The sequence below is a fragment of the Vibrio penaeicida genome (genome assembly GCF_019977755.1).
GTDB classification, from domain to species: Bacteria; Pseudomonadota; Gammaproteobacteria; order Enterobacterales; family Vibrionaceae; genus Vibrio; species Vibrio penaeicida.
This window is the reverse complement of record NZ_AP025144.1, coordinates 2,013,134-2,474,506: the sequence shown is the minus strand read 5'-3', so window position 1 is coordinate 2,474,506 and position 461,373 is coordinate 2,013,134. Positions and strand designations below refer to the sequence as shown.

Sequence of the window (461,373 nt, the reverse complement as noted above, 5' to 3'; positions counted from 1 at the left end):
GAGCCCACCGAGATCGCCTAACTCATCTTTGTTATGTCGGTAAAGATAACGACGATCCTGTTGGCTTAATGGAAAATGCATTCATGGCTATGTACAAAGTAAGAGGTCATGAGCGCAAGGTCATCCAAGGCATAAGAGAAGGCAAAATCGACAAGAAAGCCCCACTCAATGTTCGACTGGAGCAAGCACTCGAGCATAAGATTTTGAACAAAGTCGAAGTGGACGAAATCTTAAGTGCAGACAAACTTCGCTACATGGCAATCCAAGTGGATCACTTTAGCTATGATTTGGTCGAAACGCGTACTCACAAAACGAATGAGGTTTCGCTAAATAGCGTCGCGTAAGCGTAGATTTATCCTGTATTAGAAAAGCGCTGCAGAAATGCAGCGTTTTTTTGATCAAACAGCTCCAACCACTTTCTCATTTTGTAAGAAATTAGGTGCGAAACGGTGTGTAAACTTTTATCCTAGCAACGTTTTTTAAAGGGAAATGAATATGATCATCAAACCAAGAATTCGTGGCTTCATTTGTACCACTACACATCCAGTTGGCTGTGAAGCAAACGTAAAAGAACAAATCGAATATACGAAAGTACAAGGTCCTATCAAAAATGCCCCTAAGCGCGTGCTCGTTGTTGGTTCTTCAAGCGGTTACGGCCTATCTTCACGCATTGCCGCTGCTTTCGGTGGTGGTGCATCAACCATTGGTGTGTTTTTCGAAAAAGCAGGCACAGAGAAAAAACCAGGAACAGCCGGTTGGTATAATTCTGCTGCATTTGACAAGCTAGCGAAAGAAGAGGGCTTGTACTCAAAAAGCTTAAATGGCGACGCATTCTCAAATGAAGCAAAACAAAAGACAATTGATCTGATCAAGGAAGACTTAGGTCAGATCGATATGGTGGTTTACTCACTGGCTTCTCCAGTACGTAAGCTTCCTGATACAGGTGAAGTGATCCGCTCATCTCTAAAGCCTATCGGTGATACTTACACGTCTACAGCGGTCGATACAAACAAAGACCTAATCATTGAAGCGAGTGTTGAACCTGCTACTGAGCAGGAAATTAAAGATACCGTGACGGTCATGGGTGGTGAAGACTGGGAATTATGGATCCAAGCACTATCAGAAGCGGGCGTTTTGGCAGAAGGTTGTAAGACAGTAGCATACAGCTACATTGGTACTGAGCTAACGTGGCCTATCTACTGGGATGGCGCGCTAGGTAAAGCGAAAATGGACCTTGACCGTGCAGCGACAGCGTTAAATGATAAACTTAGTACCACAGGTGGCAGCGCAAACGTTGCTGTGCTTAAGTCGGTTGTTACTCAGGCTAGCTCCGCTATTCCTGTTATGCCTCTTTACATTGCTATGGTGTTTAAGAAGATGCGCGAAGAAGGCGTTCACGAAGGCTGTATGGAACAAATCTTCCGTATGTTCAGCGAGCGTTTATACAAAGAAGATGGTTCTGTAGCAGAAGTCGATGACAAAAACCGCTTGCGTTTGGATGACTGGGAACTGCGTGATGACATTCAAAAGTACTGCCGTGAACTTTGGCCACAAATCACATCAGATAACCTAAAAGAGCTAACTGACTACGCTGAGTACAAAGAAGAGTTCTTGAAGTTATTCGGATTTGGTTGTGAAGGTGTTGACTACGAAGCCGATGTGAATCCACTGGTAGAGTTCGACGTTCAAGATATCTAACCAGTTGTAATGTATTAATGAAAAGGCGCTGAGTGAGCGCCTTTTTTATGCTTGAGTAAAAGTCACAGACCCTAGGTAATGATGATCAAGAACGTACCAGCCAGAGTCATCAAGATGTTGGCGATCGCATAAGTGCCTGCATAGCCCAAAGCCGGAATCGTAGATTTAGCTTGTTCATTGACGACGTCCATTGCGGGGCCACACGTTCTTGCGCCAACAATAGCACCAATTAATAGTGCTCTGTTCATCTTCAGCACATAGGCGCCCACTAGATAAGCAATCATGACGGGGATTACGCTTATAAGTAAACTCACGCCTAATATCTGAGGACCCACTCTAGACATATAAGAAACAATACTGTCACCAGCACTTAAACCAATGCCTACCATAAAGAACATTAAGCCCAAGTCTTTGACCATGTTCAAGGCACCTTGAGGAACGTAGCCAAAAGTAGGGTGGTTAGCACGCAGGAATCCCAGAGTAATCCCAGAGAGCAGAAGCCCGACAGCATTTCCTAGCCCGAAAGTCACCTGCCCAAATGTCATGGTGATTAAACCAAATAAAATACCTAGAATAAAAAAGCTACAGAATGCTAATAAGTCGGCCATTTGGCTGTGGATAGAGATGAAACCGATTCGCTCAGCTAAACCCATAACACGACTTTTTTCTCCGCTTACTTGAAGGATGTCTCCCTTAGCAAGTACGATATTCAAATCCATTGGCATTTCAATTTGCGCGCGCACTACTCGGTTTAAGAAACATCCATATTCGGAAAGATTCAAATCCGAAAGCTTTTTACCGGCAATGCTGTCGCTTTTTACAACGATTTCTTCTTCAACAATACGCAAATCCAATAGATTTCGGTCAAACACTTCTTTCCCGTTTCTAAAGCTTGGATCCAGTCGAGCGTGGCTGTCTGGGTAGCCAACTAAAGCGATTTCGTCTCCTTGCTGCAAGATAGCGTCGCCATCTGGATGAGCTAGGATCCCATTTCGTCGAATACGTTCAATGTAACACCCCGTTTGGCGATAAATACCCAGCTCCCTCAGGTTTTTTCCATCTGTCCAATCCACCAATTCTGTACCTACGCGATAGGCTCGAATAATAGGCAAATATACTTTTCGCTGGGCGGAGGTATCTAGCCCTCTTTCTTGAGCAATTTGTGTGGCTGAATCGTGAAGGTTTTGCCTCTGAAATTTGGGGAGTAATTTAGCCATTAAAATCATACTGGTTAATCCAACCAGATAGGCAATAGCGTATCCAACAGAGAGGTTTTCACGGACTTTATCCATTGTGATATCAGACGGTACAGTGGCTAAGCCCGTTTTCAATGCATCTTGAGCACCCACCAAAATAGGTGTAGACGTTAAAGAGCCCGCCATCATTCCGGCAGAGAATCCAAAATCAAGCTCGAGATAACTACTCACAAAGTACGTTATAGCAAGTGCGGAGCTGAGAACGGTAAGGCTCAAAATAAAATAATGCTTGCCGTCGCGAAAGAAAATACCAAAGAAGTTTGGTCCTGCTTCTATACCTACACAAAATATAAACAGCATGAAACCAATGGTTAATGCATCGGCATTAAAGGAAAAGCCAAGATTACCCATGAGTATGGCGCTAATCAATACCCCAATGGCACTGCCTAATTGCATACGACCAAATTGAATTTTGCCAATGCCTAACCCAATGGCAAGCACGACGAAGATAAGCAAAATAGGGTTTTGCTCTAATAACGTGACGATATCGATGTTCACTGCTCTTTAACTCGGAATCGCTGTGACAGAATGGAAAAGGAATGTGAAGTGTAACTGAAAGTATCAAAGGGAATAAGGGATTTGTTGGCTTTTTCTTTATTTTTTTATTAGTTATTCAAACTTACAAAAACAGCTCGTCGAAACGAACTGCAATTTAATAAAATCAGAGGCTTGGGATTAATCGTATAGACCCAAGTTTTCTTTTGCGTATGCTTCAAATTCGGTAAACCCACCAACATGGTCTTGGTCAACGAAAATTTGAGGCACAGTTTCAACTGGCTTACCTACCGTTTTTTCTAGGTCTGCTTTGCTGATGCCTTCTGCATGGATATCAACGTAACGGTAGTTAAAGTCGTCACGTTCTTCTTTCAATTTATCAGCAAGATCTTTTGCACGCACACAGAAAGGGCAACCAGGACGACCAAAAATTACTACAAACATATTCTTCTCCTTTGTTCTAATGGTGCCACTATGCCTGAATAGGCTAGGGAAATAAAGCTTGGAAAACCATTTACTTTAATAGGTAATACCTATCAATTTTTTATGGAGTACAGTTGTGATTTTCGGCAAAGACCAATTTATGCCATCGAGCTAATATGGATTGATTGGACGGGGTGTCAAAATAGGGTCTAAGGCTAATATTCATGGGGGGAGTTGAAGCAAATCAATGTTCAAGTCAGTGCGCTAGGGCACTCTGATCAAACTATGCATTTTTCAAGGTGGTTGCATGTTTCAATTTATGACTTCGACAAAAATCGTATTTGGTGAAGGTGCACTCGCATCGTCTCTATCAGCCATTTCTCAATACGGCTACAGTGCTCTGCTTGTTACTGGTGAAGACCGAAATCGTGCTTTACTTATCATTGAATATTTTAATTCGCAATCGATCCGTTTTCATCATGTCGCCATATCAAGTGAGCCTTTTATTGCGATGATTGAAGAGATAGCTGTGCAAGGTAGAAAATTTCGCCCAGAAATGGTGGTGGCGATTGGTGGCGGCAGCGTGATTGATACTGGGAAAGCGCTAGCAGCCATTATTCCAAACCAAGGTAATCTTTACGATTACGTTGAAGTGGTAGGCCGAGATGTACCCTTGAAATCAAAGCCGATTCCTTTTATTGCCATTCCTACAACTGCTAGCACAGGTGCAGAAGTGACCAAAAATGCGGTGCTACGCTCTGGGCAAGATAGAGTAAAAGTGAGTTTACGAAGCCCCGATATGCTGCCGGATCTTGCCATTGTAGATCCTGAACTCACGTATGGGACCGAGCCACAAACCTCAGGAAGAGGCGCTATGGATGCTTTTACCCATTTGATGGAAGCATACGTGTGTGGTGATCCGAATCCGCTCACGGATATGATTTGTGAAGAGGGGCTACTCAGACTTTCAGGTGCGATTTTACCTGCATGCTTAGATGACCATCCTGAAGCGCGATCCGACATTTCTTTTGCAGCAATGTTGGGTGGTATGGCTACCACCAATGCCAAGTTGGGTGCTGCTCATGGGTTGGCATTTGCTTTAGGTGGAAAACTAAAAGCGCCTCATAGCGTAATTGCTGCGCAACTAGCACCATACGTTATGTTGGAGAACATTCATGCCGCGGAACAGCTTGGGCGAGAAGACATTTTATCCCGTTACAAGAAAATTGCTCAGATCGTAACTTCACAAAACGATGCGCATGTAGAAGATAGCGTGATTTGGGTTCGAGCGATGCTCGACAAACTCAAACTGCCTAAGCTTTCTACTTTTGGCGTTTGTAACACCTCATTTGAGCAAGTGGCGGAAGATGCGCTGCGTACCGTTGCAATCAAAGGGAATCCAATACCCCTTAATTACGATCGGTTGATCTATATATTATCAAAAGTATGCCCATGTACGGGCGCGATTCCTCACCCTATTACTCGTACCTTTGAGCAATATAGGGTTTCAAAAACAGATCAGGTTTCACAAACAGATCGGGCTTCACAAACAGACAGCATGGCAGCTGTTGGTCAACGAACCTTAGATAATGACTTTGAAAGGAAAGAATAAAAAACGGAGCCGTAAGGCTCCGCATTGAATAGATCGATATATAGTTGTCACCAAAAATAGATAACTGCCATTGTGTTTGGCTCAGCAGCTCTGTATAGACTCAGTATTGCGCTATTTTGTCGTAACGTGAATCTTTCAGTGCATCTTTAACACGTTTTAAGTTTTCTCTAAACCCAGATCCGCGGCGCAATGTAAAACCAGTGGCAAGAACATCGATAACAGTCATTTGGACAACACGGCTTGCCATCGGCATATAAACATCCGTATCTTCTGGCACGTCCAATGAAATAGACAGTGATGAAGCGCGATCAAGTGGCGAATCTTTTGCTGTAACCGCTATAACGGTTGCGCCATTTTCTCGGGCGAGGTTGGCAATTTCAACCAAACTCTTTGTTCGACCAGTATGAGAAATCAGAACGATAACGTCGTTGTCTGTGCAGTTGATACAGCTCATACGTTGCATCACAATGTCTTCAAAGCAACTGATTGGGATGTTAAAGCGGATGAATTTGTTTTGTGCATCTTTGGCAACGGCAGAAGATGCCCCCAAACCAAAGAACGAGATACGTTTTGCTTGAGTAAGAAGGTCTACGGCTCGGTTAACTTGCATTGAGTCGATGCTATTTTTGGCAACATCTAAGCACGCCATAGTCGATTCAAAAATCTTATGCGTGTAAGCATCAGGACCGTCGTCTTCTTCGACATTTCTGTTTACATAGGGCGTACCATTCGCCAAACTTTGAGCTAAATGAAGTTTAAAATCTGGGAAACCTTTGGTATCCAGACGACGACAGAATCGGTTAACGGTTGGTTCACTAACGTCTGCCATTTTCGCAAGCGTGGCAATACTAGAGTGTATGGCGGTTTGAGGAGATGCCATGATCACTTCGGCAACTTTACGTTCAGACTTGCTGAAGTTCTCCAAGTTTTTCTGTATTTTTTCTAATGTATTCATCGCGTTCACAAAGGTATAGAGAACATCTTCATTGACCCGATCTTTCCATTTATTCTGCAAAATGGGACCCACAAGGAGCGAGTCAGAATGATCGATGATGGTCAATGGCTTATACAGACGAGTATAAACTAAGGTGGTCTGTTGGTTGACTAAAAGACCCGCAATTTGGGAATTAAATGTCTATAATATGACAAGCCTCAAACTTAATTTCAGTTCCGAAATCCAATTGTTGGAGAAATCGCTCAAATAGCACTATTTGCGCCTATTTTACTGTGATCAATTTTCAATGGCGGAAAGAAAATTTCACTTTTGTAAATTTCAAAAAACATGTGTGTAGAGTTGCGTACTTTTCAGTGCTGAGCTATTTTCCCAATATTTTTTTAGAAAGCTCAATAACTCGAGTCATAAGTTTCGGCAACTCAGCCGCAATTTCTCGTTGTTCTTGAAGAACGGATTGGAGTATGTCTTCAGTCGTCAGAGGGTTGGCGAGTACAACGCGAAATACGATGGTATGCCTAAAGGCCCATTTTTCAGGGTTCAATCGGGTTCGAGAAACGAATGTTTTACCTGTTTCCCGTTGCTTTTTCTGAATCTGTTTCGTTAACGCATTTAATGCTTCATGCAATTCGTCTAATTGTTTATCGCTCGCAATTTCAAGGGCTTGTTTTGTCACTTCCGGAATATATCGGTACGTGAGTAAGCAAAGTTCAGGTTCAGTCACCAGCTCAAAGTCGGGTTGTTTGGAAACGAGAGAAGCAAAATATCTTGCTTTATCGATACTCTGATCGATAAGTAATTCATAACCAGGTCGGCTGATAATATGCATGCTTGAATAAACCAGCATAGCCATTCCTGAACGCGAGCCTTCTAATGTATGGCTGCCTAAATCCTTCGAACCCTTACGCAAAATATACTGGGCATGATGTTCAATAGCAGTCATGGCACTCGGATCTTTGAAGAGCACCATTCCAGCCCCCATAGGGATGTATAGCTGTTTGTGAGCGTCAATTGTTACGGAATCTGCAAGTTCGATGCCTTTGAGTAAATGACGGTGGTTATTAGACATTAATGTTGCGCCACCCCAAGCTGCATCGACATGGAAGTGGCAACCGTGCGCTTGGCTGATTCGAGCGATGTCTTCTAATGGATCAATGTTGCCTGTTTCCGTAGTCCCTGCCACACCAACAATAGCAAATGGCTTTATGTTGCGTTGTTTTAGGTCGGAAATTTTTAGTTCGAGATCATTCGAACAAAGTTTGTTTTGGTTGTCGGTTTTAACCGAAACCAAACAATCTCTTCCTAAGCCAAGCACATCTGCAGCTTTATTTAGGGAGTAATGACCACGTTCGGATACTAAAATAGCTAAACCGTCATAGCCATAATGCTTCATGGCTTTGAAAAGACCTTCTTTTTCTACACCTGTAAACTCGCCGTCTGCTTTAAGAGCGTTATTTCTCGCAACCCATAGTGCCGTGATATTTGCGATGGTTCCACCAGAGCAAAAAGCACCAAGCGAATGGTTCGCGCTGTGCATCCATTTCTGATAGAAATCGGGCGTTTCTTGGTAAATTAACCCGTGAAGCATTCCGAGCACTTGGCGTTCAAGCGGGGTAAAGGCTTTCGATGTTTCTATCTTTACCAAGTTCTGATTCAACGCAATCATGATTTTTGAAAGTGGCATTAGAAAGTAAGGGAGTGCCGAGGTCATGTGACCAATAAAGCTTGGTGCCGAGGTATGAACAGATTGAGAAACTAAGTTGTCCAGTAAGCTTTGTGTGTGTTCAGATACAAACTGAGGCTGTTCGGGCAAATAGGGATTAGAGAATTGCTTTTCAATGTCGGCCAAAGGCTTTTCTTCAGCAACGATATGTTCTCGCAAAAACTGGTTTAAGTTTTGCGATAACTTATTCTCGATATGACCAAGTGTTGAGTCTGGTGCTTCCGGCACAGTAAATATTTTCAGCAAACTTTCAAAGCTTACATCTGCTGTCTTATTCTCAGATACCATAACCTTATTTACTTATATTTCTACGTTTGCAAGCGGGTCAATCTAAACGAAAACGGGCACAAAGTCCCGTCTTAATTATTACCATTTTGTATGTTTGCCGAAACTTTAACCTGACGTGCCAGTGAGTTATTGGCAGCGTTCCTGTTCTAGTTTACTGATGCTTTGGTTGTACTTATTCAACGCACTGTCGATCTTTTTGGGATGACTTAGGAGTTCAGCAAAGGCCGTTCTTAATTCGTAGTTTTGGGTATGCGGTTGAGATTGACGATCATTGAAGGTGACTTTAGCAAGTTGACCAAGCTTATCGCTTCGGGATGCAAGAACTTTGATTTCCTTTTGCTCAAGCTTTAACCATGCCTCCACTGACCGTTCTGTGGCAACTTTGCTAGGGTCGTTGCTCAAATAGTAATGCACAGCTTCCCTATTGAGCTCGAAGTGATTTTTTCTTCCGTTCAAAAACCATTGACCAACATCGGTGAGTGCTGGGTTATCTTGAATAGTAAAAGAGACGAGGTCTTCATACCAAGTCAAAGACGCATCAACATAATTGTCGTACTTCTTTTCTAAGCACAATGCTTGATCCGCATATACAAATGTTGATGAGCTAGCTAAAAGTAGGGCGAAGGCAAAACGTTTCATTGCGAGTTCCTTTAGAGTCAGACTTCAGGCTATTTGGGTTTGTTGAATTATTTATGCCCGAATAACCTTATTTTAATCGTTGATTTGGTGAAGGTAAACGTTTCACCTCTAACTCTTTGAGGTTACTTGGGTATAGCTTATGTTCCGCTTAAAGATACAAAAAACAACATTAAGACCGGAACCAATAAACTCAAAATAAATCCACTAACAATCGCAATGGGTACACACCGTATTCCGCCAGTCGATTGTATTACCGGAAGAGTAAAATCCATTGCGGTTGCTCCTGCGTAGCCAATTGAGGTGCATGGAAATCTTTGAACTAGCATTGGTATTAAGGCTAGCGCTACTAGCTCGCGAGCAAGTTCCAATATGAATGATGCACCACCATAGACGGGACCGTAGGCATCGCCCATTAAAATACCGGCTAATGAATACCAGCCAAATCCTGAAGCCATCGCCATGCCTTGGAAAGGGTCGATTTCTAGCAATAGTGATGCGATGTAGCCACCAAATAGAGATGTTGAGATTATAGCTGATGCGATCAGCATGCCGTGCTTATTAATCAAGATTTATTTTAGGGTTAATCCACTATTTCTAAGTTGAATTCCAATGAAGAGTAAAAGAAATAGAAGAACGGCTTCGCTCGTTTGATCAACCCATTGAAGAGAGAAAAGGGATAATAAGCCAATCGCCAAGCCTAAAGATACGACGAGTACTAATTTGACTGACTCCATCATCATTTTGTGGAAAGGCAACTTAGTAGCTGTGCTTTCGGTTTGCACAGGGAAATACTTATCTAGAATGGGCAGGACTAGCAGGTTAGCAAGCCCAATAACAAAGTAAAAGGTCATTGCTATTTTAAGAATGAGCTGGAGGTTACTAGAAAGATTATCCAGTGCCGCGAGACTCAAGCCCATCAAAAATAGAATAAAATAGATTAAGTAATGCGTGATTCGGTTGACGTAATCCAAATAAGATTTATTGGTGAAAGGAAGGAGGTAACCAATCACCAAAGGCGTGAATATCAGAATCATCCCTGAATACATAAAATCCTCAAAATATCAGAGAGATCAGAACCCAGTTGAATTCATTATCTTTTTAATTTCATTTTCGAAGTCAGAATCCGAAAGATTACTCAATTCATAGAGCACTTCCGCGCCATCAACATCGAATTCAACTTCGTGTTCGTCAATCTCATCATCTTCATCACGGAACATTAGGAGATGGTTCGCTATTCGGGCAACATCCAAGTAGGTGACTGGATGCGCCTGTTCTTCTACCGATTTATTCGTCGCGACTTCAATAAAGTCTCGATCAAATCCCCAACTTTTTAGTACAAGTTGACTGGTAACAGCACAGCGAGACTGGAAAATTTGAAGTGCTATGTCGTAATCAAGGTAATTTCCTCGATCGAGGTATAGGTGGTATTCGTTAACAAGACAGAAAACACCAATGTCGGCCAGTAGACCGCTGAGAAGCGCTTTCTCTATTTCCATGTATTCGTACTTTTCACCGTCTTCTGTAGCTTGGAATGAACGAACAACAAGAACCATCGTTGCCGCTAACCTGCGAGATACAGATGCGCTATTTGTTAATACATGATTGCATTCTTTATTCAGGTTAACCGAATTCTTTAACTGTTCGATTGCCTGCGCTGTCACTATATCTCGAACGCGAAGGATGCCTAATCGAGACACCGCAGTTTGCAAATCGGTACAGGTAATATTTCTGCGATTAAAAACCACTGAATTAGCGACTCGGATAACCACGGCGGTAAGGCTGGGATCTTCCATTAGACACTCTGCAATATCTGGAATACCCGTGGTATCCATTGTACAAAGTTGTTGGATCTTCAAGACAGCGTCTGGAATTGGCGGAAGACTGATCTTGCCAGTATTTATGGATTGCTCCACTAATTGAGCAAATTCGGACTCAAGCCCTTGGAGCAGTAACTGGTTGTTATGAGGTAACCAGTAAAATGATAAATGATTCATTTGGATACTTAGAACAGTCTAATATGGGCTCCATTTTAGCGCGCTATCTATAGGTCGCGCAACAAAACGCACAAGAAAAAAAGTCCAGCATTTCAGTACATAAAGGCTCAATAAACCGAGCGTTTACGACATTTTAACTGTGATTAATTACCTCTGTCACATAAAGATGTGACACATATTCACTTTTTTGCTTATTGATACAAAGTTACTGTGAGCAATATCTTAACTTATTTCATTCAGTTAAGTATGCGGTTTCATAAAGGTAAATTTCATCATAAACTTCGAGTCACATTTCTAATTTTGAAGTGTTTTTTGTAACCGTATATTTGGTTGCATCTCTAAAGTCGATATTTATTTAATATTCGGCGCTTGTGTATTGATCGGGGGGTTAACACATAAGTTTGGAGGTTACAGAGCATGAAGGAATCAATGTTCTATGATTTTGTTGATCAATTTGGTAGTTATCAAAAACGATCAATGTTCGGTGGAATTGGCTTATTCAACGAAGGAGCGATGTACGCACTAATTACTAATGAAACAATTTTTATTCGAGGCGGTGGAAACCTAGATAAGAAATTGGTAGAGCTTGGATGTGAAAAATATAAGCATGTTAAAAAGCAAACAACAGCTATTGTTAACTATTACGACATTACTGATTTGTTTGACGCCATGCACGAGGAGCTAGAAAGCATCGTTCGGGCATCTATAAATTTCTCTAAACAGCAAAGAGCTTTTCAAAAGTCTAAAGACAGTAGAAGATTGCGTGATCTCCCAAATATGCAATTAACCTTAGAAAGAATGGTGAAAAAATCCGGTGTAGAAGATGTCAGTACTTTTATGCGGTTAGGTCCTGTTGATGTATTTAGACGTGTTAAGCAAACATATGGCGGCGAAGTGGATATTCGTTTGTTATGGAAATTTGCTGGTGCAGTAAAAGGTTGTCACTGGAAACTGATTCAAGAGCAGCAAAAGGATGAATTGCTTGCATTGTGTCAGGAAGCGTAAAAATTGAATTAGCAAAAAGGCTCGCACTAGCGAGCCTTTTTTAATATTTGTGTAACTGCCAGGTGTCTAATTGATAGTTGTGTAGGTATTGAAAGTGCGAGGATTAAAAAGAGTACATCAAGAAAAGTAATAATTGGGAGATCTGTTAATAGTGATGTCGGGTCACTAGTTAATATCAATCCATTAACTCTATGTGATTGTTCATCGCTTTATATAAGAGAATATTATTTGAACAAATCTACGTATACTTATTTCTGTTTATTATGTCAATAGGGTCTTAATAAGTGAGCCGGATTTTGAGCTTTGATGTCTGACTCTAATAAACCAAGCTTTGATGGGGTGAAGTTTCAGTTTTGAGATCTATATTGGGTTTTAATTCTTCATATTTACAAATAGACATATTTACAAATGAAATGACACGAATGAAGCATGGTGCGTGTATTGAAGTTGTTAACTGTTTTTCTTTGTTAATTTGGTGTTAAAGGTTGATTATAACTAATTGTTCGATTGTTAAATCTGATTTCTTACTATTTTTCAGACTATATGTCTTTAATTTCCCTTTAGCTTAGGGAAACGTTTGCTGTAATTAGGAATTTGATACCGCGTATCATATAAGGAACACATAAATATAATGGAATAAGGTAGTTTCAGATCTAGTCTGACAAGAACCGTCTACGATAGTTCAGTCTCATTAAATTTGAAGCGGTACTGGGACAATGATGTTCAATCCAGCTCCGCCTAACTTCACGGCACTATGAATACTACAGTGCGTGAATGACATTTTTATGGCGGAGAAGCAAAAGACTCGGAGAAGGTCGGTACGTGTTATCTTATTTCTTACGCCGCTTAGGGCTTGTTATTCCAACATTTTTAGGAATAACCATTTTAATTTTCGCCATTACACGATTTGTTCCTGGTGGACCAGTTGAGCGGATGCTCGCAAACATGCAGCCACAAGGAGACAGCGCGTCAACATCGGTAGCGGGTGACAGCTCTGCCTTATCAGAAGACCAAATGGCAGAATTAAACGCATTCTATGGATTAGACAAACCTGTACTTGAAGCTTACGTTGACTGGCTAAGTAAACTTGTTGTTCTAGATTTTGGAGAATCAACTCGTTACTACGAACCTGTCACTGACATGATCGCTGAGAGATTACCAGTTTCTCTGTTTTACGGCGGTATGACTTTCTTCATTAGTTATTTCATATCCATCCCATTGGGTTATTACAAAGCCCTCAAGCACGGCAGTGTGTTTGATTCATCTTCTTCGATTCTTATTTTTCTAGGGTATGCATTACCAGGATACGTCGTGGGCGTACTGCTTATTACGTGGTTTAGCTATAACTTAGAGTGGTTCCCTATGGGAGGCTTTGTAGGGGATGATTTTGACGATTATGAAACGGTCTACGAACGCGTCAAAGACATTATGTGGCATGCAATTTTACCTCTAATTTGTTATCTAATTGGTGACTTCGCAACCCTCACTATGACCATGAAAAATAACCTCATGGAAAACCTTTCCTCAGACTACATTCGTACAGCTATAGCCAAAGGCTTACCGTTTAAAAAAGCAGTAAGAAAGCACGCGTTACGCAATAGTTTGATTCCAATTGCTAGTCACTTTGGTAACTCCTTATTGTTCTTTATGTCTGGGTCTTTCTTAATAGAAGTAATTTTCAATATTGACGGCATTGGTTTACTTGGATATGAATCCATCATGGAGCGAGATTACCCAGTTGTTATGGGGATAGTCGCCATTAATGCCTTAATGCTTTTGGTCGGCAATATTGTGTCTGATATTTGTGTTGCGTTGGTCGATCCACGTGTGAAGTTTGGAGCGTGATGATGTTGAATTTAACGCCTTTAACAAGAAAGAAAATCAAGCGTTTTAAAGAGATTAAACGTGGCTACTGGTCTTTCCTAATCTTATCTGTACTGCTTGTTGCGTCTCTATTTGCAGAAGTTTTTGTAAACAGCAAAGCACTGGTTGTTAAGTATCAGGGCCAATGGTTTTTCCCAGTAGTGAGTGATGTTCACCTTGCAGAAACCTTTGGGCAGACACATTCAGGTGAAGCCAATTACCGTGAGTTAGCTAAGTCTTTTGCAACGTCCGATACTGATGATTTTATTTTAATGCCAATTGTTCCTTGGAACCCGTATGAACAAGACTTTAGTGGCGATTTTCCTCCAACGTCTCCTAACGCAGAAACTCAGCACTACTTGGGAACAGATGTTATTGGACGCGATATTCTAGCTCGACTTGTTTATGGCTTTAGAATTGCGATGGGTTTTGCATTACTCACCATGGCCATCTCGTACGCGATTGGTACCGCTGTTGGCTGTGCGATGGGCTTCTTTGGCGGAAAGTTTGACCTTTTTGTTCAGCGTCTTATCGAAGTTTGGTCAATGGTTCCATTCCTTTATGTCATTATGATTTTGGTCTCGATCACTCAGCCCACTTTCACGCTGTTTGTCGCCATAAATGTTCTCTTTAGTTGGATGGGTTTGACTTGGTATATGCGAACCATGACATACAAAGAGTCGGCACGCGAATACGTAATGGCTGCAAGAGCTTTAGGTGCCAGTACTTCAAGAATTCTGTTCAAGCACATATTGCCCAATACAATGGTTATGATCGTGACACTTGCTCCGTTTACCATTGCAGCCAACATTACCGCTCTTACTGCATTGGATTATTTAGGATTGGGTCTACGTCCACCAACGCCAAGCTGGGGCGAGTTGTTACAACAAGGCAAATCTAATTTGGACTCACCATGGATTGTGTCTTCGGTAGTTGCCGCAATCGTATTTGTACTTATTATGGTTACGTTCATTGGCGAAGCGATTCGTGCAGCCTTTGATCCAAAGAAATTTACTCGTTACGTATAACTAGAATAATTAAATAGGGAATGTTTATGAAAAAGATAGTCATAGCTGCGTTGCTTTCTGCAACAGGATTTGCAGCTCAAGCAGCTTCGTTACCGGAAGGGTTGAACTGGGAAACAAATTGGGATGAACCTTTGATTGGTTCAGAAGAAGCCAAGCGCGGTGGAACGTATCGCACTTTTATTAATAGTTTTCCGCAAACCTTAAGGGTAGTAGGACCTGATTCAAATTCAGGCTTAAGAGCATTTTTTGTTGATGATGTCCCAGCTTTGGTTGGCAAGCACCCAGATACTCTGGCCTATATTCCTGAACTTGCCAATGAGTGGGCCTTTGCGGGTGACGATAAGACAATCTACTTTAAATTAAATCCAAAAGCTGAGTGGTCTGACGGTGAAAAAGTAACGGCAGACGATTTTTTATTCTCGCTTAAGTTCTATCGCTCAAAGGACATCGTTGCTCCTTGGTATAATACATATTACACAGAGCAAATTTCCGAAATCATTAAGATTGATGAACAAACTCTCGCTATCGTTTCAGGTGTAAAGAAAAACAAAGAAGATCTTCTTTATGCTTTAGGTGGTTTTGCACCACGCCCCGAACATTTCTATAAGCCATCAAAAGACGAAAATGGTGATGGGGTAGATGACAACTTTGTACGTAAATATAACTTTAAACCTGAACCAACTACGAATGCATACTACTTGGATAAAGTAAAAAAGGGTAAGAGCGTCACTTTCAAGCATGTCGGAGATGATTGGTGGGGCTATAGTAATCGTTACTACCAAAATCGATTTAATGTCGACAAAATACGCATGAAAGTCATCAGAGATAATGATATCGCTCGCAAGCATTTCGAAAAAGGTTCACTGGATGCCTTCTTTACGGTTCTTCCTGAAGTCTGGCATGAAAAGACTGACACTGAACCATACCAGAAAGGATATATTCATCGATTTTGGGGGTTCAATGAAGTTCCCCAAGGAATGTCGGGCTTATGGCTAAATACATCCAAGCCGAACCTTTCAGATCAGAATATTCGTAAAGGTATAATGCATGCCTCTGATTACGATGGGATGATCAAAAAACTTATTCGCGGGGACTATTCTAGAATGCCTACCGCGGCGGGCTTTGGTCATGGTAAATACAGTCTTCCAAATCCAGTACCGCCAAAATTTGATCCTGTGTTAGCCGGTGAGTATTTTGCAAAAGCCGGATATGATCGCTTTGGTCCTGATGGTATTAGGATTAATGAAAAAGGTGAGCGATTAAGTTTTGCCATTACTTATGGCTGGAACACTCACACTCCCCGTATTGCTTATCTTAAAGAGCAAGCCAAGAAAGCTGGAATTGACTTCTCACTCAATCTTGTAGATGGTTCTTCCGCATTTAAATATATTCGTGAGAAGAAGCATCAAATCGCTTGGTTGACTATGGGAACCAATGATGTACCTCAATATTGGGGCTACTTTCATTCCGCCAACGCAAACAAAGCTCAAACGAATAACCATACGAACTACAGTACGCCAGAGCTAGACTCACTGATTGAGCAATATAGAAATGAATTTGATGTTGTTGCTAAGCAAGATCTTTCCCAAAATATTCAACAGGCTATTGCTGATGCCGATGTTGTGGTCCCAGGTTATATGGTCCCTTACACACGTGAAGCGTATTGGCGTTACATGAAATACCCTGAGCAACCTATGACCAAACGTACTGAAAGTTTGTTTACCATATCTAGTAGAATTGGTCTTCACACGTTCTGGATCGATGAAGAAGAAAAGAAAGCAACGAAGAAAGCGGTAAAAAGCGGAAAAACATTCGAACCAGTAACGGTTATGGATACGCGTTACAAGCTTTAGTCAGTCAGGAGTAGTGGTATGTCTGCGGAAACAATATTAAGTGTCAGAGACCTAGAAACAGAATTTACAACCGACGATGGCGTTGTGAAAATTCTTCATGGGGTCAACTTTGATGTAAAAGCTGGTAGAACCTTAGGTATCGTTGGCGAATCAGGGTGTGGAAAGAGCGTCACGTCCATGTCCATCATGGGGCTTCTTCCAAAGCCTTATGGTCGGGTTACTAAAGGTGAGATATTGTACCGCGGAACCGATCTTGTCACTCTTCCACCTGAAGAAATGTACAAAATGCGCGGTGATAATATTTCGATCATTTTTCAAGATCCAATGACCGCGCTAAACCCTGTACATACGATAGGTAGGCAGTTGAATGAAGTTCTGGAGTTGCATCGTCCAGAACTCTCTAGAACGGAAAGGAATGCTTACTCGCTTGAAATGCTTGAAAAAGTACGTATTCCAATGCCTGAAAAAAGGTTAAACGAATACCCGCATAATCTATCTGGTGGAATGAGGCAACGTGTCATGATTGCAATGGCATTGGCGTGTAAGCCTGATATTTTGATCTGCGATGAGCCAACAACTGCACTTGATGTGACGGTTCAAGCTTCAATTCTCGAGCTCATGCGTGAGCTTCAAGAAGAGACGGGAATGGCGATGATATTCATTACTCATGATCTTGGTGTCGTTGCGGAAATATGCGATGACGTAGCAGTAATGTATGGCGGTAAAGTTGTCGAATATGCTGATGTATTCGATTTATTCGACAACCCTCAACATCCTTACACAGAAAGGTTGATGGGTCTTATGCCAAGCTTAGATGATGAGCCAAAGCAACCCATTGAAATTAAACCAATAGATGTTAACGCATTTCCCGAGTTTAGAGGCTAATGGCTGTTATGGATGAAGTACTAAGAATTGTTGACCTTAAACAGCATTTTGTGTCTGGTAAAGGAATTTTAAAGAAGGGCTACACCGTAAAAGCAGTAGACGGTGTTTCGTTTTCTGTTGCTCGTGGTGAAACACTGGGGTTGGTTGGCGAATCGGGATGTGGGAAAAGCACGCTTGGGCGCACAATATTAAAGCTATTTGAACCAACAGAAGGCAGAATATTTTTCGAAGGCGAAGATATAACCAAACTAAGCCCAAGACAAATGCGCCCCCTACGTAAAGACATGCAGATCGTCTTCCAAGACCCAATGGAATCTCTTAACCAGCGCCATACGATCGGAATGATTTTAGAAGAGCCCTACGTAATTCATGGTGTGGGAACCAATGAGGAACGTAAGAAATGGGTATTGGAATTACTAGAAAAAGTAGGATTGCCTGCTAACTCAGTTGAACGTTATCCGCATGAATTCTCAGGTGGGCAACGTCAACGTATAGGCATCGCCAGAGCGATAGCGCTAAAGCCTAAGCTTCTTATATGTGATGAATCTGTATCTGCATTAGATGTTTCAGTACAAGCACAGATTCTCAACTTATTACTTCGATTACAAAAAGAGATGAATCTTGCGATGATTTTTATCTCACACGATTTGTCCGTCGTTCGCCATGTATCGGATAGAGTTGCGGTAATGTACTTTGGTAAGATTGTTGAGCTAGGGAATGTAAAAGAGATATATGACCATCCCCAAGCGGATTACACCAAAACGCTTTTATCAGCGATACCGATTACGCACCCTAAATACCGGGAGCATAAAAATACAAAACCACCTTCGAAAGATGAAAATGAAAGATTATTAATAGATGGTTAGAAATATTTACATTTAAAAGATGAAGTAAGTCGAATATTAATAATTAGATACACTCTATAAGATGAACTTTATATAAAATTAAGAGATAGTTAATACTAGGTTATCGCCTATCAATTTAAATATAGTTTGCTCATACGGATAATAAACAAACTATATATCATATCAAAAATAACAAAGTCTTGGCTGGGCTTGATTGAGTATTTAATACTCACTTTATATCGTAAAAGGAATTACAGGAAAGACAGCATATGAATAAGCATCAAATCTAATTATAGAATTATTTAGTTATATTTAATGAATAATAGCTATGGAAAATCTCATAGTTATTATGACTATTTATTTTATATATCTGAATAAAACCTCAGTAATTAATATTGTTATATTATAACACGTTCTGATTTAGTGAGCGCAATATTTTTATGTCTTTTAATTACTGTTGATATTTTGAAGAGTAGCGACTGAATTAATTTCAGTAAACCTTTTATCCCTTTCATTTTTTAGGGAAGGTCGCGTGCACTTCAAATTTAGGAAAACTAAACAGGAAAAACGGAAACGTTTATGCAGCACACAAATAAATTTGCGTTGCCAAAGCTTGTTTTAATGACTGGTGTTTTAGCCTCGTGTAATGCGTTGGCAGATGAGCAAAAGGAAGTTAAACAAGAAGAAGTAGCGAACAGTGCCGTTCAGGAAGAAGTAGTTGAAACCAAATACGGCGGTAGCTTATCGCTCGGTTATCAAACCAATATTTATCATCCAGATGATTATCGTTCTTCACGAGCTTTGAACTGGAGCGCTAGTTTTCGAGCAACAAGAGAAAAGTATACCGCTTACTTATCTACAGGTGCGTATCGCAACTTAGAAGATAAGACTGGCGATTTCTTTACAGACTCCGTAGTAGGTCTTTCTCACTCTAGTTTGGCTAAATTTGGCGAAACAGGGAATCTCTCCATCAGTGGGCAGTTAACTATCCCGACTTCAGAGCATTCCAGAAAGCAAGAGTTAAACACAGCTCTTCGAATAGCCGTACCGGTTAGTTTTAAAGTTGCTGATATTGGTATCTCAGTATCTCCAAGAGTGAGAAAAAATTTCCATCAGTATAAGACGATTGCTAGTCAGTCATTGAGCGAGTGGATTTACTCCGTTTCGACTTCAGCAAATATCTCTAGTGGTGATTTTTCTTTTGGGCTCTCCATCTTAGGTGGCAACTCAATCAGCTATCAGGGTACCCGTCGAAATAGTTTTACGTACGGAGGAAGTGCTTACGGTAGCTATAAGGTAGCGGATTACCTTTCCCTTTCGTTAAGTGCATCTTCAAGCGGTGTTTATGCCGATGCAGAGCGAGGCACTTTAGGCAATATCGACTTATTTGACAGCGATAAAGCCACTTATGTTGCGACAGCAACATTCTCTTTCTAAGGACAACCTTTTAACAAAGTTAATCTAACTCGTTGAAAGAAATGTAATAAGTACAAATGGAGTTACCATGTATTTTAGAAAATTAGCAATAGTTGCCGCTATAGGCCTAGCAATTACCGGTTGTGGTGCAGATGATCAAGCGTATGAATACAAGTTTAAGGATCCAAGCTTAGTATCTGTTACTTCAATAACAAATTTGCAACCAGTCCTCTCAAATAAAAATGATAGTGGTGAAAGTGCTATCCGAGAAATTCCTATTCCTGGTATTTGGTTATATCGCCCTTCTACATCTTCCGCCCCTAGAGATTCAGGAATGTATGCTTTTTATTCAGGGTCTGGTGAAGGATACCCTGTTCGATTGAAGTTGGTCGAAAGTGGATTAGTCGCGGTAAAAATTGATCCGGATAAAGTCCGATATGATTCAAGTAACCCTGGTCAACTTGAAGATAGCCGTTGGCCAAACGAAAAAGAAGAGACACGTGTCTTTTTAATTCCTGGTGAATATGAGTCATATCGCTGCAAAGAAGATAGCTATGGTGACTGTACCAACAAAGAAGAAAAAGTTCCGGATTTAGAGTTAAAGTGGTACGAGAGAAGTCATTTCTTGCCTGAATATGAATCGTTTTCGGCTTATGTTGATGATGTAAATGATTACTACGGTGAAGGTAGTAAAGAAACATCCGTAGCTAAACACGAGTTTAACCCTTCTAACGGTGTTATCAATATCGAACTAGAGAAGCACTTTAAAGAAGGAATAGGAAAAGGACGTTTCTTCTACTCTTTGGTTAGACTAGATACCGTTTCAGATAAGAGTTATACACCAATCTATCAAGCACCAGCAGATCAGCAAAAATTTGGCTTTTTCACGCGCGACTTTAAGAAGCCCGACTCTAATGGTTCTACCTCTGGTGAATTTTCTCAGGGAGAATATCTAAAACGCTTTTCTCCTAATTTGAAAACCATAGATTTCTATTTGAATGATGAGTTCTTTGAGCCTGGTAACGAAATTTGGCGCCAAGCTACAATAGAAACCGTAAGCATTATGGCTCGTCAAATGCAAGAGATAGGGGTTCCACCCGTTCGCATAATCAATCCAAATAATGCGGCAGGTAAAGTGTCTGGTGATTTGAGACATAATGCTATCAACATGTTTGCCGAACCAGGTACAAGTTTATTAGGATACGGACCTTCAACATCAAACCCATTTACGGGGGAGATCATCAGTGCCTATACCAACATGTACCCTGGTACTATCTTACGTGGTGTTCCTAGACAGTGGGACCAGTTCGCAACCATATACAACAATGGACGATTGGCTGACCAAGCAAATGTCGAAAAGCAAGTAACAGACTCAATTGCTTCTGCTCAACAAGGCGCTGTGGCAACAGTATCTGAAGAAGTTCAGTCTGAAAGTACCAGCAGTGGTTACTCTTACGAGGTAAGTGCCGAGGAAGTTAACGAATACTTTGAGCAGAAACAAATTTTATCGCTGACTGAACAAATTCAAAGTCATGAGGCATATTCTCAGTTAAGTGGTGAAGCATTTGATGTGGTATCAGAGACGTTAGACAAAGAAAAAGTCGAGGAGTTTTGGTCAAGAAACACCATGTTCTCTGCTGACAACGTCTGGGTATCAGCGACAGGTAAGAATAGCCTACCTGGCTTCGAATTTGTTGCGGAAGGTTATATTGATACAAACACACAAAAGATGAAAGACTGGTCAGAACTGAATTCTGTTCAACGTGACAAGGTCAACCGAATCTTTGGTGTACACAACTACAAAACAACGTTAGTTCACGAAATTGGTCATAATCTAGGTCTTCGCCATAACTTTGAAGGCTCTACAGACAGTGCAAATTTCCACACTGATCAAATGGTCACAGACTATAACCTGCGTGGAAAACCTGCGATGTCCTCTATAATGGACTATGCCCCATCTGAGCTAGATATTGAGCCAGTCTTAGGTCCATATGATTTGGCAGCACTCAGAATTGGTTATAAACGTGAGGTGGAAGTCAGTGACGGGAAGTTTAAAAGCCTAAGCGATTATGACAGAAAGTACGCTAATCAATATGTTCAAGCCGATACACCTGAAAATACTGAACGCTCAGAATATTCACCGCTAATCCAGCTTGAGTTAGATCTAAAAGAGCAAGCTGCGGAGTCAGGTACAGTAGCGTTAGATATTAAAGAATTTGCATTTTGTACGGATGGTAATGTAGGACGTAACTGGGCATGTGATAGGCATGATGAAGGTACAAACGCAGAAGAAAGTACTCGTTATCATTATCAATACACGCAAAATTTACATCAGCTATTTAACTTCCGAGAAGATGCTTATTCGTTTACTGAAGCCAACACAATTGGTCGCTACTTCTTCTTTAGAAATCGTTTAATGGATGTTGCTAGTCAGGGTATGTTGTCATGGGGGCTACTTGAAACTTATTCTGAGCGTTGGGGCTATGACACACCTGATGCACTTGGTAAAAGAGCTTGTGAAATCAGCGCAAATGACTTTTTCTGTCACGCTTATAATGCTGCGCAAACGTCAGCAGAATATATGGTGTCGATATTAGCAACTCCAGAGAAAACGTGTCAGGTCAAAGCAACTAAATCCGGTAATCGTATTAGTTATGAAAATATTCCTTTGCATGAGATGTATTCTAAAGTGCGTTGGAAAGTGGATGCTACTCATGAATATCCAATGAATTGTTTTGATGAGAATCTGACAGATGGATTAGCTATTTACAACCGAGAAAACAGATCTACTGACGCGGATTACGAAGTTCTGGCAGAGCTAAAAGGTGGTGAGTTTATGAACCACCAGACAGCAAGCAGTACCGTTAATCATGAGATCAGTGATTGGAGAAATCTGGATGAAATTGACGCATTTGGTGTTTGGTTCTTCCGTCCAATAGCCGCTGAACTTATTGCTAGCAGAGATATGGTTCGTGGTGGCAACACTGCTATGATCGATATTCCTTATGTTAGAGAGAAAGTTGATGAGTTAGTGAAACACTGGACTTCTGGAACGGCTTATTCTGGATACCAGTTTGTTAATGCTGCAGGTGCCCCTGTAGTTTCACTGGCAGAGTACAAACCTGATTATAGCGAGCAGAAGGTGAGTCGTATGCCTTACCCTGTAAACGTAGTTATGTCTTGGTTTGCTAATACAAACATTAACTCAGATACCAATTTGGTTTCTGCGACTTTGAAAACTCTAGCGAGTGAAGCCAGCTCTGAAGATCCAGAGAAGCGATTTGCTGCACGTAGCTTCATTGATTCAATTTCAGTTCATGACACAACTGGACAAGCCGACAGATTGAACCACGTTCAACTTGAGTTAGATGGTGTACGTTACTCTGCTGGGATTCCAAATACGATTGCCCGCAGTATGATCCAAAACGCGCAACAGTCTAATGTATTTAAGGTTGAACAAGTTCTCTTGTCCTACGTGCTTTCGAATAGGCTGGATGAAGCAAGAACATATAAGACTAACTTTGACACAGCTTTTGCTAACGCATTAGAGCAAGGTGCACCTCAGTTTGGTCAGTTTATGTCCTCCGCTCCGCATTCTACGATTATTCAGCAGATTGGAGCATATGAAGTTATGACTAGAGCAGAGAATATACGTAAAGGTTTAGACGATGGCTCTATTACAGACTTTGCTGCTGCTCTTTGGACAATGACTCAGCAATTAGTGACTGATGGTATTCTGATATCATCAACTAAAGAAAACTGTATGTATGAATTTGCAAATGGTGTTTGTGCTGTTATTGGAGAACGCCGATACACGAAAGAGTATGTAGACATTGTCAACTATCAAAATGGCTGGATCTCAGACTTTTTTGCTGAAGTTAAGGAAAGTGCTAGATTGTTTGAAGCAAACTTCTTGCAAGCCAATAAGGCTCATGAACTGTTCGTATTTGAACCAACAATTATTGGACGATTCTTGGGTAACGACTTTGAATCATTGAAACACGATCAAGTGAAGATGATCAGTAAGTTACCTGTTGTAGAATAACAAAAATAGCAACTTTGAAGCTCAAAGCCCCAACTAAAGGTTGGGGCTTTTTATGCATCTAGGTGAACTAGTAATCATTAAAAAAAGGGTATAAAAAAGCCAGAGACTAAAATCTCTGGCTTTTTAAATTTAACTAGGAAATAAGATTAAAACTTAAATCTTGCTGTCATCATAAATTGGTCGCCGTAGAAGTCATTTAGTAAGCCTTCTAGACCAATTGAGAACAATTCGGTTGAATGGAAGCGACCGTATACAGAGCCTGTCCACTCATCTTTTTGCTTAATGGATACGTAACCCACTTTACCGCCCACCTCAAATTGTGGACCAAGCCACTGGCGTACACCAAGGTTGATTTGCATCCCGGTATCGATATCTTGGCTATCGTTGTCAACCGCGCGGAATAGCATTTCACCTGTAAGGTCAGCCCAATTATTTACTGGAGCATGAAATCCAAAACCTGCAGCCAGGTTGAAGTCACCTTTAAATCTAGAATCAATGGTGGCAACCATATGTGCATTTGGGTGAACTGATTTGCTAAAACCACCACCAAACGTCATTGGGCTTGCACCAATTCGAGCTTCAGCATAGTCGTAGTTAAAGTTGCTCATAGACGTAACTTCGTCCTTGTCGGCAGCAAATGAAGAAGCCGATACTGCCATCAAACCAATGGCTAACAGTGTCTTACGCATAATTTAGACAAACCTTATGTAGTTGGTACAGGCAGTGCATGATAGAGCAAAGCCTTTAAGTTCTTTGAATTACTAGGGAATATGATAATGCATCCAATCTAGGATTCATCAAAAATTTAAAAGAATTTCCATTTTTGTGGAGGTTTTCTAACCATATTGACGGAAATTCCCTCTTCGTCACGCAATTCAATGTGTTTGGTTACGTCTTGCTCGCGAATTTTTGCAGTTAAAATGGAAGTGTTTCTAGATATATACTCAAACCACCTCAAGGTGCAGGATTCAGAGCTCTATCTTCTGTGTCAGTTCAAGGAAAAGAACGAAGTGGAATGACGAGTCCTTTCCAAGTTCTTTGACGATGAAATGGGACAGAAGATGAGATCCCAAGGGCGAGTTTGCTTGGTTTTCATGCTGCGTAACCAATTCTTGATTTAGAGCCACTAGATCTGCAAATTGGTACCTTGCCTGAAAACCAAGCAATTCTCGCTGAACCTAGTATCTTGAGGTGGTTTGAGTATACATACGCTTTCCACTTCTTGCGTAAATTGATGTAGACTGCGTTTTTTAACTTCATATTAAAGACAGCATGCATTCTCTTAAAAAAATGGGCGCTATTGGCGGTGCTATTCTTCTGGTGGCATGTTGGCCACTTGCAGTCGGTCAGATAGCGCAAAAAGTTATCGAAGATGGTGTACAAAATTTAAATAGCAGTTCTGTTAAGGCAGAGATAGCCGAATACGACAGAGGTTACTTTTCTGCGACTGCAATCACTCGCTACACAATCACCGACCCGCAGTTAGTCAAAAGCCTAGAGGCCGACGGTTTGCCTGCTTCAATCGAAGTTGTACATGACATTAGCCATGGCTTGGTTGGGATCGATGCGCATTCTTATGTGAAAGACTCACTGCTCATTCAATTCGAGCTGGCGACCCAAACTAAATTGAACGGAGACACTAACTTTGAGTTGGTGGGACGAAAATTCAATTTTACTGATGCTAAAGGTGCCGAACTCATTGTTGGTCAGTATTCAGCACAAGGTGTAGCCTCTGTTGCCGGTGCGCTAGAAGCGACAGTTACCGTGCCAAAAGCGTCGGTTAACTTTTCTAACGGCGACAATTTGGTTTTGAACAGCTTTATTGGTGAAGGAGCAGGGCAACGTGAAGGGGGCTTGTGGGTTGGTCAGCAAAACATCAGCGTCAAAGGTTTTCAGCTTTCATCAGCTTCTGGGGAAAACGATTTTCAACTTGAAGATCTGCAATATGTGCTGAAAACCAATAAAAACGAATCAGGTGAAAAATTTGACAGCGTGCAAACACTCTCCATTAAAAGTGCATCAACAGGTGAGAATCACGCCAAAGATTTAGAGCTAGATTTTGCTTTTAACGGTATTAACAGCCAAGCACTAGAGCAACTTATTTCGATTTATGGGACTGGCGAGAATCTGACAGAAGAGCGAATGAACGAAAGTATGCCATTGCTGGATCAATTGGTCGAAACCGGCTTTGGCGTTCAGCTTAACAAGTTTGCGCTCAATTTAGATGGAGGGGACTTCCAATCAGCATGGCAGTTAACCGTTCCCTCTGGGCAAAAAAATGTTTCTCAAAATGCATCTGTATTATTGAATGTCGTTGAGGGAAATCTGGACGCTTTCATTTCTAATGAGCTACTTCAATCTTATCCATTTGTGCGAGAAAACATAGATGAGCTTTTGATTATGGAGTTTGCTAGCGAAGACGCCAAAGGCGTTGGTTTGAATGCGAAGCTGATTAACGGTCAGGTAACCTTCTCTAGTGGGAAGCAAATACCACTTCTTGCACTATTCATGCCTTTGATGGCTGGTGGTAAGTAGAGTTCTTTACCGAAAATAGCGAATTGAATATAAAAAGAAGTCATAAGACTTCTTTTTTTGTGTTTTCTCCGTTTTTTTCTTTTTCCCGATCTCAAAAAGTGGTATTACTGATGTAAATCTCGATTTGTATTTTAACGCAGGAGCATTCTTCATCATGGAACCGATTTATAATTTCAGTGCAGGCCCAGCAGGTTTACCTAAAGCGGTAATGGAAAAAGCGCAAGCTGAATTCATCAACTGGAATGGTATTGGCACGTCGGTAATGGAAATCAGCCATCGCAGTAAAGAATTCATTGCTGTTGCTGAAAAAGCAGAACAAGATCTAAGGGATCTTCTGTCCATCCCTAACAACTATAAAGTGTTGTTTTGCCATGGTGGTGCTCGCGCTCAGTTCGCGGCAGTACCAATGAATCTGCTCGGCGATAAAACAACAGCAGACTATGTTGATGCAGGTTACTGGGCGCAAAGTGCAGTAACGGAAGCAAAGAAATATTGTCAACCTCGTGTTATCGACGCGAAAACGGAAGTTGATGGCAAAGTTGCGGTTATTCCACCTTCCGAATGGGAAATTGATGAAAACGCTGCTTATGTACACTTTTGCCCGAATGAAACTATTGATGGCGTAGAGATTACAGAACTGCCTATTACAGATAAACCCATTGTTGCGGATCTTTCATCCACTATCCTATCTCGTAAAATCGATGTCTCTCAATATGGTGTCATTTACGCAGGTGCTCAGAAAAATATCGGTCCAGCGGGTATTTGTATCGTAATCGTTCGTGAAGATTTACTTGAATTGGCATCAGACGCACTTCCAAGTGTTCTTAATTACAAGGTACTGGCTGAAAAAGATTCCATGTTCAACACTCCACCTACCTATGCATGGTATTTGTCTGGGCTAGTGTTTGCATGGTTGAAAGAGCAAGGTGGTGTAGAAGCAATCGAGCAGGTAAACAAAGAGAAGGCAGATCTACTGTACAATTACATTGATGCTTCTGATTTTTATCGTAATCAGGTTCACCCAAACAACCGCTCGCGCATGAACGTACCTTTCCAGTTAGCGAAACCTGAATTAGACGGTAAGTTTTTGGAGTTAGCTCAAGAAGCTGGTTTACAGGCGTTAAAAGGTCATCGAGCAGTGGGCGGTATGCGTGCTTCTATTTACAACGCAATGCCACTTGAAGGTGTGCAAGCTTTAGTTGAATTTATGAAGCAGTTCGAGATCGAATATGCCTAACAGCTAGCAAAGTTTAATTTTAAGAACCCAGCCATGTGCTGGGTTTTTTTGTCTCCGTTTTTCGTGCGCTACTTGATTGTCTTATGTGCTCAAAGCAAAGGGTGCTTATAAGGTATAGACTTTACACAAGTCACAATTTTTGAGCATTTGTTCGCCAAACTGACTAAATGAGTGTTATCACAATAAAATTTCTCGCAATTTGGAGCTGAAGTTTGCAACTCAAGGAAAAGAGTATTCGCACAGTTGTTGTCGTGGATGACGACCAAGACATTCGAGATGTACTTGGAGATGCCTTATCTCAGCAAGGACATAATGTCATATTGGCTGAGAATGGCGATCAGCTTATGTCTGCGTTCAAACAAGACAATCCTGATGTCATATTGTTGGATTTGCGGTTGAAACAAGAGGATGGTTTGCAGCTAGCAAAGGCAATTCGGGAACAAAGCACAGTCCCAATCATGATGCTTACCGGCAAAGGCGATGAAACCGACCGTATCATCGGCTTAGAAATCGCTGCTGATGATTATATGATGAAGCCGTTTAACCTTCGGGAACTGATTGCTCGTGTCAATGCATTGCTTCGACGGTCAGACTTAACGCAAACGAAGGCAATTCAAGTAGAGCACGAACAATATCGCTTCGGACCTTGGAGCCTAAATATGTCGACCAGACAGCTTCTTCACGAATCGGGTAAGGAAGTCAGTTTAACGTACGGAGAATTTGCACTGCTTCAAGCGTTAATCACCTCACCAAATTGTGTATTGTCACGGGATCAACTGATGGACAAAACCCATGGTCTAGCCTCGGATTCGAGTGACAGAACGGTTGATGTCCTCATTCTCCGATTACGAAGGAAAATTGAAAACAACCCACGGTTGCCCGAGTTCATTCAAACGGAACGAGGTGTAGGTTATGTGTTTAGCAGCAACGTAACTCGGGTAGGTTAACCTATGATTCGGTTGCAAAGTATCCGCACTAAGCTCCTATTTTCGGTTGTTGGTACGTTGCTGCTTACCCTTTCTCTTGCCAGTGTTTTTGTCTATACCACTCAGCAGAACCAAGCTCTTATTGACGATATTGCCTCAGAAACCCTTGAAGATATCAATACCGCGCTCAGCCTTTCAGAAAGCGTTGCTCAAGTCGCGGCAATGGCACCTTATGCCGCGGATTTTGCACGACCATTTCATGTTCAAAATGAAAGCCAAAGGCTGCAAGAAAAAATTAAAGATCTTAAGTCCGTTGCGGATCACCTAAACAATCCAGAAGCCAAAGATACCTTGTTGAAAAAAGTAGAAACGCTGGATACATCCATTCAAGCCTTGCTAGCTAACGTAACGAAAGAACTCTTCACTCGTGAAGACCTTCTTTCACTTCAATTCGACTTGCATCCTCTAATGGCTCACAGCCAAGGAGAGGTTTTCATTAACGCCTTTACTGGAAATCCAATGGCTGTGCCCCATGTTCTCATTGAACAAATGGAAACGTATGCGAACCAACAGGCGCTTTCTGGAATCTCAAATATTTTATCGGAGCTCAAAGCCCAGCAGAAAAATGTGTCTGAAGTTCGCCGTAATAATGCGTATGTTCTTTCTTCTATTCGGGCGCAATCGGATCAAATGACCGCATCGGTACATGAGTTTGTGATTGCTTTGCAGCAACATTTGAGGTTTCAGCAAAAGCAATCCGAACGGGCAATAGATCGGGCAACTGTGTTTATATCTATCATCATATTACTGTTGCTGCTGAGCGGTATTTATCTCCACCGTTTCAACTCCGTGTTGACGAGTGACCTCAAAACAGTGACCGAAGAAATGTCGAGCTTGGCGCAAGGTAAGACCAATATCGCCGTGGCGAATATTCAGCGTAATGACGAAATAGGGGAGCTTGCTAGAACCTTCGAAGCATTCCAAACAGAAGCCATAGAAAAAGTCCGAGTAACAGAAGATTTGCGAGTTCAAAAGAATTTGCTCGAAGCCATCTTCAACAATATCCAAGATGGGCTCAGTGTGTTTGACGATCAAGATAACTTGGTTGCGTGGAATAGACGTTACCTCACGTTATTTAAGCTCAGACCTAATGAAGTGACGGTTGGCATGCCTTTAAATGACTTACAAACACTCATGGCAAGAACACCTTTTCGCACGCGCAACTTAATGCAAGAAACGCTAGAGCTACAAGAGTTAAATGAAGAAAGGAAAGACCGTTCAGCAGTATTTGAGCGCTATTTCGATGATGGCAGAATTATTGAATTTCGGAGCCAGCCTATGCCTGAGGGTGGTTTTGTAACACTTTACAGTGATCTCTCAGAAAGAAAGGCGATAGAGCAACAACTACAACAAGCCCAAAAAATGGAAATGCTGGGGCAGCTTACAGGTGGAGTCGCGCACGACTTTAATAACTTACTGGCCTCACTCATGGGGAATTTACAACTGCTTGAAATGTTGCCAAACCTCAGTGAAAGCCAAGAAAAATATCTTTCCAGAGCGCTCTTAGTGACAGAAAAAGGCAGCCAGTTGGTGGAGCGGCTATTGGCATTTAGCCGCAAGCAGCAACTGTATCCGGAGTGGGTGCCCGTAGATGACCTGATTGCGAGTGTTCTTGACATCTCTGCCTACTGTGTGACGCCGAATATCACTGTTAATACCGATTTGGCACTGGGGGAGCAGTGCATCTATGTTGACCCTTCTCAATTGGAGAATGCACTCTTAAACTTAATTTTGAATAGTTCTTCGGCTATGCCCAATGGTGGAGAACTCACGCTGTCGACATATAAATCGTCCCAAAGTGAACACATTATTCTTGAAGTTATTGATACCGGTGATGGGATGAGTAAAGAAACTATGCAGCGCGCGTTAGAGCCATTTTTTACGACTAAGCAAACTGGTGAAGGGAGCGGTTTGGGGCTCAGTATGGTTTATGGGTTTGTTACACAAAGTGGAGGGGAGATCGACATTCAATCGTCTCTTTCACAAGGCACAAGCGTTAAGCTCATTCTTCCAATTGGTCAGCAGCCTAAACTAGAGAATGGACAACAAAAAATCAATGACCCCGCTATTACTGTTAAGCGCAATGCATCGGTTCTATTAGTCGAAGATGACATCGAAGTTTCCGGTGTTATTCGAGAGCAGCTTGCACTAATGGAGTTTGAAGTGAGTGTGGTTCATTCAGTGCAGCATGCGCTGGAACATTTGGCGGTAAATACATGCGACTTGGTTATCTCCGATGTGAATTTGGGCTCAACTGAAGACGGTGTGCAGCTACGTCAGATTCTTGCTTCTGATAGTCCTAGTTTGCCCGTTATACTCACTTCAGGGCTACCGATTGAATCTCTAATCGAACACCATCATTTCAATCCTGAATGGCGCTTTATCGCCAAACCTTTTCAGTACGAACAATTAAAAGCGATGATCAACATATCGTAAGTGTGTATATAAATAATGCCATTAAATCAAAAAGCTAGATGTATTATTTCAATTGTTAACGAGTTTTCTTCGCTTTGAAATCATTCATTAGTTTTTCCCTGTCACTTTTGTAAAACCAAGGAAGGAACTGACCTTGGATTTATAATTTGTAAGGGAGTAAACCATGAAAAAGCTAGTCACTATCGCCGCATTAACGGCAGCCATGTTCAGCGCACCTCATGCATTTTCTGCAGACAAAACCATTGTGGGTTTAATCACCAAAACCAACACCAATCCTTTTTTCGTCAAGATGAAAGAGGGAGCGGAAGCCAAAGCGAATGAATTGGGAATGGAATTACGTTCTTTCGCTGGGCGATACGATGGAGATAACGATTCACAAATTCAAGCGGTAGAAAATCTTATTTCATCGGGCGCGAAGGGCATTTTAATTGTCGCAAGTGACCCTGTCGCATTAACACCTTCTATCGAGAGGGCTCGTAAAGCCGGCATAGTTGTGATTGCACTGGATACGCCATTTTCTCCAGCCAATGTCGCCGATGCAACGTTTGCTACCGACAACTTCCTTGCAGGTGAACTGATTGGTAAATGGGCAAAAGCCAAACTGGGTGCAAAAGCGAAAGACGCCAAAATTGCGTTATTAGATTTAAGCACTGCTGGTATTACTGTCGATGTCGCTCGTAACCAAGGATTTTTGAAAGGTTTTGGTGTTGACGTCAAAGACGCAAACAAAATGCGTGATGAAGATGACTCTCGTATTGTCGGCAATGACGTGACCCAAGGTTCTGAAGAGGGCGGTCGTCGCGCAATGGAAAATCTTCTACAAAAAGATCCGAGCATTAACGTGGTGTACACCATAAACGAGCCAGCAGCAGCGGGCGCATATGAGGCACTAAAAGCGGTTGGAAAAGAGAAAGACGTGCTCCTAGTATCGGTTGATGGTGGTTGTCCGGGCGTAGAAAACATTAAAGACAAAGTGATCGGTGCAACGTCGATGCAGTTCCCATTGAAAATGGCCTCTCTGGGCGTAGAGGCTATTGCGGAATACGCGAAGTCGGGTGTTAAACCCGGAGCGACCCCTGGTAAGGGCTTCTTTGATACCGGTGTGGAGCTGATTACAGATGAACCCGTTGATGGCGTTGCATCTTCAACATCAGCACAAGGGTTAGGCAAGTGTTGGGGGTAGTGTTCAGAGTTCACTAATGAAAGCGTAATCCTCGTTCACCTGAATTCTTTTGAGGTGAATGAGGAACAAACCTGAGCGCCGCGTCGAGTGCGATCAGGTCAGATGTACAAAGTTAAGGAAAACGCTATGACACACCCTTCGTCATCAGAGCCCAATTTTGAAAAAACAGCGGAGCAAAACACGGACAAAAGCTTTGCTGAATTTAAAGAGCCAACATCGATTGGCTTAAACGTGCAGCGGTTTTTACATAATCAGCCGACCGCAGCCCCATTTTTAGTCCTTATTTTAGCGGTTGCCATTTTTAGTTTTCTGATTGGTGACCGATTTTTACACCCGTTCAACATGTCACTGATCCTACAGCAAGTTACGATTATCGGTGTACTTGGTATTGCCCAAACGCTCATCATTTTAACCGCCGGGATCGATTTGTCGGTGGGCGCGATTATGGTCTTGTGTTCCGTCGTAATGGGGCGCATGGTAATGGATTTTGGTTTACCCCCTGTTTTGGCGTTTGGTATAGGCATGCTGGTGGGTACATTGGCGGGTATGATTAATGGTTTATTGGTCTCGCGCTTTAAGCTTCCCCCATTCATTGCAACACTTGGTACGTGGAACATCTTTTTCGCACTGAATCTTTGGTATTCCAACAGCCAAACTATTCGTTCTCAAGCTATTGCCAAGAATGCGCCATTGCTGCAATGGATGGGCGAAACCGTCGAATTGTTTGGTGCGCGGATAACCTATGGGTCCATGCTTATGATCGTGCTCTTTGCCGTGATTTGGTATGCGTTGAATTGGACGGCGTGGGGGCGACATGTCTACGCCACGGGCGATGATCCAGATGCTGCGAGGCTAGCCGGTATTCGTACTCAGAAGATATTGATGTCGGTTTATGTGGTTGCTGGGTTCGTTTGTGCCATTGGTGCGTGGGTATTAATTGGTCGCATTGGGTCGATAAGCCCTCAAGCGGGTTACACCGCCAACCTCGATTCCATTACCGCGGTGGTGATTGGTGGGACCAGCTTGTTTGGTGGGCGAGGTTCTATATTCGGTACTCTGATTGGTGCACTCATTGTAGGTGTGTTTCGAAACGGTTTAGCTCTGCTTGGTGTAGATGTGCTTTGGCAAGAGTTTACCGTTGGGGCGTTGATTATTGTCGCGGTTGGTGTGGACCATTGGATCAGAAAGGTATCAGTATGAGTGATGTCGTATTGCAAGCAAGAGGGTTAGTGAAGCGTTACGGTCGAGTCACGGCCTTAGATGGAGCGGATTTTGATCTCTATAAGGGCGAAATTCTGGCAGTGATTGGTGATAACGGTGCGGGGAAATCCAGCTTGATTAAAGCGTTATCGGGAGCGCTCGTTCCTGATGCAGGTGAAGTGAAGTTAGATGGGCAGGCGGTTTCATTTAAAAGTCCGATGAACGCAAGAGAAATGGGCATAGAAACAGTGTACCAAAACTTGGCGGTCGCACCCGCTCTGAATATTTCCGATAACCTATTTTTAGGGCGAGAAATTCGCCGCCCCGGAATACTGGGTTCAGTTTTTCGTATGCTGGATAAGAAAACCATGAATGAAAGGGCAAAACAGCAGTTAGCGGATCTTGGTTTGATGACCATTCAGAATATAACCCAAACGGTAGAAACGCTGTCTGGTGGTCAGCGACAAGGCGTCGCGGTAGCAAGGTCAGCTTTGTTTGGTAGTAAAGTAGTCATCATGGATGAGCCTACAGCCGCTTTGGGTGTGAAAGAATCCAGAAAAGTACTCAACTTGATTCGTCATGTAAGGGACAGAGGGCTTCCAGTGGTGTTGATCAGCCACAATATGCCCCACGTTTTTGAAGTCGCGGATCGCATTCATGTTCACAGACTGGGTAAACGTGCAGATATAATTACACCGAAAACACACTCTATGTCGGACGCGGTTGCTATTATGACAGGAGCGGTAGAACCGGGCACAGCTGCCTGAATAATACACAACAATTTCCCCCTTTGATGGCATTATTTGAACGTCTGTCGCAAAGGTTCCTTACCCAAAGGGGGGAGTTGGAAAATAAAGGTGTCATGTATGCGTGAATTTTTGCTTTTATTGATGGTGAGTGTTGCTTTGGCTCCCAGAGCTTACGCAAGTTCTGACTATTCTATTGGTGTGTCAGTTGCTGATCTTACCAACCCTTATTTTGTCAAAATGATCAAAAGCATTAAGTCGGAAGTGGCGGAATTACCGAACAAAAGTATCGATGTTATCGTTCGTTCTAGCGCTTACGATTTAGATCGGCAAATCCAACAGATTGAGTCTTTTATTGATAAAAAAGTGGACTTAATCATGCTTGTCGCTTCCGATGAATTGGCGATTGCACCAGCGGTGATCCGCGCACAACGTGCCGGAATTCGTGTAATAGCAGTGGATGTAAGGGCGTCTGGTGCGGATGTCACTATTACAACGGATAATATTCAAGCAGGCGAAATATCGTGTTTGAACCTAGTGAATAAACTCAATGAAAAAGGCAAAGTTCTTATCATCAATGGTCCTCCTGTTTCTGCCAGTTTAGATCGTGTGGCGGGTTGTAAATCCGTTCTTAATGACTACCCCGACATTGAGTTACTGGATGCAAACCTCAACGGAACGGGCAGCTATGATGGTGGCTTAGAAGCCATGGCCTATGCACTTCATGCTTATGAAAAGATAGATGGAGTGTTTGCGATTAACGATCCAACGGCTTTAGGTGCAGAGCAAGCATTACTTCAATCTGGCGCCCATGTTTGGATTACTTCCGTTGATGGCGCGCCTTTAGTCATTGAGGCATTAAAGGAGAATCGCCAAAACTGGCTGGGGACGGCAGCGCAGTTCCCTGCGCAAATGAGCAGCAAAGCTGTGCAAATAGGACTGGAACTGATTGGCGGTGGAAAGGTAGAGAAAGAGCTAGTCTTGATTCAGCCTGAATTTATTAATGCATCAAATTACAGGGCGTTTTCCGGTTGGTAAGTGACGTCTTCAAACTTCGTTAAAGTGCCTATCCTCAAGTGCTCTGAAACGCCTTAAGCAAAAGCCAGAGTCTTGGACTCTGGCTTCAATTTATCTCACATTTTTACATGCACCAATTAAGGTATGGTGCGGAGGCGAGTTATAGCGTTTGGCAAAGCTGATAATAACGCTCTTTCTTCTCTATAAGTTCTGCGTGGCTGCCTGTTTCAATAAACTCCCCTTGCTCCATGAGACAAATTTTATCCATCGTGTCCAAACCGACTAAGCGGTGGGTAATGAATATCATGGTCTTGTCGCTAAAGTGTTTCTCAAATAAGGCAACCATTTGCTGTTCAGTTTGCTTATCTAGACCTTCGGTTGGTTCATCCATTAGGACAATAGGGGAACGGCGTAAAATGGCACGAGCGATGCCGATTCGTCTTTTTTCGCCGCCAGAAAGCTGCCTACCGCCTTCGCCAAGCCAAGTATCCAACCCTTTGTCTTCATTCAGTTTAGACAACCCAACTTGTACTAGCGCATCAATAAGCTGCTTATCTTCAGCATCCGGTAGGGCGATAGTAAGGTTATCTCGTAAAGTACCATTTAAGATATCGACACGTTGGCTAATCACCGAAGTGGATTGCCTTAGGGCACTTTCATTCCATTGAGTAAGATCTTTCCCACCAATGGATACAGAACCAAGTTGTGGATCCCAAATTCGCGTTGCCAATTGCAGCAAGGTCGATTTCCCCGAGCCTGTTTGACCCACAATCGCTATTTTTTGCCCTTGCTCAACCGACAAATTAATGTTCTTAACAACGGGAACGGAAGGGTCATAGCCAAAAGTAACGTCAGACAATTCCATCGAGAAATGAGCTGGAAGAGCGTTACTTTGCTCCACAAATGTGACTTCTGGATCGGCATGGATAATTTCGTTAAGGCGTCTAGCCGATGTCACGGTTTGCCCTAAATATTGGAACGCGCCAGCGATGGGCATCAGCACTTCGAAGCTCGCCATTGTCGCGAATGCAATCATTGCAATATAAGGATCAGGTGCTCGTCCTCCGACGCCATCTGCCGCTAGCCAGATCATGAGCACTAATGTCAAACCACTGGCAAGCATAAGAAGGCTACTAGCAAGCCCTGTAATTCGCGCATGTTTTGCTTGGTTTACCATTAAATCGGATTGCTTATCCGCAATGTTACGGCGGTAGCGTTCTTCAACCCCAAACAGCACCAGTTCGGCATGACCCTGAATCCAATCGAGCGTTGCAACCCGAAGGTCCGACTTATTGAGCGTCAGTTGCTGACCGTTGAGCTTACCTAACTTATAAAAAATGATGGGCCAGATAAAGACGAGAGAGAGTAAAATGCCACCCAAGGTTAACCCTAATACAGGATCAAACCAGCAAAGAAAAACCGTCAGTGAAATAATACCAAGCGTGCTGACTACTAGTGGGCTAATAAGCCTCAGGTACACGTGGTCCATTGCATCAATGTCTGCAACCAATCTGTTGAGTAGATCAGCATCGCGAATGTTGGCAACTTTACCTGGGATCAGCGGAGTTAATTTTTCGAAAAAGAAAATACGTAAATCGGTAAGAAGCTTGAATGTCGCATTGTGGCTCACAACGCGTTCACCCCAGCGACCAGCCGTTCGGCTCATTGCGAAACCACGAACAAACGCTCCGGGCAGCATGTAATTGAAGGTTTCACGAGCAATAGACAAACCAACCACAGCAGAAGCTGCGATAAACCAGCCAGACAACGTTAGCAACCCAATAGAAGCGAATAACGTTGCGAACGCGAGTAGCATCCCTAGCGATAAACCAAACCAATGCTTCTTGTAGAGTTTCAGATAGGGCAATAAATCACGCATCTAGATTCCCCTTATCGTTGTGTGAATCCATACTCGACTTCAGCATGTCTGCAAACAAGCCATTTTGTTGATTGAGAGAGTCAAAATGCCCCTGTTCCACGATTTGTCCATCTGCCATAACCAAAATATTGTCGACGTCTTTCAATGGTGAGAGTTGGTGGGTAATCATCAGCGTCGTTTTGGATTTAATCTGGCTCGCTAAGCCTTCCAGTACCAATTTTTCACTTCTTGCATCCAGACTGGCAGTGGGTTCATCAAGAATCCAAAATTCGCCATTTTGTAGCATTGCTCTTGCGAGTGCGAGTCGTTGTGCCTGACCGACAGAAAGACCACCCGAGCGATCACTGACCATGTAATCTAAACCATGTTGAGATACAAATTCATTGGCATAGCTGTCTTTCAAAACTTGACTTAGAGTTTCTTTAGACGTTTCACGACCAAACGTAACATTTTCTAAAATAGAACCATTCAGGAGTAGGGGGTTTTGACCCACCCAGCTTATGTTTTTACGCCAACTGATCAAATCGACCTCTTTCAAATCAATGCCGTTGATTTCTATGCGTCCTTCATACGGCAAGAAGCCAAGTATGGCGTTAATAAGGCTGGTTTTCCCTGCACCACTTGGGCCAACAATTGCAGTCGTTTGGCTGGTATCTAAGTCAAACGAGACAGGACCAAGTAATTGACTGCCTTCTGGGCTGAATACTTTTAAATCTTTCACTTTTAAAGATATCGGTGCGGATTTGGCTATTTCCGATGTACCTGAGGTAACGCTGTCGACATCTGTTTCGAGAAACTCGACTAAGCTTTCCGCTGCACCGATGGCCTGGGCTTTGGCGTGATAGAAGGTACCGAGGTCACGTAAAGGTTGATAAAACTCAGGAGCCAGAATCAAGATAAACAAACCTGAAAACAGCGTGATGGCAGCGCCATAGTAGCCAAAGTTCAATTCACCGATAAAGGCAAAGCCGAAGTAAACCGCGGTAATGGCGATAGAGATAGACGTGAAGAATTCTAGAACGGCTGAAGAAAGAAACGCGACGCGTAAGACATCCATAGTGCGTGAGCGCAAGACTTCAGAAGCGCCTCGCATCACCTCGGTTTCCGATTGCGCTCGGTCAAACAAACGAATTGTGGTCATTGCTTGCAATCGGTCGTAGAAGTGCCCTGATAGGCGTTGCAGTGCTTTAAAGTTTTTACGGTTAGCATCGGCGGCTTTCATGCCGACCAACGCCATAAATAAGGGGACTAATGGAGCCGTCACTAAGAAGATAAGCCCCGCGGCCCAGTTTGTTGGAAAAACCACCACTAAAATAACAAACGGAACCAGTACAGACAGTGATACCTGAGGTAAATAACGCGCAAAAAAGTCTTGGAGATTTTCTACCTGTTCAAGCAGCAAGGTTGCCCAGCTACCGGCAGGTTTGCCTTTTATGTAGGCAGGACCGAGCTCGCGAAGCCGATCGAGGATAAGTTGTCTTACGTATGTACGGATCTGTTCTCCACAACGATACCCAGCTAATTCTCGACCCCAACTGCAAATGGCTCTTCCGATAACGGCACCAATCAAACCTGCAAAATGAGGAAGCAAGTCGTATTTGTCAGTATTTTCAATAATGAGCTGATGAAGAATGGTGGCCAGCAGGGCTGCTTGGGCAAGAAGGAAGAGGCTAGATACGACGCCCAGACCGACGGTAATCATTAACCAGCGTTTGGCGAGTTTGCTTTGTTGCTTGAGCCATTTATTTAAGGCGCGCTGCTTATGTTTGTCCATGTAAGAGACTTTAAATTCAGAATTTATTTTTGAAAGGGGGATTATATACCTAAGTGTGCCAAAGATGCAGCGGTAAGCTTCGTAAGAGTCGAAAATAAAAACGAAAAATCCGGCAATGAAGCCGGATTTTTAATCAATCTAAGTGGTTCGCAGCTCGGTTAGATAACGAGTCACTCAGAGAATCGGTCGATTGTAGAATTAGTCAGTTAGACCGTCTAAGAATTTTTCGGCATCTAACGCAGCCATACAACCTGTTCCAGCTGAAGTGATTGCCTGGCGATAGTTGTGATCCATAACATCACCCGCAGCAAAAATACCTGGAATGCTGGTTTGCGTTGCGTTTCCTTCAAGACCAGATTTAACCACAATGTAGCCGTCTTTCATGTCTAGTTGGCCTTCAAACATCGCCGTATTTGGTTGGTGACCAATCGCGACGAAAACGCCCATTACATCTAAATCTTCAGTCGCGTCTGACTGCGTATCTTTGATACGGACACCTGTTACACCCATATCGTCACCAAGCACTTCGTCTAGTGTGCGATCGGTGTGAAGAACGATGTTTCCGCTTTCTACTTTTTCCATCAGGCGCTTAACGAGAATTTTCTCTGCACGGAACGTGTCACGGCGGTGAACAAGGTGAACTTCAGAAGCAATGTTCGATAGGTAAAGTGCTTCCTCTACAGCAGTGTTACCACCACCAATAACCGCAACTTTTTGATTACGATAGAAGAAACCATCACAAGTTGCACAAGCTGATACACCACGTCCTTTGAAAGCTTCTTCTGAGTCTAAGCCCAAGTATTTTGCAGAAGCGCCAGTAGAAATAATAAGTGAATCACACGTGTACTCAGCCGAATCACCTTTCAAGCGGAAAGGGCGCTCGCTGAAATCAACTTCATTGACATGGTCGAACAAAATTTCAGTTTCAAAACGTTCAGCATGCTCTTTCATTCGTTCCATCAAATCTGGACCAGTAAGACCTTCTGCATCGCCAGGCCAATTTTCTACTTCTGTAGTGGTGGTTAACTGTCCGCCTTGTTGCATGCCAGTGACAAGAACTGGATTAAGATTTGCTCGCGCGGCATATACGGCAGCGGTATAACCCGCAGGACCAGAACCAAGAATTAAAAGACTACAGTGCTTTACGTCGCTCATTAGGACTCCGAAATTTGAATAATTATTTTGGGTAGATTGTAAAAAATAGTGGGGACGAAAGAAAGCAATTGCAACGCAGTTAAAGCAATTAAATGGTTATAGTTTAGAACGTATACCCAAGTGACCTCAAGATGCTGGATTCAGAGCCTCATATTCTGTTTCAATTCAAGCCTTTCTACTTCAAAATCAGGAACGCAGTGGAATGACGAGTCCTTTCCAAGTTCTTTGACGAGGAAGTGAGGCAGAATATGGGCTCCCACGGGCGAGTTTAACTGGCTTTCATACAGCGTTACCGATTCTTGATTTAGAATGGCTAGATCTTCATATCGGTGCCTTGCCTGAAAGCCAGTTAACTCTCGCTGAACTATGCATTTTGAGGTTACTTGGGTATATCTCTTATTTTTGACTGGTCGGGTATGTTGTTTTTATCGAGCTAAAAAAAACCACCAAAACTTGGTGGTTTCTTGTTCAATTAACGAAGCTTCTAAGACATAAAAGCGTCATTTTCTTTATAGCGAGTTGCTCTATATCGAATTGCTCTACAGCGAACTGCTTTTCAGAAAATGGCTTAGTAGCGAATGTTACTCATTTCAAAAGCTAAGCCTTTGTCTGTTACATCAAACGTCATGTTCGCTTCGATATCATCTTGAATGAACGGCTCTAGTTCCGCAGGAACTGGTTCACCACTGCGCTTCATCATCTCAACAAACGGACCAAATAGTTTGCTGTAGCTGATGTAAGTGTTGTACAAGCCATTGGATTCTAGAGCTTGACCGAACAGGTTCGTCGCTGCTTTCGTTGCCGATTCGCCAGTATAGAACGACAGATGGTTGCCTTTCGACGCGACATAGACTGTACCAATCTCTGCAAATTGCTCAGCCAGTTGTGGTGGAACTTCAACCGGTGTTCCATCTGCTGGAATCTGGATTTGAGATAGCGAAGGTTCCATCATTTGAGCCGCTTGGAACAGTGCAACTGGGTTATCTGCTGAAATCGAAACAGACGCATCCAGCATGTTCAGCTCTTCACCGTATTCGCTTTCACCAAAGCCGTAATCAAACAGGTTGAAGCTTACACCTTTTAGGCCATTGACAAAGCCTGTTGCCATACCAACCATCGCAGGGTTTGCCTGACGAAGACCAGCTTGCATTTCGGCTAGAGGAGCACAGCTGTATTGAGTCGCTAGGCCGTCTTGCCATATCGCATTCAGAGCCGGTGCCAATTTGTTTACATCAATACCCAACCCAAATGATAGCGCACTGTTTTGAGTGTCATTCAATGCTGGTATAAAGCCACGGATAGACTTAAGTGCATCTAGGATCACTGAGTTTTTGCTCTCAACTAAGATATCCATGTCCATCGTCATATTTTCATTGACGGTTGCACCGAATACCGTTCTTGGCCAGTTTGCAGCAATACCAGCGATTTCTGTCTTACATTGCTCCGTTTGAACAGCGGTCAATGGGTTCTCCGAAGACGGATTCTCTGCTTTTATTAGCTCACTAATTTTAGCGATGTGCTTAGCAAGCAAATTGCCATCAGTTGTGGTGAAGCCAGTTGCGAACTGTTGATGATCTAGGTAACCAACAGAGTCTTTACCAAGCTCAGGATGCGCTGCTAGCATCTTGTTTATGGTGTCTGCTTGCGCCACTGACTGTACTGGTGCTTCAACACCCAAAGCAACCTTGAGAGGGCTTGTTGCCCCAAAGTCTGCAGAGTCTAGGGTAATGGTTGCAATGCCTTGATGAACAGCGACAACAAACTCAAGTTTTGTTTCATTGTTTTCTTCAGCCAAGCTGTACGAGCGATAAGCCACATCGCCGACTTTTTTAGCAACATGCTTGAAATTACTGTCTGTTTCTACTTTATCGAATGTTGCCCAAAAGGCTTGTTCGTCAGCAACATCAAATTTAAACACAGGCGCTAAACCAACAAGGTATACGTAGCTTGTTAGCGTGTCAGGTGCACCAAAAGCTGCTTTGTATGCTTCGCCACTTTGGATAGCTTTAAAGTAAGTATCGCCAAGCGTGATAAAGAAAGTCTCACGATTCGTCATCTGCTGTGGATCAGTTTCTGTGAGTTCCAGAATGTCATCCATTGAAGGGACACTGCCCATAGAACCTAAAAATTTGTCCAGTTCCAGTGGTGTCAATTGTGCTGAAACAAATGCAGAATCTGACGGGATTTGATCTAAGACAGATACGGACTGAGATGCCTGCTGCTGGGTGTAAAGATATCCACCAGCTCCCACTGCAGCAATACCTGCAGCGATGACTAACTTATTCACTAGCCTACTCCTTTTATAAATATAGCGTCCGAGAATAGAACTTATTGATCTAAATAACAATCTGTTGTGCGAATAAAGTAGAGAGAAGTCAAATAGATAAGAACTGAATCTCAGCGATGACTTAATATCTATTTAAATCATAGTGTTACAATTATGCCTAGTGGAGAGTTTTGTTATTGATAAACTACCTAGTGAATTGCTGGTTCATCTATCTTGAAATGGCAGTATACGCAGTTCTATATTCTTTATTTAAATACAAATCGATATATGTGATGTGAAAAATTTGATCTGGCAGAATAAGTGGTCGATTCTTGATGTAAATAGTTTGTGAATGATGTGTAGCTAAAAAGCTTCTAGGAGCGTCACTATGTTTTCGCATGAAAGTACATTGCAAATCACTCAACTTAGCCATAATGCTATCGCTCAGTTATCTCCTTCATTTGATTCCTTACCTCATACAAAACACGCTGATGGAAAATATCGGCTGCGACGGTACTCTGTTGTTGAATTTCAGCCAAATAGCTTAAGAGAAGTCAATCGACATAACTTTGTGCAGTCAGAAAATATCAACCACTTTCAGGGAGATGTGATTCGTCAGTTTGAAGGCATTGAGACTGATATCTTAAGTGGGGATGCCATGCACGAAATGTGTCAGTTGTTTGTTGAAGCCAATGCCTTGCCTGTTGGGCAAGAAATCGAAATTCACCAAATACGCATCGCGACGGTCTTTGACGAAACGCCAGTCGCCCCAGAAGGCGTTCATCAAGACGGGTTTGATCATATTGCGATTGTCGGTATAGACAGGCACAACATAGTCGGTGGTGAGATCATGCTTTATCAAGATAACCATGAAGCCCCATTTTTTAGAAAAGTTCTAGAGAATGGAGAAATTGCGATTCTTGATGATCACAAGTTGTGGCATAACGCTCAGCCAATCCGGTCAATTATTCGTGATAACGAAGGTCATATGGACGTCTTTGTTCTAACGGCGACGGATGGCAAGTTGGCTATGTAATCGAGAAAGCTGGAGTGCGCAACACTCCAGCTTTCTTGTTCAACTAGGCTTCAAACGTTACTTCGTATGATGTGAATTTACGAACGTTTATCACGCCCGTATCCATAATAAGGTATTGACCTTTAATGCCTCTGAGAACCCCCGTCACTTCTGGATTCTTGTCGAAATTATGAGATACGATCTTGGTTGGGTGCTCAAGTACTGGGTAAGTAATCTCGGTGGGTGCATCAACAAGAGGTATTACGGAGTCTTCACCATATTTCTCTTTAACTTGCTTGATGACTTCATTCGCATGAGGCATCAGTTCTTTGGCAAGTTCTTCTAATGGCAGTGGTTCAGCATCGCCTTTCAGAAGCGTCCGCCAGTTCGTTTTGTCAGCGACGTGTTTGGCGAGTTCCACTTCGATTAAACCTGATATATGACGGTTCTTTACTTTGTAGATAGGCAGCCCTTGCGTGGCACCTTGATCAATCCATCGAGTCGGAATTTGCGTATGACGCGTAATTCCCACCTTCAAACTTGAGGTGTTTGATAGATAGACGTAATGGTCAATCATGCAATTCTCTTCGCCCCACTGAGGTTCTCGGCAAGTTCCTTCCTCGTAATGGCAAGTCTCAGGTTTCATGATGCACATATCGCAGCTTGCAAGCTTTCGCATGCAAACAAAACAGTGGCCTTGAGAGTAGCTTTTTTTGGTTTTCTTACCGCAAGAACTACAAAAAATGTTTCCAGTGTGAGTGAGTTTAATGGGTTTTCCAATAAACGCATTTAGCCCAACCCTATCGTCGCCGACAGGTAGGGAATATTCGACACCGTCTGCAAGCTGAGAACTCAGCTTTTTCAGAGTGCCTTTTGTATTGATTGACATGACATTACTCTTATTTGTTCACACCGTTACTAGGTCTCTGACCCTAGGTGTGTTTGTTTTGTTTCTAGATTTTAGCAAAGTTATCAATTATCCCCGAATGGGATTTACACGTATTAAAGACGTCAAGTGATTTGAGCTAAATATAGAATGGTAATCTTTGTCATTGATTTTTATTGATGTACATCTTTATTTACTAAATTATGACTTCATTTTTGTCATAAATTTCGTGCTTATAAGCACAATTATGGTATCTTGCACATATACATTATTGTGTGACTCCAGTTCCAATTTGTATGGGGTATTACACATTTAAATGAGGTGTAGCATGAATGGAAAACATCATTTGAGCTTTATACATAAGGTTTTTCTGGTGTTGTTGTTTGGTACATTGTCGGTAATAACACTTTATTACCAATTTGGAGATACGCAGCGACTAGTAATTTCGCCAGAACATTTTACCTTTTTGTCTACCGATGACAGGCAAGTGGGTGGTTCGACGGAATCTAGGTTACAGATGGAAGGGCATCAAGCGCGTCTTCAATGTCAGTTAAAACGGAGTGAATATGCATGGCCATATTGCTCGGTTTCTATACAGCTTTCTAATGATATAACGAAGGGAATCGATTTATCTAACTATCATACAGTTAGGCTGAATATCGACTACCATACTAACGACCCAGAAGCCCGATTAAGAGTGTATTTACGGAACTATAACTCTGCCTATTCAACGGCAGATAACGAGTATTCCGTTAAATATAATGGTTTAGAGTTCGCACCAGGCATCGATCGAGGTGCACTTGTTATTCCGATGGAAAACTTCCAAGTAATGACTTGGTGGTTAGCGGATTTTGATACTGATATCGAGCACGCAGCTCCAGAATTCAGCAACGTGGTTTTATTTGAGATAGCGACAGGTTCACACACAGAGCTTGGCGAGCATGACATCAAAATAAATAGCATAGAATTCGAAGGGCATTTTGTTGATGGAGAAAAGCTGATGCTTACCTTGGTACTGATATGGACGGTACTTGGTGTGGCACTCTTTTGGTTCGATCACAGTAGAAACTTAACAGCCATCAGCCAAGCGAATGCGCGACATCTTCATCTGAAGATGGTTAATGACCGGTTACGTCAACAAAATACGCGCTTTGCAGAAATGGCTCAGGTTGATGCGCTTACCGGGGCAAGGAATCGCCATTCAGTCCGAAATTGGTTGGATAACGCTGCCAAGCAGACGGAAGCTGGCTTAGACAAATTATCGATGATTTACTTGGATATAGACCATTTTAAGAGAATCAACGATACCTTTGGTCATCAGATTGGAGACGACATATTGAAGGAGTTCGTTCTTGTGGTCAGTGCTGTTATCCGACCTAGTGATCACTTAGTGAGATGGGGAGGAGAGGAATTCATTGTATTCTGTCGAGATAGCGGATTGGAACAGGCTCAAGAAATTTCTGAGCGCATCCTAAGTAATGTTAGAGAGCATGTTTGGCTTCACGGCGAACCGTTAACGTGCAGTGCGGGTGTGGCAGAGATGGAAAATGAAAGAATGACCGAAACCATGGCCAGAGCCGATGAAGCGCTATACCAAGCCAAACACCTAGGACGTGATCGAGTTGAAGTTCACTTTCGACGCTGTGAGATAGCGTCAGAGCAGGTCGGTTAGTGCAAACCCAATGATCTCAGACTCATATTGGTAAATATTGTACCTTAGAATGTAGAGGGCTCAGGCGAGCCCTCTTTTTCTAGATTCTCTTCTGGTGTTTGTGCGTTGCCTACTTGCTCCGAAGAGTCATTATTGAGAACTGAGATAGGTAAATGCGGACCTTCGATACTTTCTATTGGAACTTTAGGTCCCATGAATTTAGGTTGTTTATCAATTATATAGAGATCGATTAGCGCGTTTGCTCTCGCAAGCACTTCTCTTACACGAACAAACCAGCCACCCGATCCAGTGGGGCCCGGTACGGCCAAACAAACCGCTTTTATTCCATGATAATTGGCAATATACAAAGCTCGCTCGCAATGGAATGCTTGCGTCACAATTATAAAATCATCAGCATCAAAAATGGCTTTTGCTCTTACTACTGAGTCTAGAGTTCTAAAACCAGCGTAGTCGAGGTAGATGGCATCTTCAGGAATACCCGCTTTTAAAAGATCCCGCTTCATGGTCCATGGCTCATTGTAAGAGCGGTGAGCGTTGTCGCCACTCAACAAATAAGACGACACCTTTTTGTCCAAAAATAATTGAATAGCTGTGTTGATGCGGTGGGTGTAAAAGTCGTTGAGAGTCCTACCGATATATTTGCTAGTGCCTAACACCAGTGCTACATCGTGATCTGGTAGCGTTTCAGGTTCAAAATACACTTGCGATTCGGTTTGCCAACTTATCCAGCGATCAATAAAAATGAGCGTGCCGAGTAAGGTAATTCCAGATAGAAGTATTACCAACGCTGCTCTGCGAAGCCATAAGATAAGTGAAGATGGTAGAGAGAGTTTCAGCATGCTAGTTCCAATATCAAACCTGCCGATTTCGCTGTGCCCAGATACCCACAAGAGTAAACCATAATAGTAAGGCTATCACTAGCCAATCACGATCAAGCTTCGTTAGCCATTGTGAAAGAAGAGGAGACATTTTCACAATGAAAAAACCAAACCCAAATGCATTGATAGTAATGAAAGCAAAAGTTCGTACGATAAAGTGATGACCAGAAAGTACGCGGCGCATAACTCGGTTAATATCCGAGCCAAACACCACCAATCCGCAGGCGATAACGGCTGTGGAAATTTCAGATAGGTAGGGAACCAGTTTCGTTCCTAGAGTGGTAAGTATCTCTAACATAACCACTAATCTTACGGTTTCATGCTAAAAAGAAAAGCCCATAAAGGGCTTTTCTGAATGAAACGTGCATTTGTGCCGACAATTTGTGTAAATTGACTAGAAGCTCATCAGCTTATGTTAGAACGCTGTGCGTTTGTACTTACGGTACACCGGTTGCCAGAAATGTTGATTAATGGCTTTCTCTAAGGCTTCGTCAGTAATTTCCAGTGCAACACCTTGCTCAATGGCTTTTTTCCCAACGGCGAACGCAATTTTTTTGGAAACCATATGGATTTCTTCCAGTGGAGGAAGCAACGCACCTGTTCCTTGTTGGGCTAGAGGTGAACATTCTGCTAGCGCTCGGCTTGACTCCATAAGCATTTCATCGGTCACGCGTGACGCAGAAACCGCAAGAACGCCTAAGCCAATGCCAGGGAAAATGTAGCTGTTGTTGCACTGAGCAATTTCAAACGTTTTGCCATCATGAATTACAGGATCAAACGGGCTTCCGGTTGCAACGAGTGCTGCGCCGCCTGTCCAGCGAATAATATCGTTTGGTGTCGCTTCAACGCGGCTCGTTGGGTTCGAAAGTGGGAACACAATTGGGCGTTCACAACCTGAATGCATGGCTTGAATAACTTCTTTGCTGAACAAGCCCGGCGCACCAGAAACACCAATTAATACGGTTGGCTTGGCATTTTTAACCACTTCCAATAGAGAGAACCCAGCGTCATCAGACTCCCAATCTTTAGTATTGGCATCTTTCTGAACCAAACGCTTTTGGAAGTCGAGCAAGTTTTGCATGCCTTCTTGGAGTAAGCCCCAACGATCGACCATGTAAACTTGTGATCTCGCTTGCTCATCGGACAGCCCTTCAGAGACCATTTGAGCAATGATGGCTTCAGCAATCCCGCAGCCAGCGGAGCCTGCGCCTAAGAACGTAATGCGTTGCTCAGAAAGTTTGCTTCCAGCCGCATGGCAAGCCGCAATCAAAGAACCTACTGTAACGGCAGCCGTGCCTTGAATATCGTCGTTAAAGCAGCAAACACGATCTTTATAGCGCTCTAGAAGAGGCATCGCATTCTTTTGTGCAAAATCTTCAAATTGAATCAATGCATCTGGCCAGCGGCGCTGGACGGCTTGCATAAATTCTTCAACAAATGCGTTGTATTCAGCACCAGTGATACGAGGATGACGCCAGCCCATGTACATTGGATCGGCAAGGCGTTGAGGGTTGTTAGTACCAACATCCAATACGATTGGTAACGTATAGGCTGGGCTGATACCGCCACATGCCGTATAAAGCGCTAGCTTACCGATAGGGATACCCATGCCACCGATCCCCTGATCACCCAGACCAAGGATTCGCTCGCCATCTGTTACAACAATCACTTTTACATTGTGGTTAGTGGCATTGTTAATCAAATCATCAATTCGATCACGGTTCGGGTAGGAGATAAAAATACCTCGACCGCGGCGGTAAATGTTCGAAAAGTTCTCACAAGCCGCACCAACTGTCGGCGTATAAATGATTGGCATCATCTCGCTGATGTGATTTTGAACTAAGCGATAGAAAAGGGTTTCATTCGTGTCTTGGATATTGCGCAGATAGATGTGCTTATCCATATCACTTTCAAAGTTTTTATACTGTTGATATGCGCGATCAACTTGTTCTTGTATTGTTTCGGTCGATTCCGGCAGCAAACCTTCAAGGTTAAAAGAAATGCGTTCTTCTGCGGAAAAAGCACTGCCTTTGTTTAAAAGAGGCGTACTCAGAAGAGCTGGACCCGCGTATTGGATATATAAAGGGCGTTTATCGTTATTCATTAGTGACTCGGTAAGAGATGTATCGGGCGTAGATTGAAATGATAGCGGTTTGGTTACATTCTTGTAAACCGAACTTCTCTAATTCGCTAATTAATTAGCAATAGTTTGAAGTTTATGTTCCACAAACTACTATTTAGAGCTCACAAAAGCGCAACGTGCTTTCTCGATGCATATCGCTTAGGTTTGGGTATATACTCTGCGCCACATTTTCAAATTTCTCTAGATGACCTTTTCTCATGCTTCCAATCGACGCGATAAAATCTGAATTTGATTCTTTGATAGATCAGCACCATTTAGTTGTTGAGGCTGAAACCGGATCAGGTAAATCGACTCGCTTGCCGTTATGGGCTGCAAAATTTGGTCGAGTATTGGTTGTTGAACCAAGGCGAATAGCGTGTACCTCACTGGCTGAATATTTGGCGAAGGAAGACGGAACAAAGCTTGGCGACAAGATCGGCTATGCGATCAAACTGCAAAGCTTCTATTCCGAAAACACTCAAGTCGTGTTTGTCACACCTGGTGTGGCGCTGCGCTGGTACTCTGAAAAAAAACTGAGTGATTTTGATACGGTGATGGTGGATGAATTTCACGAAAGGCGTTGGGATACGGATCTTCTTGTTTCTATATTATGCCGTGAAGAGCAGCACCGCCTGATTGTTACCTCCGCAACACTAGAGTCCCAAAGGTTGGTTGATTACATTGGCGGAAAACGAATATACGCTGAGGGGCGGGTGTATTCTGTGAGTGTCGGTTATCGCGCAAAGGATACAAGGCACTTACCCGATATCAGGGGGCTGGAGCAAAAAGTACGAACCGAGGTCGAGCATTGTTTACAGGAAACCAAAGGTGACATTCTTGTTTTTCTGCCGGGTAGAAAAGAAATCACACAATGCCAACAAGCCCTGTCTAGCATAGATGGCGTGCTTGTTACCCCTCTTCATGCTTCTGTATCGGATACTCAACGCGAACTGGCTTTGAAGCAACAGGATCAGCAGAAAGTAGTACTGGCAACCAACGTAGCGGAAACCTCACTGACCATTCCCAATATTTCGGTGGTGATAGATAGCGGGTTGGAAAGACGTACTTTGCAAAGAAATGGTCGAACGGTTCTGAGCTTAAAGCACATTTCAAAGGCAAGTGCGAAGCAGCGAGCGGGGCGGGCGGGGCGCGTTCAAGATGGTATTTGCGTCCGGTTGTTCGGGGAGCACGCGCCACTGGATGCCGTAACACCACCAGAATTGCACCGCGAAGAGCTCACCGAGGCGATGTTAGCCAGTGCCAGTTGTGGGTATCCTTTAGACACATTAACCTTTCTTGATCCGCTACCTGAAAAATCGGTAGCACAAGCCATTGAGCGACTCACGCAAATGGGCGCTATTGATGATCAAGGTGTAATTACCACTCATGGCGAAATTCTCTATCCACTTCCTATTGATGCATTGTACGCAGACTTACTGACTCGTTTACCCACCAAACCATTGCGCGAAGCGATGGTGGATCTAAGTGCTGTCTTATGTACACCAGCGCGCCTCTTCAAGCTGCCAGAAAGTGAAGACAAGTTAGAAAAACTCAACCAATGGGAACCCAAAGGTTGCGATGCACTCACCCTGATCAAACTTGTTCGCGGAGAGTCATGTGATGCCATTTTTGTTGATGCGCAAGTACTGAGCGAAGCACAAGCACTAGCGAGACAAATGCGGGATGCGCTATCACTACCCGATTTAGAGGTTGCGTCTCGGTTCGATTCAAACCTATTTGTAAATGAAATCGCGCGGCTTCATCCCGAGCTTGTTTTTGTTCGCAGAGAGAAACGTAGGCAAGCTATGGGCAATGGGTACAGTGAGTTGACGGCCGGAAGGGATTCGCGATTTCCCGATACAGCAGAAGCGGCAGTCGTACTGGATCAACACAGCTTACCGGGAAGAGGGGTCAAACAAACGCTAAACCTCGCGACCATAATGTTGCCCATAGCGATGAAGCAAATAGAAGCGCTGGATATCGGAGAGTGGGCAAATGGCGACATGATAAAAATTGAAGAAGAGTGGGTTACACGCTCTCAATATCTCTACGCAGGTCGGGTGATTACCGAACGTTTGAGTGAACCACAAGGCGTGGAATCGGTTGCCAACGCCCTTATTCAAGGCAAAGCGTGGAAAGGGTTTGCAGAAAAACTCAAAGCGGATATCGCGGCTTGGAACTTGTACAAAGCCTTGGAAAAAAACAATTCCGAAGAGAGAGTTGAAAGTGCCGCGTGCTGGCTAGAGCAACAGTTGCGAGACCTCGGCGTTGAAACACTCGCGGATCTTGAATTACTTGATCCGGAAGATATTCAATTTGAAGGCATTCCATATTGGGAAAGAGAGGATTTTGATGAAAAATTTCCAACTCTGCTCAATATCGGTGATTTGCAACTGACTGTAGAGTATTTCCCAAGTAAAAAGCTCGTCCATGTTTTATATCTTCGCGGTTTAAGAAAAGGTGACCCGAAACGCTGGGAGCTGCCGCGTTGGAGCGGATGGCGTGTGCAATATCGTAAAGCCAGCCGAATAGTTGATATTAAAAACTAAGAGCTAATTGATCCAGGGTCTTGGCGTAATCTTTGCTTGTCTATTTGAAAATACTAATAAAAAGACAAAGGTTGCCGCCTGTGCAAAAACCATTATTCGCCATTGTTGGAATTTTAATATCAATCGCTTTTTCTTGTCCGTTGATGGCTAAAAGCCTAAGTAGCATTTCTTCCTATGAGGATACGTATGTTATTGGAAGTTATACCAATGACATTAATAAAGCAGACTACATAGCGGGTGGGTTTGAAGGTGCCGGAGAGCTACAATCACTTGAGGCGAAGTTTAAGTTTTCCTTTTCATTTCCTTTGCTGCAATTTACATCAAATTCATCCTTGGCAGCCGCTTATTCTCAAACGTCATTATGGCAAGTAGCAAACAATAAAATCTCCTCTCCTTTTCGTGAAACAAACTACAAGCCGCAAATTTTTGTGATGTATCGTCCTGATCTATTCATCATCAACAATATTGAGCTGGGTTATAAACACCAATCTAATGGGCAAACCGCGTCACTATCTCGCAGTTGGGATAGAGCTTACCTCGCTCTTGAACTGCTTGATGGACCCTTTGAATACGGCATTCATGCTTGGTCTGTGTTCGGGCGGACTGGAGAAAATCCAGATATCGCAGAGTACTACGCGCCATGGAATGCGTGGATGAAGATTCACTCGACCTTTGGTGTCTTCGATTTAAGCGGATTTTATAACTTTGATACAGATCGAAGTGGTGTTGAAGCTGGGTATACGTTCTATATGAATGACTTTGTCGGCTTATATACCCAGGTTTACCATGGCTACGGAGAAACGTTGATTGAATACAACCACAGCCACACTCGAGTTGGGATTGGTCTTAAACTGGTCAATTGGCAATAAGTTTTCTTCATTTGGTTGGCTAAGTTGATTAACCAGCCAAGTAACTGACAGGATTCCAAATCTTTTTCTTTGATTCATTTCAACTATGTTCATATTGTGTAAATAACCCTACTTTTTTATAGCCTTTTCTTGTGAAATAAGGTCATAACAGACGATTGTTTTATATCATATTGCTATATAGCAAATTGTGGTTAATAGTGAGTTTATATGCAATTCCGTAACGGTTTAGGTGGTATTGCTAATATGGCGTTAGGGTTCGCTTGACCCAGCCAAAACCTTTTTGTAATACATACCAAAAGGTGACAAACAACGATGCAAAGGCGTTGTGTTTTAAGAAATAGTCTTCGGATATTTCGCTATTCTCAATGTCGGGGGGCATTATGGATAAAACGAAAACGGCGGACATTGTTTTTGATTACACCACTTTTTTAGGTGTAGTTTGCCGCAGGAAATGGACATTTTTGGAGGCGATTCAGTCTTTCGCACCGATCTTTGGCGTGGTTTGGAAAGACAGCTTGAATCAGATGCAAACTCCGCAAGATAGAATCTGGGATCAGGCTTTATCAGCTTTGTCTGCTCAAAATAGTGATGAAACAAACCTTGTTAGGCTAGTGAAGCTGGCAAGAGCTGAAGGGGTCGAGAAAATTACTCTCATTATGCCTTATGAACTAGAACAAGATCAGAAAGCCAATATAGGTAAGAAGAGTCACTCGGTGATCACGGATCTGAATGAAGATGAGTTTCTAATCGTATTGGAGCAAGAGTAAATTTCAGGCACCTGAGTGTTTATTTGAGCGCATTAGAAAGAGAAAACCCCTGAATCGATTTCAGGGGTTTTTATTTGGCTAAACAGACTCTAGAGTGTGTTGGACCAGCACATTACAAAATGCCTTGGTCTTTTGCCATCTTATGAGCGATTTTAGGCGCTTGCCACAAACAAGGCACTAAGATGAATGATGCCGGAACCGCAGTGATCACGATGAAAGACTGCAATGCAGATATTCCCCCTTGACCAAGAGATATCAAGACAATTGCCATTGAACCCATTACTACGCCCCAAAATGCACGCATCATTGCATTTGGTTCTGTGTCGCCCGTAATAACAACGCTGATTGTGTAAGTCATTGAATCACCCGTTGTGATAATGAACGTTGTTGTTAAAACTAAGAACAAAATAGCGATCAATGTTGAGTAAGGTAACTGCTCAGTGATGGCAAGTAATGCGCCCGGTAAGTTGAATCCTTCAAAGCCAGCTTTAATCACACCAGGGTTAGCTAACTCAAACGCCAATCCGCTGCCACCAACAATGCTGAACCAGAAACAAGTGATTAGGGGGGCAGCGACACTTACCGCAAGGATCAGCTGTCGAATGGTACGACCTCTGGAAATACGAGCAATAAAGATCGCCATCATTGGTCCATAACCAATAAACCATCCCCAGAAGAAAACGGTCCACCAACTCAACCAGCCAGTGTCGCCTCGGAATAAAGCCATAGGCACAAAATTATCGATCATGGTTGCCATACCTTGCATGTACCCATCGATGATAAAGCTTGTTGGACCCGCAATAAGAATAAAGAAGACTAACGCAACGGAAAGAATAATGTTGTAACGGCTAACTAATTGAATACCTCGGCTGAGCCCACTCAATGCTGAAAGGGTATACATAGCCATGGCAAATAGAATAACCATAGTTTGCGTAGCAAAGCTGTCTGGAATGCCAAACAACGCGTTCAGCGCGTAGCTTACTTGTAAGCCAAGGAACCCAATTGGCCCAATTGTACCAGCGGCTACTGCGATAATACATACCGCATCAATAGCGTTGCCTAGCTTACCGTGAATCGCTTTGTTGCCAAAAATAGGGTAGAGCAGCGTACGTGGTTTAAGTGGCAATCCTTTCTCGTAGTGAAGGTACATCAACACAACTGACGATAAGCAGCCCAATATTGCCCAAGCAAGAAATCCCCAATGCATGAAAGACTGGGAAAGGGCGTTTATCGCCATATCTCTTGCCGAAGATTCATCAAAAATAGGTGGCGAAGAAACGAAGTGTGCGATGGGTTCAGCAGCAGCCCAGAATACTCCACCGCCAGCCAGTAGCGTACAAAGTACAATAGAAAGCCACTTGAATGTGTCGATTTCAGGCAGAGCGAGACCACCTAAGCGCACATAACCCGTTTGACCGAGCGCCAGCACTATTCCAATTACAAAATTTACCAGCAATAAGATTTGCCAGAATGCGCCAAACCACTGGGTGGCATAGGTGAATCCAGAGTTGATTATAGATGACAGTAGTGAAGTGTTAACGAGAGCAAGCAATACAAACATTAAAAGGAAACTTCCGCTCAGCCAAAATACAGGGTTGTTGAATCCAAGTTTTTGGAGGGTTGTACTGGCATGTTGAGCAGATTGAATCGCTGAGCTGTCAGCCTCTACAATACTGGGCTGTTCAGGACTCAGGATAGTTTTAGACATATAATTTTCGCTTTTGAAACCGATAAACCAAGCATTTTTACCGCTAGGAAGACAGGTTCCATCGCCAGTAAATGCTCTAGATCTTCGCACATATGTTATGCGGCGAGTCCAGATAAGTGGTTGATATCAGATTGTGAGTTTCCCTCACAGCGAAAAATAACTGTGAGGTTGATCATAAAAGCGTGCAATCCTATCACGTTAAGATTACAAAATGCAGCAGAAATCTTACTCATTTTATTTACAGAATGGATGATTCATTTAGGGGCTTTTGTGATTAAACCTAAACGGATGAGCGTACTGCTGCGTGTTAAGTCATCGCCCACCAGCAATTTCTGTAAATGAGCCAGTAACATAAGAAGCCTCATCAGACAGTAACCATGCAATTGCATTGGCCACTTCTTCTGGCGTACCACCTCTTTGTAAAGGCAAAGAAGAAGCGAGACGATCAACGCGACCGGGTTCACCACCATCGGCATGAATCTCTGTGTGAATGAGCCCAGGACGAACGGCGTTAACGCGGATATTCTGAGCCGCAACCTCTAAAGAAAGCCCTTTGGTTAACGAATCGACCGCGCCCTTAGAGGCGGCATAATCCACATACTCAAACGGGGCTCCCAGCCTTGATGCCGCGGAAGAGACATTAACAATAGCACCACCTCCAATCATGCGTTTCACCGCTTCTCTACAACATAAGAAGCAGCTGGTGGCGTTGGCTGCCATTACTTTGTTAAAGCGTTCAAGATCCATATCCACTAGGCGGGACTGGGTGAATAGGATTCCGGCGTTGTTGACTAAGTGAGTGAGCGTTCCGAACTCTTTTTCTGCAGTATCAAACAAGCGAATAACGTCGGCTTCAACGGAGACATCAGCAGCAACAGCAATCGCCTTGCCTCCCTCCTTTTCAATCAGCTTAACTGTTTCGATAGCTTCATCTTGGCGCGTTCGATAATTAACACATACCCGATAGCCTTTTGAAGCCAATAGGAGAGAGGTAGCTCTTCCGATACCACGGCTTCCACCTGTAACGATCACAACCTTGTTCATAAGTATTCCTTAGGGGGTAAGCTATCAAGAGGGTTTTTGCAGCAAATCTTTCGTCATGAATTCGCTGTTTGGATCTGGCTGGTAATCAGCAAAAGGTGCGCAGTAGACAAATCCATTCTTCTCATACAGGGTTCGGGCGGGTTTAAAAAAATCCATAGAGCCTGTTTCCAAACTGATCTTTTCGTATTTTCGGTCTTCTGCCACAGAAAGCAAATGTTGTAATAAGTTTGAAGCTACACCTTGATTTCGAGCTGTTTTAGCGGTACGCATAGACTTCAATTCCGCATGGGATGAATCAAGTTGTTTTAAGGCTGCACAGCCAAGAAGTTCGCCGTTGTCCCATGCCGACCAAAACGTAATCTCGGGTTTTTTTAATGCGACTAGATCTAAGGCGTGGACACTTTCTGGAGGAGACGTTGCGTACATATCATCTAAGTGCTCATTGAGAAGAGCGACGATTTCCTTGCCGTCTAATTTATCGATTTTGATTTCCATATCTTCTTGTTTCTTCTTTCTAAATGATAATGAACACTATCAAATATGCCTTTAGATGAGCAAGAAAAATGAGCCCACCAAAGGGAATGGAGAGCTCATTAGGAATGAGACGACTTGCTGCTGTGATTATTCGATATCACGATTGAGGAATGAAGCTCATGATTCTGACATCGTTTAACTGAGTGTTGCTCGATACTGCTAAACTCGCATGGCGAATAGGCGACCGGATCAAATAACTCCACCATTGCTGAGTCTGCTTGGTATAGGTAATGAGTGAGTCGTTGTTGATACTATCTGTATTTAAACCGTCTGTACTTAAACCATCTGTACCTATTAAGCCATCTGTATTTAGGTCGTCAGAGTTAAGGCACAAGTGACGACAGCCATGAATTAGCCCTTCGCCAGTTGCTTTTAACAGTGACTCTTTTAGTGCCCACAAATGGTAAAACTGCGTGGCATTCTCAACAACTTCGTTTTCGTGTAAAACACTCCTAGCTCTTCGTTTCCATTTAGATGCATGGTTGTGAACAGCAATATCGAGACCTATTTCAGTTTTAGACGTAACGGCAACCACTATTACACCTTGGCTGTGCGACGTATTAAATTGTAGAGATTCCTTATCCAAGTAAGGCTTTCCGAATGTTTTCTTCAAGACAACATGTTGGCTCGGCTCTCTATTGATATACATGCTTAGTACATGGCGCTGAAATAACTTACTGGCAGCGAATTGCCACCGGGCTATTTCTGGCTTCAATTGAAATTGCGTGCGCTCAGACTTTGACAGGTCATTAAGTTTTGATAGTGTCCAATTTTTGCAAGGAATCCACAACCAAACGTCGACAGAGTTTGGCTGTGGCGTTGCCATATGGTGAGTGTTTGACCCCATGGCTATGCAGTTTTGGTCGTTTGAGTAAATCCACCATCTAAGACGATATTCTGACCGTTACTCAGTCGCTGATATCTTGCAAGGCTAACGGCCAATTCAGCGACTTCATTGGGTTGAGCAAACCGCTTTAGTGGAATGCGATCAAATGCGCCTGGTTGTTTATACCAAGGTGCCTTTTTTATCATCTCTGTGGCGACCGGCCCTGGGGAAATCGCATAAGTTGTTAAGGATTGGAGATCGGTGGGTGGAGTACTGGCAAGTTGCTTTGTCCATTCAATCAACATTGCCTTAGCAACGGCGTAAGCACCTTGACCCGCTCTTGGTCGTACACCGGAGATGCTAGCCATATTGATAACGCAAGGCGCATCCGATTTTTTAAGTAATGGGATGCATCGCGTAAACATGTCTTGAGCAGAATAGAAATTGGTTTGAAGTACCGATTGCCAGTCTTCCATTGATGTTTGGGGGATGAGGTTATCTCGAAGTATTCCAGCGTTATTCACCAGAACATCGAGTTTATCTATTGATCCAAGAGCCTTCAGTGTTTGCACTTCGTTATTGATATCAAAAATAATGGGAAGAACAACAGCGCCATCGGCTTGCAGTGAAGCAATTCGCGATTCTATTTCTGGTGTCAGCGTTCTGACATTTAGGTATACCGCGTAATCACATTGAGAAAACTGCTGCGCGATGGCCATTCCGATCCCTTGCCCTGCGCCTGTAATTAATACCGTTTTCATTTTATGTCCTTAATCCTACAATAATTGATCGTTTTCAACATTCCATTGCACAGACTGCGCGGTTAGGTATTCGCAGCCTTTAAGTTCAAGTAATTGAAAATAGGTGTTTGTGTCCATTGCCTTGTCGCTACTGATGAAGTTGATTCGAACTTTCTTTCCTGTAAGCTCCATCGCTGCAATTTGGCAGAGCGTTTGAGCACCTTTTTGAATGATGGTGTTTTCGCTCTGTTCCCAATGAACCCATACTTGGCAACCGCGTTTTCGCATTAAAGGGCGATAGAGCTTGTGGAAAATTTGGAACAACTCATTCAACGCATATGCGTCGCTTTTTCCTTGGTGGCTCAATACTATCGGCTGTTTTGTTTCGGTTAGCGTTTTACCTATTTCATCGGGTAGATCTTGTTCGGCTGAGATAGGAAACCTTTGTAATTGCTGCTCAGCATTAGTGACGTACAAACAAAATGGATTAATCATATTGGGACTCCAGAAACGCGCGAATGGTTTGGTTTACGATCGAGTGCGCCTCGATATTCGCGGCATGTGTGTCTAGCGGTAGGCAAGCCCACTCGAACGTAGAATTCGAATCGATGAGCGCTTTTTGTAGCTTGGGTGGGCAAATAAAATCGCCCTCAGTTCCTACCAATAATGCGGGTATTGTTAGTGGCAGTGGCTCGACATTCGAGCGATCACCGATCGCGTTTAAAAAAGCAATGACCGAGTGCCTGTTGTGGTTGTATTCGACATATCGCTGGACAACTAGCGTTTGAAAGTCCTCTAATTGTTCCAAGTAATCGTCGCTAAAAAACCAAGAGTATGTCCCTTGGAATATGGTGGCGAGCGGCACATCGGTTTCCAGCATGTGCTTAACGCTTGCCATCATTTTTTTACCTTTCATCGATATGTCGATTGCCGAGTTCACCATGACCAATTGGCTAATAAGGTGTGGATTTCGTTTCGCCAATTCCAGTGACAATATTCCGCCAAATGAATATCCGACTAACGTGATGTTCGGCAGTTGTAACTCTTTAAGTAACCCTGCGATTGCATCGCACAATTGATCGTATGAGAATTCTGCAAATACGCGCGACTCACCGCATCCCGGGTAATCTATAAACACTTGCTTGTGCTCTTTCTTAAAAAAAGGAAAACGACTCTGTTTGATCCAAGATGGTTCCCCGTGAAAAATACCATTTAGGAAAACCAGCGTACTTTGTGCATTCTGGTTACCTTTGACTGCATAGCTAAGCTCAAATTCGGGGGTGGTGTACTTCACAAGATTACCTCTTCATGTCGATATTGCTTGAAATCTTCTAGGAGGTTACGAGCTTCAAAATGTTTATGAGGAGCGCGGCGCAGTGTCACACTTGAGAGCCAAGCAACGTGCTCGCCATTCTCTTTTGTTACGCAAAATCGCGATTGCTGGTCTTTGTCATCGATGTGATTAATAAAGCCACGCATCGTGTAGTCTGTGTCGGCAGAGAAAGGCGCTGGGAAATACGCATCTTCCATTCGCACTGGGAGTTTGGCGTGGAATTGAGGTTTGGTTGTGCTTTCAATTTGGATGCAATTAAGAACGGAGAGCTGTAAAACAGAATCGAAAGCTAAAGGCGACAGCCAGAATCGCAGACCGGGCTGGATGGATTGCCAGTTTTCCAACTGCGCCAAATTGAACTTTCCTGCAATACCTTCCAGCTTATCGTCTAGATAGATATCCCCCGTTATCGTTTGAAACAATGGTCCATGAGTTGGGTGGAATGTTTGGTAGTAAAGCGATTGAGGCAATTTCAGTGGATTTAGAGCTTTTGGTTTATCGCTTTGATGGCCGATCACATGCTGGCTTCGAACGTCAATGGTAGCCGTTGCGACGACACAATCTTTACGAATTACTTTCCCGTTTTTGTTGGTTAAGTCCATCGTTAAACTGAGTTCGAATTTTCCTACGCTGTTCCTGAAGCAATCCACGGTAAGTGATTGAGTCTTTCCGAAAGGAATCGCAATACCGCGAAGTTGTTCCACCTTTTCGATATGCAGCGGAAAAGGGTTGTCAACTTCGGCGCAGTGCGCAGCTGTTTGTACAAGCAGCTCTGTTGTATACGCGAATGGAAATAGGCATAGGTGATTAAACACATGGTGTTTTAAAGCCACCATTTTATTGGGGTCGATGGTGACGTTGAGTTGTACTCCATCTTCCGTTTTTTGGATGGAATCTGCCCAATGAATGAAAAAAGGCGTTGAAGTCGTCATTAGTTGCGTTTCTCCTGCAATTGGTAGTTCTTGAATTCCACAATCAGGCTCATGTCTGAGCTATTCCACACCGTAACGTTAACGTGACCGTCATCCTTTCCTCGGGAGACTTGTGTAATGAGGAGTGATTCTTTTACAGGACCATAAAATCTCATCGATTCAATATCGGCTGGCCAGGCAGGTCGATTGGTCAGGTAAGAATAAAAGACGAGGTACTGCACGCCGGAAATGGCACCATGAGCAGGCGTTGCAAAGGTGATATCGGCACTGCTGCCAAGGTAGTAATGCAGGCTGTCTTTAAGGTCGGAGTAACCGTCTAAGCAATATCCAGATGGGGACCATTCGTAGCAAAAATTCGTTGTGGCAAACAGCGAACCCATAATGGCGGCGGACTTCTTACGGAAGTTATGTAATACCGATATCTCGATGGGCTCTACATCAGTCGGTTTATTGTGAGTAGGAACGTTATCTCGCGTGAATTCTAGTGTCGCAGTGAGGGCGAGTACGTCTGCTCGAATAACACTTCCGCCTTTAGAGAGTTTGTCGCACCCAATCGATAAATTGTAAACGTCTTCTTGCTTGCTCCATTCGATGTACAGTTTGTTATCGATGTTCTCTTGAACTTGGATAAAGCGCCTAGATTTGATGTTACACAGTGAGAAGCTTTGAATGTCGAGTTTCCCGTTTTCAAATTCTTCAATAAACGGGCTTTGTTGTAACAGCGCAACCGCGTATTCCAGCAAGAAAACCGTTGGGATAACTACCTCTCCGTTGATTTTGTGTGAATACAAATAGCGATGTTCGGTCAAACTGATGTTCAGAATGCTGCGCAGTGTTTGATTCTCAAAATCTTGAGATTCAAGGTTATTTTGTATCAGGCTAGAGGTCATTGTGATTCTCCAAATTTAGAAAATATGACCGTGGCATTTTGGCCACCAAAGCCGAAGTTATTCGACATCGCGTGGCGAACTTCCAGCTCTCTTTTACCTTCCGCGACATAATCCAGATCAAGTTCTGGGTCGGGCGTTTGGTAGTTACGAGTGCCATGTATCACGCCATCGCGCATGGCGTTTATACACGCGATGGCCTCTAATGCGCCAGCTGCCATTATTCCGTGTCCAATCATGGATTTAGTTGAAGAGACAGGAACATTATAAGCATGCTCACCAAACACCTTTTTAATCGCATTGGTTTCTGTTTTGTCGTTCATTTTGGTAGAAGTGCCGTGAGCGTTGATATAGTCAATTTGCTCAGGTTTTAGCCCAGCAGTATCCAATGCGCCTGCTAGAGTCCAGCACGCCGCCCTTCCTTCCGGGTCTGGGTCTGTAGCACGATACCCATCAGTGTAAGAACCGTAGCCAGTCACTTCCGCTAAAATGTTCGCGCCTCGTTTTTGTGCTGACTCTAGCTCTTCTAGGATGAGCACCCCACAACCACCCCCCATAACAAAACCGCTTCGTTCGGCGTCGAAAGGCCGGCAAGCGGTATCTGTGTCTGGATTGGTCGTGAGCGCGCCAATACGAGTGAAGCCGATCATGGCATTTAGGTCGAAATCGTACGCTCCGCCAACAATGGCAGATGTCATTCGACCACGACGAATTTTCTCAAAGGCTTCGCCAATGGCATTGTTACCGGAAGCGCAGGCGGTCCCGACGCTCAAGCTTGGACCTGTAAGGTCGTAATAGCGTGAGGTAAAATGATTAATGCTGTCGGTATCATCGACTTGCGTTCGAGCCGTAAGAGCAGGGCATTGTCTGAGCTCTCTTAGCCAGGCTTCAAGATCGACCTCACCGTTGCTGGTGGCTTTTGCAAAAGTGGGTAAATAAATATCGACATCCATTGTCGCGCTATAGGGGCGGTCAGCGATCATACAAGCGGTGTCTTGATAGTTCGGGTCTGAGAAATCAATACCCGATTGAATGACGGCTTCTTCAATAGCAAGGAAGAATTTTTTAATGGATGGATCCGCCGTGGAGATGGATGCTAATTTCTTGTTCGCAGCAATGTGCTTTTCCATTGAAGGCATCGTGGCTGCAATAGAGACGATATCACCGCTAACTGGCAGGTGGTTAATAGATCTGACGCCATTCTTACCAGCTAATAATGATTGCCATAATTTTTCCGACCCTGCGCCAAATGCGCTGACGGCTCCCATGCCGGTTACGACCACGCGTTTCATGATTCTGACTCCTTGTTTATCAATAAGCTGACTTCATTGCCGAGATAGTCAATGTGATGGCAAATGATCTGTTTGAGCGATGTATCTTTGCGTAAATGAGAAACGTAATTTAGACGATTATTCAACGGCTTACGTTCGGTGTTCAAAACAGGAGCAAGGTATTGGTGTTTTAACTGCAAACAGGCATAAAGTAACGAGCAACCTCCGGCAGCACCGTAGGCAAATCCGGTGTAGTCGTTCGAGCAAACAATCGGGACTTCACCACCAAATACATTAAATGCGGCTTGAGCTTCACATTCGTCTAGCTCTGGAATGCCAGAGAGAGTCAGTTGGATGGCATCGATGTTTGATGAATGGGTATTGGCTTTGTGTAACAGCTTTCTGAAGTTCGCTTCAATGGCAGCAATGGTGCTTTGTTTTGGTTGCTTAAAAAGCTTGGGTAAATAATTATTTTGATAAGCGGTGACTTCGCCATAATGTTCGAGACCACGCTGACTCGCAATGTCACCGTTTTCAATGACAAAACTTACCCCAGCTTCCGCAGATATAATGCCTTCATCGTTCAACGTTTTAGCGACAGGGTGTTTTTGTTCAAGCCTAAAAGTATGGTCGAGCGAGGCTTCTGATTCTGAAGCGCCAGCAAGGATACGGCTAGCACGTTCATCTTGAATGGCTTCCATCGCTTCACCTACCGCCATGACGGCTCCAGCCGGACCATTCACAATGCTGTAACTCATTCCACGTAGCCCATATTGAATAGACACTTGCCCGCCAGTCGTATTAGGTAGGCGAGGTAAAATCCATAGGGGAGGGAATTGTCGATAATGCTCCAAACCTAACGATTCATAGTTGATGGAAAGATCATCGTTCAAGCTCGCAAGATAAGGCGGTGTGCTGTTTTGAAATCCTTGGCAGAAAAAAGAGCCGTAGATGACACCACTGGTTTCTTCAAATTGCGCAAGTTGGTTGGCATCCAGCTGTGCATCGCTAAAAGCTAATGCCGCACTTGATATACCAAGCTTAACTTGCGGAGTCATCATGCGAATGGACTTTTTATCTTTGATGAAATCGCGTGGATTGAAATTGGGCACAGCACCAAGCGGATAGGGATAAGTGTCATCATATCGAATCCCAGTTTCGGCTTGCTGATGGCCTGCTAAATGTTCTTCTAGGGTTATTCCGAGCGAAGTAAACCCGCCCAGTCCGGTAATAACCGCAACAGGTGTTGGCATGAGTATTCCTTATTTTACGAGACTAACTAGCTCTGAGACGGAACAGAATCCTAGGCTAAATTTGAAAGGGATTAGCGTGTTCTGTGTCTGTCTCAGGTATCGAATTGCGTTCAAATATTAAAGTGGTGTTGGATCCTCCTATCCCACTTGAATTGTTCATGCAGTAACGAATAGGTTGGGAAATCGGGGACTTCCCAACCAAATTGATATCACATGAGGGATCGAGGTGATCGAGATTTGGATTAGCGTGCAATGTCTGGGAGATAAGGCTTTGGACACACATGATGGATTCAATTGCGCCGCTCGCTGCTAATGTATGCCCCAACATTGCTTTACTGCTGTTGACTAATGGACAGCGATTTTGAAAAACATCGTTAATCGCTTTCGATTCTTCTTTGTCGTTGGATAGCGTTGAAGTGCCGTGTGCGTTGATGTAGTCGATTTGATGTGGCTGTAGGTTCGCATCAGCAAGTGCACCACGCATCGCTTTCGCTTTTCCTTTCGGGCAGGGATCAGTCATCCTGAAAGCGTCCATTGACGAGGAGAAACCGACGACGCTAGCCAGTATTTTTGCACCCCTTTGAATCGCGTGTTCTCGCTTCTCAAGCACCAATGCCCCTGCGCCTTCTCCAAGCACAAAACCACCTCTTAGTTTGTCGAACGGCCGCATGGCGCGAATCGCATCGTCGCTTTTAGAGTGCATGTTGAGTTGACTAAACCCAGAAAGAAACGAGGGAGAAAGCCGGCTATCAGCACCGCCTGCAACCATAACCGTTGCCTCGCCAGAGCGAATCATATTGTAAGCTTGCCCAATAGCAAGGCTGGCGCTAGTGCATGCATTGACGATGGTGTTTCCATAGCCAGTGATCCCAGTCGCAACCGAAGATTGAGCAAGTACAATGTTTGGGTAGGTATCGAGAAACCACTTTGGATTTCGTGAAGCGGGAGGAGTGGGCTGATGCTCATCGCACAGCGAGACACCTGTTCCCACGATTATTCCTGAAGAGTGCCTCGGTAGTGACTGATGAGAATCGAACCCCGCACCTTCAAGTGCGCTAAGTACAGAATGACAGAACATTGAACTTATTCTGCCCATGTTTCTCAAGTTTTTTTTATTGATATTCCAACTTCCATAGAAGTTGGAAAAATCAAACGAGTCTTTGCAAGAAGCCAGCAGATGAACACCATGACCAGACAGCCAGTCTTGATGGCTGATTAGTTTAATTCCGGATTGGTTATCTAAAACTCGATTCCATACGCCCGGAACTGTGTTTCCTAATGATGTATATAAACCCATTCCAGTAATGACGACATCTGAAGGTTTCATATTATGCTGCCTGTTTTTGAGAAACGAAGTTTACTAAACTATCGACTTTGAAAAATACATCCGCCGACTGGCTATTTATAAACTCATTTATAACCGCATCGGAATAATGAGGGTAGTCACTTCTTAGCCGAGAAATTACCTCTTCGGAAACCTTTCCCTCTGAGTTTAAAAAACTCTCTTCTTGTAAAAATGCTGGGAATATATCTCCAGCCGATATTTTAAGTTGGTATTTTTGTTCGATTGAATAAATGATATCGACAAAATCTATTGACTCTGCAGCTAGGTCATCAACAAGGTTTGCCTGTTCCGTTACTTCTTCAGGTTCAACACCTAATACTTCTACTAGAATTTCACTTACTTCATTAAATAACATTGTATTTCCTTTTTACTATGTGTCTGGACATCTTTTAAAACTCTAACACGATTAAAAAACTCTTGTAAAACAATTATTTAGGTGTATAAATTTAAGTCGAGACTAGCCCTTCCTTTTACTAATGATAAAAAGAATTAGCACTGCGTCGCATTTTTATAAAAAATTTAAATAATTTTTATATCATTAAGGTTATTTCCTTTTGATCTTTCATTATTGATTTTTTTGTTATTTTTAAATATTAAAATTGATTAAATAGTTAATTAAAAATAGCGATTAATTTTTAATATAAGACAAGTTATGAAAAAATAGATTTAGACCAAAATAAGAAAAAAATAATTCACTTATTAATTTATAAATTGCAGGCAAGCGGTTGATAGTGAAATGTAATAAATTATATTGATACTGATTACTAATCCATTTTTGGCATCAATATGGGGCACTTAAATTTTCTATTCGCCTAGTTACAGATATACAGGCTTTATCTATTCTGAAGTACAATAAATACGTACTTCAAAAATAAATTGAATCATGAAGCTCGAGTATTGCTCAGATATACTGCGTTAGTAATCTAGATTTCAAGGCTGAAAATATACTTAAAATCGTATAATGATATGAACTCAATATGTTTCCCATGCATAAAGGACGAGAGTGTCTAGGCTCTGTTGACCCTACAGCCAATGTTTTCCTTGGCTTCGATGTGTAATTAGGCATAGTGCGTTATTACGGTCTAGAAGCCCATTCTTGCTACAACTACATCATTTACAAAGCAATCCTATGTGGTAACGACCAAGTATCCCCGATTAGACAGAAAAGTTCTGCATAGAGCGGTGCCAGCTGAAGGTCATGAATTTAGCTGCAAATATGCAATAAGTCGATACAGTAAAGAGAGGTTAGTTCCGTTTACAGTGCATTTGGGTTCAAATGAAGGATCATTATCACACTTTATAAGACTGTATGAAGAGCAAGAAAGGCAAATCAAAAAAGCCAGTTCAATGATGAACTGGCTCTAAATAAATGAACGGGTGGGTTCTGTCGTATTAATCGACGATAAGGTTGTACTGGCTACGAAGAACGTTAATGATTTCTTGCTTAGGATTGTCGCTCAGGACGATTTCTTTACCAGTGATTTTTTCAGCGATGCCGATGTAAGTTTTGGAGATATCCATAAGAGCAGACTCTGGTAGGTCGTTGTTCTCAGCAAGAGCAAAACGCTCATCCATACGTTCTTTGTTCAGTAGGATGTCGGGTTCGGGGAAATAGTTTAGTAAGAACTGTCGGAAGCCTTCTTTTGAATTTTCGACAATCCGACCTTTACTGTATTCCGCTTCATCCCAAATGCGTGACGAATCAGGTGTTCCCACTTCGTCCATGTAAATCAGTTTCTCTGTACCAGATGCATCGGTGACGTAACCAAACTCAAATTTGGTATCAACAAAAATTTGATCAACACCCGCTAGTGCTTTGCTGATTACTTCAAATCCCTCTTTCAGGAGGTTCTCGTAATGGGGAATGTCTTCTGCTTTTGTAAAATTGAAGGCTTCGTAGTTATCTTCGATGTTCTTTCGAGTGATATTGACATCGTCGGCTTCAGGGACACCTGGGATACCCTTCAAGATTCCTTTTGTAGATGGTGTCATGAGCAGTTCTGGAAGGGCTTTGTCTTTTTCTAGGTTCTCAGGTAGCTCTATGCCACAGAATTCGCGTTCACCATTTGCATAGGCGCGCCACATTGAGCCAGTAATGTACTTACGACAAATGGCCTCAATCATAACGGGTTTTGCTTTTTGTACGATCCAAACAAATGGGTGAGGAATATCGAGAATATGACTGTCGGCCAAGCCGTTATCTTTGAATAACTTGAACCAATGATTGGAGATGGCGTTTAATGCGGCACCTTTTCCAGGTACGCCTTTTAATCCGCCTTCACCGTGCCAAATGCAGTCAAAAGCTGAAATTCTGTCGCTAATAACCATAATTGCCAAAGGTGCGTCTGGTGAAACGTCATACCCTTTTTCTTTGATCAGTCTTTGGCTGTCTTCTTCTGTTAGCCAGTAAACCGAACGAACTTTACCGCTATGAACGGGTTTGTTAGTACGAATTGGGAGATCATCATTAACGGCAAGTACTTGATCAGCTAAGCTCATTGCGACATTCCTATCTAATTTCAAACGTCAAAGAGGGCACAAAGAGTCAGTTTGGTTTGCTCTAAAAGATTTTGAAAGCCCGAATAAATGACAGCCGCTACTGTGCCGTCGTTGCTATACGAGAAGAGCCCAAACTAACCTCAGAGTGGTAATGCCAACTCCGAAAAGTGCAGATGTTGCGCATGATACCAGAACTTTTTTACTGTTCCAGACAAAAAGCAAACGTTTGCTAGTGAAAAGACCTGTATGCCTATTTTGGCAGCGCAGAATCGTTCTGCTGGGCTTCGGAGCAGATTTGTTCCACCTGTTTTAAAAAGAAGAAAAGCCCCAGAATGGGGCTAGCAGTGGAATATGAACAGTATGGATAGTTTCACTAGAAGTGGGAATGAAGGATAGATAGACCCACCTCCTGTTAGATAGTTAGTGTACTAATGAACCTTCTACAGGAAAAAGCTCCGACGCATCGTGCGTGAAAAGTAAGGTGCAATTTAATTGAGCTGCTCGTTGTAGCAAGTGTTTCTGATCGATGGCAGAGATACTCTTGCTCGCAATCACAGCACTGGCATTACCTGATTGAAGTGCCTTTAATACCACTTCCTTCTCGGTCATCTTTCTTGATGGCATCATTTGAAGCAAATGTTTAGCGTTAATCTGATAGCGCTTTAATGTCGATGCTCGTGGTTTTGGGCATTCGTTCGTTAACAGTACCCACTTTGAACCTTGCGAGAGCTTTGCAAGTTCAGCACATCGATCAACGTTAGATCCGGATTCGGTAGAACTTTTGTCAAAAGTCGACGCATTAAAACGGTTATTTGAAGTGTGTTGATTTCGTTTGGCACGCTGTAAGTCATACATGGTTACTGTTTCCTTATACATACTGTATGGATAAACAGTAATGTTGTTTTGGTTATTTAGCAAGCATGTTTTAATTTTTTTTTGATTTTATTTTTCGAAATAAATTTAACTGGTTGATATTTAAACAATATTTAGAAAGAACTGATACTGTTTAAATAAACAGATTAGGGGGTGGTTGTGATGGTGTCTCTGTACTCTATACAGTGTTGTACAGTAGTGACGATTTTTTGATTTGAAGCATTGGCAAGCAAAAATGAAAAAAGCGCCATATAAAGGTAACACCGATCAGTTAAGCATTTGATCGGTTGAACGATCCTACAGATGGTTAACAATACCCTCAGAACTTTACGAACTGAGGGTATTTTTATGTTGGCGCACTGGCTCATTGATGTTGATGATTATGCCGCTCCAGAATCTCTAGCTTTGTTTCAAAAAGAGCTGCCTCTTGAATGGATAGAGCAGGCGCTCGACGTGACCAATAAAGCCAGTTTGAGGCGAAGAAAGCTGCCTGCTGAGCTCGTTGTTTGGTTACTTGTCGGTATCGGTTTATATAGAGACAGACCGATTACGGATGTCCTAGACAAATTAGACCTGAAGCTTTCTAACTCTTTGGGAGAGTCCATTGCTCCTAGTGCGATCCCTCAAGCTAGAAAACGCTTAACCGCCAAACCATTGGAAGCTTTGTTTTCGTTGACTGCTCAGCATTGGACAAAATCGGAAGATAGTGAGGATAAGTGGTTTGGCTTGAGGCTATTTTCGGTTGATGGTACCCAATTTAGAACTCATGGTACCCATGCGCTTGCTAAGCATTATCAGTATGTGAAGCACAGTAAAACTCAACATACGGAATATCCCGTAGTTCGACTATGCGCGTTTTGCTCCCTTCGCAGTCGCTTACTCCATGATGTTGCTTTTGGTTCAAGTTCAATGGGTGAAGTGAGTTACGCCAAGAAGCTCATTTCTTCAACGAAACCAAACTCTCTCACAATTTTTGACCGATGTTATTTAAGTGCCGAGTTGATGCTCAATTGGCAACGCCAACACGGTTCCAGTCACTGGATGACCCCAATAAAATCAAATACGCAATATAAAATCATGGAACAGTTAGATGATGAAGGGCGTGATCTGATTGTCGAGATGGATGTGTCAGCGCATGCACGAAAGCAAGATCCGAGTCTCCCCGAGAAGTGGTATGCGAGGCTGGCTTTGTACCCGGAATCAGAGCAACCTAACCATATTAAAGGTGTACTGACCTCTCTTACCGATAGGCAATATGACTTTCAGTCCTTACTGGATGTCTATTTTGAACGGTGGGAAGTAGAGAACAGTTATGGGGAAATAAAACATGACATGTTGGAAGATGAATTACTTCTTCGAAGTCAATCGGTAGAAGGTATAGAGCAAGAAGTTTGGGGGATATTGATTGCTTATAACTTGGTTCGCTTAGAGATAAGCCGTATCGCGAAAGAAGCAAAGGTGTCACCTTTACGGATAAGTTTTATGATGGCACTTCGAGATATCCAAGATGAACTCATGTGGTGCGCGATAGCTTCACCAGGTTCGGTTCCCAAAAAGCTGAGAGCGATGAGGGAGCGGGTAAAACGTTACATATTACCTAAACGAAAAAAACGGTCCAAACCAAGAACCGTTCGTATTAGTAAAACTCGTTACCCAGTACGCTCAAAACACCTTAAGTGATAGGTGTTACCATATAAAGGCGCTTTCTATACTGGTGTGTTAATGGAATTACTCTTCGCGTTGGTCTCTCAATTGTTGTTCAGCCAAATTAAACTGACGAACATCAAGCTTTGCCAAATCGTTGCATTTTTCGCAAGAATGATGATATTTACCATCGACATAATTATGGCGAGTTAGATAGCTTGGTCTTTTACACCAATCGCAAATTCCTTCAATTTCGAACACATTTCCCCCTATTCAAAACATCTCGGTCTTTACTCTCTAAGTGTGTTGACTCCGCCGCAAGGTACTCATTCACTCTATGGCATTTCAAAAGAGCTCATCAGAATTCCAAAAGAAATTCCTAAGGCGACATTACAAGAAGGAGCTCAATCTTGGTCAAACACATTCATTAATGGAGCTGTGTGTTCAGTGAGTAAAGACTCTGGGTACATATAAGCAGAAAATTATGACATATCGACAATTGAAATGTTAAGCAAAAGTTACATTTAATTAACATTTTGTTGCAAAATGAGCTTTAGCGCTGTGTTCAACCGTCGCATCTCTTCATCACTGCCATTCGCGTCGGGATGATATACGCGGCAGAGCTTTTTGTAACGGTTCTTGATCACATCTTTTTTAGGCAAACGTTTGGGGTTAAATCCGAACACCGCACATGCGATATGAAACTTCTGATCTTTGGTGGCAGACTTGAGTTCTTCCAGCATTCCGTTTTGTTTTAGAATTTGTTTATGTGCTTTCTCTAGCTCTCTTCTGAGTTTCTTGGATTGCTGTGATTGGTCCGAAACCTTGCTTTCTAATGCCGCATTTTTGTTATTTCTTCGGCTCTTGCCGACAAGTATCATAGCAACGAGCGTTAGCACGAACAGAGCGAAGCCTGCTGAGCCGTATATGATCTCTTTTTCGTATTTGGTTAGATACCAATCCAAGTCTTTTTTAATGGGGGTCGGTGGTGCGTTTTGTGCTTTCTGTGATTCGGAGGAGACTCGCTCTTCGTGCGTCTTGTCTAATTGATCAAATTGACCAAGTTGCGCTGCTTTTCTGTGATTGAATTGATTTTCCAGAACGCGGTTGTACGCGTTCTCCGCTTGATGGCTGTTGTTTTCTAGCGCCACTCGGTACCACACTTCTGCGGTCTCTAAATCACCAATGTTCTTTGAATCACGATATAAGCGCTCATAAATGGCACCCAGCTTTAACTGAGCTCGCGCAAGCCCTTGAACGGCAGATTTGGTGTACCAATAGACTGCTTTATCTCGGTTTTCTTCAATAGCGAGCCCTGAGTCATACGCATTAGCGAGTTTGAGTTGAGCCAAAGGGTATCCGTTTTCGGCTGAATTCCTAAGCCATACAATGGCAGATTGAGGATCTTTGGGAACCCCATTGCCTTGAAAGAACGCTTGAGCCAAAGAGTACTGAGCAACCGGGTCTTGTTTGTTTGCTTTTGATTCCAATTCCTCAATAGAGGCAGCATTAGCTTTCGATAGCACAATGGAAAAGAAGACAGCGGTAATAAATAAAAAAGGTTTCATATAGCCAATTCGATAGAGATAAAAACAGCCCCAGAGGGGCTGATTTTATACCCAAGTCACCTCAAGATGCTAGGACATAACAATAAACGTAATACACCATTAAGTTTAGTTGAGCTTCTATCAATATGCTGGATTACATGGGCAGTATTTGAATCTCGACACGTCTATTGCAAGCGCGTCCTTGAATAGTCGCATTGTCGCAAATAGGATGACGCTCGCCATATCCTTTTGCGTCGATTCTTCCAGATTTGATTGATTGCCCAATAAGATAGGATTCGACTTGCATGGCACGCTGTTCGGATAATACTTGATTAGTCGTATCATTACCGGAGCTATCAGTATGGCCATTAACGACAAGTTTAGTTTCAGGGTAGCGTGCGATAACAGCGGCAACCCCGTTTAATGTTTGGTGAATTGAACTGTCTAGTGCAAAAGATCCAGATTGGAAACCGATCCCGTTTTTCATGATAAGTAATAGTTGGTTTTCGTCGAGTCGTTGGACTTGTACGCCTGAATTGACCAATGTGTTGTGGAGCTCAGCTTCTTGCTTATCGAAATAATAGCCGACCCCACCGCCAACAGCAGCACCGCCCAGCGCCCCATATAACGCTCGCCTTTGTCTGTCTTTACTGTCGTCACCCGTGATGGCACCAGCAGCAGCGCCAGCCAATGCACCGAGGATGACACCTTTCGTTGCGGAATTAGTTTCAGGTTGACCTGTTGTCGCATTGTGACGCTGTGTTGCTTGGCAACCAGTTAAAGCGAAAGTGCCGAGCAGAAGATAGGATAGAAATTTCATAGATGCCTCACTTATGTATATCGTGCATCATACGTTATATTTCCAGTAATACAATATGATGTTCTGTTTGTGTTTATATACAAAAAACGCCCGACAGGGCGTTTATGGAATTCTGTGTGTTGAATTGGATATTTGTCGAATAAGTTACTTGAGGAGTTTGGGCGCCTGTCCACCTTCGACGGGGCGGTTAACGGATACGCGGCGACCTTTTTTCAAACCAACTTCGTAATCCGCAGTAATGTTCTTCATCGCTTCTTTTAATTGTTGTTTGAAGGTTTCACGATCAATGTTTTGGAATTCTTTGTCGATGTAATTATTGATTTTGTTGTTAGAGTCATCATCTGGCGCAATTTCGGGCAGCTTCTCTAAAGCACCTTCGATCCAACCAGAAAGAAAAGAAGAAACACGTCGCTGAACTTCTGCGCTGCTTGTACCAGAGCCAGCAAAGCCATTTCTAAATTGACCGGTTTGCTCATTCATTTCACGATAAATGATATCGAAGGCGAACGCAGCAAAAATAGCTCTGTCGGCTTCACCTATAAACTCTAACTTCTTGAGACCTTTGTGGTTAAGCAAAACAGCTTCAACACCAAACTTAGTGTTAATCCCCCTAATAATCCTAAGCAGAGTAGAAGAAACACTAGCGGGTAGCAGGTGGCTAGACTGTGTTTTTCCCATCTTGATAAATTCGATATCGTCTTTATCAAGCCCGTATTTGAGCATTAAGCTATGCGCCATTTTAATAGCGTTAGCAGCTTCGTTTACGTTAGCAGAGTTACCTAGCTCCAAACATTTGGCAATTTTCTTTAGGGCTTTTTTTTTGTCCATGTCCACAGCAAGTCAATTTGAAAAGTCGACCATTTTACCGTGTTAGAAAGGAGAGGGGAAGAGGTATGCACCATAGATGATGAAAACGCCACAGTAGGTTTACCGTGGCGTTTGAAAGTTTAAATGCTCAAGCAACTTAACGCATTGAAATTAGCCTGTTGTACTAACTTGAGTACGTGTGCTGTTTAGATGCCCAGCTCATCAAGCAAATCGCTCGCAATATCGTCTGAAGGTGGAATGTCTTCCACTTTTGTCGTTGACTTTGCTTGCTCTTGCTCGAGAATATCATCAACGCTAGCTTCATCTTCTGCTTCAAACTCTTCAAGCTGGATAAATTCCGTCTTGTCCATTGCGAGTTCTAAATAGAAGATGTTGTTTTTCTCTGTAGAGAAAGACACACGTCGCGCTTGCGGTCTATCTAAGTTCGTATCAACCGAAAGCATAACCTGCTTGTTAATGGCCAGCATTTTAGGTTGGTTCTGCGTAATGTTGGTTTGCAGTTCTTTACGGATTTTATTCGTAAAGTCACCAACAAGTTGGTTCATCAGTTCACCTAGAACGTCACCGACTTCATCAGAAGTGTGCAAGATGGCGAGCTCTTCTTCTGGCATACCCATGTTACGCATGTAGTTTTGATAGAGCTCTAGCGCAGACTGAGCCGTAAAGTTGATGACTACCAACCCCGAAAACCCACCATCAAACAGTACAAAACATCCAAAATCAGGTTTTAAACTTGTTTTATTGATCTTTTGTACCATAGCTGAGTATGAGATTTTAGAATTCGTAGCAGATTGAAGCACACCAGAAACCGATTGACACAGCTTTAAAAGGATATCTTCTGTTGTAACTATTTTATTTTTTTTCATATGGAATTCGCTTAACAACGATAGGAGAAAATGTTTGCTTGTATTGAAGTGTGGACGAAAAATTCAAAAAAGTAAGCAAACGTTTTAATTTCATGCGTACTTTCTGTTTTTATCAAGCTCTGAAATGTTGTAAAGTGACGAAAATCAAAAAATAAATCGCAATGTCTAAACCACTTTTATCCCGGCTGAACGGATCAGCCACGAGGGAGCAGGAAGCATAATGTTACCAAGACTACAACACCAATCGGATGTTGATCCTTTAGTTAAACAATACCTCGAAGAACTTCAAAGTGCTGGTTTTACAGGCGATATTGAGTCTATGTACTCTAGTCGTTTGGCTGTTGCTACCGATAACAGCGTATACCAGCAGTTGCCTCAAGCCGTTGTTCACCCCAAAACGACAGAAGATGTACAGCTGATTGGACGAATCGGACATCAGCCGGAATATCAAAAAGTGACGTTTTCACCGAGAGGTGCCGGAACAGGGACAAATGGGCAATCTTTAACAAAAGGTATTGTTGTCGACCTTTCTCGTCATATGAACAAAGTGTTGGAAATTAACGAGAAAGAGGGTTGGGTTCGAGTACAAACTGGGATCGTAAAAGATAAGCTGAACGATGTCGTTCGTCCGTACGGCTTTTTCTTTTCCCCTGAACTTTCTACCAGTAACCGTGCGACGCTAGGCGGTATGATCAACACCGATGCCTCTGGGCAAGGTTCGCTCGTGTACGGCAAAACCTCGGATCACGTATTGTCACTTCAGGCTGTTTTTACTGATGGCTCACTCATTGAAAGTGATCTCAGTGATGTAGAACCTGAAGAAGGGACTTTTGCTCATCAAGCGTTATCCGTTACTGAGCAAGTCTGCCGCCAAAAACGTGCAGAAATTGTAGACAAGTTCCCTCCACTCAACCGCTTCTTAACGGGTTATGACTTAAAAAACGCGTTAAATGAGGAAGATGATTCATTTGATTTCACTCGCGTATTGTGTGGAGCGGAAGGGTCTCTTGCCTTTATTACTGAAGCCAAACTTAATCTCACTTTGATTCCGAAAGCCAGAACGCTTGTAAACGTGAAATACAACACGTTTGATTCTGCGCTTAGAAACGCCCCTTTTATGGTTGAAGCAAACGCTCTGTCTGTTGAAACCATCGATTCTCGTGTATTGAATTTAGCGAAGCAGGATATTGTTTGGCATACCGTGAGCGAGTTGCTTACGGACGTTCCTGGCAAAGAAATGCTAGGTATCAACATCGTTGAATTTGCTGGTCAAGATGGTGAGCTGGTCGAGTATCAAGTCTCAAGCCTGACGAGCAAGCTTGACCAAATGTTGGAGCGTGAAGAAGGCGGTATTATTGGGTATCAGGTATGTAACGATCTCGCGAGCATTGGTCGTATTTATGGCATGCGTAAAAAAGCGGTTGGTTTACTCGGTGCGGCAAAAGGGAAAGCAAAACCCGTCGCATTTGCAGAAGATACCTGTGTGCCACCCGAAAACTTAGCGGACTTCATTCAGGAGTTTCGTGAGTTGTTAGACGCTAAAAATTTAAACTACGGAATGTTTGGTCATGTTGATGCTGGCGTACTCCACGTTCGCCCTGCCTTAGATTTATGCGACCCAGAACAAGAAGCGTTGATGCATCAGATTTCTGATGACGTGGTTAAGCTCGTCGCCAAATATGGCGGATTGATGTGGGGTGAGCATGGTAAAGGGTATCGCTCTGAGTACGGTCCTGAGTTTTTTGGAGAGTCACTATTTTTAGAACTTCGCCGAGTAAAAGCCGCGTTTGATCCACTCAATAAAATGAACCCGGGCAAGATATGTACTCCGCTAGGCAGTGACGCCGAATTGGTTCGAGTGACCGACGCCAAACGTGGAATGTATGACAGGCAAATCCCCGTAGAAGTGCGCGATAGCTTTAAGCAGGCAATGGAGTGTAATGGTAACGGATTGTGCTTCAATTACGATACTAGCTCCCCAATGTGCCCATCGATGAAGGTAACAGCGGACCGTCGCCATTCACCTAAAGGTCGGGCAGGAATGGTACGCGAATGGCTTAGGCAGCTGACTGAGCACGGGATTGATATTCTGGATTTAGAACAGCAAACTTTGAAAGGCAGTGCCACGATTAAGACGCTTCTGAACCGAGTAAGAAATACGATTAACAAACGTCATGAGTATGACTTTTCTCATGAAGTATACGAAGCGATGAATGGGTGTTTAGCCTGTAAGGCTTGTGCAAGTCAATGTCCGATAAAAGTGGATGTACCGAGCTTTCGCTCTCGCTTTCTCAATATCTACTACTCTCGATACCAGCGTCCAGCTAAAGATTACTTGGTCGCCAACATTGAAACCATGTTGCCACTGATGGCAAAAATCCCCAAAACCGTGAATTTAGCGTTGAATCAAAAGTGGGTTCAGTCCTTAACGGTGAAAACCGTAGGGTACGTTGATGCTCCATTAATGAGTGTGCCAACGCTCGTTCAGCGCTTAAAGCCTTACGACAGCACGAAGTTTGATTTGAAGTTGCTGAATGGGTTATCAGAGAGTGAGAAGAAAGACTACGTACTCATTGTACAGGACCCTTTCACCAGCTTTTATGATGCTGAAGTGGTTGAAGACTTTGTTCTACTGGTTAGAAAGCTAGGGAAAAAACCTGTGTTATTGCCATTCAAACCCAACGGCAAGGCCCAGCATATAAAAGGTTTTCTTTCTCAGTTTGCCTCGTCGGCTAAGAACACGGCAGATTTTCTTTCACTTGTCGCAGATACGGGCATTCCAATGGTGGGTGTAGATCCTGCGTTAGTGCTTTGTTACCGCGATGAGTACCAAGAAGTATTGGGTGCAAAGAGAGGGGACTTTGATGTACTTACCGTTCACGAATGGCTATTGCCTCGACTGAACGAGCTGAATCTCTCTAAAGGCAATGAAGATAAGCCTTGGTATTTGTTTGCGCACTGCACAGAGAAAACAAAAATGCCGAACGCAGAAAAAGAGTGGGGTGCCATCTTCTCCCATTTTGGCGCTCGATTAAATACGGTTCCTGTTGGGTGTTGTGGTATGGCCGGTACTTTTGGGCACGAAGTCGATAAACTTACTATGTCTAAAGATATCTATGGTCTGAGCTGGGAACCTAAGTTGGATTCTCTTGATAAGAGCCGCTGCCTTGTAACGGGCTACTCTTGTCGAAGCCAAGTGAAGCGATTTGCCAACGAGAAATTGCAACACCCGCTACAGGCTCTACTTACCTTGGTCTAAAGCCCAAACTTATCCGTTCAATAATAGAAAAAGCGAAGCTCAGGCTTCGCTTTTTCATTTTTTCTGGCTTTACTTGTGGTGAGTGAGTCGTCTTTAGGCAGCTTCCGCTTTTGCACGCTCAAACCAAGCTACAACCTGCTGCTTATACTGCTCTCCATAAAGCCTTACAAATTGCCTTGTGTGCTCGTCTTTCTCGGATTGCAAAGCTTGAATTCGCTTTTCAATATAGCTCGGTGTTAGTGAAATGCCGCATTCTACGGTAATACAATGACGCCATTCGGCAAAGTTGCTTGGTATAACAGACGTAGTCATAAATTTAGTCTCAATTGTGTTTTGTTATAACATATCATTTTTGATAAGGTAATGAACATCACTCCTTGTCACTTTGCTAAGAAAGTGTGCAAAACGATGCATTGCCGTTTTGCTATCAATCTCAACAATCTAAAAAATTTATCACTTCAATATTTGTGGTTTTACTGCATAGAGTTCACTATTTGTTTTCATTTGACTCATCCGAATAAAGGTCGTTGCGGTGCAAGATAATCTGTTCACGTTTCCGGTACTCAGCTATTTAGATTGCGAAGATTTGCTGCGTTTTGAACGTGCTAATCGGCAATGGTTTGAAACGTTTATCGATGAAAGACCGGAAGGCTTTTATTGCATGAAAGGCGTAAACCTACACATTCGAGAATGCTTGAAGGATTATCAAAGCATGACGATGCTGCCGACTTTGATAAAGAATGGTCGGGGTGAGATCCTCGGACGTGCAAATCTGCATGGTATTGATTTGAAGAAAGGTGAAGCGTGGGTGGGGTATCGAATTGCTGAACGCTCAAGTGGGCAAGGTCTAGCGACACTGGTGACTCAGCAATTGATTCATTATGCAAAAACCTACCGAGGTTTGAAAACGCTTAGGGCGTACGCCGCAACACAAAATGTCGCTTCCCAAAGAGTGCTTCTTAATAATCAGTTCCAACATACAGGCACAGTTAACGATTTCACCTGCATCAACGGATGTATGATCGACTGCTATGAATACCGACTAAACCTCAACGTACTGTAGTTTGTCTTATCCGGCACATTTTTCTTTGTGGTGCACTATTCTGTTTCGACCGTTGTGTTTCGCGCTGTACAGTGAGAGATCCGCGTTTTTCATCCATTGGCTGATGTTGATGTCTGCATTAGAAGAAGTTATCCCCGCACTGATCGATGCAGACAGATTATTGTGTACACGTAACTCGGACACTTTTTGCCTCAACTTTTCCAATCGAATATAACTGTCTTTCAAGCCTGACTTTCTATACAAAATCAAAAACTCATCGCCCCCTAAGCGAAAAATGAAATCATTGGGGCGTGCCGATTCTTTGAAAACTCTTACCACCGACTGAATCATCTGGTCGCCAACATCATGACCAAACCTATCATTCACTTGTTTGAAGTTGTCGATATCGATAAGCGCAATCGTGGAAGAAAGCCCCGTCTTCTGATGAAGCTCAAGTGCCGTTCCTAAAAACGCATCAAGTTGAGCGCGATTGTATGCTCCCGTCATTGAGTCAGTAATCGAAAGCTCTTTGAATCTGTCTTGCAGATTAAGAAACGAAGTGGTGACAAAAAGAGAAGAGAAAGCAGTGATGGAGAGTGCCCCAACAAGGCGAAGTAGGGCGTAGTGGTCAATGTAGTAATAGCCTGTAATTGCGACACCGATGATCATAATAATATTAAAGATCAGCGATATTCTGGTGGGCATAACAAAGACAACGCATATAGCAATAGGAAACGCCCAATAGGACCCATTGATACCTAGTATTGGGATGGCAAAAATCCCACATGCAACTAATAAGGTTACAGGAAGTAGATAACTGATCATGGGACGCTGCCTGGTGTAAAACCAATACACTTCAAGTAACAGTGAAAGCTCAAAGGTGATCAGTAGTGCAGCATAGACATACTCCCCCAGAACAACATTCTTTATTGAAAATGGCAGAAAGGTGAGCAATGAAACAATGGTAATAAAACGAAGCACCTTGTGATGCTCGTTTAGCTCCAGTAGCCCGTAATTTGACGCCATCCATTCTGGCGTTCTTTTTCTCAGCATACGTAAACCTCATGTCGAGGCAGCACTTCTAACATTGAATCTGTATGTTTGAAGTACCGGAAAGCAATATTATTTTACAAAAGTATAACAAACTCTATCGTAAATGGAGTCAAAGGATTGCACAGAAACTGAGTGGATTGTGAATTAAGGCGACAAACTTGTAATCGAAGGCAAAAATAAGAATCCCGAGCAAAAAACTCGGGATTAAAGATATGGAGCGGGAAATAGAGCTTAAGCGGCTTCGACTTGAGCGGCAATAAAGGCGTCTTTGCGTGCATTAAAACGTTCGACTAAATCATCGACGGCTTCTTTCTCGTAAGGTTTAAGACCAGACGCAACCATGCGTTTCACGCCTTTTCCTACTACTTCACCATTTTCTGTAAAGCGGAAGTTAAGTGTTACCTGTCCGCGCTTGCCTTCAATATCAAACGTTGCACCTGTAAACTCGACGGAAGGTTCAGACAAATCGATACGATTGAACTCGACTTCCATGCTTTCATACATGACGAGTGGACGTTTGCAATTAATCATCATTTGTTTGTCCTCCATGAGAGGCACCATGATGTGAGGAAAGTTCATGCCAGAAAACTGCACGTAAGATTTCGTCAGGCATTCAATGAACTTAGCGTCTGTCGATACATCACCTTCGTGGTGCATGTGCAAATATTCTTTGCCATTTGCATCGACGAGCGCGCTTTCTGTTTCTCCTTTTTCTTCAACAGACAACGCAATGCCTTCCGAAACCATTCCCGAAAAATCGAATCGCATTTTCTGGCTTACGCCTTCCTGGTTCAGCAGAACGGCAAACAACAAATCGCCAGGAACACAGAAGCGCTTGTTATCTTCGTCATGGATTGGGTTGTAGTCGCCCGCCACTTTCTTAGCAAAATGACTTGCTTGCTGGCGAGTGAACTGAAATTGGTTGTCTTGGATTGAGAAGTAAGGTGTTAGAAACATAATTCACGGTTAATTACAAAAACTGGGGCGATTATATCCGACATTTATTGATAAATGGTCTATCCAGTGAAAATTAACCTCCCCGAAGGGAGGTAATCTTATGGTTATGTGCGCAAAAAGACAGTTTGTTCAAAAACCGTTCAAACAGTTTGCTATACCGACGCTAACGTCTTTTCTGGCATCAGGTGGTTGTGAACAGCCAGTTTTAACAATGCGTTGGCTTGTTCAATATCTGGAGCAAAATAACGGTCCTTATCGTAGAAAGACACCTTCTCTCTCAGAATATTCTTTGCCTCTTCTACACGTGGAGAAGACTTCAATGGTGCACGGAAGTCCAAACCTTGCGCTGCCGATAGGTATTCAACAGCGAGGATCCCACGAGTATTTTCTGCCATATCACGTAATCTTCTGCCTGCAAACGTCGCCATAGATACGTGATCTTCTTGGTTAGCTGATGTTGGAAGGCTATCAATTGAAGCTGGGTGGGCTAGGGTTTTGTTTTCACTCGCCAATGCAGCCGACGTTACCTGAGCAATCATAAAGCCAGAGTTTACACCGCCATTATCGACAAGGAAGGGCGGTAGCTTGCTTAGTGCACTGTCGATCAACAACGCCATTCGACGCTCAGATAGGCTGCCTATTTCTGCAATCGCCAGTGCGAGATTATCGGCTGCCATCGCCACAGGTTCTGCGTGGAAGTTGCCTCCCGAAATGATGTCGCCGTCATCTGCAAAGACTAATGGGTTATCAGAAACCGCGTTAGCTTCAACTTGCAGTGTTTCGGCGGAATTGCGAATTTGCTGCATGCATGCTCCCATAACTTGCGGCTGACAGCGCAGCGAATATGGGTCTTGAACTTTTTCACAGTCGGTATGGGATTCGCCGATCTCACTGCTGTTATCCAGTAGATATCGGTACGCTGCCGCGGCATCCATTTGGCTGCGGTGGCCACGAACTCGATGAACACGAGGGTCGAATGGGCGTCGGCTACCTAACGCAGCTTCTACCGACATCGCACCACACACGGTTGCTGAGGCAAATAAATCTTCAGCAGCAAACAGGCCTTCCAACGCAAAAGCGGTTGAAGCTTGTGTACCGTTCAGTAGCGCTAACCCTTCTTTTGGTGCAAGGGTGATAGGTTCTAAACCTGCAATCTTCAGTGCTTCGATACCGGAGATGATCTTGCCATTGTGGCGCGCTTCACCTTCACCGAGCAATACGGTGCTCATGTGCGCCAGTGGTGCCAAGTCGCCAGACGCACCAACCGACCCTTTTTGAGGGACGCACGGGTAAACTTGCGAATTAACAAGCGTGATCAGCGCATTAATGACTTGCAGTCGGATGCCAGAATAGCCACGAGCCAAACTGTTGATTTTCAAAACCATCATTAGGCGAACGGTTTCATCGTGCATCAGTGTGCCGATACCCGCAGCATGAGAAAGTACAATACTCTTTTGCAGCACTTCGAGATCTTCTGGGGCAATACGCGTATTCGCTAAAAGACCAAAACCTGTGTTAATGCCATAAACGACTCGGTTTTCCGCGATCACTTCATTGACCACTTGAGTGCTTGCTTCGATACCCGGAATAGCCGATGGGTCGAGCGATAAGTTGACTGGCGCGCGGCTTACTTGGCGTAGCTGGCTTAAGCTGATGTTTCCTGGGTTTAGTTCTAAATTGATCATTGGTTTCTCACTCATTTCAGGCGGCTTAGTTCTTCGTTTAGCATTGGCAGATCTAATTTCTGCTCTTTCGCACAGTTTTTCGCGATGTCGTACCCTGCATCAGCATGGCGCATTACCCCTGTTGCTGGATCGTTATGTAATACGCGGGCGATACGCTCAGACGCATCATCCGAGCCGTCACAACAGATCACCATACCGGAGTGCTGAGAGAAACCCATTCCCACGCCACCACCGTGGTGAAGCGATACCCAAGTTGCACCACCTGCCGTGTTCAACAAAGCGTTAAGTAGCGGCCAATCCGACACAGCGTCAGAGCCGTCCATCATACCTTCCGTTTCACGGTTAGGGCTGGCAACGGAGCCTGAATCTAAGTGGTCACGCCCGATGACAACAGGCGCTTTTAGCTCACCGTTTTTCACCATTTCATTGAATGCTTGACCAAGACGTTCACGATCTTTCAGACCAACCCAACAGATACGCGCAGGCAAACCTTGAAATTGGATACGTTCACGAGCCATGTCGAGCCAGTTGTGCAAATGTGGGTCATCTGGGATCAGTTCTTTGACTTTTTGATCGGTTTTGTAGATGTCTTCTGGGTCACCAGAAAGGGCTGCCCAACGGAACGGTCCAATACCTTCGCAGAACAAAGGTCGAATGTAAGCAGGAACGAATCCTGGGAAATCAAAGGCATTGTTCACGCCTTCTTCCAGTGCCATTTGACGAATGTTGTTGCCGTAGTCGAGTGTCGCCGCACCTTGGCTTTGCAAATCCAACATCGCTTGAACTTGAATAGCCATAGATTGTTTAGCCGCTTTCACTACACCAGCTTCATCTTCAAGGCGACGCGCTTTGGCTTCTTCCATTGTCCAACCTTGAGGAAGGTAGCCATTGAGCGGGTCGTGTGCCGATGTTTGGTCGGTGACGACATCTGGCGTAATACCTCGCTTAACCAATTCTGGGAAAACATCTGCCGCGTTACCCAATAAACCAACAGAGATAGGCGTGTCTGAGTCTTGAATCATTTGAAGTGCTTCATCAATACTTGTGGCTTTTTTATCAACGTAGCCAGTACGTAGTCGGTAATCGATGCGTGTTTCATCGCATTCTACGGCAAGCATTGAAAAACCGGCCATTGTTGCGGCTAGAGGTTGCGCGCCACCCATACCGCCTAATCCACCAGTGAGTACCCAGCGTCCTTTTGCTTGTCCATCAAAGTGTTTTTTAGCGACCGCAACAAACGTTTCGTAGGTGCCTTGAACAATGCCTTGAGAGCCAATGTAAATCCACGAACCCGCCGTCATTTGCCCGTACATCATCAACCCCTCTTTATCGAGTTCGTTGAAATGTTCCCAGTTTGCCCAATGAGGAACGAGGTTGGAGTTGGCGATTAAAACGCGTGGTGCATTTTTGTGAGTCGGGAATACCCCAACAGGCTTACCGGATTGAACCAGCAACGTTTGATCGTCTTCAAGCCTTTCCAGAACCTCGACAATTTTGTCGTAGCATTCCCAGTTACGAGCCGCACGACCAATGCCACCGTATACAACCAGCGCATGAGGATGCTCAGCAACATCAGGGTCAAGATTGTTCATTAACATACGAAGCGGCGCTTCTGTTAGCCACGATTTCGCACGAAGTTTCGTTCCATGAGGGGCACGAATGGTTCTTGTTGTATCGAGTCTTGGATCCGTCATCGGATACTCCTTTATGAATTCAGGTTATTGGGCAGACTGCCGTGAGCCATAGCTATTTGATGAAAAAAGCTATTTATGGGGCGTTAGCTAAGTTGCTAAGGCTGGTTACGCGACATCGATATCGCAATATCCCAACACAGCCGAGCGGCAAGCCTTGCGGTTTGACCGTCGATATCAAATCTCGGGTTGTATTCCGCAATGTCTGCAATTTTTAGTTTTTTATAGTTATTCAAAATTAATGAAAAATAGGGCGAGATGGTGTCCATACTCACCCCTTTAGCTGCTGGTGCACTGACTCCTGGAGCCGTGGCAGCAGGGAAAACATCCAAATCGATGGTCAGATAAATTACATCGTTTTGGTCGATAAATCGTTGTAACTGAGTCAACTGCTTGGCTAGCGTACCCGCATGCATTTGCGTGTCTTCGACATACCAAACCCCCAAATCGTCCGCGCGCTTAAACAGGGCTTTAGTGTTACTTGCTGCACTCACTCCTAGGCAGGCATAGTTAAATGCCCAGCCTTGTTTTTGGCAGTATTGGTGGATTTGATTAAATGGCGTTCCTGAGCTGGGTTGAATGCTTTCTTTCGCGGTCGTTAATTCAGAGCCGCTAAGTTCAGAGCTATTGAAATCCAAACCGTTAGAATTGAATACTCTCAGGTCAAAGTGAGCATCGAAATTGATTATGCCGACTCGAGGAGGGGAGACGTCTCCGTTGGGATCAGATTGTTCTTTTTGCTTCTGTTCTTTGACTAGAAACTTAGCCAATCCTAAGAAGGAAGCCCAAGCTATTTCATGCCCACCACCCAAGGTAACTGCTGGGGTGTGCTTAAGCGTAGAGGAAAGTACATCTGCCAATGCATGTTGGCTCTGTTCTAGTTGATCGCCTTCGCAAACAACCGTTCCACCATCAAATAACTGGGTGGTTTCGTGCCAAGCCATATTGGCCAGCGCTTCCCGAATTTTGTTTGGTGCCGCTTGTGCTCCGGTTCGACCTTTATTTCTTGCTACACCAGCGTCACACGCGAAGCCTATGATGGTGACGTCGCCTAAGTTTGCATTATTTGGTGTGCCATGACGGATGACATGATGAACCCGATGACCGAGCTCGCCGTCTTCTATGTCGTTTCGACCTTGCCAATCAAACCTTTGTTTAGACATGAATCCATTCTCCGTTGACGATACGAGCATGTAAGTGCTGAATACCAACTTGATAACTCAGGTCGGCTGGGTGTTCGATGTTCCATACAGCGAAATCTGCATCATAACCGACTTGTATTTTGCCTTTTCGATCTTGTAAACCTAACGCTTGAGCAGCGTTAACAGTGACTCCTCTTAACGTTTCCTCCGGCGTTAAATTGAATAAGGTACAGGCCATATTCATCATGAGTGTCAAGCTGGCAAATGGGGAGGTGCCGGGGTTTATATCGGTTGAAACTGCCATAGGAACGTGGTGTTGTCGCAGTAAATCAATAGGTGGTTTCTGAGTTTCACGCAGGAAATAAAACGCGCCGGGCAGCAAAGTAGCGATACATCCGGCGTTTGCTACCGCTTTTACTCCGGCTTCATCTAGATACTCTATGTGGTCTACCGAAAGTGCGCCATGCTGCGCCGCCAACGCGCTGCCACCTAAGTTACATAGCTGCTCGGTGTGCCCTTTGACTTTAAGCCCGTGCTTTTTGGCACTTTTAAAAACGCGCTCAGTTTGCGCTAGGCTAAAACCAATGGATTCACAAAAAACATCCACCGCTGATACCAACCCTTCAGTTGCCGCTGCCGGAATAATCTGGTTACAAACCAAGTCGATGTACGCATCGGGATTGTCACGGTATTCAGGAGGGACAGCATGGGCGGCGAGTAATGTTGTCTCTACATGCACGTCGTACTGTTCACCCAGTAACTTAGCGGCACGCAGCATTTTAAGTTCGTCGTCCAGTGTCAGACCATAGCCAGACTTAATTTCGATCGCGGTAACACCAGAATTCAATAATGCTTCCATTCTTGGGCGAGAAAGCTCAACTAACTCTTCAATACTTGCTGCTCGGGTGGCTTTCACAGTCGAAAGAATGCCTCCCCCTTGTTTGGCGATTTCTTCGTAAGGCACACCCGTTAAACGCATTTCGAATTCGTTAGCTCGATTGCCGGCATATACCAAGTGGGTATGGCAGTCGATAAGGCCAGGTGTCACTAATTTATTTTGACAATCGATCGTGTCGGATTCGGGCACCTGCGCTGAGATTGAATCGCCAATAGCGTCGATTTTTCCATCTCTGATCAGTACTGACGTTGAGGGTGAAACGGTGTAACCCTGTGTGCCAGCCACCATAGTGACCAATCTCGCGTTAATGAGTTTCCGAAGCATGATTTCATCTTTTGAATTTAAATGTATATACAAATAAATAGATGAATTAAGAAAACGGAGCAAGAGAGATGTTAGAAAAGTGTGATCATGGGAGTGAATTTGATGTGCTCAAACCGAAATATCTGAGCACATTAAGGAGGTTGTTTGGGGGCGGATTATAGTGCCGCTAAATATCGATTTTAGAGCTTAGTTTATAGCGGGTTCCCGGATGATAAAGCTGGGCAGAGCTGACTAGCTTATCACCGCTCCACGTTCTTCTATTCAGCAATAAACATGGCTCGTAGTTTTTCAGTTCTAGCGCGTCCCTTATGGTTACTTCGGGGTTAATCGCTTCTACCGTGTGTTCAATTGCACTCAGTGGGCAGTTATCGGATAGATATTGGTTTGGCGTGATGGTTGAAAAATCCTGCTTGAGGTAGTTAGGGGCATAAGCGGCGTTTACCCAACGCACTTCAAGCTGAATGGGTGTTTTGTCTTCAAAGTGAATAATTTCACTGTAAAAAACGTCGCTACCTAACATAACGCCTAGCTTTATGGCTGTTGTGTCGTCTGCTTTAAGGGCTTTCTGAGTTAGTACTTGGCTGTGATATTGCTTCCCACGAGAAGACACTTCTTCGGCAATATTGCGAATATCGAGCAGGGGGGATTCGGCTTTCTCTTCTAGAGCACATACAAACGTACCTAAGCGAGGTGTGCGTTTCAGCTTACCTTCAGACACCAAATCTCGAATGGCTTTGTTTACTGTCATTCGGCTCACTTCAAATTGCTCTGTGAGTTCGAGTTCAGTCGCGATTCTGTGACCTACAGGCCAATCACCTGAATCAATTTTTTCCTGAATGTATCGTTTGATTTGTATATATAGCGGAGCGCCTGTCATGACTACTTTTGTCCTTTTTTGGCTATACAAATGATGCGCAATTTCCATTCAGATAGCAAGTCAGCAACCTCACACTTTTTAACTATAGCGAGTCTACCGTACGCCAAATGTATCGAAATTGAGACTCAAATAAGTGTTCAAAATTCGATCGAAATCACGCTTTAAATCAACTTAAACGTTTAAGGTTAATTAAATGTTAAGAAAAAAGCTTCTGACCTCGCCTTCTAATTTTTCCCTTTTAGGTAATGAGCTGGCTTTCTAGACATCAACTACGCTGAAAACACGTTAAGAGGGAACTTTAAATGAAACGCTACCAAGTCCAGTTACTCGCTACCGCAGTCGCGGCATCATTGTCTACAAGTGTATGGTCGCAAGATCTACTTTTTCCAGAAGGAGAAGGGTATTTCTCTTGGGATAACCTCAAAGCTTTTGAAGGGCTTAATCTAAAAGGGAAAACGGTAACGATGGCGGGACCTTTTTTGGCTCCGGAAGACACCAAAATACGTAATGTACTCGCCTATTTTGAAAAAGCGACGGGCGTGGAAGTCCAATATTCAGGCTCGGATGGCTTTGAACAACAAATCGTGATTGATACTCAAGCAGGTAGCCCGCCGAATATTGCCGCGTTCCCTCAACCGGGGTTGGCAGCGGATTTGGCGTCTAAAAACTTGTTGGTGCCATTAGGCGATAAGTATTCAGACTATGTTAAAGAAAATTACGCAGCAGGTAATTCCTGGGTTGATCTGGGGACTTATAAAAATAAGGAAGGAAAAGAAGAGTTTTATGGGATCTTCTATAAAACCGACATCAAGTCGTTGGTTTGGTACTCCCCAGATAACTTTGAAGATGCAGGATATGAAACACCCAATTCAATGGAAGAGTTGTTAGCGTTAACGGAACAAATGGCAAAAGACGGCAATACTCCTTGGTGTATTGGGCTTGGATCTGGTGGAGCGACAGGCTGGCCGGCGACCGATTGGGTGGAAGATCTACTGTTAAGAACCCAAAAACCTGAAGTGTACGACGGCTGGGTAAACAACAGCATTAAATTTAGCGACCCACGCATTATTGACGCCATCGAGAAGTTTGGAACATTTGCACTGAACGACAAATACGTGGCTGGTGGAAGCGCTTCCGTCGGTACAACGGATTTCCGCGACAGCCCTAAAGGCTTGTTCACCGTGCCAGCTAAATGTTTCATGCATCACCAAGCAAGCTTCATCCCAGCGTTTTTCCCTAAAGGAACAGTTGTAGGGGAAGATGCCGATTTCTTTTATTTCCCTTCTTATGAATCCAAAGACTTGGGTAACCCTGTTTTAGGTGCCGGTGTGGCTTACGCGGTCACAAAAGATTCTGCAGCGACTCGCGCTGTGATGGATTACTTGCTGACTCCATTGGCGAATGAACTTTGGATGGCACAGGGTGGGTTCCTGTCGGCACACAAAGGCGTCAATGTCGCGACGTATGAAAACGACGCACAGAGAAAACAAGGTGAAATCCTTCTTAATGCGACCACTTTCCGATTCGATGGTTCTGACTTAATGCCGGGTGCTGTAGGTGCAGGTTCCTTCTGGACGGGCATGGTGGACTACGTAGGTGGAGAGTCCGCTGAGAAAGTCACTAAGTCTATTCAGAAAAGCTGGGACGACATTAAGTAAAGCGACTATTCCAATAAAGTCAGTAGGTCAACAGACCTAGGTTAGCGACAAAGTGTCGCTAACTGTCAATAAGGGCGTGGTAATGAGCTTCGCCCTAACCATTCAATTTCTATGTTATGGAGAACGATTTTGATCGATCAACTCCTAGATTCTCTGTTTGCCATGCTTGTTGCAGTAATAGCATCGATTGCTTTTTACTACACCGCGTATTTTGGCTTAGAGAAAGCTTTATCCAGTAAGCACTTACAAGGCGAGGCAAAGAGAAAAAAGGATCAGCTTAGGCTTAAGCTGCAACCCTTTATTTTTGTTGGTCCTGCTTTGCTATTGTTGCTTATATTTCTTGTTTATCCCGTTGTGGAAACCTTGCGTTTATCTATGTATGACCGCACGGCCACGGACTTTGTCGGGTTGAGTAATTACAGCTGGGCATTCGGGGATGAAGAATTCTCTCAAGCCATTCTAAACAACCTACTTTGGTTGATATTAGTGCCTACGCTAAGCACGTTTTTTGGCTTGGTGATTGCCTACCTTTCCGACCGAATCTGGTGGGGGCAGGTAGCCAAGACATTAATTTTCTTACCTATGGCTATTTCATTTGTTGGTGCCAGCGTCATTTGGCGATTTGTATACGACTACCGAGGCGCCGACAGCGACCAAATTGGGCTATTGAATGCCATCGTGGTGGCGTTAGGGGGAGAACCTCAAGCGTGGATCGCCTTACCATTTTGGAACAACATTTTGCTCATGGTCATTCTTATCTGGATTCAAACCGGATTCGCCATGGTGCTGTTAGGTGCGGCAATGAGAGGCGTGTCTGAGGAAGTACTCGAAGCAGCAAAACTGGATGGTGCGAACGATTTTCAAATTTTTGTCAAAATTCTGGTGCCTCAAATTATACCGACCATCTTAGTCGTGTGGACCACCATTACCATTCTTGTTCTCAAGGTCTTCGACATCGTTCTTACCATGACCAACGGTCAGTGGGATACCGAAGTGATGGCCAACCTCATGTTCGATTGGATGTTCAGAGGTGGAGGGGATTTCGGCAAAGGAAGTGCGATAGCCGTTGTTCTTATGGTAGCGGTCATTCCCGTTATGTTGTGGAACATTAAGAAGGCAAGGGAAGAGTGATGGAAAGAAACAAAAAAAAGCTGTCTGCAGGTACGCTTTTTAAACATGGCCTGATCTTGTTCTTCGTGCTGGCGTGGACTTTACCAACGTTGGGATTGTTGGTGAGCTCAGTGCGCGACAAAGACCAGCTTGCGATCAGCGGTTGGTGGACAGCCATGGTCACCACAGAACGAAATGAAGTGGTTAGAACCGGGAAGAAAGGCAGTGCCATCCGAGACGGTGACCAATATGTCATTGCAGGTAATTTGTTTGAAGAAAATTCAGGAAGAACCGTAGACAGCTGGGGTGAACGGGTGAAAGAAATCGACAAACATCAACCCGGTGAGGCTGTTGAGTTGAAAAACGGCAGCGTATTAACCGTAATGGAAAATGGTGAATATCGCTGGGAATCCGATGCGCCATTTACACATAAAAGAGGCAAACGGATTTTCCATGTGGCAAACATTCCACCTCGATTTACCTTTGAAAACTACATAGAGGTACTGGCTTCGGAAGGGGTAGGACAAGCTTTTGTTAACTCACTGACGGTGACCATACCGGCTACGTTTATTCCCATTATGATCGCGGCATTTGCTGCCTACGGATTAGCGTGGATGGATTTTAGAGGCAAAAGCATCATGTTAGCCATCATTGTTGGCTTATTGGTTGTGCCATTACAAATGTCGTTGATTCCGGTGCTTAGGTTGTACAACGAAGTCGGGAGCTTTTTCGACGTGGCGACCAAATCGTATCCCGGTGTTTGGCTTGCCCATACAGGGTTTGGGCTACCGCTGGCGATTTATCTGTTGCGGAATTATATGGCGGGTTTGCCAAAAGAAATCATGGAATCGTCGCGCATGGACGGAGCCAATCACTTTCAAACCTTTATCAAAGTGGTACTGCCGCTTTCATTACCCGCACTGGCATCGTTCGCTATTTTCCAATTCTTATGGGTATGGAATGACTTGCTAGTGGCCATGGTGTACCTCGGAAATAGTGGTGACAAGATTGTGCTCACGGCGCAACTTCGTGAACTGCTGGGATCACGTGGGGATAACTGGGAAATTTTAACGAGTGGTGCGTTCATAACGATCATCGTACCGCTTGTCGTATTTTTATCGTTACAACGATATTTTGTTCGCGGATTGCTGTCCGGTTCGGTTAAGGGAGGATAATCATGGAAAATTCAAACATAGAATGGTGGCGCGGAGGGGTGATCTATCAGATCTATCCACGCAGTTACATGGACAGCAACGGTGATGGTATTGGCGACTTAAATGGGATAACCAGCAAGTTGCCCTACATTGCAAGCTTAGGGGTAGATGCGATTTGGCTATCGCCCATTTTTGCATCGCCCATGGATGATTTTGGTTATGACATTGCCAACTACGTCGAAATCGATCCGATGTTCGGCACGTTGGCCGATTTCAAAACATTGTTGGATGAAGCGCATAAGCTGGGGCTTAAGGTAATTGTGGATCAAGTGTATAGCCACAGCAGCGACCAGCATGCATGGTTTAAAGAAAGCCGACAAGACAATACCAATCCCAAAGCCGATTGGTATGTATGGGCTGACGCTAAAGAAGACGGCACACCACCGAACAACTGGCTCAGTATTTTTGGGGGTTCGGCATGGCAGTGGGATAGCCGTCGTCAGCAGTACTACCAGCACAACTTTTTAACCTCGCAACCTGATCTGAACTTCCATAACTCAGAGGTTCAGCAAGCCACCTTAGATACAGCGAAGTTCTGGATGGACTTGGGGGTGGACGGGTTCCGGTTAGATGTGGTGAATATGTTTTTCCACGACCAACAGCTCAGAGACAATCCACCCGTGAGAAAACCGGAACAGCAGTTTGTGGGGACAGATAAGAAAAACCCATTCAGTTATCAATATCACTGTCACCAACTGACACAGCCTGAAAATCTGGAATTTTTGAAGAAACTGCGAGCGGTTTTGGATGAGTACCCTGATCGCTTTACCGTCGGTGAAATTGGCGCACCTGAAGGGTTAAAAGTGATGGCGTCTTACACGTCTAATGGCGACAAATTGCACTCCGCTTACACGTTCGAGTTATTGGGTGAAGATCATACTTCGGCGTATATAAAAGATACGCTTGAACGCGTTGAAGAAAATTTAGGGTCGGGGTGGCCTTGCTTCGCATTGAGTAATCACGATGTCGTTCGCAGCGTTTCTCGTTGGGGCACGGATAAGCAAGGCAACGTGCTGGACCGAGAAGCGTTAGCCAAAGCCAGCTTAGTCTTTTTACTCAGCTTAAGAGGAAGCGCTTGCATCTATCAGGGTGAGGAGCTGGGTTTACCAGAAGCGACGGTAGGGTTTGATGATCTTCAAGACCCGTTTGGCATTGAATTTTGGCCTGATTTCAAGGGGCGAGATGGCTGCCGAACCCCGATGGTTTGGAATAGCGATGGCGGGTTTAGCCAAAATGCTGAAACGTGGCTGCCGATAGAAACAGCACATTTGGCATTAAATCCAGAACTGCAGCAACAGAAAGAAAATTCAGTACTGCGCTTCGTGCAACGTTTCATTGCGTGGCGAAAAACACAGCCAACACTAAAAACGGGTCAGTTTAAATGGCATCAACTGCACGCGGATCTAATGAGTTTTGAACGATTTGAAAATGACACCCGCTTATTCGTCGTTTTGAACCTGACTGGCAACGACGTTGTCATCGAAAGCTTAAGCGAAAAAGGGATTGATATCGCTTCTGTTGAAGACATCGGTTTACCGCATACGCTTTTGAATGATCAGTTAAGCGTGCCTTCGGCTGGTGGCTTAATTGCAAAGCTGGGTAAGTTAGCGGCTTCTGGGAATGAGGGAAAATAAATGGCATCGGTAACATTTAAAAATGTCAAAAAAGACTACAGCGGCACTCAGGTTGTTAAAGGATTTGACCTAGAGATCAGAGATGGTGAATTTGTTGTACTGCTTGGGTCTTCAGGTTGTGGTAAATCGACCACATTAAGAATGGTGGCAGGGCTAGAAGACATCAGCAGCGGAGAGATTTATCTTGATGATGTCTGCATTAACGATGTAGACCCGAAAGATCGCGATCTCGCTATGGTATTTCAAAGCTACGCCCTCTATCCCCATATGTCGGTGTACGACAATATCGCGTTTTCATTACAGCTGAAGAAAATGCCGAAAGACGCCATCGACAAACGTGTTGAATGGGCAGCGGATTTACTGGAGCTGACGCCATTACTCGAACGAAAACCCAAAGCGCTATCTGGTGGTCAACGCCAGCGTGTAGCGATGGGGAGAGCCATGGTTCGAACACCCAAGTTGTTTTTGTTTGATGAGCCATTGTCGAACTTAGACGCCAAGTTAAGGGGGCAAATGCGCGCAGAAATTAAAGGGTTGCACAGGGAACTTGAAACCACAACGATTTACGTTACCCACGATCAAGTAGAAGCAATGACGTTGGCAGATAGAATCGTCATCATGGAAAAAGGGATTATTGCTCAGATCGGCTCCCCCAAGGAAGTCTTTAATCGCCCCGTGAACAAGTTTGTCGCAGGCTTTATCGGGAACCCAAGTATGAACATGATCGATACCATTGTTCAGCAAGAAAACGAGACGGCAGTGTTTCCTTTGAACGGAGAAAAGGTTCCTGTTCCAGATGATTTTGAACGTCCTGCCAAAGGCAGTAAAGTGACCTTGGGGCTTCGTCCAACCGACATTCACTTGAAACCGGAGTTTGTAGGGCACACCAACTATGCCACAGTACAATGCAAGCTAGTGGATTACGAACTGTTGGGAGCGAGCATGTTGATCCGTGCTGAAATTGGCGACCAACCATTGTCTTTAGAAGTTCCTGCGGATGATGATTTTTCTTCAGAAAATAGCCATTTCACTGGGTATCTCGATCTGAACGCAATCCATTTGTTTGACTCAGAAAAAGGACAAACATTACGGAAGTAAACTGATAATCTATATGGTTCACATGCAAAAGTGACACTTAAAGGGGAAGCGACCCATTGGGTAACGGGACGCTTTCTGCTTTGGATCTTTCAAGTCAATATAAGGAAGTTAAAGGTTATTATGAACGCGAAAAAGCTGACATTAAAAGACGTATCACTCGCTCTTGGTGTATCGACCGCGACCATTTCTAATGCCTTTAACCGCCCCAACCAACTTTCAGAAAAGCTTCGGGTGCACATTTTATCTGAATGCGAAAAAATGGGATTTTATGGTCCCAATGCAGCGGCGCGTAGTTTAAAAATAGGGAAGTCCGGCATTATTGGTGTATCGCTCGCAGAGCGCCTTCAATACAACTTTAGCGATCCCATCGCAACGCAGTTCTTAACGGGCGTTTCCGAAGTGTTTGACGAAGAAAACATCAACATTCTCTTACTTCCTAGCCGAGTTGGGTTCGCTGAGAGTCGTTCTTTCGATGCGTATGCCGACGGCTTTATTGTCTATGGTCCACCAAAAGACGACGAAATGTTGGCAAGGCTGATTCGTCAGCACAAGCCTATGGTTTCAGTCGATGTGGATATTGATGGTGTTTGTCACATCAACACCGATGACGAGGGAGCGGCTTCTCTCATCTCGAATCACACGCTTGGGCAACCCTTTAAGCAAGTCTGCATTTTAGGGTTAAGGCTGACGGCTTCGCCTAAAGTTAAACCCATTCATACAGCAGATTTGCTGGACTTTAATATGTCGGTATCAAACCGACGCCTTCAAGGAATGCAGAATGTGATCAAAGCCAAGACAGGACATTTTCTGCAAGACAAACACATTTGGAACGTACCAGACAATGCCTTCGATGACGCTTATCAAGCCGCAAAGCAGGCGCTTAAAACAAGCAAGCCAGACGTTATTTTGTGCATGAGCGATGTGATTGCTTTAGGCACGATACAGGCGTGTCAGGATGCTGGGTTGTCAGTACCTAACGATGTGAGAGTGTCTGGGTTTGATGATATTCCGCAGGCTGAAACCGCGGGACTCACGACGATCCATCAGGCTCAAAGAGAGAAAGGACGGCTGGCAGCGTACATGATTTTAGGTAAGGAACCGTTAAAAAGCTGCGTAATAGACAGCGAGCTAAAAGTTCGAACCAGCGCTTGAATCAAATATCCCCGCACCGCTTATCGACGGATTGGGGATAAAAGAAGATTGAGTGTAAGAAAAACTACTCGCTCAGAATAAGCAGTTTCACACAAGAATTCTCTGAACTAAACCAAGGGAACTTTCCGGTAATGCAAAAGTTATGCATAAGGACATCTTCCGTGCTGGTGTATGTGTGAGTGGTCTGATCGCTTACCCATTCAATCTTATTAATAGAATTAGCGTTTTTAATGTGATGGAATTTAAGGAATGCGTCATTCTCATCGTATACCGAAGCACTGCCGTCAATAATCAGTTTTTCACTCTTGTTCAATCGTAATCTATGTACACCAGCATCGAAGACGTGGTCATTGACTTTAATTACAGCCTTCGGCGGTGTTGGCTCGTCTCCTCGTATCAGCGCGTACTGCTTATATTTTTTGTGCGACCCTTTCATTCCAACAATGACGAGTGAATCGCGACCGAAACTGGCGGATTGATTCTTCAAATAATGTCGGTTGTCGGTGACTAGCTCGACTTTCACGTTTTGGCTGTTTGAGAATGCACCTAAATTCAAATTGGGTGATTTGGTTGCAACTCGGATGGTTTGTTTTTCACCAAATGACACATCCGACACACGCCAATGGTAAATCCAATTTTGTGCTTCACCTTCTGTCTGAACGGATAATTGGTGACGTTCATTGATTGCGAGAGTTTGGTGCGTTTTCCAATCCTTTATTTCGGGCAGTGCAACGTTCTCGTTATCGATGATCTCAATGTTCCATTCTTTGTTACCATCGATATCACCACCATGCAGCTTCTTAGATAGGGTTATCTTCCCTGGAGATGTGGTTTTCATATGAAGAACGTTGTCTGTTGAATCCACACCCGCATAACGGAAGATACCGAGAAGGGTATCTCTGGTGTTGTTATGAATGGAGCCTTGCCAGTCAGAATTGGCTGAGAGAGAATTTGATCCAACGGTAAAACAATGACCTGCAGGGACTTTTGTGAATGTTTCACTGTCGCGGGCAGATTCTGGAATGGTGATCGTGCTGGTTTGCGCTGTGCATTCTGGTGTCGAGTTGGTGCCGTTAATAACTACATCAATAACACCGGACCAACGTTCGCTGTCGCTGCTAGCCTGTACATTCAAACGAACTTCTTCTCGTTCACTTGATGAAAGATACGCGTACTCATCCAATGTTTCGTAGGTTAACGTTGTGCGTTCAGTATTTACAGTGGCCAATCCACGATCAGAACTATTTAAAGTGACGACATCAAAAACGGCGTTCGTACCTGAAACCAAATCAGATGCACTCACATTCAATTGCGTGCCATTAGACATGAGTTTTGGATGAGATTTTGGTGTAGCGACGATCAAGTCAACATTGGCGCAAAAAGGATACGCTTTCACAATCGTGTTGGTTTCAGAAACGCACATTTCTATTTGATAAGTCCCTTCCTCTCTTAGCTGAAGTAATACCGTTCTTTTAGCGTCACTCGTGACTACTGAATTGTCTGGGTTGGTAATCGTCCACTGAGCGAACTGCGCTAAAGCCGTGGTTTGATTTGACAATTCGTAGCCATTAGGAGCGGGAATAAGAGGCAGCTCTTGGTGTATTTTCGTTGTTTGCTGATCCGAACGTGCTGAAACAAAATCGCCATTTGGCAGAGAGATGGTGGCAAACACTTTCCACTTGGCTGAGATACCCGACCCATTAGCAGGCTCTGTTGGTTGAGTGGGAGCGGGGGTTGGTGTCACTGGATTGGTGGTTGTTTCTGAATCCGATCCTCCGCCACAGGCAGTGAGACCTAATAAAACCGTAGTAACTAGCAACTTTTTCATTGTTCTTCCGAGTTAGGTTAACGGCTCAGCAATGACGTTTTTGGGGAAAGTTGAGCCTTATATGAAACTTGGAAGCAGCGTAATTTTGAGAATGTTAATTTCGCATTAAATTGGCATAAATAGTCACTAATGCAATCCTTTACACAGAATCAATATTTATAAAGTGTGAACTGTGTAAGAAAAGACCCTAAGCTTGTTGGTGATAATGTCATGCAGTATCGGATTAGTTTCGAGATCTGAAGATCAGGTTAAGTTAAGTGTCAGACAGTCATGGAGGAAAAGACAATGAAAACCTTTGAATCAACAGGGAGTTGTGTGTGTGGCGCGGTAAAATTTAGCGCTCGTACTATTAGCCCTAGCGTTGGTACTTGTCACTGCAGTATTTGTCGACGTTGGAGTGGCGGACCACTAATGTCGGTAGATTGCGGCTCAGATATTCACTTTACTGGTGAAGAGAATATTCAAGTATACGATTCCTCTGATTGGGCTGAGCGTGGATTTTGCAAGCAATGTGGCAGTCACTTGTTTTATCGTCTTAAACATAACCAACAACATATTGTTGGGGCAGGGCTAATCGACGATCAATCTCAGTTTGTATTTGACCATCAGGTGTTTACTGATGAAAAGCCACACTACTACCACTTTGGAAATAAAACCCACGATATGACAGGACCAGAGGTGTTTGCCAAGTATGGTGGTTAGCTTCACTCGAATTGCGTGAGCTTAGGATGATTTAGGACACGTTGAACCTTTTCAGCGTGTTCTTCGCACCATGTTGTACGATAGATTCATACGCATTCTTTATCCTTGCAACAGCGGTATCATTTTGGATTAATTGAGCGCCGAACACGTCCTCCACTTGAATAAATTGTTCGACCAGATTGTTAGGTTGGGTGCTTTTGTAAATAGTATCGAACTGTGCTGATTTTGGATCCTTAACTTCAAATCTTTCTCCATTGTCGTCGACTCCACCTACGTATCGTATCCAAGCTGCGATCGCCAAATAGTAATCGTCACAGTCTTGATCCGCTTGAAGGCGAAGCTCCATAGGTCTAAGGATTCTTTGCGGCAATTTCTGGCTGCCATCCATCGCGATTTGCCAGGTTTTATGTTTCAGTTGAGTATTGCGAAAACGCTCGATAAGCGACTCTTTATACACGTCCAATTCATGTTGGGGCATTTGCAACGTTTGCGCTTGCGATGTCATGAGCCGTCGAACCGCTATCTCGAAGTCTTTGTCTTGAATCGTCTCCGCTACCGTTTTGTAACCTGCTAAGTAACCCAAATAGGCAATGAAAGAATGCGCCCCATTGAGCATTCTCAATTTCATGTCTTCGTAGGGCGTGACATCCTCAACAAATTGAGCCCCCGCTATTTCCCAGGTTGGTCTGCCATAACGGAAGTTATCTTCAATTACCCATTGGCTAAAAGGTTCGGTGATGATGCCGCAAGAGTCGTGTTCTCCCACGATACGATCGATTTCTTGTTGGGTTTCGTTGGTGACGGCTGGCGTAATTCGATCAACCATCGAGGATGGAAAAGTGACTTCTCGGTCTATCCAAAGTGCGAACTCAGGGGAAATCAACTCAGCAAATTGCGTCACCGCGTTTTGAACGGCTTCTCCATTATTTGGGATATTGTCGCAAGAAAGCACCGTTACCCCTCCTAAATTTCGTTCAAATCGCCTTGTCAAAGATTCCACAATGTAACCAATTGCTGAACGTGGCGCGCTGGGTTTGGCTAAGTCATGCAGAATGAGAGGGTCGCTTGTGTCTAATTGCCTAGAATGAGGTTCTATGCAATACCCTTTTTCGGTGATGGTGAGTGAGATGATGTGGGTATCGATTGATGCCATCGTATCCAAGATCACGTCTTTGCCGTGAATCATAGGATGCAGAGCGTTACTAATGGATTGAATTTTGGTGATATTCGCACCGCCGTCCCCCTTAGCAATGACAGAGTATTGATAATTTTGCTCCGTTAAAGCCGATATCATTGGCTGTCCGCTAAATAGGCTCACCACACACGTCCCCCAGGGATCTTTAGCATCCATTGCCTCGTGAGAATAAACCGCTTGGTGTGCACGATAGAACGCCCCAAACCCTAAATGGACAATCTTTGTCGGTATGCTTTTGACGATTTCAGAGCTCATATTTTCACCAGTGGTATTTACAAAATAATTAATAACAGGTTATGTTATTAATTATTTTCAATCAAGCGATCATTCAAATGGAGTGAGTTATGGAACAGACTTGGCGCTGGTACGGACCGGAAGATCCCGTGTCCTTGCAAGACATTAGGCAAGCAGGTGCGACAGGGATCGTCACTGCATTGCACCATATCCCTAATGGAGAGGTATGGAGTGTTGAAGAGATCAAGATAAGAAAAAACCAAATAGAAAGCGCAGGGCTAACGTGGTCGGTTGTAGAAAGTGTGCCCGTGCATGAAGACATAAAACTCCGAACAGGTGAATGGAAAACATGGGTTGAGAATTATAAGAAAACCTTAGAAAACCTTGCGATATGTGGCGTTGATACCGTGTGCTACAACTTTATGCCAGTTCTGGATTGGACACGGACAGACTTGGAATATGAGTTGCCTGATGGCTCAAAGGCGTTGCGGTTTGACCACACACTGTTTTCTGTATTTGAGCTGCACATTCTGAAACGAGAAGGAGCGGAGCAGCAGTACAGTGAAGCTGAACAAGCAGCTGCTCGTGACGTATTTTCTCAAATGCACCAAGACGATATTGATAAGCTAACGGCAAACATTATAGCTGGGCTTCCGGGGGCTGAAGAAGGGTACAGCTTGGATGAATTTCGCGCTCATCTTACTCGTTACGATTTAGTTGATAAGGAAAGACTTCGTTCTAATCTAAGACTGTTTTTAAACGACTTAATGCCAATTTGTGAACGGCAAAATATTAAAATGGCGATTCACCCTGACGATCCACCCAGACCCATTTTGGGGCTCCCTAGAATTGTTTCAACCATTGAAGATATGGCGTGGTTGGTGGAATCGGTTCCTAGTGAAAACAATGGTTTTACGTTCTGTACTGGTTCCTACGGGGTTCGAGAAGACAATGACTTGGTGAGTATGATTAACGCTTTTCACAACCGAATATTTTTCACTCACTTACGTTCGACTCAAAGAGAAGAAAACCCGCATAGCTTTCACGAAGCAGCGCATTTAGAGGGGGACGTGGATATGTATTCGGTAGTATTGGCACTTTTGAAAGAAGAGTCGAGAAGGCAAGATAGTGGCGATAACCGCTCCATTCCGATGCGCCCAGATCACGGGCACCAGATGATAGACGATTTGAACAAATCGACTAACCCTGGCTACTCGTGCATTGGTCGCTTAAAAGGGCTCGCTGAATTCCGTGGGCTAGAGCTCGGCATCAAGCGGATGTTAGAGACAAGCAACGTCTAACGACTTTTTAATCGCGTGAGTATTTCAGTTTGAAATAGCGGCGAAAGCGCGCCAAATAGTTCATCTGCTTTGGCGCGCTGACCGACATGCAGCGAAACTTCCCTTGATACAAATTTGGGTAGCTTTTCGGCAAAACGTTGCTCTAAACGTTTGAATATTTCTGGGCTTTGCGCAAAAGGACCAGTAATCACGATCTGTTGAGGAAACAGAACCAAAAACGCATTCATTAGTGTGGCGCTCATGAGCTCTATTGCTTGGTTTATCACGGGTAAATCAGTGATCTCTTTATCATTGAACATCTCCTCGAACCCTGCTTCGTTGGCTGGAACATTTTGAACGTGTGCTTTCAGCTCCCCTTCAATTGCGCGAAGAGACGCAACCGATTCCACCGTGACCAGTTTTTCCCCCATGAAAATGGACGTTTGCCCCAGTTCGCCAAAACCACCTATGGGGGTATGAAGTACTTGTCCACGCAACGCATAAGATGTTCCGATCCCGTAACCCCAGTGAATATTCAGCACCGAATCTTTCTTGTTTTCTGGGTGGCGAAGTAAACGAGCGCGTAATTCGTTGTTGAGGTTTTTGGCTATTTTAACGGGCAGCTTAGTGTTGTTGGAAAGAGGCTCGAACGAAAGGTTGGTTACTTCAGGCCAACGATTGGCGTAGACCCAACTCACTTTATCTTCATCCACTAAGCCGGGTAACGAGCAGGTGATGCCTACGATATTGGACTCTGGAGACGACTGAATTAAAGTATTTGCCAGTGTTTCAAACTGATTCAGTATTTGTTGGTTTGAAAGCTCGTGGTCGTTGAGCGTTTTTGAAGACGAGCTAACGACTTCGCCCTTCAAGTTAATGAGATGTGCATAAATGGTCAAAGAATCGATGGTGATAACAATACCCGACAACGCGTTGGGCTGAACGCGCAAGAACACTTCAGGTCGTCCTGGCTTGGATGGATTAATGGTTCGATCTTCGATAACCAAGCCAAGCTCAATGAGTTCTCCAACCAGTTCAGTCACCGTCGCGGGGCGCAATTTGTATTCTTGGCTTAAGCTTTTTCTAGTGGATGCTGGCTGGCTAAAAATGGCACGTAATAGCTGGTTTTTCCGTTTGTCAGAAAGTTGGCTCAATTGTGAATCGAGCTGTTCCAATGATGTCGCGAGACGTTCACCAAAAGAGAGGTTAGTCGACGTTTTTGAGGTTGATGCAGACGGCATAAATGGTGATTTCCTTCAAATTTTTGCCATTCAATTAAGAGGTTGGCAACGACGCTAATCTGGCTAGGAGCATGTCTTTTATTCAATAAAAAACAAATAGTTGAAAGTAACGTCTATCCGCTTTGTCTAAAAGCTCAATTATATAATTACACATTGTGTAAAAAATAGTTATTTACAGCAAGTGTAATTAATGACAGATTTGTGTTTAAGAATGAACATGTGGTTCGCACATAACCAGATTTGTGGAGTAAGAAACAATGGAAATATCTAGATGGTTAGACGAAGCATCTATGGGGGCAGCCGCTGCCCAACACGGAGCGCAGCTCGTTCAACAAGCTATTGAAAAGAAAGGGCATGCTAACGTGATTTTGGCTACGGGCACCAGCCAGTTTTCAATGCTTTCTAATTTGATCGTTGACGCAGGAATTGATTGGTCAAAGGTATCCATTTTCCATCTCGACGAATATGTGGGCTTGAGTGATGAACACCCGGCTAGCTTTAGGCGTTATCTGAGAGAGCGAGTTGCCGACAATCTGCTAGGCCTTCATTCCATCACCTATGTCAATGGAGACGCGTCTCCCCTTCATGAAGAATTGACAAAGCTCAACGAAAAAATGGCTGCAGTAAGTATTGACGTTGCGTTTGTTGGGATTGGTGAAAACGGTCATTTAGCGTTTAATGATCCACCCGCTGACTTTGAGGTGACCACGCCGTACATCCAAGTTGAATTAGATGAAGCATGTCGAGAACAGCAGTTAGGCGAAGGATGGTTTGCTTCATTAGAAGAAGTTCCTACCTACGCGATATCTATGTCTATTCAGCAGATTCTAAAAAGTGAACACATTGTTTGTACCGTGCCATCGAAGAGGAAAGCGCAAGCTGTTCGAAACTGCTTAGAAGGTGAACTATCCGTTCTTCATCCGGCGTCTGCGTTGCAAAAGCACTCGTCGACATCCGTATTTTTGGACAATGATGCGGCAAGCTTACTGAACCTAAGAGGTCGAGATGAGTAGCGCTAGTTTGAAAAGCCTGCTGGTGTATTCAGGTGATGATCGGCCTTTGATGCGATACGACATCAATGAATTAGGCATCATCTCTCGGATCACAAACGAAGTGCCGGCATTTTGTCTTGATGTGAATAATCAGGATTCCGTTGTTACTCCGGGGCTGGTGGATATTCAAATCAACGGGTTCAATGGGCTTGATTTTAATTCTTATGGTGTAACAGCCGAGAAGTTGGATAGCGCTTTGTCGGCAATGCTGAAATGTGGTGTGACCCGCTGCTTACCAACATTAATTTCGGCCGAAGAAAACAAACTCTATCGCCTTCTTCAGGAGTTAGACGACGCCGTAAAGCAAAGTACTTTGGGCAAAGAAATGGTCATGGGCTATCACATTGAAGGGCCATTTTTGTCTCCAAAAGAGGGTTTTGTTGGAGCCCATCCGAAAAAAGCGATGATTCCGGGGTCTGTTGCCATTGTTAAAAAAATGCAGTCGTTGTCTTCGAAGCCAATCAAGCTCATGACGGTTGCGCCTGAAATTGACGGCGTGATTGATTTGATTTCATTTCTCAAATCGGAAGGGATTACCGTAGCGTTAGGGCATACCAATGCAAGCTCAGAAAAAATAAGTGAAGCAGTAAACGCAGGCGCGATTCTTTCAACGCATTTAGGAAACGGTTTGGCGCATCAACTGCATAAGGTGGATAACCCACTGATGGCGCAATTGGCTCACGATGGTCTCTATGCCAGTTTCATTGCCGATGGGCTTCATGTGAAACCCGAAATGCTTAAGACGTGGTTACGCGCAAAAACGTTACCACGTGCTGTTTTAACAACGGATGCGACAGCAGCAGGGGGATTATCGCAGCATCCGGGGCGTTACTGGTTGGGAGAAGCTGAGATTGAGCTTTGTTCCGATGGAGTGGTTCGCATTCCTGGTTCACCTTACTTTGCGGGTTCATCAGCACGAATGGACAAAATGCTACGTGACACAATGAAGTGGTGTGGTCTTACGATGTCTGAACTGCTCCAAATCACACGGCACAACCCGCTCCAATTGCTATCACATCCAAACACATTGCCTAGAGTAGGGGATAGAGCAGAGTTTCTTGAATGGTCTTTAACCCCTGATGGTCCATTTTTAATGGCTGCGTATTTAGGTAAACACTCGATCAGTCACACGATAAAAGAGAGCCACAAGTAGGCAATCAAGCAACACCGTGAAATGAATAAAGGAACAGGCGGCATGGCGAAAGCGTATCCGCTAAATAACCCAATATTTGGCTTAGGAATAGCCGAGTAAACAAGGAGTATAGGACATGAAATGGACACTAACGAAAGGTTTAATTAGTTGCTCAATTGCAGCAATACTGGTGCCGAGTTTATCGATGGCAACAACGTTACGCTTGGCAGAAAACCAGCCAGAATCCAACCCCGTTACCGTGGCGATGCATAAATTTGCCGAGCTTGCATCGACATACTCGAATGGTGAAATAAAAGTAAAAGTGTTCTCGGGTGCTCAGTTAGGGCAAGAGGCGGAAACCATTGAGCAAACTCAAGCTGGGATTATCGACTTAACTCGCGTGAACAGCGTTACTCTGGCGAATGTGTCGCCAAGTATCGGCGTGTTTACGCTTCCTTATATCTTTAAAAATGTGAAACACAAATACCGTGTTTTAGATAGCGAAGTAGGAGATGAAGTTCGTGCCGATATGGCGAAATACGGCTTAATCGGTTTCGAATACATGGAAGCGGGAACCCGCAGCTTTTATACCACGAAAGACAACCCTGTAAACTCTATCGAAGACATGAAAGGGTTAAAGATCCGAGTTCAGAAATCACCTATTTCAATCAGCATGGTCAATTTAGTTGGAGGTGTTGCGACCCCTATGAACTACGGTGAAGTGTTTTCTAGCTTACAAACAGGTGTGATCGATGGTGCTGAGAACGACTACGTTAGTTATCTCACGTCTGGTCACTACGAAGTTGCGCCAAACTACGTAGAAGATGGTCACTTGAGCCCACCCGCTATACTGATCATGAACAAAGCGAAATATGACTCACTTCCTCAAAATCAGCGTGAAGCTATCTCTAGAGCAGCGAAAGAAGCGGCGATTTTTGAGCGAGACCTAATGATTCGCGCCAATATTGATGCAAAAAAGAAAGTGGTTGCAGCGGGTGTGAAAGTCACGGTTATCGACAATACACCTTTCCAAGAAGCGGTTCAGCCAGTGTATGAAGAATTTCCGAAACTGTTACCTCTTGTTAGCAAAATTAAGGCAGTGAATTAGTGCGGAGTGCTTGCCTTAAACCGTAGGGTTACGTTGAAACATAGAGGTGTGATTGAACGTAGGGATAGGGCAAGCACAAAGCTCACGGAGCCAAAATGATGAGTCTGCTAATAACGAAACTGAATCAAATTGTTGCATGGGTAGCTAACCGACTGCTTGAATTGATTGTCGTGATAACTGTCATGCAGGTAGTTTTACGATATGTGTTTAATAAACCAACCAGTTGGTCTGAAGAAGTCGCTATGTTGTTTTTGGTGTGGTACGGAATGTTGTCTATTGCTGTGGGGGTGAAAACACATTCTCATGTTGCCATCACTTATTTGCGAGACAAAGCGCCAATGCCAATTGGTAAGTCACTCGATTACTTTGCCTATCTCTGTATTGCTGGCTTTTCTTTCATTCTACTTATGAACGCTCAAACGCTGGTTAACATTGCCGGAGCACAGATACTTCCTGCTTCTGGTTTGCCAAAGCAGCTACTTTATTATTCAGCCGTTGTCGGGGCTATTCTGACTCTTATTAATGCGATCACCAACATTGTGACGGGAGACGTAAGGGAAAAAGAAGAGGGATCTTTATGAGTGCGGATCAAGTAGGGATTGCAGTACTACTAGGTAGTTTCTTAACCTTGATGTTACTAAGAGTGCCTATTGCTTTTGCGCTAGGTATATCTTCAGTACTCACTGCTTGGCAGTTAGACCTTCCACTGTTGCTTGTGGCGCAGCGAATGGTCAATGGCATGTTCAGCTTTACGTTTCTTGCCGTACCGTTTTTTATTCTTGTCGGCAGCATAATGACGGAAGGTGGGATTTCTGACCGATTGGTGCGTTTTTCAGAAGTGCTAGTAGGTCGATTTAGAGGCGGGATGGCGCAGGGTAATGTGGTCGCCAGTACCTTCTTTGGCGGTATTTCGGGTTCTTCAGTGGCAGACGTGGCGTCGATTGGATCGTTTTTGATTCCAGCCATGAAGCGCAGTGGCTACCCAGCGGAATACTCGGTCGCGGTTACGGTTACATCTTCTGTACAGGGGGTATTGATTCCTCCAAGCCAGAATATGATTTACTACGCGTTGGCAGCTGGCGGGCTGCCGATTAGCCAGTTGTTTGTCGCGGGCTATGTGCCAGGCATATTGCTGAGTGTTTCTTTGATGATTCTGTGCGGATTTTTGGCGATTCGACATGGTCATCCGCAAGGAAAAAAGTATTCGCTTAAAGAAGGGTTGGCGATTACAAGTGAAGCTTCAATTGGGTTGTTTACCATCGTTATTATTATCGGTGGGATTGTGTTAGGCATCTTTACGGCGACAGAGTCTGCGGCGGTTGCGGTGGCGTATGCGTTGTTAGTCACAATATTGATTTACAAAAGCGTCAATCGTACCCAAATGAAGAAAATCATGAGCGACACCATGAAAACGCTGTCAATGGTGATCGCAATTATCATGACCTCTTCTGCATTTGGTTATTTATTGTCGTTCCTCAGCGTACCAAGTTTGTTGGCTGATTTCATTTTGGGATTGTCAGACAACCCTTATGTGGTGCTGTTAGCCATTAACATATTGCTACTGGTTTTGGGGATGCTGATGGATATGGGGGTTTTGATTCTTATCCTGACGCCAATTCTTTTACCCATAGCCAAAACCATAGGTGTCGACCCGATTCATTTTGGCATCATCATGCTGCTCAATTTAGGTATTGGCGTGTGTACTCCACCGGTTGGCACTTCGCTGATGGTCGGGTGTGGAATAGGTAAGGTTAAAATAGAAACTACGGCTCGGCATATGCTGCCTTTCTATTTGGCAATGGTTGTCGTGCTTATGCTGGTGACTTATATGCCTGCGATTACTTTGTGGTTGCCTTCTTTGCTCTAACTCAACAGACCATAACTAAACAGACAATAGCCCAACAGACCGAAGCTATACCTTACTAACGCATACGAAATTAAAATAGCGTCTCTTTTGCCCCTTTCTTTGGATCGACAAAGTGAGGGGTTTTTTCGTGTCACTTCTTTTTTACCCATTTAATTAGCCTCATTCGTTGATTCAATTACCCCATCAGTTCTTTAAGTCATTTCAATAATCCACTGTTGCAAAGAAGATCTTGAACAAGCGCTTCGTGATCAACTTCACGCTAGCTGCTAAATTGATCAAATAATAGCCATAAATCGATTTACATATCGTATTTAAAATGTAATTTTATATTTAAAATATCGAACAGGAAAAGGAGATCAGAAATGATCATAGACAGTCACTTGCATCTATGGGATTTGGATGAGTTCGATTTGCCATGGGTCACAGGATTTGAAGCGCTCAATAAAACGTTCAGTTTGGACATGTACCAATCTGATTTTAAATCCGTCGATCGCGCTATCTACGTGGAAGTGGATGTCGTTGAGAGTCAAAAAGGTAAGGAAATTGACGCTATAGGGCTGCTGTGTCGAAACCCTCAATTTCCGCTTGTCGCTATGGTTGCATCTCTTGATGTCACACGAAGCGACGTTGTTCCTTATCTACAACGCATCCACAGCGATGCAAAACATGTCGTTGGATTCAGACAAGTGCTTCACACAGAGGAGCGACCAAAAGGATACTGCTTGCAATCGCCTTTTATTCATGGTGTTCAAGCGATAGGTAATGCAGGGTTTTCTTTCGATATTTGTATTCGCCCTCAAGAGCTAGAGGATGCCGCAGCACTCATCAAGCATTGCCCAGATACGCATTTCGTTATCGACCATGGCGGTATTCCTGCCATTGCCTCCTATTTGGAAGATGAAAAAGCCTATGGGAAATGGAAACGAGATATTGCCTCAATAGCGGCGATGCCAAATTCCGTTTGTAAGGTATCTGGTCTTGTTACCCAAGCTGGGGATCTTTCAAAAACAGACGGCTTGCTAAGCGATGTGCTTGCTTACCTAAAAAAGGCATTTGGTGCAGAAAGGCTGTTGTTTGGCTCAGACTGGCCGGTGGTGGCTTTAGTGGAGTCAGCGCAGGATTGGCATCAACGCTTAAACGCAATGGTTTCAAATTGGACAGAAGAAGAGCGCCAGTACCTTTTCCATAAGACGGCGCAACGTTCTTATTTGTCGCGGCTACGTTAGGAGAATGTTCATGCAGAAGTTTGGTCAAGTTATCCGATTAAAGCCCGAACATTACGACGAATACGTTAAAGCACACGCTGAAGTTTGGCCGGAAGTACTGGCTCAAATCAAAGCATCACACATCCAAAATTACTCCATTTTTCATCACGACGGTTTGCTGTTTGCCTACTTTGAATACGTTGGCCATGACTTCGAAGGAGATATGGCTGCGATGGCCGCAGATCCCATTACTCAAAAATGGTGGGCGTGGATGAAACCCATGCAGCAGCCATTACCTGAAGCAGGTGAAGCGTGGTGGCAAAACATGGAACAAGTCTTTGAACTCAATTAAGGAGATACCCATGCTACAGGGAAAAGTAGCCCTTATTACCGGATCAGCGTCTGGGATTGGGTTAGCGATTGCCAAAGGTTTTCATCAGGCGGGCGCACATATCGTTTTAGTAGATATTAATCCAGAGCACCTTGAGAGTGCAGCGGAAGGTTTTGGTTCTGATCGGATCACGGCGTTAACGTGTGACGTGTCTTCGGAGCCCGACGTGAAGCGCCTAGTGGCAGAATTAGAACAGCAAATTGGTCGATTGGATATTCTTGTTAACAATGCTGGCATTGCGCACATTGGTAACGTTGAAAATACCGAACTGGATGAGCTTCAACGCGTATTTTCAGTGAATGTGAACGGCTTATTTTTATTCACCAAGTACTTGATGCCAATGCTTCAATCGGCAAAAGGATCCATTCTCAATCTTTCTTCTATCGCTGCGAAATTAGGGATAGCTGATCGGTTTGCGTACTCCGCCTCTAAAGGTGCGGTATCCGCCATGACGCTCAGTATTGCAAGAGATTACGTTGATAAAGGGGTGCGTTGTAATTGCATTTGCCCGGCTCGAGTTCATACGCCATTCGTCGATGGGTATTTAGATAAACACTACCCCGACAATAAAAACGAAATGTTCAAAGTACTCAGCGAATATCAACCCATTGGACGAATGGGGACACCAGAAGAAATTGCTGATATTGCGGTATTTCTTTGCAGCGATAAAGCCAAATTTATTACAGGCGTAAGCTACGACATAGACGGTGGTGTGGTTCAACTCCGCTAAACATTTTTTAAGGACAATAAAATGAAACTGATTCGAGTGGGCGAACTGGGGCAAGAGAAACCCGGCGTCGAACTAACCAATGGAAAACGCATCAATGTCAGCGCTTTTGGTGAAGATTATACGGAAGATTTTTTTGAAAATGATGGTGTAGAACGGTTAGCGAAATGGCTAGACGAGCACCAAGGAAATTGCCCAGAGTTTGATGAAAAAGAACGTTACGGTGCCCCGATTTGCCGCCCATCCAAAATTATATGCGTTGGTTTGAATTACAAGAAACACGCCGAGGAATCGGGCATGCCACTTCCGAGCCAACCCGTGTTGTTTATGAAAGCGACGAGCTCACTGTGTGGGCCAAACGATCCTGTCATTATTCCAAAAAACAGCGTGAAAACTGACTGGGAAGTGGAACTCGCTATTGTTATTGGCAAACGCGCCAGTTACGTCTCGGAAGACGAGGCATTGGATTATGTAGCTGGGTATGCGCTACACAACGATTACTCGGAACGTGAATTCCAGCTTGAACAAGAAGGGCAATGGGTAAAAGGCAAAAGCTGCGACACCTTTGCGCCGCTTGGGCCTTATTTGGTTACCACTGACGAGTGCACGGATCCGCAAAGCCTCCGGTTATGGTTATCTTTGAACGGTGAAATGCTGCAAGACAGCAACACCAGTGACATGGTGTTTTCAATCGCTAACCAGGTCAGTTACATCAGCCAATACATGACTTTATTGCCAGGTGATGTCATATCGACAGGTACGCCATTTGGTGTTGGGCTAGGGTTCAACCCACCTAGATATTTGAAAGAGAACGATGTCGTAGAACTTGGTATCGATGGGCTGGGTGTTTCTAGTCAAGTCGCCGTCGCGTACGAAAATGCCTGAATGGAATCAGGGTTAAGGAATCAAAGCCATGACACGGATAGTGAAAGCAGAGCTTTTTTGGGTCGATCTGACTCCAGAAGTAAAACGAACTGACGCCATTCAGGCGTTTGTTTGTCAAGAAACACCCATTGTTAAAATTACTGATAGTGACGGTGTAACGGGTGTGGGGTACACCTACACCATTGGTACAGGAGGTTCTTCTGTCGTCGCGCTTCTAAACGATCACCTCTTGCCTCAGCTAATTGGGAAAGATCCTGACTGTATTGAAGAGATTTGGCGCTCTTTGTATTTTCATTCACACGCCACATCGGTAGGTGCAATTACGTCACTAGCACTTGCGGCGATTGATACTGCGTTGTGGGACAGAAAATCGATCAAAGCCCAGCTTCCATTGTGGAAAATGGCGGGAGGAGCGAAAAATGAAATTCCGCTTTATACCACCGAAGGCGGTTGGTTACACCTTACGGCAGAACAACTAGCGGAAGATGCGATTGCGGTTAAACAGCAAGGGTTCGGTGGCTCCAAAGTAAAAGTCGGTTCACCGAGTTTAGCGGAAGATATTCGCAGGTTGGAATACGTAAGAGAGCAGGTGGGCGACGACTATCACATCATGGTTGATGCCAACCAAAGCTTCAGCCGTGATGAAGCAATAAAGCGAGGCAGAGCATTCGCAGAGCTTGGAATCAGTTGGCTAGAAGAGCCGATGCCAGCGGAAGACATCTCGGGTCATCAGCAATTGTGTGCGACTGCAGGGTTGCCTATTGCGGTCGGTGAGTCCATGTACGGCACGCGCGGATTTCGAGAATATTTAGAGCGGGGCGCTTGTCATATTGTTCAAGTCGATGTGGCAAGAATAGGGGGGATTACCCCTTGGCTAAAAGTCGCGCATTTGGCTGAAACGTATAATGTATCCGTTTGCCCACATTTCTTGATGGAGTTGCATGTATCGTTATGTTGTGCAGTGCCTAATAGCCGCTGGTTAGAATATATCCCACAGTTAGGTTCTGTTACATCGAACACACTTTCAATAAATAATGGCAAAGCTATTGCTCCTTCGGAGTCTGGCTTAGGTATAAACTGGGATTGGGACAAAATACGGCAAACAACCAAAGTGGAAAATGCGATCACATAGTATGAATGATGTGATGTCTCGCAGATGAAACTTGGTAAAGTATTCAGTAGTATTGGTTCCAATAAGCGACAGTCTTATACCCAAGCATCCTAAGGTTACTTGGGTATAGCGCCACAAAGGCAGCTTGGAAGCAAGTTATTCACCAGTAAGGAAAACCATTGGATACGAAAGAAGAAAAAAAGTATCAAGCGCCAGCTCTGGAAAAGGGCTTAGACATCATAGAAGTACTTTCAAGCCATGCTTCTGGGCTTTCTCAGGTTGAAATAGCCAGAGAATTAGGCAGAAGTGTCGGAGAGATTTTTAGAATGCTGGTGGTGCTGTGCGATAGAGGTTATCTGTCGCTAGATCCTCACACCGACAGGTATGCGCTTACCACGAAGTTGTTCGAAGTCTCGCATCGTTATCCAAAGATAAAACGCCTCACATCCCTTGCGGTTCCGGTTATGAATACATTGGCTGAAAAGCTTCAGCAATCGGTTCATTTGGCCATCGTTTCTGAAGGGAAATTGTTGGTTATTGGGCAAGTTGACTCTCCGGGATACCACTTGATGAGTGTCCGGTTAGGTGCCAAATTGGATGTGTGGAAAGCGTCTTCTGGTCGCGTTATTTTAGCGCACTCGCCAGACAGTGAATTAGAGCAGTTTATCCTTGCCCACCCTCCCGGTAGTGAAGAAGACATTAGCGAAATAAAAGCGGAGCTAGCGAAAGTTCGTAAAAAAGGATACGAAGAGCGCAAAAGCTATGTCATTAAAGGTGTCGTCAACATTTCAGTACCTTTAACGGATTATTCTGGGCAGGCAATCGCCTGTTTGACCATTCCTTTAATAGAAAGCGTGGAAGGCGATAACCGTGCCATCAGGAAAGAATGCCGCGAAGCCATGCTGGAAGCCGCTGAATATTTAAATGAACAGATGGGCGGTAATCTGCATCAGTAGCCAATCAACGTCATCAAGCTTCGGTTCCCATAGGTTTGGGTTCTGAAGCAAACTAAAAGTTTTTTTGTATGCATTTGTTTATTTCATCGACACTAAGTGATGAAACTACAATTTTACCGAACGAGTGTTCTCACCAATAACTTCTCACATTGATATCAACCATCGACTGTTCTAGCTTGTTCACATAATTTTATATTAATGTGAGGAGTTGGAGATGGGAAAACCTGCTGCCACCGTTACATCAATGCATGTCTGCCCTAAGGTTACAGCCAAAGTCCCTCACGTCGGTGGTCCAGTGGTTAGTGGCTCAGGCAATGTATTTATTGGGGGCTTACCTGCTGGTAGAAAAGGAGATAAGTTGGTCTGCATAGGTCCACCAGACACTATCAACGAAGGTTCTGGCTCTGTCTCCATTAATGGTAAACCTGCCGCAAGAATGGGTGATGGTACCGCTCACGGTGGTAAAATCGTTGCCGGAAATCCGACAGTATTGATTGGTTGACGTCGTCAATGGGTAAAATAACATCGAGCGTAACTTAGAGTCATGCTCATCAAATGTGAAAGAGAGGTGACCGACCTCTCTTTTTTTATGCGTAAAGTTTCTCAAGGCTATCTTTTTTTAAGGTGATAAATCTATTATCGCGCTACCCATTTACAGCGGCGTAACCATCGCCCCAAAGAAAAAGGAGGAATTAATTATGTTTGTGTGTCGCCCATTTAGCGCACGTCACTTTGCTATAGTGAACCACTCAAGACATTGCGATATCGTGCTGCGATAATCCAGGCTTGAGCGAATACAAAACCATTCTATTCAGAGTGCTCTTCTCTTGAGCTCTTGGATTGTTGTCAGCGTAGTTTGACAAGGGCATCGTGCCCGCAATTCTTGAGAAACTTATGAGTACTTTATTATCAGCACAAACTCTTACTATTGAACAACCTTCAAGCACTTTGTTTGAAGCGATTTCTTTCACCCTGCAAAAAGGCAACAAAATTGGCTTAATTGGTCACAACGGTTGTGGAAAAAGCTCGCTACTTGCCGTGTTGAGTGGCAAATCAGATTCTCACACTGGAAGTGTTACCAAAGCACACCGCTGCGTGGTTGCCAGCGTAGAGCAGTACCTTCCTGCCGCAGTTGAGCACGCCAGTTTGATTGAAGCATTGGCAGAGCAATTACCAGAGCTCGATGAACGATGGCGCGTTGAAGCGTTATTGGCGGAATTTGGTTTTAGCGAAAGCCAATGGCAACAGCTTGCTTCCTCCCTCAGTGGCGGGCAGCACATGAAACTCTTGCTGGCAAGAGCGCTTATTACCCAGCCCGATCTATTGCTTTTAGATGAACCCAGCAACCACCTAGATTTACCCACCTTGCTATGGTTAGAGCGTTTTCTTAACACATGGCGTGGCAGCTTTGTTTTGGTGTCTCACGATCAGACTCTTTTAGACAGCGTAACCAATACAACTTGGATTATGAGAGACAAAGGGCTCTATAGTTTTGATTTACCTTGTAGCGAAGCGAGGCAAGCGCTCTCAGAGAAAGACATGGCTGACGAAGCGCGCCATAAGTCGGAGCAAAAGGAGATTGACCGGATCGAAAAAAGCGCCAAACGTTTAGCCGTTTGGGGCAAAGTTTACGACAACGAAGACTTAGCTCGTAAAGCCAAACACATGGAAAAGCGCAAAGATCGATTGGTCGAGCAGCAAACCGAACTTACGCAAGGTTCACCGTGGACGTTAACCTTGTCGGGTGAACGTATGCAAGCGAATCGCCTGTTAGAACTCGAAAACACCCAAGTGAAAGCACAACCTCATCTTCCTTTGCTATTTGAGGCTATTCACCAGCAAATCAAAAGTGGTGACAAAGTCGCGATTTTGGGGCGAAATGGCAGTGGTAAATCTTCTCTTATGCGCATGCTTTGGGCTGCGTACTCCGATGGTTACAGTGTTGGAGGAATAGTACTTCATCCAAAAGCAAACATCGGGTACTACGATCAGAGCTTAGAGCAGCTAAACGGAGAGGAAAGCCTACTCGACGCGCTGTATTCCTACGGGAATTTAACGGAAGAAGTACGAAAGCGTTCATTAAACAGTGCCGGCTTTCCATTTAACCGCCATGAACAGAAGGTAAAGGAACTCAGTGGTGGTGAGCGTTCCCGATTATTATTTATTGGGCTAACGCTCGCAAACTATCATTTGCTCATGCTGGACGAGCCAACCAACCACTTGGATTTAGAAGGGAAAGAAGAGCTTTTCGAAACCTTAAGAAACTTCCAAGGTGGCGCGTTGGTGGTCAGCCACGATCGTCGACTTATCGAATCCAGTTGCAACCGATTCTGGCTAGTGTCCGACGGCAAACTGGAAGAGTACCTCGACGTTGATGAAGCGTACCAGCGTTTGGCTTTTGAAAGTGACGATCTCCAAATGGGCAGTTCTTCTGAGCTCAATAAGGAAAGCAACACTAAGGACGTAAGCAATTCTGTCGATTCGGAAAGTGATGAAGAGATCATGCTCGAAAGGTTATTGGAGCTAGAAGTCTGGCTTGAAGACGATCTGGCTCGAAAGCCCAAGCATCAAAAACCAAAGCTTCAGTCACAATGGCGAGAAGAAATTGCGTTAATTAATAGTAAGTTAAACCTATAAAAAAGAAGCTCCCCAAATGGGGAGCTTCTTTTGATCCTGAGTTCTGTTTTTAGGTAATTTCTATGACTGTCATTATCAGAAAGGCGTTCGAAGATGAATGCCAGGCTTTACATAATTTGGTCACCAAAGACGAGGAATGGACGAAATACAACGGTCCTTACTTTGGCTACACCCGTCCAACGAAAGACGTGTTTCGAACAACTACATTCCAGCGGCTTCTCAAAGGGGAGGACATTCAGGTAATTGAATGGAATGGCAAACCAGTGGGTACAGTTAGCTGCTATTGGGAAGACGAAAACACCCGTTGGTTAGAATCTGGTGTGGTGATCTATGACTCCAAAGTATGGGGGCAGGGCATAGCACATCAGGCGCTGAGTCAGTGGGTTTCACACATATTTGCCACACGAGAACTAGAAAGAGTGGGGCTTACAACTTGGTCAGGTAACCCTGCAATGATGAAGTGCGCCGAAAAACTGGGCTTCAAACTTGAAGGCAGGCTGCGAAAAGTGCGTTTCTATAAGGGTACATACTATGACTCCGTAAGATACGGAATACTAAAGGAAGAATGGATGCAATTGGGGAGTGTGAATGAGATATCTAGCCGTCGTACTGATTAGGTTTTATCAGCGCTTTATCTCTCCATATAAAGGATTTCGATGCGCACACGCCTGCTTACACCAAGGGGATTCCTGTTCTGAAGCCGTTAAAAAGATCATTCAGGAACACGGTGTGTTTTCATCAAGGACAAGAATTTCACAGCGTTTTTCAGCATGCAGAGTCGCAAACGATACTTTGAAGCGAGATAGGAAAAAGAAAAAAGACAAAAAAGAAGGTGATCAATTTTGTGACAATGCAAGTTGCTGTGTAGACATATTGTCATTGAAAAAAGACTGTTCTGACTGTTCTTGCGATTGTTGGTAAATGCATTTAGGAGAATGCTGCTATGAGCGAGCAGCAAGCTTCCTACAAATGTCATGTTCATGCATTTTTGAACGCCGAGTACATAGAACAGCGAGTTCTTATTCGAAGAATTGATTTTCTTCTAAATACTCGTGTGCGCCAATGGCTCTGAGTACCAAATCACTGAATATATTTCCTATCTCTTCGTCTGATTGACGTCCCCCAGGTTTAAGCCACAAGAAACTATAGAAAAACATACCGAGCAGACCTTTAACAGCAGTCTTATCGATCTTTCTGAATTGCCCTTGAGCCGTTCCCGCTGCGAAAGCATCTTCCCAAATTTGCTGGTATTCGGCATGTAAGTTAGCGACCGATTGATAGCGTTCACCGGTTAAAGAATGAATTTCTCTGAAGCAAACCGTCATCTCAGCCAAATGCATGCTGATTACGTGCATTAAGTGACGGCTTAGGCTTTTAACGCGCTCTGCTGGATCAATCTGGTTTGCAGTGATTTCTCTTCCCGCTTCGACCAGTTCAACAATATAGCGCGACGAAATGTCATACAGCAGGTTTTCCTTGGTATCAATATGGTGATAGAGCGCACCACGTCCAAGTCCAGTGGCCTCTCCAAGTTCAGCCACTCCTACACCATTAAACCCTTTCTCTGCAAAAAGTGTTGCAGCAATTTGCCGAATTTTTGCTGACTGTTTTGTATCTTTCAGAATCTTACTCCTCGCCCAAAAAAAGTGGACTGTTCAGTACGGTTTTGTATGTGACGGGATGAGTATTCCCAATTTTACTTTTGATGCCATATGTTTGGAAAGTTAAATAATATCTGTTAGGAAAGCAAGCAAAAAATAATCAAATGAAAAATAAATGTTGACTTTTTGTTAAATTGGATCTTTAAATGTGTACAGACCGAACGGTACAGAAATATGAAATTACGCACCATCACAAGGACTGTGGTAAGTGCAGTAGGCATTGACAGGGAAGCATATGAATAGTCGATTGCAGAACAAAGTAACCAACGTTTCTAAACAAGTTTCCATTGATGCGAATGGTTTGAATAATATCGCGATCAAAGCGAATCAATCTCCGGATCAATTCGTATTCGTGCACAAATCGCAAGGAGAGTGGCTAGGATTTAATTGGTCTTGGCTACATACAACACTCGAAAGCACAGCGTCATGTTTGATCCAAAAGGGTCTGTCGTCGGATGCAGTATTGTTGATTAGCGGTAACTATGAGCCAAAACTCCTAGTGTTAGGCTTGGCGGTTTGCTCGATGGGAGGACGAGTCATCCCCATTCCGTCGGCAGCCAGTGAAAAAGAACTGTCGGAACTGATTGAAGCCCATTCCCCGACACATTGCTACATTGAAAAAAGACAAACGTTAAATCGGTGTTTGTCTCTTCCAATATCAAAACCTATAACTTGTTTTTCAACTGGTAGCGAGCCTCGCATTGTGGGTCTGTGGAACACAATTCCCATTGACGAAGTCGTGGTTTGCCAACAGCAACCGCCGACAACCGAATACCTAGACACAGTGTTCATGGGAGAGGGAAAGGTTGGCTGGTGTGATGAATCTACCGATTGGGAATCGGGCATTCAGGTTCTTTTCGATACCACCACAAAAGATCACCTCGCTATCGCATTTCCTGAGTCGTCAGAGTCTTCTGCTCGAGATCGGGTTGAGATTCAACCTACTCATCTAATTTGCTCAAAAGATCGCTTTGGTCGTTACATGAAAGACTTTCAAAGCCGGCTTCCAACAAAAGAGGGTTTGGCGCTTTCACTATCAACAAAAGCGCTCAAGGGATACAAAAGCTGGTGGTCACAACTCCTGTTGAAGCGCCTGAAACGAGTTAACGGCTTCAGTCGGTTGAATAGTACTGATTTGTCTGCGGTAAATCCCCTTAATGCCCGTCTTTCTTCTGTTCAGTTAGAAGGAGAAAACGCACATGGATAGTATCTTAGATGTACGTGATATCTCGTTGTCCTTCAAAGGGGTGAAAGCGATATCCGATTTTTCCTTCTCTGTTACTCGTGGCGAGATCTGTTCATTGATCGGTCCTAACGGCGCGGGAAAAAGCTCAATGCTAAATATTCTGAATGGCGTCTATCGACCCGATTCAGGGGAAATTGTTTTTAACCAAGAACATTTTAAAAAGATACAACCCCTAGAAGCAGCAAAAAGGGGTATCGGAAGAATGTTTCAGAACAATGCATTGTTTAAGAAAATGAGTGTATTAGATAACGTTCTCACTGGGTTATCAAGACACTCAACAGTTGGCATTTTATCTCATGCGTTGAACCTACCTTCTGCCAAACGGGAAGAGGCGTTATTCCGAGAGCGAGCTGAGCAAGTATTGAAGTTTCTGGATCTTCAAGCGCACAGAGATACCGTGGTTGAAAACCTCGCATACGGTGTCCAGAAACGCGTTGGGTTAGGCAGAGCACTCGCCTCCTCCCCAGACATGTTACTGCTGGATGAGCCAATGGCAGGGATGAATAAAGATGAAAAGCTGGAAATGGCAGAGTTCATCTTATCAATCAACCAAGAGTTGAACGTGACGGTTGTTCTGATTGAGCACGACATCAACATGGTGATGAACTTGTCTGATCATGTTGTTGTGCTTGATTACGGGCGTAAGGTTGGGGATGGCACCCCAGACGATGTTCAAAATAACCCCGAAGTTATCGCTGCCTACCTTGGAGAAGATAATGATTAACTTCAATTCATCTCTCAGTTCGCTTTTCTTTGCGCGCTTCTCATGGAGTTGTTGGCTATGAATATCTTTATCGAAACACTGATAGGCGGTTTATTAGCAGGAACCATGTACACCTTAGTGGCGATAGGGTTTGTTCTGATTTTCAAAGCCAGCGGTGTGTTCAACTACGCCCAAGGCTCGATTCTACTGTTTGCTGCGTTAACGTTAGTCACCCTGATTGACTCCGGTTTTCCATTTTTTATCGCGATCATTCTTACTCTGGTTGTTCTTGGCATAGGTGCCGTTGTGATTGAAAGAACGGTGCTGAGACCTTTGGCAAATCGAAGCCCTATGACCCTCTTTATGGCAACACTGGGTTTGTCTTATGTTGTGGAAGGGCTGGCACAAGGGCTTATGGGAGCTGAGGTTCGAGCTCTAGATATCGGTATAGAAGATCTTCCGATTTTTATTGGAGACATACTGATTAGTGAATTCGATCTTTATGCTGCCCTCATTGCCGTTACTTTAGTTGCGGTACTGGCCAGCCTGTTCAACAAAACAAGATTGGGCATTTCTCTTCGGGCAGTTGCCGACGACATCAGAGCCGCGCAAACCATCGGTATTAACTTGAACCGAATCTGGCAAATTGTTTGGTTTGTTTCTGGCGTAGTGGCATTGGTAGCGGGAATGGTTTGGGGCGCGCGACAGGGCGTCGCATTCTCCTTGTCTTTGGTTGTACTTAAAGCACTCCCTGTGCTGATCATCGGCGGGTTTACCTCCATAGGTGGAGCTATTGTAGGCGGCTTAATTGTAGGTGCCGGTGAAGCATTGGCCGAAACCTATCTAGGGCCACTCATTGGTGGCGGCATTTCCTCTTGGTTTGCGTTCTTGCTTGCACTGCTGTTTTTGTATGTTCGTCCTGCCGGGCTATTCGGTGAAATTCAGGTTGAGAGGGTGTGAAAATGTTGAGCATGGATACGCACGCACAAGTTGCCAGTAAATTTTTGCCTTCGAGTACGTTCAAAAGACCTCAAAATAGGCTGTCACTTGTCCTATTCATGGGGCTTGCCATTCTGTTTCCAATGGTGATGTCGGAATATTGGGTCTCCGCAGTATTACTGCCAGTATTGATTCTGGCTCTGGCTGGAATAGGGCTGAACTTACTAACAGGTTACACGGGGCAAGTATCGCTAGGTGCAGGTGGCTTCATGGCCGTCGGTGCTTACGCGACCTATGCCTTTGCGGTACACGGGAATATTCAGTTTTTGCCTTTGACCATTTTACTGGGTGGGGTGGTTGCTGCGATCGTCGGTTTTTTGTTTGGTTTACCGAGTTCAAGGTTGAAAGGCTTCTACGTGATGGTTACAAGCCTCACGCTTCAGTTTTTTATAGAGTGGCTATTTACTCAGGTTGCGTGGTTCTACAACTTTGGTGCTGTCCCGACCATCTCTTTACCACCAATGGAATTGTTTGGACTTGATATTAACGACTCTTCAACGGTTCGCTATTACTTCTCCATTCTCGTTATCTTCGGTCTCACTTGGGTGGCGTGCAACTTGGTAAAAAGCCCCGTTGGAAGAAATTGGATGTCGATACGGGATATGGACACCGCCGCCGGAGTGATTGGCATCAACGCCAGAAAATACAAAACGTTAGCGTTTGCAGTTAGTGGTTTTTATCTTGGTATCGCTGGCGCTTTGTGGGCATTTGTTTTTCTTGGAACGGCCAGTACGTTGAGTTTCCAGATTGAGCGATCATTCCAGATTTTGTTCATCATCATTATCGGTGGTATGGGCTCAATTCGAGGTTGCTACATTGGCGCTGCATTTATCTTCTTAATGCCTATCTCCATTGATTATTTCGTGAAAACCTTTCTTGGCGGCAGTATCGACCCAGGCATTTTGTCCAACCTCAACAAAGTTATATTTGGTGTACTCATCATCTGGTTTTTGATTAAGGAGCCAGAAGGAATTACTCGAATGGTCAGTAACTTGGCAGCACGCATAAGGAACTGGCCACTCCGAATCTAAGCAGAACGGAAAGATTAAGTATTTCTTTTCATAAAGACTGAGTAGCCGCGGATTCGGCTACCATCAACAAGGAAGCACATGATGAAAAACTACATTTCACGGAGTCTTTGCGTCACCGTTATTGCGTTGTCTTCGTTGCTTGCACCCGTTGTGTCTTCGGTTGCGAATGCAGCAGACCAATTTATACCACTCCCGACTTATCGAGTCGGTCCCTATGCCTCAAGTGGCGCCCCTTGGTTTGCAGGGGAGATCGACTACTTCACATACATCAATGAAGTGGAAGGTGGCATAAATGGAGTGAAGCTGAACGTCGAAGAGTTTGAGACAGAATACAGCCCCGATCGCGCAGTTGAAGTATACGAGCGGATAAAAGATGGCAAGGGCGGGTCGCCAACACCGTTCTTTATGACCCATTCTACGCCTGCGACCTATGCACTTGGTGAGCGCGCCAGAAAAGACAAAATCCCATTGATTGACCCTGCAGGTGGGCGACCAGAATCGTTGAACGGCTTAGTTTTCCCGTACGAGTTTCCGTTGCTGTTTACCTACTACTCACAAGGTTATGTGGCGATGTCGTACATTGCTCAGCAAGAGGGTGGGTTTGAGGCTCTAAAAGGCAAAAAGATCGTTACCGTTTATCACGACTCAGGGTACGGACGTTCGTCTCAACCCATCATGGTGAAACTGGCTGAAAAATACGGGTTTGAAAACATTCAGATCCCAGTCGCACACCCCGGCAGTGAACAGTCTGCAATATGGCGTCAGGTTCGCGGTATTCGCCCGGACTGGGTAGTACTTCGAACTTGGGGTGTAATGACGCCAGTCGGTATTAAAACGGCTAAGCGATTCGGTATTGATATCAATAAGATGATTGGTGACGTTTGGGCTGGCTCTGAAACCGACATGATTCCGGCCGGCGCTGCCGCGATTGGCTACAAAGCTCTGGCACCTTATCCGGGCGGTACGGATTTTGACATCCATAAGCGTCTTCGTAAAGAAATCATCAACACTGGTAAAACGGATCTCAAAGACCTCCGCGGGTTCGGCACCGTGTATTACAACATCGGTATGGTGAATGCAGCGCTGGCAGTAGAAGGGATGCGAACCGCTATGACCAAATTCGGAAATCGCCCAATCAATGGTGAGGAGATGCGCTGGGGGCTCGAAAATATGGAAATAGACAACCAGCGTCTTAAAGAGCTTGGCATGGTTGGTCTGCTTCAAGAGTTGAAAGTTACGCCTAGTGATCACGAAGGTGGTGGCGCCGCGCGTATTCAGGAATGGGATGGCACGAGCTTTAAGCTTATCACCGACTGGATTAAGGGAGACCAATCTCTTATTGCTCCTCTTATTGCAGAGAAATCTGCAGCGTTTGCGAAGGAGCAAGGAATCACACCTAGGGACCCAAACAACCCATGAGGTTTAGGAGTGTGGGTGAGCCATTTGGCTTGCCCAAAGCTCCGATGGGCTAGGTTGAACCTGTTAGACAAGCTGAACCGAGGATTTAGGGAGGATGCATGAATCGTCAACAGAATGGAAATGAAGCGAGCAAAGAGCTGCTTGTGGTAGACCAGATTGAAGTCATTTATGACGAATCTGTACTCGCTGTTTCGGATGTCTCCCTTACCGTGAATCGCGGCGAAATTGTGACTGTTTTAGGTGTAAACGGAGCAGGGAAAAGCACGACATTAAAAGCGATATCTGGGTTAGTACACGCAGACCGAGCAAAAGTCAGCAAAGGACGTATCCATTTTAAAGGTGAAAGCAATATCGGTGTTGCTGCTCATCGGTTGGCGCATCGCAATATTGTTCACGTACTTGAAGGAAGACATGTCTTCTCGCGTCTAACGGTCGAAGAAAACCTGAAAAGCGGCACCTTTCTACACAAGCTATCGAACCAGCAAGTGAAAACGGATCTGGAGCGTGTGTATCGCTGGTTTCCAAGGCTCAAAGAGAAACGTGCTACTCAGGCCGGTATGTGTTCTGGAGGCGAACAGCAAATGTTAGCCATAGGCAGAGCACTGCTTACTCGCCCAGATTTGGTGCTGCTTGATGAGCCCTCTATGGGGTTAGCACCGATTTTGGTTCAGGAAATCTTCTCGATCATTGCCTCACTCAATAAGGAGGAGGGAATGTCTTTTCTTGTAGCGGAACAGAATATACGCCAGTCCCTTAAATACGCGAACCGCGCCTACGTGATAGACAGCGGAAAAGTAGTGCTTTCAGGAAGCGCTCAGGATCTCGCGCAAAGGGACGATCTACATCAAATCTATTTAGGACAACAGAGCGAAGGTAGTGCACCTGAAGAAGCACATTAAGAAAAGAAAAATACAAATAAAAATAACAAGTTAGAAATATACGCAATGGATTAAAGATAACACATCAATAACGCATAGAACGGCACAGCGCGGTTCCGAAATACTGCCTCTGCTGAACACTGTAAGGATGGTAAGACATGAGCAAACGAGTCAAAGAATCTGAAATCGCTGATGTAGTCATTATCGGCTCCGGACCGTCTGGTTCTGTGGCAGCAAGATACCTAGTCAAAGCAGGGATGTCTGTTGTTACTTTGGAACAGGGAGACTGGGTTGACCCTGGTGACTACCCTGGCGATAAACCGGAATTTGAGCTGGCGGGTGGTAAGCAGTGGCATCCCGCTCCCAATGTTCGTGATCGCGAACGCGATTACCCAATCAATACAACAGAAAGTGATATCGAACCTTTGATGGCATCGGCAGTGGGCGGAAGCGGAACCATTTGGGCCGGACACTGGGTGCCTTTTCTTCCATCTGATTTCAAAGTACGAACATTAGATGGTGTTGCTGATGATTGGCCATTCAGCTACGAAGACTTGCTGCCGCACTTGCTTGCTGTTGAACATGATGTTGGCTTGTCTGGAACAGGAGGCAACCCTGCGTATCCTCCTCAGTCTGGCTATCCGACACCCAACATACCTATTGGCAAAGTCGGAAATCGATTAGCGCAAGGCTTGGACAAGCTTGGCTGGCATTGGTGGCCGGGTTCCAATGCGATTCCGTCGGTGCCTTACAATGGGCTTAATCCTTGTGCAAGACGCGGGACCTGCATGTTCGGCTGTAACGAAAAAGCGAAATGGTCGCCGGATCTTGCACTTTTCCCAGAAGCGATAAGAGGTGGGCTGAAACTCATCTCTGGCGCACGTGTGCGTGAAATCGAGTACGACGATTACAAACAGCGCGTCACTGGTGCCATTTACATCGACAAGAATGGCCGTGAGCGTCGTCAGCGAGGAAAAGTCGTGATCCTATGCGCCAACACCATTGGTACGCCGCGCATTCTGCTCAATTCAAAATCCAAAACATTCCCTAACGGTTTAGCCAACAATTCAGGTCTGGTGGGCAAACGCCTAATGATGCACCCATTCGGACTGGTCATGGGGCATTTCCCTGATGACTTGCAAAGCTGGCAAGGACCATCCGGTATGTTGATCGATTCGTTCGAATTCTATGAAACCGATGAGAGCCGCGGCTTTGTCCGTGGTGCTAAATGGGGTGGCATGTCCGGTGGCGGTCCATTGAGTGCTAAAGGCTTTGTTGGATCTGAAGTCTTTAAAGATGGCGGAAAAGTGGAAGACGCTTGGGGTAACAATTGGCACGACATGATCGAACGTCGATTTGGACGAACAGGATTGTACGCCATTATCGGTGAAGATCTCCCAGAAGAGTCCAATCAGGTCACCCTTGATAGTGATTTGACAGACTCCGACGGTATTCCAGCGCCAAAACTTGTGTACAAAACATCGGATAACTCAAGGAAACTGCTGGATTTTCACAACGCACGAGCCGAAGAGGCTCTTGTGGCGGCAGGCGCCATTGAAACGCAGGTGTGTCCGCAAATGCGCGAATCTGGCTGGCATCTATTGGGTACCGCAAAAATGGGGAACGAGCGAGAAAATGCCGTCGTGAATCAGTGGGGGCAGGCTCATGATGTGCCAAACCTATTCATCTTTGATGGCAGTACTTTCCCAACATCTGGGGGAGTTAACCCAACAGCAACCATTATGGCGGTAGCCCACCGTCAGACCATGCATATTATCCGTGAAGCAAGAAATGTGGAGGTTTCATAATGTCTGGAGCAAATCAACTGACTGAAGAAATCCGGCAGACCATCGCCAAAATCGCAGATTTTCTGATCCCTGAATACGGTGAAAAACCTGCGGCGTCCGATGTAGGCGTTCACAAGGAGATACTCGATAAGGTGTTCTCTGTTCGACCCGACCTCGTTCCGGATTTTATGCGTGGCGTTCATTTTGTGGATGGAAAAGACATTTCTGAAGCGATGAATGCGCTGTGCGTTGAAGACCGACGCGCCTTTGATGCCATAACCAATGTCGTTTCTGGTGGTTATCTGTTATCGGAGCAAGTCAGAGAAGTCATCGGCTATCCCGGACAGGAGCCAGCACCTTATGACCCCTATGAAACGCCAGAGTACATGACCAACGGCATGCTGGCCCGAGTGGCAAGACGCGGTTCCATTTATCGACCAACACCTTCAGTCGAGACTCAGAAGGAGGAATGATGAAAATTGCAGTCATTTTAAGGCTCAACCCAGTCCTTTCGGAAGAAATCGAACTGACTGAGGATGAGCGTGACATTGATAGAGAGTGGATCGGATTGGATTTAAACCCATTCGATGATCAGGCACTTGAACAGGCTGTCCTGCTCAAGGAGTCCTATGGCGCTCATGTAACCGCCATTGCACTGGAAGATGAAGGCAGTAACCGAATGCTCAAAACAGCATTGGCAAGAGATGCAGATGCCGTCTACCACATTCCCGTGGATATTGAAGAAGAAGAGAGTCGTTCATCACAGCGAGTGGCTTCTGCCTACGCGGAAGCCATTCAGGAAATAAAGCCAGATGTTGTCATGGTAGGGGTGCTTTCCACGGACGATGTGTACGGCGAACTCGCTCCACATTTGGCGGCGCACTTGGGGTGGTCTCAGGTCAGTGCGGTTTCTGATGTTCGTATCGACGAAAACAACGTCATTGTCCGACAGGAATATTCAGGTGGTCGTGCGGCACTTCTTAGCCTGACTACCCCTGCGGTTATTGGGGTTCAGGCAGCTACTCAACCTCCGAGGTTTGTTTCAGGAAGCCGCCTGAGAGAATTACTCAAAGTCGAAGTACCTGATTTGGATCTGGATTTGTATCTTCCTGATGATGTCTCTGAAGATGCACAGCTCGCACTGCCAGATCTAGAAGATGGCGCAGAGATGCTGGAAGGAGAGCCTGATGAGATCTCAGATCAGCTCTATCAACTGTTGAAGGAAAAAGGATTTGTCTGATGCAGAGTTTAATTCTAATCGAACATGATTCGGGGAAGGTTTCGGACTCCTCATTGGAGCTGATTCAAATGGCGTCCAATCTAAACCTTGAAGTCACTGCGTTGGTGTGCGTGCAGGATAGGGAAGCCGCCAGTCGCATTGCATCACAGCTTCCTGCTGTATCGCAGCTGTTGGCTGTAGAGCATGAACTGTTTGGCAACTATTTGTCCGGTGAGGTGATGGTGTGCCTGAATCAGGCAGTAGAGCATGTTCAACCTGACCTCGTCCTCTTGAGTTACAGCACCGCTGGTGTTGATTTGGCAGGTGGCGTTGCGCATGCGCAGTCCATTCCTTTGGTCGCTTACGCCCTTGAAATGGCGATTGATGGCGACGCGCTGTCGGTAACTTCTCAGGTTTATGGCGGCAAAGTGCTTGCTCGAAACCATGTCTCGCTGCCTGCTGTTGTGACCGTTATGCCCGGAGCGGTTAAATATGAGATGGAAGCAGGTCCAACACCAGAAATTGTCTCTTTCGATGTTGCCGGATTAGGAAACTCAGGTATTGAGTTTGTAGGAATGCTTGAACCGGACAGTGATGGCGTTGATCTGACGAAAGCGGATCGAATTGTCTGTGTAGGTCGCGCTTTGGGTGGAAAGGAAAAACTCCCCGTTGTGGAAGCGCTGGCGGAAGCTTTGGAAGCCGAGGTCGGTGGATCGCGCCCCGTTATCGATGCGGGCTGGCTGCCCAAAGCGCATCAGGTTGGGAAATCGGGAACAAAAGTAAAACCGAAACTTTACTTGATGGCCGGTGTGTCTGGTGCTCCGGAGCATCTTGAAGGTATGCAGGAATCGGACTTGATCATCGCATTAAATTCGGATGAACAAGCGCCCATTTTTAATAAAGCCCATTATGGAGCGGTGTGCGACATGTTTAATGTTCTGCCAGCGCTAACCGAGCGAATCAAAGCTGGGGAGTAATGGTCATGTCATCAATGCAATCACTTCTCCTTTGGGTTATCACGCTTCTGGCGTTTGCCATTACGTTTTGGCGTTTTTGGCAAAGACTCAAACCGCTAAAAAAGGCCAGATCGATAGAACGATTTGACCACATGAGTGAGCGGTTGAAAGGCGTGTTTGGGGACGTAGGAATGCACAAACGCCTTCTAAAAATCCGCTATTCAGGCGTGTTGCATTTGATGATATTCAGCAGCTTTATCGTACTTTTTACCGCGATAGTTCAGGCGTTTGGCTCGGGATTGTTTCCTGGTTTCAGCCTGGTTGCTTATGGTGGCGAGACGTGGATTGCTCTGCTTCAGGAATTGTTTACTGTCATCATAGTCATCGGTGTCGGTCTGGCAGCATGGCAGCGATTGATTCTAAAACCCGCGCGGTTTGAAGGTTCAAACCAAAAAGATGCGGTGATCATTTACTGTCTGGTGCTCGGGATTGTATTCACCATGATTCTGGAGTTTTCTGCTTCCATTGTGGCTTCACAACTCCCCAGTCACGACTTTCGACCCATATCAAGCATGCTGGCTAACGGTATGCGGACACTGGGAATGACGCCTGAAGCAGGCAACGTCGCCACTGGGATTTTCTATTGGCTACATATTCTGGTGATCTTGGGCTTTCTGATTTACATACCCGGTTCAAAGCATCGCCACATGTTTACCGCAGGGCCCAACATTTTCTTCCGACCCCTTGAACCCAAAGGGCAACTGCGTTCACCGGATTCCAGCCAAGACGCGGCAAGTGGTGTGTCGGTCGTTGAGACGTTTGATGATTTTTCATGGAAAGATTTGCTCGATACTTTGTCGTGTACCGAGTGTGGTCGGTGTCAGGCGGTATGTCCCGCCCATGCGGCGGGTTCTTCATTAAGCCCCAAAACGCTGATTATGGATCTACGCGAAGGGATGCTTAAAGCTAACTCCCAACCAGAAGCGAATGTACCAATTGTTGGCGGAGTTATTGCGACAGAAACCCTGTGGTCTTGCACCACATGTCGGGCGTGCATGCAGGCGTGCCCAGTAAGAATTGAACATGTGCCGAAAATCGTGTCGTTGCGTCGCACCATGGTAGAAGCCGGGGACGTAGAGCCCATGCTGCAAACGTCTCTCACCAGTTTTCAATCTCACGGGAATTCGTTTGGAAAGCCAGCGAAGCAGCGAGCCCGCTGGACTAAGGGGTTGAAGCCGAAACTCAAGGACGCCCGTAAGGAACCTGTCGACATTCTCTGGTTTGTTGGCGACTTTGCCAGCTTCGATGCAAGAGCACAGAAATTGTCTTTACTGGTTGCACAGCTGCTGCAACAGGCGGGTGTTGATGTCGGCATTCTGTACGACGGAGAACGAAACAGCGGAAACGACGTTCGACGAGCAGGCGACGAAGGCTTATTTGAATTGTTGGCACAGCACAACATCGCCCAATTAGAAGCGTGCGAGTTCAATCGAATTATGACAACCGACCCACACAGCCTGAATGCATTAAAGTCGGAGTATCCTGCTTTGGGCGCGAATTACGATGTGCTCCATTATTCCGAGCTGTTGCTGGAGCTGATTCAGCAAGGGAAATTGACCGTCGATAAAAGTGCCTCACATCAGGTGACATATCACGACCCTTGTTATCTCGGTCGGTATAACGATGGGTTTGATGTACCGAGAACATTGATTCAGGCACTGGGGCATGAACTCCACGAAATGCCGAGAAATCGAGAAAACAGCTTTTGCTGCGGTGCCGGCGGTGGGCGAATTTTTATGGACGATACCCATTTCAAAGAGCGACCCAGTGAAAATCGAATTCGCGAAGCCCTGTCCCTTGGGAAGGTGAACAGGTTTGTGGTGTCCTGCCCGAAAGACGTGGTGATGTACAGCGCAGCGGTTCAGGCATTGGGTGTGGAAGAGCAAATCGTTGTTCAGGATTTGGCAGAGCTGGTATGGGATGCCGTGGGAATGGATAAGACTCGGAAAAACTAAGGAAAGCTAGGGACAGTTAATGATGAACAATGAAATACTTTGGAAACCATCTGCAGAACGAATTCGTCAGTCGAGGCTGAGTCAGTTTGCAAAGGACGTTGGCTTCGACCCGAATGATTACGATACGCTGCACCGCTGGTCGGTGAGCGACCTCGGTGGCTTTTGGTCGTCGGTTTGGGATTTCTGTGATGTTGTAGGCGATAAAGGAGAAACCTTCTATGTCCCCAGCCCCACAGCAAGAATGACGGGGGCTCGCTTCTTTCCAGATGCTCAGCTGAGCTTGGCGGAGAACATGCTTAAAGGACCTGACGACGAAGTGGTGGTGTTTACCGCTAATGAATTTGGTCAGCAGGCGCAGTTTACGCGTAAAGATCTCAGGATGAGAGTAGCGAAAGTCGCCGATGGTTTGCGTCAGTCTGGAGTTCAGCAGGGCGATAGGGTGGCAGGGGTTCAACCAAATAACGTCGATGCCTTGGTTGCTTTATTGAGCTCTGTGAGCATAGGAGCAGTATGGACTTCCTGTTCGCCAGATTTTGGTCAGTCTGCAATTATTGACCGAATTGGTCAGGTAGAACCCAAAGTATTATTCGTAGAACCGCGTTATCAGTATGGCGGCAAATCATTTGATATTTCTGAGCGCATTAATCAGGTCGTAGACGGCATTCCGAGCATTCAAACCATTGTGCAAAGTGGTGAAGGTGAATTAGTCAGTGATCGTGCTATTCGCCAAGGCGATTATGGTAGCCAAGAGCCGTTGGCGTATACCCGTACTCCTTTTGACCACCCCATCTATGTGCTCTATACCTCTGGAACAACTGGTGCACCCAAAGCCATTGTTCATCGGGTAGGTGGGGTATTGCTACAGCATTTGAAAGAGCATGTTTTGCATGGCGATGTTCAACGCAATGATCGGGTGATGTGGTACAGCAACACCGCCTGGATGATGTATCACTGGAACCTATCGGCGCTTGCTGCCGGAGCCGCTATTGTTCTGTATGACGGTGCACCCATTTTGAAAACTCCAGACGGTTTGGATTCCACACCACTCTGGAATTTAGCCTCTGATCTTGGTTTGACACACTTAGGCGTTAGCCCTAAGTATCTCGCGACTTTAGCGGCAGAAGCGTTTCTTCCAAATCAACACTACGCACTTTCAAGCCTGAAATCTCTTATGGTTTGCGGTGCGCCGACACTGCCGCACCAGTTCGACTGGGTGTATCAAGCCATAAAAGAAGACATGATGTTTGCCTCCATTTCTGGTGGAACGGAGATATTAGGTTGCTTCTTAATTGGGTCACCGGTTCATCCCGTTTACCGCGGGCAACTCATGGTCAAAGCACTGGGGCATTCCATAGCGGTTTTAGATGATCGGGATATTCCGGTTATTGGAGAGCGTGGCGAATTGGTCTGCACCGAACCTTTTCCCTCGATGCCGCTTACGTTTTGGGGAGAGGATGGTGATAAGCGATACCACGATACGTACTTTGGCGATCGAAACGAGGTGTGGACTCACGGTGATGTGGTTGAATTCACCTATTCGGGTGGCGGATACGTCCATGGTCGGTCAGACAACACACTCAAACCCGGTGGCGTCCGAATTGGCATTTCTGAAATTTACGCTGTCTGCGAACAATATAAAGAAGTGGACGATTACCTTGCATTCGGTCATCAACATGATGGTGACGAAGACGTCGTACTCTGCTTAAAGCCAGCGCCCGGGGAAGACGTATCAAAAATGCTGGTGGCTGAAATTCGCAATCAGATCAGACAGAGTGCTTCTCCACGACATGTGCCCGCCAGAGTGCACATCGTTTCTGATGTTCCTTATACCGTGAATGGAAAACGTGTAGAAGGCGCAGCAAGAACGGTCGTGGCGGGTGGCGTGGTTAAAAATATCGGGTCGATAGCCAATCAGGCATGCCTTGAAGAGTACAAACAACTGACTCGGGAGAATGCCTGGTGAATAACGCAATTGGGATAACAGGCGTTGCTTCTCTGAAACCTCAGCGGCAAACCGAGGGTGTCACAACGCTGGAAATGTTGATGCGGGTTTCAAGTTATGCCGCAAAAGACGCAGGCTTGTCTCCTTCTGATATCGATGGGTTACTGGTTTGCCCGCAAGTGGGTGAAACCCCCCAGCATGTGCCAGCGACTATTGCAGAGTACATGGGGCTTCAACCGACGATGGCGAACGTTGTCGATCTTGGTGGTGCATCCGGAGCGGGAATGATTTGGCGTGCTGTGGCTGCGATTCAAACTGGAATGTGCGAAACCGTATTGTGTGTGATTGGTAATCATCGCAATCCAGAACCCAGCCGTTCACCCAACCGGAACCCGATTCGGGAATTTGATGTGCCTTTCGGTGCTTCCGGTGCCAATATCTCATACGCGCTGCTTATGCAGGCACACATGCACAAACATGGGTGCCGTGCTAAAGACTACGCTCAAATAGCAGCAGGCTCGCGGCAAAACGCACAACTTAATCCCAATGCCATTTTTCACGGAAAGCCGGCAAGTGTTGATGATGTACTGGCGTCGCCAATTATCGCGTCACCTCTCCACTTATTTGAAATAGTGATGCCCGTGGCAGGGGCTGAGGCGGTTATTGTGACTTCCAGCCGTCATTTTAAAAAGGCGAATCATTCTCCGGTTTATCTTCTGGGAGCGGGGGAAAAAGTCACCCATCGCGCTGTCAGTCAGGCACCAAATCTCACGTCAGGTCCTCTTAAACCCGCCATTCAACGTGCATTAAAACAGTCGGGATTGTCCGTTAAAAATATCGATTTTCTCTCGCTTTATGACTGTTACACCATCATGGTCGCCACAACCATAGAGGACGCAGGATTATGCGCACCCGGCGAGTTTGGGCAGTGGTTGTCGAATAACGGCGGAATGGGTGTTGAAGCCAAACAGCCGATTAACACACACGGTGGTCAGTTGGGTTACGGGCAGCCGGATCTGGCTGGTGGCATGACGCATGTGGTGGAAGCGGTTCACCAAATTCGGGGGACGGCAGAGGTGCGCCAAATGCCGTCTTGTCGTACTGCTTTGGTAACAGGAAATGGCGCCACCATGAGCGAGGCCGTGGCTTTGGTTTTAGGAGCGGAGCAATGAATAGGGATCATTTAAAGCATTTGCAAACTTTAGAACGCTTGAAAATGTTAGAGCACTTGCAAGTTCCGGGGCCAACGATAACCGCGCTGACACAACCTTTCTGGCGGGCTGTATCTGAATACGAACTGGAAATACAGCAGTGCCAATCCTGTCATAAGCACATTTTTTATCCGCGTTCGCAATGCCCGTTCTGCTGGGGAGAAGACTTGCAGTGGCAGAGGGTGACAGGAGGCGGAACATTAAAAAGTTACTCTCAGGTAAACAAACCGGGGCATCCCGGATGGATAGACATAACACCCTACTATGTTGGTTTGATTGAACTGGACGAAGGACCAACTTTGTTAAGTCATCTATTTCGGACAAAAAAGGACATGCAAATCGGAGACAGATTCAAGTTTGCACCTACAAACTTGGGGGGTCGGATTTTGCCCTGCTTCGAGCAGGTTAACTAACAAAGGAAACGAGTTATGAGTACGAATGAAGATGGTTGGAAAGGGGTTGTGAAAGGCAAACCGGAAGTGGGGCAAACAGCTTCGAGAAAGCGAACGACTAAACTTGAAGATATTGATGCATTCACTGAAATGACAGGGGACAGAAACCCAGTCCACTTTGATGAAGAACTTGCCAAAAAAACGCCTTTCGGAAAATTGATCGTGCAGGGGGGGGTAACAACAGGCATGTTAAATGCCGCTGTTGCGCAGGATTTGCCCGGTCCGGGAACCGTATTTTTGCATACGGACCTTAAATTTCTGAAAGCGGTTGGCGTGAACGAAACAATAACTGCGACTGTAGTGGTTGAGTCTGTGAGAGACGACAAACCCATTTGCCAACTGAAAGCTACCATTTCGGACAGTGAAGGGGATGTGTGTGTCGAGGGCAGTGCAACCACGTTTACGGTGGCGCTAGAAGGATTGTAAATGAGCGTGATCCCCGAACATTGGAAAGCATTGAGTTTAGCGGCGGCAGCCGTGATTTTGTCGTTAACCACGTGGTTTTCGGCAACTGCCATTCTCCCAGAGCTGATTGTTGTATTTGAACTCACCACAGGGCAATCATCCTGGTTAACCAATGCTGTCCAGGTCGGGTTTGTCGCCGGCGCTCTGACATCGAGCCTGATGTCCATTTCGGATGTTTTGAAACTGACCAGGTTGATGGCAGCCGCGAGCTTGGTCGCCGCGTTATCCAACGCACTGCTTTTAACCGAACCAACGGGTGGTCTCGCCATGTTGCTTCGTTTTATCACGGGTGTGTCTCTTGCTTTCATCTACCCGCCTGCGATGAAGTTTATTGCTACGTGGTTTGTTAAAGGGCGTGGATTGGCAATGGGCGCAATGGTGGGGGCATTAACTTTAGGGTCCGCTCTGCCATTTTTGTTTCGAGGAGACACCGCCAATATCGACTGGCGGCTGGTGATCATCGGCAGCTCGGTGTGCAGCTTTATTGCAGCCATCATTTTCGGATTTTTGCTCAGTGAAGGACCTCACTCTTTTGCTAAGACAAAGTTTAACCCGAGGCAACTTGGTCAGGTTGTTAAGAATCGGCCTGTCATGCTTGCCAACTTTGGTTATTTCGGGCACATGTGGGAACTCTACGCTATGTGGGGCTGGCTTCTGGCTTACATCACTGCGGCGCAATCGAATGGTTTAGAAGTGAGCAATGCTGCATTTCTGACTTTTTCTGTGGTGGCACTGGGCGCTCCGGGGTGTGTTTTCTGTGGTTGGCTTGCCGACAAAATCGGTCGTTGTTACGCCACGTCGATAATGATGATTTGCTCTGGGAGCGCAGCACTTTTAGTGGGGTTTTATTTCGATGGTCCTGTTTGGGTATTTACCCTTGTTGCCATGGTCTGGGGCTTCACGGTTGTGGCCGACAGTGCTCAGTTTTCAGCAGCGGTAACGGAGCTGTCTGATTCGTCGCTGGTGGGGTCATCGCTGGCTTTGCAAATGGGCATTGGTTTTGCGATTACGATTTTTGCTATCTGGATAACGCCGCAAGTTGCACAGTGGCTAGGCAGTTGGCAGTGGACATTTCTAATCTTAGTACCCGGTCCCTTTGTGGGAACGTGGGCAATGTTGAAATTACGTCAGCATCCGGATTCAGTCAGGCTGGCCGCTGGTAAAGGATAATTGGGGTTCACAAGCCCTTTAAGGAAGGAATCATGATGGAAAATATAGGAAAATTTTATATCAATGGTCAGTGGGTCACACCCGATTCCAGCGACACTCATACGCTGATTAATCCGGCGACGGAAGCCGTAACCAGTCAGATCCCTATGGCCAATGAAACGGACGTTAACCGAGCCGTAGCGGCTGCAAAAGCAGCGTTTGATGACTTTTCAATGACCTCCAAAGAAGAGCGTTTAGCGTTGCTGAAGCGTTTATTGTCTCTTTATAACGACGCATACGAAGAAATAGCGCATTTAATGGTGCTCGAAATGGGCACCACCAAAGCGTTTTCAGAAGCGGCCCAGGCGTGGGTAGGCACAGCGCATCTGGAAGCCACTATCGCAGCATTAGAGAAAGAATCCTTCGAGGAAGTTCGTGGAAACACATTAATTTCAAAAGAACCTATTGGTGTATGCGTTCTGATCACGCCTTGGAACTGGCCAATGAATCAACTGGTCGTGAAAGCCGCCCCAGCTCTGGCTGCTGGGTGCACCATGGTGGCGAAGCCGTCTGAGTTTTCTCCGTTATCCTCCATCAAATTTGCCGAGCTGGTTCATCAGGCGGGATACCCCGCAGGTGTGTACAACCATATTACCGGCGCTGGTGACAGTGCTGGCGGAGCTCTGTCTCGTCATCCTGATGTCGACATGGTTTCGGTCACGGGTTCAACCCGAGCAGGGATTGCGGTAGCAAAATCCGCCGCCTCAACTGTCAAAAGGGTAGCGCAGGAGTTAGGCGGGAAATCAGCCAACTTGATCATGCGAGATGCAGATTTGGAAAAGGCAGTGAAAGATGGGGTAACGGCTTGTTATGTCAATTGCGGTCAGGCTTGTCGCTCACCAGCAAGAATGCTGATTCCGGAAGAAAAAATGGAAGACGCTAAACGCTTCGCCAAAGAAGCTGCCGATGCTCACAGCGTGGGCGACCCGATGGGTGATGTTACGCTTGGTCCGGTCGTTAATAAGATCCAGTTCGAGCGAATTCAATCCTTAATCAAAGCTGGCATCGAAGAAGGAGCCACCTTAGTGACTGGTGGCTTAGGTCGGCCAGATGGCCTTTCAAAAGGCTACTTCGTTAAACCTACCGTATTCGCCGATGTTGATAATTCGATGACCATTGCTCAGGAAGAGATTTTTGGACCCGTCATTGCGTTGATTGGTTATAAAACAGAAAGCGAAGCCATTGAGATTGCTAACGACACCGTTTACGGTCTTTCTGCATACATACAGTGCTTAGATATGGAAAAAGCCAGACAGATTGCCCGAAAACTCAGAGTCGGATCCATTTGGATTAATGGTGCAGACTGGGATGCGAATGCGCCGTTTGGCGGCTACAAGCAATCCGGAAATGGTCGCGAGCACGGAGAGTGGGGGCTGGAGGACTATCTTGAAGTCAAATCGACGGCGGGTTACGTCTAAGGTCTGATTATGAAGGACAACGACATATACATTGCCGCAGCAAAGCGATCACCCATTGGAAAGTTAAATGGCGCGTTCGCAAGCTTATCCGCAGCGGAAATTGGTTCGCAGGTCATAAAAGGAATGCTGGCAGAGCATGACTTTGACCACAATTTGATCGATGAAGTCATTATTGGGCAGGTTCTGACAGGAGGCGCGGGTCAGAACCCCGCTCGGCAGTCGGCGGTTTGGGCGGGTTTGCCAAGCCGTATCCCCGCGATGACGGTTAACATGGTTTGTGGTGCAGGGCAGAAGTCGATTCATCTGGCGGCGCAGGCTATCAAAGCGGGAGACGCGGATCTGGTGCTTGCAGGTGGGCAAGATTCTATGACACAAGCCCCGCACGTGTTGCATGCCCGCGCACCCAAAAAGCTAGGCGATCAAGTAATGAAAGACAGCATGATCACAGATGGGCTTTGGGATAAGTTCTACAACATACACATGGGGGAAACAGTCGAACCCATTGCCAGTCGTTATGACATATCCAGAGAAATGCAGGATGAGTTTGCTCTGAACTCGCAACTAAAAACCAAAAGAGCGATGGAATCTTGCCTTTTTGAACAAGAGATTGTTTCCATTAAGGTGAAGACAAACAAAAGTGACGCCATTGTTTCCCATGATGAACAGCCACGCCCTCAGTCATCCCTCAAGAAGTTGTCAGAAATGCCCCCTGCATTTGTCGGACAAGGAACTATTACCGCTGGAAATGCTTCAGGTATCAACGATGGCGCAGCTTCCGTTTTAGTCGGGCGAGGAAGTGCATTGGCATCCGCTGGTCTCAAACCTATGGTTCGAATCGTCTCTTACGCATCCGCGGCATTGGATCCGATAGATATGGGGTTAGGTCCAGTACTGGCATCAAAACATGCGCTATCAAAGGCAGGGTGGACCGTAGACCAGTTAGATGTGGTTGAACTGAATGAAGCCTTTGCTGCTCAATCCATTGCGGTAATGCGAGATTTGTCTCTGAATCCAGAAAAAGTGAACCCCAATGGAGGTGCCATTGCGCTTGGTCACCCCTTAGCAGCATCGGGCTGTAGAATTGTTGTGTCTCTGATTCATCAAATGATAAGAGCAAACGCAAAACGAGGCTTGGCGTCCATGTGCATTGGCGGCGGACAAGGCGTAGCGATTTGTCTTGAGTTAGCAGATTAATAGATTCCAATGAAATTAGCTGGTTGCGTGATAACTTGTAAAAGCATGTTCTGTGGCCTGCGACTTCCCACTATTGCACTTCATCCATTTATAGCTAGGGCAGCAAGGGAGCTTATGCTACACTCGCCGCCCTTTCCTGTTTCAATGAGATGATCACCATGAGCCTAAAGCAAGAACTTCAAAAGCTTCACAATCGTTTAGATAACTGTCAGCGTAAACTAGACGCAGCGAAAGGGCGTGGCGATCAGGAAATGATTTCAAAGTTCGTTGATGAAATAGAAAAAATGAACAAGAAAGCAAACTCAATGAAGCACAAGCAACAGTACGACATGAACAAAGAGCGTAAAAGCTTGCTTGATATGCCATTCTCACGTGAAATCACTAAAGCTGAACAAGCGGATATGGGCAAACTGAAGAAATCAGTAAAAGGCTTGGTTGTTGTGCACCCGACAACAAAACTGGGTAAAGAACTTCAGTTGAAAGTAATGACAGGTTACGCCCCGAAAAAGTTCTAATTTTTTCAGCCCAAATCTAAAAAGGTGGGTGTTCAGAATGCCCTGAACACCCACTCTAATTTTGCTAAATCATTAGCATCTGTCCTTTCCAAATCGAAAATGTCATGCATAGGCATTTTGCAGCGATTATTATCAAACAAATGATGCTTTACGCTTTGTTTTGATAAAAGTATCCATTACTTAATTATTATAGTGTTAATGTCTTCACCATCGCCCCAACGGCTGCACGTATTGAGGCCTTCAATTTTCACGGTTGCACCAGCCAACTTGGCTGCCAATAATTGACTAAATTGCGACTTTCCAGCGGCTGAGTTTTCATCTCTAATTAGCCAGTAACCTCTTGTTGCGCAGCTCGGAGAGCCCGTTTTGGCTGTACCGCCGCTCAATGTTACAAGATGCAAATTATCGGATGCTCTTGCATAAAGCGACTCTACTTTTCCTGTTTGGTATCCAGCTTGAACACCAAAAGTCGCCATACAAAATACTGGGATCATCTTGACTAAAAATTTCATGTTTTCTCCATAGCAAACTAACGCCCAATAAAGTAGCCAAGAGCGGAGAACTACCGCTACTGCATACTACTTTAAATGTGAACTAAATTTATGGGGTATTATACAATGCTACCAAGCTCATATTTGTGGGCTATTTGACCAGTGCGAGCCACTTCACTTTCAATGATTAGGTTACCTATTTTCCTCTAGTTTTCTGATATTTAAAACATTAAGTATAGGGCTATACATTAAAAGCCATGCTTGTTATTTCGACAATTTGTGAGGGCTAGACACCAGCTTGAATAAACACAGCATAATACAGAGGAAGTGATACTACGTGAGCTATGACCGTCCCAATGATAAGTACTTTCTTGCTTGCTACATTCGCTACATGCCGCATTTTTGGTGAGTAAAAAAGGCTGATAATACAGTACGTAGTATAGATAATTAGCCAAGCGATCCAAAACTCATGAACAAAGAAAAACTGTTGGTTGATTTGACCATATACTGCAATGAGTCCAATAGAGAAAAATAAACTACCTGAAAACTCTTCAATTTTTACCTTTAAAGCGCTCGTTTCTTTACCAGTCCAATAGTGATATATCTTTAAAGGAATGATCCCTAATAAATAAATGACATAGATCGAAAAAGCTATTCCCCAAAACATCGGATCCCTCGTTTCATTTTAACGTCCATTTTTCAACACGGACTTGGGCTTTCAAAAAAGGGGGCGAGTATACAGAGTAAATCGGATTGCATATCTTAGATTCCTTATCTGTGCGAGTCATATCATCTTTAGTTAAAAATTGTTCAGCATGATTTGAAAGGTATTCTTAATACGGATTTGTGTGCCTCGCTATTTAGAACTATCAAAACATCCAATCAAGAAAATTTAACGCCTCATTAATGGGCTAGGAATTGCTGGTTGAGGCAAATATTAGGTTAAATGCATTTCACCATAAGTAAGCAAGGGGTTCCTTTTCCCCAAAAATCCACAAGTTCTTCAAGTGGGTAAAAGCCCATACCTATATAGAAATGTCTCGTTTTGTCGTAGTTATTGTCGCAAGCAGACGTTCCTAACGTTTTAACTTGGAGAAGCTTAATCGCTCTCGCTTTTAGATCCGATTCTACAGCCGCTAGTAATCTTCGCCCTATACCTTGGCGATGGTTTGCCTTATCTACGGCTAGTATATGTAATTCTGCGGAGTAGTCATTGTGGTAATCGACGGAAAAGAACCCAACCAACTTATCTTTCTGCCATGCGGTATAGGTACCCAATGTTTCAATCGTACCCACGTATTCTCGTAGCGCTTCTTCACGTCCAAACCACTCTGGTACAGTGCGAAGCACTACCTCACATTGTCTTCCTAACCCTTTTTCAGGACCTTTTATTTCTATGTGATTCAATTTGGTTCCTTGAGATAGTTCGTTGCATATCGGGCATCGTATTTCTCACCAGACCAAAATTCGGTTTTAATCTGTTGCAATGTTTTCCCTCTATAATAAAGAACAAGCGCTAACGCCAAACCAAATGGCGTGTAGCGCATCGTGTTATCTACCTGTATCCGTCTAACCGCTACTGAATTGAACCAATGTATACGGGAGCTGGTGTATTACCATAGGTTGGAAGCGTTGCGCATGTGCCTTGTCCGCCATAATAAAATATCGCTTTCTTGGCGTTATTTTGGATATTTTGCAGCATGCCAACCCACAATGAACAGGTGACAGTATCTATGCCTTTCCATGTGCCTTTTGTATTGCATATATAGGTATAGTCATTTCTGCCAGAATGCAGAATATTTACACTTCCATTCCCGTATACGAGTACTCGATTAACGGTCACCTCACAATTGAAAGCGGCAAATGCATTTGTAGAAACCACCAAAGATAACAATAAGAGTAGCTTTTTCATTTTTTCTCCAATATTTATTATGAATAACAGAGTCTTAAAGACCAAAATTGACTCTGTAAAATCGAGGCGATTATACATTGCAACGTAATTCATATTTCTTGGAGATGTATTTTGTGTGAGTTATCTCTCCTTCATCAAAAAAAGGCTGCCAATGTCATGTTACTTGGCAGCCTTTTTTAATGAGTGGTGGGTTAATTAAGTTAGTATTGGATATCCGTCCCTTTTGCTTTGTTGCTTTCAAAGCAGGCTTCAACAACCGCCATGGTTTGGAAAGCGTCTGCAACAGCAGTGTGTAGGGTGTCATCTTCACCGGATGCGAAGCGTTGAATGTTGCTCATGGTGCCGATAAACGCTTCTGGGAACCACCCGCCTTCAAGTGGGACGGACTGCCATTCTTTACCCCGCTCACAAAATAGAAACTCATCAGGCTCGCCGTTGGGGTAATCCAGCAGGACGCCCATTTTTATCATCACGCAGCCTTCGGTGCCTTCAAAGCGGAAACTGGCGTCTTGCGCTTTACGACCGTAATCGTGATTGTGATTGATTGACATTAGGCAGCGCAGAGGATATTCGTAATCCAATATTGCGCTGGTGCGAGTTTGTTTGAAGTCTTGCGAGCGAGGATCCGCCATGCTCCGGCAATAGACGGATTTTGGGTTGCCCGCGATAGAGCGAATGAGATCGATGTAATGTATTGAATGAACCAGTAATTCGATTCGCTCCATTTTGAGTAGAAACGGAAACATTTCCCACGGAGTATGAATGTTTAAGTGGACTTCAATATCCGTTAGCTCACCCAGCTTACCGCTTTGAACGACGTCTCTTAGTGCCAGCATCATGGCAGAAAATCGAAGCTGAAAGTTCACGGCTGCGATGAGGTTTTTGCGCTCACAAATGTCACGGATTACTTTTGCTTGCTCAAGATCCAATCCTAGAGGCTTTTGAATCAAAACGGGTACGCCATCGGGGAGCATTTCGAGCACCTGTGGGGCTGCAATAGGGGGAAGAGGGAGGTCGTAAACCACATTGGTAAACTGGGTGGCATCTTCTAAGCTTTTATATACAGTCTCGATTCCCCAATCGCTGGCGACTTTTTCCGCTCTAGAAGTATCAATATCAAAGATCCCCTGAACATGAAAACCGGCTTTTTTGTAGGCGGGTAAATGTGCATCATGAACTATTCCGCCAGCTCCAATGATTACGATTGGTTTGGGGTTATTGGGTTTTGGCCAAGTTTGCTGCAATTCCATTGTCATCGTTCACTCCTTGAATTCTAATTTGGCGTAGTGTTGTGCTTTGATACTACTACGCCAGTTATGCGATAAAGATAGTCGTGTAAAAGGGCTTTTAGCTTATTTTTTCTTCTCTACAAGCAAAATATGCTCGCAATACAGCACGGTTTTCCGGTCTTGATTCAACACCTCTACAGTTTCGGTGACTTGTCCAAAACCCTCACGTTTAGGGTCATCTACCTTTTTGCTTATGGTTATTCGGCTTTTGATGGTATCCCCAATATAGACCGGATTAGGGAAGCGCAGCCTTTCATATCCATACGTGAAGGCTAAAGGGTTAATCTCTGTGGCGGTTAAACCGATGCCAATCGCAAATGTCATCGTGCCGTGGGCAATTCTTTTTCCCCAAGGCTGCTGTTTGCAAAACTCTTCATCCATATGGTGTGGGAAAAAATCCCCAGTGTGACCTGCATGTACCACAAAATCCGTTTCTGTAATGGTACGTCCCACAGTAAGGCGCATTTCATCCATTTCGTAGTCTTCAAAATATCGTGCTCGTTCCATGATCATTACCTACGTTTATCTTTTGTTAAATTTCATATTCACAATCTAGATTTATATTTGAAATTTATTGTTGATCATTTTTTAGTCAAGTGCTAGTGTTGATTTTGAAATTAGATTTCGAATATGAAATTAAAGTTGAGGTTATCATGGAAAGAAAACCGACAGTGGGCGTTTCATCACGTCCGGTAAAAGGCATGCCCACTGACCACGCTGATATTCCGGTTTGGAATGCAGAAGATTGGTATTACGAGGATTTCGAAGTCGGTCATACCATTCGATCGTTAAGGCGCACCATTTCTGAAGGTGAAGCCATGCTATTTAATAGTCTGGTGATGGATCTGCACCCCTATGTAGCCGATGACACCTTTGCTAAAGAAGAAGGACATTTTGGAAAGCGGTTGGTGGCAGGTGCTCAGGTTTTCTCGTACGGGTTAGGGTTGGTTGCGACTAATTGCCTCAACTCTTTTTCTTACGGCTACGACAAGCTTCGTTTCATCAAACCTACCTTTATTGGCGACACCATATACACCGTACGAAAAAACCTATCGAAAGAACCCAAGTACGACGAGATGGGGTTAGTCCGCGTGAGCTACAGCGTTTATAAGGGCGAAGGCGAGCTTGTGCTTTATTGCGAGCACTTATTGACAGTTCTCTACAAAGATAATGATGGCAAGAAGGAGTCTGCGGGTGAGTAAGGTAACACTACATGGTATGACTTGGGATCACTGCCGCGGGTATGATCCAATGGTCGCGACAGCAAATAAGTTTGCAGAGCTTAACCCAGACGTAGAGATCATTTGGCATAAACGATCTTTGCAGGCGTTTGCCGATCGTCCTCTTGAAGAAATGACCACTGAGTTCGACTTAATGGTGATCGATCACCCTCACGCTGGCGCGGCGTCCGAAACTGGTTTGCTGCTTCCTCTGGATGGAAATGGTTATGACGATCAACTGGAAACACTCGCCGAGCAATCGGTCGGGCAATCGCATCCATCGTATTTTCATGGGCACCAATGGGCGCTAGCGATTGACGCGGCTACCCCTGTGGCGGCATACCGCCCCGATAAATTAGACAGTGTTCCACGTGAATGGGATGAAGTGGTTGCACTAGCGGAAGCCGGCAAGGTTGTGTGGCCATTAAAGCCTATCGACGCACTCATGTCTTTTTACAATGTGCTCGCCAACCAAGGAACCCCATTTGGTATCGATGTAAACGGTGTCGCTACTGAGCAGGGCATCGCGGCATTGAACCAGCTCTTGCGTGTAAGCCAGCATCTGGATGAGTGTTGCTTTTCTATGAACCCCATTGGTGCTTATGAATGGCTCGCCAGCCGAGATGATGCCGCGTACGTCCCTTATTTGTATGGCTACAGCAACTACGGGCGAGAAGGGTTTCGCCAGCATGTCGTCCGTTCTTGCGACGCGCCAGTATTTGGTGACAACGCAGTCGGTGGCACAACATTGGGGGGAACAGGTGTTGCTATCTCTGCGTCTACCCAACACAAAGACATTGCATTGAAATACGCCTTCTGGATTGCTTCCGCTGAAGTGCAAAAAGATCTCTTCTTTAACTCCGGTGGGCAGCCCGGGAATTTGGTTGCGTGGCAGGATGAACATTGCAACCAGCAATCCAATCACTTTTTTAAAGACACATTAACCACGCTAGAAAACGCCTATTTGCGCCCGAGACATAATGGGTACATGCAATTTCAGGATGTGGCAGGCGATTGGGTTAACGCTTGCCTACAAGGGCAGCTTTCACCGGAAAAAACGGTCGAGAACATTCAGCAAGAGTACGCAAGGAGCAAAAGATGACATTGCCACTAGAAGGGAAGTTGGTGGTCGATTTTAGCCAGTTCCTTGCAGGTCCCTTGGCTGGACTGAAGCTGGCTGACTTAGGGGCTCGTGTAATCAAAATAGAGCGCCCAGGCTCCGGAGATTTGTGCCGCCACTTATATCTAACCGACACCGATGTGGGTGGAGTGAATTCACTGTTTCAAGCCATTAACCGCAACAAAGAAAGCTTTTGCGCTGATTTAAAAAAGCCTGAAGACATTGCCGCTGTAAAGAATTTGTTAAAGAAAGCGGACATTGTTTTGCAGAATTTTCGACCGGGTGTGATCGAAAGATTGGGACTGGATTATGAAACAATTCGTCAATTTAATCCTACAGTTATATATGGGTCCGTTTCTGGTTATGGCACGACGGGACCGTGGGTGAATCGCCCCGGGCAGGATCTGTTAGCGCAGTCTTTATCTGGTTTGACATGGCTAAGTGGAAACAGCGATATGCCACCGACGCCAATGGGGTTAGCCGTCGCGGATATGTTGGCGGGGAATGCATTGGTTCAAGGTGTGTTGGCAGCGTTGGTAAAAAGCCAGTCCACAGGAAAAGGCGGCAAAGTAGAAACCAGCTTAATGGAAGTGTTGATTGATTTTCAGTTTGAGGTGCTTACCACGTACTTGAATAGCGGTAAGAAAAAACAAGAACGTAGCCAAATGAACAATGCTCATGCGTATTTATCAGCACCTTATGGCATCTATAAAACCAAAGATAACTATATCGCGATCGCCATGGGGCCCGTTGACCAGCTTGGGAAATTAATGGGCGACGAAAACATCGCTCAATACACCGACAGCAAAATGTGGTTTAGCCATCGAGATGAAATTAAAGAGCAAATACAAACCAAGTTGTTGGAAGAAAAGACCGAACACTGGATGTCGATATTCTCGCAACACGATGTATGGGCATCGGAAGTGTTGAACTGGGATGATTTGATTGAAACGGAAGCATTTCAGCACCTCGATATGCTTCAAAAACTCGAACACCAAGATGTAGAAGAATTACTGACAACTCGTCTACCCATAAGGTTTGACGGGAAAGTTTTGAACAGCAAGGTAGCTGCACCAACACTAGGTCAGCATACCGGATCGATCACCAAGGAGTTTTTACTTAAGTGACCCACGTAAGTTTAATCTTTACGACTAATCTTTAGCCGGCTCTCAATACAGGGAGGACGGCGTCATGGAGGACATGATGAAGCGTTTATTAGGATCGAACACACTGACGAAGGCCATTGGATTGGCTTGTTTAACTGCCTCTGTTTCTGTTGCAAATGCCGCAGACGACAAGGTACTGCGCGTTAAGCTCATAGGCGGTGCGCAGTATGAACCTCTCTACACTTTGATTCCAAAGTGGGAAAAGAAAACGGGCATGAAAGTCGAAGTGCTTTCACGCAAAAACCATTTTGAGTTAGATCGCGAAATCAAACAAGATATCGCCGCCAACAACATCAATTATTGTGTGGCATCTAACCATACCAGTTTCGCCCCTCAGTATGGCTCTATCTATACGGATCTCAGTAAGCTGATCAGCAAGAGTGTACTCGATGAGTTTGTTGCACTGACGCTTGAGCACGGAACCATTGATGGGCGCTTGGTGCAGTTGCCAAGGCACAGTGATATTTCAAACCTTTACTACAAAAAATCTTTGTTTGAAGACGAAGACAACAAGTCTAAGTTTAAAGCCAAATATGGTTATGACTTAACGCCACCTGAAACGTGGAGCCAAGTGAAAGATCAGGCGATTTTCTTCGCGGATCCACCGAACTTCTACGGCACCCAGTATGTCGGTAAAGACGAAGCAATCACAGGTCGTTTCTACGAGATGCTGGTGGCAGAAGGTGGCGCGTTATTTGATAAAGATTGGAACCCAACCTTTAACTCCGAAGCAGGTCAGCGAGCGCTGCAATGGTTTGTGGATTTGTATGAAGCCAAAGCGGTTCCAGCAGGGGTGCCAAACTACTTGTGGGATGATACTGGGCTTGGATTTGCTTCAGGCACCGTTGCATTAGATTTGGATTGGGCTGGTTGGGCTGCGTTTTTCAATGACCCGAAAAACTCCAAAGTGGCAGGCGACATTGGGCTAGTCAAAGCGCCTAAAGGTTCTGGTGGTAAACGCACGGGTTGGTCGGGGTCTCACACTTTTTCTATTACAGAAGCGTGTGAAAACAAACAAGCAGCGGCATCGTTCATTACGTTCTTAACGAGCTACGAAGGTCAGATTCTCGAAGCCCGTCGAGGCTTGCTACCTACTCGTGAACGAGTATGGCAAGACATCATTGAAGCGAATCGTGCCATGAACAATGACTTTATGGTTCAGGTATTCAAAACCTACCAACAGTCCATGGCTGAAGATGCGTTTACGCCACCGCTGATCCCAGAATGGATCGAAGTCTCTAACCAAATTTGGCCTCAACTTCAGGCTGCCGTCGTTGGTGATAAAACCGTGAAGGAAGCATTGGATGATGCTGCCGAAGGCGCTCGCGAAGTGATGGAAGACGCAGGCTATTTATAAGGCTGTAGGGATATAAGCATATAAGGGTGGGGGAACCCACCCAGCTTGAATAGGGTCAGCAGACCCTAATCTCAACTAATACAAGGATAGGTATGTTTCGAGCAATTCGGCGTTTTGTACACCGAGAAGAGTCGGTTCCCTATATGCTGCTATTACCAGCAATAGTCACCATACTCGTTGTGGTCCTGTTACCACTGATATTCTCTCTGTACACAAGTTTTACGCCATACAAAATCACTCGTCCTGAAACACTTTGGAAGTTTATCGGGCTGAGAAATTACAGCCGAATATTTTCCGACGCAGATTTCTGGTGGGTATTCGCAAGAACGGTGTTTTTCTTAACCATCGTTTTGAATGTGGAGCTGGTGCTTGGGTTAGTTATTGCCCTGTTGGTGAATCAAATCACGAAAGGAAAGCGTTTGTTGCGCACTGTCATGATGTTCCCGATGATGTTTTCTCCAATATTGGTCGGCTTCCAGTTCAAATTTGTTTTTAACGACAACATAGGCATTTTAAACAACTTACTTCAAACACTAGGGTGGACAGATCAAGCGATTCCGTGGCTGGTGGATGGCACCTTGGCCATGATGTCCATCATGATTGCTGAAATCTGGATGAGTACCAGTGTCTTTGCCATCTTATTACTGGCAGGGCTATATGCGATGCCACAAGACCCAATTGAAGCCGCGAAAGTGGATGGATGTTCACCCATTCAGGTGTTTAGACACATTACTTTACCGTTTTTAATGCCCTTTATTTTTATTGCGATGACGATTCGCTCACTGGATGTGGCGCGAGCGTTCGATATTGTCGACGTGATGACAGGAGGCGGTCCCGCAGGGCGAACCGAGCTATTGTGGACGTTGATTGCGCGAGTCGGTTACGACAACGCCAAAATGGGGCAAGCCAATGCTATGGCGTATGTATCGATTCTGCTTTCTATCGCTTTTACCTTCTATTTCTTTCGTAAATTAATGGCGGCTCGTCGCTTCATGGGAGGTGCACAATGATCTTGGCATCAACACGTGTCACGCTTCAGAAACTGGCGGTTCGAGTTGGGGTATTCATACTGATTTCCTTGATGTGTATCCCTGGTGTCTGGGTGATGTTTTCGGCTTTTCGACCGAATGGAGAGATCTTAGCCAAGCCTCCGGTTTGGATTCCGCAAGAATTCGGGCTATCCAACTTCATGTCGATACTTGGCGCTGGGGTAGACCAAATCGCGATTCCGGTTGGCAGTTATTTTATGAACTCGCTGATTATCGCAGTAACCAGCACGGTTATAGCCATTTTGATTGGTATTGCTGGTGGGTACGCTTTTGCTCGGTATCGTTTTAAAGGGAAAGACGCTCTGTTTTTGGGCTTAATGCTCTCGCGAACCATCCCTGGTATCGCCCTAAGCCTACCAGTGTTCATTCTGTGGAGTAAGCTCGGCTGGATAGACACACAATTTGGGGTGATTTTGGTGTATGTCGCATTGAATGTGCCTTTCACGATCTGGCTGATTGATGGATTTTTCAGGCAGATACCTAAGGACTTATCCGAAGCCGCGCAAGTCGATGGTTGTACACGTTGGCAAGCGTTTTGGAAAATTGAATTTCCTTTAGCAAAATCGGGTTTGGCATCGGCGGGTATTTTCGCCTTCCTTACCTCTTGGAACGAATATGCGTTGGCGAGTCAGCTTACCCGTTCCACAGACAGTAAGACGTTGCCCGTAGGGTTAATGGATTTTACCGCTCAATTTACGATTGACTGGGCAGGCATGTGTGCCATGGCGGTAATCATCATTATTCCGGCACTTATTCTTACGTTTTTAGTTCAAAAGCACCTGATTTCAGGGCTGACATTTGGTGGTGTAAAAGGATAAACATCTATGGCTGACGTAAAGCTGAACAAGGTAGTAAAAAGATACGGCAAAACTGAAGTAGTTCATGGTGTCGATTTGGATATCAAACACAATGAATTCGTGGTTTTGGTTGGTCCGTCTGGCTGCGGAAAGTCGACCACCCTAAGAATCATCGCAGGGTTAGAAGGCATCACCAGTGGCGAGGTAGTGATTGGCGATAGAGTGGTAAATGATTTGCCGCCCAGAGACAGAAACATCTCCATGGTGTTCCAGAGCTACGCACTATATCCACATATGACGGTGGAAGAGAACTTAGGTTTTGGATTGAAAATTTCCAATATAGAAGAATCTGAAATCGAAAAACGAGTACAAAACGCGGCCCAAATTCTAGGGCTAGACAGTTTGATGGATAGGATGCCTGCCGAGCTTTCTGGTGGGCAGCGTCAACGGGTAGCGATGGGGCGAGCCATTGTGCGCACTCCGGACGTATTTTTGTTCGACGAACCCCTGTCCAACCTAGATGCAAAGCTACGCGTGCAGATGCGTACCGAGATTAAAAAACTCCACCAAACGGTTAAAACGACGGTGGTGTACGTGACTCACGATCAGGTTGAAGCCATGACACTGGCCGACCGCGTGGTGGTGATGCGAGATGGCTACATAGAGCAGGTCGGCTCCCCCATGGAGATCTTCCATGCGCCAACGAACATGTTTGTGGCGTCTTTTATAGGAAGCCCCCCTATGAACATGATCGATGCTATTGCTTACGAGCAAAACGGGAAATGGATACTGCACTTGGAAGGCGCTCACGAAATAGAGTTACCGGAGCGCTTCCTAGGAAAAGTCCAGCACGAGCAAAAAATTGTGGTTGGTATCCGACCGGATGATCTCTACCCAGTAGGGCATGGTATGGAAAGCGGCGCACAAAGTACGCCATTTCATGAAAGCGTGATCATTTCTGAACCGCAAGGCACAGAGACTATTTTGTTCGTGCAAATAGGGCAGAAAGAAGTTCAATCGAAAATGTTAAGCCCGAGGGATGTGAGAAACGGAGAGCGTTTGGAATTTGCTATCGGGTTAGATCGAATTCACCTCTTTGACAAAGGAACCGAGCAGTCCCTTTTAGCTGAGAGCCCCCAGGGAGAGTAATCATGACAAGCCATACCAATGAACAAGATGAAATTACAGAGTTGCTCCAACACTGCTATACCGGCGTGGTTAATGATGTGATGCGAGGAGAGGGCATGACGAACTACGTTTTGCCTCGCGAATTGCGCCCTCTTATTACGGATCAAGTCTTAGCCGGACCCGTGTTCACCATTCTGGGTGAAGTTGATCAATCTATGGATGGTCATCAGAGTTTGCTGGAATGGACGGGGTTACTTTCCAAAGCAAAACCCGGGCATATTTGGGTGTGTCAGCCAAACGATAACAAAGTTGCCCACATGGGGGAGCTTTCGGCAGAAACACTGCAACATAAAGGTGTGCTTGGTTGCTTGGTGGATGGCGGGGCAAGAGATACTGGGTTTATTCGAAAAATTGGTTTCCAGTTGTGGCACCGATTCTATACACCGGAAGATGTTGTCGGGTACTGGAAACCTGTTGGGTTTGATGTGCCAATCCAAATCGGAGAGGTTTCGATATCTCCTGGCGACTACCTACTCGCTGACGACGATGGTGCCATTATCATTCCTAAATCCATTGCTAAATCAGTGGCCGAAGCCGCTTATGCATCCACTAAAGTTGAGAACAAAGTGCGCAGCGCAATTCTTGATGGAATGGATGCACAGGAAGCCTATTTGCAATACGGTAAATTCTAATGGCATCGGTGATTTTGCTTAAAGAGGACGACAATGTGTTAATTGCTTGTCGGGAGTTACGCCAGCAAGAAGTGGTAACGAGGGAAGGATCCGAGCTGGCTATTGAGGTTAAACAGCCGACGCCTGTAGGGTTTAAGGTTGCACGAATGGCACTCAAAAAAGGCACATTGATCATCAAGTACGGTGTGCCAATTGGGCGGTGTAGTGCCGATGTAGATGCGGGGGAGTTGATTCACACTCATAACCTTCATAGTCAATATATCCCATCGCATCAAAGAGGAGGGCATGTTCATGAGTGATGCCATATATAACCGTGAAGTCCATTTGCAAGGCTATTTAAGAAGTGATGGGCGAAAAGGGATTCGCAATCAAATAATGGTGGCGTATTTGGTGGAGTGTAGCCATTTTGTGGTGAGCAAAATTGTTCGCCACTTTGAAGGAATCGCGCCGGGTATCGTGCATGAAGTCGGCTTTCCGGGGTGTTACCCCAATTCTCATGCAGAGCGTGTATTGTCTGGGCTGGCAACTCATCCAAATGTTGGTGCGGTCTTATTTGTTTCTCTTGGGTGCGAAAGCATGAACCGAGAGAAGCTGGATAAACTGGTCAAAGCCAGTGGCAGACCCTCACGTACCATCAGCATTCAAGAAGTGGGTGGCACGCAAAACGCCATTGATTTAGGGATAGAGTGGGTCACGGGCGTGATGGACATATTGGCGTCTGAAACCAAAGTGGACATGGACATCAGCGAGCTTTCCGTTGCAACTATCTGTGGTGGCTCTGACGGCACGTCAGGGATAACAGCGAATCCGGCTGTAGGTCTAAGCTTCGACACGTTAGTGGATATGGGGGCAACCTGTATTTTTGAAGAAACAGGTGAACTGATAGGTTGTGAAACGCATATGAGTGAGCGTGGCTCGACTCCTGAGATTTCAAAAGCGCTGGTAGAGTCGGTCGATAAGGCGGCTCGCTATTACAGCACTCTTGGTTTTGCGAGCTTTGCGCCGGGCAATGCAGATGGCGGTCTATCCACTATTGAAGAAAAGTCTTTAGGGGCGTATTCCAAGAGTGGTACACGCCCGATTGAAGGCATAATCAAGCCCGCGGAATTACCTACTCAAAAAGGGCTTTGGTTGCTGGATGTTGTTCCCGATGGCGAAGTACGGTTCGGCTTTCCTAACATCGCTGATAATGCAGAAATCACAGAATTGATCGCCTGTGGGGCTCATATGGTGTTGTTTACGACTGGGCGAGGCTCAGTAGTGGGAAGCGCGATTTCTCCTGTCATTAAAATATGTGCAAACCCAGAAACATACAGCCGCATGTCCAATGATATGGATGTGAATGCCGGAAAAGTGCTGGAAGGTGTCGAGCTGGATTCTGTAGCCAATGAAATTACCGACCTCGTTGTTTCTGTTGCTCAAGGTCAGCAAACCAAGTCTGAGGCGTTGGGGCATGCTGAGTGCTTAATTACTTATAAATAGCGTTATTTCGGGATAACAGCCCCCTAACCTATCACGGTAACAATCATGATAATCAAACAGGTCGAAATACGCTGCTGTCAAACAGACACAGCTATGAACGCGCACGCGTTAAAAAAAGCGGGTAAATCAGAGGCGTTGAACTTTCTTGTGGTGACACTCACAACTGAATGTGGATTGAGTGCATCCATGTTTGGTTTTGCAGGAAAGTCAGCATTAGGGGCGGGTCATCTAGCAGCGTCTAGCATGCCAACACTTCTAATTGGCAAAAATGCACTCGACCGAGAAAAGCTATGGCAGGAATACCGGACACTTAATCGATGGTGGCATCATTTGCCTATGTACAGTTATGGTCCCTTTGATTGTTGTTTATGGCTATTAGGCGCTCAGCATGCAGGGCAGCCTTTATGGCGCTATATAGGAGGTTCAAGGCAGCGCGTACCTGTTTATACCTCATCGCTGGTGCTTCCAACATTGGAAGATTATAAGAAAGAAGCGCTAGCAGTAAAAAATGCTGGGTATCATGCATACAAAATTCACCCACCGGGTAATAACATGCGTGAAGATTTGGATATTCACCAAGCGGTTCGGGAAGCGGTTGGTGAAGATTTCACACTTATGTCCGATCCGGTTGCGTCATATTCACTTTTAGAGGCGGTGGAGTTTGCTAAAGGGTTGGAAGCGTTGAACTATGCGTGGTTGGAAGAGCCTTTGCCCGATGAGTCATTTACCGCACTTAAAAAGCTGAAGTCGAAGGTGTCTATTCCAATCGTGGGTGCAGAGGTGTTGCCGCATCATCCTTATTCCGTTGCGGAAGCACTGTCGGCTGGTGTTTATGATGCAGTTAGAGCAGATGTATCTTGGTCCGGCGGTATTACCGGAGTCCTTAAAACGGCAAACTTAGCGGAATCTTTCCATTTGAATTGCGAACTGCACACCACAATTTTCCATCCATTGGAGTTAGTGAATATGCATGTGGCGGCAGCAATCAGCAACACGACGTATGTTGAACTCTTGTATCCGACGGACACTTTTTCATTTGGTTTGAAACAGGCGCTACCTATAGAAAAGGGTTACGCCAACCTCCCAGAAACGGCAGGGTTGGGGGCGGAATTGGATTGGGATTTTATTGACAACGCGACCATTCAAATTTTATGACGCCCCTTTTTATTAGAGGCATCATAATGCAATAAATGCTTGGCATTATTGAGGGCTCTAGCTTTGTACCAAGGCGATTAATGATTCCATTGAACGTTTTAGATCGTCTAATGCTTCACCCGAAGGAACGGCTTTTTTCGTGCATTCATTTAATGCCACGACTTGATCCATAAACAACCCTGGTTGAGAGTATCTTTGGTTTAAAGCTTTCGTTAAGGAAGACTTAAACGCATCCACTTGTTTCTGCATTTCAGCGGCTTTTGCTTTGTCACCCCCATTAAACTCGATCAACCCAGGTGTGACAATGTCACTTTGAATGTAATCGTCGTATTTACCCAGCCCCAGTTTGGCAGTATCTACAAGATCGGATTTGTATTTTGCTGGTGGGTTGCTGAGCTTTTGTTCAATAAAATCAATGAGAGCTTGGCATTGCTGCATATCGTTAACACTAGGCTTAGCGGCAATCTGAAAAGATAGGGTACAAGCCAGCGTCACAAGTAGATATTTTAATTTCATTCTTCATTCCTTTAGCGTTGCTTCCTTTAGGTCAACTTAAATTAAGCTTATGCCAAGAACACAAATTGAACAGTATGAAAAATGAGTTAAATATCAAGTAAGTTGATCTACAATCCTTCCCACTCTTCCAAAGTGATACCAGAGAAAAATTCACCAGAGAGTATTTCGATCATTGTGAACTCTCCGGCGTAGTCATTTCGCGATGCTGTATCAATAAAGTAGCTGTTTGCAATGCGGACAACTTTGTCACTTCTTGTGTGCCCATGAATGGTGAAGTCTACATTCGTAACGGGATCCGATGGTTCACCTTTTATACGCGTTCTTCCCCAAATCCACCTAGGGTTTTCTAGCATATTGCCTTGCCAGTTCTGCATTTCTGTCCAATCGAGGCTGTGAGGTTGAGCGTGGCTTATGCCGACTTTTCTTCCATCGGGGAGGTCACAAGTGATGGCGCTGGGCATATCTTCGACAATTGCCTGTAAGCTTCTTAAGGTATCAACCGATTCTTCTAGTGCCCAATCACCGCCGTTTTTACACCAGAGCTCCAACAGCCTTCTCTGATCTTTATTCTTATTTTCTAACTCCCAAACCGACATCGCATTGGACATCATCAGTTCGTGGTTTCCAATAATAGAGAGGAACCAGTCGTTTTCTGAGTAAAAACGTAAAGTTTCAGCCGATTGTGGACCTCGATCAATCAGGTCGCCAACCGAGATAAGTAAATCGGTATCAGGATTAAAATCAATATCTTGTAATGTGTGTTTTAAATGCCCTAGTTTTCCGTGAATATCGCCAATGACGAATACACGATTGAAATTAGATACGTTTATATGTTGATGCCTGAATTCCATTTCTTTGAAACCACTTTATTCTTCGAAAACACTTATTTGTTAAAAACTTATTCGTTAAAACAACTAGAAACTGAGCCAGAACCGTCTTGTGAACGTTATACGAAAGTTTTCTAGTTGACTATATACCCAACTAGCTACGTTACAGAAGCACTATCTTGCAGACGGTGCGTTTATCCAGCCCCATTTCTTAGTATGAGATACATATATGGCTAATCGGTGCGTTTCTTCACAAATAGAAAATAGAACATCAGTGTTTTGATGGAAATTCGAATAAGAGAGACTACTATTCGAGCTCGATACGACAGGTCCAAAGAAGCCCCAACAGAATGACGAGATACGAGCAGTTAGCACAAGAGATAAAAACGCAGATAGAAAGTGGTGTTTGGCGAGCAGGAGACAAGTTGCCATCAGTACGGGCGACATGCAAAACATCTGGTTTTAGTATCTCTACTGTTATGCAATCGTATCAGCTGTTGGAAAGCCAAGGGTGGGTTACGGCTCGACCACAGTCTGGATATTATGTCTCATCAAGAAAAATCTCACTAAGCAAACCTGAACCCATTCTTCCTAGCACACGAGAATCTGTAAACCAATCAGACAACGTGAACATTAACGATTTATTGTTTGATGTTATTCAACAAACACGTGATAACGACATTGTTCCGTTAAGTAGTGCGTTTCCGGACCCAGAATTGTTTCCATTTCAAGTGCTCACGAGAAACCTAGCGAGCAGTGGGCGAAAGATGCTCCCTCAGTCTACAGTCACTAATTTACCACCAGGGAACGATGCACTGAGGCGCTGTATTGCGCAGCGATATAACCTTGAAGGCATTCATGTCGTACCGGACGATATTGTGGTGACATCCGGAGCGATGGAAGCGCTGAACTTAAGTTTACAAGTTCTGACGAAACCCGGAGATTTAGTTGCGGTTGAATCGCCTACTTTTTATGGCGCGCTGCAAGCTATTGAACGGCTACAATTGAAAGTTGTCGAGATCCCCAGTTGCCCGAAGTTTGGCATTAACTTGGAATTGTTTGAAGAAGCGCTGTCTACGTTACCAATCAAAGCCTGTTGGTTTATGACTTCTTTTCAGAATCCGATTGGACATTCGTTGCCTCCAGAGAAAAAGCGCCAGTTAATCGGTATGCTGGCGATGCATGATGTTCCTCTCATTGAAGACGATGTGTATTCCGAATTGTATTTTGATCAAACCAAACCTTTGCCTGCCAAACATTTTGATTCTGAACATCGAGTCCTGCATTGCGGCTCTTTTTCCAAATGTTTAGCGCCTGGCTATCGGGTTGGATGGGTAGCCAATCGTCAGTACGCAAAGGATCTGCAACGGGCGCAGTTGATGTCGACCCTTTCGGCTAGCATTCCTACTCAAATGGGTATTGCTGAGTATCTTCAATCGGGCGGGTATGACACGCATTTAAGAAAGCTAAGAAGAACCCTGCAACAACGACAAAACGCCTTTTTAAAAGGGTTGAAAGATTGGTTACCAAGTGAGATTAAAGTAACGGAACCCAAAGGAGGGTACTTCATATGGCTAGAATTGCCTGCAAGAGTAAAGGCGCAAGAAGTCTACTTAAAAGCACTTCAACAAAAAATTGGAATAGCTCCCGGAACCCTTTTTAGCTCTGACCAACACTTTTGTCATCATATTCGTTTGAACTGCTCTTTCGACTGGGACGAGACAACACGGGATGCAATAAAAACCCTCTCCTCGATCCTTTCAGATATGCTGCGTGAAAACAGATAAAGTCACTTTGAATTCAAGCGCAAAACAACCGAAATGGTTGCAATGAGTTCGATTGATTATGGAATCACTTTATCGTTTTAACAAATCCTTTTCATTTATAAACTTACATTCAACTCCGACCTATTTTCGCTTTGTTAATCTGAAATTGCTCGCTGATCACTTCGCGTAGATATTTACGCCAAAGCGAGCATGTTCAGGAAAATTAAACGGAGAGAAATAATGAATAAACTGGCTATTTGTTCTGTCGCACTGGCAGGATTATCGCAGGTTTTGGTGCCTAACCTTGCCAACGCGCATGGGTGGGTTGAGTTCCCGAGTGCGAGACAAAACACATGTTATTTAGATGGTGGTTTTTGGGTTGATGCGATTCCTAACCAAGCGTGTCAGGCGGCATTCGATGTTTCGGGTGCCTTTCCTTTCGTACAAAGAAACGAAATTGCTGCGAATGTTGCCAATTACGGAGACATGGCACATGTCAAAGCGGTAATCCAAGATGGTAGCTTATGTTCGGCAGGTGCAAACTCGAAAGCTGGCCTAGATGTGGCGTCACCGCATTGGCAAAAAACGTCTGTCCAACTTGACGCGAACAATGAGTTTGAACTGGTCTTTTATGCCGACACACCTCATGATCCATCGTATTGGCAGGTCTATCTATCCAACGCTTCATACACTGGGGATGCGCCGTTAACTTGGTCTGATCTTGATATGCTGGTCAGGAACGATAACGTTGTGCTCGGACCCGATAGAAGGTATCGACTCACAGTGAAAATTCCAGAAGGAAGAACTGGCGATGCCGTACTTTACACACGCTGGCAACGTAAAGACCCAGGCGGTGAGGGCTTTTACAACTGTAGTGATATCCGTTTGAATGGCGGTGGTACTAACCCAGATCCAGGCCCAGTTGATCCAACGCCTCCAACGAGAAACCTAACTGAGCTTGGCTATTTTGTAGCACCTGATTTTGGTCCTGTAGAAGTAGGGGATACCGCACGGTTCCGTACATTTAGTCCTACCGGTCAAGAGATTCACGATATTCAATTGCCCATCACAGCAAATAATCAATCGAACTGGGCTGGTTTGATTGCAGCTCAAATTAATGATCAAAACAAAGGGAAGTGGTTTATTGGTATCTGGCATTCCGAGATGAACCATTACATGTATGACAGTTCCAATGTTTTGGCGAACAAAGTTCATGCCCCTAATGCAGAGCCTTCTTATCAACTCTCACTCATTAAAGCGGTAGATCCAACGCCGCCAACTCCTCCAGCAAATGATGCGTGGGTCGCTACCAAAGCCTATGAAAAAGGCGCGGTTGTATCCCATGCTGGTCGTAGTTGGACTGCGCAATGGTGGACAAAAGGCGAAGAACCCGGCACCACAGGCAAATGGGGTGTTTGGCGTTAATTCAATAACAATGTTTCTGCAACGCCTCTTCGGAGGCGTTTTCTTTCTCAACTGTTCGGTTTCTTTTTGCAAGATCTGTTCTACCTAACATTGGTGTATCTATGGCATAAATCAGTAAGTCCAACCGAGGAGTCGAACCATGGAAAAACATTCTGCCTCACAAGAGGTTAAATTGATTATCGTTGCTATTGTATGTGCACTAATGCTTGTATTTGGTCATTTGATTTTAGCGAAAAGTTTCATGGGTTACGTTTGGGTTGAAGTGACGGCAGCGGCCATTCCCCTACTTATGGTGGTCATCTGTTACGTCGCGGTTCGAACGGCAAGCAAAGCAGAAGATTCGGTTGGCGAAAACTCCTGATCCATTACTTCCTTAGTCAGTCGCGGAAACTCTAGAACTGTAATTCAGTAGAGTTGCTCCAGCTGACGCCATACTATGTATTTTGCCCCTGTCTCGGGGCTTTTTTATTTTCCGATACGTCCATTCCACCAGTAAATACACAGGATCTTGTAACGAGAGGTTACAAGACGCTAAGATCTTGAGATTGCTAAGCGTTATCGCCGACAAATGTTTGAAAGATTGCCTTAAACACTATATTTTTAGGCTGCATTTATATAACAGGCTTTGGGCAAGGCTAACTTGCTAGGGAATACGATGGACATCTTTAAGATCATTCAAGAATCTTGGAATTACTACGCACGCCATATTCAAGGTGTTTTTTTGATCATGATACCTGTGATCGCGATTGTGGATTTGTTTTACGCTTTGAATCCTGTGGACTTTGAAGATATGTCCAACGCTCAGGGAATCATGATAAGTCTTATTCCTTTTGTACTCCTTCCCCTTTACCAAGCGGCTTTGGTTGTATTGTTCCAATCGCGTTATGACGGTGCCACGCTAACCACTTCTCAATGTTATAATTTTGGTAGCCAAGCTTTTGTTAGGCTTCTCGTTATGTATATTTTAATGGGCATAGCTATTTTGTTCGGCATGATGCTATTGATCATCCCCGGTATCTACTTAATTGGTCGATTCTGCTTGGCTGAGTTTTACTGTGTATTAGAGAAAAAAACGTATACCCAAGCATTATCATCAAGCTGGGCGGCGACGAAAGAGCATCAATGGCCAATTTTGGGCGGCTACTTATTGGTGGCGTTACTTCAGGCCATGCCAACTTATTTCATTTCAATTCTATTGAGCGTGTTAGAAATCGATAATATGGTTGTCGACTTCTTTGTAGGAGCAATAAGTTCTGTTCTCTTGGTTTTGATCACAGCCTACACATTCCGCGTGTACAGTTTTGTAAAAGATAACGAACCAAAGATTACGGAAACGGTCTAAAATCCCGGACTGGAACAGAATAGGGAACTCATAATGAAAACAGCGACAACTTCGCTCTTAACAACAATCTCGCTCTTTACTGCAGCATTTGTACTTGCTGGCTGTACTGGACCACAAGGTTACTACGGTACAAGATCTTCGCAGCAGAATCAGTGTCAGAGTATTGCAGATAAACTAGAGTACGAACGTTGTATGGATGATTCTCGAACGAGTTATGAGGAATACCAAGAAGGCCTTAATCAGTAATACTGGGTATTCTTTTAAAAACTGTTTCGTATTAAGCCATCGCCACCGCGATGGCTTTTTTGTGCGCTAATTTGGGGAAATTTTAGCGACTTTTCGCTTTGTTGTTTTTGATTCATCAACTTTACACGCGAATTAGAAGGTTTAACTGGTATTTTGAGGAAGCTTTAGTAAGGTAGAGCGACTCATTTTATATCAAGGAAGATTCATATGTCATTTATAGCTGAGTACCAATCCGTAGTGTTGGTTTTCGGATTGACAGGCGCACTCATATTTCTACAACTCTTAGTCGCCGATATTATAGGTATCGTCAAAAAGCACAAACCCGGTCATGCCATTACATCAGACCACGATAACTTACTGTTTCGAGTCAATCGCGCATTTCTGAACTCAAACGAAAGCGTCGCCATCTTTATTCTTGTTACGATCTTTGCAGTTTTATCCTCAGCAACGCCGTATTGGGTAAACTTGTTCGCGTGGGTGTATTTTGCATCGCGAGTAGCGCATATGATTTGTTATTACATTAACTGGAAAGTTGCGCGGAGCGTTGTCTTTGCGGGAACCGCGGTGAGTTTAATAGCACTATTTGTGCTTGGTGTAATGGCGTACTAAGCCAGTATCAAGTCTGTAAACTCTCGCTGTTAACAGACCCTAGCTAAAGTAGTCTTGAATCGCGGTTACGATTCCCAATTCAGGGCTACTTAACACAGGAATGGAATAGGGTTTTGTTGAAAGCGCGCCAGCCATAGAAGCTTGCGCCAACACGATGGCGTCGAATTGGTCTTCTTTCGCTAATAGATCACGTGCAATAAGGGCGAAGTAGCCTTCGGAATCCCCCTTCATAAAACATTCCCACGCATTTGGAATCAGTTGATACTCTATATTCGGCATTGCTAGAGTGTTACAACAGGACTGATTCATTAACTCTTCAGTCGGTAATAATGTGCTTTCCAATGCTGCAAGAACAAGGACATTGTCGTATTTGATTGCAGCGTCTGCCATGGCTCGATCAATTCGAATGGCGTTTAAATCATGGAGGAGAGCGACCTTTTCAACGACCCCACCCAGTGTCGAGCACGTACAGATGGTCAGTTTAGATTGTGCGGCAAGTTTTCGAATTTCTTCTTCGGTTGATTTGGCTACATTAGCGTTCACACCGTTTACTGTTGCTTCTTTGAGAATATCCTCACGAACAGAATACGTTGTTTTTAAATTGGGAGCGTGCTTCCGGATTAACGTGTTAAAAGTGTCAATGTGGACAAGAGAGGTGTGTAAGAAAGCGATATCAATATTTTTCACATTCTAAATCCGTTATCTACGAGGTAACTAAGGCATTTCTTACCGTTTCAATGCCTGTAACGTGATTTATTCAAAATATCACAATTGTTATGCGAAATTGCACAAAACTCATTTTGTTACTGAGTAAAGTCTTTTCAACAATCATTGATTGCGGTAGGTTTGAGCTAATCCGAAAATAATATAAGGAAATCGATGCAGTCGCTAGAACTGAAGTTACCTCCTCCGATAGTCGCAGCCATTTGCGGATTGGGCATGTGGTTCTTGCCTACGTTTCCAATAAGTGACTCATTTGTTTTCATGTTCTTTGCATTACTGCTTGTACTTTCAGGTATAGCTATCGCCATACTAGGGCTGGTGTCTTTTCGAGTGGCTCGTACTACTTTCCATCCAACATTGACGGATAAAACAACGGCACTGGTGACTTCTGGTGTGTATAAATTTACGCGTAACCCAATGTATCTCGGTATGCTACTGGTGCTAACAGGCATTGGATTCTATTTAAATAATTGGCTGGCATTCTCATTTTGTATTGGGTTTGTAGGCTACATCACTCGTTTCCAAATTAAGCCTGAAGAAGCGTTCTTAGCAGAACTTTTCCCACAGGCATTCCCTGAATATCAAGCTAGGGTACGTCGTTGGATTTAATCTGATAGTTAAGTAAGAATGAAGAACACACTCTTTTTTATAGGAATATTTTGTTTTGTGGCACATGAAATTGACGCCATGGTGCATCACGCTTGGTTGGTTTTACCACTCACAGTGTGGATACCGGAGGAATATGCACAAACCTTGTTTGTTCTTGCTCATATCCCTCTCTTTCTCATTATGATGTTTATGTTGCCCACTTATTTTCTGAGTAAGATCGAAAAAGTACAAACTGCCATAGCAACATTCATCGTTATTCATGGCATATTGCACTCCGCTTTCATGACTCACGAACATTACGAATTTGATTCGTTTTTGTCTAATTTATGGATATTTGGTGGCACTATTTGCAGTGCTGCCTTTCTCATATTTCAGACAGGGCAAAAACAGGGAACCGTCGTACAAAAATAACAACCTGTTTGCCTGTGGGCGGTAGAGCATTCCCAATTAACGATGAAAGGAATACTACGTGAAAAAAACTTCATACCTCACACCCAAGCAAGTTGTCGCAAATTATTGGAACGCAATGGCAGGAAACGATTTCCATGCCGTCGCGCAGCAATGGCTAAGTGAAGACTTTGAATGTGCTTGGCCGCAATCTAACGAGCTGATTTCTGGACGTGAGAACTTTGCATCTATCAATTCTGAGTACCCATCTAATGGCAAATGGTCGTTTACCATTAACACCTTGATAGAAGATGGAACGCAAGTGGTGAGTGATGTGACAGTGACGGATGGAAAAGAAGTGGCAAAAGCGGTGACGTTCCACACCGTGTTCAACGGAAAAATCACCAAGCAAACAGAATATTGGCCCGATGATTACGACGCACCAGAATGGCGGAAGAATTGGGTGAAAAGCCTATAAATCACGGGCTAGATCTTTTTAAGCTTGATGGGCTGAAATAAACTTAGGTTTTCAGCGTTCTTTTATATCCAGTAGCAAAATATACCCAAGTGTCTAGGGTCTGTTGACCTTTCGAGATGATTTTTGCAGCAATTTGTGGGTGATTTATACAAGGCAACGCTCATTCGGTGTAGTCGCTCTACATCAATGAGCGATAACGCAGTAGAAATAAGCCACAAATGCTGCCCGAAGGGTTCGCTTCTATGCCTTTTACTCTTTGTTGCAAGGTATTTGCTTAGAATGACTAGGCTACACACCTTGCGCCGCGATTAAATGGCATAGAACTCGAACAAAATTTAACCACGAAAGGCCAGCAGACCCTAGAGATCACTTGGGTATAAAATCTTACAGCGTGAAATATTGATGCGCTGCTTGTATTGGTCCTATTCTGTTAGGGCAATGATAAGTAAGGCGGCTGGTGGGTTAAGTGAAGAAGAGAATGAAAATCTGGGGCAGTGTTTTCAGCATTGTGTTTGTCACTGCAGTTGTGTTTGCCCAGCTTCGTACAGCAGATGTACCTAATCCCATTCCAAATACATTAGGCGTGACTGAGCGTCTTAATGCCGACTCCAATGCTCAAATTTTGTTTATACACGGCTCCCCTGGCTCCAAAGAAGGGTATTTAGGGTATTTAGATCTCCCTGATTTGCAATCCATAGCCGATTTAGTGGCTATCGATAGGTTGGGTTTTGGCGCATCGAACCCTGAACCAGAAACTTCTATTCGACGTCAAGCCCAAGCCATTCTCCCTTACTTATCAAACGAGAAAGCGAATATACTCGTTGGTCATTCACTCGGTGGCCCGATTGCGTTGCAGCTGGCACTAATCGCACCAGAAAAAGTGCACGGGATGGTATTGGTCGCCCCTGCATTTGACCCAGAGTTAGAGCACCCAAAATGGTACAACTACATTGCAGATACCGTACTGGCGAAATGGTTGCTTCCTGATGAGTGGAACCAATCTAATATTGAAATGATGTCGTTGTCTGATGAACTAAAAAAACTTGCCAGCCAGAATTGGGAACCTCTCACAATGCCAATTCATATTGTGCACGGTAAAGAAGATGACATTGCCGACCCAGGTAACTCATCCTTTGCAATAAGTAAACTTCCGTCAAAAACGTCAAAACTCTTTTGGGCACAAAATGAAGGGCATTTTGTGCTTTGGCAAAATATCCCCCTTATCGCTAAACACTTACAAGCCATATTGAAAAAAGCAGAATAAAAAACGATAGAATAAAAGTATCCTAATTGTGACCCTAAAAAGGATGTGTCTGTACTTTTTTGTATCGCCTTTTTCTTCTAAGTTTTGTAAACAGATGCTTGATTTATTATCTGTTTGATTTAGTCTAACTAATTGAAAAATAAAGGCTGTCATGTGTTTGTCGCTAAGGTGTCGTTCAATGTCAGGTCTAAATTTGGGTAAAGTTAGTCACATCAACAAGGCGCTGCTATGAATTTGAAAGCTCTAAGAAATGATCGAGGGTGGTCGCAAGAACAACTGTCTCAAATGAGTGGGTTGAGTGTTAGAACCATCCAAAGAATAGAGCAGGGGAGCAAGCCCGGACTGGAATCCCTTAAGTCGTTAGCAGCGGTGTTTGAAGTAGACATTAAAACTTTACAGCAGGAGACACCCATGACAAACGTAGAAACAGTCACAAACGAAGGTATCAATACAGAAGAAGTACAAGTAACAAGAAAAGTGAAACGCTTGAAAAAGTTTTATTCCAGCTTGCTATCTTACGTTGTCACTGTTGGGTTTTTATTTATCGTAAACCTAGTGACAAGCCCCGAATACATGTGGGCCTGGTGGGTAGCGTTTGGTTGGGGAATCGGCATTGTATCGCAGGGAGTTCGTGCCTTTGAATTACTTAATTTTTTCGGTGATGACTGGGAAAAAAGAGAAATCGAAAAGCGAATGAAGAAGTAAACAATACGCGGACACAACAAAAATTAAGAAGAAGGAAGCCAATCGGCTTCCTTCTTGTTTCTTTTAATTAGCTATTACTAAAGTTCAAGTTTATTTAGGCGTCTTGCACTTTATGTTGAGCGTTAGTCTCGCCTTCGTCGATAAGCGAATCCACGATAACCGCACATGCAGCATCACCTGTAATGTTCAGAGCTGTACGAATCATGTCAAAGATACGGTCTAGGGCAAACAGCAGTGGTAAGCCTTCAATAGGGATACCGGCAGCCAATAGAACCGCAACAACAAGGAAAGACGGACCAGGTACGCCAGCTTGACCTACTGCACCCAACGTTGCCGTTACGATGATTGCAGCGTACGAAGCAAGACTTAGATCCACATTGAACAACTGTGCAAAGAAAATGGCCACAAGACCGTAGTATATGGCGTTACCGCTCATGTTGATGGTTGCACCTAGCGGTAAAGCGAATGAAGCCGTGGAGTTTCGCACCTTAAGCTCGTGCTCTACAGTATCTAGCGTTACCGGTAACGTAGCCATTGAAGAAGCTGTAGAAAGCGCGACGGCTTGAGGCTTCTTCATTGCAGAGATAAATTTCTTTGCCGAGGTTTTTGTAAAGATATGAACCAATGCTGGGTATACAACAAAACCAAAAATCAGAATGGCAGCAACGTATACAAAGAAGAGTTTAATCACAACAGTTAGAGCACTGAACCCGAAAGTACCTACTGCGTCTGCCATTAAGCCAAATACACCAATTGGTGCAATTTTCATAACGCAGTTGATCATCCATACCATGGCATCAACAATTGCATTTACGCCATTGATAAGTGGTGTGCGTTTTTCTTTCTCTAATTTTGAAACCGCGATCCCGAAGAAAAGGCAAAAGACCAATATTTGAAGAATATTCGCTTCATTCAAAGATTGGAAAACGTTGGTAGGGATCATGCCTATAATGGTCGCCCAGAAAGTAGGGAGCTCACCTTTAGAGGCGTACTGGTTTGAAAACATGCTTTCGACACCAGACACATCAATGCCGACGCCGGGTTGAAAAACGGAGCCCATTATCAATGCTAGTGCCACCGCCAGTGCTGAGGTAACGGCAAAAAAGCCCAGTGTGAATACACCCACTTTGCCTGCTGAATGGCTATCACCTAACCCAGCAGCACCCGAAATTAGCGCGACTGCAACCAATGGGATCACTAGCATTTTAATCAACGCAATAAAGATTGAGCCTAAAGGCGCAAACAATGACGCAGAGCTTCCCATATAGGCGCCAACAACGGTACCTAGAACCATAGCAATAACGACTTGAACGCCGATATTGCTTAATAAACCCTTATTTTTTAACACTTCCATAACCTCTGTGCTGTATATATTGCCAATGATGGATTTTGCATCTAACTTAACGATCAAAAATAGATGAAAATCTTGCTTGGCTTTTTACACTGAATTGGAAATGCGATCAATATAACCTAGGTGAATAAGTTAGAAAAAATAGGTGTTCTGTGAGTTTTTGAATAAACATGCAAAGCAATCGTTTGCTAAGAATATGTGAGAGGTTGTTTATTCGAGTTCGAGACAGGTAAACAAAAATGATTAAACGCTATGTAAAATAAACGCAACATTTAGCACAAATGTTGCGTTTTTGTTTCATGCATAGAGTGTTATAGCCAGTGTGATCCGAGCGGATTGGTTTGAGCTCGTTTGACTATTTTTGCGTTGCTGCTTTCATTGGCTCAACAAAGTTTGCAAGCGCAGCTAGCATGGCTGATTCGTCACTTACGTTTGTCTCTATGATTTTCACGACAGCAGAGCCCGAAATAGCCCCAGCCGCACCTGATTCCAACGCCTCTTTAACTTGCGCTGGCTCGGAAATACCAAAGCCTAGTAGTGCCGGTGGCGCATTAAATTGAGAAAGTTTGCTCAACATGTCGCCGACAGGCATATTCGCTTTTGTTTCTGCACCTGTTACGCCCGCACGCGAGAGCAAGTACGTGTAGCCACCACCCAATTCAGACACTTGCTGAAGTGTTTCATCTGATGCGGTTGGTGGTGCAATAAAGATAGGATGAATGCCATATTTGTGCGCCGCTTTTACAAACTCTTTGCTTTCATTTGTTGGTACGTCGGCGATCAGCACAGAGTCAATTCCAGCATCTGAGCAACGTTTGTAGAAACTTTCGATACCGTTGGCGTAAACCAAGTTGGCGTACATTAACAAACCAATTGGCAAGTCTGGGTACTGCTTGCGAATTGCCGTAATGCTTTCAAAACAAATATCGGGTGTGGTTCCGGAATCCAAAGCGCGGATATTCGCTCCTTGAATCGTTGGACCATCCGCCAGCGGATCGGAGAACGGGAAGCCCAATTCAAGGGCATCGGCACCTGCTTCGACCAGCGTTTCCATGATTTTCAGAGATTGCTTTGGGTTCGGATCGCCAACGGTGACAAAAGGAACAAATGCGCCTTGGTTTTTTTCAGCCAAGCGGGCGAACATAGCTTGATAACGATCCATTACAGCGCTCCTTTTTTCTCAAGAATATCGTGAACAGTGAAAATATCTTTATCACCACGACCGGATAAATTTACAATCAGAATTTGTTCTTTCTCTGGGTTGTCGTGTGCCATTTTCAGGGCATAAGCCAATGCATGAGAGGACTCCAAAGCAGGAATAATACCTTCGTTTCGCGCGAGAGTTTGGAAAGCTTCCAATGCTTCATCATCGCTTATCGCCACGTACTCCGCTCGACCTGTCGCGTTCAAATGCGCATGCTGAGGTCCAACTGAAGGGAAATCCAAACCTGCCGAGACAGAGTAAGACTCTTCCACTTGTCCGTGGCTGTCTTGCATTAACGGTGCTTTCATACCAAAGAAGATGCCCGTTTTACCGTGTTTGAGTGGCGCGCCATGTTGGTCAGTATCAATACCCAAACCAGCTGGCTCTACACCAATAAGTGCTACATCGGTTTCTTCAATGAAATCGGCAAACATACCAATGGCATTCGAACCACCGCCAACACACGCAATGACAGAGTCTGGCAGTCGACCTTCTCTAGCAAGGATCTGATTTTTGGTTTCTTCACCAATCATGCGTTGGAATTCACGAACAATGGTCGGGAATGGGTGAGGTCCCGCTGCTGTACCTAAAAGGTAATGCGCTGTCTCATAAGATGCAGACCAGTCACGCAGCGCTTCGTTACACGCATCTTTAAGCGTCGAGCTGCCTGAATGCACAGGAATTACTTCTGCACCCATTAGCTTCATACGGAATACGTTAGGGCTTTGACGCTCTACGTCTTTTGCACCCATGTACACGCGGCACTTCAAGCCGAGGAGTGCACAAGCCAATGCTGTAGCCACACCGTGCTGGCCTGCGCCCGTTTCTGCAATGATTTCGTTCTTACCCATGCGCTTGGCAAGTAATGCTTGACCGAGTACCTGGTTGGTTTTGTGCGCGCCGCCGTGAAGCAAATCTTCGCGCTTAAGGTACAGTTTTGTTTTTGTCCCTTTCGTTAAATTACGAGTCAGTGTTAGAGCGGTTGGGCGACCGGCGTACTCTTGCAGTAAGCCCATAAACTCGGCATGAAAATCGGGATCTTCTTGGGCATCAATAAACGCTTGTTCTAATTGCTCAAGCGCTGGCACCAAGATTTGTGGTACATACTGACCACCATATTCTCCAAAGTAGGCATCAAGTTTTGCCATGATAATTCCTTAACTTTAAACGAGCTTTTCGTTTGTGATCAGTAGTGTCTAATTTCTTTAAATGCGTCGGTTAGCTTGGTTTGATCTTTGTGACCCGGAGAACTTTCTACTCCAGAATTTAGATCCAAACCAAGGCAACCAAGATTCGCGGCGTCTCTTACGTTTTCTGGCGAGAGCCCACCAGCGAGCATGATGTTCTTTTCTTCACCAATGAGCGACCAATCAAATGTGACTCCTGTACCGCCGGACTGATTCCCAACTTTGGAATCTAATAGGTGTCGATTAATGTGTTGTTCTAAAAGCTGAGGCGCTTTATCGGTCACACCGTATGCCTTCCAGATTTGGCATTGTTCAGGAAGAGCTGTTTTCAATGTATCTACAAATGCTTGGTCTTCGTCGCCATGAAGCTGGACAGCCGCAAGCCCCAAATCATTAGCAATAGAAGCGACTTCTTGTACGGAATGATTTTGAAAAACGCCCACATATTGCAGCGGTGCGCCGCTCATGACTCGGCGAGCTTTGTCTGCATCGACGTATCGTTTCGATTTTTCAACAAAGATCAGACCGCCGTAAACCGCTCCAGATTGGTAAACCTTGGCAGCGTCATCCGCTTGAGTAAGCCCACAGACTTTGTTTTCACCCAGTAAAACTCGACGAACAGCAAGTTCAAGATTGTCTTCAGACATGAGTGAACTACCGATCAAGAAACCGTCAGCGTATTTTGCAAGATCGCGGACTTGTTGGTTGTTATAAATACCGGATTCAGAGATGACAATCGTCCCCTTTGGTAACTTAGGTGCCAGCTCTTTTGTTCGGTTCAAATCGATAGATAAATCCCGCAAGTTACGGTTGTTGATGCCGACCACTTTCGCATTTAGTGCAATGGCTCTTTCAAGTTCTTCGTCGTTGCTGACTTCAGTCAGAATACCGAGGTTCAAGCTGTCAGCGACTTCTGCAAGCGCTTTGTATTGGTCGTCGTCCAGCACAGAAAGCATCAGCAAAATGGCGTCTGCTTGGTAATGACGAGCAAGGTAGACTTGATAGGCGTCTATCATAAAGTCTTTACACAATACCGGCTGAGAAACTTGCTTTTTTACTTGAGGCAAGAAATCAAAGTTACCTTGAAAGTATTTTTCATCCGTTAAGACAGAGATTGCGCTGGCATGGTTGTTGTAAACCGAGGCAATGTAATCCAAATCGAAATCATCACGAATGAGCCCTTTGGAAGGGGACGCCTTTTTGCATTCTAAAATGAACGCGGACTTATCTTGAGATAGCGCATCGTAAAAGCTTCTGTCAGAAGGTACTAGTGCAGACTTAAATGTTTCTAGAGGCTGAGATTTCTTACGCTCGGCAACCCAAACGTGTTTGTCATCAACAATTTTTGCTAGCACTTGCGCCATATCTCGGTTGTGCTTAGTGATGTGTTCAGACATTGTGGTTAGCCTCTCTCTGCCAATTGTTTTACGAGTTCATACGCTTTGCCAGAATTCATCGCATCAATAGCTTTTTGCGTGTTAGCTTTTAGATCTTCATTCCCAAACAGTTTCAGTAGTAAAGAGACATTCACTGCAACCGCCGACAGTTGAGCTTCTGTGCCTTTACCCGTTAAAATATCGGTAATAATCGCTCGGTTTTCAGCGGGCTCTCCGCCTTTAATGGCTTCCAATGGATGTGTTGTATTAACACCGAAGTCAGCAGGGGACAGCGTATATTCTTCAATCTTACCGTCTTTGATTTCGGCAACTAATGTATCACCGTGGATCGCCACTTCATCTAAGCCACTACCATGGACGACAGCAGCACGCTTCATGCCCATTTGTAACATCGTTTCAGCGATAGGGCGAACCAGTGCGGCATCGTATACGCCCATTAACTCTATGTTTGGGCGAGCTGGGTTGATCAGAGGACCAAGAATATTGAAGATGGTGCGCGTTTTCATGGTTTGGCGAACAGGCATCGCGTGTCGCACACCACCGTGATATTGAGGCGCAAATAGGAACGCGACACCTAAATCATCCACCGCTTTACGCGTATCTTCAGCGCTCATAGCGAGATTGATACCGAAAGAGTCTAGCAAGTCAGACGAGCCCGATTTGCTGGAAACACCTCGGTTACCATGTTTTGCGACTTTTACACCGCACGCGGCAGCAACAAACGCCGCTGTTGTTGAGATGTTTATGGTGTTAGAGCCGTCACCGCCAGTGCCGACAATATCAGCGAAGTCATAATCTGGGCGTGGAAAAGGGTTGGCATTTTCCAGTAGTGCTGAAGCGGCTCCTGCGATTTCGTTAGGCGTTTCGCCTTTGATTTTCAAAGCCGTAAGGACAGCAGCCAATAGAATAGGGTCCATTTCGCCTTTGATGATCGCATCAAAAAGTTGCTGACTTTCATCCTTGGTCAGAGATTGCTGGTCGTAGAGCTTGTTTATAATGTGTTCCATAAATTCTTCCTTCATTTTGCCCTGACTTAGACGGCAAGGCTGAGTATCCGTAATTTGTTTTTATTCTTACTACGCCAGTGCCCAGTGAATGGTGTTTGCTAACAAGTTTGCGCCTTGCGTGGTCATAATCGATTCAGGGTGGAACTGAAAACCAATGACTTTATCTTCTTCATTTACCACGGACATGACAAGCCCGTCGACTTCCGCGGTGATTTCCAGTGATTCTGGTACCGATGTCGCGACTAAAGAGTGGTATCTCGCAATCGCAATAGGAGAGGGCAGCCCTTGGTAAGCTGCATGATTTCGATGTGCCATCATGGACACCTTTCCATGAACGATGTCACCCGCGCCAGCGACCGTACCGCCATATGCCTCAACGATGGCTTGATGACCAAGGCAAATACCTATCATTGGTACTTTACCTTTCAGGCGTTGGATTAATTCCGGCATGCATCCCGCTTCAGAAGGTGCGCCCGGCCCCGGTGATAACACAACAACTGGGTTTTCTAATTTGCTAATGGCTTCTTCAATGACAGCGGCGGCAATATGGTTGCGATAAATGGTGACGTGGTGACCAAGCGATCGAAATTGATCCACCAAGTTGTAAGTGAAGGAGTCAAAGTTGTCTACAAATACTAAGTTCGCCATCTTCTTTACTCCTTGTGCGCTGTTTGGATTGCTGAAATAACCGCTTGTGCTTTACCGCGAGTTTCATCGGCTTCTGCTTGAGGGTTAGAATCGTAAACCACACCTGCACCTGCTTGTACTTGTGCGATACCATCTTCGATGTAAGCGGAACGAATAACGATACAGGTATCTAAATCCCCTTCACCTGTCAGGTATCCAACAGCACCACCATAACTACCGCGGCGCGCTTTCTCGACATCCCGTATCAGCTGCATCGCACGGATTTTTGGTGCACCAGTTAACGTGCCCATGTTCATGCACGCTTGATAAGCATGCAGTGCGTCTAAATCTTCACGCAATTGACCTACAACGCGAGATACCAGATGCATTACGTGGCTATAACGGTCTACTTTCAGTAAATCGGCAACATGTCTGGTACCCGCTTCGGAGATACGAGCCACGTCATTACGCGCTAAATCAACCAGCATCATGTGCTCGGCGTTTTCTTTCATGTCTGCACGCAGTTCTAATTCAATTCGGCTATCTAGGTCGAAGTCGATGCCACCGTCTGCTCTTTTGCCACGAGGACGTGTTCCTGCAATAGGATAGATTTCCACTTGATTGGTGGTGGTTTCGTATTTCAAAGCGCTCTCAGGAGAGGCGCCAAATAGAGTGAAAAGCTCATCGTGCATGTAGAACATATATGGGCTTGGATTACTGCGCTTCAGTTCTTTGTATGCAGCCAATGGCGAAGGACAAGGGAGTGTAAAACGTCGTGAAGGAACGACTTGGAAGACGTCACCTTTTACCACGTATTCTTTTAAGTCCGTAACGGTTTGGCAGAATACCTCATCAGAGACGCTTGGAACAGCGTTTACGTCAGCCAGTTTTTGAGCGTCTTTTAGCGGTGCTGGCTCATGACTTTTTTCGGCTATATCTGCTAATCGAGCTTTTAATGTTTGTTCTGTCGAGCTATCACCATCAAATTGCGTAGCTTGAACTGTGCACTGTCTAGTTTGGTGATCCACTACCATAAGGGTTTCAGCTACATAAAATACGTAGTCAGGGCATGAGTTAGTGGCGTCTGCATGTCCAAGTGGTTCGAAGTTTGCCACGTGGTCATACGCAAACAATCCACCCATAAATATCGTGTGCTTATCTTTATTTTTAAGGTCGTAGCTGTGTTGCACAAGACGAAGCGCGTCAAAGCTTGAGGCTTCACGTAAGCGGCTGTCTTCATCTAAATTGGCATCAGGTTCTTCGAAATCTAAAATTAAGCTATCGTCGCTTAAGGCATTTTCAACATCATGATGTAAATTGGTCGAAAGGCGTTTAATCAGGTGACGACCATTTTCTGTTAGGGCTTCGTACACCACTTGGTGACCGCGACAGACAATTCGAACAGCGGCATCAACGAGCAACCAACTGCTTAGGTTTTCTTTGGAATCGATCTCAGCAGACTCAAGTAAGAGGCTGTTGGTTTTTTCTGAGCAAAGCACCTGAAAAAGGCGTGTAGGATCTTCGCTGTAAGGCACGGACATTGGGTGAAGTGTTACTTGTCCTTTCTCTTTTATCATTATGGCCTTATTCACAAGACCTCCTTTTGATTAAACACGTTTCTCAAAATACATACTCGCATATTCAACTCTTCGCCCCAATCTTGGAAAGCGTTGTTTTGCTGCATTATTGTTCGGTTGAATGTGAGTAAGTCGACAAAACGAAAAAGCCCGCTCAGTGAGCGGGCTATTTCTTCAAGATTCTATAAATCAGGTTAACGCAATAGCCCACGTAGGTTTTAACCACACACGCCACCACGAAGCAACAGCTACGTTTGCAACAGCCACTATGTTTGCTACAGCAACTAAGCTTGCTACAACATTGTCTGCTGTTACTTTGTCGTTATGTTGTGAGTTAAATTCCTGTAACATGAGCAACCTTAGTGCGTAACCTGAAACTGTGTACTAGTTAACTAGTGCAAGGAAAAAAAGTCAAGCATAAATATGAAAATAGATCTTCACAGCCACACCACCGCATCGGATGGTCGGCTGACACCATCACAATTAATAGATAGAGCCCTCGAATTTGGGTTGCATACCCTTGCGATTACCGATCACGATACGGTTGACGGCTTACCTATTGCGCATGAGTACATTCGAGAAAATAATCTACCACTCACGTTGATTGATGGGATTGAGATATCAACGGTTTGGCAAAACAAAGACATTCATATTGTTGGACTCGGTGTGGATACGGGTCATCCAGCACTCCAAACGTTGATCAAAGAACAAAAGCAAAGAAGGACTGAGCGCTCAGAGCTGATGGCACATAGGCTGGAAAAGGTCACACAAGAAGGCGTGCTAGCAGGGGTAAAAGCCATAGCCGGAGAAGCTTCGCTTACCCGAGCGCATTTTGCTAAATGGCTCGTGGATAATGGCTATGCGAAAACCATGCAGCAAGTATTTAAAAAATATCTTACACGGAACAATCCGGGCTATGTTCCACCTGTATGGTGTTCTATTCCTGAAGCTGTAGATGCAATTCATCAGGCTGGAGGGCAGGCCGTACTGGCACATCCGGGCCGATATCAGTTAACAGCGAAATGGATAAAGCGTCTTATTACTGCGTTTTGTGAAGCGGGTGGTGATGCTATGGAAGTGGCTCAACCACAACAAGCGCAACAAGAACGACGCACTCTTGCCGATTATGCTATACAATACAAACTATTAGCTTCCCAAGGTTCTGACTTCCATTATCCTTCACCGTGGATGGAGCTGGGAAGAAATCTATGGCTGCCCTCTGGCGTTGAGCCAGTATGGAAAGACTGGGGCCTCACCCCACACTCAAGAGACGAAGAGCTCGTAAGCGAGGAAGATCAATGAGCCAATTTTTTTACATTCATCCTGAAAACCCGCAAGCACGTTTAATTACCCAATCTGTTGCCATTATTCGCAACGGTGGTGTTGTTGTGTACCCAACTGATTCTGGCTATGCCCTTGGGTGCCAGCTTGAAAACAAACAAGCGCTAGATCGCATCTGTCGGATCCGAAAGCTGGACGATAAACATAACTTTACGTTGCTGTGCCGTGACCTGTCGGAGCTTTCGCTTTATGCCAGAGTTGACAATACAGCATTCCGGCTTTTGAAAAGTAATACTCCCGGACCGTTCACGTTTATCTTTAAAGGCACGAAAGAGGTGCCTCGCCGTTTGATGAATTCAAAGAAAAAAACCATCGGTATTCGTGTTCCAGACAATGTGATTGCGCTAGAGCTGTTAGAAGCGCTAGGTGAACCTTTGATGTCTACTACATTGATTTTACCAGGCAGTGACGTAGCGGAATCGGATCCTGAAGACATCCGCGATAAGCTAGAACATGCGGTTGATGTGATTCTAAATGGTGGCTATCTAGGCGAGCAACCAACGACGGTGGTTGACTTTAGCGAAGGCGACCCTGTTATTGCTCGTCTTGGTGCTGGTGATCCGGCGGCATTTGAGTAAGAAATCATACCGAAAGAGAAACAGCCCCTAGATTTTCATGGTGAAAGTCTGCGATAATACGCGCCCACCAAACTGGTGGCATCAAATTTTGCACTCGACGTCTGTGAAGGCGACACATAGGTAAATAAATGAGCGAAAAGTTACAGAAAATTTTAGCGCGTGCTGGTCACGGTTCACGCCGTGAGATTGAAGCGTTAATCAAAGCTGGGCGTGTTAGCGTGAACGGTATCGTTGCTAAGCTTGGCGAACGCTTGGAAGATGAGAATGCAGTTGTTCGTATTGACGGACATAACGTATCTGTAAAAGCATCGGAAGAAGTGGTTTGTCGTGTACTAGCCTACTACAAACCGGAAGGTGAGCTTTGTACTCGCCACGACCCTGAAGGTCGCCGTACGGTATTTGACCGTTTGCCTAAAATTCAAGGGGCTCGCTGGGTATCAGTTGGTCGTCTTGATGCGAATACCTCTGGCTTGTTGTTGTTTACCACAGATGGTGAGCTTGCAAATAGATTGATGCACCCATCTCGTCAGGTTGATCGTGAGTACCTTGTTCGTGTGTTCGGTGAAGTAACCGAAAAAATGATCCAGAACTTGGTTCGTGGCGTTAAGCTTGAAGATGGCATGGCTCGTTTTGAAGATGTTGTTTACGCTGGTGGTGAAGGTATGAACCATACTTTCTACGTCGTAATCAATGAAGGTCGTAACCGTGAAGTTCGCCGTTTGTGGGAATCTCAAGGCCCGACTGTAAGCCGACTTAAGCGTGTTCGTTATGGTGACATCTTCTTAGACAAGAAGTTGCCCCGTGGCGGTTGGATGGAGCTTGAACTAAAAGAAGTGAACTACTTGAGAGAGATGGTCGAGCTTCAACCAGAAAAGACTTCAATGATTGACCCACACAACTCATCTCGCAACCGTGATCGTTCACGTAGCCAGAAAATCCGACGCGCAGTTAAGCGTCACGAAGAGCGTGTGAGCAAGCCAGCAGGTAGAAGCAACCAGCGACGTAAGCCTGGAAAGCCAGCGAAACCAACCAAATCGACTCGTCGCCAAGGTTAACCCAAACCATACAGTTTTCTGTTCAGAGCCTCGCCAATGTGCGAGGCTTTTGTTTTTCTAGCCTTATGTAGAGGAGTAGGGGCATTGCGCCTAGAGTGATGTTCTTACCAGTATTCGTTCTCCAATCCACATCAGTAGCTTAGGTATGTACTCATCATGTGATTGTGCGTATCTGCTCTCGACATTATCATTAGTCAAACTGATATTTAAAAAATCGATGTTAGGGGAATGTTTAAAGAAACGAGACAAGAATTAGGGGGCGAACTTCAAGTTAAAGTAGTTCTCCATTATAAGGGGTGTCCTTCAATCTAATGTTATGTGATAACATATCGATTCATGCATTTCTGATAGGATTGAAAATAAAAATCACAGTCTTATTAATCTGGAACTACTAATTTATTAATTTCAATTGAATGAGATCACTATTCATTATTCAGTAATCTATTTTTGTTATATTTTTATTTAATAAAAGTGAATGAAAAATAAAGACCCAGTGTTAAGTTTTCTCCTTATTATATTTACAATTATCATTATAAAAATAGTACTTAGTTCAATGTTATGATTTTTATGGATTTTAATTTAAATCTTAATAGAGTTAACTATTTATGTTGAAAGGCTTTTAATCTAGAAAAACAACATGTAACAATCATTAGCTCTGTATATTTTATTTATAATTAACTTAATATGGCATTTTCATTATTTTTGCTTAGTTTATTTGAAGTGGACAGATTTGTAATTTTGTATTACTTAATAGAACCAGATTCTAAATTAATTATTAATATTTTTAACTTTTAGAATTTAGATATATAGGTTTAGAGATGATCTATAAAATTAACAATATGGAATTGTTTGCTATATATCGCCTTTTTTAATAAATGGAATTTTGACCAATTCAGTTGGCAAATATGTATTAAATAATCAGGAAAAAAAGGCTTGTAATGAGTTCACATGTATTACCAATAAAAAGTAAAGTAGCAGCGGGTGTTCTATGCTCACTGCTTGGGTTTTCTACTATCGCGCATGGCGCGCCTTCTTCTCACGGCGTTGATTTTGGGGTGGTTAATCAGGATAGATTGATCACAATGCTGAAAAAGACGGGCGTTATTTCAAAAGAAGCAAATGAAACTGAATCTGAAAGGGCACTTTATGCGTACCTTTCTTCAATTCATGTTCAAAAACCTGAAAAAGGGGAATTGGCCAGCTACGAGGAAAAAAGAAATAAGCGCCTATTGGAGCTAATGTCTTCTGATATTTCAGACAATATACCTGCAACCATTGCGAGATCGATACCAGAAAGTAATTGGGCTGGACCTATTACCCAAGACAAAGTTCTCGCTATTTTAATTGAGTTTCCTGACTATCCAGCCAATATGGTCACTCCAGACGAAACGTCGAATTATTATGACGATTACACGCCTTCACATTACCAAGACATGCTGTTTGGTCAAAGTGGTTACGTGGGAAGTAATGGCAAAAATCTCATTTCCATGGTGCAGTTTTATGAGCAGCAATCTGGTGGCTCATATACTCAAATTGGAGGGGTTGCTGGATGGTATAAAGCTCAGCATCCCGCTGCCTTTTATGGGGCACAAAAGGGGAGCACAAAAGATGTGAATGCCCGAGATTTGGTTAGGGAAGCATTAGTGGCTGCTGCCGCAGATCCAAGTGTAAACCTGAGTGATTATGATCTCGAAGACCGTTATGACCTAGATGGTGATGGTAATTACCGTGAACCCGATGGCTTGGTCGATCACATCATGATTTTCCATTCCGGTGTTGGGCAAGAAGCAGGGGGCGGTAATTTGGGCTCCGACGCGATTTGGTCGCATCGATGGAATTTGGGTAATGTCTTTGAACTTGAAGGCACATCATCGTCAGTCCCTAACTGGGGTGGTTTGATGGCTGCATACGATTACACCATTCAACCAATTGACGCTGCAGCGGGTGTTGCGGCGCACGAATATGGGCACGATCTCGGTCTTCCAGACGAATACGATACCGTTTATGGTCAGGATGAATGGGGAAGCACACCAGGAGAACCTGTTTCTTATTGGTCTATCATGTCTTCTGGTTCTTGGGCTGGGTTGATCCCGGGTACTGAGCCAACAGGCTTTAGCCCATGGGCGAGACAGTTCTTGCAAAACTCGTTGGGCGGAAATTGGCTACATGGTAAAACAGTCGAGTTTGACCAGCTAAATACTGCTCCTCAATCGATCACACTTGATCAGGCGAATTCGAAAGGTGTAAACCACGACTATTTGCGTATTAACCTCCCACCAAAAATCGTGAAGTTAATGGATGTTGTAGGGGCTCAATCGTTTTACTCTCAGCGAGGTGATAACTTAAACACCAACGTTCATTTTGATGTGGCTATTCCAAATGCAGCATCGGCAGCGCTGACGTTTAAGGTGAACTACGACATCGAAGACGAATACGATTTTGGTCGAGTTTTGGTTAATGGAACCCCTATTACAGGTAACATTACGACAACTTACGATCCGCACGAAATTGGTTATGGCATCGGTTTTACAGGTGTTTCAAATGGTTGGGTAGACGCGACGTTTGACCTAACTGCATACGCAGGTCAGACAGTAACCATTTCATTTAACTATCTAACGGATGGTGGATACGTGAAGAATGGGTACTGGTTTGATGAAGTTACCGTTAGCGCGGATTCTCAAACTTTGGCTTACTTCAATGCGGAGTCGAGTGCACCTGAGCTAACCCTTGATGGTATGGCGCTGAATAACGGCAACTTTGAGCACGAGCACTACTACCTTGCTGAGTGGCGTCAACATAAAGGTGTTGATAAAGGTCTTGCGCACATCAATCGCAACGACCACATCATGACGTTTGATGAGGGGCTGGTACTCTGGTATGTCGACACCTCTCACACAGATAATGGTGTCGCTTCTCACCCTGGTGAAGGTTGGTTAGGCGTAGTTGATGCGGATCGCAACCCACAGTTCTGGAGTGACGGTACGCCAGCGACTTCTCGTTACCAAGTACGTGATGCTGCGTTTAACACAAAAACGGGTAAGCAAATTCACCTAGTGGATAAGAAGGGGCTGACGTTAGATGACCCATATGTTGTCGCAAACCCAATGTTTGCAGACTGGGAGGATTACTCGAACCCAATTCGCCCAGCGACAGGTAGACTAACCCCACACTATGGAATTGTACTTCAGGTTGTGGATCAAGCCGAAGATGGCAGCACGGCAACGGTTAATCTAATGAAGCTTTGGTAACGGGGATGCTTTTCCTCACTCACTGAGTCACTTAGGATTTAGTAACCTAGTAACCTAGTAACCTAGTAGCAATTAAAAAGCCCACCGACATATGAAGTCTGTGGGCTTTTTTGTTAGAGCGTGTGCCAAAGGAACGATCAGTCTCTTTTCCAAAGTATATGGCAGAATTTGTTATCTGGGTCGCGGCTAACCAGTAGGCGAGCAAACACATCGTCGAGCTCGTCACTTTCTTCGTTGACCAAGCCAATTCTCACTTCAGCGTAAACTTCTTTATCTACGTCGAATCCAACATGACCAACCCAGTCGTCTCGTGTCTCGACTAGCTCTGCAGCGCCACGATCTTCAAATTGAGCCGTAAAAATGATGACATCGGCTGGTTCTAAATTGTCGGGTGCCATTTCGAGAAAGATATCGTATGCGGCATCGATGACATCATCAAAAGAAATTAAATCGGTCATGTGATTAAGCTCGGTTCATGTATTTGCGTTCGGTCGTATGCACTACGATGCGATCACCTGTGGAAATATATTCAGGGACTTGTACCGTCAAGCCTGTAGCAAATCGGGCTGGCTTGGTACGAGCAGACGCTGAAGCGCCTTTGATTGAAGGATCGGTTTCTTCAATCACCAGTTCAACGGTAGACGGGAGTTCCAGACCAACGGGCTGGTCATTAACAACCAGTACCTGTAAACCTTGAGTTTCTTCATTAATAAACAGCAGTTCTTCGGCAATGTCGTCTTGCTTGAAGTTAAACTGAGTGTAGTCTTCGTTGTCCATGAAGATGTACTCATCGCCGTCGATGTAAGAGAAGACAACATTGCGTTTTGCCATGTCGGTCGTATCGACAACATCGTCAGATTTAAAGCGCTCATCAACGCGCGAGCCATTTGATAAGTCAGTACAACGTAACTTATAGATTTTTGCGCCGCCACGTCCACCTGGTGTCGTAACTTCAATGTCTTTAATTAGCAATGTTTTACCATTTGAGATAATGGCAAACCCTTTTTTTAACTCGCTAGCCCTTGGCATATAAGATTCCTAAATATTTCTACAACCTGAAATTATACTCAAGTAACTTCAATATGCTAGGCTCAGCGTGCCAGTTTAAGAGGATGGGAGTATCCTCACGCGACCTTGAGCGTAAGTTGGCATTATTTCTATGAGTAGACTTGATCGAACGCGAATGCTGGGCGAATATGATTGAGTCTACAAACACCAGTCAAAAATGCGGAATACTCTTTTGAACACAACCACTTCACTGCCGGTTATCGACCCTAAACAGCCTTTCCAACCCGACTTTCAGTCGGTCATTAATGAAGTACTTGCTTTCCTTACCAGAGGGCTAACCTCTAACCTTCACAGTGTTTATATTTTTGGTAGTGTTGCTCGTAAGAGTGCAAAAATAGGTCATTCCAATCTCGATATTGTTATCGTGACCCAAAGGCCATTCTCCGATAAAGAACACACCATAGTAAAAACCATCAAATGGCGATTCTCTAAGCAATACAACCATTTGATTACCGGAATTCAATTCCAGTTTGGCATGATGCCAGAAATCCTGAGTTTAGATGGCATCTTTACATGGGGTTTTATGCTTAGACACTGTTGCGTATGCGTGCATGGCGAAGATCTTTCGCAAAGCTTTGGAGACTTCGAACCTAGTTGGGAGATTGCTAAGCATTGGAACATGGATGTAGGAGATTGGGTCACGCTTTACAGAGAAAAAATTGCAAAAGCGAATGCCGATATTGAAATGCGTTACCTCCAGAAAGTGATTGCGAAGAAGCTCCTGAGAGCCAGTTATTCGTTGATCATGTACAAAGATAAGCAGTGGATAGAGAACCCAGTAGAATGTGGGAAACAATTTTTGCGTTATTACCCAAAGAAAAAAGTTGAGATTCAACGCCTTGTTATTCTGCTGCAAGGTAAGCCAGTACCTAAACGCTCTATCATTGGGATACTCGATGGTTACGGAAAGTGGCTAGTGAAAGCGTACGAAAAAACCGAGTTTCGAATTGGGTAAAACCTAGGAATATGATCAGTAGAAAACGCCACAGGATGTGGCGTTTTTTGTATTCAAGGCCTGAAATCTTCCGTGGATAGCACGAAATCAGTGTGGTCTCACTTTCGGGAAGAGGTTCTTTGTAACCCTGTGCTAATGTTAGCTAGAGTGGTTTTGCCGAGGTTTGACATGCAGATTTGGAATCGAGCGGACAAACTAAAAATGCTGATATTTCGAGGGGATCAGGAGTCCTTCACTAAGCATTTATGGTCTTCGTTGCTTGCACTGCGTGAAGGAATGCTGTGGACGGTACCTTGCTTAATGTTGTCATCGATCGTCTTATTTATCGCCGCTATAGGTGATTTTTTCCACAGTGAAAGACCTGTCTGGGTTGAGCTCAGCTTTACTGTGTACTCAGAGCTTACCGCGATATTCCCAATTCTACTCACCGCGTCCATCTCTTCGATTCTTGCGATGCAATACCGCTTACCCAGACCACCCGTTGCCTTATTGTCCATCGCCTATTTGGTCGTTGTTCAAGAACTTATTCCCGACGAGCAAGTTATGGTTATGTACAGCGTTATTATGGCGATTGTGACACCACTGTATTTTGTTCCTATTTTGAGTTGGTCAGTAAAGCAAAAATGGAGCACATTAACCAGCTTGGATAGTGCTGGTCAGATAGTGAAAGAATCTCTAAACATGATATTGCCTGCTATTGTGGTTGGCGGCTGCACCATTCTTATCAATATGGCGTTTATTACGTCTCTATCCAACATTATATCAGTGGATATGAGGTTGTTGGATTATGCCAATGAACCTTACTCATTTGGGTTGGTTTTTAGCTTCTTAAATTCGGTATTTTGGTTTCTGGGTATTCACGGGTATTACGCATTGCTGCCGATGGTTGAATTGCTTATCGAGGCGGTCAATCTGAATCATTCCACTGTGATTTCTGGCGGCGAAGCCTTTTATCATATGAATTTATCGTTTATGGGAAGCTTTGTGTTCATTGGGGGGAGTGGGGCAACATTCTCGCTGATCCTTGCATTATTAATGGTCGCCAAACAACCGTCTTTCAAAGTGATTGCTTTGGCAAGCATACCTATTGCTGCTGTTAACGTGAATGAACTGTTGCTCTTTGGGTTACCTATTATTTTCAACCCCAGGTTAATCATCCCTTTTATTTTAGTTCCTATGATGAATGTCGCGGTGAGTCTGTTTGCAATTGAGAGTGGCTGGGTATCCTCCCCCAGTGTTTCTTTGCCTTTTCTTAGCCCCGTTTTTGTGAATGCATGGATTGCAACTCAGGGCGATATAGGTGCTGTCTTCTTACAAATTTTTAATATTTTTCTGGGCACTTTAATCTATTTGCCATTTGTTTTGGGGTTGGAGCGTTCGTATTCTCGACACTCTATCTTTTTCACCGCACTGGATACCAGCTATACGAGGCGGCAAGAAGAGGCATTTACATTGAACGATGATCCTATTTCCACCATGCAATCCCGAGTGAGAAATGAAGCGAATTTGGAAAGTCACCTCGAAATCATTAGTACCAAAGAGTTCTGCCTTGAATATCAGCCTCAAATCGATGCAAACAGCTTAGAGATTATAGGGTGTGAAGCGTTAGTTCGAGCGAAAGACAAAAGTGGTAACGTGGAATACCCGAATCGATTTATTCCATGGCTCGAGCAAGCAGGGATGATGAAAGAACTTGATCTTTGGGTCGTGAAAAACGTGGTGAATGATTTAGATCAGTGGTTACGAAAAGATGTGAGTGTTGAAGTGAGTATCAATATAACCCCTCAGTCACTCATGGATGAACAAACCTTACAAGAAATTGAGCGGCTCGTTACCCCATATGCTGGCAACATTCATATTGAGATTACCGAACAAAGCTTATTGTCTGATCAACGCAAAATAACAATGGCGATGAACCGGTTGCACCTAATGGGCGTTCAAATTTTCATTGACGATTTTGGTACTGGTTTTTCATCTTTAAGTTATCTCAATAAGTTTGAAATAGACGCCCTTAAAATAGATCGAAGTTTTGTTGATGCTCTGAACTCTGAAAAAGGGAAAAAAGTCTTTAATAGCCTGTTGGGGATCGCGTCGGAGTTGCAGCTAAATGTGGTGGTTGAAGGCGTCGAGAAAGACAGCCAACTTGAAGCGGTTCCTTTAAGGAATGGTATTTCAGTACAAGGTTGGTATTTCAGTAAATCGCTCTCTAGTAATGAATTTGTCCGTTACTACCAAGAGAGCAAAATGAAAATACGTGTTTAACGCCATTCGTTTACGCGCGCTACGCTATGTTGCCATCAGCCATCAGCCATCAGCCATCCCAACCTTGGCTACCGAAACTTAAGTTATTCGCAAGGGGGAGCGAGATGAATCATCGCCAGACCGCCTAACGATGTTTCGCGGTATTTTTTATTCATATCTTTACCGGTGCGATACATGGTATCGATCACTTTATCCAAAGATATCAAACAGTTGCTGGTCCGTTTTAACGCCATTCTAGACGCATTGATCGCTTTAACTGCACCCATAGCGTTTCTTTCAATACAGGGAACTTGAACGAGACCTCCAATTGGGTCGCAGGTCATTCCAAGGGAATGTTCCATTGCAATTTCTGCTGCAATGCAAATTTGTTCATTGCTGCCACCTCGTAAGGCTGTAAGCCCAGCAGCGGCCATCGAAGACGAGACACCTATCTCGCCTTGGCAGCCGACCTCAGCTCCAGAGATTGATGCGTTCATTTTGTAGAGCATGCCAATTGCACCAGAAACCGCTAAAAAGTCTCGGATCTGCTTATTGTCTAGTGGGCGCAAAAATTGGTGGTAATACATTAATACGGCCGGTATGACACCAGCTGCGCCGTTGGTAGGGGAAGTCACCACTTGTCCGCCAGCTGCGTTTTCTTCACTGACGGCGAAAGCGAATAGGTTTATCCAGTCCATGACTTCCATTGGGTCCGTTTCTATCGACGCATTGGCTTCCAGCTTTTTGAGCAACGCAGGGGCACGTCGGGTAACGTTAAGTCCGCCATCCAATATCCCCTCGGTTTCAAAGCCTTTATCCATGCACTGGCTCATTACTTCCCAGATTTGGTCAGCTTTATTTTCTAAATCGGCTTCGGAGCGATATGCCAGCTCATTTTTTTGTATCAGTCCACCAAGACTTAAGCCATTTTTCTCCGCTTGGGTTAATAACTCCTCAGCACTAGAAAAAGGGTAGGGTACGTCATGCTTTTCATCGTTGTTGGGGTTATTTAACTGCGCTTCTGTTGCAATGAATCCACCACCAATCGAGTAATACGTTTCTTTGGTACATTCGTTATTATCAATATCGTAGGCGGTAATGGACATGCCATTCTCATGGAGAGGTAAAGCGCTTTTATGAAACTGAAGGTCTTCATCTCGAATAAACTTGATGGAATGTTTCCCGCACAGTAAGAGCTTGTCTTTTTCCGAGCATTCGGCAAGTAGCTGGTTTGCGTCAGAAATATTGATGTTAGAAGGTTCATTCCCCATTAAACCTAACAATACCGCTCTGTCTGTGTGGTGCCCAATTCCCGTTAGGGAGAGCGAACCAAACAGGTCAACTTGTATTCGAGATATCTTGTGCAAAACTGGTATCAGCTTTTGACCAAATTGATAACCCGCAATCATAGGACCATTGGTATGTGAGCTCGATGGCCCTACGCCTACTTTGAATATATCGAATATAGAAAGCATACATTACTCACTGTAATTGTTATTAATGTGTTAAATGTAATTGTAATTTTGAGTTTGCGTATATTCAAAGTTAGAAGCAGAGCAATGGTTTAGATCGGGAGCTAGAGCCAAAAAATACCCAGTCATATTGACTGGGTATCATAATTAAGGCGTTTATGTACATACGCTAAATTTCAAGTTAACGCTAACTGACCAGTAGTGATGATATCGCTTTCAACATCACTTATTTCGTCTATGTAACTTTCTACAGCTTGTTCAACTAATTCAGTATCTTGAGTAAAGAACGCAAGATGGAATACGGCATCGCCTTCATTGACTAATGGCAATGTTTGTTGCCCGATAACAATGCCTTCTTTGGGGGCAATGATGCATGTTTCGGTATCACCAAGAGGTGAACTTATGTATGCCAATACCTGATTTTTCGCTACTTTTTCACCCAAAGTAACCACTGTGCGTAACATGCCATCACTATTGGCTCTGGTCCAGTTTGTCGATTTCGCTATCACAGGCTCTGGGTATTTCTTCCGACTTTCCCTTAACATGCCTGCTGCTTGCATAACTCGCTTTATACCAAGCAAACCAGCGCTGATTGATATAGGCTCAAACCGGAGCGCTTCACCAGCCTCGTAAGTTAATGTTGGAATACCAAGCCGTTCCGCTTCACTACGAAGCGAACCATCGCGTAATGCAGCGTCGACAACAACGGGTGTATTAAACGCTTTAGCAAGCCGTAGCGTTTCTTCATTGTCCAAGTTCGCTCTAATTTGAGGTAAATTGGTCCTGTGTATTGCACCCGTGTGAAGATCCAAAATGATATCGCAGCGAGTCGCCACCTTACTAAAGAACGAATGCGCCATTCGAGACGCGAGCGACCCTTTTTCTGAACCCGGAAAACAGCGATTCAAGTCGCGTCGGTCAGGCAAATAGCGTGACTTATGAATAAACCCGAATACGTTCACAATAGGCACTGCGATTACCGTGCCTTTGAGTTTAGCGGGATCTATCGTCTTCGATAGCTGGCGTACCATTTCAACACCATTGAGCTCATCACCATGGATCGCTGCATTCACCATCATAACGGGACCGGCGTATTTACCATTGATCACCTCAATTTGAATAGAAAGCGGTGAGTGGGTATACAGTTTCGCCGCCTCCAGTTCAAATGTGGATCGTTCACCCGGTTCCGTAATGTGATTGAGCAATTCAAAGCTCTGATTTCTTTTAGCCTTTGCCACGTGTCTTAGTTCCTTTAATTGCTGCATTTTTTTCAATGAAGTCAATAATCATTCCAGCCACGTCTTTGCCTGTTGCTTTTTCAATGCCTTCAAGACCAGGAGACGAGTTAACTTCCATTACTAAAGGACCACGCTCAGAGCGCAGCAAATCTACACCTGCAACATTTAAGCCCATCGCTTTAGCCGCTGCGACGGCTGTTTTACGTTCTTCAGGGGTGATCTTCACCAGCGATGCCGTTCCCCCACGATGTAAATTAGAGCGAAATTCACCTTCAGCGCCTTGACGTTTCATAGCCGCGATCACTTTGTCACCGATGACAAAGCAACGAATGTCTGCACCGCCAGCTTCTTTTACAAACTCTTGAACCATGATGTTGGCTTTCAGCCCCATAAAAGCTTCGATAACACTTTCCGCTGCTTTTTTGGTTTCTGCCAAAACCACACCAATACCTTGTGTACCTTCAAGCAGTTTGATCACAACAGGCGCGCCGCCCACCATGTCTAATAAATCTTTTACGTCATCGGGCTTGCTTGCAAAACCCGTTACAGGCATACCTATGCCTTTACGAGAAAGTAGCTGCAGAGAGCGTAACTTGTCGCGTGAACGAGTAATTGCCACTGACTCGTTTACTGGAAACACACCCATCATTTCGAATTGGCGCAACACCGCTGTACCGTAAAACGTTACCGATGCGCCAATTCTTGGAATAACAGCGTCGAATCCAGTCAGTTCCTCACCTTTAAAGTGCACTTCAGGTTTATCTGAGTTGATATTCATGTAACAACGCAGGGCATCAATAACCTTAACTTCATGACCACGATCCTTTGCCGCCTCAATTAAACGGCGAGTAGAGTACAAAGACGCGTTACGAGAAAGGATGCCAATTTTCACTATTTTTTCTCCTCAAGTGGCACTAAAAATGATTCGGTTGGGTCAACAATGACTCGGTCTTGCATGGCAGTTCTGCCAAGCAGCATTCTGAATCTCATGTTTTCTCTGTTTGTTAATGTAATTTCGATGGGCCATTGCTTCCCACCAAGTGAAAGTAGAGTTTCCACGACGTATCGTTTCTCTTCATGACCGCCAGAATCCCGTACAATTCGTTCATCGATGACTTTGGCTTCACAAACCTGGCTAAGCTCTGTGTTGCCTTGCACTGGGTGCATCCAAAATCGTACCCAAAGCGTGCTGTCCTGAATGAACGTTTCCAACTTATATGCGTGTAAGCATGAAGTCCGCGCACCTGTGTCTATTTTCGCTTTGATACGATCTAGGCGAAGTTCAGGTAGGCTCAGCACTTCTCGCCACCCTACGATGATCTTCTTATTCATTTCGATTACTTAATGTAAAGGCTGGGAACAGCCATGAAGCGAAGTACTTGGTCGGTAGACCTTTATAGTACGGCTAACTAATCTGAGTAGAGGAGAATGATTGCCCTCTTGGGTACTCAGTGGAGGCGAATGTACCAAGGAATATTCCACACGTCATACAAACATTTTTATCTTCAAGATTAAAAAAAATGATGGGGATCTGAAGTTCGACTTGGCTCTATTACATTGAGCTCAGTAAGTTAGTCGGTAGATGTATTTTTAGTGGTCGGATGATCTATTAATTAAGGAATTTAAGCATTGTCTAAAACATGATTCATGGTCTATATCTTTATTGGTAAGCTCAATTGTCCATCAAAAGTGCATGGGTTGATTCAACGTTTACACACAGGCTCTGAGCAAATACCACATCAGTTCAATGATTAAACAACATCTGCAGAGTGCGAAGCGCTCAAAGGTAAGGCTAAGGTTTCGTATGTTTAAGAATTTATCCCTCTCTTTGAAAATAGCATTAGGCACAGGTATCCCACTTGTACTGCTGATTTTTCTTTCAGTCGTCGCGTTAAATAGCTCAAATAATCAAGACGAATCAGGTCATATGGTGGACCATACGCACAAAGTTATACAGCAAGCCATGAAAATTGAAGGTGCGGCTGTGGACATGGAAACTGGGATGCGTGGTTTTCTGCTTGCGGGTCAAGAAGGCTTTTTGGAACCGTACGTCAATGGACGAACTCGATTTGGCAACTTGGTTACTGAATTGAAAGAGACGGTTAGTGATAACCCGGCGCAGGTTCAGCGCCTTTCTGAAATACAAAGCAATATTAATGCTTGGGTTTCCAATGTAACAGAACCCGCTATTTCGTTACGCCGAGACATAGGTAACGCCAAAACGATGGATGACATGGCCGATTTGGTTGGCGAGGCAAAAGGCAAAGTGTTCTTCGATAAGTTTAGAGAACAAATTGCTACCTTTGTTGCCCGTGAAAATAAGCTGTTGCAGGCTCGACAAGAATCGACACGAGAGGTTTCAGCTAATGCCTATCAAACCATTTCAGATTTAGAAACCAATAACTCATGGGTTAACCACACCCATGAGGTGATTCGTCTTTCCTTAGACCTTACTGCTGCTGCCGTTGATATGGAAACGGGAATGCGTGGGTACTTGCTTGCTGGTAAATCTGAGTTTTTGGAACCGTATAACAGTGGGAAAAGTCGTTTTTTCGACATCAGTAAAGCGCTGAAAGAAAAGGTGAGTGATAACCCAATACAAGTTTCCAGAATCAATGCTATTGAAAAGAACATCAGAAACTGGAATAAAAATATCACAGAACCCGCCATTGCAGATAGAAAGCGAGTGGTCTCTGGGGCGCTATCAATGGATTACATTGCCAATTTGGTCGGGCAAGCGCGAGGCAAACAGTACTTTGATAAGTTCCGAGCGCAAATTGGCGAGATAATTGCCGAGGAAGAAAAGCTCATCGTCGAAAGAAGCAAAGAGTCAGCACAAAGCTTTGAGGGCATGAATGCCGCAATAAACGAGCTCAATGAGTCGGCTAAATGGGTGGAGCATACCCATAAGGTCATTTCGCAGGCAATTGATATTCAAGCGGCAGCCGTGGATATGGAAACAGGTATGCGAGGCTACTTGTTAGCAGGAAAAGTGGAATTTTTAGCACCGTATGAGCAAGGTTTTCAGAATTTCAACAAAGGCGTTGATTTACAGAAGAAAACGGTGAGTGATAACCCAGCACAAGTCAAATTGCTTGAAGAAATCAGAACAACGATTTCAGAGTGGAGGCTGAATGTCACCGAGCCCGCTATTGCGCTTCGCTCTCGAATCGGCAATGCCAAAACAATGAATGACATTGCAAAGTTGGTTGGGGAGGCTCGCGGCAAAGTCTATTTTGATAAGTTTCGAGGGCAGATTGCCGATTTCATTCAAATTGAAGAAAGTTTGATGATTCAAAGGCAAGGAGTCGCAAAATCGGCGACGGAAAGCACCGCTTACACCATTATTATTGGTACTTTAGCGGCGGTATTGATAGGAGGAGCCGTGTCTTGGGTTGTGGTGAGAAGTATTGTTCAACCCGTTGAGGAAGTCGCAAGCGGATTGCGTAAACTTGCTGGTGGGGATTTAACCGTGAATATTGTTGTCGATTCCAAAGACGAGTTGGGTCAAATGTCAGAAAACTTCAATCAAGCGGTTTCCAAAACCAAACAAGCCATGCAAGAAGTCCTTTCAACGACAAATCAAGTGGCTGAAGGGACGCATGAAATCGCGCAAACAAGTGAGCAAATGGCACGAGATCTCGATCTGCAAGCTGAACAAGTGGAACATATTTCAACGTCTATTGATGAAATGATGCAAAGCGTTGCCGAGGTGGCTAAGCAATCGACTGACGCAACAAGTAGCGCCAAAGAAGCAGGTGTTACCGCCAATTCTGGTGGTGATATTGTTCGAAACACCATCCAAGGCATGAGCTCCATTAATGAAGCGGTAATGGCGTCTTCGAAAAGCGTGGCTGAATTGGGTAAACGCGGTTCCGAGATCGGTGACATTATCAATGTAATCAATGATATTGCAGAGCAAACCAACCTGCTTGCTTTGAATGCGGCTATCGAGGCAGCACGTGCAGGCGAAGCAGGGCGAGGTTTTGCTGTGGTTGCGGATGAGGTGAGAACGTTGGCTGATAGAACCACGACAGCGACGGAAGAAATTGCAGGCTCAATCGAAGCGATTCAAAGTGAAACTAAGCTCGCGGTAGATAGAATGAACGCTGGTACTAGCCATGTGGAAGAAGGGGTAGAACTGGCAGGTAAAGCGGGAACAAGCTTAGAAGATATTGTTGCAGGTGCCGAAGCTGTCGCCACGATGATAGACAGTATTGCAGCGGCATCGGAAGAACAGGCCAACGCAAGTGTTGCGGTACGTGAAAGCGTTGAAACGGTTTCCGAAGTGTCTAAAAATGCTAACAGCCAAGCGAATCAAGCTGCATCTTCTGCTAGGGATTTGTCTTCTCAAACTGAAAAGCTGAAAACGCTGGTGGCACAGTTTAAAGTAAGCGCATAACAACCATACGATCCTAAATGAAGTAAAGGGCCAGACATTGTCTGGCTCTTTTTATAAGGTGAAAAGGAAAACACTAAAAAAGTCCAAGCTGCGGCGCGTTCAAGCTTTCAAAGTCTAATCCAATAAAGGGGAGAATAGCGTCTGCTACAGGTTTTAGTTGTTTATCTATGTAGTGTTGATAGTCGATAGGGCTTTGTAAATACTCATTTGGTTCCGGACCATTTAAAGTAATGACGTATTCTATTCTGCCTTTGTTTTGATATTGCAGTGGTCGACCAAGGGCTGCATTTTTTTCATCAGCTAACCGAGCAGCTCTCACTTGTGGAGGAATGTTTTTTTGGTAATCTGCCAGCTTACGACGTAACCTTTTTTGGTAGACAAGCTGATGGTCGAAAACCCCGTTTTTGGTTTTTTCAACGTACTCGCGAATGTAATCTTTCGGATCCTTGTCGTGGAAAACCATGTCGTACAAGGTTTGCTGGAATTCTTGAGAAAGGGGCGTCCAGTCGGTTCTGGCACTTTCTAGACCTTTAAAGATGATTTCTTCTTCATTCCCTTCCCCAATTAAACCAGCGTAACGCTTTTTAGAGCCGGCTTCTGATCCTCGGATAGTGGGCATTAGGAATTTCCGGTAGTGTGTTTCGTATTCAAGTTCGAGGTGAGAGGTGACACCGTATTCAGAGGTGAGATGAGACGTCCACCATTCGTTGATATGGCTAACGAGAACATGCCCAATAGCGTCAGCTTCTTGCTGAGAGTGTGGTTTGTTTAACGCGACAAATGTAGAGTCAGTGTCGCCATAGATAACTTGATAACCTTTTTCTTCAATTAGCGTGCGAGTTTGCTTCATGATCTCATGCCCTCGCATGGTAATGGAGGACGCAAGACGTGTATCAAAGAAACGACAGCCAGAAGAGCCAAGCACTCCATAAAAAGAGTTCATAATAATTTTAATGGCTTGCGAGAATGCTTTCTCATTATTCTTTTTGGCTACGTCTCTGGCTGCCCACAACTGCTCGATCATTTTAGGTAAAAAATGCTTTTCGCGGTGAAATTGCCCACCACGAAACCCTTCAACGGCAGAATCTTGAGTGTTGCCAATATCGAGTTTAAGCCCTTCAATTAATCCTAATGGGTCGATGAGAAAGCTACGAATAATGGAAGGGTATAGGCTTTTGAAATCGAGAACCAGCACAGAGTCGTATAGCCCCGGAACCGAATCCATGACATAACCACCGGGGCTTGCAAGCCAGTTCTCAGGCTGAAGGTTCGGGGCAGTATAGTTAGCGCGATGAAGTCGAGGTAGGTATAAGTTGGTAAACGCGGCTACCGATCCACCAACCCTATCTAGCTCGACACCCGTTAGCTTTGAGCGTTCTATTGCGAATTCGAGCAAATGGGTATGTTCAAAAATTCGGTTGACCAGCTTACAGTCTTGCAAATTATATTTGGCCAGCGATGGCTTATCTTCTCTGAACATTCTATTGATTTCATCCATACGATCATGGACATTGTGAATGTCTTTTCCTTCGCCAAGCAATTCTTGTGATACGGACTCTAAAGACCAAGATCGAAAGTGATACGTTGCGGTTTTTAGAGTGTCGATTCCATCGAGAACAACGCGGCCGGGAATGCGGATGAAGCTTTGATTGGTACTATTCGATTGGCGAAAATGCGCGTTTTGCCCACCCCGACCGATTTTTAAAGGCAAGTTATGCCACTCGCATCGTTTATGGAGTAATCGAAAATCGAAATCGATCACACTCCAGCCGACTATGATGTCTGGGTCAAACTGAGTAAACCAGTCACACATGGCTTGAAGTAGCTGAAATTCATTTTCTACCCATTGAACAGCTGTGTCACAGGGTTCCGGAGACCCAATCATAATGACTCGGCTATCCATTTCGCTATCCAATCCAATGGAATAGAGTATGCCTTTCTCGCTGCATTCTAGATCGAGTGATACCTGAGTCAGAGTAGGGTGGTAGGTCCCGCTTTTACACTGAGCACTTACGTATTGATTGTGATCTCGCTTCGGTACTAAATTACCTTGAAATTGAATACTGCCTTGGATGAATCGCTCCATGAGGAATCGGTCGGCAAGTCGTACATCCGATTCGTACGTAATCAGCTCATTGCTCGCAAGAATTTGAGAAGCGGCATTGGCATTTTTAATGGATGAAAAGTAAACGCCAGACGTGGGTGTTTGATCGAACGTTTTGAGCGGCAATGGCTTAATTTGGTGTTCAATATGAGCATCGTTGATAAGGTCGGAGGCTAATACGCTCTGCTCTGTCTCAATAAAAAAGACAGGCTTCTGGTTTGGGATGATGACATGGACGGGACCACCATCTGTATTTAGCCATAAATCGACTTGCGCCTTTCCAGACACATCACGTGCTTGCCTTGTTAAAACGAACCCATCTTGAACGGTCAAACTTTGTGCCTTTGTAAATGGCTATACAGATACTGATGGAGTATACCTGAGTCCGCCAAAGGTGCGCCACCCATGAAGTTTTTCCCGATAAATAGGTAAGAGCATGGTTGCATTTGTTTCGCTGATATAACGCCAGATCCATCCGTATTTGCAGTTTGGTTATAAGTTAGAACTTTTATTTATGAGGTCTATGTCGGATTATTTAATGGAATTTAAGACGTTAAGTTGGTATTACTGAAATATCAATAAAGTGTTAATTCGCATTCTTTTCTATAGGTGACTAAAATTCCTACAACAAACGGTGGAATTTGGTTCAAATGGAGGGCGACTTAACGAGTCTGATTATAAGTTATGACTAAAGTTTGCGTTAGGACGCATATTCGTTGTAATTTTTAAGCCAGAATTGCGATATGATGAGTTCATCTGATATTTATGTGATTGGTTCACTAGATGGTGAATTGAAAACATAGCGAGAACCAAAAAATTAGTGTGGAGATACAAGTTTGATTAATGTTTTCCTTGTAGATGATCACGAGCTGGTTCGCACAGGGATACGACGTATTATTGAAGACGTCCGTGGTATGAACGTAGCAGGGGAAGCTGACAGCGGTGAAGAAGCCGTCAAGTGGTGTAGAAATAACCATGCTGACGTTGTTTTAATGGATATGAACATGCCAGGCATTGGCGGTTTAGAAGCCACAAAAAAAGTGCTTCGATTTAACCCTGATGTAAAAATCATTGTACTAACAGTGCATACAGAGAACCCTTTCCCAACTAAAGTAATGCAGGCGGGAGCTGCAGGGTATCTGACAAAAGGAGCAGGACCAGACGAAATGGTGAATGCCATTCGAATGGTGCATTCGGGGCAGCGTTATATTTCACCTGAAATAGCGCAGCAAATGGCGTTAAGCCAATTCTCTTCCGCATCTGAAAACCCTTTTAAAGACCTTTCGGAACGAGAGCTTCAAATCATGATGATGATTACTAAGGGGCAAAAAGTAACTGACATTTCAGAGCAATTAAGTCTGAGCCCTAAAACGGTGAACAGTTACCGATACCGTCTCTTCAGCAAGCTGGATATTAGCGGCGATGTTGAATTGACCCACTTAGCCATTCGTCACGGAATGATCGACACCGAGACGTTGTAGTGTCTCAGACGTTCGATTCCGGTTCCTTTCTTAATACCGTTACCAGTCAACCCGGCGTATACAGAATGTATAACGCCGAGTCGACGGTAATTTATGTCGGTAAAGCCAAAGATCTTAAGAAACGCCTCTCAAGCTATTTTCGCAAAAAAGTCGATAACGAAAAGACACGCGCGTTAGTCAGTCACATTGACAAAATAGACGTCACAGTTACTCACACTGAGACTGAAGCGCTGATTTTAGAGCACAACTACATAAAGCAGTATCTTCCCAAGTACAACGTACTTCTCAGGGATGATAAGTCCTATCCGTACATCTTTTTGAGTGGTCATAAGCACTCTCGCATATCAATGCACAGAGGATCTAAAAAGCGCAAAGGCGAGTATTTTGGTCCTTACCCAGATTCTGGTGCCGTTCGAGAAACATTACACCTGATCCAAAAGATTTTCCCCGTTAGGCAGTGTGAAGACACGGTGTACAGCAACCGAACAAGACCGTGCTTGATGTACCAAATTGGTCGTTGTGCTGCGCCTTGTGTATCCAGCATCATTTCCGATGAAGAATATGCAGAGATCGTCAATTATGTGCGTCTTTTCTTGCACGGAAAAGACAAGCAGGTTGTCGAAACCCTTGTTTCCAAAATGGAAAAAGCCAGCATGGAATTACGGTTTGAAGATGCAGCGACACTTCGTGACCAGATCCAAGCTATCCGACGCGTGCAAGAGCAACAATTTGTATCTGAAGACTCAATGGATGATTTGGATATACTTGGTTTTGCACAAGAGAATGGCGTTGCGTGTATTCACATTTTAATGGTGCGCCAAGGCAAGGTGTTGGGGAGTCGTAGTCATTTTCCAAAAATCCCGAACAATACCGACAGGCATGAAGTTTTCCATAGCTTTTTGAGCCAATATTACTTGAGCCATAACGAGGCGAGAACCATTCCTTCAAGACTTATTTTGGACCAAGACTTGTTTGAAGATGCAGAGCCTTTCCAAGATATATTGTCGGAGATTGCAGGCAGAAAAATTACCATTCAAACCAATCCAAAAGGGACGAGAGCTCGTTACTTGAAGTTGGCGAATACCAATGCACTCACGGCAATTACGACCAAAATCAACCACAAGATGACCATCAACCAGCGTGTTAAAGCGCTGCAAGAACATCTTGGCATGGATTCTATTCAACGTATGGAGTGTTTTGATATCAGCCATACAATGGGGGAGAGTACTATTGCATCTTGCGTTGTCTTCAATCGAGAAGGACCTGTGAAGCAAGAGTACCGTCGTTATAACATTGAAGGGATAACTGGCGGAGATGATTATGCTGCAATGGGACAGGTTCTTGATCGCCGTTACTCAAAGCAACTGGATGTGGAAAAAATCCCTGACATCATTTTTATCGATGGCGGTAAGGGGCAGCTTAATCGTGCACACGAAATCATTTCACAACATTGGGACGATTGGCCTAAGCGTCCAAGGCTCATTGGTATAGCAAAGGGGATAACGCGTAAACCTGGTTTAGAAACCATGATTACGACCGATGGCGATGAATTTAACATGGCGACGGATGAACCAGCGTTACACCTTATTCAACACATACGAGACGAAAGCCATAACCATGCCATTGCTGGACATAGAGCCAAGCGTGGAAAAACCAGAAAAACCAGTGCACTTGAAGGAATTGAAGGTGTTGGACCCAAACGACGCCAAGCATTGCTCAAATACATGGGTGGATTACAGGAGCTCAAACGCGCAAGTGTTGAAGAAATAGCCAAAGTTCCCGGTATTAGCCTTTCTTTGGCAGAAAACATCCATCAAGCATTGAAACCATAACCGTTTTGACGCACCATTAAGCGCGCAATGTCTAAGAGCCTAAAATATATATGCGTTTTACCATACCGAACATTCTTACCTTACTTCGATTAGTACTGATTCCTGTATTTGTCATTGTGTTTTATATCCCCGCATCGTGGGCTCCTTTTGCCGCGGCAATGGTGTTTTGGGTTGCTGGGTTCACCGATTGGCTCGATGGCATGCTGGCTCGTAAACTAGGGCAAACTTCGCGTTTTGGAGCGTTCTTAGATCCTGTTGCCGACAAAGTGATGGTGGCGACCGCACTCATTCTTATCACAGAGCATTACGCAACGTGGTGGATTACTATTCCGGCTATTACCATGATTGCTCGAGAAATTATCATTTCAGCGCTACGCGAGTGGATGGCAGAAATAGGTAAACGTTCAAGTGTGGCTGTTTCTTGGGTAGGTAAAGTGAAAACGTTAGCGCAAATGTTTGCTCTATGGGTTCTCATTTGGCGCTATGACGACTGGATGGTATGGCTAGGTTATGCTGCTCTGTACTTTGCGACAATCCTAACCTATTGGTCAATGATGCAGTATTTAGTTGCGGCAAAAGACGACTTACTAGACGAGAAGCATCAATAGAGTGCAATTGAATTATTAGTGGTCGAAAGTTGGTCTCAAAAAAGATTCAAAGAAAAAGCGGATGATTAATCCGCTTTTTTAATTTGTGACACTGCAAATTGATTTCTTCCACTACGTTTGGCGTGATAGAGAGCCGTGTCGGCATGATGTAATGAATCAGATAAGCTTACGTCCAAAGCACTGTGAAAAAAGTGTGCTACACCAATAGAGAGCGAAACACGATCAGCACAGTAGGAATGTTCATTCGGTATTTTCAATTCATACAAAGAGTGTTGTATGTTCTGAACCGTTTGAGTCACAGAGGCGACGTTTTGATTCGGAATAATGGCAACAAACTCATCGCCGCCATATCGATAACATTCGGCATCTAGTAGCTCACAATTTCCCTTAATCAACTGTGTGATCGCCACCAAGACCTTATCCCCTTCAACATGACCGTAGTAATCATTTAGCTGTTTATAACAATCAATGTCGATCATCACGATGCTGTATTCAGAGATATTCTGCTTTTGAAGATCTAGGTAATGGGCATCAAGCGATTGGCGATTCCAAAGCCTGGTTAAGTGATCCGTCTGAGAAAGTAACGTCAACTTTCTTCGGTTTATCTGGTTCTCAAGTGCAATTGAAAGATAGTTTGTTAGCTGGAGAAAAAGTTCATACTGATAAGTTTGATACGCATAGCAATCACCAGCTTGGATGGTAAATATCGCGTTTACTTCACCGTTTATGGTAATAGGAGCGAATAACAGCGAATTTTTGTTTCCGTGTTTTGCCGAGCTGCCTAACATGGCGACTTTTTTATCTACGGTCATATCATTGAAGTAGAGAGGGCACTTGTTTTTCCCGCAGTACTCGAAGAATGTTGCCTGCTCTGAAAAGTCGATGTAATGCGAATCTTTTATTTCGCTATCTTCATAGTAATACTCGACGAAAATACGATTGCGTTTTGGCTGATAAAAGCCAATGGCTAAAGTGCCGACTTTAAACAAGCCTTTTAGGTCTGCTACCAGTTGAAAGATAACATCTTTGAAATTGTCGCATGTACTGAGGTATTGCCCAATTCTATTGATTAAACGAAGGTTTTTATTGATGTCTTGTGCCGATTCTAATGCCAGCCTGTCCATATTTAGCTGATAGATCTGGCTTAAATAGTCACGTTCTCGAGATATCGCTGATTCACGAGATTTTTGAAGTGATGCAAACATCAATTGATAGTGCTTATCTCGTTCTTCGCCAGATGGCATTTGTTCAACTCGAGACAGCAAGATGTGATTGAATTTATCGATCAGCTTGTTGGCACCAATCTCTCTTGCTAATGAAAGCCCGTCTTCTAAATGATTGTCTAGTTCATCCCAATTGGATTGTGCGAGCAAAAGCTCACAATAATCTAAAGTCATCTCAGACAAATAGTAATCGTTTTTGCATTGTTTGATGGCTTCTATTGCAAGGTCGAGCTGTTGCTTCGCGAGTTCTACTTCATTAATTGAGATGTAGTACTTTGCTTTTCTTTGATAGTAAAAACTGAGGTATCGAACATTTCCAGAAGCATGAGTTTCAATGATATCGAAAATGGCTTTAGCTTCATCGTATTGTTTCAATTCGATATGAGATCCCGCTAAATTAATGTAGGAAATCAGTGAAAACTGAAATTCATCCTCTTTCAGACCTTTAATAGCGTCAGTAAAATATTTTATCGCATTCTGGTGTTGCCCTACCGCAGCAAATAGATCACCAATGTTGTTTTTAACGAGAGAGGCTAGGCGCTTGTCACCGTATTTATTAATCCTTTCTGCTTTTGTCAGAAATTCACTGGCATGAGAGTGATCACCTAGTAACCCGAAAATGGTCCCAATATTGAAGTAGGCAATAAGAAGAAGGTAATGCTGTTGGTGGGTTTGACACAGGGATACACAATCAAAAAATTCCTTTAGCGCGGGAATTAATTTACCACCTCGATAGAGTGTGTAGGCATTAAAAAAAGATTGAAACTCTACTGGAATAGAATGACCGTACTTTTCTGATAACTCGCGAATTTTTTGCTGCCGTTCTATCACTTCTTCTGCCGAGGCAGAGGTGAAAACATTGCGCACGCGTTGCAGCAGATCCGTTTGCCATTGCGAGTTATTCATTGACGGTCCCTATCATAATGAGGCGCAGATTATAGCACCTCGTACTTTTAAAAATATAGAATCGGTCGAAAAACTCACAATTAATACTTGGCTAATGAGCTGATTGATGAATTCAACATTGTTAACGGAAAGAAGACTCTTGTTTCCGTTCTTATGCATGGGTATATACCTAGCGTAAAACTTATCTCGTTGGCTTTGGTAATGGGTTACAAACTGTTTGAAGAATAATCTCGAAAGGTCTATAGAGACTAGCTATGGGATGATTAAAAGAACTGTTTTGCGTGTTTTGACCGGAAAATAGCCAAACGAATCAAAAAACTAAAAAATACAGTTGACGCTCTCGCGGGAATGCGTAGAATGCCTCCCCGTACTCAAGAGGAACTGATTCAAGTTTTCGAATTGAGTTGAAGGCGTGTTGGCAGAGTGGCTATGCAGCGGATTGCAAATCCGTGGACCTCGGTTCGACTCCGGGACGCGCCTCCATTTGCGACACTAGCTCAGCTGGTAGAGCGCAACCTTGCCAAGGTTGAGGTCACGAGTTCGAACCTCGTGTGTCGCTCCAAATTTTGTTTGATGATACTTCATCAAATTGTGATGCAAGGTGTTCCCTTGCCAAGGTTGAGGTCACGCCTAAGCCTTGAAGATCGGGAACCTCGTGTGTCGCTCCAAATTAAAATGATATGGCTTCATTGCGATATCAAGATGGTGTCTCCATCACAATGAATATTGTGTGCCCTGGTGGTGGAATTGGTAGACACAAGGGATTTAAAATCCCTCGGCGTTCGCGCTGTGCCGGTTCAAGTCCGGCCCGGGGCACCATCTCTCGAATATTATGCGACACTAGCTCAGCTGGTAGAGCGCAACCTTGCCAAGGTTGAGGTCACGAGTTCGAACCTCGTGTGTCGCTCCAATTTTTCACTCTGAATTCCTTTATCAAACTCAAAGCAAGCACAACCTTGTCAAGGTTGAGGTCACGCTTATGCCTTGAAGATCGGGAACCTCGTGTGTCGCTCCAATTTCCCACTCCAAATTCCTTTATCAAAATCAAAACAATCACAACCTTGTCAAGGTTGAGGTCACGCTTACGCCTTGAAGATCGGGAACCTCGTGTGTCGCTCCAATTTTTCACTCTGAATTCCTTTATCAAACTCAAAGCAAGCACAACCTTGTCAAGGTTGAGGTCACGCTTATGCCTTGAAGATCGGGAACCTCGTGTGTCGCTCCAATTTTTCACTCAGAATTCCCTTATCAAACTCAAAGCAAGCACAACCTTGTCAAGGTTGAGGTCACGCCTACGCCTTGAAGATCGGGAACCTCGTGTGTCGCTCCAAAATTCTGAAATCTCGACAGAAATGTCGAGATTTTTTCGTTTTTAGCCACCCAAACTTTTAAGAATCAATACAAATAAAAAAACCAAGCCAGTCGCTTGGTTTCTTGTATGTAGCACGCGGAGCACAGTGCAAATTATTAACCTGATTTTAGGTTAGTGAAGTTGGATTCTTCTGACCGAAATGGCGTTGATACATAGCCATAAAATCTTCACGAATCAGCTGTTCAATTTCAAATGCGCGATCTGTTGGGCAAAAAAGCATGAAATGAACAATTTGTTCGCCAGTATTCGCGCTAGAAACGGAGATATGCGGTTCTGCACCAGGTAAATCGACGCCGGCATGACGCTCAATGACAACGTTGTATCGTTTAGCGACATCAATAAAGTCTTCGCAGTGGTCATCAATTTTTGCCAAGAGGCTAGGGAACATAGGGTAAAGGTTACGAAATTCCCCTACAACAATATTGAAACTGTGGTAAACGTAGCGTTTCATAAAGTTTAGATTTTTCACGGGAACACTGAAAAACATACTGTTTGGTAGAGTTGCTGTTTTTCCGGTGTAGTTATAGTTACCGTGGTGCAAATCAATTTCTTGAATCACTGTTGCCATCAAATTGTGCTCAATCACTTCCCCACAAAGGTTACCAACCTCAATCCAATCACCAATTCTAAATGAACGAGAGCTCGCCCTTTGAATCGAGCCTGTGAAGCACAGAATAATTTCTTTAGATGCGACTACAACAGCTACAGCAATTGCGGTGAGCGACAGTGCAAATTCACTGATTTCGGATTGCCATAATAAAAATAGCGTAATAATGATGACTGAAAACGCACTGTTTTTGGTGCGAGAGATCCATTTTCTTTGGTCTTCGGTGAGGAAATTGATGTCACCTCGGATCAAAGAAATGACGATTCTTCTAACCAGTACAATGAGCAAAATCAGCAGTGCACTTGATATTAGTTTATTTTCTGCAAGAAAGCCGACAGCTTGATTCAAGACTTCCATTAAATTTCTCCTGCTATGCGCCTTCTTTATGAGTTCACTTCTTTTATACTCAGCCCAAGCATCAAATGAGGTTTGGGCTGAGTTGTGATTATCACTTTTTTATTAAGAAAAAGAAGGTCGCGCTTTTATATTCTGATAAGCAAGCATCACCCCGTCTGGGATGTCTTGTTCGATCTGGTATCCCTTTTCAGGATAAGTTTGCAAACGCTCAAAATCTCCGAGCATGGTTTCGATAACTAAATTGGAGGGTATCGAATCGGTGAAGTAGTCTGAAAATTTGCCTCCAGACGATGTGACATTCACCTCTACGTATGGCAAGTCCCATTGTTTCTTGAACGTCGCGTATGCGCGCCTTTCCATGTAAGGCTTTTGAACCAACAAAACCCGGTCTGGGGAAAAATCAATTTCTCTAAACAAGTTGGCAGTGAAAACCACATTTTCACCTGAATTGGTCGCGTGTGTTTCTAGCAATATGTGTTCTGATGGAACGCCCATTTGTTTTGCAATTTCTGCAAAATGTTCTGCTTCACTGAGATCAAATAAGCCTTCAGTTAGGCGACCTTGTGCGCCGGAAAACACCAATTTTGGTGCGATGCCTTTCAAATAGAGGCTAGCGGCATATTCCGCCACTCTTTCATCATTGCTGCACATACAAAATATGCAATCTGCATTTTCAATACGTTGGTGCATTTGCATGTAATGCCAAACAGTTTCTATATCTTGATATAACCGGGTTGCCATACACTCTCCTATAGCGCGTCTAAAGTACTCGGATAGAGGTACTGATAGCCCAAAGAAATCAATTTGTCCGTCACGATCATTTTACCGGGTTGGTCTACCACGGGGGGCAATGAAAGGACACTATCTGAACTCACGGATTCAATGGCTCGTTGATAGTATTCCGCTTTACTCACGGTTGACGGGCTGGTTGCGTTGACAACGGTATTTTGGAGATTGGTCACAGCGAAAGCGACGACGCCAACAGCATCATCCTGATGCAGCATATTGGCGGGAGCAGAAGAACTGACCGATTTTAACCTCGCGGCAAAACGGGATGGGTGTCTGTCTGCGCCAACCAAACCACTGCATCGAACCACAACGTAGTCCAAGCCAGATTCAATAATGGCTTGTTCAGCTTTCAACATGATGACAGCTTTTTCAGAAAATGCGGTATTTTCAAGTGCAATGGAAAGAGAAGCACACGCTTCATTCATTTTGGTTGGTTGCTCTGGATAAACGGTCGTGGAGCTGACTTTTACTATTTTCTTAACACCAGCGTCGGTTGCGGCTTTAACCATAGCTTGCCAGTGATTCAAATAATGCAGACCGCCTCCTTTACGAAAACCAGGTGGAAATGCACCTATCAAAACGTCAATGTCATGGTTTTTCAGATGTTGAATAAGCTGGCTAGCACACTCTTGTTCATTTTCAGATAAGCGGAATAGAAAAGCTTCAATGCCTTCCTGTTTAAGTTGCTCACAACCTTCAAGGGTTGTTTTACTAGCAATAACCTTATGGCCGGCTTCTATCAGCAATTTGGCTAGGGGAAGTCCTAGCCAGCCTGCGCCTAAAATGGCGATTTTCTTCATGCTTAAGCACCTGTGGCACTTAAAACGCGAAGAACCTTGTCTGCGTGTTCAGCCACTTCGATACCTTCATCCGTTAAATAGCCACCGTCGGCTTGAGTACATAGACCTTTTTGAAACAATCGCTGGACCGCCCCTTGTGCCGATTCTGATGCGTCTTGGTGGACTTTAATACCAGTGGCTGAGCTACTGATATCGAATTGAAGAAGAAGGTTCAATTCGTCGAGATGATCTTGTGTGTATTTCATGGAACTACCTCTTAGCGATTAATCTGTTCTCACCTTAAAACGCTGATTAGGCATGTACAACCATGGGAATAAAGATCTGTTAGGTTGAATCAAATTGGTCGCAATGTAGACACATTCTTTGTGCATGTTTTGTTAGCGAGGCAGTTTATTCCGCTGCGTTCTTTTCCTTGAACTGGAACAGAATACGAAGACCTGAATCCTGAACCTTGAGACCTCTTGGGTATATAGATAAAACTTGGGTATATAGATAAATGAGTACTGTTCGAATTTGATTAGACTAGCGGCAAGTAAGCAGAAGAGCTCGCATGGGAGCTCTTTACCTCTGGCGTTATAGGGGAAACGCTAGGATACAGTTAACGAATCTATATGGTTAGAGTCGATATTGTAGCGGTTTAGTACCAGACCATACTTTCCGGTGTCATGACACCAGCAATTGTTTCTGTTGCACTACCAACAAAGCCTGTAGTAACCCCTTCTTCTGGGTTAACGCGCAAAGCAGGTTTAACAATCGCTTTTACGGGCTCTTTAAGCCAATTTTTGCTATCGCTAGAAGGCTCTGAACCCAAATTGCTTTTTACTGATGCTCTAGCCAGATGATTTTGAATTTCCATACGCAAAGTTCAATCCTCGTATCTTAAAATCACTTGAGTTTATTGTTGTGAAATATAGTGCATACAGTTTTCACTTTAATGACAGTAGTAAAAAATCTGATTAGTGTGTTTTTTTATTACTGTTTTGTGATCTGGCAACGTTTTCAAAATGTTATCCACATTTTCTGTGGATAACTCGGTTAACACTCGTTACCAGCGTATGATATTCCTATGATTTTCGTTTTCGAGAGTACAAATCTGAACGGAGACGCAAGTTATCTGCACGCCGCTTACGCAATGGTACTCATGAAAATTGTTGCTGTAATCAGTATGGATTGGGGCTGATAGTTTGTAGGAGATTTTTAATTTACTTGTTGAATTTAAAGCTTTTTAAGCTAGATGTAACTCATGTTAATACCTGTTAATTATGTTGTGTAACCTGCTGCTTATTCCACTAAACCTATTTCCATAATCTGTGCCATTCCTAGCGGGTTAGCTGCTAGTTTTGTTAGTAAATAAGGTGGTGCAGAAATGAACAATGTAGTGATGTTGTCCTATTTTAATGGGGTTGGAGGTTTTTTGGCTTGTGGAAAACCCTCGAAGAAATGCGTCGTAGCACGTATTTTTCCACAAGTTTATCAATAAGAGATGATTGGTGTTAAGACCACAAGGGCTCACATTTACTGCACAAACCCTCATGTGAGATGAGGCAACTTGGTCAACAAAGTACACTTGAATTGCAAAATGACCTTAAAAGCGTGATACCAAAGTTAGAACAAGAAAAAAATCCCAGCCATTAATATGGCTGGGATTCAGACCGTGTTATTCGAAGTCTTGGTCAAAATCACCATGGAAGTGATCGTGGTCAGATACGCTGTCTGCTGCTTTCAGACGTTCACCAATGCGCAGTGTTTCTTTTGGAGCGGATTCCGCAGAGAAGCTACGAGCTTGTCGTGCTGCTGCTTTAGGTTCAGCAGGTTCTGGGAATAAGTCTTCACTCATCGCATAGTAGGTCGTGACATAGGTTAGAGCTTTGGTGTTCATGAACAGTGCTTTGTGACTGACGTTAGTTGAATCGTCACAGGCACGGTGATAACACTTGTCGTATGCGACATCGATATCACCACCAAATTCACCGACTTCTTCAGCCGACTTAAGTTTCTCTGCACCAGTAAATAACCCGCCGAATGCGACTCCCCAATCTGCAAATCCTGCGTAGTCAGAACGTTTAGAAAGTGCTTGAGGGACAGTTGTCTCGCCATTGTCACCAAAGAAATTGATAAACTGAGTTTCAATGTCTGATGTACCAAATGGAGGCTCGAAGTCGCCAGTATACGCGTTATCTGGGCTGTCTTTCGTGTCTGACAAATCGCCATCCATAACACCGTAAATGTAGTTAGGCGAACCGATCATGTCGAAGTTTAGATACAACTTCACGTTGTTCATTTCGTTGTAACGAGCTTCAACCAGTTTGTTTTGTTCTTCAGTAAGATCGGCCGGATCTTCAATGCCTAGTTCTTCCATGATTTGCTTACGCGCTTCATCCAGAATAGGTTTGAACAGTTCTTCGGTGTAGTAGTTTGAACCGATTAGTCCAGCTTCTTCCGCTGCCCACCATGCGAAGCGGATTTTGTTTCGAGGCTTGATACCCGTATCAGCAAGAGTTAACGCATATTCAAGTAAGCCTGCAGAACCAGAGCCATTATCGTTGATGCCTGGACCTTCAGGAACAGAATCTAAGTGTGCACCTAGCATAATAACCTGATCATCATCGCCACGGCGAGTTTCTGCAATCAAGTTATGTGTTTTCACGATTCTGTTCATGACGGTAACATTTAAGGAAGCGTTGATCGCACCATTGGCAAGGTCGTCGAACCATTGTTTACCTAGGTCATAACGCAAACCAAATGTCGGGATAGTGACGGTGCTGTCGCGGCTTAACGTACCTGCCACTACGCCTTTACGCCCTTCTGAGTTACCTTGGTTAAAGATGATCACACCAGTAGCTCCGGCTGCTTGAGCATTCGTCGCTTTCGCGTTGAACGAGCAACCACCGCGTTGAATCACCGCTACTTTGCCAGTGACATCCTTACCATCAAAGTCGGTCGCCTCACAGCCATCTGTATCATCATAGTCTGGTTGATCAAAACGGAAGTCAGGTGTGACAAAAACGATGTTGCCGTCAACTGTCCCATTCGATGAGCCGGAGTATGACATGGTTGCGTAATCAGCGACTTCGCCTTCTCCTGCATCTTTAGTTGAGAGGAGAGCTTTACCATCAACCGTAACAGAGGTGTTTGGTAATTCTTGCCAGCTTCTAAAATCAAACCCTTGCTTAGTCACCTTATATCCGGCTTTTCTTAATTTCTTAGCGATATATTTTAGTGAACGTTTATAGCCTTTTGTGCCTGCGGCACGAGTAAGAGCACTACCATCCGGAGTGGGCACCGCACGCTTTTCTAATTTATCGAGATGCTTTACTACCGCGTCTTTCTCAATCTGGTCGCTGACATATTTTGCGTATAGTTCAGGAGTACAGCCAGAGAGCATGACTGACGCGACCGAGATCGCGATCAAAGATAATTTAGTGTTCGCCATTTTCATTATTCATTTCCTTTGAAGTTGACTTTGAGTGTTCCATTTCTATATCCAAGAAAGTTCTATTTAAATAACGTTCACTTAAATAAAGCGTGCAATGAGCGCTTACACGCTTATTAGGTTTCTCGAATATAAAGGAGACCACCCATGGTAGTAATTGAAAAATAGGCATATCAAATATAATTATAATCTTTCACAGGAAAAATAAATAAAATGTGAAAATGGAGCTAAATGCAATGAAAATCAAAAGCTTGCATTTCAACCATTCTAAGTGCATAAAAATTCCAATTCTTACACTATCTGTTAAATAAATAATCAGGCTAAAGTGTGGTATTGCTTCAAAAAAGGCATCGATAAAATATTATTCTGAGCTTGGGGTTTAAACGCTGAACAATCTAAAGGTTACCTGTAAGCTATAATAAATCTACCGTTGAAATTATATTGAAACAAAAAGTTGGTTTAATTGTTTATGCAATGAGCTTATTTATCAATTACTGATAAGTAATTAAAAGAAGTTTCGTAAATAAGAAAAGAGAATATTTAGCATTGATCTTTGAATTTTGATTACAGTGCTAGGGTTTTGAAATTGAGATTACTAATATTACGTAATTTTTGAACCAAGGTAGATTTAATTATTTTTAATATTGATATGTTATATCATAATGAAAATTCATGGCTACTGTTTTTTTAAATTAAACTGATAGGAAGCCAATAAAGAAAATAATAGAGCAAGAGTCACTACCACTATTGTTCCTATTTGATTAAATTGGGAATAGAGCGCGTACCTAATCAGCTCGACACAATAGGTAAATGGGTTAGAGCGGCAGATTTGGTATAACCATTCACTGGATTCCTGCATTTTCCATAAAGGATAAAGGGCTGACGACATAAAGAACATAGGGAAAATGACGAAGTTCATTACCCCAGCGAAGTTTTCTAACTGATGAATGTAGGATGCGATTACGATCCCGAGACCTGAAAGCATCATCGCCGTTATGAAGCAAGCAGGTAGCGCATAGAAGAAACCCAGGGCTGGTGGCTCAATCCCATATATGTAGGCAATACCTAAGAAGGCATAAACTTGAAGTAATGAAACTAACGAACTGGCAATTTGCTTAGATAATATGAGGAACCATCGTGGGAGGGGGCTAGTCAGAAGTAGTTTTATCGACCCCATTTCGCGATCATAAACGATGGAGAGTGCGCTTTGCATACTATTAAAAAGTAAGACCATGGCGCATAGCCCAGGCAGTATGTACTCTTCATAATTAATGTATGTGGCGTACGGCTCTATTATCGAAATCCCCAGTGCGGCTCTAAAACCGGCTGCAAATACGATTAGCCAGAGCAGGGGGCGCACTAAGCTACTGGCGAAGCGTGTTTTTTGCTGAGTGAACTTTAAAAGCTCACGGTACACAATGCTAGAAAAACCAAACCAATAGTTCACGTTGCATCCTTACTTGGGCTCAACAGCCCCTAGACACGTTTGATACAATTGCTGAACAGAGTCACAGCGGTATTTTTGGCATAGTTCACTCACGTTACCTTGCTCAATCAAGTTCCCCTTTAAAAGCATTAATACGTTATCGTTGAGCTCTACTTCATCAATGAGGTGCGTAGCCCAAAGCACACATGTTTCACTTTGTGTGGCCGTTTTTCGTATTAAGCGTACGAGCACTTTTCTTACTTCGGGGTCTAAACCAGAGCTTGGTTCGTCTAAAAGTAATAGACGTGGAGAGTGCAACATCGCCCGAACTATCTCCAACCGCCGCCGGTGCCCGCCATTCAATTCTCTTACCTTCTTTTTTAAGGTGTTCTCCAATTCAAACTCTTGAACCAAAGGCAAAAATGCAGTGACGGTTTCTGTTCTGCTTAACCCCCTTAGCCCACCGTAATAAAAAAGGTTTTGCTCACCGGTTAAATCTAAATCCAAAGCACTTTGTTGAAAAACCACACCTGTATTTTTTGCGCTGTGCTGAGGCTGTTCAATCAAAGACTGGCCAAACATCAAAATCTCACCTTCCTGCTGAGGAAGAAGGCGAGTAAGTAATGAAAATAGGGTGGTTTTGCCAGAGCCATTAGGGCCAAGCAATATTGTGATACCACTAGAGAGCTCGAAAGAGACATCTTTGAGCGTGATTCTATTGCCCCGTTGAAACGTTAGGCTCTTAACACTAACCGGAATCATTGTGGTGTCTCTTTGATGACAGCACCCCAAGGGTAGCGACCAACTTTGATGGATTTCAGAACCTTTAGATTGGAGACATCAATGATCGATACGTCGCCACTGACTCCATTTGTAGTAAGAAGTTTGTCTTCTGCCGCGTTAAATGCCATGTGCCAGACACGTCTTCCAACCAAGAGATAATCGAGAATTTCCAAAGATTGCTGATCGACAATCGCGATATGGTTTGCAGGGCCAAGGGCGACAAATGCGAGTTTTCCATCGCTCGAAAGCTGAATGCCCACTGGCTGAATTTTATGGGAATGGATGCCTTTCGGTTTGAAGCTGAGTGTCTTTAATACTTGCCTTGATTCAGTATCAATCACTTTTACCGTGCCACCAATCTCGGAGCTGATCCAAAGCCTTTCGCCACTTTTGGTAAATTCAGCATGTCTTGGTCGCTCATCAACTAACGTATTATGAACGACTTGGTTAGTTTTAGAATCTATCCAGTGCGCCATGTTGGAGGTTTCCGAGGTAACGATAACGGTCGAACCATCCGGGCTCACCGCAACACCTTCTGGCTCTACGCCGACGTCAATTTGGGTAATCACGCTTTTGGATGGAATATCGATGACGGTGAGAAGGGCATCATCTTCATTAGCGACGTATAATGTACTCCCGTTAGGGTGCAAAGCAAATTGCTCTGGGTCCTCCCCAGAAGGCAGCTCGCCGATGATGTCTTGCGTGGCTAAATCCAATATTTGCACGGTGTCCGATTCACTAGCACAAATATAGAGTTGGGTCTTGTCTTTACTCAGCAAAATACCTCGTGGTCGGTCACCCACGGTGATTGTTTTGAGCACGTTTAAACTGCCCATATCAATCAAACTAATCGAGTCGTCTTTTTCATTAGAAACATAGGCGACCTCTGACGCAAAAGAAGCCACGGTTAGCCACGGCAACGTGCATAACATGCAAAGAGGGAGATGCTTTAAATAACGGTTCATTTTCCTATCCTTTTGAATTTCTTATATATCCGAGTAACCTTTTTACTTGGTCAAATTGCATTTTGAATCCTGTTTGTCAGCGCCCAAAGTGTCTAAGTCATTAAAAGGGTGTAAGTAGCCATCTAATGGGGCGGATGCCACAAGCGCACTTGGGTGAGCAAGTGGAATAGGCTGACGTAGCTGACCACTCCATGGTCTGAAACTCAGTTTTCTGCCTTTGTAAGCACCAAATTCAAACGTTGAGCTGAGCAAATGTTCATGAATTAAATGAGGTTCCACTGAATTTGTTTGAGTGACTGCCGCGTTGAGAGCACGAATGGCAACCCAAGCCGAGTAGTCATGAGCATTCATAAATCGATCCGATTGCTCAAAAAATCGATGCTGAAGTTGTATGGCGGCCCATTGCTCAATCGCTTTATGCCAATTGTCTGCTCGTAATCCATGAGTTCCCACAACGGGTCTTGGTAGCCAGGTATTAAAAGGGAGGTACTGACCAAACACGCTGTGCACATCCACCACCCAAACGGCGTCGTAGTTTTTGTATTGAGTGAACAGCGGGATTTCTTTGGCGGTGCTGCGCCTTAAATCGGCATCAAATGTCCATGGCTTATCTGCGATGATCTTTAATCCAAGGCGTTTGATACTGGCTCGAACATTGTCTGCCATTTCCAAATCTTGCTCTGTTGAACCGGTAATCAGCAGAACCTTTGTAAGCTTTTTGTAACGGAGCCATTGGGCAATGGCATCGGACAACATGCGATAGCTTGGCGAAGTGTGTAAAACATTGGCGAGGCACGCCTCAGTTCGTAATGCCTGATTGGCTGAGTTGACATTAAATATCAGTGCTTCAGAAGGTAAAGCCGCTTGAACGCGTTTCAACGTCGCGGCGTCACTATCCACTAAGTAAAGCTTCGTTCCTGATTGATTAAGCGATTTAGCGTGGGAAACGAGTGCATCTTGGCTAGTTTCTCTTACTGAAGATAGCGTGTATTGATGACCCAAAAATTTTCCAGCTCCGTTGCTGTCTTCGATGGATAACTCAGCTCCAGCTATGCCACTGTTTGAGGGAGAGCGTAGGTAAATAGGAGTCGCTGTTATCGCGTCTTGAACCAGCTTCAAATACGCGACGTTCACGTCCAGAGCAAAGGCGTAATGTGAACCGGATGACAGAGAAATACCCATCAAAACGATCTTCATCCAATTTCGCTTTATCTGCGGTCTTCGCTTAAAAAAATGAAGCATTCTGCCTCCGATTCCGTTTCCTATTGCTGACTACTCTAATCAACAAAGTTTGGTTTTGACCACGCTGTAACCCAGTAAAACAGGCGATTTCCTCCTAAAGGATGACAAAATACGAAGCTTTTGGATGATTTTGTTCGATGCCGTGTACCCATACACTGAAACTAGAAAAGTAGTGAAGTGAAGGAGTACGAATCATGAAAAATTTTATATGGAAGTTACGTAAAAAATGGCAACCGAGAAAAGCCGTTGTAACTATTTTAGGTGGATTTTTGGTGCCAGTTGCCGCTGTTATGCCAAGCTTGATTTTCTTATCCGAGCCAGTGGCGGCACACGGAAATGTCACCCCCCAATCGATAGACACATCGTCTATTCCTCAACTAGGGGAAGATTGGCAAGACACCAACCCATATCGCGAACTGCAAGCCAGTGAACGCGCTGAAATAGAACGAATTGGTGCTTCTGCTTACAACCAAAATTGCGCTCGATGCCATGGTTTAGAGGGCATTTCTGGCGGCATCGCCCCAGATCTTCGTTTTCTTGAGCCCGACTTTGATGGTGATGAATGGTATGTCTACCGTGTTCAGAATGGCGCAGTCAGAAACGGGGCTGTTTACATGCCAAAAATGACGGAACATCTAAACCAAGAAGCACTATGGGCAATAAGAACTTGGCTTGAATCTGTTGCACCAGAAAGTTGATATGAAAGCGATCATCTACATTTGCTTAGCGGCGGCGATTTTATGGCAGCCTTCCATGCTAGCTTCTGCCCGTTCGATGGACGACATTGTCGATAGCGGTTACATAAAAGTTGCGTTTTATCGTGATTTTCCACCGTACTCATTCATTGAAGGTGAAACGGAGAAAGGCATTGACGTTGAACTCGCCCGAGCTTTTGCAGAGGCGCTCGATGTCGAGTTGAGATTCTTATGGATGACGGCAGACGAAACCGCTGAAGATGATATGCGTAACTACTTATGGAAAGGGTTAAATCTGCATACAAACGACGGAACGCGAGTAAAAGCCGATGTCATGATGCGTGTTCCCTATGACAGGAAATGGCAACTTAAAAGGGACGACCTTGGCTTACCCGCACATGAACGCGTGTACATGTTTGCCCCTTACCAAACAGAGCGATGGCGAGTGGCATTTGATGCCTCTAAGAATGCCCAAATAGAAACGGTTGCGATGTTTCAATACATTCCCGTGGGCGTGGAGATAGATACTGTCCCTCAGTTCTATTTCGCGACAGCATTTGGTGGGCGCTTTCGTCAAAACACCAAAACATACAATAGCTTGCAGCTTGCGTTCGGTGCACTCAACACCGGAGAGGTACACGCGGTAATGGGGTTAGGTGGGCAAGTTCAGTGGATGAAAAATCGGTCTGGTGAATCGATCAAACTCTCGGATACGCATTTTCCCACATTAGGTATTCTACGGTGGGACATTGGTATGGCGGTTCAAGCCGATTACCGTCAGCTATCGTATGCTTTAGAAGATGTGGTTATTGCCACGCTTTCTGATGGGCGAATGCAGGCTTGGTGTCTTGCAATGACCATTGATTGTCCTATTCCTGAACTATACAAAGAACTAGGGGCTGAGTAGCCCAATTCCTCTCCGCCCTAGGGTGGAGACTTTCCCTCCAACTAAGGGATGAGAAAACTTCATCCAGAGTCCAATTTTCCTCATTTTTAAACGCGAGCACACTGAATAAGCACGAATGATCTTTGAAGCTGGACTCTCGCGAATCTAGTGTCTAACAAAGCCATTGTCTGGCATAGCGATAGCTATACAAAGCTATGACCTTGAGAGTATGACCTAGCAAAGATTCCGTCCTTCAAGAAAGTGCGTTCTACATGATCAGCCGTTCTAAACGATCAGCTAAAGAAAGTAAGCAAAGGAGCAATACGATGTTATCGAAAGGGAAGTGGTGCATTTGGTCGCTTGCTTTAGGTATGTCTGGGTTGATATCTACGAGCAGCGCCGCTCAAGGTGTAACCGATGCAGATATCCTAAAAGATCAGGAAACACCTGAAGATATAGTGAGTTATGGGTTAGGGCTTCGCGCTCAACGATTCAGTTCGCTCGATAAAGTTAATAGAGAGACCGTTGAAGAAATAAGACCGGTATGGGCGTTTTCGCTTGGTGGAGAGAAACAGCGCGGGCAAGAATCCCAACCCATGATCAAAGATGGGGTGATGTTTGTCACTGGGTCGTATTCACGAGTGTATGCCATTAACGCAAGAACAGGCGACGAGATTTGGCAATATGATGCTCGATTGCCCGACGGCATCATGCCTTGCTGTGATGTGATTAATCGTGGTGTCGCCTTGTACGATGATCTCGTCATTTTCGGAACGCTCGACGCTAAGTTGGTGGCGCTGGATGCTAAAACAGGGAAAGTACGTTGGAAGAAAACGGTAGAAGATTATCGCGCTGGTTACTCCATTACCGCAGCCCCCATTATTGTGAGAGGGAATGTGATTACTGGGGTATCTGGCGGTGAGTTTGGGATTGTAGGAAAAGTAAGAGCATATGATGCAAAAACCGGTGCTATCGTTTGGGAACGCCCTACCGTTGAAGGGCACATGGGGTATGTCTGGAAAGACGGAAAGAAAGTCGAAAATGGCATCTCAGGAGGTCAGGCAGGAAAAACATGGCCGGCCGATATCTGGAAATCCGGTGGTGCAGCGCCGTGGTTAGGCGGTACCTACGATCAAGATACCGACTTGCTCTTCTTCGGTACTGGTAACCCCGCTCCGTGGAATTCTCATATGAGACCGGGTGACAACCTGTACTCTTCATCAAGATTGGCGATCGACCCTGATGATGGAAAAATAGTGTGGCATTTTCAAACCACACCTCACGATGGTTGGGATTTTGATGGGGTGAATGAGCTCATTGCGTTCGACTATCAAAATAGCGGTAATACAGTAAAAGCTGCCGCAACCGCAGACAGAAACGGATTCTTTTATGTACTCAATCGAACCAATGGTGAATTCATCAGAGGATTTCCTTTCGTTGAAACCATTTCTTGGGCAAAAGGGTTAGATAAAAAAGGGCGTCCAATCTACGTTGACGAAAACAGACCGGGTAATCCGCAAGAATCGGCAGATGGCAAGCAAGGGCAAACAGTGGTCGCTGCTCCTTCCTTTCTTGGAGGTAAAAACTGGATGCCAATGGCCTACAGCCAAAATACTGGGCTGTTTTATGTGCCAGCGAATGAATGGAAAATGGACATATGGAATGAGCCCACCGCCTACAAAAAAGGCGCGGCATATTTAGGAGCTGGTTTTACTATTCAGGCACATCATGAAGATTACATTGGCGTATTGCGAGCGGTTGACCCCAAATCTGGTGATATTGTTTGGGAGTTCAAAAACTACGCGCCACTGTGGGGCGGGGTGCTGACTACCGCTGGTGGCTTGGTTTTTACTGGCAATCCAGAAGGTTACTTGATGGCGTTTGACGATAAAACGGGTGAAATGCTGTACAAATTCAACACCGGTTCAGGGATTGTCGGAAGCCCAGTTACTTGGGAAATGGATGGCGAACAATACATATCCGTACTCTCAGGTTGGGGGGGCGCTGTACCACTGTGGGGCGGCGATGTGGCCAAACGGGTGAAAAACTTCAATCAGGGCGGCATGGTATGGACGTTCAAATTGCCTAAATCCATGGAAATTGCCAAGAAATAATCGCTTTTAATCAGCCCAGATGACTTGGGCTTTTTCAAAATAAAGGCGATTTATGCCCCTATTCGCGCTGCTTTCTAAGTAGCGCTTTTTTTATCTGCGAAATCTGTCTTCATCCCAAAGGATGATCTTTTGCCAACCAACAGCGGATAGAGCCCATTGCGGTGTGTTGAGAAAATAGGTCTATCTGCTGATTGGTGCGGCATTCACAATCAAAAGCCCCCATTGCAGTCTTGACATATACCAATAGAGAGGTGCTTATGATTTACGCAAAACCAGGGACGGAAGGTGCGGTTGTTAGCTTCAAATCCCGATATCAGAATTACATTGGCGGTCAATGGGTCGAGCCAGCGAAAGGGCAGTATTTTACCAATACCTCACCTTGTACCGGTGATGTGATTGCTGAAATCCCTCGTTCAGATGCCGCCGACATTGAACTCGCACTGGATGCGGCGCATAAGGCGAAAGAGGCGTGGGGTGCCACTTCGGCTACAGAGCGCTCGAATATTTTGCTTCAAATTGCCGATCGCATTGAAGCCAACCTCGAAATGCTCGCAGTGGCTGAAACATGGGAGAATGGGAAGGCGGTACGCGAGACATTGAATGCAGATATTCCGCTGTGTGTTGATCACTTTCGCTACTTTGCAGGCTGTATTCGCGCACAAGAAGGCAGCGCAGCAGAGATCGATTCCAAAACCGTTGCTTATCATATCCACGAACCGCTCGGGGTTGTTGGGCAAATCATTCCATGGAATTTCCCGTTATTAATGGCCACTTGGAAATTAGCACCTGCGTTAGCGGCTGGTAATTGCATTGTCTTAAAACCCGCAGAACAAACACCGACGACGATCCTGTTATTGATGGAATTAGTCGGCGATTTATTACCACCTGGCGTATTGAACATCGTCAACGGTATGGGACCAGAAGCAGGGCAAGCGCTGGCAACGTCTAAGCGAATTGCAAAAATCGCGTTTACGGGGTCCACCGCCATTGGTAACCATGTGCTGCGTTGTGCAGCAGATAACTTGATTCCTTCGACAGTCGAGCTAGGAGGTAAATCACCAAACGTCTACTTTGCCGACATCATGGAGCAGGAAGAAGCGTTTATTGAGAAAGCGGCAGAAGGCGCTGTTCTAGCGTTTTTCAATCAGGGTGAAGTGTGTACGTGTCCTTCTAGATTACTTATCCAAGAAAGCATTTACGATGCATTTATGGATCGAGTCTTGGCGAAAGCGAAAGCGATCAAACATGGCAATCCATTAGATACCGATACTCAAGTCGGCGCGCAGGCATCCGACGAGCAGTTCGACAAGATCAAAAAGTATCTAGAGATTGGTCGTACGGAAGGGGCTCAAGTGGTCATGGGCGGCAGCGCGGAAGATTTCGGCGGCGGTTACTATATCCAGCCAACGATTTTTAAAGGTGAGAACTCAATGCGCGTCTTCCAAGAAGAAATCTTTGGTCCGGTTATTGGTGTAACCACGTTTAAAGATGAAGCCGAGGCCGTGGCGATTGCCAACGACACTGAGTACGGATTGGGGGCAGGGGTTTGGACGCGTGATGTGAACAAAGCTTATCGAGTCGGGCGTGCGATTCAGGCCGGTCGAGTCTGGACAAATTGCTACCACTTGTACCCAGCACATGCTGCGTTTGGCGGCTATAAGAAGTCGGGCATCGGGCGTGAAACCCATAAGATGATGCTTGAACATTATCAGCAAACCAAAAACCTTTTGGTCAGCTATGATGTTAATCCTCTCGGGTTTTTCTAATCGCTTGAGCTCTTCTGAGTACTCAGGCTCATCTAAAGAAATGAAGGAAAAGCGCTTATCACTTTTCCTTCAAATATGGCTGGTGGCTCTTTGTTTGTGGGCTTCCAGCTTTAATAGTCTAGCGAACGAATGGCAGGATCCAAGCCAAGATATTCTCACCTTTTTCCCTACTGCTACTCGTACATTACCTGAAGAAAAAGAGCTCCCCATTACGCCTGTTTATCAACTCAATTCGCTGTTGGGTTATGTATTTGAATCCGATGACTTAACGCATTTCCCCGGATTCTCTGGTGAAACCGTCAATCTAAAAATTGGATTGGATGTGAAAGGGGTGATTCAAGGCATCAAGGTGCAACGACATCACGAGCCTATCTTTTTACACGGGTTGGGCGAAGAACCCATGTTGGCGTTTATAGCTCAATACCTTAATCACAATATCCAGCATCGCTTTTTGGTCGGCAGCAAACAAAGCCGTACTAACGATGGGAAAACCCAATATTTTGATGGTGTAACCAAAGCCACCGTGTCGGTGATGGTGATAAATGACACGATTTTGAACTCTGCTCGCAAGGTAGCACGCCATAAACTGGATGGGTTTGGCAGTGCGAATGCCGTCGCCCAGTTTGAAATGGGTTCGCCTATTCGATATGACTTTAAGCAGTTAATAAGCGAAAACTTGGTGTTACATTGGCAAGCGACGCTAAGCGAATTTTCGCAGCAATTAGAGCTATCTGAAAACCGTGCACAGGATTTGTTAGAAAACCCAGAGCCACACTATGCGATCAACTACCAATTGGCGTTTCTCAACCCACCTCAAATCGGCAAAAGCCTGTTGGGGGATTCCGAATACCAGCGGCTTATGGAAGAACTGGAACCTGGAGAAATCGCCTTGTTGCTATCGTCCAGTGGTGGTTTTTCACCTTTAGCCGCGGATTTTGTGGCAGGTACCACTCCTGCAAGATTCAGTGTGACCCAGCAGAACGTGAGCATCGACATTCGAGATCAGGATTTCTATAGCTTTTACGAGCCGAAGCTGGAGAGAGGATTTCCAGAATTTGACCTGATCAAAGTATTCCGCTTTAAAAGCAGCAGTGGATTTGATCCGGCGCTTCCCATTACGTTTCAACTCGATGTACCCGTAAAAAAAAGCTTTTTGGAATACGACATCAAGCAAGTGACGAAAAGCTATCAAATCCCCAACGCTTTATGGCACTACCCTGATGTTGTAGAAGAAACACCAATACCTCTTTGGCAGCAGATTTGGCAGCAGCGACGGTTCGAAACTGCGATTGTTATCATATACCTTGCAACGGTGACGTGTCTGTTTGTAAGGCAAAAATACTGGATAACGTTTCCTGAGAGGTTTCATCAATTTCGTCTTGCGTGTTTGATTTTTACTTTGTTTTTTCTCGGTTTCTATGCGCAGGGGCAGCTCTCGGTCGTTAATATTTACACCTTACTGCTTTCGGTTTGGAATGGGTTTGAAATCACCGTCTTCTTGCTTGATCCCGTTATCTTTATTCTTTGGCTGTTTGTGTTTGTCTCTCTTTTCCTGTGGGGAAGAGGCGTATTTTGTGGTTGGCTTTGTCCGTTTGGAGCCATGCAAGAACTGATAGGGCTAGCTGCGAAAAAACTGAAAATTAAGCAGTGGAAAATTCAGCCACAAACGCACAGCCGTCTCCAAGGTATTAAGTACCCAATTTTGGCGATATTGGTGCTAACAAGTTTCTCTTCACTGACATTGGCGGAAAACCTAGCAGAGCTAGAACCTTTTAAAACCGCCATTACATTAGTGTTTGTGCGCGATTGGTATTTCGTGGCTTACGCGGTTTTGCTTCTGTTTATTGCTCTTAAGATCAACAAGGTGTACTGCCGTTATTTGTGCCCACTTGGGGCTGGGTTGGCTGTTCTAGGGAAGTTTAGGGCATTCAGTTGGCTTAATCGGAAAAAGGAGTGTGGCAGCCCTTGCCAGCTATGCCATAAAGCCTGTGATATAGACGCCATCAAGCTCAATGGCAGTATCGACTACGACGAATGTGTGCAGTGTTTGGAATGTGTTGTTATTGCCGCAGACAAAGATCGTTGTGTAGTAGAAAAATACGGGGCTAAGAAACGTCGCAAGCAAAAACGAATCCCAGTCAGTGCCATTTCCGATACGTAAACGTATACCACATATAGGTATAAATCGGACCGGCTCTGAAAAGTAGGAAAGAAATCATCACAAAGTAGGATAGTCCACTTTATGGCTAACCCGTAATCTGGAGTTCAGGAATAACAGCAAAGGAGCAGCGCACATGTGGAAAAAACCCGCTTACAAGGAACTTCGCTTGGGTATGGAAGTGACGTTATACATAAGTAACCGCTAGGTCGACAGATTCTAGATGCGATATGAGAAGACAGGGCTTGCTTCTATGGATGAGTAGTTAAGGTCACAGACCTTAGGCATGTCCTGTGTTTTCTTACTTTGAACAGGGTCGGCGAGCAACACGGTTAAAATCCAGGGACAAGGAGAGTGGTATGCATGTCATCATACTGGGTTCAGCAGCAGGAGGCGGTTATCCGCAATGGAATTGCCATTGCACCATGTGTAGCGGTTTAAGAAACGGAAAGATCGTTGCAGAACCTCGCACCCAATCTTCTATAGCAGTCAGTGACGATGGTGAACATTGGGTCATCATTAATGCGTCTCCTGATATTCGCCAGCAAATCAATCAAAATCCGGATATTCATGATTGTACAGGCAAGCGTGGTTCGTCTATTGCAGCTGTGGTTTTAACGGATGCTCAGGTTGATCACACCAGTGGGTTGTTGATCCTCCGTGAAGGGTTACCCATGGATTTGTACTGTACAGAGCAAGTTCGTTCAGAATTAACCGACTCTTTCCCTTTATTGAATGTGCTTTCACATTGGCATGGTGGTTACCAACAGCACACGATAAACGAGCAGTCTTGGCACATCCCTACGGTCCCTCATTTAAGGTTTGAAGCCATAAACTTGGAGTCGAAAGCACCACCTTATTCTTCTCATCGAAATGACCCTCACCCTGGCGACAACATTGCTATTCGCGTGACCGATACACGGACGCGTCGAAATCTGGTGTATGCACCAGGGCTTGAAAAGCCAAGTTCTCACATTGAAATGGCGATGAGCAATGCCGACTGTATTTTAGTCGATGGCACATTGTGGACAGATGACGAGATGATCCTAGAAGGGGTCGGGAGCGATTTGGGCACATCGATGGGACACCTTCCCATAAGTGGGAAACACGGCATGCTGGCGCTTCTTAGCCAGTTCCTCAAGCCTCGGAAAATACTGGTCCATATCAACAATACCAACCCGATCATAGATGAACGTGGCTTCGAGCGATTACAAGTGGTCAGGTCAGGAGTTGAAGTCGGCTTTGATGGAATGAAATTTGAGGTTTAGGTTTTCTTTCCGAGGATGTTCTTGGGAGCCGGCATAGGCATGGAGAGGTAGAGCAAATGCGCCATCAAGATATACCCGCGGCAGCGATGACGCCCGAACAATTTCGCGATGCCCTATTGAGTAAAGGATCGCTTTACCATATTCATCATCCATTTCACAAAGCCATGTACCAAGGGAAATGCAGCCCAGAGCAAATACGAGCTTGGGTTGCGAACCGATTTTATTACCAGATTTCGATACCGATAAAAGACGCAGCGATACTCTCGAATTGTCGACATCCAGAGATTCGTCGGCAATGGGTGCAGCGCATTTTGGATCATGATGGTCATGCTGAACAGGAAGCAAAATGGGGTGGGATTGAGGCTTGGCTACAACTTGCTGTAGCAGTGGGGCTGACGCGCGAAGAGGTGTTAGCTGAAAAATGGGTACTCCCCGGAGTCAGATTTGCGGTGGATGCCTATGTCAATTTTGCGCGCAGAGCAACGTGGCAAGAGGCCGCTTGTTCATCGTTAACGGAGCTATTTGCACCAGAGATACACCAATCCCGTTTGGATTCTTGGCCACAACACTACCCGTGGATTGAAGCACAAGGTTTAACGTATTTTCAGCAACGGTTGTCTCAGGCTCGCCGAGATGTCGAACAGGGTTTGGCGATCACTTTAGAACATTTTGATACCGCAGAGAAACAGCAACATGCGCTGAATATTTTGCAGTTCAAACTCGACATTTTGTGGTCAATGCTTGATGCCATTAGCATGGCGCATGAATTCAATCGAGCGCCATATCAAAATCTTACCGCTAGCGAAGCTGTCTGGCACCGAAACCTTTTTCAGGAATAAGGAGATGCCATGCATACCAAGAAAAACTTCAACGAAAAATGGAAACGAAACCCGACCTTTCGAATGCAGTATGAACAAGCTCAGAAAAGCCATGTACTGCTGTTTCCTGAGGGGATGGTCACGTTAAGCGACAGCGCAGCAGAGGTGCTTGCGATGTTCGAACAAGAAACGACGCCGAGTATTGCCATCACTCGGCTATGTGCTCGGTACCCGAACGAAGATATTGAGAGTGACATCATCGAATTTCTGGATGTAGCGTATGACAAACAATGGCTCCAACCCTATTAAACCACCGTTTTGGTTGTTACTTGAGCTGACGTACCAATGTCCGCTCCATTGCCCATATTGCTCTAACCCCATTGATTTGGGGAGTAAAGACCAAGAACTTTCTACAGAACAATGGTTCGATGTTTTAGAGCAAGGAAGGGAGCTTGGTGCCGTTCAGTTGGGGCTTTCTGGTGGTGAGCCATTAATGCGTAAAGACCTCACCGATATCGTTGCGCATGCTCACGATCTTGGTTACTACATTAACTTGATCACTTCGGGGATTGGTTTGACCCAATCGCGTATCGATGGCTTAAAACAAGCAGGGTTGGATCATATTCAGATAAGCCTTCAAGCAGCAGACCCTGAAATGAGTGATGCCATTGCAGGGAAAAAAAATGCTTTTCAGCACAAAGTGAACATGGCAAAAGCCGTGAAGGAAGCTGGATTTCCAATGGTGCTGAATGCGGTTATCACTCGGCAGAATATTCACAATATAGAAAGCATTATGGCATTGAGTTGTGAGCTGAATGCCGACTACGTAGAATTGGCCACATCGCAATATTATGGTTGGGCACTCGAAAATCGCGCATCGCTACTGCCGTCTAAAGCCGAAATTGAGCAAGCGGAATACGAAGTGAATGCATTCAGAGACGCCTGCGACAGAAATGCTCCCAAGTTTATATTTGTTACCCCAGACTATTATGAAGAACGCCCTAAACCTTGCATGAGTGGCTGGGGGAGTATCTTTACCTGTGTAGCCCCTGATGGGAAAGTTTTACCCTGCCACAGCGCAGCGGTGCTGGATCTGCCTTTCCTTAATGTTAAAAATCGAAGCTTAAAACACATTTGGTATGAATCTGAGAGCTTCAATGCTTTTAGAGGGTTTGAGTGGATGGAAGAGCCCTGTAAAAGTTGCGATGAAAAGGAATCGGATTTCGGTGGATGCCGCTGTCAAGCCATGTTACTCACGGGCAGTGCCACTGCAACGGATCCCGTGTGCAGTAAATCGCCTCATCATCACAAGATAACCGATGCAATTTTCCAAGCTTCTTCTGGCTGTCACAATGAACTGGTTATGCGACATATGAGAAACAGCCAAACCATATTAATGTCAAAACCCTGATTTTTGAGTCGATACCGTTATGAGTGATTTAGGTGTTCCGCCATTTAAGCAAACTCAAGAAAAGGTCACGCCCAAAGGAGACGTCTGGTTTTGTTGGGAGCATCCTTCGGGCTTGAGGCATTGGCACTGCCCAAACCTATATCGAAGTGACCCGGAGCCGCAGTTTTCTGCCTCTGTTATGGTCAAAACGCCTTCGTATGATGACAGCGGTGTTACCCATGCTGTAGAGCATATGGTTTTACGCGGGTGCTACAAACACCCTGATTCCCGCCGCTTTTGGCAACTGCGTTCGAGCTTGGAATTGGAAGAGTTTAATGCAACAACTCGCCGAGGTAATACACGATTTCACTTGTCTGGCAACCACAAAGACAATGCCTTTTTAGGGTTGGATTACTTTGTTCAATCCACGCTTTGCCCACTTTTAAATGAACAGGAATGGCAAGCCGAGATTCGTGAAGGTACTTATATTCAAAGGGGAGAGCTAAGTGCCTTGTATCAGGAGCTACAGGCGTATGAAAACAATGAACAATTCCAACAGGCATGTCGAGTCGTCAAGGAATTCAATTATCCCCTGTATTCGGGGAGTGCAAAATGCATATCTAGTTTGTCGTTACCGGAAATACGCCAATATTATTGGTATCACTACCGCCCAGAATACTTCTGTGTTGTAACGGCAGGGGACTGGAATCTGACTCACATTTGGCAAAGCATTATTACCGCACTGGTGTACCGAAAAAAGCATGAACCTGAAAAGCTACCGTTAACCACTCGTTGGATAAAGAGCGCTCAAACCGATGAGTGTGACTGTACGTTGACGTTGAAAATGTCGGACAAAAAAGCGGTCCAGATCTACAAAATGCTTAGTGAAGGGCATATTCAATCGACCTTACACACGCTCGGCTACCAATTGCAGCCTCTGACGACCCTACTTGATCCAAAGCCAACCATAAGGATGAAAAGTGTAAAAGGAGAATTTGACGAACTGATTGCACGTTATCTCAGCATGTTGGCTTGCCAGTGGACTCAAAGCCAAGAGGCACAAAATATGTGGTTTCGGTACTGTATGGAGCAGCGCCGAGACACAGTGAAAAAGTGGGGAGAGAGCCTGACGGCGCTTTACCTTTCTAACCAGCCTTTAAGTCATGAAATGCATACGCCCAAAAGCCAAACGGAACCAATAGGGGACTGGTTGCCAGAGCCAGTTCACCATCAAACGGTGACAATTTTCGCTCGGCTACCTAAAGCCGATACAAATTTATGCACTGCGTATCAAACATGGATTCGTGAGCTCATCCATTACGTGACTCAGCATTTTAAATCGACACGACATTCTGTGGCTTTTCATGAACAAACCATCCATGGGATTCACAGCGACATTCACGGCTTGTTTATTCATTTATCTTGTTCTGCACTTATCTTTTGGCAGCATTTTGATGATCACTTTCGCCAACATGAGCCCCCGGGCTTTATGCTTAACTTACTAAAGTCTGAACAGGTGATCTTTATGCCTGATCATATGCCCCATAGCGATGCCGATCGCTCACATCATGAACCGATTGTCTGTATTGAGCAAAATCACGACAGCGTTAGAATGAAGTTTCGGTTGCCCAGAACCGTGTCGCTTTTTCACCAGTGCGCCGCGGTCCAATGGTTAATGCAGCGAAAGCCTGTAATAGATATGCGACTCAGTGGGCAGCTGTACAGTATCAGCAGCTCAATAAAACCGGAGTTGAATGCATTGGAAATTTGCAGTCATTTCGATAAAAATCCTCACCACACACGCAGGGTATTGTGTGAAGAAATTCAAGCGTTTAGGCTTAAGTCTCTTTCTCCTTCTGAATTACAGGGTGTTTTCCAAGGCGCGCGTGGCCTAATGGCATCGCAATTGAGTAAGTCTCAACCCGAGTTCTACAAAACAGCCTATCGGTTGCTGGGTATATCACTGGAAATACCAGATGCAATGGGTTCGTCGGATCTCGCATTCACATTTGCTATGTGGAAAACTGCACTCGCTCCATACCTAAAGGCGAAACAGGAAAAATAGCCCATTTCGTTTTTATATATTTTGTTGTGCTTATCGCATGGATACCGCTTAACGCCTTAAGTAGCGATCAAAGTCGATATTGGTAACACCAACTACGGCTTGAATTCGGTTATGAACTCCAAGCTTTTTCAATATCGCAGAGACATGCGATTTCACCGTGGTTTCAGAGATATTAAGGTCGTAAGCGATTTGTTTATTCGCGCTGCCTTGAGACATGGATTTCAATACCAGCAACTGCCGACGAGTTAAGGTGCTTAACATATCAGCGGAAAAGGTGGGTTCTTTGTTTCGTTGCCCAGAAAATTTGGTATCGTCCGTTGCTCGAATGATGTTGGCTGGCAAATACACATTCCCGTTAATTATTTGAGAAAATGCGTTCGTCATTTCTTCGCGAGAAGAGGATTTAGAAATAAAGCCAATTGCGCCATACGCGATGGTTTGAAGAATGGTTTGCTTATTCGTTTCGGCCGATATGATGGCGACAGGCACAGAAGGTGCTTGATTTCTAAGCTCAAGTAGCCCGTTAAGTCCCCCCATGCCGGGCATGTTTAGGTCCAGTAGGATTAGGTCGGTATCAGAATGCTCATTTACGTATTCCAACGTTGTGGCAACATCTTCCGTTTGATGGATGGAGCAGTCTAAAAATCGTCCTCTAATGACGGAGACCAAGGCGTCTCGAAACAGCGGATGATCATCGGCAATCAAGAATTTGTACATGCGAATCCCTCTTCCTTAAGGTTTTCTTATCATTCTTCGTACCTACTGACGTTATGTTTAATTTTCATTGGGTTACGGATACCTAAGTAAATAACCCTATTTTTAGTAGTTCCTTTTAGTGTAATCAGCTCAATTTATAATGCTTGTTCTAATAATGAGACATCGACTATATGAGGAGAAGATGAACGACAAATATCCTCCTTAAGTAGGATTAACGTTGCCTCAGACCAAGCTAGACTGAATGTATACATGTTTCTTTTATCAAAGATAGATCCAAAGATACCGACTAAGGAAGAGGGATGTTTTCTGCCAGTCCAATACCAGACCAAGCTGCCGTGGTGACGGCTGAATCCTATCAGCTTGAAGCCGTTAAAGCGGTAAGAGAGCTTGCTGCACGTTTGAACACCCCAAACATTGGGTTTGTTTTATTCTTCTGCTCCGCTGCCTACGATTTAAAAGAACTTGAATCAGAAATGGATCGCGCATTTACCCATTGCAAAGTGATGGGGTGCACTTCGGCGGGGGAAATTACCAGCAGCGGTTATGCGAAAAGCAGCATCAGTGCGATTGGCTTTACCCAAAGCGCGTTTACGGTATCTGGCATGGTAATACCGCTAGAAAATTTTGAGTTAAGTGTTGCGCAGCAGTGCGTCGAAACCCTCTTTGATAATTGCCGAAGCCACCTAAAAGCACCCATAAAGCACAGTAGTTTTGTGCTTACGTTAATAGATGGGTTGTCGCCACAAGAAGAAAACTTCCTTGTCACTTTAGATACGGCTCTGGGTCGAATTCCGCATTTTGGAGGGTCGGCCGGAGACGATGAAAACTTGGCAAATACTCATGTGTATTTTGACGGTAAATTCTATGCCGATTCCGCCATTGTGGTGATGTTCAACACTACCTGCCCATTTGAAGTCTTCACGACGCACCACATTCAAAGCTTAGGAAGTAAATTAGTGGTGACGAAAGCCGACAGTGAATGCCGTCGGGTCTATGAATTCAACGCTGAGCCTGCTGCTCAGGTGTATGCGAGAGAAGTGGGGATCTTACTCAACGATCTCAGACCAGAAATATACGCTCTGCATCCATTAGCGGTGAAAGTGGGCGGGGAGTTTTATATTCGGTCTATTCAGAAAGTAAATGATGATCTGAGTTTGGATTTTTACTGCGCGGTTGATGACGGCATTGTCGTTACTGCGATGAAACCGGGCGACATTTACGCCAATGCGAAGCAAAAGCTCAGCGAAGTATCTGAAAGAGTTGGAGAGTTAGAAATCATTATCGGGTGCGATTGTTTTCTACGGCGCAAGGAAATAGAGCAAACTAACGGGTTAGAAACCATCAAAAGCATCTTCAGCGACTTCCGCATGGTTGGGTTTAATACCTATGGAGAGCAGCTCGGTGGCGTGCATATGAACCAGACGCTAACAGGCGTCGCAATAGGTCGTCAGCCCAATGTTTATCCGCTCTCTTCTGATATGACGGTAGTGCGTGAAAAGGTGGGCTAAATGTCGGATGAAGCGTTGAAACGCCAACTTGAAGAGGCGTTATTAGAAAATGAACGCCAAAAAAAGATCATCGATTCTTTGGTTCGTCGTGTAGAGCAAGACAACAGCCATCGCGTTGACCCATACGCTGCTTTTCAGCATTCCGTTGTATTGGCTGATCAGGTTCGTGAAAAAACAGAAGAGCTTAACAACACCCTTCATGAACTGGAAAGCATCAACCGAGCGCTTTCGCTTGCCAACCAAAAAGTCGAGCGCGCCCAACAGCGATTTGTTGATGCAATCGAATCCATTTCAGATGGGTTTGCTTTGTATGATAAAGACAGACATTTAGTGCACTCCAATAGCCGATTTCAACAATATTGGCTTGATCATGATATCTCCCTCGATATGTCGAGCATCACGCTAGCGGAAGTAAAGAGGCTCGCGCATAGCAGAGGACTTATTGTAAAAGAATTGCCGTATTCTGACTTGCATGGTGGAAGAGTTTTTCAGCAACGAGACAATCGCTGGGTGCAAGTGAGTGAGCGCCGAACGGCTGATGGTGGGTTAGTGATGCTGTACACCGATATTACTCTTCTCAAAGAAGCAGAATCGGCAAGGTATGAGGCCGCCATTAGTGAAAAGTTACGCCAGTCTTATCAAACACTAGAAAAACGCGTGCAGCTTAGAACCGCTCAGCTGGAAGATCTGAACAACCAATTAAGTAAAGAAGTCACTGAGCGACGGGAGATTCAAGGCAGGCTGCTAGAGGCGAAACAAGAAGCCGAACTGGCAAACCTATCAAAAACGAAATTCCTCGCGGCCATCAGCCACGATTTATTGCAGCCATTGAATGCTGCGCAGCTATTTTTAGGATCGTTACGCGCGCAAAGGCTAGGACCGCCCGCCCGTAGGCTGGTGGATTCATTGGATCACTCCCTTTCTGATGTCGAATCGCTTATCACTATGTTGGTTGATATTTCAAAGTTGGATGCAGGAACCATTCGTGCAGACAAGCAACCTTTCGCTCTAAACGAATTACTAGACAACATCGCCAATGAGTTCCATCAAATAGCGTTTGAGTCTGAAACAGAAGTGAGGTACGTCCCCAGTAAAGTTGTGATTTACAGTGATTCCGTATTGCTCGCGAGAATCATCAGGAATCTAATGACCAATGCACTAAGGTATACCGAATCGGGCAAAGTTTTATTGGGTTGCCGCCGCACTGAAAGTGGCGTGAGAATTGATGTGTTGGATACAGGAGACGGCATACCTAAAGACAAACAAAAAGAGGTATTCCAAGAATTCAAACGCCTAAGCCCTAGAAAAGCAGAAAACAGAACCCAGCTTGGGCTTGGGTTAGCCATTGTTGATAAGATTTCAGGGGTGTTAGGACACCATATTTCATTGGAGTCCGAACTTCACAAAGGATCGCGATTTTCGGTTTTAGTGCCTTATGGCACGGTGAAAACAACCGCCATGCCAGTTTTGAAGCCAAAAGAGTTAGATGCAAGCGCTGCTTTACAAGGCTGTCGAATTTGGGTTGTGGATAACGATAATAATATCTGCATGGCAATGAAGGAATTACTTAGCCAATGGGGATGTGACGTGGTAACGTCAGAGTCTTTGGCGGCATTACAGGTGCAATGTGATGTTTCATCGGATTCGGTTGAACTGCTGATTGTGGATTACCATTTAGATGAAGGTAAAACAGGTTTGGAAGTTGCGGAACATGTTCACCTTAATCGTCCTCATTCAGTGCCAACCATTGTGCTAAGTGCAAATCGAAGCGAAACACTCAAGCAACAGGTAAGAGAAAGTGGCTATCTGTTGGTCAATAAGCCCATTTCTCCTGTTCGGCTAAAAACCACCATCATTAGCCAGCTACATTCGAATTCTCAGCCCTCGTTCCAATCGCAAGTTATTCAAGGCTAAAACTCGTTTGTACCCAAATAACCTCAGATTCATTCAATCCAATCTAATGCATCGCTTTATCTTTTTGTAGAAACCAAAACCCGCCCTTCTTTTGAAAGAACGCTACGTAACCCCAATTTGGTTGAAAGAGACAAAGATATGGTCATCATGACAAATATCGCAATCATAATGATCAACTGATATTTAATTGCGACCAAGGGGGATGTTCCACCTAAAATTTGCCCTGTCATCATACCGGGTAGGGTAACTAAACCGATGGTTGCCATAGAGGCGAGAATAGGTGACCACGCTTTTTGCATCGCAGTACGAACGAAAGGTAAAGAAGCATAGGTCGGAGAGGCACCCAATGAAAGCGCGGCATGGTATTCACCCTCTCGTTCTTTAAAGGCACTGAACAAGTTTTGAAGCATGATGATATTGGCATTCATACTGTTACCAATGAGCATTCCACAAAGCGGGATAACATATTGAGAACTGTATACTGGTGTGGGTTGAACAATCACAACACAAAGCACAATGATGATGGGTGAAAGACCAATCAACAACCCTGACAGCACTGGTAAAAAGAGAGGTTTTAACGGGAGTTTGGCTTTATCGATGATCGCACTTGTCCCTATGCTTGCCATGATCAACACCCAAAAGATATTCAATAATAGGCTATTGAGTTCAAAAACAAATTCTAAATAAGCTCCCACCAAAATTAGCTGAAGACACATTCTCGACACGCTGATCAATGTGTCTTTTGCTAGTCCAAGCTGAAAGTGACGATTAATGTAGAGTGGGATACATAGCGTGAGAGAAAAAAGAAGTAGAAAAGCCCAGCCAATATCAATTGATTCCTGCATAGAAACCTCGATTGTTTTCCCCCTATCTTATACTTAAATCCCCACATCTTGTTAGGCCAACTGATCCTAGTTTTTAGCGATAGTGAATAGCTTGAGGTAGGCATGTTATTTCGCTTCAAATTCTCACAAATGAAGCGATTGCATTTAACAAATATTCTACATTTATTTCTGAATAGGTTAGGAAATAAAGCGGCTTTTCTCAGTTTCTTGAACGCTAATAAAGAGTGTTTGGTAACAAAGAATCATCAAATTATACATATATGCAACAATATTAAATTGTCATATCTGTTCATTAATTTACACATAAAATGTTAATTGAACACATATCTGTATGAGCTCAAAAAAGTGTCGAATAGCTTGCTATATAAGGAATCAAACCATTGAATCATAAGATTCGATCGTTCTAGAATTTCTCATTATAAGTTGTAGGTGTACTGGGTCGCTGGGCTTAGTGCAGATGAAATTATCAATACTATAAGCAGGCAATGTATGAGTAATGTTAATAAAGTGGAACCGAAAGACGTTCGCTCATTTGAGTGGAAATCTTTTCTCCTAATTACCGTCGTTCTCTTTCCCGTATTAAGCGTCATGTTTGTTGGTGGATACGGTTTTATCGTGTGGATGCTGCAGGTCTTTTTCTTAGGTCCTCCAGGCGTACACGGTTAAACCCTTCTCCATTTTTTGAGCGAATTTTTTAAAGAGAACAGATCATGAAATCGTTTATCGTAAAAATCTGGCACACGATGACTCGCCCGGCCGTTCACATCAGCTTGGGTGTGCTAACAATGGGCGGGTTTATTGCTGGTGTAATCTTTTGGGGTGGCTTTAACACCGCATTGGAAGCGACGAATACAGAAGAGTTCTGCGTCAGCTGTCACACCATGCGTGACAATGTGTATCAGGAACTGCAAGAAACCATCCACTGGCAAAACCGTTCAGGTGTTCGCGCAACTTGTCCTGACTGTCACGTTCCGCATGAATGGACGGCAAAAATTGCCCGTAAAATGCAGGCTTCCAAAGAAGTGTTTGCGCAGATCTTTGGCGACTTAGGCACGCCTGAAAAATTTGAAGAACGCCGCATTGAGCTGGCGAAGCACGAATGGGATCGTTTCTCTGCGAACAAGTCACTGGAATGTAAAAACTGCCACAACTACGATTCAATGGACTTCGAGAAAATGAAACCAGCTGCACGTATTCAAATGAAAAATGCGGCAGAGAGAGACCAAAGCTGTATCGATTGTCACAAAGGCATCGCTCACAACTTGCCTAAAAATATGGACAGCTCAGGTGGCATGATTAGTGAATTGGAACAACTGGCTTCTAACACTGATTACTCCACAGGTAATAGCGTAACAAGTGTCCGTCACTTGCCTATGTATGAAGATGCTGGAATGACCAAGGAAGCGGGCTTATTGAACCCAGCATCGACAGTAAAAGTGGTTGATGATAAAGGCGATGCGGTACTGGTGGAAATTTCGGGTTGGCGTAAAGCGAAAGGCTTTGGGCGTGTTATTCAGGAAGACTTTGGCTTGAATATCGCTATTGGTTCTCTTCTTAAAGAGACCGCAGTTAATGAAGATCTAGTGAAAACATTTGAAACCAAAGAAGACGAGCTGACGGGTCTTCCATGGCAACGTGTAGAAACGAAACTGTGGATGAAAAAAACCGCCATGCTGGGTGACGTAACACCAATCTGGGACAAAGCAAAAGAAGCTTATCAAACTAACTGTTCAGTGTGTCACACACAGCCAGACGAAGCGCACTTCACGGCAAACGGCTGGCCGGGCATGTTTAATGGAATGCTTGCATTCGTAAACTTTGATAAAGACAGCGAAGCCCTAGTATTGAAATACCTACAGAAACACTCTTCAGATTTTGCTGAAGGTCACCACTAAGCGTCAGACGGAGTACAAGAAATGGCAATTACACGAAGAAGTTTTCTTAAAGGTGTAGCGACAACGAGCGCAGCGTCTGTCATTGGCCCTAGCTTATTGGCATCGGCTTCAGCAAATGCAGCGGAAACAACGGGAACGTGGAAAGTATCCGGTTCTCACTGGGGCGCATTTCGCGCACACATCTACGGCGGTAAGGTTCAAGAAATCAAACCGCTGGAGATGGACTCGCACCCAACGGATATGATCAACGGCATTAAAGGTATTATTTACAGCCCATCTCGTGTCCGTTATCCGATGGTTCGTCTCGATTGGCTCAAGAAGCACAAATACAGCGCGGATACACGCGGTAACAATCGTTTTATCCGTGTAACTTGGGATGAAGCTCTGGATCTTTTCTATCGTGAGCTTGAGCGTGTGCAGAAAGACTATGGTCCATGGGCACTTCACGCAGGTCAGACAGGCTGGCGTCAAACAGGTCAATTCCACAGCTGTACCAGTCACATGCAACGCGCGGTGGGCATGCACGGTAACTTCATTACCAAAGTAGGGGATTACTCTACGGGGGCGGGTCAAACCATCATGCCTTACGTATTGGGATCGACCGAAGTATATGCTCAAGGCACGTCTTGGTCTGAAATCTTAGAGCACAGTGACAACATTATTCTGTGGGCGAACGATCCAGTGAAAAACCTTCAGGTTGGCTGGAACTGTGAAACACACGAATCGTTCCCATACCTTGAACAGCTAAAAGAAAAAGTCGCCAAAGGTGAGATCAACGTTCTGTCTGTTGATCCTGTGAAGAACAAGACACAGCGTTACTTGCAAAATGATCACATGTACATCAACCCGATGACTGATGTGGCGTTTATGCTGGCCGTCGCGCACGTGCTTTACAAAGAAGATTTGTACGATAAAGAGTTCATTAAAACTTACTGCTTAGGTTTTGACCCATTCATTCAATATGTTCTTGGAGAAACCAAAGACAAAGTTGAAAAAACACCAGAATGGGCGGCAGAAATTTGTGGCGTAGAAGCGGATAAGATTCGCGAGTTTGCTCGCATGCTGGTTAGCGGTCGCACACAGATTCTATTTGGCTGGTGTATTCAGCGCCAAGAACATGGTGAACAGCCTTACTGGGCTGGAGCTGTTGTTGCTGCTATGGTTGGACAAATTGGTCTGCCAGGCGGCGGGGTTTCTTATGGTCACCATTACTCTGGTATCGGGGTGCCTTCTACTGGCTTTGCTGCTCCGGGTGGCTTCCCGCGTAACCTTGACCAAGGCATGAAGCCGAAATGGGATAACAAAGATTACAACGGATACAGCCGCACCATTCCGGTTGCCCGTTGGATAGACTGTTTGCTCGAGCCAGGCAAAGAGATTCGTTACAACGGATCCAAAGTAAAACTGCCTGATTACAAAATGATGGTGATCTCTGGGAACAACCCTTGGCACCACCATCAGGATCGCAACCGTATGAAGAAAGCGTTCCGTAAACTTCAAACCGTTGTCACCATCGAGTTTGCGTGGACAGCAACGTGTCGTTTCTCCGATATCGTACTGCCAGCTTGTACGCAATGGGAACGTAACGACATCGACGTGTACGGTTCGTATTCTGGTCGCGGTTTAGTGGCGATGCAGAAGCTGGTGGATCCGTTGTTCCAGTCGCGTACTGACTTCGATATCTTTACAGAGCTAACTCGTCGTTTTGGTCGCCATAAAGAATACACACGTGGTATGGATGAGATGGAGTGGGTACGCTCGCTTTATGAAGACTGCCGCAATGCAAACAAAGGTAAGTTCGACATGCCTGAGTTTGATGAATTCTGGGAGAAAGGCGTTCTGGACTTTGGTACAGGTAAACCTTGGGTGCGCCACGCTGATTTCCGTAAAGACCCAGAAATCAATGCATTGGGGACACCATCAGGATTCATTGAAATTTCAAGCCGCACCATTGGCCGAATGGGTTACGAACATTGCCAAGATCACCCAATGTGGTTTGAGAAAACAGAACGCTCTCATGGCGGACCGGGATCAGACAAGCATCCGTACTGGCTGCAATCTTGCCACCCAGATAAGCGTTTACACTCTCAAATGTGTGAATCCGAAGAGTTTCGTTCAACGTATGCGGTACAAGGTCGTGAGCCAGTTTACATCAACCCTGTTGATGCTAAAGCGAAAGGCATTAAAGATGGTGATTTGGTACGTGTATTCAACGACCGTGGTCAGTTAATGGCTGGGGCGGTGGTAACGGACAGCTATCCACAAGGCGTTATTCGTATTGAAGAGGGGGCATGGTATGGGCCGCTGAATGAAAAAGAAGGCGCGATCTGTACTTATGGTGATCCAAATACCTTAACTCAGGACATTCCAACATCGGAATTGGCTCAAGCAACCTCCGCTAATACGTGTATTGTGGATTTTGAGAAGTTCTCAGGAAACGTACCACCTGTTACATCCTTTGGCGGACCTATTGAGGTGATGTAGCTTTAAGCTAAATCTAATTGTTGTCTTAATTTTGAGAAAGTCAGCCATTTATGGTTGGCTTTTTTTTAGACTAAAGTCTTAAAAATGCTCAAAAAACATTCGAATTCTCTAATTTACTATGCATCTTGTTGATCTTTATTTGTGTGATAGTGATGCGTAAAGTCACGGGTTTAGAAAGAAGGAATGAGCTTAAAAGTAAACACTTTTAATTAACACTTTGTTAACAATCTGAATTATAAGTTGAAAGTTAACAATAGACTAAAGTAACAAGGTTCATTTTCTTTCAAGGGGGTATAAAAGTCTGGCACTGGATTTGAAAACCAATAGAAGTAAGGGAATACTATGTCTTTAAAGAAAACGTTAGTTTTATCTGCTGTACTGAGTTGCTCATATTCCGCACATGCTACCGTTTCACCGAGTGATCTAAAAAGCCTAGAGGATTTTTACAATAACGTTGTTAGCCCTAATATGGCTTACACACAAAGCGATTCTGGCACTATCCATTCACCAAACAATCCCCCATCTGAAACAAAAGCGCGAGAAGCGCTGGAACTGTTGGAGTTTGCGGAGCAAGTTTACAGCCAATCTGGGACACCTAGTGGTTGGGCAAGGGTAAAAGATGTGTCTCGCAAATCTGGTTTCAATGCAAGTGTGTTTACAAAAGGGAATAATGTTGTCTTAGCCTATCGAGGAAGTGAATTAGGGACTTCAGACTGGGTGACTGACGGAATGCTGTCCAACGATGAAGTGCCCAAGCAGTTTCTTCAAGCGATCAATTTGGCTGAAAAAGTTAAGCGCGATTATCCAAATCACACCATTCGATACACGGGGCACAGCTTAGGCGGTGGGCTAAGTACAGTGGCCGCATTAGTAACGGGAAGATCTACGGTGGCTTTCGATGCTACGGGAATTAATGATGCCCTCAAATCGCACATCACGGAGAAGCTTGGCAGTGAGTTTGTGCTAACCCTGCATGCTGCGGCTATAGACAACTACAATTTCGTTGGTGAGTTTGTTTCAGATGGCGACTGGCAGCAAGATGCGGATGTGATAGGCATAAATGCCAAGCAATATGGTGATATCTATTATTTGAGTGACGCACATTTTACGCCTTTTCCAAAATTTATTTGGGATACACCTTTAACGCGTCATTTTATATCCCCAATTCGTGAAGAACTAAATTACATCATTAACCCATATTTCATTGATTGGACTTTGGATGAGTGGGACATTTTGTGGTTTAAAGTGACTTACTTAATCAATTCTCTACCAAGCCTATTCCAAGATATTGGCAACTAGTTATTTATTGGCAACTAATTATTTATTGGTAACCAATTATTCATTAGCAACTAACTATTAGTAATAGTCGCTAACAAACAAAAGGTTCGGCATTGCTGCCGAACCTTGAAGTCTTTCATTAGGATCTGATTACTGCAGTGCAACGGGATGTTGGGTTTCACGAACCAGAATAGCTCGTTGGCATGCTTCACGTTGCTTTTCTGTCATTAGCATTCCATTACGCCAATAGCCTTTTCTTAAGGCACGTTTAAATTCAGAATAAAGTTCGTCAGGTAGACCGTGTACAATAAGATTAAAGCTATTGCCGTTCATGTTTTATGCTGCCTTGTCTTCCTGATTCTGCAATTCAGTTGGTTTCAAAGCTGGCAGTGGGTTTCTTGAACCAACGGCCTCTTCAATCGAATTAAAACCATCCTGCTTAAGAAGCTGTACTAACCCGCGGTTTATCTCGTTGATATTTTGCGGTCCATCGAAAATCATTGTTGTGATCATATGCAGTAAATTGGCACCAGAAGTGATCTTCTCGTAAGCGTCTTTTGCACTGAATACACCACCAACACCAATTATGGTGATCTCACCACGAGTACGGCGGTAAACATGACGAATAACGTTAGTAGAGATACGTTGAAGTGGCAAGCCACTCATTGCACCTTTGCCTTTTGGAAGTTTACCTTGTGCTGATGGGTACTCTTCAGGTATGTGCTCTTCATTTCCTTCAGGTTTAGCAAGGTTGGTTAGAACCACGCCATCCATTTTGTGTTCCACACACGCGTCGACGATGATGTTAATTTCTTCCAATGTCATATCGGCGGCTAACTTAACGTAAATTGGACGGTCGGTGAGAGGGCGGATTTCATCATTAACGGCATTGAGCAATGCGTCTAGATTACCTTTGTCGACAAACGGTTCACCATCTTGCGTGTTCGGACAGCTGATATTGATGGTGAAGTAGTCACCAATATCCTTAAACGCATGCATTGTTTTTAGGTAATCCTGAATAGAATCTTCTAAAACAAATTCTGGTGTGATGTTTGATTTGGCTGCATTGATGCCCACTCTTAGTGAGCCAAAGTCAACGTTAGCTAATCGCTTCGCGATTTTTTCAGCGCCTTGGTTATTTAAACCATACCAAACGACAATGGCTTTAGATTTCACCATGCGGAAAAGTCTTCTGCCAGGGTTGCCGGGGCAAACTTCACCAGTAAATGATCCCAGCTCTGCGAGCCCAAATCCTAATGAAGGGTAAATCTTTGTTAGCTCACCGTCTTTATCGAAACCTGCGGACAGACCGACAGGGTTACGGTAAGTAACACCATCTACCTTTGTATTCAGTGCCTGATTTTCGTAGTTGAAGAGTAAGCTAGTTAGCCCGCGAGTAAGGGCATTTGAACCCAATGCAACGCCAATTTTTTTCAAAACAGAGTGGGCTTGTTCTGGTTCCATAAGAAATATTAGTGGGCGAACGATGCGATAGAACACTCTCAGAACGAGGTTTCTCACGCCGATTAGGAAGCTCATGACTTTCTATCCTTGTTATTGGTTGACTTTTTATGTCCCTTCAATTGAAACAGGTTCGCTGCGAAAACCATCAGATTTCGCAACAACCCCAAAACATAGAGGGTACTTTCTTTTGTAACCAAGTTGCCTTGGTATGTTACTAACTCTAATTAAATGATAATGCGAATGCAAATGATTATCATTTATAAATATATCAAATATACGCAACTAATAGCGACGAAACTGTACTTTTAACTCGGATCAGGAATGACTTTTTTTTGAAATCAGGTAAAGTAACGACTTTTGAAAAAGCTACCGTCACAGGCACCAAGATTCTTGTATGGTTTTTTGTGTGATTGTCGGCAAAATTTAAAAGTAATTAGGAAGCAAAATGATTCTAGTAGTTGGTCATAAAAACCCAGACACAGACAGCATCTGTAGTGCTATCGTTACCGCTGAGCTATTGAAAGCACGTGGACTTGAAGCAAAAGGCATTCGCCAAGGCGAAATTAACCGTGAAACTCAGCACGTTCTAGAAGTTGCTGGCGCAGATCAACCTGAGCTACGTACTTCAGTAGCAGGTGAAAACATTTGGTTGGTTGACTACACAGACTTAGCTCAAGCTCCTGATGATATTGGTGAAGCTGAAATTCTAGGTATTGTCGATCACCACCGTCTTGGTGATGTGATGACAGTAAATCCTCTAGAAGCTTGGATTTGGCCTGTAGGTTGTACTTGTACAATTCTATTCGCGCTATTCAAGATGGAAGAGACTGAAATCACCAAGCCATTAGCCATCATGATGATGTCTGCAATTTTGTCTGATACGGTTGGATTTGCTTCTCCTACTTGCACACAAAAAGACAAAGATGCGGTCTACGCGCTGGCTGAAATTGCTGGTGTAGATGATGTAGATACATTCATCAAAGATCTTCTGATTGCAAAAACAAACATCGAAGGTTTGTCTGCGGCAGAACTTGTAGAGAAAGACTTAAAGGCTTACCCATTTAACGGTCGCGATGTGGTCGTTGGTCAGGTTGAGCTTGCAACTCTAGAGCAAGTAGATGGCATGATTGAAGGTCTAGAAGCAGATCTAGAGCGTCGCTGTTCTGAAGAAGGTCTAGCATTCGCTGCTGTTATGTTAACTGACATCACGACTTCTCAAACTCGTCTTCTGTACAAAGGTGAGTGGGCAGAGAAGTTAGTTAAGCATGAAAAAGACGGTATTTTAATGATGGAAAACACATTAAGCCGTAAAAAACAAGGCTGGCCTTGGCTTCAAGGTGAGCTTGCTTAACTCTTTATTTATTAAAGTGTTATTAGAAGCCAGAGCATTTGCTCTGGCTTTTTTTATGTCCTTTTTTAAGTGCAAACTATGACATATGTATTAAATCTATAATTATTTCGATATTTCCTGCTCCATCTACTGGCGAGTTACCTATCACCTGCTACTTTTTTATGTGTCAGTACACATAAAAATATAAATCATTGTATACCTGAGAATTCTTCTTTTTAGGTAGAACATGAACAGAAAAATTAAAATAGGCTAGGTATTATGGGAATTGCATATCACAGTTATATCGGCACAACAGTCGATCAGTTGCCGGAGCTGCCGTGTTCATCTGCTGGACACCTTTCGCTTAACACGCCTGTCGGTAGTTGCGTAGACCGTTTTGGTCGGATCTGGTTAGCCGATACCGCGCACAATCGCGTCCTTGTGTTTGATTCAGAAATGGATCAAATTCTCGCCAGCTTTGGGACTGTAGGTAAAGGCCCACAGCAATTTAACATGCCATTTAGGCTGTTATCACACCCCGAAAAGAATTGGGTATACGTTACAGACATTGGAAACTTCCGTGTCCATATTCTTGAATACAATGAAGAACTCGATATTCAATCCATCAAAGTATTTGGTGATGAACCCGAGGTGGACTTAAAGGGGCCGAATGGCATTGTTGTCCATGAAGGCAAAGTCTGTGTAGCTGATGAATTTTATGAGGGACCAGATAGCCAGTCTCGTCTTGTGGTTTTTAGCGAAGATGGCAACTTTGAATACACGATCGATGAAATTACCCCAGAAAACGGAGGAGATCCCTTTCATTTACTCTGGCCTCAAGGGTTAAGCTTGGATAAGCAGGGTAATATCTATATTGCCAATACAGGGTTTGCAACCGTCGTACGCTGTGATTGGCAAGGCAAAGGCATTGTTTTTAGTGAGCGCGGAAAATGCTACATCGATGGTCTAGATTTATCTCGTGGCGTTTCAGTCATTCAGAATCGCGTATTGATTCCCGGTGGGGGACCAAACGTCATTTCAATATATAATCTCGATGGTCAATTTATGGGGCAGCTGGACGGATTTTTCGCACCCGTTCAGATCACCGAATCGACTGAACCTCAAACCATGCTGATTACCGAACCATTCCTTGCGTCTCTCCAAAAACACAAAGTCAATCTTGCCACTTTAAAAGGAGGAAAAACGCGGGCAACAAAAGTCCTAAAGTCTGTTGGTGATGAACGAGACAATCCTGGACAACTTCACTTTGTAACTTCTGTTGTTGGAGACGTGACATCCGCGCAAAGCGGCGGGCAAACAGGAGACGCACCTGCGATTCAAAACTGGTTAGAACATCAGCTTTCGATACAAGATCAAGTGCTTAAAGCCATGCAGCCTGCTGGTATTCCATCATGGTTAAGTATTGCGTTGTCTGCTCAAACTGAATGGGTTCAGCGTTGGCAGCAAACCATGATCCGAATTTTCTTAAACGATAAATTTGATGATCCAGAGGATTTGCTCTGGATGGTTGACGCAGGAAATTACCAACTTCAAGCCACTGAAGATGGAAAGAGCAATTCCGCGAGACCCATAAGCTTACCCATGTTGCCGGGCTCGCTTGGCATCGCTGCATTAACACCTAGCACGCCGTTACCAGGTCAATTGGATCCAGAAGTGCCACTGCTTGTAGTCAGCAATTACCTAAGTGGAATTGTCACCGTGTTGCAATATAACGACGTAATAGGTGAATTGGTTCCTTATACCGTCTTTGGTGGATTAGGCGCTGGCCCTGAGCAGTTAAATAAACCTCAAGGTATCGCCGTTGATCCAACGAACAACGACATTCTGATTGCGGATTCTGGCAATAATCGAATTTGCCGTTGGCGTTTATCGGAAACCGGTGCGGCTGGTTTAGTGCATACCTATGGGCAGCTTGGGGATGAGCATGGAGAATTCCATACGCCATCTGACATCACTGTCGATGCAAACGGAATCAGCTTTATAACGGATCAGAATAACAACCGAATCGAAGTATACGATCAGAGTGGAAAGTGGGTGCGTAGCTTCGGTAAAGAAGGGTATGGAACGAAAAACGATAACTTCTTGCTTCCTACCAGTATTGACCACGAAAACGGATACCTGTTTGTTTCCGATCTCGTGAACCGAGCAATAAAAATCTTCAAGTGTTCTGGAGAGTATGTCGAATCATTCAGTGGTTTTGGAGCCGATAGAGAAAAAGGTCAACTATGGCTGCCTTACTTGCTCCATGTGAAAAATAGCAAAGTCTATTTACCCGATTGCGCACTGAATAGAGTTAATGTTTATAAATTTGATAATTAACGTCACCCGTATACCGCTATGACTGGACCATGGGTTGGATATACACAGTGAACCGTACAAAAACAACGTCAGGGGTTAGCTATGAATAGTGTTTTTAAACGTGCGCAGGGAAAAAAACTGTCGCATAAAAAGTTACAAGACGCTCATGGTGTCTGCCAAAAATCGGAAGAAAGCTCTCGTCAAATTTTGCAGCAGTTTCAAACAGTCATTCAGTCTTTTGAAGACAATGCAAAAGATGAAAAAAAATGCAGAGATGCACTGCGTCAGCTGTATGAGAGCCATGAGTCTTGCTACGCCAGTGAGAATGTCACTGGTCCGCATGAGTAACGAGGAGACACTATGAACTTTTCTCTAAAAAACGCACCCATAAGTATGCGTGCATGGATGATTTTGGTTCTGTTTGCTGTTGGGTTAATCGCAAATTCGCTGTTGGATGCGTCAGCAACGAAAAAGCATATGCGCGCAAACTACGAGCGCGGTGTTCAGCAAATAGTCGAAGGGGCGGTAGGCGTTCTTAACTATTACCATGCACAAAGCTTGAATGGCTCAATGTCGACAGAAGAAGCGCAGAGGTTGTCGTTAGAGTCGATATCCGCAATGCGATTTGATAACGGAAACTACATATTTGTTGCAGACAAAGATGGCATCCAGTTGGCGTCTGGGCTGAAGCGATTGCTTGGTACCAATATCCTTCCACTGAAAGATGGGAATGGCAAACTGTTCGTAGAAGAGCTCTATTCGACAGGTAAGCAAGGAGGCGGATTTGTCGATTACATGTGGAAAACATCACCAGATGCGACAGAGCTTTCTCCAAAAACCAGCTATGCCGACTACTTCCACGAGTGGGGGTGGATGATTGGTACTGGTATCAACATGAGCTCACTTGAGCGAGATATTCAGCAGTCGCAAATCATATCCATGACTAATGCCGGTATGATTCTGATTGTACTATCGGCGTTAATTGCATATTTCGTGAAGACCATTACCACCCCAATCAATAAAACCGTTGCTGCAATGCGCGATTTATCTAGTGGTGAAGGTGACTTAACGCAACGTTTGAAAGAAGAGGGCAGTCAAGAGCTTATTGAGCTTGCACAGTACTTTAACCGCTTTGTTGGCTCAATTCAGGAGATCATGAGAAGTGTGAGTGATGCGGGCACCCAGTTGGCAGCTTCTGCCAATCAGCTTTCTTCGTCAGTTTCGTCGGTTGATGTCAATCTCAATCAACAGCAAAGTGATACTTCTCAGCTCGCAGGCGCGATGAGTGAAATGCTAACAGCTGTGGAAGAAGTGGCTGGGCGTACTGTAGATGCTTCAGATTACAGCGTAAAGGCGGCTAAGCAAACAGAGCAAAGCTTGGTAATTATTCAACGTAACATACGTGAATCTCAGCTATTAGCGGAAGACATCGGGGAAGCCAGTCAGGTCATATCTCAGCTTGCCACTGACAGCCGAAATGTTGATACCGTTCTTGAAGTGATAAGGGGTATCGCGGAGCAAACAAACTTACTCGCACTGAACGCGGCAATAGAGGCAGCGCGTGCAGGTGAAGCTGGGCGAGGTTTCGCCGTGGTCGCTGATGAAGTGAGAACGCTCTCCTTACGAACTCAAGAATCCACGATTGAAATTCAAACCATCATCGAGAAATTGCAAGAAGGAGCAGAACAGGCGGTCGGTGTGATGAGTAAAGGGGCGAAAAAAGCAACCAATACCTCTGAGATTTCTTCTTCCGCAGGCGATGCGCTGAATGAAATTGCGCAAGAAGTTCATGCAATTCAAGGCATGAATCAGCAAATATCCGCAGCTACAGAAGAGCAAACCGTTACGGTAAACAGCATTAACCAAAATGTGTCCAGTTTGAATGATGGCTCTAATTCATTAGCCAGCGAATCAACACAAATGGCAGCGGCAAGTGAAGAGTTAAGCCAAGTCTCTGAAGACATGATGAGGATGATCAATCGGTTTAAGTTGGCTTAATACTATTCTCTAGCTCAGGCTATTAGCTTAAACACTTTAATATTTCAGCATGACGCCAAAGTTCATACCTTTGGCGTTTTTACATCTGGCTTTCTTACTTAAGGGTTCAAAGAATCAATTTGAATTCGCAAATGAAATTACATGCTGCGAAATATCTATATCTGAGTGGTATTTATAATACTGTTAATATGATTTTAACTGGATGTTAAACCTGTATATTATACTTTTAGTAGATAAAAATATCAATAAAAACCCTATGGCTAGAGTTGTTTTTATTGATAATAGTGACACTAGGCACAATAGTGATGAGTTTTTTTGCGTCGTAAAATTACGTTTGTAAAATCCGCCAAAGATTTTGAAATACTTCTTGAGGATTTAAATGAGCGTATTAGGTTATATGCAGAAAGTTGGTAAGGCACTTATGGTGCCGGTAGCGACTTTGCCAGCAGCAGCAATTTTGATGGGTGTAGGTTACTGGTTAGACCCAGTTGGTTGGGGCAGCGAAAGCGTACTTGCTGCTTTTCTGATAAAGTCTGGTAGTGCCATCATCGGCAATATGGCCGTAATATTCGCCGTAGGTGTGGCATTTGGTTTATCAAAAGACAAAGATGGCTCCGCTGCTCTGTCTGGTTATGTTATGTGGCTTGTCGTCACAACACTCCTTTCTATGGAATCGCTTGCGCAGCTTCAAGGCATTTCTGCTGACGATGTCAACATGGCATTTGACAATGTAGATAATCAGTTTGTGGGTATAATCGTTGGTATTATTTCAGCTGAAATATACAACCGATTCTCGCACGTAGAATTGCCTAAGTTCCTAGCGTTCTTTAGTGGTAAGCGTTTGGTTCCTATCCTAACGTCCATCGCCGGTATGATTCTGTCGTTTATCCTAATGACGGTATGGCCTGTTGTTTTTTCTGGGCTACTTTCTCTTGGTACTGCACTGCAAGATCTCGGTCCTTTAGGAGCTGGCTTGTTCGGTTTCCTAAACCGTCTTTTCCTTTCAGTTGGTATGCACCACGCGTTGTACCCAGTATTTTGGTTTGACGTAGTTGGCATCAATGATATTCCTAACTTCCTAGGTGGTGCTCAGTCTATTGCAAATGGTACGGCGACTCCCGGTGTAACAGGCATGTATCAAGCGGGTTTCTTCCCTATCATGATGTTTGGTCTACCTGCAGCAGCGTTGGCGATTTACCACAGTGCAGATAAGAAAAACAAAGGCAAAGTATTCTCTGTTATGTTGGCGGCAGGTGCTGCTTCTTTCTTCACAGGTATTACCGAACCGCTTGAATTCTCATTCATGTTCCTTGCACCTGTACTGTTTTTGATTCACGCTGTCCTAACGGGTATCAGTTTGTTCATCGCAGCATCAATGGAGTGGATGGCCGGATTCGGTTTCTCCGCTGGTCTTGTCGACTTCGTTCTTAGTAGCCAAAACCCTCTAGCAACCCAATGGTACATGCTGATCCCTCAGGGCTTAGTCTTTGGTTTGCTTTACTACGTGCTATTTAGAGTCGCTATCGCTAAGTTCAACCTTAAGACGCTTGGCCGTGGTGAAGAAATGGCTGAAGAAGGTGCAGAGAACATCGATCAGTTGGCGGCTAAATACATTGCAGAGCTAGGTGGTAAAGAAAACCTAGTAACAATCGACAACTGTATTACACGCCTACGTCTTGAAGTGAAGAGCACAGAAAATATCAACGACGAAGCATTGAAAGCACTAGGTGCCGCTGGTGTGGTTAAACTGGGTAAAACATCTATCCAAGTTATCGTTGGTGTTGGTAAGGTTGATAAAGTTGCCGCGGCAATGAAAAACCTAAACGCATAAGAATTTTGTTCGGCTAGAGTTCCCCCTAAGTTACTTGAATTACGATTAGTCACCGTTTGCCGGACAAAACCTTTTTAAAACCGAGCGTGCTTTACGCTCGGTTTTTTTCTTTTACTTTTATCCTCGTTTTACTTTTAGCTCCGCACTCACATTACGTTCGTAATAAATTAGCTCCGATTATTTTTGACTTGGGTATAGAACAATCGAATTCAATATTCGAGCGAGTCCTTCGCTGTCTGTAAGCATGGGGAGATGCCCTGTCTGCATGGCGTATACACTTTTGATTTGTGCGTTTTTGGCTATCTTCAGCTGAGATTCCAGTGAAATGATTTTGTCGTTACTAGCGAAGACGTAATGCTTCTTGATGCGTTCCATATTAGAAGGTTCAAATGCCACCTTTTCTTCTGCTATATGTGCGGGCTCAGAAAGGGAAAGGCGTTGGAGTATGTTCTTTTGCTTTTCGTTCGCGTCCTGTGCGAAGGTTTCTGCAAACTTGGCGCTATCTCCGATGACCATTCGGTGGCTTGTTTCGTTGTAGCGAACGCCTTCAAAATAATTTGCTTCGTCTTGTTTACTCAACGAACCGAATGCCGTTTCCCCCTGTTGGGGAGCTACTGCCGTTACGTAGGTGATGGATTGGAATTGATTAGAGGGGCATAACCCCACGGCTTGGTTGACGATTGCGCCCCCTTGGCTATGTGCAGCAAAATGAATGTTACCCTCCAGTGCTTTGATTTCCCTACACAATGATTTTGCAGATGAACTGAGTGTGATGATTTCGGCATTTTCCGATTCCATTCGTCCTGGTAGATCCAATAAAACTGGTTGGATATTAGAAGATAAGGAACCCGATACCTGTTTCCAAGATTCGGCATTGAAGTGAGCTCCATGCACAAAAACCAAGTTCTCCGTTGCGAATACTTTGGTTGTAAAAGTGGCTGCTGAGAACAATAATCCAGTGCATATAAAAACCGTCTTTTTCATTTTAAACTCCTTGTGTTATGTGATTTTCAAGGTGCATTGCCTAGGCTTCTTGTTCAATTAAAATGACTAAAAATGATATCAATTCAAAAGCAAGAGATTACAAAAGATGTCAAATTCAGATTTATCTTCTTCAAATTAAGGTGCATTGATCGTCAATTAGAGTGATCAGCTTATTCGTTGATTCTTGATTGAAAGAACAGTTCGCTCGCGATAGTCTTCTTACCTTCTGAGCTATTCGATGAAATATAGAAAGGGATTTATGATTCAGTTTGGGGAATACAGATTTGATGCTGAGAAAGAGTGCCTAATACTTAATGATGAACCCGTCGCTGTTCGCAATAAAGTCCACCAACTTCTCTGCTATTTTCTTGAAAACCCTGAACGTATTATCTCTAAAGAAGAGCTCTTAGCTGCGCTTTGGACCAATGGAGATTATCGAGAGCGCTCCTTATCTCAGAGCGTGTTGGAGCTGAGAAAGCTGTTGGGTGATTCGGCTTCTAGCCCCAGGTTTATTCGAACTATTCCTAATCAAGGCTATAAATGGATTGCTCCCATTACACAAGTGGATGAACAACCGTCACACTGGCGAAGAAACAGCTTTGCCGCACTGTCCTGTGTACTCCTAATACTTGTGACGCTACTTTGGGTGTTCAACCAAGAGGGCTCGATGGATTTCTCTGACAGAAAAATCAGAGTAGCGGTGTTGCCCTTTGAAAATGCCACCCAACTTGATTCCTATCATTGGATTGAATATGGCTTAAGCGACATGCTTGCCACTGATCTTATGCTTTATCCAGATGTTCAGGTTTACCCACCTAACCAATTCAAAGCAAAGAGTAACGCTCTTAAAGACTGGCGAAGTAATGATTTTTCTTCTGCCAGCGTAAATGTAGCGATCTTTGCTTCCGTATCGTTAAAGCAGGGAAGGCAGATAATTTCCTATACCATTTTGGACGAGCAGTTAAATCAAACATCTGGCGAAATAGAAAAACAAGACTTGGCGCTTAGCATGCCGAGCATAGCGTCTAGCATTGTGCACTTGCTGCGCCCAGCAAAGAACGTTGATGCGTTACCCGAATATGAGTTTGAAGTGAATGCGATGCACGAGTATGCGAAAGGGCAACACGCGTTAAGTCAGCGAGGGTGTAAACTTGCTCAGCACTATTTCGCTGCCTCATATACGATTGATTTGTCTCACGAATGGAGTGTGCTTCAATACGCAATTTGCCAATTGGAACTCGGGAATAGAGAAGAAGCACAAATAAACCTGCGGTCTTTGTTAGAGAGTTCACCCGATCCCATTGTTGTCGCAATGTCGCATTTATGGTTAGCGGAAATGTGGATGAGAAAAGGTGAGCTAGATAAAGCGGAGATGCATTTATCCCAAAGTCATTATTCCGAAGTGATAGGTGCCAACTACTTTTGGTTGGAGCAAGGCAATGAAATCGAATACTACTTGGGTTATTTGTTAAATCGGCAGCGTCTTGAGCGCTCTCCGTTAGGTTCTGATGCAATCCCGAGCGTAGGAGTACCGCCTTGGCACACGTCAGTAGCGGGAGCGGAGTTAACGGTAAGCAACCATACAAATCAAACCAGTTTCCCTCAAAAGATGATGGCATTGCTTCGCTTTAGTCGAAGTCAAAACCTAGAGACCAAGGTACGTATCACTGCTTTGGAAGAAGCATTGGCGATCAATGAAATGGTCGGATCGCGCCGCGCAGAGACGAGTATTCTTCTCGATTTGATTTACTGGAAGATACAATCTGGCCAACATGCTGACGCCAAAGAACTAACCACTATGCTAGAAGTTGATAGCGAGGATTTCTTAGTTCAGTCGGAGCTGACTAGTTTACAATCTTTTCTAAAAAATACTCTTTAATCTGATAGCGTACCTCTCCGGTATTCTTCGCCAAAATTTTCTCACTTGGGGCGGGCATACTTAATGAAATTCAACATCCACTGAGTCACCAACAAGCCGTCTGTGGGCAGTTTTAAGGACGCTAAACCTTTGTCTTGAACAGGCTTTGGAATCGCGTCTTTTCGTACCTCTATTAAGGCTTTTGAATAGGGCGCGCAAAATTCGGGATGTGCCTGAATCCCTAGTGAACTTTTCCCCACCACCATAATGGACACAGGGCAGAAATCGTTTCCCGCGACCACCTGACCATCGTCTGGCATTGATATAACTTGATCTTGGTGGCTAACCAGTAGGTTTACCGTGTCTTGGTATGGGAGCATCCAAGGGTAGGGGGCGACAATTTTAGCAATTGCCGTACCGACTCCCCAGCCAACATCGGCCCTGTCAACTTGTCCTCCCAGCGCTTTAGCCAATAATTGATGACCAAAACATATACCAATGAAAGGTATATGATTCTGGTGGATCTGACGAACCAGATTCTCTAGCTCTTGGATCCATTGATCGCTATCCATGACACCAGATTTACTACCGGAAGTAATATAGGCATCACATTCGGAAACATCGTCAGGAAATTCGGAATGATTGACCCAATAGAACCGAAGCTCAAGTGTTTCATCTACAGCATGCAGAAGTCGTGTAAACATATCTTTATAGCTGCCATGATCTGGCTCTAACTTAGGATTGACGTCATCACAGATCAGTATACCGATTTTCATAGTCATCACCGCTACGAGGTTGGTTGATTCATGGGTTGACCCGTTAGAGCGTGCATAAACAGATTCGAATACTCTTCAGCGTTGAATAAAATCGGATTTCCACCTGCCGCAGCATCAAGAACGGCGAGCTCGCCAATTCGCTTTGCGTCGCTTCCGTCTAGCCCTATTTCCGCTAAAGTGTGTGGGATGTTTAGCGTTTTACGCATTCCCAAAACCCACTCAAGTACGGCATCGAAGCTGGGGGATTGGAGAGAAAGCGATCTTGCGAGCACCAACATTTTATCTTCAATTTTGTCGCGATTGGCTTCCAAAACGTAGGGCATCAGAATGGCATTTAGCAGTCCGTGATGTTTATCGTATAGCCCGCCTAGGGTATGCGCTAAGGCATGCATTGCCCCTAACCCTTTTTGAAACGCCGTCGCTCCCATGCTTGAGGCGACGAGGAGTTGAGTTCTCGCTTCGATGTCCGTTCCGTCTAGATACGCTCGATACAAGTAGTGCTTTACGAGTTTTATTGACTCAACCGCGATGCCATCAGCCATTGGGTGATAACCGGGAGCGCAATAAGCTTCTATGCTGTGCGAGAGCGCATCCATACCTGTCGCGGCAGTAATATGATTTGGTAGCCCTACAGTAACGTTGGGATCGAGCAACACTTGCACTGGCATCATTTTCGGGTGAAAGATGATTTTTTTTACGTGAGTTTGAGAGTCGGTAATCACAGATGCTCTGCCCACTTCAGACCCTGTACCCGCCGTGGTAGGAATCGCTATAACTGGGACTATTTTGCTTTCATCGGCTTGCATCCAATTGTCACCGACATCCTCAAAGCACCACAGTGGAAGACTTTGTTTGGTGCAAAGTGCGATAGCTTTGGCTGCGTCTAGGCTAGAACCACCTCCAAACGCAACAATGCCATCGTGTTTTCCGTTATTGAAAGCCTCAATTCCACGATTGACATTGGAATCGGTTGGGTTGCCTTGAATATCGGCAAATAAACCCACTGATACACCGTGTGATTGGCAATTTGATATCGCATTTCTCACGATGTCTAAATCCGCTAAGAATGGATCGGTGACCAACAAGGGAGACGACATGTTAAGGCGTTTACAGTGTTCGGCCAGTGAGTCCAAGCAGCCTTCTCCGACGCTAATTGCGGTTGGATAGTTCCAGTTTGCATGTGTCATTATTTCTCTCCCAAGGATTTAATGTGGAAAGATTTCGGTCTCGTTAGCATTTCAAAACCGATTGGAGATAAGGTGCACCCTCGACCGGAATTTTTAACACCTGTCCATGCCAACTGAGGGTCAAGGTAGTCACAGCGATTGACAAAAAAAGTGCCAGTTTGAACGCTTTCACCGAGTCGGCTCGCTGTTTCTTCATCAGTAGAAAAAATGGAAGCGGTCAGCCCAAAGTCACTGTCGTTCATCAATTGAATGGCTTCTTCATCGCTGCTTACCGATTGAATACCAACAACGGGTCCAAAGGATTCTTCTGTCATAACACTCATGGAGTGGTCGACATTGGATAAAATCTGGGGGGCGAGATAGGGGGTGCCTTCCTGACTTGTGGAGAACAGAGATTCATCAATGTGTGGGGTCGCCCCTTTAGCTAAAGCATCATTAATTTGTTCTCGCACAAAATCGGCAGCCGCCGTGCGCACCATTGGACCAAGTGTTGTATCCGAATGATTGGGATCACCGAGCTGATAGGACTTGGTCAAAGTAACAGCTTTTTCAACGAATGAATCGTGAACCGATTCATGAACATAGATTCGCTCGATACCGCAACAAGATTGACCAGAATTAAAGAACGCACCATCTACCAGCGATTCAGCCGCGTGGTCTAGGTTGGCGTCAGCTCTTACATACGCAGGGTCTTTGCCACCTAGTTCTAATCCGACACCAATGAACCGACCTGCGGCATTGCGTTCCACCATTTCGCCACCAGCAACAGAACCCGTGAACGCGACGTAATGAATACTAGGGTTTTGAATGAGTTTTTCAGTGGAAGCATGGTCTGTATGTAAATATTGAAAAGTGCCAATAGGTATACCAGTCCCTTTAAACGCCTCCACTAACCGTTCTGAGCACAAAGGGGTTTGAGCAGAATGTTTCAAGATCACGGTATTCCCAGCAAGCAAGGCGGGAATCACAGCGTTGATGGCTGTTAAATACGGATAATTCCATGGTGCGATGATCAAAACGTTTCCAACTGGGACACGCTTGATGTATCGAGTGAACCCTTTTTTCTCTGGTAGCGTGATGGTTTCAAGGGCTTTGTCGGATTGCTCGATCATTGAGAGCGCACGCTCTTCAACGCCCATGATCTCGCCTTGCGTGTAAGAAATGGGTCTGCCCATCATCATGGTAATTTCTTCAGCAAGGACCGCTTTGTTTGCAACAAAATTTTCGATGGCTTGTTTGCAAATCGCTTTTCTTGCCTTTAGAGGTGTTGCCTGCCATTCCTTTTGGGCTTTGTTGGCTTTATCAATGGCAAGCGCGATGTCTTCTTCGCATGCTAATGTGCGTGTGACGCAGATATTGCCATTGATCGGCGATAGGGTTTTCTGTTCCATGTTTTCCTATACCTTCTTTTGTGTTCGCTCTTTTCAATATCGACGGATAAGCTTAAATAATTTCGAAGTAGCGCTTCATTTCCCAATCCGTTACCGCTTTTCTGAATTCTCGTTCTTCCCATTCACGAGAGGCGGCAAAGTGGTCCACAAACTCATCGCCAAACATATCCCGCGCGTGCTGAGAACCTTTCAAGCGTTGAGCAGCATCCCAGAGTGTTGCAGGGAGTTTTAAGTCTTCAGGAATATCCTGCTCGTAAGCGTTTCCAACGATGGGTTCACCGGGTTCCCATTTGTTCATGATTCCGCACAGACCAGACGCCAAAGCAGCAGCCAGCGCGAGGTACGGGTTACCGTCGGCGGCACCAATTCGGTATTCCACTCTTTGACTACTCGGCGAGCCGGGAATAACGCGTAAAGACGTGGTTCGGTTTTCTACTGCCCATGTGGAGTGGGTGGGTGCCCAAAAGCCGGGAATCATTCTGCGATAGCTGTTTATCGTGGGGGCGACCATACATAAAAAGTCAGGCATTAAGCGCTGTAAACCCGCCACGAAGTGACGCTGTAGCGTGCTCATATTGTGTTCGCCTTTTGGATCGTAAAAAGCGGAACTGCCGTCTTTGTTTTGCAGCGAAATATGGATATGCCCACTTTGACCAGGGTAGTCGTTGCTCCATTTCGCCATAAAGGTCGCCATTAGGTCATTTCTCTGGGCGAGAACTTTTGTGTAAGTCTTGAATAACGCCGCTTTGTCAGCGGATTCCATCGCCTTATCGACTTCAAGCGCTGCTTCCAATACTCCAGGTCCCGTTTCTGAATGGATCCCTTCAATCGGAAAATCCATCGTCTCTCCAAGGTCGATCAATTGCTGGTATAACTCTAGATAGGTGGAGTTTCGTATCATGGAGTAACCAAACCAATCTGGTGTTATAGGTTCCAAATTGTTGTAGTTTTTCTCTCGGACGGACTTGGGTGTTTCGTTAAAAACGAAAAACTCATATTCAAACGCGGCAAAGGCGTTTAAACCTAAATCATCGAGCTTTTTAAGGATGCGCTCCAGTGTGCCTCTTGGGCAAACGTTGGCAGCTTTCTCGTCGAACTCTGCGATAAATAGAAGCATGCCGTCTTCATCCAATACGTCTCGACACGTCTCTGGCAGAATTTTTACTGGTGCATCTGGGTATCCTGTGTGCCACCCAGTAAATGTGGTGTTGTCGTAAAGTTGGTCTTTTGAATCCCAACCCAGAACGACATCGCAAAAAGCAAAGCCTTTATCGAGAGATGAAAAGAATTTGCCTTTTGACATGTACTTCCCACGCATAATCCCATCGTTATCGAACAGCCCAACTTTGATGTGGGTAAGACCACGTTCTTCAACAATTTTTTTGGCGTCTTCGATGGTTTTAACTGATCTTGCATCCATTTTACAATCCTCTAAGCACCGGCTAAATCAAGCCGGTGCTATACCCTGTTAGCTGTAGCGATATGGCTTTCCTGCTTTCTCCATATCTGCGGCGTATTTCTTAAATATCTCCACCACACGCTTAGTTCTAGGGCTAGTTTTCGCGATTTCATCCCAGAATTTCAGCGCTTCCTGCTCGACGGTTTTCCACTCTTCATCTGGAATGGTGGTGAGCGCAAGTTTGTCGCCTTCTACACGAAGTTTAGCTTCTCCACCCCAATACCAGTGCTGTCGGTAGTAGTGGGAGCTGTCCATGCAAAGTCTCCACAGTGTTTTGAGGTGTTCAGGCAAGGCGTCCCAACGTTCGCTATTGGCAAAGAAGGATCCGCACCACGCGCCAGAGATGTTGTTGGTTAAGAAGTACTTGGTCACATCTGCCCAACCTACGGTGTAGTCTTCTGTAATTCCTGACCAAGCAATGCCATCAAGCTCGCCTGTTTGAATCGCGACTTCCACGTCTTCCCAAGGGAGAGTGACGGGAATGACACCGAAGCGAGACAAGAACCGCCCAGCGGTAGGGAAGGTAAATACACGTTTACCTTTTAAGTCAGCGAGGCTGTTAATGGGTTCTACAGTCGCGAAATGACAAGGATCCCATGCGCCAGCAGATAGCCATGTCACGCCTTTTACCTCGCCATATGCCTCTTGCCATATCTCTTTCAACCCGTACTGCTCAAAGAGTACAGGGACATCCAAGCTGTAACGGGTAGCAAATGGGAAGTACCCCCCAAATACGGACACATCCACCGGTGCAGCGATAGAGTCATCATCACTTTGTACTGCGTCGATGGTTCCTCTTTGCATCGCACGGAAAAGCTCACCAGTAGGTACTAACTGATCGGCATAAAACAGCTCGATAACCATTTCGCCATTTGCGGCTTTGTTAAAAGCATCGACCGCTGGTTTGATAACGTGCTCGCCCAATGCTGGTCCAGCGTAGGTTTGCAAACGCCATTTAATGGTTTTTTTGCTGTTTGCGATGGCAGGAGCGCCGACAATCGCCGTCGCACCCGCAGCAGATACCGCACCTGCTTTTTTAAGGAAATCTCTTCTACTAGACATGTTTTATTCCTCCATGGAATGGGTGTCCTTGTCCAAGTGTAAGGGTGTCACTTAAGGTTATGTTTCATCGGCTGTAGTGGTACTCAGGTAGCCACAAAGCCAGTTGTGGGAAGGCCATCACCAGAATCAATCCAAAAATCATAATCAGGACAAAAGGAATGATTGAGAGGTAGATATCCTTCAAGGAAACTTCAGGTGGAGCCATGGCTCGCATTAAGAATAAGTTGTAGCCAAAGGGGGGCGTCATGTACGCAATTTGGCACGTGATGGTGTAAAGCACACCATACCAGAGCAAATCGAACCCTAATGCGCCAACTAAAGGAACATACAAGGGAGCGACGATGACCAACATGGCGGTGTCGTCTAAAAATGTTCCCATTAGAAGGTAAGAGAGCTGCATTAAAATCAAAACTTGCCAAGGGGTCAGGTTGAGGCGGTCAATAAAGAAGCCTTCGATGGCCTTAACGGCACCGATACCATCGAAAACGGCCCCAAAGCAAAGTGCAGCCAAGATAATCCACATAAACATGCAGCTAATTGCGAGTGTTTTGCGCAGCGTTTCTTCCATTACAGAACGGTTTAATCGTTTTTTCGCAATTGCGGCAATCGTCGCTGCGGTTGCACCCACGGCGGAGCTTTCGACTAAGCTCGTTACGCCCATCAAAAACAGCCCAGTCATAGAAACAAAAATCAGAAGTGGGGTAATACCTGCGCGCAGTAAGAGCAGTTTTTCTTTTAAGCTGACGTTACGTTCTTCTTCGGGTAGCGCCGGACCGAGATTTGGCTGAATTTTGCAACGAATGACAATGTAAATGATGAACAGCGTGGCCATCAGGAGCCCTGGAAAAACGCCAGCGAGCCAAAGTTGCCCTACAGGTTGCCGAGCTATCATGCCATAAAGAACCAGAACGACGCTTGGCGGAACAAGAATACCCAGAGAGCTCCCCGCTTGAATGACGCCAGTTACCATGATTTTGTCGTAACCACGTCTTAGCAGTTCTGGCAGAGCGATACTTGCGCCAATAGCCATCCCCGCAACACTCAACCCGTTCATGGCAGAAATCACGACCATTAAGCCAATTGTGCCGATGGCCAAACCGCCATTGAGTGGTCCCATCCATACATGGAACATTCGATATAGATCTTCCGCAATTCCAGACTCTGACAGCATGTAGCCCATGTATATGAAAAGCGGAAGGGTTAACAATGGGTACCATTTCATCAGTTTAATGGCAGAGCTAAAGGCTATTTCAGATCCGCCATCTCCCCAAAGGAGAAGGGCTGCGATAACCGCAATGGATCCGATAACGGCAAAAACACGTTGACCAGTCAGCAGCATTAACATCATGGCGGAGAACATCAGCAGAGCGATCATTTCGTAACTCATGATTGCGCCCCCGCACTTTCAGAGTTGTCACCATACATAATGGTGGCGATGTCTCTGAACCAGACCGCAATCGCTTGTAAAAGCATTAACACGATACTGAGACACATGATGATCTTTATGGGAGACATATAGGGGCGCCAAGCGGAATAGCTTCGTTCACCGTATTCAAGTGCGTAACTGGTGCTCGATATTCCGCCGTACAACAGTATAGAAAGGTAGACCAGCAGCATGATGATAGTGATGCTATCAATAATGGCTTTCTTTTTCGGACTCCAGCTACCGTAGATCAAATCCATTCTTACGTGGCTATTGAGTTGCATGGAGTAAGGACCACCAAGCATATAGAAAGCCACCATAACAAACTGAGCCATTTCCAATGTCCAAAGGGAAGGGAAAAAGAAGGTCTTTGAAATAGATGAGTAAAGCAAAATGCCTATCATCACAAAGACGAGGTACATGGCGAACCGACCAATTCTTCGATTTATTGTTTCAACTATGCGGACAAATGACCGAATGGGTGTAGGTAAAGATGCGACTGGATCCTGATCCATTAATGACTCCATTGTTCCATATGGTCTTACTGCTAATATCAATTAACTATTTGATAATTAATCAATATCACCAGAAGATATGAATTCCGTTTCAATCTTCAAGAGATAGCTAATTTGTTAAATGTGTTTAAATATTGATCTATTTGTGCCTATATTTACAGAAAATTATTTGCTGTCAATATATTTACAGAAATTATTTTTTCAGTTTTTGATCTCGTGTTATGTTTGTTACAATGTTATCAATTAGGTGGGCTGACATAATTGATAGAGCCACTACTTCATGGAGTAAGATTTGACCGTTTCAGAAAGGATAAAGGCAAGATTTGCGAAGTTAACGCGAGCAGAAAGGCAACTTGCCAATGTGATGCTAGAAAACTACCCAGCTTCGAGTCTTGGAACGGTTGTTTCACTGTCGGAAGCTGCAAAAGTTTCGACGCCTACCGTGGTACGCCTGGCGAAAAAGCTCGACTTTACTGGGTTTCCTGATATGCAGCGTAGCATTCATGAGGAAATTGGGGATACGCTGAAAAGCCCAATTGAAAAGCACGCCTCTATTCCAAGCATGGACGAAAAGTCGCACCTTTTGGATAGGTTTGCAGACACCGTGATGAACAATATCAGGCAGACAGTTGCGCAGGTGGATGAAGCCACTTTTAGTAAAGTGGTGGAATTGCTAAGTAAGCCGGATAGCCCGTTATACATAGTTGGAGGGCGTATTAGCCATTCCATTGCCGAATACATGTTCACGCACATGCAGGTCATTCGTGCCAATGTCACCATGATTGAACCGAATGCAAACAGCTGGTCGCATTATGTGATCAACATGAAACCGGGCGATACCTTAGTAGTGTTTGATATTAGGCGATATGAAAATGACATTTTAACGTTGGCAGAAATCGCTCGAAGTCGAGATGTCGAATTGATTTTGTTTACTGATCAATGGGGTTCACCTGTTGTTAAATTGGCGCAGCATGTGTTTCATGCTCGAATTGAAGCGCCATCTGCTTGGGATTCGACCGTTGCTATTACGTTTTTAGTGGAAGCTATTGTTGAGGCTATACAGTCTGCAACGTGGTCTGAAACCAGTAACCGAATGAAAGATCTAGAAGTTTTGTTGGATAAAGCGAAATTATTTAAAAAGTTTGTATGACCCGATGAATTTTGTTTGACTCGATGAGGAGAATACTAAAGAATTCCCGCATTCCAGTCCTGAATGAGCACCCTTCATGTCTAAGCAACTTGACCAAGAACAAATTGACACCATTAATCGTTACGATACTGAAAAGCGCCTGAAATACTGTGTGAAAGAGGTCGTAGCGAACAGAGAGATCTGGATTCTGACTGATGAGCATGGTTGTGTCATGCTAAACACTGAGGACGAGGATTGTGTACCAGTTTGGCCAAACAAGGAGTTTGCTCAAGCATGGGCGAATGGTGATTGGGAAGAATGTAAGCCAGAGCCTATTTCTTTGAATAAATGGCACAGCAGATGGACACATGGCTTAGCGGATGACGAACTTTCTGTGGTTGTTTTTCCAAATGAAAATGAAGAAGGGGTGATTTTATTCCCCGATGAATTTGATTTTGAATTGAAGAAGCAAGCGAACAAAAAATAGAGCTTTGTAAAACAGTTCTATCTTAAATACAGCTACTTAAAACATGTCTGTTTAAGCCTAGTTGTTTAAGCCTAGTTGTTTAAAACCTAGTTATGCAAAAAGAAGTACCCAAGCATTTTGAAGATGCTTGGGTATATTTTCCATCTCACCACTCTCATAAATTCAATCCCTCGGCGAGACGTACTAGTGGATCAAATTAAAACCCCATAAGCGGGTATAATTCTCCTTTCCTAACTTCGCGAATAGCGCTTTCTAACGTACCGTCGTTTTTGAAATCAGCGATAATCTGCTTCACGATAGGCTCTGCTTCTTCTCTGCTCATACCTACTTTTAGAGAAGGGTGGTAGAGGATTTTTAGCAGTAATCCATCAAGAGGGGAAAGCAAATCCTCTGGCGACGCATCGTTAAAAATTGAAGGGTATACCTTATCAGAGTCGTTTGGTAACCCGAGTAGCTGTGTGATTTCTTCAACCACACAGCCGAGCAGTTTCCCTTTAGAACGCGCTTGATCAACGGGAATAATTATTCCACCTCTAATCAGTTCTCCACCTACATCGGTTTTAAAATTCGCCATACAGATGGCTTTGCCGGAATGCTGTAATGACGGTTTTCCCAGCACTCTGACGATATCGTCTTCCCAAATACTTAAACGTGTATAAACCCAAATAATATTGGCTTCTTCTAAGTCATTCGTCAGGCTTATTGGGTGATTCGTGAGATAGGAGAGGTGCTTTATATGCATTTGTGCAAGCTCCGTATGAATGTCTTCATCCGGTACTTTATGCTCAATAAAAATCTTTATAGGCTCTCGCCATTTTCTAACGTTCTGTTTTTCAGAGTCGTATTCGTTTTTTAATGCAACTTCGTAAAACGCTTCTTCTAGATAAGCGGTGTCTAACCAGCGATGACTGGTTTGCGAATATGAATAAATTGGGTAAGAGAAAAGCACCAAAAAGCCGATGAGATAAGACGCAAATTTTGTGCTTTTCGACATAACGAACCCTAATGTGCGGGAGCTTTATTGAAATGGCTTTCTATCAAACGTTGCGTAATCTGGTGAGATGGGTTGGCAATCACGTCATGAGTCGATCCCGATTCGACTACATCCCCTTCATGCATCACCATTATTTTATCGGTGATGTGTTTGATTATGCCAATATGCTGCGACACATAAACAAAAGACACACCCATTTCGTCTTGCAACTCTAATAGTAAGTTTATTATCTGAGACCGCATGGCCATATCAAGACCATTTAGAGCTTCATCAGCAACAATTATAGACGGTTGAAGAATAAGTGCACGGGCAAGGTTAATCCGCTGCTTCTGACCAGTAGCCAACATTTGAGGGTAAAAATAGGCATGTTCAGGTAGCAAGCCAACACGGATTAATGTGTCTTTCACTCTCATCTTTCGAGCTTCTGACGACATGTTCGTATTTCGCTTCAACGGACCTTCGAGAATGGTCCCGATCTGCAATCTAGGATTGAGAGAGGTGTTTGGATCTTGGAAAATCATGCGAATGAGTTTGCAACGCGTGGCGTAATCGCGGTGCTCCAACCTTTCTCCCATTACGCGAATTTCTCCTGAAGTCGGTTCTATCACACCCGCTAACATCTTAGCCAATGTTGATTTCCCAGAACCGTTTTGACCTATAAAGCCCAGCGTTTGTCCTGCTTCCAAAGTGAAGCTTACGGGCTTCACTGCCTCTTGTTCTTTTTTAGAGAACAAACCAGAGCGACTGATAAAGGTTTTTCTGAGGTCACGAACTTCTAACAACGCGCTCATGTACGTTTCTCCATATTCAGAGGGAAATGACAGCTAAACTTATGGTTTTTGACTTTTTGAGTTCGCGGAATTTCAACGCATTGGCGCTGTGCGTGAGGGCAGCGCGGACCAAGGCGACATCCAATAGGTAAATGTTGAAGTGGTGGAATTGAGCCCGGCAAAGATTGTAATTTGGACTTGTGTGGGATCCAATCATTGAAATCTGGCATGGCTTGCAAAAGAGCAACGGTATATGGGTGCTTTGGAGCATTTAATATCTGTTTTGTTGCGGCAGACTCCACTGACTGACCACAGTACATTACGGTGATTCTGTCTGCCCATTGTGTAATGGTCGTCAGATCATGCCCAATGAGGAGAATCGTGGTGTTATTTACCTGATTCATTCGGCTGAGCAGTCTTAGAATTTGGGACTGTGTAATGGGATCTAAATCATTAGTCGGCTCATCTGCTATTAGTACTCTTGGCTTGGTCGCGATCGCCATTGCTATCATGATTTTCTGGCATTCCCCATCGGTTAATTCGTAGGGGTAACTGCGCATGATGCGTTTATGATCTTTAATTCCTACTTTGTGGAGCAGTGCCATGGCCTGTTTTTTTCGCCACTTCCAAGATTGCCACCATCGACCTTCGAAAGAGTCACGTGGAATAGACTCTGCTAACTGACGTCCAACTCGTTCCGAGGGATCGAGACACGTTGAAGGCTCCTGAAAAATCATGGCGATGTCACGAGCAATAACGCGCCTTCTTTCTCGCGGTGTCAGTTGCAGCAAATCGATGCTGCCTAAACGAAGCCTGTCTGCGGTGACAGTCATGTTGTCTTTGGCAATACCAAGTACCGCTTTCGCCACCAAACTTTTACCGGAACCAGATTCCCCTACAAGACCGCGAATTTCACCCTCATTCATGGTTAGGCTCATGCGATCCACGGCTTTCACTTTACCTTGCGGCGTCTCAATTTCTATTGTTAGGTGTCTGATATCGAGTAGTGGCATTATTCTGTCCCCGCATTTAATGCGCGTCGGGTTCCTTCACCAACTAGATTAATAACAACAATAGTAAACATGATCACTAAGCCGGGTAAGGTGACGGTCCATGGTGCGGAATAGATCAGCTCTACCGAATCACCAAGAATCGCACCCCATTCTGTACTCGGGGCTTGTGCGCCGAGCCCCAAAAAACCTAATGCGGTTATATCAAGTATGGCAACCGACAACGCCATAGTGAATTCAGCGGCGATCACGGGTAATACATTTGGAAAAATAGAGTTCCAAAGCAGGTGAACGTTTCTCGCTCCATCTAAACGTGCGGCAATGACGTAGTCTTTTTCCACTTCATTGTGAACAGCGACATAGACAGAACGGATGAATCGAGGAATCAATGCTAAACAAATCGCCAATAAAATATTGAATTCCCCAAACCCTAAAAAGGCGACGAAAATGATCGCGAGCAGGAGTGAGGGAATGGACATGACCGTGTCGAGGAGGTGGTTTAACGTACTGGATATTAACCCTTTGGTCATACCTGCCAAAATACCAATGGCACAGCCGATAATGCCAGCGATTAACGTAATCAGAATCCCAGCACCTAAAGTGAGCTGAGAGCCTTCAATCAACCGAGAAAGAATATCTCTTCCTAAATCATCTGTTCCTAAGAAAAACTCGACGGTACCTTCAGCATTCCAAGAAGGGGGGAGTCGTAAATTAGCGGTTTGAGCTTGTGGATCATGGGGTGTTAACCACGGTGAAAGTAGCGTAATAACCAGCAAAATGATAAAGCACCAAAGCCCAAACATCGCCAAGGTGTTACTCCGGTAGCTATTCCAGAAATGCTCAAACTGTGTAGGAACGCGTTCTTCCTGATAAACATTATTTGTCAGCATACCATTCCTTTCTTACCAGAGGATTCGCAAATGCTCCGATCAAATCCGATAGAATATTCGCAATCAAAACAAAGGTTGCAACAACCATAACGCCCGCAGAAATCGCGACGTAATCTTGATTTGAGAGTGCATCAAGCAACCAACGTCCAATGCCAGGCCAGTTGAATATGGACTCCGTAATAATGGCAAAAGTCAGCATACTAGAAAGCTGAACGCCAAATTTTGGGATAATAGGCGGCAGTGCATTTCGAATAACGTGCTCGATAACAATCTCGTACTTGGATAGACCGTTTATTTTGGCAGCGCGTATATAATTCTGCTGCATCACTTCTGCTACCGAAGCTCTCATTAAGCTAATGATTTGTGTGGTAGGCGCGAGTGCGAGAACGATACACGGCAATATTAGGTGTTGCAGTACACTATGAAGCGCGTGTGCTCTCAGCGGGCTTTCAGATAACATGGCGTCAATAATAGCAAACCCAGTTACGTGGTCGATTTCATAGAGCAGGTCATAACGTCCTTCTACTGGGAAAAGCTCCCAATTTAACGAGAACACCAGAATCAGCATCAATGCCACCCAAAATACTGGGGCAGCAAAGCCAGACATAGAAGTAAATGAGATGACGGTATCAATCCATTTGCCTTGTCGAGTGCCAGCGACAGTACCAATGGGCAACCCGATGATTAATGCAATAAGAAAGGCAAAGAAGCACAATTCTAATGTGGCCGGAAAAACCACCATCAAATCATCCCAAATAGGTGTTCCTTGCGCGTTTAGACCGAAATCAAATTGGCTGATCTCACCAATGTACTGAAACCAACCAGGAATTAGGTCATCCAACGCCGCAGGTGAATTTGGGTCAAGCCTAAGAATACTGAACCCAACAAACGTGAGGATCAGTAAAGTGATAATGAATAAGTTCAGCCGTCGAATGGTATATAGAAACATCATTCGCTCCTTTCGACGGTATGAAATGAGCGAACATTGAACGGGCTCATTTGAAATCCGCTTAATGAATTGTGGTTGGCTTGGTATTGAATACCATGTGCAAGTGGGATGACGGGCATTTCTTGGTTCAATAGGTTTTGTGCCTGACGATATAGGTTTAGTCGATACCTTGGTTGGTTGGTTTCTCGGGATAAGTCCAATAAGAAATCGAAATCTGGGTTACACCACATAGAGACATTCAACCCTGCTTTTTCAGCGTTACAAGATAAAAGCGGACGCAGGAAGTTATCTGGGTCGCCCGTGCTAGCCGTCCAGCCTGTGAGTAACATATCGACATTAGGTAAGTTTTTATTGAGCTCCGCACGGCTAAATCTATCGTCAGTCAGCAAATTCAACGTTACCCCAATATCAGCAAAGCTTGCTTGTATTTGTTCTGCTGTTTTACGTGGGCTAGGGTTGTACGGACGAGGTTCTAATGGAACCCACATGGATAGAGTTAACCCTTTAGACAAGCCAGCTTCTTCTAATAACGCCAATGCATAGTTGCGATCATAGCGAATCTGAATACTGTCTTTTTGATAAGCCCATGAGCTTGGTGGCAAAAGAGTATACGCAATTGAGCCTGTACCGTAATAGACGGAATCTAAGATTACTTGTCGGTTGATTGCAAGGTTAAGAGCTTTACGCACGCGACGGTCTTTTAACGCAGGGTGTGACGTGTTCAATGCAATAAACGCTACATTCATCGCCGGCTTTGCATGCAAAACCAATTCGTCATTTTCAATAATAATAGGTAGCTGGCTCGAGACAGGCGAAGACAACACGTCACATTCATTACGCAGCAATTTTGCCAACGTACCGGTGCCACGCGTTGATATATCAAATACCACTTGCTCCATCGCGGGTTCACCTTGCCAATAGTTTGTGTGCTTCTTCACGCGAATCAAATCGCCTGCTTGGTACTCATCCAAATAGAAGGGACCGGTTCCGATTGGTTGGGTATCGATATGATGCTTATTCCCTTGTTTGATCAGCTTATCCGCGTATTCACTAGAGTGGATAACCGCATAAGGGGTTGCAATGTTAGGGAGAAACGTATTGTCTGCACGAGTGAGCGTAAATTTAACTTGATGGTCGCTAATCGCTTCGACCGATTTTACCAATCCACTAAAATCGATACTTTCAAACCAAGGGTAGCGACCTTGCCCTAAATAGTGAAAAGGGTGTGAACTTTTGAGAATGCGCTCAAAACTGAAGACGACATCATGAGCTGAAAAAGGTTTGGATGGAGTGAACCAAGGCGCGGTTTGAAACTCCACATTCTCTCTTAGATTAAAAAGGTATTCGGTTCCATCTTCATTGACATCCCAACTTGTCGCTAAGCTGGATATTGGTTCATGTGTTTCAGGTTCGAGCGTTAAAAGCGTATTAAACACTTGCTGGCTAAGTGCATCCGCAGTTAATCCGCTATCTACTTGTTGAGGGTTAAATGAAACAGGTGAACTTTGACCACAATAAACAAAACCTTGTTTTTTTACGATGCTGTGATCAATATCATCGCCGCATGCACTGAGAAGCCATGCACTGGCGACGGTTAAAGACAATTGTATGAACGCTTTCATAGAGATGAGAATTCTGGCACTTAACGAGGTAATAATGTATCTGCTCATTAGTACCTCTCGATCTGGCTAATTTAACATTTTTTACCTGACAGACCAAACGATTAGTCTGATTTCGAATGGGCAAATGAGAATCATCGCACACCCTTTTTCACAAAGGATAAAGCTGAAATGAAACTTTACTCAGATTGTTGACCAACGAGATTGTATTTTCTCAACATGCCCCTTAACTGATGGTAGCTCAAACCGAGCATTTTCGCTGCTTGTCTTTGATTATGTTTGGATTCGTCGAGGACTTTGTGCAGTAAGGCGAGATCTTGATCTTCTTGCCATCTTTTGTAGTCGATAGGGAATTGCATACGAGAAATATCGCCCATCGTGTCATCAGTCGCAGGGGCATCCTCGCTTTGAACCAGTTCAGTTTGCCAATCTGTGCCAAAGGGATTGAATACCAGTTCATCAATAGGGTATTCCCCTGCACCTTGCTGATAAATAGCGCGCTCTATGACGTTTTTTAATTCACGCACGTTGCCAGGCCATTGATAATCAAGCAGAGATTGTATTGCATGATCCGCGAAACCGACAAAGACGGGCAGCGATAGCTCTCGGCACATTTTAATGGCGTATTGCTCGGCGAGTAAAAGGATGTCTTCTTTTCTATGGCGCAGCGGTGGGATGTGAATGACGTCGAACGCTAAGCGATCAAGTAAGTCTGCTCTGAATTCCCCATTTTCTGCCATTTCTGGTAGATCAGCATTGGTTGCACAAATCAATCTCACATCGGCAGAAAGCGTTCGGCTACCACCCACTCGCTCATATTCGCCATATTCGATTACCCTTAAGAGCTTTTCCTGCACAGATAGAGGAGCAGTAGCGAGTTCATCCATAAAAAGTGAACCATTTTCTGCACGCTCGAAACGACCTTGGTGTTTGCCTTTTGAACCGGTAAATGACCCAGCCTCATGCCCAAATAGCTCTGAGTCGATTAACCCTTCACTTAAGGTTGAACAGTTCATTGAGACAAGTGGTTGATCCCATCGCTTTGAAAGATAATGTAAACGCTGGGCGATCAGTTCTTTACCTGTTCCCCTTTCTCCAATGACGAGAACAGGTCTTTCAATAGGCGCTAGCCTTGATACTTTATCGAGAACAGAGAGAAAAGAAGGGGATTCCCCTATAAGATTTTGCTGTTTCACGATGTATTCCTTAAGCTGGTGGCGAAATTTACCAAGTGTTGGTGCAATTAATCATAACATAGAAAGTGGAAAATGATATTTTTCTCTATCTTATTGTATTATATAATAAATAAAAGTTGGCACGCATTGTGTATTATAGAAACCATACCAAGTTGAACAGTCATAAACAGGAGATCAATTATGGGTATTTTTTCTCGCTTTGCGGACATCGTGAATTCAAACATCAGCTCACTTCTCGACAAAGCTGAAGATCCTGAAAAAATGATTCGTCTTATCATTCAGGAAATGGAAGACACGTTGGTTGAAGTTCGTACAAACTCTGCTCGTGCTATTGCAGACAAAAAAGAATTGTCTCGCCGCGTTGATACAGTAGAGCGTCAAATCGAAGAATGGCAAGAGAAGGCAACACTTGCACTTACCAAACAGCGTGAAGACTTGGCTCGCTCTGCGCTAATCGAAAAGCAAAAACTGGAAGAAATGGCGCGTGGCTTACATACAGAGCAAACGCTAGTTGATGAAACCATTACTAAGTTAACTGGTGAAATTGGTAAGCTTGAAGCCAAGATCAACGAAACTCGTGCCAAGCAACAAGCGCTTGTGATTCGTCGTCAAGCTGCTGGTAACCGACGTGATGTGCAAAAGCACCTGCACACTAGCCGCACCGCAGAAGCGATGTCCAAATTTGAGCAGTACGAGCGTAAAATAGATGAACTAGAAGCGGAAGCGGACAGCTTTACATCGACAGGACGCTCTCTGGATCAAGAGTTTGCAGAGTTGCAAGCACAAGACGAGATTGAAAAAGAGCTCGCAAAAATGAAAGAGCAAATGAGTCAAAATAAAGAAGACAAGTAATTAACTAACGGAGTCTCTGTATGTCAGCAGCGTTTATCACAGCCCCACTGATTGTATTTCTAATCTTTGTGGCACCAATATGGCTAGTGCTGCACTACCGCAGCAAACGAAAAACGGCGCAGGGATTGTCAGACGAAGACTTTGAAAAGCTGCAATCCATCACTCGCCACGCAGAGTCGATGCAGCAACGAGTTCAAACGCTAGAGCGTATTCTCGATGCTGAATCGCCAAACTGGAGGCAAAATCAATGAGCCAAAAGAAGAGCTTATATAAAGACCCTGAAAATGGAAAAATCGCCGGCATTTGTGCCGGCGTAGCACAGTACTTTGGTGCCGAGATCTGGTTAGTTAGGATTTTGGTCGTGTCAGCAGCGCTACTAGGTTTTGGTTTCTTTGTTATTGTCGCATACATCGCGTTAGCGTTAATGCTAGAGAAGAAACCGAAAAGTATTAAACAAAGTAGTGCACCTCAATTTGAGCACAAATTGAAAAGCAAGCCTTGGCAATCAGGAGGTACTCCTAGTCAAGTGATCCATAACCTCGAACGTGAACTGTCTGATCTCGAAGCTTCGATACAAAACATGGAAGCGTACGTAACGTCAGACGCTTTCAAAGTTAATCGAGAGTTTAAGAATCTCTAACATTCTGTACGTGTTTCAGGGAACATGAAACAAGAAGTTAGATTTCATACATTTATCTCTGAATTGCACTGGAACGCATATCTGTTTTCATCTATGTTATTACGAAGTTTCAAAACATGGATGAACACGCTATGCGTTTCAAATTTCATATACTTGCCCTATCTGTAGCAACGTTAGCTGGTTGTGGTCGAGAGTTACCTCCAATACCCGAGCCAGATTCCCGACCTGCAAAACTCCTCACCATTTCCCTTAGCGAGAAGCAACTTTTCCGTGAGTTCCCTGCTACTTCTGAAGCCGGAGATAAAGCGGTTCTGGCGTTTCGCGTGCCAGGGCAACTTCAATCAATTCCTGCAACTGCGGGTAAGCAAGTCAATAAAGGCGATATCCTCGCGACGCTTAACCCCGATGAATACCAACAATTATTGAAACAAGCACAAGCGAATTTTAACTTGGCCGAAGTCCAATATTTACGATTCAAGAAACTTCGTAAAGACAAGGTGGTTTCAGAGCAAGATTTCGATAAAGCCGCTGCAAATCATAGCTCGGCGTTGGCAAGCCTATATCAAGCCAAAGCAAACGTGAGTTATGCCTCGCTTAAAGCCCCATATAGTGGAACGATTTCCATCGTTAATGCCCAAAATTTTGAATTTGTAGGTGCTCAACAAGGCGTAATGAACATCCAAACCGATCGGATTTTGAAAGTCGTTTTCCAGCTTCCAGAACATGTGTTCCGTCGCTTTTCAATCGGTGATGTTGTTTCTGCAGAAATGAAATTTGATACATACCTTGATCGTACATTCCCTCTTACTTTCCAAGAAATAGATACGGAAGCGGATCCAAAAACCAATAGTTATAAAGTGACCATGGTGATGGAAAGACCAGAAGACGTCGGTTTACTGCCAGGTATGTCGGGTATTGTGCGTGTGGAAATTCCTGAGGGGAGAGAAACATCGATTCCTTCAAGCGCTGTCATGGTGAGTGAAGGGCAATCCTTTGTATGGAAAAGAAACAGCGATGGCTCTGTTGAGAGCACTTCGGTGAGCTTGGATGATAACTATCACATTATCAGTGGTCTCGAAGATGGCGATCAGATTGTTATTTCCGGTGTTTCCAAACTGGAAGAAGGAATGAAAGTGCGCGAGTGGATTAAGGAGCGAGGTCTGTAATATGAATATTAAAGTACCTTTAACATTACTTGCGCTATCTGTTTTGGTGGGTTGCGGTCAAGTTACCGTGGTGGAAGACAAGCCATTACCGAGAGTGAAAGTCGTTGAGCTTGGAGAATCAATTCAAAAAGAACAAATGTTTTTCCCTGCAGTCGCTGAGGCGGCCGACAAATCTGCGCTGAGTTTTCGTGTATCTGGTGAAATCAGTAAATTGACTGCAAAAGAGGGCGATCGCGTCAAAAAAGGGCAGGTTATCGCGCAGCTCGACCCTACCGACTACCAATTGAAAGTCAATAATGCGCAGGCAAAGTTTTCGGTTGCGGATAGCCAATATCGCCGTTCAGAGCCTTTGGTGAAAAAGGGGCTGCTTGCTCAGTCGCAATTTGATGAACTTGCTGCACAGAGAGAAATTGCATTAGCCGAACTTGAACTCGCCAAACTTCATCTTTCCTTTACCAAGCTGCTTGCTCCGATGTCGGGAATCATTTCCCGTGTTAACGTCGATCAGTTTGAAAACATTCAAGTTGGTCAGCATATCGTGAACATACACAGCACTGAACAAGTGGATGTGTTAGTGCAGATACCCGACAGATTGTTTGTTGCACAGCCCAAAGATTTGGATATTGAAAACATTCAAGTTGTGGTGCGTTTGAAAGAAGGGGTGGAATACCCAGCGGTAATTAAGGAATACACTACCGAGCCTGACCCTAAAACGGCGACTTACAACGTAACGCTTACTATGCCAATGCCGGACGACACTATTATTCTGGACGGTATGGCTGTTGAAGTAGCGGCACAAGGGCAAAACCAGGGGCTTAACTTCCGTCTCGGAATTAGCGCTCCAATTGAAGCGATTTTCAATAGCGACGGTGATAATTTGGATCGAGACAATAAGTTTGCTTGGGTAATAGACGAAAATAATATCGCGCAAAAAACACCGATCGTAACTGGAAAAGTGAACTTGAGTGAAGTTCAAATAGTCGAGGGATTAGAGCACGGACAGCGAATTGTAACCGCTGGTGTTGCGAGATTGCGTAATGGTATGAAAGTAGAATTAGTCGAGCAGGAGGCAGGTCAATGAGTAATGCAAACCAGCCACTAAACCCTGAAGAGAAAGGCGTCGCTGCGTATTTCATTAAAAACCGCGTGATCAGCTGGATGGTATCACTTATCTTTTTGATAGGTGGTGTATCGGCGTTCTTTGGATTAGGTCGTTTAGAAGACCCGGCATTTACAATCAAAGATGCCATGATCATAACGTCTTATCCGGGTGCTACACCGCTTCAGGTTGAAGAGGAAGTCACTTATCCGCTTGAAAAAGCCATCCAGCAGTTAACTTATGTGGATGAAGTTAATTCGACATCTTCACGTGGTTTATCGCAAATCAGTGTGACCATGAAAAGTAACTATGGTCCCGACGATTTACCACAAATATGGGATGAACTTCGTCGAAAAGTGAACGATACCCAGTCTCAACTGCCTCCTGGTGTTAACCCTACTCAAGTTATTGATGACTTTGGGGATGTTTACGGAATTCTACTTGCAGTCACAGGGGATGGTTACACATACAAAGAGTTGCTGGACTATGTTGATTACCTTCGCCGAGATTTAGAGCTTGTTGATGGTGTCGGTAAAGTGAATGTATCGGGACAACAACAAGAGCAAGTATTCATTGAGATCTCAATGAAGCGTATGAGTACATTAGGTATCTCGCCAAGTACGGTTTTCAACCTTCTATCCACCCAGAACACCGTCAGTGATGCGGGTGCTATTCGAATAGGTGATGAATACATTCGTATTCAACCAACAGGTGAGTTCGAGAATGTCGATAAACTTGGTGATTTAATTCTGACGGAAGGGGGCGCTCAAGGGCTAATCTTCTTACGGGATGTTGCCGAGATAAAACGTGGATACGTAGACGTTCCTAAAAATATCATCAACTACAATGGTCAAGTTGCACTGAACTTGGGTGTGTCATTTAGCCAAGGGGTAAATGTAGTTGAGGTTGGCGAAAGGTTTGACCGTCGCCTAGCAGAGCTGAAATATCAGCAACCCATCGGAATTGAAATATCAGAAATTTACAGCCAGCCGAAAGAAGTTGATAAATCGGTAAGTGGATTTGTGGTTAGTCTGGGGCAAGCTGTAGCGATTGTAATTGTTGTGCTTCTGTTCTTTATGGGGCTGCGCTCTGGTTTACTCATTGGTTTAATTCTGTTGCTGACGGTATTTGGTACGTTCATTTTTATGAAGTACCTCGCCATAGATTTGCAACGTATTTCACTGGGTGCTTTGGTCATCGCATTAGGGATGCTGGTGGACAATGCGATTGTGGTTGTGGAAGGGATACTCATCGGCACCCAAAAAGGTCGAACGAGATTGCAGGCTGCGACCGATATTGTAACCCAAACCAAATGGCCGCTTCTTGGTGCGACGGTTATTGCTGTTACCGCTTTTGCACCAATCGGTTTGTCTGACGATGCGACAGGTGAATATTGTGGAACCTTGTTTACCGTTCTACTGATTTCTTTGATGCTGAGTTGGTTTACCGCTATTTCACTGACGCCTTTCTTTGCAGATTTGTTCTTTAAAGAGCAAAAGTCCGATAAGAATGAAGAACCGTCAGACCCATACAACGGCATGGTATTTGCGCTTTACCGCGGTTTCTTAGAGTTCTGCATGAAGCGTGCTTGGTTGACCGTTGTTGTACTTATCGTTGCGTTGATGGCTTCGTTATACGGGTTCACTAAAATTAAGCAGTCGTTCTTCCCATCATCGACCACACCGATGTTTATGGTTGACGTTTGGATGCCAGAAGGAACGGATATACGAGCGACAAACACGAAGTTGAAAGTGATTGCGGACTGGTTAGAGAATAAAGACGGTGTCGAACATATCACCACTACAGCCGGTCAAGGCTTACAGCGCTTTATGTTGACCTATGCCCCTGAAAAGGCATATGCCGCTTATGGTGAAATTACCACTCGAGTGACCAGCCACGAAAAGCTTGAGCCGTTGATGGGAGCTTTGCGCGAATACATCGAGGCTAACTTCCCGGAGATTAACTACAAGCTAAAACGTATTGAGCTTGGTCCCGGTGGCGGTGCGAAGATTGAAGCGAGAATAGTGGGCTCCGATCCAACAGTACTTCGTGGTATTGCCGCAGAAGTTATCGACATAATGAATGCCGATAAAGGAACACACAACATTCGACATGACTGGCGAGAAAGAACCAAAGTGCTGGAACCTGTCTTTAACGAAAGCCAGGCACGTCGTTACGGTATCACTAAGTCAGATGTTGATGAGCTTCTTATGATGTCCTTCTCTGGCAAAAATATTGGTGTGTATCGCGATGGTACAACGTTAATGCCTATCGTCTCTCGCCTACCGGAAGAAGAGCGCGTTGACTTGAGAAACATTGAAGGGATGAAAATCTGGAGCCCAGCTCTAAGCGAATTTATTCCGTTGCAGCAAGTCACATTGGGCTACGACATTCGCTGGGAAGACCCGTTGATTGTAAGAAAAGATCGCAAGCGCATGCTTACGGTAATGGCAGACCCAGATCCATTAGGAGAAGAAACAGCCTCGACGCTACAGAAACGACTCATGTCCCAGATTGAAGCCATTGAAATGCCGTCCGGTTATTATCTTGAATGGGGCGGTGAGTACGAATCCTCTCGTGATGCGCAGGAATCCTTGTTTAAGACGATGCCTCTTGGCTATCTATTCATGTTCTTGATTACGGTTTTCTTGTTCAATTCAGTGAAAGAGCCATTGATCGTATGGCTGACTGTTCCATTAGCCGTTATTGGTGTTACGTGTGGTTTGTTACTGTTTGACACGCCATTTGGCTTTATGGCGCTCTTGGGCTTCTTAAGCTTGTCTGGCATGCTATTGAAAAATGGTATTGTTCTACTGGATCAAATTGAGATTGAGATGAAGTCGGGTAAAGACCCATATTTAGCGGTGGTTGATGCAGCGTTAAGCCGTGTTAGACCAGTATGTATGGCAGCAATTACGACCATCCTAGGTCTTGTACCACTTCTGCCAGATATCTTCTTTAAGCCAATGGCAGTCACAATCATGTTTGGATTGGGTTTCGCAACAGTACTGACACTTATTGTCGTACCCGTGTTGTATCGTCTATTTCATAGAGTGAAAGTGGAAAGCTAACTAGCTAAAAAGCGTTAACTTAGCCCGCCGCTCGGCGGGCTAATTGTATTTTGGGGTTACTTGGTTATAGAGTATTAAACTGTTAGACAGATGTTGAATGTTAAGGAAAAGGCATGGCAGACACTACATGTGCATGGGCAACGGATCATGAATTGGAAAGGGAATATCACGATGCTGAGTGGGGAGTTCCTGTCTATGATGATCAAGTTTTGTTTGAGTTTATCACTCTTGAAGGGGCGCAAGCTGGCTTAAGTTGGATAACCATTTTGAAAAAGCGTGAAGGGTATCGAAGCGCATTTGAAAATTACGACATTGAAAAGCTAGCGACATACGATGAACTTAAAGTAGCGCACGTTATAGAAAATTATGACGTCGTTAGGCATAAGGGAAAGGTCGCCTCTGTATACAGTAATGCACGTGCAACCATAGAACTTCAAAAGGAATTTGGTTCTCTGTCGAATGCGCTTTGGCAATTTGTGGGCGGTAAACCAAAAGTGAATAGTTGGACGTCAGCGGATCAAGTACCAGCGTCAACAGAACAGTCAAAAGAGATGAGTAAGTTCTTAAAAAAACGTGGCTTTAAGTTTGTTGGTGAAACTATCTGCTACGCGTTTATGCAGGCGGTTGGGATGGTTAATGATCATACCGTGGATTGCCCTAAGTACAAAGTGATCTAAATTTGCGTCTAGCAAAACCTGCTTTATATGAAAACCCCCAGCGTCTGTGCTGGGGTTTTCTTTTGATTGGGTATTATTGCTCTAACGATGCTTTTTCGAGAATGATGGCATTGTAGCGCTCTAATCCTGCTTCTAGATCGGCGATCAAATCATCCGTATCTTCTAAGCCTATATGTAGGCGGATCAGTGTCCCTTCAAAATTAGGGTTGGCTACCGTTCTAAGGTAGTTAAAGCTTTTAGGCTCATTTGCCAAAATCAAGCTTTCAAAACCACCCCATGAATAGCCCATGCTAAAGTGCTTCATACCGTCCAATAGTGCTGTTGTGGCACGAGGGTAAGAGGATTTCAGTACGAATGAAAATAAACCATTTGAACCTTTGAAATCACGCTTATAGAACTCATGACCAGGGCAAGATTCTAGAGCTGGATGTCTTACATGGTCGACCTCTGGGCGAGACTCTAGCCATTTGGCTACCTTAAGGCTGTTTTCGTGGTGTTGGCGTAAACGAACATCCAGTGTGCGAATACCCCGTAAACCTAAATAGGCATCATCCGGCGAGACGCATTGTCCAAGTAGGTAGCTTTGCTCACGAAGTTGATCCCAGTATTTCTCCGAAGCGACAGCCGTACCTAGCATCACGTCTGAATGACCAACGATATACTTTGTGGCTGCTTGAATCGAAATGTCCACACCGTGCTCAAAAGGAGAAAGGTTAACGCCTGCGCCCCATGTGTTGTCCAACATAACAATAATGTCGCTTTCGTGAGCAATTCTGGACAAAGTAGGCAAATCCTGCACTTCCATGGTGATAGAGCCAGGGGATTCGGTAAATAAAATTTTAGTGTTTGGTTGAATGAGGTCGCGAATTCCCTCTCCGATCATTGGGTCGTAATAGGTTGTCTCGACGCCCATTTTTTTTAGCATCACGTTGCAGAAATCACGTGTTGGCTCATAGCAGGTATCGACCATCAATATATGATCACCAGATTCAACAAAGGAAAGAATAGCGCTGGTAATTGCTGCTGTGCCACAAGGGTACAGTGCACAGCCAGCACCACCTTCGATTTCAACCATAGCTTCTTGGAAAGCAAAATGTGTCTGAGTGCCTCTTCGTCCATAAAAAAGAGTGTGCCCTTGGCGCTCCGAAGTGGCTTTATGTTTTTCTGCAACCGTATTGAAAACGACCGTTGATGCACGCTGAACTGGAGGGTTAACTACGCCATTTGTCCATTTCTTACTGCGTCCTGCTGTGACCAGCTTGGTCTGGTATTTCTCAGACATTCTTTTTCCTTGTCCTACTAGGGTCTGTTGACCTTTCGTGGTTAAATTTTGTTCGAGTTCTATGCCTTTTAATCGCGGCGCAAGGTGTGTAGCCTAGTCATTCTAAGCAAATACCTTGCAACAAAGAGTAAAAGGCATAGAAACGAACCCTTCGGGCAGAATTTGTGGCTTATTTCTACTGCGTTATCGCTCATTGATGTAGAGCGACTACACCGAATGAGCGTTGCCTTGTATAAATCACCCACAAATTGCTGCAAAAATCATCTCGAAAGGTCAACAGACCCTAAAGATTTGATTCTATTTAAACCATTTTAAGAGGGGGGAACGCAAGTGTTATTTCCCTTTAAAGAAGGGGGCTGAGTAAGAAATAGGCACGTTCAAAAATTCGATGGACAATTCCTCGCTCCGACCAGGTAGCCGACTCGATTTTATGCGCATTTTCTATGTAGGATTCTTGAAGCCAGTAAAGCTCTTTTGTGAAAGAAACATCATCTACCGCTAAAGTTACTTCGAAGTTCAGCCAAAGGCTGCGCATATCTAGGTTTACCGTACCAATCAAACATTGGTGTTGATCGATGACGACCGATTTGGTGTGTAACAAACCGCCGCGGAATTCATAGATTTCAATGCCTGAATTTAATAATTCGCTATAAAACGCCTTAGATGCCCACTTCACCATAATGGAATCATTGCGATGAGGAATGATAAGTTGCACTTTAACACCGCGTTGTGCCGTCATTTTAAGTGTTTCTAACAACTGATCACTCGGGACGAAATAGGGTGTAGTGATTCTGACGGATTCTTTCGCTTGATTGATAGAAAGAATCATAACCTGTTGAATTAGGTTTTCTGGCATCCCAGGTCCCGATGGCACAACCTGAACTGGGTGCAAACCATTTTCTTGATCAACAGGACAATGGGGGAAGGTTGGAAATTCTCTTTTCCCTGTCTCTACTTCCCAATCCCATGCGTGAATGGCCGACAAAACATTAACAGTTGGCCCAGAAATTCGAACCATGACGTCTATCCATTGACCAACCCCCGCACCTTGTTTGAAATGCGCAGGATCAACCATGTTCATTGAGCCGGTGTAAGCAACTTCGTCATCTACAACAATGATTTTTCGATGTTGACGTAAATCCAACCGACGTAGGAATACACGCATTGGAGATACGGCAAGCGCATGAATGACTTCAATGCCTGCTGTTTCCATCATGGCTTTCCAGTGGCTTTTAAAAAAACGATGGCTACCTGCGGAATCGAGAAGAACTTGAACTTTAACTCCCCGCTTTGACGCTTGTATCAAAGCGGATGCAACGGAGTCTGCCAGTCCACCCGGGTGCCAAATATAGAATTCCATTCGTATATGGTGTTTTGCCGACTTAATGTCTTCAATAACAGACTGAAGGATTTTTACAGGCGAAGTTTGCAATGAAAGCGTATTGCCACAAAGCGCAGGGATACCAGTACGGTTTGAGCATAAATCGTGAATTTGGGAAATTTGACCTTCCATTAATTCTGGAAGATGAGCTTGGCAATCGTGTAACTGATTGAACCAATATTCGTAGGGGGAAAACATGCGTTGAGCGCGTTCGGCTCGTTTTCTTCCAAGATTCAGTTCGCCAAACAGAAAGTAAAACGCAACACCAAGGATTGGAATGATATAGATGATCATCAACCAAGCCAAAGAAACGCTGACCGCTCTGCGCTTAAGCACTACGCGAATGGTAACCCCTGCAACGAGTACCCAATAGGCAACCAGACCGAACAGAGCGACAAACTGATAAAACTTTTCCATTTTCCTCGACAAATCAGGATGGTAACGAATTTATTCTAACACTATAAGCAGAAGGAGCTTAAGAAGAAACAACAACTACTCGCATATCCCTATTAAGAATGAGAAATGGATGGAATAGCCCGAATATTAGCGGTTTTTATTGAACTGCGATGTGAATAAAATGTACGGATTTGTTGAGGTAATTAATATTGAGTATTTAATTTTAATTAAGATTTGTATCTGGATTTGATTAAAAAAGAAGCGAACAATACTTGGTTTTGAGTCTTTATTGATTAAATAGACTGTGGGCGCTTCCAATTCTAATCTCAAACTGTTTTACTTGCCATTATTCAGTTGAAATTAAGAAAATTAATCACTGTAAACTAAATTTTACAGTGATAAGTCTAATCAGGCGGTATTTATGGCATCAACATCTCGTGCTCAATTTTCTTCTAAATTGGGCTTCATTATGGCAGCAGCGGGCAGTGCTGTCGGTTTAGGTAATATCTGGGGGTTCCCAACTCAAGCGGCCAGTAATGGTGGCGCGGTGTTTTTAATTACTTATCTTGTAATGGTTTTTGTGTTGGCGTGTCCAATGCTGATAGCCGAACTCACTATTGGTCGGTATGGTCAGTCCAACCCCATTCGATCTCTTAAAGCCGTTTGGCCAAACGGTAAGATGGGTGCAGCACTTTTAGGTGTTGTAGCGATGATGGCGGCGTCCCTTATTCTCAGTTTTTACGCTATTATTGCAGGTTGGTTGTTTGGTGAGTTTGCTGGAAGTGCGTTGGAAATTGTGGGACTAAAAGAGGTCTCTACTTGGCTAACAAGCTTTGGTGATAGCCGAAACCTGTTTCTAATGATCTTGTTTATGATTGCAACCATGTATGTAGTAAGAAGCGGTGTCGCTAATGGTATTGAGCGTTGGTCGACCCGATTAATGCCTGTGCTGCTTGTCTTGTTTGTCGTGATGATAGGTTACATTCTTACGCAAGAAGGCGCTTCTGAAGGGCTCAAAATGTATCTCGTTCCTGACTTCTCGCACTTTAACTCTGATTTAGTGGTGAGTGCGATGGGGCAAGCGTTTTTCTCATTGTCTTTGGGTGTTGCAACCATGATGGTGTACGGCTCTTACCTAAAGAAAGATACCAACATCCCTAAAACAGCTGTTCAGGTTTCCCTTGTCGATACTGGCATAGCTATTTGTGCTGGCTTGCTTGTTTTACCCGCGATGTTCGTAGCAAAACAACATGGCGTTCAAATTTTCGATGAAACGGGCGCTCTACTGAGTTCAGACACATTGGTGTTCACTGTACTACCCGCAATGTTCGATACTATGGGTAGCTTCGGCATCGCAGCCAGCATGATGTTTTTCGCACTTATGATGATCGCAGCACTAACATCATCCATTTCCATGTTGGAAGTTCCGGTTGCTTGTGCGATAGAAGAATTAAAGCAAACCCGTACTGCTGCCGTTATATGGATAGGTGGAGTGATTACGTTAATCTCAGCGATTATCGTTCTAAACTTTGGTTCGCTATTTGGTTTAGTCGTACAGGCAACAACGGTGTACGCTCAGCCTATATTGGGTCTAGTTTGGGCACTGCTTGTTGGTTGGATTTGGCATAGAAACAAAGTACTTGAAGAGATACGTCAGGGTTACCCAGAAGTTGAAAACTCAGTGTTTTGGAAAATTTGGCCTGTCTACGTACGAGTAGTTTGTCCTGTATTAATGCTTGTGGTGTTCTTTGCGTAGAAGATCACAGCTTAATTATAAGAATATTAAAAAACACTCACGCCCTAGTTTCTAGGGCTTTTTTGTGTTCGAATATAAATCGAATGTCATATTGTTAATGCTGTAAGTTACATTTCTAAACGTAGACGAGCTTTTGTACATCAACAACGCTTATTGAAACACTTCTTCTTACATATGATATGAGCTCTGCCATTTTTATTCTTTTTAGTTTTATTTTTTTAGGCTCTTACACTGGGCTTTTTAAGGACGTTCTATGAATCTTTCAGTCAAGCAAAAGCTGTCGGCCGCTTTTGGCAGCATAATATTTTTAATGGCTATATCCGTTACAGTCGTCTTTTTCCAGGTGAAATCGGCTCACGATTTAGAAAATGCTATCCGCACAGACGATGTTCCGGGAATGGAGCTTTATCTTACCTTGATAGATGAGTCTGGAGACATGCAGCGTGATGCTTTGAGAGTCATTCTAGGCGGTAGCTCGGCGCAATCAGACTTTATTGATAATTACCGTCAATTTGAAAGTGCACTGAACAGCCTTGCGCAAATTGAAACGAGCTCCCACGCGAAAAATACCGTTAATCAGATTAGGAATTTTGGCTCGGAATATAAACGCTCAATTGAATCTCTGTTTCCTTTAGCAAGCCAAGAAGGGAATACAGCAGAGCAAATGAAAGAGCTGTATGTCAAGAAAATGGCAATAGAATCGAAAACCATGGCTCCTATGGAAAAACTTCTAGACCGTGAATCAGCAGCTGAAAAAAGCGACGTTGAAAATGGTCTAAATACGCTAAATGATTCTTTGTCATCCATGAGTAATACGATGATGACGTTACTGGTAGTGGGGTCATTGATTGCTCTGGTTATAGCCTATCGTTTGTCTTCGTCTTTAACAGGTCGTATCGAGAAACTGGAAGTGGTTGCAAAGAGTATTGCGAATGGTGATCTTACATCTGATGAGATTGTAGATAACAGTGGCGATGAGCTCTCAAACCTGGCTGAATCCATCAATGCGATGCAAGGTTCGTTGAAAACACTTTTGACTTCTATTTCGCAGGTTAGTGAGCAAGTGGAAACCGTTACAACGGATCTTTCTCAGGTCACAACGTCTATTTCTCAGGGTGCGACAGAACAAGCCGACAAGGCGAATTTGATCTCTACCGCGTCTGAGGAGCTCACCCTTACGATTGGTGAAGTTGCGCAGCAAAGCGTCGCAACGGCAGACAGTGCTTCGCAATCTGGCGATGCAGCGGAAAGTGGTCGCAATGTTATTTTAGGAATGGTTGGTAGCATCGAGAAAGCATCAACTCAAATGGCTGAAATGTCTGTGAGTATGCGTGAGCTGAACGAGCACGGTGAGCAAATTGGCAGTGTTATCAAAGTGATTGAAGGCATTGCCGAGCAGACCAACTTACTAGCGTTGAATGCGGCTATAGAGGCTGCACGTGCCGGTGAGTCTGGCAGAGGTTTTGCTGTCGTTGCAGATGAAGTTCGTGCTCTTGCCGAGCGTACAACGCAAGCAACTCAAGAAGTTTCTGAAATTATCCAAGCTATTCAGCAGGGCACACAAAAGGTGATGTCTTCTACTTCCGATAGCGTTGAATTGGTTGAGAAGGGTGTTGAACAAAGCGCGGGCGCAGGAGCGGCTCTCGATCAGATAGTGGCAAGTACAAATCAAGTTCAAGGAATGATTGCTGCTATTGCAACAGCGACAGAAGAGCAAACAGCAGTAACACAGGAAATTGCTAACGACATTAGCACCATAAATGATATTTCTGCGAACTCATTGCAACTGGTTGATCGCAGTACGCACGACGTAACAGGCTTAAGCGAGCGTGTGAATGAACTTAAGGGCTTAGTCTCGAAGTTTAAAATTTCATAAGTAGCCTTAGGTTTTCCAATAGCTTCGTTTATCCAATAGCTTAGGTTTTCAAACAGATGAGGTTCTCCAATAACCTAGGCTGGTAATTCTTCTAAGCTTGTAAATCACGTAAGTTTGTAAGAGCTTACTGTATTTAATGGCTTCTTCTGTAGGAATCGCTATAATTCAGCGCCTGCGAAGGAGCCATTTATGTTTGATATCCTCTATACCCATCCCGATTTCCTCATTATTAATAAACACTTTGGTGTCAGTGTGCATAAAGATGACGGTGACGTCAGCTTGCCTATTGAGGTCGCAAAAGTATCAGGGGATGAACAGCTCTATCTGGTGCACCGCTTAGATAAAATGACCTCAGGAATGCTCATTCTGGCAAGGCATGCCAAAGCAGCCAATAAACTCTCATCACTGTTTGCGCAGCGTGAAATAGAAAAATTTTACCTAGCGATTGGGGCAAAAAAGCCAAAAAAGAAGCAAGGTACGATTGTGGGGGATATGGAACGTTCTCGCCGATCCAGTTGGAAATTGATGAGCAGTAAAGCTAACCCTGCTATTACTCAGTTCTTTTCTTCTGCAGGGGAAGCGGGAGAGCGGGTATTTTTATGTAAGCCTTACACAGGTAAAACCCACCAAATCAGAGTGGCATTAAAGTCCGTAGGTTCACCAATTATTGGCGATGATATTTATCATCCTTCTTCCGTCTCGGACCGCGGGTATCTCCATGCGTATGCGCTCAGGTTTACGTATGATGACCATCTTTTCGAATTCCTCTGTAATCCTGCCGAACATGCTCACTGTGGCGAAAAATGGCAGTCACCAGTAATAAAAGAAGCCCTAGAGGCGTGGAAAACTCCTTGGAACCTAATATGGCCAACAGTGAAAACAAAATGAAAACGAACTCTCTTATGCAGTTATGGGCTGCACTTGACTCAGCCATTGAGCAAACGCCCGATGAGGTAAGACGCTTATTTCATGGCCGCGGGCGATGCTGGGAAGGGTTAGAACAAATCACCGTAGATTGGCTACAGGGGCAACTCGTTGTTCATCTATTCAAATCTGTAGAGCCTGATTTTCTAAATGAACTTAAAGATGGATTACTGGGATTAACAAACAAAAAGGCATACCTGCAACGCGGACTGAATGCCATTTTACTCCAGCACCGCTACCAAGATGGTGCACCTTTTGAAGTGATTTGGGGCGAACCAGACCTCAAACCGGTTGTGATGGAATCGGGGCTAAAGTATCAATTGGAGCTGGGTAAAAATCAGAATTTTGGCTTGTTCCTAGATATGCGCTTTGGCAGGGATTGGGTACGTGAGCGCGCAAAGCACAAAAAGGTACTAAACCTATTTGCCTATACTTGCGGATTTTCAGTGGCAGCTATTGAGGGTGAAGCCGATCAAGTGGTTAACGTTGATATGGCGAAATCGAGCTTGAGCCGCGGCAGGGACAATCACAAATTAAATGGTCATAACCTGAATTCTGTTAGTTTTATGGGGCACGATATTTTTAAATCATGGGGGAAAATAAAGAAGTACGGACCTTATGATATCGTCGTTATTGATCCGCCATCTTTTCAAAAAGGCAGTTTTGCGCTCACCAAAGACTACCAAAAGATTTTGCGCCGTTTACCCGATTTACTCACCGAGGGTGGGGAAGTACTCGCTTGTGTCAATTCACCTAGCGTAAGCCCAGACTTTTTAATTGAAGGAATGAAGAGAGAAGCGCCCGCTCTGACATTCCAATACCGACTAGATAATCCGCCAGAGTTTAAGGACCGAGATGAAAACTCGAGTTTAAAAGCCATGGTCTTTTCTTAAATCATCGAATAGTGTGTGTCTAAATACGGGAATGCAGAATTACTCACTTTTGGGGAAAACGGCTCTGTTTTTCCCTGAGCGTTTAGCTTCATAAAGGTTTTGATCTGCTTTACGAAAGCTATCATCGCTGTCGCAAAGCTCATTTGGGACAGCTGGTTTGCTGACACCAATGGAGACAGTAATATCGAGCGCTCCAGCTTGCGTAAGAAATGCTTCACTGTTGATGCATTTCAACATGGCATTAATGCGAGTTTTTAAGTGATCATCGGATCGTATTAGTACCAAAAACTCTTCACCTCCCCAGCGGATAAGCATTTCCGTACCGGATACAAGACCGCTCAAGCGTTTAGCCGTTTCAATGAGTACTTCGTCTCCAACGTCATGTCCGAAGGTATCATTAACCGATTTAAAGTTATCTAGATCAAATAAGGCGATTTGATAATGTTGCTCTCGGCTTAAAATATCGTCGCTAGTTAGTTGACGTTGGTAATGTCGCCGATTATGAAGTTTGGTCAGTTCATCGATGTACGATAGATCATGCAGTTCCTTATTTTCACTTTTAATATGAGAAGTTCTGCGAAACGCGTAAATAATGGCAATGACAGCGATCAAGATCCAAGTACAGGCGATTTGAAAGCGCAGTTTCTCTTTGGCTAATTGCGCCGCTCCCAGCTGGTTTTGAATATTCAGTAAATCCTTTTCTTGTCTGATGTGCTGCGTTACAAACGCGTGCTCCAAATCGTAGACTTTACTTAATAAGTGCTGTTTATCTTGTTCATAGTATTGTTTGTACATGGCGAGTGCATCATCGACTTTCCCTAGTAATTCAAGGATATCCGCTTTTTGCTCATAGGCTCTGATTAGCCAACGTTTGTGATTTATAGAGGAAAAGGTAGCGATGGAATCATTGACGTTATAAAGCGCTTTTTGAAGATGACCAAGTTCTTGCAATGCCTTCGATTTAATTAGCTGGCATTGCCCTTGTTGTATTGGTAGCTCAAATATTTCTGGTGCAGCTAGGCAGCGGCTAGAAGTTTCAACCGTTTTAAGATATTGCTTACTAGAAAGGTGTAGTAGGGTTTCCCCTTTTATTTGAAGAATTTTACGCCTAGGGTTAGCCGTTTTCTCGTCGTAATATTTTAACGAAGCATCGTAAGATTCACGTAGCTTTTCAGCGTTGTTTAGCTTGTAGTATACGTACGCTTCGTTCAAATGAATGAGTTGAAGAAGTCCGTTTCTTTCGCGACTGCGTTGAGGCGCAACCGTACGTGCCTTCCCCATAAACTCTAATGCTTTTTCCCAGTTTTCGATATGAAGGTAAAGTAAGCCTAAGTTATTGTAAAACGTGCCGAGTAACTTCTCGTCTCCAATTCTTTTAGATACATCTATTCCGAGCATGAAATGGCGTTGCGCATCCATTAACTGGTTATCAGCGTTACTTAAAAAACCTGCGGTATTATGAGCTTTAGGTAATAGATAAAGAATATGCCTTTCCGTAGCAAGCCTAATGGCTTGGTTGATAAGCTTTGTGCCTTGTTGAATTTCTCCTTTTCTCGCAAGGTTAGTGCTTTCGTCGATCATCATTACGAGAGTCAGCCATGTAAGGTCTTCTTTTTCTGAAAGCTGATTAAGTTTTTGAGTGTACTCTTTCGCAAGTTGATATTCTTTCTTGTCTTTGGCTAAGCTGCGTAAAGTGAAAAGACGGTAAGCCGCTTCTGTAGGAGTCAGTGGAGGTTTGGCTTTAGCATCAAAAGCCTGGAGGGCTTGTTCCGTTTCCCGCGTGGAGGTATCTAGCGTTTTTCTAATTCGCAAAATATCTCGACCATTTTGTGTGTCTTTTAATTCGTTTTCAGGGTGGAAAACGGTGATTTGTGTACCGGTCAAATCTTTAATTGTGGGTTCAAAGAGCACAACATAAGCAGTTAAAATACTGAGGAAACTCAAGCCCAAAAAGGCGGTTATATATAACGCACGTTTTCTCATTGATGAACAGTTCCAGCAGTACCAAGGCTGCCAAATGGTACTATGCCAACCACGTACTTACAACATTATGAACGGTATGCATGTTCTCTCTAGATTGATTGTTCTCTTGAAGCTCAGATTTGACTCAATTCTCATCTGTCTTCTTATTTTTGTGCAGAAAGAATGTTGGAAAGAAGGTTCTCAGCAGCAATTTTTGGGCTTGTCGCGTGACATATCGCAGAGACCAAAGCAATGCCGTGGACCCCAGTGGTCACAACATCCACCAGATTGGATTCATTGATCCCTCCAATCGCTACGGTTGGAAATGGACTGCCTTTTACGGCATGAACCAATCCTTCAATTCCCCATTCGTACTTTACGTCAGACTTTGTTGCCGTTGAAAAAATGGCACTGATTCCGAGGTAATCGACAGGCAACATTTTTGCTTCTTCGAGCTGCCATTTGCTTTCCACTGATAATCCTAAAATTTTGTCTTCACCAAGCAGTTTTCGGGCAAGGGTAGCTGGCATATCGGATTGACCGAGGTGAACACCGTCGGCATCGACCGCAAGTGCTACATCAACTCGATCATTTATAATGAGTTGGACTCCCGTACCAGCAAGTATCGACTTAGCGCACAAGGCTCTTTCGATAAAAGCGCGGACATCTCCATGTTTCTCACGAACTTGTACCATCGTGACACCACCTTTCATGGCTTCAGTCAGCACTGATGAAAATGTATCGATGTCCTGTTTATCGTCTGTGACTAGATAGAGTGTGTAAGGGCTCATGTCGTATCCTCGATGAGTGGGGTGAGTAGAAGAGGTGTTAAAAAAGCGCTGCCAAAACAGCGCTCTTTAGTGGATGTCCACCTTTTAGCTATTGTGCAGCGACGCGCGTTTTGAACAATCCCACCCTACCAAAATGAACAACGACAAAATGTTAACAAGTTGTTAATTAACGCCCGTGTCAGGGTCGATTTTAATAGTCGGTGAAGATGAAGTGACCTTTGTTGTGATTCGGTCATCACTGACAGATACATCTACGTTTATATTCCCCCCCGTGTTGGAGGACAAATATGGATTGTTTACCACCCCTTCATTACTTGGACTTGATGAAAACCATTTCTTGAAGTCGTCTACCACATCCATTAACCCAGCTGAAACAGGGAAACCTTCAGGAAGTTGACTTCTATCAACTTCAGACTGGCGACGAACATTAATAGGAGAGAAGTCAGGGGCGATGGAAAGCCCGTATCCTACGCTGGTCATTTTTGCCAAGTTAGCAAGAGAGAAAAAGCGACCTAGCTTATTTTTTGTCGGTTTATCTGTAGGTTTATCTGTCGGGTTATTTGCACCTGGTATATCCCCACCACCAAAACCACCACCTGGCATGTTTACAACAAACACTGGCATCGCGCCTAAGTCTTGAAAACCACCTTTACCACCTGTGGAACTACCTTTCCCTTTACCTAAGAATCGTCCAGCAGCATTAGCTATATCTAAACCTTTTTTAGCCGCAACCAAGCCACCTACAGCCCAAATGGCAGTCTCACCCCATTTCAACCAGTTTTGAATGGTGTCATCGTCAATGCTGTTAATTGCGTCAGAAAGTTCACGAATAGGTTCAGCAAGCCTCTGGTTGGCAAACTTATCAAAAGAATTCCCCAAAAGCTGCAAACTTGCAGCGGCATCACCTGCTGCTACAGCAGCATCTGCAAGAGTAACAGAGCCATCACCAGTAATTGACATAAACCCATCAAAGGCGTTTGCCGACCCTGTACTTTTATACAAGGCTGTTAGAACGTTGAATGCTTTCTTTGCCTCGTCTGTTAAATTAAGCATTGCTAAGTTTTCTGACATTCCACCTGACTGATTAACGATCTCCTCCATGATTAACGGAAGAGGTCGCATAACTTCAATGCCTTCCTTCAGCTTCTCTTGATCAAAAACGCTAATACCACCGAGCTGTTGAAGCTTCTTCACTCTATCTGGAGAAGTAAGATCACGAATCAAAGATTCGAACACAGTTACTGCTTGTGCGTCTGTTCCCACACCATCTCTAATAACCTGTAATGCCGCCCCAAGTTCAGTAACCGCTTCTGCACCTTGCCTACCTGTAGCAGCATAAGCCGCGAATATTTGAGGTATACTCAGCCATACTAGCTAAGGTAAAAGCACCACTTTTGCCTTGTTTGTTTAGAACATCAATTGACGCCATAGCGGCTTCTGAACCTTCAATTGCAAGCTTTTTAAATTCGGTGAAGATACCACCGACTTGTTGACCTGCTGCACCAGTTGCTTGAATCACAGTGGCTATATTTGGTAGGTTTTCCATGGCATAACCTAAATCACCTGTTTTCGTCAATATCTCTTCGATAGCAGATAGAGATTCACTGGGATCTATTCTAATACCTTCTAGGTTACTGACTCTTTGTATTTCATCATACAACTCAGCTGCTTTATCTTTACTTACCTCTGCTGCAATTGATAGGCGACTTAAACGCCTATCTAATGAAACAAATCCTTTTGCAACTGCTCCCGTAGCAAATGCAGCAGCCATGCCTATATATCGATTACCTAACGCGTCGATACCCCGACCAGCTGCGGCGGTCGTAGTTTTGACTAGGGTCATTGCCTTTTGATTTTTCTTAGCGAACTCACCCATAGAGTTTCCATAATGCCTAGCTTTTGCCGCTAAGTTGCCCGCCAAGTTTAATGTAATCTCTGTCTCTAACTTTTGAGCCATACCGCCCCCATAAGCAAAGGGCTAGCCAATGCTAGCCCTTCTTGATGTTATAAATCTTGAGAAACTAAAATCTCAACCGCTTTATAGTTGGTATTGTCTTCCCCGTTCTCAAGAGTACGACGCAAGACGATCTTCTCTGCGGCAGAACGGTAAGCAACAGGAACAACTAGTACAGTAGGCTTAACCTTTAACGATTTACCTTCGCTGTCTTTCTGCTCCATCATTTTGGTCATCATCAACTCAAAATTAGCTTCTGTTAAAGCAGCTTTAGAACCAAATGCCATTTGCCAGAATGTATAGCCAGCGTTACCACGAGCACGAGTACCGAAAGCGTAATTATCGGTAGTGAAAACATTGTAATCAGTGGAGTCAGTCACCGATTGGAATTCTGGCTTTAAACGCTCTTGCCAAACTAAAGGTTTAAGAGGGCGACTAGTATCTAACATGTACCAGCCTTGACCAGTATCCGTATCAGGATCGCCAATTACATTTGAAAATGTATTTACGCCATCTTCTGACGGGTGGTCAGCGTCAAAGAACGGTTGTCCGTCATAACAAACTTCTGTGAAGCCATTTTTTAGTAAACCAAAAACGTGCTCATCTGGGTACATTTTTGCATCGTAGCCCATTTCTTGAAAGATGATGCCATAGCGACCATAGTCATTATCTTCATAGTCAACACGTGGGATTTCTACGGAGGACTCAAACATCTTGTTCACGATGTTATAGCCGTGTTTTGTCAGATTCTTCATTTGTCGAGAACCGATCCATTCTTTAAGGCGTGGGAAGTCCCCTAACCAACCATAGCCAGTAGCACCAGCAGAAGATGGAAGAACAGTAGCAATCATCGGGTAATCTGGTTTTGCACCTTCAGCACCCACATCAAAGCGACCTGCAAACGCGGTTTTAGATTCAATGACTACATTAGTAATATCGATTGGAGTTGGCATTGTTAAACCTCTTTATTCTTTACATTTAAAAACTGTTCTTCGGAAATTCCAACATTTCGACAGACAGCTAACTGTGTTTCATTTAATGACGATGAATTTTGCTTTGTTTTATGTGGCGTATTGGTACTCTTATTTAAATAAGAAAAACCAGACGTGCTACCAGCAAACTTTTTAAACTCATCAATCCCTTGGCTACGGCAGCAAGCAACTAAAAAATCACGCTGTGCGGGAGTAAATACGGCATCACTTACATAACCATCAACTAAGGATTCAATTTCCTTTTTCTCGGCTTGACTATCGCGAGAGTTTAAAGCTGACAATAATTCATCATCAGAGGTGACATTAGAACCAAGGGCTTTTGATAGCTTTTCCCACTTATTATCTGGTTCGTTCTGTCGGCTATTTAAAGCTTGCATTACTAGGTTTGGCTTATTGGTTAAACCGACACTAGATAACGAAATAACTTCTTTGCTTTCGTTGTAATTGAATGCAGGTGATAAAAAACGATACTCACGCGAGTTAATTGCACTTGCGGCTTTCTTCGTCCAATCCGCTTTAGCCCATATTTCACCATTGCGAATTTCTAACTCTTCAATCCAACCAGCAGCAGGGGCTTCTTCTCCTTTTGTTGCCTTTAGTTCTTGACCATGTTCGTAGTCAATAACCATAGGGACTTTCATTTCATGAAAGGCGTGTAGGATAGCTTTAGGATTTCTCAAAACCCAACTGCGACCATCCAAACCTTTGATGTCAGGTACTAGGTAGAATCTGTACCCACTGACTCGCTTTTTCGTCTAATTCTTTACATAACGCTGTAACGGGCATAACTTTAGCCTCATACCATGTTTAAACTACGTTTAAATCGCTCTATATTGATTTAAACATTTTCTTTTGATCCAATGCTCAACCAAAACGGAAAGCTTCAATACAGCGCGTTACGCGAGCATTTCCCCATCATTACCTGAATGCAATTCTGAAACCGCCATACTTGCAGTTAAAATTACGTTCCAGTCTTGAGCTGTTATCTTGTAATCGCAAATATCACCATATGTAAAAATGACATGATGCTTACCAAGGTAACTAATAGAAGCAGCCGCATTTTCATTAAGAAGCATTAAGCCCTTAATCGCTTGAGTATGTTTGTCATTAACTGGTTTGAAATCAGGCATATTAACTAGATGTTGGTGCTGAGCATCAACTAAACCGACCACTGTATCTCTAGATGCATTTGATAATGGTTCTATTGATACTGTCTTAACCAGTTCGCCATTAATAAGAACACCGTCAATTAGATTGTATAAATACATTTACTTCACTCCATCCATTGCTTTTCTAATTTCAGCGTCAGCCTTTCTGCAAGCCTTAATAACTCTTTGAATTGCAATAACAGACATTCCATATTTTCGAGACAGTTCATTAGCATTGTTACCTTTGAACTCCTTATAGATAAGTCTATATGTCACTGCTTGTTTAAATGCATCATCACTAGGCAAATAAATTTGACAGCCACCAAATACCGACACCATTAAACAAATGAATTTAACTGTATCTCTTTCTTCAAGATTAAATTCCTTTGAACGAGATAAGAACTCGTCAAATACTTTTGTTTTTGATGGGTTCATTTTAATCAAATCAATAACAACGTTTAACGCCATATCTTTGTTCGCAATATCTAACCAACTAATTGACATTGTTAATTATCCTTTAATATTTCTCTTACTCTGCTTTCTTGTATCATTTTATTATTAGCTATTGCTTTAATTGAAATTCCATCTTCATGCATCAGCCTAATCAATTCATGCTCAACCGTTCGATGATAGAAAGCAAAGCCATTGATAAGTCGATTTGACTTTTTAGGTTTGCAGTTGTGCTTTTTCAAAGTTCGATAGACTGCCTGTACACTCATACCAAACTCGCTAGACAGACTCTCAACGCTTTTACCTGCATGACAATCTTGCACAATCATCAACTCGGTCGCATCTGCCTTCAATTTTTTTAGCTTGCCAAAATAAATTTGGGCTGTTTCATCAGCTTTAGTACCTGAGAACATGGATAGCATATCTTCTTTTAATGCAGCTTCTAGCTCTGGTGTTGGTTGGATACCAAAAAAACGATCAAGCAAGAAACCCATCATCAAGATATTCTGATTTATTTCACATGCCATTATGGAAGTCCGCGTTTGCTTTGATAAATCCATATTAATATACATACCTAATAAATACGGAGTAACGCGGATTATTTAAAAATTGTTATAGTGGGAGGGGGTTTTTATAGATATGAAAAAGCCCCTTTAAAGGGGCTTTGAATTTCATCGACAAGATGAATAAATGTTACCTGCGTATTTAATGTAAGCGATATTTATTGGTTTGACAAGCTCGGATATATTTCTTCATTCAGAAAGCGATTAAAAGCGGTTCGAGAGATCTTAAACTTATCTGCTAACCCTCTATGCTCAATTTCATTGTTCACATAAGAAAGGATATCTTTTTGAGTGTACCGCCTTGATGAAAGCATTACCGCCACTCGCGCTCTAATATCAGTTGGTAGCTGTTGAACCTTATAAAGCCTCTTTGCTTTTTTCGGTGATGCTGCTTTTCTAAGGATCAACAAAACATTTTTAACACCAATATTACGAACCAAGTTAGCCAGTTCGTAGCTCTCAGCCGCTGTTAGTCTAGAAACCGTCATATCACATAGCCTTCTGTAGGTGTTTTTTCATCAGATTAATTACTTCTGACGGTGATACACCTAACTCTTCTGACATACAATTAACTCAACTTGCTCAGTTATCGTTAACGGTTGAGATTCTGGAAGAGACCTATCATTTTTACAAGCTTTTGAAATGGTGTTGAATTGTGATGATATCAGGTTTGAGCGCATCGTCATTTCCATGACAACAGTGTAATCGCACTTTGTATGACCTTTGATCCAATGATTGTATAAAGAGAAAAAACCGTTCAAGTTACCAGCTAGAGACTCAACGTCTTTATGAACCTTCTTTCTAAAATCGGTACTTGGGACATATTGATCTATATCAGAGTGATTTGGGTTGTATGGCGTGAGTATCTCAATAGACTTACCGTCAATAGTGACGAGTAAAGGGGAATTGACGCTATTTTCTTGAGGAAAATTGTTAGGCATGATGGTCCTTGGATATTTTATATATCGCCATCAGGAGGTTCCAATCTCACTGGTGGCGAACTGAGCAGGGTTGGAACTACCGTATCCAAGAAACGACCAACCGAAGTTAGCCCTACTCAGCTCACCATTGTGAGCTTACGCACAAACAAAAAAACACGCATAGGCGTGTATTGTGCGCCTCGGATAATAACAGGGTTCCAATCCTGACGCTAGATTTTGCTAGCGTGTTTTCATCTTAGATTGAAGATTGCACTTCGTCAACAACTTTCGAGACTACCAAAATGAGCAATAAAAATTACATATGTAATCTATCAACTCGATAGCGACTAAGTGATGATTTAGTCAATTTAGAGCTATCAGGAAGACCTTGCTCTTCTATCAGTTTATTGACTGCCTTTAATGCCTCTCCATGGCTCAATGTTCGAATCAATTTAATGACTCGATTTCTAACCTCAAAAGGTAGACAATCTACTTTGCTAATTCGCCCCATTTTAAACTCTCAATTGGCTTTAGATTTAACCAATATCGAACTAATTCCCCTATCAATAAAAATAACGGCATTTGCTTTAACATCACCAATTGAAATTTAACATTTCGTTAACATCTGGCTTTTATTAGATCCTTTTCCTCTTTCAACTTAACGAAAGGTCACAGGGTGGATAAGCTTTAAAATTCAATGAGTTAAAAAGAAAGGGGCGACATGAAAGAGAAAAGGATCCTTCGTCCTTTTCTAATGGTGAGAAAAATACCTTTTTAATCGAAATATAGACGAGTTTAAACTTATCTTTAAGCTATAAATCAATAGTTTAAATACCGTTTAAACATTTTCACAAACTCTGTAATTGTGCTCACTTTTGCAGGCTTAAATCGTCCTTTTCGTCCGTTTGTCCCGATATTGCTCATTTCAGCAAAAGCTAATGTAATGCGCAACTTCGACTAACTAGAGCAAGGCGAACCTAACCCCATCCATTGGCACTCTCGCCCCTTAAAGCCCCATAGAGCAAGGGATTAGAGGCTAAATTATTTCGGGATAATCCCTAGGATTCCGAGACAATCCCCACGTATAACACACGATAACACCCTATAACACAGATTGTTCATATCAATAGTCCCTTTACAGCTATGACAACTTAAGCCGTTCAATCAACGTTTCTTCATCAAGTTGATAAAGCGTATCCAGTAATGAAACTTGCAAACTGCCAGGGCCAGCGGCGTTTTCAGCTGCTATTTCACCTGCAACACCTAAGACGGCAGCCGCTGATAACCCAGTTTCATCGCCAATTGCTGCAAAAGCACCCGTTAATGCGCTCATGGTACATCCCATTCCTGTAACGTACGGCATCATTGCGTGACCATTTGATAGCGTGTAGATCTTTGATGGTGTGACAACGTAGTCGACCTCTCCTGATACCACAACGTTGCAGTTTAACGCCTTAGCTAAGTGATTTGCTGCACCAACGGCAGTGTCACTGCTATCCAATGCATCGACACCTTTGCTCTGAGCCTGCTCACCAGCCATGGCGATGATCTCTGAAGCATTGCCACGTATGATCAGTTTTTCAGCCGATTGAGCTAGCTCGCGAGCGGTTGCCGTTCGAATGGTGCTTGCACCGCATCCTACTGGATCAAGTATGACGACTTTGCCATTTTTGTTTGCTTGCTCGACCGCATACTGCATACGCGGAATCCAAACGCTGTCTAGCGTGCCGATATTGATGACGAGTGCGCCACAGAACGTCATCATTTCTGCTAGTTCTTCACGAGAATGCGCCATTATTGGCGATGCACCAATGGCGAGCAGTGCGTTTGCCGTATTGTTCATTACCACATAGTTAGTGATATTCACAACCAGAGGCTTATTGTCTCTTACGGCACTGAGTGCCTTTACAATGTCTTGAGTATTCATATCTTTCCGTCCTTGATCGCATTCAGTCCTTGTTGCCAGAATGCCACTTCCATACGGGTTGCAGTTTTAAACACCTGAATCAGGTTTCGACCACGAGGGCTATCGAGCTCTACTTCAGCCAGAAGCTTATCAATGGTCTTCGTTCCTTGTGCGACACTTTGTTGGAATTCTTCACCGCCATATAGCTGAATCCAGCTCGCGTAGGGGTTTCCATCAAGTTTTGTTTCAGGATCAGAGAGCAATTGACGACCAATTTCTGCATACCCAATAGAGCAGGGGGCAAGAGCCGCATACAAATCGATGAGATCGCCTGTCATTCCTGCATCTAACACATAACGAGTGTAGGCTACGGTGCCGAAATCTTCCGCTTCTGCTTCCAAGTCGGTTTCGCTTAGCCTCCACTCCTTGCAGTACGAGACATGATGAGCTATCTCTGAGTCCAGAAGTGCGTGAACACTGGGTAGTGCATCACGCATGTCTTCTAAGGTTCTCGCTTTGTAAATAGCCAATGCGTACGCGCGAGCATATTGTTTTAGGAAGAGAAAATCTTGCTTCAGATAGTGCAAGTAGCAAGGTTGTTCAAGCGAACCGCTTGCTAGCTGCTGAACAAATGAATGCTGGGTGTATTCTTCCCAGTCACTGCGGCACGCTTGGATCAAGTCTTGATGATTCATAGTGATCCCTCAATCAGTTGAAGCTTGGGACGTAGTCTTCAGCTTTAGGTAGTGATCGAATGATTTTCTTGTCAAACATGAACTGGGCGTAATCGTCGTATCGTTTGTGATCGACTGCTGATGGGCGAAGGGCAAAGCGTGTTAGCGTGTCGTTCCAAGCGCGTTTGTTCAGTTCGTTGTTGAGTGTGTCTGGCGAATATGCCACAAACTCATTCCAAGACTGTTTAGGGTGGTTCACGATGTATGTGGTGGCTTTTTCTAACGCACGGTTAAACGCCTTGATTGCCTCTTTGTCGTGCGTTTTTGCGTTGGCAACAAAAACTAGCTCGTCGTAAGTGGGTACGCCATGTTCTTCTGGGAAAAACGCTTTCGCTTCATAGCCTTCAAGTGCTAACTGGTTGCTTTCAAAGTTGCGGAATCCACCCCAAATAGCGTCAACTTTTCCAGAAGCTAAAGAGGAAGAGAGTGCCCAACCTACATTGATGATTTCTACGTCGCTGTATTTTACATTACCAGTTTCGAGCATGGTGCCTATTGTGGCCTCTTCATTACCCGCTATCGCGATGCCGATTTTTTTACCTTTAAGGTCGCTTAAATTTTTAACGCTTTTGTCTTTCAAAACCATGAGTGTATTTAACGGTGTCGCCACCAATGTTGCTGAGCGAATCAAAGGCAGACCTGCTGCTACATCAATCGTAAGGTTAGGTTGGTAAGAAATGGCAAGATCCACTTTGTTTGCTGCAACCAGCTTAGGTGGTGTACTCGGATCCGCAGGTTCTTGAACCTCCACTTTTAGGCCTTCTTCTTTGAAGTAACCGCGTTCTTTAGCGATAACAATAGGACCATGATTAGGGTTTACAAACCAATCAAGCATTAAAGTGAGGTTTTTTTCTTCAGCGCTTACGTTAAATGTAAAAGCAGACGCAGCAAGTGCTATTGCACTGATAAATTTATTTTTTTTCAAACTATTTTCCTTCTTAGCTATGCCCAAATCAGGCATTAAAATTGTTGGATAGATTACCCTTCCCAAGGGATAAGCTTTTTAAGTGCTTCGTCGGCTATGAAATACAAAGACACAGACAAAGCAGACAAAATAAAGAGTGCTGCAAACATTTCATCGATCATCATTCGAGCATTGGCTTGCAACATGAGATAACCCAAGCCTTCACTAGACCCAACCCACTCTCCACATACTGCGCCGATTGGTGCAACCACAACCGCCACGCGTATTCCTGATGCGAGGGTAGGTAACGATGCGGGCAGTTGAATGTGGCGCAGTGTTTGCCATTTTGATGCGCCCATGGTTTTGGCCAAATCCAAATACCCAGTAGGTGTGTTTCTCAGACCGTCATAGCAACAAGTGGTGACAGGGAAGAAAATGATGATGGCAGCCATCACGACTTTAGATGTGATCCCGTAGCCGAGCCAAAGCATTAAAACTGGTGCAATGGCAAATACAGGTACGGCTTGGCTTGCGACGAGAATCGGAAGCAACCAACGCTTTAATGGGTTGAACATCAACATTTGCAGTGCAAAAACCAACCCCATTGAAAGCCCGAGTAGCAACCCCAGTAAGATTTCTTGTGCAGTCACCCAAGTGTGTTTGAGCAGAACATCTTGTCTTTCTATTAGTCGCTCAAATACGTCTAACGGTGCTGGAAGAATGAATGACGGCATGTCGAAAATGACGACAATCGCCTGCCAAATCCCGAACATCACCCCAACGCTAATGATTGCGCGGATAATCGGATACGTGACGTTATCGCTATGCGTAATGCTTTTCGATAAAGACAGGGTTTTAGATGAAGACAATGCTCTCGATAAAGTTGAGGCTTTTGATAATGCCTTGGTTTGTGATGCATCGGTTTGGTTGGAGCTATTCATAATCTTTTTCCAACCTTTCAATAATGCTTTGTTGTAGCGCAGCGCATTCGGCGTCAAGCTTTCTGGGCACCGCCGTAATGGGTAAGGGTAGTGACTGCGCTTCAGTGGGGGTGTTATGCATAATGTAAAGCTTGGAAGCTAGTCGAATGGCTTCTTGAGGATCGTGAGTAATGAGTAACACGGTTTTGTCTTTTAGTAGTTCGCAAGCAAGATTTTGTAGCTTATGTCGGTTTACCGCATCGAGAGCGGAGAAGGGTTCATCCATAAGCACGATTGGCTTGTCTTGCATTAAAGTCCGGGCAATTGCGACACGTTGTCGCATTCCTCCAGACATCTTCTGTGGAAGAAGAGATTGCTTATCGTGCAACCCAACTTGATCAAGGAGATAGAGTGCTTTTTCTCTTTGTTCACGTTTACCAATACTTGCAGTACTCACTGAACCAAATCCAGCAAAGCGAGTGCTGAGCAAAACGTTATCCAATGCCGATAACCAAGGCATCAATAAATCTTGCTGTCCCATATAGGCTATTTGGTCGCCAATGGAAACCACTTTCCGGTTCCCCATCGACTCCAGCACTATCTGACCATCCCAATTTGCTTTGTCATTTAGCAACCCTGCTAGGTGGCGCAATAACGTGCTTTTCCCACAACCACTTCTTCCGAGAAGGCATGTCCATTCTCCAATGGGAATGGTCATGTTGATACCCGAAAGCGTCGGAGCTTCCGCATCGATATACTGGAGGTGACCTTTTTCAATGTTTAAGGTGTAGCCCTTTCCAGTCATGGTAGAAAAATCCGGTTTGTCACCGTACATCTGCATGCCCACTAAAGAAGTGATGAACCGGTCCGTGTCCTTTACCAATATCTAACTCATCAGAATGCTTGATGGCTTGAGAAATATAAGATTTTGCCAAAGTGGTAGCAGAAATAAGGTCGTGACCTTGGGCAAGGTAAGAAGCGATAGCGGAAGATAAAGTACAGCCTGTACCGTGAGTATTTTTTGTATCGACTCGTTTTGCGGATAACGTTTCTACGGACTCCGCAAAAATAAGCAAGTCATTACTGTCATTGTCGCTCTCCAAATGACCGCCTTTAAGCAAAACAGAGGAACAACCAAGTGCTCTAAGCTTTTCGACCATTTGATCCATTTCTGACGATGTTGTTGGCACTGGAGATCCGGTTAACGTAGCGCCTTCAGGTAAGTTTGGCGTAATGACATCGGCAAGTGGAAGGAGCTCTGTTTTTAGAGTGCTGATGGCACTTTCTTCAAGCAGTAAATCTCCGCTGGTGGCAACCATTACAGGGTCGACGACCAAATGCTTAGGTTGATATTGCTTAATTTTGTCAGCAACGACTTTTATGATGCCTGAATCGGCCAGCATTCCGACCTTTACAGCAATCACATTGAGATCTGAAAACACTGCATCGAGCTGGCTTGCAACGTGATCCAAAGGAATAGGGAAAATAGCGGAAACACCACAGGTATTTTGTGAGGTAATGGCAGTAATAGCCGAGCAAGCAAAGCTGCCTGTCGCTGAAATGGCTTTAATATCGGCTTGAATACCTGCGCCGCCGCCACTGTCCGAACCCGCAATGGTCAAAACGATGGGCGTATCAGCATTAAGGCTTTTGCTTGATTGATTAGAAAGTGTCATATAAAGCTCCCGCATACAGACGTGCGAGAACTGTTCTAACTTGAGAGTGGATAGGTGCCGAGATCGATCCATCGAAAGTGAGAGGTATAGTTCCCTACGTCAGTGTTAACTGAATCAGGTTCAACGGGTCTCGCTATGCGATCTCAGCCTAAAGGCTCCCCGACTATTTATTTCGCGATGATATCAATTCTCGTTAAAAGGGCAACGAATTGATCCTCAGTATGATTCACATGTCTAATAATTGAGCTAATTGTCATTAAGGATGGCGAGGTTATTGGTGTAGCAAATGCATTTTCATGCGTATCTTTAGGGCTAAAAGAAGCGTACTGGGAGATAAAAGTCGAGTTCGAATGCTTCATCATCATTGAGAAAATGGTTTTTGTGATAATGCACATAAGCTGGTGTCGAGCGAAGTTTAAAGCCTGATTTTGGTAGCCAGCTTTCTAACACGGCGCTGATTTGAGGGAGCAGTTCGCCATAAATTCCCGTTAAACGAAATACGGCGTGTAACCCTCCGGGAATCACCATTTGGTTAACCACACCCCGATATTTTAGTGGTTCCGTTATACCAACGCAGGCGACGTATCGACATTGATCTAGTTCGACCCAAGCAGGGTTAGAGTGATGCAGACCATATTGATGGGTGAAAGTGACACCTTCACTGTTCGCCCACGCACGAAGAGTTAGCCACGCATTTCTAATGGAGCGACTGTATCCATTATGTCGTACATAGGCCGCCATTCTTTCCTGAGCATCGACTATTTTTGGGGTGGGTAACTCACGCTGTGCAACGCGATTATAGCCTTGCGCGATTTCCGCATCTTTCAGGTAAGGCTTATCCGATACTTTTAAGTCGTGCTTGCGCCATTCCCCGGGTGACATATCAAACGTAGCTTTAAATGCGCGGCTGAAAGAAGAGAGAGAGGCAAACCCACAGTGTGTGGCTATATCCAAAATGGGCGAGTTTGTATCGAACATCAATTGGTTTGCTGCGTATTCCATTCTCGTTCGTCGTATGTATTGGTGAATGGATTCCCCGACAACACTTTTAAACACGCGGTGAAAGTGCTGCTCAGAGTATGCGGCAATTGACATAAGCTCTTTGACACTGAGTGTTTCACTAATGTCTTGATGTATATGAAAGAGAACATCGTTGATGCGTGAGACATGCTGTGAGTTCATAACTTGGTGCTCTCTTCAGAAATAACAATTGGCATAAATGGACACAATGATAAGCATAAATGGACAAACAAATATTTACAACTGTGCGTAATATCAATGACAGTACCCAATACTGAAACGGAACAAAAATGGAAGTCGCTCAATCGTTAAAACAAGTCCAATCATCGTATATTCGAGAAATTTTAAGTGCGGCGAGTGATAAAAGCGTGATATCGCTTGCCGGTGGTTTGCCCGACGAATCGACGTTTCCCATTTCATTGATGAAGCCCGTTTTGGAACAGCTTTCTGATCACCCCAATGTGTTTCAATATGGATTAACGGCAGGCTATCCACCGTTGCTGGATTACTTATCCTCTGCTTATGAATTACCAGAGACGCACCAAGCAATGGTGTGTACTGGGTCACAACAAGGTCTTGATTTGATTGCGAGAGCCTATGTTAACCCAGGCGACAAAGTGGTCATGGAAGCGCCTAGCTACCTTGGTGCCATGCAAGTTTTTGGGTTTGTGCAAGCCAATATAGTGACGGTGTCACAAGGTGAGGATGGACCAAATCTTCAAGAACTTGAAGCGTGCTTTGCGTCCGAACAGCCCAAAATGTTTTATGCGGTGCCCGATTTCCACAACCCAACCGGAGTTTGCTGGTCGCTAGAGGTACGTAAAAGTGTCGCTGAACTCTGTAAGCAACATAATGTGGCGTTTATCGAAGATGCACCATACCGAGAGCTCAGGTTTGAAGGTGACGCTTTACCTATGGTTTCAGACTTTTGTCCGCAACACTCCATTGTTTTAAGATCATTTTCTAAAATTGCCTCTCCAGGTTTACGTATGGGCGTTGTAACCGGAAAACATGAATACCTAGAACCGCTTATCAAAATTAAACAGGGTGCAGATTTGCATTCTAGTGTTCCCATGCAAGCGGTGCTTTTGGGTTTGCTCACTCACAATGATTTCGAGCAACACTTAACAGCGATTCGACAATTATACCGCCAACGTTACCTGTGTTTAAAAGAGGCGTTGGATACACATCTTCCATCAAGTTGTCATGTACAAGCTGTTCAGGGGGGGATGTTCATCTGGGTCACGCTACCTGAATGCGATAGCTACGAGCTTGCGAAAAGTTTATTAGAAAATGGTGTGGCGGTTGTACCAAGCCCTGTTTTTTATCCAAGCAGTGAAGGGCAAAAATCCGCAATTCGACTGAATTTTACTAACGCCAATGAAGATGAATTGGTCGAAGCCGTAAAACGACTGGTTACCGGACTGAATAAGGTGGTTTGTTAACGTAACTCGATTGACGAAACAAAAAAGGGTGAACAGACAATCTGTTCACCCTTTGTGTTTTGAAATATCACCTTTATGTTTTTAAGGTCAGTTCTACCTATGCTTATATCGATTAGGCTTTTTCTAAATCAATGACTTTGCATCGAATGGGGAGCACTGCCATTGCCGCTCCGGAAGAAAGATTCATAACAAAGTCGACCGCTTTCGACAGATCGTCGATTTCAATTTTTTCTGAATTATCAATGCGACCATCGTTTGTCATATCCGTATCGACCACACTCGGGCACAAGCAGCAAACTTGCACGCCACAAGACAACATTTCTGTGTAGAGCGACTCGGTGTAGCTGACGATTGCAGCTTTTGAAGCTGAGTATGCAGCAATTTTACTCACAGGAGACAACCCAGCCGTTGAGCCAAGGTTAAAGATATGCCCGTGTCCTTGCTTTTTCATTTGCTGTGCAATTTGGTTTGTCACTTGAATTGTCGAGACAAGGTTGACGTTTATCAATGTAGAGAGTGCTTCCAAAGAAACATCAATGTTACCAGCGGTTAATATACCAGCACTGTTTACCAATACATCAACGCGTGGGTGCACGTTCAAGATCTGCGTCAGTGTTTGCTCTACTTTTTCTGGCTGCGCAAAGTCCACTGGGAAAATATCTATATCGATCTTTGGGTTCAGCTCTAATATTTCGGTGCGGGCAGTCACCAAGTTATCTTTGCTTTTTGCCATTAGGCTGAGTGAATATCCTTGCCCAGCGAAATAAAGTGCAAGCGCTTTTCCAATACCACGGCTAGCACCTGTGATGATGGCATGTTTTACCATGAGTTTACCTTTCGAGTTTTTATTAGATTCGATGTATTTTGATTGGCGCGATTCCTTGCGTAGCAAGCAATACGAAAACCGGTGGAATCGCGTTTCGCCAATATATCACAGGTTGAGGGTTTCAAAAGGGAGAGTAAAATCACCATCAAAAACATCTTGATTGATCAACAGCGCCTTATATCAACTTTATGTTTTATCAGCAAAATCGAGCAGCTCTTTGATAAACACCTCTAATGGCGTCGAGATGTCTTTAGCGGTAAGGCGGATAATTGAAAGAGGTCGTTTGGAATCGATGTCGGTTACACGGATGCGGTGAAGCGTACCTTTTGAAACTTCTTCTTTAACCGTTTCATTTGGCAAAATGGAAACCCCAATCTCCGCTTCAACCGCTTTTTTAAGCGTGTATACATTATTGTGTGTCATTCGGATGTTCACATCGACGTTACTATCTTGCAAAAGCTTATCTATAACAACGCGCGTTGGAATACCTTCTCCAAATGCCACAAAAGGCTCATTTTTTAGCTGTTGAATGGAAATGGATTTTTTACCGCTGAGCCTGTGTTTGTTTCCCGTGACCAACACCAACTCATCTTCTGAAAATGGAATGGATTCTATGAGATGGTTTGGCTTTGGGTACGCCACAATACCAATGTCGATTTTTTCCTTTCGAACCGCTTCATAAATCGCTTCGCTGTGCTCGTATTCTAAATGAACACAGACTTTAGGAAATGCCTTCATAAAACCAGAAAGAAAGTCCCCAAGCTCATACATGCCTACACTGTGTATAGCGGCGATCCGAATATGCCCTTCTAAAACACCAGTACTGTAATTTGATTTTATTTTGATGTTCTCGCATAAGCGCAGAATTTCCCGCACATCTTCCAAAATAAGCAAACCCTCAGGGGTTAACTGAGTTGTTTGAGAAGTACGAGAAAGTAGCTGCTGCCCAAGGGCGTCTTCAAGCTTTTTAACATGGACACTTACAGCAGGCTGGCTTATGTGGTTCAACTTAGCCACTTTAACAAAACTCTGTTCACGAGCTAAATCACTGAAAAGCTTAAGCTGTATTAAGTTCATGACGATAATCAAAAGTTATAGAAGTTATAGAATAATAACATTTAATTTACATGAATAACCATAGCATAATTAAGGTAAAGAAATAGACATCTTTGTGAAGCTCACCGGCTTTAGCCCCGAAAGCAAGTCCGTATGAAAAGGAAAGCGCAGTATATGAGTCAATCTAATTCAAATCCTGTGTCTGTAATTCAGACCGCTAAAAAGCAAAAATCGGCAGAAATCTTATTCGATCTCAACGCGAAAAACGGCAAGATTCCCTGGAATGCAGACGGCAAATACCCATACAAAACAAAAATGGATGTTGTGGAATACGAACGCCACAAACACGAACTGCAAATTGAGCTACTCAAGTTGCAAGGGTGGGTTAAAGAAAACAACGAGCGTATTGTCATTCTTTTCGAAGGGCGAGACGCAGCGGGTAAGGGAGGAACCATCAAGCGATTTATGGAGCACCTCAATCCACGTGGTGCACATGTTATTGCGCTTGAAAAACCAAATGCACGAGAAAGAAATCAGTGGTATTTCCAACGCTATATTCAGCATCTACCAACCAAAGGTGAAATCATTTTATTCGACCGTTCTTGGTACAACAGAGCAGGCGTCGAAAAGGTAATGGGATTTTGCGAAGACGACGAGTACTTAGAGTTCTTGAGACAAACCCCCGAACTAGAGCGCATGCTCGCCAATTCGGGTATCCGCTTATTTAAGTATTGGTTTTCGGTAAGTCGAACCGAGCAATTTCGCCGCTTTAAATCTCGCCAGAACGATCCTCTTAAGCAATGGAAGTTAAGCCCCGTAGATATGGCTTCTCTTGCCAAGTGGGATGATTACAGCCGTGCAAAAGACGCCATGATGTTTCACACCGATACCAAAGACGCGCCGTGGACTGTGATTCGCTCCGACGACAAAAAGCGAGGACGGATCAATTGTATGCGCCACTTCTTAAGCTTGATTGATTACCCAGGGAAAGATCACGATGTGGTTAATAGGCTCGATCCGAAGGTTGTTGGAAGCCCGAGAGACATGACAAAAGCAGGATAAGACCAGCAGGCTGAATGAGAAAAGGAGAAAACACTATGCCAGTAAACGATCTAAAAAAACTAAAGAAGCTGTTTGAGAAGAGCGAAAAGGAAGTCGAGAAAACGGTTCAACTTGCCAAACAAGCAGCAGAAGAAGCCAAGCGCGCCATGGAGCAAGCTGAAAAAGCAGAGGTTGCCGCTATTGCTGCAAAAGCCAAATTAAAGAAAGCAAAGAAAGAACTCAAGCAAGCGCAATCTTTCCAAGTGGCACAGAAAAAAGTGTCTAAAAAGTCCGCCATAAAAAGAGCGAAAAAGATCAGCAAATCGGACAAGAAACCCGTGGCTGCTTGAGAAAACCGCGGTCACAAGTATCAGGTAACCCTTAGCAAGAGCAAGAGCAAAAGCAAAAAATAAGAAGAGTCTTCGTAAGATCTCTTCTTATTTTTGTTTACTCAGACTTATCAGTGGCAACGGCGTTTTCCTGCTCAATATTCTTCAAAGTATGGAAACCAGACCAGATTCGAGTAAATGTGGTTATCCAGCATAGAGAACCAAACACAAAGGCAATGACTGAGAAGTATTGCGGGAATAAGCAGAACAGCACAAAACACGCTATGGTTTCGGTTCCTTCGGTAATGCCACTCATGTAATAGAGGGATTTGTTGGTGTAAACCGGGTTATCAATATTGTGTTTGCCCGCCATCACCGCAAATGCCAAAAAGCTGCACCCAGTACCGATAAATGAAAAGATCAAAAAGGCACCTGCGATAGCGTTGGTTTCTGGGTTGGCAACAACGAATCCAAAGGGGATTAACGAGTAGAAGAGAAAATCCAAGCTGATGTCGAGAAAGCCACCTGAATCGGTGATGCCGTGCCTTCTGGCTAGAGCGCCATCAATGCCATCCCCAATCCTGTTTAATACAATAAATAGCAGTGCCCAGCTGTATTCTTGAAGAATCAATGCTGGAAATGCCAAACAGCCAATAAGAAATCCCACAAATGTCGCCTGATTGGCAGTCACGTTTAACTTATCCAACGATTGAGCCACCAAATTGAGTGGGGCGCGAATTACCTTAATACTGAATCTATCAAGCATGGGCTTTCTCCCATGGCCAGCTCAAGCAAGCACTATTGGCTGGAACGTCGGCTTCATCGTGTGTGACCATTAAAGCGGGTATGTTTGCATCCTTTAACTGTTGGAATACCCATTCTCTAAACTGGACGCGTAAATCTTTATCTAACTTACTGAATGGTTCGTCAAGCAAGGCGACTCTTGGTTTAGCAAGTAACATGCGAAGCAAACTTACACGGGCTCTTTGCCCGCCAGATACTTGATTAGGGAACGAGTTTGCCAGTTTTTCTAACCCTACTTTTTCTAAGGCCAACATCGCTTGTTGATTTCGTTCTTGGCCTTTCACTGAGTTAGGCAAAGCAAATGCCAAATTTTCCCAAATATTTAGATGGGGGAACAGCAAGTCATCTTGGAATAGAAACCCAACTTTACGTTTGTGGGGGCTAATGTCGCCGACCTCTTTATTTTCAATCAAGATATTGCCTGAATATTTGAAATCGTCGGAAAGGTGCCCTGCAATTGTGCTGAGTAATGACGATTTACCGCATCCACTTGGTCCCATCAAAGTAAAGACTTCCCCATCTCCGACCTCAAAAGAAATCGGATTAAAAAGGGCTTTGTTTTCTCGATCATGGATGACGAGGTTTTTTAGCTGAAGCGTCATGAAGGCTTTCTGTCCTTACTGATTGTGTACGACGTAAACGTCTGTTTTGTAACTGATTGGTGAGCATCGCAAAGGTGAAGAATATCAGTGGTAAAAGTGCCTGCCAAAGAGCATAAATAGCAGTGACTCGTCTGTCGTGCCCACTGGTTAATGCGACGGCTTCTGTTGTTATGGTCGCGATCCTTCCTGCACCAAGCATTAGCGTAGGTAGGTATTGAGCCAAGCTCACGCTAATACCCACAGCCCAAGCATAAATGATGGCAGGGAAGAGAATGTGCGCTTTAACCGACCACCATGCTCGGAACGGGGATTTCCCCAAGCTGAGCGCGGCTTGGGTTAAGCGATTGTCGTAGCTGCGCCAAGGACCGTCTAACGACAGAAATACGTATGGGAATGCGAAGAATACATGCGCCCAACAAACCCAGAAATAATATGCGTCCGATGAAAAAAGCAGCGTAGTAATCTGGAGCCCAAATAATATAGAGAGCTGAGGCACTAACATCGGAATCGCAATAATGAACCCCGGAACATGCACGCGATGTCGAATACGGTACTCGTGACCGACCAAAGCGAGAATAAGGGCAATGGTCGATGAAATAATGGCTATCGACAGGCTATCAAGCACCGTTGGAATAATGCCTTGCCATTCGTTTGACCAAAAACGTTCACTTAATCGTGTTGGGAACAAGTCGGGAAAACGCCAGCGCTGGGCAAAACTCCAAATGACCATTAAAGGCAACGTGAGAAATGCAATTAACGTTGTGGCCAAGAACAATGTTTTACCGGGCATTTTGATGCCGAATCGACCACCAACCTGCCAAGCTCGGCATTTTTTAACTGAAAGTGTCTCCACGCCACGTAAGACAGCGATTAATAAAGCGCAGACGAAGAATAAAATAACGGCTCCTGCTGCTGCGCGAGGAAGCAAAGAAAGATCGGGATCGTTAAACCATTGCCAAACCAAAACCGCAAACGTTGGTGGGTTAGTTGGTCCTACAATTAAAGCTAAATCAACGACTGAGGCACCGTATGCCAATACGGCGAGCAAAGGAAACCGGAGTTTAGGCAGCCATTGGGGGAAAATGCATTTCCACCACATTTGTGCATCGTTATATCCAAGGCTATGCGCGACTTGCGTGGTTTGGTTGATTTTTAGCTGCTGTAAAATAGGAATGCTCATGAGCAGCAAAAAAGGAATTTCTTTTAGAGTCAGTACTGCGATTAATCCCCAACCTACTTGATTGTGAACAATATTAAAGTCCCAAACGGTATCGCCAAAAATGGGCATCATGTCCAGAATAGGGTGCAGCGCCCTTACTATCATTCCCGTTGGAGCAAACAGAAATGAAAAGCCGATAGCGAAGGCAACATGGGGCAAGGCGAGTAGGGGAGAAAGAGTGAGTTCTACCTTCTGCCAAAAAGTAGAGCGCCAACACGCTTGCAGAATGAAAAACGTTAGTATGCACGCTAAAAACGTACTCACTAATGTTGTGAAAACCGTTAGAGAGATAGACTCCCATACTCCGCTCCAAGCAAATACGGCGTTAAAACCGTTTATTGATGGTTGGGTATAGCCAAGCGGCGGAATGTAATTTATCGATGACAGAACCACACCTACAAATCCGGGGATTGTTGGGGCGATACATACAGCGATCATCAAAAAATATAGGAGTCTTAACATCATGACTTTCTGTGTTGAACCTCCCCCTTAAAAGAGGGAGGAATAGGTTTATTGACCGTAGCGCTTAAGCCATTCTTGCTCTAACGCGATCTGCCAGCTTGGGTGTGGCTCGGCAACGGATTTAAACAATTTAGTGTTCTTTGCACTGCCTGTTAAATGCTTAGATTCCAGTACAGCTGGGTCGCCCCATATTTCCAAGTCGCCTTTGCGAGATTGTGCTTCTGGGCTAAGCAAAAAGTTGATGGCAACTTTTGCCCCTTCTTTCGCACGCGCGTTCCACGGAATGGCTAGGAAATGGATATTCGATAGTGCGCCAGAGTCCATTGCATAAGCTTTGGTGCTTTCCGATAACGTCCCATCTGCCTGAGCAGAAAAGACAGCGTTAGGGTTGAATGTAATGGCTAAATCCAACTGGCTGTCATCCAATAGCTGCATCGTTTGCTGTGAACCCGATGGGAATTGCTTGCCTTGTTTCCAGCTATTTGGGTGTAGTTTGTCTAAGTAAGCCCAAAGTGGTTGAGTTATCTGCGCAAATTCGGCGTCAGACACAGGCTTCATCAGGCGAGAGTCGTTATTTGTTAGCTCGATAAGCAGCGCTTTTAAAAAGCTTGTACCGTGAAATTGCGGTGGCTTAGGGTAACTAATACGATTAGGGTAAGCTTGCGCATAACTTAATAGTTCAGTAAATGTTGCTGGTGGGTTATTCAACTTTTTAGAGTCGTGGATGAAAACAAGTTGTCCAACGCCCCATGGTGCTTCTAGCCCAAGAGTTGGCTCTGAGAAATCGCTATCGACCGGTAACGACTTATCGACATATTGCCAACTAGGTAACCCTTCCACAAATGGACCATGTAACAGCTCATTGGTTTTCATCGACTTGAAGTTTTCACCGTTAATCCAAACCATATCAACGCTGCCGTCACTATTTTTTCCAGCCGTTTTCTCGGCTAATAGACGAGAGCTGGTTTCTGCAATATCAGTGACTTTTACGTGTTTCAGTTCAACACCGTAGCGGCGCTGCAATTCCTTGTCGGCCCAGCGTAGGTAGTTGTTGATTTGTTGGCTGCCACCCCAAGCATGGAAAAATACGGTTTGACCTCGGGCTTTTAATTCAATGTCTTTCCATTGCTCGGTTGCCGCTGCTGGCAGTGAAAGCAATGCAATACACAATGAAGAAATGAGCTTTTTCATGATTATCCTTTTAAATGTATAAATACAATGCGCAACCACTTAGTTCCTGATTTGACTTTAATCCTTAAGTGTCTTTAGGAAAGCGGTGATTGCGAACATCCAATTTCGTTATAAAACGAATCCCCTGAAAAGTGAAAACAAAATCGAGACAGTGAATTATTCCGTCGCAATATCAGACCTCATTCACGCCTGTTTCCTTTCAATTATGGCTTAATTTTTCAAAAATTTAACTTTAAGACCATGAAAGAGGGTCATTTTTGATTGATTGGGTGAATTAATCGCCTTATGTGGAAGACTTTCTCTGAAGTTCTTTGGGGTCTGTTGAACTTTTGTGGTTAAATTTTCTTCGACCTTTCTGCCTTTCAATCGCGGCGCAAGGTGTGAGGTCTAGTCATAGTAATAAAAAACGCGCCAAGTTAGGCGCGTTTATAGGAGCTGTGTCGTTTATACGAGCAGTGCCAAGTGAACGGATAGAGCGATATGACTAAGCCAATTCACAGACCCTAATCTATTTTTTGTCGCAGCGCTCAATAGCAACTACCTGATCGACGATTAACTGCCCGCGAGTATTTCGCAACATTAAGCGATAGCGCACGCCTTGTTCTAAGGCAGCTTTCACTTCATTACTTGAACAGTAGTATTTGATGGCGTTATGCATAAGCTCCTGTGGAGCAATTTTTCCCTGATCTTGATTGTAAATCATGAGCAGTTCAACCACGCCAGACTTGGCTCTTGCTTTCATGATATTGAGTGCACCAACTTCAGTTGGCAGACCAGCAGAAAGAACGCTTGCTCTATGCTGCGCAATAAGCTCTATTTGCTTTTGCTTGCTGTCAGAAGAAGCACACCCTGCAAGTAGCCCAACAGACAGCAATGTGGTGCCAATCACTTTGGCTAAAGAATATTTCGACATAAAGTTAGAACACTTTCTTGAAAGGCTTTACGATGACGTTTTCGTATACACCAGCTTCTATATATGGGTCTGCGTCTGCCCAGCTTTTTGCATCTTCTAGAGAATCAAATTCTGCAATTACGGTTGAACCTGTGAAGCCCGCTGCACCAGGTTCGTTACTGTCTACTGCTGGCATTGGTCCTGCTGTAAGTAAACGACCTTCATCTTGGAGTGTTTGCAATCGAGCAAGGTGTCGCTCACGAACACTTAGGCGTTTTTCTAGTGAATTCTCAACATCCTGAGAAAAAATCACGTACCACATAGATAAGACTTCCTGTTCAAATTGATTAGTTAGAGAGATACTAAACCGATTCAAAGCAAAGATCTTGTTCTGCAAAAGATATTTACTTTTAAATGGCTTAAAAATGTGAGTTTCAACTAGAAAAACTTTATCACTTTTGTAGTTTATCTTCTTTGATGAACTCTAAGTGATTTGGAAGGTCACTCAAGCGTTCTTTCAGAAACTCTGGGTAGATAGTGAGCTGTTTGGCATCTTCTATTGGAAACCATTTGAAAATTAATGGGCTGCCTTCCTCAACGCCAGAGAACTCTTTATCTTTGGGTATTGCTTGCGGTGTGTCCAAGTTCATGAGAAAGCAGTTGGATATTTCGTGGTATTTACTTCCGTCGTATTCGAAGAAATTTTCGATGTACCACAGGTGCCTTTGTACTGCGGCTTTGAGACCCGTTTCCTCTTTGATTTCCCTAACAAGGGTGTCGTCAGAGTGTTCAAAAAATTCGACCCTACCACCGGGTAAAGACCAAAAATCGTCGTTCTTGCTGGTATGCAGAAGGATATACCCTTCATCAATAATGATAGCTGCACTCCTGAAGTTGAATCGGGACTGTCCTTGTCGAAAATGAATCATCTGACACCTTGCTTCGTTAGTTCGTTAGTTCGTTAGTTCGTTAGTTCGTTAGTTCGTTAGTTCGTTGGGATTGGGCGCGGTTTTCCATCACTGTCGATGGCTACATAATTGAACGTCGCCTCACAAACTTGAAATCGGTCTTTAACACCGTCTTCTTTGACGGGTTTTACCCATACCTCCAGTTCAATGCTCATTGAGGTGCGCCCGATTTTGGTACATTCCCCATAACAGCACACCACATCGCCTACCTTGACTGGTTTTTTGAACGTAATGCTGGAGACGGAGACCGTAACAATTCGTCCTCCTGAAATTTCTTTAGCTAAAATCCCGCCGGCCAAATCCAGCTGAGACATAATCCAGCCGCCAAAAATGTCGCCATTGGCATTGCAGTCACCTGGCATTGCCAAAGTTCGAGTAAGGAGTTGCCCTTTTGGTGTGCTCATACATAGCCACCCATTATATTTGTTAGGTAATAACGCATCTATTTTTCCAAAACAGCAGAGGCAAATGGCCTCATAAAGAAGTCGGGTTAATTAGGGGGAGGGGATACTACCAAGACAAAAGACCTCAAACAACGTTTGAGGCTTTCTAAATAACCTGAACTTAGAATAAGAAGCTAGAAAGCTGACTTAATCTTTGAGCAAAGGGGCTATTGGCTATCTTTCTACTGGTCTTTAGGTATCTGCATATAGATGTAGATACCGGTAAGGATCATAAAGCCAAAGGTGGCTGCTAGTAAGCCGAATACTTTAAAGTTTACCCAAATATCTAAAGACATTGTAAAGGCAACATATACATTTAAAGCGGCACAAAATGAGAAAAAACCAATCCAAGCGTAATTGATTTTGCTCCATACAGAATCAGGTAGGCTGATTTCTTTGGCTAGCATACCTTTAATAAGAGGTTTACCCATTAGTTGAGTGACAAACAACCCAATCGCAAACACCAAATAGACAATAGTGACTTTCCATTTGATGAAACTTTCATCTTGCAGAAACAACGTCATACCACCAAATACCGCAACCATAACAAATGTGATCAACTGCATTTTCCCAAATTTTTTATAGACGATGAAGGTCAACACAATTTGAATGGCAGTCGCGACAATAAGCGCGCCAGTTGCTACATAGATGTCGTATATCTTGTAAAGCACGAAGAAAATAATGAGAGGAATAAATTCTATCAGTTGCTTCATTTACATCATGTTCCTTTCTTGAGGTTACAAGCCAGTCTACATAAAGCCTGCACCTCAAGATAGTTTGGCAGTATTTTTAGCATCAACTCTCTATTCAATTTTAGCTGTTGAAATTTGGAAGATGTTTCCATTATCTGTACCGAAGTAAAGGTGTTCGATCGGTGATATCGCTATTGAGCGGATTCGCTCACCGAGATCGGCAAACAATCGAGTTTCAGCAAACGACTGTGGGTCGACGACGTTTATGTGAGTCAGCTTCAAAGCACCGATAAGAATTTTTCCGTTGAGCTCTGGGTAATGCTTTCCGCGATAAAACACTAAGCTACTCGGCGCAATCGAAGGCACATAAACTTTCTTCGGTGACTCTATTCCGGCTTTTTCTTCAGACTCACCGACAGAAATTGGTCCCCAATACTCTTTTCCATGAGAGGTGATAGGCCAACCGTAGTTTTTGCCTTTCAAAATGAGGTTGATTTCATCTCCGCCGCGAGGTCCATGCTCGACCGACCAAAGTTGCTGAGATTGTTTATCAAAAAATAGGCCTTGAGGGTTACGGTGACCGTAGCTCCAAATCTCTGGAAGTGCATGTCCCCCTATATCTGGGTTACTGGCTGGTGGTGCTCCATCGAGGGTTAATCGAAGTATGGAACCCGCATGTGTCGTCAAATCCTGACCATTGGGTCTTTCACCTCGATCTCCGATACTGAAGAAAAGGTGCCCATTATCATCAAACGCGATTCTGCTCCCATAGTGACGGCTTGTGTCAGTGATTGATTGGGTGACGATAAGGTCTTTCCAATCCTTTAGAGTTGCACCCACCAACTTTGCGGTTGCCAACGCAGTGGCTGAGCCTCCTTTAACTGGTTTGCTGTAGGTGAAATAGAGCTGTTTGCCATTCTTGTTCGTTATAGCCGAGTTACCTGACTCAAGGTTTTGTGGGGAAATTGCGACATCCATTAATCCCCCTTGTCCCCGCGCATAAACGTCGGGTAGCCCAGATACACGGGTTAAGTCGCTCGTTTTAACATTCAATAGATAGCCATTCCCTTCACGGGTTGTCACAAACGCTAAATTGTCGTCGACAAAAGTCAGCCCCCAAGGCACACCTTTTACTTCACCTATTTTCTCAAGAGAATAAGAGGTTTGAGCAAAGGAGTGAGAGCTCATCGTCGCCACCAAAAACAACATAAGTAAATTGGTTTTTCCAAACATTACGTAGACCTCTTACATTCACAGTATTGATACTAAATATCATTAAATCACAAAAACTGCTTGATATGTTCAATTGATCATCTATTATGACGAAGTGTCAAAAATGACGCATCGTCACTAAAGTATCATCCTATACAGAAATAGTGGACGTGTTACAATGAGATAGGAGCAAGTTTATATTTATACGGTGATCGACCCATGTTTGGATTTGGTTGTAGCAAAGACAGTAAGTACGCAAAGCAAAAGTGTTCTTTATCGATGACTAAGAAGCAGCAAGCTATTGCAAACAGAGAAATGGAACTGATTGAGCTAGCTCAAGAGTTAGTGAAAGAGCAAGGTTTTGCCAATTTCACTATGGATAAGCTAACGTCTCGCAGCCCATACTCTAAAGGTACTATCTATAACCACTTTTGCAGTAAAGAAGACGTTGTACTTGCACTTTGTATTCATTCTTTGAAAAAAGAAGCCATGATGTTCGGACGTTCAATGGCTTACGAAGGTACAACACGCGAAAAAGTTATGGCAATGCATACCGCGTATAGAATTTATGTACGGTTAGAGCCTGTTTTATCTGATTGCGTGATAACGTCGAAAACGCCTTGGGTTTTGGAGAAAGCTTCTCCTGAAAGAGTAAAAGAGTTGAATGACTTAGAAGAACAAGTCATTGATCAAGCAGATAAGTTGGTGCAACAAGCGGTTGAAGTTGGGGATTTAAAGTACAGCCCAGGTCTAAGCTCCGATGCCATCGTATTTGCAAATTGGTCTGTTGCGTTTGGCTCAAACGCACTCGCTAAAAACTCGACAAACAGCTACTGTATAAATCGCTTGCAAGACCCTTTCTCAGTGTTACAAAACTCCAATATTGTTTTGGATGGGCTTCAATGGAAGCCGTTGTCTACTGAATGGGATTATCGCAAGACCTGTCAAAAGGTTGAGCAAGAGATATTTGCTGAAGAAATTGCTTACCTAGAGTCTGTAGGGCGCTAAGATAAGCTTTCTAATAAACCCGCTTAGGCGGGATTATTTAGGCTCTTTGGTGACGATTCGTCATATTTTACATGGTATCGAGGAATAATACCTCGGATCGATCTAGTAGAGTGATTTTAACCAGCGTGAGCTGGTTTTAAATTGCATATATATGACGAAACGTCACAAACGGAGAGTGTGATGAAAGTTGAACAAAACCTTCTAACTCGGTTATTAAGAAGCCCTATTAGCCATACGCCATGGGTTCTACTGATAACCACCGTCTTATTGATTGCAGCTATTATAGGCGGTAAAAATCTTTATTTCCGTGGCGAGTACAACATTTTCTTTGATGGTAGTAACCCACAACTTCAGGCTTTTGAAGAAATTCAAGCCACATTCAATAAAACCGACAATCTCGCGATTGTTCTTGCCCCTGATGATGGAAATGTCTTTAGCAAAGAGACCTTAGGGTTAGTTAAAGCGCTGACTGAAGACGCATGGCAAGTTCCTTTCTCAAGCCGCGTGGATTCACTTTCAAATTATCAACATACCGAAGCGTTTGAAGACGACCTCTTGGTGGAAGATCTTCTGTTCGAAGATTATGAACTAACACCAGAAAGAATTAATAAAATTAAAGAGATAGCACTTTCAGAGCCAGTTCTCGTAAAGTCTGCTGTTTCAGAGAATGGTCACGTAACGATTGTTAACGTAACGCTTCAACTGCCTAAAAAAGATGAAACAGCAGAGCTTATTGAAGTGGTGGCATTTGCAGACGAGTTAATTGCAAAATATGAAGCCCAATATCCAAATGTAGACTTCTACAAAGCAGGGATTGTGGCACTGAATGATGCCTTTATGGTCTCTGCTCAGAAAGACAGTTCAACCCTTGTACCTGCAATGCTGGGTGCCATCTTGGTTTTCTTGACCATCATGTTACGTTCATTCTTAAGCGTTGTTGCAACTCTCGTCGTTATCATCGGCTCTGTCGCCGCAACCATGGGGTTATCAGGTTGGGCGGGTATGTTCCTTAGCACTGCTACCGTCAATATTCCTACGTTGGTTTTGACATTAGCCGTTGCGGATTGTGTTCACGTTATTGCAACCATGCGCCAGTCCATGCTTGAAGGAAAAAGCAAAAATGAAGCAATTTCGCATAGTGTCTGGCTGAATTTTACGCCTATTTTGATCACGTCAGTAACGACCGCTCTTGGCTTCCTGATGATGAACATGTCTGACTCTCCAGTATTAAGAGATTTCGGTAACCTTGCGGCTTTAGGTGTGATGATTGCGTGCGTGCTTTCAGTAACGCTTCTTCCTGCTCTCTTAAAAGTGCTGCCAATTAAAGTTAAACCACAAGAAGAAGGCAAAACGAGCTGCATGGATCGTTTTGGTAGCTTCGTTGTAAACCAAAGAAAAATCCTACTTCCACTATCTGTCGTAGTGATTGTTGTTTCTGCTGTATTGATTCCTCAAAACGAAATCAACGATGAATCCGTGAAGTATTTCGACCATACCAGTGAGTTTCGCCAAGCGGCAGATTTCATGGAAGCGAATGTTTCGGGTATGACGAACATAAACATCGCGATTAAAACCGGAGAATCTCAAGGGATCGCAGCTCCAGCCTTCTTAGAAACGTTAGGAAGCTTCACCGATTGGCTTCGTGCTCAGCCAGAAACCGATCATGTTGCTTCTCTTGCTGATGTTTACAAGCGATTGAATAAAAACATGCATGGTGACGATGCGTTCTATTACACGCTTCCTCAGGACAGAGAACTGGCGGCTCAGTATTTGTTGATGTATGAAATGTCGTTGCCTTATGGCTTAGATCTCAACAACCAAGTCAATGTGGACAAATCTTCAGTGAAGTTGGTTCTTACTACTCAGAACCTTGGGAGCAAAGAGCTGGTTGATATCGAAAACCGTATCTACAACTGGTTCGCAACGAATGCACCACAATATGAAATTTCCGCCTCTAGCCCAACCTTAATGTTTGCCCATATTGGGGAAACGAACATGGCAAGCATGCTGGCAACGCTTCCAATCACTTTGATTCTGATTTCTGCACTGATGATATTCGCACTCCGTTCAGTTCGATTAGGGGTGATCAGCATCGTGCCTAATATGGCACCAGCAGTTATTGGATTTGGAATGTGGGCGCTGTATTCAGGCGAGATCAATTTAGGCTTGTCTGTTGTGGTTACTTTAACGTTGGGAATTGTTGTGGATGATGCGGTTCATTTCCTTAGCAAGTATCAGCGTGCCCGTAAGGAAGGTAAGGACGCTGAGCAAGCGGTTCGATATGCGTTTAACACCGTTGGAAGAGCGTTAGGTATTACTACTGTCGTTTTGGTTGTTGGATTTTCAATTTTGGCAATGTCGAGTTTCCGTCTGAACTCTGATATGGGGCAGTTGAGTGCACTTGTCATATTCCTAGCGTTGGTTGTCGATTTCTTATTCTTGCCGACACTTTTGATGCTGTTTGATAAAGACAAAGTGGAAGAAGAAAAAACCGAACGCACTGTTTCTTTGAACAAACCTGGAACTGTTTCTCAATAACATTTGTGCAGGTGGTGATGCCGCCTGCTTTGAATTAAAGGATTACACCATGAAATTTAAATATACCTCTGTTTTACTGGCTAGTGTTTTGTTCTCTGGGCAGGTCTTTGCTGATAGTGCCAAAGGGCTTGAAATTGCGAGTGAAAGAAAAGCGAGAGATACAGGCTGGCAAGATTCAATCGCGACCATGAGCATGGTATTACAAAATGCACAAGGTGAAAGCAGCTCAAGACTAATGCGATTGAAATCTTTAGAAATCGATGGGGATGGTGACAAAGGGTTAACGATTTTTGACGAACCCCGCGATGTAAAAGGAACGGCGTTTCTTAACCACTCACACGCAACTGAACCGGATGACCAATGGCTTTACCTCCCTGCGTTAAAACGAGTGAAGCGTATATCTTCGCGTAACAAATCTGGTCCTTTTATGGGCAGTGAGTTTGCTTATGAAGACCTAAGTTCGTTTGAAATAGAAAAGTATCAATTTAGCTATATTCAAGATGATGTCGTAGAAGGAGAATCTGTATTCCTACTTGAGCAAATCCCGACGGATAAAAACTCGGGCTACACCAAGCAGCTTGTCTGGCTTGATCAAATGCATTACCGCCCATTGAAAGTCGAGTTTTACGATAGAAAACGCTCATTATTAAAAACACTGACGTTTTCAGACTATCGCGTATACGAGGATAAGTACTGGCGTGCTCACACAATGAAAATGGTGAACCACCAATCAGGGAAAAGTACGGTTCTAAGCACCGAAGAACTCGCTTTCAAAAATGGGTTAAGCGACAGTGATTTTAGCAAAAATACGCTGAAACGAGTGCGATAGGGAAGTGCGATGACATTACGAATAGCAACTGCTTTAGCGGCTTTAATTGCACTGCCTGCAGCAGCAGAATTTAGTGGTCAGGTGAATTTGGAACACAGGCAGTTTTTTCAGTCCGGTTTGGATGGACAAGGGAAAGAGCAATCTTCTTTGGTGCTAAAGCCTCAATGGTATTGGACGACTGAGTCTGGCAATGGTGAATGGAGCTTTATGCCATTTGCTCGGTTAGACAGCTTAGATAAAGAAAGAACACACGCAGACATTCGAGAGCTTCAATATTTGCATGTGTTTGACAGCTACGAAGTACGAGCAGGTATTGGCAAAGTGTTCTGGGGAGTAACAGAATCGGCGCACTTAGTGGATGTGGTAAACCAATCAGATTCGGTTGAATCACTAGATGGGGCGCAAAAGCTGGGTCAGCCCATGGTGCAGGTAACAATGGATCGTGAATGGGGCATTGTTGATGCATTGGTTCTGCCGTATTTCCGTGAACGAACGTTTGCAGGGGAGGATGGAAGGCTGAGACTCCCCGTTTCTGATGATGCGTTGTATGAGTCGTCGCGAGAAGAACAACACGTTGATTTTGCTTTTCGATACAGCCAGATGCTCGGGGATTGGGATGTCGGGCTTTCTTACTTTAATGGCACAAACCGTGATCCCTACTTTCGAATGGACAATGGTGAAGTAAAACCGTATTACGCCCAGATGTCTCAAGTTGGTTTCGACCTTCAAGGGATTGTAGGCGACTGGTTATGGAAACTCGAAACGATTTACCGTGACAGTTTTGATAACCACACAGGGGTTGTCGCTGGGTTTGAATATACCCTCGTGGGCTTTGCTGAATCAGATTGGGACGTAGGAATGATTGCCGAGTATCTTTACGATTCCCGAGGAAACAATGCACAAAATATAGGGCAAAATGATGTGTTTTTTGGTGCTCGTCTTGTCGCTAATGACGCAGAAGGAACAGAGTTTCTTGTTGGAGTAACGCAAGACTTAGATAACAGCGATGATTTTAACGGAAGAGTGGAAGCCTCTAGCCGAATCAATAATCAATGGAAGTGGCGAGTAGATGCTTGGTTACTGCAAAATGATACACCGACAGATTTGCTTTATTTTGGTCGGCAAGATGACTTTGTAGAGCTGTCATTGGAGTATTATTTTTAGAGCTAAAACACAGTAATTCAGAAAAGTCGCTTCCATGCTGTAACTACGTAAATCGACCTAAAAAACAAAGCCGGGCAATGCCCGGCTTTAAAGTGTTTTGCGAGTAAGACTGTAGCTTGCGCCACATAAGTAATCCTAGTTTAAACCCTCAGTATTTCAAACAAAAACAAGCAAATTTTCGTTCATTCCTGAGCCCCTAAATAAAGACTTAATTTTTATTCATTATTTTGTGATCATATTAAAGTTTATTTGTTTCCGATGTCGTGCTTTCTCATATTTGATCGCCTTGATTTTTGGGATGAGGTGATATGGATTTCACAAACCCAAATAAAGTAGATCAAACCTGTGAAAGCAGCGCTTTTTGCTAACAATGGGTATCAAACGCAATTTTTTGATGTTTTTTCACCCGTAAAGCGCATGAAAGTGGAATTGGGTTTGGATTTACCCATCGCTTTGATTACTATGTAAAGCTATTTAAAAATACCCAAGAATCCCATCAGGGAAACCTTATAGACACTACCACTTATGTTCTTTACATAGGTAGATGAGGAAACGATGCAACATCTAGAAGAGATCATTGCTAATGCGAACGCAGCGATTGAAGCGGCGGATTCGTTAGTTGCACTTGATGAAGTGCGTGTTCAGTATCTAGGAAAAAAAGGTGAGCTTACCGCTCAGCTTCAAAGCCTAGGTAAACTACCACCAGAAGAGCGCCGTACTGCTGGTCAAGAAATCAACAAAGCGAAAGGCGTAGTTCAACAAGCTATCGCAGCGCGTAAAGATGCACTACAACGTGCAGAACTTGAAGCAAAGCTGGCTGCTGAAACTATTGATGTAACGCTACCAGGTCGCCGTATCGAGAACGGTGGTTTGCACCCAGTTACGCGTACAGTTGAGCGTATTGAGCAGTTTTTTGGTGAGCTAGGCTTTAACACTGAGTCTGGTCCTGAGATTGAAGATGCATTCCATAACTTTGATGCACTAAACATCGCAGAAGATCACCCTGCGCGTACTGACCACGATACGTTCTTCTTTAACCCAGATCTTATGCTACGTACTCACACGTCTGGCGTTCAGATCCGTACGATGGAAAATGGTAAACCACCATTCCGTTTCATCGCACCGGGCCGTGTTTACCGTAACGATTACGATCAAACGCATACGCCAATGTTCCACCAAGTGGAAGGCATGCTAGTCGACGAGAACGTAAACTTCGCACAGCTAAAAGGCATCCTGCATGATTTCCTATGTAACTTCTTTGAAGAAGAAGTAGAAGTTCGCTTCCGTCCTTCTTACTTCCCATTCACAGAGCCTTCAGCAGAAGTTGACGTGAAAGGTAAGAATGGCAAATGGCTTGAAGTTCTAGGTTGTGGCATGGTTCACCCGAACGTATTGCGTGCCGTAGGCATCGACCCTGAGAAGTACTCTGGCTTTGCATTTGGTATGGGCGTTGAGCGTCTAACAATGCTTCGTTACGGCGTAAACGATCTTCGTGCGTTCTTCGAGAACGACCTTCGTTTCCTAAAACAGTTCAAGTAATCCAGGGGATACATCACTATGAAATTTAGCGAATCATGGCTTCGTGAGTGGGTAAACCCTGCGGTATCGACTGACGAACTTACACACCAAATTACGATGGCGGGTCTAGAAGTAGACGACGTACTGCCTGTTGCTGGTTCTTTCACTGGCGTTAAAGTAGGTAAAGTGGTTGAGTGTGGTCAACACCCAGATGCAGACAAGCTACGTGTAACAAAAGTAGATGTTGGCGCTGAAGAACTACTAGACATCGTTTGTGGCGCATCTAACTGCCGCTTGGGTATCAAAGTTGCTGTAGCAACAGTTGGTGCTGTACTACCAGGCGATTTCAAAATCAAAAAAGCAAAACTGCGTGGTCAACCATCTCACGGCATGCTTTGTTCATTCTCTGAGCTAGGCATCGATGTAGAATCTGATGGCATTCTAGAGTTATCTGAAGACGCTGTTATTGGTACTGATTTCCGCGAATTCCTAGGTCTTGATGACGTAACAGTAGACGTAGACCTAACGGCTAACCGTGCTGACTGTTTCAGCATTCGTGGTATGGCACGTGAAGTTGGCGTTTTGAACCGTGCAGACGTTACAGAGCCAGCAGTAAATGCCGTTGCACCTTCTATCGATGACACGATTTCTATCGACGTAAAAGCGACAGACGCATGTCCTCGTTACCTTGGTCGTGTAGTTAAGAACGTTAACGTTCAAGCTGAAACACCACTTTGGATGCAAGAGAAACTTCGCCGTTGTGGTATTCGTTCTATCGATCCAGTGGTAGACATCACCAACTTTATTCTTCTAGAGCAAGGCCAACCAATGCATGCATTCGATCTCGCGAAGATCGAAGGTGGTATCGTGGTTCGTCTAGCAGAGCAAGGCGAGAAGCTGATTCTTCTAGATGGTAATGAAGCTGAGCTAAACTCCGACACTTTGGTTGTCGCAGACCACAACAAAGCGCTAGCAATCGCGGGTATCTTTGGTGGTGAAGAGTCTGGTGTAACGACTGAGACTAAAGATGTTTTACTTGAGTGTGCGTTCTTCGCACCGGATCACATCCGCGGTCGCGCTCGCAGCTATGGCTTGCACACTGATTCTTCAATGCGTTTTGAGCGTGGTGTGGACTTCGCACTACAAGCAAACGCAATGGAACGCGCGACAGAACTTCTCGTTGAGATCTGTGGTGGCGAAGTAGCGCCAGTAGTGGGTGCTGAGTCAGAAGCCGACCTACCGAAAGCAAATACAGTTGCCCTGCGTCGCACTAAACTAGATAGCTTACTAGGTCACCATATTGCAGATAGCGATGTGGCTGAAATCCTAGAGCGTCTTGGTCTATCGGTAGAAAGCACGAACGAAGGTTGGACAGCAACAGCCCCAACTTGGCGTTTCGATATAGCTATCGAGCAAGACTTAATTGAAGAAGTGGGTCGGATCTACGGTTACGATAATATTCCTAACCAACGTCCAGCTGCTGCACTTCAGATGCACAACCACGTTGAAGCGAATATCCCGCTAAAACGCGTTCGTAACCTACTTGTTGACCGCGGTTACCAAGAAGCGATTACGTACAGCTTCGTTGAACCAGAGCAGCAAAAGCTCGTTGTTCCAGGTGTTGAACCGTTAATCCTGCCATTCCCAATTTCTGCGGACATGTCAGCGATGCGTTTAGGTCTTATCCAAGGTCTATTAAACACAGTCGTTCATAACCAGAAACGTCAACAGCCACGTGTTCGTCTATTCGAATACGGTTTACGTTTCATTCCGTGTGAATCAGCTGAAAACGGTATGCGTCAAGAGCCGATGCTTGCAGGTGTTATCGCAGGTACTCGCGGTGAAGAGCACTGGGATATCGAGACAAACACAGTGGACTTCTTCGACCTTAAAGGCGATCTAGAAGCTGTTCTTGAGCTAACAGCTAATGAAGTCGCTTACTCTTTCGCAGCGCTTTCTGCTGAAGATAAAGCAGCGAACCCAGCGCTTCACCCTGGTCAATCTGCGGCACTCATTGTCGGTGGGAAGCAGGTAGGTGTAATCGGTACGGTTCACCCAGAACTAGAGCGTAAGTTTGGTCTAAACGGTCGTACTATCGTATTCGAAGTTGAATGGTCAGCGATCAACACGAAAGTGATTCCTGAAGCAGTACAGCTTTCTAAGTTCCCATCAAACCGTCGTGACATTGCCGTTGTTGTTGATGAAGCTGTCGCTTCTGGTGACATCGTTGCTGCATGTTTAGCACAAGGTGGTGAGTTCTTGAAAGGTGCCAAGCTATTTGACGTTTACGTAGGTAAAGGCGTTGAAGAAGGCAAGAAGAGCCTAGCTATCGCGCTAACACTACAATCAGTAGAGCGCACGCTAGAAGATGCAGACATCGCAGGTGCGGTTGATGCGATCGTCGCTCACGTCTCTGAGAGGTTTGGCGCTTCACTACGTGACTAGTTGATTCTTACCAAATAGACAAAAAGCAGGCGAATTAGCCTGCTTTTTTTGTACCTGTCATCCCGCTTTTATTCCGAGAGTTGTAAATCGTCTGGCAATTTGATCTTTCTTAACGCATCGTTAATCCAAAATATATCATCATGTTCATATAACTTAGGTTTTGGAGAAAGCATGAAACGTTGGCTACTAATTCTTATCATCGCTCTACCTTTTTTGGGGGATGCCTCGGCATCGTCTCTCACCGCTAAAGACATCATAATCAAGTCAGATAAGCAAATGCGTGGAGACTCTAGTTACACCGTTTCTACAATGAACATTGTCCGTCCTGATTGGACTCGTTCTATGAGCATGAAATCTTGGAGCAAAGGACAAGATCTTTCTTTGGTTTTGGTCACGGCGCCTGCAAAGGATAAAGGTTCTACTTCATTAAAAAGATATCGAGAAATGTGGAACTGGATACCCGGAATCGAGAGGGTGATTAAAATTGCGCCTTCCATGTTAGGGCAATCTTGGATGGGGTCTGACTTCACCAATGATGATCTCATTAATCAGTCTTCCATTGTTGTCGACTATACCCATGAACTGGTGGGAGAAGATACGTTTGACTCGGTATCAACATGGAAGATTGAAGCAACCGCCAAACCAGATGCACCTGTTGTCTGGAGCAAAGTAACATTGTGGATTTCACAAGACACCTATCTCCAAAGAAAGGTGGAGTTTTATGACGAATTTGATGAGTTAGTGAACACGCTTAGTACCTACGAAGTGAAAGAACTCGGCGATCGAAATATCGCGACCCGAATGGAAATGATTCCGGCAGATAAGCCGGGTCAGAAAACAGAAATGATCACGCATGAAGCCCAGTTTGATTTTGAGATAGGTGACAATTTTTTCTCACAATCACAAATGAAAACATTACGTGACTAGGGTCAACAGACCCTAAACTCAGAATCGGCAGCCTTTACTCCGTTAAGGACATATCATGCTATTTACGTTAGCTTGGCGTAACTTATGGCGGCAAAAGCGCAGAACGCTACTCACTGCTTCTGCATTAGCGTTAGCGTTGTTTCTTTCGCTCGTTATGCGCTCGTTGCAAGAAGGGACCTACAGCAACAGTATCGAAAACAGCGCACGTTTTTCTACAGGGTTAATTCAGTTGCAGCACCCAAATTTTGGTGAGAGCAACAGTATTGATGATTTGATTCCGGCTTCCCCTGAGTTTATTTCCCCTGTAACAAAAGACCTTGCATTTACTCACGTACTCCCTCGTATTGAATCATTTGCGTTGGCAGCAGCGAAAGAAAAATCCAAAGGTATCATGGTTATTGGCATCGCCCCAGACCTTGAAGACAGCTACGCAAAGCTTAGTGAAAAGGTAATTCAAGGCCACTATCTGAATCCAGAAGATCAGGAAGTGCTAGTGGGTGAATCACTAGCACGTCATATGAATTTGTCTGTCGGTGATGAGTTGGTGCTCTACGGGCAAGGGTACAGAGGACAAACCGCGGCAGGGCTGTTTAAGGTGGCAGGGCTAATTTCGTTTCCTATTCCCCAATTGGAAAACCAGCTGGTTTACATTCCGCTTGAGCAAGCAAAGCTAATGTTCAGCACAGATAACCAAATCACCAATTGGGTTATACATGTTGAAGATCTTAATGACTTAGACCGAAAGGTAAAAGAATTAAAAGACGCTTTTGGTTCAGATGTGCGAGTGAGGGATTGGCGAGATCTTTCTCCTGAAACCGCCCAGAACATTCAAATGGATAAAGCAGGGGGCATTTTTATGATGCTAGTGCTTTATGGTGTTGTTGGCTTTGGGCTATTTGCCACCATTCTTATGATGACGTTAGAACGACAACGTGAGTTTGGGGTAATGCTCGCGACAGGGTTACTCAGAAGCCGCTTACTCGCATTGATTGGCATAGAGTCTATTTTCATTGGTGCGCTTGGCGCTTTTATTGGAATGTTATTAGCAACACCAATCTTAATTTACTTTTACTTCAATCCTATCCAGCTAACCGGTGACACTGCAACGCTTATGCTGGAAGCGGGTATGGAGCCCATTCTTCCCTTTGCATTATCTGTAAGCCTATATGTGAATCAGGTTTCCATCATTATTGGTCTGTTAGTTTTATGCCTGCTTTACCCAATGTTTAGGGTGTATCGGATGGATTTAGTTAATGCACTAAAAGGGGGCGCACATGCTGATTAAACTGGCTTGGCGCAACTTGTGGAGAAATAAAATTCGCACAGGGATCATGCTAGGCGCCATGGTATTTGGGTTACTTGGGGTGGTTTCCATCATGGGCTTTATGAATGGCTTAATGGATAGCATGCTGAGTAACGCCATCTCGTGGCAAACTAGCCACGTGCAAATTCATCACAAATCCTATTCTGACAACCCAGATCTCAATGCGCTTATTCCAGATTCGGAGGCGATGTTAAAGGCAATCGAAAGTCGTTCCGAAGTGGTGCAAATGTCAGCTCGGTTCCTTGTCCACGGGATGGTTGCGTCTGCGAGAAGCAATAGGGGCATAAAAATCAATGGGGTGGATTTGGACTCAGAGCGGAAGATAACGCCACTGTCATCTCACATCGTTAAAGGGGACTGGTTAAGTAAGGAAGGTCGGAACCCCGTTCTCGTTTCTGAAAAAACAGCACAAAGGCTTAACTTGAGGGTCGGATCAAAAGTGGTGCTCACTTTTTCAGACACCAATAATGAGGTTGCTGGTGCAGCGTTTCGAGTAAGAGGTGTGTTCAAAACGCCTTCAAGCAGTTTTGACGACAGCAATATCTATGTAAGGAAGTCCGATTTAACGAAGTTAGCCGGCATTGAAGGTTCACATGAAGTGGCCATCCTACTAAAAGATCCATCGGTCGAGTCAATAGAAGCATTTTTAGAATCAATAAACACCATATTACCTAATGAGATTGAAGCACGAGGTTGGCGTCAAATTCAGCCGATGCTTGCGTCGGCGCAAAGTTCGATGGCGACGAGTAACGGCTTAATTTTGGGTGTGTTTGTTATCGCGATGGGCTTCGGGATTGTCAATATTCTCCTAATGTCTGTTTTTGAGCGTACACGAGAGTTTGGTGTGCTCATGGCAGTAGGGATGCAAAAACATCGAATATTCACGCTCATTCTATGCGAAGCAACGTTCTTAGGCGCGTTAGGGGCATGTTTGGGTGTGCTAGCCAGCGTAACCTTGATTCTCATTTTGAATCATACAGGGCTTGATCTCCGCATCATGTCAGATGCGTTAGGTGCTTATGGTGTGGACACTGTGTTGTATCCACGCATCCAGCTATCAGAGTATCAACTTATTGCGTTTACGGTCGTTCTTGCCAGTGTCATTGCTGCACTGTATCCGGCAAGGCAAATTCTCAAGCAACAACCAGTGCAAGCTATGTCGGAGAAGCATTAATTATGACTATTCAAATAGATGGGCTACGCAAAACCTATAACCAAGACAGTGACTTTCCCGTGCATGCGGTTAAAGCGCTAAATTTGACGATTGAACAAGGAGAATTCGTTGCGGTTATGGGGCCCTCCGGCTCTGGAAAAACCACGCTCTTGAACATGCTCGGTGGAATCGATGCACCTTCCGCAGGAAAGGTCAGCATTGATGGTTGCGATATTTGTGATTTACCAGAAAAAGAGCTGATAGCGTTTCGTCGGGATCATATTGGGTTTATCTTCCAAGACTACAGTTTACTTCCAGTATTGACCGCTCTAGAAAATGTTGAATTTGTCATGCAGTTGCAAGGTCGAACGACTCAGGAGTGCAAAAGCAGAGCATCAGCACTACTCGAAAACGTTGGGTTGAAAGATCAAATGCACAAAGTACCTGCCAAACTATCCGGTGGGCAGCAGCAACGGGTTGCGGTGGCGAGAGCGCTTGCTCCCGGCCCTCGTTTTGTAATGGCAGATGAACCAACGGCAAATTTGGATGCAAAAAGCACGGCAGAGCTGTTAGATATTATGGAGCGTTTGAACAATGAAGAGGGGACAACATTCATATTCTCCACTCACGACCCAAGGGTCATCAAACGCGCTAAGCGCGTGATTGTTTTTGAAGATGGCCAATTGACAGAAGACAAGCAACAAAATGAACGAGTTGACGTGGAACTGGTATGAAATCGATAAGTTATCTGTTTTCAGCGAGCTATCTGGTTGCAACTTGTGCTTCGTTTTCTAGCTTTGCCCAGATTCCAGGGTTAGTACCCGAAAAAAATTGGGAACTGGGTGGCTATATTAAGTATATGGCGACTTTTAATGCAGCCGATTCTTCAAGTACTCACTTAACGGATCATCTCTTACACCAACGGTTTAACTTTGAATATCGCTTTAGCTCGACCCTCCGAGCCAACGTTAGTATGAGAAACCGCTTTATTTGGGGAGATTCCGTCACTAACAACCCCAATTACGGAAGCGTAGTCGGTCAGGATGATGGATTCTTTGATTTAACGAGCAACTGGCATGACAACGGCAGGCAAATTGGAACCACACAATTTGACCGAGCCTATCTAGACTATTCCGGAAGTGAATGGCGAGCCAGAGCCGGGCGGTTTCGCATTAACTGGGCGATGACGACAATATGGAACCCAAATGATATTTACAACACCTATTCTATCTATGATTTTGATTATGAGGAGAAAGGTGGAGCAGACGCATTACAACTCAGCCGAAGTTTAGGTTACGCGAGCAGTTTTGACGTGGTGTATTCACCCAGCGAAGACGATGACCAAAGCAGTTACTCGGCTCGGTATCTAGGAAATGACTCGGGTTGGGATTACCAATTAATGGTAGGCAAAGCCAAACTGGATTCGGTAATAGGGGCGGGTTTTGCAGGCGATATTAAAGGCGCTGGCGTAAGAGGCGAGGTAAGCTATTTTTCACCCACTAAAGAAAAATGGAAAGAGATAGAACTCACCGCCACTATCATAGCCAGTGTCGAAGTGGATTATAGCTTTGGTGGGCGAAGAAACTGGCTGGGAAGAGTCGCTACGCTTTATATCTCTGAACCACAAGAGCCAAATAGCGCCCCTAATTATCTTAACAAGCCGACTTCACCGAGAACCATGAGTTTCGATGAGCATACCGCTTATGTTGACTTAGGGTTCGATGTATCCCCGCTCATGCGATTAACATTCAGTTCTACATTATATGGTGATGGTTCCCTCTTTCTAGGCGCGAACACAAGTTACTCGATCTCAGATGAGGCACAACTGATCGGGGTAATTCAGCGCTTTGATGGAAGAGAAAATAGCGTATTCGGTAAAACATCCGGCACTGCTATTTATGCTCAAATTAAGTGGAGTTTCTGAGTTGGGGCATGTCGGTTAAAGCCAGAAAGCGAACAGTGGTATTTGGTGTGTAAATTGATCCAATAAAAGTCATAACAAGCTCCGATTGTTGTTTGTTGCTATGCACTTGAACCATCTGATTTTGGTTTCATAAATGATGTGTCACTAATCGCAAAAGTTCGCAAATATTGTCTCAACTTTATGAATTACCTAATAAAACATGTAAAAAGTACACAAAATTTACATTAGTCTAATTCACTTTTATTTCAATGTTTAGTGGGTTTGTGTGTTGTGTTTTATGGGTTTGTTGGTTTATTTATCCTTAAAACATTACTTCTGTTGAGTAAATTATCAGCTACTTACAGTTTGTGCTTAATATGGCATTAGAAAAAAATTGGCGAAAATCATAAGCTTGGCATACACTTTTGTTTGTGGGGTCTTCAACTACCTTAAAGGTCCCACAAAGTGCTTTGGCGCTACAGTTTTTGTAGCTATTGTTTAACACAGCTTTGAGGGAAGTTTTATGGCGCTCACAAAGGCCGATTTGGCTGAGAACCTGTTTGAAAAGCTCGGATACAGTAAACGGGATGCCAAGGAAACGGTTGAAGTGTTTTTCGAGGAAGTTCGAAAAGCCCTAGAAAGTGGCGAACAGGTAAAACTGTCAGGCTTCGGGAATTTCGATCTTCGCGATAAAAATCAGAGACCGGGTCGTAACCCTAAAACGGGCGAAGACATTCCAATTACTGCTCGACGTGTTGTTACGTTCCGTCCAGGTCAAAAATTAAAAGCCCGGGTCGAAAACATCAAGGTTGAAAAGTAGCCTAAGCAAATTGGCCGCATTCGCTTGCGGTCATTTTGGTTTATGGTGGTTTTAGACGTATTCGTTTTGCTGCGTGGGAAACTCAACTGCTTGAAGCTGCTTGACTTAAGGTATAAATCTTAAGTCTGGCAGCTTCTTGGTTTCTAGCATCTTTTGGGTTTCTAGTAGCTTATTGGCTTCCTAGTAGCTTCTTAGTTTCTAGCTTAACGGTTCGTACTTTTTCGCAGCTAGTTCTTCAACACTCCAATCAACAGACCTTAAGCAGCCTGAGGCGCAATATAAGGTTGCCAAGCGTTTTGATACAAGGTTTTGGCTTTCGACCTTAACTGTTTTATGTTTTGAATTTCAATATCATTCATTTCCCTAGATTCAATCGCAGCCGTACGTTCAATAAACTGAATCTTCTGATAAATTTTATGCTCTGCACCACTCTTTACTTCTGCAATATCACTTAAATGCAACTGTACCTCCGCTATGAGCTTAGTACCGGGTAATTCCAACAAGACATTAAGATCTCTGTAACCGGAAGGTGTAGGGGATTTGAAGCGATTCTTCACTTTCAGTATTTTTGCGTTCTTATGAAGCATTTCGTAGGCAGCAACCAAACTGGGGATGTCTTTAGCAACTAAGGTTGCTCGCGCTAAATCGGTAATCCTAGATACGTTTCCGTCTAACTCTTTTTCAATTTTGTCCTTTGCTCTGGATTCACTCTTAACACCTGCGAAGTAAGGGGTTGTTCCGCTCAACATGCCAGCCGTTTTACAAAGGTTCTCCAATTCAAATTGCGCTTGGTGAGCTTTGGAATACAACACATCAAAGTCTGAATAAGGTTGAATGGGTTTAGCGTTTGTCGAAGGAATGCTATACAGACCGCTCAAGCTACGTCGAAATACATTGGCATTTGGCTGGTTTTGAGAAGTGCCAGAAGAGCGTGCAGAGTCGGAGTTATACGTTGGAGAGTTTACGGCAGCAAAAGGTGCTTTACTCAGAAGCAATAGCATCAAAGCCGTAGTTTTCAGAAACAGGTTCATTCATACTCCTAGTTTAAGCGCAGTAAATTGTGTACAAAAAGGGTACTGAACGCGTTAAGAAGTTGAATAGTCTGCATTTGGCAGATATAGATTAGATAGGGATGAAAGGGTTAAGTTCCAACCCCTAGTGGTATATTTAGTCGATTAGTGTGAGGTTGTGCGCATTTTTTGTGCGATCGAGTTTGGCGCAGAATTCCTTCAGCGATTTTGCGTCGGATATCCTTATTTTATGCCCTGAAAAACGATCGAAAAGCTCACTATGGTAGGCATAAGAGTTAGCGGTTTCCCTTTGGTAGTATGACTTTGCCCATAGCTTTTGACGTTCCAGATCGGAAACGTGCAGTTTATCTCTATACCGTTTATCCAATTGATTCAGACAAACAGGCAAAGGCATATCCAGAAATATCACTTGTGTGGTTTTTACCATAAGCTTTGAAAGCGACTGCCCGAATACGCCCTCTGCCACCCAGTTACCCGAAGTGCTTAGATGTTGAAGCTCACTAGAAAGAAACTGCATTTTTTCTGCAATAGAATGCTGTTCGTCGTGCCATGCTAGTTCATCGAGCTCGATGTGTTTTTGCCCGGTGATAGACGACATTTTTATTGCTAAAGCAGACTTTCCCGCGCCTATATTGCCAAATATAAGTGTGCGATTAGCCATTTTTAAACCTGACGTTTGTATTTGTAGTTTTATGCGGCACAAATTACGGTGATTAGTGCATTAAATCCATGTCAGAAACTAAGGTTTAACGCAAAACTTTATGAAAGTGTGATGTTCACCCAATTTGAGTGGCTAGCCTTGGTAGGGAGTGAAACAAATAATTAGCACTTTAGTTCCAATTAACTTGTCTACCCAATTTAACTCTCGCTGAACCTAGTATCTTGAGGTGACTGAGGTATATCATTTCTTGGTCGGTCAGCATCATCTCTTTCCGTTTAAGAGGCGATCCTATATTCTCTACAAAACGGTATTAGCTTGAGGAATGGTAATGCAAGACCAAGAAATTTGGCATCAGAAATGGGCATCTAACCAAATAGGGTTTCACTTAACCGATGTAAACCCCGTTTTAATCGAACATTGGAAATTACTCGAACCTAGCCGTGAAAAGAAGGTATTTGTCCCCTTATGTGGAAAGTCTGAAGATCTTGTGTGGTTAGCCAAATTCCACGAAGACGTTCAAGGTGTAGAGCTTAGTGATATTGCGGTGAGAGCCTTTTTTGCCGAGCAGTTTTATACACCCACCGTCACAACAATTTCTGGTCAGCATGAACTCTATCAATTTGATGAACTAAGTATTTACACGGGCGACTATTTCACAGCTCCAATACAACCTGTTGATTTGGTTTATGATCGCGCTGCGTTGATCGCTTTACCTAAAGAAGTACGACGTGACTATGTAGAAAGACTCAAATCGTTGTTGCTTCCAGGTGGCAAAATTCTTTTGGTTTCATTGGACTATGACCAAAAAGAAATGACGGGACCACCATTCAGCGTACCCGCAACCGAAATACATGAATTGTTCTCTGGGTTTAAAGTCACACGAGTATCGCGTGAAGATGCTGATGAAAGCCATCCTAGAATTCAAAAAGGATTGACTCGATTTGCAGAAGAGGTTTGGGTGATAGAGCCGGAAGCATAAAGTGAGTCGGCTTCGCCCAAGTTAAAATTAAGAAAAAGCCAGCATAATTGTATGAAGTGACCCCATAAAGTTGGACATTTCTGTTAAGCGGCTTTTAAGGCCTGATTTCGATATTCCGTCGGAGTCCGGCCTTTTAGTTTCACCTTGATGCGTTTCGTATTGTAATACTCGATGTATTCGTCAATATGTGCGATTAAGTCATCGGCATCTTCAAAGTGCTGATTATGGTACATTTCTGTTTTCAGTAAGGCAAAGAAGTTCTCTGCTACTGCGTTATCTAAGCAGTTTCCTTTTCGTGACATACTTTGAGTTAATCCCCGTTCAGCGAGAGTTTGCTGATACTTCCTATGCCTATATTGCCAACCTTGATCGCTATGCACTATGGGCTTAGCGTCTTTAGCTAAGGTCGCAACCGCCTCAGTCAGCATGTCAGTAACCAGAGGTAAACACGCATTTTTAGCAACCCTGTAAGCGACAACTTCTTGAGTAAACAGATCAACAATTGGTGATAGATACACCTTTTGTTGTTGAACTTTAAACTCAGTGACATCAGTTACCCATTTTTCATCAGGCTTCGTTGCATTGAAGTCCCGTTCAAGTACATTTGGAGCGGTTGTCCCAGCATCTCCTTTGTAAGAGCTGTACCGCTTAGGTCTGACCGTTGATTTCAAGCCTAGTAACCCCATTAGACGTTGAACTGTCTTATGGTTAAGCATGACGCCCTGTCTCCTTAACTCTAAATGAATACGACGATAGCCATATCTCCCTTTATGGTCATGATATATTTTCTCAATTAACCGTTTTTCATCTTGATAGCTTTCGATGGCGTTGTTCGACTGCGCATGATAATAGAAGCTACTTCTTGCTAACTTAAGAGCATGCAAGAGATGTTGCTGTAGATATCGATTTTTAAGAGCTAGAACTACTTTCGTTTTTTCTTTGTTCGACGATGTTTCTCCTGTTCCAGCTCCTCTAACTTTTTTAGGACAGCATTCTCTGCTCGCAAGTACGCTAACTCCTCTTTGAGCTCTTCCAGTGTTTTCTCGTCATCGCTCTTGTTTTGAATAAAAGGGTGCCTACTCATTACGGGTCGTCCTCTGCTACGTTCAAGCCCCTGAAAGCCATCTCTTTCGTACTGTTTGAGCCAAACAGCGATTGTGCCAGGGGAAGAAAAGTTTAAAACCGCACTAGTGTGACTGATAGACCAACCATTCGTCCACATATGAGTTAAAGCTTGCAGTTTAGTTTGCGCATTTTTTGCAAAACTATGAGGCATAAATGCCTGAGAGCCATGAATATCGAATACTTGTGCCCAGTAACGTATTTGACGCGATGGTATGGAATGAAGGCGAGAAAGCTCCTGAGATGAGCTTTCGCCTTGTAGGTATTGTTTCGCTATTGAGCATTTCAATGCTCGGTTGTATTTGGACATAAAAAGACCCCCAATAATTGGTGTCCAACTATTGGGGGTCAGTTCAGTATGCTGGCTTTTCTGTTGAGCTAACCAAGTTCAGCTAAGTAAGCCGAGCAGTCACAAAGTCTTAATTTTAGTATTCGATTTTTATCTTAGAAGCCGCTTCCACTGCATCTTGAACCGCTTGCTCGATAGTGTCACGACGAGTCAAAGTCACGCCCAGCCTGCGACGTCCATCAATATCCGGTTTACCGAAAAGACGCAACTGTGTTTGAGCACTGCTTAATGCATCACCAATGCCACTAAATTGAATATCAGTCGATGTACCCTGACCAAGGATCACGGCTGAAGCAGAGGCACCATATTGGGTTATGTGATTGATTGGCATGCCTGTAAACGCTCTTACGTGCAATGCGAATTCAGACATCTCCTGCGAGATTAACGTAACCAACCCAGTATCATGAGGGCGAGGGGAAACTTCGTTAAATATGATGTCGTCGCCTTTTACAAAAAGCTCCACACCAAAGATTCCGTGTCCACCTAATGCATTGACTACCTTGCTTGCAACTTCCTGTGCATTGGCTTTGGCAGTGTCTGACATCTGCTGAGGTTGCCACGATTCGCGATAGTCGCCATCTTCTTGCCTGTGACCAATGGGTTCGCAAAAATGAACGCCATCAACCGCTCTGACCGTAAGCTGAGTAATTTCGTAATCAAAATCAATGAACCCTTCAACAATCACTCTACCAGCGCCAGCGCGACCGCCTTCCTGAGCGTAGTCCCATGCTTTCTGAATGTCCGATTCAGATTTGATAACACTTTGACCCTTACCAGATGAACTCATAATGGGTTTTACAACACAAGGTGTGCCGACAAATTCAACCGCACTAACAAAATCTGCAAAGTTGTCTGCAAAACGATAAGGCGACGTTTTTACGTGTAATTCTTCAGCCGCTAAACGGCGAATGCCTTCACGGTTCATTGTCAGCTTGGTCGCATTCGCTGTTGGAACAACATTTAACCCCTGAGACTCAAGCTCAACCAGCTTGTCTGTCGCAATGGCTTCTATTTCTGGAACAACAAAATCAGGCTGTTCTTGGGCGATAACATTCGCTAGAGCGTCGCCATCAAGCATATCCAGAACGTGAAAACGATGGGCGACTTGCATTGCAGGGGCGTTCGGATAACGATCGCAAGCAATGACCTCTAATCCAAGTCTTTGGCACTCGATAGCCACTTCTTTCCCCAGCTCTCCTGATCCCAGTAGAAGAACGCGCGTTGCCTTTTTACCTGTTGCTGTACCAAACATTGTTCAACCTTATCTTGAGTGATATGAGGCGGATCATACTCATTTTTCATTGGCGCGCAATCGTTTGCTAAGGCTTTGTATTATTCCCAACCAAGTACATTAAGACCTTGTAAATTCAAGGTCTTAATGTGTATAAGTTGTTACGGTTTATAGTGAAATGTATTCAAGTGGAATGTCTGGGTTGATCGCTTCCAGAGTTGCTTGAGTATTCGCTAAGTGGCTTGATGTCGCATCACGAATTTCGATCAAAACGGCTTCTTCAAGTTGATCCAGTGAAATGTCTAACATCATCATCTGAATAATGGCCACTTGCAGAGGAGGAAGGCTAGGGTTGAACGCCGCGTTTTCTGCGTATGCGCCCGTGAACACGAACCCAGACTTGGTGCGTAAAGCTACGCCACTTAGGTTATGGGAGTATGGAGCATGGCTAATATTTAGAGCCGCCAACGCACTGATGACGAGATCGTTATCAGAATCGAGGGTTTTACCGTGGTCGACTTCGGTCATCAACGCAGACTCGATTCCAATATCTTGAGGGCCAAAGGCTTCTGGCAGATAGTCGTGGAGAGTCTTTGCTTTTCGATTTGGAAGTTGTACCGACAGTTCAGAAGCGGTGTTCAATTCATTCATGAACTGACGACAGTGACCACAAGGGCTGAAATTCACCGTCACGTCTTTAATTCCACGCTCTTGCATCATCCAAGCACGGGAAATGGCACATTGTTCAGCGTGGATGGTTTGCCCTAGCTGTACATCTAGAAATTCAATATTTGCACCAAAATACAGTCGTCCAGAAACCCCGCGAGCAATAGCGCCAACGTAAAAGTTGGATATTGGGGCGTGAGAATAGGTTGCAGCAACAGGCAACAGGGCGACTCTCAATTCTTCATCACTCAAGCCAGAAACCGTGAGAAGCTCATCAAAATCTTGCGGTGATATGGTCGCGTTAAAATCCGGATTAGAAACAATTGCCTCCATCGCAGCCGCGAGTGGAGTCGGTAACTCTTTAATCGCCTTTAAAATCCTAGCGTTCATTTCTTGTCCTTTTGGGTGTACGTTCAATTTCATTCTAGAAAATATACACGCCATCGCAGTGATGTAAATCACACAAATGTCTGCAATAGGTCATTTGGTTTCACTATGTGAGTGACATCTAACTTGTAATTGATTACATAGAAATTTCGTGCGACCGACATCAAATTTATTAATAGATTACTTTTTAAGCGGTTATTTGAGCAAAAGTGGAGAGCAAGTGAAAGTAAATTGGAGTAAGTGGCAGTTAGCTAAAAGGGCGATATAGGGGGAAATAAGGGGAGATAGGAGGGGAGAGATGGGGAAGGCGTGAAGTTAGGGGCTGATTACCCTAACCACACGACCAACGCAAAAAATGCAGGCGCGAGAATTGACGTGATCACCCCACAAGCGACGAGCGCGAGTGAGCTAAATGCCGCGTCTTTTGGGTGTTTCTCTGCGCAAGCAGCGGTTCCAAGGGCATGAGAAACAGTACCCATGGTAAGACCTCGTGCTATTGGGTGTTTAACACCAATCAAGTTGTAAATTGGATACGCGAAAACCGCCCCAAATACACCAACAAGCAAAACGAGTATAGCGGCAACGGCGGGCTCGCCACCTAAGTAACTGGAGACTTCCATAGCGATGGGAGTAGTGACCGACTTACCAAGTAAACTGGCGATAAGGTGCAATTCGGTTCCTAAGTAATAGGCGATCATAGCCGACGAAAACATCGACATAATACTCCCCACTCCGCAAGCCAATAATATGATACGCCAGCGAGCGCGTATTTCTGGTAGCTGTTCGTAAAGAGGGTAAGCAAGGGCAACAACAGCAGGTTGTAGTAAGAAGCTAAACCATTCGTTTTGCGAGTAGTAAGTGTCAAAATCAACATCTAGGAATACCAGTGTCGGGATGATGATTGAAACGCTAATAACAAGCGGGTTTGCAATTGGGCTATTGAGTTTTCTTGCAACTGCACGAGCAAAGAAAAAAGCCGCTAAAGTCAGGAGCACCCACATCATTTTGGCTCCTTCAATAGTTTGTCTAATCCAAGTCCGAGTAAAACGAGAACAATGGCTGTGCCGCCAACGGCACTCGCTAATATCGGGAGCGCGTTATCGACAAGCATGTCAAAGTGGTTCATTAACCCAACGCTGATGGGCACAAAGAGCAGCACCATATAGCGAATAAACAGTTGTGAAGTAGGGCGCACCCATTCAACCGGAATGAGCCCAAGTACCAGCAACGTAAAGAGAATCAACATTCCAAATATGCTGCCGGGTATCGCAAGCCCCAATAAGTGTTGGATAGTCAAACCAACAAGCAGACAAGCCATAATGACAAGAAAGGAAATGACGTAACCAAGAACACGTTGCAACATCAACAAACGAACCTTATGAGACCAATTTTTCTACGTATTGATATACGGATTTTAACAGCGATACCTTTCTTTCATCACCATCATGTTCGTGAACTAAGTTTTCAAGGTTCTGCATGTAGTCGGGCAAATTACTTTCGAAATAATCTCGACAATGCGCAGCCCATTTAGCTTGCTCTGATTCATCGAGCGTCCATGGGTAGTGCCTAGCACGATAACGGAACAGAAGTGGGGCAATGCGTTCATCTTTAACATTGATTTCCATCCCCGCTAATTGCTCTGGGGCTTTTTCTCGAATGATGTCCATGGTGGCTTTGTCTACCGGAGAAAAGAACCCATTATAAAGCTGAGTATCCACGTTTGGATCGACATCGTACTCATCTTTGTTCTGGTATAGCTCGATAAGCTTTTCTCTAATTTCTGGGTGTTGTTTAATGAGTGCCAGATTTTTCAAGCACTGTTCTCTGTCGATTCCGATAAATTGGGCATTTTCTGCCGTTAACGTTTTCGCTGGTGCGAGAACAGGGCATTTATTTAGGTGAACAAGCTTAACGGGAACTGGCAATTGCCCTTCTTCCAGTTGATCTCGGCGTGTGTATAGCCTTGTTCTTAATTCATCGGAACTGAGTTCAATAAGTGGGGTAGGGTCCATGGCAAGGTTAACCATTGCCACGGCGTTTTGGTTGGTTGGGTGCCAAGCCAAAGGAACAACCCAAGAGGTATAAGCGCATTCTGCCCCAAACATGCCAGAAACATGCATTAGCGGTGTCATGTTGACGATGTCGACCAACTCATTGAGTTTGCGTTTGTGGCGCATGCTAAAGAGGTAATCAAACAGCTTAGGTTGCGCTTCCTTAACTTTTCTCGCCATTTCAATGGTTGCGATAACATCTGCCATCGCATCGTGGGCATTTTCGTGTTCTATCCCATTTTCGACAGACAAATGCTCCAGTTTAAAGCTGGTGTGCCCATCTTCACGCTTTGGCCAATTGACGCCTTCCGGTCTAAGGGCATGGCAAGCACGCATCACATCGAGCAAATCCCAACGAGAGTTACCATTTTGCCAACTCCATGCGTAAGGGTCGAAGAAATTCCGGTAAAGAGTGTACCTAGAAACTTCATCATCAAATCGAATGCTGTTGTAGCCAAGGCTCGTTGTGTTTGGAGTAGAGAGCTCATCATGAATTTTTCGTATAAATTCAGGTTCAGGAAGCCCTTTAGACACTGCTGTTTGTGGAGTGATGCCGGTAATAAGCGCCGCTTCTGGAGAGGGGAGGTAATCAGAGGGCGGTTGGCAGTAAATAACCAAAGGCTCGCCAATGATATTGAGATCCATATCCGTTCTTACGCCTGCAAATTGACTTGGTCGATCTTTGGCTGGACTGGTTCCCCAGGTTTCGTAATCGAAGAAAAACAGAGAGGGCTGATTATCTTGAGGCATTAATGGTTCCGATTTGTTGTTGCTTACGCATTGTATTTCTTTCTGTATTAGACCATTGCAAAGCGGACTGGTAAACCAGAACCGCATAATTAGCGCATTTTCACCCTGCGATTTGGATTCACGGTTAAGAGGAAAAGGGATTTCAATCCCATATCCGGTTAAAGAAGAAACAAAATGAAATGGAAAGACAAAGAAAAGCCCGCATAAAGCGGGCTAGGGTGAATGTCATTCAAATGAATTAATTGGTGACAACTTCATTGCTGCGTCCCCATAAGTGAAAAACGAACAACAAAGTGGTTTATACCCCAACAGAGCCTGAAGATAGCTGGGAAGTCATGGTTTTGAAAATCACGATTTGACTTTCATTTTGAATAGAACCTCTATATGTGTTCGTCGCAAGGCATACTTAATGACCGAAATGACCGAAATGACCGAAATGACCGAAATGACCGAATGAAGTAGATGAAATTGTTGTTCGAATGGATTGACTGCTAATAAAGCAGCCAATACGGTGCAATTGCTTCTTTATAGGCGGAAGGCTCATATGTGTTAACTTTATGTTTGCTGTGGCTTACTTGCTGAGTTTTGCTTATTCGTTGCATTAGAAACAGCCGCAATCATTTGAGTAACTTGTTCCACGACCTTTGGTTCAAAGTTTGTAGGCTGAACTTTAGTAAAAGCGCTATCGCTGTCCAAGTTCCAATTCTCAAATATTGCTTTCATATCAGATTGGCTAACATCATTGCCGTATACTTCTAAATAGAGCTTTCCAAAGTTAATGGCATGCATACGGTCGCTGCGCTTTAATGACTCGTGCATACAAGCATTACCTAGGTTATATGCATGCTTTGCCCAAGCCCCGAACAACGTAACAACAACTAGCCCTTTTAGTAATAAAAAGGAGAAAAAGAACCAATCAATATTTTCCTTAGATGCTGTATGGAATGCAAAACCACCATAGATTAGAGCACCAACAGCAGACGCTATTGCAAGACCTAAAGCGCAAGAGCCTTGTAAGTTCCAGTTTTTCGATTTATCAGAAAACTCTTTTTCTTTCTTCTCCAAAACTTCAACCGCTGATTTAACGAACTCAGGTACTTTGATTTCGATTTTTTCTTGCACTTGTCTTTGATGCTCTTCTTGTAACTGCTTTATGTTGTCCTTAAGTTCTAACTCACGTTTAGCATAATTACTTTCAATACTTTTAAGTTTGTTTTGACGTTGATGGAAATCCTTTTCGGCGACAGATATCTGATTACGAAGGTGTTCCAGTTGTTCAGCCAGCTGTTCTTCACGTGCTCGTTGACGACGTTCTAGGTATCTCTCTTTATCTTCAAGCTCTTTTATCCGCTCAAAAGCATCTTTTTCAATGGAGTTTTCAAATTTTTGAGTCAGATAATGTTTATAGTTACCTTCAAGTTCAGTCTGTTCTTCAGTTATTTCCATAATCATGTGTCGATCTTCGATCGGCAACATTTTAAGCAACCTATCCCGTACATCTGAGCTTGTGCTTCGAATCACACGAATGAGATTTTCACGACTGAGCACTCTAGGTAGCTTAGAAAGAGCATTCGCAGAACATAGCAATAAAACCTTATTAATTGTTCGATTAGAAATTGAAGAGAACAACCTATTCGCAGAATCTTCGTTTAGATTTGAAATAAGAGTCTGTATACCTTTCTCAGGAAGGTGCCCAATAAGAAGAGATAGTTCTTTGTCGTTACTTTTCGTAATTAATTCGTTCAACTCATGAGGAGGTAACAAGCGCCAAAGCTCAGCTAAATCACCTCGAGGGAGGTTACTAATTCTTATATTATTTTCGTATTCCATAATGTCCTAATAAATTTAACACCAAATTAAGGTGTGAAGCACGCTACCACCGCTCTTAATTTGAATGCCATAATCATCAAACTAGACCTAAACTCAAAATACCAAGCGTGCTGAATTACTCTTAAATTGTTTGTATGGTGGCTAATAGCGGAAGTCTTCATGCCATGCTGGTAAGAACAATCTTTCAAGATCTTCAACTGGTATCTGGTTGAGATAGTTGTCGTGACAAAAGCAGTTACGACATTCACGTAGCGTAATAATATCCCGAAGACTTTTGTCTTTTCGAGTAGCTTTTTTGAGCGCCCTCAGAGCCTCTTTTCGCAGAGAAATATCCTCATGAATTTTAACTTTGGGGTTGTCCAGTATTATTTTCTCCAAATTGTCAAACAACACAGGTCGGTCAGGTTTTCGGATAGTGAACATCTTTTGCTGAGTCGGATAATCTTGCCACGACTTTCTCAACTCTTTAACGCTTTTAAAGTATTTATCAGAGTGCTTAAGTTGATGGTTCCAGTAGATGGGGTTGTTCTTTGTTACCCAAATATCCAAATCATCATCTAGCAAAAAGTCTATGTTAAATTTGAAAAGTACTGGTCCATATAGATTTTGACGAGGGAAATAACCATGGAGATCGACAATATCAATGAAGATGTCATCCCAAACGTCAAAATCTTTGTCGTCGTCATCTGAACTTTGATTTGTTTGGATCAAATCTTCTTTCTCCACATCACCACGAGACAGCAATCCCTCTTCTTCGATAAATGTAATTGCTGTTGCGAGTGAGTTTGCATGATGGAAGTGCGTTACACCTTTTTTAACTAATAATTCATGTAATTCTTGATTGTCTAGCTTCATACATCATCCTTCATGTGTGGCGAGTGGCACCTAATACCCTATTAAGGTGTGAGTAACGCAATACCGAAGTTGCCGCATACCACCTTAAACACTAAAACCAACGCATAGTAAAGATGCCACGCATTGCGAATCACTCTTAAGCGGTTTGTTAAAGTTCTTTCTCCGCAATTTCTTCGGTGTTTTTGACACCGAATGGTATATGAACTGACGGAGCAACAGTGCTAGTTGAGCTCAAATGACCAGACTGGTCATCAAAGAAAATATGAGGTTTGAGAACACCCAAAATCAAACCTTTATCAACACCACCTAGGAAGAATGCATCATTTGTCATTACACCCCATTCTTTCAGTGTATTTAAAGCCCTCTCATGTGAAGGGGCATTCCTTGCTGTAACAATTGAAACTCTTAGTCGATTTCGATAATCAGGTTCAGATTGCTTCTTCTTCTCTTCAACTTTCTGAATTGCTGAGATTTTAACTAAAAACTCTTTCAGCGGACCGGGATTATGAGGTTGTAATACGTTCTTGGTTTCATGCTCATGAAACTGATTTAGGTCGTTGGTGTTGTGCATGACGGATTCTGATTCATCGTCAGCAAGAACACCGTCAAAGTCGAATGCAATTCGCAAGTCATCATCATCTTCATCGATAATCGTCGATTTCATTACATGACCAGCCGGATAACCTAACCTTATGGCTTCTTTTACATCAGACGAATTGCCTGAAAGAAACAAAGAAATACTCAATGCTGGAATGTAGTCATATGGAGATTTACCTTGCATAAAAATCGCACGCGAAATAGGTAAGTTATGATGCTCAATCGATTTCATAACACGAAGCCCTGTATCTGGGTCATTTCGTGACAACAATACAACTTCTACTAGTGGGTCAGATTCCGGCTTATCACTCAAATCATTTAGAGAAAGTAGGCGCTTCACAAATGAAAATGAGACCCCTTTATCTAAAGGATTATCGATATTCTCTGACTGGTACTTACGATATTCCTCTTCACCATTAGTACGAAAAACCCTATCAGACTCAGTTAAATCGAACATTGCACTTGAAGCAACGCCAATTACTAACCTTTTACCCAATTCATAGGGCATATATACACTCCAAAATTTTAATGATGAATTACTGAGAACTCTAACAACTGATCAGACCGATACATTCCGTCTATCTCTGCAGCTCGCATTCACCTAACGTGATAACACTCAATTCTTAAACCCTCTAAAACGTGCGTGATTATGCCACAAGGCTCACTGCATTCAATTTATATTTGTAAAAAGTATCATTCTGGTTATTTATAAAGTATTCAATAGGTTATCTTTTACTGTTTGTTATCGAAGAAATGCAGAGAGGGCTGGTTATCTATAGGCATTAATGGTTCCGGTTTGCTGTTACTTACGCGTGGTATTTCTTTTTTTAGTCCATTGTAAAGCGGCTGGTAAACCAGAGCTGAATAATTAGAGCATTTTCAGCTTTCGATTTGGATTCGCGATAAAGAACAAGAAACGGAATGGGGGGAGATAAAGAAAAGCCCGCATAAAGCGGGCTAGAGCAAAGGGCTCTGAGTCTCAATTAGGGATGAATACAGTTTGTGACTAATTCAAACTGTTTGGTGATGGTGTGAATTGTTGCATAGGGATAAATGTCTAATGTCATCATTATGTTAGGTCTTAAAATCAAATGTTTATGGGTTGTAAATTCAAACCGCTGTCATTTTCTTTTTTAAGTTACAAATAATAAATTGAAAACACTATAGACAAAAACACTTATTGATCATATTTTATCCATAGTGTTTTCGATTTTATGGTGATTGTGATGAAAATGAAAGAAAAGAAAGCTGAGGTGAGAAGAAAGATCATCAACGCAGCGGTAGAGCTAATGTCGGACGATGGCTTTAAAAATGTGTCGATGCGTAAAATTGCAAAGGCGGCGGAAGTGGGTGATGCCACTATTTACAATTACTTCCCCAATAAAGAAAAAATCCTATATGGGTACTTTGAATGCATCGTGGAAGACACGATAGAGGAATTGAATCAAACCCCCGATTTTCATGAGTACAAGCTAAACGAAAAAGTTCAGCTATTTCTTGAAACCCATTTAAGCCTGCTGCTTTCTAATCGCGAGTTTGTGGAAGAAGCATTTGAGCTGGCGTTTCTTTCTCCGTTGGCCAAATTTGGCGCTATGTCCCCAGTTAAAAATCAAATTTCGGAAACGTTTGAAGGGTATCTGCATGCTGCTTATGAAAATGAGGAGTTGGTTCCTCAGCCAGGCAGCAGCTTTCTTTCATCATTATTTTGGGACTACTACGTAGGTGTTCTTGTCTATTGGCTTAAAGATGACTCCGAAGAGTTTACTCAAACTACGCAGTTGATTGATTTGAGCCTCGCGCTTGCCATGTCTGTTCTAGAGAGTGGCGTGATGAGTAAAGCGAGCGACATGGTTTCGTTCCTATTCCGACATCACTTATTCTCTGGGTTTGATTATTTAACCAAAGCGATGAATACCGTTCGCACCATTAAGCGGAGGTAACCACATGACAGATATTCCAACAGGAAAATTGAGCCGTAGCTCTGTTGTTGTCGAAGCCGCTGTGAAAGCAGGAGCCAAAAAGCTCACACAGAAAGCCAAGAAATTTGCGGGGTTGGCATCGGCTAGGTCTAGTGAAAACGCAGAGATAGTCGATGAAGAAGTCGCGAAGATACTGTTTGGTGCGTTAACGAAATTACGCGGTACTGGCTTGAAAGTGGCGCAAATGCTTTGTATGAATCAGGTCTATATCCCTGAATCGATAAGAAAGGAGCTTTCCAAAGCCTGTTATCAAGTGCCGGGTATCAATAGAGCCTTGGTGAGAAAGGTGATTAAGGACCAGTTTGGTGACTATCCGGAAAAGATCTTCTCCAGCTTTTCGACCGTTCCTTTTGCTGCTGCTAGCCTTGGGCAAGTGCACCTTGCCTCGGATAAAGAGGGGAATCAGCTTGCGGTAAAAATACAGTACCCTGGGATTGATGAAACGATCCGCTCTGATATGGCTACGCTCAAACACCTTATTAAACTTCTGCCTAAGGAATACGATTTTCGCGAGCTTTTGCCTCACATTGAAGCGAGTTTGCTTGAAGAGGTGGACTATTTACATGAATTGGAACGAACACAGGCTTTTTCAACCGACGGCATTGAAGGTGTAGAAACCGCGAAGCCAGTTGAGCATTTGTGTACATCCAAAGTGTTTACCACCCATTATGTTGAAGGCATTCATTTAGATAAGTGGTTGGAATCCGAACCCTCTAAAGCGGATAGAGACGTTGTATGCCAAAAACTGGCGGATTTGTTTATCCATAGTTTAAAGAACGGGCAACGTTTTCATGCCGATCCGAACATTGGCAATTTCCTAATCTCGAAAGATCTCACCGTACACGTAATCGATTTTGGCAGCACCTACCCAATAGAAAGGGAAGTGGCGGATAACTTTCTTCGGTTACTCAAAGCTTACCGTGATAAAGACATCGCCATGGTGAAAACGCTTGGCGCTCACTTTTATGTTCAGCATGCATGCCCAACAGAACTGGATGCGTTTAATGCGTTATTCCCAGATTTTGTTAACTGGAAATCTAAAATTTTCTCGGAGCAAGGGTTCGATTTTGCTGAACATGAACATTATATGGAGCAAGGTTTCGAGATCGCATACAAGGCGCATCACAATGAAAAAATGCCGTTTAACCCTAGGGCGGACGTGCTGTTTTATGAGCGAGTTTTGTATGGCTACCTACAAATTTGCCAAGTGGCACAAGCAAACGTTCGGTTTAGTCTTTAGAAGGGAAAGAAAATGAATATTGCAAATTACTGGTGGTTAGGGGCGGGAGTCATGGCTATTTTTTGCGCTTTCGTACATTTAATAGCAGGGCATTACGATCCAGTGCGTCCATTTCTACTTACAGACATGAAAACCAGTGTTAAAAGTACAATGTATGCGTGTTGGCACATGGTGACGATTGTGCTCTTTTCATCCGGTGTCTGGTTAATTTTCTCGGCGTACAAGCCCAACATGGATATTGGTGTTATGTTTATTTCCGTTCAATACATTCTGTTTGCGCTTCTTTTTCTCTGGGTGGCGTGGCGTTTACATTTGCCTAACCTTCTATTTTCTCTTCCTCAATGGATTCTTCTTTTACCAGTGGGTGTTTTGGGATTGATTGGCTAGGGAGGTAAAGGGTTGAGCTAAATGTGTAAATACTAGGCATTAAAAGGCATAAAGCGATAGTGAGATCTCCTTTTGGCGCTAAATTACTGCGTGTTTTGTTAATGTTTATTAACATTGTTATTTCAGACAATTTATCAATGTCAGGAAAACAATGTGCAATTAGAAAAAACAGTTCAGTGGCTTATTCTGCCGTTTAAATGGCTTTTTAAAGCGCTACTAACAGCACTAAAGGCGATGTTCCGAGTTGTGTTAAAGCTCTTACTAAAAGTATACAAATGGGGGCTGGGGGTTATAAAGGCGTTATGGAACCTCTGGCTTTCCATTGGCCCTAAATGGGTTAGAGTTTCGATATTTTCAATCTTCGTTTTGGCTGTTATCTATTTTCAGGTTAAAGCGTATTTAGCACCTAACTTGACGGTGGAGACCGTGAATGAAGTTCATTATTTGAACAAAGGGTGGACTGAAAATGATAGAGAAACCTATTATTTTACCCCTCAAGGAACAGAACTTCTTGGCTTAGAATACAGTTGGTTAGTGAACCTAGAAATGCCTTTATCGAGAGGGATGCTAGCAAGTACCGATAACATGAGAGGCTGGGGGTTTATCGTGGACCCTGGTCAGCAGCCTAGTGTCATGAACCCCGGAAATTTACCCATCGGTTTCGGGCGGCACATCGATCCAAAAACGCAGCGTGAAAAACTGGACATTACGTGTGCGGCTTGCCACACCGGTGAGTTGCATTACCAAGGAAAGGCGCTTCGTGTCGATGGTGGACAAGCACTTCACAGCATTTCAAATGTAAAACAGGGCGAGTTTATCTTGTCTTTGGGCGCTTCTGCTTTTCTTACTTATGCTGATCCTTTTAAGTTTAACCGCTTTGCCGACCGCGTTGTCGGGGAAGATATGGATAAGCGTATGAAGCTAAGAAAGGATCTAAAAGCCTTTCTTGTAAAAGGATATGGTTTTGCTAAAACAGCCGGTAACCCTAAGTTCTATCCCGTTGAAGAAGGGCGAGGAAGAACAGACGCGGTAGGTCGAATCGGAAATGTTGTGTTTGGCTACGATATCGATGAACCCAGCAACCTACGAATCGCAGATGCCCCCGTAAGTTACCCTTTCCTCTGGGATATGTGGCGTTTTGATTGGGTGCAATACACGGGCTTTACCAACCAGCCGATGGCTCGAAATATCGGTGAGAGTTTGGGGGTTTTAGCGCCAATCAAATTGGTGAATGACAATGGTGAACTCCTTACATCGGACGAGTTTGGCGAAACGGTCATTGATTTGCCGGGAATGCATTGTATTGAAGGCAAATTAAGGACGTTGGAACCGCCTAGGTGGCCTGAAGAGATCCTCGGCGATATCGATATTGCTATGGCGACACAAGGAAAGAATTTGTTTAGTGAGCGCTGTGAGTTTTGCCATGGTCCTCACCGTTCAGAATCGTATCAGTGGCCGGTAGCATCTCATGAAGGCGCGAATCCAGCTCACCAAAATGATGTGAACTGGCAATGGGATATGGATGGCGATATTACCTATGAAGCGGGCAGAGCGATCCGTCAGGACTGGCGTGAGGTGGTGTGGGCGTTACCGTGGATTGACACCAAAATCATCGGGACAGATGCAACAGCAGCGAATAACTACATGGATCACAAATACGATGCGAGTAAGATTATTCCTGACTCTGCCCCAGTCAATGCGGGAGATGGCTTGCAGATTTTACTGAATCGATTGATTCCGAAACTGTACCAAGACGACCATATTGATAAGTCTCTGATTCCTGAGTACGACGGCTTAAACATCCCTTTCCGAATAGCGAACAAGCGAGCCTATAAATCGAGACCGCTTCATGGTGTTTGGGCAACGCCTCCGTTCCTACATAATGGTTCTGTACCGTCTATTTATCACTTACTTTCTCCGCAAAGTGAACGACCTCAAGCTTTCTATGTTGGAAACCGAGAGTACGATCCTATTCATTTAGGTTACGTGACAGATATCAAACAAGGCGCCTTCTTACACGACACAAAAATCGATGGTAATGGCAATAAGGGGCACTTGTTTACCGATGCAGACGTCACTGGTCGGATAGGCACATTGCTGAGTGTTAAAGAAAGAATGGAACTGATTGAGTACTTAAAGGTGCTGGGAAATCCAGATTATGATCTGGCGTTAGGGGGCGATCCTCAAAATTGGAATCAGTATGTAGAAGCGCCTTATTTCGAGTCTGAACAAAGAGCCTGTGAAGCGCGATTCGAGTCAGCTAAAAGCCATCCTTTGGAGGTGCACTAAATGGTTAAATTAACGTCAATTTACTTAGGTGTGGCGGCGGCTTTGGTCTCTTATTCCTCTTTTTCGATGGATGAAGTGTCGGCTGAAATGGGAATGTCGCAACCTGAATTCGATGCGGTGCAATCCTCCATCATCAGTGCGCGCGAGATTTCACGCCGTGCTGAAGAGTACAACGGAAGGCCGTACAGGCGAGATGCTCACGCGAAAGCGACGGGGTGTGTGCGAGCCACGTTTACTGTGAACCCAGATATTCCAGAAAGATTCCAGCAAAGCTTATTTAGCAAGGTAGGGCATGAGTACCCAAGCTGGATCCGTTTTTCTAACGGTGACATGCTCGTTCAGGCAGATAAGAAGGGCGATGCTCGAGGCATGGCAATCAAAGTCATGAATGTTGAAGGGGATCCAATTGCTCCCGAGTTGGGGCATTCTGGGAATCAAGATTTTATCATGACCAACGTTCCTGCATTTTTTAACCGTAATATTTTTGATTACGCAGAGGACATGCTTTTTTTAGCGAAGTTTGAGCGTACGAAGTGGTTTATCAGTTTCTTCCCTCCTAGGTTTCATCCCAAACAGTTTTATCGTGCCGTTCAAACCGTAACTACGGTAATTAACACCCCGTTAGATGCGCAGTATTTCTCTATGCTTCCCTACCAACTGGGAAGTAATGCGATCAAGTTTTCTACTAGACCGTGTAAAGGAATGGAGTTTCCATCAAAAGTGGATAAATCGCCTGAAAACTATTTAAACACTCAACTCCAGAATCAACTTTTAAATGGAGACGCGTGCTTTGAATTCATGGTGCAAGAAAAGCTGACTGGTCATTACATGCCGATTGATGATGCGACGGTAATTTGGTCTGAGAAGGCATCTCCTTTTATCCCAATCGCGACGGTTTATATTCCGCCTCAGTTGATAAACAGCCCAGAACAAACGGAGTTTTGCGAAAACGTTTCTATGAATCCTTGGAGAGCCGTGGGTGAATGGGAGCCCCTTGGAAGTTTAAATAAGGCACGAAGATTGGTTTACAAAGCGGTTTCTGATTACCGTCATATGATGAACAAGGCAACCGTGCCAGAACCCACATCGTGGTGCTTAAAAGAAAATCAAACCGAGAAATGTAAAATGGAAAGAATCATATCGTCTACGCCAGATTGGTCTTGGAAGCGAGATTTTGACTACCTCGCCAAGCCACTGGATGGAAATAAAGATTTCTATTAGAGAGATGAGTAATTCAATCCAAGGTTAAAAAATAGCCCCTACGCATTTGATATGTGTAGGGGCTTGGACATTTGTAGAGGTTTGATGGCTGAGTAAGGTTAGATTAACAGACTCTAATCAACGACGACCTTATTCCTTCCTGAGTATTTCGCCCTGTACAACGCCTTATCTGCATTTGTAATCAGTTGATCGATGTGTTTCTCGTTATCCAAAACAGAAATACCGACGCTGGTGGTAAAGCGAACTTGTCTTTCACCGTTGTCTATGGATATGTTTTCAATCGTACTACGCAGAAACTCTGAAATGTCCATCGCCATCATTTGATCGCCATGGAATACCATGCAAAATTCTTCGCCACCCAATCGGCCAAAAATGGCGTTGTCGGGAATATTGCCTGAAATTGTGCTGGCAAAAAGCTTGAGCGCTTTATCACCTGTCGAGTGACCAAAGCGATCATTGATTTCTTTGAAGTGGTCCAAATCAAACATAATGACTGCCAAAGGTTTCGTTTCTAACATGCTTCGGTCAAATGACTCTTCTGCAAGTTTCATAAAGCTACGACGGTTACTAATACCAGTAAGAGGATCGGTTCTAGCTTCAATTTCCGCTCTTTGCTTTTCTTGCTCCAATGCTTGTGTGCGTTCAGAGACCAGCATTTCAAGCTCATATTTAGCTCGTTCCAACTGACGACGATATAAGGTTTCAGCGTTGTCTTTTCGTTTGCGGAGTTGTAGTAAGCGAATACCCATCGCAATTAGGATTACTCCCATCTCACTGAAAGAGGCAATCACTGGCCAATAATATGTCGCGAAGTTATGCTCTACGTAACCTAAATCCCTCATCGCTTGCGCAAAAAGCCCTGCAACTAAAATACCCCATGCAACGGTGTAGATGGCAGAGACTAGAGAACCTTGGATCCAGCGAATAATGCCGGCAACAGCCATAAAAGGGTAGAGCAGTAATGCGATAGTAATAAGGACTACGGAGTAGGTTGTTTCCCTAAACAGTGCTGCTAAAGCCAGTAGGAAAGCGTTCAAAATCATAAAACGAAGCACCCAATCCAGCTTTGGGGTTTTTTCTTTCGTTTGAAGCATTGAACGGACAAAGATAATACCGGTCATGATTGAAATTGCGCCACCTAACGACATCAAGCTCCAATGAAAATTGTCTTGCAAGATGAACATGTGGGTGAAGCCCAAAATGGTTGGCCAAGTTAATATTTTGGCGATGGCATAAATACCATACGCCATATAAACTCTGTCGCCAGAGGCGCCACCAACAACAAATGACGTTAATGCCATAAGAAGTAGGCTACCAATACCAACGGAAATAAGTGCAATTTCAACTGCTTGGCTATAGTTTAGGTTATCTGAAGACCAGATGCGCATGTCTGGGAAAACATACCCTTGACCATCAGATCCGTAACGGAACATATATTGATATGTTTGGTTAGGCTCCAAAGTAACAGGAACGACAAACCTCAGGTGGGGAACTAATCTTTCAGAGAATGAATTACCTAAAAATTGGTCTGCAATCATAGAGTAATGATTGCTGGAAACGGAGCGTTGGTAAGCTTCTAAGTAGATGAGTTGGTGGTCAATATATTCTAAATTGACAGTGATTTTTTCATCACTTGTATTGGTCAGCGCGAAAATACTCCAAAAGGCTCCTGGCTGCAAACCAGTAGACCCCTTAGTGCTGAGAGGCTTGAACTCTTAATTCTCAAAAGATTGAATAGCGTCTTTGATGTCCGCTTTGCCCGATGGATCGTGCCAAAGAAGGTATCGCCCGGTAAGACGTTTACCATTTTCTTCCCCAGTAACTTCGATAGGGAATACTGATGCGGATGCACCAGCTGAAAGTAATAATTGCAACATAGCTATTGCGAAGATGCTTAAAAAGTACGCTAACATCCTTGGTTTTATATTTGTCATTGAAATGCAATAGCACGTAATAAGTGCTTTCCTCGTTCCATAATTCGCTTAGAAAAACAACACAACTGTATTGACATTTATTGTACTACGTTAGGTTGCTCAATTTTATTGATAGTTATAATAATATTGAATTATCTAGAAAGTCATAAAAAATTACTCTATTAGCTCAAGAATAGCTTACTAGATCATCAGTAAGATATATCGTTCTTAAAAATGATACAAACAAAATGAGCAATTACGTGCTGGAGACATCCTCTTCCTGAGGATAGGGCTTAACTTTAGTCGATAATATTGCAGAAATAATGACAAATTACAGAACTGAGGATTCTGAAAGGTCAATTTTTTGAACTGATACAGGTGAACAACAGCTTTTTAGCACTGGTTTATAAAAGTCTGTTCTTTTATTGAGAATTTCGAGGAAAATACTGAGCTTTAACTTAGTTGTATCTGTGGAAGAAGTTGGGCATGAATTAAAAATCTGAGAAAAGTGAGCCAGATTTACCATCTGGCTCATGCGCTACGAAAGAGAGTTGGTCTAGTGGTTTCTACCTAAGTTGAGAGCGACAATATCACCTCTGTCCAATTTAAGATGCAGTTGATTGAGTGAAGACTCCAAGTCGAAAACACCGACCGTTAATTGGTTTGAAGTTGATACCTGACTAAATAGAGCGTGATAGTTAACACGCCTGATCGATGACAGATTTAACCACTGCTTAGTGTTCACTCTATCCGCAAATTCTGAAGCATCGCTAGGAACCACTTCTTTTGGAAGCAATAGAAAGTGGTTTCCGTACCTATCCGTCACCAAAGTGTTGGTCTGCTTCGCTTCGTTGATTAATTTGAATAAGTTTTCCAAAATTAACCGCCTTGCTTAGACTGCTCAACTTTCTGCAATAATTCATTGGCCTTTTTCATTGCAGCTCTTGCCTGCGAGGCCTTCCTCTTATTCAGTAATAAGTCAGAAAGCTCCAAGTAGCGATTCGCTGTATCGGACCGTAGCTTCGCAACGTCTCTAAAGTCACTTGGTACTTTTGTTGCAAAATTATCGATGTTTCCGACTAGGTTATCCAGTTCTTTAATGGTGTTGGACGCATCGAGTGAAGAACGTAATGTACTCAATTCTTCTACGTATAGAATACGAGCTGCTTCGTATGGATACGGCAGTGTATTACCCGAGTCTAAACTCAGTTGATAGGCGCTTAGCGCTTCGATAGCAGTAGACATTTCATTGCCTTTTTGAAGCAACGGTTTGTGTTGTTCAACACTTTCAAAAAGAGTGTTACCAACCGCGATTAGCTCGGAAAGGGTGACCGTATCTTTATCTTTAAGTGCGGTTTCAAATTTTGACCCGTAAACGTCATTAGCCAGTGAAGATGGTTTGAACTGGTAGTCCGAGTTAATGGTTTGCAGATCAAGGAACAAGGTGAAAACATTATCTTTTTTGTCCGCTTTACTATAACGACCTTTTTCAAGGTGAGTATTAATTCGCTGCGCCAATACCGAGAGGGTCGATAATTTACTGGAGCGAATGTCAGCGACAATGGTTTCCAATTCGTGAGAGTCTGGATAGTACTTTTTAGCCTCTACCAAAACTTTTTCTATAGAGTAGTAGTTCGGGTAGGAACTTTCTCTATCGTTTAATATTTCGTCTATCTGGGTTTCAAACTCAGAGATAATCGCGTCTTTATGGTGACGTAAAAGCCCTTGCGAGATTACATCATGATGGCTTGGCTTACTGTCTATCAGTTTTATGACTTCGCTATGCGATGTTTCAAGCAGGTTATTGTGGTTTTGGATACTCGTTTCTAGTTGGCTAACACGAGCTTTATGAAGATCGATTTCGGTTGTCAATTGACCGTAACCATAACCTAGCAGTCCAATAAGTCCGATTATTGCCACTCCAGCTGCAATTGCTGGGGTGTGGTTTTTATGCAAGAAACTTTTTATTTTTTCAGCTGAGTCGAGTTTTGGAGCGCTTTCTAGATCAAGGTAGTCGTTGATTGCTTTCCACTTTGTGACAGGCATATTGTCCGGCTTTTTTGCCTTTAAGTTTTCTTTCAAAGCAACGTTCGCGGGTTTACGACCATAAGGGTGTTTGCAACTTAGAAGTTCGTAGGCGATACAGGCAAAAGCGAACAGATCATCGGTATGCTTAGGATCTTTACCATCTATAAGATTAATAGAGGCATAGTTAGGTGTGTATCCACCGACGTTATCGTTAGTCTCTTTACGAGCTGCAGCGTATTGGTCTTGCTTTAGTTTAAACGTTTTGGATACGCCAAAATCAAATATTTTTATCTGACCATCAGAGTTAAGCATGATGTTTGCAGGTTTCAGATCGGCATGCACTATGTCTTGGTGATGTGCGTAATGAAGTGCATCGAGAATTTGATCTAGTAACGCGAGTGCTTTTCCATATTGTAAGCCTGATGGACGAGAGCGCTGAATAAGCTGTTCTAATGTTTCCCCGTCAAGGTACTCCATGACGAGATAGTAAATTTGTTGATCGACACCAAAATCAAACACTCGGATGATATTAGGGTGGCTTAGTTTCTGCGTATTTTGTGCTTCTCGAATCAGCATTCGCGCTGTTTCAGGTTGGCTTGTGTACTCTTTTTGTAAAATCTTCAAAGCCACGTAAGGAGATTCGGAACCCGAAGATTCTAATACTTTATCTTTAGCACGGTATACATCACACAGCCCGCCATGGCCAATCAAGGCTTCTAGCTTGTAGCGCCCTTTAACAAGAGTGCCAACGAGGCTTTCGGCGTTTGAAACATTTTTGGTGTTTGTTGCTTTTGTTTGCGGTGGCTTAGTTGGTGATTTTGAGGATACAGGGCTTACCGTTACGTCTTTATCGGTTGACTTAGAGACTGCGGGAGTAGTCTTTGTTTCTGAAGGCTTGGGTGTTGGCTCTACCTTGCTTTTCGGATCCGGTTTGCTTGACGTTTTAGAAGGTTCTTTCGCTTTTGGCGAAGGAACATTAGGTTTACGATCCATCTTAACAATTTGAGTGCGATCACCATCTTGTGGTTTTGTCGGCTCTTTAGGGGGAAGTTTATCTTTTGACATCTAGCGAACTCCAAGTTGAATGTCAGTAAGGTTAGGCACCCAGAATTTCGAAACAATTACTACGAACGAAAGTTTCGGCTTAGATAACAGTCAAAAGAAAATTGGTGAAGGAAATATTTTTTAAAATTTGAACTGCGCTGTATAAATCATTTTCCGTTGCAAAATATATTTCAAATTAATAGTTATTTTAATCATAGTTCAGGCTAATTTAATTGGCATGTTATTGTTATATCTATCATTGATAATGAGAGTAACTGTTTATTCTTTTTTATAAAACTAAAATTTATAGAATGTTGGTTTGAGGTTATTATGGGAATAGTGCTGTCTATAAACAGCTTTCATAAATTCACATCTGAAATACAGGGCGAATTTGAATTTAGTGATAATAATGTCAAAGATTCAATTAAGCTTGGGCGAGCAGAAAGTTGTGATTGGATATTACCTGACCCAGAAAGAGTGGTTTCTAGTGTTCACGCCGAATTAATTAGATTTGGTGAGGATTATTTAATAAGAGATCTATCAACAAATGGTTTATTTATTAATAGGTCAGTAACTCCAGTTGGTAATGGTAATGAAATAAAACTTAATGATAACGATATCATTACGTTTGGCGAATATGAAATATTAGTAGAACTTAAATCCAGCGCTCAAGATACCCTTCATTTTCATAATGACACCGATAACCACGATATTTTTGGTCAATCAGACATAAGCAGTTTTGAACAATCAAAACCATTCGAGTCTGATGTGGCAAATAACAAATTTCAAGATGACTTTGTAAATAGCTTGTCCAATGAGCCAGTTTTCGAAAGTGATATTGGTCTTACAGACGATTTCTTCAATTTGTCTGAAACTCATGTAACCAATGAACTAGTGGGAGACACGCCCGTAGCTGAAAATGTGCAGCAAGCGCAGTCTACGCAAGCCCGTTCATCTCTTCAAAGTTCACCTGTACAGAACAAGGTGATTGAAAAAGAAGAGGCGGTATTACAAGCTCCATCAAATCCGCAGCCTGTTTCTCCAGCACCAAGAAATGAAATTGAGCGACCAATGCCGGGTAGATCGGCTCCTCGTCCAAGTCAGCCTCAGAGAACACCAGAATCACCTATTCAAGCAAACTCGCAAGCCAATTCCAATGAATTGGATGCATTTTTAAGTGGTCTTGGAATATCTCGAAATATGGTTCCATCTCAACATTCTGATGAGTGGTTCAAGCAATTAGGAGAGTCCTTTTCATTGCTGTTAGGTGGCTTAATGGACACGCTTCATCATCGTGCTGAATTTAAGCAAACTAATCGATTGAACCATACTGCATTTCAGCGTCATGAAAATAACCCACTTAAGTTTTCCGCAAATTTAGAAGACGCAATACATAATTTATATAACCGCAACTCTTCAAGTTTCCTCGGTCCACAAAATGCAATACAAGAAGCGTTTGACGATATAGAAAAGCACGAGAAAGCGTTAATGCAAGGGGTAGATGGTGCTGTTAAAGGTGTTATGGGGTTGCTTAATCCAGAATACATTTCATCTATGAATGCTGGTGATGGCGTATTAGAAAAAATAATTCCAGGAAAGACTCAAGCAAATTTTTGGAAGAATTACGAAAAACAGTATTTAGATCTAACAAATGAGCTGGAAGGAAATTCAATTCCATTTTATTTAGAAGACTTTGCGAAATCATACGAAATGGCTTTGAAAAAAGGGTGAGGACATGAATATTAAAACAAAATTATCAATAGTAAGTTTATTTTTTGCATTTCTGCTTACGGGTTGCTCAGTAGCAAATTATGTTGTTCCGGCTTACGCGACGTTAGAGTTTGAAGTAAGTAATAAAGCGAACCCAGATCTAAATGGGCGTCCTTCTCCCGTTGTTATTCATGTATATGAACTGACTTCAAATACACTTTTTGAAAGCCAAGATTTCTTTTCTCTTTACGAAGAACCTGAAGTTGTTCTTGGTCCAGATTTAATTAACAAGCAAGAATTTACTTTCGCACCAGGAAGCGTAGAGCAGTATGAAGTAAGCATGAATGCTGAAGTTGAATACGTAGGTGTTATTGCGGCATACCGCGATATTGAAAATGCAAACTGGCGTAAGATTATCCCTGTAGATAAGACGGGATACGACAAACACAAATTAATTATTGGTGAACTTTCAATCGCTGTTGAGTAATTTCTGAAGTACAAATAGGTTTTCTAATTTAATGAGTGATTTTTCTCCCATCGCGTGGTGTGAGGGCATGTTTTTGCGCCCTCAACACTTCCAGCAGCAAGAAAGAGCCATCAATTTTGAGGCGAAAGAAATTCAACAATTGCTTTCCCCTTATTCTTGGGGTGTCTCTTCTATAAAATTTAACCATGCCTTATTGAAAGAAGGTCAACTTCATTTAGAGCATTGTCAGGCAATCATGCAAGACATGACTTTAGTGAATGTTCCAGTTAAGGATAATTCACCTAATCCGCTAAACGTTGATCAGGAAGCGAAGGATGTGTTCATCGTACTTGCAATCCCTGCGGATAAAGTACGCGGACAAAACATTGCTTCTGATGCTGAGGAGTTGGTCACTCGTTATATTTATGCGGATCAGTCGGTTACTGATGTAGTCACAGGGCAAGATGAAGAAATATTGCAGCTTGCATCTCTGCGCATCCAGCTAAAAGTAACCAACGATAAGTTACCTGGTTATCACTCTATTCGGGTAGCAAAGATCAAGGAAGTAACGACGGAAGGAGCAATAGTTCTCGATCAGGATTTTATTCCGCCTTCTTTGAATGCTAATAAAAACGAAACTATTCATAAATATCTTAACAATATTGTCGCGATGATAAAGATCCGTGCAGATGCTTTAGCCCAGAGACTAGGGCAAGGTAAATCCGCATCGGCATCTGCGGTTGATTTTGTCATGTTACAAATGCTCAATCGCCACGAAACAACGTTACGACATTTCAGCCAGTGTGCAGACTTGCATCCATTTCAATTGACGACCGCGTTGTATGGCTTGATTGGCGAACTCGCGACATTTTCCACTAAGTCAAAACGTCCCCCTGTACTCCCTAAATACAAGCATGGAGATATGGCTGAACTCTTCCACGTGGTTCACCAGATGCTCAGCCAGTATTTAAGTGTAGTGCTGGAGCAAACGGCAACTAAGTTACCACTTGAAATCAGGCAATATGGTATTCGTGTATCCAGCATTCCAGATAAAAACATCTTGTCTAAGTGTCAGTTTGTTTTAGCGATAAAAGCGGATGTTGCTAGTGAAGAATTACGAGCAAAACTACCATCACAAATTAAGTTGGGCCCTGTCGAGAATATTCGAGATCTCATCAACAACCAACTACACGGTATCGCCATTTCACCGTTAACCGTCGTGCCTAGGCAAATTCCTTATCAAGCAGGGTACCAGTACTTTGAAGTGACTAAGAAAGGTCCTTACTGGCAACGCCTAAAAGAAAGCGGTGGTCTTGCTATTCATATATCTGGCAATTACCCAGGTATTGATATCGAGTTGTGGACAATTAACCAATAAAGTTGAAGTAGAGAGATGGAAGACACTGTAATGAAGCCCACTCCAGGGCGAAGAGGTGGTGCGAAACCTGCACCAGCAGCGCCAACACCGCCTACTCCACAAGAAGGCGACAGCACAGTATTACTTACGAAGGTAATTCGTGAAGAAAAGTCATCAAGCGTAATTGCATTTGGAAAGAACTTGCTCCTTGCTGAAGCCAATGTTGTGTTGTCTTTAGTGGGGCAAATTCGTGCGACGGCTCAATATGGTGATGTGCAACAACTACGTGATGCATTTGTGCAAAAAGTTCGTGATTATGAAACGCGCTTAAGATTACAAAATGCTCGTAACCAAGATATTGATACGGCACGATTTTGTTTGTGCTGCCTTATTGATGAAACCGTTTTGAATACGGTTTGGGGTGGTCAATCTATCTGGGTGGACAATTCTCTACTCTCTACTTTTTACTCTAATACGCAAGGTGGAGAACAATTCTATGACTTCCTCGACAAAGCCATGTCTGCTCCTACGGAAAGTTTAGATATTCTTCAGCTTCAATATATTTGTATGTCCTTAGGGTTCGTTGGGCGTTACCGTCTTGAAAAGAATGGGATCGAATCTCACCGCAGTCTTAGGCTAAGAGTGCATGATGTTATTACTGCTGTAAGCGAGCGCCCACCAAAAGTACTTAGTGACGGTTGGCAAGATAAGGTTCGTATCGGTGAAGAGACGACGGAAAGCACACCTGTATGGGTAACCTTATCAATTGCAGGCGCATTATTGGCTGCAACGTATATGGGGTTCAATTACAAAATCAACGAAGAGTCCAATCAAACATTTGCAAACCTACTTAACCTTATCCCTTCAGTAGAGATAACCGAATCAACACCTTTGGCAGATGTTGCGCCTGTGGCTAAGCGCATTCAAGACTATTTAGCGACAGAAACAGAACGTGGGATGGTTGAAATTCAACAATTGCCAGATCGCGTGAGAATTTCTTTCTCAGCCAATGAACTGTTTGATTCCGGAAGCGCGGAACTCGTACAGCACATTCGTCCGGTATTGTCTAAAGTAGGGCGCTCACTTGAAGGGACCAAAGGTCGAATCATGATTGTGGGGCATACCGACAACAAACCCATCTTTACCAGTAAATTCCCATCTAATTGGCATTTATCTCTTGCACGAGCGACATCAGTTACAAATCACCTTGCGTCGAGCAGTAACTTGGTTGGCCGATTGATTCCTGAAGGAATGGGGGATGCAAGACCTCTTGTTGAGAACGATACAGAGGCAAATCGTGCGAAAAACCGACGAGTCGAGATTGACTTAATGGTGGTTCAGAGAGCAGCAGGAGAAGAACAGTGAGTTTGAAAGCGGTAGGTAAATTTGTCAGCCAAAAGTGGTTCGTTGGCTTAATCGGTTTGATTGCCCTTTCTTTAATGATCTGGCTAGTTGGACCTCTGATCGCGGTAGCGGGTCATGAGCCTCTAAAGAGTGAAACATCGAGATTTCTAGTCTTACTTGGTCTTATGTTCATCTGGGGTGTGGTTAATATTCGTCAACAAAAGAAAGAGAAAAAAGAAGAAGACGAAAGCATACAATCGCTACTTGAAGTTAACGCACAAGAAGATGAAGAATCGGCAGCGGAGATTGATCTGTTAAAAGGTCGAATTGACCAAGCGATCCAAGTATTAAACAAATCCGGCAAGCGCGGAAAACAAAGTATATACAAGCTCCCGTGGTACGTTTTAATCGGTCCTCCAGGAACGGGTAAGACTACAGCGTTAGCAAATTCTGGTTTGGAGTTTCCACTGTCTGACAGTTTAGGGCAAGACCCTCTTTCTGGAATTGGCGGAACGAGACATTGTGATTGGTGGTTTACGAACAAAGCGGTGCTTATCGACACTGCGGGTCGTTATACAACCCAAGACAGCCACTCAGAAAAAGACTCTAAAGCATGGTTAGGCTTTTTAGGTTTACTTAAGAAATACAGAACCAAGCGTCCAATCAACGGAGCAATAGTAGCCGTTAGCTTGGTTAGTTTAATGAGTCAAACTCGTACTGAGCGAGGAATGCATGCTCGAGCAATCAAAGCACGTATTCAAGAACTAAAAAACCAGTTAGGAATGCAATTTCCTATCTACATTGTATTCACTAAAGCGGATTTAATTGCAGGCTTTAATGAGTACTTTGCCGATTTAGAAGATGAGGAAAGAGATCAGCTACTTGGGTTCATGTTCCCAGAATCTTGTGATGACGAAAAAGGCGTCATCTCTCTTTTCAACAAAGAATTCCACCACATGCTCGAGAGTCTAGATAAGCGCATGAACAAGCGCCTTGAGCAAGAAACCGATCTAGATAAACGCGCGCTGATTTTTGAATTCCCCAAACAACTTCGTATGCTTCAAGCCAATGCTGATGAGTTTTTAAGTGACATTTTTGCCAAAAATGCATTTGAAGAGTCAACGATGATCCGTGGTGTATTTGTCGTTAGTTCGGTGCAAGAGGGGATGCCTATAGACCGCGTGATGAATGAAACTTCATCGGGTCTTGGACTGTCTCAGCTATCTCTTAAAACAAGCTCTAAAGAGTCGGTAAGCTACTTTATTCGCTCTTTGTTTGAAGACATCATTTTTAAAGAGCAGTACCTTGGCAGCGTTAACCGTCACCATCAAAAACAAAACCGTTGGGTGAAACATGGCGCATTGGCACTGAGCCTGACCAGTGTTGCGGCATTTGGTGCGATTTGGTTCCAAAGCTTTCAATGGAATCAGCAGCTTATTGATGAGTCGGACAGCAGGATTGCAGAAATCGACAGTCAAGTGAAACGCATTGATTTTAACTTTGAAGACAATCTAATTGAGTCATTGGCACTGCTCGACAAAGTCATGCAATTACCAATGGGTTACGCGGGTTACTACGAAGATGTCGATGGAATTAAGAAGTTTGGTTTGTACCAAGGCGACAAGATAGGTCAGCCTGCAAAAGCGGCGTATCACCAAGCGTTAAAGGGGTACTTTTCTAAGCTTTTAGAATCTGCGTTGATTGAAGAAATGAATGAAAATCAAGCGCACCGTGAATACCTGTATGAAACACTAAAAACCTATTTGATGCTGTTCAATACAGAGAGATTTGATCTTGTTCATGTAGAAAGTTGGTTTGAGCTTTATTTCGAAAAGAATTTCCCTGGGGAGTTCAATGAAGAAAAGCGCGCTTCGCTCATGCAGCACACCAAAAACCTACTGCTAAATGACGATATAGGGCTGTACGTTAACCACGATGCGGTTAGAGATGCGCGGAATGTTCTTACGCAGCTGCCTTTGGCAGAGCGTGCATATCAGCGTATGAAATTACAGTTTATTAAAAGCCACGTTCCATCTTTCAGACTTACCGATGTATTGGGATCTCAGAGTCTGAGTCAATTTGAAAGAAAGAGTGGAAAGCCCCTATCTGCAGGTGTTCCTGGTTTCTATACGTTCAATGGCTTCCACAGTATTTTCCAAATGCAAATAAGCCGTACGGTGAAGAACTTAATGGAAGACAACTGGGTGTATGGAGACAACATTAATATTCATACTGTCGATCATGATTTGGCCGTTAAGGGCGTACGCGAGAGATACTACCGAGATTACATTTATGAGTGGGAATCCCTAATTAATGATATCTCTCTTAAAGCGACCCCAAGCTTAGAGTTAAGCCTGATTCAAAGCCGTATACTTTCTAGCTCAGAAAGACCCATTGAGTCCTTCTTGAAAGCGGTACAAAAAGAAGTGTCACTTACAAAAGTTTCACTGAGCCAGAATGAGAAAGTTGCTGCGGAAGTCGCGACGAAAGCTGCAGATGTCGCTCTTCATAATAAGAAGAATGCTATTGGGCGCTTTATGCCTACAGAGAATACTAATCTTGCTATTTCGCTTCCGGGCAAAGAAGTAGAAAGGGCATTTGAAGGTATTGTTAAGATTGAGCAGCAAGACTTTGAGCTTATCAACCAGTCTTTAGTTGGTCTACGTGAGTACTTAGCTGATCTTTCCAGTTCAGGTAATAATCAGAAATTAGCCTACAAGAGCATTTTAGATGGCACGGTGACTGAAGACGTCGCTCGCTCGCTTAAACGCACAAATGCCATCTTACCTTCACCATTCAACCGATGGTTAGTAGGCTTATCTCATGAATCAACACGCTTGGCGGAGAAGGGCTCGCAGGTACACCTGAATCAGATTTGGAAATCACAAGTGGTGAAGGCGTACGAGCGTAGTATTAAGGGACGCTATCCGTTTAGCCCAGCGGCTAAAAGAGAAGTGAACCTGAAAGACTTCAAACGCTTCTTTGGTTACGGCGGAACGTTAGACAGTTTCTTCACTGATTACTTAGAACCATTTGTTGATACATCTGGGCGTAATTGGCGTTTTGAAAAAGAAATCGGTGTTAGCCAAGAAACTCTTGTTGTATTCCAGCGCGCAGAAAAGATACGCCAAACGTTTTTCGAATCAGATAACTCAGTCAAGATCGATTTTGGGTTGAGACCGAAATACCTCGATCAACACATCTCAAAATTTAAGCTTGAGCTGGGTTCTCAAAAGTTGGTTTATAGCCATGGACCTGAAAGGACACAAAGTTTGTCGTGGCCTTCAAGCAGTTCAGAAACGCGCATTATATTTATACCGCCGAACTCCTCGCGAGAGATATCTCATACCTACGAAGGACAGTGGGGGCTTTATAAAATGCTGGATCAATCCCTTAAAGCACGCCCTGAAACAAGAAAAGACAACATCGTAATGATTGATCTTAAAGGCAATAAAGTTCAGTTGGAGTTGATCCCAACCAGCACAATAAATCCATTTTGGTCGAACGATATGGAGCGTTTCTCATGCCCTCAAACCTTATAACAGAGCAATGGGGTTATTTTGGGAAAATTCCAGCAAAAGGGGACTTTATCCAAGAGTCCCTGCCATTGGATTTTCTAAAAACTTGGCAAGATTGGCAGCAAGCGATTTTAGCGGTTAGCCGTGAACAGTTAGAAGAAAGCTGGACAAACCATTACATGAATGCGCCGATTTGGAACTTTGCATTACCCGCCAACGTTTGTGGTGAAAAAGCCATGATTGGCACGATGATTCCCAGCGTAGATTCGGTAGGTCGCTATTACTTTTTTACGTTAGCACGACCTGTAGACGGAACGGCAATTTCATACTGGTTGGATAGAGCTTGGAGTGAGAGGGCTGAAGAACAGGCGCTAGCTGTACTTGAGGATAATTTCCAGATAGAGCAATGGAATACTCAGTTGCTAAACGAAGCGTGGGAAGCGGTTCTATCTCGCGATCCGGTTTTAAAAGCAACGCCAATGAGTGGTGAATTTCAAAACCTCATTTACGAAGAACAAATTCCGTTAGAAGGAGAGCATCTCCTTCAACATTTATTGAAAACACAACTTCCAAGAACGTGTTTCTGGTGGACAGAAGGATCGGAAAGTATTCCGGCTATTTCGACCTTTACCGATGGCTTACCAGCCGTTGGGCAGTTTTCAGCCATGTTGGATGGCAATTGGGACCAATGGAATTGGTAAGGAGTAAAACATTATGAATTGGAATATCTTTACCTTTTCAAAAACCCACCCGGGGAAAGTGAGACCTTACAATGAAGACTCACTTCTTGATTTGTCTGCTAAAAGAGTTTGGGTAGTAGCAGATGGAATGGGAGGGCATGAAGCTGGTGACATCGCGAGTCAAATGCTGGTCGATACCATCGAAAAGTATGCAAATGAGCATCAAGACTTTGCAATTGACGATCTAAGACGCGCAGTACTTCAAGCTAACCAGTCAATTTATGAATACGCGAAATCAAACCTTGACGGCAAAACCATGGGAACAACATTGGTTTTGTTATACATACAAGATGGCTTCTATCACTGCCTATGGGTAGGAGACAGTCGAATTTACTTGATGAGAGACAACCAACTTGTACAAAAAACTCGTGATCACAGCCAAGTTATGGATTTGGTTGATCAAGGGTTATTACACTTCGATGATGCAGAGAGCCACCCGCTTGCCAATGTGATAACGAGAGCCATCGGCGTTGAACCTGATGTCGTTATAGATCAGGTATCAGGTCAGTTGGTGCCGGGCGATCAGTTTCTTTTGTGTAGTGATGGGTTAACCAAAGAGCTTAACAATTCAGAAATATCACGAACGTTACAAGCTGACGCAGTAAGCCAGTCAGGGTTAGCCTTAATGCATTCCGCATTAGTTCGCGGCGCGCAAGATAACGTGACATGTGCACTTATAAAGGCGATGGCAGCTGAGTATTCCGCAGAAGTCGCACAATCGAATGATGCAACCGTTCCTATTTTTGCAAGAGGTCGCTAACCATGGTGTATGAAGCGTCAGATTTTGAATGGATAGAGCAGGCACTTTTGCCTATTTCAACAGAACTTCCATCGGGTACAGATCCAAGGTCAGATATCAGCCCTCAGTCTGCCTATTTTCGCTTGAAAGATTTGAGAATGGTTGCCCGAAATGAAGAGCGAAATGCGGTCATTTCAGAAGAGCCTTTGTCGAGCTATGTCAATTTATGGAGCGGTTTCCTAGAGACAGTGCCTGAACAACTTACGGGGCAATCCAAAGACTTAGAACTCGTAGCATGGTTAATCGAAGCGATGACCCGAGCGTATGGATTCAAAGGTTTTGCCGAAGGTTATTCTCTGGCAGCAGGTTTGATTGAAGGGTTTTGGGAAACGCTGCATCCAATGCCCGACGAAGATGGAATAGAAACACGCGTTACGCCAATTATTGGTCTGAATGGTATGGAGAAGGAAGGGACACTACTGTTTCCTATTTCATCCATTCCATTAACAGAAGCTTATACCGGTCAGTCCTATGCTTACTGGGAATATCAGCAAGCCATCGATTTAGAAAGATTAGACGAAGACAAGAAACGTCAAAAAATTGATTCAGGTGCCGTTGATCTCAAATCAATTCAAGATGCCGTAGCGCAAACATCAAAAGAGTTTTACTTGCAGCTGGGCAGTGAATTAGAGCAGGCAATTGCTGCATTTGATCGATACAGCCATTCCATGGATGAGGCTTGTGGTGAGGTTATGCCGAGCTCTCATATCCAAAAGAAGCTTGAAGCTATTCAATCTGCGCTCAATCACTTGGCGGGCGACAAGCTAAAGGCGGAAGCTGAACCCGTATTGGAAGATTTACCAACGGATACAGAGGAATCTGACACCGTTGAAGCAAGTACGCCAGTTCAAGCAGGGCAGCTACTTGCTGCCAATTTAGCGTCTAGGGAACACGCAATTGAACAACTACAAAAGATAGCGGAATTTTTTAAAGAAACTGAACCACACTCTCCCGTTTCGTACTCAATCGAACAGGTGGTGAGGTGGTGTGATATGCCTTTGCCGGAGCTACTGGCAGAGCTTATTTCTGATGGAGAAGCCAAGAATGGCTACTTCCGTTTGGTTGGCATAGTAGACCAAAATGGTGAATAACAAAAAAGGGAGAGTCCTATGACGAGTATCCACTCGAAACTGTCACGAGTAAGGAAGCCTCGTGTCCATATTACGTACGACGTAGAAACTGAAAATGCTTCACTAAAAAAAGAGCTGCCTTTTGTTCTAGGCGTTATGGGTGATTTCGCAGGTCATAACACAGAAGCTCTGAAGCCTTTGAAAGATCGTCGCTTTATTCAAATTGATCGAGACAACTTTGATGATGTTTTGAAAAAGATGAGCCCGAGCCTTTCTTTCAAGGTTGACAATAAGTTAGCTGATGATGATTCAACATTCACTGTTGATCTGCAGTTTAAATCGATGAAGGATTTCGAGCCAGCTTCGATTGTTAACCAAGTTGACCCACTACGTAAGTTAATGGAAACGCGTAATAAGCTTCGTGATCTTATGACAAAAGTGGACCGTTCAGAGGAGCTTGAAGATGTCCTTGAATCTGTTCTGAATAATACCGACAACTTGAGCCAGTTGGCGGGTGAATTGAACCTGAACGAAGATGGTTCTGGTGACAAGAAAGAAGGAGGTGAGTAAATGAGCACTCAAACTGAGCAGCAGTTAGATCCTACTACTGGTGAACAGAGCGTATCTTTCTTAGACCAAGCCATCGGTGCAACTAAGCAAACCGAAGCTTCTCGCGCTGAAGAGTTAATCAAAACATTAACTGAAGAAGCGATGAAAGGTACAGTTACATGGAACAAGAACTTAACGGTAACGTTCCGCGAAGCCATTTCAGCATTAGATGCTAAGATTTCTAAACAGCTTGCTGAAGTGATGCATCACCCTGAACTTCAAAAGCTTGAAGGTACTTGGCGCGGTTTGCATTACCTTACGTCTAACTCAGAAACCAGTTCAACGCTTAAGATTCGATTGATGAGTCTAACCAAAAAAGAGCTGCACAAAGATCTGAGTAAAGCGGTAGAGTTCGATCAAAGCCAGATCTTCAAGAAAGTTTATGAGTCTGAGTTTGGCAGTGCTGGTGGTGAACCTTATGGTGCAATTATCGGTGATTACGAATTCACTAATCACCCTGAAGATATTGAGACATTGGGCTTAATGTCTAATGTAGCTGCAGCAGGTTTTGCGCCTTTCCTATCCGCCGCTTCACCAGCATTGTTTGGTTTTGATGAGTGGACAGAATTGTCTAAGCCGCGAGATCTAGAGAAAGTATTTGAATCTTTAGAGTATGCACAGTGGCGTTCATTCCGTGAAAGTGATGATTCTCGTTTTGTTTCTCTAACAATGCCTAAAGTACTTGCTCGTCTTCCATATGGTGAAGCAACAGCACCTGTTGAAGAGTTTGGTTACGAAGAGTTTGATGTAGACCCAGTATCTGGTATCGCAATCAACGCTCAGCACAACGATTACTGCTGGATGAACTCTTCCTATGTAATGGGCGCAAAACTAACCGATGCTTTCGCTAAATATGGTTTCTGTACTGCTATTCGTGGTGCTGAAGGTGGTGGTCGTGTTGAAAACTTACCGACACACTTCTTCCAGAGTGATGATGGCGATCCGGACATGAAGTGCCCAACAGAAATTGGGATAACAGACCGCCGAGAATCAGAACTTGGCAAATTGGGTTTCTTGCCTCTTTGTCACTACAAGAATACGAACTACGCGGTATTCTTTGGGGCTCAAACTTGTCAAAAACCTGCCAAATACGATAACCCAGATGCGACGGCTAACGCAGCTATCTCCGCACGTCTTCCATATATGATGGCGACATCTCGTTTTGCCCATTACTTGAAAGTGATGGCTCGAGACAAGATTGGTAGCTTTATGGAAGCAGAAGATGTTGAAACTTGGCTAAACCGCTGGATTCTCACTTATGTGAATGCATCGGAAGGTGGTGGTCAGGAAATTCGCGCGAGATATCCTTTGGCAGACGCAAAAGTGGAAGTGAAAGAAATTCCAGGAAGTCCAGGTTCATACAATGCCGTAGCATGGTTGAAGCCTTGGCTGCAAATGGAAGAACTGACAGCATCATTGCGCTTAGTTGCGAAAATTCCTGAGTCAGGAAGCTAATGATGAAAATGGCTGACCTTCGGGTCAGCCGCAATAATTATGACAGAATTTCAATTTGCAGATCCAGATCAGCTTGTTCATGACGTACAGAAGCCAAATGAACCAACGTTAGATGCCCTTTGGATAGATCGATTCTTAGATATTCAGTCCGACTCGCACTCGCTGCGTTTTTGGTGTGATGCTAACAATATTTCTAATTCTGAAGATATGAATCAAAGCCTAGTGAGCGTTATTGATTTAATCGATGAAATTTTGAATGAGCAATTAAACGCGATTCTCCACCATGATTGTTTTCAGCAATTGGAATCAAGTTGGCGTGGCGTGCAGTATTTGGTTAATCAAAAAGGAAGCTTTGGTTCCGAGCAAGAATCAAAAATCAAAGTATTGTCATGCAGTTGGGAAGAATTGCGGCGTGATAGCCAGCGCGCAATTGAATTTGATCAAAGTAGCCTGTTCAAACTTATTTATCAGAACGAGTTTTCTACTCCCGGCGGAGAACCTTTTGGGTTGATTGTCGGGGACTATTGCATTTCACATCAAGCGGGAACAAACAAACTTGATAGAGACATGACATTAGTCCGCAAGATTGCTCAAACAGCGGCGGCTGCGTTTTGTCCATTTTTAGTGTCAGCAACGCCGAGTTTATTCGGTGTCGACACGTTTTCCGAGCTGGCAACGATCTTGGATGTGCAAGCTCAATTCGACCAGTTGGAATATGAGAATTGGCGCGCAGTAAGGGCAAGTGAAGATGCCAAATTTGTCGCCGTTACAGTACCTTATGTTTTGATGAGGCAGCCATATAAATATGATGGAAGTCGATTGGAAGCTTTCGCATTCAAAGAAAAAGTCAGTGATTCAGAAAATGACTTCCTTTGGGGAAGTGCTTCTTTTTGTTTTGCCGCTACGGTTTTAAGAGCTTATAGCGAATCAGGCTGGTTTGCTCATATAAGGGGGCTTAAGGCGGGAAGTTATGGGCAAGGCGTCATTATGCCTCCTGTAAATAGCCAAACTCAATTTCCAGGAAAGGCTAAGAGATATCGTTCTCCAGTCAATTATCAGGTTTCTGAATCGAGAGAGTTGGCGCTTTCAGATTGTGGCTTTATACCATTGTCTCCCGTATCAGATAGCCCACTTATTGCATTTACTTCGAATTCATCTTTGCATAAACCCAAATCATTCAAAGAAAAAGGAATTACCGTCAACTCGCGACTTTCCTCAATGCTGCAATACACCCTTTGTGTTTCGCGTATTGCTCATTACGTAAAAGTAATGGGAAGAGATAAAGTCGGGAGCTATCAAAATGCAGTGTCAATTGAAAGTGATTTTCAACGTTGGCTGCATCAGTACACAACAGCGTCAGATGAAGCTTCAGACGAATTAAGGGCTAAGTACCCACTCAATGAGGCTCGAATTCAAGTAAAAGAAAAACAAGGCAGTCCCGGACACTATTACTCAATTTTACATTTAAGACCGCACTTTCAACTTGATCAGATGGTCTCAAGTGTTCGGTTAATAACAGAGCTCTCTCCAGATAAAGCGTTATAAATAAGGAAAGTCACATGTCAGATTGGCAGCAACTATTACGTCAAGCAAAGTTACAAGAAACGATTGATTCTGTAATTCAGTCTATTAAATCCAATCCAAAAGATGCAGCCCTTCGTAGCTATTTCATTGAGCTTTTGTGTATAGACGGGCAGTTAGAGAGAGCAGATGAACAGTTAATGCAAGCTATAAAGCTGTTCCCCGAGTTTTTGGCTGGTGCTAGCCAGATTAGGCATTTAGTTAAAGCGGCTCAGGCGCGAGTAGATTTCTTCCAAGGCGGTGCGACGGCAAACTTCCTTGGCTCAAATGAAGAGCAATACGCAAAGTTGACTGAACTGAATTTAGCGATCCATGAACAAAAAGAAGACGACGTTGAGTCAATTAGTAAGGCGCTTGAAGAACTGCGACCTAGTACCCCACTGCTAATCAATGGCACGCAGTACGAAGATGTCCGTGATATAGATGACTCTCTTAACGGTTTTATTGAATTATTCAGTTCAACAGGCAACTACTACCTAGCACCACTAGATCAATTGGTTTACCTCAATATCAAACCAGCCACCAACCTACTAGAGACAGTTTGGCGTCCTGTTGAGTTTGAAATTAAGGGCGTAATTGAAGGCGAAGCTCACATTCCGCTGACCTACGCTCGTAGCGAAACTGACGGTAATAAACTCGGAAAAGAAACCGATTGGAAACCTGTGTCAGGAGAGTCGGTATTTGCCGGCTTAGGTCAAAAAGTTTGGTTAGCCGGAGAAGGAGCGTTACCGCTAGCGACGGTTACGTCAATTGAGTCTGAACCACAAACGACTGAAGCGTAGTAAAGCATCATGGAAAAGCGTGCTCACGTTAGTAGTGGTGTTTCTCTATTAGACAAGCTCATTGATCATGATCCAAGGAATACTGCTGATGTACATTTTCCGCTTAACAATCAGCAGATTGTCCGTGGCTTAATTAGAGATGTGGAAGCGTTATTAAACACAAGGCTAAGTTGGGTAAAAGTGGATAACTCTTTACCCGAACTTAGACAATCTCTGCTTACTTATGGTCTACCAGACTTTTCATCTATGCCGTTTAGTAGCAAAGATGGGCAGCAGCACCTCTGCAAAATTGTAAAAGATACGCTTTTGGAGTTTGAGCCAAGGTTTAAGGATGTTTCCGTGTCAATAATTAATGACAAAGATGATGTCGATCGAGTGTTGCGATTGCGGATAAGTGCAGTTTATGAGCTCGGTCAAAAACATCATGAACTGGTACTGGATTCAGAAGTAGAACCAGTGAGCCTAGGAATTAAAGTGAGTGAAACAGCATGAGTGATGAGTTTCTCAAGTATTACAATCGCGAACTTGCTTACTTGCGTCATAAAGGCCAGGAGTTTGGAAGCACTTATCCCAAAATTGCAGCAAGACTTAAACTTAGTGAAGAACAAGTAGAAGATCCACATGTAGCTAGGATTTTGGAAGGTTGCGCCTTTCTGACTGCCCAAATTAGGCAAAGTTTAGATAACAGTTTTCCTCAGTTGACAGAAGCTTTGATCGGGCAGCTATTCCCAGATTTTCATGCACCTATTCCTTCGATGAGTGTGATCAAAATTGACAGCGACGAATCGGCAACATCGAAAGTCACTGTCGAGCAAGGTGAGGCTGTATCACTTGAAGCGCCGGGTTTTAAGTCTTGTCAGTTTAAGACGTGCTACAAAACAGATGTGCTACCAATAAATATTAGTGAAGCATCGTTTGAAAATGCCCCTTTCCGTGGGCAGCTACTGGACATTGAAAAAGAAGCAAAGTCAGTTTTAAAGCTCACTTTAAAAGGTGCGAGCAAAGAAATTGAATTGAGCCAGTTAGGTTTTGATTCATTACGGCTTTTCTTTAATGGTCAGCCTCAAGTTTCCTACCGCCTTCTGCAATTATTACTGCAATCTTCGATTGGTATGGCTGTTGTCGTTGATGATGAAACAACGCGTCAGCTTACACCGAGGCACGTTAGCCCTGTCGGGTATACCGATGAATTTTCTGTGGTGCCTTACAGTAAGAGAAGCTTTGTTGGAAGTAGGTTGTTGGTTGAATATTTCTTATTTCCTGAAAAGTTTCTTTTTTCTGATCTTATTAGCCTCGATCCAGCTTGGTTTGGTAGCAATGACGAAGCTGAGATTTGGATTTACTTCGATCAAAGCTGCGATTGGCTTGAAAAGCAGGTCACAAAAGACAGCGTTCTATTAGGTTGTACACCTGTCATCAATATGTTCAGCCATGCTATGGAGCCGACAAGAGTTGTGGCGTCGGAATACGAGTTTCCGTTGCACCCTGAACATTTAGAACCTGACACGACAGAAGTGGTCAGCATTCAAGAAATTGGTGTGCGAAGTTGGCAAATGAAATACCAAAGCCTTCCACCATTTTATGCTGGTGAGCATACAAACTATCTATCTGAGCATGAGATTTTTTGGAGCATGCGAAGAGAAGACAAAAGTTGGGCGGGAGGTTTTGATGAACCTGGGCGCGATGTTTACGTTTCATTTATAGATAAAGACCATAAAATTTTTGCGCCTGAAGGAAGTGATAATTGGGTCATGTCGGCTCAGGCTTGGTGTTGTAACCGAAATCTTCCCAAAAAACTGCCTTTCGGTGGCGGCATGCCGACCGTCAATATGCCGGATGTTAAAGATAATTTTGACAGCTTACGATGTTTAGTCGCCCCGACAGAAACCATAAGGCCTTCAATGGATTCAAGCTCAAGGTGGCAATTCGCAAAGTTACTTACGTTGTCACATTTTTCAGATGAAGGCGGGCTTCAAACGTTAAGAGAGACGTTGAATCTGTACGCTTTCAAAGCGTCGCCAGAGTCTAAGTCTATGATCGACTCTATCGTGTCGATGAAAGTAGAGCCAGCAACCGGTCGGGTGAATCAAAAGGGACGAGTGGGTTTTTGCCACGGGACCGAAATTACGCTCGAAGTTTCTGAAAGTGCACAATCTAAAGAGCAGATATTCCTGCTAGGAAATGTTCTGTCGACATACTTTGCTCAATTCGCAGAAATTAACACATTTACAAAACTGCGCATTACTTTGAAAGGGTCGGGCGATGTATTTCATTGCTGGCCAGCATTATGCGGTGAAAAGGTACTGCTATGAAGCGAGAGAACTTTATAGGGGCACTAGACAAAGAGCAGCTTTTTGAATCTTTACACTTAATTGAGCAGTTTCTGCTGAAGTCTAATGCGAATTTAGGGACCGATCATTTACCAAGCCAAGAAACTATAGAGCTGAAAGTTGCTCAACAATTGGGATACGAAGTAGGTGAATTCACAACAGTGGAATCAAAGCGCAATCAGAGTTTAATCGTAATGACGAATCTGATTGGGTTAACTGGTGAAAATGGTGTTTTACCTAAGCATTACAGTGAATTGATCTTACAAAGACTCAAGGATAGCGATCCTACGCTCCAGGATTTTTTAGATATCTTTAACCATCGAATTCTGTCTCTTTTCTATCGAACTTGGCAAAGCTTCCAGCCTGCGGTGCAGCACCGGAAAGTTTCTGTGAATGAGTTTTCTTCATGGAATCAAGTATTGGAATCCTTAACAGGAGGCTTGGGAGAGAGAGCAATTCATTGGGGAGGCTTATTCAGCCAGCCGGTGAAAAGCCGAGGATCTATCCAAGCATGTATGGAATCTCTTTCCGGTTGTGATGTGATCATTCGCGACTTTAAAGGTAAGTGGATGCATCTAACGGAATGTGAGCAAACACGTTTGTGTTCTAAGCGCCTACCTGAGGGGCAGTATTCAGAACTTGGGCGTGGGGCGAGCCTCGGAAGAAAAGCATGGAATGTCAATGCAGGTTTCATGGTTGAGTTTGTTGCTAAAGGGCAAGAACAGGTACACGGCATGATGCCCAATGGCGAACGAATTCGTGAAATTAAGGCGTTGTGCAAAGACTTACTTGGGAATACCGCTTCTGTTGAATGGAGCCTAACCGCCCAATACAGACACCTTCCTAAAGTACAACTCAAAAAAGGGGGGGGAAGGCTAGCATTGGGAAGCGTACTGGCACCTCACAAACGTTCAGAAAGCGGCACCATCACAATTCGAATTTAAGCAATATCAGTTAGGCGATATATAAGGAAATATCAATGACATCTTTATCTCTAACCGCGTTAGTAGAGAGGCTTTCTAGTGATGCGAAATCTTCATTAGAACAAGCGGCAGCGCTAGCGAGCAGCCGAACTCACCATAGTATTGAAATGACACACTGGCTGGTTTCTATACTTCAACAACAAGGCTCAACAATTCAGACTCTATCTGATCATTTCGACCTAAATGTATTCAAGTTAGAAGATGATATCCAAAAAAGTTTGGAAAAACTCAAAACAGGCTGCCAAACCGTACCTGGCTTATCTGCACACACGGTGACTATCTTAAAAAGTGCGTGGATGGCTTCAAGTATCGACTTCTCAGATGAACAGATCGATATTGTACACCTAGTTTATGCATTGTTGAATGACGATACATTATTTGCGGTTTCATCCGCCTTTGGCAATGAGTTAGATAAAGTTACTCCAGAAACGTTACTGCAGTTTTGGAAAAGCGAAGAGCGAAGTGTTGCAGAAAAAGCGCCAGCGCAGAAAGCATCTACAAAATCTTTGGACCAATTTACCATTGATTTAACGGAGCAGGCAAAGAAGGGAGACATTGATCCTGTCGTAGGTCGAGATAACGAAATCCGACTGATGATAGATATTTTACTCAGACGCCGTCAAAACAACCCAATCTTAACGGGTGAAGCCGGTGTTGGTAAAACTGCGGTAGTTGAGGGTCTTGCGCTCAAAGTTGTGCAAGGAGATGTTCCTCCAGCGCTTCAAGGTGTATCGATTAAGTCACTTGACCTAGCATTACTCCAAGCTGGTGCTGGAATGAAGGGTGAATTTGAGAATCGCCTGAAATCGGTTGTTAAAGAGGTCAATGAATCACCGACGCCAATTATCATGTTCATCGATGAAGCTCATGGGTTAATAGGAAGTGGTGGGCAAGCTGGTCAAAGCGATGCCGCAAACATTCTTAAGCCAGCTTTGGCTCGAGGAGAATTGAGAACCATCGCCGCGACGACGTGGGCTGAATACAAAAAATATGTAGAGAAAGACGCCGCGTTAACCCGACGATTCCAAGTTGTTCAAGTGGATGAGCCCGCTCCGGAACTCGCAGTAGAAATGTTGCGCGGACTCGTACCTGTTATGGAAGAACACCACGGCGTACATATTACAAATGAAGCCTTAAAAGCGGCAGTGTATTTATCTAATCGCTATATTAATGGACGTCAACTACCGGACAAAGCCGTTTCAGTTCTCGATACAGCGTGTTCAAGAGTGGCACTAAGCCAGTCTGCGACACCGGGGCAGCTTGAGTCTCTTGAGAAGACATTAGAGCAAAAAACGGCACAAATCGCCCAGCTCGAAAAAGAACAGGCGCTTGGTCATGCACACACCGAAGTTTTGGCTGAGCTAAACGAAGAAAGCGACGCTTTAACGAACGAAATCGCTGAACTGAAAACGGTCTGGGAAACAGAATCCAACTTGGTAGACGAATCCAAGCAGTTGAAACTTGAAGTTCTTGAAGAGAAAAAAGACGGTGCTTTAGAAAGATTAGTCGAAGTCGAAGCAACTCTGGCAGAAAACAAGACGCCAATGGTCTTTTCACACGTTAACGAAGCGCTGGTCTCTGAGATAGTATCTGATTGGACGGGAATCCCGCTAGGAAAGCTTCAAAACGATGAGATTACTAGCCTTTTATCATTAAAAGACAAGTTGTGTGAACGTGTGGTTGGTCAAGATCATGCATTACATACGATGTCTGAAGTTATCAAAACTGCACGCGCCCAGCTTAACGAAGAAACTAAGCCTAATGGTATATTTTTTCTTACGGGACCAAGTGGCGTAGGTAAAACCGAATCCGCGCTAGCAATTGCTGAACAGGTTTATGGTAGTGAGGAAAATGTCACTGTCATCAACATGTCTGAGTTTAAAGAAGAGCACAAAGTCTCATTACTACTGGGGTCACCTCCAGGGTATGTTGGCTATGGTGAAGGTGGAGTACTCACGGAAGCTGTAAGAAGAAAACCATATAGCGTTATTCTTCTAGATGAAATGGAAAAAGCTCACCCAGGCGTCCAAGATGTGTTTTATCAAGTGTTTGATAAAGGAACCATCAAAGACGGAGAGGGGCGTGATATTGATTTTAGAAATACCATTATCATCATGACCTCCAATGCTGGAACAGATACAACAATGGAGCTTTTCCAAGACCCTGAACTAGCCCCCGACATTGATGGTTTAAAAACGGCACTACGAGACGATTTATTAGAAAGCTTTAAACCAGCCTTCTTAGGTCGAGTTAATGTGATTCCATATATCCCACTTAACCGAGAAGTATTGCAAGGTATTGCTGGAATTCAATTGAATAAAATTGGAAAGCGTATTTCATCAAATTACAACGCAGAATTTGATTACTCTGATGAGTTAATTTCTAGCTTAATTGATAATTGTAATGAAGAAGGTAGCGGTGCTAGGGCAATCCAAACCATTATTCAAAATAGCCTATTGCCAAAAATATCTGATGAAGTTTTAAAAGCAATTTCTAACGATAAAGCTATTAATAAAGTAGCGGTTTTAGGTGATGTAAATACTATTTCTATAAATGTCGAATAAGCGAATTATCAATAGCAAATTTAATTGCGGTGCAATTCAAATTAAGTGCTTTTTTATTAATTTAAGCTATTAAATTGATTGAATATAAGTTATAAAAACGCGTATTTAATCAGTCGCAAATGACTAATTTATAATTAACAACCCTTCACCAATTTATTTGGTTAAGGGCAATTACTTGCTCATAAATATGAGTTGAATTTATCAATGCTATAGGAGATTAGCATGCAGGCAAATACATACCTTAAATACGCGGATATTAAAGGTGAAGCTACTGCTGAGCAGTACAAGGATCTGATCACTCTACTTTCTGTTGATTGGAGCGTAGGTCGTGAAATTACTTCTTACACAGGTACTGCTCAAGACCGTGAAGCAAGTTCTACTCGTTTGTACGACTTGACTATCACTAAACTGCAAGACCGCGCTTCTCCAGATCTATTCAAAGAAGCGACAATCGGTAAAGGTAAACCAGCTGTATTCCACATCACTAAGCAAGGTGAAAAAGTGGAAGAAATCATGAAGATCGAACTTACTGATGCAATGATTTCAAACTACGCTGTTTCTATCCAAGACGACCGTCCAGTTGAGACAATCACTATTTCTTACACAGAAATGATGATGACTGTTACTCCAACTGATGACAAGAACAACGTTGTTGCTCCTCTTGTTTACGGTTACAGCGGCGTTAAAGGTCAGCAAATGTAATTCATGTTGCGGGGCATTATTGTCCCGCACTTGTTTAACTTAGTAAGAAGTTTGTAATGAAAAAAGCGACACAAAGTAATAATTTTATAAAAATATCCACCGCATTTGGGTATGACACAATAATTCTGAATAGCTTTCAATATTATGAAGGGCTTTCAGAACTTTTCTCACTACAAGCTTTAGCCTATTTTAACGGCACTCAAGGTGAACTTAGCCAAATAATTGGTAAGCCAGCTGTCATTCTTATGGACAACTCTATAGCAGTAACAGACACGCCTAGATATTTCCACGGTGTTGTTACTAGCGCCCGTATTTTAGGTAGCCGAGTATCTTCGAGTAATGACGGTGAAAATTATAAAGACATTGAGCTAACTATTCAGCCTAGGTTGGCACTTTGTTCTTATCGGAAAAATAATCGAATCTTCCAAAATAAAGATGTTAAAGAAATTGTATCTTTATTATTGGGGGAACATGCTGTTGAGTTTAATTTAAAGCTCAATAAGTCTTATTCGAAGTACACATTTAAAGTTCAATATAATGAAACAGACCTCGATTTTGTATTAAGGCTTTTGGCTGAAGAGGGGATTGGTTTTAGCTTTCTTCATGAGGAATCAGGTCACAAGTTAGAGCTATTTGATGATTTGAGCTTTTACCAACCGAGTGCCGAAGCTGAAGTTATTCATACCACAGGGAGCTCAGAACAAGCTCACATCTCTTCTTGGCAAGAAACGCAGACTATTACGACTAAAGCAAGTTGTTTATCTGGCTTCGATATGCTCAAACCAAATAGTTTACCGAGCCACAATGTATTAATGAAACCTGTGTCTTACACTCCGCCCATGAGTGAATATTACGAGTACATGGGTGAAGAAGAAACTGCCGATAAGTATGCGTTTCGCAATCAACATATCCTTGAGTCGTTGCAAAGAGAAAGCCAAGTCTTTTCTGGTAATTCAAGTTGTCGCACATTTACAACAGGGCAAACATTCAAATTTGAAGATCACGAAGACAAAGCCTTTGTTGGTAAAGAGTTTGTTCTTTCTCATGTATCCATAAATGCTTCTGTTTTTAATCAGACTGGCAGCCATGGTAACTCGGCACAGGGCGTTGAAATTCAATTCTATTGTATGGATGTCAAAAAGCTCTTTAGACCATCCATTCCTCTTGGAAAGCCGAGAGTTCAAGGTATCCAGACGGCCATTGTTACAGGACCTTCTGAGGGCGATATTCATGTAGATAAACATGGTCGAATCAAGGTTCAGTTTCATTGGGATCGTGAAGGAAAGCGAGATGCACAAAGCTCTTGTTGGATCCGTGTTGCCCAGCAAAGTGCCGGAAACGGTTGGGGCAGTACATTTATTCCTCGTGTAGGGCAGGAGGTAATCGTTGAATTTATTAACGGAGATCCTGACCAACCTATTGTTATGGGGGCGCTATATAACGGTGCCAATGCAACCCCATATGCGCTTCCAGATAAAAAAACGCAAAGTGGCATTAAGAGCCGAAGTGTGAAAGGTGGTGCGAGTGATTTCAATGAACTGAGATTTGATGATAAGCCAGGAAAAGAGTTGGTTTACCTACATTCACAAAAAGACTTTCAGTCTGTTGTTGAAGACAGTGCCGATATCTTGGTGGAAAAAGACAAAGTTGAAACGGTGAATAATAATGAAGCGCATAACGTAGGGAAAAACCTCAGTATTGATGTAGGAGAGGTATTATCCCTGAGCGCAGGTAAGAATATTGAGATTAAAGTTGGAGGTGCATCGATAACGATGTCTAGCTCTGGCGAAATCAATATTAAAGGCAATCAAATTGCAATAAATGGGTCGGCTATTGATTTAAAAGCAGGGAAGATCGCTCTCAACTAGTTTAGCAAGAGAGTGAAGGCTTCATTTTAATTGGAATACGAATGCCTTTTACGCTTAGACCGGCATCACTGAGAGCTGGTCACCAAAATTTAAACAGTGTTTTGATGAAAACATCGAAGTACGAAATGAATATGGAGAGTTCGCAGTATGTTTCGGGTCCTGCGAACCGAATGATATCAAGTCAATCAGAAAGCTTAGTTTCTCGGCTTTGCGGTATTGTTAATAGGTGTCGTACAGACTTGGAGAAGGTGTCTGAACCTGCTCCTTGTCTTATTTTTTTGCCAGAAAAACAAACGTCAGATGATTTCACTCCTTTGTATCAGGAACTGAAAAGGTACTTCTACCCATTAAGAAGTTCTATGCCTAAGTTGATTTATACGTATGGACGAGCTTCGTTTCTGATGTCATTAGCCAAACTCGATAAGTTAATTCAGCAGTACTCTGATTCAGGGGTTTGGTTGTTAGGCATAGATTCATCCTCGGCGTTTTGTACTCAAGATGAAGTCGCAGAGCCGGAAATCTCGATTAATGATAGTTTTTTCCTCGTCAAAGCCGTTAGCTCAAAAGACGGTCTTGTTTTTGAATGGGGACAAATTGATGCATCGACGTTAGATAAACAATGTGGCGACAGTATTCGTTTTCTCATGAGAGCTGGAGCAAAGTCGGCTCGCACTTCGTTTACAAAGATCTGCCTCCCGTTTGGTGCACCACTGAATGTCGTCGAAGAATGGAGTAACGAAATTCATCATATTCACAAATATGTGAACGAACAGAGCGAGTATTCTTTCACTGAAACAGAAGTCGGTGATTTAGGGGCTAACAGCGGTCTTTGGAAAATTCTCCAACTAGAGCGTGAGCAAAGAACAAATCCGGTGGATGGCTTTCACTGTTTTCAACTTGATGTGTCTAACAACAAGTTTAGGGCGGCAGCAGCACTTACATGGCGTGTATAAAGAGCTAGCAATTAATGATTAAGGATAACTTCAGTAAATCGATTCGACGCGGATCTGAGCTTTATACTTTTTCCAACTACAAGCAAGGAAAAGGGAAATTAAAGTCGTTCCAAGATGAACGTGAAGCGTTAAATTTTGCACATTTCTTGTTTGCAAAATCAGATTCACAGTCTTTGGCTTTGCTTAGTCAATTATCTACCTTTAGTGCGACGAACGCTTCAGCACCACTTAAGGTGTTTGAGCGCCAAAATGCCCAAATTCAAGCGTTAGCCAACTCATTGGCTAACGGCAAGCTGTTTTGCTTTGTCGAAGCGTCGACTCCTTCCATTTCTAGCCCAGAGCTTGAAGAAGTCGTGTATGAAGAGGCAGCAAAAGAAGAAAAAGCGCCTTCAGATGGAAAATCGGAAGAGGCACAAGAAAATGAAAGTGCTTCATCCGACAGTCATACACCTGTGAGTGCTAAAGAACACGAAACGGGTGGTGACCCAGTTTCAATGGTGACAGGTGAAGAGCTCTTATCTCTTGAGGACTATACAAACCTAGAAGGTTTGAAATGGGTTCGCCATTACCGCTCTTCACTTTGTCAGCAAGACCAGGGAATGGGGCTTGGTTGGAGGCATAGTTATTGTTTTGACTTCTTAGAAAATAAGGATGAAGAAGAGAATGTAGAAAGCTGGCGCTTTGTCGATGATCTTGGCGATACCATTGAGTTCTTACCTGTAGGCAAAGGGGCTATCAGTTACCAGATAAGAGCAGGTGCTTCTTGCTTACATCATGCGAATGGTTACAGAATTGTCACGCTGTCAGATGGAACGCAATACAAGTTCTTTCTATTGAATGACATATGGAAACTGATTCAAATACGGGATATTGCGCTTAAGCAAATAGACCTAAAATATTCTTCTAATGGAAGGCTGATTGAATTGCATTCAAACAGTGTTCTCGCTCTGTATTGTCAATACGATAAAGAAGGGCAGCTTATTGGTCTAAGATGTCCGAATACCGAAGCTCTCGTTGTAGAATATACTGTCGAAGAAGGGGAGCTAACGTCCGCTAGCAATCAGTCTGGGCTAGTTGAAACGTATACTTACCGCAATGATGCATTACTTCTCACGAGAAAGCGTCCAAGTGGTTTCACTCATTACTTTGAATGGCAAGGTGATGGGAAAAATGCCAAGTGCATTCGAAACTACGGGGACAATAATACCTATGACTATCGTTTTTTGTTTGGTGATGGCGAATCCAGTTACACTGATACTTTAGGCAATCGCTGGCTTTTCAATCACGATAATAATGGTAAGCTGTTAAAGAAAACTAGCCCAGAAGGGCGTATTCAAGAATGGCAATACGATGAGTTAGGGCGGCTCGCCAAAGAAATTCAAGCTGATAGTACCTTCACTGAGCATTTTTATAACAAGTTTGGTCAGCTAGCAGTGAAGCGACGTAGCAGTGGTGCTGTTACGCAGTATCGTTACGATGAATCAGGCAGACCAGAAGCGATAGTTACGCCAGACGGGCAAACAAGCCGTCGCAAGTTCAATAGCCTTGGCCAGCTCGTTTCTAGTGTTGATGAAAGCCAAATCTCCAGCCAATATCACTATGACAAAAAAGGTCGCTTGATAGAGCGAACACAATCAAATGGCAACCATGAGCGCTGGTGGTGGAATGAACAGAACCAACTTCAGGGCTTACAAACGAACGGCACATTAATTCGTTACAGCCACAACCAATCTAATCAAATCAATGGGATGGCATACCCTGACGGGATGTTTGTCACTTTAGAACAGAATGACAGAGGTCAGTTAATTCGTCAGCGCACCTTTCACGCTTTTGATAAAAGCGTATGTCGTGAACATTCGTATTCTTACGACGATGCAGGACGTATTACATCCATTCAAACGCCAAGTGGTTTAACAGGGTTTGAATGGGGAGAGCTTTCTCAACCAGAAGGACTAAACCGCAGTGATGGCAGTGGGCTGTACTTTCAATACGATGGGGAGCGCAACCTAAAATCCATTCATCGAAGTGATAGCCTAGACTATCGCTTAGAGTTGTCACCGGATGGATTGTTAACTCAAACACAAGGGTTTGATGGGATAAAGCAACACTACCAGTACGATGTTTCTGGTCGCATCAGTGAATTACAATCCGGCAGTCGAGCTGTAAAAATTATCTACAATGCCCACGGTGATATTGCTTCGCTCAAAGGGAAAACAGGGCATACTTTCAATGAGTGTCATTTTCAGCATAGCCATGGAGGTAAACTTCTTCATGCATCAAATGAATCGACGAGCCTAGCCTTTGAATACAATGAGCGAGGTCTCCCTACCGCTGAATGGCAATCGACTGTCTGTGTCAGGTATCAATACAATGACAAAGGGCTTTGTGAAGCGCTCGAGTTGCCGAGCGGCGAGTTTCTTAACTTTGGCTACGATGAATTTGGTCGCCTAACCACAATTGCTCGCAGCGCTCAAAGCCTAGGTAACGCGTTATCACCGAACATCGAAATTCAATATGACCAGATGGGGCGGTTGGCTTCTCTCCATTATGGCGATAATCTCAACGAGACCAGAGCGTACGATGGCATCGGGCGGCTGAAATCTCAGGAGTGGGGCACTCGTAGTCGACAATACCGCTACGATGTCGCTCATAATCTTGCTAGCTATGTTGACAATGAACTAGGGCATACCCATTTTCATTACGACAAGCTGACTCAACTGACCCGTGTTAAAACACCCGACGATGTCTATAAGTATCGATTTGATAGTTTTGGCAACCCTGTGGGCGATGACATCGTAGTGGAGCAAGACCGCATATTGGAATTCGAAGGTCTGCGTTATCACTACGACGACCAAGGAAATCAAATAAAAGTCGCTGGTGGCGACCACTTGCAAAGGCGTGAGTTTAACGCGCTGAATCAACTGGTGACCGTCAACCACAATGGGAAGCTTGCCCACTACGAATACGATGCGCTAGGTCGCCGAAGTAAAAAGGCGACAGAAACGGGTGTCACCCAGTTTATCTGGCAAGGCAGAAAACTGATTGGAGAAGTCAATCAGGGCAGCTACCGTTGGTATCTCTATCAACCCAATAGCTACGCGCCGCTAATGCTGGTGATAGATGAAGTATGCTACTTTTACCAAAACGACCACCTAGGCACCCCAATCCGAATGGTCGATTTAAATGGCAAAGTGGTATGGCAAGCCAACTACAATCCACAAGGACAGGCATCCATTGAGGTAGAAGAGGTCGCGAACCCAATCCGCTTCCAAGGACAATACTTCGACCAAGAATCTGGGCTGCATTACAACCTAGCTAGATACTACGACCCATTCACAGGTCGCTTTATCCAACCCGACCCAATCGGCTTACTTGGCGGAATCAATCACTACCAATACGCTCCCAACCCAGTCATGTGGATAGACCCATCAGGTTTGTGTTGCGAAGAGCCAAACTCAGTCGTTGCTCCCAAAGTAGCGAATAGTGGTGTTGTAGAAACCCAAGTGGTTTCCAATTTAGTTACGCCTCATGTTTTTGGAAGTATCACTCCTATTAAAGGTTACGCTTCGCTTGGGTTCCTGAAAACAATGGTAAGCGATCTGACTTTTGGAATTGTATACGGGGGTAACTCTTCTATACCTGCATTACACCCAACCCCAGATGACTTAGCGGATATGCGAGCGTACGAAGAAGTCGCTGGCCTTGAGCGTTATGCGACAATGGTAACCCCTTCGGGGTTGGCTCGTTCTGCGACTAAGCATGCTGATGATGTTTTTGAGGTAGTAGATGCAGCAGTAGATGAGAAGGCATTGTCTTCATTAGCCAAATCTTCTGATAGTGCGTTGAATGTGGTGCCTGACTCAGATAACCTTGCTAGATTGACTGGAAATGCTTCAAGTAAGTACACGCAGCAATCACCGATAGAGTTTGATCATGTTTTAAGGGCTGATTACACTAAACGAGGTAAGCCTACAGGAGGTCATAGTTTGCTTTATGGTGATGTTCGTATTGTGAGCGGTACGGAGTCAGTTCCTGACATAGCAGGTGTTTATAAGGCAACTATACAAGTTCCTGATCCAACAGACTCAGGGAAGTGGATCACCAAGACTAGTAACAACTCGACAAATACTATGTTTCCAAAAGATTGGGATGAAATACGTATAAAAAGAGAGATTGATGCTGCATGGAGTGATCCTAATAAGATTGTCCAGGGCGATAAATGGATTTCTGTTACACCTTCTGGCGTCAAGGTTGAAGGTTGGATTAAGCCAAGAGCTACGGTTTATCCTGTATATCAAACACCATAAATTCTTTGAGGTATAGAATGAAGTTAAGATTATATTATGCTAATGGTGGGAACCATCCCGTCCTTGGTCAGATTTACCATAAATGTCAAGAGTTTTCAGGTGGTAGCAGCACAGCTAGATATCAAAGATACCTAGCTAATATTTTAACCTGTGTTGCTCAGTCTATTGATGACTGTGATCGGATATTAGCGCAAATTAAAAAAATTGAAACAGGGCAAGATAACGAACTAGAAATTGAAGGAAACGACGTAGAAATTACCCTATCAAAAGCTTATATTCAAGTTGATATAATCATCAATGATGACTGGGTTGGTCAAAAAGAAGGCAGGTTTTCATTTTCGGAATTTAAAACTGTAATCAAAGCATGGGAAAGTTTTCTCAAGTTACCTGAGAAATTTGATTCTGAAGTCGTTATAGATCTGTGAATAAGACCAGTGAACTCATAGCACCATATTTAGAGCGTGAGTTTACCCCCAAATGAATGCTCAGATAATATTGCGTAAGATTCTAGCTTTTTGAGGGGACGTTCATCTCTCGCTTTACTGAGCGTATAAGTATTCTGTAAATTAGTAATGATGTTTTTATAACCTGTGATGGTGAATAACGATAACTGCCTGTTAATTCGCCAGCGTATGTTTCACGACTTATCCGTATTCCTATGGTTATGCAGTACGTTGTAACTCCAGCTTTTTGAAGCGCGTGAAATCAAACCTATCGTTTTGATTTACAATATTACATGGAACTCTTGTCACGTTTATTTTTAACACAAATATATCGGCTCGGTGAAGTCTAGAACACATGAATAATTTCAAAGAACCTCTGAAAACTGTGTTAAAGAAATATTGCCACATTGAATGCTATGATCCTGAATTGATTAAAAGAGCTGTAGTCTCAGGGAAAGGTTTTCCTTATGACTTTGAGTTATTCAAGGAGCAGCTAAGAGACGCAATAGATCAAAATCTGATTAGTCCCTCTGAGTATGAGCAACTAACTGAGGAAGATTTTGATTCGAGAGAAAACCTGAATGAATGGTTAGAAGAGCTATTGGATGATTTGAGTTAATAGAAGTAAACTTTGTCCATGAAGAATAATATTTTGACTTATCAATTGGATACCTAACAGCAATGTCCCAAGGAAATGTGTCAAAAGATATTGCAAGGTCAGCCTACGAAGAAGTAGCAGTTCATGTTTGCCTTATCAACTCTCGAATCTTTAGCCCAGCATCACCTTAGAGCACCTCATAATCTCGCTAGCTATGTCGACAATGAACTAGGGCATACCCATTTTCATTACGACAAGCTGACTCAACTGACCCGTGTTAAAACACCCGACGATGTTTATAAGTATTGATTCGATAGTTTTGGCAATCCCGTGGGTGATGACATTGTTGTGGAGAAAGACCGCATACTGGAATTCGAAGGTCTGCGTTATCACTACGACGACCAAGGAAATCAAATAAAAGTCGCAGGTGGCGACCACTTGCAAAGGCGTGAGTTTAACGCGCTGAATCAACTGGTGACCGTCAACCACAATGGGAAGCTTGCCCACTACGAATACGATGCGCTAGGTCGCCGAAGCAAAAAGACGACAGAAACAGGCGTCACCCAGTTTATCTGGCAAGGCAGCAAACTGATTGGTGAAGTCACCCAGAGCAGCTACCGTTGGTATATCTATCAACCCAATAGCCACGTGCCGCTGTTGTTTCCAATCTCGACTTCAAAGATCGATACCCCAAAATTAAGCTAAATGTGTTTGCTGGAGAGTAATTGTGGATAAATGGACGTATGAAGAGCTTCAAGAATTTATTCGTGAAGATATTGAAGAGTTTTTGAACGATGGGTTAAATATCAGGCAAGCAACTTCGCGTGTGCAGGTTGAATATGCTAAAGCAATTCAAAGTAGTGATTTAGAAAAACTAATTATCTTCATGGTTTTGTGTAAAGAGGGAGTGGAGCACGGTTTTCTAAGAGATGATATTAAAGAGGATACTCTGAATTTGTTGGAGCAGATTAATCTAGAGCAATGTGATCGAATGATTGACCATGACGAAAGGCAAAGGTTAAGAGATGATATGAGTAGGACGTCGGCTTTGCTATTGTATATCTAGAAGATTACTGATTGGCCACGAACAAGATAAGAATTGTTGAATCAGCCGTCATAAAAGACAATACCGCTTCAATGTTGGGTTACTTGAATAGGTCCAACACTTCATTGGAAATGTTAGACCTAACAAATATACAAATTTGTTTACAGCACTTTACAAGCGAAGCCTTTTAGATAAAAACCTTCAGGGTAAGCGGTGTCGACAGGGTGATCGGCGGCTTGCTCGAATCGCTCCACAAACTTTACGTTTCGTCCTGCGTCCACAGCGGCATCAGCGATGATTTTTTGGAACAAATCACTTTCCATCAAACCGGAACAAGAGTAAGTGAGTAAGGTTCCGCCTGGGTTTAGGATTTGCATTGCAAGCATGTTGATGTCTTTATAGCCTCTGCATGCACCATTAAGTTGAGACTTAGATTCCGCAAACTTTGGTGGGTCCATAATGACGACATCAAATTTTGTACCTTGATCGCGGTATTCGCGAAGCAGCTTGAATACATCGGCATTAAGGAAGACAGCACGCTTTTTCGATATATCAAAGCCATTGGCTTCTGCATTGAACTTGGCAGTATCTAACGCTGGTTGAGAAACATCAGCATTGATGACACGCTTAGCGCCGCCTTTTAAGGCGTATAAACCAAACCCGCCCGTATAGGAGAAACAGTTAAGAACTTCTTTGTCCTTTACGTATTTCATCGCTTGTAAACGACTGTCTCGTTGGTCAAGATAAAAACCAGTCTTATGACCATTTACGATATCGACATTAATTTTTACACCATTCTCTTCGATGGTAACGAATTTCGGTGGTAAATCACCGTGCAAAACGCCTACGATTTCCTCTAACCCTTCTTTCTTTCTTACAGATACATCTGAACGCTCGTAAATATTGTGATTCGGGAAGCACGCAATAAGCGCGTTAACGATCGTGGCTTTGTTATGTTCCGCTCCAGCGCTTAAAAGCTGACACACGAGAAAGTTATCATACTTGTCTATAGTGATGCCCGGCAGCCCATCTGATTCAGCGGCGATTAAGCGATATCCAGTCAGCCCATCTCTCGCAATGATGTCTTCTCTAAGAAGCTGGGCATCGCGAATACGTTTCTCAAAAAAAGATTGGTCTATTTTATCGGATTTATCGAAAGACCAAACACGCGCTCTGATTTGCGATTTCGGAGAAAATGCGGCTTTTGCTAGCCATTGACCTGAATGCGCAAATACGTCAACTGTTTCGCCCATTTCAGGCTCACCTGTTACCTTTTCAATGCCTCGTGAAAATATCCAAGGGTGTTTGCGACGAAGTGATTTTTCACGACCTTTAGTCAAATGTATAGCAGGAGTCATATACCAGCCTGATGTTCGAAGTTGGGTAGGGGCGGTATTTTCTGTCAGCATGAGGACAATTGCAAATGGATATCACGATGTTGTTTCAGTTAATTGACTTTTTACTTTTCGAGAGGGCGAAGGAAATGTGAAATGCCGTTAGAGTAGTATAAAAATTGGTAGAAAGGGCCACAGTAGCGACCCTTTATTTGAAAGTAAGTTTAAGCTTTTAGTCCGGTTAGCAAAGCTTCCATTTGATTACTTTGATTTTTAAGACTTTCGATATTGCCGTTAGCGGACTGAATCAAATGATTCACCTCAACAGATTGGCTACGGATGTCTTCAACACTTAATGCTATGTTATCGGCAACCACGCCTTGCTCTTCCGCTGCCGTAGCTATTTGAATGCTGCATTCCGAAAGCTGTTCATTTTTAGCAGATAAGTTGCCAATTTCAACGTCTACTTCACTCATGAGACCTTGACCTTGTGAGGCGTTATCGACAGTTACTTCCATTAGCTTAGTGAGTGACGAGCTATTGTTTTGCAGTGACTCAATCATAGATTGGATTTCAATGGTAGCTTGTTGTGCTCGCCCTGCAAGGGTACGAACTTCGTCTGCAACAACGGCAAAACCTCGTCCTTGTTCGCCAGCTCGGGCTGCTTCTATCGCTGCGTTGAGTGCCAATAGGTTAGTTTGTTCAGAAATAGAGCCAATGGTTGCAACCACTTCATCAATTTGAGCAGCATTCGCATCTAACTCTGCGACAGCTTGGGCTGCAGATTGGATTTCAGTGCTCAAACTGGAAATAGACGTTAATGTATCCGCCACTTTACGTTGCCCGCCTTGGGCTACTGCTTTAGCTTCTTCTGTTTGGCTGCTAGAGCCTTGCGCGAGTTTTGCGACTTCTCTAATGGTCGTTGCCATTTCTTCAGAGGCGCTGGCAAGCGAGTCCAAATTTTCCTGTTGCTTAGATGAGATATTGTAGCTTGACGTTGATGACTGATTTAACTCGGAGCTAATTTGCTGCATTAAGGCGACGGATTCCTGCATAGATAGCACCAGTTTTTGCTCTCGCTCCGACACCTTATCGATATTAATTGCGATTACGCTAAATTCATCTCTAACAGGGAAATAATTTAATCGATTAGTTAAATCCCCGTTGGATAGAGTCGTCAGCGCTTTGTTTGCCGAGAACATTGCTCCACCAATAAAGGTCATAATATAGTAGACGCTTAAGCCAACAAGAATAAGACAAGCCGCAATGGATGAAACTTGAGCAACTGACAATGAGGAAAGCAAGTTAGCTGAAGGTGATGCCGTGAGCGAGTATTGCCCATCTGAAGTCGTGACAGAGTTAAAGCCTGATCCGAACTGTATGTTAGGGGACTGGGAAATAAGGGTGTGAATTTCTTTACTTTCTAGCTCAGATTTTTCAATAAGTGTTGCGACCGTTCTGAGTTCTTGCGCAATCGTTTGCGTTGTGAGTTCATTGGCTGCGTAGTTTAAGATGGAGGAAATAATGATGATGGCTAGAGTAGGAAGAAGAAATAGAAGGTAAAACTTTTCCTGCAATTTCAGATGGATAAGGTATTTATCAATCCATCTAAATGGTATTTCTTTCATGATTTAAATAGTCCCTATTAACAACAAATAACAGATATTATTGACAGAATACACTATAACATCGAGCAATTTAAAGGAATATACGCATGTCTCAAAAGTCAGTTAAGTTTTGTGTGAAAGGATTAGTTCAAGGTGTGGGATTTCGATTTCACACCGCTCATCAAGGGTTAAAGTTAGGTTTGTCAGGCTACGCAAAAAACCTAACTAATGGCGATGTTGAAGTCGTAGCGAGTGGAGAGATGAGCAGAATCAATGAATTAGCGTTGTGGTTAGAAAGTGGTCCTAAAACCTCCAACGTAAAATCAGTAGCAGCCAAAGAGATAGACTTTGAGGATCACACGGGCTTTGAAATATTGTAAGAAATAATTATAAGCACTTTGCAGGTTTAGGTAGGCCCGCAAGCTTTGTCGCCTGCTTGGCTGGACCTTGGCGGAAAAGCTTAAAAAGGTACTTACTATTCCCTTTTTCTGGTCCATGTTCTTTTTCTATCGCTTTTACCAACATACGTACAGCAGGAGACGTATTGAATTCTTCATAGAATTTACGGACGAAACGAATGACTTCCCAGTGAGCCTCTGTCAGCTCAATTCCTTCAGCTTCAGCCAGCATAGGTACTAGATCTTCATCCCAATCTGTGTGATTACATAAATACCCTTGAGCGTCGGTCTCAATTGTTTTGCCTTGGTGTTCAATCATCGTCATCATTCTCTGAAGAAATTACGGTGGCGTAGATTATCTTAGTTAACACAAACTTTAAAGCACAAAAAAACCCGGTAGAAACCGGGTTTTCGATTAGTGCAATACGAACTTAATCGTCATTCATAATACCTAGGATGCTTAGCAAGCTGATGAAGATATTGTAGATAGACACATACAATGTCACGGTTGCTGAAATGTAGTTTGTCTCACCACCACGAATGATGCCTTGAGTTGTCATTAGTATCGCCATTGTGGAAAAAACAATAAACAAGCTGCTAAGTGCGAGGCTTAAGATTGGTGATTGGAAGAAGAAACTTGCAATCATGCCACCAATAAGGACAACGAATAGTGACAGCATCAAGCCGCCTAGCATCGAAAGGTCGCGTTTAGTTGTCATTGCATACGCAGATGCACCAATAAAGGCCAACGCTGTACCACCAAGGGCAGTAACGATCGCTTCACCCATGCCTGCACCGATGTAGGCATTTAAGATTGGTCCAAGTGTATAGCCCATAAAGCCTGTGAATAGGAAAGTAAACACCAAGCCCATCGAGTTATTTTTGTTCTTTTCAGTTAAGAACAGAAGACCGTAAAAACCTACTAGGGTAATGATGATTCCTGGATGTGGAAGGTTCATTGCCATTGACACGCCAGCAACGCCAGCAGACCAAAGTAGAGTAAGTGAAAGTAGGAAGTAGGTATTTCTCAATACCTTGTTGGTTTGGATCAGACTCTCGGTATGGCGAGAATTTGATACTATTGGACCGTTCATAATGTTCCTCGTCGTATGACTAGTTATTTATAAGACATTTATGGCGCTTAAAGTTCCAAAAATCAAGGGCTGTAAGCAATGTATGTCTAAAAAATGGTACGAAAAATAAAGAGATATGTATTAAACCGTTTGTAACATATTGTTACTGTGCAGTTAGATACTTGGTATTTCATTGTTTGGAATTCTCTAAAAAGAGAAAGGTGGCAAAGCCACCTTTCAAATTCACCTTAGATTTCAAGGTTAATGCAAATCAGTGGTGCAGTATTTGACTCAAGAAATTCTGAGTTCTGTCTGATTGTGGGTTTTCAAAGAAATCGACCGGGTTATTTTCTTCAATGATTTCACCCGCATCCATAAAGATAACGCGATCGGCGACTTCTTTAGCAAATCCCATCTCGTGCGTAACACACAACATAGTCATTCCTTCGCCTGCCAGTTCAACCATTACATCTAACACTTCACGTACCATTTCAGGGTCGAGAGCGGATGTTGGTTCATCGAACAACATAACTTGAGGGCTCATGCAAAGTGAGCGTGCAATCGCTACACGTTGCTGCTGCCCACCAGAAAGCTGGCCTGGAAACTTGTCGGCTTGATCAGGGATCTTAACGCGCTCTAAGTATTTCATTGCGATGGCTTCTGCTTCCTCTTTAGGCATTTTCTTTACCCAGATAGGAGCAAGCGTACAATTTTCCAAAACCGTTAGGTGAGGGAATAGATTGAAGTGCTGGAAGCACATACCAACTTCACGACGAACCGCTTCGATGTTTTTCAAATCTTCTGTGAGTTCAGTGCCTGAAACAACGATTTGACCTTTTTGATGCTCTTCTAAACGGTTAATACAACGGATCATCGTTGATTTACCAGAACCTGAAGGGCCACATATGACGATTTTTTCGCCTTTCTTCACGTTCAAATTGATGTTCTTTAGTACGTGAAATTCACCGTACCACTTGTTCATGTCCGTTAACTGGATCATGTAATCTTCTTGTTGCGTCATAATACGTCCTTGAACCTGTTAATTATCGTTTGTGACCGGTATGAAGTTTGTTCTCAAGCCATATCGAATACCTCGACATACCAAAGCAGAACACCCAGAACACTAACGCGACAAATACATAACTTTCAGTTGCAAAGCCCAACCACTCGGGGTCTGTGTTTGCAGCTTGACCAATACCGAGTACGTCAAACATACCAATAATTAGTACCAAACTGGTATCTTTAAATAGCCCTATGAAAGTATTAACAATCGATGGAATCGTAATTTTTAAGGCTTGCGGTAAAATGATTAAGCCCATTTTTTTCCAGTATGACAAGCCTAAAGCATCTGCTGCTTCATACTGTCCTTTTGGAATAGCTTGTAAACCACCACGAATCACCTCTGCCATGTAAGCCGCACTAAACATGACTACACCGATAAGAGCGCGAAGCAGTTTATCTGTCTCTGAGCCTTCAGAAAGGAACAAAGGCAACATAACCGATGCCATGAATAGGACGGTAATCAATGGCACGCCACGCCAAACTTCGATATAGACGGTACACAGGCTGCGTATTATTGGCATCTCGGAGCGTCGACCCAGCGCGAGCGCAACCCCAATAGGTAGAGAGACAATAATACCGACGAGTGCGATGATTAGAGTTACAAGTAGACCACCCCATTTATGCGTGTCGACAACTTCTAAGCCAAAAACACCACCGTACAGAAGCCCTGCGGCTAAAAATGGGTAAATATTGACAAAGAATAGCCAAATCCACGTTCTTTTCGGTGTGCCTTCATAGGCAAGTAAACCAACAAAAATGGCAAGCGTTGCGAAGAACAGTTGCGGTCGCCATAACTCTTCAGCAGGATAGAACCCGAACATGAACTGATCCCATCGTACACTGATGAATACCCAGCATGCTCCTTCTCTTGAACAATCTTCTCGTGTTGTGCCTACCCAATCTGCAGATAGAAAACCCCAGTCAATAATGTTCCAAGTTGCCATCAATGCAATGTAACCAAGAATCAAAGTAACAACAGAGTTTACAGGACCATTGAATAGATTTTTTCTCATCCAGCCAACAATACCTACAGTATTAGCAGGAGGCGGGAGATCTGGTTGAAATTGATGTTGTGTCATACTATCTCTCCACCAATGCCACTTTGCGGTTATATATGTTCATCAGAGCAGATGTCACCAAACTCAAAGTGAGGTAAACACCCATTGTCATTGCGATAATTTCGATTGCTTGACCCGTTTGGTTCAATGTCGTTCCGGCAAACACAGATACAAGATCTGGATAACCTATCGCCATCGCAAGTGATGAGTTCTTAGTTAAGTTAAGATATTGGCTAGTGAGTGGAGGGATGATGATTCGCAAAGCTTGCGGAATCACAACTAATTTTAATGTCTTCGCACGAGGTAAGCCCAGGGCCATTGCTGCTTCCGTTTGCCCGTGGTTTACAGCATTAATACCAGAACGAACAATCTCTGCAATAAAGGATGCGGTATAAACACTTAATGCAATCAATAGTGCGGCTAACTCAGGAAGAATGGAGATACCTCCACGGAAATTAAATCCTTTAAGCACAGGGTAGTCTGTGCTGATAGGCATTCCGGCAAGAAGGTACGCGATAAAAGGTAAACCAACAATCAACCCAATACTAATTAGCGCAACAGGTGTTTGTTGACCGGTAAGTTTTTGTTTGTTGCCTGCCCAGATACTGATCACAACCGAAGCAATGACGGCAGCAATAAGCGCAACAAATATAATTCCACTGCCTTCCTCAAAAACGGGGCTTGGCAAATATAAACCACGTACATTAAGGAAAACGGATTCGCCTAAGCTGAGGCTTTGTCTTGGAGAAGGCAAAGCTTGTAAAACCGCAAAGTACCAAAAGAAAATTTGCAGGAGTAGGGGAACATTACGGAAAACTTCGATATAGACGGCAGCTATACGGCTAACCAGCCAGTTGCTAGATAGCCTAGCAATACCAACAAAGAACCCAAGAAATGTTGCTACGATTATCCCTAAAACGGAAACCAGAGCAGTATTGAGTAACCCGATTACAAAGGTTCTACCATAGGAAAAGGTTTCATCATACTCAATCAGAGTTAGGCCAATCCCAAAGCCTGCTTCTTGAGAAAGAAAATCAAATCCAGTGGCAATGCCACGAGCGTCAAGGTTGCTTAAAGCGTTGTTGACAATGGTGTAGAAAAAACTCGCCAATGCTGCAACAGCGATAATCTGAAACACAATTGAACGAAACGTAGGATTATATAGAAGATTTGTGCTCTGTGCCGGTTTACCCGAGCCAGACACTTTTTTATCAGTAGGTTGCATACAGCTATAACCTCAAATCCATGTAGCTAAATCTAGGTAAGCGAAGGGCGGCATACACCGCCCTTTTTATTTGATTATACTAATCAATAGCTTATCGGATTGGTGGCGCGTACATGAAACCGCCAGCATTCCATAGTGCATTCACGCCGCGAGAAATTTGTAGCGGAGAACCTGCACCTACAGTTCTTTCAAAGCTTTCACCGTAGTTACCGACTTGTTTGACAACTTGGTAGCCCCAATCATCAGCCAAACCTAGACCTTTACCTTTAGGACCGTCAACGCCAAGAATACGCTTGATGTTCGGATCTTTAGATTTCAGCATTTGGTCTGCGTTTTTAGAGGAAACACCGTATTCTTCGGCATTAATCATCGTGTTAAGCGTCCACTTCGCGATGTTAAACCAAACATCGTCCCCTTGACGTACTACAGGACCTAGTGGTTCTTTAGAAATGATTTCAGGAAGTACGACTGCAGACGCCGGATCTTTCAAATTTAGGCGAAGGGCATACAAACCAGATTGGTCTGTAGTCAGTACGTCACAGCGACCTGAATCGAAACCTTTGGATGTTTGAGCTGCTGTATCAAATACAACTGGCTTGTAAGACATGCCTTGGTTACGGAAGTAGTCTGCAAGGTTTAACTCGGTAGTAGTACCTGATTGAACACAAACGGAAGCTCCGTCTAGCTCTTTTGCGCTACTTAGACCAAGGTCTTTCTTGACCATGAAACCTTGACCATCGTAGTAGTTTACGCCGACAAAGTTCAGACCAAGTGCAGTGTCACGATGCAGAGTCCAAGTCGTGTTACGAGACAGAACGTCGATTTCACCAGACTGAAGTGCGGTGAAACGCTCTTTTGCAGTTAGAGGAACATATTTAACTTTTGATTTATCGCCTAAAACAGCAGCGGCAAGTGCTTGACAGTACTCTACGTCAATGCCTTCCCATTCACCTTTTGAGTTAGGGTTAGAGAAACCTGGTAGACCAGTACTTACCCCGCACTGAAGGAAGCCTTTCGACTTCACTTTATCCAACGTACCATCTGCTGCGAAAGCAGAAGTTGCCATCATAGCGGTTGAAGCAGCGACTACTGAAGCAAGAATAGTGAGTTTCTTCGCCATTTGAATCCTTCCTGTATCATCCATGCAATACCAATCGAAATTGGTTTACGTTTAGTTGTGTTAGTATTTTGTGCTGTTATGAAAGAAGTACGGCACTCTATTCATACAGCTATTTATAAGCGTAGGAAAGGATCTGGGATTTCTCAAATTGTTAATTTAAAAGAATTTTTGAGTGCAATCACAGAACCGAACGTAATTAGAATGACGAAATGTAATACGAATGTAAATAGTGCAACGACGCTACAAAATAGTGAGGCAGAGTTTTAAGTTCTGCTAAAGGTTATAATTTAGCCATTGATATTGCTATCAAAATGATTTCTAGATGATATGTCTCACAATAGAAGAAAATTTGAATGATGATCTCTGGAGGATTCTTAACCAGATGTCCCTAGTGCCCCCTTTTTGTTAGTATTACGGAAACAATAGAATTGCAACAAAGGATTAGGATGCGATATTTCCCGTTATTTTTTGACTTAAATCACAAGCCAGTATTGGTAATCGGAGGGGGAGAGGTTGCATCTAGAAAGGTTGACTCGCTGCTTCGGGCAGGAGCAGACGTTACGATTGTTTCCCCTAAAATTGACCCGTTTCTAAGAAAGCTAGTAGAAGAAAAAAAATGCCATTGGGTTAAAGCTTTTTATAGCCCAGATATGATGCAGGATTATGTCCAAGTATGGGCGACAACAGATAACCCTGAGCTGAACCACAAAGTCCACGCGGATGCCAAGAGTAAAGGCATTATGGTTAATGTTGTCGATGACCAGCCATATTGTGATTTCATCACGCCTTCAATGGTAAACCGCGGTCGTATTCAAATTGCGATTTCGAGCGGTGGTGCATCTCCGGTGTTGGTTAGAAATATTCGAGAGAAGCTTGAATCGATTCTTTCGCAAAATATTGGTCTTCTCGCCGAGTTTGCTTCTTCAAAAAGAAACAGCATAAAAGAGATTCTCCCGTCAGTGGATGAAAGAAGAAAATTTTGGGAAGCGTTTTTTTCTGACCCAAATATCGAATCGGTACAGGATAGGGCTTATCTTGAAAATCTATATGAAGCGCGTTTGAAAGATACTGACTTTGAAAGTGGCTCACTTACATGGCTAGAGTTTGGTGATGACATTGAGCTTATGTCAATCAAAGGCTTAAGGTTCATGCAAGAAGCTGAACTCGTATTTGCCCACAAAGATTGTCCATTTGAATTTGTTGATCTTTGCCGAAGAGACGCTGAGAGAGAGAGCTATAAAAACTATGCGGAGTTGTCGGCAAGGTTGTCCGACCCTAACGTATCTCCTCAGAGAGTGGTTGTATTTTTCCCCAAGGGTGAGCAGCATAATCCAGAGCTTAAATTACTTGCTCAAAACCACCGAATTATTGAAATTGCAGGTATTAACTAAACTGAGCTTGGGACAACAAATTGTCCAACTCGGTAAAAGTGAGTAAACAAAAAAGGCTTCGTAATTGAAGCCTTTTATAATATGCATCTTTTAAAGCAATCAAACCCTAGCTAACCTATCGAAATTACGAAATACACCTCGATAGGTTAATGAGGATTAATCGCGGAAGTTCTCATACTGAAAAGGTTGACCCAATTCTGACTGCTTTAGTAAAGCTATGACAGATTGTAAGTCGTCTCGTTTTTTACCAGTAACGCGTACTTTTTCGCCTTGCACTGCGGCTTGAACTTTGAGCTTGGCATCCTTAATTGTTTTCACAACTTTCTTAGCCATTTCCTTATCAATACCTTGCTTGAACAGGACGACCTGGTTCCAGCTTTTTCCTGAGGCATCCGCTTTTTGGGAGTCCATGGAATTGACATCCACACCACGCTTAGTCAGATTACCACGCAGGATATCCCTCATTTGTTTCAACTGAAATTCGGCTTCAGCATGAAGCTTTACGGTTTCATCTTTAAATTCAAAGTTGGCTTCAACACCTCGAAAATCGAAGCGAGTAGAAAGCTCGCGATTGGCATTATCGACAGCGTTACGAAGTTCAACTGTGTCGACTTCAGAAATAATGTCAAAAGAAGGCATAAGAATTATCCTTTGTCTGATCGTGTTTTTATGGCTTCAGCGAGCATATCTAGCATCTCGACTGTATGCTCCCAGCTTAAGCATGGGTCGGTGATCGACTGACCATAGGTAAGTGAAGTTATGTCGTTCATTGGCTGGTTACCTTCAAGAATGAAGCTCTCAGCCATAATTCCAGCAACGGCATCAGAACCAGAACGAATTTGCTGACAAATGTCTTCAGCCACCTCCAGCTGTTTACGATGCTGCTTTTGGCAGTTAGCGTGGCTAAAATCGACAACAAGTTTTTGCGGTAAATCGAAACTGCTAAGTTGCGCGCACGCATCAGCGACGGAATCGGAGTCGAAATTCGGTCCTTTGTCTCCACCTCTAAGAATAACGTGCCCGTAAGGGTTACCGGAAGTGCGATACACCGTCATTCGACCATTTTTGTCTGGAGAGTAAAAATAATGAGAAGCTTTGGATGCGCGAATGGCATCAATTGCAATCTTAACGTTTCCGTTTGTGCCGTTTTTAAATCCGACAGGGCAAGAAAGTGCAGAAGCCATTTCGCGGTGAATTTGTGATTCTGTGGTGCGAGCGCCAATGGCACCCCATGTAATAAGGTCAGCGATGTATTGACCCGTAATCATGTCAAGAAATTCTGTTGCTGTAGCCAAGCCTAGCTTGTTAATGTCTAGCAGCAACTTTCTTGCTTTATTTAAACCCGTTTCTAATGCATAAGAGCCATCTAGGTTTGGATCGGTTATCAACCCCTTCCAACCTACAACTGTACGAGGTTTTTCAAAATAGGTGCGCATTACAATGAATAGTTCATCTTTATACTTATCTTGAATGGCGCTTAGGCGTCTCGCGTAATCTAGCGCTGCCTCGGTATCGTGAACTGAGCAAGGGCCAACAATTGCCAGTAGCCGGTTATCCTGACCTGCTAAAATGGCTTCAATTTGTCGACGAGACTGTTCGATTCGCTCGGCAACGTCATCCGTGAGAGGGTGAGCTTGAACCAGCTCTGCAGGAGTGGGCATTGGGCCCAGAGGCTGAGTTCTTAATTCGTCTGTCTTTAAGGGCATGTGCACGCCTGTAGTTATACTGCAAAACGGTTAAGATAGCGGAAAATACATAGGGAATAAACACGCATTTATTCATATGAACAAAAACTTACCTTTCAATCCTAAATACCTCTGAAAATCGCCCTCAACTGTACATCGTTCTTGACATTGTGTTTGATTATTTTGACGTGATGGTTGGTAAGACTAGATCTCATCGTAAGCGTAACAGTGTCACGTTTATAGATATAAAGCAGTTTTCTTGCGATCGTACTATTAACATTCATTACAATTCATTGACAATTTGGCTATTGTATTTTTAACTGGTCTGACTAGTTTGTTCGATAGGTCTAGCCAATGTTTTCTGCGATACAAAAAGCAAATTTTTACTTGAACACGTTTGGATTCTTTAAGGTTCCACTTATTTGGCTATGCAGGCCTAAAATTCTTGTACTAAATGAGAAAACCGTTGAAGTTAGAATTCCGCTCAAGAAAAGAACAAAAAATCACCTCAACAGCATGTATTTTGGAGCGTTGGCGATAGGGGCTGACGTTGCTGGTGGATTTATGGCGATGGGGAAAGCACAAGAGCGAGGAGGTAAAGTGTCGTTAGCATTTAAAGGTGTGAAAGGGGAATTTCTAAAGCGACCAGAAGGCGATGTGCATTTCTTATGTCATGATGGACATGTAATTGATGAAATGTTGGATGAAACCTTTCAAACGGGTCAGCGTGTAAATAAGGCGGTGACAATTACAGCCATTTGCCCAACTTTACATGCGGAGGAGCCTATGGCTGTATTTGAATTAGTGCTATCGGTAAAAGCGGTTAGCTAATGGCGGTATTTTAAGGCTCAGTGTTCGTTTTGATAGCAACTTGCGCCGATAACGATCTGAGCCCATATCACTAAAGAGAAATTTGCTCTATATCTACAATCTTTGAGCGATTTAAAACAATTTTCCAGCGATAGTAATTTGATTCACCATCATGGTTATTTTCTCGAACGATTAGATTCAACAAGTGGCGTTTCTCAACTGATTCCTTACTAACCTGACCATCGTTGAGTTGATAGATCTTGCTGGAGCCTTTGTCCATTAGCCTAGCGATTTGGCTTAAGCTGATGTTTAACGTTTCACGTGTTTGTTCATAGCCACTCATAAATAATGTTGTCGTCATTTCTGTTTGGCTTCTGTAATGCAGAACTTTTTCTTCTCGCTGAGCAACGCGACGTTTTCGAATTTTTTGCACTCGATCGGGCAGCTTCGAATAGCTTGTGTAATCCATCCATTCAATTTTGTGACCCACCATTTTGTTGGTACTAGGGTCGTAGTAGCGACCTCGCCATTTAGGCTTGCCTTTGCGTATCCAGCGCCAAAGGATATCCCTGAGATCATCTTTGAAGATTTCACGCAACGCGTAGATAAACGACATAATGATGATAAACGATGCCGTAATTTCACCTAATTGATCGCGCATTAAAATCGCGATGGTTGTTACGAAAATCATTACAATGCCCGTAGCGATGCCTTTTACCGCTCTCATAACATTTTTACCCATCGAGCGGTTTTTCTTTTTAAGTACAATTGGGTATTCAATTAAGCGTCTGAGCAAGCGCATTTTGTTCGACATGCGGGTAATGTCGGTACGGGCTTTTTTAGAGTTGTATCGGTTAAGCTCTCGGTGCGCGACTTCCTTTTCACATAGTGTGATCAGACGTTCTTTAATGGCTGCATACTCTTTGCCCCTTGGCATGTGTGCAACTAAAGAGAGAAAGTGTTGCTCGGTGTACCACGAAAGGTAGTTGTCGATATTGGCGTAATAGCGTTTTTGAGTTTCGTCGTAGGGTATCGAACGGCGTAAGCGCTTAAGGATATCGAGAGCAAGGCTAATAACTTCATCCACTTCATCTTCAGTTACGCTGTCACGACTCTGATGATTTAATTCGTCAACAGCTTTATCTAGCGCGATAACATATTGGTAGGCATACAAGCTCAAACTGACACGATATTGGTTGTTCGACAATTGTCCCCGTTTTGCTAATCGGCTGTGGACCAAAGGCAGGTGGGTCTGATCACTGTAATAAGCGCGTTTTTCACTGAGAGCCCCGTAGTAAAAGTCATTTTCTGACACCACATCCGAGCTCAGCCCCAATTCTCCGGGAGCGAAAAGGTACACATCCAAATCCAGCTTCTTAGAAGTGGGCATTACGTGTGTCACTTTAAGAGTTAGCGCATCTTGTTTCTCAACAGTAATCACTAAAAGATCCTTTCATTTTTATTGTTATAGCGTGAAAGCGTTTTCAAAGAGGTTGGTATAAAATATAAAGTCAGATATCAATAAGCAACCCGTGCGGCTTGCATCGTATTGAAAATGAAGAGTGATTTACAACAGCAATCATAGCAGAGTTAACGTATAATCTCTGCCAAATTTAAGATGAGTAACACCCTAACATGATTAAAATTGGTCAAACCAACACATTAGAAGTTGTTCGCAAAGCAGAATTTGGACTATTTCTTGATGCGTCCGATTACGGAAGCGTACTTTTACCTAACAAGTATGTACCACAGGGTACAGACCTAGGCAGTAAAGTAGATGTCTTTCTGTATTTTGATTCTGATAATCAATTATGTGCGACAACTGAAACACCTATTGCACAAGTTGGTGAGTGGGGGTTGATGAAAATTGAAGGCGTAAACAGTACTGGTGCATTTGCAAGCTGGGGAATTGATAAGAAAGATTTGCTTATTCCTTTTAGTGAGCAACGTGCAAGGTTTCGTGTTGGTCAAGATGTGCTGGTTTTTGTTTATACCGATAAAGCATCAGGTCGTATTGTAGGAACAACCAAGTTTAATAAATGGCTTGATAACACGCCTGCAAATTACACAAAGAATCAGCAAGTTGACCTGATTATTGCTGAACGAAGCGAGTTAGGTTACAAAGCCATCGTTAACGGTGAGCATTGGGGCATGATATTTAGCTCTGATGTATTTGGTAAGCTGTTTATCGGTAAACGTTTGAAAGGTTATATCAAATCCGTTCGAGAAGATGGAAAAATCGATCTGTCACTTCAGAAGGTCGGTACAGCCAAGATGGATGATTTGAGTAGTAAAGTCCTTGATGTTTTAGAGAAAAAAGGCGGATTTTTGCCTCTAAATGACAAGTCCACACCTGAAGCTATTTTTGCCGTTTTCCGTACCAGCAAGGGCACATTTAAGAAAACGATCGGTGGCTTGTATAAATTGGGCAAAATTACGATCGATAAAGAAGGCATTCGACTTAACTAAATCGCTCAAGATTTTAGCGTTTTAGATAGGGGAATAGTGGGTTATTTGATTGTTAACTTTATGATTTGTTAGATATTAAACTTTTAGGGTAAATTTAGCTTATTGGTTTACTGCCGAAAAAGAGCCCAGAACGATTCCTGTTCTGGGCTAGGGGAATGGCTCTTGTAGAAAGAGCCTGCGCTAATTGCTTTTACTTAATCATAGTACACGCAGGCTCAATTACCACCATATATAGTGGTTAGAACAGGTTTACGTCTCTAACTAGTTCTCTTGGAAGACCATTTTTTATTCTATTGCCTACCCATTTTCCAATTCCTATGACATCGTTATCAAGTTTGACGATAACTTCACCTTTGCCAGATAAGTTTTCAGGTCTTACGTCTCTTCCCATATACCACTGACGTGCGTCTTCAATACTTAAAGACACACTCTGAGTTTCTTCTCCCGTAGAAAGTGCCATAACGGCTTCATGTTGCCAGCGATATCCTTTCTTGTGCGTCTCTGCCAGTTTTACTCCCATTCGACTAAAACGAATTTCACCTATCAAAGATTCTAATGCCACAGGGAATAGCCACACCTCTTTGTCTCTTACCCAAAGCTGCGTTTGCTCTGGCAGTGATATGCCTAAGGTTTCCACTAAGTGTTTCTCGATGTCTTTGGTTATTTTGGTCGAGACTTTTTCGAACGGGAATTTTCCTAAGCGTTTCTTAACTTGAGGTGCTTCCACCGAATGATGCTTACGAAGCCTCGCAACAAAGAAACCTTCGCTGTCAAAAATTTGCGGGTAAACATGTAAGAAGCCTTCTTCAGTAATGGCTGCATCTGCATTTTCAAACAAGTGTCCTAATGGTTCAAAATCAACAGCATCACCAAATTTATCTTTAAGGTGATGACAGACTTGTTGGTTTTCTTCCAAGTTAAGGGTACAAGTGGAGTAAACCAGCACACCACCGGGTTTTAATGCATGAAAAGCGCTCTCTATTAGGTCTTTTTGAGTAAGGGCAATATCCAATACAGATTCTTTGCTCCAGTTACTCATTGCGTCTGGATCTTTGCGCACCGCCCCTTCACCAGAGCAAGGTGCATCAAGTAGAATCGCATCAAATTTCTCTGGTAGCCACCCACCAAAAACACGACCGTCAAAATTCGTCAACGCAACATTTCGTACACCACAACGTTGAATATTGGAATGGAGTACTTTGACTCGACTGGCCGAAAACTCGTTGGCGACAAGCGTGCCTCTGTTTTTAAGTGCGGCTGCTATTTGAGTCGTTTTAGACCCAGGCGCAGAGGCCACATCGAGAACCGTATTCAATTCGTCCACATCTTTGTCGATGAGTAATGCGGTAACCGGCATCATGGAGCTCGCTTCTTGTATGTAAAATAGCCCAGCCATATGCTCCGACGTATTTCCAAGTGGTACTGCGTCGGATTCGTCACGTTCTATCCAAAACCCCGTATCACACCAAGGGACAGGTGTGAGCGTCCATCCTTTAGACTTAGCTCTGTTTAAAAACGCTTCAACAGTAATTTTCAGAGTATTTACACGAATACTTCGACGCAACGGGCGTTTGCATGCTGCTATGAATTCATCCATGTCCAAGTGAGAAGGCATAATTTCTTGGATCTGATCGACGAATGCGTCAGGGAGTTTGATATTGGAGTGCAAATTAGTATCTCTGAAGAAAATTTTGTTGCCAATTCTATCGCAAATCAAAAAAAATGCAGCTTAAACTGAAGCTGCATTTTGGAGATTAATAGTATTTCTATTTCGGAATTGGAGTACGCCATTCTAGCCATTCTGGCTGGGCAATTTCATATAAGAAAAACGCTGATTTTTCCTTTGCTAACCCCTCTAAAGGGCTACTTTCTGGCGTTGCGAAAGCGATGCCGCCTCTAACGATACTGTCTACGGTTCCGGCTTTTATTTTCGCTCCTGTAATCCCGATAGAAACATCCACCCCTGATACATTCCAGAATACGGTGTTTTTTCTCACTAGGTGTTCAAACTGATTGTCGATTTGGATGGTTGTAATGATTCTGTCAGCAAATGCACCCAATGCAACGTCAGTTACTCTGCCGACTTCCATATCACGATACAAAAGTGGAGTTCCTACTGAAATAGAATTTCTGCGCTCACTTTGTAATTGAAATGCTTTACCTTGCAACTGACCGCTTTGCATGTGTAATTTAAATGCAAACGCTCTTTTGTTTCCTGATGGCTCTACATTAATGTACTTACTGAGTAATGTTTCGATGTTCTTGACACCTTTCAAACCCAGTTCGGGTTGAACCAACCAAAAATGTGTCCCATTCAGAGCGATGTTTTTAACATACTCTGGCAAGATTCGAGCTTTGATCTCAACTTTTTCGTTTTTGAAATCCGGCGTAACAAGCGTGACTTCACCAACAGGCACACCTTGGTATTTAAGCTTCATTCCCTTTGCTACGCCATTTGCGCTCGCGCTGGTTAATGTAATTAGGCGTCCAAATTTTCTCGCATCTTCATAGTTGCCGTATAACTTCCAATGTTGATTCAGTTTGTTTTCCACTCCCGGTAGTGAATCAAAGGCTATGCCGCCCTGAATCAAGGTTTTAACAGGCGCTGCCGTAATATTTATACCATTCAGGTCCGCATTGACCTCAATACCTGAGCGATTCCAAAAAACAGTACTCTTATTCATCAAATGTTTGTATTGGTTTTCGACCTTTAAGTGAAGCAAGACTCCACCATTTGTAAGCTTGAAATCGGAAACTTTACCAACTTGAAGATTGCGATAAAGAAGCGGTGCTCCTTTGGAAAGGGAAGGCAATGTTTGGCTGAATAGCGTTATGCTTTGAGAGCCGCTCTGATTGAACTCAGCGAGCTGGGCAAGTGACTGGCTCGCAAACAATGTGTATTGTGACCTAGCTTTCTTACTTCCTTGACTAGTAAAGCTAATCGAGCCCGTTAATAAACGCTTTGCTGGTGGGACGGAAACACTCAAACCAGAATCAGTCAGTTCTGCTTTAGCGCTTCCATCAACAAAGAAACGGTTCCTACTTTTAATCAGGTGCGCGTATTGACCGTCGATAAGAGCCGTCATCTGAACTTGATCGTCCAAAAGGCTAATTTTGGTAATACTACCGACTTGAATTCCTCGATAGAGTAGGTGGGTACCAAACTCCAACCCAAATGAATCGTCTGAAATGAACGTGATCTCTATGGAACCTGGGCTTTCAAGTGCTAATTCTGATTTTCTTATCGCGACAAACTCACGGGATTTTTCACCGTCACCTGGTACCAATGTTAAGAAATTACCCGTAACAAGGTTGCCGATGTTTTCTACGCCAGTGAGTGACACTTCTGCTTCTTCAAGTAAGAAGCGCGTTTCCGTTTTTAACGTATCGGCAAAGCTAGGTTGGATAGAAGCGTATGCGATGATTCTCGTGCGATCCAGCGAAAGCTGAACATCGGTAATCTGACCAATCTCGATGCCTCGATACACTATCGGTGCACCATTGGTACTAACTTTATTGTCGTAAGGCAGCTCAATCTGAATAGGAATCCCGCGCCCAGCGGTTTTTAGATCGGGATAGAGTTTGAACTCTGCGCCTTCAATAACGGGCTGACCTTCGTCGGGGGAGTCTACCGCTATTGCACCGCCAAGCATTGCACTTAAGCTTTCCACCTTGACATCGACACCACCAAACCCAACATTAGCGCCAATTCCACTGACATTCCAAAAACGACTTTCGCTGGTTACTAGGTGAGTGTATTCGTCTTCAATGAAAGCGCGAATACTGACGGAGTTGCCATCTTCATCTAACTGATAACCGTATACTTCCCCAATTGGAATTTTCTTGTAGACAATCTGAGAGCCGACGGAAATAGCGCCTAAATCCGATGAGTGCAAAACAATGTTTAATCCTTGATTTGCGAGAAGGTCGGTTGGGCTATTTTCAAGAGCGGTAAAGACTGGTTCGAAATCATCATCTTCAATGTCGCCGGTTCCAGGGTGTATCGCAATGTAGTTACCAGAAACAAGGGCATCTAACCCTGAGATACCAGAAAGACTTGCTGTGGGCTTGATGAGCCAAAAACGAGTCTGCCCGCTTAATAGCTTAGTGGCTTCTGGGTATATATCGGCTTCTACAAAGATGTTGTCTAGTTCCGGAGATAGTTTGATATCGCGTACCATACCCACTTCCAAACCTTGATAACGAATCGTTGTTCTACCCGCAATTAAGCCTTGTGCGTCAGAAAAGTAAATTTGAATTCTTTGCCCAGCTTCATTGACTGCCTTTACGACAAGCCACCCAGCCAAGCAGATTGTAATAATGGGTAAGAGCCAAAGAGGAGAGATACCGATGTCTCGTTTAACTCTCGGTGAATGGGCATTTTGATTATTGTCTAAATTACTCATTTACAGTCGCTTTCCGTTCAGGGACATCTTCATTGTCCCAAATTAGCCTAGGATCCAAGCTCTCCGTTGCCAGCATCGTGAGTATCACGACGATTGCAAACGCAACGGCTCCGTATCCTGGTGTAAAATCGAGAATTTGGCCCCTATCGACCAAAGTCATCATGATCGAAATAACGAATAAATCCATCATCGACCACTTTCCAATCCACTTGACAGCGAAGTAGATATTCATTCGTTGTCTCTTATACATTTTTTGTTTGAACTGGATACTCAGCAGTATGTAACTGAGCCCAAGAATTTTAATGGCAGGCACTATAATCGATGCCACAAAAATAATGAGTGCGATGCCAGGCATACCCGTTTTTACTAATGATGCCACGCCAGAGAAAATGGTGTCTTCCAATCGCTTTCCGTTAGTCAGCAATATAGAGATCGGGATGACATTCGCTGGCACAATAGCGATGGAAGCAGCGATCAGATACGCCCACGTTTTTTGAATTGAGAATGGTCGCCTATGGTGTAACGGGTTGTCGCAGCGATCGCAGCGAATGGAATCGGGTTGTGATAAATGACAGCTGTGGCAATGAATTTCTTTTATGGAATAGTTGAAGCTTGTTTCAGGCTCCCATGTTTCCCAGTAGCGCCTAACGCTAACTCGTGAAATGAGCATGAGTGAAAAAAGCTGAAGGAGAATCAGCCCTAATAGCCCCCATCCTACAAAAATGTCAGCGTAGTCTTGTAACTTAAAACAGGAGATGCCGATGCTGATTAAGAACACGTCTAGCATCATCCAATGCTTAAGGTGTTGAATGTTCAGTAACGAATACTGCAGTGGTTTTAGCCAACGCATTTTGAGTGAAAGGTGTGCCATCACCACCGACATACAAACAATAAACGGAGCAATGGATGCGCAGAATAAAACCAGTAACCCTAAGCCAATAAACCCTTCTTGCATTAACGTAAAGGTTCCATCCGTTAATGTGGCTGGAATCATTACTCCGAAGAGGCGAATACTGATAAATGGAAAAAAATGCGACGGAATAAAAAGTAGGAGGCAGGCGACTGCTAAAGCCAGATCGCCATTGATTGACCGTTCGCCGCCCCGATAAAGCTGAGTATTGCAGCGAGGGCAGTGCGCACTTTGACCTTTGGGGATAGTGAGCTTATCAACAGGCAATTCGCAGTGTTGACAAAGACGAACTTGGCTCACACTTTGGCTGTGTTCAGTCGTCATTCAATCACCAACGAATCGCATTCTACTGGGTATAAAGGTGACAATGTCACGATCCAGTTTGAACGCTACCATAAAGTGTTTGATAAAGCCCATCTTGTTGAACCAGTTCAACATGTGTCCCCGCTTGTGTGACTTGCCCATCTTCTAAAACATAGATCAGATCGGCCTGTTTTACGGCAGAAAGTCTGTGCGCGACAATTAAGGTTGTTCGACCGGCAAGAAATTGATTCAGCGCTGTATGTAGAGCCGACTCCGTTGCAGTATCGAGTGCCGATGTTGCTTCGTCCAAGATAACAAATTTCGGGTTGCTTAGTACCATTCGTGCGATGGCCAAACGCTGCCTTTGTCCACCAGACAACCGAACACCTTGTCTACCTATTTGCGTGTCTAGCCCCTCGGTAAGCTGCTCAGTAACATCTTGCAGTTGAGCTACTTCGAGCGCTTTCCAAAGCTGGGCATCGCTATATTCCGTTCCTAACGTGAGATTATGCCTTAAGCTGTCATTAAAAAGTATAGGTTGTTGTAATACAACAGCAATATGTTTACGTATTAGCTCGAAGCCAATGTCTTCAGTTGTATGCCCATTAAAGGTGATTTGTCCCGATTTTGCCCCATAAACACCAATGAGAAGTTGTATTAGGGTCGACTTTCCGCCACCACTTGCACCAACAAGTGCCACTTTTTTGCCATTAGGGATATGCAATGAAAGGTTACTGAGCACGGTTTTTTCATCATTATATGAAAACGTGACGTTTTGAATGCCGACATCAACACTTTCATTTAAGGCAAACGGATCAACTTTTCCGCCTGTTCTCGCCTCTTCTTCTAAGTTAAGTAAAGAATTAATTCGCTTGAGTGCCGCTTTTGCGCTGTACCAAGAAAATTGAATGCCTAACAATTCTTGTACGGGGGTGAGCATGAACCACAGGTAACCAAATACCGCGAAGATCTGCCCAATGGTAAGGTCACTGAATAGTACCATCAGCATAGCAACAGCTCTAAAGAGCTCAAACCCAAGCAGAAAGAGTAAAAAGGAGACACGACCGGCAGCTTCTGATTGCCATGCGTATTTGTCTGCATCTACGCGGATGTCATTTGCTTGTTCTTTAAGTTGTTTAAGAAACACACTTTCTTTATTAGCTGCTCGTAACTGATAGATGCCGTCCAATGTTTCGATAAGTCTATTTTGGAATTTTTCAAAGGATTGGTTTTCACGTTTTTTAAGGTGTTTAACTTTGCTGCCAAGCTTTCTTGAAAAATAAATAACGATCGGATTGACTAATAAAATAAACAACCCTAAACGCCAATCTAACCAAAGCAATATTCCCGCTGTACCAATAACCGTAAGCAAGCTCACTACAAACTTACTTAGAGTGGAACCAATAAATTGGTCAATAGTCTCTATGTCAGTAATAAGGTGTGCATTGATACCACCACTACCACATGTTTCATACTGAGCAATACTGATTCGACCTAACTTGTCGATCATGATTTCACGCATTTTGCAGGTAATGGTTTTGGACACTAGAGTGAATTGTCGGCTCTGAAGGATATTAAGTGCCTGTGACATACAGCGCATGAGAATAACCAGTACAAGTGTTAGCCCAATATATCCAATGGGGGTCTGCCAGGCTGAAGGTAATAGCTGATTCATGGCATCCAGACCACTTGCGGGTTGGTTCATCAGCACTTCATCAACCATTAATGGCATAAGTAATGGAATGGGTACACTGATTAAAGTTGCGCCTATCGCGATTAAGTTAGCGACCATTAAGCGCTTTTTGTGTTTTTTTGCTTGTGTTAATAACCACGAACGGCTAATAGTGTGTTCACTCATAACGAATTTTTTACAAATGCCAAGTTTTCTTGTTGATGTGGCATTGTACGTACATCTCTCGGAAAAAGAAGAAAATGATTGAAAAGCAGTACCAGACATTAACGAAACAAGCACAAGCAATCATTGGAGATGAGCCGGATTTAATTGCTAACTTATCTAACCTAAGTGCGCTTTTGAATATGGAGCTGAATAAGCTGAATTGGGTAGGTTTTTACTTAATGAAAGATAATGAGTTAGTTCTCGGTCCTTTTCAAGGTAAGCCCGCTTGTATCAGGATTCCAGTGGGGCGCGGGGTGTGTGGAACAGCAGTGGCAACCGATACTGTTCAACGAATCGAAAACGTACATGATTTCGAAGGGCACATTGCTTGTGATGCTGAGAGTAACTCAGAAATTGTCATTCCGTTTCGTATAAACGGAGAGATTGCAGGGGTACTTGATATTGATAGCCCTGAAATCGGTCGATTTGACCAAAATGATGAGAATGGTTTGACCTTCCTGATGAAGGAAGTTGAAAAGCTGCTCAATTCCCACGCGAACAACGATTAATTTACAACTTGGTTGTGGTTTTTCCTAAGCATGTCACTATAATAGCGAAAATATTTATATGAACGCTTTGCGGGTAAAGGCCGCAACAACCAGGAATCCTCATGGAAAACACTGAAAAGTTAAAAAACAGCAAAGAAGTCATTGCATATATTGCTGAATGTTTCCCTAAGTGCTTTACTTTAGAAGGTGAAGCTAAGCCATTAAAAATTGGTATCTTTCAAGATTTGGCAGATCGTCTGAGTGATGATCCAAAAGTAAGTAAAACTCAGTTACGTGCTGCATTAAGACAATATACGTCTTCTTGGCGTTACCTGCATGGCGCAAAACCTGGCGCAATTCGTGTGGATTTAGATGGTAATGAAGCGGGTGCACTTGAAGAAGAGCACATAGAGCATGCCAAAACTGCACTAGCGGAAAGCAAGGCACGAGTTCAGGCTCGTCGCAAAGAAAAAGCTGAAAAAGCACGTGAAGAAGGTAAAGCAAAAGCTAAGGCGAATAAGCCTCAAGCTCGTAAATCGAAACCTAAAGCACAAAAACCTCAGAACAATAAAGCAGCAGTGCCTACGCGTCCGCTAAATGACGATGATATGATCATTGGTAATGCAGTGAACGTAAACATGGGTAAAGGGAATATGGCTGCTACAATTGTAGAAATTAACAAGGATGATGTGCGGGTGCAGCTTAATAACGGTCTGCAAATGGTCGTAAAAGCGGAGCACTTACGCGCTTAAAGGAGAAACTCCTACGCATGAAATGTCGTTCTAAATTGACTGTGATCGCTGCCAGCTTGATGCTGGCAGCATCAGCTCAGGCTCTCGAAGCCAAACTTTCCAAAGCCGACTTGCCACTTCTAGCTCCTGAAGTTCAACATACCACAGCGAGCAAACGAGTGACTTCCCGATTGACTCGTTCGCATTATAAGCACTTCAATCTCAATGATGAATTCTCCCAAGCGATGTTTAATCGTTATGTGGAAATGCTGGACTACAACAAGAATATCTTCACCCAGAGTGATATCAATTCGTTTGTTGAATGGTCAGTTCAGCTTGATGATCAGCTGAAGTCTGGCAGCAACAAAATTGCCTTCAAACTCTATAACCTCGCAAATGAAAAACGCTTCGAGCGCTTTTCTTATGCTCTGACCTTGTTAGACGAAGAAATAAAATTCGACGTAGATGAGTCAATGATGGTTGACCGTTCTGATGCAGAATGGCCTCAAACCCAAAGCGAAGTGAACGAGTTATGGCGTAAGCGAGTTAAATATGACGCTCTAAACCTAAAACTCACTGGCAAAGATTGGCCTGAAATTAAGGAAATGCTTGAAAAGCGTTATAACAACGCAATGAAACGTATTTCTCAGACCAAAAGTGAAGATGTTTTCCAGCTTTACATGAATGCTTTTGCTCGAGAAGTGGATCCACACACCAGTTATCTTTCCCCGAGAAATGCGGAACAGTTTCAGTCTGAAATGAACTTGTCTCTAGAAGGGATAGGTGCAGTTCTGCAAATGACAGAAGACTATACCGTGATCCGCTCTTTGGTTGCTGGTGGTCCAGCGTCGAATAGTAAGCAATTGTCTGAAGGCGACCGAATTATTGGTGTTGCTCAAGATAAAGATGACATGGTTGATGTGATCGGATGGCGATTAGACGACGTTGTTCAGCTTATCAAGGGTCCTAAAGGTACTAAAGTTAGGTTGCACATTCTTCCAGAAGCGAAAGGTGCAAAAAGTTACGACGTAACGATTGTGCGAGATAAGATTCGCTTGGAAGACCGAGCAGTTAAGTCTGAGATTCATGAGAAAGATGGAAAGAAAATTGGTGTACTTGAAGTCCCAAGTTTCTATGTTGGTCTTTCGAAAGATACCGATAAACTTATCGCAGAATTGAAAGAGAAAGAAGTTGATGGAATTGTTGTCGATCTTCGTAACAACGGTGGTGGTGCTTTAACAGAAGCGACAGCGCTTTCAGGGTTGTTCATCAAGAGCGGTCCAATTGTTCAGGTTCGTGACAGCTATGGTCGAATCGAGCAAAATAGCGACACAGGCAACCAGATCAGTTATGAAGGTCCAGTGACTGTTTTGGTAAACCGCTACAGCGCATCAGCCTCAGAAATTTTTGCCGCAGCACTCCAAGATTATGGTCGTGCAGTTATCTTAGGTGAAAACTCGTTCGGTAAGGGTACGGTTCAGCAACACAGAAGTTTGAACCACATATACGATTTGTTCGAAAAAGAACTTGGATACGTGCAATATACGATTCAAAAGTTCTATCGAATCAATGGTGGAAGTACTCAAAACAAAGGTGTAGTTCCAGATATTCCATTCCCGACTGCTATTGACCCAGACGAGACAGGTGAGAGTGTTGAAGATAACGCGCTACCTTGGGATCAAATTAAAAAAGCGGAATACAGCGAACTGGATGACAAATCTAAGCTCATTACGGACTTGTCCTCCCTTCATGATAAACGAATCGCTAAAGATTTAGAGTTTTCATTTATCATTGAGGATATTGCTGAATACACAGCAGAAAAAGAAGACAACTCTATTTCTTTGAAAGAATCAGTACGTAATAGCGATCAGGATAAGTCTGAAGACAAGCGATTGAGTCGTATCAATCAACGTCAAAAAGCTCTGGGAGAACCTGTTTTCAAAACTTTGGAAGATGTTCCAAAGGACTACGAAGCCCCCGATGCTTATCTAGATGAAGCCGTTGCAATAACGGTTGATATTGTAAAAAAATCAACCTCTTAAAATAAAAGCGAGCCTAGTGCTCGCTTTTTTAATGACAAAAATTAATGTGATATAGATCTAAAATATTGGGTGTATAGTCAATTCACTCCTAAGCTTAAAGAAAAGCGAGGTGGAAGTGATGAGATTATTCCTACTAATTTTTACCTGTTTTTTGTTTGGTTCGACCCATGCCGAGGTTAAGCAAAAAGCTGAGTTAACGCAATTTAACCACCCGTTCCTACTAGGGGACTGGTACCTGTTTAATCCGGATCCGGATAGCACTTCTGAAGACTTCCTCGCGATAAGGCTCACATTAGAGTCTGACTATGTGTTCACTATCGAAATTCAAAAGAAAGATCATTCCGTGGATTATTGGCAAGGAAACTATGAAGCTGATGAGACAACATTAGTGCTTGGAATGGATACGGAAACACCTCAGGTTTATTACTATAACAATAATCACAACCAGCTCAATTTGAACGGTGTGATCTTTCAAAAAGCCTTACCTACAGCTTTAGTCGGCAGTTGGACCAGTGAGTCACTGGCTGGCGACGATATACTGGCAAGCGATGTCAGCCAGATGGATTTAGTACTTCAAGCCGACTTTGTGTTTTCTTTTCGAGTCGTTTCCGGCAACGGCAACGAAGCAACGCATGAAGGCATCTACATTATAGAAGGGGATCATCTTGTGCTTATGTACAGTGATGGAGAGCAGGATTCACGTTACACTTTGATCGATAATCAGCTCACTCTTGATAGCCAGACATCTGATATGTACGCGGTACTTAATCGTGTAGAGTAGCGATTAAGTCGACAGACCCGAACATCAGAGAACTAAACCGGAATAGCATCGTACGCTGTTCCGGTCTCATTTTTTGAGACTCATTATTTTTTGTTATACCACCAATTCACATTGCCGTATGATACTTTTGACGAAGTACAAGCTATTGTGCGCTATATTTTCAGTCAAATAATCTGAAATCTTTCCCTGCTAGCTCATTTCTCATATTCAGCAGAAAATCTCATTTTCCGCTCGTAAGCAAATGGCTATATTAGGTAAACGCAACTGGCAGATATATAAAAGGAAATTTCAATATGGCTCAAAGCCCTCAAGCAAAATATCGTAAAGACTATCAGTCTCCTGACTTTACTATCACTCACGTAGACCTGACTTTCGATTTGCACGACACAGCGAGTGTTATAACGGCTGTATCGACAGTGAAAAAACTAAAAGAGAATACAAAGCTGTTTCTTGATGGTGATGAGTTAACTTTGCTTTCTGTAAAAGTTGATGGAGAAGATTGGACTGACTACCAAGAAGTGGAAGGTGGTCTTGAAATTAATGGTCTGACTAAAGATTTTGAGTTGACCATTAAAACAGAGGTTAACCCTTCAACTAACACGGCTTTGGAAGGACTGTACAAATCGGGAGATGGATTTTGCACCCAATGTGAAGCAGAAGGTTTCCGCCGAATTACCTACTACATGGATCGCCCAGATGTGTTGGCGATTTTTACAACGACTGTTATCGCGGAAGAATCTAAGAATACATTCCTTCTAAGTAACGGTAACCGTGTTGATGAAGGAAAGCTCGAAAACGGCAGACATTGGGCTAAATGGAATGACCCACACCCGAAGCCAGCTTACCTGTTTGCCATCGTTGCTGGTGATTTTGATGTTCTTCGAGACAAATACGTAACGGTCTCAGGTCGTGAGGTCGATCTAGAAATTTATGTCGATAGAGGAAACCTAGACCGCGCACCATTCGCGATGACGTCATTGATTAATTCAATGAAGTGGGACGAAGAAAGATTTGGTCTTGAATATGACCTCGACATTTACATGATTGTTGCCGTTGATTTCTTCAATATGGGTGCGATGGAAAACAAAGGGCTTAACGTATTCAACTCAAAATACGTGCTAGCAAACAATGAAACTGCAACTGATGATGATTACTTAGGTATCGAAGCGGTTATCGGACACGAATACTTCCACAACTGGACGGGTAACCGAGTTACTTGTCGTGATTGGTTCCAACTTAGCTTGAAAGAGGGCCTAACGGTTTTCCGCGATCAAGAGTTCTCATCGGATCTAGGTTCTCGTGCCGTGAATCGAATTAACAACGTGAGAATTATCCGTGGTCCGCAATTTGCTGAAGATGCGAGCCCAATGTCTCACCCTATTCGTCCGGAAAAAGTGATAGAAATGAATAACTTCTACACCTTAACGGTATACGAAAAGGGGAGTGAAGTTATTCGAATGATGCACACACTTCTTGGTGAAGAAAAATTCCAACAAGGTGTGAAGCTTTATTTTGAACGCCATGACGGTACGGCAGCAACTTGTGAAGACTTTGTCTCTGCAATGGAAGACGCTTCTGGTGTCGACTTGAAGCATTTCCGTTTGTGGTACAGCCAGTCTGGTACACCAACGGTTGAAGCAACCACTGAATTCAATCAAGCCGAAAATACGTTCTCGCTAACATTGAAACAGCAAACTGCACCAACATTGGAGCAATCAGAAAAGCAGGCATTGCACATTCCGTTTGATATTGAGTTATATGCGCAGGACGGAAGTGTTATTGAGTTACGCTGTAACTCTAAAGAAGTCAACAATGTTCTTGATTTCACTCAAGATGAGCAAACCTTTGTTTTCGAAAATGTAACTGAACGTCCAGTCATTTCAATGCTGCGTGAGTTTTCGGCGCCCGTTAAATTGAACTATGAATATTCAGATGAAGATTTGAAGTTTTTGATGGTTAACGCTAGAAATGATTTTGCGCGGTGGGATGCAGGGCAATTGCTTCTTGCCAAATACATTAAGTTAAACATTACACGTCAGCAAAATGGAGAAAGTTTCGAGCTTCCTGAAGATGTGATTGATGCATTCAGAGGCGTGTTGCTTGATGCTAGCTTAGAACCAGCATTTATTGCCGAAGCTTTAAAAATTCCAAGTGAAGTGGAAATAGCGGGTTGGTTTAAGCCAGCAGATGTAGATGCTATCCGATTTGTAAGAGAGTCGATCCGTAAAGCATTTGCTTTTGGGCTAGTGGATGAATTAAGCGCTACGTTCCACAGTAACAAGCAAGCTGAGTACGTTGTAGAGCACGATGCCATTGGTAAACGATCTCTAAGAAATGTGTGCTTGTCTTATTTGGCATTGACTGACCTAGGCGATGATATTGTAAAAGTTGTGTATCGAGAAGCGAACAACATGACTGATACTATGGCGGCACTGACTGCAGCAAATGCAGCACAACTACCGTGTCGTTCAGAGTTGATGGCAAGCTTTAGCGACAAGTGGAGCCATGATGGTTTAGTTATGGATAAGTGGTTTGCACTTCAAGGCACTAACCCAGCGAGTAATGTGCTCGATACCATTCGTGCAACGATGTCTCACGCTGCATTTGATCTTAAGAATCCAAACCGTACTCGTAACTTAATTGGCACTTTCTTTGGTGGAAACCCAGTTAACTTCCACAATAAAGATGGCAGTGGTTATGAATTTGCCGGTGAGATTTTGATCCAAATGAATGAAAGCAACCCGCAAGTTGCTTCGCGCCTAATAGATCCTCTTCTTAAATACAGAAATTACGATGAAGATCGTCAAGCGATGATGCGTAAAGAGTTGGAAAAACTGTCCAATCTCGACAATCTGGCCAAAGATCTCTATGAAAAAGTAACAAAAGCGTTAGAATCTTAAGTAAGACTGACTAGCGAATGAATATAAGTGGCAGTTTTTACTGCCACTTTTGTTATCCATGAATCAATATTACTTCTCTCTTAATATCACCTATCAAGAATTTCTCAGCCACTACTCAGGAGCGGCAAGTTCAGTAATTGTCTTCACTGACCAAGGTTTAAAAATTCAATTACCTGCATCTCGTTTCAGACCCTTTCTTAGTCAAATTGGTGTAAAAGGGCGCTTTAGGCTAACAACTGACCAGAATAATAAACTTCTAAAGTTGGAAGTTCTGTGAATCTGTGAGTTTTCAGATGTTTAAATAGGTACCTTAATCACAGATTCAAACTTTTTTCATAATCCTACCCGCAATTCATTTAACCTTTTATCAATATTGCTTTTACAATATAGATAGCCTGTTGTTCTAGTCAGGCTAAGGCATTACCAAGTTGCATTAAGCAACACCCTACAAAAAATTCTAAGATTGGAGCGTTAATATGGCCGCGCGAGAAAACGTTGTGCCGGTTCTTCTTGAAAAAGTGTACAAACTGATTCAAGACAAACTCGAGCTTGCCCACCAACCTTTAGTAACAAAACTTGCTAAGCACCTCTTTAGTACGATTGGTCAGGAAGACCTAGTACAGAGAAATGAGTCAGATCTCTATGGTGCTGTTGTCAGCTTGTGGCATCACATCAGCGAGAAGCAACCTAAAGAAATTTCGGTAAGAGTATTTAACCCTACGGTAAGCCGACATGGATGGAAGTCTACCCACACGATCGTCGAAATCGTGGTACCTGATAGCCCATTCCTTGTGGACTCGGTAAAGATGGCGCTTGCGCGTCTAGATCTTTCTAGCCACTTAATGCTCCACGGTCCGACGCGAATCGCTCGCGACAAAAATAATAAAATCACAGGCGTAAACGAAAAATCCGGCGATGACCTGTCGCTTTTCCATATAGAAGTCGACATGTTGGCAGACAAAACCAAAATGTCTGATTTGAAAAGCGAACTTGTATCCATTTTGACGGATACGGGGTTGGTTGTTTCTGATTGGAAGCCAATGGCAGCCAAGCTAAAACAAGTGATTAAAGAAATTGAAGATCAACGCGTATCTCTTCCTGTAGAAAAAGAGCGTGTTGATGAAACCATTGCGTTCCTTAAGTGGTTAGGCAATCACAATTTTACCTTCATGGGCTACAAAGAGTACGACTTAGTTGCCGTAGAAGGGGATCACGAGCTTCGTCCGACGGAAGAGACCGGTTTAGGTATTCTTTCAGTAGATAGTCGCGTACGTAGTGTAAAACTTTCTGACCTTGCAGATTCTGCACGCTTGGAAGCCAAAAAACCTTACTTGTTGATTGTGACTAAAGGCAATACTGCTTCACATATTCACCGCCCAGCTTATACCGACTATATCGGTATTAAGAAAATTGGTAAGAACGGCAAAGTAATTGGAGAACACCGTTTCACCGGTCTTTACACTTCGGCTGTTTATAACCAGAGCGTATCGAGTATTCCGCTAATTCGCGATAAAGCGAATCGAATCCTTGAGTCTAGTGGTTACATGAAAGGGGCATACTCTTTCAAAGCACTACACAATATTTTAGAAAACTTCCCTCGTGATGAGTTGCTTCAAGCGACAGAGCAAGAGCTACTTCAAGTCGGTTCTGGTGTTGTTCAAATGCAAGACCGAGACATGCTTCGATTGTTCATTCGTAAAGACCCGTTTGGTCGTTTCTTCAGTTGCATGGTTTATGTAACCAAAGAGCGTTACAACACCCAGCTGCGTCGTCAAACTCAGCGCATACTTGGGGATTACCTCAACTCTGATCAAGAAGTAGAATTCACAACGTTCTTCTCGGAAAGTCCATTGGCGAGAACTCACTACATTGTCCATGTGAAAAACAACAACATTGATGTCGATGTTAAAGAAATAGAGCAAAACCTTATGGAAGTATCTTCGTCTTGGGATGACCGACTACAAGAAGCGATCATTGCTAACAACGGTGAAAGTACGGGTTTGCCTTTATCAAAAGAATACCTTCGTGCTTTCCCTCGTTCATACAAAGAGGCGATGTTGCCAGGTTCTGCAGTTGCGGACATAGAACGATTAGAAGCACTTAAAGATGCTGAAGATCTGGGTATGCTTTTCTATCGCCCTCAAGAAGAGAGCCATGATTCCAAAGCCGTACACTTAAAACTGTACCATCGTGAGCAACCAATTCATCTTTCTGATGTACTCCCTATGTTGGAAAACTTGGGACTGCGTGTTATCGGTGAAGCGCCGTACGAAGTTCGAAAATCCAATGGAGTAACGTATTGGATTCTTGATTTCTCAATGTTATTGAGTGCGAGCGTATCAGTTGACTTACGTGAAGCGCGAGATCGTTTCCAACAAGCTTTCGCCGATATTTGGTCAGGTAAGCTGGAGAGTGACGGGTTCAACAGATTGGTTCTTGGCGCAGGTCTATCGGGGCGTGAAATCACGATACTTCGAAGCTATGCGAGATACATGCGTCAAGTCGGGTTCCCATTCAGTCAAAGTTACATTGAAGAAACGCTGTCGCATCACCCTGATATTGCCAAAGGGCTAGTTGATTTATTTGGGAAACGTTTTGATCCTAAATTTAAAGGTGCCAAAAAGAATCAAACAGAGCTGATCAACAAGATCAATGAGCAACTGGATGAAGTTGAAAGCCTCGATGATGATCGTATCATTCGTCGCTACACGGATATGATTCTTGCTACGCTCCGTACGAACTATTACCAGCTTGCTCAAGATGGCCAGCCGAAACCTTGGTTAGCGTTGAAGCTAAAACCCACCGATATTCCAGAAATTCCTCAGCCTGTACCCGCGTTTGAGATTTTCGTTTATGCCCCTGACATAGAGGGTGTCCATTTACGTGGTGGTAAAGTGGCTCGTGGTGGTCTTCGTTGGTCAGACCGACAAGAAGATTTCCGTACAGAAATTTTGGGCTTGGTGAAAGCACAGCAGGTCAAGAACACCGTAATTGTTCCAGTTGGTGCGAAAGGCGGCTTTGTTTGTAAGCGTCAACCAAATTTGACCACGCGTGACGAGATCTTTGCGGAAGGTCAGCGTTGTTACAAACAATTCATTCGCGCATTGCTCGATGTATCCGACAATATTGTTGAAGGCAATGTTTCCCATCCTGAGAACGTAGTTCGACATGACGAAGACGATGCGTATTTAGTCGTTGCGGCGGATAAAGGCACAGCGACATTCTCGGATCTTGCAAACTCAGTTGCTGATGAGTACAACTTCTGGCTTGGTGACGCATTTGCTTCTGGTGGTTCTAATGGTTACGACCACAAAGCAATGGGTATTACTGCGAAAGGTGGTTGGGAATCGGTAAAACGTCACTTCCGTGAAATGGGGGTAAACTGTCAAACCACAGACTTTACCTGTATTGCTGTTGGAGATATGGCGGGCGATGTATTTGGTAACGGTATGCTTCTTTCTAAGCATATTCGATTGCAAGCAGCGTTTAACCATTTACACATATTTATTGATCCAACACCAGATTCAGCGAAAAGCTGGAAAGAGCGTGATCGCTTGTTTAAATTGCCACGCTCAAGTTGGGAAGATTATGACAAGAAGCTGATCTCGAAAGGTGGGGGCATTTTCTCCCGTCGTGCTAAGTCGATCGACTTGACGCCAGAGATCCAAAAAATGCTGGGTACACGCAAAAGTTCGATGGCTCCCAATGACTTGATCAAAGCGATCTTGCATATGGAAGTCGATTTGTTCTGGAATGGTGGTATCGGTACCTACGTTAAGGCTTCAACTGAAACACACACTGATGTTGGTGACCGTGCAAATGATGCGTTGCGTATCGACGGTAAAGACATGAGAGCCAAAGTTGTCGGTGAGGGTGGTAACTTGGGTATGACCCAACTTGGTCGTATCGAATACGCTTTGCGTGGCGGTCGAGTGAATACCGATTTTGTTGATAACGTTGGCGGTGTTGATTGTTCAGATAATGAAGTCAACATTAAGATCTTCCTGAACAGCTTAGTCGCTAACGGCGACCTTACTGTAAAACAAAGAAACCTTATCCTAGATAAGATGGAAGACGAAGTTGGCGAAATCGTACTGAAAGATGCCTATTGGCAATCTGAATCCATTTCAGTCAGTGAACAGCAAGGTTCTTCTTTGGTGAAAGAGCAAATCCGCTTTATTCACACAATGGAACGATCAGGACATTTGGATCGAGCTTTAGAATACATTCCAGATGACGAAACTCTACTAGAGCGTGAAAAAATGGGGCAGGCGCTGACCCGTCCTGAGCTTTCGGTACTGGTAGCATACGGTAAAATGGTTCTGAAAGAACAGTTGGTCAGTGATGAAATTTCGAATGATGAGTTTCACGCACAGCAATTAGTCAATTACTTCCCATCAGAGTTACGCCGTAACTATTTATCACAAATGGATACCCATCCCCTAAGAGCAGAAATTATTGCGACATGTCTTGCAAACCAGATGGTTAACGAGATGGGTTGTAATTTCGTTACTCGAATGCAAGAGGAAACGGGTGCAACCGTTGTTGATATCGCAAATGCTTACTCTGCTGCCCGCGAAATCTTCGAGCTTGGCGGAATAATGAAGCAAGTGAGAAGCTTCGACAATACAGCAACCACTATCGCTCAGTATGATCTTATGTACTCAATTCGTCGTATTTTACGTCGACTTAGCCGCTGGTTATTAAGGAATCGTTCAAACAAGTCAACAGTTAATGAGCTTGTGGCTCTTTACCACGATGATGTTCAAGCGGTAATGAAAGATCTTGATAACTTATTGGTTAAAGATGAAGTTCAAGAGCACAACGATCTTGCCGATCTTTGGATCGAGCAGGGTATTGAGCGTCCTGTAGCAAACTATGTCTCTCGATTGTCGAGTCTGTACTCTGCACTGGATATATCCTCAGTAGCCCGTGATGAAGGTAAATCTGTCAAAGAAGCGGCTAAGATGTACTTCACATTAGGTGATCGCCTGTCTTTGCATTGGTTCCTCAAACAAATCAATAATCAAGCGGTTGAAAACAACTGGCAAGCCCTTGCTAGAGCGTCATTCAGAGAGGATCTTGATTGGCAGCAGAGATTGTTGACTGCGCAAGTTCTTCATTGTGACTGCAGTGAAGGTAAGGTTAATGTGGATAAAGCTCTGGACGAGTGGATTGAGAATAATGGGTCGTCTTTGGTTCGTTGGGAAAACATCCTTAACGAGTTTAAAGTGGGTTCAGTCCATGAATTTGCTAAATTTTCCGTCGCTCTGAGAGAATTAACGTTATTAAATTTGAATTGTGCTTCAAATGAGTAAATAATACAGCCCCGTTTAACGGGGCTTTTTTCTTTCGGAGGCACAATGCTTTACCGTCTAGCCAGAACTGGCTTTTTTCAACTCGATGCCGAAAAGGCACACGAGCTCGCAATAGATAACTTCAAACGCTTCAACGGCACTCCTCTTGATCTCTTCTATCGTCAGCAACTTCCTCACCGACCAGTAGAATGCATGGGTCTTACGTTTAAAAATCCAGTTGGCTTAGCGGCTGGCTTAGATAAGAACGGGGAATGTATCGATGCGTTTGGTGCGATGGGTTTTGGTTTTGTAGAAGTAGGGACTGTTACACCCAAACCTCAACCAGGTAATGACAAACCTCGCTTGTTCCGTTTGGTTGAAGCCGAGGGCATTATCAACCGTATGGGCTTTAACAATCTAGGTGTGGATCATCTTGTCGAAAACGTAAAAAAATCAACTTATGATGGCGTCCTTGGAATTAACATTGGCAAGAACAAAGACACCCCAATTGAAAAGGGAAGTGAAGACTACCTGATCTGTATGGAAAAAGTGTATCAGTATGCCGGTTACATTGCGGTAAACATTTCTTCTCCTAACACACCGGGACTTCGCTCTCTTCAGTATGGCGAAGCGCTTGATGAATTATTGTCTGACTTGAAAGCCAAACAAGCAGAACTTGAAACTGAACACGGAAAATACGTTCCACTTGCATTGAAAATTGCTCCTGACCTCAGTGACGATGAAATCGTTCAGATTTGTGAATCACTCATCAAGAATAAAATTGATGGCGTAATCGCGACTAACACAACGTTAGACCGTTCGATTGTTGAAGGAATGAAAAACGCAAACGAAGCGGGTGGGCTAAGTGGGCGACCAGTACAATCGAGAAGTACTGAAGTCGTTCGCAAACTTCACGAAGAGCTAGGCGACAAACTTCCTATCATTGGAGTGGGTGGTGTTGATTCCTATGTTGCTGCAAAAGAAAAAATGATTGCAGGCGCTAAGTTGGTTCAAGTCTATTCAGGTTTTATCTACAAAGGTCCTGGTTTAGTCAGAGATATTGTGAAAAACCTATAAATTTTCTTCTGAAAATCACATCATATTCACAAAAACAAAAGGGGATTTTTCCCCTTTTTTTTTGTCGATCGCTTTGTAGAATAAATGAGTAAATGGATTTTAGTTCAGTGACTTGAATTCTAAATTACTGATCACTACGAAGATTGAAGAGACGGAACATGTTGAAACCAAGCGACAACTGGAAGTGGTACTTTGATAAAAAAGTAAGCGCCCTGGTATTAGGGCTTGATGACGGCATGGCTTTTAAAGTAGAGATTCCTCAAAAGTTTTTAGTGGACTGCGCATTCAGAGACAGTGAATTTTCTGTTGATGACGCTTCAGTATTCCAGCAATTTAAGGAATCCGTACAAACTCTTCCTCTAACAGAGCCTAGGCAGGCTCAGTTGGTTCTGAATTGTGTCGCAACGCACCGCTATCATAAGCCTGTGCAACCTAAAAGCTGGTTTTTTGACTATCAAGGAGAAGGGCATAACCCTTCGCAAGGCGAATTAGTTTATTTAAAAAATGAATTAAATAGCGGTCTTTTTGTAGTTGTAGAAGTTTGCGACAACGCCAGCGTATGCGCTTCAGTAGAATTAGATGGTTTTCAACTGACTGCATCGAAATCTCTCAGTTTTTGTCAGTCTGTCAAAGTTATGCATGATCGCATAGCAAGGGCAGAAGCATTTGACAACTATGCGCCGATAGCTCTGGTAGGCTAGTACGCGTTTTTACATCCCTAATGAAATCGTTCCTTCGAGCTATTGGCATTGCCAATGGCTCTTTTTTTGTCTTTATTTCGCGCAATTTCTCTCGTCTCAGCCAGCCTCTAATACACCGAATCCGGTCCTAGCTGATATCAGTTGTGAGAAATTTGAACACCATCAAATAAAAGTTTTCCCAATTTTAGCTTCCGTTTATACCTAAATTCCCGTTTATAAGGTGCAAAAATTCCTGTTTTAGCCCCATATGTACCTAAATTACATCACCATCCGATGTCTGGTATATACCAAAATTGCAGCGAATAAGTATGCACTATCATTATTTCCCCTTTAAAAGCGTCAGTTTTACTGTCACTAAGTACTTACTGACCAAAATAGAAGTAATTTGCTGAAAGGCGTGCGTGAATTGTTTGAAAAACGTGCACTTAGATTGCTAAGACTAATTTTTGGAAAGATTGAGTTCGGTTTGTGCTTCTTGCTCAGGTATAATCGAGCTCATTTTTGTTACCAAAAGACCAGTATGAATCAGTATTTAGCCGTCACTTCCAACGGGCTTGAAAACCTACTTGCAGATGAATTGAAAAATTTAGGGATTGAAGACCCAAAACCAGTTCAAGCAGGGGTAAAATTTAAAGCGACCAACGCGCAAATCTACAGAGTATGTTTGTGGAGTAGGTTGGCATCACGTTTCGTTCGTATTCTTTCTGAATTCAAATGTCAGGATGATATGGACTTGTACTTGTCGGTTGCAGCGATTAACTGGTCATCGCACTTTGATAGCAACAAAACATTTGTGGTGGACTTCAACGGTACAAACCGAGAAATTCGCAATAGCCAATACGGTGCTTTAAAGGTAAAAGATGGCATCGTTGACTCGTTTAACAAAAAGAACCTATCAAGACCGTCGATCCAAAAAGATCATCCAGATCTACGTGTGCATGTTCGTCTATTTAAAGACAATGCATTGGTTGGCTTTGATATGGTTGGTTCTGGGTTGCATCATCGCGGTTATCGAACTGAGGCTGGTAGAGCACCACTTCGCGAAACACTGGCTGCAGCCATTATTTCGCGTAGTGGCTGGCAGCAAGGGAATAACTTGTTAGATCCCATGTGTGGTTCCGGTACATTGTTGATTGAAGCAGCAATGATGGCGGCTAACATGGCACCGGGCGTAAATCGCAAGTATTGGTGTTTTGAATCACTTTCTGATTTCGAGCCTGAAAAGTGGGCTGAGATAAAATCGGAAGCCAATGTGCAAGCGCGTAGGGGTGTTAAAAAGGTTGAATCGAAGTTCTTTGGGTTTGATAACGACGCACGTGTTCTAAAGACGGCGCGTGAAAATGCTAAAAGAGCAGGTGTTGAGTCACTGATTCAGTTTGCGAAAGAGGATGCCGCGCAGGTTAAACGCCCTAAAGAGTTTGATGATGGAGTTATCGTATCAAACCCGCCTTATGGTGAGCGTTTGGGCACACAGCCAGGTCTCATTGCCTTATACACTGCTTTTGGAGCACAATTAAAAACAGAATTTGGCGGTTGCCAAGCTTCTATTTTCTCTTCATCTGATGAATTGCTTGCCTGCTTGCGTATGCGTGCCGAGAAACAGTTCAAACTGGCGAATGGTGCGTTACAATGTCACCAAAAGAATTATAGTATCAGTGAAAGAAGCGCTACTTCACCTGAATCCAACCAAGAAACAAAGCAAGAAACCTTGGTTGCCCCTGATTTTGCTAATCGCCTAAAGAAAAACTTAACAAAACTGAGTAAGTGGGCGAGAAAAGAAAAATTAGATTGCTATCGTGTATACGATGCGGATTTACCTGAATACAACGCGGCGATTGATATTTACCAAGACCATATCGTAATTCAAGAATACGCGGCGCCCAAAAATATACCTGAAGAAAAAACCAAACGCAGATTAACCGACATTATTCGAGCAACTATTCAAGTAACAGGTGTAGAAGCAAACAATGTCGTGCTTAAAGTAAGAGAGAAGAAGAAGGGAAGCAGCCAGTATCAAAAACTCAGCCAAAACTCTGAGTTTATACAGGTAACGGAATATGGAGTGGATCTTTTAGTTAACCTCCACGATTACCTTGATACCGGCTTATTCCTTGATCACAAGTTAACACGTCGTAAGCTGGGTCAATTAGCTGGTGGTAAAGACTTCCTAAACCTATTTGCTTACACAGGTTCTGCGACGGTACATGCAGCTTGTGGTGGCGCCAAATCTACAACCACAGTAGATATGTCCAAAACTTACCTAGAGTGGGCTCAAGAAAACTTAGCCATAAACGGCATTTCTGGGAGCGAGCATCAGTTTGTTCAAGCCGATTGCCTTCAATGGTTAGAGCAAGCAGATGGTGAGTTCGATCTTATTTTTATTGATCCCCCGACGTTTTCAAACTCTAAACGCATGGAGCAGTCGTTCGATATACAACGTGATCACATTCAGTTAATGAAAAACTTAAAGAGGCTGTTACGCGGTAACGGTACAATTGTTTTTTCGAACAACAAACGTCATTTCAAAATGGATTTGGATGCGCTCGCGGAGCTTGGGTTGAAAGCTGAAAACATTTCATCACAGACGTTACCTCAAGATTTCTCGCGTAATAAGCAAATCCACAATTGCTGGATCGTCACTCATCAAGGATAAGGTGTGTTAACACTCTACAGTACTGAAGGATGCCATCTATGTGAGATGGCATATGGCTTATTAGGGCAGGCTGGCGTGATTGAACACGTCAAAGTCGTTGATATCGCTTTTGACGACAACCTATTTCAACGTTACGGGGTCACCATTCCGGTTGTTTCAATAGTAGGTTCAGAGCCTTCAGAATTGGGGTGGCCTTTCGATTTACAAGAATTACAACAATGGTTAGAAAAACATGGCATTAATTACCATTCATAATGGACAACTTGCGTTCGGCGATCACCCATTACTTGATCACGCAGATTTCGCACTTCAGGAAAATGAACGTGTTTGTTTAGTAGGGCGTAATGGTGCGGGCAAATCAACACTGATGAAAGTGTTGGCGGGCGAAATTATTATGGACGACGGCAAGATGCAAGTAACGCAAGACGTTGTTGTATCCCGTTTAGAACAAGATCCGCCGCGCAATGAGTCAGGTACTGTTTTCGATTATGTTTCAGAAGGTCTGGCTGGAGCAGGTGAGCAACTTAAGATCTATCAAGATCTGCTCGATCTCGTTGCTGTCGACCCAAGCGAAAAGAACATAAATAAGCTCGCTACCGTACAAGAGCAACTCGAGCATTCTGGTGCTTGGCGTTTTGAAGATAGAATAAAGAATGTTTTGGGTGCGCTGAGTCTTGATGGACATACACTGCTTTCTGATTTATCTGGTGGCTGGCAACGAAAAGCCGCGCTAGCGAGAGCACTTGTCTGTGAGCCAGATGTATTGTTACTAGATGAGCCGACCAACCACCTAGACGTTACAACGATTGAATGGTTAGAAGGTTTCCTGAAGGACTTTCGTGGGTCCATCATTTTCATTTCGCACGACCGCGCGTTCATAAAATCTATGGCAACGCGAATTGTGGATTTGGATCGTGGTCAGTTAGCCAGTTTCCCTGGTGATTATGAAAATTACTTGGTTGAAAAAGAAGAAATGCTTCGCGTTGAAGAGATGCAAAACGCAGAATTCGATAAAAAGCTTGCTCAGGAAGAAGTTTGGATCCGTCAAGGCATAAAAGCCAGACGTACTCGTAATGAAGGACGCGTTCGTGCGTTAAAAGCATTGCGTCAAGAGAGAAGCGAACGTCGTGAAGTGCAGGGCAAAGCGAATATCCAGATTGATGAGGCATCGCGTTCAGGGAAGATCGTATTTGAGGCTAAAGGCGTTAACTTTGGCTTTGAAGGCAATACAATTGTTGATGACTTCACCTTTAATATTATGCGAGGTGACCGAATTGCGCTGATCGGTCCAAACGGATGCGGTAAAAGTACCGTGTTAAAGTTGCTTCTAGGAACGCTTGAACCGGATTCAGGCAAGCTGCATTGTGGTACTAAACTCGAAGTGGCGTACTTTGATCAGTATCGCGAGATTCTAGATCCAGAAAAATCCGTCATTGATAACCTTGCGGATGGTAAGCAAGAGGTAATGGTAGGTGGTCGTCAGCGTCACGCGTTAAGCTATCTTCAAGATTTCCTTTTTGCTCCTAAGCGAGCTCGTACTCCTGTTAAAGCCTTATCTGGTGGTGAGAAGAATCGCCTTTTATTAGCGCGTATTTTCCTTCGTCCCAACAATTTATTAGTTCTCGATGAACCAACGAACGATTTGGATATCGAAACTCTGGAACTTTTGGAAGAATTACTTGCCAACTATCAGGGTACTTTGCTGTTAGTCAGTCACGATAGGGAATTTGTGGATAATACTGTCACGACCAGCTGGATTTTTGAAGGCAATGGTCAGATAGAAGAATTTGTTGGCGGCTATCATGATGCGCAGCAACAAAGATCTCAATCTCGCTCTTTAAGAGCTGCTGCGAAACCAGCTGATGTTGGTGCTCAGGTTAAAGATGAAAAACAGGTTGAGGAAAGTCCCAAAAATTCAGCAGCCCGCGCTAAGCCTAAGAAGTTATCGTATAAGCTACAGCGAGAGCTAGAGACCTTACCGCAACGCTTAGAGGACTTAGAGCAAACGATTGAAGATTTTCAAGCACAGGTGAATGATCCGGAGTTTTTCTCAAAACCGGTAGATGCTACACAATCTGTATTGGATAAGTTGTCCGCTGCGGAACAGGAATTAGAAATTGCCTTTGAGCGCTGGGAAGAGCTTGAAGCAATGCAACAGGAATAAGAAATAACTATGAGTCGTAATAGAGTATTTAAACTTTCGGCAATAACGTCACTAATCATAGGTGCAACGTCTGCTCATGCAGCGTTATACAGTATTGAAGTTGTAAGCAGTTCAGAGAATGAGAACTTTGGTTCTGCAATAAGCGAATCCACGGGTGTGACTAACTGTTTTGCAGAAGCATGTGCAAACAGTAGTAGTAATCCTATTGTGGCCTCCCGTGGTCGTATTGGTGAGGCAGGCCAGTGGATCAACGATGAAATGGATTTTCTTTTTGATAACCGCTTCCGATTTGTTGATCAAACAAGTAATCGCGACGAATATCGTAAATATTGCGATTACAACTTGCGCTATAACACATGTGAAGCATGGGCTGACCGCTTTTTCCATGGGACAAATGGTTCTGGTGGTGCCCAGCGTGTCTTGAACTCGTTTACGTGGTCTACACCGTTCTCAGCAGATAACAACAACACAAAAGCATTTTTAACTAGTGGTTCGTTGATTTCTGAAGTATCAGGCAATATTTCTGGTACGAATGAAATAGTAGTGAACAACTTTGATGGGACAACGGCGATAGGTAATTCAAGCAGCGGCTACCTTCATTCGGGGTCTAGCAACTACGCTCGCCAGTATAAAAGCCGAGGTTTCTATGGTTCTACCGTACTTGAACCTATCGTGACTTCTCAGCCACTTGATACAATGGGTGTGACTCGCGCGTTTGATTCGTTTGCTTATGATAATCAGGACGGATCAGGTGAGAAAAAGTACGTTGTGGGATCGTCAGCATTTTCAATATTTGGGACTAAGTCGGATTGTGAAACAGTTTCCGACCCTCATACTCGCTCTCAATGCCAAAACTTACGTTTCAATAATCAAGCGGTGATGTGGGATGTCACAGATCCTGCGTCGGTAAGCGTAACGAAAGTAACGGATACATCCAGCGGCACTCAGTCAAGTCAGGCTAGTGTTCGCGCCGCTGTTATTAATAAAGTATCCGGTTCTACTTTAGAAGATAAGCCTGTTCTTGTTGGTTTCTATAACCGTAAGAACTCTTCAGATATGCTTCCAGAAGCGGCTATATTTGAGCCAAAATTTGAAGATAGCTTAAACCCTCAAAAAATTACTGGCTGGTCAACAAAAGATATTGACGGGACGACATTAAACCCAGACGGGTATATTTACCATAGCTCTATTGCGACAGACATTAACCAAAATATGTTGGTTATAGGCTCGACCAAGCGTGGTAACTACGATTACAAACGTAGCCGTACTGATGTGCCAGTAGAAGAGGGCTCATTGAACAATCGTTTATGGCTTGCGAATGCTTCTTCTGCTAATCCAACGGCCACTTATTTGACTGGCGGGATCTTTTTCGCGGGGTCGGGTGGTGATATGCGTGCAGTCAACGACTTCAACGAAATTGTAGGCCGTATTGACGCTGAAAACGTTCGTGAAGTGGATGGTAAACTAAGACGTAAGCGTGCTTTCATTTATCCATACAATGTTGGAAGCATAGCGGGTAACCGCGGAAGTATTTTCCAAAACAAAGCTTGGTGGCTTGATGATCTCACTAACGACGGATCGGTTTCAGGTCATAACAACCAGTTTAGGATCATCGATGCAAATGACATTAACAATGCTGGCATCATTTCTGCTTCTGCAATGATGTGTGCTGGTGGCTATAAAACGACGAGCCACAATGCTTCGTGCAGCGGTACGGAAAAGCTTGTTTCTATTAAACTTACACCCATAAATGGTGCTACAGCATCGAATATTCAGCAACGAACTGCCGATAAAGATCCTGTAGAGCGTAAAGGTGCTGGGCTAGGGATCCTCTTGTTAGGTGTCCTATCACTAATCAGTTTCCGTCGTAAATAGAAATATTGTTAATACTGGGCATGGGTTCACAAAAATGGATCCGTGCCTTTTTTGTGCCTTGAGGATCGCGGCTGATTGTACAATTCTTAATAGCGGAGTCATAAAAACTCCACGCAACAGTAATAGTAGTAAGATAACGATTTACATTGTATGAGGACTGTACTATGAAGAGACAGAAGCGTGATCGCCTTGAAAGAGCTCAATCTCAGGGATATAAAGCGGGTCTGAACGGTCGATCTCAGGAGGCTTGCCCCTATCAGCAGATGGACGCGAAATCGTATTGGCTAGGCGGTTGGCGTGATGCCAGAGATGACAAGCAAGCTGGTCTCTATAAATAAATTTATCCACCCATACACATTACTCTTTACAGACCCCACATCTTGGGGTCTTTTTAAATAACTCCTAATGCACTATAACTAAATATATTGGACAAAAAAATACAGTGGGTTAGCCACTGTATTCATCATTTTCAACTTCGATCTTAGAAAGAAGAAGTGTCTTGGAATAGACCCACTTTCAAATCTTTTGCTACGTAGATTTCTTTTCCGTCTACTAGAACTCGACCGTCTGCCAAGCCCATAACCAGTCTGCGGTTTACAACACGCTTCATGTCGATTTGGTAAGTCACTTTTTTTGCTGTTGGAAGAATTTGACCTGTGAACTTCACTTCGCCAACCCCAAGAGCACGGCCTTTACCTTCGCCGCCAACCCAACCTAGGTAGAAGCCTACTAGCTGCCACATAGCATCTAGACCAAGGCAACCAGGCATAACAGGGTCGCCAGGGAAGTGGCAGTCAAAGAACCAGAGATCCGGAGTAATATCTAGCTCTGCTTCAATACGTCCTTTCCCATATTCGCCTTCAGTTTCAGACATCTTTGTGATGCGATCCATCATTAGCATGTTTGGTGCAGGAAGCTGAGGACCAGTAGGACCAAACAACTCGCCGCGGCTGGAAGCTAGAAGTTCTTCGCGATTATACGATTCACGTTTATTTTGCATTATTTATTACTCCAAAAATACGTAGGGGCATCTTAGTGAACAGGTGTACGCTAAACAAGTCGGATCAGTTATGGTCGAACCACTGTTTTATTCGATCAATCAAACGATTACCTTGTTCTGGCTTATCAAAATTTTCTAATCTTTCAATGATTTTCGCCAATATAGTGTTTTCACCGTCACCTCTGAATTCCTTACCAGTCAGTAATGGTAAGGCTTGATCTACAGATTCGACGGTCCAAATGTGGAATTTCTTCTCTTTAATGGCTTCGACAACCTCGTCTTTTAACACGAGGTGCTTCAGGTTTGTAAGGGGTAAAATAACGCCTTGACCGCCACTCAGACCTTGATGAGCACAAACATCAAAGAAGCCTTCAATTTTTTCATTCAATCCACCTACAGCCTGTACACGACCAAATTGGTCAACCGCACCTGTAACCGCGATTTGCTGATTTATTGGTACTTCCGCAAGTGCACTCAAGAAGGAGCACAGTTGTGCTAAAGAAGCGCTGTCTCCGTCCGTTTCGCAGTAGGACTGTTCAAATACGATGGACGCTGAATATGGCAACGGTTCTTCTAGATCCAATGCTCTACTTACAAAAGCCTGCATTATCATCATACCTTTGGCATGAATATTACCAGCTAAGTCAGCTTTGCGTTCAACATCTGAAATGTCGCCATCGCCGAAGTGCATAACGCATGAAATACGCGCTGGTTCACCGTAAGATACAGGGTGACCTGCAACATCAACCACAGTTAGTCCATTGACTTGCCCAATTTGCTCGCCTTCGGTCTCAATAACGACCTGACCATCCAGAATGTCTTCAAGTGCGCGTTTCGGTAGATAAGATTCGGAAAAGTACCTCGATGCCAAAGCTGCTTTAATATGAACGCCTTCAATGATCTCGGATCCCGATTCAATGGCAGCTTCGCTGAGTAGGCTGTTGTGCCACAGTGGGCTTAGTGGGAAAAATTGTTGGTCTTCACACTCGCGTGCACCAGCTCGGAGTAGCTCTTGTATACCAGAAACATTTAAAGAAGGTAGAGAGTAGTGGGATATCAAGTATTTTACATAGCCCAGATATTTTTCAATAGATTCGTTATTAATACGGTAATCGGGTTCTAATTCTGAAAACATACAGAAGTCGCTTCCCATATCAACATCCATATAATCCAAGTCGCCCATTTGTGACCTGTCGCCTAGCACAATGAGTTTGACGTCAACAGTTCGATGTGGGGTTTCGTTCGGTAGTTGCTTGGAAGACGTTGAAAGTAAGCTAAAAGCTTCTCCCAATAGCGCTGATTTCAACTTGAGCCAACTAGAAGGATTAGCTAAAAGCAGATTTGCAGAAACTAACAGGTAACCGCCATTGGCTTGGTGTAGTAAACCTTCGTTTAAACGAGTAACTTCTCCATCTTCAGACTCGAACGAACCAAAAATATCTTTCGGATCAACCGTTTCTGTTTTGACCACCGGTTTGTTATCCAAATCTCCTGACTGCTGCAATTCTTGAAACGAGTGGAGCATTATTTGGCGATAAATCGCGTTGTCTGGTCCATTAACTAGAAGGACGCGAGTTAAGTTGCTAAGTTTATCGAAGCGGGCTAAAGCAGAAGAGAAGCGAGGCTGCATTGTTAAGAAAGATTGTGAGTTTAATGTCTCGAACTGTTCGAACAGCGAATTATAATCTTCGTATTGAGGGGTGACGTTCTGCCAAGTTTGCTGCATTTTCTGCTTTTCATAAATTTTAAAAGAGCCAAAGTATATAAAAATTCCCCATCTTGAGATACATAAGATTGCCAATTCAAATCAATAAAGTGTGATCGCTAGAAGATTGTAATTTATAAGGAACTGGGTTACGCTGTAACACAGGTTTTAGTTAAGGACAGGTTCATGAAATATCAACAGCTTGATAACCTTGAATGTGGTTGGAAGTGGCAGTATCTCATCAAAAAATGGAAAGATGGTGAAACGATCACGAAACATCTCGATTCCAGTGAGGCAGATCAAGCCGTTGAGCAATTAAAACGCATAGAACATGAACCAACATTCGTGCTGGAATGGATCGATAGGCACATGTCTCCTGAGCTTGATAACAAGATGAAGCAGGCGATACGAGCAAAGCGAAAGCGCCACTTCAATGCAGAACAAGTTCATACCAAAAAGAAGTCCATCGATCTGGATTACCGTGTTTGGGAAAAGCTGTCTGGGCGTGCTAATGAGTTAGGCTGTACGCTATCTGATGCCATTGAATATTTGCTCAGTGAAGCATCTCGCAGTGAGAAAGCAAGCAAAACGGTAAATAGCCTAAAAGAAGACTTAAGTAAGTTATTGTCTGATTAAATCCAAGGAGATAAACATGTTGTGGCTTTTATTGGTTGCTGCCATTGCTATATTTTGGTTAATTGGCGTCGACCGCCCGAAGCTCAAGGCTGAGTTTAGAGACGGCGAGCTGGCTACATTTAAAGGTCATTTCCCCGCTGGTTTTAAACATAACTGCCTTGAAATTGGTCACAAGACCCCATTTTCTGGTGTTGTTAAAGTATATTCAACACGCAATGGTGCAAGGCTCACTTTTAGCAAAAGCATACCGAGCAAAGTTCAGCAACGAATCAGAAACGTATTTCCGCATCAGGGCTTTAAAAACGACTCGTCAAAAAAATCTGCGTAAGATTTGCAAACCTCATCACCCATGAACCAAGTCATTTTGGCTTGGTTCAAAACCTGCACCGCAATTCTGCAATACCATAAAATACAGTTAGATATAGGTCGTAAAAGCCGTTCTAATTATTAGGTCAATAACCATATTCAGCGTTAGTTTTCGTCCGATGGTAAAGGAGCGAGAATGATGAATCTGAGAATGTTATTGCTAATAGGCTGCCTTGTCGCACCTGCTCATGCGGATGATTCGCAAACCAATAAAGTAGCCGCGAAAATAAAAGCAAAAATAGAAAGGGCAATACGGAAGCATAAGAAGCCATTGCAAGGTTATTGTAACTACATGATCGAAATGGAACACAAAGGCAAATACGCCTACATCAAAAGGGTTCGACATGCAGGAGATAAAAAGATTTGCAAAGTTGGGAGCCGTGGAATTAAGAAAGGGATGCGTTTCAAATACCATGTTCCGGAAAAACTGATCAGGATCCACGTTTCAGAGTGATATGTATTTGCCTCTTCCTTCAGTACAAAATCACCAATCTAACGCACTATAACTAAATGTTAATCCCTCTATAAATCAGCTAAGTACATATGGCTATCCATCGGTGTAGTTTCTATCTAACAATTTCTTTTTCCTACAAATAGCAAAAAGGAGCCTTAAAAAAGGCTCCTTAACCCCAGCGCAGCAAGCAAAGGTATGAGGTCGAGGTAATAATGCAATCGATTACATTTGTTTGTAAATCATTATTAGCCAATCTTAGATATTGATCTCACGAAAATTTATGGGTTTCATCAAGTTACAGCTATGAGATCTTACTGTGATATATATCACTGAAATACATGATAATAATGCAGACACTGATAATAGATTATGATTTTCCCCACAAATAAATATATTTATAATTAATTTATAAAACAAACGTAACGTATTTACTCTAATTTTCATTTTGCTCTCCAAAAATAAGGAAATAAAATGAGAAATACACAGTGGAAACTACTTGTTGCTATAGCACTTACTTCGACAAGTTCACTCGCGGATACAGATGTTTACCTTACTAATAACTCAGATAAACCTTTAACAATACAAGTTAAGCATACGGGGTCAGATCTTCTGCAGCATGGGAGTGAATGGTTTCAACATATTCAAGAGCTTAAGCCTTGGGAAACGAAATCAGTAATGAGTTTTAATCGTTGGGAAGGTGTTAAGGCAGGTCATACTTACGAGTTTGAAACCGTTGCTTCAAATCCTAACGGAGAAAGCATTCGCTTACACCAAAAAATGAATGGATATTGGTACAACTCCGCTATGACATATGGCGTTAGTTCATCTGATGTTGAGCTTGATTTGAAAGAAGATCGAAGCGTGTACCGTTATCAATCTCAAGTTTTTGGTCAGCGAGAAGTCGAACTGGCGTTCAAATCTGACGCAACTGGGCGCTATGATGATCTCTACTACACAATTACGCCAAAAAAACAAAGCGAATCGCCGGATTCAACATCAACGACGCTGAAAGTGATGACTTATAATGTTTGGGCATTACCTGCGATTGCTTCGCACATTGGCGATCGACTCGACATCATCCCAGAGTATGTGAAAGGTTACGATGTGTTGGCACTTCAGGAAGTCTTTTCAAATGGCAGAAATGATTTTCTTAGAGCATTAGCGAAAGAGTACCCATACCAGACCAAAATGTTAGATAAAAGTGGTTTTAATATACACGATGGTGGTGTGACTATTGTTAGCCGATACCCGATTGTTAATCAGGCACAATATGTTTTCCCAGATTGCAGCGGCACAGATTGTTTTGCGGATAAGGGTGTGAATTATGCTGAGGTCATAAAAAATGGTCAGGCGTATCATGTCTTTGCTACTCATACTGCGTCATTTGACACGGATACTGCTCGCGAATATCGCCAGAAACAATTCCGACAGATGCGCGAGATGGCGCATTCTCTGAACATCCCAACAAGTGAAACTGTGATTTACAGTGGCGACTTTAACGTTAATAAAAGGAAGTTTCCTGGTGATTATCAACAGATGATCGCAAACCTAAATGCAATTGAGCCCACTTATTCGGGTTACACGGAATCGACATTTGATCCGCGTATAAACAATTTTGCAGGCGAGGCACTTTCTGGCGGCGAAAATGTTGAATACTTAGATTACATCATGGTAAGCGCTGAATATGCCGTGAAAAACCAAAATAGTAATCGTGTTGATGTACCAAGAAGCACCGATGAGAGATTATGGAAGCATTATAACTTATCCGATCACTTCCCAGTTTCGGCTGTTATCAAATGATGACAAAGGTCTTTTCCTTTCTTGTGCCCGTTGTACTCGCGGGCGCTACTTACCTTAGCTTGTCTTCCGATACGGCTAACGAACGAACGGCAGGCATAGCCCCAAGCAGCACGGTTTTATCTAACGCTACCGAGCAGCAATCAAAGGCTCAAGAGATTAGAGATCAAGCCAAGATCGTAGCAGATGACCCGAAAAGCATGCCAGAGACACAGGAGAATCGTTTCGATGACTTAAAAGGAGCGCTCTTGTATTCAGCTCTGGAAAGCTTTTGGGAAAAATGCCGAGCTATTGGAGATTGCACAAGCCAATTGGATAAAGCTTTACTTAATATGGATGAGCGATGGTACCAATTGCTATCCCGTTTTCCTTCTCTCAGTGATGAGTGGAATCTTCAACAAGCTAATATACCGTTGGAGAATGCTGGAAACTTAAAAGAACGTGTACAACTTTTTAAAGAGGGTGCGCATCAAGTATGGGGTGATATGGCGAGTGTCATACTTTCAGATCAATTCACACTGTTGGATTTTCGTTTAGCAAGTGAAGAAATAACGCACGTAGAGCCAGACATGTTCTTTGAGGCTTATCAATCACTCATTTCACAGTGGAACACCAGTGTTCAGGGCTTAAACGTATCAACAAATGCAGAACAATATGAATATGGTCTATCGCTGATCCCAAGCCACTATAGCCATGAGAATCAGCGCGATATTAGAAAAATGTTACGGTTACATCACTTAGAAAGTGAAGATATTCGTGAGTTAGAGGCGCGAGAAAACCAAGTTGACGCGCAGAAAAAAGAAGTAAACGACTATCAGTTGGAACTCCGTAAGTTAAAAAGTCGATTAGCCGACCAACGAACACGAGAGAAATCGCATTTAAATGACCGCGAGTGGGAATCGTATTACCACCAGCAAGTGACCGAATTTAGACAAGAATTTTTCAGTGTTAAGTAACCCTATATTCAATTTAAAAAGACGATGCTTGAACCATCGTCTTTTTTTAAATGGTTTTTCTTATCAGGACGTTTTTAGGAAACGGTGATGTGAGGTGCTAAACATCGAATGAGATCTTTCATATCCTGATCTTCTCTAACAATCGAGTAGTGGTCGCCCTTCAGCTGTTGTACTTCCATCTTGTTTAGATAGGGAACCCAAGTTTGTGGGTTAGGGTACCAGGCCATAGGGTTCTCAACGCTTGGCTGCGCATGTAAGTAAAGAATTTTGCCTTGAATACTTAAAGGAGCTGGCACGTATCCATGGACTGCCTCTTTTGTTGTGTTTTCCATTGCCAATAATCGAGAGAAATAATCGCTGGTTAGAGCAGCAGGAAAAACGCCTTTTGCTCGTCCTTTATTCACGATGTAGTTGAGTCTGTCCATTTCGTTACTAAGGTTACGCAGTTTTTGGGATGGAATATCTAATTTAAAGGCGTATTTGAAGAAAAGGTGCAGTGTTTCAACGGAGTCTTCTTGCTCTGGTTCATACATAACGCCATTGAGCGCATTACGAAGTTGATCTTTTTCGTTGTGAGCGACCTTTCCTTGCTGTAAGGCAAGCTTGAATAGGTGTTCGAATTGCGTTTCTGAGTCTGCGTGCTCTCTTAGTTGCTTTGCAGAAACATCCACACCGTACATTTGCTCAAAAAAGGTAGCGAGCCCTTGCGCAATATCCGTATTTTCTTGCAAGTGATATCCATTAGGCAGGTCTACAAGTGCAAGCATCGCAACTTTCCTATTGGATTGTTCTAAGAGGCGGGCAATTTCTATGGAAATGGGGGCTCCAGCGCAATACCCCATAATAAAGACGTCTCCGTGAGGTTGCTGCTTCATAATGAGGTTGGCGTAACGCTGCGCGTATTCGAGAACTGAAAACGGGACAATTTCTTCGCCAGCCTCGGCACCAGGTGCGCGTAACCCATAAACATTCAGAGTATCTGGCAGTAAAGGCATCATTTTTTGATACACCTGAACATGACCATCCCCAGGATGCACCAAGAACAGATATTTATTGTGTTCTGAGGATTTCATCTCAATCAAAGAATTGATCTCAGAAGGAGGCAGTAAAGCTTCTGATTGAGGGCAGCTTATGGCACTTTCAACGGCTACGGATAGGTTTAATAGTGTGTCGATATGCATCAATGAGTCTGATTTTATATGGATGCCAAACTCTCGATTCACTTCTGACAACATAGATAATAGTTGCAGGGATGTCCCGCCTAAGTCCGTAAAGCTATGCTCAAGATAAATGGAGTCGCTCATCGAAAGGATATGCTGCCAAATACTAGCGATACCTAATTGAGTAACTGTTTGAGGCAATGTTTGCGGAGCCTGAATGCGTTTAGAGTCCTGAGCATTTGATTGGATTGAAACCGTATCTAATTTTCCTCCTACTTTGATAGGAAAGCGTTCCAGCCAAGCATAACGTTTCGGAAGCATGTAAGAGGGGAGCTGATTAGTTAGATAACGACTGATCTCGCAAGCAATGTTGTCAGCATCTTGAGGTGTTTCTGCGGTATGGTAGGCAGTTAAAGATACCGGCGTACCCTGAGAATTTCGCTCTACATCTATGTATATATCGATGTTGCGAGCTTTAAAGAGAGTGACACATGCTTCTTTTAGTTGGTTTGCCACTTCGTCTGTTACAACAAGCTGTCCAGCGAGCTTGATTTGATTATCCTGCCTACCCACAAAGACCAATTCGTTTTGGTTTGAAATTTCGACAATGTCGCCCGTTCGGTAAAAGCACTCGATGTTATCGGTGATAGGGTCTGGGATATACAGATATCGACTCTGATTGTTTTTCTGATCTTTGTAAACGTTTTGAAGGCGGTTACTCACCAGTAGTTCGCCTTTTTCACCCGCTTCACATAATTGCCAGGTATGTGTTAAATCACACTGCCTCATAACACGAACATCAACGCCACGAACGGGCTTACCTAGTGTAGTCGGCATAATTTCTGTTGATACACCTGAATCAAATAGCACGGAGCTCATCACCCAAATACCGGCTTCAGATGGACCATATCCATTTACCACGCGAGATACGCCAGCCTTTGCTAGACGAGGAGGGAGGTCATCACTAAAAGCTTCTCCAACCAGCATAACAGTGTTCAAAGGCTCAAAAATGCGTGAAGGATTGCCTTCGTGTGTTTTCAGTAAATGGCTGATATGCGAAGGCGTAATAGTCATGTGTGACACTCGCTGCTCTTCTATGAACTCGACAAACCCTTGATGGCAAAACATCGTTTGTTCGTCCACCAATACTAAGCATGCTCCATTACCTAAAGAAATCGCCAGCTCGTGCACCACCGCATCAAAATTACGTCGAGCAAGCTGTATAAGGCGACTTTCAGGGCATAGGTGGAGCTCTTCGCTTGCAGAACGAGTTAGGTTGGACAGTGGAAGCATTGGCATTGTTATCACTTTGGGCTCACCTGTTGTCCCTGAACTGCAGAATACACAAGCACTATTACGTGACCCAACAGTCACAATACTTGTTTCAGCGGCATGATCTATTTGATGTTGATGCTCGCTCAGTACCAACGTTTCAAACTCTTCAATATCGTGGGATAGGTGAGCATTATTTTCGTCAAGGAGGACAAGATCAGGCGATATTTTTCTCAAACGTTTGTTATTCACTTCGATCCCAAGCTTAGGCTCAACAAAATGAATGGCAGCCCCCAGTTTTAGAACAGCCAAAAACGCAGTTGCGACTTCGACATTCACCCGAGAAAAACACACAGCGACAACTTGACCCGTGTGTCCCGCGGGCAATCGGCCAAGCGCATCACGTAAGTAGTTTGCAAGTTGATTAGCTTTACTGTCCAACTCTTGATAACTAAAAGAGTCGCCGGAAGGGTTTAAAATAGCTTGGTGGTTTGGAAACTGACGAGTAATTAGTTCGAATTGTTGTAACCATGGCAGAGCCACATGACCACATTTGGCAGAGAGTTTTTGGTGATGAATTGAAGCATCCATATCTGAATCGGTTCCATTGAAAACAGGCGAATAAAATGCTCCTCATAGACACCCTTGTGCTTAAATTATTTACTCTTAAGTCAGCAAGGTAAAACAGTCTTACCCCTTATGTATCAAGGGGAGAGGTAGCCAAATAAAAATTGCCCGTAACCTAACAAAACATTGTGAATTGTTTTACCGATTAATATACTCTTAACTAGAATATGGCACCAATTTTAAACAAATTTGAAACCACCATATAAGTCAATTACATCAATGCCTTATATTTGATTTAATGGTAATACTATCAATGTTAATCTTGTTATTACTCGTAGAAGAGTGAGGCACGAAATTGACATAAACGTAATTAAGATTTGACTGGAATCCAGTAGATGCAATACGTACATTTTTAATTCTGGAATCGATCTTTGAGACCACTTTTGTATCATTAATATACAAATCGAAAATGGGGTTGTTTTCGTTTTTCGCAATTCGAATATCAATGGTATTCATTTTGTCCGGCAGAACGCCCATTACCGTATTAAAATTCCCCGCAGCCTCCCAATAGCTGTTGGATTCCATTTCTTCCCAGCTATCTAAAGCAGAGATGAAACCAGAATATGAATCGCCACGTTTCGCTTTAATGCGATCAAATTTGTGCTGCTCTACATAATGAACAGTGATGGTCCCGACAGAGTAAATTTTGTCACCACTTTGAATCAAAGAGCCTTCAGAGTGCAGAATTTTTGTGTCCGCAGCTGCCCACATTGAAACGAAGCTTGTTGCTAATGCTATGCTTTTCATACCAATACTCCAAAAAGTTTGATGGCATTATTACAAGCGAAAGGGCTGGGAACAGTTAGATGATTAAATAGAACAGATAGGGTGTTTAGTGAATAAGGTTAAGCTTAGGTAGCAACCTAACACTCAAAAGTAAGGTCTAGACGGTGTCTAGACCTTTTCTGTTTTATACCGGTAAAGCGTTGGCAGTGACAGGAGGAGTAGGGGGCACATCAAAAAGCTCTGCAATCTCTTCTAGCTTGTAACTTGATTGAACAGGAATCCGTATAAGTTTGATACCAGCACTTTCGCAAGCATGTTCAACCAGTTCATCACGTTTAATGCGAGACACTTTTTGATGTGAGGCGTCGTCTAGTTCAACTGTAAATAGAATCTCCAGCGTCTTTGGGCAACACAACACGTAGTCGAAATGTTTCGCGCTGATCTGATTAAAAGCAATGCGCCATTCCTTCTTGTTATATAAGCCTTTTTTCGGAGAAATGACATCAGCGATACGAACTTTGCTAAACACACGGTATTTGCTACCAACAGCATTATCAAGTGCATGAAAGAAGGAGAGTTCTGCTTTTGTTGTAAGGTACTTTCTAGGTTGATACTGATACTTATTTGTTGATTTAGAAGCGCCTTTTTGGTTTTTACCAGCGGCGAGCTTAAAAGATAAAACGATAATAAATAAAAAAACCAGAAGAGTTAGTTGGAGTATTGTCATAAACCTAGCCTGAGTAGTTGTTTTGACTCACGATTATGAAATGCGTTTATATAGAGAGAAAGAATCATTAATTTGGAATGAGATAAGGTTCAAACGAATTTGAGCTTATTGAGAAGGACCTAAATAGACAGAAATATCAGAGACCTACTAGCATTGATGACTAGTTAGTGTTTAGGGTAACTACTTTAGCTTAAGTAAAGGGTATACAACAGAGAGCATCTCCTTAACATCTTAATTCTTTTTCATAGATATGATCATGTTCTTATTTAGAATGAGGACGTTTTCAACGTCAGAATACTTCATAAATATCATTGAGCTAGATGTTTTTGATATCAAGTTCAAATCCTCAATAGTGACGACGGATTTACCTTCTTGTACCTTGACATCATATCGAGCGGTAGTTGTTTTAACGTCAATATAACGAATCTGGCTTGTGCTCTGGACAAGAAAATATGGGCAGCCGACCAACACTATAATGGAAAGAACGACTGACGTTATACGTATGAATCTAAGATACTTTATACGGAGCCGTTTAAGCGTATTTCCGATTTTGCTTCCATATCGAAAAAGTAGTTCCAGATTCTTTTAATCATGTTGAACAATATATAGGTAACTAAGTGCGTATGATTTTATATGAGAACGTCATTTAAAAAAAATGGGAATGTTAAGAAAAGCTTATTCAGTGCGTATTATGTATATTATGTTAAATTAGATGTGAATCTAAGTAAGAACTACACGTATTTCTTTGTCCTAACCCACCAAAACTCGAGCTATTTAACCATAATCCTATTTACCATAAAATAGCTAATAATCATTACTTTAATCAAAGATTAAGACATGATTATTAGCGTTACGATAAGCTCGTATTTCGAGACTCAGTTAATTGTCGAAATGGAGCCTGTTCCATTAAAAGATACGTCTAGTTGCTAAGGCTTGATGGCTACTTGTTAAGACTAAAGCCATGTAACTGATATGTAATGCTTTCATTGGTATCTCCTAAGAGTATTCTGCCTAACAAATACAAGCATATAGTATCTGGAGTTAAATCCAGCTAATGACTTTACGAATTTACGAGTACACTTTTAAAATTTCTTGTATGTCTTTAGCTCGGATGGGTTTTGCGACAAATTTGTTCATGCCAGCGGCTAGACATTTGTCTTTGTCAGTCGTCATCGCGTGAGCTGTGAGCGCAATGATTGGAAGCGTTACACCCTTTTCCCGCAATATTTTGGTTGCCGCTAGCCCGTCCATTTCTGGCATGGAGATGTCCATAAATATAACGTCGAGCTTTTCTTGATTCGTTTCAACAAACTCTATGGCTTTTACACCGTTTGGTACGATGTGCACTTTATGCCCTAGATTCGATAGCATCAATTTAATGACCATTTGGTTTGCTGGGCTGTCTTCGGCGACCATTACTTCCAAATTTTTTTGTGGCACTTTGCTATGACTGTGTTTGTTATCGATGTTCTCATCAGTTTTTATGCTACCGATCGGCAGCGTGACAGTAAACGTACTTCCCTTGTTGGGTGTGCTCGAAACTTTTATGTCGCCGCCCAAAAGCAAAGCTAATTGTTTTGAAATGGCCAAGCCAAGACCTGTGCCGCCAAATTTTCGAGTGATTGAACTGTCGGCTTGAACGAATGGTTTGAACAGTTTTTCAATTGCAGTATCGTCCATACCTATGCCGGTGTCCGAGACTTTAATGACCAACGCTTGGCTATCTTTAGTGGTTACTTCAACATTTATTTCGCCAGAATCGGTGAACTTCACGGCATTCCCGACTAGGTTGAACATGATTTGGGATAGCCTGGTTGCGTCTGTGTGAATTTCTTCTGGTAAGTCATCACCTAAGTTTATCATGAGTGAAAGGGATTTTTGATTCGCAAGCTCTTGGTAATGTTGAAGGTTTCTAGTGACAATGTCACGTATTTTGACGTTCTTAGTATCTAAGTCGAAACTCCCCGACTCTATTTTAGATAGATCCAATACGTCGCTAATAATGGCAAGCAGTAACTCTGCTGATGATTCCATCATCTTTAAAACAACGGCATTATCTTCATCAGAACACTTGGAAAGTTGGACATCAATAAGGCCTAAAATGGCATTTAGAGGCGTTCTTATTTCATGGCTCATCATTGCTAGAAACTGAGATTTAGCGATGTTAGCTTTTTCTGACTCCATTCGAGCGCGTTTTAACTCTAAATATCTCTGCTTGCTTTGCGATATGTCTTTTATCGTGCCTCTATATCCAAAAAACTCGCCTTCAAGATCGAATAAAGGTGCGCCACTAATACTTAGCCAAACGCCTTTTTCAAGGTCGTAACACCATTCAAGGTCTCGAATCGGTGATCGTGTATCCATTGCCGAGATTAAATGATTGAGTGCGGCATTGCCTTGAACGAGCTCGTGGATCTTCTTGCTATGGAAATCTGTTTTTATGGCGTCGATCTTTGAGACATAAGTAAGCTGATAATTGACGTCTGTTTCCCATAAGCAATCCCCTACACTACTAGCAAAATCTCGAAAGCGTTCTCTGTTCTGTTTTAGTTCATTGGTTCGTGTTGCAACAAGGGTTTGTAGCTTCTCCTTGTAATCGATATCTATGACGGCTCGCTCTATTAGCGGTAACAAGCGTGCGAGAATCGCTTTACAATTTATACAAAACTGCCCTTTTTGTTTGCCAATGAACAAAATGACCGACTGGCTGGCCTCGGACTCTACTCCTGTGAGCAAAACCGACTGGATTTGATCTTTTAATATTGAATTGAATTGGCCAAATTGCTGGAGTGATTCCGGTTGGTAGACAATGATGCTCTCACCAAAGATCGCGCGATTAAATTTGTCGTCGTTAGACCAAACCTTATCTTTAAAGACCTTGTTGGTGCTTAACAAGGTTTGGAAGTTGGATTCACCTAGGTTTCTAGAGAGTACGATGGCGTCTTCAAATTTGATGTATTTTCTAAGTACACTTAATAGCCCATTGAAGATTTGGTGCTTATTGCTTGCACCTGTCATTGAAGAGAGTGATGCGAGGATAGCTCTGTTCTCATCAAGCAACTTTTGTTCTTTTTCTTTGCTTTTTTGAAGCTCAAAAAGAGCTTCCTGCAGTTGCTCTTTATCAAATGCGTTCATTAGGCTCTCTTGTTTTCATGGAATACAACCGAAGAAATCATTAAATTTCCGTGAGCATTAATGTCGCTTTCGAATCGACCCTGCTCGCCATAGGTGAATGGGCATATAAATGGTTGTTTATTCAAAGCTAAGTGTACTTGTTCGCAAACCGTGTCCATTGCGCTTTCTATGTGCAGCATAGAGCCGGCACAGAATATGTTTATCGCGCCAAGTGGTTCCCCCATGTCAATACATGAGTCGCCTGTAAGCTGGATGACACGCCCTGGCCTGTTTATTAAGCGATCTTTAGAGCCTGTCATTAAGTGAATGCGCTCGCCTTTTGCTATTTCTGTAAATAGTTCGATACCTTCGCCATTTGCAGACCGTTTGACAGGGTGCGAGAGTTTGTAGATAGGTTGGTAGTCTACGCTTCCTACAATTCTACCTAATGGGTAGAGGTTTGTTGTAGCAAATAGACTTGTTTCATCAACAATATGGCTGCCAAGTGTTGAGCACCAACTTTGGTAAATATCCAATGCTGGTTGATCGTCGATTTCAAGAATAGAGCGGTGTTCTACTTTTGTCACCTCGCCGCTAATACCTGTTGTGGAGTAACCGGTATGAAACCCCGTCTCACATGGCGAAGAGGGATAAAGGACTGAAATGGATACGCCTTGATGAGAGGTGCCCTGGGATGTGAATATTTGCCAATTCCCTTTAAGTACATTATCTGCAGCGCTTCCTCCGATTAAAGGCACCAGAGTGCCAAACTCTTGATAGATAGCGTCTATAACTGATTCTTCAAAGCCTGGTGTAGCGTGCAGGATTATTAAGTTAGGCAGCTCACCCACTCTGCCACTGCTTTCAATAGCTTTTCTCAGTGTGGCTTGTGTGCTACTTACCGCGTTTTCGACGGTAGTATCGGCAATAGCTGTGCCATAAGCTGAAATAGAAGCGCTGTCTTCAATCAGCATTAGACCGACGACTGGACCTCGATGAAACCCTTTTTCAGTAAGAATCCCTTTACAAGATGTGCAACCTTGAATTGGTGTATTTGGGAATCGTGCCGATAACGCGACTCGCAATGTTTCGGCTGAATACTCTTCAGTGAAATAACAAAGCGCCAGAGATGGATTGAGCTCTGGCGGGATTTGTGAATTCAAATCTTGAATCGCTTCTGATATGTCTTCTTGATGGGAAAAAGCGGTAATCAACTTCATTTTTTGGAGTATGAAACAAGTGACTAGTTTTAAGTTGTTTTATACATTAATAAATCACTCACCGCATCTATTTATTACCATTTGCTCAATAAAGTGTGTCCCCTATTTTTCTTTGTGAATGACCTTCACATAATCCCCATTCTGCTTATTTGTAATTAAAATGTGATCGTATTTGTCGTGTTTATTAAATAACCAACTTTTGGTATTTATATCCGGATTAATAATAGTGTTATTAATGGAGACGCGAAACTGTTCAGAGTCGCCTACAATATAGTTGTTGTGTTCGGTGAAGTGTATTTCGAACGCCTGATTGTTTAATGAAAAGTGACAGGTCTTAACCATACATTTAACAATGTTACCTTGATCTTGATCAAGTGTGCGCCAGGTAAATGCTGCTATTAAAATCAATAACATGACAACAATTTGAGCGATTCGGGCTGGCGTTAATTTTTGCGCAGGCATTGAAGATTTCCTCTATGTAACAAACTTCAAATTTTTAACAATTAGTTGAATGACCGGAGTGTAAGTGAGGTTAATTTCCTGTCATTGAATTGTTAGTTCCAGTATAGTGGCACATTGAAAATGCCGCTTTTTATTAAAATCGTTAAAAGGAATTAACAGTATGAAAAAACGACAATTCCTCGACCGATTTGGTGGCATTACGACATATGTCGTGTTGGAAGTAAAAGTGTAGTTAATTAAAAAAATTTGGAAGCATGCAAATGAGCCAAGAAAAGCAGCTAGAACAAAACTACAACTATACAGTCGTGCGTCAGTTTACCTTAGTTACCATACTTTGGGGAATTGTCGGAATGGCTGTTGGTGTTTTGATTGCCGCTCAATTAGTCTGGCCACAGCTAAACTTTGATACGCCGTGGTTGACGTACAGTCGCTTACGTCCCCTGCATACTAATGCGGTTATTTTTGCGTTTGGTACCAGTGCACTGTTTGCAACGTCTTATTACGTTGTGCAGCGTACGTGTCAAACTCGTTTATTTGGTGGTCCTCTTGTCGCCTTCACCTTTTGGGGATGGCAGGCAATTATTTTAGCCGCTGCAATTACCTTACCTTTGGGTTACACCTCTGGTAAAGAATACGCAGAGCTAGAATGGCCTATCGACATCGCAATTGCCCTAGTTTGGGTTGCTTATGCGGTGGTCTTCTTCGGTACGCTTATAAAGCGAAAGACCTCTCACATTTATGTGGCGAACTGGTTCTTCGGTGCCTTTATCATTACCGTAGCAGTTCTTCACATTGTAAATAGTATGGTTATCCCAGTTTCTATGGGTAAATCTTATTCTATTTACTCTGGTGCCGTCGATGCCATGGTTCAATGGTGGTACGGTCACAACGCGGTAGGGTTCCTTCTTACTGCTGGCTTCTTGGGAATGATGTATTACTTTGTTCCTAAACAAGCTGAGAGACCAGTTTATTCATACCGTTTATCTATCGTTCACTTCTGGGCGTTAGTTTCCCTCTATATCTGGGCTGGTCCCCACCACTTGCATTACACTGCCCTACCTGACTGGACTCAGTCTTTAGGTATGGTGATGTCTTTGGTTTTGTTTGCTCCGTCTTGGGGTGGCATGATCAACGGTATCATGACGCTTTCTGGTGCATGGCATAAACTCCGTCATGACCCTATTCTTCGATTCTTGATTGTTTCATTGTCTTTCTACGGCATGTCAACGTTCGAAGGACCGATGATGTCAATCAAAACGGTTAATGCGTTGTCTCACTACACCGATTGGACTATCGGTCACGTACACTCCGGTGCATTAGGTTGGGTTGCAATGGTATCTATTGGTTCCGTTTATCACCTAATCCCTAAACTGTTCGGTCAAGAGCGTATGTACTCTGTTAGCTTGATCAACACGCATTTCTGGTTGGCAACAATTGGTACGGTTCTCTATATCGTAGCGATGTGGATTTCTGGTGTTATGCAAGGTCTGATGTGGCGTGCAGTTAACTCCGACGGTACATTGACTTACAGTTTCGTTGAATCTGTAGAGCAGTCTTACCCGTTCTACTTTGTTCGTTTCCTTGGTGGTTTCATCTTCTTGGCTGGTATGTTCCTAATGGCATACAACGCTTATAAGACAATCACTGCCCCTAAAGACAGCTTAAAAGCTGTTGCTCAACCGGCATAAGGAGATTGACTAATGAGTTCGAATTCAAATAACCGTCATGAAATTGTAGAGAAGAACGTAGGTCTTCTTGCCATTTTGATCGTATTTGCAATCAGCCTTGGGGCTTTGGTGGAAATTACACCGTTGATTTTCCAAGACCAGACGACTAAGCCAGTTCAAAACTTGCGCCCATACACAGCGCTGGAAATGGAAGGTCGTGATATCTACATCCGTGAAGGATGTAACGTATGTCATAGCCAGATGATTCGTCCATTCCGCGCAGAAACCGAGCGTTACGGTCACTATTCCGTAGCGGGTGAAAGTGTTTGGGAGCACCCATTCCTTTGGGGGTCAAAACGTACAGGACCAGACTTGGCTCGTGTCGGTGGTCGTTACTCAGATGAGTGGCATCGCGTTCACTTAATTGATCCGCGAGAGCTCGTTCCTGAGTCCAACATGCCTGGCTTCCCTTGGTTGGAAGAAAACGTTTTAGACGGCAAGCTGACTCAGAAAAAACTGACCATTTTCCGCGATCAATTTGGCGTTCCTTACACGGATGATCAGATCGCAAATGCAAAACAAGAAGTAGAAGGTAAAACAGAGATGGATGCCATCATTGCTTACCTTCAATCTCTTGGTCACGCAATGAAGTAAGGGGGATATATGGATATCGGTACTATTCATAGTACATGGACCATAGTGTTGTTCGTTAGCTTTCTTGGTGTCGTGTGGTGGGCTTACGGTAAAAGCCGTAAAGCTCGCTTCGACGAAGCCGCTAATCTAGTCTTCGCTGACGAGCAAGAGCCCTCTGAAGAGAAAGAAGGAGTGACCAAATAATGAGTACTTTTTGGAGTCTCTGGGTAATTATTATTACCGTAGGCACGTTGCTAGGCTGTGCTGCCCTTCTTTACTGGTGTGTTAAAGATAAGATGGGCGTAGAAGAAGGTGTGGACATGGGGCACGAATACGATGGTATTCGTGAACTGAATAACCCTCTTCCAAAGTGGTGGACATATTTGTTTATTAGCACCTTTGTGTTTGCTGCAATTTACTTGGCGCTATTTCCAGGTTTGGGCAGCTACAAAGGATTGTTGGGGTGGCAAAGCTCCGATCAAACAGTGACCACTGTTCAGCAGTCTCGTGAGCGCATTGCTAAAGCGCAAGAAGAAAAGCGCTTGGATCAATATGCTAAAGAACTGGATGATGCAGACGCTTATTTTGGCGAAGCATTCCGTAAGCTAGCTTACAACGAAGCAGGTGAACTCAGCGACATTACTGAAATCGCTAAAAATGAAGAAGCGATTAAAGTTGGTCAGCGTTTGTTTTTACAGAACTGTTCGCAATGTCATGGTTCTGATGCCCGTGGTCTAAAAGGCTTTCCTAACCTTACGGATAACGCTTGGTTGTATGGCGGTGAGCCTGCTGCCATCGTAAATACGGTTATGAATGGTCGTATCGGTGCTATGCCTGCATGGGGCGAATCTTTTGGTGAGCAAGGCGTACGTGAAGTGGTAACTTATACGTTGAGCCTTTCTGGTCGTAAAGTTAACGCACGTGAAGCGGCGGCAGGTAAAGCTCGCTTTGCTGCATGTGCTGCCTGTCATGGTACGGACGGTAAAGGAAACCCTGCGTTTGGTGCGCCAGACCTAACAGACCAAGTGTGGCTGTTCGGTGAAACGCGTGCCGACATCACAGAGACGGTTATGTACGGTCGTCAAGGTGTGATGCCTGCATGGAAAGACATTCTAGGTGAAGATAAGGTTCAACTTGTTTCCGCTTACGTTTGGAGCTTGAGTAACTCAGGCAAATAGTACAATCCTATACAGCCCCTACCCAAGGGGCTGTCTTTTCTATAAGTTAATTCTACATTCCGTTATTGAGAACTTTTCTATGGTACAGCCTTGGTATAAACAATTTTGGCCGTGGTTTCTGATCGCGCTTCCAGCTACCGTCGTTGTGGCAAGTTTTGTCACACTTGGTATTTTTTCAAAAAACTCAGTTTCGCTGGTTGCCGAGGATTACTATAAAAAAGGCAAAGGCATCAACATTGATATCTCAAAGCAGAACTCTGCTCGGGATCTCAGCTTATCGGCTAATGTCTCTACCAGCTCCAATCGTATTATTATCGATTTTGATAAAGGTGAACTTGAGCACTTCCCTGCTTTGGTGGTGACATTTTCGCACCGAACGCTCGCAGACCGAGACTTTTCTCAAACATTATCGGCTAATGCCTTAGGCCAGTATGCAATCAATTTAGATAACGAGATTGAAGGCCCTTGGTTTGTTGAAGTAGAACCACACAATAAAGAGTGGCTAATTCAAGGCAAAGTGACTTTCCCATCACAATCACCGACGCAATTGGGTAATTAAATTAATGACAAAAGAGTGTTACCACTGCGGTGAAGATGTACCAGCCAACACTGATTTTAAAGTCGAAATTTTAGGGCAAGAACGTGAAATGTGCTGCCCAGGTTGCGAATCTGTTGCTCAAACCATTGTTGAAAGCGGGCTCGTTTCCTACTACCAATATAGAACGGCACCAGCTGAAAAAGCTGATCTGGTTCCAGAGCAGCTTAGAAACCTCATCCACTATGACAACGAAGAAGTTCAATCTGAATTTGTTCGCCAGTCAGAACACCAATCAGAGGTGACATTGTCACTTGAGGGGGTATCTTGTGCCGCTTGCGCATGGCTCATTGAAAAACAGCTAGTTAATCAATCCGGTGTACTCTCTATTCGAGTGAATACCACCACGAACCGTGCCATTTTAGCGTGGGATAAGACTCAAGCTAAGCTGAGTGATTTGTTGGCAACTGTACACCAATTAGGGTACAAAGCAGCGCCATTTGAAGCGGACCAACAAGAAGCGTCTTATCACCGTGCGATGAAACAGTATCTTTACCGGCTTGGCATCGCTGGTTTAGCCACCATGCAGGTAATGATGCTAGCCGTTGCACTGTACTTGGAAGTGTTCGGTGATTTAGATGCAGAATTCAAACAGTACTTCCGTGTTGTGAGCTTGATATTTGCTACTCCCGTTCTGCTTTATTCTGCACTTCCGTTTTACTTAAATGCGTGGCGTAGCTTAAAAGGGCGAACGCTGGGTATGGATGTTCCAGTCTCTATCGCCCTTATCTTTGCCTATGTGGCAAGTTTGGTCGCGACGGTGACAGAGCAAGGTGAAGTCTTTTTTGAATCAATCACCATGTTTACCTTCTTCTTGCTACTCGGACGTTTTTTGGAAATGCGAGCAAGAAGAAAAGCAGCAGCGGCAAGTGCTAATTTACTGAAACTTATTCCCTCAATGGCAACGAAGTTGGATGGCACCCAAGTTCCAGTTAAAACGTTAACGATCGGCGATCAGGTAAGAGTGTTGCCCGGAGAGCACGTTCCCGCAGATGGCATTATCTTAAAAGGTCGCGTACATATTGACGAATCTATGTTAACTGGTGAATCCATTCCAGTCGTGAAGAAGCAAGGCGACACGGTGTTCGCAGGTACGTTGAACGGCGAAGAGTCGTTTGAATTGGAAGTGAATACCAGTAAAGCAAATTCGATGATCTCCAATATAGTCAGGCTGCAAGATGAAGCTCAAATGTCTAAGCCTAAGATTGCGCAAGTTGCGGATGTTGTCGCTCGATACTTTGTTGCCGTCATTCTGATTGTCGCGGCTTGTACATGGGCTTATTGGCATCAAGCAAAACCAGAGGACGCTTTCTGGATCATGCTGGCTGTGCTTGTTGCAACCTGCCCTTGTGCGCTTTCACTTGCCACCCCTACTGCGATCACATGTGCCACCTCTCGTATGGGAAATTTAGGGATTCTTCTTCGCAAAGGGCACGTGTTTGAAACTCTGTGTAAAGTCAATCATTTGGTTGTTGATAAAACAGGTACCCTAACAGAAGGAAATATTCAGATAGATCGCACCGAAGTTACTAGTAACCATTTCTCTGAAGAGGAATGTCTAGCGATTGCGGCTTCACTAGAGAATCATGCAAACCACCCTATTGCTAAGGCATTTAAAGCGTTTTCAGATAAAACAATCGAAGTGGATCAAGTCGAAAATAAAATTGGCTTCGGCATTGTTGGTCTATACAAGGGGCAATCTTGCAAAATCGGAAGTGCGAATTTTGTATTGGGGCAAGAAGTCGAGTCGAAACAACCGTGTGTGTATCTATCTGTCAATGATTCTCACGTGGCTACTTTCTACTATCACGATCCTATCCGTGAGCAAAGCCAAGTACTTATTTCTAAATTAGCAGAGGCGGGAATTAAAACGACCCTCCTTACGGGCGACTCTTTGAATAATGCACAACCTGTTGCCAACGCAATGGGGATTGAATCTGTGGTAGCCAGCGCCAGCCCACAAGAGAAACTGGAGTTCTTGTCAACACTCAAGGATCATGAGGTTTCTCTGATGATAGGTGATGGTATTAACGACGCACCTACCCTTGCTGGTGCTCACCTTTCAGTAGCAATGGGAGGCGGTGCTGATGTCGCTAAGTCTTCAGCTGATATGGTGTTGTTAGGGGATAAACTTGATAAATTGATTGAAGCACGTTTACTTGCCCTCAAAACACGCAAAATTATTAGGGAAAACCTTGCATGGTCGCTAGGATATAACTTATTGATATTGCCTTTAGCGGTAGCTGGACTCGTAGCACCTTATATCGCCGTTGTTGGAATGTCTGCCAGTTCAATCATCGTTGTTACCAACTCACTCAGGTTGCTTAAAGAAAATGGCTAGTCTTTATATTCTTATCCCCATTGCAATACTGCTTGTATGCTTAGCTGTTGCGGTTTTCTTATGGGCAGTAAAAAGCGAACAGTTTGAAGATTTGGAACGTCAAGGGCACAACATTTTGTTCGATGAAGATGAAATGCATGAAAATGCCAAGCCGAAGCCACACAACACCGACCCAGAGTAATTCTTAAATGGCAGATTGGTTAGGGGCATTGTTGATTGGAGTTCTTGGTGCTGGGCACTGTATGGGAATGTGTGGCGGCATTGCTTCTGCCGTTGCCGTAGGAAACCCCAACGCCTCTCGAACACTGCTCATCACGCTGTTTTATAACTTAGGTCGCCTATCATCTTATGCCTTTACCGGAGCAATTATTGGCGGTGCCATTTCATCTATCGCTCAGTTTTCTGACTTCAATCTAGCGCTGACCTATCTACGGTTAGTTTCCGCCGCATTCATGATTTTACTGGCCTTGTATATCGCAAAGTGGTGGCAAGGCTTATTGGTAATAGAGAAGCTGGGCCAAGGTGTATGGAAATTTGTTTCACCTGTGGGGAAAAAGCTTCTCCCCTTGCGTTCGCCACTTCACGCATTTCCATTCGGTTTTGTATGGGGATGGTTGCCTTGTGGATTGGTTTACTCAACCTTAACGTGGGCGGCGGTTTCCGGTAGTGCTTTAGATGGTGCACTTATTATGTTTGCATTTGGCTTAGGTACCCTACCTGCCATGTTATTGGTTGGTTTAAGTGCCGTTAAGTTTCAAAAGTGGCAAAGAAACGAAATTTTTCGCCAGTGCGGGGCTCTTCTCTTATTAGCGTATGGGGGCTACACCGCTTATGATGCAATCTCATTACTTTCATAATTTGTCACATCTCTATGTTTCTATGCCTTTTTTTTCACTACCCTTTAGTATTAGGAAGTGGTAAAATATTGATGTATATCAAAATAGCGTTTGGGTGTTATGATTTCAAATAAGCCAGCAACAAATAGAGTTCAGTCCGGTGGATGTGCCATTCACTGTCAAGATTGTAGTATTAGCCAACTCTGTATTCCTTTCACTCTCAATGAATCTGAGCTCGATCAACTAGATGAAATCATTGAAAGAAAGAAGCCTATTCAGAAAGGTCAGGAGATTTTCAAAGCAGGTGATGAACTAAAATCACTGTATGCAATACGCTCTGGAACCATCAAAAGCTACACCATTACTGAACAAGGCGATGAGCAGATCACTGCATTCCACCTTGCCGGTGATTTAGTTGGTTTCGATGCCATTAACGATAATTCCCACCCCAGCTTTGCTCAGGCACTTGAAACATCGATGGTGTGTGAAATTCCATACGAAATTTTAGACGATCTATCTGGCAAAATGCCAAAGCTTCGCCAGCAAATTATGCGTTTGATGAGTAATGAAATCAAAGGCGACCAGGAAATGATCCTACTTCTTTCTAAGAAGAATGCTGAAGAAAGGCTTGCCGCGTTTTTATACAACCTTTCTACTCGCTTTTCTCAGCGTGGATTCAGTCCTCGAGAGTTTCGCTTAACCATGACACGTGGTGATATAGGTAACTATTTGGGCTTAACAGTTGAAACCATCAGCCGATTGTTAGGTCGCTTCCAAAAAGCCGATATGCTTAGCGTAAAAGGCAAGTATATTACGATTTTAGATCATGATGCGATGCAAGAACTTGCTGGCGTATCAAGCGATTAATCCTATAGTTGGATCATAGTTTCATCTAAGTGGCTCAGTTCTGAGCCACTTCATATTTCTCTCGTATATTTTCCAGTTTCCCTAAATATTTTTACTCATTTAAGCTACAGTTATCTTAAGATTAGCCTCTAACCTTTTGGTTTCTAAGGAGCTGTTATGAGTATTTACAATAAGATTCTCGTTGTTGCAGATGTCAATAATGACCAGCAGCCAGCGCTAGCCAGAGCAATTCAGCTGAGCGAAAGCAGTCGTTCAGAAAGCCATATTACATTTTTCCTTTCTATTTATGATTTCTCTTATGAAATGACATCGATGCTTTCGATGGATGAGAGAGATGCAATGAGACGTGGCGTTATTCAGCAGCGAGAAGCGTGGATGGAAGAAGTTGCCCAACCCTATCTCAATGATTCAGTGAAATTTGATATTAAAGTGGTTTGGCACAATCGCCCATATGAAGCCATCATAGGTGAAGTGTTTGCAGGCGCGCATGAAATAGTAGTGAAAGCGACACGTAAGCATGACGTGCTTGAATCTGTCATATTCACACCGACAGATTGGCACATTCTGCGCAAGTGCCCTTGCCCTGTCCTTCTTGTGAAAAATCACGACTGGCCAGTAAATGGCAACGTGATGGCTTCAATACATGTTGCATCAGAAAACCCTACCCACCAAGATTTAAACGATACGATGGTAGAGCAACTGCAAGACATTAGTAGCCGTTTAAACGCCAAATTTGCATTGGTCAATGCCTACCCTGTTACGCCAGCCAATATCACCATAGAATTACCGGAATTTGATCCCACAACTTATAGCGACGCGGTACGTGGCCATCATTTGACGGCAATGAAAGCGTTACGTCAAAGGCATGGTATTGATGAAAGTGATACTCGAGTTGAGCAAGGTTTGCCGGAAGAAGTCATCCCTAAAATAGTGGACGAGCTTGATGCAGGTCTTGTGATCTTAGGAACAACGGGCAGAACAGGTTTATCTGCCGTATTTATTGGTAATACTGCAGAACACGTCATCGATAAAATTAACTGCGATGTTCTGGCTTTAAAGCCCAATGGCTATATTAGTCCACTTGATCCAAATCAGTGAGTTTCACCTAGAGACCTGAATTTCCTCAGAAGCTTCAAGGTAGTTTGAACATGCAAATAGGCAAGCGTTGGCTTGCCTATTTTGTTTGTATGAAGATGAACTTGCGAAAGTTGCTTAACGACTACTGCGAATAGCAGTTAAAATACTGGTATCTATCTTGGATATCCGTATTATACGCACTTCAAATTATTGTCGAGATAACAACAGAAAAACTGGATATGACTGAGCAAAGTAACGAGCGCACAAAAGCTCAACAATACAACTTCAATAAGTTGCAAAAACGCATTCGTCGCAACACCGGAAATGCCATTAGAGACTTCAATATGATTGAAGAAGGCGACCGCATTATGGTGTGCTTGTCAGGTGGTAAAGACAGTTTTACGATGCTCGACATATTAATGAGTTTACAAAAAAGCGCACCAGTTAACTTTGAACTGGTGGCAGTTAACCTCGATCAGAAGCAACCTGGTTTCCCCGACCATATTTTACCTGACTACTTGGAAGGTTTAGGTGTTGAGTACAAGATTGTTGAAGAAGACACTTACTCAATCGTTAAAGACAAAGTACCTGAGGGTAAAACTACTTGCTCACTTTGTTCTCGCCTTCGTCGCGGTATTTTGTATCGCACAGCTAAGGAGCTTGGAGCGACAAAGATAGCTTTAGGTCACCATAGAGACGACATTCTTGAAACCATGTTCTTAAACATGTTCTACGGTGGAAAGATCAAAGGTATGCCACCTAAACTGGTGTCTGATAATGGCGAACACGTCGTAATTCGTCCTCTGGCGTACTGCCGCGAGAAAGACATCATTAAGTACTCTGAGATGCGTGAATACCCAATTATTCCATGTAACTTATGTGGTTCTCAGCCAAACCTTCAACGTCAAAACGTTAAACACATGCTGAATACGTGGGATAAGCAATTCCCTGGTCGTATTGAAACCATGTTTACTGCAATGCAGAATGTTGTCCCTAGCCATCTCGCTGATTTCGAACTCTTTGATTTTAAAACAATCAACCGCGACTCAGGTGTGATCAACGGAGGCGATATTGGCTTTGATAAAGAAGACATGCCTGCGGTTCAAAACTCAGATGAAGATGCGGTAGAGTTTGACCCTAAATTACAGCTAGACGTGACAAATATATAATTTGAAGAACATATAAAAGGGGCTCGTATAAAGCCCCTTTTTTGTGTTTACTCTTCTTTCCTTGCCCATTCAGGCAGCCAATCGCCATGTGCGATTCTAAGTTCGTCTACTAATTGCCATATCTGGTCTAGATCCAATTCTGCTGCCGTGTGCGGATCCATCATAGCTGCATGGTATATGTGGTCAGGGTTTTCCGTCATCAAAGCTTCAACAACAAGCGCCTGAACGTTCACACTACTTTGAATTATTGCGTTGAGCTGAGGGGGCAAATTACCTATTTTTGTTGGCTGAATTCCCATGGCATCGACCAAGCAAGGGACTTCCACAGCACAACCTTGAGGCAGTGAATCAATGAGACCTGTGTTGGGCACATTCCCATAGATGACTTCAGGAACGTTTGTCCATACTGCGTTGATGATTGCAGAAGCATATTCGTTACTTTTATCTAGATCGATGGTTTCTTCCGATAACAACTTTTTGGATTGTTCCTGCCATTGCTCTATTTGTTCTACACATCGCTTCGGATATTCATCCAGTGGGATTTGAAATTTATGGATAAGATCATCCCTACCCGATTTAATAAACCAAGGTGTGTACTCAGCAAAATGCTCAGAACTTTCGGTTACATAATATCCGGTACGCTTAAGCATCTCATATCGAACCAGATTTTTGCAGCGAGGCATTTCTTGGCTTTCGGGTCTTGGGTAAACACCAGACTCATAGCCTTCAAGAAGTTTCGGATATAAGTCAGCGTATTCACCATTCTCTAAACGTTCTTCAAAATTCAGAAAAAATGCGATGTGATTAATACCCGCGCAACGGAATCGAATTTTATCAATGGGTATTTGCAGGTCAGAAGCTAAACTCTCAGAGGTATGCTGAACGGAATGACAAAGCCCTACTTGTTTGATTTGGGGAAATTTTTCCGCAATTGCCCAAGTATTGATTGCCATTGGGTTTACATATTGAAGAAGTATCGCTTCAGGGCACACTTCAAGCATATCTTCGCATACCGACCATAAGTGAGGTACGGTGCGCAACCCACGCATGATGCCACCAACGCCAAGTGTATCTGCTATTGTTTGCTCTAAACCAAACTTTTTTGGTATCTCAAAGTCGGTCACTGTGCAGGGTTCATAACCACCGATTTGAAAAGCGACAATCACAAAATCAGCGTCTTTTAACGCGTCTTTCTGATCTAGATGAGTTGAGAGAGTCGCATCACACTTCAGTGTAGAAATCATTTTTTCGGCGACCGCTTTTGATTCATCTAGACGGTCCTGATCGATATCCATTAATGCAACATGAGCGCCTTGCAAGCGTTCACGTTGTAAAATATCACCGACAATGTTTTTCATAAACACCGTAGATCCGGCACCAATAAAGGCGATTTTTGGGTAATCTTTCACTTTTGTCATCCCTGTTCATGCTGGTATACGTTGATTATTGGTTAACAAACTTGTAGATACTTCCTAAATTAAAAACAAAACTTCCTGAAAGTGAACTTTTTCTTGCTGACATCATCTCTTACTGACAAAGTGAATGAGTGCCCAAGTTTTAAAACGTGATTATTAATTCCCAACTTAATAGGTTTTATACAATGAAGCAGTCGATCCCCTCCCATGAATATTCCAGTACCTATCGGGTGGAAGATCCTGATTACCCGAAAGATTGCGGGATTGTGGTGGAAGATATAAAACCCAGAGCCTTTGAAGCGTCTTATTACCATCACCATGCCTCTATTGAAATGAACTATCTGCATGATGGGTCGATGACATATTCCTTTTCAGGAAAAGAGGTCAAATTAAAAAGTGGGTGTTTTACTCTGTTTTGGGGAGCTAACCCCCATCGCGTTGTTTCCGTTGATGGCGCAACTCGAATAACAAACGTGTACATATCACTGTCGCAATTATTGCAATGGTCATTGCCTCCGGAGTTTATAGACGCAGTATTAAGCGGTGCAGTGGTGTGCACACAAGGCTCCAACCTGCTCGATCATCAGATAGTGGAGCGCTGGGCAGAGGAACAAAATCGAAATGCAAATTGGCGGAGGCTACACGCTCTGGAAGTCGAGTCTCGCTTACTGCGACTTGCTAATGAAGGGTGGAATACGATGTTACATCGTAACAAAGTCGACAGTGAAACCATTGTTGGCGGCAAAGCTATTCTTCATTTCGAATCAATGTTGCGTTTTATCAGTGAGCATTTTTCATCCCCCATAGGCTTGCAAGACGTCGCACAAGATATTGGGGTGTCTAAGGGGTACGCAATGACTTTGTTTCGCAAACTATTGGGGAAAACCATTAAAGAACACCTTACCGATCTCAGAATGTATCACGCTAAAATGTTGTTAGCAGAATCAGATACAAAAATTGTAGCAATCGCATTAGACAGCGGGTTTGGGTCACTTTCTGCGTTTTATGATGCCTTTCAAAAACAGGAAGGAATCTCGCCAGCAGCATTCAGGAAGCAAAGCCTTGTAGGACAGAGATTCCACTCCAACTCTTAAGCTGGAGTGAATCATTTTGTATTGAATCTAGAGGTATTGAATCTAGTCTGCTTTAGGAAGGTAAGGTAGGACTCTTGTGGTTTGTGCTGGCAAAGTAAAGCTCTCGCCTTTCTTGAGGTTGTTGAGCGCAAAGTATGCTCTGCCATTAACGATCTCGACCGACTTTCCATTTGGAAGCGTAATTTCACTATTCAGGCTATCGGCAAATTCCAACGTAACCCCTTCTACATCTGGAGTGAACCAACTCGCAAACATGCCGCCCAAGTCTTCTAGCATCACCTGCATTTGAGGCAGTAGCTTTTCAATATCTTCGTATTTTACTGATCCACTTAGCTGCTCTTTTGCCATTACAACTAACGAGAAATCACATCTTTTGTCTTTTTCAGTGCGCACAAAAACCAAAGGGTTTGCCGATTTCAAATTCTGATCAATGGGCACTTTTAGTTCGTAGCCTGAGGTATCAAATTCTTCGTAATGTTCTTCTTTTTCCATCCATGCTTTTTCGAGTAGGCAAAGCTTTTTAGAATCTGCGTCCACAAAGAACAGACCGACTTTTACATCGTCGTGCCCTTCACTCGCGTTGCTCTTCATTTGAGAGTACAACTTTGAATAAGTGAACATGTATTCTTGAGCTTGAAGTGGCAGTGCCAAGCCTAGCGAAACAGCAAAAGCGATTAGAGGGGTAATTTTCATTATTGAATTCCGAACTCAGTCCAATATTTATTGTTGTGGCGGATCATAGCTTGTAATTCATCAACATACGCTTGACCACGCTCAGAATAGTGACTTAATCCTTGTGTCAATGCGAGTGCTGTCTTCTCACTTTGTAGGTCTTGTCCAGATTGTTCAAGTTGTGAACGAATGGTGCGAAGTTCTGCATATGCTCGGTTGCGATTTACATTCATAAAGTACGCAGAAACTGAATCTTGTGCTGAACCAAATTTTGCGACTTCATGGGTTGCTCCTTCATTTCTTCTTAGTGGCACAAGACCACAGCCCTTTCTATAGCACCATTGACCAAAAAAGTTGTTCGCTTTGGTTGCGAAGCGAGACGTTCCCCACGCGGATTCGTTCGCTGCTTGTGACAACACGAGGCTAGGAGGTAGAACGTTTACCCGCAACAACATTGTGTTGAGCCAATCTTCGGTAATGCCTTCAGAAGGCACAGCGTACTGATAGGCTTTCGCTAATTTCTCCGCGCTTTGCAGGTGTTTTTCTGCACTGCGAGTATCACTGCCTTTGGATTTCATCGAAAGCAAAAACTGGCGTTCTTGTAATACGCGGTGGTTTTCTATTGCAATCGCAGGGTTTAGAAAACCAAAGAATGAGGATTTCTTTTCATTCACGTTTGTTATCGCGGCGAAATCCGGTTTCTTACCCACGCTTGGCAAAGGTTTAGAAACCACCTTTTCGGTAGGCTCGGTTTGGGGTTCTTTTTCCAAAAATGGAAACAAAAACGCTGCGGCGAAAAACGCAGCAGCGCCAATTTTTAAAAGGGTTTTAAGCATCAAATGTACCGGAGTTATTCGAACCTTGTTGAGGTTTAGATGGAATGTCTGAAGCAACAATTTTAAGTTGGATGCCGAACATGTTGCGATACAGAATGCCTTTCACATGGAAGAAGAAAGGTACGACAAAAATCAATCCGATTCCGTAAAGCATGGTTGCGATAAAGAACATCAAGCCAACCACTAGGTAAATACCAAAGATTGGGAATATTTTTTTATTTACTGCTCTAAAAGACAACAGCAAAGATTGCATTGGAGGAATACGCTTCTCACAGATAAGCAAAATAGAATGGCTAAATGCTATGGTGAGATAGAGTGATAGAAATGGGAGCAGCTGCCCCGCAATTCCTTGCAACAGAATACTGAACGCCGTTGCGAGAATGACAGGGATTGTGTACTGAAGCCCTTTCGCCATATGACGAGACTTAGTGCGTAAGCCAGCCGAGTGGCTCATGGCCATCAAACTGATGCCAGCATATAGCGGTGCGCTGATTAACTCGTAGCTGAAATTAGCATAAAAGATTGACTGAAATATTTGTGGGTCAGCCTCTTGCGGGTTTTGCACTAAAGTGAGCAACACGGTCGGGTCGCCAAGTTGCATTTTTAAAGCAACGAAGAAGATTACGGCTTGTATCGCAATCAAAGCCACGATCGCGGGGGAAAATGAGAAGAAGTTTTTCATCGTATACTTCCAAGCTTCTTGAATCACTTCGCCTGGTTTCAGTTCGTATTGTCCGGAAAGAGCCTGTTCTATACTCCCTCCTAAGTTGAAATCTTTTACTATTTCATTATTCATATGTACTTCCGGGTCAAAAGTGTGACCAAATAACGTTCTCAGTATTCATATCGCCCACTCTATGGTGAGCGTTGAAAAATACGGCGATTATACGTGGGAGTTGCTCCGTCTTAAAAGCAAGATTGCAACATCAGTTTAATTTTAGAATCAATTGCCTAATAATTGCACTTTCTTATTCATTCTTTTATTCAGATTCCATCAAATCATGAAAATTCCAGCTATAACCTCTGTGAATCTATGTGCGGCGGCAAGCAATTAGCTGGTCGATCGAACAGCGTTCACGTTTTAGGTAAAGCGTAGATTTTGGCGATGAAACTCCAGTTTTTATGTGCTCGGAAATTTGTGCAAAAAACGTACAAATCGTTGTGTGGGAAAAAGCTAATTTTAATGCCGAAAAATTTTAGTTTTTTGTAAGAAAATGCTTTGAGAACGTCACATAGAGGCATATTATGCGCTCCCTACTCTACCAACGTTCTGGTCGTGCCAGTACTGGCTTTTAATAGGAGAAATACAGACATTGAAAAAGCCAAATCATGTTGTTCAGCTAGCGTCCATTGAAAAAAGCTTCGATGGTAAAAAAATCATTGATGGATTCAACTTAAACGTGAATCACGGTGAATTCCTGACCATTTTAGGTCCCTCTGGCTGTGGTAAAACAACGGTTCTGAGGATGATTGCAGGTTTTGAAACCTGTGACCTAGGAAGCATCAAAATTGATGATGTGGACGTCACGGCAGTACCTGCCGAACAGCGGCATGTAAATACGGTTTTTCAAAGTTATGCCCTGTTCCCTCACATGACGGTATTCGACAACGTTGCCTTTGGGTTGCGTATGCAGAAAGTGCCGGCTTCGGATATTGAACCAAGAGTTATCGAAGCATTAAAAATGGTTCGGTTGGATCATATGGCTGTACGCAAACCTCACCAGCTTTCTGGTGGACAGCAGCAACGTATCGCGATTGCACGTGCAGTAGTAAACAAGCCGAAAGTGCTGCTACTGGACGAGTCTTTGTCTGCGTTGGATTACAAACTGCGTAAGCAAATGCAGGTTGAGTTAAAGCAGCTTCAGCGTCAATTGGGTATTACATTTGTCTTTGTTACTCACGACCAAGAAGAAGCGCTGTCTATGTCTGACCGAATCATCGTGATGAAAGACGGAAAGATTGAACAAGATGGCTCACCACGTGAAATATACGAAGAGCCCAAAAACCTGTTCGTTGCCAAGTTTATTGGCGAGATCAATGTGTTTGATGCAGAAGTAATCGAGCGTATCGATAGCAAACGCATCAAAGCGACAATAGAAGGTGTTGAGTCCATTGTTTACTACGATGAGGCAGTAGCAACAGGCGATAAGCTTCAAGTACTGCTTCGTCCTGAAGACTTAAGACTGGAAGAGATTAAAGAAAGTGAAACCAAGGGTATTGTTGGCCATGTGACCGACCGTACCTATAAAGGTATGACATTGGATTCGGTTGTTGCGCTGGAATCGGGCATGCGTGTGATGGTAAGCGAATTCTTCAATGAAGATGATCCAGATGTTGATCATTCATTGGGTCAAAAAGTCGCCGTAACTTGGGTTGAAAGCTGGGAAGTGGTACTGGCAGATGAACAAGACGTTTAATTTTAAAAACTCACTGAAATGGCATAGCGCTTTTAATCTACAAAAAATGATCATCGGTCTGATTGTCGGATGGTTGGTCATTTTTGTGCTGATTCCAAATGTCATGATCATCGGAACCAGCTTTTTAACGCGTGACGAAGCAAACCTTATTGAGATGACATTCACGCTTGATAACTATGCCCGTTTAGCGGACCCACTCTACTTTAAAGTATTGTGGCATTCGTTCTATATGGCGATTGTCGCCACATTGCTGTGCTTGGTGATTGGATACCCGTTTGCTTACATCGTGGCAAAAATGCCCGAGAAATGGCGTCCGTTTATGCTGTTTTTGGTGATTGTACCATTCTGGACAAACTCACTGATTCGCACTTACGGATTGAAAATTGTGTTGGGTACGCAAGGTATCTTAAATAAGAGCTTGTTGGGGTTGGATATTATCGATAAACCCATTCGGATAATGTACAGCGAGTCGGCTGTCATGATTGGATTAGTGTATATCTTGCTTCCGTTTATGATTTTGCCCTTGTATTCGGCCATTGAAAAATTGGATGACACCTACTTGGAAGCGGCAAAAGATCTTGGGGCAAACAAACTACAAACTTTGCTTAAAGTAGTATTGCCACTCACGATGCCAGGCATCATTGGCGGTTGTTTATTGGTGTTATTACCAGCGCTTGGCATGTTCTACATTTCAGACTTACTGGGAGGCGCAAAAAACTTGCTGATCGGTAATGTCATTAAGAGCCAAGTCCTTAATGCTCGCGATTGGCCATTTGGTGCGGCAACCAGCATCGCGCTTACTGTTGCCATGGCGATCATGTTGTACGCCTACTACAGGGCAGGAAAACTATTGAACAAAAAAGTGGAGCTAAGCTGATGGGCAAGTCAATTAAGTTTAGCTTTATGGCATTAGTGTACGCGTTTTTGTATTTGCCAATCATTGTGTTGATCGTCAACTCCTTCAATGCCAGCAAATTTGGCATGAAATGGGGTGGATTCACAACCAAATGGTACGAGGCGCTTGTTAACAACGACAGCTTAATGCAAGCAGCGTGGCACTCATTAAACGTTGCTGTTTTTTCAGCAACCGCTGCCACCATCATTGGTAGCCTGACGGCTGTTGCCCTTTTCCGTTATCGGTTTAAAGGGAAAGGCATGGTGAATGGCTTGTTGTTCATCGTAATGATGTCGCCAGATATTGTGATGGCAATTTCATTACTAGCACTGTTTTTGGTTTTGGGCGTGCAATTGGGCTTCTTTACCCTTTTCTTTGCTCATATTACCTTCTGTTTACCATTTGTGGTGGTGACGGTGTATTCACGTCTCAATGGATTCGATGTGAAAATGTTGGAAGCCGCAAAAGATTTAGGAGCAAGTGAATGGGTTATATTGAAGCAGATCATATTACCCCTAGCCAAACCAGCAGTTGCAGCGGGTTGGTTGCTTAGTTTTACCCTGTCATTGGATGACGTCATCATCAGCTCATTTGTTACTGGACCGACTTATGAAATCCTGCCATTGAAGATTTACTCAATGGTGAAAGTCGGCATTTCGCCAGAGGTGAATGCATTGGCAACTGTGATGTTGGTGGTATCTCTTGTATTGGTTGTGATTTCACAATTGCTAGCAAGAGAAAAAGTAAAGTAAATTAGTGTGATAACACCAGTTTGTATTTATTCGACAGCGCAGTATAGGACTGCGCTGTTTTCTTATCTCGATTAGTTTGGAGCTAACGTTAATGAAAAAATGGGCTACTTTTTTAGCTGGTAGTGCATGTGCGCTTTCCTTACTGACTCAGTCAGTACAAGCGAACGAAAATGATGAATTGGTATTCATGAACTGGGGGCCGTACATTTCTAGCGACCTCTTAAAGCAGTTTACCGATGAAACGGGTATCAAGGTGATTTACTCAACGTATGAGTCAAACGAAACCTTGTATGCCAAGCTGAAAACACACAATAAAGGTTATGATTTGGTCGTACCTTCAACCTACTTCGTTTCTAAGATGCGAGACGAAGGTATGTTGCAAAAAATCGATAAGTCGAAGCTTTCTAATTTCACCAAGCTTGATACCAATTATCTAAACAAGCCCTACGATCCAAACAACGAATACTCTATTCCTCATGTTGTTGCGATTACGGGTTTAGCGGTGAATACGGACATGTATGATGTAAGCCAGTTTAATAGCTGGGGCGACCTATGGAATTCCGATTTGGAAGGTCAACTGATGTTGATGGATGACACCCGTGAAGTGTTCCACATCGCGTTACGCAAATTAGGCTATTCCGGCAATACCACCAATGAAAAGCAGATTGATGAAGCATATGCAGAGCTGCAAAAACTGATGCCAAATGTGTTGGTGTTTAACTCAGATAACCCAGCTTCCCCTTACCTGTTAGGGGACGTTGGCGTGGGTATGCTTTGGAATGGCTCAGCTGCCGCTGCACAGGCAGAAGGCTTGCCGTTGGAATTGGTGTTCCCAAAAGAAGGCGGTATTGGCTGGGTGGATAATTTTGCAATCTCTTCAGGGGCAACGAATGTCGATGCTGCGCATAAGATGATCGATTTTCTACTTCGCCCTGAAATCGCGGAGCAAATTTCAAAGAACGCGGGTTACTTAACGGCAGTAAAGGAATCCAACGAGAAGTTTAAAGATGTCTCGCCACTCTTCCCGTCTCAAGAAGATTTGGATCGCGTGGAATGGCAGGCAGCGGTTGGTGACAAAACAGTGAAGTATGAAGAGTACTTTATGAAGCTGAAAGCTGGTCAATAAAATATCGTTTAAACATGATTTGTAAGGGCAATTTCGATTGCCCTTTTTCATTCGTTAAAAACTGGAGTACAATTCTGCCACTTAACTCTGAGAGTGAGATCCAGATCAAATAAGTTGAGCTGGAAATAATCTCTCCCACTAACAGATAAAGGGAAAAAATGAAAAATTGCTCTAGACTGTTTGCTGGTCTTATCAGTGCTGCATCTATCCTTTCTTTCAACGCTTTTGCTGCAGACGAAGAACTGTATTTCTACAATTGGTCCGAATACATCCCAAGCGAAGTCCTAGAAGACTTTACTAAGGAAACGGGTATTAAAGTTATCTACTCTACCTACGAGTCTAACGAGAGCATGTACGCTAAGTTAAAAACTCAAGGTGCTGGCTACGACTTGGTTGTGCCTTCAACGTATTTTGTTTCCAAAATGCGCAAAGAGAAGATGCTGCAAAAAATCGACAAAGAGAAACTTTCTCACTTTGCAGATCTTGATCCTAACTACCTAGATAAGTCTTTTGACCCAAGTAATGACTACTCAATTCCTTATATTTGGGGCGCGACAGGTATCGGCATCAATTCCGACATGCTAGACAAGTCGAGATTCAAAAACTGGGCAGATTTCTGGGACCCGAAATGGGAAGGTCAGTTGATGATGATGGACGACTCACGTGAAGTGTTCCACATCGCCCTTACCAAACTGGGTTATTCTGCTAACACAACAAACCCAGACGAAATCAAAGCGGCGTATGAAGAACTGAAAAAATTGATGCCAAATGTTTTGGTATTTAATTCAGATTTCCCTGCTAACCCTTACCTAGCAGGTGAAACCTCATTAGGTATGCTTTGGAATGGCTCTGCTTACTTAGCACGCCAAGAAGGCGCGACAATTGATATTGTGTGGCCAGAAAAAGGCACCATCTTCTGGATGGACAGCCTGTCTATTCCTTCTGGCGCTAAGAACGTTGAAGCCGCTCATAAGATGATCGATTTCCTTCTTCGTCCAGAGAATGCTGCGAAAATCGCGGTTGAGATTGGCTACCCTACTCCTGTGAAAACAGCGTATCCACTTTTACCTAAAGAGTTTGCCAATGATCCAAGTATTTTCCCACCACAAGAAGTGATGGAAAAAGGTGAATGGCAAGATGAAGTGGGTGAAGCGAGCACGCTTTACGAAGAGTACTTCCAAAAGCTGAAAGTAAACATGTAATTACCTGAACTTGGGTTTCAGTAACATCACATGAAAAAGCAAAAGCGGGCATTGTCCCGCTTTTTTAGTTCTTGCTACATGAATAACGATGCCTTAATGAAGAAAACCTTAAGCCTGAGCCCTCATTGCATCTGGAGCACTCAACAATTCTTCTACCAACTTAGGCACCTCTAAGCTTGCTTTTCCGTAGCGCTTTTCTTCGAATTCACTTTCTACCGCGCTCGGCTCTAAATTAATTTCGATAGTATGTGCACCATGCATTCTCGCATCATGAACAAAGCCAGCGGCTGGATATACGACACCCGAAGTGCCAATAGAGATAAATAAATCAGCCTCTTCCAACGCCGCGTAGATTTCACCCATTTTCAGCGGCATTTCACCAAACCAAACGATATGAGGACGCACTTGCGAAGGCATTTGACAACAATGGCATAGATCACCCGCCAATATATCGTCTGAGCAGTCTACAACTTGGTTAGACTCGCTGCAGCGTGCTTTAAGCAACTCACCATGCATGTGAATGATATTTTGCGTTCCACCGCGCTCATGGAGGTTATCAATATTTTGGGTAATTACGGTGACTTTTCCATCCAATAGTTCTTCAAGCTTTCCTAACGCTTGGTGTGCCGCGTTAGGTGCAATGGACGGATCTTGTAGCTTTCTACGTCTTTGGTTATAGAAATCCTGAACGAGCTCAGGATCACGCTGAAAGCCTTCTGGTGTAGCGACGTCTTCAATTTTATGGTTTTCCCACAAACCATCTTGCGCTCGAAACGTTTGAATGCCCGACTCAGCGGATATTCCGGCTCCAGTGAGAATAACAATGTTTCTGTAAGGGAAGTTCATACGACATGCATCCTTGTATTTATCTGTTGTTAACATTAGCACTAAAGGCACAGTAGTAGAAAGGGATTAGCGGTAGACCATAGTCGTAAAAAGAGCGACTCAAGTCGCTCTTCTAAAGATTGATACTGCAGTATCATAGAGTGGTTATAGGGGCAGTAGCCATTAGTCTTCGCTGGTAGAGCTGATCTTATGGATCGCCAAATCCGCACCATTGAATTCGTCTTCTTCAGAAAGTCTGAGCCCAGTAACGAGATTTAATACGCCATAAACCGCAGCGGCACCAGCGACAGCTACTACGATACCAATAATAGTACCCAAGACTTGAACCGTTATGCTCACGCCTCCTAGCCCACCCAGTGCACTCTGACCAAAGATACCAGCAGCAATGCCACCCCAAGCACCACAAACACCGTGAAGAGGCCACACACCCAATACATCGTCTATTTTGGTTTTGTTTTGTAGGTACGTGAACAAGTAAACAAACACTGCTCCCGCAACACCGCCAGTAATAAGTGCGCCAATCGGATGCATAAGATCAGAGCCAGCACAAACAGCCACCAGCCCAGCTAAGGGACCATTGTGGATGAAGCCTGGGTCATTTCGGCCTGCAACAAGTGCTGTAAGGATACCCCCCGTCATGGCCATTAAGGAGTTCATTGCAACAAGACCGCTGATTCCATTTAAAGTTTGTGCCGACATAACGTTAAACCCGAACCACCCAACACAAAGGATCCATGCACCTAACGCCAAGAATGGTATGTTTGAAGGCGCGAAGTTCGTGTGCTTTCCAGCGCGTACACGGCCGTTACGCATTCCCAGAAAAATGACGGCAACTAACGCGATCCACCCGCCAACACCGTGCACTACAACTGATCCAGCGAAATCGTGGAATGCCGCACCAAATGAGGATTCAAACCAATCTTGCAAGCCGTAATTACCATTCCAGATGATCCCTTCGAACAATGGGTAAACCAGCCCCACAGTAAAAAAGGTGGCGATAAGAACAGGATAGAAACGTGCACGTTCTGCTATGCCACCGGACACGATGGCGGGAATAGCCGCTGCAAAAGTAAGTAAGAAAAAGAATTTGACCAGCTCGTACCCGTTGCCTGCTGAAAGTGTTTCTGCGTCAGCAAAGAAATTCGCCCCGTAAGCGACCCAGTACCCAATAAAGAAATACGCAATAGCGGAAACACCGAAATCTGCGAGAATTTTCACCAGCGCATTGACTTGGTTTTTCTTACGCACAGTTCCTACTTCGAGAAAGGCGAAACCAGCATGCATGAGGAAAACCATGATGGCACCAAGTAGAAGAAACAAGGTATCTGAACTTTGAGTGAGTGTGTGAACGGCACCTTGCACATCCGCAACGGAATTACTCATCTTTAATTACTCCTTTTGTAATATCTTGCACGCTTCCTGTGCTATTAGTTTTGCTTCCCAATTTTGGGGAATTGAACTAGAGCTAATTACGCAAAGATCGTTCCAAGGCTTAAAAACGCAAAGTTAAAAACTTAAGATATTGTTATTTAAAGGTTAATTATGTATGCAGTAATGATTGGGGAATGAAGGATGTCGCACTTGCACTAATATGGTGAGATTGCACTGATTTGGATTTTCCATATTGGTGCAGGTTGGTCATGAACAGGTTCTCACCAAACCACATAAACAGACGCCAATCACACTATTTTGTTTTACCAAAGTAAGAGTGGATGTTTTTCCTTTTCTTTTATGCGCACTGAATCAAGTTGAACTATCCTAAAAAGTAGCCCAACTCTATGAATTTGATAATTTATGCCTATCAAAATTTTAATGTCAGAAATGCTTAAAGAGCCATTTGCAAGGTTGTATAAAAGCAAAGAGATTAGTGCAGAATTTGCGGATCTTAAGCAAGTCGTGCCTTCAATTCGTTCACTTGACCCTGATATTATTGTTCTTCACTGCTCAGACAATTCATTTGATGATATTTATGAGCTAACTCAACACGTTCGAAATACCCTAAATAAACTCTCGGCAACGATTTGGGTCGTTTTTGATGAAGGTATGAAGCCCAGCACGTCATTGCCATGCATTGACCACTCGTTCAGTCTGAAAAACACACCAGAGAATGAGTTAAACATGCATTTCGAACGTGCAGTGCAAAGGCATAAAGCCATTAATGACAATCAGGCGAACATAAACAGCCGGCTCACCATGTTACTGCGAGTCGGACGTTCGGACATAACCCATTCCGATGATACGTTGTTCGTCGCTGATATTGTGAGTGCGATTGGTCAGTACTGTAACGCCAAAATATCCTTTCTATTTGACGCACCCGAAAATTCTCAACCACCCAACGTGTATCGACTGAAGCAAGGCATACTCGCTGAGCTTGATGACTCATTGAAGGTTATGCTTTCGAAAAACATCCCATTAGATGGAACCTTGCAGCACCCTGTAATAAACAGAGAACCGTCTAACGCAATACAAGACTTGTTTAGTGGTGCGGCTTTGCTACTCTTCCCTATTTGCACGTATGGGAAATTAAAGTACACCATTGTGTGTATTATCGATAACCAACACCCAGAGCTGATCAACACTGCGAATTTAAAAATACTG

At 43.7% G+C, this 461,373-nt stretch carries 400 protein-coding genes, 4 tRNA genes, 4 pseudogenes and 1 riboswitch (2 of these 409 only partly in view); of the genes and pseudogenes, 229 read left to right on the top strand and 179 right to left on the bottom strand.

Going from position 1 to position 461,373, the window contains the following annotated elements:
* A protein-coding gene (locus LDO37_RS11050; protein WP_126610276.1) for an acyl-CoA dehydrogenase crosses the window boundary here: on the top strand, positions 1 to 344 show its 3' end. It extends 1,948 nt beyond the left edge of the window; the window shows 344 of its 2,292 coding nt (coding positions 1,949–2,292); the start codon falls outside the window, past its left edge; the stop codon is at positions 342 to 344.
* A gap of 151 nt (positions 345 to 495) precedes the next feature.
* Positions 496 to 1,698, top strand: a complete 1,203-nt coding sequence (gene fabV / locus LDO37_RS11045; RefSeq protein ID WP_126610275.1) for an enoyl-ACP reductase FabV — start codon at positions 496 to 498, stop codon at positions 1,696 to 1,698.
* 71 nt (positions 1,699 to 1,769) lie between these two features.
* Here fabV and LDO37_RS11040 read toward each other — a convergent pair whose 3' ends face one another.
* Both LDO37_RS11040 and LDO37_RS11035 read right to left on the bottom strand, forming a co-directional pair.
* A complete protein-coding gene (locus tag LDO37_RS11040) occupies positions 1,770 to 3,452 on the bottom strand; it encodes an aspartate:alanine antiporter (protein ID WP_126610274.1) in 1,683 nt (560 codons plus the stop codon).
* A gap of 177 nt (positions 3,453 to 3,629) precedes the next feature.
* Complete coding sequence (locus LDO37_RS11035) at positions 3,630 to 3,893, bottom strand: GrxA family glutaredoxin (protein WP_101114977.1); 264 nt, start codon at positions 3,891 to 3,893, stop codon at positions 3,630 to 3,632.
* A gap of 286 nt (positions 3,894 to 4,179) precedes the next feature.
* Between LDO37_RS11035 and LDO37_RS11030 the strand changes: the two genes are divergently transcribed.
* Positions 4,180 to 5,484: an iron-containing alcohol dehydrogenase gene (locus LDO37_RS11030; RefSeq protein WP_126610273.1), complete on the top strand. Its 1,305-nt coding sequence runs from the start codon at positions 4,180 to 4,182 to the stop codon at positions 5,482 to 5,484.
* A 100-nt stretch (positions 5,485 to 5,584) separates the two neighbouring features.
* Here the strand turns inward: LDO37_RS11030 and LDO37_RS11025 are convergent, their stop codons facing one another.
* From LDO37_RS11025 to LDO37_RS11005, 5 genes and pseudogenes are all read right to left on the bottom strand, one after another.
* Positions 5,585 to 6,439: a MurR/RpiR family transcriptional regulator gene (locus LDO37_RS11025; RefSeq protein WP_101114979.1), complete on the bottom strand. Its 855-nt coding sequence runs from the start codon at positions 6,437 to 6,439 to the stop codon at positions 5,585 to 5,587.
* A gap of 361 nt (positions 6,440 to 6,800) precedes the next feature.
* A complete protein-coding gene (gene panP, locus LDO37_RS11020; RefSeq protein ID WP_126610272.1) occupies positions 6,801 to 8,447 on the bottom strand; it encodes a pyridoxal-dependent aspartate 1-decarboxylase PanP in 1,647 nt (548 codons plus the stop codon).
* A 126-nt stretch (positions 8,448 to 8,573) separates the two neighbouring features.
* The gene (locus LDO37_RS11015; RefSeq protein WP_126610271.1) at positions 8,574 to 9,086 is read right to left on the bottom strand and encodes a hypothetical protein; all 513 of its coding nucleotides are present in this window, start codon (positions 9,084 to 9,086) and stop codon (positions 8,574 to 8,576) included.
* Positions 9,087 to 9,223: 137 nt separating this feature from the next.
* Positions 9,224 to 10,132 (bottom strand): annotated as a pseudogene (locus LDO37_RS11010) (lysine exporter LysO family protein).
* A 24-nt stretch (positions 10,133 to 10,156) separates the two neighbouring features.
* Positions 10,157 to 11,080 carry an HDOD domain-containing protein gene (locus LDO37_RS11005; protein ID WP_101114983.1) on the bottom strand — a complete coding sequence of 308 codons (924 nt, stop codon included), beginning with the start codon at positions 11,078 to 11,080 and terminating at the stop codon, positions 10,157 to 10,159.
* A gap of 417 nt (positions 11,081 to 11,497) precedes the next feature.
* Between LDO37_RS11005 and LDO37_RS11000 the strand changes: the two genes are divergently transcribed.
* The 8 genes from LDO37_RS11000 (at position 11,498) to LDO37_RS10965 (ending at position 24,020) form a co-directional block, all read left to right on the top strand.
* Entirely contained in the window at positions 11,498 to 12,085 is a 588-nt protein-coding gene (locus LDO37_RS11000) for a TfoX/Sxy family DNA transformation protein (protein ID WP_101114984.1), read from the top strand.
* A gap of 822 nt (positions 12,086 to 12,907) precedes the next feature.
* Positions 12,908 to 13,930, top strand: a complete 1,023-nt coding sequence (locus LDO37_RS10995) for an ABC transporter permease subunit (protein WP_101114992.1) — start codon at positions 12,908 to 12,910, stop codon at positions 13,928 to 13,930.
* 2 nt (positions 13,931 to 13,932) lie between these two features.
* Positions 13,933 to 14,976, top strand: a complete 1,044-nt coding sequence (locus tag LDO37_RS10990; RefSeq protein ID WP_126607256.1) for an ABC transporter permease — start codon at positions 13,933 to 13,935, stop codon at positions 14,974 to 14,976.
* 26 nt (positions 14,977 to 15,002) lie between these two features.
* Complete coding sequence (locus LDO37_RS10985; protein WP_126607255.1) at positions 15,003 to 16,829, top strand: extracellular solute-binding protein; 1,827 nt, start codon at positions 15,003 to 15,005, stop codon at positions 16,827 to 16,829.
* An 18-nt stretch (positions 16,830 to 16,847) separates the two neighbouring features.
* Positions 16,848 to 17,714: an ABC transporter ATP-binding protein gene (locus LDO37_RS10980; protein ID WP_126607254.1), complete on the top strand. Its 867-nt coding sequence runs from the start codon at positions 16,848 to 16,850 to the stop codon at positions 17,712 to 17,714.
* 8 nt (positions 17,715 to 17,722) lie between these two features.
* The gene (locus tag LDO37_RS10975; RefSeq protein ID WP_224055447.1) at positions 17,723 to 18,580 is read left to right on the top strand and encodes an ABC transporter ATP-binding protein; all 858 of its coding nucleotides are present in this window, start codon (positions 17,723 to 17,725) and stop codon (positions 18,578 to 18,580) included.
* Between the two features lie 558 nt (positions 18,581 to 19,138).
* On the top strand, positions 19,139 to 19,996 hold the full coding sequence (locus LDO37_RS10970) for a hypothetical protein (protein ID WP_126607322.1): 858 nt from the start codon (positions 19,139 to 19,141) through the stop codon (positions 19,994 to 19,996).
* 67 nt (positions 19,997 to 20,063) lie between these two features.
* Positions 20,064 to 24,020, top strand: a complete 3,957-nt coding sequence (locus LDO37_RS10965) for a zinc-dependent metalloprotease (RefSeq protein ID WP_224055197.1) — start codon at positions 20,064 to 20,066, stop codon at positions 24,018 to 24,020.
* 146 nt (positions 24,021 to 24,166) lie between these two features.
* Here the strand turns inward: LDO37_RS10965 and LDO37_RS10960 are convergent, their stop codons facing one another.
* Positions 24,167 to 24,709 carry a hypothetical protein gene (locus LDO37_RS10960; RefSeq protein ID WP_126610293.1) on the bottom strand — a complete coding sequence of 181 codons (543 nt, stop codon included), beginning with the start codon at positions 24,707 to 24,709 and terminating at the stop codon, positions 24,167 to 24,169.
* A gap of 583 nt (positions 24,710 to 25,292) precedes the next feature.
* On the opposite strand from LDO37_RS10960, the gene LDO37_RS10955 reads away from it, so the two are divergent.
* The 8 genes from LDO37_RS10955 (at position 25,293) to LDO37_RS10920 (ending at position 35,381) form a co-directional block, all read left to right on the top strand.
* Entirely contained in the window at positions 25,293 to 26,555 is a 1,263-nt protein-coding gene (locus LDO37_RS10955) for a DUF945 family protein (protein WP_126610294.1), read from the top strand.
* A gap of 154 nt (positions 26,556 to 26,709) precedes the next feature.
* Positions 26,710 to 27,792 (top strand): 3-phosphoserine/phosphohydroxythreonine transaminase, encoded by a 1,083-nt coding sequence (gene serC / locus LDO37_RS10950; protein ID WP_126608853.1) that lies wholly within the window; start codon positions 26,710 to 26,712, stop codon positions 27,790 to 27,792.
* 212 nt (positions 27,793 to 28,004) lie between these two features.
* Entirely contained in the window at positions 28,005 to 28,739 is a 735-nt protein-coding gene (locus LDO37_RS10945; protein ID WP_185829877.1) for a response regulator, read from the top strand.
* A 3-nt stretch (positions 28,740 to 28,742) separates the two neighbouring features.
* Entirely contained in the window at positions 28,743 to 31,214 is a 2,472-nt protein-coding gene (locus tag LDO37_RS10940) for a hybrid sensor histidine kinase/response regulator (RefSeq protein WP_126608854.1), read from the top strand.
* A 163-nt stretch (positions 31,215 to 31,377) separates the two neighbouring features.
* On the top strand, positions 31,378 to 32,397 hold the full coding sequence (locus LDO37_RS10935; protein WP_126608855.1) for a sugar ABC transporter substrate-binding protein: 1,020 nt from the start codon (positions 31,378 to 31,380) through the stop codon (positions 32,395 to 32,397).
* Between the two features lie 126 nt (positions 32,398 to 32,523).
* Positions 32,524 to 33,597 carry an ABC transporter permease gene (locus LDO37_RS10930; protein WP_126608856.1) on the top strand — a complete coding sequence of 358 codons (1,074 nt, stop codon included), beginning with the start codon at positions 32,524 to 32,526 and terminating at the stop codon, positions 33,595 to 33,597.
* Positions 33,594 to 34,364, top strand: coding sequence for an ATP-binding cassette domain-containing protein (locus LDO37_RS10925; protein ID WP_126608857.1), 771 nt, complete (start codon positions 33,594 to 33,596; stop codon positions 34,362 to 34,364). Before LDO37_RS10930 ends, LDO37_RS10925 begins: the two co-directional genes overlap by 4 nt.
* A gap of 99 nt (positions 34,365 to 34,463) precedes the next feature.
* Positions 34,464 to 35,381 carry a substrate-binding domain-containing protein gene (locus LDO37_RS10920; protein WP_126608858.1) on the top strand — a complete coding sequence of 306 codons (918 nt, stop codon included), beginning with the start codon at positions 34,464 to 34,466 and terminating at the stop codon, positions 35,379 to 35,381.
* Positions 35,382 to 35,520: 139 nt separating this feature from the next.
* Here the strand turns inward: LDO37_RS10920 and cydC are convergent, their stop codons facing one another.
* The 4 genes from cydC to LDO37_RS10900 form a co-directional block, all read right to left on the bottom strand.
* A complete protein-coding gene (cydC, locus tag LDO37_RS10915; RefSeq protein ID WP_126608859.1) occupies positions 35,521 to 37,239 on the bottom strand; it encodes a heme ABC transporter ATP-binding protein/permease CydC in 1,719 nt (572 codons plus the stop codon).
* Positions 37,232 to 39,013 carry a heme ABC transporter permease/ATP-binding protein CydD gene (cydD, locus tag LDO37_RS10910; RefSeq protein WP_126608860.1) on the bottom strand — a complete coding sequence of 594 codons (1,782 nt, stop codon included), beginning with the start codon at positions 39,011 to 39,013 and terminating at the stop codon, positions 37,232 to 37,234. Before cydD ends, cydC begins: the two co-directional genes overlap by 8 nt.
* 198 nt (positions 39,014 to 39,211) lie before the next feature.
* Positions 39,212 to 40,168 (bottom strand): thioredoxin-disulfide reductase, encoded by a 957-nt coding sequence (gene trxB, locus LDO37_RS10905; RefSeq protein WP_101111277.1) that lies wholly within the window; start codon positions 40,166 to 40,168, stop codon positions 39,212 to 39,214.
* 568 nt (positions 40,169 to 40,736) lie between these two features.
* Positions 40,737 to 42,455: a hypothetical protein gene (locus tag LDO37_RS10900; protein WP_126608861.1), complete on the bottom strand. Its 1,719-nt coding sequence runs from the start codon at positions 42,453 to 42,455 to the stop codon at positions 40,737 to 40,739.
* 367 nt (positions 42,456 to 42,822) lie between these two features.
* Between LDO37_RS10900 and LDO37_RS10895 the strand changes: the two genes are divergently transcribed.
* Positions 42,823 to 43,470: a 2OG-Fe dioxygenase family protein gene (locus LDO37_RS10895; RefSeq protein ID WP_101111279.1), complete on the top strand. Its 648-nt coding sequence runs from the start codon at positions 42,823 to 42,825 to the stop codon at positions 43,468 to 43,470.
* A 43-nt stretch (positions 43,471 to 43,513) separates the two neighbouring features.
* On the opposite strand, the gene LDO37_RS10890 is transcribed toward LDO37_RS10895, so the two are convergent.
* On the bottom strand, positions 43,514 to 44,338 hold the full coding sequence (locus LDO37_RS10890) for a DUF2797 domain-containing protein (RefSeq protein WP_126608862.1): 825 nt from the start codon (positions 44,336 to 44,338) through the stop codon (positions 43,514 to 43,516).
* Positions 44,339 to 44,681: 343 nt separating this feature from the next.
* Between LDO37_RS10890 and LDO37_RS10885 the strand changes: the two genes are divergently transcribed.
* Positions 44,682 to 46,007: a GGDEF domain-containing protein gene (locus LDO37_RS10885; protein WP_185829879.1), complete on the top strand. Its 1,326-nt coding sequence runs from the start codon at positions 44,682 to 44,684 to the stop codon at positions 46,005 to 46,007.
* Between the two features lie 44 nt (positions 46,008 to 46,051).
* Here LDO37_RS10885 and LDO37_RS10880 read toward each other — a convergent pair whose 3' ends face one another.
* From LDO37_RS10880 to LDO37_RS10870, 3 genes are all read right to left on the bottom strand, one after another.
* Positions 46,052 to 46,846: a SanA/YdcF family protein gene (locus LDO37_RS10880; protein ID WP_126608864.1), complete on the bottom strand. Its 795-nt coding sequence runs from the start codon at positions 46,844 to 46,846 to the stop codon at positions 46,052 to 46,054.
* Positions 46,847 to 46,859: 13 nt separating this feature from the next.
* The gene (locus LDO37_RS10875; RefSeq protein ID WP_126608865.1) at positions 46,860 to 47,183 is read right to left on the bottom strand and encodes a DUF3392 domain-containing protein; all 324 of its coding nucleotides are present in this window, start codon (positions 47,181 to 47,183) and stop codon (positions 46,860 to 46,862) included.
* 117 nt (positions 47,184 to 47,300) lie between these two features.
* Positions 47,301 to 48,989 carry an NAD-dependent malic enzyme gene (locus tag LDO37_RS10870; protein ID WP_126608866.1) on the bottom strand — a complete coding sequence of 563 codons (1,689 nt, stop codon included), beginning with the start codon at positions 48,987 to 48,989 and terminating at the stop codon, positions 47,301 to 47,303.
* A gap of 236 nt (positions 48,990 to 49,225) precedes the next feature.
* On the opposite strand from LDO37_RS10870, the gene LDO37_RS10865 reads away from it, so the two are divergent.
* The 3 genes from LDO37_RS10865 (at position 49,226) to LDO37_RS10855 (ending at position 53,192) form a co-directional block, all read left to right on the top strand.
* On the top strand, positions 49,226 to 51,556 hold the full coding sequence (locus LDO37_RS10865; protein ID WP_126608867.1) for a helicase-related protein: 2,331 nt from the start codon (positions 49,226 to 49,228) through the stop codon (positions 51,554 to 51,556).
* Between the two features lie 143 nt (positions 51,557 to 51,699).
* A complete protein-coding gene (locus LDO37_RS10860; protein WP_126608882.1) occupies positions 51,700 to 52,425 on the top strand; it encodes a phospholipase A in 726 nt (241 codons plus the stop codon).
* 380 nt (positions 52,426 to 52,805) lie between these two features.
* Positions 52,806 to 53,192 (top strand): transporter, encoded by a 387-nt coding sequence (locus tag LDO37_RS10855; protein WP_224055195.1) that lies wholly within the window; start codon positions 52,806 to 52,808, stop codon positions 53,190 to 53,192.
* A 112-nt stretch (positions 53,193 to 53,304) separates the two neighbouring features.
* Here the strand turns inward: LDO37_RS10855 and LDO37_RS10850 are convergent, their stop codons facing one another.
* The 15 genes from LDO37_RS10850 to LDO37_RS10780 form a co-directional block, all read right to left on the bottom strand.
* On the bottom strand, positions 53,305 to 54,900 hold the full coding sequence (locus tag LDO37_RS10850) for a BCCT family transporter (protein ID WP_126608869.1): 1,596 nt from the start codon (positions 54,898 to 54,900) through the stop codon (positions 53,305 to 53,307).
* A 312-nt stretch (positions 54,901 to 55,212) separates the two neighbouring features.
* Complete coding sequence (locus LDO37_RS10845) at positions 55,213 to 55,944, bottom strand: glucose 1-dehydrogenase (RefSeq protein ID WP_126608870.1); 732 nt, start codon at positions 55,942 to 55,944, stop codon at positions 55,213 to 55,215.
* A gap of 24 nt (positions 55,945 to 55,968) precedes the next feature.
* Entirely contained in the window at positions 55,969 to 56,439 is a 471-nt protein-coding gene (locus tag LDO37_RS10840; RefSeq protein ID WP_126608871.1) for a GNAT family N-acetyltransferase, read from the bottom strand.
* A 136-nt stretch (positions 56,440 to 56,575) separates the two neighbouring features.
* A complete protein-coding gene (locus LDO37_RS10835) occupies positions 56,576 to 57,325 on the bottom strand; it encodes a 4'-phosphopantetheinyl transferase family protein (RefSeq protein WP_126608872.1) in 750 nt (249 codons plus the stop codon).
* 2 nt (positions 57,326 to 57,327) lie between these two features.
* Positions 57,328 to 58,065 (bottom strand): SDR family NAD(P)-dependent oxidoreductase, encoded by a 738-nt coding sequence (locus LDO37_RS10830; protein ID WP_126608873.1) that lies wholly within the window; start codon positions 58,063 to 58,065, stop codon positions 57,328 to 57,330.
* Positions 58,066 to 58,080: 15 nt separating this feature from the next.
* On the bottom strand, positions 58,081 to 58,539 hold the full coding sequence (locus LDO37_RS10825) for a hypothetical protein (protein WP_126608874.1): 459 nt from the start codon (positions 58,537 to 58,539) through the stop codon (positions 58,081 to 58,083).
* Complete coding sequence (locus LDO37_RS10820; RefSeq protein ID WP_126608875.1) at positions 58,532 to 59,338, bottom strand: alpha/beta fold hydrolase; 807 nt, start codon at positions 59,336 to 59,338, stop codon at positions 58,532 to 58,534. The genes LDO37_RS10825 and LDO37_RS10820 overlap by 8 nt, the downstream gene beginning before the upstream one ends.
* Entirely contained in the window at positions 59,335 to 60,309 is a 975-nt protein-coding gene (locus LDO37_RS10815; RefSeq protein WP_126608876.1) for a polyketide synthase dehydratase domain-containing protein, read from the bottom strand. Before LDO37_RS10815 ends, LDO37_RS10820 begins: the two co-directional genes overlap by 4 nt.
* The gene (locus LDO37_RS10810) at positions 60,309 to 61,199 is read right to left on the bottom strand and encodes a hypothetical protein (protein ID WP_126608877.1); all 891 of its coding nucleotides are present in this window, start codon (positions 61,197 to 61,199) and stop codon (positions 60,309 to 60,311) included. The genes LDO37_RS10815 and LDO37_RS10810 overlap by 1 nt, the downstream gene beginning before the upstream one ends.
* Complete coding sequence (locus LDO37_RS10805; RefSeq protein WP_126608878.1) at positions 61,196 to 62,488, bottom strand: beta-ketoacyl-[acyl-carrier-protein] synthase family protein; 1,293 nt, start codon at positions 62,486 to 62,488, stop codon at positions 61,196 to 61,198. Before LDO37_RS10805 ends, LDO37_RS10810 begins: the two co-directional genes overlap by 4 nt.
* On the bottom strand, positions 62,485 to 63,720 hold the full coding sequence (locus LDO37_RS10800) for a beta-ketoacyl synthase N-terminal-like domain-containing protein (protein WP_126608879.1): 1,236 nt from the start codon (positions 63,718 to 63,720) through the stop codon (positions 62,485 to 62,487). Before LDO37_RS10800 ends, LDO37_RS10805 begins: the two co-directional genes overlap by 4 nt.
* Before the next feature lie 55 nt (positions 63,721 to 63,775).
* Positions 63,776 to 65,047, bottom strand: coding sequence for a beta-ketoacyl-[acyl-carrier-protein] synthase family protein (locus LDO37_RS10795; RefSeq protein WP_126608880.1), 1,272 nt, complete (start codon positions 65,045 to 65,047; stop codon positions 63,776 to 63,778).
* A gap of 1 nt (position 65,048) precedes the next feature.
* Positions 65,049 to 65,420, bottom strand: a complete 372-nt coding sequence (locus LDO37_RS10790) for an acyl carrier protein (RefSeq protein WP_224055194.1) — start codon at positions 65,418 to 65,420, stop codon at positions 65,049 to 65,051.
* A gap of 1,037 nt (positions 65,421 to 66,457) precedes the next feature.
* The gene (locus LDO37_RS10785; protein ID WP_126607206.1) at positions 66,458 to 67,564 is read right to left on the bottom strand and encodes a phosphoribosylaminoimidazolesuccinocarboxamide synthase; all 1,107 of its coding nucleotides are present in this window, start codon (positions 67,562 to 67,564) and stop codon (positions 66,458 to 66,460) included.
* A gap of 420 nt (positions 67,565 to 67,984) precedes the next feature.
* On the bottom strand, positions 67,985 to 68,419 hold the full coding sequence (locus LDO37_RS10780) for a hypothetical protein (RefSeq protein WP_126607207.1): 435 nt from the start codon (positions 68,417 to 68,419) through the stop codon (positions 67,985 to 67,987).
* A 366-nt stretch (positions 68,420 to 68,785) separates the two neighbouring features.
* Between LDO37_RS10780 and LDO37_RS10775 the strand changes: the two genes are divergently transcribed.
* Both LDO37_RS10775 and LDO37_RS30220 read left to right on the top strand, forming a co-directional pair.
* On the top strand, positions 68,786 to 70,117 hold the full coding sequence (locus LDO37_RS10775) for an IS4 family transposase (RefSeq protein ID WP_224056022.1): 1,332 nt from the start codon (positions 68,786 to 68,788) through the stop codon (positions 70,115 to 70,117).
* A 42-nt stretch (positions 70,118 to 70,159) separates the two neighbouring features.
* Positions 70,160 to 70,294 carry a hypothetical protein gene (locus tag LDO37_RS30220; RefSeq protein ID WP_263422456.1) on the top strand — a complete coding sequence of 45 codons (135 nt, stop codon included), beginning with the start codon at positions 70,160 to 70,162 and terminating at the stop codon, positions 70,292 to 70,294.
* Positions 70,295 to 70,605: 311 nt separating this feature from the next.
* Here the strand turns inward: LDO37_RS30220 and LDO37_RS10770 are convergent, their stop codons facing one another.
* From LDO37_RS10770 to LDO37_RS10755, 4 genes are all read right to left on the bottom strand, one after another.
* Complete coding sequence (locus tag LDO37_RS10770; RefSeq protein ID WP_126607228.1) at positions 70,606 to 71,649, bottom strand: J domain-containing protein; 1,044 nt, start codon at positions 71,647 to 71,649, stop codon at positions 70,606 to 70,608.
* A 133-nt stretch (positions 71,650 to 71,782) separates the two neighbouring features.
* Positions 71,783 to 72,448: an OmpA family protein gene (locus tag LDO37_RS10765; protein WP_126607229.1), complete on the bottom strand. Its 666-nt coding sequence runs from the start codon at positions 72,446 to 72,448 to the stop codon at positions 71,783 to 71,785.
* 144 nt (positions 72,449 to 72,592) lie between these two features.
* Positions 72,593 to 73,276 (bottom strand): DUF2786 domain-containing protein, encoded by a 684-nt coding sequence (locus tag LDO37_RS10760; RefSeq protein ID WP_167404859.1) that lies wholly within the window; start codon positions 73,274 to 73,276, stop codon positions 72,593 to 72,595.
* 185 nt (positions 73,277 to 73,461) lie between these two features.
* Positions 73,462 to 74,142 (bottom strand): DUF3334 family protein, encoded by a 681-nt coding sequence (locus LDO37_RS10755; RefSeq protein ID WP_101111305.1) that lies wholly within the window; start codon positions 74,140 to 74,142, stop codon positions 73,462 to 73,464.
* 220 nt (positions 74,143 to 74,362) lie between these two features.
* Between LDO37_RS10755 and ydiJ the strand changes: the two genes are divergently transcribed.
* Positions 74,363 to 77,401: a D-2-hydroxyglutarate dehydrogenase YdiJ gene (gene ydiJ / locus LDO37_RS10750; RefSeq protein ID WP_126607230.1), complete on the top strand. Its 3,039-nt coding sequence runs from the start codon at positions 74,363 to 74,365 to the stop codon at positions 77,399 to 77,401.
* A 93-nt stretch (positions 77,402 to 77,494) separates the two neighbouring features.
* On the opposite strand, the gene LDO37_RS10745 is transcribed toward ydiJ, so the two are convergent.
* Entirely contained in the window at positions 77,495 to 77,713 is a 219-nt protein-coding gene (locus LDO37_RS10745; RefSeq protein ID WP_101111307.1) for a hypothetical protein, read from the bottom strand.
* A 220-nt stretch (positions 77,714 to 77,933) separates the two neighbouring features.
* On the opposite strand from LDO37_RS10745, the gene LDO37_RS10740 reads away from it, so the two are divergent.
* Positions 77,934 to 78,464: a GNAT family N-acetyltransferase gene (locus LDO37_RS10740; RefSeq protein WP_126607231.1), complete on the top strand. Its 531-nt coding sequence runs from the start codon at positions 77,934 to 77,936 to the stop codon at positions 78,462 to 78,464.
* Between the two features lie 6 nt (positions 78,465 to 78,470).
* On the opposite strand, the gene LDO37_RS10735 is transcribed toward LDO37_RS10740, so the two are convergent.
* From LDO37_RS10735 to hutC, 7 genes are all read right to left on the bottom strand, one after another.
* Complete coding sequence (locus LDO37_RS10735) at positions 78,471 to 79,496, bottom strand: GGDEF domain-containing protein (protein WP_126607232.1); 1,026 nt, start codon at positions 79,494 to 79,496, stop codon at positions 78,471 to 78,473.
* 231 nt (positions 79,497 to 79,727) lie between these two features.
* Positions 79,728 to 80,453, bottom strand: coding sequence for a DUF3581 domain-containing protein (locus LDO37_RS10730; RefSeq protein WP_126607233.1), 726 nt, complete (start codon positions 80,451 to 80,453; stop codon positions 79,728 to 79,730).
* A gap of 152 nt (positions 80,454 to 80,605) precedes the next feature.
* Entirely contained in the window at positions 80,606 to 82,153 is a 1,548-nt protein-coding gene (hutH, locus tag LDO37_RS10725) for a histidine ammonia-lyase (RefSeq protein WP_185829763.1), read from the bottom strand.
* The gene (gene hutU / locus LDO37_RS10720; protein ID WP_126607234.1) at positions 82,150 to 83,832 is read right to left on the bottom strand and encodes a urocanate hydratase; all 1,683 of its coding nucleotides are present in this window, start codon (positions 83,830 to 83,832) and stop codon (positions 82,150 to 82,152) included. The genes hutH and hutU overlap by 4 nt, the downstream gene beginning before the upstream one ends.
* A gap of 95 nt (positions 83,833 to 83,927) precedes the next feature.
* Positions 83,928 to 84,992: a formimidoylglutamase gene (hutG, locus tag LDO37_RS10715; RefSeq protein ID WP_224055193.1), complete on the bottom strand. Its 1,065-nt coding sequence runs from the start codon at positions 84,990 to 84,992 to the stop codon at positions 83,928 to 83,930.
* Positions 84,985 to 86,193, bottom strand: coding sequence for an imidazolonepropionase (gene hutI, locus LDO37_RS10710; protein ID WP_126608479.1), 1,209 nt, complete (start codon positions 86,191 to 86,193; stop codon positions 84,985 to 84,987). Before hutI ends, hutG begins: the two co-directional genes overlap by 8 nt.
* A gap of 166 nt (positions 86,194 to 86,359) precedes the next feature.
* Positions 86,360 to 87,070 (bottom strand): histidine utilization repressor, encoded by a 711-nt coding sequence (gene hutC, locus LDO37_RS10705; protein WP_126608478.1) that lies wholly within the window; start codon positions 87,068 to 87,070, stop codon positions 86,360 to 86,362.
* A 302-nt stretch (positions 87,071 to 87,372) separates the two neighbouring features.
* On the opposite strand from hutC, the gene LDO37_RS10700 reads away from it, so the two are divergent.
* The 6 genes from LDO37_RS10700 (at position 87,373) to LDO37_RS10675 (ending at position 94,936) form a co-directional block, all read left to right on the top strand.
* Positions 87,373 to 88,728 (top strand): ABC transporter substrate-binding protein, encoded by a 1,356-nt coding sequence (locus LDO37_RS10700; protein WP_126608477.1) that lies wholly within the window; start codon positions 87,373 to 87,375, stop codon positions 88,726 to 88,728.
* 129 nt (positions 88,729 to 88,857) lie between these two features.
* Entirely contained in the window at positions 88,858 to 89,859 is a 1,002-nt protein-coding gene (locus LDO37_RS10695) for a carbohydrate ABC transporter permease (protein WP_126608476.1), read from the top strand.
* The gene (locus LDO37_RS10690) at positions 89,859 to 91,013 is read left to right on the top strand and encodes a carbohydrate ABC transporter permease (RefSeq protein ID WP_126608475.1); all 1,155 of its coding nucleotides are present in this window, start codon (positions 89,859 to 89,861) and stop codon (positions 91,011 to 91,013) included. Before LDO37_RS10695 ends, LDO37_RS10690 begins: the two co-directional genes overlap by 1 nt.
* Positions 91,014 to 91,015: 2 nt before the next feature.
* Positions 91,016 to 92,686: an alpha-amylase family glycosyl hydrolase gene (locus LDO37_RS10685; protein WP_126608474.1), complete on the top strand. Its 1,671-nt coding sequence runs from the start codon at positions 91,016 to 91,018 to the stop codon at positions 92,684 to 92,686.
* A complete protein-coding gene (locus LDO37_RS10680; protein WP_126608473.1) occupies positions 92,687 to 93,784 on the top strand; it encodes an ABC transporter ATP-binding protein in 1,098 nt (365 codons plus the stop codon). It begins immediately after the preceding gene.
* A gap of 120 nt (positions 93,785 to 93,904) precedes the next feature.
* Positions 93,905 to 94,936, top strand: coding sequence for a LacI family DNA-binding transcriptional regulator (locus LDO37_RS10675; RefSeq protein WP_126608472.1), 1,032 nt, complete (start codon positions 93,905 to 93,907; stop codon positions 94,934 to 94,936).
* A 64-nt stretch (positions 94,937 to 95,000) separates the two neighbouring features.
* Here LDO37_RS10675 and LDO37_RS10670 read toward each other — a convergent pair whose 3' ends face one another.
* Positions 95,001 to 96,764, bottom strand: coding sequence for a hypothetical protein (locus LDO37_RS10670; RefSeq protein WP_221768554.1), 1,764 nt, complete (start codon positions 96,762 to 96,764; stop codon positions 95,001 to 95,003).
* Between the two features lie 285 nt (positions 96,765 to 97,049).
* On the opposite strand from LDO37_RS10670, the gene LDO37_RS10665 reads away from it, so the two are divergent.
* Positions 97,050 to 97,466, top strand: a complete 417-nt coding sequence (locus LDO37_RS10665) for a GFA family protein (RefSeq protein WP_221768553.1) — start codon at positions 97,050 to 97,052, stop codon at positions 97,464 to 97,466.
* A 31-nt stretch (positions 97,467 to 97,497) separates the two neighbouring features.
* Here the strand turns inward: LDO37_RS10665 and LDO37_RS10660 are convergent, their stop codons facing one another.
* Positions 97,498 to 98,916, bottom strand: a complete 1,419-nt coding sequence (locus LDO37_RS10660) for a mannitol dehydrogenase family protein (protein ID WP_126608470.1) — start codon at positions 98,914 to 98,916, stop codon at positions 97,498 to 97,500.
* Between the two features lie 89 nt (positions 98,917 to 99,005).
* Between LDO37_RS10660 and uxuA the strand changes: the two genes are divergently transcribed.
* Complete coding sequence (gene uxuA / locus LDO37_RS10655) at positions 99,006 to 100,196, top strand: mannonate dehydratase (RefSeq protein ID WP_126608469.1); 1,191 nt, start codon at positions 99,006 to 99,008, stop codon at positions 100,194 to 100,196.
* On the opposite strand, the gene LDO37_RS10650 is transcribed toward uxuA, so the two are convergent.
* Positions 100,193 to 101,416: an ROK family transcriptional regulator gene (locus tag LDO37_RS10650; protein ID WP_126608468.1), complete on the bottom strand. Its 1,224-nt coding sequence runs from the start codon at positions 101,414 to 101,416 to the stop codon at positions 100,193 to 100,195. The genes uxuA and LDO37_RS10650 overlap by 4 nt on opposite strands.
* 257 nt (positions 101,417 to 101,673) lie before the next feature.
* Between LDO37_RS10650 and LDO37_RS10645 the strand changes: the two genes are divergently transcribed.
* The 15 genes from LDO37_RS10645 to yidD all read left to right on the top strand — a co-directional run bounded on the left by LDO37_RS10645 (position 101,674) and on the right by yidD (position 115,408).
* Positions 101,674 to 102,429: a glucosamine-6-phosphate deaminase gene (locus LDO37_RS10645; protein WP_126608467.1), complete on the top strand. Its 756-nt coding sequence runs from the start codon at positions 101,674 to 101,676 to the stop codon at positions 102,427 to 102,429.
* Positions 102,422 to 103,621 (top strand): N-acetylglucosamine-6-phosphate deacetylase, encoded by a 1,200-nt coding sequence (locus LDO37_RS10640; RefSeq protein WP_126608466.1) that lies wholly within the window; start codon positions 102,422 to 102,424, stop codon positions 103,619 to 103,621. The genes LDO37_RS10645 and LDO37_RS10640 overlap by 8 nt, the downstream gene beginning before the upstream one ends.
* A 115-nt stretch (positions 103,622 to 103,736) precedes the next feature.
* Positions 103,737 to 104,708: a TRAP transporter substrate-binding protein gene (locus tag LDO37_RS10635; protein ID WP_221768552.1), complete on the top strand. Its 972-nt coding sequence runs from the start codon at positions 103,737 to 103,739 to the stop codon at positions 104,706 to 104,708.
* A 95-nt stretch (positions 104,709 to 104,803) separates the two neighbouring features.
* Complete coding sequence (locus LDO37_RS10630) at positions 104,804 to 105,289, top strand: TRAP transporter small permease (RefSeq protein ID WP_126608465.1); 486 nt, start codon at positions 104,804 to 104,806, stop codon at positions 105,287 to 105,289.
* Positions 105,286 to 106,575 (top strand): TRAP transporter large permease, encoded by a 1,290-nt coding sequence (locus LDO37_RS10625; RefSeq protein ID WP_126608464.1) that lies wholly within the window; start codon positions 105,286 to 105,288, stop codon positions 106,573 to 106,575. The genes LDO37_RS10630 and LDO37_RS10625 overlap by 4 nt, the downstream gene beginning before the upstream one ends.
* 362 nt (positions 106,576 to 106,937) lie before the next feature.
* A complete protein-coding gene (locus LDO37_RS10620) occupies positions 106,938 to 107,801 on the top strand; it encodes an amidohydrolase family protein (RefSeq protein ID WP_126608769.1) in 864 nt (287 codons plus the stop codon).
* A 10-nt stretch (positions 107,802 to 107,811) separates the two neighbouring features.
* Entirely contained in the window at positions 107,812 to 108,132 is a 321-nt protein-coding gene (locus LDO37_RS10615; protein WP_101111329.1) for an L-rhamnose mutarotase, read from the top strand.
* A gap of 10 nt (positions 108,133 to 108,142) precedes the next feature.
* The gene (locus LDO37_RS10610; RefSeq protein ID WP_126608768.1) at positions 108,143 to 108,901 is read left to right on the top strand and encodes an SDR family NAD(P)-dependent oxidoreductase; all 759 of its coding nucleotides are present in this window, start codon (positions 108,143 to 108,145) and stop codon (positions 108,899 to 108,901) included.
* 21 nt (positions 108,902 to 108,922) lie between these two features.
* Positions 108,923 to 109,783, top strand: a complete 861-nt coding sequence (locus LDO37_RS10605) for a fumarylacetoacetate hydrolase family protein (RefSeq protein ID WP_126608767.1) — start codon at positions 108,923 to 108,925, stop codon at positions 109,781 to 109,783.
* A gap of 28 nt (positions 109,784 to 109,811) precedes the next feature.
* Positions 109,812 to 110,915 carry a mandelate racemase/muconate lactonizing enzyme family protein gene (locus LDO37_RS10600; RefSeq protein WP_126608766.1) on the top strand — a complete coding sequence of 368 codons (1,104 nt, stop codon included), beginning with the start codon at positions 109,812 to 109,814 and terminating at the stop codon, positions 110,913 to 110,915.
* A gap of 158 nt (positions 110,916 to 111,073) precedes the next feature.
* A complete protein-coding gene (locus tag LDO37_RS10595; RefSeq protein ID WP_126608765.1) occupies positions 111,074 to 111,850 on the top strand; it encodes an IclR family transcriptional regulator in 777 nt (258 codons plus the stop codon).
* A gap of 214 nt (positions 111,851 to 112,064) precedes the next feature.
* Positions 112,065 to 112,352 carry a PAAR domain-containing protein gene (locus LDO37_RS10590; RefSeq protein ID WP_101111334.1) on the top strand — a complete coding sequence of 96 codons (288 nt, stop codon included), beginning with the start codon at positions 112,065 to 112,067 and terminating at the stop codon, positions 112,350 to 112,352.
* A gap of 392 nt (positions 112,353 to 112,744) precedes the next feature.
* Positions 112,745 to 114,487 (top strand): ABC-F family ATP-binding cassette domain-containing protein, encoded by a 1,743-nt coding sequence (locus LDO37_RS10585; RefSeq protein WP_224055191.1) that lies wholly within the window; start codon positions 112,745 to 112,747, stop codon positions 114,485 to 114,487.
* A gap of 62 nt (positions 114,488 to 114,549) precedes the next feature.
* Complete coding sequence (locus LDO37_RS10580) at positions 114,550 to 115,104, top strand: GNAT family N-acetyltransferase (protein ID WP_126608386.1); 555 nt, start codon at positions 114,550 to 114,552, stop codon at positions 115,102 to 115,104.
* A complete protein-coding gene (yidD, locus tag LDO37_RS30355; RefSeq protein WP_126608387.1) occupies positions 115,076 to 115,408 on the top strand; it encodes a membrane protein insertion efficiency factor YidD in 333 nt (110 codons plus the stop codon). Before LDO37_RS10580 ends, yidD begins: the two co-directional genes overlap by 29 nt.
* Positions 115,409 to 115,506: 98 nt before the next feature.
* On the opposite strand, the gene LDO37_RS10570 is transcribed toward yidD, so the two are convergent.
* Positions 115,507 to 116,109: a TetR/AcrR family transcriptional regulator gene (locus LDO37_RS10570; protein WP_263422453.1), complete on the bottom strand. Its 603-nt coding sequence runs from the start codon at positions 116,107 to 116,109 to the stop codon at positions 115,507 to 115,509.
* A gap of 274 nt (positions 116,110 to 116,383) precedes the next feature.
* Between LDO37_RS10570 and LDO37_RS10565 the strand changes: the two genes are divergently transcribed.
* The 19 genes from LDO37_RS10565 to LDO37_RS10475 all read left to right on the top strand — a co-directional run bounded on the left by LDO37_RS10565 (position 116,384) and on the right by LDO37_RS10475 (position 136,807).
* Positions 116,384 to 117,355, top strand: coding sequence for an AMP-binding protein (locus LDO37_RS10565; RefSeq protein WP_126608389.1), 972 nt, complete (start codon positions 116,384 to 116,386; stop codon positions 117,353 to 117,355).
* Positions 117,348 to 118,118, top strand: a complete 771-nt coding sequence (locus LDO37_RS10560; RefSeq protein ID WP_126608390.1) for an ABC transporter ATP-binding protein — start codon at positions 117,348 to 117,350, stop codon at positions 118,116 to 118,118. Before LDO37_RS10565 ends, LDO37_RS10560 begins: the two co-directional genes overlap by 8 nt.
* Before the next feature lie 57 nt (positions 118,119 to 118,175).
* Positions 118,176 to 119,057 (top strand): branched-chain amino acid ABC transporter permease, encoded by an 882-nt coding sequence (locus tag LDO37_RS10555; RefSeq protein ID WP_126608391.1) that lies wholly within the window; start codon positions 118,176 to 118,178, stop codon positions 119,055 to 119,057.
* A 2-nt stretch (positions 119,058 to 119,059) separates the two neighbouring features.
* A complete protein-coding gene (locus tag LDO37_RS10550; RefSeq protein WP_126608392.1) occupies positions 119,060 to 120,127 on the top strand; it encodes a branched-chain amino acid ABC transporter permease in 1,068 nt (355 codons plus the stop codon).
* A 78-nt stretch (positions 120,128 to 120,205) separates the two neighbouring features.
* A complete protein-coding gene (locus LDO37_RS10545) occupies positions 120,206 to 121,546 on the top strand; it encodes an ABC transporter substrate-binding protein (protein WP_221768549.1) in 1,341 nt (446 codons plus the stop codon).
* A 98-nt stretch (positions 121,547 to 121,644) separates the two neighbouring features.
* On the top strand, positions 121,645 to 122,445 hold the full coding sequence (locus LDO37_RS10540; protein ID WP_126608393.1) for an ABC transporter ATP-binding protein: 801 nt from the start codon (positions 121,645 to 121,647) through the stop codon (positions 122,443 to 122,445).
* Between the two features lie 137 nt (positions 122,446 to 122,582).
* Positions 122,583 to 124,232: a GMC family oxidoreductase gene (locus tag LDO37_RS10535; protein WP_126608394.1), complete on the top strand. Its 1,650-nt coding sequence runs from the start codon at positions 122,583 to 122,585 to the stop codon at positions 124,230 to 124,232.
* Positions 124,232 to 124,684 carry a hypothetical protein gene (locus LDO37_RS10530; RefSeq protein ID WP_126608395.1) on the top strand — a complete coding sequence of 151 codons (453 nt, stop codon included), beginning with the start codon at positions 124,232 to 124,234 and terminating at the stop codon, positions 124,682 to 124,684. Before LDO37_RS10535 ends, LDO37_RS10530 begins: the two co-directional genes overlap by 1 nt.
* Complete coding sequence (locus tag LDO37_RS10525; RefSeq protein ID WP_224056021.1) at positions 124,684 to 125,451, top strand: electron transfer flavoprotein subunit beta/FixA family protein; 768 nt, start codon at positions 124,684 to 124,686, stop codon at positions 125,449 to 125,451. Before LDO37_RS10530 ends, LDO37_RS10525 begins: the two co-directional genes overlap by 1 nt.
* Positions 125,451 to 126,407: an electron transfer flavoprotein subunit alpha/FixB family protein gene (locus LDO37_RS10520; protein WP_126608397.1), complete on the top strand. Its 957-nt coding sequence runs from the start codon at positions 125,451 to 125,453 to the stop codon at positions 126,405 to 126,407. The genes LDO37_RS10525 and LDO37_RS10520 overlap by 1 nt, the downstream gene beginning before the upstream one ends.
* Before the next feature lie 5 nt (positions 126,408 to 126,412).
* Entirely contained in the window at positions 126,413 to 128,401 is a 1,989-nt protein-coding gene (locus LDO37_RS10515) for a (Fe-S)-binding protein (protein WP_185829842.1), read from the top strand.
* 19 nt (positions 128,402 to 128,420) lie between these two features.
* A complete protein-coding gene (locus LDO37_RS10510; RefSeq protein ID WP_126608399.1) occupies positions 128,421 to 130,364 on the top strand; it encodes an acetoacetate--CoA ligase in 1,944 nt (647 codons plus the stop codon).
* Positions 130,361 to 131,515 carry a thiolase family protein gene (locus LDO37_RS10505; protein WP_126608400.1) on the top strand — a complete coding sequence of 385 codons (1,155 nt, stop codon included), beginning with the start codon at positions 130,361 to 130,363 and terminating at the stop codon, positions 131,513 to 131,515. The genes LDO37_RS10510 and LDO37_RS10505 overlap by 4 nt, the downstream gene beginning before the upstream one ends.
* The gene (locus tag LDO37_RS10500; RefSeq protein WP_126608401.1) at positions 131,512 to 131,967 is read left to right on the top strand and encodes a Zn-ribbon domain-containing OB-fold protein; all 456 of its coding nucleotides are present in this window, start codon (positions 131,512 to 131,514) and stop codon (positions 131,965 to 131,967) included. The genes LDO37_RS10505 and LDO37_RS10500 overlap by 4 nt, the downstream gene beginning before the upstream one ends.
* Before the next feature lie 15 nt (positions 131,968 to 131,982).
* Positions 131,983 to 132,432 carry a MaoC family dehydratase gene (locus LDO37_RS10495; RefSeq protein WP_126608402.1) on the top strand — a complete coding sequence of 150 codons (450 nt, stop codon included), beginning with the start codon at positions 131,983 to 131,985 and terminating at the stop codon, positions 132,430 to 132,432.
* Complete coding sequence (locus LDO37_RS10490) at positions 132,433 to 133,641, top strand: MFS transporter (RefSeq protein WP_126608403.1); 1,209 nt, start codon at positions 132,433 to 132,435, stop codon at positions 133,639 to 133,641.
* A gap of 32 nt (positions 133,642 to 133,673) precedes the next feature.
* Positions 133,674 to 135,098 (top strand): aldehyde dehydrogenase family protein, encoded by a 1,425-nt coding sequence (locus tag LDO37_RS10485; protein ID WP_224055188.1) that lies wholly within the window; start codon positions 133,674 to 133,676, stop codon positions 135,096 to 135,098.
* Positions 135,099 to 135,107: 9 nt separating this feature from the next.
* Entirely contained in the window at positions 135,108 to 136,292 is a 1,185-nt protein-coding gene (locus LDO37_RS10480) for an acetyl-CoA C-acetyltransferase (protein WP_126608404.1), read from the top strand.
* Positions 136,293 to 136,450: 158 nt separating this feature from the next.
* On the top strand, positions 136,451 to 136,807 hold the full coding sequence (locus LDO37_RS10475; protein WP_126608405.1) for a YibL family ribosome-associated protein: 357 nt from the start codon (positions 136,451 to 136,453) through the stop codon (positions 136,805 to 136,807).
* A gap of 176 nt (positions 136,808 to 136,983) precedes the next feature.
* On the opposite strand, the gene LDO37_RS10470 is transcribed toward LDO37_RS10475, so the two are convergent.
* From LDO37_RS10470 to LDO37_RS10445, 6 genes are all read right to left on the bottom strand, one after another.
* Positions 136,984 to 137,319, bottom strand: a complete 336-nt coding sequence (locus LDO37_RS10470; RefSeq protein WP_224055187.1) for a hypothetical protein — start codon at positions 137,317 to 137,319, stop codon at positions 136,984 to 136,986.
* 265 nt (positions 137,320 to 137,584) lie between these two features.
* A complete protein-coding gene (locus LDO37_RS10465) occupies positions 137,585 to 137,965 on the bottom strand; it encodes a hypothetical protein (RefSeq protein WP_126608406.1) in 381 nt (126 codons plus the stop codon).
* Between the two features lie 275 nt (positions 137,966 to 138,240).
* Positions 138,241 to 138,705 carry a GNAT family N-acetyltransferase gene (locus tag LDO37_RS10460; RefSeq protein WP_126608407.1) on the bottom strand — a complete coding sequence of 155 codons (465 nt, stop codon included), beginning with the start codon at positions 138,703 to 138,705 and terminating at the stop codon, positions 138,241 to 138,243.
* A 169-nt stretch (positions 138,706 to 138,874) separates the two neighbouring features.
* Complete coding sequence (locus LDO37_RS10455) at positions 138,875 to 139,210, bottom strand: hypothetical protein (RefSeq protein ID WP_224055186.1); 336 nt, start codon at positions 139,208 to 139,210, stop codon at positions 138,875 to 138,877.
* Between the two features lie 200 nt (positions 139,211 to 139,410).
* Positions 139,411 to 140,466: a Gfo/Idh/MocA family protein gene (locus LDO37_RS10450; RefSeq protein WP_224055185.1), complete on the bottom strand. Its 1,056-nt coding sequence runs from the start codon at positions 140,464 to 140,466 to the stop codon at positions 139,411 to 139,413.
* Between the two features lie 96 nt (positions 140,467 to 140,562).
* On the bottom strand, positions 140,563 to 141,006 hold the full coding sequence (locus tag LDO37_RS10445; protein WP_126608409.1) for a MaoC/PaaZ C-terminal domain-containing protein: 444 nt from the start codon (positions 141,004 to 141,006) through the stop codon (positions 140,563 to 140,565).
* Positions 141,007 to 141,152: 146 nt separating this feature from the next.
* Here LDO37_RS10445 and LDO37_RS10440 point away from each other — a divergent pair, with 146 nt between their 5' ends.
* The 11 genes from LDO37_RS10440 to LDO37_RS10390 all read left to right on the top strand — a co-directional run bounded on the left by LDO37_RS10440 (position 141,153) and on the right by LDO37_RS10390 (position 151,665).
* Positions 141,153 to 141,701, top strand: a complete 549-nt coding sequence (locus LDO37_RS10440) for a MaoC family dehydratase (RefSeq protein WP_101111401.1) — start codon at positions 141,153 to 141,155, stop codon at positions 141,699 to 141,701.
* On the top strand, positions 141,694 to 142,821 hold the full coding sequence (locus LDO37_RS10435; RefSeq protein ID WP_221768550.1) for an extracellular solute-binding protein: 1,128 nt from the start codon (positions 141,694 to 141,696) through the stop codon (positions 142,819 to 142,821). Before LDO37_RS10440 ends, LDO37_RS10435 begins: the two co-directional genes overlap by 8 nt.
* On the top strand, positions 142,818 to 143,966 hold the full coding sequence (locus tag LDO37_RS10430) for a CaiB/BaiF CoA transferase family protein (protein WP_126608411.1): 1,149 nt from the start codon (positions 142,818 to 142,820) through the stop codon (positions 143,964 to 143,966). Before LDO37_RS10435 ends, LDO37_RS10430 begins: the two co-directional genes overlap by 4 nt.
* A gap of 76 nt (positions 143,967 to 144,042) precedes the next feature.
* Positions 144,043 to 145,362 carry an ABC transporter substrate-binding protein gene (locus LDO37_RS10425; RefSeq protein ID WP_126608412.1) on the top strand — a complete coding sequence of 440 codons (1,320 nt, stop codon included), beginning with the start codon at positions 144,043 to 144,045 and terminating at the stop codon, positions 145,360 to 145,362.
* Positions 145,363 to 145,454: 92 nt separating this feature from the next.
* Positions 145,455 to 146,372 carry a carbohydrate ABC transporter permease gene (locus tag LDO37_RS10420; protein ID WP_101111356.1) on the top strand — a complete coding sequence of 306 codons (918 nt, stop codon included), beginning with the start codon at positions 145,455 to 145,457 and terminating at the stop codon, positions 146,370 to 146,372.
* The gene (locus LDO37_RS10415; protein WP_126608413.1) at positions 146,369 to 147,229 is read left to right on the top strand and encodes a carbohydrate ABC transporter permease; all 861 of its coding nucleotides are present in this window, start codon (positions 146,369 to 146,371) and stop codon (positions 147,227 to 147,229) included. Before LDO37_RS10420 ends, LDO37_RS10415 begins: the two co-directional genes overlap by 4 nt.
* 6 nt (positions 147,230 to 147,235) lie before the next feature.
* The gene (locus tag LDO37_RS10410; RefSeq protein WP_126608414.1) at positions 147,236 to 148,357 is read left to right on the top strand and encodes an ABC transporter ATP-binding protein; all 1,122 of its coding nucleotides are present in this window, start codon (positions 147,236 to 147,238) and stop codon (positions 148,355 to 148,357) included.
* A gap of 2 nt (positions 148,358 to 148,359) precedes the next feature.
* On the top strand, positions 148,360 to 149,028 hold the full coding sequence (locus tag LDO37_RS10405; RefSeq protein ID WP_126608415.1) for an RraA family protein: 669 nt from the start codon (positions 148,360 to 148,362) through the stop codon (positions 149,026 to 149,028).
* Positions 149,028 to 149,327, top strand: coding sequence for a UxaA family hydrolase (locus tag LDO37_RS10400; RefSeq protein WP_126608416.1), 300 nt, complete (start codon positions 149,028 to 149,030; stop codon positions 149,325 to 149,327). The genes LDO37_RS10405 and LDO37_RS10400 overlap by 1 nt, the downstream gene beginning before the upstream one ends.
* Complete coding sequence (locus LDO37_RS10395) at positions 149,320 to 150,510, top strand: UxaA family hydrolase (RefSeq protein ID WP_126608417.1); 1,191 nt, start codon at positions 149,320 to 149,322, stop codon at positions 150,508 to 150,510. The genes LDO37_RS10400 and LDO37_RS10395 overlap by 8 nt, the downstream gene beginning before the upstream one ends.
* Positions 150,511 to 150,555: 45 nt before the next feature.
* Positions 150,556 to 151,665 carry an enolase C-terminal domain-like protein gene (locus tag LDO37_RS10390; RefSeq protein WP_126608418.1) on the top strand — a complete coding sequence of 370 codons (1,110 nt, stop codon included), beginning with the start codon at positions 150,556 to 150,558 and terminating at the stop codon, positions 151,663 to 151,665.
* 57 nt (positions 151,666 to 151,722) lie between these two features.
* On the opposite strand, the gene LDO37_RS10385 is transcribed toward LDO37_RS10390, so the two are convergent.
* Both LDO37_RS10385 and LDO37_RS10380 read right to left on the bottom strand, forming a co-directional pair.
* A complete protein-coding gene (locus LDO37_RS10385) occupies positions 151,723 to 152,181 on the bottom strand; it encodes a hypothetical protein (RefSeq protein WP_126608419.1) in 459 nt (152 codons plus the stop codon).
* Positions 152,182 to 152,288: 107 nt separating this feature from the next.
* Positions 152,289 to 153,032 carry a metallophosphoesterase gene (locus LDO37_RS10380; protein ID WP_126608420.1) on the bottom strand — a complete coding sequence of 248 codons (744 nt, stop codon included), beginning with the start codon at positions 153,030 to 153,032 and terminating at the stop codon, positions 152,289 to 152,291.
* 326 nt (positions 153,033 to 153,358) lie between these two features.
* On the opposite strand from LDO37_RS10380, the gene LDO37_RS10375 reads away from it, so the two are divergent.
* The 6 genes from LDO37_RS10375 (at position 153,359) to LDO37_RS10350 (ending at position 158,396) form a co-directional block, all read left to right on the top strand.
* Positions 153,359 to 154,795 carry an aminotransferase-like domain-containing protein gene (locus LDO37_RS10375; RefSeq protein ID WP_126608421.1) on the top strand — a complete coding sequence of 479 codons (1,437 nt, stop codon included), beginning with the start codon at positions 153,359 to 153,361 and terminating at the stop codon, positions 154,793 to 154,795.
* 219 nt (positions 154,796 to 155,014) lie between these two features.
* Positions 155,015 to 156,199, top strand: coding sequence for a lytic polysaccharide monooxygenase (locus tag LDO37_RS10370; RefSeq protein ID WP_126608422.1), 1,185 nt, complete (start codon positions 155,015 to 155,017; stop codon positions 156,197 to 156,199).
* 139 nt (positions 156,200 to 156,338) lie between these two features.
* Complete coding sequence (locus LDO37_RS10365; protein ID WP_126608423.1) at positions 156,339 to 156,560, top strand: hypothetical protein; 222 nt, start codon at positions 156,339 to 156,341, stop codon at positions 156,558 to 156,560.
* A 294-nt stretch (positions 156,561 to 156,854) separates the two neighbouring features.
* Positions 156,855 to 157,541, top strand: a complete 687-nt coding sequence (locus tag LDO37_RS10360; RefSeq protein WP_126608424.1) for a hypothetical protein — start codon at positions 156,855 to 156,857, stop codon at positions 157,539 to 157,541.
* 33 nt (positions 157,542 to 157,574) lie between these two features.
* Positions 157,575 to 157,787 (top strand): hypothetical protein, encoded by a 213-nt coding sequence (locus LDO37_RS10355; protein ID WP_126608425.1) that lies wholly within the window; start codon positions 157,575 to 157,577, stop codon positions 157,785 to 157,787.
* A 207-nt stretch (positions 157,788 to 157,994) separates the two neighbouring features.
* A complete protein-coding gene (locus tag LDO37_RS10350; protein WP_126608426.1) occupies positions 157,995 to 158,396 on the top strand; it encodes an MAPEG family protein in 402 nt (133 codons plus the stop codon).
* Between the two features lie 39 nt (positions 158,397 to 158,435).
* On the opposite strand, the gene LDO37_RS10345 is transcribed toward LDO37_RS10350, so the two are convergent.
* Positions 158,436 to 159,083 (bottom strand): hypothetical protein, encoded by a 648-nt coding sequence (locus LDO37_RS10345; RefSeq protein WP_126608427.1) that lies wholly within the window; start codon positions 159,081 to 159,083, stop codon positions 158,436 to 158,438.
* A 192-nt stretch (positions 159,084 to 159,275) separates the two neighbouring features.
* On the opposite strand from LDO37_RS10345, the gene LDO37_RS10340 reads away from it, so the two are divergent.
* The 5 genes from LDO37_RS10340 (at position 159,276) to LDO37_RS10320 (ending at position 162,562) form a co-directional block, all read left to right on the top strand.
* A complete protein-coding gene (locus LDO37_RS10340) occupies positions 159,276 to 159,728 on the top strand; it encodes a methyltransferase family protein (protein WP_126608428.1) in 453 nt (150 codons plus the stop codon).
* Between the two features lie 18 nt (positions 159,729 to 159,746).
* The gene (locus LDO37_RS10335; RefSeq protein ID WP_317982622.1) at positions 159,747 to 160,139 is read left to right on the top strand and encodes a DUF6713 family protein; all 393 of its coding nucleotides are present in this window, start codon (positions 159,747 to 159,749) and stop codon (positions 160,137 to 160,139) included.
* A gap of 58 nt (positions 160,140 to 160,197) precedes the next feature.
* On the top strand, positions 160,198 to 160,593 hold the full coding sequence (locus LDO37_RS10330; protein ID WP_126608430.1) for a nuclear transport factor 2 family protein: 396 nt from the start codon (positions 160,198 to 160,200) through the stop codon (positions 160,591 to 160,593).
* Positions 160,594 to 161,059: 466 nt separating this feature from the next.
* Positions 161,060 to 161,857: an alpha/beta fold hydrolase gene (locus tag LDO37_RS10325; protein ID WP_126608432.1), complete on the top strand. Its 798-nt coding sequence runs from the start codon at positions 161,060 to 161,062 to the stop codon at positions 161,855 to 161,857.
* A 228-nt stretch (positions 161,858 to 162,085) separates the two neighbouring features.
* Positions 162,086 to 162,562 (top strand): helix-turn-helix domain-containing protein, encoded by a 477-nt coding sequence (locus LDO37_RS10320; protein ID WP_224055184.1) that lies wholly within the window; start codon positions 162,086 to 162,088, stop codon positions 162,560 to 162,562.
* Between the two features lie 94 nt (positions 162,563 to 162,656).
* Here LDO37_RS10320 and LDO37_RS10315 read toward each other — a convergent pair whose 3' ends face one another.
* From LDO37_RS10315 to LDO37_RS10280, 8 genes are all read right to left on the bottom strand, one after another.
* Positions 162,657 to 163,916 (bottom strand): dicarboxylate/amino acid:cation symporter, encoded by a 1,260-nt coding sequence (locus LDO37_RS10315; RefSeq protein ID WP_126608434.1) that lies wholly within the window; start codon positions 163,914 to 163,916, stop codon positions 162,657 to 162,659.
* A 352-nt stretch (positions 163,917 to 164,268) separates the two neighbouring features.
* Positions 164,269 to 165,075 (bottom strand): tryptophan synthase subunit alpha, encoded by an 807-nt coding sequence (gene trpA / locus LDO37_RS10310; protein ID WP_126608435.1) that lies wholly within the window; start codon positions 165,073 to 165,075, stop codon positions 164,269 to 164,271.
* Positions 165,075 to 166,265: a tryptophan synthase subunit beta gene (gene trpB / locus LDO37_RS10305; RefSeq protein WP_104402573.1), complete on the bottom strand. Its 1,191-nt coding sequence runs from the start codon at positions 166,263 to 166,265 to the stop codon at positions 165,075 to 165,077. Before trpB ends, trpA begins: the two co-directional genes overlap by 1 nt.
* A gap of 38 nt (positions 166,266 to 166,303) precedes the next feature.
* On the bottom strand, positions 166,304 to 167,701 hold the full coding sequence (gene trpCF / locus LDO37_RS10300) for a bifunctional indole-3-glycerol-phosphate synthase TrpC/phosphoribosylanthranilate isomerase TrpF (RefSeq protein WP_126608436.1): 1,398 nt from the start codon (positions 167,699 to 167,701) through the stop codon (positions 166,304 to 166,306).
* Between the two features lie 5 nt (positions 167,702 to 167,706).
* On the bottom strand, positions 167,707 to 168,708 hold the full coding sequence (gene trpD / locus LDO37_RS10295; protein ID WP_126608437.1) for an anthranilate phosphoribosyltransferase: 1,002 nt from the start codon (positions 168,706 to 168,708) through the stop codon (positions 167,707 to 167,709).
* 69 nt (positions 168,709 to 168,777) lie between these two features.
* Complete coding sequence (locus tag LDO37_RS10290; protein ID WP_126608438.1) at positions 168,778 to 169,356, bottom strand: aminodeoxychorismate/anthranilate synthase component II; 579 nt, start codon at positions 169,354 to 169,356, stop codon at positions 168,778 to 168,780.
* Between the two features lie 5 nt (positions 169,357 to 169,361).
* The gene (locus LDO37_RS10285) at positions 169,362 to 170,927 is read right to left on the bottom strand and encodes an anthranilate synthase component 1 (RefSeq protein ID WP_185829844.1); all 1,566 of its coding nucleotides are present in this window, start codon (positions 170,925 to 170,927) and stop codon (positions 169,362 to 169,364) included.
* Between the two features lie 174 nt (positions 170,928 to 171,101).
* Positions 171,102 to 171,263 (bottom strand): hypothetical protein, encoded by a 162-nt coding sequence (locus tag LDO37_RS10280; protein ID WP_185829845.1) that lies wholly within the window; start codon positions 171,261 to 171,263, stop codon positions 171,102 to 171,104.
* A gap of 72 nt (positions 171,264 to 171,335) precedes the next feature.
* On the opposite strand from LDO37_RS10280, the gene rnm reads away from it, so the two are divergent.
* The 4 genes from rnm (at position 171,336) to LDO37_RS10260 (ending at position 177,134) form a co-directional block, all read left to right on the top strand.
* A complete protein-coding gene (gene rnm, locus LDO37_RS10275) occupies positions 171,336 to 172,214 on the top strand; it encodes an RNase RNM (RefSeq protein ID WP_126608439.1) in 879 nt (292 codons plus the stop codon).
* Complete coding sequence (locus LDO37_RS10270) at positions 172,211 to 172,831, top strand: L-threonylcarbamoyladenylate synthase (protein ID WP_104402567.1); 621 nt, start codon at positions 172,211 to 172,213, stop codon at positions 172,829 to 172,831. Before rnm ends, LDO37_RS10270 begins: the two co-directional genes overlap by 4 nt.
* Positions 172,832 to 172,959: 128 nt before the next feature.
* Complete coding sequence (rluB, locus tag LDO37_RS10265; protein WP_104402566.1) at positions 172,960 to 173,886, top strand: 23S rRNA pseudouridine(2605) synthase RluB; 927 nt, start codon at positions 172,960 to 172,962, stop codon at positions 173,884 to 173,886.
* Between the two features lie 938 nt (positions 173,887 to 174,824).
* On the top strand, positions 174,825 to 177,134 hold the full coding sequence (locus LDO37_RS10260) for an immune inhibitor A domain-containing protein (protein WP_126609232.1): 2,310 nt from the start codon (positions 174,825 to 174,827) through the stop codon (positions 177,132 to 177,134).
* Between the two features lie 137 nt (positions 177,135 to 177,271).
* On the opposite strand, the gene LDO37_RS10255 is transcribed toward LDO37_RS10260, so the two are convergent.
* Positions 177,272 to 177,592 (bottom strand): HI1450 family dsDNA-mimic protein, encoded by a 321-nt coding sequence (locus tag LDO37_RS10255; RefSeq protein ID WP_126609231.1) that lies wholly within the window; start codon positions 177,590 to 177,592, stop codon positions 177,272 to 177,274.
* A 4-nt stretch (positions 177,593 to 177,596) separates the two neighbouring features.
* Positions 177,597 to 178,163, bottom strand: coding sequence for an elongation factor P-like protein EfpL (efpL, locus tag LDO37_RS10250; protein ID WP_126609230.1), 567 nt, complete (start codon positions 178,161 to 178,163; stop codon positions 177,597 to 177,599).
* A 211-nt stretch (positions 178,164 to 178,374) separates the two neighbouring features.
* Between efpL and LDO37_RS10245 the strand changes: the two genes are divergently transcribed.
* Together LDO37_RS10245 and LDO37_RS10240 are read left to right on the top strand one after the other, a co-directional pair.
* Positions 178,375 to 179,157 carry a nucleotidyltransferase domain-containing protein gene (locus tag LDO37_RS10245; RefSeq protein ID WP_224055114.1) on the top strand — a complete coding sequence of 261 codons (783 nt, stop codon included), beginning with the start codon at positions 178,375 to 178,377 and terminating at the stop codon, positions 179,155 to 179,157.
* 168 nt (positions 179,158 to 179,325) lie between these two features.
* The gene (locus tag LDO37_RS10240; protein ID WP_126609228.1) at positions 179,326 to 181,419 is read left to right on the top strand and encodes a PTS sugar transporter subunit IIC/EAL domain-containing protein; all 2,094 of its coding nucleotides are present in this window, start codon (positions 179,326 to 179,328) and stop codon (positions 181,417 to 181,419) included.
* An 83-nt stretch (positions 181,420 to 181,502) separates the two neighbouring features.
* Here the strand turns inward: LDO37_RS10240 and LDO37_RS10235 are convergent, their stop codons facing one another.
* The 4 genes from LDO37_RS10235 to LDO37_RS10220 all read right to left on the bottom strand — a co-directional run bounded on the left by LDO37_RS10235 (position 181,503) and on the right by LDO37_RS10220 (position 185,440).
* Positions 181,503 to 182,873: an L-serine ammonia-lyase gene (locus LDO37_RS10235; RefSeq protein WP_126609227.1), complete on the bottom strand. Its 1,371-nt coding sequence runs from the start codon at positions 182,871 to 182,873 to the stop codon at positions 181,503 to 181,505.
* 173 nt (positions 182,874 to 183,046) lie between these two features.
* Positions 183,047 to 184,108 carry a succinylglutamate desuccinylase/aspartoacylase family protein gene (locus LDO37_RS10230; protein ID WP_224055113.1) on the bottom strand — a complete coding sequence of 354 codons (1,062 nt, stop codon included), beginning with the start codon at positions 184,106 to 184,108 and terminating at the stop codon, positions 183,047 to 183,049.
* On the bottom strand, positions 184,095 to 185,000 hold the full coding sequence (gene rimK / locus LDO37_RS10225) for a 30S ribosomal protein S6--L-glutamate ligase (protein WP_101111393.1): 906 nt from the start codon (positions 184,998 to 185,000) through the stop codon (positions 184,095 to 184,097). Before rimK ends, LDO37_RS10230 begins: the two co-directional genes overlap by 14 nt.
* Positions 185,000 to 185,440, bottom strand: a complete 441-nt coding sequence (locus LDO37_RS10220) for an ATP-dependent zinc protease family protein (RefSeq protein WP_126607804.1) — start codon at positions 185,438 to 185,440, stop codon at positions 185,000 to 185,002. Before LDO37_RS10220 ends, rimK begins: the two co-directional genes overlap by 1 nt.
* A gap of 472 nt (positions 185,441 to 185,912) precedes the next feature.
* Between LDO37_RS10220 and LDO37_RS10215 the strand changes: the two genes are divergently transcribed.
* Complete coding sequence (locus tag LDO37_RS10215; protein WP_185829801.1) at positions 185,913 to 188,510, top strand: CHASE3 domain-containing protein; 2,598 nt, start codon at positions 185,913 to 185,915, stop codon at positions 188,508 to 188,510.
* A 73-nt stretch (positions 188,511 to 188,583) separates the two neighbouring features.
* Here LDO37_RS10215 and LDO37_RS10210 read toward each other — a convergent pair whose 3' ends face one another.
* Positions 188,584 to 190,947: a DNA polymerase II gene (locus LDO37_RS10210; RefSeq protein ID WP_126607802.1), complete on the bottom strand. Its 2,364-nt coding sequence runs from the start codon at positions 190,945 to 190,947 to the stop codon at positions 188,584 to 188,586.
* Between the two features lie 503 nt (positions 190,948 to 191,450).
* Between LDO37_RS10210 and uvrY the strand changes: the two genes are divergently transcribed.
* The 3 genes from uvrY to pgsA are packed head-to-tail and all read left to right on the top strand — an operon-like array spanning position 191,451 to position 194,535.
* Positions 191,451 to 192,095 carry a UvrY/SirA/GacA family response regulator transcription factor gene (uvrY, locus tag LDO37_RS10205; RefSeq protein WP_101115258.1) on the top strand — a complete coding sequence of 215 codons (645 nt, stop codon included), beginning with the start codon at positions 191,451 to 191,453 and terminating at the stop codon, positions 192,093 to 192,095.
* A complete protein-coding gene (uvrC, locus tag LDO37_RS10200; protein ID WP_126607801.1) occupies positions 192,095 to 193,927 on the top strand; it encodes an excinuclease ABC subunit UvrC in 1,833 nt (610 codons plus the stop codon). Before uvrY ends, uvrC begins: the two co-directional genes overlap by 1 nt.
* A gap of 50 nt (positions 193,928 to 193,977) precedes the next feature.
* Positions 193,978 to 194,535, top strand: coding sequence for a CDP-diacylglycerol--glycerol-3-phosphate 3-phosphatidyltransferase (gene pgsA / locus LDO37_RS10195; RefSeq protein WP_104402545.1), 558 nt, complete (start codon positions 193,978 to 193,980; stop codon positions 194,533 to 194,535).
* Between the two features lie 65 nt (positions 194,536 to 194,600).
* Here pgsA and LDO37_RS10190 read toward each other — a convergent pair whose 3' ends face one another.
* Entirely contained in the window at positions 194,601 to 196,664 is a 2,064-nt protein-coding gene (locus LDO37_RS10190) for a sensor domain-containing diguanylate cyclase (RefSeq protein WP_126607800.1), read from the bottom strand.
* Positions 196,665 to 197,073: 409 nt separating this feature from the next.
* On the opposite strand from LDO37_RS10190, the gene LDO37_RS10185 reads away from it, so the two are divergent.
* The 4 genes from LDO37_RS10185 to LDO37_RS10170 all read left to right on the top strand — a co-directional run bounded on the left by LDO37_RS10185 (position 197,074) and on the right by LDO37_RS10170 (position 197,574).
* Positions 197,074 to 197,147: transfer RNA gene (locus tag LDO37_RS10185), tRNA-Cys, on the top strand.
* Between the two features lie 3 nt (positions 197,148 to 197,150).
* Positions 197,151 to 197,226: transfer RNA gene (locus LDO37_RS10180), tRNA-Gly, on the top strand.
* A gap of 170 nt (positions 197,227 to 197,396) precedes the next feature.
* Positions 197,397 to 197,483 (top strand) — tRNA-Leu (locus tag LDO37_RS10175).
* Between the two features lie 15 nt (positions 197,484 to 197,498).
* Positions 197,499 to 197,574, top strand: a tRNA-Gly gene (locus LDO37_RS10170).
* A gap of 568 nt (positions 197,575 to 198,142) precedes the next feature.
* Here the strand turns inward: LDO37_RS10170 and LDO37_RS10165 are convergent.
* The 10 genes from LDO37_RS10165 to LDO37_RS10120 all read right to left on the bottom strand — a co-directional run bounded on the left by LDO37_RS10165 (position 198,143) and on the right by LDO37_RS10120 (position 208,393).
* A complete protein-coding gene (locus tag LDO37_RS10165) occupies positions 198,143 to 199,000 on the bottom strand; it encodes a mechanosensitive ion channel family protein (protein ID WP_126609323.1) in 858 nt (285 codons plus the stop codon).
* A 102-nt stretch (positions 199,001 to 199,102) separates the two neighbouring features.
* A complete protein-coding gene (locus LDO37_RS10160) occupies positions 199,103 to 199,741 on the bottom strand; it encodes a YdcF family protein (RefSeq protein ID WP_126609324.1) in 639 nt (212 codons plus the stop codon).
* Between the two features lie 8 nt (positions 199,742 to 199,749).
* Complete coding sequence (locus LDO37_RS10155; protein ID WP_126609325.1) at positions 199,750 to 200,589, bottom strand: NAD(P)H-binding protein; 840 nt, start codon at positions 200,587 to 200,589, stop codon at positions 199,750 to 199,752.
* A gap of 2 nt (positions 200,590 to 200,591) precedes the next feature.
* Positions 200,592 to 200,834 carry a TIGR02647 family protein gene (locus LDO37_RS10150; RefSeq protein WP_126609326.1) on the bottom strand — a complete coding sequence of 81 codons (243 nt, stop codon included), beginning with the start codon at positions 200,832 to 200,834 and terminating at the stop codon, positions 200,592 to 200,594.
* A 392-nt stretch (positions 200,835 to 201,226) separates the two neighbouring features.
* Positions 201,227 to 201,445, bottom strand: a complete 219-nt coding sequence (locus LDO37_RS10145) for a hypothetical protein (RefSeq protein WP_126609327.1) — start codon at positions 201,443 to 201,445, stop codon at positions 201,227 to 201,229.
* Positions 201,446 to 202,246: 801 nt separating this feature from the next.
* Positions 202,247 to 204,028: a M28 family metallopeptidase gene (locus LDO37_RS10140; RefSeq protein ID WP_126609328.1), complete on the bottom strand. Its 1,782-nt coding sequence runs from the start codon at positions 204,026 to 204,028 to the stop codon at positions 202,247 to 202,249.
* A gap of 670 nt (positions 204,029 to 204,698) precedes the next feature.
* Complete coding sequence (locus LDO37_RS10135) at positions 204,699 to 205,469, bottom strand: ABC transporter permease (RefSeq protein WP_126609485.1); 771 nt, start codon at positions 205,467 to 205,469, stop codon at positions 204,699 to 204,701.
* 9 nt (positions 205,470 to 205,478) lie between these two features.
* A complete protein-coding gene (locus LDO37_RS10130) occupies positions 205,479 to 206,210 on the bottom strand; it encodes an ATP-binding cassette domain-containing protein (protein WP_126609484.1) in 732 nt (243 codons plus the stop codon).
* Positions 206,207 to 207,196 (bottom strand): YVTN family beta-propeller repeat protein, encoded by a 990-nt coding sequence (locus LDO37_RS10125; RefSeq protein WP_126609483.1) that lies wholly within the window; start codon positions 207,194 to 207,196, stop codon positions 206,207 to 206,209. Before LDO37_RS10125 ends, LDO37_RS10130 begins: the two co-directional genes overlap by 4 nt.
* A gap of 42 nt (positions 207,197 to 207,238) precedes the next feature.
* Complete coding sequence (locus tag LDO37_RS10120) at positions 207,239 to 208,393, bottom strand: ABC transporter substrate-binding protein (protein ID WP_224055112.1); 1,155 nt, start codon at positions 208,391 to 208,393, stop codon at positions 207,239 to 207,241.
* Positions 208,394 to 208,728: 335 nt separating this feature from the next.
* Here LDO37_RS10120 and pedF point away from each other — a divergent pair, with 335 nt between their 5' ends.
* The 11 genes from pedF (at position 208,729) to LDO37_RS10065 (ending at position 221,598) form a co-directional block, all read left to right on the top strand.
* Positions 208,729 to 209,136 (top strand): cytochrome c-550 PedF, encoded by a 408-nt coding sequence (pedF, locus tag LDO37_RS10115; RefSeq protein ID WP_126609487.1) that lies wholly within the window; start codon positions 208,729 to 208,731, stop codon positions 209,134 to 209,136.
* A gap of 1 nt (position 209,137) precedes the next feature.
* Positions 209,138 to 210,040, top strand: coding sequence for a substrate-binding periplasmic protein (locus LDO37_RS10110; RefSeq protein ID WP_126609482.1), 903 nt, complete (start codon positions 209,138 to 209,140; stop codon positions 210,038 to 210,040).
* A 350-nt stretch (positions 210,041 to 210,390) separates the two neighbouring features.
* Entirely contained in the window at positions 210,391 to 212,133 is a 1,743-nt protein-coding gene (locus tag LDO37_RS10105) for a PQQ-dependent methanol/ethanol family dehydrogenase (RefSeq protein WP_284190150.1), read from the top strand.
* 257 nt (positions 212,134 to 212,390) lie between these two features.
* Positions 212,391 to 213,899: an acetaldehyde dehydrogenase ExaC gene (gene exaC / locus LDO37_RS10100; protein ID WP_126609480.1), complete on the top strand. Its 1,509-nt coding sequence runs from the start codon at positions 212,391 to 212,393 to the stop codon at positions 213,897 to 213,899.
* Positions 213,871 to 216,060 (top strand): 4Fe-4S binding protein, encoded by a 2,190-nt coding sequence (locus tag LDO37_RS10095; RefSeq protein WP_224055111.1) that lies wholly within the window; start codon positions 213,871 to 213,873, stop codon positions 216,058 to 216,060. The genes exaC and LDO37_RS10095 overlap by 29 nt, the downstream gene beginning before the upstream one ends.
* 133 nt (positions 216,061 to 216,193) lie before the next feature.
* Entirely contained in the window at positions 216,194 to 216,265 is a 72-nt protein-coding gene (pqqA, locus tag LDO37_RS30350) for a pyrroloquinoline quinone precursor peptide PqqA (RefSeq protein WP_101115399.1), read from the top strand.
* Between the two features lie 151 nt (positions 216,266 to 216,416).
* Positions 216,417 to 217,325, top strand: coding sequence for a pyrroloquinoline quinone biosynthesis protein PqqB (pqqB, locus tag LDO37_RS10085; protein ID WP_126609479.1), 909 nt, complete (start codon positions 216,417 to 216,419; stop codon positions 217,323 to 217,325).
* A gap of 56 nt (positions 217,326 to 217,381) precedes the next feature.
* On the top strand, positions 217,382 to 218,164 hold the full coding sequence (gene pqqC / locus LDO37_RS10080; RefSeq protein ID WP_126609478.1) for a pyrroloquinoline-quinone synthase PqqC: 783 nt from the start codon (positions 217,382 to 217,384) through the stop codon (positions 218,162 to 218,164).
* Positions 218,165 to 218,173: 9 nt separating this feature from the next.
* Entirely contained in the window at positions 218,174 to 218,452 is a 279-nt protein-coding gene (gene pqqD, locus LDO37_RS10075; RefSeq protein WP_224055110.1) for a pyrroloquinoline quinone biosynthesis peptide chaperone PqqD, read from the top strand.
* The gene (gene pqqE / locus LDO37_RS10070) at positions 218,424 to 219,554 is read left to right on the top strand and encodes a pyrroloquinoline quinone biosynthesis protein PqqE (protein ID WP_126609477.1); all 1,131 of its coding nucleotides are present in this window, start codon (positions 218,424 to 218,426) and stop codon (positions 219,552 to 219,554) included. The genes pqqD and pqqE overlap by 29 nt, the downstream gene beginning before the upstream one ends.
* Before the next feature lie 19 nt (positions 219,555 to 219,573).
* Entirely contained in the window at positions 219,574 to 221,598 is a 2,025-nt protein-coding gene (locus LDO37_RS10065) for an insulinase family protein (RefSeq protein ID WP_126609476.1), read from the top strand.
* Between the two features lie 48 nt (positions 221,599 to 221,646).
* Here LDO37_RS10065 and LDO37_RS10060 read toward each other — a convergent pair whose 3' ends face one another.
* A complete protein-coding gene (locus tag LDO37_RS10060; RefSeq protein WP_126609475.1) occupies positions 221,647 to 222,315 on the bottom strand; it encodes a response regulator in 669 nt (222 codons plus the stop codon).
* Positions 222,316 to 222,614: 299 nt separating this feature from the next.
* On the opposite strand from LDO37_RS10060, the gene nosP reads away from it, so the two are divergent.
* Together nosP and LDO37_RS10050 are read left to right on the top strand one after the other, a co-directional pair.
* Positions 222,615 to 223,823: a nitric oxide-sensing protein NosP gene (gene nosP, locus LDO37_RS10055; protein ID WP_126609474.1), complete on the top strand. Its 1,209-nt coding sequence runs from the start codon at positions 222,615 to 222,617 to the stop codon at positions 223,821 to 223,823.
* Positions 223,824 to 225,737, top strand: a complete 1,914-nt coding sequence (locus LDO37_RS10050; RefSeq protein WP_126609473.1) for a hybrid sensor histidine kinase/response regulator — start codon at positions 223,824 to 223,826, stop codon at positions 225,735 to 225,737.
* Positions 225,738 to 225,793: 56 nt separating this feature from the next.
* Here the strand turns inward: LDO37_RS10050 and LDO37_RS10045 are convergent, their stop codons facing one another.
* Positions 225,794 to 226,582 carry an ABC transporter permease gene (locus LDO37_RS10045; protein ID WP_126609472.1) on the bottom strand — a complete coding sequence of 263 codons (789 nt, stop codon included), beginning with the start codon at positions 226,580 to 226,582 and terminating at the stop codon, positions 225,794 to 225,796.
* 489 nt (positions 226,583 to 227,071) lie between these two features.
* Between LDO37_RS10045 and torE the strand changes: the two genes are divergently transcribed.
* From torE to LDO37_RS10025, 4 genes are all read left to right on the top strand, one after another.
* Positions 227,072 to 227,248, top strand: a complete 177-nt coding sequence (gene torE / locus LDO37_RS10040) for a trimethylamine N-oxide reductase system protein TorE (protein WP_126609471.1) — start codon at positions 227,072 to 227,074, stop codon at positions 227,246 to 227,248.
* A 44-nt stretch (positions 227,249 to 227,292) separates the two neighbouring features.
* Positions 227,293 to 228,477 carry a pentaheme c-type cytochrome TorC gene (gene torC, locus LDO37_RS10035; protein WP_126609470.1) on the top strand — a complete coding sequence of 395 codons (1,185 nt, stop codon included), beginning with the start codon at positions 227,293 to 227,295 and terminating at the stop codon, positions 228,475 to 228,477.
* A 21-nt stretch (positions 228,478 to 228,498) separates the two neighbouring features.
* Positions 228,499 to 230,961, top strand: a complete 2,463-nt coding sequence (gene torA / locus LDO37_RS10030) for a trimethylamine-N-oxide reductase TorA (protein WP_126609469.1) — start codon at positions 228,499 to 228,501, stop codon at positions 230,959 to 230,961.
* A gap of 342 nt (positions 230,962 to 231,303) precedes the next feature.
* Positions 231,304 to 232,260 carry a lipase family protein gene (locus LDO37_RS10025; protein WP_224056020.1) on the top strand — a complete coding sequence of 319 codons (957 nt, stop codon included), beginning with the start codon at positions 231,304 to 231,306 and terminating at the stop codon, positions 232,258 to 232,260.
* A gap of 129 nt (positions 232,261 to 232,389) precedes the next feature.
* On the opposite strand, the gene LDO37_RS10020 is transcribed toward LDO37_RS10025, so the two are convergent.
* Both LDO37_RS10020 and LDO37_RS10015 read right to left on the bottom strand, forming a co-directional pair.
* Positions 232,390 to 232,572, bottom strand: coding sequence for a DUF1315 family protein (locus tag LDO37_RS10020; RefSeq protein ID WP_126607286.1), 183 nt, complete (start codon positions 232,570 to 232,572; stop codon positions 232,390 to 232,392).
* 3 nt (positions 232,573 to 232,575) lie between these two features.
* Positions 232,576 to 233,778, bottom strand: a complete 1,203-nt coding sequence (locus tag LDO37_RS10015; RefSeq protein ID WP_126607287.1) for a quinone-dependent dihydroorotate dehydrogenase — start codon at positions 233,776 to 233,778, stop codon at positions 232,576 to 232,578.
* A 370-nt stretch (positions 233,779 to 234,148) separates the two neighbouring features.
* On the opposite strand from LDO37_RS10015, the gene LDO37_RS10010 reads away from it, so the two are divergent.
* The 5 genes from LDO37_RS10010 to nagE all read left to right on the top strand — a co-directional run bounded on the left by LDO37_RS10010 (position 234,149) and on the right by nagE (position 241,181).
* Positions 234,149 to 235,054, top strand: a complete 906-nt coding sequence (locus LDO37_RS10010; protein WP_126607288.1) for a manganese-dependent inorganic pyrophosphatase — start codon at positions 234,149 to 234,151, stop codon at positions 235,052 to 235,054.
* A gap of 258 nt (positions 235,055 to 235,312) precedes the next feature.
* A complete protein-coding gene (locus LDO37_RS10005; RefSeq protein ID WP_224055108.1) occupies positions 235,313 to 237,373 on the top strand; it encodes a beta-propeller fold lactonase family protein in 2,061 nt (686 codons plus the stop codon).
* Positions 237,374 to 237,454: 81 nt separating this feature from the next.
* Complete coding sequence (locus LDO37_RS10000) at positions 237,455 to 237,700, top strand: hypothetical protein (RefSeq protein WP_126607290.1); 246 nt, start codon at positions 237,455 to 237,457, stop codon at positions 237,698 to 237,700.
* A gap of 12 nt (positions 237,701 to 237,712) precedes the next feature.
* Positions 237,713 to 239,350: a methyl-accepting chemotaxis protein gene (locus LDO37_RS09995; RefSeq protein ID WP_126607291.1), complete on the top strand. Its 1,638-nt coding sequence runs from the start codon at positions 237,713 to 237,715 to the stop codon at positions 239,348 to 239,350.
* A 379-nt stretch (positions 239,351 to 239,729) separates the two neighbouring features.
* A complete protein-coding gene (nagE, locus tag LDO37_RS09990) occupies positions 239,730 to 241,181 on the top strand; it encodes an N-acetylglucosamine-specific PTS transporter subunit IIBC (RefSeq protein WP_126607292.1) in 1,452 nt (483 codons plus the stop codon).
* A gap of 177 nt (positions 241,182 to 241,358) precedes the next feature.
* Here the strand turns inward: nagE and LDO37_RS09985 are convergent, their stop codons facing one another.
* Positions 241,359 to 242,165, bottom strand: a complete 807-nt coding sequence (locus tag LDO37_RS09985) for an alpha/beta hydrolase (protein WP_126607293.1) — start codon at positions 242,163 to 242,165, stop codon at positions 241,359 to 241,361.
* Positions 242,166 to 242,424: 259 nt separating this feature from the next.
* Here LDO37_RS09985 and LDO37_RS09980 point away from each other — a divergent pair, with 259 nt between their 5' ends.
* Positions 242,425 to 244,044 carry a winged helix-turn-helix domain-containing protein gene (locus LDO37_RS09980; protein WP_185829769.1) on the top strand — a complete coding sequence of 540 codons (1,620 nt, stop codon included), beginning with the start codon at positions 242,425 to 242,427 and terminating at the stop codon, positions 244,042 to 244,044.
* A 41-nt stretch (positions 244,045 to 244,085) separates the two neighbouring features.
* On the opposite strand, the gene LDO37_RS09975 is transcribed toward LDO37_RS09980, so the two are convergent.
* The 7 genes from LDO37_RS09975 to LDO37_RS09945 all read right to left on the bottom strand — a co-directional run bounded on the left by LDO37_RS09975 (position 244,086) and on the right by LDO37_RS09945 (position 251,836).
* Positions 244,086 to 244,799: a glutamine amidotransferase-related protein gene (locus LDO37_RS09975; RefSeq protein WP_185829770.1), complete on the bottom strand. Its 714-nt coding sequence runs from the start codon at positions 244,797 to 244,799 to the stop codon at positions 244,086 to 244,088.
* Positions 244,800 to 244,810: 11 nt separating this feature from the next.
* Positions 244,811 to 245,986 (bottom strand): iron-containing alcohol dehydrogenase, encoded by a 1,176-nt coding sequence (locus LDO37_RS09970; protein WP_126607296.1) that lies wholly within the window; start codon positions 245,984 to 245,986, stop codon positions 244,811 to 244,813.
* On the bottom strand, positions 245,986 to 247,377 hold the full coding sequence (locus tag LDO37_RS09965) for an aldehyde dehydrogenase family protein (RefSeq protein ID WP_126607297.1): 1,392 nt from the start codon (positions 247,375 to 247,377) through the stop codon (positions 245,986 to 245,988). Before LDO37_RS09965 ends, LDO37_RS09970 begins: the two co-directional genes overlap by 1 nt.
* A 52-nt stretch (positions 247,378 to 247,429) precedes the next feature.
* Entirely contained in the window at positions 247,430 to 248,797 is a 1,368-nt protein-coding gene (locus tag LDO37_RS09960; RefSeq protein WP_126607298.1) for a glutamine synthetase family protein, read from the bottom strand.
* 48 nt (positions 248,798 to 248,845) lie between these two features.
* Entirely contained in the window at positions 248,846 to 249,898 is a 1,053-nt protein-coding gene (gene dctP / locus LDO37_RS09955) for a TRAP transporter substrate-binding protein DctP (protein ID WP_104402505.1), read from the bottom strand.
* Positions 249,899 to 249,962: 64 nt separating this feature from the next.
* Positions 249,963 to 251,285 carry a TRAP transporter large permease gene (locus tag LDO37_RS09950; RefSeq protein ID WP_126607299.1) on the bottom strand — a complete coding sequence of 441 codons (1,323 nt, stop codon included), beginning with the start codon at positions 251,283 to 251,285 and terminating at the stop codon, positions 249,963 to 249,965.
* Entirely contained in the window at positions 251,282 to 251,836 is a 555-nt protein-coding gene (locus LDO37_RS09945; RefSeq protein WP_224055107.1) for a TRAP transporter small permease subunit, read from the bottom strand. Before LDO37_RS09945 ends, LDO37_RS09950 begins: the two co-directional genes overlap by 4 nt.
* A gap of 292 nt (positions 251,837 to 252,128) precedes the next feature.
* On the opposite strand from LDO37_RS09945, the gene LDO37_RS09940 reads away from it, so the two are divergent.
* Together LDO37_RS09940 and LDO37_RS09935 are read left to right on the top strand one after the other, a co-directional pair.
* Positions 252,129 to 252,986 (top strand): MurR/RpiR family transcriptional regulator, encoded by an 858-nt coding sequence (locus tag LDO37_RS09940; RefSeq protein WP_201797037.1) that lies wholly within the window; start codon positions 252,129 to 252,131, stop codon positions 252,984 to 252,986.
* Positions 252,987 to 253,062: 76 nt separating this feature from the next.
* Positions 253,063 to 253,452 carry a DUF2750 domain-containing protein gene (locus LDO37_RS09935; protein ID WP_104402502.1) on the top strand — a complete coding sequence of 130 codons (390 nt, stop codon included), beginning with the start codon at positions 253,063 to 253,065 and terminating at the stop codon, positions 253,450 to 253,452.
* A gap of 196 nt (positions 253,453 to 253,648) precedes the next feature.
* Here the strand turns inward: LDO37_RS09935 and LDO37_RS09930 are convergent, their stop codons facing one another.
* From LDO37_RS09930 to pspF, 7 genes are all read right to left on the bottom strand, one after another.
* Positions 253,649 to 254,446, bottom strand: a complete 798-nt coding sequence (locus LDO37_RS09930; protein ID WP_224055106.1) for a DUF2927 domain-containing protein — start codon at positions 254,444 to 254,446, stop codon at positions 253,649 to 253,651.
* A gap of 8 nt (positions 254,447 to 254,454) precedes the next feature.
* Positions 254,455 to 255,237 carry a peptide ABC transporter ATP-binding protein gene (locus LDO37_RS09925; protein WP_126609189.1) on the bottom strand — a complete coding sequence of 261 codons (783 nt, stop codon included), beginning with the start codon at positions 255,235 to 255,237 and terminating at the stop codon, positions 254,455 to 254,457.
* Positions 255,234 to 256,229: a peptide ABC transporter ATP-binding protein gene (locus LDO37_RS09920; protein ID WP_101115305.1), complete on the bottom strand. Its 996-nt coding sequence runs from the start codon at positions 256,227 to 256,229 to the stop codon at positions 255,234 to 255,236. The genes LDO37_RS09925 and LDO37_RS09920 overlap by 4 nt, the downstream gene beginning before the upstream one ends.
* Positions 256,229 to 257,116, bottom strand: coding sequence for a putrescine export ABC transporter permease SapC (gene sapC / locus LDO37_RS09915; protein WP_101115306.1), 888 nt, complete (start codon positions 257,114 to 257,116; stop codon positions 256,229 to 256,231). Before sapC ends, LDO37_RS09920 begins: the two co-directional genes overlap by 1 nt.
* Positions 257,103 to 258,065 (bottom strand): ABC transporter permease, encoded by a 963-nt coding sequence (locus LDO37_RS09910; RefSeq protein ID WP_126609191.1) that lies wholly within the window; start codon positions 258,063 to 258,065, stop codon positions 257,103 to 257,105. Before LDO37_RS09910 ends, sapC begins: the two co-directional genes overlap by 14 nt.
* Complete coding sequence (locus LDO37_RS09905; protein WP_126609190.1) at positions 258,065 to 259,687, bottom strand: ABC transporter substrate-binding protein; 1,623 nt, start codon at positions 259,685 to 259,687, stop codon at positions 258,065 to 258,067. Before LDO37_RS09905 ends, LDO37_RS09910 begins: the two co-directional genes overlap by 1 nt.
* Positions 259,688 to 259,863: 176 nt before the next feature.
* Entirely contained in the window at positions 259,864 to 260,880 is a 1,017-nt protein-coding gene (pspF, locus tag LDO37_RS09900) for a phage shock protein operon transcriptional activator (RefSeq protein ID WP_126609188.1), read from the bottom strand.
* A 180-nt stretch (positions 260,881 to 261,060) separates the two neighbouring features.
* Between pspF and pspA the strand changes: the two genes are divergently transcribed.
* From pspA to LDO37_RS09865, 7 genes are all read left to right on the top strand, one after another.
* On the top strand, positions 261,061 to 261,732 hold the full coding sequence (gene pspA, locus LDO37_RS09895; RefSeq protein ID WP_101115309.1) for a phage shock protein PspA: 672 nt from the start codon (positions 261,061 to 261,063) through the stop codon (positions 261,730 to 261,732).
* 20 nt (positions 261,733 to 261,752) lie between these two features.
* Positions 261,753 to 261,983 carry an envelope stress response membrane protein PspB gene (gene pspB, locus LDO37_RS09890; protein WP_101115310.1) on the top strand — a complete coding sequence of 77 codons (231 nt, stop codon included), beginning with the start codon at positions 261,753 to 261,755 and terminating at the stop codon, positions 261,981 to 261,983.
* A complete protein-coding gene (pspC, locus tag LDO37_RS09885) occupies positions 261,980 to 262,372 on the top strand; it encodes an envelope stress response membrane protein PspC (RefSeq protein ID WP_101115311.1) in 393 nt (130 codons plus the stop codon). Before pspB ends, pspC begins: the two co-directional genes overlap by 4 nt.
* 131 nt (positions 262,373 to 262,503) lie before the next feature.
* Positions 262,504 to 263,538 (top strand): efflux RND transporter periplasmic adaptor subunit, encoded by a 1,035-nt coding sequence (locus LDO37_RS09880; RefSeq protein WP_126609187.1) that lies wholly within the window; start codon positions 262,504 to 262,506, stop codon positions 263,536 to 263,538.
* 1 nt (position 263,539) lies between these two features.
* Positions 263,540 to 264,619 carry an efflux RND transporter periplasmic adaptor subunit gene (locus tag LDO37_RS09875; RefSeq protein ID WP_126609186.1) on the top strand — a complete coding sequence of 360 codons (1,080 nt, stop codon included), beginning with the start codon at positions 263,540 to 263,542 and terminating at the stop codon, positions 264,617 to 264,619.
* Positions 264,616 to 267,708 carry an efflux RND transporter permease subunit gene (locus tag LDO37_RS09870; RefSeq protein ID WP_126609185.1) on the top strand — a complete coding sequence of 1,031 codons (3,093 nt, stop codon included), beginning with the start codon at positions 264,616 to 264,618 and terminating at the stop codon, positions 267,706 to 267,708. The genes LDO37_RS09875 and LDO37_RS09870 overlap by 4 nt, the downstream gene beginning before the upstream one ends.
* Before the next feature lie 113 nt (positions 267,709 to 267,821).
* Entirely contained in the window at positions 267,822 to 268,385 is a 564-nt protein-coding gene (locus tag LDO37_RS09865) for a DNA-3-methyladenine glycosylase I (RefSeq protein ID WP_126609184.1), read from the top strand.
* Positions 268,386 to 268,458: 73 nt separating this feature from the next.
* Here the strand turns inward: LDO37_RS09865 and LDO37_RS09860 are convergent, their stop codons facing one another.
* Together LDO37_RS09860 and cls are read right to left on the bottom strand one after the other, a co-directional pair.
* A complete protein-coding gene (locus LDO37_RS09860; protein ID WP_126609183.1) occupies positions 268,459 to 269,667 on the bottom strand; it encodes a cystathionine beta-lyase in 1,209 nt (402 codons plus the stop codon).
* A gap of 343 nt (positions 269,668 to 270,010) precedes the next feature.
* Complete coding sequence (cls, locus tag LDO37_RS09855; RefSeq protein WP_126609891.1) at positions 270,011 to 271,465, bottom strand: cardiolipin synthase; 1,455 nt, start codon at positions 271,463 to 271,465, stop codon at positions 270,011 to 270,013.
* A 400-nt stretch (positions 271,466 to 271,865) separates the two neighbouring features.
* On the opposite strand from cls, the gene LDO37_RS09850 reads away from it, so the two are divergent.
* The 4 genes from LDO37_RS09850 to LDO37_RS09835 all read left to right on the top strand — a co-directional run bounded on the left by LDO37_RS09850 (position 271,866) and on the right by LDO37_RS09835 (position 276,893).
* Positions 271,866 to 273,200 (top strand): sodium-dependent transporter, encoded by a 1,335-nt coding sequence (locus tag LDO37_RS09850; RefSeq protein WP_126607720.1) that lies wholly within the window; start codon positions 271,866 to 271,868, stop codon positions 273,198 to 273,200.
* Between the two features lie 253 nt (positions 273,201 to 273,453).
* The gene (locus tag LDO37_RS09845) at positions 273,454 to 275,076 is read left to right on the top strand and encodes a methyl-accepting chemotaxis protein (protein WP_126607719.1); all 1,623 of its coding nucleotides are present in this window, start codon (positions 273,454 to 273,456) and stop codon (positions 275,074 to 275,076) included.
* A gap of 189 nt (positions 275,077 to 275,265) precedes the next feature.
* Positions 275,266 to 275,964 carry a TIGR01621 family pseudouridine synthase gene (locus tag LDO37_RS09840; RefSeq protein WP_126607718.1) on the top strand — a complete coding sequence of 233 codons (699 nt, stop codon included), beginning with the start codon at positions 275,266 to 275,268 and terminating at the stop codon, positions 275,962 to 275,964.
* On the top strand, positions 275,961 to 276,893 hold the full coding sequence (locus LDO37_RS09835) for a class I SAM-dependent methyltransferase (RefSeq protein WP_126607717.1): 933 nt from the start codon (positions 275,961 to 275,963) through the stop codon (positions 276,891 to 276,893). Before LDO37_RS09840 ends, LDO37_RS09835 begins: the two co-directional genes overlap by 4 nt.
* A 39-nt stretch (positions 276,894 to 276,932) precedes the next feature.
* On the opposite strand, the gene LDO37_RS09830 is transcribed toward LDO37_RS09835, so the two are convergent.
* The 18 genes and pseudogenes from LDO37_RS09830 to LDO37_RS09740 form a co-directional block, all read right to left on the bottom strand.
* Entirely contained in the window at positions 276,933 to 278,876 is a 1,944-nt protein-coding gene (locus tag LDO37_RS09830) for a tetratricopeptide repeat-containing diguanylate cyclase (RefSeq protein WP_126607716.1), read from the bottom strand.
* Positions 278,877 to 279,019: 143 nt separating this feature from the next.
* Positions 279,020 to 279,646 (bottom strand): thiamine phosphate synthase, encoded by a 627-nt coding sequence (gene thiE / locus LDO37_RS09825; protein ID WP_126607715.1) that lies wholly within the window; start codon positions 279,644 to 279,646, stop codon positions 279,020 to 279,022.
* 162 nt (positions 279,647 to 279,808) lie between these two features.
* Entirely contained in the window at positions 279,809 to 280,909 is a 1,101-nt protein-coding gene (locus tag LDO37_RS09820) for a hypothetical protein (protein ID WP_224056019.1), read from the bottom strand.
* 58 nt (positions 280,910 to 280,967) lie between these two features.
* A complete protein-coding gene (locus LDO37_RS09815; RefSeq protein WP_224056018.1) occupies positions 280,968 to 281,603 on the bottom strand; it encodes a hypothetical protein in 636 nt (211 codons plus the stop codon).
* Between the two features lie 47 nt (positions 281,604 to 281,650).
* Positions 281,651 to 282,553 carry a Mu-like prophage major head subunit gpT family protein gene (locus LDO37_RS09810; protein WP_126607713.1) on the bottom strand — a complete coding sequence of 301 codons (903 nt, stop codon included), beginning with the start codon at positions 282,551 to 282,553 and terminating at the stop codon, positions 281,651 to 281,653.
* Between the two features lie 2 nt (positions 282,554 to 282,555).
* The gene (locus LDO37_RS09805) at positions 282,556 to 283,293 is read right to left on the bottom strand and encodes a phage protease (protein WP_224056017.1); all 738 of its coding nucleotides are present in this window, start codon (positions 283,291 to 283,293) and stop codon (positions 282,556 to 282,558) included.
* A 195-nt stretch (positions 283,294 to 283,488) separates the two neighbouring features.
* Positions 283,489 to 283,860 (bottom strand): 6-phospho-beta-glucosidase, encoded by a 372-nt coding sequence (locus tag LDO37_RS09800; protein WP_126607711.1) that lies wholly within the window; start codon positions 283,858 to 283,860, stop codon positions 283,489 to 283,491.
* Positions 283,861 to 284,244: a Mor transcription activator family protein gene (locus tag LDO37_RS09795; RefSeq protein WP_126607710.1), complete on the bottom strand. Its 384-nt coding sequence runs from the start codon at positions 284,242 to 284,244 to the stop codon at positions 283,861 to 283,863.
* Between the two features lie 2 nt (positions 284,245 to 284,246).
* Complete coding sequence (locus LDO37_RS09790) at positions 284,247 to 284,717, bottom strand: hypothetical protein (RefSeq protein ID WP_126607709.1); 471 nt, start codon at positions 284,715 to 284,717, stop codon at positions 284,247 to 284,249.
* A 194-nt stretch (positions 284,718 to 284,911) separates the two neighbouring features.
* Positions 284,912 to 285,241 carry a phage protein Gp27 family protein gene (locus LDO37_RS09785; protein WP_102558700.1) on the bottom strand — a complete coding sequence of 110 codons (330 nt, stop codon included), beginning with the start codon at positions 285,239 to 285,241 and terminating at the stop codon, positions 284,912 to 284,914.
* Positions 285,242 to 285,301: 60 nt separating this feature from the next.
* Positions 285,302 to 285,694, bottom strand: a complete 393-nt coding sequence (locus LDO37_RS09780; protein ID WP_224056016.1) for a hypothetical protein — start codon at positions 285,692 to 285,694, stop codon at positions 285,302 to 285,304.
* Between the two features lie 1,120 nt (positions 285,695 to 286,814).
* On the bottom strand, positions 286,815 to 287,600 hold the full coding sequence (gene thiM / locus LDO37_RS09770; RefSeq protein ID WP_126609811.1) for a hydroxyethylthiazole kinase: 786 nt from the start codon (positions 287,598 to 287,600) through the stop codon (positions 286,815 to 286,817).
* Complete coding sequence (gene tenA, locus LDO37_RS09765) at positions 287,597 to 288,274, bottom strand: thiaminase II (RefSeq protein WP_126609810.1); 678 nt, start codon at positions 288,272 to 288,274, stop codon at positions 287,597 to 287,599. The genes thiM and tenA overlap by 4 nt, the downstream gene beginning before the upstream one ends.
* Before the next feature lie 13 nt (positions 288,275 to 288,287).
* Positions 288,288 to 289,238, bottom strand: a complete 951-nt coding sequence (locus LDO37_RS09760; protein WP_126609809.1) for an ABC transporter substrate-binding protein — start codon at positions 289,236 to 289,238, stop codon at positions 288,288 to 288,290.
* Positions 289,239 to 289,291: 53 nt separating this feature from the next.
* Positions 289,292 to 290,014, bottom strand: a pseudogene (locus tag LDO37_RS09755) (ABC transporter permease); the annotation flags it as partial.
* A 136-nt stretch (positions 290,015 to 290,150) separates the two neighbouring features.
* A complete protein-coding gene (locus LDO37_RS09750) occupies positions 290,151 to 290,942 on the bottom strand; it encodes an ABC transporter ATP-binding protein (RefSeq protein ID WP_126609813.1) in 792 nt (263 codons plus the stop codon).
* Positions 290,943 to 290,961: 19 nt separating this feature from the next.
* Positions 290,962 to 291,813 carry a bifunctional hydroxymethylpyrimidine kinase/phosphomethylpyrimidine kinase gene (gene thiD, locus LDO37_RS09745; RefSeq protein ID WP_126609807.1) on the bottom strand — a complete coding sequence of 284 codons (852 nt, stop codon included), beginning with the start codon at positions 291,811 to 291,813 and terminating at the stop codon, positions 290,962 to 290,964.
* A 74-nt stretch (positions 291,814 to 291,887) separates the two neighbouring features.
* Positions 291,888 to 291,985, bottom strand: a riboswitch (TPP riboswitch).
* Between the two features lie 140 nt (positions 291,986 to 292,125).
* Positions 292,126 to 292,995 (bottom strand): AraC family transcriptional regulator, encoded by an 870-nt coding sequence (locus LDO37_RS09740; protein ID WP_126609806.1) that lies wholly within the window; start codon positions 292,993 to 292,995, stop codon positions 292,126 to 292,128.
* Positions 292,996 to 293,123: 128 nt separating this feature from the next.
* On the opposite strand from LDO37_RS09740, the gene LDO37_RS09735 reads away from it, so the two are divergent.
* Positions 293,124 to 294,278 (top strand): aminotransferase-like domain-containing protein, encoded by a 1,155-nt coding sequence (locus LDO37_RS09735; protein ID WP_126609805.1) that lies wholly within the window; start codon positions 293,124 to 293,126, stop codon positions 294,276 to 294,278.
* 112 nt (positions 294,279 to 294,390) lie between these two features.
* On the opposite strand, the gene LDO37_RS09730 is transcribed toward LDO37_RS09735, so the two are convergent.
* Both LDO37_RS09730 and LDO37_RS09725 read right to left on the bottom strand, forming a co-directional pair.
* Positions 294,391 to 295,104, bottom strand: coding sequence for an SDR family NAD(P)-dependent oxidoreductase (locus LDO37_RS09730; protein ID WP_126609804.1), 714 nt, complete (start codon positions 295,102 to 295,104; stop codon positions 294,391 to 294,393).
* A 186-nt stretch (positions 295,105 to 295,290) separates the two neighbouring features.
* On the bottom strand, positions 295,291 to 296,181 hold the full coding sequence (locus tag LDO37_RS09725) for a LysR family transcriptional regulator (protein ID WP_126609803.1): 891 nt from the start codon (positions 296,179 to 296,181) through the stop codon (positions 295,291 to 295,293).
* A 294-nt stretch (positions 296,182 to 296,475) separates the two neighbouring features.
* Between LDO37_RS09725 and ppk2 the strand changes: the two genes are divergently transcribed.
* The gene (gene ppk2 / locus LDO37_RS09720; protein ID WP_224055442.1) at positions 296,476 to 297,222 is read left to right on the top strand and encodes a polyphosphate kinase 2; all 747 of its coding nucleotides are present in this window, start codon (positions 296,476 to 296,478) and stop codon (positions 297,220 to 297,222) included.
* Positions 297,223 to 297,257: 35 nt separating this feature from the next.
* Positions 297,258 to 297,551, top strand: a complete 294-nt coding sequence (locus LDO37_RS09715; RefSeq protein ID WP_126609801.1) for a hypothetical protein — start codon at positions 297,258 to 297,260, stop codon at positions 297,549 to 297,551.
* 97 nt (positions 297,552 to 297,648) lie between these two features.
* Here the strand turns inward: LDO37_RS09715 and LDO37_RS09710 are convergent, their stop codons facing one another.
* The 10 genes from LDO37_RS09710 to LDO37_RS09665 form a co-directional block, all read right to left on the bottom strand.
* Positions 297,649 to 298,296 carry a CDP-alcohol phosphatidyltransferase family protein gene (locus LDO37_RS09710; protein WP_126609800.1) on the bottom strand — a complete coding sequence of 216 codons (648 nt, stop codon included), beginning with the start codon at positions 298,294 to 298,296 and terminating at the stop codon, positions 297,649 to 297,651.
* Entirely contained in the window at positions 298,289 to 298,936 is a 648-nt protein-coding gene (locus LDO37_RS09705) for an ATP-binding cassette domain-containing protein (RefSeq protein ID WP_126609799.1), read from the bottom strand. Before LDO37_RS09705 ends, LDO37_RS09710 begins: the two co-directional genes overlap by 8 nt.
* Positions 298,902 to 300,617, bottom strand: a complete 1,716-nt coding sequence (locus tag LDO37_RS09700) for an ABC transporter permease (RefSeq protein WP_126609812.1) — start codon at positions 300,615 to 300,617, stop codon at positions 298,902 to 298,904. Before LDO37_RS09700 ends, LDO37_RS09705 begins: the two co-directional genes overlap by 35 nt.
* 48 nt (positions 300,618 to 300,665) lie before the next feature.
* Positions 300,666 to 301,808, bottom strand: coding sequence for an ABC transporter substrate-binding protein (locus LDO37_RS09695; protein WP_126609798.1), 1,143 nt, complete (start codon positions 301,806 to 301,808; stop codon positions 300,666 to 300,668).
* 508 nt (positions 301,809 to 302,316) lie between these two features.
* A complete protein-coding gene (locus LDO37_RS09690; RefSeq protein ID WP_126607358.1) occupies positions 302,317 to 302,721 on the bottom strand; it encodes a GspS/AspS pilotin family protein in 405 nt (134 codons plus the stop codon).
* Positions 302,722 to 302,725: 4 nt separating this feature from the next.
* Entirely contained in the window at positions 302,726 to 303,022 is a 297-nt protein-coding gene (locus LDO37_RS09685) for a YciI family protein (protein WP_126607357.1), read from the bottom strand.
* Between the two features lie 130 nt (positions 303,023 to 303,152).
* Entirely contained in the window at positions 303,153 to 303,629 is a 477-nt protein-coding gene (locus tag LDO37_RS09680) for an NUDIX hydrolase (RefSeq protein ID WP_126607356.1), read from the bottom strand.
* Between the two features lie 56 nt (positions 303,630 to 303,685).
* A complete protein-coding gene (gene yciA / locus LDO37_RS09675) occupies positions 303,686 to 304,072 on the bottom strand; it encodes an acyl-CoA thioester hydrolase YciA (RefSeq protein WP_101115342.1) in 387 nt (128 codons plus the stop codon).
* 221 nt (positions 304,073 to 304,293) lie between these two features.
* Positions 304,294 to 304,824 carry a septation protein A gene (locus tag LDO37_RS09670; RefSeq protein WP_126607355.1) on the bottom strand — a complete coding sequence of 177 codons (531 nt, stop codon included), beginning with the start codon at positions 304,822 to 304,824 and terminating at the stop codon, positions 304,294 to 304,296.
* Positions 304,825 to 304,914: 90 nt separating this feature from the next.
* Entirely contained in the window at positions 304,915 to 306,036 is a 1,122-nt protein-coding gene (locus LDO37_RS09665; protein ID WP_126607354.1) for a PQQ-dependent sugar dehydrogenase, read from the bottom strand.
* A 198-nt stretch (positions 306,037 to 306,234) separates the two neighbouring features.
* Here LDO37_RS09665 and LDO37_RS09660 point away from each other — a divergent pair, with 198 nt between their 5' ends.
* From LDO37_RS09660 to ihfA, 12 genes are all read left to right on the top strand, one after another.
* On the top strand, positions 306,235 to 307,023 hold the full coding sequence (locus LDO37_RS09660) for a TetR/AcrR family transcriptional regulator (RefSeq protein ID WP_126607353.1): 789 nt from the start codon (positions 306,235 to 306,237) through the stop codon (positions 307,021 to 307,023).
* Positions 307,024 to 307,203: 180 nt separating this feature from the next.
* The gene (locus tag LDO37_RS09655; protein WP_126607352.1) at positions 307,204 to 309,561 is read left to right on the top strand and encodes an efflux RND transporter permease subunit; all 2,358 of its coding nucleotides are present in this window, start codon (positions 307,204 to 307,206) and stop codon (positions 309,559 to 309,561) included.
* A 49-nt stretch (positions 309,562 to 309,610) separates the two neighbouring features.
* Positions 309,611 to 310,390: an outer membrane lipoprotein-sorting protein gene (locus LDO37_RS09650; RefSeq protein ID WP_126607351.1), complete on the top strand. Its 780-nt coding sequence runs from the start codon at positions 309,611 to 309,613 to the stop codon at positions 310,388 to 310,390.
* Positions 310,391 to 310,399: 9 nt separating this feature from the next.
* Complete coding sequence (locus tag LDO37_RS09645) at positions 310,400 to 311,554, top strand: hypothetical protein (protein ID WP_126607350.1); 1,155 nt, start codon at positions 310,400 to 310,402, stop codon at positions 311,552 to 311,554.
* 555 nt (positions 311,555 to 312,109) lie between these two features.
* Positions 312,110 to 313,093: a phenylalanine--tRNA ligase subunit alpha gene (gene pheS, locus LDO37_RS09640; RefSeq protein ID WP_101115349.1), complete on the top strand. Its 984-nt coding sequence runs from the start codon at positions 312,110 to 312,112 to the stop codon at positions 313,091 to 313,093.
* 18 nt (positions 313,094 to 313,111) lie between these two features.
* Positions 313,112 to 315,517, top strand: coding sequence for a phenylalanine--tRNA ligase subunit beta (pheT, locus tag LDO37_RS09635; protein WP_126607968.1), 2,406 nt, complete (start codon positions 313,112 to 313,114; stop codon positions 315,515 to 315,517).
* 171 nt (positions 315,518 to 315,688) lie between these two features.
* Positions 315,689 to 316,444, top strand: a complete 756-nt coding sequence (locus LDO37_RS09630) for an outer membrane lipoprotein-sorting protein (protein WP_126607967.1) — start codon at positions 315,689 to 315,691, stop codon at positions 316,442 to 316,444.
* A gap of 55 nt (positions 316,445 to 316,499) precedes the next feature.
* Positions 316,500 to 317,729, top strand: coding sequence for an ABC transporter permease (locus LDO37_RS09625; protein WP_126607966.1), 1,230 nt, complete (start codon positions 316,500 to 316,502; stop codon positions 317,727 to 317,729).
* Entirely contained in the window at positions 317,719 to 318,942 is a 1,224-nt protein-coding gene (locus tag LDO37_RS09620) for an ABC transporter permease (protein ID WP_126607965.1), read from the top strand. The genes LDO37_RS09625 and LDO37_RS09620 overlap by 11 nt, the downstream gene beginning before the upstream one ends.
* A gap of 2 nt (positions 318,943 to 318,944) precedes the next feature.
* Positions 318,945 to 319,655, top strand: a complete 711-nt coding sequence (locus tag LDO37_RS09615; protein ID WP_126607964.1) for an ABC transporter ATP-binding protein — start codon at positions 318,945 to 318,947, stop codon at positions 319,653 to 319,655.
* Positions 319,652 to 320,845 (top strand): hypothetical protein, encoded by a 1,194-nt coding sequence (locus LDO37_RS09610; protein ID WP_185829816.1) that lies wholly within the window; start codon positions 319,652 to 319,654, stop codon positions 320,843 to 320,845. The genes LDO37_RS09615 and LDO37_RS09610 overlap by 4 nt, the downstream gene beginning before the upstream one ends.
* 502 nt (positions 320,846 to 321,347) lie before the next feature.
* Complete coding sequence (gene ihfA, locus LDO37_RS09605) at positions 321,348 to 321,644, top strand: integration host factor subunit alpha (RefSeq protein ID WP_101115356.1); 297 nt, start codon at positions 321,348 to 321,350, stop codon at positions 321,642 to 321,644.
* A 257-nt stretch (positions 321,645 to 321,901) separates the two neighbouring features.
* Here the strand turns inward: ihfA and LDO37_RS09600 are convergent, their stop codons facing one another.
* On the bottom strand, positions 321,902 to 322,675 hold the full coding sequence (locus LDO37_RS09600; RefSeq protein WP_126606461.1) for a RelA/SpoT domain-containing protein: 774 nt from the start codon (positions 322,673 to 322,675) through the stop codon (positions 321,902 to 321,904).
* 136 nt (positions 322,676 to 322,811) lie between these two features.
* On the bottom strand, positions 322,812 to 323,336 hold the full coding sequence (locus tag LDO37_RS09595) for a P-loop NTPase family protein (protein ID WP_126606460.1): 525 nt from the start codon (positions 323,334 to 323,336) through the stop codon (positions 322,812 to 322,814).
* A gap of 328 nt (positions 323,337 to 323,664) precedes the next feature.
* On the opposite strand from LDO37_RS09595, the gene LDO37_RS09590 reads away from it, so the two are divergent.
* Positions 323,665 to 324,315, top strand: coding sequence for a thiopurine S-methyltransferase (locus tag LDO37_RS09590; RefSeq protein WP_126606459.1), 651 nt, complete (start codon positions 323,665 to 323,667; stop codon positions 324,313 to 324,315).
* Positions 324,316 to 324,398: 83 nt separating this feature from the next.
* Here the strand turns inward: LDO37_RS09590 and LDO37_RS09585 are convergent.
* From LDO37_RS09585 to LDO37_RS09535, 10 genes and pseudogenes are all read right to left on the bottom strand, one after another.
* Positions 324,399 to 325,238 (bottom strand): annotated as a pseudogene (locus LDO37_RS09585) (IS3 family transposase); the annotation flags it as partial.
* On the bottom strand, positions 325,238 to 325,747 hold the full coding sequence (locus tag LDO37_RS09580; RefSeq protein WP_126607613.1) for a helix-turn-helix domain-containing protein: 510 nt from the start codon (positions 325,745 to 325,747) through the stop codon (positions 325,238 to 325,240). The gene LDO37_RS09580 and the pseudogene LDO37_RS09585, both read right to left, overlap by 1 nt.
* Before the next feature lie 115 nt (positions 325,748 to 325,862).
* Positions 325,863 to 327,038: a formate-dependent phosphoribosylglycinamide formyltransferase gene (purT, locus tag LDO37_RS09575; RefSeq protein WP_126609468.1), complete on the bottom strand. Its 1,176-nt coding sequence runs from the start codon at positions 327,036 to 327,038 to the stop codon at positions 325,863 to 325,865.
* 147 nt (positions 327,039 to 327,185) lie between these two features.
* Positions 327,186 to 328,073 (bottom strand): cytidine deaminase, encoded by an 888-nt coding sequence (gene cdd / locus LDO37_RS09570; protein WP_126609467.1) that lies wholly within the window; start codon positions 328,071 to 328,073, stop codon positions 327,186 to 327,188.
* 323 nt (positions 328,074 to 328,396) lie between these two features.
* Complete coding sequence (locus LDO37_RS09565) at positions 328,397 to 329,071, bottom strand: LrgB family protein (protein ID WP_101115406.1); 675 nt, start codon at positions 329,069 to 329,071, stop codon at positions 328,397 to 328,399.
* A complete protein-coding gene (locus tag LDO37_RS09560) occupies positions 329,071 to 329,433 on the bottom strand; it encodes a CidA/LrgA family protein (RefSeq protein ID WP_101115362.1) in 363 nt (120 codons plus the stop codon). The genes LDO37_RS09565 and LDO37_RS09560 overlap by 1 nt, the downstream gene beginning before the upstream one ends.
* Before the next feature lie 13 nt (positions 329,434 to 329,446).
* On the bottom strand, positions 329,447 to 330,871 hold the full coding sequence (gene sbcB, locus LDO37_RS09555; protein WP_126609466.1) for an exodeoxyribonuclease I: 1,425 nt from the start codon (positions 330,869 to 330,871) through the stop codon (positions 329,447 to 329,449).
* A 555-nt stretch (positions 330,872 to 331,426) separates the two neighbouring features.
* Positions 331,427 to 332,701, bottom strand: a complete 1,275-nt coding sequence (locus tag LDO37_RS09550; protein WP_224055096.1) for a magnesium transporter MgtE N-terminal domain-containing protein — start codon at positions 332,699 to 332,701, stop codon at positions 331,427 to 331,429.
* Between the two features lie 141 nt (positions 332,702 to 332,842).
* Positions 332,843 to 333,556 (bottom strand): hypothetical protein, encoded by a 714-nt coding sequence (locus LDO37_RS09545; protein ID WP_224055095.1) that lies wholly within the window; start codon positions 333,554 to 333,556, stop codon positions 332,843 to 332,845.
* Between the two features lie 148 nt (positions 333,557 to 333,704).
* Complete coding sequence (locus tag LDO37_RS09535) at positions 333,705 to 334,661, bottom strand: 5'-nucleotidase (protein ID WP_126607134.1); 957 nt, start codon at positions 334,659 to 334,661, stop codon at positions 333,705 to 333,707.
* A gap of 718 nt (positions 334,662 to 335,379) precedes the next feature.
* Here LDO37_RS09535 and LDO37_RS09530 point away from each other — a divergent pair.
* The 5 genes from LDO37_RS09530 (at position 335,380) to LDO37_RS09510 (ending at position 341,269) form a co-directional block, all read left to right on the top strand.
* Positions 335,380 to 336,093: a TetR/AcrR family transcriptional regulator gene (locus LDO37_RS09530; protein ID WP_185829766.1), complete on the top strand. Its 714-nt coding sequence runs from the start codon at positions 335,380 to 335,382 to the stop codon at positions 336,091 to 336,093.
* A 4-nt stretch (positions 336,094 to 336,097) separates the two neighbouring features.
* Positions 336,098 to 337,372, top strand: coding sequence for an ABC1 kinase family protein (locus LDO37_RS09525; RefSeq protein ID WP_126607269.1), 1,275 nt, complete (start codon positions 336,098 to 336,100; stop codon positions 337,370 to 337,372).
* A 12-nt stretch (positions 337,373 to 337,384) separates the two neighbouring features.
* Positions 337,385 to 337,759, top strand: coding sequence for a hypothetical protein (locus tag LDO37_RS09520; RefSeq protein WP_104399849.1), 375 nt, complete (start codon positions 337,385 to 337,387; stop codon positions 337,757 to 337,759).
* Between the two features lie 153 nt (positions 337,760 to 337,912).
* The gene (locus LDO37_RS09515) at positions 337,913 to 340,048 is read left to right on the top strand and encodes a di-heme-cytochrome C peroxidase (RefSeq protein ID WP_126607270.1); all 2,136 of its coding nucleotides are present in this window, start codon (positions 337,913 to 337,915) and stop codon (positions 340,046 to 340,048) included.
* Positions 340,049 to 341,269, top strand: a complete 1,221-nt coding sequence (locus LDO37_RS09510; RefSeq protein ID WP_126607271.1) for a catalase family protein — start codon at positions 340,049 to 340,051, stop codon at positions 341,267 to 341,269. It begins immediately after the preceding gene.
* 113 nt (positions 341,270 to 341,382) lie between these two features.
* On the opposite strand, the gene LDO37_RS09505 is transcribed toward LDO37_RS09510, so the two are convergent.
* From LDO37_RS09505 to LDO37_RS09490, 5 genes and pseudogenes are all read right to left on the bottom strand, one after another.
* A complete protein-coding gene (locus LDO37_RS09505) occupies positions 341,383 to 342,657 on the bottom strand; it encodes a sensor domain-containing diguanylate cyclase (RefSeq protein WP_348541435.1) in 1,275 nt (424 codons plus the stop codon).
* A gap of 30 nt (positions 342,658 to 342,687) precedes the next feature.
* Positions 342,688 to 342,954, bottom strand: a pseudogene (locus LDO37_RS30345) (7TMR-DISMED2 domain-containing protein); the annotation flags it as partial.
* Between the two features lie 30 nt (positions 342,955 to 342,984).
* A complete protein-coding gene (locus tag LDO37_RS09500) occupies positions 342,985 to 343,146 on the bottom strand; it encodes a hypothetical protein (protein WP_185829767.1) in 162 nt (53 codons plus the stop codon).
* Between the two features lie 592 nt (positions 343,147 to 343,738).
* Entirely contained in the window at positions 343,739 to 344,059 is a 321-nt protein-coding gene (locus tag LDO37_RS09495; RefSeq protein WP_126607054.1) for a hypothetical protein, read from the bottom strand.
* A 2-nt stretch (positions 344,060 to 344,061) separates the two neighbouring features.
* Positions 344,062 to 346,275 (bottom strand): serine/threonine-protein kinase, encoded by a 2,214-nt coding sequence (locus tag LDO37_RS09490; protein WP_126607053.1) that lies wholly within the window; start codon positions 346,273 to 346,275, stop codon positions 344,062 to 344,064.
* A gap of 309 nt (positions 346,276 to 346,584) precedes the next feature.
* On the opposite strand from LDO37_RS09490, the gene tagH reads away from it, so the two are divergent.
* The 25 genes from tagH to LDO37_RS09365 all read left to right on the top strand — a co-directional run bounded on the left by tagH (position 346,585) and on the right by LDO37_RS09365 (position 377,499).
* Positions 346,585 to 347,985 carry a type VI secretion system-associated FHA domain protein TagH gene (gene tagH, locus LDO37_RS09485; RefSeq protein ID WP_224056015.1) on the top strand — a complete coding sequence of 467 codons (1,401 nt, stop codon included), beginning with the start codon at positions 346,585 to 346,587 and terminating at the stop codon, positions 347,983 to 347,985.
* 4 nt (positions 347,986 to 347,989) lie between these two features.
* Entirely contained in the window at positions 347,990 to 348,451 is a 462-nt protein-coding gene (gene tssJ / locus LDO37_RS09480; protein ID WP_101115378.1) for a type VI secretion system lipoprotein TssJ, read from the top strand.
* A gap of 31 nt (positions 348,452 to 348,482) precedes the next feature.
* Positions 348,483 to 349,808, top strand: a complete 1,326-nt coding sequence (gene tssK, locus LDO37_RS09475; RefSeq protein WP_126607002.1) for a type VI secretion system baseplate subunit TssK — start codon at positions 348,483 to 348,485, stop codon at positions 349,806 to 349,808.
* A gap of 15 nt (positions 349,809 to 349,823) precedes the next feature.
* Positions 349,824 to 351,152: a type VI secretion system protein TssL, long form gene (tssL, locus tag LDO37_RS09470; RefSeq protein ID WP_101115380.1), complete on the top strand. Its 1,329-nt coding sequence runs from the start codon at positions 349,824 to 349,826 to the stop codon at positions 351,150 to 351,152.
* Positions 351,149 to 354,673 carry a type VI secretion system membrane subunit TssM gene (gene tssM / locus LDO37_RS09465; RefSeq protein ID WP_126607003.1) on the top strand — a complete coding sequence of 1,175 codons (3,525 nt, stop codon included), beginning with the start codon at positions 351,149 to 351,151 and terminating at the stop codon, positions 354,671 to 354,673. Before tssL ends, tssM begins: the two co-directional genes overlap by 4 nt.
* Positions 354,655 to 355,350, top strand: a complete 696-nt coding sequence (tagF, locus tag LDO37_RS09460) for a type VI secretion system-associated protein TagF (protein ID WP_224055092.1) — start codon at positions 354,655 to 354,657, stop codon at positions 355,348 to 355,350. The genes tssM and tagF overlap by 19 nt, the downstream gene beginning before the upstream one ends.
* Positions 355,351 to 355,363: 13 nt before the next feature.
* Positions 355,364 to 356,149, top strand: a complete 786-nt coding sequence (locus LDO37_RS09455) for a PP2C family protein-serine/threonine phosphatase (protein WP_126607337.1) — start codon at positions 355,364 to 355,366, stop codon at positions 356,147 to 356,149.
* 2 nt (positions 356,150 to 356,151) lie between these two features.
* Positions 356,152 to 357,279, top strand: coding sequence for a type VI secretion system protein TssA (gene tssA, locus LDO37_RS09450; protein ID WP_126607336.1), 1,128 nt, complete (start codon positions 356,152 to 356,154; stop codon positions 357,277 to 357,279).
* An 18-nt stretch (positions 357,280 to 357,297) separates the two neighbouring features.
* Positions 357,298 to 357,828, top strand: coding sequence for a type VI secretion system contractile sheath small subunit (gene tssB / locus LDO37_RS09445; RefSeq protein ID WP_126607335.1), 531 nt, complete (start codon positions 357,298 to 357,300; stop codon positions 357,826 to 357,828).
* A complete protein-coding gene (gene tssC, locus LDO37_RS09440) occupies positions 357,829 to 359,322 on the top strand; it encodes a type VI secretion system contractile sheath large subunit (RefSeq protein WP_101115386.1) in 1,494 nt (497 codons plus the stop codon). It abuts the gene before it with no gap.
* A 39-nt stretch (positions 359,323 to 359,361) separates the two neighbouring features.
* Positions 359,362 to 360,867 (top strand): type VI secretion system contractile sheath large subunit, encoded by a 1,506-nt coding sequence (gene tssC, locus LDO37_RS09435; RefSeq protein WP_126607334.1) that lies wholly within the window; start codon positions 359,362 to 359,364, stop codon positions 360,865 to 360,867.
* 14 nt (positions 360,868 to 360,881) lie between these two features.
* Positions 360,882 to 361,685 carry a type VI secretion system accessory protein TagJ gene (locus tag LDO37_RS09430; RefSeq protein ID WP_126607333.1) on the top strand — a complete coding sequence of 268 codons (804 nt, stop codon included), beginning with the start codon at positions 360,882 to 360,884 and terminating at the stop codon, positions 361,683 to 361,685.
* Positions 361,686 to 361,694: 9 nt separating this feature from the next.
* A complete protein-coding gene (tssE, locus tag LDO37_RS09425) occupies positions 361,695 to 362,177 on the top strand; it encodes a type VI secretion system baseplate subunit TssE (RefSeq protein ID WP_104399833.1) in 483 nt (160 codons plus the stop codon).
* Positions 362,174 to 363,997: a type VI secretion system baseplate subunit TssF gene (gene tssF / locus LDO37_RS09420; RefSeq protein WP_126607332.1), complete on the top strand. Its 1,824-nt coding sequence runs from the start codon at positions 362,174 to 362,176 to the stop codon at positions 363,995 to 363,997. Before tssE ends, tssF begins: the two co-directional genes overlap by 4 nt.
* Positions 363,994 to 364,959, top strand: coding sequence for a type VI secretion system baseplate subunit TssG (gene tssG / locus LDO37_RS09415; RefSeq protein WP_126607331.1), 966 nt, complete (start codon positions 363,994 to 363,996; stop codon positions 364,957 to 364,959). The genes tssF and tssG overlap by 4 nt, the downstream gene beginning before the upstream one ends.
* Positions 364,960 to 364,994: 35 nt before the next feature.
* Positions 364,995 to 367,562 (top strand): type VI secretion system ATPase TssH, encoded by a 2,568-nt coding sequence (tssH, locus tag LDO37_RS09410; RefSeq protein ID WP_224055091.1) that lies wholly within the window; start codon positions 364,995 to 364,997, stop codon positions 367,560 to 367,562.
* A gap of 222 nt (positions 367,563 to 367,784) precedes the next feature.
* Complete coding sequence (locus LDO37_RS09405) at positions 367,785 to 368,264, top strand: Hcp family type VI secretion system effector (protein ID WP_101115393.1); 480 nt, start codon at positions 367,785 to 367,787, stop codon at positions 368,262 to 368,264.
* A 56-nt stretch (positions 368,265 to 368,320) separates the two neighbouring features.
* Positions 368,321 to 370,132 (top strand): type VI secretion system tip protein TssI/VgrG, encoded by a 1,812-nt coding sequence (gene tssI, locus LDO37_RS09400; protein ID WP_224056014.1) that lies wholly within the window; start codon positions 368,321 to 368,323, stop codon positions 370,130 to 370,132.
* A 41-nt stretch (positions 370,133 to 370,173) separates the two neighbouring features.
* Entirely contained in the window at positions 370,174 to 371,085 is a 912-nt protein-coding gene (locus LDO37_RS09395) for a hypothetical protein (RefSeq protein WP_126607621.1), read from the top strand.
* Positions 371,086 to 371,099: 14 nt separating this feature from the next.
* Positions 371,100 to 375,392: an RHS repeat-associated core domain-containing protein gene (locus tag LDO37_RS09390; protein ID WP_126607620.1), complete on the top strand. Its 4,293-nt coding sequence runs from the start codon at positions 371,100 to 371,102 to the stop codon at positions 375,390 to 375,392.
* Positions 375,393 to 375,409: 17 nt separating this feature from the next.
* Entirely contained in the window at positions 375,410 to 375,817 is a 408-nt protein-coding gene (locus LDO37_RS09385; protein WP_126607619.1) for a hypothetical protein, read from the top strand.
* Between the two features lie 373 nt (positions 375,818 to 376,190).
* Positions 376,191 to 376,454: a hypothetical protein gene (locus LDO37_RS09380; RefSeq protein ID WP_126607618.1), complete on the top strand. Its 264-nt coding sequence runs from the start codon at positions 376,191 to 376,193 to the stop codon at positions 376,452 to 376,454.
* Between the two features lie 123 nt (positions 376,455 to 376,577).
* Positions 376,578 to 376,742, top strand: a complete 165-nt coding sequence (locus tag LDO37_RS09375; protein WP_185829787.1) for a hypothetical protein — start codon at positions 376,578 to 376,580, stop codon at positions 376,740 to 376,742.
* A 21-nt stretch (positions 376,743 to 376,763) separates the two neighbouring features.
* Entirely contained in the window at positions 376,764 to 377,138 is a 375-nt protein-coding gene (locus tag LDO37_RS09370; protein WP_126607617.1) for an RHS repeat domain-containing protein, read from the top strand.
* Positions 377,139 to 377,160: 22 nt separating this feature from the next.
* Positions 377,161 to 377,499, top strand: coding sequence for an Imm3 family immunity protein (locus LDO37_RS09365; RefSeq protein WP_185829786.1), 339 nt, complete (start codon positions 377,161 to 377,163; stop codon positions 377,497 to 377,499).
* A 140-nt stretch (positions 377,500 to 377,639) separates the two neighbouring features.
* Here the strand turns inward: LDO37_RS09365 and LDO37_RS09360 are convergent, their stop codons facing one another.
* On the bottom strand, positions 377,640 to 378,836 hold the full coding sequence (locus LDO37_RS09360; RefSeq protein WP_126607623.1) for a class I SAM-dependent methyltransferase: 1,197 nt from the start codon (positions 378,834 to 378,836) through the stop codon (positions 377,640 to 377,642).
* A 200-nt stretch (positions 378,837 to 379,036) separates the two neighbouring features.
* On the bottom strand, positions 379,037 to 380,440 hold the full coding sequence (locus tag LDO37_RS09355; protein WP_126607615.1) for a methyl-accepting chemotaxis protein: 1,404 nt from the start codon (positions 380,438 to 380,440) through the stop codon (positions 379,037 to 379,039).
* An 86-nt stretch (positions 380,441 to 380,526) separates the two neighbouring features.
* Between LDO37_RS09355 and yccX the strand changes: the two genes are divergently transcribed.
* Positions 380,527 to 380,799 (top strand): acylphosphatase, encoded by a 273-nt coding sequence (gene yccX / locus LDO37_RS09350; protein WP_126609630.1) that lies wholly within the window; start codon positions 380,527 to 380,529, stop codon positions 380,797 to 380,799.
* A gap of 7 nt (positions 380,800 to 380,806) precedes the next feature.
* Here yccX and LDO37_RS09345 read toward each other — a convergent pair whose 3' ends face one another.
* From LDO37_RS09345 to LDO37_RS09320, 6 genes are all read right to left on the bottom strand, one after another.
* Positions 380,807 to 381,136, bottom strand: a complete 330-nt coding sequence (locus LDO37_RS09345) for a TusE/DsrC/DsvC family sulfur relay protein (protein ID WP_101113896.1) — start codon at positions 381,134 to 381,136, stop codon at positions 380,807 to 380,809.
* Between the two features lie 112 nt (positions 381,137 to 381,248).
* The gene (locus tag LDO37_RS09340) at positions 381,249 to 381,911 is read right to left on the bottom strand and encodes a Bax inhibitor-1/YccA family protein (RefSeq protein ID WP_104399819.1); all 663 of its coding nucleotides are present in this window, start codon (positions 381,909 to 381,911) and stop codon (positions 381,249 to 381,251) included.
* Positions 381,912 to 382,161: 250 nt separating this feature from the next.
* Complete coding sequence (locus LDO37_RS09335) at positions 382,162 to 382,911, bottom strand: amino acid ABC transporter ATP-binding protein (protein WP_101113894.1); 750 nt, start codon at positions 382,909 to 382,911, stop codon at positions 382,162 to 382,164.
* 22 nt (positions 382,912 to 382,933) lie between these two features.
* A complete protein-coding gene (locus tag LDO37_RS09330) occupies positions 382,934 to 384,031 on the bottom strand; it encodes an amino acid ABC transporter permease (protein ID WP_126609631.1) in 1,098 nt (365 codons plus the stop codon).
* A 1-nt stretch (position 384,032) separates the two neighbouring features.
* Complete coding sequence (locus LDO37_RS09325; RefSeq protein WP_126609632.1) at positions 384,033 to 385,235, bottom strand: amino acid ABC transporter permease; 1,203 nt, start codon at positions 385,233 to 385,235, stop codon at positions 384,033 to 384,035.
* A 91-nt stretch (positions 385,236 to 385,326) separates the two neighbouring features.
* On the bottom strand, positions 385,327 to 386,355 hold the full coding sequence (locus LDO37_RS09320; RefSeq protein ID WP_126609633.1) for an amino acid ABC transporter substrate-binding protein: 1,029 nt from the start codon (positions 386,353 to 386,355) through the stop codon (positions 385,327 to 385,329).
* A 446-nt stretch (positions 386,356 to 386,801) separates the two neighbouring features.
* On the opposite strand from LDO37_RS09320, the gene LDO37_RS09315 reads away from it, so the two are divergent.
* Positions 386,802 to 387,746 carry a precorrin-2 dehydrogenase/sirohydrochlorin ferrochelatase family protein gene (locus tag LDO37_RS09315; RefSeq protein WP_126609634.1) on the top strand — a complete coding sequence of 315 codons (945 nt, stop codon included), beginning with the start codon at positions 386,802 to 386,804 and terminating at the stop codon, positions 387,744 to 387,746.
* A gap of 156 nt (positions 387,747 to 387,902) precedes the next feature.
* Here LDO37_RS09315 and LDO37_RS09310 read toward each other — a convergent pair whose 3' ends face one another.
* Complete coding sequence (locus tag LDO37_RS09310; RefSeq protein WP_101113889.1) at positions 387,903 to 388,385, bottom strand: YajQ family cyclic di-GMP-binding protein; 483 nt, start codon at positions 388,383 to 388,385, stop codon at positions 387,903 to 387,905.
* A 5-nt stretch (positions 388,386 to 388,390) separates the two neighbouring features.
* Positions 388,391 to 389,452, bottom strand: a complete 1,062-nt coding sequence (locus LDO37_RS09305; protein WP_101113888.1) for a 3-deoxy-7-phosphoheptulonate synthase — start codon at positions 389,450 to 389,452, stop codon at positions 388,391 to 388,393.
* Positions 389,453 to 389,785: 333 nt separating this feature from the next.
* On the opposite strand from LDO37_RS09305, the gene LDO37_RS09300 reads away from it, so the two are divergent.
* Positions 389,786 to 390,262 (top strand): DUF4442 domain-containing protein, encoded by a 477-nt coding sequence (locus LDO37_RS09300; RefSeq protein WP_126609635.1) that lies wholly within the window; start codon positions 389,786 to 389,788, stop codon positions 390,260 to 390,262.
* Positions 390,263 to 390,332: 70 nt separating this feature from the next.
* Here the strand turns inward: LDO37_RS09300 and LDO37_RS09295 are convergent, their stop codons facing one another.
* Positions 390,333 to 391,682 carry a hypothetical protein gene (locus LDO37_RS09295; RefSeq protein WP_101113886.1) on the bottom strand — a complete coding sequence of 450 codons (1,350 nt, stop codon included), beginning with the start codon at positions 391,680 to 391,682 and terminating at the stop codon, positions 390,333 to 390,335.
* Positions 391,683 to 391,876: 194 nt separating this feature from the next.
* Here LDO37_RS09295 and LDO37_RS09290 point away from each other — a divergent pair, with 194 nt between their 5' ends.
* Positions 391,877 to 392,710 carry a CvfB family protein gene (locus tag LDO37_RS09290; RefSeq protein ID WP_101113885.1) on the top strand — a complete coding sequence of 278 codons (834 nt, stop codon included), beginning with the start codon at positions 391,877 to 391,879 and terminating at the stop codon, positions 392,708 to 392,710.
* Between the two features lie 238 nt (positions 392,711 to 392,948).
* On the opposite strand, the gene rsmF is transcribed toward LDO37_RS09290, so the two are convergent.
* From rsmF to LDO37_RS09270, 4 genes are all read right to left on the bottom strand, one after another.
* Positions 392,949 to 394,379, bottom strand: a complete 1,431-nt coding sequence (gene rsmF / locus LDO37_RS09285; protein ID WP_126609636.1) for a 16S rRNA (cytosine(1407)-C(5))-methyltransferase RsmF — start codon at positions 394,377 to 394,379, stop codon at positions 392,949 to 392,951.
* A 97-nt stretch (positions 394,380 to 394,476) separates the two neighbouring features.
* Positions 394,477 to 397,116 carry an MlaD family protein gene (locus LDO37_RS09280; protein WP_126609637.1) on the bottom strand — a complete coding sequence of 880 codons (2,640 nt, stop codon included), beginning with the start codon at positions 397,114 to 397,116 and terminating at the stop codon, positions 394,477 to 394,479.
* A complete protein-coding gene (locus LDO37_RS09275; RefSeq protein WP_126609638.1) occupies positions 397,109 to 398,350 on the bottom strand; it encodes a paraquat-inducible protein A in 1,242 nt (413 codons plus the stop codon). The genes LDO37_RS09280 and LDO37_RS09275 overlap by 8 nt, the downstream gene beginning before the upstream one ends.
* Before the next feature lie 46 nt (positions 398,351 to 398,396).
* Positions 398,397 to 400,187, bottom strand: coding sequence for an ABC transporter ATP-binding protein (locus LDO37_RS09270; RefSeq protein WP_126609639.1), 1,791 nt, complete (start codon positions 400,185 to 400,187; stop codon positions 398,397 to 398,399).
* 74 nt (positions 400,188 to 400,261) lie between these two features.
* Here LDO37_RS09270 and LDO37_RS09265 point away from each other — a divergent pair, with 74 nt between their 5' ends.
* The 14 genes from LDO37_RS09265 to rmf all read left to right on the top strand — a co-directional run bounded on the left by LDO37_RS09265 (position 400,262) and on the right by rmf (position 421,273).
* Positions 400,262 to 400,735, top strand: a complete 474-nt coding sequence (locus LDO37_RS09265) for a GAF domain-containing protein (RefSeq protein WP_126609640.1) — start codon at positions 400,262 to 400,264, stop codon at positions 400,733 to 400,735.
* Positions 400,736 to 400,836: 101 nt separating this feature from the next.
* Positions 400,837 to 401,466 (top strand): RNA chaperone ProQ, encoded by a 630-nt coding sequence (gene proQ / locus LDO37_RS09260; protein ID WP_126609641.1) that lies wholly within the window; start codon positions 400,837 to 400,839, stop codon positions 401,464 to 401,466.
* 17 nt (positions 401,467 to 401,483) lie between these two features.
* Positions 401,484 to 403,487: a carboxy terminal-processing peptidase gene (gene prc, locus LDO37_RS09255; RefSeq protein WP_126609642.1), complete on the top strand. Its 2,004-nt coding sequence runs from the start codon at positions 401,484 to 401,486 to the stop codon at positions 403,485 to 403,487.
* A gap of 118 nt (positions 403,488 to 403,605) precedes the next feature.
* On the top strand, positions 403,606 to 404,268 hold the full coding sequence (locus tag LDO37_RS09250; RefSeq protein ID WP_126607679.1) for a hypothetical protein: 663 nt from the start codon (positions 403,606 to 403,608) through the stop codon (positions 404,266 to 404,268).
* Positions 404,269 to 404,561: 293 nt separating this feature from the next.
* Entirely contained in the window at positions 404,562 to 407,168 is a 2,607-nt protein-coding gene (pepN, locus tag LDO37_RS09245; RefSeq protein WP_126607680.1) for an aminopeptidase N, read from the top strand.
* Positions 407,169 to 407,226: 58 nt separating this feature from the next.
* On the top strand, positions 407,227 to 407,445 hold the full coding sequence (locus LDO37_RS09240) for a DUF2835 domain-containing protein (RefSeq protein WP_101113876.1): 219 nt from the start codon (positions 407,227 to 407,229) through the stop codon (positions 407,443 to 407,445).
* A gap of 199 nt (positions 407,446 to 407,644) precedes the next feature.
* Positions 407,645 to 412,486: an NAD-glutamate dehydrogenase gene (locus tag LDO37_RS09235; protein ID WP_126607681.1), complete on the top strand. Its 4,842-nt coding sequence runs from the start codon at positions 407,645 to 407,647 to the stop codon at positions 412,484 to 412,486.
* A gap of 45 nt (positions 412,487 to 412,531) precedes the next feature.
* Entirely contained in the window at positions 412,532 to 413,542 is a 1,011-nt protein-coding gene (gene pyrD / locus LDO37_RS09230; RefSeq protein WP_224055421.1) for a quinone-dependent dihydroorotate dehydrogenase, read from the top strand.
* 158 nt (positions 413,543 to 413,700) lie between these two features.
* Complete coding sequence (locus LDO37_RS09225; protein ID WP_101113873.1) at positions 413,701 to 414,243, top strand: cell division protein ZapC; 543 nt, start codon at positions 413,701 to 413,703, stop codon at positions 414,241 to 414,243.
* Between the two features lie 520 nt (positions 414,244 to 414,763).
* Positions 414,764 to 416,896: a bifunctional 23S rRNA (guanine(2069)-N(7))-methyltransferase RlmK/23S rRNA (guanine(2445)-N(2))-methyltransferase RlmL gene (rlmKL, locus tag LDO37_RS09220; RefSeq protein ID WP_126608975.1), complete on the top strand. Its 2,133-nt coding sequence runs from the start codon at positions 414,764 to 414,766 to the stop codon at positions 416,894 to 416,896.
* Between the two features lie 3 nt (positions 416,897 to 416,899).
* Positions 416,900 to 417,151 carry a glutaredoxin family protein gene (locus LDO37_RS09215; RefSeq protein ID WP_126608976.1) on the top strand — a complete coding sequence of 84 codons (252 nt, stop codon included), beginning with the start codon at positions 416,900 to 416,902 and terminating at the stop codon, positions 417,149 to 417,151.
* Positions 417,129 to 419,060 (top strand): ABC transporter ATP-binding protein, encoded by a 1,932-nt coding sequence (locus LDO37_RS09210; protein ID WP_126608977.1) that lies wholly within the window; start codon positions 417,129 to 417,131, stop codon positions 419,058 to 419,060. Before LDO37_RS09215 ends, LDO37_RS09210 begins: the two co-directional genes overlap by 23 nt.
* A gap of 9 nt (positions 419,061 to 419,069) precedes the next feature.
* On the top strand, positions 419,070 to 420,935 hold the full coding sequence (locus LDO37_RS09205; RefSeq protein WP_126608978.1) for a DUF3466 family protein: 1,866 nt from the start codon (positions 419,070 to 419,072) through the stop codon (positions 420,933 to 420,935).
* 164 nt (positions 420,936 to 421,099) lie between these two features.
* A complete protein-coding gene (rmf, locus tag LDO37_RS09200; protein WP_004409177.1) occupies positions 421,100 to 421,273 on the top strand; it encodes a ribosome modulation factor in 174 nt (57 codons plus the stop codon).
* Between the two features lie 143 nt (positions 421,274 to 421,416).
* Here rmf and fabA read toward each other — a convergent pair whose 3' ends face one another.
* On the bottom strand, positions 421,417 to 421,935 hold the full coding sequence (gene fabA / locus LDO37_RS09195; protein ID WP_101113868.1) for a bifunctional 3-hydroxydecanoyl-ACP dehydratase/trans-2-decenoyl-ACP isomerase: 519 nt from the start codon (positions 421,933 to 421,935) through the stop codon (positions 421,417 to 421,419).
* Between the two features lie 64 nt (positions 421,936 to 421,999).
* Positions 422,000 to 423,661 (bottom strand): AAA family ATPase, encoded by a 1,662-nt coding sequence (locus LDO37_RS09190; protein ID WP_126608979.1) that lies wholly within the window; start codon positions 423,659 to 423,661, stop codon positions 422,000 to 422,002.
* A 165-nt stretch (positions 423,662 to 423,826) separates the two neighbouring features.
* Here LDO37_RS09190 and matP point away from each other — a divergent pair, with 165 nt between their 5' ends.
* The 5 genes from matP to LDO37_RS09165 all read left to right on the top strand — a co-directional run bounded on the left by matP (position 423,827) and on the right by LDO37_RS09165 (position 427,849).
* Positions 423,827 to 424,276, top strand: a complete 450-nt coding sequence (gene matP, locus LDO37_RS09185; RefSeq protein WP_101113866.1) for a macrodomain Ter protein MatP — start codon at positions 423,827 to 423,829, stop codon at positions 424,274 to 424,276.
* A 16-nt stretch (positions 424,277 to 424,292) separates the two neighbouring features.
* Positions 424,293 to 424,604, top strand: coding sequence for a DUF3634 family protein (locus tag LDO37_RS09180; protein WP_104399795.1), 312 nt, complete (start codon positions 424,293 to 424,295; stop codon positions 424,602 to 424,604).
* 174 nt (positions 424,605 to 424,778) lie between these two features.
* On the top strand, positions 424,779 to 425,096 hold the full coding sequence (locus tag LDO37_RS09175; RefSeq protein ID WP_126608980.1) for a hypothetical protein: 318 nt from the start codon (positions 424,779 to 424,781) through the stop codon (positions 425,094 to 425,096).
* Between the two features lie 471 nt (positions 425,097 to 425,567).
* Positions 425,568 to 426,896 carry a sphingomyelin phosphodiesterase gene (locus LDO37_RS09170; RefSeq protein ID WP_126608448.1) on the top strand — a complete coding sequence of 443 codons (1,329 nt, stop codon included), beginning with the start codon at positions 425,568 to 425,570 and terminating at the stop codon, positions 426,894 to 426,896.
* A complete protein-coding gene (locus tag LDO37_RS09165; RefSeq protein ID WP_126608447.1) occupies positions 426,893 to 427,849 on the top strand; it encodes a chromosome partitioning protein ParA in 957 nt (318 codons plus the stop codon). The genes LDO37_RS09170 and LDO37_RS09165 overlap by 4 nt, the downstream gene beginning before the upstream one ends.
* A gap of 74 nt (positions 427,850 to 427,923) precedes the next feature.
* Here the strand turns inward: LDO37_RS09165 and LDO37_RS09160 are convergent, their stop codons facing one another.
* The 6 genes from LDO37_RS09160 to LDO37_RS09135 all read right to left on the bottom strand — a co-directional run bounded on the left by LDO37_RS09160 (position 427,924) and on the right by LDO37_RS09135 (position 437,157).
* Complete coding sequence (locus tag LDO37_RS09160) at positions 427,924 to 430,872, bottom strand: non-ribosomal peptide synthetase (protein ID WP_126608446.1); 2,949 nt, start codon at positions 430,870 to 430,872, stop codon at positions 427,924 to 427,926.
* A gap of 252 nt (positions 430,873 to 431,124) precedes the next feature.
* Positions 431,125 to 431,655, bottom strand: coding sequence for a hypothetical protein (locus LDO37_RS09155; RefSeq protein ID WP_224055420.1), 531 nt, complete (start codon positions 431,653 to 431,655; stop codon positions 431,125 to 431,127).
* Between the two features lie 163 nt (positions 431,656 to 431,818).
* Positions 431,819 to 432,361, bottom strand: coding sequence for a DUF2726 domain-containing protein (locus LDO37_RS09150; protein ID WP_126606919.1), 543 nt, complete (start codon positions 432,359 to 432,361; stop codon positions 431,819 to 431,821).
* 1,068 nt (positions 432,362 to 433,429) lie between these two features.
* On the bottom strand, positions 433,430 to 435,496 hold the full coding sequence (locus LDO37_RS09145) for a PAS domain-containing hybrid sensor histidine kinase/response regulator (protein ID WP_126606973.1): 2,067 nt from the start codon (positions 435,494 to 435,496) through the stop codon (positions 433,430 to 433,432).
* On the bottom strand, positions 435,496 to 436,695 hold the full coding sequence (locus LDO37_RS09140; RefSeq protein WP_126606974.1) for an FIST signal transduction protein: 1,200 nt from the start codon (positions 436,693 to 436,695) through the stop codon (positions 435,496 to 435,498). The genes LDO37_RS09145 and LDO37_RS09140 overlap by 1 nt, the downstream gene beginning before the upstream one ends.
* A 102-nt stretch (positions 436,696 to 436,797) precedes the next feature.
* On the bottom strand, positions 436,798 to 437,157 hold the full coding sequence (locus LDO37_RS09135) for a hypothetical protein (protein WP_126606975.1): 360 nt from the start codon (positions 437,155 to 437,157) through the stop codon (positions 436,798 to 436,800).
* A gap of 260 nt (positions 437,158 to 437,417) precedes the next feature.
* On the opposite strand from LDO37_RS09135, the gene ccoN reads away from it, so the two are divergent.
* The 11 genes from ccoN to ttcA all read left to right on the top strand — a co-directional run bounded on the left by ccoN (position 437,418) and on the right by ttcA (position 447,520).
* Positions 437,418 to 438,845: a cytochrome-c oxidase, cbb3-type subunit I gene (ccoN, locus tag LDO37_RS09130; RefSeq protein ID WP_167404747.1), complete on the top strand. Its 1,428-nt coding sequence runs from the start codon at positions 437,418 to 437,420 to the stop codon at positions 438,843 to 438,845.
* Positions 438,846 to 438,857: 12 nt separating this feature from the next.
* Entirely contained in the window at positions 438,858 to 439,478 is a 621-nt protein-coding gene (ccoO, locus tag LDO37_RS09125; protein WP_101113853.1) for a cytochrome-c oxidase, cbb3-type subunit II, read from the top strand.
* 9 nt (positions 439,479 to 439,487) lie between these two features.
* Complete coding sequence (locus tag LDO37_RS09120; RefSeq protein WP_224056060.1) at positions 439,488 to 439,661, top strand: cbb3-type cytochrome oxidase subunit 3; 174 nt, start codon at positions 439,488 to 439,490, stop codon at positions 439,659 to 439,661.
* Positions 439,661 to 440,635: a cytochrome-c oxidase, cbb3-type subunit III gene (ccoP, locus tag LDO37_RS09115; protein WP_126606977.1), complete on the top strand. Its 975-nt coding sequence runs from the start codon at positions 439,661 to 439,663 to the stop codon at positions 440,633 to 440,635. Before LDO37_RS09120 ends, ccoP begins: the two co-directional genes overlap by 1 nt.
* A gap of 79 nt (positions 440,636 to 440,714) precedes the next feature.
* Positions 440,715 to 441,194, top strand: coding sequence for a FixH family protein (locus tag LDO37_RS09110; protein WP_126606978.1), 480 nt, complete (start codon positions 440,715 to 440,717; stop codon positions 441,192 to 441,194).
* Positions 441,195 to 441,198: 4 nt separating this feature from the next.
* Positions 441,199 to 443,571 (top strand): heavy metal translocating P-type ATPase, encoded by a 2,373-nt coding sequence (locus tag LDO37_RS09105; protein ID WP_126606979.1) that lies wholly within the window; start codon positions 441,199 to 441,201, stop codon positions 443,569 to 443,571.
* Positions 443,564 to 443,752 (top strand): cbb3-type cytochrome oxidase assembly protein CcoS, encoded by a 189-nt coding sequence (ccoS, locus tag LDO37_RS09100; protein WP_126606980.1) that lies wholly within the window; start codon positions 443,564 to 443,566, stop codon positions 443,750 to 443,752. Before LDO37_RS09105 ends, ccoS begins: the two co-directional genes overlap by 8 nt.
* 7 nt (positions 443,753 to 443,759) lie before the next feature.
* On the top strand, positions 443,760 to 444,428 hold the full coding sequence (locus LDO37_RS09095; RefSeq protein ID WP_126606981.1) for a sulfite exporter TauE/SafE family protein: 669 nt from the start codon (positions 443,760 to 443,762) through the stop codon (positions 444,426 to 444,428).
* A 99-nt stretch (positions 444,429 to 444,527) separates the two neighbouring features.
* Positions 444,528 to 445,274, top strand: coding sequence for an FNR family transcription factor (locus tag LDO37_RS09090; protein WP_101113907.1), 747 nt, complete (start codon positions 444,528 to 444,530; stop codon positions 445,272 to 445,274).
* 156 nt (positions 445,275 to 445,430) lie between these two features.
* Positions 445,431 to 446,372 (top strand): universal stress protein UspE, encoded by a 942-nt coding sequence (uspE, locus tag LDO37_RS09085; RefSeq protein ID WP_224055418.1) that lies wholly within the window; start codon positions 445,431 to 445,433, stop codon positions 446,370 to 446,372.
* A gap of 218 nt (positions 446,373 to 446,590) precedes the next feature.
* On the top strand, positions 446,591 to 447,520 hold the full coding sequence (ttcA, locus tag LDO37_RS09080) for a tRNA 2-thiocytidine(32) synthetase TtcA (RefSeq protein ID WP_101113845.1): 930 nt from the start codon (positions 446,591 to 446,593) through the stop codon (positions 447,518 to 447,520).
* Between the two features lie 47 nt (positions 447,521 to 447,567).
* On the opposite strand, the gene melA is transcribed toward ttcA, so the two are convergent.
* A complete protein-coding gene (gene melA, locus LDO37_RS09075) occupies positions 447,568 to 448,938 on the bottom strand; it encodes an alpha-glucosidase/alpha-galactosidase (protein WP_126609061.1) in 1,371 nt (456 codons plus the stop codon).
* Positions 448,939 to 449,120: 182 nt separating this feature from the next.
* Here melA and LDO37_RS09070 point away from each other — a divergent pair, with 182 nt between their 5' ends.
* Positions 449,121 to 450,029, top strand: a complete 909-nt coding sequence (locus LDO37_RS09070; RefSeq protein WP_221768571.1) for a helix-turn-helix domain-containing protein — start codon at positions 449,121 to 449,123, stop codon at positions 450,027 to 450,029.
* Between the two features lie 42 nt (positions 450,030 to 450,071).
* Here LDO37_RS09070 and LDO37_RS09065 read toward each other — a convergent pair whose 3' ends face one another.
* From LDO37_RS09065 to LDO37_RS09055, 3 genes are read right to left on the bottom strand one after another with little or no spacing between them, the layout of a single operon-like run.
* Complete coding sequence (locus LDO37_RS09065; protein ID WP_167404749.1) at positions 450,072 to 450,725, bottom strand: DUF2987 domain-containing protein; 654 nt, start codon at positions 450,723 to 450,725, stop codon at positions 450,072 to 450,074.
* Complete coding sequence (locus LDO37_RS09060; protein WP_126609060.1) at positions 450,722 to 451,537, bottom strand: glucosaminidase domain-containing protein; 816 nt, start codon at positions 451,535 to 451,537, stop codon at positions 450,722 to 450,724. The genes LDO37_RS09065 and LDO37_RS09060 overlap by 4 nt, the downstream gene beginning before the upstream one ends.
* Positions 451,530 to 452,333: a DUF2189 domain-containing protein gene (locus LDO37_RS09055; protein WP_101113841.1), complete on the bottom strand. Its 804-nt coding sequence runs from the start codon at positions 452,331 to 452,333 to the stop codon at positions 451,530 to 451,532. Before LDO37_RS09055 ends, LDO37_RS09060 begins: the two co-directional genes overlap by 8 nt.
* Before the next feature lie 499 nt (positions 452,334 to 452,832).
* On the opposite strand from LDO37_RS09055, the gene potA reads away from it, so the two are divergent.
* The 5 genes from potA (at position 452,833) to LDO37_RS09030 (ending at position 457,929) form a co-directional block, all read left to right on the top strand.
* Positions 452,833 to 453,954, top strand: a complete 1,122-nt coding sequence (gene potA, locus LDO37_RS09050; RefSeq protein ID WP_126609059.1) for a spermidine/putrescine ABC transporter ATP-binding protein PotA — start codon at positions 452,833 to 452,835, stop codon at positions 453,952 to 453,954.
* Positions 453,938 to 454,831, top strand: coding sequence for a spermidine/putrescine ABC transporter permease PotB (gene potB / locus LDO37_RS09045; protein WP_126609058.1), 894 nt, complete (start codon positions 453,938 to 453,940; stop codon positions 454,829 to 454,831). Before potA ends, potB begins: the two co-directional genes overlap by 17 nt.
* Positions 454,831 to 455,601 carry a spermidine/putrescine ABC transporter permease PotC gene (potC, locus tag LDO37_RS09040; protein WP_101113838.1) on the top strand — a complete coding sequence of 257 codons (771 nt, stop codon included), beginning with the start codon at positions 454,831 to 454,833 and terminating at the stop codon, positions 455,599 to 455,601. The genes potB and potC overlap by 1 nt, the downstream gene beginning before the upstream one ends.
* A gap of 91 nt (positions 455,602 to 455,692) precedes the next feature.
* The gene (locus LDO37_RS09035) at positions 455,693 to 456,727 is read left to right on the top strand and encodes an extracellular solute-binding protein (protein WP_126609057.1); all 1,035 of its coding nucleotides are present in this window, start codon (positions 455,693 to 455,695) and stop codon (positions 456,725 to 456,727) included.
* 158 nt (positions 456,728 to 456,885) lie between these two features.
* Positions 456,886 to 457,929: an extracellular solute-binding protein gene (locus tag LDO37_RS09030; protein WP_126609056.1), complete on the top strand. Its 1,044-nt coding sequence runs from the start codon at positions 456,886 to 456,888 to the stop codon at positions 457,927 to 457,929.
* Between the two features lie 108 nt (positions 457,930 to 458,037).
* Here the strand turns inward: LDO37_RS09030 and cobB are convergent, their stop codons facing one another.
* Positions 458,038 to 458,775: a Sir2 family NAD+-dependent deacetylase gene (cobB, locus tag LDO37_RS09025; RefSeq protein ID WP_126609055.1), complete on the bottom strand. Its 738-nt coding sequence runs from the start codon at positions 458,773 to 458,775 to the stop codon at positions 458,038 to 458,040.
* 162 nt (positions 458,776 to 458,937) lie between these two features.
* On the bottom strand, positions 458,938 to 460,158 hold the full coding sequence (locus LDO37_RS09020) for an ammonium transporter (RefSeq protein ID WP_126609054.1): 1,221 nt from the start codon (positions 460,156 to 460,158) through the stop codon (positions 458,938 to 458,940).
* Between the two features lie 411 nt (positions 460,159 to 460,569).
* Here LDO37_RS09020 and LDO37_RS09015 point away from each other — a divergent pair, with 411 nt between their 5' ends.
* Positions 460,570 to 461,373 carry the start of a sensor histidine kinase gene (locus LDO37_RS09015; RefSeq protein ID WP_126607091.1) on the top strand. It continues 909 nt past the right edge of the window, so 804 of the gene's 1,713 nt are visible here — the first part of the coding sequence; the start codon lies at positions 460,570 to 460,572; its stop codon lies off the right edge, out of view.

Excerpts from the sequence above, each read along its gene's own strand:
- fabV (WP_126610275.1), top strand. The coding sequence starts at position 496 with ATGATCATCAAACCAAGAATTCGTGGCTTCATTTGTACCACTACACAT.
- LDO37_RS11035 (WP_101114977.1), bottom strand. The coding sequence starts at position 3,893 with ATGTTTGTAGTAATTTTTGGTCGTCCTGGTTGCCCTTTCTGTGTGCGT.
- LDO37_RS11030 (WP_126610273.1), top strand. The coding sequence starts at position 4,180 with ATGTTTCAATTTATGACTTCGACAAAAATCGTATTTGGTGAAGGTGCA.
- LDO37_RS11025 (WP_101114979.1), bottom strand. The coding sequence starts at position 6,439 with ATGAATACATTAGAAAAAATACAGAAAAACTTGGAGAACTTCAGCAAG.
- panP (WP_126610272.1), bottom strand. The coding sequence starts at position 8,447 with ATGGTATCTGAGAATAAGACAGCAGATGTAAGCTTTGAAAGTTTGCTG.
- LDO37_RS11015 (WP_126610271.1), bottom strand. The coding sequence starts at position 9,086 with ATGAAACGTTTTGCCTTCGCCCTACTTTTAGCTAGCTCATCAACATTT.
- LDO37_RS11005 (WP_101114983.1), bottom strand. The coding sequence starts at position 11,080 with ATGAATCATTTATCATTTTACTGGTTACCTCATAACAACCAGTTACTG.
- LDO37_RS11000 (WP_101114984.1), top strand. The coding sequence starts at position 11,498 with ATGAAGGAATCAATGTTCTATGATTTTGTTGATCAATTTGGTAGTTAT.
- LDO37_RS10990 (WP_126607256.1), top strand. The coding sequence starts at position 13,933 with ATGTTGAATTTAACGCCTTTAACAAGAAAGAAAATCAAGCGTTTTAAA.
- LDO37_RS10985 (WP_126607255.1), top strand. The coding sequence starts at position 15,003 with ATGAAAAAGATAGTCATAGCTGCGTTGCTTTCTGCAACAGGATTTGCA.
- LDO37_RS10980 (WP_126607254.1), top strand. The coding sequence starts at position 16,848 with ATGTCTGCGGAAACAATATTAAGTGTCAGAGACCTAGAAACAGAATTT.
- LDO37_RS10975 (WP_224055447.1), top strand. The coding sequence starts at position 17,723 with ATGGATGAAGTACTAAGAATTGTTGACCTTAAACAGCATTTTGTGTCT.
- LDO37_RS10970 (WP_126607322.1), top strand. The coding sequence starts at position 19,139 with ATGCAGCACACAAATAAATTTGCGTTGCCAAAGCTTGTTTTAATGACT.
- LDO37_RS10965 (WP_224055197.1), top strand. The coding sequence starts at position 20,064 with ATGTATTTTAGAAAATTAGCAATAGTTGCCGCTATAGGCCTAGCAATT.
- LDO37_RS10960 (WP_126610293.1), bottom strand. The coding sequence starts at position 24,709 with ATGCGTAAGACACTGTTAGCCATTGGTTTGATGGCAGTATCGGCTTCT.
- LDO37_RS10955 (WP_126610294.1), top strand. The coding sequence starts at position 25,293 with ATGCATTCTCTTAAAAAAATGGGCGCTATTGGCGGTGCTATTCTTCTG.
- serC (WP_126608853.1), top strand. The coding sequence starts at position 26,710 with ATGGAACCGATTTATAATTTCAGTGCAGGCCCAGCAGGTTTACCTAAA.
- LDO37_RS10940 (WP_126608854.1), top strand. The coding sequence starts at position 28,743 with ATGATTCGGTTGCAAAGTATCCGCACTAAGCTCCTATTTTCGGTTGTT.
- LDO37_RS10935 (WP_126608855.1), top strand. The coding sequence starts at position 31,378 with ATGAAAAAGCTAGTCACTATCGCCGCATTAACGGCAGCCATGTTCAGC.
- LDO37_RS10930 (WP_126608856.1), top strand. The coding sequence starts at position 32,524 with ATGACACACCCTTCGTCATCAGAGCCCAATTTTGAAAAAACAGCGGAG.
- LDO37_RS10925 (WP_126608857.1), top strand. The coding sequence starts at position 33,594 with ATGAGTGATGTCGTATTGCAAGCAAGAGGGTTAGTGAAGCGTTACGGT.
- LDO37_RS10920 (WP_126608858.1), top strand. The coding sequence starts at position 34,464 with ATGCGTGAATTTTTGCTTTTATTGATGGTGAGTGTTGCTTTGGCTCCC.
- cydC (WP_126608859.1), bottom strand. The coding sequence starts at position 37,239 with ATGCGTGATTTATTGCCCTATCTGAAACTCTACAAGAAGCATTGGTTT.
- cydD (WP_126608860.1), bottom strand. The coding sequence starts at position 39,013 with ATGGACAAACATAAGCAGCGCGCCTTAAATAAATGGCTCAAGCAACAA.
- trxB (WP_101111277.1), bottom strand. The coding sequence starts at position 40,168 with ATGAGCGACGTAAAGCACTGTAGTCTTTTAATTCTTGGTTCTGGTCCT.
- LDO37_RS10895 (WP_101111279.1), top strand. The coding sequence starts at position 42,823 with ATGTTTTCGCATGAAAGTACATTGCAAATCACTCAACTTAGCCATAAT.
- LDO37_RS10890 (WP_126608862.1), bottom strand. The coding sequence starts at position 44,338 with ATGTCAATCAATACAAAAGGCACTCTGAAAAAGCTGAGTTCTCAGCTT.
- LDO37_RS10880 (WP_126608864.1), bottom strand. The coding sequence starts at position 46,846 with ATGCTGAAACTCTCTCTACCATCTTCACTTATCTTATGGCTTCGCAGA.
- LDO37_RS10875 (WP_126608865.1), bottom strand. The coding sequence starts at position 47,183 with ATGTTAGAGATACTTACCACTCTAGGAACGAAACTGGTTCCCTACCTA.
- LDO37_RS10870 (WP_126608866.1), bottom strand. The coding sequence starts at position 48,989 with ATGAATAACGATAAACGCCCTTTATATATCCAATACGCGGGTCCAGCT.
- LDO37_RS10865 (WP_126608867.1), top strand. The coding sequence starts at position 49,226 with ATGCTTCCAATCGACGCGATAAAATCTGAATTTGATTCTTTGATAGAT.
- LDO37_RS10860 (WP_126608882.1), top strand. The coding sequence starts at position 51,700 with ATGGCTAAAAGCCTAAGTAGCATTTCTTCCTATGAGGATACGTATGTT.
- LDO37_RS10855 (WP_224055195.1), top strand. The coding sequence starts at position 52,806 with ATGGATAAAACGAAAACGGCGGACATTGTTTTTGATTACACCACTTTT.
- LDO37_RS10850 (WP_126608869.1), bottom strand. The coding sequence starts at position 54,900 with ATGTCTAAAACTATCCTGAGTCCTGAACAGCCCAGTATTGTAGAGGCT.
- LDO37_RS10845 (WP_126608870.1), bottom strand. The coding sequence starts at position 55,944 with ATGAACAAGGTTGTGATCGTTACAGGTGGAAGCCGTGGTATCGGAAGA.
- LDO37_RS10840 (WP_126608871.1), bottom strand. The coding sequence starts at position 56,439 with ATGGAAATCAAAATCGATAAATTAGACGGCAAGGAAATCGTCGCTCTT.
- LDO37_RS10835 (WP_126608872.1), bottom strand. The coding sequence starts at position 57,325 with ATGGGGTCAAACACTCACCATATGGCAACGCCACAGCCAAACTCTGTC.
- LDO37_RS10830 (WP_126608873.1), bottom strand. The coding sequence starts at position 58,065 with ATGAAAACGGTATTAATTACAGGCGCAGGGCAAGGGATCGGAATGGCC.
- LDO37_RS10825 (WP_126608874.1), bottom strand. The coding sequence starts at position 58,539 with ATGATTAATCCATTTTGTTTGTACGTCACTAATGCTGAGCAGCAATTA.
- LDO37_RS10815 (WP_126608876.1), bottom strand. The coding sequence starts at position 60,309 with ATGACGACTTCAACGCCTTTTTTCATTCATTGGGCAGATTCCATCCAA.
- LDO37_RS10810 (WP_126608877.1), bottom strand. The coding sequence starts at position 61,199 with ATGACCTCTAGCCTGATACAAAATAACCTTGAATCTCAAGATTTTGAG.
- LDO37_RS10805 (WP_126608878.1), bottom strand. The coding sequence starts at position 62,488 with ATGAAACGCGTGGTCGTAACCGGCATGGGAGCCGTCAGCGCATTTGGC.
- LDO37_RS10800 (WP_126608879.1), bottom strand. The coding sequence starts at position 63,720 with ATGCCAACACCTGTTGCGGTTATTACCGGACTGGGCGGGTTTACTTCG.
- LDO37_RS10795 (WP_126608880.1), bottom strand. The coding sequence starts at position 65,047 with ATGAAACCTTCAGATGTCGTCATTACTGGAATGGGTTTATATACATCA.
- LDO37_RS10790 (WP_224055194.1), bottom strand. The coding sequence starts at position 65,420 with ATGTTATTTAATGAAGTAAGTGAAATTCTAGTAGAAGTATTAGGTGTT.
- LDO37_RS10785 (WP_126607206.1), bottom strand. The coding sequence starts at position 67,564 with ATGAGCTTAGCTGATCAAGTACTTGCCGTTAATGATGATCTCCCAATT.
- LDO37_RS10780 (WP_126607207.1), bottom strand. The coding sequence starts at position 68,419 with ATGTATGACTTACAGCGTGCCAAACGAAATCAACACACTTCAAATAAC.
- LDO37_RS10775 (WP_224056022.1), top strand. The coding sequence starts at position 68,786 with ATGTTGGCGCACTGGCTCATTGATGTTGATGATTATGCCGCTCCAGAA.
- LDO37_RS30220 (WP_263422456.1), top strand. The coding sequence starts at position 70,160 with ATGGAATTACTCTTCGCGTTGGTCTCTCAATTGTTGTTCAGCCAAATT.
- LDO37_RS10770 (WP_126607228.1), bottom strand. The coding sequence starts at position 71,649 with ATGAAACCTTTTTTATTTATTACCGCTGTCTTCTTTTCCATTGTGCTA.
- LDO37_RS10765 (WP_126607229.1), bottom strand. The coding sequence starts at position 72,448 with ATGAAATTTCTATCCTATCTTCTGCTCGGCACTTTCGCTTTAACTGGT.
- LDO37_RS10760 (WP_167404859.1), bottom strand. The coding sequence starts at position 73,276 with ATGGACAAAAAAAAAGCCCTAAAGAAAATTGCCAAATGTTTGGAGCTA.
- LDO37_RS10755 (WP_101111305.1), bottom strand. The coding sequence starts at position 74,142 with ATGAAAAAAAATAAAATAGTTACAACAGAAGATATCCTTTTAAAGCTG.
- ydiJ (WP_126607230.1), top strand. The coding sequence starts at position 74,363 with ATGTTACCAAGACTACAACACCAATCGGATGTTGATCCTTTAGTTAAA.
- LDO37_RS10745 (WP_101111307.1), bottom strand. The coding sequence starts at position 77,713 with ATGACTACGTCTGTTATACCAAGCAACTTTGCCGAATGGCGTCATTGT.
- LDO37_RS10735 (WP_126607232.1), bottom strand. The coding sequence starts at position 79,496 with ATGCTGAGAAAAAGAACGCCAGAATGGATGGCGTCAAATTACGGGCTA.
- LDO37_RS10730 (WP_126607233.1), bottom strand. The coding sequence starts at position 80,453 with ATGTTTCTAACACCTTACTTCTCAATCCAAGACAACCAATTTCAGTTC.
- hutH (WP_185829763.1), bottom strand. The coding sequence starts at position 82,153 with ATGAGTGAGAAACCAATGATCAATTTAGAACTAAACCCAGGAAACATC.
- hutU (WP_126607234.1), bottom strand. The coding sequence starts at position 83,832 with ATGACGGATCCAAGACTCGATACAACAAGAACCATTCGTGCCCCTCAT.
- hutG (WP_224055193.1), bottom strand. The coding sequence starts at position 84,992 with ATGTCTAAACAAAGGTTTGATTGGCAAGGTCGAAACGACATAGAAGAC.
- hutI (WP_126608479.1), bottom strand. The coding sequence starts at position 86,193 with ATGCTTCGGAAACTCATTAACGCGAGATTGGTCACTATGGTGGCTGGC.
- hutC (WP_126608478.1), bottom strand. The coding sequence starts at position 87,070 with ATGACAGGCGCTCCGCTATATATACAAATCAAACGATACATTCAGGAA.
- LDO37_RS10700 (WP_126608477.1), top strand. The coding sequence starts at position 87,373 with ATGAAACGCTACCAAGTCCAGTTACTCGCTACCGCAGTCGCGGCATCA.
- LDO37_RS10690 (WP_126608475.1), top strand. The coding sequence starts at position 89,859 with ATGGAAAGAAACAAAAAAAAGCTGTCTGCAGGTACGCTTTTTAAACAT.
- LDO37_RS10685 (WP_126608474.1), top strand. The coding sequence starts at position 91,016 with ATGGAAAATTCAAACATAGAATGGTGGCGCGGAGGGGTGATCTATCAG.
- LDO37_RS10680 (WP_126608473.1), top strand. The coding sequence starts at position 92,687 with ATGGCATCGGTAACATTTAAAAATGTCAAAAAAGACTACAGCGGCACT.
- LDO37_RS10675 (WP_126608472.1), top strand. The coding sequence starts at position 93,905 with ATGAACGCGAAAAAGCTGACATTAAAAGACGTATCACTCGCTCTTGGT.
- LDO37_RS10670 (WP_221768554.1), bottom strand. The coding sequence starts at position 96,764 with ATGAAAAAGTTGCTAGTTACTACGGTTTTATTAGGTCTCACTGCCTGT.
- LDO37_RS10665 (WP_221768553.1), top strand. The coding sequence starts at position 97,050 with ATGAAAACCTTTGAATCAACAGGGAGTTGTGTGTGTGGCGCGGTAAAA.
- LDO37_RS10660 (WP_126608470.1), bottom strand. The coding sequence starts at position 98,916 with ATGAGCTCTGAAATCGTCAAAAGCATACCGACAAAGATTGTCCATTTA.
- uxuA (WP_126608469.1), top strand. The coding sequence starts at position 99,006 with ATGGAACAGACTTGGCGCTGGTACGGACCGGAAGATCCCGTGTCCTTG.
- LDO37_RS10650 (WP_126608468.1), bottom strand. The coding sequence starts at position 101,416 with ATGCCGTCTGCATCAACCTCAAAAACGTCGACTAACCTCTCTTTTGGT.
- LDO37_RS10645 (WP_126608467.1), top strand. The coding sequence starts at position 101,674 with ATGGAAATATCTAGATGGTTAGACGAAGCATCTATGGGGGCAGCCGCT.
- LDO37_RS10640 (WP_126608466.1), top strand. The coding sequence starts at position 102,422 with ATGAGTAGCGCTAGTTTGAAAAGCCTGCTGGTGTATTCAGGTGATGAT.
- LDO37_RS10635 (WP_221768552.1), top strand. The coding sequence starts at position 103,737 with ATGAAATGGACACTAACGAAAGGTTTAATTAGTTGCTCAATTGCAGCA.
- LDO37_RS10630 (WP_126608465.1), top strand. The coding sequence starts at position 104,804 with ATGATGAGTCTGCTAATAACGAAACTGAATCAAATTGTTGCATGGGTA.
- LDO37_RS10625 (WP_126608464.1), top strand. The coding sequence starts at position 105,286 with ATGAGTGCGGATCAAGTAGGGATTGCAGTACTACTAGGTAGTTTCTTA.
- LDO37_RS10620 (WP_126608769.1), top strand. The coding sequence starts at position 106,938 with ATGATCATAGACAGTCACTTGCATCTATGGGATTTGGATGAGTTCGAT.
- LDO37_RS10615 (WP_101111329.1), top strand. The coding sequence starts at position 107,812 with ATGCAGAAGTTTGGTCAAGTTATCCGATTAAAGCCCGAACATTACGAC.
- LDO37_RS10610 (WP_126608768.1), top strand. The coding sequence starts at position 108,143 with ATGCTACAGGGAAAAGTAGCCCTTATTACCGGATCAGCGTCTGGGATT.
- LDO37_RS10605 (WP_126608767.1), top strand. The coding sequence starts at position 108,923 with ATGAAACTGATTCGAGTGGGCGAACTGGGGCAAGAGAAACCCGGCGTC.
- LDO37_RS10600 (WP_126608766.1), top strand. The coding sequence starts at position 109,812 with ATGACACGGATAGTGAAAGCAGAGCTTTTTTGGGTCGATCTGACTCCA.
- LDO37_RS10590 (WP_101111334.1), top strand. The coding sequence starts at position 112,065 with ATGGGAAAACCTGCTGCCACCGTTACATCAATGCATGTCTGCCCTAAG.
- LDO37_RS10585 (WP_224055191.1), top strand. The coding sequence starts at position 112,745 with ATGAGTACTTTATTATCAGCACAAACTCTTACTATTGAACAACCTTCA.
- LDO37_RS10580 (WP_126608386.1), top strand. The coding sequence starts at position 114,550 with ATGACTGTCATTATCAGAAAGGCGTTCGAAGATGAATGCCAGGCTTTA.
- yidD (WP_126608387.1), top strand. The coding sequence starts at position 115,076 with ATGAGATATCTAGCCGTCGTACTGATTAGGTTTTATCAGCGCTTTATC.
- LDO37_RS10565 (WP_126608389.1), top strand. The coding sequence starts at position 116,384 with ATGAATAGTCGATTGCAGAACAAAGTAACCAACGTTTCTAAACAAGTT.
- LDO37_RS10560 (WP_126608390.1), top strand. The coding sequence starts at position 117,348 with ATGGATAGTATCTTAGATGTACGTGATATCTCGTTGTCCTTCAAAGGG.
- LDO37_RS10555 (WP_126608391.1), top strand. The coding sequence starts at position 118,176 with ATGAATATCTTTATCGAAACACTGATAGGCGGTTTATTAGCAGGAACC.
- LDO37_RS10550 (WP_126608392.1), top strand. The coding sequence starts at position 119,060 with ATGTTGAGCATGGATACGCACGCACAAGTTGCCAGTAAATTTTTGCCT.
- LDO37_RS10545 (WP_221768549.1), top strand. The coding sequence starts at position 120,206 with ATGATGAAAAACTACATTTCACGGAGTCTTTGCGTCACCGTTATTGCG.
- LDO37_RS10540 (WP_126608393.1), top strand. The coding sequence starts at position 121,645 with ATGAATCGTCAACAGAATGGAAATGAAGCGAGCAAAGAGCTGCTTGTG.
- LDO37_RS10535 (WP_126608394.1), top strand. The coding sequence starts at position 122,583 with ATGAGCAAACGAGTCAAAGAATCTGAAATCGCTGATGTAGTCATTATC.
- LDO37_RS10530 (WP_126608395.1), top strand. The coding sequence starts at position 124,232 with ATGTCTGGAGCAAATCAACTGACTGAAGAAATCCGGCAGACCATCGCC.
- LDO37_RS10525 (WP_224056021.1), top strand. The coding sequence starts at position 124,684 with ATGAAAATTGCAGTCATTTTAAGGCTCAACCCAGTCCTTTCGGAAGAA.
- LDO37_RS10520 (WP_126608397.1), top strand. The coding sequence starts at position 125,451 with ATGCAGAGTTTAATTCTAATCGAACATGATTCGGGGAAGGTTTCGGAC.
- LDO37_RS10515 (WP_185829842.1), top strand. The coding sequence starts at position 126,413 with ATGTCATCAATGCAATCACTTCTCCTTTGGGTTATCACGCTTCTGGCG.
- LDO37_RS10510 (WP_126608399.1), top strand. The coding sequence starts at position 128,421 with ATGATGAACAATGAAATACTTTGGAAACCATCTGCAGAACGAATTCGT.
- LDO37_RS10500 (WP_126608401.1), top strand. The coding sequence starts at position 131,512 with ATGAATAGGGATCATTTAAAGCATTTGCAAACTTTAGAACGCTTGAAA.
- LDO37_RS10495 (WP_126608402.1), top strand. The coding sequence starts at position 131,983 with ATGAGTACGAATGAAGATGGTTGGAAAGGGGTTGTGAAAGGCAAACCG.
- LDO37_RS10490 (WP_126608403.1), top strand. The coding sequence starts at position 132,433 with ATGAGCGTGATCCCCGAACATTGGAAAGCATTGAGTTTAGCGGCGGCA.
- LDO37_RS10485 (WP_224055188.1), top strand. The coding sequence starts at position 133,674 with ATGATGGAAAATATAGGAAAATTTTATATCAATGGTCAGTGGGTCACA.
- LDO37_RS10480 (WP_126608404.1), top strand. The coding sequence starts at position 135,108 with ATGAAGGACAACGACATATACATTGCCGCAGCAAAGCGATCACCCATT.
- LDO37_RS10475 (WP_126608405.1), top strand. The coding sequence starts at position 136,451 with ATGAGCCTAAAGCAAGAACTTCAAAAGCTTCACAATCGTTTAGATAAC.
- LDO37_RS10470 (WP_224055187.1), bottom strand. The coding sequence starts at position 137,319 with ATGAAATTTTTAGTCAAGATGATCCCAGTATTTTGTATGGCGACTTTT.
- LDO37_RS10465 (WP_126608406.1), bottom strand. The coding sequence starts at position 137,965 with ATGTTTTGGGGAATAGCTTTTTCGATCTATGTCATTTATTTATTAGGG.
- LDO37_RS10455 (WP_224055186.1), bottom strand. The coding sequence starts at position 139,210 with ATGAAAAAGCTACTCTTATTGTTATCTTTGGTGGTTTCTACAAATGCA.
- LDO37_RS10450 (WP_224055185.1), bottom strand. The coding sequence starts at position 140,466 with ATGACAATGGAATTGCAGCAAACTTGGCCAAAACCCAATAACCCCAAA.
- LDO37_RS10445 (WP_126608409.1), bottom strand. The coding sequence starts at position 141,006 with ATGGAACGAGCACGATATTTTGAAGACTACGAAATGGATGAAATGCGC.
- LDO37_RS10440 (WP_101111401.1), top strand. The coding sequence starts at position 141,153 with ATGGAAAGAAAACCGACAGTGGGCGTTTCATCACGTCCGGTAAAAGGC.
- LDO37_RS10430 (WP_126608411.1), top strand. The coding sequence starts at position 142,818 with ATGACATTGCCACTAGAAGGGAAGTTGGTGGTCGATTTTAGCCAGTTC.
- LDO37_RS10425 (WP_126608412.1), top strand. The coding sequence starts at position 144,043 with ATGAAGCGTTTATTAGGATCGAACACACTGACGAAGGCCATTGGATTG.
- LDO37_RS10420 (WP_101111356.1), top strand. The coding sequence starts at position 145,455 with ATGTTTCGAGCAATTCGGCGTTTTGTACACCGAGAAGAGTCGGTTCCC.
- LDO37_RS10415 (WP_126608413.1), top strand. The coding sequence starts at position 146,369 with ATGATCTTGGCATCAACACGTGTCACGCTTCAGAAACTGGCGGTTCGA.
- LDO37_RS10410 (WP_126608414.1), top strand. The coding sequence starts at position 147,236 with ATGGCTGACGTAAAGCTGAACAAGGTAGTAAAAAGATACGGCAAAACT.
- LDO37_RS10405 (WP_126608415.1), top strand. The coding sequence starts at position 148,360 with ATGACAAGCCATACCAATGAACAAGATGAAATTACAGAGTTGCTCCAA.
- LDO37_RS10400 (WP_126608416.1), top strand. The coding sequence starts at position 149,028 with ATGGCATCGGTGATTTTGCTTAAAGAGGACGACAATGTGTTAATTGCT.
- LDO37_RS10395 (WP_126608417.1), top strand. The coding sequence starts at position 149,320 with ATGAGTGATGCCATATATAACCGTGAAGTCCATTTGCAAGGCTATTTA.
- LDO37_RS10390 (WP_126608418.1), top strand. The coding sequence starts at position 150,556 with ATGATAATCAAACAGGTCGAAATACGCTGCTGTCAAACAGACACAGCT.
- LDO37_RS10385 (WP_126608419.1), bottom strand. The coding sequence starts at position 152,181 with ATGAAATTAAAATATCTACTTGTGACGCTGGCTTGTACCCTATCTTTT.
- LDO37_RS10380 (WP_126608420.1), bottom strand. The coding sequence starts at position 153,032 with ATGGAATTCAGGCATCAACATATAAACGTATCTAATTTCAATCGTGTA.
- LDO37_RS10375 (WP_126608421.1), top strand. The coding sequence starts at position 153,359 with ATGACGAGATACGAGCAGTTAGCACAAGAGATAAAAACGCAGATAGAA.
- LDO37_RS10370 (WP_126608422.1), top strand. The coding sequence starts at position 155,015 with ATGAATAAACTGGCTATTTGTTCTGTCGCACTGGCAGGATTATCGCAG.
- LDO37_RS10365 (WP_126608423.1), top strand. The coding sequence starts at position 156,339 with ATGGAAAAACATTCTGCCTCACAAGAGGTTAAATTGATTATCGTTGCT.
- LDO37_RS10360 (WP_126608424.1), top strand. The coding sequence starts at position 156,855 with ATGGACATCTTTAAGATCATTCAAGAATCTTGGAATTACTACGCACGC.
- LDO37_RS10355 (WP_126608425.1), top strand. The coding sequence starts at position 157,575 with ATGAAAACAGCGACAACTTCGCTCTTAACAACAATCTCGCTCTTTACT.
- LDO37_RS10350 (WP_126608426.1), top strand. The coding sequence starts at position 157,995 with ATGTCATTTATAGCTGAGTACCAATCCGTAGTGTTGGTTTTCGGATTG.
- LDO37_RS10340 (WP_126608428.1), top strand. The coding sequence starts at position 159,276 with ATGCAGTCGCTAGAACTGAAGTTACCTCCTCCGATAGTCGCAGCCATT.
- LDO37_RS10335 (WP_317982622.1), top strand. The coding sequence starts at position 159,747 with ATGAAGAACACACTCTTTTTTATAGGAATATTTTGTTTTGTGGCACAT.
- LDO37_RS10320 (WP_224055184.1), top strand. The coding sequence starts at position 162,086 with ATGAATTTGAAAGCTCTAAGAAATGATCGAGGGTGGTCGCAAGAACAA.
- LDO37_RS10315 (WP_126608434.1), bottom strand. The coding sequence starts at position 163,916 with ATGGAAGTGTTAAAAAATAAGGGTTTATTAAGCAATATCGGCGTTCAA.
- trpA (WP_126608435.1), bottom strand. The coding sequence starts at position 165,075 with ATGGATCGTTATCAAGCTATGTTCGCCCGCTTGGCTGAAAAAAACCAA.
- trpB (WP_104402573.1), bottom strand. The coding sequence starts at position 166,265 with ATGGCAAAACTTGATGCCTACTTTGGAGAATATGGTGGTCAGTATGTA.
- trpCF (WP_126608436.1), bottom strand. The coding sequence starts at position 167,701 with ATGTCTGAACACATCACTAAGCACAACCGAGATATGGCGCAAGTGCTA.
- trpD (WP_126608437.1), bottom strand. The coding sequence starts at position 168,708 with ATGGAACACATTATAAACAAGCTCTACGACCAGCAATCTCTGACCAAG.
- LDO37_RS10290 (WP_126608438.1), bottom strand. The coding sequence starts at position 169,356 with ATGGCGAACTTAGTATTTGTAGACAACTTTGACTCCTTCACTTACAAC.
- LDO37_RS10280 (WP_185829845.1), bottom strand. The coding sequence starts at position 171,263 with ATGTTACAGGAATTTAACTCACAACATAACGACAAAGTAACAGCAGAC.
- rnm (WP_126608439.1), top strand. The coding sequence starts at position 171,336 with ATGAAAATAGATCTTCACAGCCACACCACCGCATCGGATGGTCGGCTG.
- LDO37_RS10270 (WP_104402567.1), top strand. The coding sequence starts at position 172,211 with ATGAGCCAATTTTTTTACATTCATCCTGAAAACCCGCAAGCACGTTTA.
- rluB (WP_104402566.1), top strand. The coding sequence starts at position 172,960 with ATGAGCGAAAAGTTACAGAAAATTTTAGCGCGTGCTGGTCACGGTTCA.
- LDO37_RS10260 (WP_126609232.1), top strand. The coding sequence starts at position 174,825 with ATGAGTTCACATGTATTACCAATAAAAAGTAAAGTAGCAGCGGGTGTT.
- LDO37_RS10255 (WP_126609231.1), bottom strand. The coding sequence starts at position 177,592 with ATGACCGATTTAATTTCTTTTGATGATGTCATCGATGCCGCATACGAT.
- efpL (WP_126609230.1), bottom strand. The coding sequence starts at position 178,163 with ATGCCAAGGGCTAGCGAGTTAAAAAAAGGGTTTGCCATTATCTCAAAT.
- LDO37_RS10240 (WP_126609228.1), top strand. The coding sequence starts at position 179,326 with ATGCAGATTTGGAATCGAGCGGACAAACTAAAAATGCTGATATTTCGA.
- LDO37_RS10235 (WP_126609227.1), bottom strand. The coding sequence starts at position 182,873 with ATGCTTTCTATATTCGATATATTCAAAGTAGGCGTAGGGCCATCGAGC.
- LDO37_RS10220 (WP_126607804.1), bottom strand. The coding sequence starts at position 185,440 with ATGAATAAGAAGATCATCGTAGGGTGGCGAGAAGTGCTGAGCCTACCT.
- LDO37_RS10215 (WP_185829801.1), top strand. The coding sequence starts at position 185,913 with ATGTTTAAGAATTTATCCCTCTCTTTGAAAATAGCATTAGGCACAGGT.
- pgsA (WP_104402545.1), top strand. The coding sequence starts at position 193,978 with ATGCGTTTTACCATACCGAACATTCTTACCTTACTTCGATTAGTACTG.
- LDO37_RS10190 (WP_126607800.1), bottom strand. The coding sequence starts at position 196,664 with ATGAATAACTCGCAATGGCAAACGGATCTGCTGCAACGCGTGCGCAAT.
- LDO37_RS10165 (WP_126609323.1), bottom strand. The coding sequence starts at position 199,000 with ATGGAAGTCTTGAATCAAGCTGTCGGCTTTCTTGCAGAAAATAAACTA.
- LDO37_RS10160 (WP_126609324.1), bottom strand. The coding sequence starts at position 199,741 with ATGGCAACCCGGTTATATCAAGATATAGAAACTGTTTGGCATTACATG.
- LDO37_RS10155 (WP_126609325.1), bottom strand. The coding sequence starts at position 200,589 with ATGAAGAAAATCGCCATTTTAGGCGCAGGCTGGCTAGGACTTCCCCTA.
- LDO37_RS10150 (WP_126609326.1), bottom strand. The coding sequence starts at position 200,834 with ATGAAATACACACAAGATCATCTCGACGAATTGAACCTTCTTCTTCAA.
- LDO37_RS10145 (WP_126609327.1), bottom strand. The coding sequence starts at position 201,445 with ATGGAAATTCAAAATCATCTGGCTAGAGCATCAGTAAAAAGCAATTTG.
- LDO37_RS10140 (WP_126609328.1), bottom strand. The coding sequence starts at position 204,028 with ATGAAAATGGCGAACACTAAATTATCTTTGATCGCGATCTCGGTCGCG.
- LDO37_RS10130 (WP_126609484.1), bottom strand. The coding sequence starts at position 206,210 with ATGATTCCGGTTAGTGTTAAGAGCCTAACGTTTCAACGGGGCAATAGA.
- LDO37_RS10125 (WP_126609483.1), bottom strand. The coding sequence starts at position 207,196 with ATGAACCGTTATTTAAAGCATCTCCCTCTTTGCATGTTATGCACGTTG.
- LDO37_RS10120 (WP_224055112.1), bottom strand. The coding sequence starts at position 208,393 with ATGAAGATCGTTTTGATGGGTATTTCTCTGTCATCCGGTTCACATTAC.
- pedF (WP_126609487.1), top strand. The coding sequence starts at position 208,729 with ATGCCAAGCTTGATTTTCTTATCCGAGCCAGTGGCGGCACACGGAAAT.
- LDO37_RS10110 (WP_126609482.1), top strand. The coding sequence starts at position 209,138 with ATGAAAGCGATCATCTACATTTGCTTAGCGGCGGCGATTTTATGGCAG.
- LDO37_RS10105 (WP_284190150.1), top strand. The coding sequence starts at position 210,391 with ATGTCTGGGTTGATATCTACGAGCAGCGCCGCTCAAGGTGTAACCGAT.
- exaC (WP_126609480.1), top strand. The coding sequence starts at position 212,391 with ATGATTTACGCAAAACCAGGGACGGAAGGTGCGGTTGTTAGCTTCAAA.
- LDO37_RS10095 (WP_224055111.1), top strand. The coding sequence starts at position 213,871 with ATGATGTTAATCCTCTCGGGTTTTTCTAATCGCTTGAGCTCTTCTGAG.
- pqqB (WP_126609479.1), top strand. The coding sequence starts at position 216,417 with ATGCATGTCATCATACTGGGTTCAGCAGCAGGAGGCGGTTATCCGCAA.
- pqqC (WP_126609478.1), top strand. The coding sequence starts at position 217,382 with ATGCGCCATCAAGATATACCCGCGGCAGCGATGACGCCCGAACAATTT.
- pqqD (WP_224055110.1), top strand. The coding sequence starts at position 218,174 with ATGCATACCAAGAAAAACTTCAACGAAAAATGGAAACGAAACCCGACC.
- pqqE (WP_126609477.1), top strand. The coding sequence starts at position 218,424 with ATGACAAACAATGGCTCCAACCCTATTAAACCACCGTTTTGGTTGTTA.
- LDO37_RS10065 (WP_126609476.1), top strand. The coding sequence starts at position 219,574 with ATGAGTGATTTAGGTGTTCCGCCATTTAAGCAAACTCAAGAAAAGGTC.
- LDO37_RS10060 (WP_126609475.1), bottom strand. The coding sequence starts at position 222,315 with ATGTACAAATTCTTGATTGCCGATGATCATCCGCTGTTTCGAGACGCC.
- nosP (WP_126609474.1), top strand. The coding sequence starts at position 222,615 with ATGTTTTCTGCCAGTCCAATACCAGACCAAGCTGCCGTGGTGACGGCT.
- LDO37_RS10050 (WP_126609473.1), top strand. The coding sequence starts at position 223,824 with ATGTCGGATGAAGCGTTGAAACGCCAACTTGAAGAGGCGTTATTAGAA.
- LDO37_RS10045 (WP_126609472.1), bottom strand. The coding sequence starts at position 226,582 with ATGCAGGAATCAATTGATATTGGCTGGGCTTTTCTACTTCTTTTTTCT.
- torE (WP_126609471.1), top strand. The coding sequence starts at position 227,072 with ATGAGTAATGTTAATAAAGTGGAACCGAAAGACGTTCGCTCATTTGAG.
- torC (WP_126609470.1), top strand. The coding sequence starts at position 227,293 with ATGAAATCGTTTATCGTAAAAATCTGGCACACGATGACTCGCCCGGCC.
- torA (WP_126609469.1), top strand. The coding sequence starts at position 228,499 with ATGGCAATTACACGAAGAAGTTTTCTTAAAGGTGTAGCGACAACGAGC.
- LDO37_RS10025 (WP_224056020.1), top strand. The coding sequence starts at position 231,304 with ATGTCTTTAAAGAAAACGTTAGTTTTATCTGCTGTACTGAGTTGCTCA.
- LDO37_RS10020 (WP_126607286.1), bottom strand. The coding sequence starts at position 232,572 with ATGAACGGCAATAGCTTTAATCTTATTGTACACGGTCTACCTGACGAA.
- LDO37_RS10015 (WP_126607287.1), bottom strand. The coding sequence starts at position 233,778 with ATGAGCTTCCTAATCGGCGTGAGAAACCTCGTTCTGAGAGTGTTCTAT.
- LDO37_RS10010 (WP_126607288.1), top strand. The coding sequence starts at position 234,149 with ATGATTCTAGTAGTTGGTCATAAAAACCCAGACACAGACAGCATCTGT.
- LDO37_RS10005 (WP_224055108.1), top strand. The coding sequence starts at position 235,313 with ATGGGAATTGCATATCACAGTTATATCGGCACAACAGTCGATCAGTTG.
- LDO37_RS10000 (WP_126607290.1), top strand. The coding sequence starts at position 237,455 with ATGAATAGTGTTTTTAAACGTGCGCAGGGAAAAAAACTGTCGCATAAA.
- LDO37_RS09995 (WP_126607291.1), top strand. The coding sequence starts at position 237,713 with ATGAACTTTTCTCTAAAAAACGCACCCATAAGTATGCGTGCATGGATG.
- nagE (WP_126607292.1), top strand. The coding sequence starts at position 239,730 with ATGAGCGTATTAGGTTATATGCAGAAAGTTGGTAAGGCACTTATGGTG.
- LDO37_RS09985 (WP_126607293.1), bottom strand. The coding sequence starts at position 242,165 with ATGAAAAAGACGGTTTTTATATGCACTGGATTATTGTTCTCAGCAGCC.
- LDO37_RS09980 (WP_185829769.1), top strand. The coding sequence starts at position 242,425 with ATGATTCAGTTTGGGGAATACAGATTTGATGCTGAGAAAGAGTGCCTA.
- LDO37_RS09975 (WP_185829770.1), bottom strand. The coding sequence starts at position 244,799 with ATGAAAATCGGTATACTGATCTGTGATGACGTCAATCCTAAGTTAGAG.
- LDO37_RS09970 (WP_126607296.1), bottom strand. The coding sequence starts at position 245,986 with ATGACACATGCAAACTGGAACTATCCAACCGCAATTAGCGTCGGAGAA.
- LDO37_RS09965 (WP_126607297.1), bottom strand. The coding sequence starts at position 247,377 with ATGGAACAGAAAACCCTATCGCCGATCAATGGCAATATCTGCGTCACA.
- LDO37_RS09960 (WP_126607298.1), bottom strand. The coding sequence starts at position 248,797 with ATGGATGCAAGATCAGTTAAAACCATCGAAGACGCCAAAAAAATTGTT.
- dctP (WP_104402505.1), bottom strand. The coding sequence starts at position 249,898 with ATGTCTAGTAGAAGAGATTTCCTTAAAAAAGCAGGTGCGGTATCTGCT.
- LDO37_RS09950 (WP_126607299.1), bottom strand. The coding sequence starts at position 251,285 with ATGAGTTACGAAATGATCGCTCTGCTGATGTTCTCCGCCATGATGTTA.
- LDO37_RS09945 (WP_224055107.1), bottom strand. The coding sequence starts at position 251,836 with ATGGATCAGGATCCAGTCGCATCTTTACCTACACCCATTCGGTCATTT.
- LDO37_RS09935 (WP_104402502.1), top strand. The coding sequence starts at position 253,063 with ATGTCTAAGCAACTTGACCAAGAACAAATTGACACCATTAATCGTTAC.
- LDO37_RS09930 (WP_224055106.1), bottom strand. The coding sequence starts at position 254,446 with ATGTCGAAAAGCACAAAATTTGCGTCTTATCTCATCGGCTTTTTGGTG.
- LDO37_RS09925 (WP_126609189.1), bottom strand. The coding sequence starts at position 255,237 with ATGAGCGCGTTGTTAGAAGTTCGTGACCTCAGAAAAACCTTTATCAGT.
- LDO37_RS09920 (WP_101115305.1), bottom strand. The coding sequence starts at position 256,229 with ATGCCACTACTCGATATCAGACACCTAACAATAGAAATTGAGACGCCG.
- sapC (WP_101115306.1), bottom strand. The coding sequence starts at position 257,116 with ATGCTGACAAATAATGTTTATCAGGAAGAACGCGTTCCTACACAGTTT.
- LDO37_RS09910 (WP_126609191.1), bottom strand. The coding sequence starts at position 258,065 with ATGTTTCTATATACCATTCGACGGCTGAACTTATTCATTATCACTTTA.
- LDO37_RS09905 (WP_126609190.1), bottom strand. The coding sequence starts at position 259,687 with ATGAAAGCGTTCATACAATTGTCTTTAACCGTCGCCAGTGCATGGCTT.
- pspA (WP_101115309.1), top strand. The coding sequence starts at position 261,061 with ATGGGTATTTTTTCTCGCTTTGCGGACATCGTGAATTCAAACATCAGC.
- pspB (WP_101115310.1), top strand. The coding sequence starts at position 261,753 with ATGTCAGCAGCGTTTATCACAGCCCCACTGATTGTATTTCTAATCTTT.
- pspC (WP_101115311.1), top strand. The coding sequence starts at position 261,980 with ATGAGCCAAAAGAAGAGCTTATATAAAGACCCTGAAAATGGAAAAATC.
- LDO37_RS09880 (WP_126609187.1), top strand. The coding sequence starts at position 262,504 with ATGCGTTTCAAATTTCATATACTTGCCCTATCTGTAGCAACGTTAGCT.
- LDO37_RS09875 (WP_126609186.1), top strand. The coding sequence starts at position 263,540 with ATGAATATTAAAGTACCTTTAACATTACTTGCGCTATCTGTTTTGGTG.
- LDO37_RS09870 (WP_126609185.1), top strand. The coding sequence starts at position 264,616 with ATGAGTAATGCAAACCAGCCACTAAACCCTGAAGAGAAAGGCGTCGCT.
- LDO37_RS09865 (WP_126609184.1), top strand. The coding sequence starts at position 267,822 with ATGGCAGACACTACATGTGCATGGGCAACGGATCATGAATTGGAAAGG.
- LDO37_RS09860 (WP_126609183.1), bottom strand. The coding sequence starts at position 269,667 with ATGTCTGAGAAATACCAGACCAAGCTGGTCACAGCAGGACGCAGTAAG.
- cls (WP_126609891.1), bottom strand. The coding sequence starts at position 271,465 with ATGGAAAAGTTTTATCAGTTTGTCGCTCTGTTCGGTCTGGTTGCCTAT.
- LDO37_RS09850 (WP_126607720.1), top strand. The coding sequence starts at position 271,866 with ATGGCATCAACATCTCGTGCTCAATTTTCTTCTAAATTGGGCTTCATT.
- LDO37_RS09845 (WP_126607719.1), top strand. The coding sequence starts at position 273,454 with ATGAATCTTTCAGTCAAGCAAAAGCTGTCGGCCGCTTTTGGCAGCATA.
- LDO37_RS09840 (WP_126607718.1), top strand. The coding sequence starts at position 275,266 with ATGTTTGATATCCTCTATACCCATCCCGATTTCCTCATTATTAATAAA.
- LDO37_RS09835 (WP_126607717.1), top strand. The coding sequence starts at position 275,961 with ATGAAAACGAACTCTCTTATGCAGTTATGGGCTGCACTTGACTCAGCC.
- LDO37_RS09830 (WP_126607716.1), bottom strand. The coding sequence starts at position 278,876 with ATGAGAAAACGTGCGTTATATATAACCGCCTTTTTGGGCTTGAGTTTC.
- thiE (WP_126607715.1), bottom strand. The coding sequence starts at position 279,646 with ATGAGCCCTTACACACTCTATCTAGTCACAGACGATAAACAGGACATC.
- LDO37_RS09815 (WP_224056018.1), bottom strand. The coding sequence starts at position 281,603 with ATGGCTCAAAAGTTAGAGACAGAGATTACATTAAACTTGGCGGGCAAC.
- LDO37_RS09810 (WP_126607713.1), bottom strand. The coding sequence starts at position 282,553 with ATGCCAACTCCAATCGATATTACTAATGTAGTCATTGAATCTAAAACC.
- LDO37_RS09800 (WP_126607711.1), bottom strand. The coding sequence starts at position 283,860 with ATGTATTTATACAATCTAATTGACGGTGTTCTTATTAATGGCGAACTG.
- LDO37_RS09795 (WP_126607710.1), bottom strand. The coding sequence starts at position 284,244 with ATGTCAATTAGTTGGTTAGATATTGCGAACAAAGATATGGCGTTAAAC.
- LDO37_RS09790 (WP_126607709.1), bottom strand. The coding sequence starts at position 284,717 with ATGGCATGTGAAATAAATCAGAATATCTTGATGATGGGTTTCTTGCTT.
- LDO37_RS09785 (WP_102558700.1), bottom strand. The coding sequence starts at position 285,241 with ATGACGGTTTCTAGACTAACAGCGGCTGAGAGCTACGAACTGGCTAAC.
- LDO37_RS09780 (WP_224056016.1), bottom strand. The coding sequence starts at position 285,694 with ATGCCTAACAATTTTCCTCAAGAAAATAGCGTCAATTCCCCTTTACTC.
- thiM (WP_126609811.1), bottom strand. The coding sequence starts at position 287,600 with ATGAATACTCAAGACATTGTAAAGGCACTCAGTGCCGTAAGAGACAAT.
- tenA (WP_126609810.1), bottom strand. The coding sequence starts at position 288,274 with ATGAATCATCAAGACTTGATCCAAGCGTGCCGCAGTGACTGGGAAGAA.
- LDO37_RS09750 (WP_126609813.1), bottom strand. The coding sequence starts at position 290,942 with ATGACTGGAAAGGGCTACACCTTAAACATTGAAAAAGGTCACCTCCAG.
- thiD (WP_126609807.1), bottom strand. The coding sequence starts at position 291,813 with ATGACACTTTCTAATCAATCAAGCAAAAGCCTTAATGCTGATACGCCC.
- LDO37_RS09740 (WP_126609806.1), bottom strand. The coding sequence starts at position 292,995 with ATGAACTCACAGCATGTCTCACGCATCAACGATGTTCTCTTTCATATA.
- LDO37_RS09735 (WP_126609805.1), top strand. The coding sequence starts at position 293,124 with ATGGAAGTCGCTCAATCGTTAAAACAAGTCCAATCATCGTATATTCGA.
- LDO37_RS09730 (WP_126609804.1), bottom strand. The coding sequence starts at position 295,104 with ATGGTAAAACATGCCATCATCACAGGTGCTAGCCGTGGTATTGGAAAA.
- LDO37_RS09725 (WP_126609803.1), bottom strand. The coding sequence starts at position 296,181 with ATGAACTTAATACAGCTTAAGCTTTTCAGTGATTTAGCTCGTGAACAG.
- ppk2 (WP_224055442.1), top strand. The coding sequence starts at position 296,476 with ATGGATGTTGTGGAATACGAACGCCACAAACACGAACTGCAAATTGAG.
- LDO37_RS09715 (WP_126609801.1), top strand. The coding sequence starts at position 297,258 with ATGCCAGTAAACGATCTAAAAAAACTAAAGAAGCTGTTTGAGAAGAGC.
- LDO37_RS09710 (WP_126609800.1), bottom strand. The coding sequence starts at position 298,296 with ATGCTTGATAGATTCAGTATTAAGGTAATTCGCGCCCCACTCAATTTG.
- LDO37_RS09705 (WP_126609799.1), bottom strand. The coding sequence starts at position 298,936 with ATGACGCTTCAGCTAAAAAACCTCGTCATCCATGATCGAGAAAACAAA.
- LDO37_RS09700 (WP_126609812.1), bottom strand. The coding sequence starts at position 300,617 with ATGTTAAGACTCCTATATTTTTTGATGATCGCTGTATGTATCGCCCCA.
- LDO37_RS09695 (WP_126609798.1), bottom strand. The coding sequence starts at position 301,808 with ATGAAAAAGCTCATTTCTTCATTGTGTATTGCATTGCTTTCACTGCCA.
- LDO37_RS09690 (WP_126607358.1), bottom strand. The coding sequence starts at position 302,721 with ATGTCGAAATATTCTTTAGCCAAAGTGATTGGCACCACATTGCTGTCT.
- LDO37_RS09685 (WP_126607357.1), bottom strand. The coding sequence starts at position 303,022 with ATGTGGTACGTGATTTTTTCTCAGGATGTTGAGAATTCACTAGAAAAA.
- LDO37_RS09680 (WP_126607356.1), bottom strand. The coding sequence starts at position 303,629 with ATGATTCATTTTCGACAAGGACAGTCCCGATTCAACTTCAGGAGTGCA.
- yciA (WP_101115342.1), bottom strand. The coding sequence starts at position 304,072 with ATGAGCACACCAAAAGGGCAACTCCTTACTCGAACTTTGGCAATGCCA.
- LDO37_RS09670 (WP_126607355.1), bottom strand. The coding sequence starts at position 304,824 with ATGAAGCAACTGATAGAATTTATTCCTCTCATTATTTTCTTCGTGCTT.
- LDO37_RS09665 (WP_126607354.1), bottom strand. The coding sequence starts at position 306,036 with ATGTTTGGAAAAACCAATTTACTTATGTTGTTTTTGGTGGCGACGATG.
- LDO37_RS09660 (WP_126607353.1), top strand. The coding sequence starts at position 306,235 with ATGTTTGGATTTGGTTGTAGCAAAGACAGTAAGTACGCAAAGCAAAAG.
- LDO37_RS09655 (WP_126607352.1), top strand. The coding sequence starts at position 307,204 with ATGAAAGTTGAACAAAACCTTCTAACTCGGTTATTAAGAAGCCCTATT.
- LDO37_RS09650 (WP_126607351.1), top strand. The coding sequence starts at position 309,611 with ATGAAATTTAAATATACCTCTGTTTTACTGGCTAGTGTTTTGTTCTCT.
- LDO37_RS09645 (WP_126607350.1), top strand. The coding sequence starts at position 310,400 with ATGACATTACGAATAGCAACTGCTTTAGCGGCTTTAATTGCACTGCCT.
- pheS (WP_101115349.1), top strand. The coding sequence starts at position 312,110 with ATGCAACATCTAGAAGAGATCATTGCTAATGCGAACGCAGCGATTGAA.
- pheT (WP_126607968.1), top strand. The coding sequence starts at position 313,112 with ATGAAATTTAGCGAATCATGGCTTCGTGAGTGGGTAAACCCTGCGGTA.
- LDO37_RS09630 (WP_126607967.1), top strand. The coding sequence starts at position 315,689 with ATGAAACGTTGGCTACTAATTCTTATCATCGCTCTACCTTTTTTGGGG.
- LDO37_RS09625 (WP_126607966.1), top strand. The coding sequence starts at position 316,500 with ATGCTATTTACGTTAGCTTGGCGTAACTTATGGCGGCAAAAGCGCAGA.
- LDO37_RS09620 (WP_126607965.1), top strand. The coding sequence starts at position 317,719 with ATGCTGATTAAACTGGCTTGGCGCAACTTGTGGAGAAATAAAATTCGC.
- LDO37_RS09615 (WP_126607964.1), top strand. The coding sequence starts at position 318,945 with ATGACTATTCAAATAGATGGGCTACGCAAAACCTATAACCAAGACAGT.
- LDO37_RS09610 (WP_185829816.1), top strand. The coding sequence starts at position 319,652 with ATGAAATCGATAAGTTATCTGTTTTCAGCGAGCTATCTGGTTGCAACT.
- ihfA (WP_101115356.1), top strand. The coding sequence starts at position 321,348 with ATGGCGCTCACAAAGGCCGATTTGGCTGAGAACCTGTTTGAAAAGCTC.
- LDO37_RS09600 (WP_126606461.1), bottom strand. The coding sequence starts at position 322,675 with ATGAACCTGTTTCTGAAAACTACGGCTTTGATGCTATTGCTTCTGAGT.
- LDO37_RS09595 (WP_126606460.1), bottom strand. The coding sequence starts at position 323,336 with ATGGCTAATCGCACACTTATATTTGGCAATATAGGCGCGGGAAAGTCT.
- LDO37_RS09590 (WP_126606459.1), top strand. The coding sequence starts at position 323,665 with ATGCAAGACCAAGAAATTTGGCATCAGAAATGGGCATCTAACCAAATA.
- LDO37_RS09580 (WP_126607613.1), bottom strand. The coding sequence starts at position 325,747 with ATGTCCAAATACAACCGAGCATTGAAATGCTCAATAGCGAAACAATAC.
- purT (WP_126609468.1), bottom strand. The coding sequence starts at position 327,038 with ATGTTTGGTACAGCAACAGGTAAAAAGGCAACGCGCGTTCTTCTACTG.
- cdd (WP_126609467.1), bottom strand. The coding sequence starts at position 328,073 with ATGAACGCTAGGATTTTAAAGGCGATTAAAGAGTTACCGACTCCACTC.
- LDO37_RS09565 (WP_101115406.1), bottom strand. The coding sequence starts at position 329,071 with ATGTGGGTGCTCCTGACTTTAGCGGCTTTTTTCTTTGCTCGTGCAGTT.
- LDO37_RS09560 (WP_101115362.1), bottom strand. The coding sequence starts at position 329,433 with ATGTTGCAACGTGTTCTTGGTTACGTCATTTCCTTTCTTGTCATTATG.
- sbcB (WP_126609466.1), bottom strand. The coding sequence starts at position 330,871 with ATGCCTCAAGATAATCAGCCCTCTCTGTTTTTCTTCGATTACGAAACC.
- LDO37_RS09550 (WP_224055096.1), bottom strand. The coding sequence starts at position 332,701 with ATGGAATACGAAAATAATATAAGAATTAGTAACCTCCCTCGAGGTGAT.
- LDO37_RS09545 (WP_224055095.1), bottom strand. The coding sequence starts at position 333,556 with ATGAAGCTAGACAATCAAGAATTACATGAATTATTAGTTAAAAAAGGT.
- LDO37_RS09535 (WP_126607134.1), bottom strand. The coding sequence starts at position 334,661 with ATGCCCTATGAATTGGGTAAAAGGTTAGTAATTGGCGTTGCTTCAAGT.
- LDO37_RS09530 (WP_185829766.1), top strand. The coding sequence starts at position 335,380 with ATGAAAATGAAAGAAAAGAAAGCTGAGGTGAGAAGAAAGATCATCAAC.
- LDO37_RS09525 (WP_126607269.1), top strand. The coding sequence starts at position 336,098 with ATGACAGATATTCCAACAGGAAAATTGAGCCGTAGCTCTGTTGTTGTC.
- LDO37_RS09520 (WP_104399849.1), top strand. The coding sequence starts at position 337,385 with ATGAATATTGCAAATTACTGGTGGTTAGGGGCGGGAGTCATGGCTATT.
- LDO37_RS09510 (WP_126607271.1), top strand. The coding sequence starts at position 340,049 with ATGGTTAAATTAACGTCAATTTACTTAGGTGTGGCGGCGGCTTTGGTC.
- LDO37_RS09505 (WP_348541435.1), bottom strand. The coding sequence starts at position 342,657 with ATGCGCATCTGGTCTTCAGATAACCTAAACTATAGCCAAGCAGTTGAA.
- LDO37_RS09500 (WP_185829767.1), bottom strand. The coding sequence starts at position 343,146 with ATGTTGCAATTATTACTTTCAGCTGGTGCATCCGCATCAGTATTCCCT.
- LDO37_RS09490 (WP_126607053.1), bottom strand. The coding sequence starts at position 346,275 with ATGTCAAAAGATAAACTTCCCCCTAAAGAGCCGACAAAACCACAAGAT.
- tagH (WP_224056015.1), top strand. The coding sequence starts at position 346,585 with ATGGGAATAGTGCTGTCTATAAACAGCTTTCATAAATTCACATCTGAA.
- tssJ (WP_101115378.1), top strand. The coding sequence starts at position 347,990 with ATGAATATTAAAACAAAATTATCAATAGTAAGTTTATTTTTTGCATTT.
- tssK (WP_126607002.1), top strand. The coding sequence starts at position 348,483 with ATGAGTGATTTTTCTCCCATCGCGTGGTGTGAGGGCATGTTTTTGCGC.
- tssL (WP_101115380.1), top strand. The coding sequence starts at position 349,824 with ATGGAAGACACTGTAATGAAGCCCACTCCAGGGCGAAGAGGTGGTGCG.
- tagF (WP_224055092.1), top strand. The coding sequence starts at position 354,655 with ATGCCCTCAAACCTTATAACAGAGCAATGGGGTTATTTTGGGAAAATT.
- LDO37_RS09455 (WP_126607337.1), top strand. The coding sequence starts at position 355,364 with ATGAATTGGAATATCTTTACCTTTTCAAAAACCCACCCGGGGAAAGTG.
- tssA (WP_126607336.1), top strand. The coding sequence starts at position 356,152 with ATGGTGTATGAAGCGTCAGATTTTGAATGGATAGAGCAGGCACTTTTG.
- tssB (WP_126607335.1), top strand. The coding sequence starts at position 357,298 with ATGACGAGTATCCACTCGAAACTGTCACGAGTAAGGAAGCCTCGTGTC.
- tssC (WP_101115386.1), top strand. The coding sequence starts at position 357,829 with ATGAGCACTCAAACTGAGCAGCAGTTAGATCCTACTACTGGTGAACAG.
- tssC (WP_126607334.1), top strand. The coding sequence starts at position 359,362 with ATGACAGAATTTCAATTTGCAGATCCAGATCAGCTTGTTCATGACGTA.
- LDO37_RS09430 (WP_126607333.1), top strand. The coding sequence starts at position 360,882 with ATGTCAGATTGGCAGCAACTATTACGTCAAGCAAAGTTACAAGAAACG.
- tssE (WP_104399833.1), top strand. The coding sequence starts at position 361,695 with ATGGAAAAGCGTGCTCACGTTAGTAGTGGTGTTTCTCTATTAGACAAG.
- tssF (WP_126607332.1), top strand. The coding sequence starts at position 362,174 with ATGAGTGATGAGTTTCTCAAGTATTACAATCGCGAACTTGCTTACTTG.
- tssG (WP_126607331.1), top strand. The coding sequence starts at position 363,994 with ATGAAGCGAGAGAACTTTATAGGGGCACTAGACAAAGAGCAGCTTTTT.
- tssH (WP_224055091.1), top strand. The coding sequence starts at position 364,995 with ATGACATCTTTATCTCTAACCGCGTTAGTAGAGAGGCTTTCTAGTGAT.
- LDO37_RS09405 (WP_101115393.1), top strand. The coding sequence starts at position 367,785 with ATGCAGGCAAATACATACCTTAAATACGCGGATATTAAAGGTGAAGCT.
- tssI (WP_224056014.1), top strand. The coding sequence starts at position 368,321 with ATGAAAAAAGCGACACAAAGTAATAATTTTATAAAAATATCCACCGCA.
- LDO37_RS09395 (WP_126607621.1), top strand. The coding sequence starts at position 370,174 with ATGCCTTTTACGCTTAGACCGGCATCACTGAGAGCTGGTCACCAAAAT.
- LDO37_RS09390 (WP_126607620.1), top strand. The coding sequence starts at position 371,100 with ATGATTAAGGATAACTTCAGTAAATCGATTCGACGCGGATCTGAGCTT.
- LDO37_RS09385 (WP_126607619.1), top strand. The coding sequence starts at position 375,410 with ATGAAGTTAAGATTATATTATGCTAATGGTGGGAACCATCCCGTCCTT.
- LDO37_RS09380 (WP_126607618.1), top strand. The coding sequence starts at position 376,191 with ATGAATAATTTCAAAGAACCTCTGAAAACTGTGTTAAAGAAATATTGC.
- LDO37_RS09375 (WP_185829787.1), top strand. The coding sequence starts at position 376,578 with ATGTTTGCCTTATCAACTCTCGAATCTTTAGCCCAGCATCACCTTAGA.
- LDO37_RS09360 (WP_126607623.1), bottom strand. The coding sequence starts at position 378,836 with ATGACTCCTGCTATACATTTGACTAAAGGTCGTGAAAAATCACTTCGT.
- LDO37_RS09355 (WP_126607615.1), bottom strand. The coding sequence starts at position 380,440 with ATGAAAGAAATACCATTTAGATGGATTGATAAATACCTTATCCATCTG.
- yccX (WP_126609630.1), top strand. The coding sequence starts at position 380,527 with ATGTCTCAAAAGTCAGTTAAGTTTTGTGTGAAAGGATTAGTTCAAGGT.
- LDO37_RS09345 (WP_101113896.1), bottom strand. The coding sequence starts at position 381,136 with ATGATTGAACACCAAGGCAAAACAATTGAGACCGACGCTCAAGGGTAT.
- LDO37_RS09340 (WP_104399819.1), bottom strand. The coding sequence starts at position 381,911 with ATGAACGGTCCAATAGTATCAAATTCTCGCCATACCGAGAGTCTGATC.
- LDO37_RS09335 (WP_101113894.1), bottom strand. The coding sequence starts at position 382,911 with ATGACGCAACAAGAAGATTACATGATCCAGTTAACGGACATGAACAAG.
- LDO37_RS09330 (WP_126609631.1), bottom strand. The coding sequence starts at position 384,031 with ATGACACAACATCAATTTCAACCAGATCTCCCGCCTCCTGCTAATACT.
- LDO37_RS09325 (WP_126609632.1), bottom strand. The coding sequence starts at position 385,235 with ATGCAACCTACTGATAAAAAAGTGTCTGGCTCGGGTAAACCGGCACAG.
- LDO37_RS09320 (WP_126609633.1), bottom strand. The coding sequence starts at position 386,355 with ATGGCGAAGAAACTCACTATTCTTGCTTCAGTAGTCGCTGCTTCAACC.
- LDO37_RS09315 (WP_126609634.1), top strand. The coding sequence starts at position 386,802 with ATGCGATATTTCCCGTTATTTTTTGACTTAAATCACAAGCCAGTATTG.
- LDO37_RS09310 (WP_101113889.1), bottom strand. The coding sequence starts at position 388,385 with ATGCCTTCTTTTGACATTATTTCTGAAGTCGACACAGTTGAACTTCGT.
- LDO37_RS09305 (WP_101113888.1), bottom strand. The coding sequence starts at position 389,452 with ATGCCCTTAAAGACAGACGAATTAAGAACTCAGCCTCTGGGCCCAATG.
- LDO37_RS09300 (WP_126609635.1), top strand. The coding sequence starts at position 389,786 with ATGTTTTCTGCGATACAAAAAGCAAATTTTTACTTGAACACGTTTGGA.
- LDO37_RS09290 (WP_101113885.1), top strand. The coding sequence starts at position 391,877 with ATGATTAAAATTGGTCAAACCAACACATTAGAAGTTGTTCGCAAAGCA.
- LDO37_RS09280 (WP_126609637.1), bottom strand. The coding sequence starts at position 397,116 with ATGAGTAATTTAGACAATAATCAAAATGCCCATTCACCGAGAGTTAAA.
- LDO37_RS09275 (WP_126609638.1), bottom strand. The coding sequence starts at position 398,350 with ATGACGACTGAACACAGCCAAAGTGTGAGCCAAGTTCGTCTTTGTCAA.
- LDO37_RS09270 (WP_126609639.1), bottom strand. The coding sequence starts at position 400,187 with ATGAGTGAACACACTATTAGCCGTTCGTGGTTATTAACACAAGCAAAA.
- LDO37_RS09265 (WP_126609640.1), top strand. The coding sequence starts at position 400,262 with ATGATTGAAAAGCAGTACCAGACATTAACGAAACAAGCACAAGCAATC.
- proQ (WP_126609641.1), top strand. The coding sequence starts at position 400,837 with ATGGAAAACACTGAAAAGTTAAAAAACAGCAAAGAAGTCATTGCATAT.
- prc (WP_126609642.1), top strand. The coding sequence starts at position 401,484 with ATGAAATGTCGTTCTAAATTGACTGTGATCGCTGCCAGCTTGATGCTG.
- LDO37_RS09250 (WP_126607679.1), top strand. The coding sequence starts at position 403,606 with ATGAGATTATTCCTACTAATTTTTACCTGTTTTTTGTTTGGTTCGACC.
- pepN (WP_126607680.1), top strand. The coding sequence starts at position 404,562 with ATGGCTCAAAGCCCTCAAGCAAAATATCGTAAAGACTATCAGTCTCCT.
- LDO37_RS09240 (WP_101113876.1), top strand. The coding sequence starts at position 407,227 with ATGAATCAATATTACTTCTCTCTTAATATCACCTATCAAGAATTTCTC.
- LDO37_RS09235 (WP_126607681.1), top strand. The coding sequence starts at position 407,645 with ATGGCCGCGCGAGAAAACGTTGTGCCGGTTCTTCTTGAAAAAGTGTAC.
- pyrD (WP_224055421.1), top strand. The coding sequence starts at position 412,532 with ATGCTTTACCGTCTAGCCAGAACTGGCTTTTTTCAACTCGATGCCGAA.
- LDO37_RS09225 (WP_101113873.1), top strand. The coding sequence starts at position 413,701 with ATGTTGAAACCAAGCGACAACTGGAAGTGGTACTTTGATAAAAAAGTA.
- rlmKL (WP_126608975.1), top strand. The coding sequence starts at position 414,764 with ATGAATCAGTATTTAGCCGTCACTTCCAACGGGCTTGAAAACCTACTT.
- LDO37_RS09210 (WP_126608977.1), top strand. The coding sequence starts at position 417,129 with ATGGCATTAATTACCATTCATAATGGACAACTTGCGTTCGGCGATCAC.
- LDO37_RS09205 (WP_126608978.1), top strand. The coding sequence starts at position 419,070 with ATGAGTCGTAATAGAGTATTTAAACTTTCGGCAATAACGTCACTAATC.
- rmf (WP_004409177.1), top strand. The coding sequence starts at position 421,100 with ATGAAGAGACAGAAGCGTGATCGCCTTGAAAGAGCTCAATCTCAGGGA.
- fabA (WP_101113868.1), bottom strand. The coding sequence starts at position 421,935 with ATGCAAAATAAACGTGAATCGTATAATCGCGAAGAACTTCTAGCTTCC.
- LDO37_RS09190 (WP_126608979.1), bottom strand. The coding sequence starts at position 423,661 with ATGCAGCAAACTTGGCAGAACGTCACCCCTCAATACGAAGATTATAAT.
- matP (WP_101113866.1), top strand. The coding sequence starts at position 423,827 with ATGAAATATCAACAGCTTGATAACCTTGAATGTGGTTGGAAGTGGCAG.
- LDO37_RS09180 (WP_104399795.1), top strand. The coding sequence starts at position 424,293 with ATGTTGTGGCTTTTATTGGTTGCTGCCATTGCTATATTTTGGTTAATT.
- LDO37_RS09175 (WP_126608980.1), top strand. The coding sequence starts at position 424,779 with ATGATGAATCTGAGAATGTTATTGCTAATAGGCTGCCTTGTCGCACCT.
- LDO37_RS09170 (WP_126608448.1), top strand. The coding sequence starts at position 425,568 with ATGAGAAATACACAGTGGAAACTACTTGTTGCTATAGCACTTACTTCG.
- LDO37_RS09165 (WP_126608447.1), top strand. The coding sequence starts at position 426,893 with ATGATGACAAAGGTCTTTTCCTTTCTTGTGCCCGTTGTACTCGCGGGC.
- LDO37_RS09160 (WP_126608446.1), bottom strand. The coding sequence starts at position 430,872 with ATGGATGCTTCAATTCATCACCAAAAACTCTCTGCCAAATGTGGTCAT.
- LDO37_RS09155 (WP_224055420.1), bottom strand. The coding sequence starts at position 431,655 with ATGAAAAGCATAGCATTAGCAACAAGCTTCGTTTCAATGTGGGCAGCT.
- LDO37_RS09150 (WP_126606919.1), bottom strand. The coding sequence starts at position 432,361 with ATGACAATACTCCAACTAACTCTTCTGGTTTTTTTATTTATTATCGTT.
- LDO37_RS09145 (WP_126606973.1), bottom strand. The coding sequence starts at position 435,496 with ATGAACGCATTTGATAAAGAGCAACTGCAGGAAGCTCTTTTTGAGCTT.
- LDO37_RS09140 (WP_126606974.1), bottom strand. The coding sequence starts at position 436,695 with ATGAAGTTGATTACCGCTTTTTCCCATCAAGAAGACATATCAGAAGCG.
- LDO37_RS09135 (WP_126606975.1), bottom strand. The coding sequence starts at position 437,157 with ATGCCTGCGCAAAAATTAACGCCAGCCCGAATCGCTCAAATTGTTGTC.
- ccoN (WP_167404747.1), top strand. The coding sequence starts at position 437,418 with ATGAGCCAAGAAAAGCAGCTAGAACAAAACTACAACTATACAGTCGTG.
- ccoO (WP_101113853.1), top strand. The coding sequence starts at position 438,858 with ATGAGTTCGAATTCAAATAACCGTCATGAAATTGTAGAGAAGAACGTA.
- LDO37_RS09120 (WP_224056060.1), top strand. The coding sequence starts at position 439,488 with ATGGATATCGGTACTATTCATAGTACATGGACCATAGTGTTGTTCGTT.
- ccoP (WP_126606977.1), top strand. The coding sequence starts at position 439,661 with ATGAGTACTTTTTGGAGTCTCTGGGTAATTATTATTACCGTAGGCACG.
- LDO37_RS09110 (WP_126606978.1), top strand. The coding sequence starts at position 440,715 with ATGGTACAGCCTTGGTATAAACAATTTTGGCCGTGGTTTCTGATCGCG.
- LDO37_RS09105 (WP_126606979.1), top strand. The coding sequence starts at position 441,199 with ATGACAAAAGAGTGTTACCACTGCGGTGAAGATGTACCAGCCAACACT.
- ccoS (WP_126606980.1), top strand. The coding sequence starts at position 443,564 with ATGGCTAGTCTTTATATTCTTATCCCCATTGCAATACTGCTTGTATGC.
- LDO37_RS09095 (WP_126606981.1), top strand. The coding sequence starts at position 443,760 with ATGGCAGATTGGTTAGGGGCATTGTTGATTGGAGTTCTTGGTGCTGGG.
- LDO37_RS09090 (WP_101113907.1), top strand. The coding sequence starts at position 444,528 with ATGATTTCAAATAAGCCAGCAACAAATAGAGTTCAGTCCGGTGGATGT.
- uspE (WP_224055418.1), top strand. The coding sequence starts at position 445,431 with ATGAGTATTTACAATAAGATTCTCGTTGTTGCAGATGTCAATAATGAC.
- ttcA (WP_101113845.1), top strand. The coding sequence starts at position 446,591 with ATGACTGAGCAAAGTAACGAGCGCACAAAAGCTCAACAATACAACTTC.
- melA (WP_126609061.1), bottom strand. The coding sequence starts at position 448,938 with ATGACAAAAGTGAAAGATTACCCAAAAATCGCCTTTATTGGTGCCGGA.
- LDO37_RS09070 (WP_221768571.1), top strand. The coding sequence starts at position 449,121 with ATGAAGCAGTCGATCCCCTCCCATGAATATTCCAGTACCTATCGGGTG.
- LDO37_RS09060 (WP_126609060.1), bottom strand. The coding sequence starts at position 451,537 with ATGCTTAAAACCCTTTTAAAAATTGGCGCTGCTGCGTTTTTCGCCGCA.
- LDO37_RS09055 (WP_101113841.1), bottom strand. The coding sequence starts at position 452,333 with ATGAATAATGAAATAGTAAAAGATTTCAACTTAGGAGGGAGTATAGAA.
- potB (WP_126609058.1), top strand. The coding sequence starts at position 453,938 with ATGAACAAGACGTTTAATTTTAAAAACTCACTGAAATGGCATAGCGCT.
- potC (WP_101113838.1), top strand. The coding sequence starts at position 454,831 with ATGGGCAAGTCAATTAAGTTTAGCTTTATGGCATTAGTGTACGCGTTT.
- LDO37_RS09035 (WP_126609057.1), top strand. The coding sequence starts at position 455,693 with ATGAAAAAATGGGCTACTTTTTTAGCTGGTAGTGCATGTGCGCTTTCC.
- LDO37_RS09030 (WP_126609056.1), top strand. The coding sequence starts at position 456,886 with ATGAAAAATTGCTCTAGACTGTTTGCTGGTCTTATCAGTGCTGCATCT.
- cobB (WP_126609055.1), bottom strand. The coding sequence starts at position 458,775 with ATGAACTTCCCTTACAGAAACATTGTTATTCTCACTGGAGCCGGAATA.
- LDO37_RS09020 (WP_126609054.1), bottom strand. The coding sequence starts at position 460,158 with ATGAGTAATTCCGTTGCGGATGTGCAAGGTGCCGTTCACACACTCACT.